Consider the following 461,373-nt stretch of genomic DNA (forward strand, 5'->3'; position numbering starts at 1 on the left):
AATCCTGATGGAAGTAAAAGACAATCAGGTTAGAATCACCCGTTTATTTATTCTCGGAACAATACTTACATTTGCCGGCTTTTTATTAGATTATGGATGCCCAATCAATAAAAAAATATGGTCACCAACCTTTCTTCTTGCCACTTGTGGTTTAGCCTCGAGTTTCTTGGCACTACTTATCTGGATTATCGACATAAAAGGGTATAAACGATGGAGTGTATTCTTCGAATCATTCGGTGTAAACCCTCTGTTTATTTATGTTCTGGCAGGAGTCCTCTCTATTTTAGTTGGTAATATAACATTTACATACAATAGTGAAACCATCAGTCTACATGGATTTATATATAATGAGGTTCTTCTTCCTTGTTTGGGCGATTACTTGAGTTCATTTGTTTTTGCACTCTTATTTGTAGCTGTAAACTGGTTTATCGGAAACATTTTATACAAAAGAAAAATCTATATAAAGATATGATATTACTGGCAGATGGCGGATCAACAAAAGTTGATTGGTGTTTGATAGATCAGGGACAAAAAATAAAACAAATTTATACCAGAGGAGCCAATCCCTTCTTTCGATCGCGCGAAGAAATAGGAGAAGAATTAAAATCCTTTTTGGTTCCAGAATTAAAAGGTTATTCTATTGACAAAGTGTATTTCTACGGAGCAGGTTGCGCTTTTACAGAGAAGAACGAAATCGTTCGCCTAGCAATAGCCGATAATATCAATGTTTCCGAAATCTATATCGGGAGCGACTTATTAGCAGCAGCTAAAGGATTATGCAACAACAAAGAAGGTATAGTTGCAATTATGGGTACGGGCTCAAATTCGTGCTTTTATAATGGGAAAGAGATTGTTAGTAATATATCTCCACTCGGATATATCTTAGGAGACGAAGGTAGTGGTGCCGTATTAGGAAAGCTTCTATTAGGGGCATGCCTCAAAAATCAACTGACAGAAGGATTAAAAGAAAAATTTCTCACCCAATTTGAACTAACTCCTGCCATTATATTAGACAGGGTATATAAACAGCCTATGGCTAATCGTTTTCTGGCAAACCTATCTGTATTCCTCATAGAGAACATTGAGGATCAAACAATATACAAGTTGGTATATAATGCTTTTAAGGACTTCTTCTTACGAAACATAATGCAATATGACTATATGAACAATGAGATTCATTTTACAGGTTCGATTGCTTTTCATTACCAAGAGTTATTAAAAGAAGTTGCCAAAGAACTAAATATTGAGATTACAACAATAATAAAGTCTCCTATGGAAGGACTTATCAGGTATCATTCTCATTTAGAATAAGGGCACAGAAAGCAAAATAAGACAGATAAATTTGAGTCTATTTGCGACCTTAAATGTGCCCATCTTATAAGATAGATATTAATATTTGACCTGTACTTGATACCCTAGATATCCATAAGATTAACTACAAAGCTGATTATGACCTTTAGAAAAATAACAGAGCAACCTTCGTTATATGACGATTTAGAAAAAAAGTCGGTCAAAGAACTTCTCATTGATATAAATAACGAAGATAAGAAAGTTGCACTAGCTGTAGAAAAAGCAATTCCCCAGATAGAAAAACTAGTCTCTCAAATTGTACCGCGCATGGAACAAGGCGGACGTATATTTTATATAGGAGCAGGCACAAGCGGTCGTTTGGGTGTATTGGATGCCTCGGAAATACCGCCTACTTTCGGTATGCCAAAAACTCTTGTCTTCGGTCTGATTGCAGGAGGAGATACAGCATTACGCAATCCGGTTGAAAAAGCAGAAGACAACACCGAAGCCGGATGGAAAGAGTTACTAGCTCACAACATCAACGAGAAAGATACGGTAATAGGCATTGCGGCATCGGGTACCACTCCCTATGTTGTGGGAGCTTTACGCGAATGTCACAAACATGGAATACTAACTGCATCCATAGCCAGCAATCCTGATTCACCCATTGCACAGGAAGCCGAAACAGCCATAGAAATGATTGTAGGCCCTGAGTTTGTTACGGGTAGTTCGCGGATGAAATCGGGAACGGGACAAAAAATGATACTCAATATGATTACCACCGCTACCATGATAAAACTAGGCAGAGTTAGAGGGAATCGCATGGTGAATATGCAATTATCGAATGCCAAATTAGTAGACCGAGGTACACGAATGATTATAGATGAGCTAGGACTAAATTACGATGAAGCCAACAGACTACTGTTATTACATGGTTCAGTAAAAAGTGCCATAGATGCTTATCGGGCAGAACATAAATAAGGTCTTAGATGTTTTAATGTCTTGTATTTGTTTTTTATTAATCAAACCTAAATTCTGCACAGAATGAATTTCTCCAAAATAATAAACAGGTCAGCAACCTTACTATTTATTTTGATCTCATGTTTATCTATTCATGATCTCAATGCACAAACCCTTCCTAAAAATGTAATAGCCAACATCAGTCAATACCTCACTTCTACTGCGCGCCAGGAAGTAGCAGGAAGACCAATAGCTATAGACTCTATAAGAATAGTAAAGAAAACAATTAATATATATGCAGGAGTAGAATTGTCGTATATACCTTTTAGAAAGAAGAATGTTACTACGATTTATGCACAAGTAAAAAAACGCCTGCCTAAAGAATATGCAAGTTACTCTTTAGCTATCTTCTCCGACAAATACAAAATAGAAGATTATGTACCTTCATCTCTAAATGATCGATTCGCCAACAAACTAGATAAACCTCTTATAACAAACACCTCCCGTCCATTCGAAGCAGACCGAGGTTTACTAGGACACCATCTAGCCATTTGGCAAAGTCACGGTTGGTACTATGAACAAAAGCTAGGCAAGTGGCAATGGCAACGTGCTCGAATATTCCAAACCGTAGAAGATTTGTACACACAAAGCTATGTACTACCCTATCTTGTACCTATGTTAGAAAATGCAGGCGCAAATGTACTTCTGCCTCGCGAGCGTGATACTCAATTGCATGAAATTATTATAGACAACGATCATAATAAAAGCCAATCAACATATAAAGAAAGAAAAGGCAAAGAGAAATGGGATGATGGAGAGGCTCCCGGATTTGCAAACTTTAAAGGAAATTATCAGGTAGGAGAAAACCCTTTTAAGATGGGTACATTCAGAGAAATACCAACTATATCGAAAGGCAAGGAAAGCTTTTGCGAATGGATACCCAATATTCCTGAGGCGGGAAAGTATGGTGTATATATTTCTTATCAGACAGTAGAGAATAGTACAGATGATGCGCTTTATACAGTACACCACCTTGGAGGAGAAACCGAATTCAAGATAAACCAGAAAATGGGAGGAGGTACATGGATATTCCTCGGATACTTTAGTTTCGAAGAGGGCATGAATGACAATTGTAAAGTTGTACTTTCGAATAAAAGCCAAAAATCGGGACGCATCCTTACTGCTGATGCTGTTAAAATAGGCGGAGGTATGGGTAATATTGCTCGCGTGCCACTTAATAACGAAACTAATACGATTACCTATAAACCAACTATCAGTAATTACCCCCGATATACAGAAGGTGCGCGCTATTGGTTGCAATGGGCAGGTGTACCCGATACAGTTTATAGTAGAACCGCAGGAGAGAATGACTATTCGGACGATTTTCAGAGTCGTGGTTTCTGGGTTAATTACATTGCTGGAGGTTCTAGTGTTTTGCCCGAAAAAGGAGGACTGAATATCCCTATCGATCTGGCAATGGCCTTTCACTCTGATGCAGGAACTACACCTAACGATTCTATTATAGGAACTTTAGGTATTTGCATGACACACTTCAACGACGAAAAATTTGAGAACGGAAAACCTCGTCTGGCCTCCCGGCATTTAGCAGATATGATTACAGATGAGGTAATAAAAGATATTCGCCAGAATTATGAACCTAAGTGGACACGCAGACCCATATGGAATCGTTCTTACAGTGAGGCTCGCGTACCCGAAGTTCCCACTATGCTACTTGAATTATTATCGCATCAAAACTTTGCCGATATGCGCTATGGTCTCGATCCCCGATTTCAATTCATAGTGAGCCGTTCTGTTTATAAAGGAATGTTGAAATTTGTAGCCCACCAGTACGATTATGATTATGTGGTGCAACCATTACCCGTAACTAGTTTTAGTTTAGAATTTGTAGGTGATACCGAAGTCCGTCTAAATTGGATTCCGACATTAGACAGTACAGAGCCAACAGCTAAGCCAACTAAATACATAATCTACATGCGAGTTGATAACGGAGACTTTGACAATGGCGAAATAGTGCCTTACAGCAATGCTCAAGTGTCAATTGAAAAGGATAAGATATATAGTTTTAAAGTAGCAGCCGTAAATGATGGAGGTGAAAGTTTTCCTTCAGAGATATTATCTGTTTCGCGAAAATCTAACGAAAAAGGAAATGTTCTCGTTGTGAACGGATTCGATCGTATATCAGCCCCTATAAGCTTTACCGCTCAAGATAGTATTGCAGGTTTTCTGGATGCCATAGATCATGGAGTACCTGACAAAAATCAATATAATTATACCGGAAGTCAGTATGAATTCCGAAGGGATATACCCTATATGGGAAATGATACTCCCGGTTTTGGAGGTAGTAACTCCGATTATGAAACAACGGTGGTAGCAGGAAACACTTTCGATTACCCATTTCTCCATGGCAAATCGATACTTAAAGCAGGGTATTCCTTTATATCTTCGAGTCGTGATGCTGTTATTAACGGACAAACAAAGCTTGCCAAATATCAACTTGTTGATTTGATTCTTGGTAAACAAAGACAAACCAATATAGGCAGAGGATACTTTGTTCCCGATTTTAAAACTTTCCCTAAAGAACTTCAAACAAGAATAACAGCCTATTGCCAACAAGGTGGTAATATATTTGTTAGTGGGGCATTTGTAGGTTCTGATCTTTGGAATAGCGAAAATGTACTAGATGAAGATTTGGCGTTTGCATCTAATATTCTAAAATACAGATGGCGAGTAGGTCTAGCCGCAACAACAGCAGGTAATGTAAAATATGTAACATCTCCATTCCCGATGTTTAAAGGTCAAATGGATTTCTACAACAAACCCAATACAGAGTCATATGGTGTAGAAGCACCCGATGCTTTAGAGCCGTTAGGAGAAAACAGTTATACAATTTACAGATATTCGGATAATAACCTCAGCGCAGGAGTAGCTTCACAAACAAACTACAAAACATGTGTACTTGGCTTTCCATTCGAGGTTATTGAGGAGGAAGATCAACGAAACGATCTAATGAAAGGTATTCTATCTTTTATGTTTCGGAAGGATTAAGTTCCTTAGCTGTTCTGCTACGGGAAACACTGATCATCTGTAGCAGAATAGACAACATAATAATACCTAAACCGATAAAGAAAACTGGAGTCAGCTCCTTTGCTTCACCAAAGATGATTATAGCGAGGATGATACTGTATATAGGTTCTAGATTATAACTAAGATTGACCGTAAAAGCTGAAATATGCTTTAGTGCCTGTATCTGTAAAAGATACAACCCAATGGTACACACAGTAGATAACAGTACTAGATATATCCAATCGGGTATACTCGGCATTAAAGTTTCAACGGGAATAAAATAGAGATAAAACGGAAGAATAAGACTCATACAAACAAAGCCGCCAATCATCTCATAAAACAACATCGTTGTTGAACTATGGCGCACCCCTACCCTTTTGTTCATAATGGTAAACAAAGCACACAAGCAGAGGATATAACTCCTAGAATAATCCCCATCCGATACTGACTATCGAATTGAAATATCAAGACAATACCGCCCAGAGTAATCAAGCTAAAAAGAAGCTCTTTATAAGAAACTCTATGTCGGTTAATCATAGGTTCAAGCACAGCAGTAAAGAAGCCCACTACCGAGAAGCAAACAACGCCTATGGATACATTCGAAGCTTTGATGCTCCCATAAAAGAATATCCAGTGTAAACCTAGTAATAAGCCCACTCCTCCAATTTTGAAGATTTCACGCTTTGGAATAGTTGGAAGTTTTTTTGTAGCCCAAAGGAGTGCATATAAAAGAAGTGGAGTTATAAGCATTCGATACCAAACCAGCAATCCCTCATTGAGAGAAATTAGTTTGCCAAAAATTCCCGTAAACCCAGCTATCAGGATGGATAGGTGCAGCTTAATAAATGCCTGTTTCATCTTTCTGTTCTAAAAATCGAGCAAAGATAATCTATATAAATAAGAAAGACCACCCAAAGGGCAGCCTTTCTATATAGGGAAATGACGAAGTTAATCGCTTATCATAATCTTTTAAATAAACCATCCTTACTGATCAAAACACTTGATAGAATAAAAAATATTCCAGTTATCACGAAAACAAGCCATATACTGACAAATGAATCAGCTTTAGCTAGATTACCAATCATATAAATAAAGGCAGACATAAGAATCACAATACCCGAGTAAAAGAGTAATTTACTTACCATCGAAACAATGCAGTTATTGCTCTCCTTATTATTCGTCTTCGTTAGGAAAAATCTTGTTTGTCTCATAGTCCTTAATTTAAAAAGTAAACCTTTGATTAGAGTATAACTTTTAGAAACCTAAATATAATAATAAAAAACAAAAAAGGGGCTACGGAATATAAATTCCGTTCCCCTCTTCTATATCTGCTTCTTTGTAAAGCTCCTTACAACCTTTTAGGTTTAATATTCGTCTTCGTTAAAGAAAAAGTCTTCCTTACTTGGATAATCTGGCCAAATATCTTCGATTGTATCAAAAATTTCGCCCTCGTCTTCCAATTCCTGAAGGTTTTCTATAACTTCCAACGGTGCACCCGAGCGTTGAGCATAGTCAATCAACTCGTCCTTAGTAGCAGGCCATGGTGCATCTTCCAATTTCGATGCTAATTCTAGTGTCCAGTACATAGTAATGTATTTATTATAATTCTCTTAATTCTTATTTTCGGCAAAAATAGCAGAATATTCCTTAGGAACAAGTAGTATCCCAGAAAATTTCCTTTCCATTCTTATTACATTCTCTTCGGGCAAGGATAAAGAAGTAATCAGACAAGCGATTCACAAACTTTAAAATATTGTCTTCCACTGGATAATCTTCCTTAACTCGGTAAATGCAACGCTCTCCACGACGTGCTATTGTACGACAAATATGAGCTCTGGCTGCAGCTTCGCTTCCTCCCGGCAATACAAATTGTCTAAGTGAAGGTAACTCGCTATCCATGCGATCCATTTCCTTTTCTAACAATGCAATATTCTCATCGGTTATAATACTGGCAGCTTTTGGAGAAATGGCCTCTGTCTCTGTTGCCAGATACGATCCCACAGTAAACAATTTATGCTGAATGAAAGAAAGTACTTTCAGAATATCTTCCTCTTTTATCTCACAAATAAGCAATCCTAAAAACGAATTTAATTCGTCGATAGTACCATATGCATCTAACCTTACATGTGACTTAGGAACCCTCATCCCACCAACTAAGCCGGTAGTTCCCTTATCTCCTGTTTTTGTATATACTAAACTTTTTTTCATCAATAAGTAATGTTAAATATCTATTACTATATTCTACAATAGCTAATCTTAGTTATCACTCTATTCAAAGGAATAAAAGGTCTGAGAACTTAACCTCAGAAACTGAGTTTGTAATTTCGTTTGTAATATTTTTTATCGAAGAATAATATTCCAAGATGGAATAAATCTAAAGACACTATTACATCATTTTGTTGAACTAACATTTTCCATAACGTTTGTAGCTTTCTATTTGTTCGGATTCCATCAATAATAATTACAGAATCTTTGTGTACCAAAGACAGCAAATAGATAACCAGTTCATTATGAGAGACATTGTAATTTTTAAGATTCACGAAGATACAATCTTTTTTTCCGTTTATTAAAGGAAATGGCTCTTCTGACTGTATTATATTACGATCCCACTCATTATAAAGCATTTGTGCCTGATTATATTTGGATGGAGTAAGTTCCACACTCAAACATTCGATATCGGAAGCCGTCGCGGTCATGTATAAAGTATGAACTCCAATACCTCCTCCCAATTCAAGAATTTGCTTTAGATTGAAATAATTAACAATCTTGAATAATAAACGATGTGTTTTATTCTCCTGAAAAGATAAGGCTGGAAAATCTTTCATGTGATTGCGAACATCCTCATAAGCATGGTAAGGTGTTTTTTCTTCAATCACTCTAGTGATAAAGCTGAAAACAAAAGGAGAGTGTATGCCATGCCCTTTGTGATGTCGTACTTTAAACAACAATCTTACACCAGCTTTTGACAAACGAAATATTTTAGGCATAGGGTTTAATAAATTTCCACAAAAATAGAATCTTATTGCAACAATCAAAACTCAAAACAGGACTAACCTGCAAAAAAATAAAAAATAGAGTAATATCTTTAGTCTGATATACTCTATTTTCTGTTTTATCTCTTATCAATTGAATTTATTTAGCTTTCAAGTCGTGCAAGATTGGAATCTTGACTGTCTTTACTTCTTTCTTCAATTCATCATTTTGCTGCTCGAAGATCACAATATTGTTTCCTCCTTTTTTCAACCAAACTCCGGGTATATATAAAGTTTGTTGTGGACCAACATTCCAATATCTTCCAATATTTTTACCGTTGATAAAGATGATACCTTTACCCCAAGCAGACATATCAATAAAAGTATCGCCAGTTTCAGCTAAATTAAAAGTACCTTCATAAATAACAGGTCTGCCTGCTAGCTTAGCATTCAATTTGCTATTAGTATCTTGAAGATTATCTAAAGCTTCCGACTTTCCAATCTTTGCCATTGTAGAAGCTTCGCTCATCGGAAGTTTATACATTTCCCAATCTCCCTCAATATCCATTCCATTGATCTGAACAGGGCTTATTATACCTTTATTGTTATGAACAATCTCTGCTCCATAATTGATACGTCCCATATTTTCGACCAATATTTCCAGAGAAGAGTTAAACGGAATATCAATTTCCATTGAATAGTTCTTATAATAGCGATTCAACTCACCTACTTTTTCGCCGTTCACATATACAATAGCATAATCACGTAACCCTGTAATTTCTAATGTTCCACTAATTGGTTGATTAAAATGTCTCGAATAAAGAACATATCCGTAACCTTGGTTCAATTGTTCAAAAGTCAATGGCTTTTGACTTTCAACTTTCTCCTGCTTCATTGCAAAATTTAAAGCATCAGCCACTTTAGTCAGTTTGATAGAAGGAATCTCAATCAATGGTATTTGCTTTGGAGCTTCCGGAATATCGTATTTTGCATATTTCTTAATTACATTCTTAAGAGAATCAAACTTAGGTGTTACCCAACCTGCTTCACTTATTGGTGCATCATAATCATAACTTGTTAAATCGGGTTGAATATCGTGATTCTTATCATAGTTAGCTCCACTTGTAAAACCAAAATTGGTACCACCGTGAGCCATATAATAATTGATAGACACATCATTCTTTAAGTACTCCTCAGTCTGTCTTGCAACTTTAGACGCATCCACTTTAGGATGAGGCTCAGCCCAATGAGCTAACCATCCGGGATAAAATTCCGCTACCATATACGGACCTTGTCCTCCGTTATACTTATCAACCACCTTCTTCAGGTTAGTAATATTACTCTCTCCGTTAGCCGTAGGTAAAGCTCCGGGAGTAGAACCTCCTTCGAACAACCAACTACCATCAGATGTAAAGAAGGGTACTTCTGATCCTGCTGTTTTCAACTGAGCCACAATCTTTGCATTATAAACACGATGCTCCTCTAATGAAATATCTTTACGTTGAGCCACATAAGAGCCAAACTCATTTTCAGCCTGAACCATAATGATCGGACCACCTTTGGTTATTTGAAGATGTCCAACCTCTTTAAACAATCTATTGATATAAATTTCTGTATATTTCAAGAATTGAGGATTGTCTCGTCTGATTTCCATTCCTTCCACATTTTGAAGCCACCAAGGATAACCTCCAAACTCCCACTCTGCACAAACATAAGGACCCGGACGTAGAATAACCATCAAACCTTCTTCTCCTGCTATTTTTATATATTCTGCCAAATTATTATCTCCCTCGAAATCCCATTGACCGGGTTGAGGTTCATGAGCATTCCAAAAGACGTAAGTGGCAACAGCATTTAACCCCATTGCTTTCAACATCTGAAGTCTATGTCTCCAATACTGATGCGGTATTCTTGCATAATGCATCTCTCCCGAATGAATCTGAATCGGTTTTCCATCATAGACAAAATTTCCATCTTTAATTTCAAAGGTGTGTTTTGCCTGCCCATTGATCACCAAAGGGCTCATTAGAAAAAGGGTTAATAAAAAGAAGATCGTTTTTTTATTCATGGTTATTATATTAAGAGATCAGTGTTCTACTATTTTTTTGAATGGTATAAATTTACAGTACTTTTAATGAAAAACGAAATTTTAATGTATCAAATAAGCCGACTCCAGCCTAAAGAGCGATTAAAACAAGGCTCAAAGTAGAGACCATTCCGAGATTATTTTTATCTTTGATTAATTAATATTTTACCAACGGTATATCATATGAAATATATCAGCCTGATAATATCACTTTGCCTATGCTTCGCTTTAAATGCTCAAACTACTAAAGATTTGGCGCAGGCAAAACTTGACTATAAAAATAACGACTTTGCTAAAGCTTTACCTGTATTTGAAAGAGAGCACAACAGCAAACCGACCGATCCGTCACTCAATCTTTGGTTAGGTGTATGTATCTTTGAAACAGGTGGAAACATCAAACAAGCCGAAGAATACCTACTGATTGCCGCTAAGCGCAATTTACCGGAATCGTATTTGTATCTGGGTGATATCTACATCAAACAATATAGAGTTAGCGAAGCTCAACAACAATATGAGCGATATGCAAAAGCCAGACCGAAAGAAAAGGAAACAACTCTAGGCACTCGTAACCAATATTTAGATAAACTACAGAGGGCAATATCCAGAACTGAAGACATCCAAATTATCGATAGTTTGATTGTAAATAAAGATGCTTTCCTTTCGGCTTATAAATTATCATCAGATGCAGGTTCACTAGCTGCTTTTAATGATATTTTTGATGCAGACAGAAGAATAGAATCTACAGTTTATATAAATGGAAAAGGCTCAAAAATCTATTTTGGGCAACCAACCAATAATAAGATGAGTCTTTTTTCGATGGATAAACTCCTAAATGGATATGGCAACGAAAAGAAAATATCAAATAACAACTTAGGTCTTACGGGTAACACTAATTATCCTTTCGTCTTAACTGATGGTTCTACAATTTACTTTGCTGGACAAGACGAAAACGGTTTAGGAGGATATGATATTTATGTAACCAGATACAATCTGAATAATGATACTTATCTAACACCCGAATTACTAAATATGCCTTTTAACTCAACAGCAAATGATTACCTTTATGTATTCGATGAAGAAAAAGGCATAGGATGGTTTGCAACAGATCGCTTTCAACCCGAAGGAAGAGTATGTGTCTATACTTTTATCCCTAACGAAGAAGTGACGCTAGTGGAAAGTGATGACGAGATATACAAAGAAAACAGAGCAAAAATAGCTTCTATCAAAAGTACCTGGAGACCAGGTAAGAACTACTCAAGTCTCATTGCCACAGCTAGAAAAGAAAATACAGTAGTTGAGAAGAAAGTCTCAGACTTTACATTTGTAATTGACGATAGATACACTTATAATGCATATACAGATTTCAAAAGTTCTACTGCACGAAACCTTTACTTTGAAGCTAATGAGAAAAGAAAAGCATTAGAAGCAACTGAAAAGGACTTAGAGGATAAAAGAACTGAATATATAAATGTATCAGGCAATCAACGTTCAACTTTAGCCAGCGTAATTCAGAATCTGGAAAATAGACAATCTCTGCTTTACAACGAAGTTCAAGATTTAGATATCAAGGCTCGCAATGAAGAGATCAAAGCCTTACGGTAAAATCCAATCAGGCAGTATAACATATTTATTATTTCGGGCAGCTTTAACCATCTTTGTTTTTTTTAGACCGTTCAGAAACAAAAATGTTTGAAACCCTAAAACGCATTTAAAACTAATATTAATATATGACAGTCGAAATTATCATCATCGTTTTTTTGATTATACTAGGTGTCGGTCTTTTAGCAGCAGAAATTTTTCTATTACCGGGAATAACAATAGCAGGCATTGCAGGAGGACTTATGCTTATTGGCAGCATTGCCTATGCATTCTATTATATAAATGAGACTGCGGGATATATAACCATTGCAGCAAACATTATAATCTCCATCGCTGCCTTTTTATTTATACTCAAATCAAATGCCCTGAATCATATCGCACTAAAAACGGACATTGATGCAACTGTAGATCAAACAGAAATTTTACAACTCACCATAGGACAGACTGGTATTACTTTATCCCGTCTCAACCCGATTGGGAAAGCCGAGTTCGACAATCAATATATCGTAGAAGTAAAATCTATTACTGGCGAATTTATTGATGAAGGAGAAAACGTGCAAATCGTAAAAATAGAAAAATCAAGTGTAATGGTACAATCTGTACCTCAATTAGAAAATCAAACAAGTATTAACTAATAATTTTATAATTATGCCATTTCTCGTAGTTACAATTGCATTAGCAGCATTCGTGCTTCTACTCATCTTTTTCTACTACGTTCCATTCTTTTTATGGATCAATGCCCTATCGGCAGGCGTACGTATATCACTCGTTCAGTTATTTCTGATGAGATTACGTAGAGTACCGCCACGCACCATCGTATATGCTATGATCGAAGCTCATAAAGCAGGTCTTAGAAATATTACTCGTGACGAACTGGAAGCCCACTTTCTAGCAGGTGGACACGTCGAGAAGGTAGTACATGCATTGGTATCTGCATCTAAAGCAAATATCGACTTAACATTTCAAATGGCAACAGCTATTGACCTTGCCGGACGTGATGTATTGCAAGCAGTACAAATGTCGGTAAACCCAAAAGTAATTGATACCCCTCCTGTAACTGCGGTTGCTAAGGATGGTATCCAGCTGATCGCTAAAGCCCGTGTAACGGTGCGTGCCAACATTAAACAGCTAGTTGGTGGTGCAGGTGAAGAAACAATCTTAGCTCGTGTAGGCGAAGGTATAGTATCATCTATCGGTTCATCCGAAAGTCACAAATCTGTACTAGAAAACCCTGATTCTATTTCAAAACTTGTTTTGAAGAAAGGTCTGGATGCAGGAACTGCATTCGAAATTCTATCTATTGATATCGCGGATATCGACATAGGTAAAAATATTGGTGCAGTACTTCAAATAGACCAAGCTCAAGCAGATAAAAACATTGCACAAGCAAGAGCCGAAGAACGTCGTTCAATGGCTGTTGCTCTAGAGCAAGAGATGAAAGCAAAAGCTCAGGAAGCTCGTGCAAAAGTAATAGAAGCAGAAGCTCAAATACCTATTGCAATGGCAGAAGCCCTTCGCAGTGGAAATTTAGGAGTAATGGACTATTACAAAATGCAAAACATCCAAGCTGACACCGACATGCGCGACTCTATCGCACGTCCAACAGGCAACTCTGGAGGTGGTAAAACAGATAAGAAGTAAAGGTTCACACCATTCATTACAATACAGAAAAGGGTCTGAGAATAATAATCTCAAACCCTTTTTATATTTACGCAAACCTCTTTACAATAACACTACATTCTATAGCTTTGATATTAGCTTTTAGCTATCAGATATGTTGTACCAAAAACTTAAAAGCCCCTGAGATAAATTATCTCAGGGGCTTTTAATATATTAGAATGTAAATCTTCTTATTTCTTAGTAAAACGTTTACGTTCGTTCTCATCCAAATATATCTTACGCAGACGAGTTGCAGAAGGCGTAACCTCTACATATTCATCTTCTTTAATATATTCCAAAGACTCTTCTAGACTAAAGATAATAGCAGGCACAAGCTTTGCTTTATCATCAGTTCCGGAAGCACGCACGTTGGTAAGTTTCTTTGATTTAGTCAAGTTAACAACTAAGTCTCCTTCTTTTGAATGCTCTCCTACGATCTGACCCATATAAATATCGGTTTGAGATTCGATAAAGAAACGTCCTCTATCTTGTAGTTTATCTAAAGCATAAGCAAAAGCATTACCTGATTCACTTGCAATAATAGAACCATTCTGACGCTTTTCGATATCCCCTTTCCAAGGTTGGAATTCTAAGAAACGGTGAGCAATAACAGCTTCTCCTGCAGAAAGAGTCAAAGCAGCATTACTGATACCAATAATTCCTCTCGAAGGTATTGTGAATTCTAAGAATACTCTTTCGTTTTTCGATTCCATCATTGTCAACTCACCACGACGACGAGTTACAAGGTCAATAATCTTACTTGAATATTCTTCTGGAAGATTTATTGTAAGTTGTTCAATCGGTTCGCATTTCACACCATCAATTTCTTTGATAATAACCTTAGGTTGTCCAACCTGAAGCTCATATCCTTCGCGACGCATTGTTTCGATCAATACTGATAAGTGTAATACTCCACGACCAAAAACAATCCAAGAATCTGTTGTTTCGGTAGGCTCTACACGTAAAGCAAGATTCTTGTCCAATTCTTTCATCAATCGCTCATATATATGACGAGATGTAACGAATTTACCGTCTTTTCCAAAGAATGGAGAGTCGTTAATCGTAAACAACATAGACATTGTTGGCTCATCAATATCAATAGGCTCAAGAGGTTCAGGATTAGTAATATCTGCAATAGAATCACCAATTTCAAAACCTTCTATACCAATCAATGCACAGATATCACCACATTGTACAGACGAAACTTTTGCTCTACCTAAACCTTCAAAGACATTCAATTCTTTGATTTTAGATTTTACAATCGTTCCATCACGCTTACATAAAGAAACATCCATGTTTTCTTTTATTTCGCCGCGATGTACACGTCCGATAGCAATACGACCTACATATTTTGAATAATCAAGTGATGTAATCAACATCTGAGGTGTTCCCTGTAGAATTTCGGGAGCAGGAATATGCTCAACAATAGCATCAAGCAACGCAGTAAAGTCTGTTGCTGGTGTTTTCCAGTCATTCGACATCCAACCGTTTTTAGCTGAACCGTAGATTGTAGGAAAATCAAGTTGCTCTTCTGTAGCATCTAAGCTAAACATCAGATCGAAAACCATTTCGTGCACTTCATCAGGACGACAATTGGGTTTATCTACTTTGTTTATTACAACAATGGGTTTCAAACCTATTTCGATTGCTTTTTGAAGTACAAATCGAGTTTGAGGCATTGGACCTTCAAAGGCATCAACCAACAATAAACAGCCATCGGCCATGTTTAATACTCGTTCTACTTCTCCTCCAAAGTCAGCGTGACCCGGAGTATCAATAATGTTGATTTTTGTTCCCTTATAATTTATCGAAACGTTTTTAGAAAGGATAGTTATTCCCCTTTCTCGCTCCAAGTCGTTATTGTCTAGAATTAATTCACCCGCAGTCTGATTGTCCCTGAAAAGCTGCCCGGCAAGTAATAATTTATCTACCGTTGTAGTCTTGCCATGGTCAACGTGTGCGATGATCGCGATATTTCTAATATTTTGCATACCTATTTTTTGAGGCTGCAAAGATACAACAAAATATCGACAATCTTCTCATTCTATGAGAATACTGTCGATATTTAATTCATAAGATTCCTTTTATTTTCAACAAAATAAATACAATAACTAATATAAACAAAATAATAGCAATTATTACTTTTGATTTTGAAATATTAAAATTTGGCTTAGAAATCATACTCTCTTTATAATTTAGTTTCACCAAAAATGCATTGCACAATGCACACATGCTCCTAATTCTAATAATCCTGCTGCAGCCAAAACTCCCGATCCAATTGCAATTCCCCCAAGAGCACAATAGCCGCAAGAAATCCAAGCACCACAATCATCACATCTTAAAGTTTGATCTGCTTGAAAATGCAATGTATAAATCTTATCACTATCTCCTACTGAACGTAAGCCTGATTTAAAGCTTGGGTAAAGACTTTTAGGTATCATTTTCAAAGAAGAATTTTCTTTATCTAGAAAGACAATCATATCATCGACTTGAAAAACACCATCTTTATTAAATAAAAAACCTAAACCATCTTCATCTTTTAAATATTTATCATCAGTACCATTTATAGAATAACCTACCAACTCACTGAATTTCGTCCCACTATAAGAGATATAATCATCACCAATACTTTTAGCTATACTTTCATATAAAGTATAATCATTTTTATTATTCAAAATATCTCTAAGTTGTGCTGCGTCTATTTTTATACGCCCGTCATACAGTTGTGCACTAAACTTTAAAACCTGTTGCTCTTTATCTTTTTCTTCAGAACAACTTAAAGTCATAATTAGAATTGTAACAATACAAAATAGATGTTTTAAATTTCTCATTTTATAAATTTTTTGTTAAGGTTTATAAGAAGAACAATCATTTAGCTAAAAGATTTAACAAAAGAATAGAAATTAGATATTCTTACAAATACCATAAATGAGGTATATTTAACAAAAAAAATAAAAACAAGAAAATTTACATTCGATTATATCAATGAGTTGAAAATATCTGATCTAAAACAGCCGCCAATCGCAAACCGCCTCGTTGCAATTGTAATTCTACAACATCTGTATATTTATAAGCGTAGTCGTAAGACAATCTATCCTCATTATTTACAGACGAATAAATCTCATTTGCCAGGCAATGAGATTCATACAACCAATCCTCTAATGTTCCAGCCTCCAAGGCTTTCTTCTTCTCTTTAGATATAGTATTCAGCAGATTAGCATACTCAGTATAACTATACTTCATATAATCAATCAATTTACCATCCCAAACAGAATGTAGGTTGCTTTTATCACTAAACCACAATACCGAAATACGATTACCTCCCAGATCCTCTTCACGACCTACGTGCATGGGCTGATGTGCATCTCCCATAAGATGTACCAAGAAATAGAGTGCAACTCTTTTTTGCTCAACAGACGAAACATTATCGGCTATAATCTGCTCCAACTTAGGAATCTCTTTGTAAATATTATCTTGCTGAATATTCTTAATATAAGCCACAAAATCTTCTTTTGACAAATTACCCGGAGCATTCACGTAGTGCCAAGTATGGGTATGATCATACTCTCCTGTTTTATCCGATTTGATAAAATCAGGCCAATTTGCCCAATATGCAACAGCCATATTATTTAGCAACTGGTTAATCTTTTTACGTGTACTCGATTTAATATTCTGATCGGCAATTTGAGCCACGACTCTATGCCCAGTCATTCCCCAAGCGAATAATTGAGATGGTAATAAAATAGAAACAGTAAGAATACTAAGGACTAAAAACTTCTTCATATCAGGAATTTAAGGTCACAGACCCATTTATATTATTTAGGAAAGTTAAATAATTATATTAATCCACTATAACTAAACCAAGTAACGAACAGTTTAAATTATTTCAAAATTACAACAAATCTACACATTTTTCTAGTTGAAGCCCCCTTGACCCTTTAATTAAAATAAAGCGATCTTCTATCGGATTCTTTTTTAGGAAGTTTGTAAAATCATCTAATGTAGCAAAACAAGGATAAGTTGTATTTGTCTTACTAAAATTGTCCCCTACAAAAAAAGCATTATCAATAGAATTTGAAGCTATAAAATCAACAATTTTTTGATGTTCTGCTGCACTATCATTACCAAGCTCCCTCATATCTCCCAAAATAAGAGTTTTGTTGGGAACATCCATTTTTGTAAAATTCTGTAATGCAGCCCCCATACTGGTAGGATTAGCATTATAGGCATCGATGATTAATGTGTTTTTTTCGGTCTTTTTTAATTGTGAACGATTATTATTTGGAACATATTCTTCAATAGCCTTGCATATTTTAGCTGTTTTCACTCCAAAATATTTACCAATAGCCACAGCCGCTAATGCATTCGAAAGATTATACTCCCCTATTAAGTTCGTTTTCACAATATGATCATTCTTCGAGAATTTCCACACAAAGCTTAAATAGGGATCATTTGCAACTGCCCTTCCACAAACAAAAAGAGAATCGTCGTTACCATAACTTATCGTAGCTATCCCCTCAGATATATTCTTTAAGTATGGATTATCATTATCTATAAATATTTTACTATTTTTTTGTTCTCTCAGGAAATCATAAAGCTCGCCTTTCGCTTTTATAATATTTTCAAATGAGCCGAACCCTTCGATATGTGCACGACCAACATTAGTGATAAGACCATAGTTAGGTCTGGCTATTTCTACCAATGTTTTTATTTCACCTACGTGATTAGCTCCCATTTCGATAACCGCTATTTCATGAGCTTTAGTCATCTTCAAGAGAGTAAGTGGTACCCCAATATGATTATTGAGATTACCGTGGGTTGATAACACATTAAACTCTTGAGAAAGCACTGCTGTTATCAACTCCTTAGATGTTGTTTTACCATTAGTCCCGGTCACCCCAATTACAGGAATAGATAATTTGCTACGGTGAAAACTTGCCAGCTTTTGTAACGTGGTCAAGCAATCATCTACTAAAAATATATTTTGAGACTCATCGGCAAACTTGGCTTCATCTACAATTGCATATTTGCAACCTAACTCTAAAGCCTTTTTAGCATATAAATTTCCATTGAAATTGGAACCTTTCAAAGCAAAGAAAATAGAATTCTCTGCACAATTGCGTGTATCGGTAGTTATTGACGGATATTGTTTAAATATTTCGTACAATTGAGATATTTCCATAAATTGCGTATATGATATAATAAATAAAACTTATGCTTGATAAGGAACACCTCAGTGATCAATTTTGTTGACCTGAAAAGCAATAATCTTCCTTAATTTTTTAAGGTCTGAAACCTTTTTTTAATTTTGACTAATATTAAGTGTAATCTGCTACTATAATTGCTGATAATGTAGCATTAAAAACTTAGTATTATTTTGTATCTTTCGCTTATATAAATACCCTGCAAAAATACCCCATTTATGGTATTTTATTTATGGTTTGAAGCACGTAATTTTGTATCAATTAATAATAAAACAAAAAAATATATTGGTCATGACTAAAATAGCAAAAAAACTTACCGACCTAATTGGTAACACACCTTTATTGGAACTATCAAATTACGAAAAAAATCACAATATCGATGCAAAGATCATTGCAAAGTTAGAATATTTTAATCCCGCATCAAGTGTAAAAGATCGTATTGCTTTTGCAATGATTACAGACGCCGAAGAAAAAGGAATATTAAAAGCTGACAGTGTTATTATTGAGCCAACCAGTGGAAACACAGGAATAGGTTTGGCTTTTGTAGCAGCTGCAAAAGGATACAAACTGACTCTTACAATGCCTGAAACGATGAGTATTGAACGCCGAAACTTACTGAAAGCTCTTGGCGCAAATATTGTTTTAACTCCCGGACCTGATGGAATGAAAGGAGCTATTGCAAAGGCTGTAGAGTTGAAAGAAAGTACTCCTAATGGAGTTATACTTCAACAATTCGAAAATCCGGCCAATCCTGCTATACATCGCAAAACTACCGCCGAAGAAATTTGGAGAGATACCGATGGACAAGTAGATATTTTTGTTGCCGGTGTGGGAACTGGTGGAACTGTAAGCGGAGTAGGCGAAGTTTTGAAGCAACGCAATCCTAAAATACAGATTGTTGCCGTAGAGCCAACCGATTCACCTGTATTATCAGGCGGTAAACCAGGTCCTCACAAAATACAAGGAATAGGTGCTGGCTTTATCCCTAAAACTTATGATGCATCGGTAGTTGATGAAATCATTCAAGTAAAGAACGATGATGCTATACTTACCAGCAGACTTCTAGCTCGCGAAGAAGGTTTATTAGTTGGTATCTCATCAGGTGCAGCAATATATGCTGCTGCTGAATTGGCAAAACGCCCAGAAAATAAAGGTAAGAACATAGTAGTAATACTTCCTGATACAGGAGAACGTTATTTATCGACTGTTCTTTATTCTTTTGAAGAATATCCCTTATAAGAAAAAGGTCTGTGACCTTATGATTGCAAATAATAAAGTGTACTATATTATACCCGAGAGCTATGTAAAAGTAGCTCTCTATTTTTCATAACCCATTTAACCATATCATTTATGAGCACCTATAAATTTGAAACACTCCAAGTACATGCCGGACAAGAGGTAGACCCAACAACTCATTCGCGTGCAGTACCCATTTATCAAACAAGTTCGTATGTATTTGAAGATGCACAAGATGGTGCAGATTTATTCGGATTGAGAAAATTCGGAAATATCTATACCCGTTTAATGAATCCAACAACTGATGTTTTCGAAAAACGTATAGCTGCTTTAGAAGGAGGTATAGCTGCTTTGGCAACTTCATCAGGTCAATCGGCTCAATTTATAGCTCTCAATAATATTGTTTCAGCCGGAGATAATTTCATTTCGACTTCACATCTCTATGGTGGTACATATAATCAATTCAAAAACCAATTCAAACGTTTAGGCGTAGAGGTTAAATTTACACCAAATGATACTCCTGAAGAGTTTGAGAAATTGATAGACAATAGTACCAAAGCTATTTATCTTGAAACAATTGGGAATCCTGATTTAAACATTCCTGATTTTGAAGCAATAGCTGCGGTTGCAGATAAACACAACATTCCTCTTATTGTAGATAATACTTTCGGTGCAGGTGGATATCTATTCCGTCCATTGGAACACGGAGCAACTATTGTTGTAGAAAGTGCTACTAAATGGATTGGTGGACATGGAACTTCATTAGGTGGTGTAATTATCGATAGTGGAAAATTCAATTGGGGAAATGGTAAATTTCCAGAATTCACAGAACCATCAGATAGTTATCACGGATTAGTATTCTGGGATACTTTTGGAGCTAATAGCCCATTTGGGAATATCGCCTTCATTATACGAGCTCGTGTAGAAGGACTGAGAGACTGGGGTAACACAATCAGCCCACTGAATTCATGGTTACTCATTCAAGGACTCGAAACTCTCTCATTACGTGTAGAGCGTCATGTAGAGAATGCTCTTGCAATTGCCGAATGGTTAGAACAACATCCACAAGTAGAATATGTAAACTATCCGGGATTGAAGAGTAGTAAATACCATGACCTTGCCAAAAAATACTTAAAGAAAGGTTTTGGAGGTGTATTATCCTTCAAAGTAAAAGGTGGTGCTGAACAAGCAGATAAATTGATCAACAGCCTTGAGCTGATTAGTCATCTAGCCAATGTGGGAGATGCTAAATCATTGATTATACATCCGGCAGCAACAACTCATGAACAACTTGACGAGAAAGATAAAATCGCAACAGGTGCAATTCCCGGGTTATTGCGAATCTCTGTCGGAATCGAAAATATTGCAGACATTAAAGCTGATTTAGATCAGGCATTCAAGAAACTATAATAAATAAAAAGAGACGTAAATTTACGTCTCTTTTTATTTTAACTAGATAAACCTTATTGAACTTCTTACTTTTGTGAACTACTTGCAACTGTCAATAAATCTGTTTTCGAGTCATATACATGCATTACATACTGAATATCGTTTCCCCAAGCTTTCGTCGATTTATTCCACTCAACATATGATATAGCTTTAAGGCTTCCCTTATCATATTCATACATATACTTTTGATATGCTACCCATACTTTTTTACGAGACTCCCATTTATAAGAAATTCTTTCCTTAAGACTTCCATCTGCATTGTATTGGAGAACACACTCGGTCAATGGAACCAAGTTCATATCGTTTTCACCTTTACAAACAGTAGTTGTTACTGTACGCTTCTCTTTATCTTCAATTACATTCTTGTATAATTTATCACCTGCAAAGGAGTTGCTTATCGATAAAAAGAATGCCACCACCAAAGTACCTATTATTGTTTTCATGATTATACTATTATTTGATTCTTATACTATTAATATTTTTTATTCTTACTATCTGTTACAGATAAGTATTTTACAGGAGAAGACTCATTGCTTTTATCATAAATATACATGGCATACTGAACATCTTTGTTCCAAGAATTAGAAGATTCATTCCACGACAGATATGAAATATTAATTAATTCGCCATTTATATTGTATTCGTATTTATATTTACTTACTACAAGCCATTGTTGTGTATTTGAATCCCATTTATAAGAGATTCTTTCTTTTAGATTTTTATCTGTATTATATTCAAAAACTGTTTGTTTAAATGGAACCAAGTCTCTATTATCCGTACTATTATAAACGGTTGTTGTAACAGTACCAGTTTCTTTACTACCTTCTACATTCTTATGTATTGTATTGCCTCCAAAAGAAGTACTGATTGACAAACAGGCTGCTAGTATTGTAATAATTGTTGTTTTCATAATCTTATTGTTATTTGCTTTATATTTAAGACGCATAATCTAAGCGATTGGTTACAGTCTGTTCTGATTTTTTTAATCGTATACTGATTTCTCAACCAGTATACGATAGATTGATTAATATGAGTAATGTGCTAAGTGTATTTCTGAGGTGACTGGTTTAGTATCTAAATAATTTACAGAAAGGTTTTCTTCATTTGTATCATTTATATACATCGCATATTGTATATCTTCCGCCCAAGTATCAGTAACCTTATTCCATTGAGTAAAAGAAAGAGATAGCAATTTGCCATAAGCATTATAATCGTAATTGTATTTTTGAACAGCTACCCAACTACGATTATTCGAATTCCATTCATATATTTTCTTTTCGATGGGGCTACCGTTGGAATCTGATACAATAACATATCTTTTAATTGGCGATAAGTATTTCTCGTTTTCTCCTTGGCAAACAGTAGTAGTGGTAGTACGATCTTGCTCATTAGTCTCAACACTCTTATAGATTGTATTACTTCCAAAAGAATTGCTTACTGATAATAATGCTACTACTGCTAGTGTGATAATTGTTGCTTTCATAATGTTATATATTTATTTGTTTTAATTTTTCACGTTTCTACTATATATAATGCCAAAGCCATGCCAAAACGACTAATCACTTAATAATCAACAAATAGAATATTCCACAACATATCTAGATGTGTAAATAAAATTTACACACAACAGTATTTATTTTTACATATTAGATATTTCCAGAGGATTATAGACATAAAAAAACGGATGCTGATTCTACAATCAGCATCCGTTTAGGAAATATTCTTTATTTTATTTTTTGTCTAGATCAATTATAATCATCTACACCCATAGCATCTGTAGAATTTCGAGCAGCCTTATTTGTTATATTAAATCGATAACCCAAACTAAACATAAAATATTGCCCAATCATATTAGTCTTCGTATCTGAAATATAATTTCCTGAAACAACACGCATAAGGTTATTACGATCATCCAAAATATCATAGCATTGAAACTTAGCTGTACCCTGTTTCTTCTTCAAGAAAAGCTTGGCAATAGACAAATTCCACAGCATCTCCGATTTTCGGAAATTCTCAGCATACCCTTGATTATAGGTAAAACTCATCTCATTCTGAATAACAAAATCATTGGGAAGCTTTAGTAGCGTAGATGATTTCAGACCATAATTAGCCGTATTCATCCCCTCTTGATTAGGAAGGTTGTTTCTTGTTATATTATACGATATATTAGCCTGTAAACGCTGTTCGAACTTATCAGACCGATAGTTTATAGAAAAGGTTTCACTCATTGTCAAATTATAAGTAACACTCTTGACACTATTCGAAAATCCTATATTTCGGACAAAATAACCAAAGGAGCTATTATCCACAGTAAATTTTTTATTTCTCAACGGAGTATTAAACATTATACCTCCATTTAAGCCCCAGTTTCCATTGACATTTCGATATGAGCTTTCAACATTTCCAAATTCGTCAATCGTATTATAATCAACTATTTTATTTACAATATAATTACCACCACCCGTAATCATAAAAAATGAGCCTTTCTCATAATTCGATTTCTGATAATAAAGGCTAACCGTATTATCAAAACTAGGTTTTAAGTCGAGATTTCCATACGTTCGATTAAGAGCATCAAGTATTATAGTATCTGCTGATATCTGCTTTAAGGTAGGCTGTTCGGTAGAACCATAATAATCAAAATCGAAAGTTACATTATTCTGAGGTGTATATGTAAACTTGAAAGTAGGAGAAAAGTTTACCACTGTTTGCCTCTGATTTTCGATGATAGAATCCTGCATCATCGTCTTAGAAGTAGAAGTAGAAGGATCGACATTAAAACCAATATTATACTCATATTTCTTCATTGCCGATTGAAAACCAACATTCATTCTCTGAGTAGTATATTGAGATGTAGTGTGCCTCGTAAAAGCAGTATCTACGATCGTATACTCGCCTTCACCATCACGTCTGAAAGTAAGCCTATCTCTATCCGAATAATCACGTCGATAAGAATAGGCGACCTTAATAGAATTATGTTTGGTTATCGGTTCAACATACGCAGCCATAAAACCCCAGCTATTTCCCGTATTATCAATAGACAGCTCTTGATCTATAATTGTTGTTTTATTAGAAGCATGGTAAAAAACAGGAGAATAATTAGTTCCTGCACTTGCTCCCCCACGAATACCTCCATTCAAGCTAAAGCTAATATTTCGTCCCGCACTATTCAACTTACGTCCGAATATCATAGATGCGTTTAAATTATGTGTATCTCCTTTTGTTTTATAGTCTGTCCATGCAGTAGTTGTATCTTGTATGCCTTGTACATAGGAGAAGTTATCATTGCGTCTTATATCATCACTTGTTCCCGTATTAATATTCATTCGGGCATAAATTGTCGTTACCGAATCGGGATTCCACTTCATATTTAACCCCAGAGAAAGGTCTCTTTTTATACTTCGAGTCTCAGATGATTGGGTACTAAGCCTATTACCTGTTTCGATGAAAGTCTTTGTATCACTATCCATTTTAAAGACATTGTCATTATTCTCATAGTGTAAATTTCCTCCAACATTAAGTTTATCGCTTTTCAAAGCATTAAAGTTGAATCCTATCTCGCTATTTTTGGTAATACCATCATACTGACTAGAAGCTCCACTATATTCAAAATCGTCTGTAATATTTTTAAGATTTCCGATTAAAGAATACTGATTATCATCCATCATATAGTGAGCATTCAATTTATTGGAATATCGACCATTACTTCCATAACCAGATCGCCCTTCTCCAAATATACTTTGCTTCAATGCCTCTTTTACCGTCAGGTTTAGAACTTGTTCTGCATTTCCATCATTAAAGCCAGTCACTCTCGACATCTCAGATTGCTCCTTAAACAGTTGCAATTTATTAATCATCGAAGCAGGAAGATTCTTCAATGCCAAATCGATATCATTACCAAAGAACTCTTTACCATCAATAAGAATCTTGGAGATAATCTTCCCATTAGCCATCAGTTTTCCGTCTGCGCTAATATCAATTCCTGGCATTTTCCGAACCAGATCTAACAGTAAAGCATCCTCTCCCACTCTATAGGCATCGGCATTATATTCTATGGTATCTCCCCTCACAACAATATCAGGTACAGGGGCAACTATTATCGCTTCGCCCAACATATAAGAAGCTTCGCCCAAATATATAGTTCCCAAATCAAGGGTTTCTTTTCCTTCTAAGCTAATTTTACGGGTATATCTATTTGTACCTACATAAGAGATATCAATAATATAGTCTCCTTTAGAGTGGTTAATTGTAAACTTCCCATTAGACGCACTCACCGCCCCTACAATATAAGTACTGTCACTTACATTGAGCATACGCACAGATGCATAACTAATAGCTTCGCGATGCAAGCTATCACAGACAATACCTGTAACAGACTGGGCGTAAGAAACAATAGTTATGCACAAACAAATAAAAAGACAATAAAAGCGTCTCAATGAATAGTGTTTACTTTATTTCGGTTTTTAAGATTACTTGATCATAAACCTGTTTATCACTCAATAAGTATCTCTGAAATTAATTTTGCCTAAAACTTGAAGAAGGCTATTCTACAATACTTATCTCATCAGCTATATAACGAAAAAAAAGAGCTTCTATTATGATAGCCCTTTTTTTCTATACTGTAAAACCGCAATCGGTTTATTTTACTTAATCCTTTTGAGTAAAGAGTACCATCTTTACTCGAAGTTTATTTCCTATATCAATTACATTGATTATATCTTGTAAGTTAAGTGCCCGATCTGCTTGCAGAAGGACATTAACATCATCATCTTCATGACGCTCTCCTATTACAGTTGATAATTCTCCCTCAAGAGCTTCAAAAGGAACTTGCTTATCATTTACATAATAAGTAAGATCAGAAGTTACAATCAAATTAATATTCTTTTTAGTCGCCACCTTTTCAGCAGTCGACGAGTTGGGTAGTAATACCCGTATGGCAGCAGGAGTAACCATCGTCGAAACGATGAGAAAGAATAACAGCAAGAAAAACATAATGTCATTCAATGATGCTGTATAAACTTCTGCGGCTCTATTTTTACGACGTTGAATCTTCATAATTTTTGGCTGTTAAGGTCAAAGACCTCTTTATTGCTTTCAGAATTACATTTAGTCCTTTAAAAGACTAATAGCATTCTGGTTCTTTTTATACAATCTGATAGCTCTTAATGCTTCATTTGAATCTCTATCCAGATTAGTTACAATCTTGTCTATATTTCCATTTAAAACATAGTATCCTGCATAAGCAACAATACCAACTAACAGACCTGCTCCCGAACAAATCATTTTTTGATACAAACCATCTGATATGGTCGCAATATCTAAATCGGCTGTTTGAGAAATATTATAGAAGATATTAATTACCCCGAAGATAGTCCCCAAGAATCCTAACATGGGAGCGATAGAAGCAATAATTCCTAAATAATTCATGTGATTTTCTAACTTCGATACTTGTTGGCGAGCTTCTACTTCCATCGTTTCTTCGATTTCGGCAATAGTATCTTCTTTTTCTTTTAATCCCGCAGCGATAACCTTCCCTAAGATATAAGGTTTCTCGAAACAAAATTTCAACGCTTGTTCAATCTTATTTTCAGAAATAAGCTCAACTATACGTGACTGCCAGATAGAATCTGATTTTCCAACTTTCCTTATAATCAAAGTTCGTTCAATGATATAATAAATAGCCAGAATTGAAAGAATAGCAATAGGTAACATGACCCAACCTCCCTTAAGTATCAAACTGAAGTAATTTTCAGCGGGTGCGGGTGCTACTTGTTCCAGATTTGTTGTTACTGATTGTAGTAAAATAAATAAATTCATATATCAAAAGCAGATTAAGGTCTAAGACCCATTTATTACTTTGGTAAGACAAGTATAACTTACTGTTATCACAGAATAACGCTATATTAGATACTATACTTACTGCTATTAAAGAACAATCTAAGGTCGTACCTCTTTATGACATCGCCAGAGGTATAAACGACTAATTCGATAAATACAAAGTTAAGACTAAGTATTTATCGAATTAGTTTTATTTTGAACAAATATTGTTAAAAACCAAAGCTTACTGTATTAATATAATCGTAGAAGCAATTAATTACTCCAATACAGAAGATACCAACAACCGAAGCCACTAATGAGATTTTTAAATAACTATCTGTATTTAACGTTTCAATAGGAGAGTTATTCTTATTGATAAACATCGCTTTTACAACAAGCAAATAATAATACAAAGATACAACTGTATTTACCAATGCAAGAAAAACTAATACAGTGTTCCAAGGATTGCCCGACTCCATAGCAGCCATAAACACAAACAGTTTACTAAAGAATCCTGCAGTGAAAGGTATACCTCCTAAAGAGAACATAGATATCATCATTACTAAAGCCAATTTAGGATTAGTAAGATAAAGACCGTTGTAGTCATCCATATTCACTTTGCCTGTTTTGTTTTCAATTGCTGAAATGACACCAAATGCAGCCAAGTTAGAGAAAACATATACAAACACATAGAATATAGTTGCAGCCATACCTGCCGATGATCCTGAGAATACGCTTAACATGATATATCCCGCCTGAGAGATAGAAGAGAATGCTAGTAAACGCTTCAAGTTCTTTTGTCTTAGCGCAAATAGGTTACCTATTGTTATCGTCAATAAAATAAGAATCCAGATTATAGGCTGCCATACTCCTGCTAATGCAGGGAATACTTTGTATAAGATAATCATAAGGGCAAATACTGCTGCACCTTTTGATATGGTCGACAAATAAAGAGTAACATTGGTTGGTGCCCCTTGATAAACATCGGGTGCCCATAAATGGAAAGGAACCAATGAAATTTTGAAGAACAAACCTGAAAGGAAAAATATCATAGCCATAATAATCAATGGCGATGAGTATATACTCTGAAACATATCATCAAAATACAATGTTCCACATGCCCCATAAAGGAAAGATATACCAAACACCATAATGGCAGATGAGAATATCGCATTAAAGATATATTTAGCTCCTGCTTCAGCTGAGTTATTCTTGTATTTATCAAAAGCAACTAAAGCTGCCACTGGCAACGAAGCCATCTCAAGACCTATATAGAATATCATAAAGCTTCCTGAAGAAATCATCAAATACATACCCAGTAAGGTTAGTATTGTAAGCATGAAGAATTCACCGCGTTTAAATATTGATTCGGGCTTTTTCAACCATTCGTTAGCTTGCAGAAATATAAGGAATACACCTATATTCAGTACACATTTCATTGTTATCTGAGCCGCTCCTGTAACATACATCCCTCCAAAAGTCGTAAGGACATCTTTGTTTATAAAGAAACAGTAAACAGTATGCACAAGAAATAGCAAACAGGCTATAGGAAAATAGTACTTTTTTGCGTTGTCCGAAGCAAACAAATCATAAAAGATCAATAACAGAAATACCGCGATCAGCGATAATTCAGGCTTCATCAACAAATAATTGCTCAAATTCATTTCTTCAATATCTTTATTTGTTTGAGTATAGGAAAATGGCAATTACACCATATTTTCCAATTTTATCAGGCGTTATTCTGAATTTTACAAAATCAACAATAGGTCTCAGACCTTATTTTACAATATATTTAGCAGCATTGGTGTACTTTACCGATATGATATAGATACCACTAGGATCAACCGTTTTATCAGTTGTCAATATCACCTCAATACCTGGTCTCGAATAAAACAGAGAAACATATTTGCCTCCGTTTCTTCTCTCGGTATTTGTCAGTTTATATTTACTCGCTGCTAATTCGCTTTTTAAAGCGTTATAAGATGCAACAGTTTTAAACTCCCAAGAAACCATTCTTACATCACTATCAAAAGAAGGTGTAATCAATGTTATTTTCGAATCTCCTGAATGAGTATAAGTGTAATTATTGGATAAACCACTCGCTCCATTTTCTTGAAGAGTATATCCTTTTGCTGTTACTATATTCGAGAAGTAGCCTTCTCCGTTTGGAGCCATATCAACTAATTCAGCTAAAGTAAAACTTTGAGCAGAAGCTAAAGCTGATACCGATATAAATGTAATTAGGAAAAATAATTTTACGATTCTTTTCATTGTTTCAAATGTTTAGTGTAAGCATGTATGAATTAAATTGGAGATCCATCCGGGGAATAATCCCACACCGGCAACACTTAGAACTAATCCTACAACTGCAACTTTTTCATACCAAACTGCATCTGTAAGTTCCAAATGATGGTCGTCTACGACAGGACCATATAATATTTTTCCAACAACTTTAAGTATATAAACGGCTGTTATCACAATTGAAGAACACGCCATTACTGTTAATACTCTATGGAACATATCTTGATGTTGGAATGAACCAACGAATATAGTCATTTCAGCAACGAATCCACTCAATCCGGGCAAGCCTAATGAAGCCAAACCTGCAATTACATAACAAACAGAAAGGAAAGGCATGATCTTCATCAAACCACCCAATTGTCTAATATCACGAGTATGTGTTCGTCCGTATATCATACCGATCAATGCAAAGAATAAAGCTGTCATCAATCCGTGAGAAAGCATCTGCATAATAGCACCCGTAGTTGCCGTATTATTCATCATAAGGATAGCAAACAATACCAATCCACAGTGACTAACAGAAGAATAAGCATTAATATATTTCAAGTCATTTTGTGCAATTGCTCCAAACGCTCCATAAACCACACTGATACCTGTTAAAATTAAGAAGATCCAAGAAAGCTCGTTTGCTGCTTCTGGTAATAAATGCATTGCTATACGGAAACATCCATATCCTCCCAGTTTCATCAAAACTCCAGCGTGAAGCATTGATACTGCGGTAGGTGCTGAAGCATGACCATCAGGAGACCAAGTATGGAATGGAAATAATGCTCCTAGCACTCCAAAGCCTAAGAATGTCAATGGGAATATCCATCGTTGAGCTTCTACCGGAATAGCGCTATTTTGAGCAATCTGTAATATATTGAATGTATATTCACCAGTGACCGATGAATTAAAATAAATTCCAAAGATACCTACTAGAAGAAAGGCAGACCCACCCATCAGCATTAAAGTAAGTTTCATCGCTGAATATTCTTTTTTTCCTGTCCCCCAAAGACCGATCAATAAGTACATCGGAATCAAGGCTATTTCGTAGAAGAAGAACATAGTGAACATATCTAACGAAATAAAGAAACCATACACTCCTACTGCAAGTAAGGTAAGCCACATAAAGAAATCTTTAGGTAGTGGATCCATATTCCATGAGGCAAATACTCCGGTAAACATGATGATAGCAGTAAGCAACAACATTAACACCGATATACCATCAACACCGACAGCATAATGAATATTGAGTGCTTTAAACCAAACTACATCATATTGGAATAACATGGCACTTGAAGGGTCAGCTTCTCTTGCTCCCAAGAACATAAATAAGAAAACTACCGAAAATATCAGCTCAATAGCCGTTCCTATCACAGCAACAGTTCTTACTTGTTTGATATTTTTGCAAAAAAGAAATGCAATTAACATCAAAACCGGAATCAGGACAAATAATGAAAGAATATTCATTGTTTTATAATTTAAGAGGTCACAGACCTATTTAATTTAATATTTTGGCAATAAAGACTTACTTATTTACAAATAAAGCATATCAAACAGAAAGCGAATACTACTACAATAAGTAAAGCTCCCGACAAATATACTCCTGCATATTGTTGTATTCTTCCCGATTGTAATCCTTTGATTTTATCGGAAGCACTATTGGTTACAAAAGCCAAAGCGTTCATAAATCCATCAACAATAGTATGATCAAACCAAGCAATAGGTTTAGATATGCAGTTAAATATGATTTTACGTGTAACGAACAACCACAATTCATCGAAATAGAATTTATGATAAGCCCATTTGTAAAAACTACCAACTCCATTCGAAACTTTATCAGGCATATCAGTTTTCTTGAAATACATCATCGTTGCGATTCCGATACCAAGAAGGGCAACAGCCACACTTGATCCGGCAACAACCATATCAATATGTGCTTCGAAAGGCATTCTGTCTGCTGATATAAAATCGGCAAAAGGAACAAATCCGGAGAATACAGAGAATACTGCCAATATAATTAATGGAATTGTCATTGTAGCACCTGCCTCATGGGGAGCATGGTGATAATGTTTCTTTGTGTCGTTCCAGAATATTCTGTAATATAAACGGAACATATAGAATGCTGTAAGACCTGCACCTAAGAATAAACATGCGAACAAGAATTTATCGTGGTGTAAAGCCGCAGCTAAAATTTCATCTTTACTAAAGAATCCTGAGAATGGAGGAATACCAGCAATAGCTAAACATGCAATAAGGAATGTTATATGTGTAATTGGCAGGAATTTTTTCAATCCACCCATATCATCCATTTCATTACTATGCACAGCATGAATAATTGCACCTGCTCCTAAGAACAACAATGCTTTGAAGAATGCGTGTGTAAATAAGTGGAACATAGATGCCATATACCCCAATCCATCGTGACCAGAATAACCTGATACACCCAATGCTGTGATCATATATGCAATCTGAGAAATAGTTGAAAAGGCTAAAACCCGTTTAATATCCGTTTGTGTACAAGCCACTATGGCTGCATACACAGAAGTTATACCTCCCACATATCCAATTATAGTAAGAACCTCGGGTGTACCAAAGAGATATATAGGAAATAAACGTGCTACAAGAAATACCCCAGCAACAACCATTGTTGCAGCATGGATTAGTGCCGAAGCAGGTGTTGGTCCTTCCATCGCATCGGGCAACCAAATGTGGAATGGCATCATTGCTGATTTACCTGCACCACCCATAAATATAAATAACATTGCCCAAGTTAAAGCTGATATTCCCAAGAACGAAGCGCCCATAACACTTGATAAGTATGGAGCATCCAAAGCCGTTAGAGTTTGGAAGTCAAATGTTCCCGAATAATAAGACAATACAAGTATACCTATAAGGAAAAATAAATCTGCAAAACGAGTTACGATAAATGCTTTCTTAGAAGCAGCCACTGCACTAGGTTTAGTATAATAGAAACTGATAAGTGAGTAAGAAGAAACCCCTACTAACTCCCAGAATATATACATTTGAAAGATGTTAGTAGCAACTACCAATCCTAACATCGAAAAAGAGAACAGAGAAAGAAAAGCATAATAACGTTGGAATCCTCTTTCTCCTTTCATATAGCCGAGACTATATATATGCACCATTAACGAAACTGTAGTAATAACTACAAGCATCATTACCGAAATAGGATCTAACATGATTCCTAAATCGATATGCAATTTGTCTGTAAACTTCAACCATTGGTAAGGCTCAACAGCCATTAATGTTTCGTAGGCTCCCGAAGCTCCTTTTCCTATTCTGAAAAAGTATTCATAAGCAGTAAAGTACGACAATGCTGTCATAACTGCCAGAGACAAGGTACCGAGAGTTCCAGCAATGATTGGTTTCATTTTACCTCCCAACAGTCCCAATATAAGGAACATAATTGCCGGTAGTACGATTATTAATAATGTATAAGACATATCTATATCGTTATTTATTCTTTATAAATTAGGTCAACGACCTTATTAATGTTTCATGTTTGTTATGTTCTCATCTATATAAACGCTCTTCACATTGCGATATATAGTTATGATAATCGCGATGGCAATAGCTGTTTCGGCTGCTGCTATGGCAATAGAGAACAGAGCAAAGAAAAGCCCTTCGAAATGACCGGGATATAAGAACCGGTTAAAAATCACAAAATTCAGGTCTGCTGCATTCAACATCAATTCCATTGACATCAATACCATCAACATGTTTTTTCGAGACAGAAAACCATATACCCCAATAAAGAACATAAGTGTACTTACGGTCAAATATGCTTCCATGGGAACGGAAAAGGTTTCTACTAGAAATTCATTCATAATTGTATATTATTAAGCTATATAACTCTTTTTCTTTTTCTGTAACAAATTAGTTACAAAGCGGTTTGAAACCGTTATCGTTTACGGGCAATCATAATACCACCTATTATACAAGCCAAAAGCAATAAACTGATAGCTTCAAAAGGAAGTAAGTATTGATACTTTTCTGTACCCATCATAGTTGTTCCTAGCTGAGTCATATCAATAGCCGAATCTGCATAAGTATAGATACGAGATACGTTATAATAGATAATATGACCACAGATACCCAAACCAACGACTGAAACGAGAGCCGCTAATATCATTCGACCGGGTTTCTCATATTTCACTTCTATTCCAGGATCGTTAGTCAACAATATCGAGAATATATACAAGACCATAATACCACCTGCATACACTGCGACTTGCACAGCTGCAAGAAACTGATAATCCATCAACAGATACAGACCTGCTGTTGCGATCAACACAAACAGCAAATAAGTTGCTGAACGGATAATCATTTGAGTAGTAACTGCCAATAGTGAAAAAACGACAATTACAATTGCTAATACACCAAATATAATAAACTCTGCCATAATCAACCTTTACGTATTTTGATTATTATTCTTTTGTTACATTATCAGAAGTTGCACTATCTGCACTTTCCTGATTTATGATATTCTCTTTCTTTTCTGGTTCTACCGGTGCAGCTGGAGCAGCGGCAGGTTTAGATTCAGCCGGAGGGGTTTGAACCGCAGCAGGCTTTTCTGCTACTGGCTTAGGCTCAGGCTTCTTCTTTTCACGAAGTTTCGATCCAAGATGATTAAGTTTCATATTCAGCTTACCTCTTGTAAACACTGAACTTTCAAATGTATTCTCAAATTTGATAGCATCCGAAGGGCAAGTCAACACACATAAGTTACAGAATGTACATGAACCCAGATTGTAGTAATATTCATCAAGAATTTTCTTCTTTTTACCTTCCTCTGTTTCTATTGTCTTAGACTTGATTACAATTGTTCCATTCGGACAATTCATCTGACAAATACCACAAGAAGTACAAGCATGCTCGTTATTCAGATCGTGAGGCATTACCAACTCTCCACGAAAGCGATCCGAAATAACTAAAGTAGCTCTATTCTCAGGATACTGTTGTGTGATCTTTTTAGTAAATAGCTCCTTCCAAGTTACTGACATACCCGTAAGCAGGGCACCAATACCTTGAAATAAACCTTTAAAATATTGTGATACAGAACTCATCTTTATTCAGCTATAAATTTAAATATACTAGGAAATATATCTTCTAATGTTAGACCTGCTAATACGATAATTACCATAAGCAGTAGGTTAAACATATTAATAGGCAACAAGTACTTCCACTCAAGATTCAATAATTGGTCGATACGTAAACGAGGGAACGTCCATCTAACCCATAAGCTTAGGAACACTAAACATCCCGCTTTACCAAAGAACCATATATAAGAAGGAATATAATTCATTACTTCATTGAATCCATCAAACCCTTTCAATTGAATAGGCATCCACCCTCCAAGAAAAACAGTTGTGGCAATCGCTGCAATAATAAACATATTCAGATATTCAGCTAAGTAGAAAAATCCGAATTGCAGACCCGAATACTCAGTATGATATCCGGCTGTAAGTTCAGATTCAGCTTCCGGTAAATCAAAAGGTCCACGGTTGGTTTCGGCATGTCCCGATATAAGATATATAATGAATGCTATTACTGAAGCAATATGACCATTAAATAAATTCCAGCAATATGTTTGACTTTCGATTATTGTAGAAAATTGCATCGATCCTGACAGTACAACCATCGTTATCAAAGCAAAACCGGCAGATAATTCATAACTGATAAACTGAGCACCGCTTCGCATAGCACCAATCATCGAGTATTTATTGTTACTTGACCATCCTGCAAGTAAAACTCCAATAATACCAAGTGATGAAACAGCAACGATGTAGAATACTCCAATATTAAAGTCAACAGCTTGTAAACCGCGTCCAAAAGGAATCGCTCCAAATGTCAACATCGAAGCAACAATCATAAAGAAGGGAGCTGCATAGAAAAGGAACTTGTCTACATTGTCAACATGAATAATTTCCTTCAAAAGGATCTTAACCATATCGGCAACACTCTGCACCACACCATACTTCCCAACACGATTAGGCCCTAAACGACATTGAAAGAATCCGGTGATTTTCCGTTCTACATAAATTAAGATTAAAGCTAATACTGCATAGGCTGTCAATAAAGCAACACCTACCAATACAAATTCGATGAACAATACCCAAAACTCGGATAAACCCCAAGTTTCTCGAAGTAAGCTATCGATTAAGGCAGTCAAACGTGAAAGTTCTAACATATATCTTTAAATATAATAACTAATCTATTAATATCTTTCTTTAATTAGCGATCAATATCGGGTATCACATAATCCATTGATCCACCAATACCAATTAGATCCGAAAGCTTTTCTCCTGCACAAAGAGTTGGCATTGCAGAAACCAGAGCCATTGATGGTGATCTGAATTTCAGACGATAAGGAGTTTTATCTCCGCGACTTTCGATAAAGACACCAAATTCTCCACGAGCAGCTTCTACTCGTTGCGAGTATTCTCCCTCCGGCAGTTTTATAATAGCTTTTACTTTTGCCAAGAAATCTCCGTCAGGTATATTGTCTACTAATTGTTCTAATATTTGTAAAGATTGTTCAATCTCATCCAAGCGATTCAAGTAACGAGAGAACGAATCTCCTTCGTGGCGAATCACTTCCTTAAAGGTTACTTTATTGTATAAAGCATATGGATGATGTATTCTTAAATCACAAGCAAATCCCGAGGCACGACCAGCAGGTCCTGTAACGGCATAAGAAATAGCATCTTCTTTTGACAGAATACCAATCCCTTTTAGTCTACCTACAATAATAGGGTTACCTGTAACCAGTTTATCATATTCTTTAAGACGTTCTCTCATCTCGATTATAAAAGCTTTAATATCTTTCTGAAAATCGGGATATATATCGAACATTACACCGCCAACAACGTTATAATTTATTATAAGACGACCTCCCGATGTTTTCTCAAAAATATCGAGGATACGTTCACGTTCGCGCATTCCATAAATAAAAGCAGTAGTTCCTCCCAGGTCCATACACAGAGTACCCCATGCTATCAGATGAGAATCAATACGATTCAACTCATCCATAATAGTACGAATATATTGTGCTCTTTCGGGAATTTCTATTTCTGCTGCTTTCTCCACACACATACACAAACCATGGCGGTTGATGTTAGAAGAAAGATAGTCTAATCGATCTGTAAAGTGTAGTATTTGAGGATAAGTAAGATTTTCGCTTAATTTCTCTATCCCTCTATGTATATAACCACTGTGAACATCTATTTTTTTCACAATTTCACCTTCCAAAGCTACTCTAAAGTGCATTACTCCGTGAGTAGAAGGGTGCTGTGGTCCAATATTTATAATATAATCGTCATCCTCAAATATCTTAATAACCTCTTCTTTTAAACCCTGAGGTGTTTCATAGATACGCGGAGCTGTATCAACCATATCCTTACTTTCAACCGAAACCGGATTGAGTGCCGGATCAGCATCATAATCTTTTCTTAAAGGATAACCTCTCCAATCCTGATTCAAGAAGAATTTACGCATATCAGGATGATTTATAAATCGTATTCCTAATAAAGCATATACTTCTCTCTCGTTAAAATCGGCAGTTTCCCAAAGATCGGTAACTGTATATAACAAAGGGTTAACCCTATCTGCTGTATTTGTTTTAAGAAGTATTTCTACTGAAACATCTTTAGATGATGACAACAAATAGTTTACTCCTAATAGCTCACCTCTATCGACCCCTGTTAATTGAACAAGAAAATCAAAAGGAAACTCAGCATTATAACGCAACGTTTTTGCCAAGTGGTGCAGTTTGTCCGACTCTACAGTCACAGTCAAGACTTGTTTGTCTTCAATGACTGCTTCAGGTACCGTATTTAAGATTAAATTCTTGATATTCTCCATTGATCACTCTTATAAGGTCTAAGACCTTTTTATTACTTTGGTAAAAACGTGGCTAAAGCCGGTTTATAGTTAATCGATTATCCTAAATTTCTAATTGAAAAGAAATTGGATTACCGAATTTATTTCTTCACTTTAAATAAAAAACGCTCCAGTTTTATCTTACGTTGCAATTGCATCAAGCCATAAAGCAACGACTCCGGACGAGGAGGACAACCGGGCACATATACATCTACCGGTATAATTTCATCAATTCCTTTCACTACATGATAAGAATCAATAAATGGTCCACCCGAGATAGCACAACTACCCATAGAAACAACATATTTAGGCTCTGCCATCTGATCATAAACACGCTTCAAAAGAGGAGCCATTTTATGAACAATGGTTCCTGCTACCACAATACAATCTGCTTGACGCGGACTATTACGGGTAACCTCCATACCAAAACGTGCTATATCGTATTTTGCTGCTGCTGTTGCCATAAATTCAATACCACAACAACTGGTTGCAAAAGCCAAAGGCCAGATTGAATTTGAGCGACCCCAATTAATAAGATCATCCAATTTACCGATAACTACTCCAACACCATTCGCTTGAAGTTCTTTAACATAATCTTCAAGATACTCGTTATCACGAAACTCTTCGTTAGGAATTCCCTTGATATATATATTCTTTACTTCCATTGTAATGCTCCTTTCCTCCAGGCATAAGCTAAGCCCAAACCTAAAATCAACAAGAAAAATAATATACTATACAATCCAGCCATACCTAAATCTCGAACTACAGTAGCCCAAGGAAATAAGAAAATAGCTTCCACATCAAACATTAAGTAGAGTATTGCATATAAATAGTAACCCACCCTGAATTGCATCCAAGATGTTCCCTTCGTTGGGATACCACATTCATATGCTTGTCCCTTTTGCGCATTAAAAGAACTGGGAGATAATAATATCGCCATCCCTAAACCGGCACAAACCAGAAGCAGACCAGTAACAAAAACAACTAAAAATAAAGCAGAGTTCATATACTTGATTATTCAAAAAGGCTACACATTATAAGATCGAAAAGACAAACGAAAGGCAAAACTATCAAGTCCACTTGTCATAATCGGTGCAAAAGTAAGCCTTTTTTTTAATGCACAAAAGAAATACCCACAAAAGTACATCTTTCATAGATTCAATCTATATCTATCCGAAATATATGTAAATCAAGATTAATCTTTAAGAATATTTAAACTAAAACAATCAACTAATAAACTAAAATTGTACTTTTGCGAATACTCACATATAAAACACGCGGGTTATTTCGTAGGTTATAGACATTATTAATAGAATACTAGACATGGGTACAATAGACTGGACAAATTTATCTTTTGGATATTTAAAAACCGACTTCAATGTTCGGAGCTATTTTAAAGACGGAAAATGGAGCACTCCAACCGAAAGTTCTTCCGAAACAATAGAACTTCATATGGCTGCAACTTGTCTGCATTATGGACAAGAGGCTTTTGAAGGACTAAAAGCATTCAGAGGAAAGGATGGTAAAATCAGAATTTTCAGAATGAGAGAAAACTCTCTTCGCATGCAGTCTTCATGCCGAGGCATCATGATGCAAGAACTTCCGAACGAAGTTTTTGAAGAATCTGTTATCAAAGCGGTTAAGCTAAATGAAAGATTTGTTCCTCCCTACGAAAGTGGAGCAGCTCTATACATACGCCCTTTACTTATAGGCATTAGCCCACAAGTAGGAGTTAAACCATCAGCAGAGTATTTATTTGTTGTATTCGTAACCCCCGTAGGCCCTTATTTTAAAGAAGGATTCAAACCAACTCCACTTGTAATATTCAGGAGTTTCGACAGAGCTGCCCCTCTAGGCACAGGCACCTACAAAATTGGCGGCAATTATGCTGCAAGTTTAGTTGCAGGACATAAAGCTCACGAAATGGGATATTCTGCTGTATTATATTTAGATCCAAAGGAAAAGAAATTTATAGATGAAGGTGGTCCAGCCAACTTCTTTGCAATAAAGAACAATACGTATATAACACCAGAGTCAACTTCAATACTTCCATCAATCACCAATAATAGCTTGATGCAATTAGCTGAAGATTTAGGAATGAAAGTTGAACGTCGCCCAATACCAGAGAACGAATTAGGATCTTTTGAAGAAGCAGGCATCTGTGGAACTGCGGCAGTAATTAGCCCAGTTGAAAGAATTGATGACTTGGAAGAAAACAAATCATACTCTTTTGTTAAAAACGAACAAGCCGGTCCAATATCCACTCTCCTTTATAATAAACTGAGAGCAATACAGTATGGAGATGAACCTGACACCCATAATTGGGTAACTATAGTTGAGTAAGTATTTAACTGTTTCACGAATCAATAGGTTAAATTAATGCAGCCCGAGAAATCACAAATGATACTACGAACTGAAGATTTAGTTAAAAAATACAAATCTCGCACCGTAGTAAATCATGTTTCAATAGAAGTTAAACAAGGAGAGATTGTAGGTTTATTAGGTCCTAACGGAGCTGGAAAAACTACAACATTTTATATGACAGTAGGATTAGTTATGCCAAATCAAGGACGCATATTCCTTGACGATCAGGAGATAACCAAATTCCCTGTGTATAAACGTGCCCAAAACGGGATTGGATATCTGGCGCAGGAAGCATCTATTTTTCGCAAGCTTACGGTAGAAGACAATATCAGATCGGTTTTGGAAATGACAGGGCAATCGAAAGAATATCAGAAAGAAAAATTAGAGAGTCTCATTTCTGAATTTGGGTTACATAAAGTTCGTAAGAACTTAGGAGACAGGCTCTCAGGGGGTGAAAGAAGACGAGCTGAGATAGCTCGCTGCTTAGCCATAAATCCTAAATTTATAATGCTTGACGAACCCTTTGCCGGAGTAGACCCCATAGCGGTACAAGACATCCAGGAAATAGTGGCTCAACTAAAATATAAAAACATAGGAATTCTTATTACCGATCACAATGTAGATGAAACACTTAGCATAACAGATAGAGCCTATCTATTATTCGAAGGTAAAGTTTTATTTCAAGGTACTCCTGAACAACTTGCAGCGAATGAAACAGTTAAAGAAAAGTATCTGGGTCGTGATTTTGAGTTAAAAAGACGTATAATCGAACCCCCAAGATAATTATATATAAAAAAAACTATATCTTTGCCGCTCATGGGTAGACTACTTGCAATAGATTATGGAACAAAGCGCACAGGTTTAGCTGTTACTGATCCTTTAAGAATTATTGCGACAGGGCTTACAACTGTACCAACTCATACACTATTAACATATTTAAAAGATTATTTCGCAAAAGAGCCTGTTGATTATGTAATTATTGGCATGCCTAAACAAATGAATAATGAATTTTCTGAAAACATGAGACATATAGAACCCTTTGTGAAAAAGTTCTGTGCTCAATTTCCCCACATCCCTATCGAATATTACGATGAACGTTTTACTTCGGTAATAGCTCAAAGATCTATGATAGAAAGTGGTATGAAGAAAAAAGACCGTCAGAATAAAGCTATAATTGACGAAATAAGTGCAACTATTATATTACAAGACTACATGGAAAGTCTTACATACAAAAATAAGAATTTATGATACTTCCAATATATCTCTATGGCCAACCTGTATTGAGAAAAATTGCTCATAACATAGAAAAAGATTACCCAAATCTGAATGAGCTTATTCAGAACATGTTCGAGACAATGTACAACGCAGATGGAGTGGGTTTAGCTGCACCACAAATAGGTCTAAACATCCGTTTATTTGTTATCGACTTAGAACCCCTAGCTGAAGATGATGAAAAATATCATGGATTCAAAAAAGCCTTCATTAATGCTGAAATCTTAGAAAGAACAGGAGAAATAACCTCTGTTCAAGAAGGCTGTCTCAGTATTCCGGGAATTAACGAAAGTGTCCAAAGAGAAGAAACCATCAGAATCAAATATTTTGATGAAAACTTCGTTGAACATGAAGAAGTGTATTCTGATTTTTTTGCACGCTGCATTCAACATGAATATGATCACATAGAGGGTAAACTTTTCATAGATAAAATCTCAGGGATCAGAAAACAATTGATAAAATCGAAGTTAAACAATCTGATAAAAGGGCGTGTAAATTGCTCTTATAGAACAAAAGCTATTCAAAACAAACCTTGAGACTTATGAAAATTAAACTGCTATTATTGCAAATAGTTATAATATCTCTGTTGAGCTCTTGCGTCACACCCAAAGACACCAACCTTCTTCAAGACATAAAGAAGAATTATCCTATTGATGTGAATCTAAACAATGATTATAAAATTATCATTGGCGATCAACTTGTGCTACGCATCTATACACTAGATGAGAGCATGAGAGAACTTTTCTCGGTATATATAGTTAATCAATCTTCAGGTATAACAGCAGCCTCTATCGAACAAACGGCACCGAATGTATTGAATGTTTATTCAGATGGAACTGTTAAGATACCCTATTTAGGCAAAATCTTAGTGGAAGGCTATACTACAAATGAAGCAAAAAAAATTATAGAAGAACGATTTTCAACATTTTCTCCCAATCTAGTAATTGAATTAAATCTTCAAAATCGCTTTTTCAGCGTATTAGGAGAAGCTGGGCAAAATCGAATAGCAATGAACCTACCTAAGCTCACAATATTTCAAGCATTGGCAATGTCTGGCCCTATTCAAACCTTTGGAGATCACAAAAAGGTGAAAATTATCAGACAAACTCCGAATGGAACAGAAGTTAAAACTTTTGACATACGTTCTAAAGATATTGTTGATTCTGAATACTACTATATACAGCCTAATGATGTTATATATGTACCAGAGATAACCAATACGTTTTTCTTTGGACGTATAACCTCTTTCACGGGAGTACTAGGTATAGTAGGATTACTTGGTACAATAACTGGAGTAATAGCTTTAATTTCAAGATTATCAAGATGAAGAAAGGATTAAAATATTTTTGTTATTGTCTAATTATTGGATTGACAACAGTATTACACAGCTCGTGTACATCTCCTAAAACAACCAATTTATTACAAGACAAAGGTCCATTATATGCAGCAAAACCTTTTGAAGACTATAAGCTTCAAATAAATGATGAAATATCATGCTCTATATTAACAAGTAATAAAGACTTTTCAGATGTTTTTAATGGTGTTGTATCCAATGAAATAGGAGGAGCTAGATCATCATCTTATCCTATAGTTGAAACAGGAGATATATCCATTCCTTTTTTTGGCGAAATACAAGTCTTAGGACTAACAATTCCTGAAGCGGAAGAAGTTATACAAAATAAGATGAGACAAGCTATACCCGATGCTCAGGTCAAAGTTTTCTTAAAAAACAATTATTATTATGTAGTTTCAAAACAACAAAATGGACGTCAAAATATATACAAAGACAACATGACCATATTTCAGGCACTGGCTATCAACGGAATGCCTGGACCTGACCTAGAATTAGAGAAAGTGAAAATCATAAGACTTGATGAAACGGGAAGATCTATTATAAAAGAATTTGATCTTAGAGCTGAATCAATTATCGAATCTGAGTTTTACTATATCAAACCTAATGACATGATTTATTACTCTACCAGCAAAAGGGCTTTCTTCCGCATAAATTCAGTTACAGGACTGATTGCAACCATTATAGCCCCAATAACTGCTGCGTTGGTAATATTATCTTTCCGAATAAATTAAGAAATACAATTTAAGGATTTTACGAAATCATGGAACAGAATATAAACAGACCAGCCGATTTTGGAACAGACCCATATTTTGATGAAGTTCAAGCAAAGACAAAATTCTCTTTTGACTTCGTCCTTTGGTTCTACCGAATACTTAAATATTGGTATTTATTTGCTCTATCACTAGCTCTTTTCTTAGGATATGCCTATCTCAAGAACAAAAGCTGGACTCCATTATACCAGTCCGGAGCAGTCCTAATGATGGAAAGCAGAGGTGGAGGCGTAGCCTCAGGAGCTGTTCAATTGGGTAGTTTAGTGCAAAATTCAGTCAACCAGCAGATGATACTTAATTCATATGACATGGTTGTTCGTTCAATTGCCAAATTACCACAAATGAGAGTTGACTATTTCAAAAAAGGTAAATTTAAAGCTGATAATTGGTATGGATTAACACCAATTACGATTGAGGCTAAATACGTTGCACCCAGTGCATACAGTATTGTTTTTGAAATAGAACCAATAAATGCAGATAAGTGCCGAATATTTTATGAAGGTTCTGAAACCACACCTCCATTCTCTATGGAAGTGCCCTATGATCAATTTGTTCAAGAACCCAGATTCTACATAAAAATAAGTAAATCTCCTCGATTTGCAGTAAACTTTGAGCCTTTCAGCTTTAGGTTTGTATCTAAGGAGGAACTTATAGGACGTTATTCTGGAAGAATATCATCAGGTATGGTTAGAGAAGGATCTACTGCATTAGCGATATCAATATACGGAAGTAGCCCTGCTCAGGATATTGATTTCTTGCGTGCATTGCTGCAAGAATTTGAAGATTATAACTTAACTCTAAAAAACGAAGCAGCAGATAGAACAATTGCCTTTATCGATAAGCAAATGGCAATTATAGGCGATTCACTCCAACAATCAGAAGCTACCTTCAAGGATTTTCAAGATGAAACCGGATTATATAGAATAACAAAATCTGATGGTCGCGCGGAGTTAGAATCAGTAATGCAATCCATAGGAGAAGTTAAAGCTCAAGAAGGCTTGATCCTTAGACTTACCGATGAAATCAGTAATTCTATCTTAAACAGGACAGAACTTGTTGAACCTACAGCTTTAGGTTTAACCGAGCCTAAATTAACTCAATCGATAGGAGACTACAATAGTTTAATAAATAAACTTGCGAGTATGGGTAATGCTCACCCCATGTATTCAAAAAGTGAGCAATCTTTAACAAACCTCAGAATAAAAATTCTGGAAGAGTTAAGGGCTCTACAAGACCGTATACAGAATAAAAAAGAAAGTCTAGATAGCAATACAAGAGAAATCGAAAGTAGAATGTCTACTTTGCCTGCTCAAGAAAGAGAATATGCACGTTACGAAAAGAAATATCAGGTAAATGATGCCTATTATACCTATTTGAGACAAAGAAGGTATGAAGCTACTATACAGAAGGCCTCTAACATTCCCGATAACTTCATTATGGAAGAACCCAGACTAAAGGGAGGACCAGTAAATGGAGACGAAAAATCAAAGAATTACACATTCTTCTTTCTTATCGGATTAGCTTTGCCTTTAGCGTTTGTTGTATGTAAGGAGGAGATTTTCAATCATGCTATATCTACAAAAGAAGATTGTGAACGATTATCTGGTTTACCGGTAATAGGAACTATTGAGAATATATCCAAAAAATTATCATCTTCTGGTTCAACAACATTGGTTAAGAACTTTCCAAAATCGAGCTTTGCTGAATCTTTTCGTAATATGCGAATAAGGATTGAGTATATGGCTCAAAAGGAAACAAACATATCAACTTTAATAACATCTGCCGAACCTGGTGATGGTAAAACATTTATTGCAGGAAATATCGCTTCGGTATATCAATTGACAGGAAAAAAAGTTGTTCTGATTGACTTTGACTTAAGACGCCCTTCTGTCGGAAAACTGTTAAATATCGAAAGCAAAAAAGGAGTATCAAACTACCTGATAGGACAAGTTACTTTGGACGAAATAACGTTGACTCATCCTGAGTACGAGTTTGATGTAATTACAGCAGGAACACTACCTCCCAACCCTAGTGAGTTAATTAAAACTAAAAAGACAAAAGACTTACTAGACCACTTGAAGACCAAATATGATTATGTAATAGTAGACTGTAGCCCAATCGGACTAGTCTCTGATGCATATATATTATCAAAATATGTAGATACTACCCTATTTGTCGTACGTAGAGCTAAAACAAACAAAGCTTTTTTCAAGAGTGTTGTTAGTCAAATGCGCAATGACGGCTTAGAGCATGCTGCATTAGTCTTTAATGATGTAAAAGGAAGAGAAGGATATTATGGAACTTCGAGATATTATGGAGACAAATCTTACTACTTGAAGCGGAACTCGTATTATCACGATGACTATTTCGAAAAATGAAAAATATATAAAAAGAGGGGCTTCAATTGCCTCTCTTTTAGTTTCTATAAGTAGAATTCATATATTTGCCGTTCATAACATTTTATAGAATCGTGAAGAAATATATATTAATACTTTTTACGCTCTTTCAGTCGGTAATACTCTCTGCTCAGATTAACACAGACAGAGTTACATTAATCGGACGTAATGCGTTGTATTTCGAAGATTACATTCTTGCTATACAATACTTCAATCAGGTTATAAAATCAAAACCATATCTGGCTGAACCTTATTACTACAGGGCAATAGCCAAGTATTATCTTGACGATTTTAAAGGAACGGATGAAGATTGCTCACAATGCATTGAGCGAAATCCTTTTTTCACGAATGCTTATCAATTACGTGCAGATGCACGTCAAAACCAAAAAGATTACGATGGAGCGCTAGAAGATTATAAAGTAAGCCTCAAAAATAATCCAGATGACAAGTTTATCCTGATAAATATGGGTATAGTCAATATCGAGAAGAAGGACTATGAGGAAGCTGAAAAAAGTTTAGATCGGTTAGTTCAAACAAACCCAAATTACACTCAAGGGATATTAACCAGAGGTAGTTTATATTTAGAGAGAGGCGATACTATAAAAGCTTTGGATAGTTATAGCAGAGCAATTGACAAAGACAAATACTTTGCACCTGCTTATTCAATGCGTGCCTCAACTTATTTTTCACAAAAGGAATACGACAAAGCCTTAAGTGACTTTGATGAAGCTATAAAGCTTGATCCTACTATGACTGGCAATTACATCAATCGAGGACTTACAAAATACTACAAAAACGATTTAAGAGGAGCTATGGCAGACTATGACCACGTAATAGACATAGAACCTAAGAATCATATTGCCCATTTCAACAGAGCCCTTCTACGCGCTCAAGTAGGAGACGATAATAAAGCAATATCCGATTTTGACTTTGTTATACAGAATGAGCCCGATAATTTTATTGCCTACATGAATAGAGGTATACTAAAAAACAATATTGGCGACATAAAAGGTGCGCTAGCAGACTTAAATATAGTATTGAAAGAGTATCCCGATTTTTATCAAGGGTTTTATCTGAGATCTGAAATTAAGCGTAAACAAAATGATTTACGAAGTGCTGAGCAGGATTATCTATACGCCCGACGAAAAGAAGAGCAAACTAAGAAAGACGCATTAGCTGGAAAAGACATGGATAAAACGAGAGAGAAATCAGATAAAACGATTGACAAATTCAACCTTCTTGTTGTAGCGGATAAAGAAGAGGAAGAAAAGAGCAAGTATAATAGTGAAACTCGTGGAAAAGTTCAAAACAAACAAGTCAATACAGAACTGGCTCCAACATTCATAGTATCTTATTATGAGAAGATGAATGATTTCCAAAAGTTCATCCATTACAATCAAGATCTTGAAAACCTCAATAAGCAGAATATTCTTAGTCGAAAATTGATTATTACGAATCAGGAAGTAGCATTGGATAGTACACAGATTGCAATCCATTTTACCTCTATCAATGAATATTCAAAACTGATTGATGAACAACCTCAAAATTCAATATTATATTTTGCTAGAGGTATTGATTACATGTTGGTGCAAGATTTCAGCAGTGCAATTGAAGACTTTAGAAAAGCGACAGTCATCAACCCTAAGTTTACACTTGCCTATTTTAATCTGGCAGTAGCATATTCTAAGCAATTAAAGTCTAAAGATATTCTTCCTGAATTGTACAATCAAGCTCCTCAAACAGAATTGAGTATCAACATGAAGCTTGGAGGAGCAGACAAGTCTGTATCTACCACTTCAGGAAGCAATTCAGATACAGACTCTAAGGCAATGAGATCAAGGCTTGAATATGAATCTATTCTTAAAAGCTATGACCGAATCATAGAACTATCTCCTGATTTCACCTTTGCTTACTATAATAGAGCAGAAATAAAATCGGTTCAAAAAGACTTTAGAGCTGCAATTCTTGATTATAATGAAATATTACGTCGAGATCCTGAATTTGCCGAGGCATATTACAATAGAGGCTTAAACAGATTACAGATAAAAGATACTGATAGAGGCTTAGACGACTTACGAAAAGCCGGTGAGCTCGGAATGGTAAGCGCATACAGTATCATTAAAAGGATGACTCAATAAGTATTGTAAAAATAAACAACCATAAAGAGCAAGCATATCTATTATATAGAAGTATGCTTGCTCTTTTATTATCAATAAGAGAATTAGATAAATAAAGAATCTTTTGATAGAACAGCCACTTTTTTCCTATATCCGATTGCTGATTCTATAAAATTCTTAATTTTGCAGATCAAAATCATAAAACATTATCTTCGCTTGTAGGGAGATAAATAAAAATAGTATACAAATGATTAAAATTACATTTCCTGATGGTTCTGTGAGGGAATTCCCCAAAGGAACAACTTCAATGCAAATTGCAGAGAGTATTAGCTCAAGATTGGCTCAAGATGTATTAGCATCTAGTGTCAATGGACAAACATGGGATCTAACCCGTCCAATAGAAGAAGATTCTACGGTAAGTCTGTTAAAATGGGATGATACAGAAGGAAAGCATGCATTTTGGCACTCATCAGCACACTTAATGGCCGAAGCTGTACAGGAATTGTATCCTCATGCTAAATTCGGAATTGGTCCTGCCATTGAAAATGGCTTCTATTATGATATAGATTTTGGTGATACCCCTGTAAAAGATGCAGAATTTGCTGCTATCGAAAAGAAAATGAAGGATCTTATCGCCCAAAAAGAAGAAATAGTTCGCAAAAGCATATCAAAAGACGATGCCCTAAAATTATTCGGAGATCGTAATGAAGGATATAAAGTGGAACTTATCAACGATTTGGCTGATGGAACCATAACAACATATACACAAGGATCTTTCACCGATTTGTGCCGTGGACCTCACTTACCCAATACTTCTTACATCAGAGCTGTAAAGATACTAAGTGCAGCAGGGGCTTATTGGCGTGGTGACGAAAAAAGAAAACAATTGACTCGTTTATATGGAATTACCTTCCCTAAACAAAAAATGCTAGACGAATATCTAGTATTATTAGAGGAGGCAAAAAAACGTGACCATAGAAAGATAGGAAAAGAACTAGAACTATTTGCATTCTCTGAAAATGTAGGAAAGGGACTACCTCTTTGGTTACCTCGCGGAACACAATTGCGCCTACGTTTAGAAGATTTCTTGAAGCAAATACAAAAGAAATTCGACTATCAACAGGTTATGACTCCGCATATTGGAAGCAAGCAATTATATGTAACATCTGGGCATTATGCAAAATATGGCAAAGATTCTTTCCAACCTATTCACACACCTGAAGAGGGAGAAGAGTTTCTTCTTAAACCAATGAACTGTCCTCACCACTGTGAGATCTATAAAATAGTGCCACGCTCATACAAAGACCTTCCTCTTCGCCTAGCTGAATTTGGCACAGTATATCGTTACGAGCAAAGTGGAGAGCTTCATGGCTTGACTCGTGTTAGAGGATTTACTCAAGACGATGCGCATATTTTCTGTACACCGGATCAGCTTAAAGCTGAATTTTTGAAAGTTGTAGATATTATCTTTATTATTTTCAAAGCTCTTGATTTTGAGAACTTCGAAGCACAAATCTCATTAAGAGATCCTAATAATAGAGAAAAGTACATTGGAACTGACGAAAACTGGGAAAAAGCTGAACGTGCAATCATAGAAGCTTGTGAAGAAAAAGGATTACCCGCAAAAGTTGAATTAGGAGAAGCTGCATTCTATGGACCAAAGCTTGACTTTATGGTGAAAGATGCTATTGGCAGACGTTGGCAACTTGGAACAATTCAAGTAGACTATAATCTACCTGAACGTTTTGGTCTAGAATATAATGGAGCAGACAATCAAAAGCATTGCCCTGTAATGATTCACCGTGCACCGTTTGGCTCTATGGAACGCTTCATTGCTGTACTAATAGAACATACTGCCGGAAAATTCCCTCTTTGGCTCACACCCGACCAAGTCGTAATTTTGCCAATCAGCGAAAAATTCAACGACTATGCACATAAGGTATCTGCATTCTTAAAAAACAAAGACATTCGCTCTCAAGTGGATGACAGAAACGAAAAAATAGGCAGAAAAATTAGAGATAACGAATTGAAACGAATCCCATATTTACTCGTTGTAGGAGAGAAAGAAGCAGAGAGTGAAGAAGTTTCCGTAAGAAAACAGGGTGAAGGTGATAAAGGTTCGATGAAATTTACTACCTTTGCCGATCAAATTACTGAAGAAGTTGAAAAAATGATGAATGCGTGGAATCATTGATTCACTGTCCATTATAAATAAACGGATAATCAACAGCATAAAAGAAAAAATAAAACAGAAAGGAAATAATCTTTTTTAATGAGGAACAACAGAATAAATAACAACAAAAAAGAAGAACTTCACAGAATTAATGAAAAAATTCGTGTGCCCCAAGTTCGTCTGGTTGGAGAAAACATTGAGCAAGGAGTTTACTCAACACATGAAGCTTTGAAAATAGCCGACGAAAAAGGCTTAGACTTAGTCGAAATCTCTCCTAGTGCAGATCCTCCTGTTTGTCGCATCACTGATTATCAGAAATTTCTATACCAACAAAAGAAAAAACTGAAAGAGCAAAAAGCTAAAACAGTTAAAGTTGTAGTAAAAGAGATTCGTTTTGGTCCTCAAACTGATGATCATGATTTCAACTTTAAATTAAAACATGCCAAATCTTTCTTGGAAGAAGGTTGTAAAGTAAAAGCATATGTGTTCTTCAAAGGTCGTTCGATCTTATTTAAAGAACAAGGTGAAGTTTTACTACTACGCTTTGCTACAGAATTAGAAGACTTCGCAAAAGTAGATCAACTACCTCAATTAGAAGGTAAAAAAATGATCATTATGCTATCTCCTAAAAAAGTACAACCAAAACCAAAACCAGTAGAAGATAAGCCACACAAAGTGAAAGAAGCGAAACCAAAGACTGAGGAAAAAGCGACAACTGAACCTGAGGGAGAAACTCAGACTCAAGATACGCCCGCAGCAGAGTAAGCTCAAAAATGAATAGAGGAAAACACCAGTAATGGTGCTATTTTAAATAATTAAATTAAGTTTAATAAGATGCCAAAAATGAAGACTAATTCCGGTGCCAAAAAAAGGTTCAGCCTTACCGGATCAGGAAAAATCAAAAGAAAACATGCTTTCAAAAGTCACATCCTGACTAAGAAAACTAAAAAACAAAAAAGAAATCTAACTCACTCAGCTACTGTCCACAAGTCTGACGAGAACAATGTTAAGCAAATGCTTAGATTGAAATAATTTCGAAGTTTTTTAAAGCAAATTTTCAATTAGGTTTATTAACCGAATGTACGCATCAAAAGAGTTCTTATTAATAAAGGAGAACCGCTAACATTCAAAACATCTTACAATTATGCCAAGATCAGTCAATCATGTTGCCTCGCGCAACCGCAGAAAAAAAGTATTAAAACTAACAAGAGGTTACTACGGTGCCCGCAAAAATGTTTGGACAGTTGCCAAGAACACTTGGGAAAAAGGTCTAACATATGCATTCCGCGACCGTCGTGCTAAAAAACGTAACTTCCGTGCACTTTGGATACAACGTATCAATGCAGCTGCACGTGCAGAAGGAATGTCTTACTCTCGTTTAATGGGTGCTCTTCACAAAGCAGGAATTGAGATTAACCGCAAAGTTCTAGCTGACCTTGCTCTTAATCATCCAGAAGCATTCACAGCTATCGTAAATAAAGTGAAATAAATATATTCTACGATATAGAAAAAGATCAAACAGTTATTGTTTGATCTTTTTTTTGTTTATATTCTTTTATCTTTGACGTAAATTTGAGTAAAAGAAATAATGCAGAGGGACTACTTCATAGATGTTATAAAAGGCATCACAATTATAAACATTGTAATCATTCACACCATCTACCATTCAGGTGGAGAATTTCCAGTCTTCCTAAAAAACTTTGTTTTACTGGCCGATGTTCCTATCTTCTTCCTTTGCAGTGGACTTACATCCTCCGGAAATATAAAGAAAACAATCATCAGATTATTTAAGCTACAACTAAGCTTCATGCTTTTTATCTCTATTGTATTTATAATTTCATCGATATACACACAAGATGTATCGTGGGGACTATTCTTTGATAACATATCGCATGACTACAAAACAATGCCACCATTTCACTCTGTGAATTATTCATTATGGTATATCAAAGCTTATTTTATAATTGCAGTTATTGGCTCCATTATTATTCATTTCGCCTCTACTAAACTAAGAATAGACATTATTCTATCCATCCTATTTTTAGGAATACTATATTCAAGCTTTCAAGGTTATATACTTGACAGTATCTATATATCAATCATTAATTTTTACTTATTCATATTCTTATTAGGCTTTAGGCTTAAAGATATCAATATAAGTAAACAAGTATTTTCAGGCACTATCCTCATTGTATTGTTCTGCCTATTGTTCTGCCTATTTTTCTGGTTCTTTATTGCAAATCAATCCAAACTTATCCAAATATATAAATTCCCTCCTCATATAATTTATTTGCTCATATCTGCTGTAGGTTTATCTACCATCATTTTTTTAAGAAGAAAAGTAAAAATAAGTCCAAAGAACATATTTATCTACCCCGGTAGAAACTCATTATTCTTTTATTTTGCTCAAGGCATAGGAGGAAGCCTCACTCTTGGAGTAGTCATAATAGGCATGCAACATTCACTAAAATGGTATCTAATATTTTTGTTAGCTCTAATTCTGAACTTAACTGTTACCTGCATTTTAGCTCCATTCTTAAAATACTGTGATTCATTAATGTGGAAAACAATTCATATCGTTATGAATAAAACGAGAAAAAGCGTTCAATAACGTAAAAAATTCCAACACTAAAGAACACTTCTCATAAAGAATAAATACTCCAAACTTACAAGATGAATAATATTCACACTTTGCTATAAGCCGAACTTGACATTTAGTGATCTTATCTATTTTTCATCTACACTTATAAAAAAAATCACAGATCAATCCTTTCCTGAAAATTCACACTTCATTTTCACCTCTGATTCTTTAATGCAAAGAGCCTTCAAAACATTTTCACTATAAATAATTAGTATACAAATCTAGAATAGATAAACTAAAGGAAATATAATTAACCTATGCAACAATGCAAAAACAGACAAAAAAGTCTCATTTTACTTTCTTTACTAGGTTATTTACTCTATTTTTGCACTACGAATCATTGATAAAAAAGATGCACTATTACTTTTATTTATAAGAGTCTAATCAATAACCATTAAATAACTAAAAAACTATTAAATCTTATGAGTTGGTTACTTAATTCTTCTATTGGCCGCAAATTCATCATGGCTTTGTCCGGCTGTGCGTTGATTTTGTTCCTACTATTCCACATGAGCATGAACTTAGTTTTGATCTTTTCGGTCGAAGCTTATGACATGATTTGTGACTTTCTTGGAACAAACTGGTATGCGATTGTAGCTTCTATGGGTTTAGCTGCATTGTTTATCGTACATATTTTGTATGCTGTGGTATTAACATTGCAGAACAGAAAAGCACGTGGTAGCGACGTGTACGCATCATCTAACCTTTCTCCTGTAGAATGGTCATCTAAAAACATGCTGGTATTAGGACTAGTAATTGTTGCTTTCCTTGTATTGCACCTTTACGATTTCTGGTACAAAATGCAGTTCTCTGAACTTTTCCATTTAGAAGGTGCTGAACCACACGGATCGGTAATCGCAATTGATTTATTCAGTAATCCTGTGCATGTGCTTCTTTATCTTATAGGTATCACAGCACTTTGGTTTCACCTTGCACACGGTTTCTGGAGTATGTTCCAGTCAGTAGGTATCAATAACAGAATATGGTTACCTCGTTTCAAAGTTATCGGATATGCAGTAGCAACTATCATTTGTGTAGGCTTTGCTATAGTACCGATTTTCTTCCTAGCGAAGCATTTCCTTTGTTCTTCTTGTATTTAATTAACCGCTAAAAGAAAAAAACAGATATGGCTACTATATTAGATCCAAAAAAAGATTCTAAAATTCCTGATGGGCCTTTGGCTGACAAATGGAAAAACTATAAAGACCATCAAAAGCTTGTAAATCCTGCGAACAAACGTCGTCTTGATGTTATTGTTGTAGGTACAGGTTTAGCAGGAGGTTCGGCTGCTGCATCTCTTGGAGAAATGGGATTCAATGTCCTTAACTTCTGTATTCAGGATTCTCCACGTCGTGCACACTCTATTGCTGCTCAAGGTGGTATTAATGGGGCTAAAAATTATCAAAATGACGGTGACTCTGTTTACCGTTTATTCTACGATACAATCAAAGGTGGTGACTATCGTGCACGTGAAGCAAACGTATATCGTATGGCTGAAGTGTCGAATAACATCATCGACCAATGTGTAGCTCAAGGTGTACCTTTTGCTCGCGAATACGGAGGTCTGTTAGATAACCGCTCATTCGGAGGATCTCAGGTATCACGTACTTTTTACGCAAAAGGACAAACAGGACAACAACTTTTACTTGGTGCATACTCTTCATTGAGCCGTCAAGTACAAAAAGGTTCTGTTAAACTATATACACGTTACGAAATGCTTGATCTTGTTATCATTGATGGCAAAGCTCGTGGTATTATCGCACGTAACTTAGTTACTGGTAAGATCGAACGTTTCTCGGCTCACGCAGTAGTTGTAGGAACAGGTGGATACGGAAACGCATTCTTCCTTTCTACAAATGCAATGGGTTCTAATGGTTCGGCTGCTATCCAATGTTACAAAAAAGGAGCTTATTTTGCTAATCCTTGTTTCGCACAGATTCACCCAACTTGTATTCCTGTTCACGGAGAATTCCAATCAAAATTAACTTTGATGTCAGAATCTCTTCGTAATGACGGACGCATCTGGGTACCTAAGAAAAAGGAAGATGCTGAAGCTATCAGAGCAGGTAAACTTAAACCTACTCAATTGAAAGAAGAGGATCGTGACTACTACTTGGAAAGACGTTATCCTGCGTTTGGTAACCTTGTACCTCGTGACGTTGCATCTCGTGCTGCTAAAGAAAGATGTGATGCAGGTTTCGGTGTAGGTGGTACTGGTTTAGCCGTATATCTTGACTTCTCTGACGCTATCAAGCGTTTAGGTAAAGATACTGTAGAAGCTAAATATGGTAACCTTTTCCAAATGTATGACAAGATTGTGGATGACAATCCATACGAAACACCTATGATGATTTATCCTGCTATTCACTATACTATGGGTGGTGTTTGGGTTGATTATGAATTGATGACTTCAATTCCTGGATGTTTCTTCATCGGAGAAGCTAACTTCTCGGATCACGGAGCTAACCGCCTTGGAGCATCGGCTCTTATGCAAGGTCTTGCTGATGGATATTTCGTATTACCATATACTATTCAGAACTATTTGTCGGACCAAATTACTGTACCTCGTTTCAGCACTGAACTTCCTGAATTCCAACAAGCAGAAGACGATGTAAATAAAAAGATCGCTAAGCTTATGAGTATCAAAGGAAATCGTTCTGTAGATTCTATACATAAAGAGCTTGGGCTTATTATGTGGGATTTTGTAGGAATGGGACGTACTAAAGAATCTTTGGAAAAAGCTATTGAGGATATCAAGAAAGTGAAAAAAGAATTCTGGAGCAATGTACGCATACCGGGTGAAGCTAGTACGTTAAATGTTGAACTTGAAAAAGCACTTCGTGTAGCTGACTTCCTTGAAATTGGCTATTTAATGGCAATTGACGGATTGAACAGAAACGAATCGTGTGGTGGACACTTCCGTGAAGAGTACCAAACACCAGAAGGTGAAGCTCTTCGTCGTGATGATGAATACGCTTACGTTTCTTGTTGGAAGTTTACAGGTGAAGATCAAGAACCTGAATTAATTAAAGAACCTCTTGACTACGAATTTGTAGTTAGACAACAACGTAACTATAAAGCATAACCCAATTAGTAAAAGAGTAACAAAAATGGATAAGACAATAAATATAACATTAAAGGTTTGGCGTCAAAGAGGTCCTAAAGAAAGAGGAGCTTTTGAATCATACAAATTGGACGGAATATCGGTAGACACTTCTTTTCTTGAAATGTTAGACATTCAAAACGAAATACTTATCAATCAAGGACAAGAGCCAATCGTATTTGACCACGATTGTCGCGAAGGTATCTGCGGTATGTGTAGCTTGTATATTAACGGACACCCTCACGGACCAGACGAAGATATCACCACATGTCAATTACACATGCGTAAATTTAAAGATGGCGAAACTATTACAATCGAGCCTTGGCGTTCAGCAGGATTTCCTGTTATCCGTGACTTGATGGTAGACCGTACAGCTTTCGATAAAATTATTCAAGCAGGTGGATACACTTCAATAAATGCAGGTGGAGCACAAGATGCTAATGCAATTCCAATTTCGAAAGAAGCTGCAGACGAGGCTATGGACTCAGCATCATGTATCGGTTGTGGAGCTTGTGTGGCTGCTTGTAAAAACGGATCGGCAATGCTATTCCTTTCGGCAAAAGTAAGTCAACTTGCTTTATTACCTCAAGGACGTGTAGAGGCTGCGAAACGTGCAAAATCGATGGTTGCAAAAATGGATGAATTAGGCTTCGGTAACTGTACCAATACTGGTGCTTGTGAAGTTGAATGTCCTAAAAACATTTCAATCAGTAATATCGCTCGTTTGAATCGCGAATTTATCACTGCTAAATTCAAGGATTAAGATCATAAGACTTAAATACCTTAAGATATAGTTCTACAAAAGCGGCTACTTTATAAGTAGCCGCTTTTATTTTAATTACATTCGCTATAAATACATCTCACCATAAAGAAAAACAAGCCCATACTTTGGAGAAAGCAATCAACATACAAGAATATATTAGTTCAATTATCTCGCTGGAAGACAATCAATGGGAACTAATATTAAATGCACTCGAAAGCAAAGTAATAGATAAGGACGACCACTTACTAAGAGAAGGAGAAGTGTCAGATTCTATTGCTTTCATAAGTAGTGGAACTCTTATTTATTATAAAGATCTTGAAAACGGAGATCAAATGACTACCGATTTTGGTTTTGAAGGAGATTGGGTAACCGATAACTACAGTCGATTAAACAATTGTCCCTCCCTCATAAATATAAAAGCAATAGAAAAATCTAAACTATATATCCTAAAGAATAATGAACTAATAGCACTTTACAATAAAATCCCCTCATTAGAAAGATTGGGACGTGTAGTTACCGAACGTTTCTTTCTAAAAATGGTAGAGCATAATATCGATTTACAAACACTCTCAGCAAAAGAGCGATACCTGAAGTTACTAAAAAATCATCCTGAGATATTTCAACGAATACCTCAATACCATATTGCCAATTATTTAGGCATAGCTCCTAAGTCATTGAGCAGAATTCGTAGTGAAATTTTCAACAAAGATTAATTTGGTAACAAATGTGGATCAATTGAGTACTATTCTATTCTGACCTTTACACCAAATAACAACTGTAAACGTCAAATAAAATGAAAACTAATTGGTTATTTCTACTCCTATTTTTCGCACTAACTACAACTCTCTTTTCTCAAGACCAACAATCAAGCACAAAGCCTCGAAGCTATGAAGTAAAACAAGCTTTTGAAGTAGAAAGCCTCGTTCCTATGTTTTTTACAGGAGGCTATCACTTCGCTGTTGGATATCGATACGAAAAATTCAGAGTGAGGGTAAGCGTTATAAATGGCGGAACCTACGACGCAGAAACCGCAGGTATAAACAACAACCCTACCGAATTTAAACGCTTTTATAAAACATCACCGGGAATTTTCTTAGGATATAACGTCTGGAAGAATCTTGAACTTTATGGATTTGCCGAATTTCACACATTCAGCATACAACAGAAAAGCACAAAAATAGAAAAGGATATTCATAGTATTGATCTTGGAGGAGGCGTAGGCTATCAATTCTTTATCGGACGCTATTTTTATATACAACCTGCCGTGCATATCTATTGTCGAAAAGATCATAGTTTAGACTTTGAGGGTACTAAATACAATATTTCTAATATTGATTTTTCTCCCGTGCTTCGTTTAGGTGTAAGACTTTGGAGTAAATAGAAATTCGTATTTTTAAAAGCTCTGAATAAAATATACGGGCAAAAGGCTTGTAAATAAAAAAACATTTATATCTTTGTGAAATACACAGTATCATTATTTATGTCAAATTGTATTTTACATGTCCTCATTCTTGATATTCTGCTCGTCGGACAGAGTAAATGAGGAAGGTATGTATAACGATAATCGTGTACTAAAATAGCTAAATGTAATCACTAGATATAAACCTTTCTCATCACTGAGAAAGGTTTTTTTTATCAAAAAACTATCAAGATGGCAATAGAATTAAGAAGTTCTACCAGCACACAAGGCAGAAGAATGGCAGGAGCCAGAGCTCTTTGGAGAGCAAACGGTATGAAAGAGGAACAGTTGGGCAAACCAATCATTGCGGTGGTGAACTCGTTTACTCAGTTTGTACCCGGGCACATGCATCTACATAATATAGGTCAACAAGTAAAAGCCGAGATCGAAGCATTGGGTTGCTTTGCAGCCGAATTCAATACAATAGCCATTGACGATGGTATTGCAATGGGACATGACGGTATGCTTTACTCGCTACCCTCTCGTGATTTGATTGCAGACAGTATCGAATACATGGTAAATGCTCACAAAGCTGATGCAATGGTATGTATAAGTAACTGCGACAAAATCACTCCCGGAATGCTTATGGCAGCCATGCGATTGAATATCCCGACAATATTTGTATCGGGTGGTCCAATGGAAGCCGGAGAGTTAGACAACAAACATCTCGACTTGATAGATGCCATGATAAAAGCCGCAGACAGCAATGTTTCGGATAAAGAGGTATCAGCTATCGAACGTGCTGCTTGTCCAACTTGCGGATCATGCTCAGGAATGTTTACTGCCAACTCGATGAACTGTTTAAACGAAGCAATAGGTTTGGCATTACCCGGAAACGGAACTATCCTTGCTACTCATGCAAACAGATTGAAACTGTTTCAGGATGCAGCTAAAATGATTGTTGCAAGCACTTACAAATATTATCGAGATGGTGATGATACCGTACTTCCTCGTACAATAGCTACAAAACAAGCCTTCCTTAATTCAATGACATTGGATATAGCCATGGGAGGTTCTACCAATACGATACTTCACTTACTGGCAATAGCTCACGAAGCTGAAGTAGACTTCACAATGACCGATATAGACCAACTTTCGAGAAAGACGCCATGTCTTTGTAAAGTAGCCCCCAATACCGATAAATACCACATACAGGATGTAAACCGAGCAGGTGGTATATTAGGTATTATGGGAGAATTGGCAAAAGCAGGTTTAATAGATACTTCTCTACCTCGTGTAGATGGTCTTACTCTTCAACAAGCAATCGGCAAATACGATATAACTTCTGCAAATCCATCGGCTGAAGCTCTTGAGCTTTACAAATCGGCTCCCGGAAATAAACCGAATTTAGTAATGGGATCGCAAACAAACATGTATAAAGATGTTGATAGCGACAGAGCAAACGGATGTATCCGTGACTATGAGCATGCATATACTAAAGATGGCGGTTTAGCTATTCTGAAAGGAAATATTGCTATTGACGGCTGTGTTGTTAAGACTGCAGGTGTTGACGAAAGCATTTTCAAATTTTCGGGTACAGCAAAAGTATTCCATTCTCAGGATGATGCTTGTGATGGTATTTTAAGAGATAAAGTAAAGGCTGGGGATGTAGTTGTCATCACATACGAAGGTCCGAAAGGAGGTCCCGGTATGCAGGAGATGCTCTACCCTACCTCGTATATAAAATCAAAACATTTAGGAAAAGAATGTGCCTTGATTACCGACGGTCGTTTTTCAGGAGGAACTTCAGGACTTTCGATAGGTCACGTATCACCCGAAGCTGCAGCAGGCGGAGCAATTGGTCTGATAAAAGACGGTGATATTATAGAAATAGATATCCCCAACCGATCTATCAATGTAAAAGTATCAGATGCCGAATTAGAAAAACGCCGTCAAGAAGAACTTGCCAAGGGTAATGAAGCATTCAAACCCAACCGTGTAAGAAATATATCTAAAGCCTTAAAAGCATACGCAAGTATGGTAAGTTCGGCTGATTTAGGTGCGGTTAGATTGATAGATTAAAACATCCGAAAGATGGAGATAAAAGCTAAATCTTGGTGTTGGCAAAAGAAAGGTGAACCAACTGATCTTATTCTCAAAGAAAAGGAAATAAGAGAAATTGGGGATAACGAAGTCCTTATTCAAAATAATGTAATAGGACTAAATCCTGTCGACTGGAAATTAATCGAACGGGGACATCCTGCATGGAAGTCCGATTCAGTTCCCGGTGTTGACGGAATGGGAGTTATTCTCAAAGTTGGACGAAATATGACTCATTTGCGTATAGGCAGCAGAGTATGTTATCATACCGATCTTTCGAAAGACGGCAGTTTCAGTACACACACAATTGTTTCAGGGCATGCACTTATGCATGTTCCCGACAAATTGAGTGATACGGCAGCAGCATCTTTTCCCTGTCCATCACTTACGGCTTGGCAAGCTCTCCAAAAGATACCCAATATAGCAGGTAAAAAAGTTTTAGTAAGCGGTGCAGGTGGATCAGTGGGATATTTCCTCACTCAATTATTACTCGAAGCCAATGCACGGGTCTATGTTACGGCTAGTAAAAAACACCAGACTGAATTCCTCAAAATGGGTGTTATACAAGCTATAGATTATAAAGACAATAACTGGAAAGAAACTATAAAGAATCATTTGAATGGAAATTCATTTGATGCCATAATCGATACTGTAAGTGGAGAGCATGCAACAGGAATGGCATCACTACTCGGATATTATGGACATCTGGTAGCTATTCAGGATCGAGTCGAGCAGTCTCCTTTGCCTGCATTTACAACCTGTATTTCGGTACACGAAGTAGCTTTGGGAGCTTTTCATAAATATGGATCGCCACAACAAATAGTAGAGTTGATGCAGCAAGGAGAATTACTCCTCAATAAAATAGCGAGCGGAACCCTCAGAATAAGGGATAACAAAATCGAAACATTCGATAACCTCGCCAAGCATTTAGCTGAAATGAAAGCTAATAATATTCAAACAAAGTACTTAATTAAAGTTTCATAAGCATTTACTAATCATGAGTGAAAAAATAACAGGAAGTGAAGCTCTTATACGGTCATTGATAAATGAAGGCGTAGACACTATCTTCGGATATCCCGGAGGAGCTATTATGCCCGTATTTGATGCTATATACGATTATAAAGACAAAGTAAACCATATATTAGTTCGTCACGAGCAAGGAGCAACACATGCAGCACAAGGTTATGCACGTACATCGGGAAAAGTTGGAGTAGCATTTGTTACCTCAGGACCAGGTGCTACAAATGCCATAACAGGTATAACTGATGCAATGATGGATAGCACACCTATGGTGGTTATTGCCGGACAGGTAGCTTCTACCCTACTGGGTAGCGATGCTTTTCAGGAAGCCGATGTTGTAGGTATTTCTCAACCTGTAACCAAATGGGCGCATCAGGTAAGATGTGCAGAAGACATTCCTGCGGCTGTAGCACGTGCTTTTTATATCGCAGCATCAGGTCGTCCGGGTCCCGTATTATTGGATATCACTAAAGACGCTCAATTCGGAAAAATAGAATATGAGTACAAAAAGGCTACTTTCATCAGAAGCTATATTCCTAAACCAGAAGTAAATCCTGAAGAGATAAAAGCCGCTGCCGAACTTATCAGCAAAGCGAAAAAACCATTGGCTTTAGTTGGACAAGGTGTGTTACTTGGAACTGCTGAAGAAGAGCTTAAAGCTTTTCTAGAAAAATCGGGTATTCCTACAGCTTTTACGGTATTAGGCTTATCAGCTATTCCAACAGATCATCCTCTTAATGTGGGAATGTTGGGTATGCACGGAAATATTGGTCCTAATCTAAAGACAAACGAATGTGATGTACTTATTGCTATTGGTATGCGTTTTGACGACCGTGTAACAGGTGATCTGAAAACATATGCTAAGCAAGCAAAAGTAATCCATTTTGATATAGATCCTGCTGAGATAGACAAGAATGTAAAAACAACAGTTCGTGTATTGGGTGATGTAAAAGACACTCTTGCTGAAGTGACCAAGTTGATGGACACTACAACTCACACCGAATGGTTAGCTGAATTCAAACCTTGCTCAGACAGAGAATACAATGTAGTTATCCAAGAAGAACTATTCCCTACTTCGGGTAGTTTGAAGATGGGTGAAGTAATCCATAAAGTATCAGAAGCTACTAACAACGATGCCGTATTAGTAACAGATGTAGGTCAGCATCAAATGATGGCTGTTCGTTACTTTAAGTACAAACAGTCGCGCAGCGTTGTAACATCAGGAGGTCTTGGTACTATGGGGTTTGGTTTACCCGCAGCCATTGGAGCCAAGATGGGAGCTCCTAACCGTACAGTATGTTTATTTGCAGGTGATGGAGGTATCCAAATGACTATACAGGAACTGGGTACAATTATGCAATATGACGTGGATGTAAAGATTATCATCTTGAACAACCATTTCCTTGGTATGGTACGCCAATGGCAAGAACTATTCTTTAGCGAAAGATATTCCGAAACCACAATGAAGAATCCTAACTTCTGTATGATCGCCAATGCCTACAATATTAAATCAAAAATTGTAGACAAACGTGAGGAATTAGATGATGCTATTGCCGAAATGATAAATCATAAAGGTTCTTACCTCTTAGATGTACAGGTAGAAGCAAAAGGAATGGTTTACCCAATGATTCCTTCAGGAACTTGTGTGACAAACATATTATTAGGAAACGAATAATAGAATGACTGTAGAATCACAATTCAATTCCATTGCCCAGCTTTATGACAGACAGAGACCTTCTCTGATCCCATGCTTTTCCGATTTTTATGGAGTAGCCATTGATAATCTCAATTTATCGATACCTTCACCACACATTTTGGATTTAGGAGCCGGCACCGGATTGTTTTCTGAATTTGTTCTACAAAAGTTTCCTGATGCAAAGATCACTCTCGTCGATATATCTGAGAAGATGCGGATATTGCTCGTAAAAGATTTTTGTCAAATAAAAATATAAGTATAATCCAATCAGATTTTACTACTTTTAAGGACGAAAAACAATACGATGCTGTAATCTCCTCATTGGCTATACATCATCTGGAAGATAATACTAAAGTCGAATTATATAATACTATTTTCACTCTTCTGAACTCAGGTGGAATATTTATCAATGCCGAACAAGTGGCTGGCGAAAGCGAATATTTCAGTCAATTATATGATAAGAAATGGCGTGAGAAAGTAGAAGCCAGCGATTTAAGTAAGGATGAAATAGCGGCATCTTACGAGAGAATAAAGCTAGATAAAAGAACTCCTCTCTCAACTCAGATAAAATGGTTAAGAGATTCAGGGTTTAAAGAAGTCGATTGCTTATATAAATATTATGACTTTGCAGTTCTTTATTGCAAAAAATAAAGATTCTAAATTACTTATAAACTGGTATGTGGAAGTAAATTTTAATTAGTTTGAAATTATGGAAGATAAAACATTATATACCGTTACAATATTCTCGGAAAACACAGTAGGTCTGCTAAGTCAAGTGACTAGTGTATTTACCCGCCGTCAACTAAATATTGAGACACTTTCGGTATCTCCATCGGCAATAAAAGGGATTCATAAATTTACAATTACAGTATATTCAGATAGAGAATCTATCGTGAAAGTTGTAAAACAAATAGATAAACGTGTAGACGTTCTGAAATCATATTTCAATACAGACGAAGAACTTATACACCAAGAAATTGCTTTGTATAAACTTTCTACACCCGATTTTATAAAAATAGGATCAGCAGAGGCTCTAATACGCAGATTTCATGCTCAGATTTTGGAGATCAACGAGAATTGTGTTGTTATTCAAAAGACAGGACATTATGCTGAAACCCAAGCTTTATTTGAAGAATTGAGCGAAATGATAGGTGTTCTTCAATTTATCCGTTCGGGACGAGTTGCTATCACAAAATCTAAAATTGAACGATTGAGTGATATGCTGCAAGAACGCGAAAAGAAGAATTCATAAGTCATCAATTTAAATAAGCTTATGTCATCAAAAGAAGGGATATATCCATACACAATTGATGCCTACCTATCAGATTTTAGAGGGAAGGCAACATTACCAATGCTCGGCGGATTTATGCTTCAAGCAGCAACACGCCATGCAGAAGAGCGTAATTTCGGTTATTCATTTATGACTAGCCAACAACGCGCATGGGTATTAATGCGTATGACTATTGAAATATCTGAATATCCAAGTAATGACACATCTATAAAATTACACACATGGGTATCTGATATTAATAAACTATTCTCTGAAAGAAGTTTTGCTTTCGAAGATCAAAATGGCAATTATATAGGCTACGCCCGATCGATGTGGGCGTCTATTGATCTTGAAACTCGACGTCCAACTAACATTCTCGATTTGGAAAGGATGGCTGATTTTAAGTTAGACAAAGTATGTCCTATACCCAATGCAACTAAAATACCTCTATTAAAAGATGCTGAATTGGCAACATCGTTTACAGTAAAGTACAGTGATATTGACATCAACAAACATCTAAATAGTATGAAGTACATCGAACATTTCGTAGATGTATTTCCCATAGAGATGTTTCAGGAAAAAGAAATTCAGACTTTTGAGATTAATTATATTGCAGAAGGACAATACGGAACAACTCTTGATATACTAAAGAAAGAAACCGATCAAGATAAATCGGTTTTAGAGATGAAGCACAATGATAAAACCATTTGCTTGGCAAGGGTTACATGGAAATGAGGTTATAAACCTCTATTTATCGGATTATTTAATAATACTATTTACATATATAACAAAAAAAGAAAATGGCAGAAATGAATTTTGGAGGAGTAGTAGAGCAAGTTGCTACTCGTGAAGAATTTCCTTTGGAAAAAGCAAGAGAAGTATTAAAAAACGAAACAATTGCTGTAATCGGCTATGGAGTACAAGGTCCGGGTCAAGCATTGAATCTTCGTGATAATGGTTTCAATGTAATCATCGGTCAACGTAAAGGTGGTAAAACTTGGGAAAAAGCTATCGCTGATGGTTGGGTACCAGGCGAAACTCTTTTCGATATCGAGGAGGCTGCTGAAAAAGGTACTATCATTCAGTATCTATTATCAGATGCAGCTCAAATTGAAGTATGGCCTCGTATTAAACCATATTTGACAGCTGGCAAAGCTCTATATTTCTCTCACGGATTTGGTATTACATACAAAGAACGTACAAATATCATTCCTCCAGCAGATATCGATGTAATTCTTGTTGCTCCTAAAGGTTCAGGTACAAGCCTTCGTCGCATGTTCTTAGAAGGACGTGGACTAAATTCAAGTTACGCTATCTTCCAAGATGCTACAGGACGTGCTAAAGAGCGTGTTATTGCTCTAGGTATTGGTGTAGGTTCGGGATATTTGTTCGAAACAGATTTCAAACGTGAGGTATATTCTGACCTTACAGGAGAACGTGGTACTTTAATGGGTGCTATTCAAGGCATTCTTTTAGCTCAGTACGAAGTTCTACGTGAGAATGGACATAGTCCTTCGGAAGCGTTCAACGAGACTGTAGAAGAGCTTACACAATCTTTGATGCCTCTTTTCGCAGAGAAGGGTATGGATTGGATGTATGCTAACTGTTCTACTACTGCTCAACGTGGTGCTTTAGACTGGATGGGACCGTTCCACGATGCAACTAAACCTGTATTTGCAAAATTATATGCTGAAGTAGCATGTGGAAATGAAGCTCAACGCTCTATCGACACAAACTCGAAACCAGATTACCGTGAAGGTCTTGAAAAAGAACTTGAAGCTCTTCGTGAAAGCGAAATGTGGCGCACTGGTGCTGTTGTTAGAAAACTAAGACCAGAAAATAACTAATCACCGATTAGTCTTATTATACTGAAAACCTGCATATACCATGCAGGTTTTCTTTTTTACTTAATTTTTGGTGACGCTTTTTTCCATCAAGACTTGCATATATAAACAAAAAGCAGTAATATTGCATCCGATTTCGAGACTACGTCTTAATCAGGTCCTATAGCTCAGTTGGTTAGAGCATCTGACTCATAATCAGGGGGTCCCTGGTTCAAGCCCAGGTGGGACCACTTAAAAATGAAGCACTTACATAGTCTTGTAAGTGCTTTTTTATTTTTTCTGAAACTATACTGAAACATTTGATTATTTTTGAGATCATGAATAATTATTCTATATTGAAAGACCTTGAGGATTTTCTTATTTATGAAAAAATAGAAAAAATCAAACTCGAATTCATACAAGAACACTATGAGAATATAGATGTGATAGTATGCGACCATGACTTTGGGCTATTAACTGTGAATCCAGACTCCTCAGAAAACGAATTTGCTACTATAAGTTTTGAAAAAGAATACTTATGTCCACAACTTTATAGAAAAACTCAAGAATTAAAAAATAATGTAGATAAGATATTAATTGAGTTAATCTCCAAAGAGCAACAGATAAATTTTATTAGGTACTTGAATAACACCATTGAATTTATTAGAAAAAGGCAAGAAAAGCTATTTTCAAAATTCCCGATCTGTAAAAAACCCTTTGCTACTATAGAGAAATATTTATCTGATAAATATCATATAGATTTAGTATCTAAGCAACAGATTAACATTCAACCATCTATTTTTAAGGTGAAACCTAATATTAAGAGGTATATCTTTAAAGAATTATATGACTTAGCGATAGAACTAGAGATAGTTGACGATGAGCTAATTTCAGAAATAGAATTCATTTCGACATTAACAGAATATAAAACAAATAATACTATTACATTCAACTGTGATAATAATGTTATGATATGCTTCCTAGAGTCAATATCTCCATTGTTTTATAACTTAAATTCGACATCAATAGCTGAATCTAAGAGATTCTACACAAAACAAGGAAAACAAATCACTTCATCCATTTATTACACTTCTAAAAACAGATTAAAAAATAGTTCCGACAAAGAAACCATAAAAGAGATTGTTTTAAATATTGATAAATTAATCAAATCTACATTTATTTAGCTCCTTTTCTTACATTTCATCTTACACTCTCCTTACACCTCACTTACACTTAAAAATTTAATTTTCAAAGATTTTACACTTTTGTAAACTGAAGCCAGGACAATACTAGTTCAGTGCTGAAAGCTTCACAAAGGAAAATCTTTATTAATTAAATTTTTAATCTCATGTTAGATAAAAATATATTAAGTTTCAAAGAAGCTGTTGCTTATTTAGATGTATCAGAGTCTATGCTCTACAAATTAACATCTAGTAGGGTAATTAGTTTTAGTAAGCCCAATGGTGGGCGAATTTATTTCAAAAAATCTGACTTGGATAGTTGGATGTTACAAAACGTTTTTCAAAGTATAGATGCTTTGGAATGTGAAGTATTAAACCATTCAAAGAAAGAGGTAAGAAAATGAACAGGAGAAAAATATCATCAGGAGTATATAAAAGGCTTCCTGCACCATTAGGTAAACTTTGTTCTGAATTTGAGGAAAGAGAAAAAGATGTTGTGCTTTTGTCTTGTTTAGGTGTATTAAGTAATTGCATACCTAATGTCTTTGGATATTATGATAGAGATAAACTGTATCCACATTTATATGTTGTTATCATTGCACCTGCGGCATCAGGAAAAGGGGTTATGAACTTTTCACGAATTCTAGTTGAGAAAATTCATGAAGATATATTAGAACAAAGTAGAGAAGCTCGAGAGGAATATGAGAAAAGAAAAAAGGAGAGTGACGAACATATACAAGAGAAATGTCCAGAGCTTGAAATTAAGATACTTCCTGCAAATACTTCTTCTGCCGAAATGTATTATTATTTGGGTTCTTCAAAGTATGGTCTGGTAATTATAGAATCGGAAGCTGATACCATGAGTAATATGCTTAAAAACGATTGGAGCAATTATAGTGATATACTTAGAAAAGTCTTTCATCATGAAGCTATTTCCATTAGTCGTAAAATGGAAAAAACTTTTATTGATATAAATGAGCCTAAGTTATCAATGGTGATAAGTGGAACACCTGAGCAACTTAAACCTTTAATTCAATCAAGAGAAAACGGTTTGTTTTCCAGATTATTAATATATAGTTTTGATGAAATAGCTAATTTTAAAAACGTTTTTTCAAAAGAAACAAAATTTACAAATAAATTATTTATAAGTGTGGGTGAAAAAGTTTCTGAATTGTACGATGAATTAGAGAATATACAATTTCCTATTGAATTCAAATTCACTGAATTTCAGGAGCGAAGATTTTTTGAACGCTTTAAATATATCAGGAATAATGTTGCTGAGAAACATTCTGAATCATTTTTATCTAGTGTACATAGGCACGGAGTAATTATGTTTAGGATTAGTATGATACTAACAGTTCTTCGGAATAAAGGTGAGTTCAAAAATAATACAACTCTAACCTGTTCAGACACCGATTTTTCAACTGCATTAAGTATTACACAAGCCGTATTAAGACATTCTCAATATACTTTTGATTCAATAGGAACAAGTTTCCTTTCTGTGCAAGAAGAAGCTGTTTTGGATGGTCTAACTCCTGTCTTTACTAGAGAGGCTGCTGTTGATGTAGGAAAAAAACATAATGTTCCTAAGAGAACAATTGATGATAAACTATCACAATGGCAAAAGAAGAAAATTATAAAAAAGTTAGCGAAAGGAAGATACAAAAAACTATAAATTGAAATAACAAGTCTGCAATACTTGCAGTTTATGTAACTAATTTTTGAGGGGCTATACAAAAGTTACCTATCACTTTTAATTCAGAATTTCTGAGTGATTGTTGATTACGACTTTGTATAGCCCTTTTATTTAATCTTTTAAAACAATGAATGCAAACATTAAAATAGTATTGACCAATAAAGTTTCAGCAGATGGAAAGTATAGCATGTATCTGCGGATAACGAAGGATAGGAAGAAGAAAGAAATTAATATAGGTATACGCTGTGAGAGGGAGCATTTTGAACAAGAACAATTGACAAAAGAGCATCCTAACTACAAAGTAGACAATAAACTTATTATTAAACTAAAGTCTCGTGCGTTGGATGTTATCAGGGATTTTCAGTTAAATGGAAACAATTTTACCTTAGATGAATTTGAAAATGCCTTTAGAGGGCAAAAAACAATAGTCGAAACAGATGCAATTAAGTTCTTTGATGAGATATTTGAAGAACAAGTAAGTGCAGGCAGGGTAGGTAATGCAAAAGTTTACAGAGAAACTAAAAATGCTTTAGTCCGATTTGCTGGTAATAAGATTCTATTCCGAGAAATCAATACTGCTTTCCTTGAAAAATTTGAAGTATACATGAGGAGTAGAGGTAATGAGGATGGTGGTATCGCTGTAAAGATGAGACAACTTAGGGCTTTATTCAATATAGCTATGAGAAGAAAGCTAGTAAAGCTAGAATTCTATCCTTTTGAGGATTACAAAATATCTAAGCTAAAACCGATTAAGAATAAAAGAGCTTTGGGTGTAGAAGACTTCAAAAAAATAAGGGATTTGGATTTAACAGATAATCCATATCTAATAGAAGCACAACATTACTTCATATTTTCATTTTATGCCAGAGGGATGAATTTTGTAGACATAATGAAACTAAAGTGGACTGACATACAGGATAACAGAATTTACTACACACGGTCAAAAACAAAAGGCAAGTTTAATATTGAAGTTACGCTCAAAATGCAGAAAATTTTAGATTATTACAAGGCTCAAAATAGATCAACAGAATATGTTTTCCCCATTCTTCTGAAAGATGATTTAACCCCCAAACAAATAGATTACAGAAAACATCAGGTGCTTGGTAGATGTAACTCTAAATTAAAACAAATTGCGAAGTTAGCCAAAGTTGATAAGCATCTGACGACATATGTTGCTAGACATTCATTTGCCACCATTTTAAAACAGATAGGAACAAGTACAGATATAATATCAGAATTAATGGGACATGCAGACGTACAAATAACAATGACATATCTAAAGGAGTTTGACAATGATGTCCTTGATAAAGCAAACCGTAGATTATTAGAATTGTGAAAAACATTTTACTGTTATCTATCTTTGAAATAGATATTGCAGGAAGATAATCCAAGTACATCGTCACAATAAGTACAGGATTGCTTTAACCCTCAAGAAAGTAAAGTTGGTTTTGATTGCAAGTTGAACCAAGTAGATAGAACTTCATATTCTTATGTAGAATTGTGAAGTTCTGTCTTTAGTATTTAAACATATAGTATCAGATGGCTGTTATATAACTGATTACATATTGACTGTCTATTGTACTATTATTTATCTATTGATTAGATAAAGATGCAAATCTTATAACTACTAATTATAAATAAAATATAGAAACACTCTCATTTGTTTTTATTTATATGTTTTATTTATTGTTATATCGAATTAATTATTTTATTTTACAATATAATTTAAAATTGTCATGGAAGAAAAAATAAAATCATTTGAATATCTTGTTGGTAAATTTATTCATTGGTATAGTGAAGTCGCACCATTTTATGGCTATAAACCAAATGATTATGAGTGGGCTTTCTCCAAACTAACAATTCTAAAATTATTATTTTTAGTCTCTGCAGTTGAGGAAGATGAAAAGGATTTGCTAAATACATTTAATAATTTTGTTGCATTACCTCATGGTCCTGTAGAAAGTGATATTTATAATGCGATGAACAACAACAAGGTTATTAATTATAATATCACAGAGAATGGATTGACTGTCAGCAACAGAAATGCCAGCACAGACTTAAGTGAAGAACAAACTAATCGGTTAGATTTATCAATAAATAAATTAAAAGAAATAAATAAAGCAATTGTAACATATAAACCATTTGATCTAGTAGATATAACTCACCGATGGAGCTGTTGGAAGAATGATTATAATGTTGCATTAAATTTTGGATTAAGAGCTATGTCTATGACATCTGAAAGTATCAGAAATAGTGATAAATATTTCGACTTATAGTTTCTATGTCTACAAATTCTTATATTGAACAAACTTTACAATTATATAATGATTCTTTCTTTAAAGACTCTAATTCTCTTGTTGTAATAGATTGGATTAATTCTTCTTGGGAGTCCATAGATGCCAATAATCAGAATGCAGTTCTCACTTTTTATACAGAGGCAAAAAATAAAATTGAATGTTATTCTAGAGATGCATTTATATTAATTAGTAAATCAATATTATGTGGAGAATATATTTTTCTTGATAATTTTGAAAATCTAATTTTAGAGTTCCAAGTAAAAGAGGTTTCAAAATCAGCAACTTTACTTAATAATGACATAAACTCTAATGAAGGAAGATTTGGATTTATTAAAAGTGATACATATAAGTTATTTTACAAAACTACTGTAGACCTTGAGAAAACATTAAAACGGTATAAAAATTTAAGAAATATTGCAGAGGAAAAAATCAATTTATCAAGAGATGTGAAAAATTCTTTGTTTAATTTCGTCGATGCTAAAGTCTCAGAAATAACAAATGAATATTTTAAAAAACTGAATGAATATGTAATTCTATTAGCAGAATTTGATTATCTCCTTTCTCTTGAAAATATTGACTTACAAAGAGAAGTTATTATAATGATGGAGTTTCTGGAAAGTGAAAAAAAAGTTCAGAATAAAGACCTTAGATTAATCTATTCAATCTTATATGATAAATGCTGTTTCTTTATATTAGTCGTGCTACAAGGGGAACATTTATATTCAATAAATTTTGAGATAAAAAAAATAGATATAAATAAGTTAGAAGCAGGAATATTACAAAATGTAGTAAAGCATAGTAATATTCTTTCATCTAAAGAAGAATCAGATTATTCATTAGAGTTTGTATCAAATTATATTTCAAGAACTAGCAATAGAACATTATTAGATTATGTTCACACAATGAAATATTATAAGAAAATATGTGAGGACATAGGTTCTGTTGATGAATTAATATTGGATTTTGATAATTTCTATAATAATTATGAGACACAGAATCAGAATTTCCTTTCAATATATAATTTATACTCTTTAAATACAGTTAAAAATTATTTGCATAATTCTCAATTTTCACTTCACTTAAAACAAAATAATTTTTCTTATTTGAGACTTAGAGATTGTATCAATAAGATAATTTCTCTCCAAAATCAAACAGCAATTAAAAACTATTATCCTTTTAAGAAATCTTGTGAATTCCTTATGAAAGATCTCGTGAAGGAGTTTGGTAGAGAGGAAATTATAGAAAATGTAATTTCTGACAAAATAGAATACTTTAAAAAACTAATTTCTTATTACAGAGAAAATCTTGGATGGTGTAGGACAAGAAATTTTTATAGATTCCAACTTTTTTTTGAGGAAAATAATCATAATTGTAGTGGTTCTGGCTTCAAAATTTTTATTCCTATAATATCAAAGCCAATTAATTTTAAACATGAAGAAGAAATTATAGACTCATATAGATTAGAGATCGTTAATTTTGAAAATTTGAAATCTACTCTTGAAAAGCAGAACAAACTACTAACTGAAATTAATGAAGAAAAGGCAAATGTTTTGTCCTTAAAATCAGACATTGTAAAAGCAAAAAATGAGATTCAAGAAACAAAAAGTATAATAGAAAAAGAATCTAAAGAAACCCAGAAAAGAAATATTGAATTATTATCTATTTTTGCGGGTGCTATAACTTTTCTTTTTGGAATAACAGTAGAAATATTCTCAAGCAGGACTGATCTTGCTTATATTGAAACAATTAAACATCTAGGTATATTAGGAGTAATAATTCTATTATTTGTGTCATCTATAATGTTTATATCTCCTTTTTATGTCAAAGAATCTCTTGATTGGAAGCTATATTGGAAAACTCCGAGAGTATTTATTTTTGGTTTTATTATTTTAGGTTTATTACTAATACTAGGATTTACACTATACCCTTATATAACTAAATAGTTCTCTATTTTTTTATTTTTATAAAATTTTCAGGGGGGCAATATTTGCTTTAAAGTATATGTAAACATGAATGCCCCCATATCAACATCTACCAATTTACAAACTAAACAAACTCCCCCCTCCATCATCTACAAAAAGTAAAATTTGGCAGGGGATTATTTATTTACTATTCTAACCATCCTTCAACCCTTACTAATTGTTGGTGAAAGATAATCTTTCATTGTGAGAAATCTCACTTAAAATCAACTTGCAAAAATTAGTATTATGGTAACAATTGTAGGATTCAAACAATGTGAATCAAAAGATGGTAAACAATTTGTAGCATTAGAAATTCAAGGAGAGCTGATGCTAGTTCAGTCAGAAACAACAGGTAAGTTTTACCTTACAGCCAACAAAACAAGCATCTCAACCTCATTCCCTTTACAGGTATGCCAAACCTTATTAGGTAAGCAACTACCGGGTAATGTAGATAAAGTAGAATGTGAGCCTTATGAGTATGTAAATAAAGAAACTAGTGAGGTTCTAACCTTATTCCATACTTATGTGTATTCACCAGAGGAAAAGGCTATAGAGAGCCACTCTATGCAGCCTAGCTATAGTCCACAGGCTCTCATTCAACAGAATCAAAGTCCTTTAGGGCAGTTTAGTTTGTCTGGTGTAATTGGTGCAGCATAATAACAAATAGTACCTCAGACCTTATTCTTTTAGGTTTGAGGTATTATATTTTCTGTTCCTGTCCAGAAAATAGGAATATACTATAATATAGGATTTCCTAAAAAGTGGGCAATTCCTAAAATAGATATTTTTAGGATTAGTTAATGTGTGAGTGTAAGCAACTCAATACATACCATATTACAATAGAATCATCATTAGATAAAAATCCAACATTATATATTACATAGACTTTTTCTCCAATTCTAGACACTTGAAAAAGATAAATAAGCCCATGCCTCATGCTCTAATTTGACATTCTCTTGAACAGATAGTTTTGTTATCAACAATAATTTATATTTTTGTTGGACTAACATTAATTGTTTGCTTATGAAGAAATAAGAATTTAGAACATAATTAATATAAAGCATTTTGCTTTATTACTGATGGTTTCAGAAAATCGCCAATTTTTAGAGACAGCCATTGAAGTAATAAGTGAATGTTCATGTTATAGGCATGGGCTTCCTTATTGTGGCTGTGGGTGTTTGGCGATACCTCTGAAACTAGTAAGGTGAGTACCATGCCTTACTTTGTTATCATGGTGCAGAATTAAATTAAGTGAGTAATGCATAAAATACACAGTTTAATACTCTTGTTCTTCCTTTTTTCAACAATAGCAAATTCCCAATCAATAGAAGATTTAGACAAAAAGAATGGATTTAATCAGTTTCAATTAGGAGATTCTTATACTAAATGGCAGTCAGATTTAAAACTGACTCAATTTGAGTATCACATCCCAAATGCAAAACTATATTTCTATACAGGGAAGTGTTGTCAGGATTTATTTGGGTTTAAGGTAGAAGGTATATTTATGACTTTCCAGAATGACAAACTTGTTGAAATAAATATCAACCTTGATAGAGAGAGACAAAGGCAAGATTCACAAATACTTGTTGATTGCCAGAGTAAATTAAAAAGAGTGATAAATAGTTTAGTTGCATTGTATGGAATACCTCAATCAGGACAAGAACCTAAAGACTTACAAAAAAAAGATCCAACCTATATATTGGCTTGGATAGGCAAAAAAGCAATACTGAAATTGGAACATTCTTATGTCCTTAGTGGAAATTTTGAATGCAAGACAGAGATTACTGTATCTGATTGGACATGGAAAGAAGAAACATATAAACCAGAATTTTAATTACAATATGAAAAAAATACTTTTTATCTTATTAACTTTCTCTTTGTTAATAAGTTGTAGTACAACAAGAAAAACAGCAACAAATAGACAGCAAGAGCTTAGTGAAAATATGGATTCATGGTTAGATTCATCCAAACATGATTTGTTATTAACTTGGGGAAGCCCAACCTCAGTTTCTTCTGATGGAAATGGAGGTGAAATTCTAACTTTTGAACAACTAAAAAGAGCATACTTTCCTGATTTTGGATATATGACTGTTGTGAACAGATATATGTTTTATATTAATTCTCAAAACATTGTCTACAATTGGAGAGTTGATCAACAGAAAAGACAAGGGCAATAATTGTAATTAGGCTGAACTATGAATAATATAAAATTAGGAATGATTGTTACAGATATAGCTCATGTTGGAAAATATGAAGTTATAGAGATTTACAAGAATGAAGTAAAATTGAAAAGAATATCTGCCAAACACATTGTAGCAGAAACAGAAGAAGGCATTACATTATTGCCCATGTCATTATTTCTTGGGAGTTTTATTGAAATCAATGACAATAGATCAAATGATGTAACAGACAATATTTCTGACATCAATACTAGAGCCACTAATATAAAAACTGCATACAGAACTAATTATATGAAAACATTCAACTCTTTTATGTGGATATTGGGAACCATATATCACTTATGGACAGCTATTATTGCCTTTGAGCATAGTATCATTGCAGGAATAGTGACTTTATTCTTACCTGCTCTAAGTGAGATATACTGGTTCTTTGCAACATTAGGGGATAATGCTGTTTATACAACACTTGCAATCATTTTTACCATTGGTGCAATTGTATACAAACTAATGGGAGCTAAACAGCAATGACAATATGAAATCAAAATTTTTACTAATCCTTATGTTTGTTCTGTTCCTCTTGCTATCATGTAGGGGGAACAGTAATAAGTATGTTTATTCTGATGGAGATTATAATGCTGAAATAAATTACTACAACCCTAAGACAGGTTCAAAATCAGCATATACATTAAAAGTAGAAATAGAAGATGATAAACTTGTAAAAATATACTGGTCTAATGGAGGTTGGTTAGATGATAGTCATTTTACACCGCCAGATATAAGTACAGGTAAAGCGTTCTTTATTTCTGATAAAGGATATAAATATAGAATTAGAGTGTTAGGTGAGTCGGGAGACTAATTTACATGAGTTGCAGGTTTTACATCCTTACAAATTGTAATAGTAGGTCATTAATTATTCTGAAACTATACTGAAACATTTTGTCAGAAGAATAAAAATAGATGAAAAAGAACGAAGTTGTATTTTTTTTAAATACTTATGAATCAGGAAAATGAAAAGCTATGCAAGTGATTGATAATTAATATTCTGGTCTCATAATCAGGGGGTCACTGGTTCAAGCCCAGTTGGGACCACCTCCAAACAAAGAAAGACTTACAGTAAAATGTAAGTCTTTTTTGCTTATATATACTAGCATTCCTTCTTCTTACAGCTGTCTATTTGGTTTTAAGAATATTTATTAAGAAAAAAAATACAATTTTCAGTAGAATAAACTCTAATTTAGCATATTCTTACGGATCATACCCATCCATAAAAGATGTAAATGAAAGTATTTAAAAGATATCCTTTTGGACTATAACAGATTATAGATGTTATATGTTGCCAAAGTAGTAAAAAGGTCTGAGACCTTAGTTTGAATTTTTAATCATGGAATTTAGAGAACACCTCAAATATAGTTTTTTTGATTTACTGATCAATAAGAATATTAGTTTTGTCCTATACCGCTTACCGGGCGAACATGATGTACGTTTAGTATTGCAGACTACGGATCAATCGGAAACTTTTTTAAGTCTTTCGGATTTGAATAATAAAAAAGGGTTTGTTATCGCTCCTTTTCAAATATCAAAGACAGCACCAATAGTATTAATTCAGCCAGATATTGTACTGACAGGAGAAGAGAGTATATTCAATTATTTATACAAATCGTCCTTTACAAATAATGTGAATAAACAGCCTGCAGTTTTCTTTGAAGAATCAAAAGCTACAAGGTTTGATCATTATCAAAAAGGATACGCCAAGTTTCATGATATCCTGATTGAAGAGTCTTTGAAGAAGTTGGTACTTTCACGTACATTCGAAATTGTGCGAGACGAGAATTTTTCAGCAGGATTGTCTTTCGAAAGAGCTTGTGAAAAATACCCTGATAATTTCATCTTTCTGTGTAATAGCGCCCAGTCGGGAGCTTGGCTTGGATGCTCTCCCGAAGTGCTTGTTTCGGGGCAGAATGGAAACTGGAAAACCGATGCATTAGCAGGTACAAAGAAAACATCTAAGAATGATGAGGTAATCTGGGATAATAAAAACCGTCTCGAGCAGCAAATTGTTATTGAATATATGCAGGAACAATTGCTAAAAGCCGGCATAGAATCGACTTATAGCGAGCCCAAGACCATTCGGTCGGGAAATTTAGCTCATCTCAAAAGCGAATTTACTTTTCAGATAGACGACTCTTCTAAAATAGGAAATTTGTTAAACTTGCTTCATCCAAGCCCTGCGGTTTGTGGCTTCCCTAAAAAAGAGGCATTTGATTTCATTATCGAAAACGAAGGGTATGACAGAAAATACTATTCAGGATTTTTAGGGTATCTGGATGTAGATAACAAAACAGATTTATTTGTAAATTTGAGATGTATGCAGATATTCAAACAAAACCTGAGATTATTTGCGGGAGGTGGAATACTCCCCTCATCGGAGCTGATATCGGAATGGAAAGAAACCGAGTATAAGCTGCAAACCATATTGTCAATAATAAACGAATAGCACAACATATGTTCTCAGTAAAGAAAAATGTATTACAAACAGTGGCTTTACTCAAAGCTTATGGAGTAAAACAAATTGTACTTTCGCCCGGATCACGCAATGCCCCTTTGATGCAGACTTTTTCGCAAGATGCGTTTTTTGAGTGTCATACGATTGTGGACGAACGAAATGCTGCCTTTTATGCTCTGGGAATAATTCAGGCTTTACAACAACCGGTTGCTATTTGTTGTACATCGGGATCTGCATTACTAAACTATGCTCCGGCAGTAAGTGAGGCGTATTATCAACAATTACCTTTGATAGTGGTTTCTGCCGACCGTTCTCCGGAATGGATCGGACAGATGGACGGACAGACTTTGCCTCAAGCAGGGGTATTCGGTTCGTTATCTAAAAAATCAGTCAATCTACCGGAGATTAATAGCGAAACAGACGAATGGTTTTGCAATCGTCTAATCAATGAAGCCTTGATAGCTTGCACAGCCGATGCTTCGGGTCCTGTGCATATAAATATACCATTGTACGAACCTCTTTTTGATTACTCGGAAGAGAGTCTCCCCGAAGTAAGGAAAATAGAGTATGTACGACCTCGAAAATCAGTTGATATAAATCCTTTTATCGAAAAGTGGAATAAACTGCCTAAACGCTTAATTATTGTAGGTCAACAGTTTCAAACTCCTGAGTTAACTAAATTACTTGAAAGTTTAGCAGAGAAGATCGATTGTTCAGTCTTTGTCGAAAACCTATCAAATTGTGTTTCTCCTTCGTTTATTGGTAATTTCGATGCCTTACTATATACGATATACGAAGAAGAGAAAGAGAATTTCTCACCTGATCTGGTTATTACACTCGGCGGGCATATTGTTTCAAAACGATTGAAGCACTTTATCAGACAGCATAAACCGAAAAATCACTGGCATCTAACCGAGTCGGGAGAAGTGGTAGACTTGTTTCAATCATTGACTGATTTAGTGGAAACAGAGGCTATTGATTTCTTTTCTAAATTATCAGCGCAAGTAACAAACGAGAAAGAAAAGCCTTTTTTCAGTTTATGGAAAAAGGCTTCTAAACTTATACCCGAACCAAGAGAGGATATGCCTTTTTCGGATATATCGGCTACGGGAGATTTTCTAAAAGTATTACCTAAAAATTCGGTTCTTCACCTTGCTAATAGTTCTACGGTACGAAATGTGCAGTTGTTTCAATTAGATAAATCAATCAAAGTATATTGCAACCGAGGTATAAATGGTATAGAAAGTACCCTACCCTCTGTAGTGGGATTTGCGTCCGTTCACAAAGAGCCTGTTTATTTAATCATAGGTGATCTTAGTTTCTTTTACGGACTGAATGCTTTGTGGAATATACAGCATATCCAAAATCTGCGGATACTTTTGATTAATAATGGAGGAGGAGGTATTTTTCACCTGCTTCCGGGGTTGAATAAAGCTCCTTCTTTAAAAGAATATGTGTCGGCAGAGCATACTACACAAGCAAAAGACTGGGCTTTAGCCGCAGGATTAAAATATTTATCAGCAGAAAATCAAGATACTATAAAAGAGAATCTTAAGACATTCACAACGCCAGATACCGATCAGTCAGTTTTACTTGAAATATCTACAAATATGGAAATTAGCAAGAAAACTTTTCAAGAATATTATCATAAATTGAAAACAAGGTCTTAAACCTTTCGGTACGTTGTAGGGGAGTGAACCTTTGGTTCATCCTCAATTAACGGGGAGAGCTGAACCCTGCCCTTACGAATAAAAGCATCATAAAACTAAAAACAAAAATATATGTCAACAGCAAGACAATGGGAAACCATCAAAGAATACGAAGATATTCTATTTGATTATTTTGAAGGAATAGGTCGAATTACTATCAACCGCCCACGCTATCGCAATGCATTTACCCCCACTACCACAATGGAGATAAGTGACGCCTTACGTATTTGTCACGAAAATCAGGAAATTTATGTTGTAGTCCTTACCGGAGCAGGAGATAAAGCATTTTGTGCAGGTGGAGACCAAAACGTAAAGGGCAAAGGCGGCTACATCGGCAAAGACGGTGTTCCTCGCTTACAGGTGCTTGAAGTACAGAAACAAATCCGTTCGATGCCTAAACCAGTTATCGCTATGGTAAACGGTTTTGCTATCGGTGGCGGACATGTTTTACAGGTTATTTGTGACATATCAATTGCTTCCGAGAATGCTATTTTCGGACAAACAGGACCTAAAGTAGGCAGCTTCGATGCTGGATTCGGGTCTTCTTACCTGGCTCGCATTGTAGGACAAAAGAAAGCTCGTGAAATATGGTTCCTTTGCCGCCAATACTCTGCCAAAGAGGCTTTGGAAATGGGACTTGTAAATACTGTTGTTCCTTTCGATCAATTAGAGGACGAAACTGTAAAATGGGCACACGAAATGATGCAACACAGCCCGATGGCTCTGCGTATGATAAAAATGGGATTGAACGCCGAGCTCGATGGTCAAGCAGGTATACAGGAGCTTGCAGGAAACGCAACACTTCTTTATTATCTGACTGACGAAGCTCAAGAGGGTAAACATGCTTTCTTAGAAAAACGTAAACCCGATTTCAAAAAGTTCCCTAAGTTTCCTTGAGGATACAAGTCGTTTATTGCTGCTATATGTAGGGGCGTATTACATAGCCCGAAAAACCATAATATGACAAATGGGCGTATACAATACGCCCCTACTAGTGAATGGAATTTAAAATAAAAATAATACCCTATACCTTACAGTTCAAAAGACCTGCGGGCACATCACGGGGAGTATATCACGACCATAAAATTTGGTATGTAGTGATATATTCACCCTCCGATCATCAACATTGGGGAATAGGTGAATGTGCTCCCTTGTTCGATCTAAGTTGTGATTACAATGAGGATTACGAACAAACGTTGAAACGGTTCTGTAAGGAATTGGAACAAAATAAGATATTGGATAAGGAGGCATTGCGTCATTATCCCTCTATTCTATTCGGATTAGAAACGGCTTTACGTCATTACGAAAGCAGAAGCTTTAAGCTTTGGGATAATTCATTCACAGAAGGTAAGGAAGGTATTCCTATCAATGGGTTAATCTGGATGGGTGATTTTCAGTATATGCACGAACAGATAGAAGCCAAGATGGAACAAGGTTTTCACTGTATCAAACTGAAAATAGGAGCTATTAATTTCGAGGATGAAATAAAGCTTCTAAAACATATACGCAAACATTTTTCAGCAGATCAGATTACTTTGAGGGTAGATGCAAACGGAGCTTTTGCACCTCAGGAGGCTTTGGATAAACTGAAACGCCTTTCGGAATTGGACTTACATTCCATTGAACAACCTATACGTGCAGGTCAATGGGACGAAATGGCTCGATTAACCAAAGAAACTCCTTTACCTATTGCCTTAGATGAAGAACTTATCGGTATTCATCAACCCGAAGAAAAAAGAAGGCTACTCGAAACTATCAGACCACAATATATTATTTTGAAACCAACTCTACATGGTGGTATCAGTGGCTCTGAAGAATGGATAAGGCTAGCCGAAGAATTAAAAATTGATTGGTGGATAACCTCTGCTTTGGAATCAAATATCGGATTGAATGCCATTGCTCAATGGTGTGCTACTTTTGATAATCCTCTACCGCAAGGCTTGGGAACAGGAGGTCTTTACACCAATAACATCGAAATGCCTCTAACCATCAAAGGTGATTGTTTATGGAGCAATCCGAACGGTCAGTTTCCGACACTAGACAATCTGATATAATTATGTACCAATTAGATAGGGAGAAACAAATAATAACCATTGAGGGAAAAGCATATTTCCCGAATATATTCTTGGGAGAAAATTTACCCGAATTTATCTCTCAATTTCACAACGATTTGTTTTTGTTCTTGAAAGATTGGTTTTCCGATTCTCCGACCCTAAAAGTTCAGACATCGGGTTCAACGGGTATTCCAAAAGAAATACTTGTCGAAAAAAGCAGGATGATGCAAAGCGCACAATTGACCTGCTCTTTTCTTGGTTTAAAAAAGGGTGACTCTGCTTTGCTTTGTATGCCTCTCAATTATATTGCAGGTAAAATGGTTGTGGTTCGTGCTTTGATTGCAGGATTAGATTTATACCCTCTTCTGCCATCGGGCAATCCTTTGAAGGATATTGATAAAGCATTTTGTTTTGCGGCAATGATTCCTTTACAGGTATTCAATAGTTTGCAATCGGATACTGAAAGAAAACGATTAAGCAATATTAAAAACCTGATTATCGGAGGTGGATCTATCGACCCTCACGTAGAAGACGCAATAAAGGACTTCCCCCATAAAGTATATTCCACCTATGGTATGACCGAAACTCTTTCGCATATCGCTTTGCGGCAATTGAATGGTAGTGAAGCTTCGGATCATTATTATCCTTTCGATTCGGTTACCTTATCTGTATCAGAAGGCAATGCGTTAATTATAGATGCTCCATTGGTTTCTAATGAACGCCTCTACACAAATGATATAGTGGAAATATATGAGGACAAGAGTTTTCGCATTATCGGACGGAAAGACAATATAATCAATAGTGGTGGGGTGAAAATACAAATAGAAGAGGTAGAAGCTTTACTTAAACCTTTATTGAATAACGGTTTTGCAGTTACCTCCCTACCCGATCCTAAATTTGGAGAGATTGTGGTATTAGTCACCGAAAAAGAAATTGATGAGAATCTAATTTCGAATTTATTGCCTGTCTATTCTATTCCTAAGAAAATAATCAAGGTCTCTAAAATACCTTTAACCGAGACGGGAAAAATAAACAGAGCCGCATTAAAGCAGCTCGTGTCGGATATTTTTCTTAGCAAATAATCAGAGTCATTACTTACTATTTTTAGCAGATATGATGAGAAACATCGGTCTGCGTAATTCGTTTTTCATTTCCTCATTCATTTCCAAAAACCTTGGATCAACCTCCGGCTCAATAAGTCCTGTTATTTGAAAACCGGCTTTAATCAAACCATTTACATAGGTAGTTACTGTTTTATGATATTTGGCAACTTCTTCTCCCAAGAAATTAGTTTTTCGCAATCCTTCCATAAAATAGTTGTCTACAGGCCAATGTAAACGGTTACCCGATTCATCGTAATACCAATCCTGAGTTCCGTACGATGTGAAAATCGGATGCTCAACCGAAAAAACAAAGTCTCCTCCATTCACAAGGCAAGCCTTTATTTTAGAACATATATCGTCGAAAGATTCTATATAATGAAATGCCAACGAGCTAATTACAATATCGAAGCTATCTGCAGAAAAATCTATATCCTCAACAGCCGAACATATATATTCTACTGTTGTATCGGGTGTATGTTTCCGTGCTTCGGCTAACATCTTTTCGGAGATATCAACACCAATGACCGATTTAGCTCCTTGCTCAATAGCATAACGACAATGCCATCCGAAACCGCAACCTAAATCGAGAACTCTTTTTCCTTTAAAATCAGGTAACATCGTACGTAAAACATGCCATTCGCCCGCCCCTTTAAGCCCTTCAACCGATCGCTGCATCTGGCTGTATTGCTTAAAGAAATTTGCATCATCATATTTATTTTGTTTCATAACTCAAAGATAATATAATGTGTTTTCTTATCCAATAAAAATAAAACAAGCGACTAATCACTAGCCGCTTGCACACTCAGTAGAATATTATTTTTCAGAATTTATATGCAACTTAGTCTTTATCCAGAAACAATATCTACTTTATCTTATCTATTAATAATCTGTATTTTGAGGATCAAAATTTGTCCATCCCTTCAACCAGTTATCTGCATCTGCATCACTTTTGAATGCACCTACATAATCAACTTTATCGAAGCCCGATTGCAATAAAGCATCAGTAAATGAAGCTGCACCCAATAAAGGACTACCTGTTGTAGGTCCCCAATTTGGACTAGCTGACAGACTATTAGGTTGTTTTAATTTCAAGTCCGAGATATTAGCCAACACTTTATTACCCGTTTGAGCTACAAAATAAGTGTGAGAGAACGATTGAGCATCGGTCATATCCACTCCATTTGTAGAATATTTATCTACCAAGCTATTGTTTACATCCGATCCCACAACTCCCATTTGAGCAAAGAATACATTATGAATCTTTAATGTACCATTTGTGGCCAAGCTTTGAGTATTTCCTTTTTGATTATCCAACAGAAGTCCTACGGGGAAGCCCATCGCCACAGAGTTAAAGCAACTCAACTGAGAATAACGTCTGATTTGCATAGCAGCTTGAAACAATCCTGTTTTTGAGTTATTATTAGGTCTGTAGTTTCCGGCATTAAGATACTCCAATGTATTCACGAAGTCTGCGGCCTGACCTATCGGACCAACCAAAGTTACATTACTAAATACTGTTGAAGTTTTAGGTGTACCAGCCGTACCTGAAGCATTGTTATCAGATTCAAAACCATTTGATAAAGATGTATCAGCAATCTTAGGGTGACGCACAGCCAAGAGATATTGCAACTTTCCGGAGAAACCATAGTCTGTATCAAAATCGTCATCCCATCCATGATACGCCACTAAATATTTAGCATTAACTGATCCTCCAAACCATTCGTAAGAATCGTCATTTGAATAAGAAACCTGTAAGTGATCTACTTTAGTACCACTACCTACAGCCCCAAAAGTAATACCATTTATTTCTTTGTTTTCTTCGAAAGGATATCCGGCAAACTCAACACGTACATAGCTTAATACTCCTGAATTATCAGCATCATTTTCGCCTCCATATTTTGTTCTTGGTCCACCTTCTATCTGAAGCAGGCCACCGTTATTGGTCTTTGCATTACCACAAATAATAAGTCCGCCCCAGTCTCCCGGTTTACGGCTTCCTTTTGCCTGAGCTGATGTAAATACAATAGGCTCACTTGCCGTGCCCTGTGCATAAATTTTAGCACCTGGTTCGATAATCAAACTTGCCGTCGTTGCCTTATCTCCTTTAATAATGGTTCCCGGCTTAAATGTTACTGAAGCACCCTTGACTACATATACCCAACCTTTTAGTGTATATGTTCCTTTTTCGAAAACCGTATCTTTTTTTATCTCATAGCCGGTTGTACTTCCATCTCCAATCACTCCAACAACAGGTACTGGATTAGGTTCGGTAGGTGAACTGTCATCACTACTACAATTCGTAAAGAGCATGATGCTACTTGCTATCAATGCTAAATTAGATAATTTGAAAAATTTCATTGTGTAAATATTTAAAAATTAAGTTACTAACGTTATTCATTTCGTGTTTTGAAAAATATAATTTAAAGTAGTTATTTTACTTACAGAGATATCAGAAGAACTGATCTCTTAAAAATTGAACTTAGCCGAAAGGCTTATATTCTGTCCCGGATTGAATCTTCTAGTCGTTTGTTCTCTCTCGTGTAATACTCCAGCATCATCTATAAACTTTGGAAACTGTTTATAAAGAACATCCTGAGAAAATATATCTTTAACAGCTGCTGCAATCTCCAATTGTTTCCCTATTCGTTTAGTTACAGTAAAATCAAGTACATTTCGAGGCATTTCATACATATCGGGTATATCGTCGTTAACTGTACTATTTTCGCTTTTACTCTTTAGCCCAATACCTACAATACGCTTTCCAATTATATTATACATAAGACCGGCAGTTAGTTGTAATGACTCGCTTTGATAAAAGAAACCTGCATTCACAAGGAAGGGTGATTGTCCTTGTAACGGACGTTCGTCCTCTGTGCTATTTTCATCGAATTTGACTTTACTCTTTATCAATGATCCATTAATAACAGCAGAGAAATCTTTCAGCCCAATAAAATCAAGTCGTTTTTTCAGATCAATTTCAACTCCTAGATTTTGTCCCGACAAAGCATTTTCGAACGTAAATATTCGGCTTCCTCCGCCCGTATTTATAAAAGTCCACTCAATCGGATTCTCGAAATGTTTATAGAAAAGCGCCACAGACACCAACTCCCCAGAGGATGGATATAACTCGTATCTCAAATCCATATTCTGAATATAAGCTGCTTTCAAATTGGGGTTACCTTGTATTCTGTTGAAGAGGTCGAAGTCATAAAATGATGCGGGAGAAACTTCTCTAAATTCAGGTCGATTGATTGACATCCCATAGGCAAATCGAAGAATATTTGATTTATCTAGATTATAACTCACATTTAATGATGGAAAAACATCTGTTGTTTTATATTCCGAATCTTTGGTTTCAAAACCCACCGGCGATATAAAGTTGGTCAACGTCATAATATCATGTTCGAAACGTGCACCTGCATAAATATTAAACTTCTTATAAGGTATATTGATCGCCAGATAAGCTGCCAGAAGTTTATTATTCCCATCATAACTATCGACATTATTAGTAGATTCGTTAATGTACAGTCTATTTGCTCCAAAATTTTCAGGAATAAGAATATCCTTCACAACATCTCCAAAGCGGAAACTATAAGGAAAATAATCTTCATTGTATAAAAAGTCAAAGTCTCGAGTATTATAGTCCTTCACTTTATACTCACCATAAAAACCTCCTTTTAAGGTTGAAGTAATAGATGAGTTAATTTTCAGATCGTGCGAATAATTTGCTGCTGCATTATATGTATATTCACTTAAGTCTATAAAATTTCGTTCAATGTCAGCCTGAGAGATGTACATCTGACCATTAAATGGGTCTTCCGCAGTAGAAGCATTTTCGGTACGATTAATCATTCTTCGATCCGGCTGATTCTTATTAGCATAAGAGAAGCCCAAAGTCCAATCTAATTTATCAGCAAAAGGCAGAGTATGTTTTCCGGTAAACTGCCCCGAATAAGTAGTTCTACTTGAATATAAATACTCTTCTCTCTCTTGTCTTTTCGAACGACCGCTTGTATAATCCGTTCCTTCACGAAATGTATAACGATCTTGACCTAACTGATTGAAGATATTCTGAAATTCATAGTGATTATCCTTATTCGAAATAAAAGACAAGTTAACCATTGCTCCCAATCGGGCATTTGTGTTATACTGATTATCACTATAATCGTTATCTAATTCTGTTTTATCTGATATATCATTATACACCTCATACTGAGCATTTCTCATATTCATCAGTGTACGACTGGTGTAACTGTAATTCACGGCACTCGTCAATCCCCATTGTTGTCCGCCCTCCGTATTAATACGTCTGCTCATGGCAAAGGAGAATCTCTGATCAGGCAAAGGACTCTTTGTCTTTATTGCCCAATTATTATTGAATCCATTCTTAGTTACAGCATCTATCATTTCGGTATTATCAGCATCAAGCCTGAATGGAACAATATTTCTTAAACTTCGGTGTCCGTTATCGAATCCAAGGAAATCCGTCGAACTTCCGGGATTGTATTTAAAATCTTCAAATTGCGTTTGAGCGTTAAATCCAGTTCCGTAACTAATCTCCATCGAATTTTCACTCGGAATTCCTTTAGTTGCTACCTTAACAAAACCTCCTGAGAAATCGGCTGGTAATTCGGGCTGTGGCGATTTAACTATCATAATATTTTCAATCTGAGAACTAGGAATCAAATCGAAAGAAAAAGACCGACTATCAGCTTCCGAACTCGGTGTAGCACTATTGTTGATCCATACATTATTGTATCGCTGAGATAATCCTCGGGCTACAATAAATTTGTTATCCATAATTGAGATTCCGGGAATTCTTCGTATAACTTCTGAAGCATCCCTATCCTGATTTCTAGATATTTGCTGTGATGACACTCCACTAACAATTCCATTCGCATTTTTCATAGAGTTAAGTAACGACACCTCCGAATTAATTCTTGCCATGGCTACCACAACAACTTCGTTCAAGGCATTAAGAGATTCCTGCATAGGAATATTAAGGTTTGTTACCTCTCCTCTCTTTACTTCTACATCTGTTACTTCCAAGGCACTATATGAGAGATACGACGCTACAACAGTATGCTTGCCGGCTCCTACATTTAGTTCATAATTACCATCTGCATCGCTCATCACTCCTTGTGTTGTATTTTTTATCGAAACGGCCACTCCGGGTAAGGTTTCACCAGTTTTGGCATCTGTCACAATTCCCCTAATGGAGGTTTGCGAAAACAATACATTTGCAACAAGTAGAGCGAACACTGTTAAGGTCAATTTTAATACGTAATTCTTTTCTTCTGAAATAAGATAATCTTGATTGTGCATATAAATTCTAATTTTCTCTACACAAATCACTCGCTTTATTGTTACAGAGCAGCATCAAAAGAGATAAGGTTAGGTAACAAAATCATTACTTTTTTATGACAGAATTTACAAGAAAACCCAAAACAGGATAACAATGTGTCGATCTAAATACTTTTAACTGATAAATCTTACATTTTAGAACATTTTCAGGTCATTCGATCCAACTTATTCCTCTTCTTGTATGAAATAGAATTATAGAAAGGCTTATCTTTATGCCTTGAAAAGTTTAAGACCTCAGACCTTTTTATTGATTTGGTAGATAAAACAAACCTAAAAGGTTACAGCCTGAGATAGACTAGCAAATACTTACTATTACTTGGTATTTGATCAATCGAATGACGTTGAAATAAACATTTTACTGTACTTATTATGCCTCAACAACTAGAAAACGCCATAAAAACATTATCTCAAAAGGGATACTTGGATATGGAAATTCCGAAAGGAATAGATTTGATAGCAGAAATAAATAAACTGCGTAAAGAAAAAAATGCAATTATACTAGCCCATTATTACCAAACAGGCGATATTCAAGATATAGCCGACTATTTGGGCGACAGTTTACAATTAGCAAGAGCTGCCGAGAAAACAGATGCTGATATGATTGTATTTTGTGGTGTTCATTTTATGGCTGAGACTGCAAAAATCGTAAACCCTACGAAAAAAGTAGTTCTACCCGATACTTTGGCCGGATGCTCTTTAGCCGACTCTTGCTCGGGTGAAGGTCTTAGAGAAATGAGAAAGCAATATCCCAATGCAATAGTAATAAGCTACATCAATTGCGATTCGACAGTAAAAGCAGAGAGTGACATTATAGTAACCTCATCTAATGCCGAGCATATTATAAATGCACTGCCCCTAGATCAGGAAATAATATTTGCACCCGATAAAAACCTTGGAGCTTACCTTAACCAAGTAACAGGTCGGAAAATGATTCTGTGGAATGGAGCCTGTTATGTACACGAAGCTTTTTCGTTAGAAAGAATTGCTCAGCAAATGCTTGACAATCCTAAAGCTAAATTGATAGCTCACCCCGAAGCAAAAGCACCTCTTCTGAAAGTAGCCAGCTATGTCGGCTCTACCTCCAACCTGCTCAATTATGTAGTAGAAGATAGCGGTACCGAATATATTGTTGCCACCGAAGAAGGTATTCTACACGAAATGCAGAAGAAAGCGCCTAATAAAAAGCTGATTCCTGCATTAGTAAATGACAAGAGTTGTAATTGTGGAGAATGTGCATTTATGAAACTCAATACCATGCAAAAACTATACTTGTGCATGAAGTATGAGTTACCCGAAATAACATTGGATGAAGATTTACGCATAAAAGCCCTTCAACCAATCAATAGAATGCTTGAAATGTCAAAAGCCATTAAGTAAGGAGGTCATAGACCTCTTTTATTGCTTTACAATTATAATAACCGAAGGTAGTTATAACATTTAAAAAGATGATTTACACAGATATCTTAGTTATCGGATCGGGTATATCAGGATTGTCTTATGCTCTGAAAGTAGCACAAGAAAGACCTGACGCCACAATTACAATAATAACTAAATCGGACGACGAAGAGTCCAACACCAAATATGCACAGGGCGGAGTTGCAGTAGTAACTAACTTCGAAACAGATAGCTTCGAAAAACACATCGAAGACACCCTAAGAGCAGGTGGTGGATTATGTAATCGGGAAGTTGTAGAAATTGTAATAAAGGAAGGGCCTCAACGAATCAAAGAAATTATTGATTGGGGCGTTAACTTCGACAAAAATAGCAGCAACACTTACGATTTAGGCAGAGAGGGTGGCCATACCGAAAACAGAGTTATACATCATAAAGATATAACCGGAGCCGAGATTGAAAGAGCATTATTAGATGCTATCAATAAACTAGAGAATACCCAACTACTGAATCATCATTATGTAATTGACCTCATTACCGAGCATCATATTCCTAATGAACCATTCGATAAATACAGCCTCAATTGTTATGGAGCCTATGTTCTTGACCTAAAAACACAGCAGGTCAAAAAAATGTCGGCAAAAATAACATTAATGGCGACAGGAGGATGTGGGCATGTATATAAAAACACCACCAATCCTACCATTGCAACAGGAGACGGCATAGGTCTAGCCCATCGGGCAAAGGCTAAGATAAGCAATATGCAGTTTATCCAATTTCATCCTACAGCATTTTACAGTAATCGCCCCGGACAATTGTCTTTAATTTCGGAAGCAGTAAGAGGTTTCGGAGCAAAATTGCGTACTGCCTCGGGAGAACCTTTTATGCATAAATACGACGAAAGAGAAGAACTTGCATCGCGTGACATTGTGGCAAGAGCCATAGACAGCGAAATGAAATTACGAGGAGACGACTTTGTATGTCTCGATTGCAGATCTCTTAACAGAGAAGAATTTTTGAAACACTTCCCCAATATATATCAACAATGTATGGATGAAGGGTATGATATGTTTAAGGACTTAATACCCGTAGTACCAGCCAGTCATTACTTGTGTGGAGGCATCGATGTAGATACATTCGGACAAAGCACAATTAAGAATATGTTTGCTGTTGGCGAGTGTTCCAACACAGGACTACATGGTGCTAACCGTTTAGCCTCAAATTCTTTATTGGAAGCATTGGTATTTGGACACCGTGCAGCCATAAAAACAGTGGAACGCTTAAATGAAGATAAATTCAATTACATCAACCTCAATAAAGTTCCCGAATGGGATGAAAAGGGATTGAAAGTAAACGAAGAAATGGTTCTTTTAAACTACCTACGTAAACAATTGCAAGTATTGATGAGCGACCTTGTAGGAATCGTACGCTCAAATAGTCGACTTGAATTGGCAAAGCAAAAAGAAGAAGAGATATACAGAGCAGTAAAAGAGATATACAATTTCTCTTTTCTGTCACCTCAACTATCAGAATTAAGAAACTTAGTAAGTGTAGCCTATCTGATCATCACACAAAGCATAGAGCAGAAAGAGAACAGAGGTGCATTTTACAACAAAAGCCTAGACAAAAAATGAACAGACCAATATACGTAACCAACGAAAGATTACAGCATTTTATTACCGAAGCTATCAAAGAAGACCTCGGTGATGGAGATCACTCTACACTAGCCAGTGTACCCAAACATTTGCAACAAAGAGCTAGACTTTTGGTGAAAGATGATTGTGTACTTGCAGGTGTTGAATTAGCTAAAGAAATCTTCCATCACTACGATAAGAATCTCAAAATAGAGGTATTCAAAAATGATGGAGACCAAGTTGTAAAAGGAGATGTTGCTCTAACCGTTGAGGGATCTGCGCGTTCTATCTTGAGTATGGAACGCTTCGTACTGAATTGCATGCAACGCATGAGTGGCATTGCCAGTAGTGCACGCGAGATGGCTTTACTTGTAGCAGATACCGATACTAAAATATTGGATACCAGAAAAACCACTCCAAATTTTCGCATGTGTGAAAAATGGGCAGTTTATATAGGTGGGGCAACCAATCACCGTTACGGATTGTATGATATGATTATGCTCAAAGATAATCACAACGACTATGCAGGAGGCATAACCAAGGCAGTTGCTTCAACGGTAAAATACTTACAAGAAAATAACAAATCGCTAAAAATAGAGGTCGAAACTCGAAACTTAGAGGAAGTAAAAGAAGCGCTTGCAAGCAATGCCGTAGACATTATCATGCTAGATAACATGAGCCTCGATCAGATGAGCGAAGCTGTAAAACTAATCGGCAATAAAGCTAAAACCGAAGCATCGGGAGGAATAACCAAAGAATCGGTACAAGCCATTGCTAAAACAGGTGTTAATTTTATATCATCCGGATCGATTATCTATTCTGCTCCCAATATTGATTTGAGTCTAAAAGCATTTTAATACTTAATACGTTCTTTGACTAAAAGAAAAGTGCCTGATATTTTCATACACTAAAGATGAATTTATTAGAAATTCTTTATATTTTTATCACGGAGTCTAAATATGTGTATCTTTGTACCCTTAGGTTTCGGATATTTTCACCGTACATTAAGTATAACTATAAGTGTTAGTTATAACTTTGCAGTAGGATATCAAACTCTAACTTTTATTTAAAGACCTCAAAACGTGATACTATTAGCAGAAAGCGGATCTACAAAAACAGAATGGTGCCTAGTAAATGATGATGGAATTATCGAACGTTATTTAACAGATGGTATAAATCCCTACTTTCAATCGAGAAGGGAGATTAGCCATATTGTGCGATTACAACTCCCTCCCGTATTTTTCAAACTAAAAGCGAACACTATTTATTTTTATGGTGCAGGCTGCTCTTCAACAGCAAAAAAAGATACTGTAAAAGCGTCCTTAGAAGCACAATTCAGAACACCAGCCATAGTAGAAAGTGACCTTATTGGCTCGGCGCGATCTCTTTTTGGCAATGAAAAGGGAATAGCATGTATCTTAGGAACAGGCTCTAATTCTTGCTTCTATGATGGAGATTCTATCATAAAGAATGTGAAACCTCTGGGATATATTTTAGGAGACGAAGGTAGTGGAGCTTCATTAGGGAAAGCTTTTTTAGCAGATTGCTTAAAAGGATTGGCTCCTGAAGAACTGTATGTTCCTTTTTTCGATAAATATGGAATTGACCCTGATCAGATATTAGACTATATCTATACCAAGCCTTCTCCTAACAAATTACTTTCTTTACTTTCAATTTTTCTTTACGAAAATCTTGATCATCCTTACGCTAAGGACTTAGTATATCAGAATCTGAAATCGTTTTTTGTGAGAAATATTCAACAATACGATTACAAAAACTATCCGGTACGTTTTGTTGGCTCTCTGGCTAATATGTATGCCTCTCTACTAAAACAAATTGCAAAAGAACTGAACGTCAAGATTGATCTTATTCTCGAGAATCCGATGAATGGACTTATAGCATATCATAAATCGAAAGGTAGATTATAAAAAAAGCAGATTCTTAATATTGAACCTGCTTCTTCTGATATATTGCTAGTCTGAAAATTATTCAGACGTCAAGTTTATCTTTCAAAAAATGCCCTGTGTGAGACTTAGCACACTTAGCTATCTGCTTAGGAGTACCTTCGCAAACCACTTTCCCGCCTTCTTTTCCGCCTTCGGGACCTATATCAATAATATGGTCGGCACATTTGATCACATCCATATTGTGCTCTATAATTATGACTGTATGCCCTCTGCCAATCAATGAATCAAAAGCTTTCAGTAAAGTTTTCACATCATGAAAATGGAGTCCGGTAGTAGGCTCATCAAAGATAAATAAAGTAGGCTCAGATTTTTCCTCTCCAAGATACGATGCCAGTTTTACCCGTTGGTTTTCCCCACCCGAAAGAGTAGATGAAGCCTGCCCCATCTTTATATATCCCAACCCTACTTCCTGAAGCGTTTTAAGTCTCTTCACGATCTTTTTCTCAGTGCTGCCTTTACCTTCTTCAAAGAATTCGATAGCCTGATCTACGGTCATCTCTAACACATCATGGATGCTTGCCCCACGATATTCAACCTCGAGTACTTCGGGTTTGAAACGCTTTCCTTTACATGCTTCACATTCGAGTGTAATATCAGCCATAAATTGCATTTCGATGGTGGTTTTACCATCTCCCTTACATTCTTCGCATCGACCTCCCTCTACGTTAAAAGAGAAGAAAGCAGGTGTAAAGCTCATTTGCTTTGCAAGTTGCTGATCAGCAAAAAGCTTTCTTATCTCATCGTACGCTTTTATGTATGTAACAGGATTGGAACGTGATGATCTTCCAATAGGATTCTGATCTACCATTTCGACGCTCTTAATCATCTTAAGATCGCCCACCAGTTCATTAAACTGAACGATACGATCGCTTGTTCCTTTATAATGTTTTTGAAGTGCATTGTAAAATACATCACAAACTAATGATGATTTTCCCGATCCGCTGACTCCTGTAACCACAGTCATCACATTCAAAGGAAACTTCACATCTATATTTTGAAGGTTATTTTGCCTTGCACCTTTTATCTCTATATAATTATTCCACTTACGAGGTTTCGTAGGTACGGCAATGGTTTCTTCCCCATTCAAATAACGTACGGTGTGGCTGTTACTATTCTTATCAAGATTAGCTAATGAACCTTGATAGACAAGCTCACCACCCAATCGTCCAGCTTGAGGACCTATATCAATAATATAATCAGCTGCACGAATTATTTCTTCATCATGCTCAACTACTACCACTGTATTACCTAAGCCTTGTAAATCGCGCAATACCTTTATCAGTAAATCTGTATCTCTGGAGTGTAAACCGATACTGGGCTCATCCAAGATATATAATGATCCTACTAAACTACTACCCAAAGAGGTTGCCAGATTAATACGCTGACTTTCTCCCCCCGATAAAGAATTTGATAGACGATTGAGAGTAAGATAACCCAAACCCACATTTAGTAAAAACTGTATTCGGCTGCGAATTTCGGTAAGTAATCGTTTCCCTACGGCAGCATCAGTTTCATCCAATTCAAGTTGACTGAAAAAATCTTTCAAATCAGCAACGGGCATCAATACTAAATCAGCAATCGACTTTCCTCCTATCTTTACATATATTGCCTGAGGTTTCAAACGTGAACCTTTACAAGTGGGACAGGTAGTTTTTCCACGATAGCGAGCCAACATAACACGATATTGTATCTTATATTGGTTCTCTTCGAGCATTTTAAAAAAGGCATCAATACCCATTACACCGGGTGCACCGTGCCAAAGCAGATCTTTTTCTTTTTCGGTCAATTTAAAGTAAGGACGATGGATTGGAAAATCACGGTTAGCAGTTGAATGTATAAATTCATTCTTCCACTCACTCATTTTCTCTCCTTTCCAACAAAAAACAGCATCGTCGTATATCGATAGTCCTTTATTAGGAATAACGAGATCTTCATCAATTCCCAAAACCTGACCAAATCCTTCACATTGTGGACATGCTCCGACTGGGCTATTGAAACTGAACATCATATCGGTTGGCTCTTCAAACTGAACTCCATCTGCTTCGAAGCGTTTAGAATAATCAAAACTTTCGATACCCGATTCTACATAATATCTTATTGTACACTCACCTTCTCCCTCAAAGAATGCAGTTTCTACCGATTCTGAGAATCTATTTAAGGTAGCTTTATCAGCCGATGTAGACAAACGATCTATAACCAATAAAACCTGAGAGGGATCAAGAGCTTCTTTCGATTCCAACAAATCATCTATACGAATAAATTCGCCTTTCGATTCAACACGCGAGAACCCTTCTTTTTGAAGTATATCTAATTGTTCCTCCATCTTACGATTCTCACGTAAGATAATTTTAGAAAGAACAACCAATCGTGTACCTTCAGGATAAGTCAGCATCTTATCAGTAATATCTTTTACCTGATGTTTTTTAACGACTTCATTCGAAATAGGTGATATGGTTTTACCTATACGTGCAAATAACAAACGCAGGTATTCGTATATTTCGGTAGATGTTCCAACAGTTGATCGGGGATTGCGTGAACTCACTTTTTGCTCGATAGCTATAGCAGGTGGAATACCTTTTATATAGTCGCATTCGGGCTTGTTCATCCGTCCCAAAAACTGACGGGCATAAGATGATAAACTTTCTACATAACGCCTTTGTCCTTCGGCATAAAGTGTATCGAAAGCTAAGGAGGATTTACCAGATCCCGAAAGTCCGGTGATAACAACGAACTTATTACGAGGAATTTCGACATCAATATTTTTTAGGTTATTGACTCTTGCTCCTTTTATGAGTATATTTTTTTCTTCAGACATGTGTTTATTTTTGGAGGCACAAAGGTACAAAAAATAGATAGCATTTATCCTGCAAACAATATCACTTTAGTATTTGTTTATATACAGTACGAAGTATTTAAGGTATCAAAAGCTTTTTATTGCTTGTACTAAAATGGCTAGTCACAAGTAGTTTTAATCTTAAAATATATCATTCATATTTTTATTCACTTAATAAGTTTATAGTATGGGATTTATCTGGTCAATTATAATTGGTATTCTTGCCGGTTTTTTAGCAGGGAAAATATTCAAAGGAAAAGGATTCGGTTTAATCGTCAACCTCATCGTGGGTGTTGTTGGTAGTGTATTAGGAGGATGGCTTTTTATTATTCTCGGACTTAGTGCGAATGGCATTATAGGGAATCTTATAATGTCTACAATAGGAGCTCTGCTACTCCTCTGGATAATATCCCTAATCAAAAAGAAATAAGCAATTACCTGAAAATAAAATAACCGTCACTCGTTTTTACTAGTGGCGGTTATTCTTTATATTATTCGTAAATATTTTCTTTTCAGATCAGAGGCATTCCTAGTTTTTGCGCTTCCTTACGCATATCTTCCGGCCATATACCAGCTTGTATCTCACCGATATGCCCTTTGCGAAGGAAAAACATACAAAGGCGTGATTGCCCGATACCTCCACCTATTGACAAAGGCAATGATCCTTCAATCAATCGTTTGTGAAAATATAAGTCTTTCTTAGACTCTTGTCCTTTGATTTTTAGTTGTTCCAATAAAACTTCTTTATTGACACGAATACCCATAGAGGATAATTCCATCGCACGTCCCAATACAGGATTCCAAACAATAAGATCACCATTTAGTCCTCTGTATCCACTTTCATCCAGAGTAGTCCAATCATCGTAATCAGGTGCACGTCCATCATGCTGCTCGCCGCTGCTCAACACACCGCCGATACCCATAATAAATACAGCTCCGTATTCTTTTGCTATTTCGTCTTCTCTTTCTTTAGCCGTCAGATTAGGATAGAGTTGCAGTAATTCTTCGGAATGAATAAATTTAATCTCATTCGAAAGAATCGGCTTAATCTGAGGAAACATTTCATAAACCAAAAATTCGGTACGAACCAAAGCCGCATAAATGCGTCTTACAATTCCTTTCAAAAATTCAATATTACGGTTATGTGGACATATTGCCATTTCCCAATCCCACTGATCTACATATAGAGAATGTAAATTACCTAATTCTTCGTCTGCACGAATAGCATTCATATCGGTATATATTCCATATCCGTCATTAATACCATAGTCGGCTAGCGTCAGTCGTTTCCACTTTGCCAAAGAATGTACAATTTCGGCATATTGGTCTCCCATATCTTTGATAGGAAAAGTCACTGCACGCTCTACTCCATTAAGATCGTCATTGATACCCATTCCCTTTAGTACAAATAAAGGAGCGGTAACTCTTCTTAGTCTAAGTTCGGAGGCTAGATTTTGTTGAAAAAAATCTTTTATTTGTTTTATACCTAACTCTGTTTGTTGCAGATCGAGCAAGGCATGGTATTGACTTGGTTTTATTAAGTAACTCATATAAAGACAGCTTAGTGTTTGCTTTTTTATTAAACAATTGGCAAAGTTAACCTATTTGTGTTATCCTGAAAACATTTAAGCCTTTATTTTATACAAATTGACAAATTAAACAACATTTCACAAACAAAAATTCTATTTTAAGTCAAAATAATCTCTTTATTTATTTTGATTAAACCATTTTTTATTTATGAAAGGACAGTCCTTCTCACTCCGCTTTTTAGCTAAGGGATAGAAACTTGCCGCTTCGGAACAACGGTTTTCAGAAAAGGAGGGATAATTCTTCATATACCCCAGATTTGTGTTTTGAGGGACTACATAATCACTTATGTTAATTAAGACTTGAGTGTTGTTTATTTCATAATCACGAAAGATAGTACTTATACCCATCCCCTCTTGCCGGATGGTTTGCGTCTTTATTATATTACCTTCTATCCTATATGTTCCCCAAGAGGGATATTGGCAAAGATTAGATTGACCTCCATTCTCGAAGCAATCTTTCAGACCAGAAACATCACTTGTTGTTGCAATGGTAAATAGTCCGTCGGGATAAAACATAAAAACAGAGAAGAATGTAGAATCGCATTCTCTCTGAGCAACATAATACCCATCTATACTAATTAATGTATCTAAACCTGTATATTCTGCGATATACGGGTAAGTAAAATCTTTTGGCTTAATGGTTACACAGCCAGACAAGATAAAGACTAATACAAGTATCGTAAAACAAAATTTTCTCATATCATACAATAAAAGGCAAACCTCAATACAGAGTATAAGGTTGATAAGTACCAACTTGAAGGAACTGATTGCGATAATCTCCCGATTTGAAATCGCCGGTATCGAAGAATTTACGATGCCATAAGTTTTGTCTGAGATATCCACCCGTTTGATTATTTACGCCATAACGAAGTATCAGGTCTTTATTTGTATAACCGATATACATAGGACTTGATATTTGTTTTCCACCCATATATGTACCTTTTCTATTATAGGGAGAGGCATCCGTTATTCCGTTTATTTCGGTCGTATATACATTTGTTCCTACAATGAAGTGCTTGTATTGAAGTTCTAAAGCGGCTGTTCGGTATCTGTCATAAATAGTAAAGCCGGTAAATGGTAATGCCAAAATATCATCTTCAAACTTAAGACTAAAGTCATCCAATCTTAATCCTAAAATTCCAGAGACTTGTTTTCCTCCCTGATAATATTTATTGACAAAATAGGATGCTCCGTATTTACCATCATCATATTCTACTCCTGCAAAAGTAGTACCTAATCCGAATCTCTCTTTAGCTTTATAAGCATCTAATCCGGTAGTGAGAGTCCAATCCCCTATATTTTTCGAAACAGTTAATGAACCTCCTAAACGAAAGCCATTGCGATCAACCGCCCCAGCAGTAAACATAGCAACTATGGAAACTATAACCTCGAAGCCATTATTTCTGTTTGAATCTAAAATATAAAGCGAGTTATAGTCATTCTTATGAAACATGCTTTGACACTGCACTCTTGGCACAATGCTAAACAAAAGAATAAATAAACTGATAAAGTAGTAGTGCATAGTTAGATCAGATCAAAAGACTTATTCTACTTCAATCACATTACCCAATGTTATATAACAAACAAACCCTTTTACATTATTATAACCCATCTTTTTAATCTGAGTCATGTAATTCTTAACTTGTTTGAGGTATTTTTTTTCTTCTTTTTCCCCAAATTTATAATCGATTACTACCACCTCACCCGATTTCATCATTACCCTATCGGGACGAATAAATGTACCGTTGGGTTGTAGTATTTCCACTTCATTCAATACTTTATATTCTACCGAATACCAAGGTGCAATCTGAGGATTAGCTAAATAATCATTCAAAAGTAAAGAAATCTTGTCTCTTTCCTCTTCTGTTATTTCGCCCGATAGCTGATAGGTTTCTACTACTTTATCCAGATCATCTAAGGACGTTACCTTACTTACTATTTCGTGCATAAGGGTTCCATACTCACGTTGTCCGTTTTCGGAAAAGAAGTACTTATTGTTTAATCTTAGTTTAAGCCTGTCATCAAAAGAAATACTTGCTAATACACCGATACTGACTTCGTTTTCCGAAAGTGTATCAGCACCTCTTTTCGAAAGTGCATCTCCTTTGCTTTCACCTAATTCGAAACAATCGGATTCTTGATTCATAGACTCTTCTAATGATACAAAAGTTTTCCCCTCCTGAGGTTTTGCTTCGGCATGAACACAAGCCCAAAGAAGTGACGATATAGAGTTAATTCCCTTTTGCTTGTCTTTAGGCTTAGGTGAAAATATAATTAAATCATTCTTAGCACGAGTAAGAGCCACATACAACACATTGAAATTGTCGATAAAAGCATGTAGTTTCTCATCAAAATACTCATAGGCAAAGATGGTGTTCTTAAGCTTCTGAGAGTATTTCACGGGAACTAGCTGCAAGCGGTTAAAGGGCTCGAATCGAGGTTGACACCAGAGTATAATAGGCATCTTATGATCTATATCCCAATGACCGAAAGGTAGAAGTACGACTTCGAAACCCAGACCTTTCGACTTATGGATAGTCATAATACGTATAGCATCCTGCCCATCAGGGGTAAATATAGTTTTGGTTTGTCCGCTTTCGTCCCACCATTGCAGAAAGGAATCGAGATCAGAAGAGTGTTTCACCGAAAAATCGAGAACCATATCCATAAATGCTTGAATATAGATATTCTCGTTGCTTTCCATAGCCTCTTTGAAAAGATCGAATATTTCTTCGGTCATTTCATAGAGAGGAAGTTCTTTTATACGATTCAGTTCAATAGAAACCTCTTCGGGAAAATCATCGGAGTTAGAAAGGTGTGTACAGATTGTTTCTTCTGCTGTTAGCTGATCTTTGAACTTGAAGTATTCATAGATAGCCAATGTCCTCAATGTAAAGTCAGAAGGGTTCCGCAAATATTTCAATAACGAAACAACAAGCTTTATACTTTTTGAATTCTTTATAAACAAAGCTTCATCCGAAATAATATCATATCTGTATTTCGAATCTTTCTGTAAATTTTTATATTCTAAAAGTCGGTTTGCCACTTCTGCTCCTTCTTTCTTGGTGCGTACGAGTATTGCAATGTCTTTTAGCGAATATCCTTTATCTTGAAGTTCTTCGATAGTATGAGGCAACTGATCCAATACATAAGCTTGCCAATTGCTATTTTCTTCGGTATCTATAAAATGAACTTTCACATGCCCCGAAAGGCTACCTTTCTTCTTTTCGGGAAGGTATTGATAAGAATCTTTATAAGCCCCCTCAATTCGAGTATATAATGGAGCTAAAGCTTCATCATAAGTTATATCATTCAGTCCTTCATTGTATAAGCTTTGCAATAATTTAGAACCTATTTCGAAAATAGCATTATTGAAGTTTATTACATTCTCGCCACTTCGCCAATTGGTATCAAGCGATTTATGAATAATACCATTGGTTTTAAAATCTATATCGAGTTGTTCATCCAAAAGCTTCCAATCCGAATTTCGCCAACGGTAGATACTTTGCTTTACATCGCCTACGATAAGATTCTTGTTTCCGGCAGAAAGACTATCTCTGACCAAGGGCAGAAAGTTTTTCCACTGCATATTAGATGTATCCTGAAACTCATCTATCATATAATGATCTACACGAGTGCCGACCTTTTCATACACAAACGGGGTATCAGTTCCCTCAATAATTTTGTTTAGCAATTCGGTAGTATCCGAAATTAGCATCACATTATTTTCGGCGGCATATTGTCTTACTTTTTTATCGACATCACCCAATATACCGAGTGTAAAAAAGTAACGGTTGATCTCGTAAGCAGTCTGATAGGTTGCCGAATTGTCGTAGTGTGCAATAATATCTGTCACACAATCGTTCAATCCATTACTAAATGCATCTTCTATTTTAGATTTTGCATCGGCAGGAGTAGTTTTGGTGTACCAACCCGATACATCATCGGGTAGTTTACGGAATGTATCGGTAGGTTCTTTTATTTCGCCTGTTGCCCACTTCAAGAAACTAAAGAAGGTCGAACGTGCTCCTCCTTTGAAATCTTCGGGACGAAGATCGAACCTAACCATTATATTGAGAGCCTTTTCGGCAATTTCTCTCGATCTTTTTTCGTATTGCTGAATATAGATTATCAGCGTTTTTTTATAATCGTCCAACAAAGCTTTATCGGCAATATCAGCTTGTATTTGATCACTGAAAGCTTTGTAAGTTTCTTTAAAAATCTCGGTGGATAACGATTGTATATCATTTCGGATATTCCAAGTCTCTCCACTCTCTATTTTCTCTTCCGAAAAACGTATCAACCAGTCAAGTAACTGCTCATTCTCGCTTTTTTCTAAGTCGTAAAGCATCGAGTCGATTGCTTCACCCAGAACTTTACCTGTATCCAGTTCGACATTGTAGCCTCCCCCTAAACCAATTTCGCGCGTAAAAGCACGCATGGTTTGTTGAAAAAAACGGTCGATAGTACTGATAGAAAAAGAAGAATAATCGTGAAGTATACTAATCAATATCTTTCGGGCTTGTGCCCTCACCCACTCTTCGGGTTTATTATATTTTTCTCTCAGACTCTTTACATAGTCTGATGGTTTATCAGAAGCCAACTTTGCAAGTTCCTCTATAATACGGCTTTTCATTTCCTCGGTAGCCTTATTGGTAAAAGTTACAGCAAGGATATGTTTGTATGAAAAAGGGGAAGAAAAAAGCAATAGAAGATACTCCTCTGTCAATCGGTGTGTTTTACCCGATCCGGCAGAAGCTTTATAAACAGTAAGGTTTGCACTATCAGATGATTCGTGCCTTAGCATATCCGTCTTTTTGTAAAAGCTCTAAAACTTTGGTTCTGAAATCGCCTTGAAGAAGGATTTCGCCGTCACGGGCAGAACCTCCCACTCCACAACGAGTTTTAAGTGATTTTGCTAAGTCCTGCAAATCATCGTCAGAGCCCACAAAATTAGTAATCAGAGTTACCGATTTACCTTTGCGGTTTCTCTTATCAAGCTCTATTCTCAGCAATTGTTTTTCTTTGGGTATAGCAACTACCTCTTCTTCGTCTTCCGAATCATATTTATAATCGGGGTTGGTCGAATAAACTACATTCAACCTGTCTTTCCAGTCATTATTAGTTTTCATAACAGCTAAATATATAAGTAATCAAGGTGTCAGACCTTTTATGATCCTTCGAAGTATAACAATATCTGTCAGTTACAACTTCGAAAGGTAACCTTAAATTATTGAATCAAATATACTTAAAAATTGTCAGACTGAAAGAAAAATTTGACTGTTCAAATTTTCGGCGTGCTTTTTGCTGTATGTTGAACAGAACAAGAATAAGAATTGTTTCATAGGCTAAGGTTACAAACCTTTTTACTATTTTGATCGGCTATATTACTCAACAATACTTTGACAAAAGTATGGCAATAAACATTTAACGTTACTTTAATTAAGTAGTTATGATTCATTTTAAACAAATAGAACTATCCGATAAGCCTCAGATAGATGCTTGTCTGGATGGCAATACTTTTCGTGCATGCGATTTTAGTTTTACAAATATGTTTGCATGGAATGCTAAATTCAAAACTCTGTACGACATTCAACACAAAACACTATTTCTTAAGTTTTTGGAAACCGATGGTAAGATCTATTATATGATGCCTATTGGCCCAATGCCCATAAATGAAGCAATTCAGATGTTGCAAGCTGATGCCAAAGCATCTAATATCCCTTTTCAGATGAAAGGGATAACTGTTGAAATGTTGGAGATGATCAACAAAAAAATGCCCAATCAATTCCAACATGTACATGAACGTAACAACGATGAGTACATTTATCTTTCTTCGAAATTAATTTCTCTCTCGGGCAAAAAACTACAAAGTAAACGTAATCACATCAACCGATTCAAATTAGATAACCCCGATTGGCAATACTTCCCCATTACAAGCAAAAAAGAGTTAAACGAATGTGCTGCTATGCTTGATGAGTGGGAAAATATTAAAGAGGACAAAAACAGATCGTTACAATATGATTATATTGCAACTCGATTGATGTTAGAGCATTTTGATTATCTTCAACTCACTGGTGGAGCTATCCGTGTAAATGGTAAAATTATAGCATTTACCATCGGAGAGAAATTAACAGAGGATACTTTTGTGGTGCATGTTGAAAAAGCTTTTGGAGAAATTCATGGGGCTTACACCATAATCAATCAACAATTTATAGAGCACGAAGCATCTAAGTTCAAATACATCAATAGAGAAGAAGATATGGGATTGGAGTCATTGCGAAAAGCGAAACTTTCGTATCAGCCCGATATTTTATTAGAAGAAGGATTATTGATTCCTATTAATTAGAAACCCTATTTATTATTCAACTCAGCCTTAAAAATATGATTCAATTTGCAAATAAAAACACAGCCTCTGAAGTTCGTTCGATGTGGAAAATCTGCTTCGAAGATACCGACGAATATATGGACTTGTATTTCTCCCGACAATACAGAGACGAGAATACACTCATATATTGGGTAGATAATAAGGCTGTGGCTTCTTTGCAAATGATTCCTTATTCCATAAGATTCTATGGTGAGATAATTCCTTTTTATTATCTAGCTGGGTTATGTACCTTATCCGAATATAGGAATAAGGGTTATATGGGGAAACTAATCCGTGAGTCTTTTTCGATTATGAGAGCGCGAAATATTCCACTTTCTATTCTAGTACCTGCTGAAGAATGGCTTTTTGGCTATTACGAGAGATATGGATTCGCCACAACATTCGACAAAGGGACAAAGGATATAGAGTTTAGCAAGTTCTTAAAGAAACACGAAAGTAACTGCTCTAATGCATACCAGGAATTTGACAAAACATATCAACAAAACGATTTCTGCGTTTTAAAATCCGAGTATGATTTTGAGACTATCATCAAAGAATACTTGCAAGATGAATGTCCTCCTAAACATAATCTAGCAGGCATGTCTTGTATTATAGACCCGTCAGTTATGCTGAGATTATATGCCCAAAAGAATCTCGATAAAAATTTTAAAATAAAGGTAGAGGATGATATTTATCAAATAAGCCAAGGGAAAGTAGAACAAAGCAATTCATCCGATTTTGATATTGCAGTAAATATAAATATGCTCGCACGGTTACTCTTCGGGTTCCATACAAATGAACTAGCAACAGAGTACTCTTCTCTTTTCGAAGAACACCAACCTATTCTAAATTTGATGCTAGAGTAAATAGGCTACAACATGCATAAATAAACAAAAAAGAGAATCAAAACCGACTAATCGGTTTTGATTCTCTTTTTCTTAATATCATATTTAAAATTCTATCAGTCCTGAGGGTTTCCCTCGACTAAGAGTTTTAAGTGTTACATCTTTTCCCACTTTTATTCCTTGCAGATTCAATGCACATTCTACTGTTTTATAAGCAAGATCGGGGTGATTATTGTCTTGACTAAGATGGCAAAGCCATATTTCATCCAACTTATCGTGGTAAATACTGGTAAGCAATTCTCCTGTAAGCCGATTACTTAAGTGTCCCATCCCCGAAGTGATGCGTTGCTTAAGGTATGCTGGATAACGTCCACAACTAAGCATCTCTTCATCATAATTAGCTTCTATAATAAGATGGTTAGCCGAGCGAGCATACTTCGATATAGTATCGGTTATACAACCAACATCGGTAACTAAAACAATTGTCTTATCTCCTACTTTTATTTGATAACCTACATTCTCAATTGTATCATGAGGAACTTCGAAAGCCGTTATCTGAAATTCTTTTATTTCAAAAGTCTTTTCTTTTTCAACAACTCGTCTGGCTCCCGTAAATTTTTCTTCAACAAAGCGGCTTCTTTCTATACCTGCATGCACTATCTCCGTTGCATAAACAGGAATATTAAGCTTTCCACCAAAGCCTCCGATTGATTTGATATGATCAGCATGATCGTGCGTAACTAACACTGCAACGATGGTTTCCATAGCCACACCGTACTCACGTAGATATTTTTTAATGGTACGCATACCAATACCGGCATCAATAAGGATACCGTATTGAGAAGTGCCCAAGTAGTAACAATTGCCACTACTGCCACTAGAAAGACTTATTAATTTATATTTTGGAACAGGTGCAAAAAGATCGTACTGCATATTTGTAAAGGTCTCTGACCTACTTTTTTACTTAGAAAGAAATTCCAGACAGAGCTTTTGCACTTGCATTGAATTCTGTAATAATTGATTTTACAACATCTTCTGCCAATGGCAGGTCTTTAATTAGAGAAGCTATTTGTCCTATTTCAAGTTCGCCTTCTGCAAGGTCTCCTTCAAATATTCCTTTTTTAGAACGCCCTCTTCCCAGAAGAGCTTTTATTTCTTCGGCTGAAGCACCTCTGTCTTCAGCTTCTTGTACTTGTTTGTAGAATTCGTTCTTTATCATTCGGGTTGGTCCTACTTTTTTTAGAGATAAGAGAGTATCTCCTTCGTTTAAACTAACACATAGATTTTTGAATTCGATAGCAGCAGAACTTTCTTGAGTTAGTGCAAAACGAGTTCCTATTTGTACCCCTTCCGCTCCCAGTGCCAAAACAGCTAACATACCGTTACCTGTTGCAATACCTCCGGCAGCAATTAAAGGTATATCTATGCTTTTACGAACCTGAGGAATCAAAGTCAGAGTTGTAGTTTCTTCTCTTCCGTTATGTCCTCCGGCTTCAAAACCTTCGGCAACAACTACATCTACGCCTGCTTCCTGACATTTAACTGCAAACTTGGAGCTAGATACTACGTGAGCAACCTTAATGCCATTATCTTGTAATTTCTTAGTCCATGTTTTTGGATTTCCGGCAGAAGTAAATACAACTTTTACGCCTTCCTCAATTATAATATTGATTATTTCTTCGATATTAGGATACAATAGAGGTACATTCACCCCAAATGTATTATTAGTTGCGGCTTTGCATTTTTGAATATGCTCTCTCAACACCTCAGGATACATAGATCCTGCACCGATAAGACCAAGTCCTCCCGCATTACTCACTGCAGAAGCCAATCGCCATCCGCTACACCAAACCATACCTCCCGATATAATCGGATATTTTATATTAAAAATTTCTGTTATTCTATTCTTCATTACTCTAATTTTAGGTCGTACCCATTATTATCCTACAAATATACTAAAACAAAAAGTCAATACCCATTAGTAGCTATTAATACGAAACTGATTTTTTCCTAAAAAATATTATCGCAATTTATAAAACGATTAAAGGCAAGTTGAAAAACTTGCCTTTAATCGTTTAGTCAAATAAGGTCGTAACCTCAATTGATATACTTACTTACAAATTGATTTGTTTTAGCAACATACTCATCTGTACAATCCCAATAAGCATTAGCATGCTCAACATTAGGCACAACCCACAATTCTTTATCTCCTTGCTTGGCTTCGTAAAGCACATTTACCATCCAAGTAGGTACATAGGTATCTTTGTCTCCATGAATAAAGAACATTGGTAGTTTACTTTTTTTCAACTGCTCTAAAGCCGATGCTTCTTTGAAATTCCAACCCACTTTCATCTGAGAATACGAAGAGGCTGCATTCAGTATAGGAAATGCAGGTAGCCCATAATCATCTTTGAGTTTATGCGTAAATTCATCCCAAACACTTGTATATCCACAATCTTCAACAAAGCATTTAATGTTTTCGGGTAAATCTTCGCCGGAAGTCATCATAGTTGTTGCTGCTCCCATAGATATACCATGAATTACCATACGTGTAGTATCTCCATATATACCTTTGGTTACATCTATCCATTTCATAATATCCAAACGATCTTTCCAACCCATCTGAATATATTCGCCATCACTCTTTCCATGTGCTCTTAAGTCAGGAAGCAGGATATTATATCCCATTTCTTTATTGTACAAATGACCAATCATCAACATTCGAATCGAGTTATCGGTATATCCATGAATGATAAGTGCTGTATTAGGAGATGCTATTGCAGACCTTATATATAGGGCATGAAGTTTACTGCCATCTGCGGCTACAATAAATGTATCTCGCAATGCCGAATTTTCACGTAAACTATCTACCCAAATTTTTAAGCTCGGATCGTGTTCATAAAGAAAAGCATAGGCATCCTCTTCATCTGTTGGTGTTACTTTTCGATCTAAAGAAACTCCAAACATATAGACTGCTCCGCCACCGATGATAGCTAATAACACTACCACAGTAACAACTAAACCTATTATTACTTTTTTCATTTGTTAGTCTCCATTGTATCTCTAATATTCTTTTGAACAGACACAGCAGCAAATAAACTTAAGGTATAAGACATTCCATAAAATCCTTTTTCACTCAAGGCCAATTCAGCATTCCAAAGACCAACTATCAATAATATGATAGAAACAATAGTACCAAACCAACTTATTGCAAAGAAAATATTAGTAACAGGAATACCTTCGAGTTTATCTCTCACACTTTTTTGAAGTGTTACTGCCGAAAATAGCCCAAACAATAGAATTGTAAAATAATACCCTTTTTCGTTTAGCTGCATATCAGCATTATATAATCCAATTAGGTAGGCAATCACCCCAACAAATAATACCAGCCATGTTGCACCAACAAAGGCAAACGAAGGGGCTTCGTTGTCTTTCTTCTTCTTTATAACCGCCTCAGGCTTCACTGATTCTTCTTCCATTTTCAATTTAGTGTTGTTAAATTTAACATTTCATAGGTCAAAAATAATTATATTTATCTAATAACAACTACTATATGTTCAGAAAAGAGCACTTCATCCCTGTCAGGCTATAAAACAATACAAAAAAGAATCAATGCTTGTCGCTTAACAAAGTCTCTTTTTTCTGCTTACCAAAAATTATAACTAAGCTAACCGAAACGAGTATTAAGAAAATACCGAACGCACTATTCATATTAAAATATTCTGAAAAGTATAATACTCCAATAAGCACAGCAACAAGAGGTTCCATAGAACCCAATATAGATGTGATGGTAGAACCCGCATATTTGATCGCCAGAATCAAAGTCAAGTCCGAAACCACAGTAGCCAAGAAAGCAAGCAATGCTAATCGCCCAAAAGCAGTAAAGTCTGGAATTGATTCAATACCCGATGGCGATACTCCTGCAAATATCAAAAACAGAATTGCACCCGAAAGCAATATATAGAATGTAAGAATCTCAGCATTCATTTTACTTACAGATGACTGATTGATACCAACAATATAGACCGAATAGGTTATCACCGTAAGGGATGCAATACCCACTCCTATCAATTTTATAGATCCTCCACCATTCCAACAAAGTAATGCGACCCCGATCAATGACAAAATTGCAGCTAAAAACAAAACTATAGATTTACGTTCCTTAAAAAATACAACCATCAAAAAGCTTACTGCAATAGGGTACAGAAAATGTATAGTAGTAGCCAATCCACTGGGAATATATTTATAGGAATAAATAAGACACATTGCTGTTGCAGCATAAAGTAAACCTAACCAGCTAAGTGTAAAAATATCTTTTTTAGAGATTCGGAAGTTTTCTTTTTTAAACAAACAAATTGCGCCCATTAATATAGTAGAAAATAGAAAGCGATAAAACAGAATCGAAGGTAACCCCATATTAGAATCGGTCATTAGAGGAATCGAAAACAAGGGAATCAAACCAAATGTGCCCGATGAAATAAGTGCAAAAAAAACACCTTTGAGACTTTTCATTACAATACTATTTTTACAATTTGTTACTTTTATTGTGTATAACTGCCTGATATATCCATACCAGCAGAGATAACTAATGCTTTACAGCCAAAATTCTGACAAAGGTACAATGTTTCATACAAGAAAAAAAGATAATACTTATTAAGATTATGCAGACTGTGAACTGCATAATCTTAATACTCTATCAATTGAGCTCTATTGTTTGTTTCACATGAATCTCCTCTATAAAAGTCTGATCGTGCGAAATTACTATAACCGAACCTCCAAAATCTTTAATGGAAGCTATCAACGTCTTTTGACTGTGTATATCCAAATTATTAGTTGGCTCATCCAATATAATCACATCAGGCACATTATTACTTATGGCTAAGCAACAAAGTATAAGTTTCATTTTTTCACCTCCACTTAGTTGCACACATTTTCTATTCCACACACCATTCGGAAATTGATAACGATGCAAAAGTATTTTTAATTCATGCTCAAGAAGATGCCGTTCGTTAAACTTTTCAACCTGATTAAAGACTGTCAACTCATTATCTATGATAGAGTATTCTTGGTCTATATACAAAGATTGAAAGTCAGCAATAAAAACACTTCCAGTTGTAGACTCTAACTTTGCCGTCATTATTTTCATGAGAGTTGTTTTCCCTGCGCCATTATTACCGGTAATTCTAATTCTATCATCACTACGGATTTGGAAGTTTAAAGGCTCAGACCATAGAGGCTTCCCTACATAGGAGAAATTCAGATTCTTTGCCTCAATAAGGATTTTCCCGGAATGCAGATTCGAGGTGTTAAACTCGACTTTTAAGACTTCCTCTTTTTGAATATGTTGTCTGATTTCTTTATTACTATCCGAAATTTCATTCAATTTCTCATTTTGAATATTTCTCAACTTAGCACCACTCTGCTCTGCCTTATCTTTGAGCATACCCATCGCTATACGCGGAATACCCGCTTTTTGTTTCTGCTTTTTACCTCTTACCTCATTCTTTTGCTTTTGCTCTGTAATATCCCTTGCTTTTTGTCGGGCTAACCTCAAAGTCTTTTCATTCTCTTCGAGCTGAGCTTGCAGGGCATTTAATTTTTCCTCTTTTTGAATTTCGTAAAAATCATAGTTACCACCATAAATATCAACTGCATTTTGTCTCAACTCTATGGTTCTTTCCAATAGATTCAGTAAAGTTCTATCGTGACTCACAACAAGAATGGTTGCCTTACTCTTTCTGATAAACTGATAAAGCAAGTTCCGACTCTCTAAATCAAGATGATTAGATGGTTCGTCTAAAAGAATAATTGCGGGTGAATGAATTGAGATTGCAGATAAAAAGACTTTTGTTTTTTCGCCTCCACTTAAGTTTCTCATTGGTTGAGATAACTCTAAGTCTTGCAGACCCCAGAAAAATAAAGCTGCACCAATTCTGCCCTCAACACTCCAGTCGTCATCCAAACATTCAAGATTATCCGTTGAAGTATCTCCATCAAGAATAGCATGCAACGCCTTTAGCTTATCGTCTACTCCAAGAACCTGAGAAATGGTAAGATCATTATATTGTCCAAAATGTTGAGAAATATAATAGGGTTTATCAGAATAAATAATTTCCCCTTCGGAAGGCTCGATCTGCTCACCTAAGATTCGCAGCAATGTCGATTTCCCTGAACCATTGTTACCTATCAAGGCTATTTTTTCTCCTGATGAAATATTGAAATTGATATTTTGAAATAAAATCTCCTTATCGGGGTGTATATATGAAAGGTTATTAACCATAATACTCATAAAGCACTAATGTATAATATTATAAACTAGGGTCTAAAAACCCATTTAGTAGATGTAGGTATAAAATAGATATGGATAAACAATCACGAATGTGTTGCTTAAATACATCAAACCTCTTTATTGCTTTAGTAGGCATAACAACTACAGTCTGTTATGAGCCAAAACAAATTATTAAAGACTTGTATAATTTATTAATTACATGAATTCTAAGTTTATGCCAGTGCATTTGCAGATATTGCAGCTGACAAAATTGATAATTGTATTAACCAAAATGTCCCGAAGTGTTCGGAGTTTCATGATGGTATATAACCATCCCTTTTACTTAGATATTTTCACTGGAGTACTTTTTCGTTTATAATTCGACAAAGATATACAATATTTTATTGAGTAAAAGAATCTTAAATGAAAAATCTAAGATTCTAGACAATCAATCTATTAGATAATTATCTAAAAAACAGAGATTCGCCTATTACTAGATATCACAAACACACAGCAATACTATAATTAAGTAAACGAGAAGACCTATCACCTTTGTTTAGAACTTGTATCTCTAATTTGCAAAAGGTCTTCATCCTCATTTTGGAATTCTTATCATCAAAACCGTTATCTTTGCAATACAATCTATAAGATAATATTAAAAAAAGTTGAAATTTAATGTAATACTTTAAAGTCACAACTTACAATAATAGCTATATTTAGATTGGATAATAAAAGAGGTCTGAGACCTTAATGGATAACCAGAAAACAATAATAGGTATGTATCTTATTCAGAATGCTACAATCATAAATGAAGGCAAATCGACTAAAGGATCTGTCCTGATAGAAGGAGAGATTATTAAAGCTGTTTATACAAACAACGAGACTCCTTCTGAAATTCTAAACAGAGCAACAATTATTAACGCCGAAGGTTTATGGTTAACACCGGGCGTAATAGATGATCAGGTTCACTTTAGAGATCCCGGACTAACACACAAAGGAGATTTAGCTTCCGAAAGTAAAGCGGCTATTGCGGGAGGAGTAACCTCTTTTATGGAGATGCCCAATACTAAACCACAAACAACCTCAATAGAAACCTTAGACGCTAAGTTTGAAGTAGCTTCACAAAAATCATATGCCAACTATTCTTTTTATCTAGGAGCTACTAATGATAATCTAGCTGAACTTCGCAAAATTGACAAGAAGAATACGTGCGGAGTGAAAATATTCATGGGATCATCTACCGGAAATATGCTTGTAGATAAACGCAAAGCATTGGAAGGAATCTTTGCCGAAATAGATATGATTATCACAACTCACTGCGAAGAAGAAGAAATTATACAAAAAAACATTGCTTACTATAAAAAATTATTAGGTGATGATATTCCTGTGAAATACCATCCTCTGATAAGAAGCGCAGAAGCTTGTTACCAATCATCAGCCAAGGCAGTAGAACTTGCTGACAAATATGGAGCAAGACTTCACATACTTCACCTTTCAACAGAAAGAGAAATTAGTCTCTTTGATATTAAACCTCTTGCTGAGAAAAAAATTACAGGCGAAGTTTGTGTACATCACCTTTGGTTTTCAGACGAAGATTATGAGAAATACGGAAATCGTATCAAATGGAATCCTGCTGTAAAGACAAAACAAGACAGAGATGCTCTTCTTCAAGGGTTACTTAAAGGTAAACTAGATGTGGTAGCAACAGATCACGCCCCTCACCTATTGGAAGAAAAAGTCGGAGGATGCTTACAAGCAGCTTCAGGAGGTCCATTAGTGCAACATTCTTTACAGATGATGCTTGAGTTATCTAAACAAGGTAAAATATCGAAAGAGGAAGTCGTTGACAAAATGTGCCATGCACCTGCCACTCTTTTCAGAGTAAATAAGCGAGGATATATTCGTGAAGGGTATTTTGCCGATCTTGTTTTAGTGAATCCAAACAAAGATTACACAATTACTCAAGATAATATTTTATACAAATGTAAATGGTCTCCACTTGAAAATGAAACCGTATCAACCTCTATTGAAAAGACATTCCTAAACGGACAAATAGCTTTTGAAAACGGACAAGTTAATGAAGTAAGAGGTCAGGCTCTAACTTTCAACAACTAAGACATCAATAATATCTATGACCTTAAACTTTCATGAAGTTTAAGGTCATAGATATTATTTAAGATTTAAGAATCAAGCCCATTACTCTGGAAGTTCTCGCACCACTAATTCCAGTAGAAGGACACTTTCCAATACCTCTCAACTCATCTACAATTGTTTGAATCAAGGGTTGCTGAATATGTTCGGGTGAAGGAATATCAAAACTCTCCGAAAGCACTTCTGTTATTAGTTCAATAGGCGAGAAAGCAAATGTGCTGAATCTGATCTCACCTTTAGTTCCTGTAATAATTATAGAATCAATATCAGTCCGATTAGAGGTTACAAAACACCATTGACCACTGCCTATAACTCCCGACTTGAATTGAAGTATAGCTGATATAGTATCTTTTGCATCATAGAGCTTACCTAAGTTTGCAGAGAAACCTTTAGCATCACTAATCTCACCTAACAAAAAGTCTAGTATATCTAAAGTGTGAGGAGCCAGATCATAAAAATAGCCCTCTCCTGCTATATTCTTATCAACTCTCCAAGTCTGATCAGAGAATGTTAAATCAGATAGTCTGGGTGACCGATATTGTTTTACATCAACAGTCAAAATCTCACCTATAGCTTTATTCTCTAGCAACTCCTGCACCTTCAGAAAGTAAGACAATGCTCTACGATAAAAGGCTACAAATAGCTTCTGATTAGTTGCAGTAGAGACCTTAATCATTTCCTCACATTCCAAAAGATTCATTGCCATAGGCTTTTCTACATACACAGGTTTACCAGCCTGCATGGCTTTAATAGCATAGCTAGCATGTGTATTGGGAGGTGTAGCAACATATACTGCATCAACATCAGGATCAGAAATAAGCTGATCGGCATCAGTATAATATTTCGAGACGTTATGCCTTTGGGCGTAATCTTTCACCTTATCTATATCTCTCCTCATTACAGCAGCTAAAGCTGAATGCTCTATCTTATAAAAAGAAGGACCACTCTTCTTCTCACAAACATTACCACAGCCTATAATACCCCAGTTTACTTTTTCCATATCATATTGATTATAAGTTTTCCTCTACAATAACTCTACCAATAAGCAAATATAAAAAAACGTCCCTTCGTTTTCACTAAGAGACGTTCTAATATTATATAGTTTACTATTTATTCAATAACAAATATAACAACACGGTTCCATTCGTTTATCTTAAATGGTTGGATTTGATCTCCTGACCAATTAATAGAAACTCTTAATGGGTTGATACCATATTTCTCGATCAATGCTTGAGATACAGTCTTAGCACGACGTTCTGATAATTTCATGTTATATTCAGGATAAGCTGTTTTCTTATCTGCATAACCAGTAACTACCACATTAACATCAGGGTGATCAGTTAAGTATCTTGCAGCTTTGTCAATCTTAGCCCATTCAGTTGGATCAATAACAGCTTTGTCAATTCTAAAGAATACTGGATCCGGTAAGAATTTAATATCAGAGCTTGTTGTTGGTTCGCTTTTAACAACTGGAGGCGGTGGAGGACAAGTAGGACACTCTTTAGCAGCCAACTTAGCATTACGTTCTCTCAGTGTATTTATTTCGTCGTTCAGACGATTAACCAATTCATAATCCATTGGTTCAGCAACTTCCCAGTCTGTTCTACCAAATTTGTAAGCAAGAGATAAAGTAGCTTGAGCAATACCATCCATATTAGATTTATCCCCTATCTGTCCATCAAATGAATCTGGCACTACAGAACCCGAAAACTCAGCATTCAAACCAAAATTATCACTTAATCTAAATTTAGTAATGATACCTCCATGAACTCCAGCGGACATGATATTATCACTACCCATATTAGATAAAGTATTGTAGAATCCAATCCCCCCAAAAGGTGTTATTTCAAAGAAACGCTTAGGATTATAATTACCTACTAAATTAAACAAATCGAACATAAAGTCAACATTCACCTGAAAGTAACGAATATGATCCATATAAAGTTTACCTTCATTTCTTCCTGGCTTCCAATAATAATTGTCTCCATCCATTCCGATATTTTCCTTATAGACATCAGGATTTGTTAAATCCCATCTATAATTCCAAGAGGGATCCCAAGTCAACATATGAGCACCAGCCGATGTTTGAGGGTAACCAGGAGTGTTAACAACACTTTGTCCCATATAATTTTTAGTCCCATGGTTCCACTTAACATAAGTACCATAGCTACCATCATTAAATCCGTGTAGAGAACCTCCAGTCAGATTTAATCTCAACCCCCAAATTGGAGAGAAATATTTCCCGATCGATATTTGAGGAGCAAACGTTACACGATCTTTAGTCGGACCTTTACTATCGTCTATACCCAATATTGTTTGAGCACCACCACCAATAGTAAAAACCCAGTTATCTTTAAAGCTATTTTTTTTCCAAGTAGTCTTATATGTATTATAAGTCTGATTAGGTTGTCCATATTCCACCTCTTCAGCTATAAGAGTACGACTTGACTCTTCTTGAGCAGAAAGTGAAAAAAGACTCGTAATAAAGAGGAATGAAATGATAAAATCCTTTTTGTTCATATCCAAAACATTGATTAATGTTAATTCGTAATAATGTGCAAATATAAGAGTTTTTTTTTAGAGAAAAACATTAAACCTCTTTTTTTCAGCATAAAACAGAATTATACACCTATATAATATAGATATATAAGCACTTTTTTATCAAAAGAATATATAATTTTTTATATTTGTATATAAATAAAAGTCTTAAAAAGAAGATGAATCAAAATGTTAAATAAAATACCCTTTCTTTTCGAAAAAACATTTTTTCGAACAAAAGACCTGTTATTTCAGGCAAAATCGAGCTTTAGTTCTTTAGAGAACTTCATCATAAAGAGACGATCGGTTTACAATCTCTTATTTATGCTCGTATTATGCCTCATCTTCCCATTTATTCTTTTCCTTAACATCAAAACTCCTCTGATTGGAGATGATTTTGTCTATTCCTTCATTTATCAAACTCAAAGTCGCCTGACCTCTATAAATGACATCTTCCAGTCTCAATACTTACACTACTATAAATGGGGAGGGAGAAGCGTTGTTCACTTTATCACGCAAATGCTACTCTTGACTGACAATTCTCTTGTTATAGATATAATAAACTCACTTGGGTTTATTGCTTTTATATTAACCATCCACTACCATATCATAGGAAAATTAAAAAACAGCATAAATATTCTGATTATTTCATTTTCCCTAACATGGTTCTTACAACCTGTATTTGCAGAAACCGTTCTATGGATTACAGGTAGCTCTAATTATTTATGGGGAACCCTCATTATATTATTATTCCTACTTCCTTATAGATTATATAAGAATAAACAATCAGCTTTATTAAAGGATATTACCTTTTCTCTAATAATGCTCACAGGAGGAGTTATCGCAGGGTGGACCAATGAGAATACCGCTGCAGCAATGATCATTATGATAACATGCTTTATCTTATACTACAAATACAGCAACAACAAAATTCCTATTTGGATGTATGCTGGCCTCATTGGAGCAATTATCGGATATATTATAATGATTGCTGCCCCCGGAAACTTTGCCAGAGCAGAAGGCACATCCATCAGTCCATTTCTCGTTACATACAGAGTATTAAACTATACTCAACGCTTTGTCAATTATTTAGGACTTTTAAATCTAGGTATTACTTTATTGATGCTTATTTACAGTAAAGTTAACTGCAATAACAGAAAGGCTACCTTGTCATATATATGCATATATTTCATTGGAGTATTTATTTCAATATACATCATGGTTGCATCGCCAGGATTTCCGGCACGTGCATGGTTTGGTACAATAACCTTTAACATCATAGCATTTGGCATCTTATATAATAAGATCGATAGGTTTACACCATTAGTAAAACAAGCCAAATACTGCTTCCTTATATTTTGCGTCATAAGCTTCATGGCTTCTTTTTACGATGCATATAAAGATGTAAAGGCTATAAATAACATCTGGGAAGAAAGAATGCTTATTATTGCAGAAAAGAAAAATGATAAAGCCACAAGTGTAGTCTTTAAAGAGTATCAGGCACGAACCAAATTCGGCTTAGGAGATACACCCTACGCCCTGCCATATATGTCTTTATATTATGGAATTGATTTTCAACTCGAAAAGTAAAAGCTCTACCCTATGCAAGCTATTCTAATTACAGCATACAAAAACTATGATCATCTGGAAGATTTAGTTAATTTTTTTGATGACAGTTTCAATATATACATTCATATAGACAAAAAGAGCTCTATTTCGAAAGAAAACCTCAATAAATTATCTTCAAAAAAAAGAGTACAATACGTATCTCAACAATACAAAATAAACTGGGGAGGCATTAATCATTTAAAAGCAATATTAGAACTGGCAAAAGAAGCAATAGATAATAAAGACAATAAATACTTTCATCTAATAACGGGACATGATTACCCGATCAAGCCTCTTGAGGGATTCTCTAAATTCTTCGACAACAATAAAGGCAACGATTTTATGGAGTATCATACTCTACCCTATTCCCCTTGGCCGGAAAATGGCATGGATAGGTTATCTCGCTATAACATGTACGACTTATTAGATGGAAGAACCGGATTAAATGAAAGACTAATTAAAGGTTTCTCGAAACTTCAAAAAGCAATAGGATTCAAAAGAAGTTTTAGTAAAGATTTCCCTCCTTTATTTGGAGGATCAACCTATTGGTCTCTTAAGAGAGAATCCGTCGAACATGTATTTCAGTATATGAACGACCATCCCAAATACTTAAAAAGATTCAATTACTCATTTTGTTCCGAAGAGATATTCTTTCAGACCATTCTCTTAAATTCACCCATGAAAGAAACAATTATAAATAACAATATGAGATTTATAATTTGGGAAGAACGCAATGGAAATTTTCCTGCAAATCTGGATTTTAGCGATTATGAAAACATAAAAAGTTCTGATGCATTGTTTGCTCGAAAATTTGAATATCCTGTTTCTGAGGCATTGTTAGATAAGATCAAATCAGATATAAGCAAAATCTAAAATATTAGAACCTAAAACAAAAAAGTCTATCTGAATCAGACAGACTTTTCTTTATATATAGAATTGATATATTTCTATTTATTGAGGAGGTTGATTACCTGCTCCCATAATTTCTTGTAGAACCATTTCACGACCTTCAACATTGATAGCCATTAGTTTTCCAGACTTCTCAACAAAAGCAATGCCTCTAGGAGAAAAACGACTTATATTTTCGTAAGCTGAAGGCGTAACAGTACCACGATCGGTTACAATACCATACTTACCACCTTCTTCTACAACTGCTAAGCCAAGTTCGGGTTGATAAAATAACACTTTTGAATATGTAGGAGCAATAAGATGACGGGTCTTTGTATAAAAACCTATTTTCCCATTCTCTGTTAATTTCATCCCGATGCACGAATCATCCTCTATTGCATCATAAACAGGGGCTAATATAACTTGTCCCTCTGGAGTCATCAAGCCAATCTTACTACCCAATCTTACATTATAAAGATCCTTATTTACAACTTTATCAAAGCCATCATACAATGCTTCAACAACAATTTTCCCAGCATCATCTATAAGTCCCGACTTGCCTCCTTTTTCTATTAAAAAGAAAGAGTCGTTAAAAGGAGCTACACCCTCGTATTGCGCAGGAATAACAACATCTCCATATTTATTGATAAGACCGAATTTCCCTTGCGATTTAACTTCACAAAGATGATCATTTACAAATTTGAAACTTGTGTAAGCAATAGGTAACACTAACTTATTAGTTCTATCTACCAATCCCCAAGTTTTACCATCTTTCACCAAGAACAAACCATTTCCAAAAGACTTTATGTCATCATATGCTTCCGGAATTATAGTTGTTCCACTTTTAGTAATCACTCCACACTTACCTTTTTTTCTGAATGCGAAGAATCCTTCTTCAACCGATTCTAATGCCTCATACTGAGCTTTCACTAAGGTTTTATCTCCTTGTTTTATTCCAAATTTATCCTTATTCTGATAAATCTCAACTTTTTGAGCGTAAGTAACACTACCGATTGACAAAAGAATGGTTAGTAAAAATGCAATTGTTTTCATCAAATATTTTAAAATCTTTTATTGTTAGTTCTTCTTTATCACACAAGTATAGCAAAATATTCATTGGCACGTTTCTCAATCGTAACTATCTGTAAAGTTTACACTTGCAAAAGCGACAGAAAAGGTATTCGCGCTCAAAACTCTCTGCAAATGTACGATTTAGTTATTGTAATACAAAGATAAAGCCGATATAATCAGTGATTTCACAAGATATAACATACAAGAACTATCTTTCAATATTATTTCCTAAATTTGTAATATCGAAATAGAATAAAATATTCAGCAATGGGAAAAGAGTTGGCAAACAATGTCGTGTTTTCAAAAAATGTAGTAGAATTTGTTACAGTTGCTGTACAATACTGCACTTTTTTAGAAAACCCAGAGAATCAAACAAGCAAAGAATACACTGACAAATTAACAAAGCTATTGCCTTTGTTATATTTAAAAGCTGCGTTACTGCCCGAAACAGAAATAGAAGAGGATATATATCCTGAAATAACAGTTACTGAAGATGATTACAATTATATAATATCTAAACTATATACTGCCTACAAAGAGAATGATACTTATCTGGAAGTATTTCTGGAAGACATGAAATATAGTGATACCCCTATCGCAGCAAGTATCTCTGAAGACATTGCAGATATATATCAAGACATTAAAAACTTTATATCCATATACGAGCAGGGTATCGAAGAGAATATGAGCGAAGGCTTATATATCTGTTATGAAAACTTTAAACTTTACTGGGGACAAAAACTAGTGAATGTCCTTCGGGCACTCCATTCTCTAAAATATTCGATAGGCGAAGAAAATCCGGACGAAGACGATTTGGACTCCGATAATATACAAGAAGAGTGGTAAGTACAATATCTAAAGAAGAAATATCGACCTTACCAATAGCCGTTTTTCCGGGACGAATGATTGTGGTACAAACCGAGAAAGAGGCTCAAAAAGCAACCTCTTTCCTAGAGCAGCACAAGGTGATTGGTTTTGATACCGAAACCCGTCCATCATTCAAAAAAGGACTTATCCGAACTATTGCATTGATGCAGTTATCGACCGAAGATACTTGCTTCTTATTCAGGCTTAACTTTATTGATATACCTGAATGCCTTAGTCGAATTCTAATTAGTCCAGACATAAAGAAAATCGGACTTTCTCTTAAAGACGATTTTTCGGCAATAAGAAAGCGTATGCAGTTAGAGCCTAAAAACTTTATTGAATTGCAATCTTTTGTAAAGAAGTTCGGAATAGAAGACAATGGACTACAAAGAATCTACGCCATATTATTTGGAGAAAAGATCTCTAAGAGTCAACGTCTTTCAAATTGGGAAGCAGATATACTGAGCGAAGCCCAACAAAAATACGCCTCTCTTGATGCATGGGCATGTCTACAGATATACAACAAATTAATACGCCTCAACCCCAGTTTAGCAGAAGACAAATAAGGTATTTACGAGGAACCATATTGCTTAAAAACTTATCATATCAATAATATATGAGCTATAAAAAAATTACACTTAAACCGAAGAAAGAAGAATCGCTTCGCCGTTTTCACCCCTGGATATTTTCAGGAGCAGTTGCACAAAAAGATTCGAACCTAACTGAGGGTGAAGTTGTAAACGTATATACATCGAACAACGATTTTATAGCCGTAGGACATTATCAGATCGACAGCATAGAAGTTCGTGTCCTTAGTTTTCAAGAAAGAAAAATAGATTCTGCATTCTGGAAAGAAAAATTAGAGATTGCCTATAATCTACGTAAAGCCATTGGAGTTGTTTCCGACTCTAACAACGCATACCGACTGATTCACGGAGAGGGAGACAACCTTCCTGGGTTAGTAATTGATATATATGGCAATACGGCTGTTATGCAATCGCATTCAGTTGGGATGCACGATTCGAGAAAAGATATAAGCAATGCGCTGATCGAGGTATTAGGCTCAACCTTACAAAATGTATATTACAAATCTGAAACAACTTTGCTTAATAAGCCTAATGTTGTTCCCGAAAATGATTACCTTTTTGGAGGAAAAAACGTAGATAATTTCGCTATTGAGAACGGGTTGAAATTTCAAGCCGATTGGGTCAAAGGACAAAAAACAGGCTTCTTTGTAGATCAGAGAGATAATAGATCTCTACTCGAAAAATACTCGAAAGGAAGATCTGTATTAAATATGTTTTGCTATACTGGAGGTTTCTCTTTTTACGCCATGCGTGGAGAAGCGAAATCGGTACACTCGGTAGACAGTTCAGCCAAAGCAATCATGTTTACTCAAAACAATGTAGAGTTAAACTTCCCGAACGATAGCCGACATGCAGCTTTTGCTGAGGATGCATTCAAATATTTAGCTAAGATAGAAAAAGGCGAACACGACCTCATTATCTTAGACCCTCCGGCTTTTGCGAAACATCGTGGAGCTATCAGAAACGCTCTACAAGGCTATAAAAAACTAAATGCAAATGCTTTTGACAAGATAGCACCGGGAGGCATATTATTTACCTTTTCATGTTCTCAGGTAGTATCTAAAGATGCTTTCAGACTTGCGGTATTCAGTGCAGCAGCTCAATCGGGCAGAAGTGTGAAAATATTACATCAATTAGCTCAGCCTGCTGATCACCCTATCAACATCTATCATCCGGAAGGAGAATATCTTAAAGGGTTGGTATTATATGTAGAATAAGACACCGACAACCGAGAGAGCATCTCGTATTTAAATAAAAAAAGAAGGTACTTTATTAGAGGCACCTTCTTTTTTTAGTATATGAGAACCATCGACCTTAACGGAAAAGGTTACACATTCTTTTTTGGCTTTAAAAATCGGTTTGTCAAATATCTGCGTACCGGTATATCATAGAATTTCAAACAAATATAAGCTAGAATAATACTTCCGAAAAGAACCCCTGCTGCACCAGACAATGATTCTTCAAATGTTAGGTTATCATTCTTTACCCAAGCAAAATACAGATAGATAAATGGGTAATGTACCATATATAAAGGATAAGAAATATCTCCTAAGAATTTACATATCCGAGTAGTATACTTATCGGTGCTTTTTCCAGAAGCCCCTAGATAGACAAGAAGCGGAAAAAAGACAACACAACATAAAGTATCATATATTCCATTCATCCACAGATGTTCAGCTCCACCTATACGAGGTACAGCTAAGAGAGCTATAATAAATAGACTACATATCCAGAAAGCACCCTTTATATTAGTAGGTTTGAAAATACGTGAAAGAAGTAATCCGGCAGAAAAAGAAAATAACAATCGCAAAGATCCTCCCGTAAATTCTGTGCCGGTTAGTGAAAACCCAACACATATATCACCTAATGGCCCCAATATAGCAAATGCCGCTAAGCCGCATCCAACAACAAACACCAACACCGCAAGAGCTTTAGTAGAGAGTTTTCGGATGAACAGTACATAGAGAATATTCCCTATATATTCAAAGAATAGAGACCAACTTGGACCATTTAAAGGAAACATTTCTCCTACTCCTCGAACTTCAGTACCCGGAGTAGCCGGAATTAATAGTGCATTCAACAATGTGGCAACAAGTAATGCCCCAACAGCAACCGTCGACACATCCCAGACAGAACAACCTTGAGTGTAAAACATGATTGCACCTATAATAGCTCCCATCACAACCATTGGGTGAAGACGTATAATTCGACGTTTAAAGAAATCCTTTGTAGTCATTTTCCCCCAGCGATCGTCATAAGCGTAACCAACAACGAAACCCGATAGGATAAAGAAAAAATCGACTGCTAAATAACCATGATTGATTCTTTGATCTAAATGACTGCTTGCAAAAGCTTCAAATATATGGAAACATACTACCATGATAGCCGCCACTCCGCGCAACCCATCGAGTATGTTATAATGTGGCTTAGTATCTGCAAATGCAGCATTAGAGACTTGTGTATTCAGCATAAGATTTATTTCTATTGTTAATATTCAGGCTTTTCGATAGAAATGGCAAAAATACATTTTTTTTCCTTTGCTCGAAAACGATAATAACTTTATGTGAATCTTAGTTTTATATGCTACAGACTAGACATACGATTTTTCTCAATCTCCTATAAGGAATACAACGATTATACTATAAAGCATATTATAGTATATTTAATTCTAAACAAACTACACATAAACAACCTAAGACTACACCCATTTGTAATCTTAGATCATTAAGCCTTTAGATAAAAACATATCGGAAATATAGAAGCTTTAAGAGAAGTTTAAACCTGACAATAAAACCAAGTATTAATAGACCAAGTATACTTTTTTCAGGCAATCATCATTTTCTCTTGTGATCTCCCCCAACTCTTATTCTAAAAGAAAAAGAGGGTTGACAAATAATTTGTCAACCCTCTTTTATATATAAAATCTTCTTTAGAAACTCAATGAAGTCCTAAAAACATATTAGCTAAAATTATAGCCAAAACAATTAATGTAATAACTACATACAAATAGTCTTTCTCAATCAGAAAAGAGAATGCCGAAAAGGCAACCCGAATTATAGGAGTAGCAATAAGTACAAGTACTCCGAATTGAACGATAGCTGCACCATCAAAATCGAGCATACGAGGAAATATAGTATTCAATTCTCGTAAATACTCATCTACACCAAACGCCATTCCCGTAGGAACAGGACTATAATCGACCATAACACCTTTATGCTGATAAAGATAAATGATTCCACCGAATATAGTAATTGCACATGATAACATTACTCCATAGCGCAACAGCTTACCGATGTATTGTTCAACATCGCGTTCGCCCCAAAACTCTCTTGAAAATATATGTTTCATCTCTTTTACAATTTACCGGTTAAACCATTATACATCATTGATATTGCCAAAAAGAAAATTACTATACTGAATAACAATCTAAGTTTTTTGACATTTACTTTCGGCAATAGTTTTGAACCGAAGAAAGCACCAAGCAGAACCCCTACCACAATAGGCATTGCCAATCCCGGATCGATATAGCCTCTCTGTAAGTAAACAACAGCACTAGCGGCAGCAGTTACCCCCACCATAAAGTTACTTGTAGTTGTAGACACCTTAAAAGGTATTTTCATGGCAGTATCCATAGCTAATACCTTTAATGCTCCTGAACCGATACCTAATAAACCCGATAAAACTCCGGCTAAGGTCATCAAAGAGTAACCAGCAGCAACATTCTGAACTTTATAATCTACAACACCTTCTTTAGTAGGATAAGAACCGTTTAACTTGAGTTTCTCGGCTAACTTATCACTAGGCGCAGAAGGGTCTATTTTTTCTTCTTTTTTACTTATAGTTCGTATTGCTGAAAAGATCAGCACACAACCAAAAATAAGAGCGATATATTTTTTATCTAACCAAATAGCAATAACAGCTCCCAAAACCGCACCCGTAGTAGTTGCTATTTCCAAGAACATACCTATTCTAACATTCGTTATACCCTCTTTAATGTAAGCGGCAGCGGCACCCGACGAACTTGCGATCGACGTGACTAAAGCTGCACCAATAGCATAACGCATATCAACTCCAAAACCTAAAGTAAGTAATGGGATTACTACGACCCCACCTCCAAGCCCCGTAAGAGAACCCAGAAAACCGGCAGCTATAGCTCCCAGAAATAAAACAAACGTGAATAATTCTAATGACATATCTTATCTAAATAGTGGAAAATCTACCTCATTTTTCAGCTTCTTTAAAACACTTTTAAAAGCAAATTGTTAAGCCCTTTTCCTTTTTTACTGAATACAAAGATATTAAGTCTGCCTAAATTATTGGTATTATTATATTTTAAATATCTTCACAACGGTGTTCTTATTTAGATTTTTTACATTTGTTACTCTATAAAATTAAAAGTGTATGGAATACAAGTTTTGTGGAAACAGCGGATTAAAGCTTCCTATCCTTTCCTTAGGTTTATGGCATAACTTTGGAGCAATTGACGATTATAATAATTCTCGTGAAATGTTGCTCTATGCTTTCGAACAGGGTATAACTCATTTCGACTTGGCAAATAACTACGGACCTCCTCCGGGAAGTGCAGAGGAAACTTTCGGAAAGGTTCTTAAGAATGATTTATTTGCACATCGCGATGAAATGATTGTTTCGTCTAAAGCAGGACATCTTATGTGGAATGGCCCATACGGAGACGGAGGATCACGTAAATATATTATGGCAAGCATCAACCAAAGCTTGAAACGAACAGGCTTGGAGTATTTTGATATCTTTTACAGTCATCGATACGATAGCGAAACTCCCGTTGAAGAAACGATGATGGCTTTAGTCGACATAGTACGACAAGGAAAAGCTTTGTATATAGGATTATCAAAGTATCCGTACGAAATAGCAAAGGAAGCATTCAGAATATTAAACGAAAATAATGTTCCTTGCCTTATCTATCAAGATCGTTACAATATGTTTGTCCGCAATGTAGAGGAGCAAATGCTACAACTAACACATGACGAGGGTAGCGGATTTATTGCATTCTCCCCCTTGGCACAAGGACTACTCACTAATAAGTACCTGAACGGTATTCCTCAAGATTCGCGAGCAGCAAAAGCAAGCGGTTTTCTTCAACAAGATCAGGTTACATCCGAATCTATTGAGAAATCGAAACTATTAAATGAGTTAGCCCTAAAACGCAATCAAACTCTTGCTGAGATGGCTCTAGTATGGGTCTTAAACAATCCTTATACAACTTCCGTTATATTGGGTACAAGTTCAGTGAAGCAACTTAAGGATAATATTGCCGCTCTAAACAATCCTCACTTTTCAGCAGAAGAATTACAATTAATTGACAACATTTTAAAATAATGATAAGAATACTTCAATATATATTTACACTATCTGCTATCATCTTATTCTCAGCTTGCGCTAAAGAAGAGAATAAAGTTAGCTCTGTTCCTTTCGGAAGAGTTGATTTTGACATAGAAACTCTAATAGAACATGAATTTAACAATTCTTTTTATTGGAAAAAATACATGAAAGTGGGATATGCGGGAGTTATAGTAATAAGCAGCAATCTGCAAGACGTATCAGTAATGAACATCTATGCCTATGATTTATGTTGCCCCTACGAAGCTCCGATAAAAAATGAGATACAAGTATTGAGCAACCGTTTACACGCTCAATGCCCAAAGTGTAAAACGGTTTACCATATTGCAGATGGAACAGGCAGGGTGATTCCCTTTAAAGACGGAGCAGGACAAATAATATCTACCCCTGGAACAGAACGCTTAAAAAGATATAACGTAATACGTGAAGGCACTCGATTTAGAATAAGAAATTAATGAATTTCATCTTTCATTTATTACTTTGAGGAATAGGACACTAAGCCTAACAACCAGTATAGATTGGAATAATAAATACTGAGCAATATTTAAAAAGTGACAAATTTGTTTGTCAAATCAAAAAAAGATTCTACATTTGCACTCGCATTTACCGAAGTAGTTTGTAACGACAAACGAAAGTAGATCTTCATTTTGCGAAAGTAGCTCAGTTGGTAGAGCACGACCTTGCCAAGGTCGGGGTCGCGGGTTCGAATCCCGTCTTTCGCTCATAGGCTGCTCGGATGGTGGAATGGTAGACACGCAAGACTTAAAATCTTGTGACCATATGGTTGTGCGGGTTCAAGTCCCGCTCCGAGTACAGGTTGGGATTTAACAGTTTTTTTACTGTTAAATCCCATTTCTTTTTTTGAGCAATCACCTATATTATAACTATTTATATTAAAGAAATTATTGATTTCAAGAGGTTCAATATAACTGTTTTCTTTATGAAAAACAATTCCCTTTGGAAATATCATACTTTGAAAACGTTGTTTATCACCTAAATCTATTTTACTCCACATTTTCAGTGGGTTATACACCATATTAATAGCATGTTTTAGGTAGGTATCAAGGTTCAACATGGAACTTTCGTGTTTGTCTATTTCATTCTCAATCTCTACTATTTTCTTCTCAGTATTTTCTATATTGTTCCACAAAATATCTTTCTTTTTAGGATGTGTTTCAAGTGCCCAATTACCTTCTAATATTTTTAGTTGTGTCCTCAATTTAGATACTTCTGTTTTCATTTGCTGTGTATCTAACTTATCTTGTTTGTTTAGGTTATTAAAGACCTTTGTCAGCTGTTTTTCAAATACATCTTTTGATATACCATTTACCGATAAATTAGATAAGTAGTCTTTAAACACTTCGTGTATTTTGATTACTTGGTTATTGAATTTACACCCTTTACGAGAACACACATAATAATATACTTCCCTATTGTATTTCTTTTTCATTTTGGTAGACATAGAAGCTGTTGCATTATAACCACAGCAAGGACATTTTAAAGCACCTAACAGTATCGCCCACTCTTTTTCTTTCTTCTGCTCATATCCACCCGTATACTTCAAACTAAGCACCTCATTTACCTTTAAAAACGTTTCTTCTGATATGATAGGGGGATGATTACCATTAACAACTTCCCCATTTAAGAAATTATGTACCATCTTTCCACAATAAAATGGATTTTTCAATACCTCTGATAGTTTTTGTTTAGTGATATGATACCCCAATTTAGCTAAACGTTGTATAATTTCTTGATTGGTTAGCTTTTCATTTGCTTTCCATTCAAAAGCTTTCTTTATAAACTCACCTTCTTTGTTAATGGTTATAGTTTGTTGCTTCTTCGTTGTCTTTTGGTCATAGCCTCTCGGAGCTTTACCAACCCATCGACCTTTAAGTAATGCTGCTCGGCTGAGGTCTTTTGTGGTTTGGGCTTTTTCTTCATTTTCAAAATTAGCTGTTGCCAATTCCATTCTTTGGCAAAATTTCCCTGCTGCTGTTTTGGGGTTATAATTACTCATTGCTGATAATACAATAATCCCCATAGATTCTAATTCTTCAATGATGGTAGTACTTCCCGTCCTACTAAATCTCTTAGTATTATACACTACTACATATTTGATATTTAGTTTCTTATTTCTTCTAATAAAGGTTAACATTTTGTTAAACTCTTTTCTCTCTTTATCAGTCTTTGCACTCTCAAAGACCCCACCAAAAGGTTCTCTCACGATATTTAGATGATACCTTTCTGCATATTTCGTGCATACATCAAGTTGCACATCAAGACTTTGGTTTTCTTCTTGTTCTTTTGTAGAAACCCTGTTATACATTACTGCATTCCCTGGGGTTATATCTTTGTTAACTTCATAACCTTTCGCAAAAACTTTAAATAATTCTTTATTCATAACCAGTATTTTTAACTTTTTTATTTTTACAGGTATTATATACCATTACTGACAACATAGAAACTATATCTATTATTTCTGTTGCTTCTTCTTCTGTTACGTTTTCATACCCTTCAATTTCTTTTAATTCTTGATATGTTAGTTTTAATTCTTCATGTTCTTCAAACATTGGTAAGTTAATTTACCATAGTGGCAAGCCACCTTATTTTTCGGCTTGTATTCGCTACAAGTAAGCGTCTGGAATCATCATAGACATAGCATCTCAAAGTACGCTCTTAAACAATCTACATTCTTGGATAAATCCCTTATATATCATTACATAATTTTTTCTTCTAATCATTATTTTCACATTACCAATACCTAATACAAATCAAAAAAACAGCAATACAAACCTATCCCCAATGTTTCCATTGAGGGCAGATTATTCATAATGCTGTTTTTTGATTATATTAACAAATATACTTTTTTTATTTTTCATTCCCAAATGGATTTTCAGATTTTGAAGAAAAATTTTTCTGGAATTTTTTTGAAGTGAGATACACACAAGATAATGTACTCGATTTTAGGGGGTATCGTTTTCTTATCTTTTAGTCAGATGGATACGTAGGTAGGGGGCGGGGTATGGGATACCTACCCCACTGTTAAATTATAGCTTTTACTTTTCGTAATGTGTTTACGCTAGTTCCCGTTATCTTTGTAATGTTTCTGAGCGAATAACCCTTTCTGAGTAGTTTTACATCTTCTGAATATTGGTCTTTCATTACTTCATCATCCTTTTTATAACCAACCTTGCGACCAACACGACCACCATTGGCTAGATGGTTTTTGTATCCTGATTCAACTCTTTCTCTAATAGTTTTACGCTCCATCCGTGCCACTTCTGCAAGTATGGTGATTAAGAATTGAGACATTGGGTTAATCTCCTTATCTAATGTTAGGGTTTCAATATTGTAATTTTGGATATATAATGAAATCCTGTTTTGGTTTAGTAATTCAATGGTTTGCAAAGTCTGTAAAGTATCCCTACCTAATCGACTAAGTTCTGTTACCAAAACTTTATCTATATCATTGGTATTAACAAACTCTATCAAATCCATTAATACAGTTCTTTCTGAGTTTTTCTTAGCACCGCTAACCATCTCTGCAAATACTTTTACGACCTCACAGTTGTTTTGACTTGCGTACACTGTCAAATCATTTATCTGACGTTGATAATCTTGCGTTCCATTTGCACTACTTACCCTTGCATATATTACTACTCGTTTCATTATGTTATCATTTATGATTACTGTTCAAAAGTAATTATAATTAATATATCTACCAACAAGAACAGTAGTTATTTTTATTATATTTACTATTTTGTGGTATATTTGTAGGATGAAAGAGAAGGAATCACAACAAAGGCAAGTTATCCATGTCCATGTTCTGGATACAGATGAGCATTACTATTTCGGGTCAATACAGGCTATCTATGACACTTTTACTAAGGATGATATTGGCATAGCTGCACAGACTCTATATAATAGGGGATTAAAGGAAAAGTATATGAATGACAGAATAGTGATTAGAAAGGGTATCCTACAACAAAAGAAACATTCGCCAAAGTAGTTAATCTATTGTGATGAGGTTGATTATAGTAGTATCTAATGATTTTGCTATATTTAACAATGTACCAATAGTAAGGTTTGTCTTTCCTGATTCAATTCTACTCATATTCGATTTTTCGTAGTTACATCGTGCTGCAAGTTCAGCTTGACTAATATTTTTTTCTTCTCGTATCTTCTTGATGTTCCTACCAATAGCAATAAGCAAATCTTCTTTATTCATAAATTTTTAATTATCATATTTGATAACTAAAGAAAATGCTATTATCTTCGCACATGGTTATCATAAATGATAACTAATATTTAATTAATTAAAACTTATTTTTCATGAAAAAACTTTTCATTCCATTGTTAATGGTATTTGTTGTATCTAGTAGCATTCAGGCACAGGATACTAAAAATTCTTTACAAGCTAATCTCCTGTATGGTTCTAAGATTGAAACAGCGGGCTTTGGGCTTACTTTTAACCTCACTGGTAAAAAACACGAATTTTCGCCATCTATCAATGCTTATCTTAAAAAAGATGGGGTAAGCCTAAAAGAAATCAACTTTGATTACCATAGATTGTATGGTATTGGCAGCAAGGTTAAAGTATTTCCTATCATTGGTTTTGGAATTAATTCATGGGAAGGCAGTGGTGCAGAAAACGAAACAAAGTTTGGATTGAATTTAGGTCTTGGTGGTCGGTATGACATCAATGATAAATTTCATGCTGGATTTCAATACAAATACAGTGCTATGAGCCACTCAGGGTCTCAAAGCGTACCAACGTTAACAATAGCTTATAAACTTTAATCACAAACTTAATTTATATATAATATTATGGAAAAGAATAACTTAAAACATTTTACATTTCTTCTAATATCATTCTTAATGCTTAGTTTCTCATCTTGCAGTAAAGATGATGACGATAACAGCAATCATTCTCAGTCTATTGAGTTAACTATAAATAATAGTTCCATAAATACATTTTCAGATTTAAGCGGCATCACTTATCGTGTTCCGAATTTGACAGGAACGAAATCATTAACTGCTACAATATTCATTGATGAGGATAATAGCACTCATTTATCTATCCAATTTCTCAATTTGGATTTAGATAATATCAAGGTTGGTGATGATTTGTCTAACCACAAATCGTATGAAGTGACTTTATATTATAAAAAAGAAATGTATCTTCTTAATAGTTTATTTGTCAATGCGGACAAATTTAAGCAATATAAAGGTCAGGTTGTCGTAACTGAATATGACAAATCGAAACAATCCATGAAGTTAGAGTTCAAAAATATTACTTTACCTCTAAACAAAAATATGTATCCTGATTATAACTTTCTAATGAAAGTTAATGGATATATAAAATGTGATATTGAAACTGAATAATCATTTTAATCTTTTAAGTTAAACTGACACAAATAAGAATGTATCAATAAGTCTTTTTATAGATTATATTGATACATTTTTATTTTCACACAAAAATTTGGATTCTCAAACATGGGATAATGTGTATTCACCTAAATTGCGATAAACAGCCATTTTCAGAGGGATAAAAAAGACCTTATACTAGAGGTGTTATCAACCACTAATCTCAGGTTAATTTTTGACGTATTGAGGTCAGAATATTACTTGAATTATGGGTTTTGTTATACATTTCTGTATGTAGCTGCTTATATTTTTTCATTTTTTCGGTTAGTCCACTACGAGATGAATATATATTGTAATCTTTCAATTCTTGTTCTATTTGTTTCAAATTACCATCACAAGATTGTAGGTTCTTCATCATCTCATAGGTTTCTGCATTCTTAATATTTGATGTATCCATAATTTCACCATTACCAAAAATTTTGTTGAATTGTATAAGTAATGGATTAGCTTTTGATGTAAAAACATTATTTATGTGAGTAGTTGGTATATTCAAATATTTCTTCATTTTATATTCTTTATCCAATACTATCTCAAAACGTGTTTTACCTTTAAAATAATCAATGATGTTTTTTGAATTATCAACCATTGATAGAAAATCTTTGTTTTTTTCTATCTCTTTTTCTTTATCATATATAACAAGACTTTCTTTCAGTTTTTTTGTTGTCACATCTTTAAAAAATCTTATTCCTTGATTTTCGTAGTGTTCCCATTTATAGAGTCTGTAATTTCCAACACATCGGTTTAAAGTACAATAATCGTTGTGGCTTAATTGATATTCTATATCTTTGGTGACATCTCCTGTTATATAGCAATCTCTATAAATTGCATCTGTATCGAGAGTACAGATTCCAAGCTTATTAATATTGTTTATACATTGTTTGAATGTGCTATGTGTTATTAATTTAGGATAATCATCTAATAGAACTTTTGAAGAAAATTCCAATGTTAATGATTGAGAAGGATAACTAACAGCAATATATAGATTATATGGTATTGATTTATCATTTTTAGAAATATAATCTATTCCTATTATGTTTCCATTTGTATAATCTCTATTTTCACGAAATTCAACAAATCTATTTATTAGATATTCTTTTTTAGTTCTAATTTTTATAGTATCAAATTTTATAAATTCATTATCATAACTATTCATTTTAATTAAACATTTTACTTTTTATTATTTTACAGATTATATAATTGAATAAACTATGTAGTCTGTAGCATACATTTTCCCCACCTTGATAGTAGTGATATATAAATCTTCTTTTTCTAAAGAATAATGTTTTAAATTAAAAAGTCAATAGTAAATGAATGTGTTTTTATTAAAATGAAAAAAACTTGTCTATTGACAAGTTTCAATTATATAATATAAATTTATTGTAGTTGCGTGCGATCCCGCACGCTTATGAAATAAAAAAAATTAGAATGGGAAATCTTCAACTTTATCTATATTACTAATTAATTCTTTGTTATTATTATTTACAATAAATAAGGCTCTTGCTAATAGTTCGTCATAAGTTACAATATCAATATTTCGTAAATTTCTACGATACAGTTCAAATGTTTTTTTCTTTATTATATTCTCTTTTGTATCTCCTTGAAATTGCTCTGTGTGACCTATTATAAGAATTGCTTTGGGGTCAATTGTTGCCTGAGTGATAGGTTGTCCTTTGTTATCATATCTTTTCTTCTCTGCATTTAATTCCCATTCAGCTTTTTGTGTGAGAATCTGAGATACTGCATAAGTTAGGTCTTTGGATAATTGCCATGATTCTGACCTATTTTTATCTTTTTCAAATAAAAATGTATCAGGTCTTTTTAGTTCAACAATTACTGTAAAATTATTATCTCCTAATAAAAAATCTGATTTGACTTCATTTTTACTATCAATATCAACTCCTGAAACAGATGCTTCTTTTTGGATTATATTAAGGAATTTATAGTCTAGTCCATAACCGAAAATCCATGAATTTTCATTGAAGAATTTTTGCCAATCAATTTCATTATAGGCATAAGGCTTGGTTAGATTCTTTTGAAATTCTTCCAAACCATCTTTTCGTCCAGATAGAATATCTAAATCTTCTTTTGTGAGAATATTATTTTTCAGAGTATCAATTAAAGCTTTTCTTTCATTGCTATTTAAATGTTCTAACTGTTTTATTATGTCTCCAAAACCTTTATCTACTAAAATCTTATTCGGGTCAGGATTAGTTAAATTTATGAGAATTTTTTCACTGCTAATCAAATCTTTTTCTTCAACAACAAATCTTTCTTTGTATGAAAAATCTAAGAATTTTAGGTCACTTAGGAATTTTAATAAAGCAGCAAACTCTTTTTGATTAAAGGTAAAACTTGTTTCTTTTATAGGTGTTATGGTGTTATCCTCATTCTCAACAAATTTTTGTAGAGTGAATTCCATAAGATTAGTATCTTGATGAGAATAAACAACTGCGTTAACTTGAATTTGTTTACCTAAAACGTTATAGTTCCTTAGAGTAATTTCGCCTTTCGCATTGACTGATTCAACAAATTCAAAACCTGTATCTTTTTCAAAGACTTTCTTTATATACCTTTGTTCAGTAGTTACAATCCTTCCTTTAAATTTGAAAGAACGAAATGCTTTACTTACATATATTCGTCTTGGTGTTCTTGCCTTGAAGTAATCATATTCGAGTTCGCTTTTTTTCTTTCCCATATTTTAAGGTATGTAACTAAGATATTTACAAATTTACAAAAAGTTAAATTCTTTTTATAATATACTCTATTCAAAAACAATTAAATTTGTTAGACAAATATTTTTAACTTCAAAATTATAAATATAATGAAAGAAGATACACCCCCACAAGTCATATTGGATAGTTATCGTATAATATATGACTTAAATGGAATTCCACAGCCACCATTAAATTTTAGGGCTAATGTGCCTGTCAATTCATCAAAAAAAGAAGTTGCTCTTTATTACATTGAAGATAACATACTAAAAAATATTGAAGGTAAAACACCCAATGTATATATTCATGAGGTGGAAAAATTAGATTAGAATCTTCATGGCTTCGGAATCCACTCCCTCAATTCATAAATCAAGTCTAAATCTTCAAGAAATTGGTTCGAGAATAGAACGCTTAAGGGTAGGATAATTCTTTTATACATCATCGAACCACGCCTGTAACGTTAATGTACTTCATAAAATCAATAATCTTTAAGAAACCCACTACAAGGTTTCAGTAGTCTGATATCTTATTGCACAAAAAAAACCGCTAATCATTTTGTTATCAACTATTCTCGCTTTTGAAATTCTCGCTAATCCCGCCTTTATTACTTTTACCCGCCTTTAAAGCTTATCTCAATTGGAGTTGCAATTTTTATCAATTGCTCTAGTTTTCGTCTATTTCTTCTAACATCAATCTTTTTTGAAAGCCAAACACAAAAGAAGATAAAGTTATCAAACTCAACAAATCCTGTTAGTTCAATTATTGGATTCTCTTTAAACTCAGCTATACGAATTTTAGCTTGTATTCCCCTACATGGCAAAGATTCAGATAAATTAATATTAGGACTTTGGTAATGCGATTCCATATACTTTTGTTGATACTCCAATAATTTATCTAGAGATTGTATATCATCATCTTTCTTCCAAAAATTTACATATGCAAATTCCTTTTCAGTAAATGCATCATCCAAAATGAATCCTCTTCTGTAAATTGTACATATTGCTCCTATTCTATCGTCTTTCTTCGCATCAATAACGCAACCAAAAGGAGCTTCTATAAAAACACTATTATTGTCAGTATATGGAAAAGCAACAAGTCCTTGAAACTTCTGTAACTCTTCAAAAGTACAAATATCTAACTCTAAATGTGTAGGAGCATTAGCTGCCCTCTCTAAAGCTGATTTAGTATATCCATTAGGAGCAATCATTATTCCCTTGTCAGCACCTAAATCATCAAGCATACCTATAAACTCTTCTACATTCTTTACATTGATAGGACTTGAATATCTTTTACAGTCAATAATAGTAGTATTCGAGGAGTCTCCAAATTGATACTTAACTTGAACATCAATTTGTCTACTTCTATTTGAATACCTGCCTCTTTGCTTTTCATTTTTGGTTACAGTTCCACCTTCAAAATGAGACTGACACAAATCAAAAACATCTTTTTCGTACTTCTCCCAATCTTTCATGTTATAGGTTCAATATTAAATTGCAATATAATAAATATATGGATATTAAGGGCTACTCTAAAAACTCAACTAATAAAGGTGGGAGATATTAATGTAGGTAGTTTCACTACTGAAACAAACAAATTTAATTATGCTCTAACCTCACATCAAAAAACACAAATAAACTTTACTCGCTACATCATTATGCCCTCAAAGTTAGTATACTTCATAAACTCAATAACCTTTATAAAGTCCTCTATAAGTGTTCGATAATCTGATACCTTATCGCAATCAAAGGGACTACTTCTGTAATACCTTTAATACTTTCATAACATTAGGTGAGTGTTGCAGAAAATCAACCACCTTTAAAAAGTCTAAGTATAGGTTCAATATTTCGAGGCTCTCTTGTACACAAGGGGACTTAACAGATTTTTCGCTGTTAAGTCCCTTTTTTCTTTTGTTATAGTTCAACAATTAAAAGAAAAAAAATGGATGAAAAAATAATTTCAAGACTAAAAGCACTTGGCATACCAGAGCTTGAAAATATTAACTCTTTAAATGAACTAAACGGCGATTACATCAATCTTGAAAGTCTATTGCCAAACGGAAAAACAGGTAAAATTTTAGAGGACAATAAAAAATATCTTGCAGCACAAATTGAAATACCTAACAACGAAGAATGTTACGGGATAGCTGCAGACGAAACTATGATAGCAGTTTTCCGTTACGGTTGCGGAGGCAAGGATAGCAAACTTGTTGCATGGATAAGATTATCGGATTAACGACCATTTTCATAATCTCTTTTCCACATTCTCATTCCACATATCTAAAGCGAAATCGCGAAACTCTTTCGGAGCATTTCTGAAGTTGTCATCAAATTTAAAATCTCCTCCGTATGATTCGTTTTTACTTATGCGAATCTTATTTTCTCCACGCATGGCATACTTTTTATCACCCTCATACATAATTATTTTCATTTCCTCCGGACTCACATCTCCATGACAACCCTTCATATACATTATCCAAACTTCTGCAATACCATTCTTATCCAGATCTGTCACCTTAAAAGTATTGTCTATAAACTCAGCAAAAATATCTACGGGACAATCCGAAATAAAATCATAAACCTTCCAAGTCAGATTATACTGCTTATTGTTACCATTCAATAAATAATGATAACCGAACAATTCAGCATCACCTCCATCAGATTCATGCTTAAACTTTGGACTGATGTAAATACCCGTTTCAGCTATCAAGGCAATATGTTCGCCTAACCTATCCCTCCATGATATTGCATCTTTAAATTTTCCCTCAAAAGAAATTTCGGAAGGCAAATTCTTTTCTTCTATATTTTTAATTGAAGAGACACTATCATGCACTATTTTAATTTCTCTATTTTCGGAGGTCTCTTTTATTACTTGAGTATCATTCTTTACTTTAGTTTGGCATGAAAGCAGTAAAAACAGCAGTATTACAAAGCAAGCAACTTTATTCATTTTTTCGATATAGGTATAGTTAAAGTAATCGTTAGTCGGTTCAAATATAAAGATATAATTTAAAAATTCCGAATAGACACCACTCTACGCAAAGAAAGACCAATCTAATAGATTAGCCTTCCCCCGCCTTCATACCACATGACAAATCGATAAATATTAGCTAGTTGGTTGTACAGATAAATTGCAGCACTGTCATGTCTCTAATTATTGATTTAGAAAATGAATTAAAATAGACTCATGTTAGTTCAGCATGAAGGAAATACATTTCAGAAACAACATTACACAAATGAAAATAAAATTATCGAAAAATAAAGTCCCGAAACAACTTGTAATAACAACGCCTACGCTTGTAATAACCAAGCAGTTTTCTCAACTTATTTTTATACATTTGCTATAATTAAAATATTTCATTCCCATATTCGATACAAATAAAAAAACATTGTAATGAAAACAGATAACGCAGCCACTAAAAAAAAGCATCAGGGACGCAATGTTAGGCGCTTACGTCAAGCTTTGGGCATCAAGCAGGAGGTAATAGCTTCTGCATTAAACATTACCCAACAAGCGGTTTCTCTTTACGAACAAAAGCAAGAAATTGATGATGATACTTTAGTGAAGATCGCACAAGCTTTGAACGTTTCTGTTGAATTAATCAAAGAGCTAGAAGAAGACCCTGCCAACGTTTATATCGAAAACAACACTTTCGAGAATGGCAGCCAAGTAGGAGCTATCGTTGGAGTAATGGGAGAGAATACAACTATCTACAATCCTATAGAAAAGATTATCGAATTATCCAATGAAAAGACCGCTCTTTATGAACGCCTATTACAAGTAGAGAAAGAAAAAACAGCCCTATTGGAAGAGTTACTAAAAGAGAAGAAGTAATTCAGAAAACTTATACCATCAAAGCTCGTGATTCAAATCATGAGCTTTTTTCTTTATATGCCCCACCCTGTTTATTGTTACACATCTTTAATCACTCTTAACAACAACTTAGCAATCTCGAAATACCTATTTAACCTTATTGGATTTCATTTGTAGAAATTTAATAAGAATTGAACATGACTAAAATTTATTACCTTATCCTGATTCTCTTTCTACCTGCATTCATGCACGCACAAACATCATCCCCAGAAGACACCCTCAGCTTTAAACCCACAGGAACCGTTATAGCAAAAGGTTTCCTCGACTACAGCATGGGACTGGGTAATGCCGAACACGTGCGAGGTTTTAATATCGGACGAGCATTCCTTGGGTACAATTATAAATTCACACCCACATGGCAAGCTCAATTAGTACTGGATGGAGCCTCTTATCAATCGCCCATCTCAGGCACCGATGCTAACACCGTAAATATGTATGTACGTAACGCTTTTGTCAATTGGAGAGACAACGGATTCAATATAAATTTTGGTTTACTAGGACTATTAGAGTACAATCTTCAAGAAACATATTGGGGACATCGATATGTAGAAAAATCTTATCAGGATCTAAACAATATGGGACCTAGTGTAGATCTAGGTATTACTGCCGAATATGCCTTTAACCCCATGTTCTCTGTTGACGTTTCATTCACCAATGGACAAGGTATACGAAAAATTCAGAAAAGCACAAGCGCACGCTACGCACTAGGCATTACAGCAAAACCCATCAAAGGGCTTGTTTTAAGAGCTTACGGCGATGTTTACAATGAGAGTGAAGATCTGCGCGACAAACTCCCCGAAGGTGTAACAGGAGTCAATTTTAAGAACAAATATATCACAGCTTTATTTGTAGGGTATCAGAATAAAAAAGTTTCTCTTGGTGCAGAATATAATCACCTTTACAATTTAGGATTCATAGAAAAGAAAGACTATCATGGCTTCTCGTTTTACTCTTCGGTAAAACTAAGCCCTAAATATGGGGTATATGGACGTTATGATTTAACTGAATCGAGCCAAGCTGATAACTACCCTAACAGCTGGAACAAACTCGATGGACAACTTATGATTTTAGGTTTCGAATTCCAACCTGCAAAACAATTAAAGATATCTCCTAATATCCGCAATACAAATCCAACAAGAGGTAAATCGGAACAATATTTCGCGATAAGTGTAGACTTCAGTATCTGATATAATATATTCTTAACAGATATGTCGTAAGACCTCTATCAGGATAGGGAAATAAATGACACTCTATATTCAAGAGAAAGCCAATGCGCTTCTTCTTTTTTTTGAAGGAATAAACAGAGACAGTATATAAGCAAAAAAAACATCCACAAATTTCTTTGTAGATGTTTCTGTTGTGGGCGATGAGGGATTCGAACCCCCGACCCTCTGGGTGTAAACCAGATGCTCTGAACCAACTGAGCTAATCGCCCTTTTAAAGGGTAGCACTTTCTCTCAAATGCGATGCAAAGATATGGCTTTTTTCTTTTGCTGCAAATAAAATCAGAAAAAAATTCAATTATTTTTCATCTTTTTTTCACTACATCAATTCAAGGCCAAATTCGTCCTTCAACCTTTTCACACTTTCGTTTTGCTCAACCATTAGATTGAACTTTTCTAAAGATGTGAATCCCAGCTTTTTCTCATTCTCCACAGTTACTCTCACCTTCATTTGAACCTGAGTATTTCTCAAATTCTTACGAAGAATCGGCATAATATTAACAGCATTATCCAACAACCTCTGTTCTTGCACAGGATTATTAACAACAACTTCAAAAGTATCCCTATTCAAAAGATCGGGTAAACAATTAAGCATTGTATTCTTTAGATGATGTTCTTCGGGAATAGATTCTGCATACGCTTTCCACTCACTAAGAAGCTGCAAAGGAGTAAAGGTTTCCGTAAGAATTTCGGTTTGCTGAGCCTCTACAACTTCTTCCTCTTCCTTTTTTTGAGACAGAGCAGAAAGAGACACACCAAAACCTGCAATAGAAGAATTTCTTATTGCTTTGGGTTGTTGTCTTACTGTTGGAGGTGTAGATGCCGAAGCGGCTTGAGAAGGCGCCCCTACTGTTCTTGCCGGAGCAGGTTGAGCATTAGGTGCTGCCTCTCCAACAGGAAAGATAGGTTCAATTATGACTTTTTTTTTTCGTCCACTGATTGTGGATTACTCGAAAGCTGACACAAGCGGATTAACGTCAGTTCGATTAGAAGTTTTTTATTTTTACTAACCCTATAATTCAGGTCACACTCATTAACAAGCTCTATGGCTCTATACAAAAGCTCGACAGGACATCTCTGAGATGTAGTTACATATCTTTCGCGGATAGATGCTCCAACCTCAAACAATTCGGCTGTACGAGGATCTTTACAAACCAACAAATCACGGAAGTGTGAAGCAACTCCTGAGATAATATTATGTCCGTCAAATCCTTTATTAAGAATATCATTCAAGATAAGTAGGCTATCCACTACATTATTAGTAAGAACTGCGTCTGTCAGTCTGAAATAATATTCATAATCAAGCACATTCAGGTTGTCAATTACGGCTTTGTATGTAACATTTCCTCCCGTAAAGCTTACTACCTGATCGAATATAGAAAGTGCATCTCGCATTCCCCCATCCGATTTTTGAGCTAAAACGTTTAATGCTTCCAATTCTGCATTAACACCTTCTTGTGAGGCTACATATTTAAGATGTTCTACCGTATCTGAAATACTTATACGGCTGAAATCATAAATCTGACAGCGCGAAAGAATAGTAGGCAGAATTTTATGCTTCTCGGTTGTTGCTAAAATAAAAATAGCATGATGAGGAGGCTCTTCCAATGTTTTAAGGAATGCATTGAATGCTGCCGATGACAACATGTGAACCTCATCTATAATATATACTTTATATTTCCCTATTTGTGGAGGAATACGTACCTGATCGATCAATGAACGAATATCATCAACCGAGTTATTAGATGCCGCATCCAATTCATGAATATTAAAAGATCGCTGATCGTTAAACGCTACACACGATTCGCACGTATTACATGCCTCACCATCAGCTAACGGTGAAAGACAGTTAATCGTTTTTGCAAAAATACGGGCACATGTAGTCTTCCCCACTCCACGAGGTCCGCAGAACAGGTAAGCATGAGCCAATTTATTGGTTGCAATTGCATTTTTGAGTGTAGTTGTCAACGCACGCTGCCCTACCACCGATTTAAATGTCGAAGGTCTGTATTTACGTGCCGAAACTATATAATTATCCATTTGAAGTATTTCATTTTACAGATACAAATCTAAGAAAAAAATCGGGCTTTTTAAAATTAAGCCGATCGATAAAATAGATAGAAGCCTCCCCTTCTTTGACTACACCAATTATAGATGTATCAGAAAAAAAATAAAAGAAGAGACAGTATCTTAATCAATAAGCTTAGTATTACTTTTGGCCTCAGCTCGCGAGCTGGCATTAAAATGCCACCATTCGCCGCGTATGGTAATAAATCCGGCCTCGGTCATCACCTTACGAAGTAATTTCCGATTATCGATTTGTTCTCTAGTCAACAAACCTTCCTTTAAAAGCTGTTCTTCCTGATTGATTCCTGCAGCCTTTCCAAAAAAATCGAAAGATGTACCCATATCTAAAGCCACCCCGTCAGAATCGCAAATCGTCAGATCTACTGCCATACCATAGTTGTGCATACCCGTTTTACTAGGGTCGGCAACATATTCTCGATATGGAGTATTCTGCACCACTTTATACATCTTCTTCTGAACAGACATCGGTCTGGCAGCATCATATACTAATAAAGACAAATTAGAATCGTATTCTCTCAGCAGTTGTTGAGCCTTCGCTAACTTTTTAGCCGCAATAGGATGCAGATATGCTTCAGCAAGATCATCGTAAAGTATTTCTTTAGTGAAATTATCAGTTGTTGCATATTTCAAATCAACACGAATAGTTGAGTCTAATGTATGAATATTCACCAATCCTTGTTCCTCCATATACAATGCCATCGTAGACTTTTGAGGAGGAGAAACCTCTTCAACAACCACAATATCCGATTGCAGAGTATCTTGTTCTATAGTTTGAGAGGGAGTAACTTCCGCTTTATTTTGACACGAAAGCATAAAAAGAGGAGACAAAACAATCATGCCCAACAAATTCTTTTTCATTATTATAATTATCTATCGATTACTATACTTGCAGAAATACGACAAAGATTTACGACCTTACATCGGATCGACATCGTAATGTAAAAGTACCGATTTATATTTAGAATTCTGCATCACCTGCTTTTGATAGAATTCAATTAATTCTCTAATTTTCTGTGGTGATGCCTGATTTTCGATCTTCAATACTATTTTGCGAATATAAAGAGATTGTACCCTTGATATCCCCGGTTTTACTGGACCTAACACTCTTTCTTGAAAAGATTGTCTCAGAACCTGAACAAACTCTACGGCTAAACCATCAACTACGTGTTCTTCTCTTCCTCTAATTACAATTTCTATCAATCGATAAAAAGGAGGGTATCTAAAAAGTTGACGTTCGTTTATTTGCATTTCGTAGAACGATGCATAATCGTTATTTCTGATATAAGAAATAATCGGATGTCCTGGATGAGCCGTTTGTAACAACACCACCCCACGCTTATGCCTTCTACCTGCACGTCCGCTCACCTGCATCATTAGTTGAAAAGCTCGTTCATGCGCTCTAAAATCGGGATAATTAAGCATACTGTCAGCATTGAGAATACCCACTACACTTACATTATCAAAATCCAACCCTTTCGATACCATCTGAGTACCCACTAAAATATTGGTTTTATTCGCTTCAAAATCAGCAATTATCCTTTCAAAAGATCTTTTGCTTCGGGTTGTATCCAAATCCATACGCACCACATTAGCCTCGGGAAGAGTTTCCTGCACTAATTCTTCAATTCTTTCCGTTCCATACCCTTGCATCTCCAACGTCGGAGTTTTACATTCAGGGCATTCGGTAGGTATCGAATAAACTGCTCCACAATAATGACAAACCATCACCCGTTGTCCTTTATGAAAAGTGAGACTTACATCGCAATGCAAACATTTTGGAGTCCAAGAACAGGTTTTACATTCTATCAAAGGAGCAAATCCTCTTCGGTTTTGAAACAAAATCACCTGCTCGTCTCGTTCTAAGGCGTTTCTCATTTCCTCAATCAACGGAGGAGATAAGATAGACTTCATTTGTTTTCTTTTTCTGAGGTCTTTTGTATTTACGGGTACTATTTCGGGCAACTCTATTTCAGAATGACGTTTACTAAGAATCACCAGACCATATCTTCCCGAAAGCGCATTGTAATAAGTTTCGATAGCAGGGGTTGCCGTTCCCAGCAATGTCTTTGCCTGATAAATCCCAGCCAACACAATAGCCGCATTACGTGCATTGTAACGTGGAGCCGGATCTTGCTGCTTATAAGAAGCCTCGTGCTCTTCGTCCACAATAACTAATCCTAGATTTCGTAAAGGCAGAAAAACAGCAGAGCGTGCACCTAATACCACTTGACATTCTTCTTTTTGAAGTAAAGACTGCCACGTTTCGGCACGTTCATTATCATTGAATCTGGAATGATATACCAGTAATTTATTTCCGAAAACCGATTTAAGCCGTTCAGTTATTTGAGTAGTTAATGCAATTTCGGGTAAAAGGTACAAAACTCGTTCACCACGCTCAATAGCATCTTTTATTAGCTGAATATATATTTCGGTTTTCCCCGAAGATGTCACACCATGAAGCAACACAACTGGTTTTTCTTTGAAGCTATCATATATTTGATTGTATGCCTTCTCCTGAAAAGGGTTAAGCATTTTAGAAGACAGAAGGTCGGGATCTCCATAATCGAAACGTCCTATCTCATTCTGAAATGAAATTAATACGCTCCTTTCGATTAATGCGTCCACAACAGAAGAGCTTATTCCCGTTTGTCCCAGAAATAGTTTTTTCTGAATAAAAAACTCAGGATGATCTCCTGCTTCTTTTTTCAGCTCAAGAAATAAGATTAAAGCTTGCTCTTGCTTTTTAGCCCGCTTTAGTTTATCTAAAATCTCATTAAGTTCGCTTTCTGAATAGTTTTTAGCCAATCGTATCGAAACCTCTGTTTTTGCAGTGTATTTGTTTTGAATGTTTTCATTAAGGTATGCTGCTCCTTTATCTGTGAGAGATTTCACATAGGGAATCACATTAGATAGCCCCGTAAGCTTTTCTATTTCCGCAATACGGAGAGGCTTAGAATCTGAAAGTACATAAAACACTTTCGACTCATTAGCAGTAAGAGGTTCTTTCGCCTCAAACGATGCATCCAAAAAAACTAGTGTTTCGCTCTCTAATTTTAGAGCCGAAGGTAATGCTGCTTTATAAATATCCCCCAAGGTACACATATAATAAGAGGATATCCACTCCCAAAACTGAAGTTGTTCTGGTAATACTATCGGATGATCGTCTAGAACAGATATTATTTCTTTAATCCCTTCTTTAGGCTCTTGCGAATGATATACATGATGAATAATTGCAGTATAGAATTTCTTCTTACCAAACTGCACAATAACCCTGCTACCAACAATAACCCGATCTGCAAGCAGATCGGGTATCTTATAAGTAAACACGCCTGGCAGTGGCAGTGGAACTATTACATCAATGTATAGCATTTATTCTCAAAAGAAATAAGTTAAGTTTACAGCCCAGTTAGATGGTCTTTTTCTCAAAGCATCTCCAAGATTGGGGGCATCACTCGAATAATTTTCGGTCAAAGCCTTTCTATAATACATACCCACTTCTAGGTGTTTAAGAAGCTCAACCCCAGCTCCTGCATCAAATCCCATTCCAAATGATTTTGATTTATATTGCTCGGCCAAACTTTCACCTGAAAGATCGCCACCGCTAAGTCTAAATTCGGCATATGGTCCGACCACGATAAAGATACCGAATAGACCAACTACACTAAATTTTTTCTTCAAACTTACAGGAACTCTTAAATAGTTATAATTAGAAAGATCGTAACCATCTTTAGTAACATCAAATTGTTGGTGTCCGTAAAGAACAGCAGCCTCAGCTCCCCAACCTATTATAGGAGCCATAACCTCCAATACTCCTCCGACCTGAAATCCTAAGCGATTATTAGCATTCAGTATATCTTTATTGATACGGTTATTACTCACATCGGTACCACCTCTCACACCAAATCTAATTTGTGATGATGCAAAACCTACATTTAATAATGCGATACACAGAATAACCAGTAATCTTAAGTTTAATTTTTTCATTTTGTAATATTTTAAGTTCTTTATGCAGTTGAAACAAAGAATGACCTAAAATTGTTTTAATAGACGAAGGAAATAAAAGATTATAGTAGCACGGCCGGGAATCGAACCCGGATCTAAAGTTTAGGAAACTTCTATTCTATCCATTGAACTACCGCGCCTAGTACTATGATAGCAACAAAAGTAGTTGATTTTTGTTAATACAGCAATACGCCACGGTTTATAAATTTTATTTATTATTGATTTGTAAGCCTATAAACCTCATACTTTTTTATTTTACTCACTAAACATAGGATAAGATATAATTGTTTTATAATTTTGCTCTTTATTTTTCGTTTCTTAAGAAATGATCGATTATTTATACTCACACATATGCCCGAAAACCAAAATAATAATATATCGTTGCTAAAAAGCATCGACTATCCAAAAGACCTTAAAAGTTTAAGTCTAGACCAATTGGAAACTCTTTGCAAAGACCTTAGAACTTTTATCATAGATCAACTATCCGAAAATCCGGGACATTTTGGATCAAGCTTAGGCACAGTAGAGCTTACAGTAGCTCTTCATTATGTTTACAACACTCCTTTCGATCGTATTGTTTGGGACGTTGGACACCAAGCATATAGCCATAAAATACTAACAGGAAGAAGAGATAAGTTCCATACAAACCGAAAATTCGGAGGATTGGCAGGTTTCCCTAGTCCCGATGAAAGCGAATATGATACCTTCTCAGCAGGTCACGCATCCAATTCTATATCTGCGGCATTAGGTATGGCCGTGGCATCAAGCCTCAAAAATGAGAACAAACATGTAGTTGCTGTTATCGGAGACGGTTCGCTCACAGGAGGATTAGCTTATGAAGGCTTAAACAATGCCAGCTCTCAACCCAACGACTTACTTATCATTCTTAATGATAACGATATGGCGATTGACGACAATGTGGGCGGCTTGAAAGATTATCTCGTAAAAATGACAACTTCGCATGCTTATAACAAAGTACGCAATGATGTTTACGAAAAATTCAAAAGAAAGAATCTAATTACAGAAAAAGGTAAAAACTTCATACTGAGATTCAACAACAGTTTGAAATCATTAATTACCAAACAACAAAACATCTTCGAAGGTCTAAATATCAGATACTTCGGACCAATAGATGGTCATGATCTGAAAGGTTTGATTCGTATCATCCAAAACATCAAAGACCTAAAAGGACCTAAACTTCTTCATATACATACCATAAAAGGAAAAGGCTATAAACCTGCCGAAGAATCGGCTACCGAATGGCATGCTCCCGGCAAGTTCAATAAAGATACAGGAGAAAGAATAATCAATCAGGCAAAAGACCAACCTCAGCTATATCAAAATGTATTTGGTCATACATTGGTAGAGCTAGCTGAAAAAGATAAGCGTATTGTAGGTGTTACACCTGCCATGCCTTCTGGATGCTCTATGACGTTTATGATGAAAGAATTTCCCGAAAGAAGTTTTGACGTAGGCATTGCCGAAGCTCATGCTGTTACCTATGCAGGAGGATTAGCAAAAGAAGAACTAATACCATTCTGTAATATATATTCTTCATTTATGCAACGTGCATACGATCAGGTAATACACGATATTGCATTGCAGAAGTTACATGTAATATTCTGTCTTGACAGAGCCGGTCTTGTTGGCGAAGATGGTCCTACACACCATGGAGCATTTGACCTTGCTTATATGCGTTGCATACCCAACCTGATTATCGCATCACCCTATAATGAGCATTACTTAAGACACCTGATGTACACAGCTACCTATGGTAATGATGGTCCTTTTGTAATACGTTATCCTAGAGGGCAAGGCGAATTAAAAGATTGGGAATGTGAAATGAAGATTTTGCCAATAGGTAAAGGTCGTAAATTGAAAGACGGATCGGATATGGCTATAATTTCGATCGGACCAATAGGAAATACTGTTACAAAAGCAATCAGAGACCTCGAGACTAAAGGTTATAGCATAGCTCATTACGATATCATATTCTTAAAACCCATAGATAAAGATCTCTTGAATGAGGTTGCAGCAAGATTCACAAAAGTGATGACTGTTGAAAATGGTGTTATAAACGGAGGGCTAGGATCGGCCGTATTAGAACATTTCTCAGACAATGACTTCCGCAACATAGATGTTACACGTGTAGGATTACCAGACGAATTCGTCACACATGGTTCTATTGCCGAACTGAACAAACTATGTGAACTGGATGTTGAAGGCATAAAGAAGCATATTGTCTATGCCTTGAAAAACGAGAAAATTGAGACTTCTATGACATGAGAGTAGTTATTGCCGGCGCAGGAGCTGTAGGAACCCATTTAGCTAAACTATTATCGGGCGAGAATCAAGATGTTATCATCATGGATCCCGATAAAGAGAAATTAAATTTCTCGAAAAGCCATTTCGAAATAATGACTATGGAAGGGTCTTCCACTTCATTGAAGGACTTAAGTGAAGTAGGGGTTGAAGATGCTGACTTATTTATTGGTGTAACTCCTGATGAATCGGTCAACGTAACCTCTTGCATGCTTGCCTCGAAAATGGGAGCAAAAAAAACTTTTGCCCGTATAGATAACTTCGAATACTTATTACCAAAAAATAAAGATTTCTTTGAAAGCCTCGGAGTCGATTCGATGGTATATCCCGAGATGCTGGCGGCTAAAGAAATTGTATCGGCAATAAAAAGACCTTGGGTAAGACTATGGGTCGAATTATTTGGAGGTGCAATTATACTTGTAGGAGTGAAAATTAGAAATAACTCTGAATTAGTAGGAAAATACCTGCACGAAATATCGGTTGCCCCGAAGAAATTTCACATTGTAGCTATAAAAAGAAACAACAGAACTATTATCCCGAAAGGATCTGATCAGATATTGTCTGGTGATATTCTATTCTTTACTACTACCCAAGAGTTTATAAAAGAAATTCCGGCTATAACGGGAAAGAAAGACTTTGAGGTAAAGAACATAATGATTATGGGCGGTAGCCGTATCGCTATTCGTACCTGTCAGTATTTACCCAGCGATATAAATATAAAACTACTGGAGTCGGATAAAGACAAATGCTACAAGCTACTCGAAAAAGTCCCAAAAAATGTGACCGTATTCCATGATGACGGTCGTAACTCCGATTTTCTACAAGAAGAAAGCATTAAAGACACAGATGCTTTTATAGCCGTAACCGGAAACTCTGAAGCCAATATATTGGCTTGTCTTGCCGCAAAAAGGTTTGGTGTAAGAAAAACCGTTGCTGAGGTTGAAAACATGGACTATATCTCTATGGCTGAGAATCTCGACATCGGCTCTATCATTAATAAAAAGTTGATTACAGTAAGTAATATATACCGTTTTTTATTGAATGCGGACGTTTCAAACGTCAAGTCTCTAACATTTGCAAATGCAGACGTAGCTGAGATTATTGCACGCCCCAATTCAATAATTACCAAAAAAGAAATAAAGCGCCTATCTTTGCCTAATAATGTGACTTTGGGAGGATTAATACGCAATGGCGAACCAATGTTGATAGACGGTGATACTCAGGTAGAACCATACGATAATGTTGTTGTATTCTGCTTAGACGATGCTTTACGTAATGCGGAAAAACTTTTTAATTAAGGTAGACGAACCTCAATTAATAACGTAAAACAAGATCACATATTTAGAGTTTACAGTCTTTGGTTAGTACGCTATCCAAAGCTATTATAGGAGGTCTAAAAACCTCAACTTTACTTTGGCTATAATCTTAAGATGGGAAATTTTAATTTCCGATTCATCTTTAAAACAATGGGATTCTTATTAATTATAGAATCTATTTTATTGATGCTGTCGGCTGTTGTATCATTCTATTACCATGAAATAAGTGGAGACGCTTTTCTTATAAGTGCTTCTATCACTATTGGTGTGGGAGTAATATTCCGCTTATTGGGAGCAGAAACCAGAGAGCAATTTATCGGAAAACGCGAAGGTTTCCTTGTTGTCAGCCTTTCATGGGTGGTTTTATCGGCTTTCGGAATGCTTCCTTTCCTATTCAGTGGTGTTATCCCCAAAGTAAGTGATGCGTACTTCGAAACTATGTCGGGTTTTACAACCACAGGTTCTACCATTATACCCGATGTTGATGTTGTTCCCTTAGGATTATTATTTTGGCGTTGCCTTACTCAATGGGTCGGCGGTCTTGGTATAGTTGTATTTGCATTAGCAGTACTACCCATTATCGGAGGGAATGCTTCTTTCTTATTCGATGCCGAAACCACAGGTATTGCTCGCGAACGTTTTCAACCCAGAGTTACCCAAGTCGCAAAAAGACTACTGTTCACATACATAGCTATCACATCCATCATAGCAGTATTATTGTGGCTAGGTCCCATGAATGCTTTTGATGCCATATGCCATGCACTGTCTACTGCCTCAACGGGAGGATTCTCCACAAAACAGGCTAGTATTGCATATTGGGATTCGGCATATATAGACTATGTTATTACTATATTTATGTTTGTAGGAGGAATTAACTTTTCTCTGATTTATTTCTTATTTAAGGGGAAGTACAAAAAGCTGTTTCAAAATGAAGAATTGAAATGGTACTTCTTTATATATATCACCTTCACCGCTATTATAACTCTTGGCTTAATATATTCGGGTAAAATAAGTGTAGCTGAAGACGCTTTTAGAACGTCTATTTTCCAAGTAACCTCAGCCATAACCACCACAGGATTCTCTACTGCCGACTTTACAAGTTGGGGACCTTTTTATATGTTCCTTATTTACTGTTTGATGATGATTTGTGCCTGTGCAGGCTCTACTTCCGGAGGAATCAAGGTCATTCGGGTTGTAGTACTTTTCAAGAATGCTATAAATGAGTTTAAACGCCAAGTGCATCCAAATGCAATTCTTCCCGTACGTATAAACAATCAGGTGCTTCCCGTAGATGTAGTAACCAAAATTCTTGCTTTTATATTTCTATATCTGCTCATTCTATTTGTGAGTTTTCTTGTATTATCATTTACGGGTATCGATTTCGAAGATTCAATTACAGCTTCTGTTTCTTGTATGGGTAATGTCGGACTTGGCAGTCTAAGCGATAGCGGACACTTTGGGCATCTCTCGAATACAGCCAAATGGTATCTTTCTTTCTTAATGCTAACAGGACGTCTCGAACTATTCACAATACTATCTTTATTTATGCCTGCATTCTGGCGAAAATAAATGAGATACGACTTCCTTATATCTACCTCATAAGAAGACAATAAGCAGTGTAAACATTCAACCCAAAGCCGATCTCAAAATTGAATCTTTCAATGATTTTGAGGCAGGAATCCTCACAATCACAACTCCATCAGATTCTGAAAAAGAGCATAAACTGCCAATAAATCTGGAATAATCGTTAACTTTGTATTAGAAAACTAAATAACATAGTATGGAAACAGTAGTGAGCGGGATTCGCTCAACCGGTAATCTGCACTTAGGCAATTACTACGGAGCCCTGAGAAATTTTATTAAAATGCAGGAAGAAAACAAATGCTTTTTCTTTATTGCAGACTATCATTCTCTTACGACTCACCCCGACCCTAAAATATTACATGGCAATGTAAAAAACGTATTAACCGAATATTTGGCTGCGGGTATCGATCCAGATATCTCGACAATCTATATTCAGAGTGATGTACCTGAGGTTTGCGAACTCTACCTATTGCTTAATATGCACGCCTACATGGGTGAGCTGGCAAAAACTACATCGTTTAAAGATAAAGCCCGTAAACAGCCCGAAAATGTGAATGCAGGTTTGCTAACCTACCCCACTCTGATGGCTGCGGATATATTGATGCACAATGCGGATAAAGTACCCGTAGGAAAAGATCAGGAACAACATTTGGAGATGACTCGCAAATTTGCCCGTCGCTTTAATAATTTTTACGGTGTAGAATATTTCAAGGAGCCTATTGCCTATAACTTCGGAGGCGAATTAATAAAAATTCCGGGATTAGACGGAAGTGGAAAAATGGGTAAATCGGAAGGTAATTGTATCTATCTTTTTGATGAACCTAAGGTAATAGAAAAGAAAGTAAAAAGAGCTTTAACCGATGAAGGACCTCAAAGCCCTAATTCTCCTAAGCCCGATTGTATCGAAAATCTATTCACTATTCTGCGAGTGGTATCAACAGAAGAAGTAGTAAAACACTTTGATGACAAATGGAATAGTTGCGAAATCCGCTACGGCGATCTTAAAAAGCAATTGGCTGAAGATATTATTGCAGTTACTTCACCTATCCGCGATCGTATTCTCGATATTCAGGATAACGAAGCTTACCTACACAAAGTAGTGAAAGAAGGTACGGAGAAAGCTCGCGAAAGTGCCAGAAAAACATTACGTGAGGTACGCGAGATTATGGGATTCAAAGGATTTTAAGGTTATAGACCTTATTTTTATTTCGTAATTATTAGAACGTATTTAATATACATATATAAGAAAAGGCTTATTTCGTAGGAAATAAGCCTTTTCTATATTCTCCAAAGACCTTTTATTCATCAAAAGGTTTAAAAATTTCTTCATTCCAATCCAACGATATGTTTTTACCTTCAAATAAACGTTGGTATAAGTTCTTCTTAAGTACACTACGCATTACTTTTTTAGTATTACCATTCTCTGGATCTAATTTACTATCTACTAATCGTATCGCATCACCTGTAGCATCAACTCCTTCTGTTTGAAAAATAGGAGTTACCAGTTTATCTGCGGTTGTCTGATCTTTATAAAGAATCAATATACGAAGTTTATCTTTACCTATTTGATTTTCATCAACATTTGCAGGCATAACATAATTCTCACACTGACTACCAAACGGACCATATTCGAAAACAGGCAATATTTTACCAACCGAAACAATTGAATCGGATGTATATGTGACCATAAAATTAGCTTTATCAGTATAATATCCTTCTACCGCATAATACGCTCCTTGTGGAGTAAAAGCATTAGCATAAACATCAAAGGGTACGCGCACCGGAGAACATGCGGCAATTTTAGATCCTATTCCGATTGCTAATACTAGGATAACAGTAAAAAATAATTTCGGTTTCATATTCATTGTGTTATTAAAAAAACATTAAGAAGTCTGTGACTTTATTTCTCTAAACTTCTGGAGAAAATATAATAGACAGGAAAGCAAGGTACACTCTCGTTATGAAAGCGATCTGAGGCAGTAACCGAATAATAAACGCCTTCTTCTACATCTGGTGTCTGAATTTGTAGTTTATTCGCTCTTAAACCGGAAGCTACAATAGTCTTTACATTTTTGATATTAAAATCTTCGGTTGAAGATTCATAAACGGTATAAACCTGACCTTCGGATAAATCAGACGACTCCCACTCTATAGTAGTAATTCCATTCGGAGATTGATATACTTGCATATTGATAGGCGAAAGAGGTGCTACATTATCTAACCATTTCATAGAAGGCAACTTGGCAGGGTAACTATAATAAGGTACTAAACCATCTTTCAAACCTTTTGTATTTTCCAGAACATTTCCCACTCTATAATAAGCAGCCCCAACAGCATTACTTGTTCGAATAAAATCGATTTGGTCTGTAATATCTTTCAATCGCCAGTTTCCTTCTGAGGGCATTAGGCGATAGGCGCCAAGACCAGGAACAACCCAACGTCCATTACTCGTTTTTACCCATTCTTCAACATACGTTCCAAATTCTGCTTCATTATAATACATCATTGGATACACAGCATCCATTTTTCCGTCCATCATCCATTTTCCTGCATCCTGATGCACACTCGAATAGGCTGTCCATGTTCCTCTCAGCGGATTAAGATCCTTGTATCTACCAATAGGACTACAACTTACCTGCACCCAAGGTTTCTTTTCTTTTGTCTGATCATATATATCAGATACTAATGCACTTATATTATCTCGCCTCCATTCCTGCAAAGACTCCCCTCCTCCATATTTCGAGAAAGTATCTTTATCGGGAAATTTACCTGCTGCTTCGGGATAACGGATATAATCGAAGTGAACTCCATCTACATCATAGTTGCTCACAATTTCATCCACCACCCTCAATATGTGTTTTCTTGCATCGGGGTTTCCAGGATCGAGATACCATTCATCTTTATACAATTTACAAAGTTGTGGATATCGGGCAACAACAGACGATTTCCCTTGTTCTTTAACTTGTTTTTTTGAACCCAACGGAAAAGTCACAATCCAGGCATGACACTCTAATCCCCTTTTATGACATTCCTGTATAGCATAAGCCAAAGGATCATAGGCTGTAATAGACCCAATAGTTTTGTCTTTCGTAAAAAAGGGACTCCAAGGTTCTATCTTCGATTGAAAAAACACATCGCCACGTACACGCACCTGAAACAGGATTGTATTAAAATTTGCTGCTTGTAATTGATCGAGTATTCTCCCCAATTGTTTTTGTTGATTCTCCGGAGATAAACCAGCCGAAGGCCAATCGAGATTCCAGTTAGTAGTAAGCCACGCTGCACGAACTTCCGTGTCTGGATTTTGAGCTGTTAATTGCAGCGGAGCAAGTCCGCATAGAAAAAATATAGAGAATAAAAATATTCGTAGTAGCTTCATATTTTGAAAAAGTATCAAAAATACACAATTTACCGTTTAGTTTATAATTAAGTATTGTAAAATATTCACTACAAGATTATTTCGTCTCAATAGAGTCCAATTATGATACTTATATTATCAAGGTTATACACCTTTTTATAGCTTTGGCAAGTATAATAAGCAGAGATAGTTATAATTACAAAATATAGCTATAAATATTTAATGTTACTTATATAACATACAAACAGCAAATGAATAACAATAAAACATCCTAAAAGTTTACTTATCTTTGTAGAAACCATGATAAAAATACCTATTGTTATTTTATGAAAACAGATATTGAAATTGCCAGAAGCATCAAACTTGAGTCTATATATAAGATAGCTCAACAGATAGACATAGCTGATGAAAATATTCATAGCTATGGAAAGTACATGGCCAAAGTGCCTGCATCACTTATCGACAATGAAAAGGTAAAGCAAAGTAATCTGATATTAGTAACCGCTATAACACCTACTAAGGCAGGTATTGGTAAAACAACAGTCTCAATAGGACTTACCTTAGGACTAAACAAAATAGGAAAGAAAGCAGTGGTTGCTTTACGTGAACCCTCTTTGGGACCTTGCTTTGGCATGAAAGGAGGAGCAGCAGGAGGCGGATACGCACAGGTACTTCCGATGGAAGACATCAACCTGCACTTCACAGGAGACTTTCACGCAATTACCTCAGCTCACAATATGATATCGGCTTTGCTTGATAACTACTTATATCAGAACCGATCTGCTGGAAAAGGATTGAAAGAAATTCTTTGGAAAAGAGTGTTAGACATTAACGACAGAAGTTTACGCTATATAGTTTCGGGCTTGCACGGCTCAGCAAATGGCATCCCAACCGAATCGGGCTTTGATATCACTCCTGCATCCGAAATAATGGCAATACTTTGCCTATCAAAAGATATTGCCGATTTAAGAAGACGTATTGAGAAAATTATTTTAGGATACAATTATGATAATACACCTTTCACGGTGAAAGACCTAGGCATTGCAGGATCTATAGTAGTACTATTAAAAGATGCCATCAATCCAAACTTGGTACAAACTACCGAACATAATGCAGCCATAGTACATGGAGGCCCATTCGCAAATATAGCTCACGGATGTAATTCTATCATTGCAACTACACTAGCAATGAGTCACGCTGACTATGTGGTAACGGAAGCTGGTTTCGGTGCAGATTTAGGCGCAGAAAAATTCTTCAACATCAAATGCCGTAAAGCCGGATTGACTCCTAAACTAACCCTTATTGTAGCAACAGCACAAGGTTTGAAAATGCACGGAGGTGTTGCCATAGAAGATATTAAGAAAGAAAACATTGAAGGATTAAGAAACGGATTGGCTAATATTGAAAAACATATCATGAATATGCAATCATTTGGTCAGACTGTAGTTGTAGCCTTCAACAAATATGCACAAGACACTCAAGCTGAACTGGATATTATTACAGAATTTTGCAAGGAAAAAAAAATAGGGTTCGCTATAAACAACGCTTTCACCGAAGGTGGCGAAGGAGCAATAGAATTAGCAAATTTGGTTGTAAATACAATTGAGGAGAACCCATCTAAATCACTTTCTTTTACATACGAGGACAGCGATTCGATACAACAAAAGGTTGAAAAAGTAGCAAAGAAAATATATGGTGCAGAATCCGTTGAATTCAGTGGAAAAGCACAAAAGATACTGCAATTGATCAAGGGGACTGATATGGAAAAGTATCCTATATGTATTGCAAAAACTCAATATTCGTTTTCGGAAGACCCAAAGGCTTATGGCGTAGCAAAAGGCTTTACTCTTACCATTAACGATATGGTAATAAATAACGGTGCAGAATTTATTGTAGCCATAGCAGGCTCTATAATGAGAATGCCCGGATTACCCAAAAACCCACAAGCAAATCATATTGATATTGTGGACGGATTTATTGACGGTCTAAGCTAAGGTGTGAGATCTTCTTAAGGTTCTGATAAAGTATCAAATCCATAATCAGTTATAATTTAGCATACACCATTTCTTATGAAAAAAGTATTTATCCTGTTTCTATTTCTTACAGTGGTACTCGTTACCAATGCAGGGATAGTATATACAAAACAAGATTCGCTTATCTACGAAAGGTACGTTAATCAATTAAAAGCTGATGCGAATTTGTCAATAAGTGAATTGATCGTAAAAACAGCATTATTCTTTCGAGAAACTCCGTATGTAGCATCTACACTTGATAATAATAAATCGGAACAACTGGTAATAAACCTACGTCAATTTGATTGTACTACATTTGTAGAAAGTTGTATTGCTCTTAGCAGAACTCTTAAAACAGGAGATTATACATTTTCTAATTTCGGCAATCAGTTGCAGATTATCCGATATAGAGAGGGCAAGATAGAGGATTACTCTTCCCGATTACATTATGTAACGGACTGGATATACGACAATACTAAAAAAGGAATTCTGAAAAACAAAAGTTCTGCTTTAGGAGGCACATTAAATAGTAAGACAATCAATTTTATGTCATCTCACACAGATGCCTACAAACCTCTCCATAATAATGTGGAATTACAACAAAAAATCACAGACACAGAACATCAAATAAATAGCAGAGGTGGATATTACTTTGTAAAGAAGGAAAATATAAACAAAATTAGCAATCAAGTTCTGAATGGTGATATAGTAGTTTTTGCAACAACTATTGATGGTTTAGATTACACACACATTGGTATTGCTTATCACAATGGAACAAAGCTTACCTTTATCCACGCATCCAGCAAGGCTATGAAAGTTATTGTAGAGCCCCAGTCATTGTCTGATTATTGCTTGAAGTCTGCAAAATGTACGGGAGTTAGCATTGTACGTGTAACAGACTTAGACAAATAAGACGCTAAAACTATTTAGAGTGTTTATATGTTTCATAAATAAAGAGAGTATAATATTAAATGTGAGATCTAAGCCTTTTTATTGCTTCTGAAAGCATAACAATTAGATAATAAAATCACTAGACATCACAGTTATAGGTATTTCAGATTACTTAAATATAAACAATGAATAAAGAATTATTTTTAAGGATGAGCAGTTGGTCTCAACTCTTTTTCCTTTGTCTTTTTAGCTTTTGCGGCTTGGTTATCGCTTCTGTTCTCACTCTCTTAATAGGAGTAGGAACGGACTCTCTGCAATCTTTGGATTTCATGAAAGCCATGCAAGTGGTTCAGGTAATCTTCATTTTCTTGATTCCTTCATTACTCTGTGCTTATTTATTTCACAAATCGGCTCCTCGATTTCTGAAAATAAATAAACCGATTGATGTAAAATTCTTATTACTCTCTATTCTGCTTATATTCGCAATTCAGCCGTTAATAGCCTTTACAGGCTACTACAATGGATTGATGACTCTTCCTGAGTCTCTGGGAGGCCTCGAAAGGATAATGAAAGCAATGGAAGAGCAAGCGCAAGCCTTAATAGAAAAAATGCTGACAACAAACTCTATCATCATACTATTAGTCAATTTATTTGTAATAGCTATTACTGCAGGTGTTACCGAAGAATTCTTCTTTAGAGGATCCATGCAACAAACTATAAAGAAAATCTGTAAAAACAGACATGTAACTATTTGGATTACAGCTTTTATATTCAGTTTCATTCATTTTCAGTTTTACGGGTTTGTTCCCCGTTTACTTCTAGGAGCTTTGCTTGGATATATTTTCCTTTGGTCGGGCAATCTATGGATTCCTGTAATTGTTCACGCAATTAATAATACCATCGGAGTTCTGACTTTTCATTTCTTCCACAATACACCTATATACGAAAAGCTAGAAACTTTCGGCGTAGGCAATACCCTATGGGCTACAGTTGTAAGTATTGTTTTATCTGGTACTATTTTAGCTATCTTGTCGCGTGAATATCAGAAAAATAATCCGCAAGACTTTACAATCTAACGTCACATGCTTTTTATTGTCTTGGCTAGTATATAATCAAAGATGCTTATATACGCAGGAATGTTTAACATTACAAACTCTTAATGGAGGTTATTAAAAGAAAAGATGGTTTTGGACATCTGATAAAATGGATTATCAGACTAGGGGATCTTATTGTTATAAATGTTAGCTTAATCCTCTTAGCAAAACTCCTTTCCTCTGATGAAACATTTACACTATTAATAAATGATATTCGTCTGGGTGAAATATTTCTACTTATTAATCTCATCTATTTTATAGTTGTAAGTGTTGTCCCAATAAACTTATCATCGAATATTATTTTCTTTGATAAAATTGTCCATCGGAGTCTCTTATTTATATCTCTTTACTTCATATTACTTACAGCAGGAATGCTACTATTAGGAGTTGGCAGAATCAGTTATGATGATTGGCTCATCTTCTATTTCGGACTCTCCATATGTTATATTTTATGGCATATTATAGTACGTATTATTCTGAAACTATATCGAAGTAAGGGATATAACTATAAACGAATTGTAATTATCGGAAGTGGCGATAATGCTTTAAACGTCTATAATGAACTACGATCGAGTGATTATGGATACAAAACATTAGGTGTATTTGACGATAACCCCGATCAGCACGACTCACCCCTTAAATATCTTGGCACATTATCGCAGGTCGATAAGTTCTGTATCGAAAACAAAGTAGATGAAATTTATTGCACCCTGCCTAATAATGAAGAATCTGCTATTTTACGCCTGGTGAATTTTTCAGAAAAAAACATGATACGCTTCTTTCTTATACCCGAATTTTACGGTTATATAAAAAGGAAATTAGTACTAAACTCACTTCAATCAATACCTCTCATCGGTATCAGACCCGAACCGTTGCAATTGGTATATAATAGAATTCTAAAGAGGACATTCGATATTATATTTTCACTCATTATACTAATCACGATCTACCCTATAGTCTATCTTATATTCGGAATTATAATAAAACTTACATCGCGCGGACCTATCGTTTTCAAACAACGAAGAACCGGTTTACAAGGTGAGGAGTTTACATGTTATAAATTCAGAACCATGTATCTGAATGATAAATCTGATTCACTTACTACACAACACACAGATCCTAGAATTACACCCATAGGAGCATTTATGCGTCGAACAAGTATAGATGAACTACCTCAATTTTTCAATGCGCTGATAGGCAACATGTCGGTTGTAGGACCTCGCCCACATATGACCAAACAAACCGTTCTATATAATGGTCTAATAGACAAATTTATGATTCGCCACATGGTAAAACCAGGAATCACAGGTTGGGCTCAGATATCAGGATACAGAGGAGAGACAAAAACCATCGAGCAAATGAAAGGACGATTCAAGCGAGATGTTTGGTATATAGAAAACTGGTCTTTCATCCTTGATATTAAAATAATCGTTGTTACAACACTACAATTATTAAAAGGAGATGATACCGTTTATTAAAGCTATGTACTTTTATTAAACAATATCACCTCCATATATTTTCACTTCTAACTTTTCATTTTTTTGAAAGAGCCAGAGTATAGTCTTAATATATCTTTCGCTGATTAAGAGCTGTCCTATAGCGATTTGCATTTCTCACATGCTCAGCATGAGTCACAGCAAAATTGTGTCTACCCGAAAAATCTTCTTTAGCACACATATAAAGGTAATCGTGCTTTTGCGCATTCAACACAGCATCTATACCTTTAATTGAAGCAACCCTAATTGGTCCTGGAGGCAACCCTAAATGCTTATAAGTATTGTATAGTGATTCCACTTGTAAGTGCTCAAAAAGGATTCGTTTTAATGAAAAATCACCTACTGCAAACTTCACTGTTGGATCTGCTTGTAAAAGTTGACCAATTCTCAATCTATTGAGGTATAGCCCTGCAACTACCGGATATTCATCCGAAAAGTAACATTCTTCCTCTACAATAGATGCCAAAATAGACACCTCAATAGGAGTCAACCCTTGAGCTTTTGCTTTTTCGAGACGCTCACTTGTCCAAAACTTCGAATATTCGTCCTTCATTCTTTTCAAAAAACTATCCAAAGTTACATCCCAATAGACTTCATAAGTATTAGGAACAAACATACACGTGATTGTTTCGGGCGTAAAACCCAATTTAGAGCACATCTCTGCATTATTAAACGCATCCATAAACTCTTCTTCGGTTAACATCAATTGAGACGCAAGGCGCTTAGCTAAATCAGCCTTAGTGCGAATATTATTAAATTTCAATTTAACAGGAGCCTGATGCCCTCCCTTTAAATCACCTATAACCTCTTGTATACTCATATCAGGAGTAATTGCATAACGTCCCGTCTTCATATTATCGGGATACTTCATGTAACTAGCAAGACGTTTAAAAGCATTTAAATCCGAAACATGGGCAGTGGTATCCATTTGAGTAAGTACCGCTTCAAAGCTTTTTTGCTTATCCACATAAATATAAACAGTCTCTTTTATTCTGAATTCAGCATCCAGAAAACCCTTGATGTATACAAAAACACCTCCTGCTGCAAGAATTAGTACAGCAAGGATTATAAGCAGAACATTTCGTTTAGTTTTAGCCATTTTTTCAATTAAGGTCGTAGACCTGTTTAATTATTTTGCAAACACCGTAAATATATTTGTTATATCTGAATAATAACTCATTAAGTACTTATACTTAATTATCTACAACCATTTTGTAGTTTTCTATCCTCAAATATCCGCCAAAATTAAACATATTATTTAGAAAAAATGAGAGAGTGAACTTGATAAATCAAAACAAACAGCTATATTTGCATCGCAATTCAGTTTTGCCTACGGAAAACCGTTGATTGGAAGTGTGGGTGAGTGGCTGAAACCACCAGTTTGCTAAACTGACGTACGGGTAACTGTACCGGGGGTTCGAATCCCCCCGCTTCCGCAAAAGCGAAGACTTAAGAAAGTCAAATTAAGCGAAACTCTGTAAAATTAATCTTTTACAGGGTTTTTTCTATTTAAGTCTCTCATTAAAAAGAAGCACAGCATTAAAATTGAGCATACGGAATACTTAACTATCAATACTACTTTTCATCTTAAGACCGACTATATTGCTTCGGATTCATCCCTATATGTTCTTTAAAGGCTCTCGAAAAATGACTTAAGTTTGTAAAACCTAATTCATAACCCACATCCGATACAGATAACTTTTCTTCTTTCAATAAACGGGCAGCCTCTTTCATCCTAAATCCTTGATAATAATTAAAAATACTATTACCGAAAATCTGCTTAAATAAACGTTTCAGTTTGGTTGGGCTCATATTAGCTCCTTCTGCCAATTCTCTAATAACTGGGGGAATTTCGAGGTGCTCAAGCATTTGTTCTTTTACTTTGTAGATAGTCTGCACATCATGACCATTTAAAGCATAAAGGTGTTTCTCATCTCGCTTTTCCAGCTCCATTAACAATCTACAAATTAACTCTTCTGATTTTATTCTAAGAAAAAATAATTTAAAAGTTTCGTCAACCGATTCATTTACAATCTCATCTACAATTTTTTGTAAAGAAGGATAAATCATTTGTTCGAATAATAGGGGCTGCATATTTTGTAACAAACTCTGCAAAACCAGTGATTTTTCAGATAAATCAAATATCCCCCTCAAATAGTCAGCACCCACTTCTATATTTATAGTAGCAGTATTTGTATGAATTGAAATAATATCATCGGTATTTACACGACTGGTTCCAATCAAGACAGAAGGTATTGCCTCTAATTGCTTACTAGCTTTCAACATTTCCGTTTTAGGAAAGATATTTTGAAACTTAAAAAATATCATTCTTTTAGAAACATCAATGTCTGGGTTCTCAACAACCAGATCCTCATTTAACTCATAATTACTTACAAGCATTCGGATATGCTCATTAAAAACAAATCCAGAACAATAACCGCGACCAAATTTTTCAGGAATTTCCAGTCTTCTGTTTATTACTTCCGTCCCTAATAAATAAGCAAGTCTCATTAGAATGCTTGATTCTGTTTGCTGATTTTCTTTTTTCACACTAGACCCCTTACGACTATTTTAACGACTAATATAGCTATTTTATCTTCATAACACCTATTAATTTCGCATTATCAATTAACATGATAGGTTTCTTTGGAATTTAACGATAAGAAAATAAAGTATCAAATAAATAATGATTGAAAATGAATACGAAGAAAAATAAGTTGTGGATTATTATAGGGATTGTATTATTGAATTCTATTGGAATGTCTATAGTCTTGCCCCTTTTGCCTTTTATAGTGGGTGAATACCTACTCTCTCAAAAAATCGTTGTTGGCATGAGTGTACTAATGTCCGTCTTTGCTGGCTCCACATTTTTTGCATCTCCCGTTCTTGGTGCACTAAGTGATAGGTATGGACGAAAAAACATTCTCATCATTAGCCTATTGGGCTCTACTATAGGCTATATCCTGTTTGGAATAGGAGGAGCACTCTGGGTGCTTTTCCTTGGGCGGATTATCGACGGACTTACCGCTGGGAATATCAGTACACTGTTTGCGTACATCTCTGATAGTACTAAGCCTAAGGAACGTGCTAAATGGTTTGGCTATATTGGTGCTGCTATGGGAATAGGAAAGTTGGGAGGCCCTGCATTGGGCGGATTATTGGGAAGCATCAACCTTGCATTACCAGTCTTTCTTACTGCGGGATTAATATTTCTATCCAGCTTGGCTGTCTACTTTTTACTACCCGAATCTTTAACCCCTGAGAAAAGGACTAAACACTTAAGCATTGACAGTTTCAATGTCTTCTCACATTTTAAAGATATATTCAGCCTCAAAGACATTAAATCATTACTCATACTAGGAATACTTTTTTATGCAGCCTTAGGTATTTTTCAGTTCAATTTCACCATTTTCCTCAAAGACATTTACAAATGGGGACCAGCTGTTATTGGTACCATGCTCACTCTTGTTGGTATTTGCGAAATTATTTCGCGTGCATTGTTACTGCCTTGGTTATTGAAACGTTTTAGCGAAAGAAGCATTGGTATAACCGGTTTAATTGTTTTCGGAATCGGACTAACATTGATTATAGTAAGTATATATTTACACTCAGTAGTTATTATCTCGCTAGCTGTAATATTTATAATCTCGGGCGAAGGCTTGTTTGATCCAACGTATAATGGAAAATTATCGCGATCTATTAATGAAAACGAACAAGGAAAATTACAGGGCGTAAACCAAAGCTTACAATCAGCAAATAACATGCTTGTGCCACTAATTGCAGCTGCAATTTATTTTTACAGTCCAAGTATACTTTATGCAACAGCGACATTTATTATACTCGGAGCAGTTATTATCTACACAAAACTTTTGCCTACACAAGACTTACACAAAGCATAAACAACAATAACCGATGAAGAATAATATGATTAATAAAATATCATTTTCATTATTTCTTAAAATATTTTTTCACCTCAGTCGTCAATATAAATAGAGAGCTCTCCGTAAAAAAATAGATTATAAAATATAAAACTGAAAAGATTATGACAACAAGAGGTTTTGGGATGGGATTCGGAAGAAACCCTTTCGACAAAGATGCAAGACAAAAATTCAAAGAAGAATGGTCTAAAATGACCGATAGCGAAAAACTAGACTTCATGAACAAACGCATGGAAGGCATGGACAATCACGAAGATCATTTTTCTGTTGAAGCAATAGATGCTCGTTGTGAGAAATGGATGCAAATGTCAAGCGAAGAAAAGCAAACATTCATCAATGAAAGAAAAAAAGCTATCGAAAGCAAAATGCAGGCAATGCACGGATATTTTGGTTTCGGGCAATAAAACAACAAAAAAATAATTACACAAAATCCGATTGTAAAACACCATTACAATCGGATTTAGATAATAACAATTTCGATATGGAAACAAATACAATTGGACCTCCCTCTAATCATATGGAGTTTGATAAAGCATATAGTTCTTTATCTCATTGGATGTGGACTGATACACGCATACCCTCAGAATTAAAAAGGCTTATAGAAACAAACAAGCCTCAAACTTCATTAGAGTTGGGTTGTGGACTCGGTCGCTTTTCTAAATTCATGGCTAATCAGAAGATACAAGCAACAGGAGTAGACTATTCAACTGTCGCTATTGAAAAAGCAAATAAACGGGTTGCGAATGAGAGAAACAAACCCACTTACTTAGTAGGAGATGTTACTAATCTGGAAATACTTTCCGAACCTTTTGATGTCTCTTTTGACATTGGATGTTTCCACTGCCTCAACAAGGAAGCTCAGCAAAACTATGTAAAAGAAGTATATCGGTTATTAAAACCAGGTGGTACACATTTGATCTGGGCATTAGATGAATCTCCTAGCAATATGAAACTAACACCCGAGTATATAAGTGATATATTTGGTAACAATTTTCAATTACAAAAGTCACAGCGTAGCCGAAGACGTGTCGTATTTGTAGCATCTCACTGGTATTGGCTCATACGGAAATAAAAATACTTTTCATCTCTTATATCTAACAAAAAAATCGCCATCTAAAACTTAGACAGCGATTTCTTTTATTTTAAATTCTGAAAGATTATTTATCTTCTTTCTTTGCTCTTGGCTTACGTTTTGGCTTTTCTTCTTGAGCAGCCTCTTCTTTAACCTCAGTTGTTGCAGGTGCCTCTTCTGTAACTTCTTCAGGAGCAGCAATCTCGTCTTCACTAACAAAAGCTATTCCTGCTGCCGACAGTAAGTTATACCAACTAATCAATTTCTTGATGTCAGTATCATAAACTCTTTCTCTGTCATAAGTAGGAAGAATCTCTGCGAAATATTTTTTTAATACATCTGGTTTTGAGTTTGTAGCTACCGAAGCTTGTGCTCCGTTTTCTTTTGCTTGAATTTTAGTCAAAACTTCACTCAAAGGAACTTCGCCCTCATCTGTATACATTGCAATATCACCCAAAGAAACAACCTTATCTCTTGCATAGATAGGAAGTCTTCTTTTATCTGTTAATGACTCAACAATGACCATATTCTTAGCATTTGACACGAGTCTAAATAACCCCGGTTTACCGGATACAGATAAAATAGTTTTCAACATAATCTTTATTTTTAGTTTTATCGTTTGACCTATTATACATTTAACGAATCACAAAAATAATGGGATTGTTGTAATATAAAAACACCATAGCCAAACAAAAAAGTTAAGTATCTATATATTAATTAATTATTAAAATATTTTTTTATACGAATGGCAATAGGGTGTCGATCCTTTATGCTCATAATATTGTTGATGATAATCTTCTGCCTTCCAGAAAGTAGATACAGGCTTCAACATCGTAGCCACCTTAAAGCCTTTGCTTTCAAGGATAGCAATATATTTTTCTGCTATTTTTTTCTCCTCTTCGGTACTATAAAATATACATGAAAGATACTGAGGTCCTATATCGGGTCCTTGCCCATTAGTTTGAGTAAAATCGTGAGTCTCGAAAAACAACTTCACCATTTCATCATAATTAGTCTGTTTTGTATCATACTCCACCTCTGTTAATTCAAGATGTCCCGTATTTTTTTGACAAACTTGTTCATAAGTAGGATTATCAACATGACCACCCATAAAGCCAACAGTCGTATGTTTTACACCTTTGGCTTTCATAAAATAATACTCAGTTCCCCAAAAACAGCCCGAAGCAAAATAAGCCTTGTGGATATTCTTATTTACATCCGGAATAAATTTCAATGAAATAGAGTTCACACAATGACGTGTTTCCTTGTCTGTAAAACCCTCTCCAAGAAAAACATGCCCCAGATGTGCTCCACAATTGGTACAGATAATCTCTGTACGAGAACCATCAGCATCAGGAACCCGTTTTACTGCTCCCTGAATTTCATCATCAAAAGAAGGCCAGCCACAATGTGAGTCAAATTTGTCTGCCGATTTATACAATGGGGCATCACATCTTTTACAAACATATGTTCCCGACTGTTTATTGTTTACATATTCTCCTGTATAAGGATATTCTGTTCCTTTATATACAATCACACGCTCCTCTTCAGGAGTAAGTTCGTTATATTTCATGTCTTTTGGTTTAAAATTTTCTGTTTTCTGCGCACATGAAACTTGCACTGTAAGGAAGCAAGCCATCGCAATTAAATATTTAATAATAGTATAACGCTTATAAGTTAGCATCTCTTTACCTACCTTTCTTTTTTATAAAAATAATTTACAAATGCATACCATTTTCTACTTTCTAAATAATTTAAATTCTTATCGTTACTATACGCTTCTCTCTCAAAAGAAATATTATAATAGGCTGTAAGACTATCTCGATACTGAACCAATCGAATAAGCCATTCCACGAAGTAAAGTAAGTAAAAAAACACCCACAACATCTCAATGATTTGTCTCGAATGGATTTTTTCATGATTCAATTCGGATTTCGATAAATCCCCATATTCTTTGCGACCAATTATAACACCAAACAAGTTAATTGCTGCAAAGCCTTTAGGAGGAAAATGCTTACTATAATAAATCTTCATCTACGACTATTTTCACACAAAAGTAATCACAATAAAGTATCTTTAAGGTCTCAGACCTATTTATTACTTTTACATATAATTTTCAACATCATACATTAGAACAAAAAAGATGCCATGGAGTTTATTTATATCGCAATAATTTTAGTTTTTTCTATTTTTATTATCTGGTGGATATATTCCTCTGGAAAACAACAATCTGAGGAATTGAAGAAAGAAAACCAACGTCTCAAATCGGAGATTGAAAATCTACAAACTAAGCAGCTCGAAGCAGTACACGAATCAGCAAACCTAAAAGCCAATCTTCAAAGCAAAGAAGAACAACTAAGACACCAACAAACCGAGCTCTTAAATGCCAGGGAACAACTGAACAAAGATTTTCAGATATTAGCAAATAAGATACTCGAAGAAAAATCGAGTCGTTTTACTGATATCAATAGACTGAATATGGAATCTATCTTAAAACCTTTAGGCGAAAAATTATCTGAATTCAAAACCAAAGTCGAAGAAACATACGACAAAGAATCTAAACAAAGATTTTCGCTTGAAGAACGCATCCGCGAACTTGTAGTACTCAATCACCAAATAAGCGAAGATGCCAACAATCTGACCAAAGCTCTAAAAGGAAATAACAAAATACAAGGAAACTGGGGAGAAATGATATTAGAGTCTATCCTCGAAAAATCGGGATTAAAGAAAGGCGAAGAATATTTCTCTCAGGATATGCTCACCGACGAGAACGGACAAAAAATACTGAATAGCGAGAACAAAGCCCTTCAACCTGATATTGTCATCCTATATCCGGGAGGACGTAAAATAGTAATTGACTCGAAGGTATCACTAAATGGTTACATTAGATACGTAGAAGCCGATACAGATGAAGCCAGAATAATATCAGAAAAGGAGCATATTATCTCTATTAAAAAGCATATTGACGAGCTTAGCAGTAAAGCCTATCAAGATTACATAGAGTCGTTAGATTTCGTCATGATGTTTATACCAAACGAACCAGCTTACATTCTTGCCATGCAATTAGATTCGGGCCTTTGGGATTATGCATACCGCAAACGTATCTTGTTAATTAGCCCTACTAACCTTATTGCATCCCTGAAAGTGGTAGCTGACTTATGGAAAAGAGAGGCTCAAAGCCGTAATGCGCAAGAGATAGCCAAACGAGGTGCTATTCTGTATGATAAGTTTGCAGGATTTGTTGAAACCTTACAAGAGGTTGGTAAAAACATAGACCGTACTCAAAAAAGTTACGATAAAGCCTTCATTCAGCTAAAAGATGGTAATGGAAACTTAATAAGACAAGCAGAAATGTTAAAGGAGCTAGGTATAAAGCCTCAAAAAGAGCTTCCAAACACCTAAAATCGTTAAATAATATTAATCGCGATAAAATAATGATATAGAAGTATGTTTTATAACATAAAACCCCTTATATTTGTACTGTGTTTTTCATGGTATTAGATTTAAGGTTAACAATGAAGATTGGTTGTCGTGATGACAACCTTTTTTTGCTTTATAACGTTTCCTTTTTTTAGACACAAAAAAAGGAGAAAATTACTTCCTCCCTTCTATATAAATTTATTTATTTAAGCTTACTTAGCCTTAGCCAACTCTGCAATCAATTCATCCCATTTAGCATCATCCATTTTTGGACCTACTATCTGTATTACATTTCCGGCAAGCAAAGTTCCTATCTTTCCACTTTCTGCTAATGTCCGATTTTTAATCAAACCATATAAAAATCCGGCTGCATATAAATCTCCTGCACCCGTAGTATCAATACAATTCACTTTAAGGGCAGGTACAAATACTTTTTCGTCACCTCTCTTTATCCATGAACCCTTTTCTCCTACTTTCACGATGGCAATTTCTACATCTTTGGCAATCATATCCAATGCGACCTCGGCTTCAACATCAAATAAGGCTCGTGCCTCTTCTTCATTAGCAAAAACGATATCAATATAGTCAGGGATAATCTCAAGTAGAAAATCTCGGCTAGCTTCTACGACATTATAACTTGCCATATCAAGCACCACCTTTAAACCTGCATTCTTAGCTAATGTTATAGCCTTACGAATCAAATCCAGATTTTGCACTAAATATCCTTCAATATAAAAGTAGTCGTAACCAACAAAATCCGATTCATTAAGATCTTCCGCTGTTAATCCTGCTGCTGCTCCTAAGAATGTTCCAAATGTACGTTGCCCGTCTTTCGAAACAAAAGTTGTTGCAATACCCGAAGCCTCATCATCTGTTATAATCAAATGCGATGTTACTTTACATTTATCAAGATCGTGTTTATAATAGGTTCCGTAAAAATCTTTACCTACTCGTCCGATAAAACCCGTAGCAATATCTAAACGTGCAAGACCATTAATTGTATTGGAAGCCGAACCTCCCGAAGCCACAAATTTCTCTCTGTCTGCTATAGCAAGATGCAAAGATTCCTTTTTTACTTCGTCAATTAACTGCATACTCCCTTTTGGAAGCTCTAATTCTTCAAGTAGAATATCGTTGTCTATCAAGGCCAAAACGTCCACTAGGGCGTTTCCCATTCCTAATACTTTCATTTTTATTAAATTTTCATGCAAAGATATTGCATAATTCGGAAATAAGCTCTACTTTTGCTACGCTTTTGGAGAAAAGCACTAAAAAAATATTCTTCCTTAGCTCAGTTGGTTAGAGCATCTGACTGTTAATCAGAGGGTCCTTGGTTCAAGTCCAAGAGGGAGAGCTTTTTTTGTTAGAATTATCCGAGAGTTTACACTCTTCCTTAGCTCAGTTGGTTAGAGCATCTGACTGTTAATCAGAGGGTCCTTGGTTCAAGTCCAAGAGGGAGAGCAGAAAAAAAGTCTGAAGAATATTCTTCAGACTTTTTTTGTTATTAAGATCTCAAACCTCATCAATCAGAGTAATTCGAACTCAGATTTCAAACGAATATCTTCCGCCGAAGAACCGATCATAAGATCAAATTCACCCGGTTCTGAATCAAATTCTAATTTTTGATTGTAAAAAGATAGCTTTTCATTATCAATAACAAAAGTAACTACTTTACTTTCGCCCGCGTTCAGTTTTATTTTCTCAAAACCTTTAAGTTCTTTTACTGGTCTTACAACCGAGCCTACTTTATCTCTCAAATACAACTGAACTACCTCTTCGCCTGCATACTTTCCTGTATTAGTTATGCGTGCAGTAACCTCAATAGTCTCACCTTTATTGATTTGTTTCTTCGAAAGTTTCAAATCTGAATATCCGAATGTAGTATAACTCAAACCATATCCAAATGGAAACTTAGGACTATTTGGCAAATCAATATAAGCAGAAACGTAATTCAAATCATTTTCGTTCTTAGCAGGTCTACCTGTATTGAAATAGCTGTGATAAATTGGAATCTGCCCAACTGATCTAGGGAAAGTCATAGGCAATTTTGCAGAAGGGTTTACATCACCAAATAATACATCAGCAATAGAGTTTCCTGCTTCCGAACCTAACCACCATGTGTAAAGAATAGCAGGTACATTATCTGCAGTCCAATTAAACACCAATGGACGACCTGCATTAATTAAAACTACAACCGGTTTTCCTGTTGCTTGAATGGCTTTTACTAATTCCTCCTGAACACCGGGTAAGCTTATATCACTCCGGCTTTTAGCCTCTCCACTCATATCACGTTTTTCGCCAATGCTTAATATCACCACATCTGCTTGGTTAGCTATTGAAATAGCCTCAGCAAATCCACTTTTATCCTCACCTTCTATTTCGCAACCTTTAGCATAAAGCAATTTAGATGTTTTACCAACTTTGTTTTGTAGTCCATCCCATTGCGATACAATAAACTTATCGTAGTCTACCTCATCTAGTTCTACCGACCAGAAACCAAGATTTTCTTTATACTCTTTCACCAAAGGTCCTATAAAAGCAATTGTTTTAGTTTCTTTAGATAGTGGCAAAACATTATTTTCGTTTTTCAGCAATACAATACTTTTAGCCCCTATCTCGCGTGCAGCTTTAGTATGCTCGGGATTATTCATAGCAGCCTCTTGTCTCTTAACATCGCTGTATTTATAAGGATCTTCAAATAATCCCATTTCGAATTTCTTATACAGAATACGTCTTACAGCATCATCAACCAAAGCAATATCTACTTTATTTTCTTTCACAAGGTCTGCTAAGTTATTTTTATAACATCTGCTTTCCATATCCATATCACTTCCTGCAACAATAGCAGCTAAAGCAGCATCTTTTCCATCTTTCACAAAACCATGCTGTACCATCTCGCCAATAGATCCCCAATCAGACACCACGAAGCCTTTAAAGCCCCATAGTCCTTTCAAGATATCACGTTGCAGAAATACACTTCCTGTTGCCGGAATACCATTCAGATCATTAAAAGAATTCATAAAAGTGGCAGCACCTGCATCTAAAGCAGCCTTGAAAGGAGGTAAATATACTTCCCAAAGCATACGTTCACTCATATCAACCGAGTTATAATCACGTCCGCCAACAGCAGCTCCATAAGCAGCAAAGTGTTTGGCACAAGCCATTACGCTTGTTATATCACCTAGTTTTTCTCCCTGAAAACCTTTTACTCTGGCTGTTGCAATCAAAGAACCCAAATAAGGATCTTCTCCTGCACCCTCCATCACACGCCCCCAACGAGGATCTCTACCTATATCGACCATCGGAGCAAATGTCCAATGAATACCACTTGCAGCAGCCTCTATGGCAGCAATGCGTGCTCCTAGTTCAATAGCATCCAAATCCCAACTGGCAGCCTCCGCCAATGGAATAGGAAAAGTAGTTTTATAACCATGTATTACATCTTGTCCGAAAAGCAAAGGAATTTTCAATCTCGATTGCATTGCCATTTCCTGACATTGACGAGTGTGAGCCACACCTTTTACATTCAGCATAGACCCTATCTGCCCTGTACGAATCTGGTTTTGTTTATCTCCATCTTTCGTTATCGGTCCGGTAGCCGACGACCAATCTCCGGTGTATTGATTCAATTGTCCTACTTTTTCTTCGAGAGTCATTTGCTTAAGCAAATCATCTACTCGCTTGTCTATCGCAGGATTTTGAGCTGTCAGGCTTAAAACAGCCGACGCCGTAATAAAAGCGGTTAGGAATGTTTTTTTCATTGATATTAATATTTTATAAAGTGTAAATTATCTTGCTGGTTATTCAATCTTCAAATATATTGATTATTTGTCATAATAACACTAACCTAAAATAAGTAAAATAAAGATTTAATATCGTATTTCAGAATTATAACTATCAGCTGCTATTACGCTTACCAAAAACTATAAAATGGCCTAAGACTGTAAATTAAAACCCATTTCTTAATTTAACACACCATATTATCTAAAAAATGTATATTTACATACTCATTCTATAAACCAACTATAAACCATGAAAAAACTCTTAGTCCTTTTATTCCTTCTTTGTGCCGTCTTTCTTCATGCACAAAATTCCAAAGTACAGGAATTACCCCTTATCCCCTACCCTTCCAATATTCAAACCGGAAGTGGAAGTTTTGCAATCAATGGAAATACAAAAATCGCTGTAGCAGACATATCAAAATTCAATAATGAAGCAACCTACTTGCAAGCACTATTAAAATCGGCTATTGGCAAAAACATATCTATTGCTAAAGGTGGAGCTAAAAATGTAATTGAAATAAAATACAATCCTCAATTAGAAAAAGCAGAGGCTTATACCCTTGAAGTGACACCCGATAAAATTACTATATCAGCAAGTAACGGGCACGGAGCATTCAATGCATTGCAAACGATAAGACAATTGTTACCTCCAACTATCGAAGCTGTAGGAAACAATACTCTAACATCCGTTTCAATACCAAGTCTGAAAATAGAAGACAGCCCCGCATTTAGTTGGAGAGGTATGCATCTTGATGTATCTCGCCACTTTTTCACTCTTGATTATCTAAAAAAACATATTGACAGACTTGCTCTCTATAAATTCAATAAATTACATCTACACTTAACTGACGACCAAGGATGGCGTCTTGAGATTAAGAAATACCCAAAGCTCACCAACGAAGGTGCATGGCGTACATTCAATAACCAAGACTCAGCCTGCATGAAAAAGGCTGAAGAGAATCCAAATTTCAAGATTGATCCTCGTTTTATCCATGAAAAAGATGGAAAAACTGTGTATGGCGGATTCTACACTCAAGAAGAAATGAAAGACCTAATTTCATATGCTCAATCGAAACATATTGAAATTATTCCCGAAATAGATGTTCCCGGACATATGATGGCTGCCATCAATGCATATCCTTATCTTATTGAAGGACGAAAATCAGAATGGGGAGAGCTTTTCTCAACTCCTGTTTGTCCATGTAAAGAAGAAGCATATACTTTTACGAAAGACGTACTACAAGAAGTAATTGACCTTTTCCCTTCGAAATACATTCATATTGGAGCCGACGAAGTAGACAAAAAATCGTGGAGCAATTCCGAACTATGTAAAGAGTTTATGAAAGCTAATGGACTCGAAGATGTGGATAAACTACAGAGTCACTTTGTACATGAAATGCAAGAATTTGTAGAAGCTCACGGCAAAAAAATTATTGCTTGGGATGAGATTCTCGAAGGAGGCACAAATCCAAATGTAACCATTATGTATTGGAGAGGCTGGGTAAAAGACGCTCCTAAAAAAGCTGTATTAGGAAATAGTGAAGTAATAATGACTCCTACAAATCCTCTTTACTTCGACTATGTAAACAACAATATCAGTGTAAACAATGTATATCACATGGAAGTAGTTCCAACAGATGTACCTGCAGACAAAGCACATTTAATACAAGGAGCACAGGCTAATCTTTGGACAGAAATGATTCCAACTGAACAACAAGCCGAGTTTCAGATGTATCCTCGTATGATTGCATTGGCAGAACGCACATGGACAAATAACACCAACAGATTTGACGAATTTTCTCAACGCCTTCTAAAACAATATCCAAGACTTGATGCTCTGGGTATAAATTACAGATTGCCCGATATTGATGGATTTGCCCAAGAAAATGTTTTTATAGGATCAACCGATTTTATGGTAAACAGTCCACTTCCCGATATGACTATACATTATACGCTTGATGGAGGCATCCCGACTGTTGATTCGCCCAAACTATTACAACCCATCACAATATCTCAACCAACGCTTCTAAAAATGGCTCTATTTAGTTCAGGAGGAGTCAGAGGTGAGATATACAGCCTAAACTTTAGACCTACATCTTTAAATAAAGCTGTAATGGTAGAAGATACGAATGCTGGACTTCGTTGCAATTTCTTCAATAAGTTTTACAAGAACACAAAAGAAATAGTAGGTACTCCCGATGAAACATTCGTAGTGCCAAACATTCAAGCCCCTAAAGAAACTAATTCGTTCGGATTGAAATTCAACGGATATATCAATGTTCCCGAAACAGGTATTTATAGTTTCTTCTTCAATTGCGACGACGGTGGAGTACTTTATATAGCCGGAGAAACTGTTGTAGATAACGACGGACAACATTCTGCCATAATGAAAAGCGGACAGGTAGCCTTAGAGAAAGGTTTGCAACCCTTCCAATTAGATTTCCTTGAAGGAGGTGGCGGTTATACACTAAAACTTCAATATAGCTTCAATGGTGGTCCCGTACAAGAAATTCCCGATAGTTGGTTTAAACATTAAAACCAATAGAAATACCATAATAAAAAAGAGCTCAAATAGCTGAGCTCTTTTTTTATTTCCTACAAAACATGAAGGCTAAACTAGCGCTTTTTTGCTTTCCAAGGTTTGAATACAGAAATTACAATCATAAACAATAACAAACCCGATTGAAAGAATCCACTGATTTCCATAAACCTATTATTTGCAATAAATTCAGCATTAAAAACAACCTCCTCTTTCAATTCGCTTATAAGACTCAGATTCTGAGTAAGCGCAGGATGATAAGCAAATGTACCGAACAGTATCTGAGCCACAGTGATTATCCACTTAACAATAATCCATCGATGTTTGAAAAAGCCCCAGTTAGTAAATATTCCATACACAATGCCAATAACTAAACTGGTCATAGCACCCGTAATTATTAGCCAATTATCAACCACAAGCAGTATACTGTATTTCATATGTAGCTCATCTACCGATTGTGCCTTTGACAAAAAAGTAATAAGTACCATAGCTATAGCTCCACTAGTCCATATCATGGCAAATATTAAGTGGAGTATTTTAAGAACTTTGATACCTTTTGATCCTAATTTTTTCATATTGTTAGTTTAATAGTTGATTAGTCAATATTTAAAAGAAAAAAATTATTTCAACTCTTCTACATTCGAATAGATACGCTGTAAAAGCTGCTTCAACAATTCATAATCGCTTTCATTTATATCCTGCAGTACCTTTTCGAGAGCCAGATCTCCACATTTAATAGCCGCAGGCATAAGAACCTTGCCTGCTTCTGTAATTTGAATAGCATTTTCTCTTTGCGACACATGAACTCGACAAACCAAACCCCTATCTTCCAGATTATCAATTGTCCGTTTTATGGCAGCCGCATCCTTACAAAGCAAAGTTGCCAGCTCCTGCTGACTCAATCCATCTTTATAATACAAACACCGAAGTACTATAAACTGCGAATGTGGCAATTCTATATTGTTTCTCTTAAGCTCTATTCTCAGCATTTTAGCTAGTGAGAACGAAGCTCTATTTAATAGAAAACCAAGTGAATATAAACTATCCATATCAATTCTGTTTTTACAAAAGTACAAAAAACAATTGACTAGTCAATAATCAAAAAAACACATCAAATAAAATGTAAAAGAAGAGCACACAATGTGGCTCTTCTTTTACAATAAGGACAAATATTAGAAATAGTTATGTGACCTTAAAATTTACTCATTGAAGGATGTTTTCCTTTATATTTTGGATCGTAATTATCTATCCACCAATAATACATCATAGTGGCAAGTGCCCAATAAACAACAACCTGAACCCACAGAACTACATACTCAAACCAAACATCGGAGAGGGTTGCACCCATCGTATTGACGCTTACAAAACCATGAATACCCGGAGTGGATGGCAGAAGATATGCAATAGCCTTTAATACGGGAGGTATAGATACCCAAGGCCATGAAATACCCGACATAAACAGAAACGGCACACTTGTAAATACAACTAATAACATTACAAACTCACGTTGAGAACAGAAGTAAGATAAAGTCATAGCAAAAAAGGTAGCCGCCAGAATATAAGGGAAAAGAAACACTGCAATAGTTAATGGATCTCCAATCTGAGGGAGATTAAACAGATAAGGAACGACTCGCAATACCCATGCAGATGTGATAATATACAGAGTACTATAACAGAAACCCTTACCAATGGTCAACTTCAATGGGTGAATATTTTTCCCTTCCGACATATGGGATGCAACAGTAAATCGCTTTTTATCATTATGAGTACCCACAATAGTACCTACACCTAACAGTAATGTTTGCTGAATAACCAGAATAAGAATTGCAGGAACCAAAAAGCTGGCAAAACCATTAGATACATTATAGAAGGACACCCACTCATAATCTACCGCTTCCATTGTTGAAGCATCCTGCGCACGTGTACCATGCCCCATATCATTCACCCTGATATCTGCTCCCATTTCCAAAGACACTTCCATACAAGTAAGCAACATTGCTTTATAAAAAAGCATACTACTCATATCGGAGTACACCAAAACGGCTGTTTGCTGTGCAGTATTCAGATCGATACTGAATGATGCAGGAATATATATAATTCCGTATGCTTCTTTACGGCGAACGGCTTCGCGAGCTTCTTCCATATCGGCAACATGGGCAACCACATTTACATCAGCGGCTCCATCTACTTTACGTGTAAACTCTCGTGACAAAGCCGAGTTAGACTCGTCTACCACAATAACTTTTACTTCATGGACTGCCTCATTATTGTATAAAAAAGCATACAATACCGGATATGCAAGTGGAACTATTAGAAACAATAGTACTACTGCCGGATCCCGAAAGACAACTTTCAGCTCATGCAACCACACGTAATATATATCAAGCAGTAATTTTTTCATTCTTCGTACACATTTTCGTACATAAAGTTTCTAACTCTACCCATAGAGATCAATCCCAGAAAGAAAAAGCCTAACAGAGCAGCATAGTGATAAGCCGAATATTGCCATGCAATACCATTAAGAGCCTGATCAACATAAATCAAAAAGAAATGCCGAAGAGGAAACAAGAAGCTTAATGCATAAAGTACAGGACTCATAGCTATTGACGGAAACGAAAAGCCAGTTATAGAAAAGGAAATCATCCCTAATAAACTTGCCGCACTCAACGATAATCTATAATTTCCAAAAACAGCAAGTAACATTAATCCAAACCCTTGAGCTGATAATATCAAGCACAAGTAAGCAAAGCAAATAGGAAAGAAACCTGAGTTTAACGGAAAATTATTATAATAGTACAATACTGACATAAAGAATAACGACAATACAAAAAAGAGAATCGTATATGGTAAAATCTTACCAAATATTGCCTTTACGGTAGAACCGCCCGCCAAATCGAGAAACTTACGCCCTGTTCCCATCTTCACCTCAGATCCAAAGCTAGATATAGTAAACATAGCCAGAATCAAGAATATGATACCGGGAGTAAGCACATTATTAAGATAAACCGAATAGTTTAACCAAGGATTTCCAATAGGATGAGCCTCAATAGATATGGGTTGTATAATAGGCATCAATTGCCCCTGTGTATAACCTTTTGCCTCCCCCATTCTAAGACCGACTGATGCCGAAGCCAATACACTAATAGTCTTCATATCCTGAAACAATAACGAACCAGATATAAGAAAAGCATTATTAGTATAGAAAACTATCTTTGGACGATTGCCCGAAATAGCATCCTTTGCAAAATTACGAGGAATAGTAAAGACTCCATATACTTGCCCACGCTCCATTTCGACACGTGCTTCTTTGAATGAAAGACTCTTAAATTTGATATCAGTCTTTGCAAACGCATCTAATTGACGAACCAAAGATCGTGAAGTCAACGAATTATCGAGATCAACTACGGCAATAGGAATCTTGGTCGGTAAACCGGCATGCATCATATACATCAGCAAACCAAATGTAAGTAACGGAGCCACAATCATCCCCCAGATACAAATCTTGGAAGATAATATACGTTTCCATTCTCTCACGAAGACTACCCACATACCTTTTTCTGAAGCCATTCTTTATTTAAGTAATGTTTATTATTTACTGCTGCAATACAGCTACCTCTACTTATTATAATTGCCGAGACAATAAAAATATACGGCTTTATTCTTTTATGACAAGCGACATTCCAGGCAAAATATCAGGCTGATTTTCTACAAAATGCCCTCTTACCTCAAATGTTTTACGATCATAGCCACCAGTAGTTTTGGTTGCTTTCCATGCAGCATAAGAACCAAGGTCTTTCATATAATATACTTTCAACTGCACATCCTTATTCAAAGCAGGCACAAAGGCAGTAACCGTTTGCCCTATCTTGAAGTTTTGCAAACGATCTTCTCTCACATTGAAAGTTCCCCATTTGTCCGAAAGATCCATTACATTCATAATAGGAGCACCCGTACCAACCAATTCACCCACATTAGGGAAACGATCAGATACACGTCCGTCAACAGGAGAAATAAGATATGTTTCTGTTATATAAGAATCTACCTCAGCCACAGCACCTTTTGCTCTGTTTAACATAGCCAATGCTGCTTCTTTATCTTCACGCTCAGCTCCGTTTTTCGCCATATCGTATTGAGATCTAGCTGCTTTTTCGGTAGCTACGGCAGCATTATAATTTGCCTCAGCCTCATCTCTCTTCTGAGCCGTTGTTACACCTTTATTGTACAGATTTTGTACACGTGTAAAAGACTTCTGAGCTATATCAACTCCTACTTTTGTTTTTTGCCACATTTCGTAAGCAGCATTAATCTGCTCAACTCGCGCTCCTTTTTGTGCTTTGTTACTTTGTGCAGCAGCACCCTGTTCGGCAGCGGTAGCTTGCGAAAGCTTAGCGTAAACATCCGGTGCACTAAGTATAGCCAAAGTATCGCCTCTGCGAACAGAGTCTCCTTCTTGCACGAAAAATTTCTCGATACGCCCGGGAACTTTGCTCGAAATACGCACTTCAGTTATTTCGGCTTCTCCCTGCAATGTATTATCTTCTTGATTTAGAAAAAAGAATCCATAAATTGCAACAGCAATGATAACTGCGGCAAAACCGAGAATCGGAATAAGTTTTGATCCTGATTTATTATCTTCTCTACTCATATCTGCATTTATTAAGGTCACAGACCTATTTTTATTGTTTTACATTAGTTAAACTTCTACCTAGTGCTTTATTCAAATATACATTGCATAGTTTCACATCAATCTGAGAATCGATCATCTCCGAGTGAGCCGATAACCATGCTGTATGAGCAGCCAAAACATCCGAAGCAGGAATAACCCCTTCTTCGAAACCCAACGTAGCATATCTCAAGTTTTCATTCGCTTTTTCCATATTTTGCTCCGAAGAAATATACCTTTTGTGAGCTTCATTCAGTTTAAAAGCCGATTGATTGATTTGTAGTTCTATTTTTTCTTTTGCATCTTCCAGTTGATATTCCTGAATACGAGTCTGAGCCTTTGCAGCACTCAGTTTAGCAGAACTGGTCATAAAATTAAGAGGAACACTCAATTTCAGCCCTACGTTCCACATTCCTCCAAATGTATTTTGAAAACCATCAAAACCATTGGGGTTTGTCCATGTATAAGCAGCCATTAATCCTAGTTCGGGTAAAAACTCGGCTCTCTCTATTTTTTCTTTTCCTTTATATATCTTAGTAGCTAGTTCGAGGCTCTTTATTTCGGGCCTGTTTAGCAGAGCTTCTTCAATCGAAGGAGTAATAGGTGCTTCTGTTGAGATCAGCATTTCACGTTTTTCATCCGCTAAAGCTACTTTGTCTTCAATCTCTAACCCACATAATTGGTTGAAAAGCATTCGAGCTAAACTTAAACCATTATCAACCTTAGTTAAGGTCATGTCCGCTTCATTCTCTTTTACCATTACCGACAAAACATCTGCTTTGGTTGCAACTCCTTCGGCTTCCATTGAGCCAACATCAGAATGCATCTTTTGCAGCAATTTGAGGTACGATTCAGCAAGATCTCTTTTATAAGCCAACGAAACAATTTGCCAGTAAGAAGCATCCAACTCTGCAATAACATCTTGCAATTCGGTATCCTTCTTTGACTTTGCCAACTCCTGAGCATTCTTCATTATGTCATTATAAGCCACAATACGCCCACCCATAAACAATGGCTGAGTCATTGATATAGAACCTACCCAGATATTTTTTATATCGAGTTCTCCAATAGATCGTATCTTGTCTGATAATTCCTGTGGAATAGGTATCTGAGTTCCGGGAGGAATAGGTATTCCTATACCCGATAAATCGGGAATGGTAATAGATCCCGGAATAGCCGAAGAACCTATAAGATTCAGATTCTTTTCGTTGCGAATATACATTCCGGACGCAGAAAATTTAGGGAAATACTTTAAGTAAGCTTCCTTTTTTTCATAGTAGGCGACCTTTTCTTCCTCAGAGGCCATCTTCAAATGCTTATTGTTCTGGATAGCCAGATTTCGGGCATCTTCGAGACTTAGTGTTCTTTGTGCAGATATAGTACCGCTTAAGGCGCCAACGCAAAACAAAATCCAGAGAAAATTTCTTTTACTCATGTGTTGTGTCCATTTTTAATAAGTAAAGTATTAATCGCTATATTTTTCAATCAGCCAATTTTAGTGTTATAATATAACTAATCAAGAAATGAGTTTACAACTTTAGTTAGTTGTCTAAACAATAAAATCACGTAAAAGTACACTCTTTAGACTATATAAACAACACCTAAATATCCCTTTTAGTTCGGAATATTTAAATTCAGTTAAAAAAACGTTTTCACAACTTTCCTATAAAACACAAAAATGGGTAATCTTTCGACTACCCATCAAATATAATGTGTTTATCACAAATAATTTATATATAGTAAAGATTATTCTCTGAAATAAATTCTCCTAACCCTCGATGATACAGAAGTTAATACCTCGTAAGGAATAGTATTAATCTTTTTAGCCTGGTCTATAACAGATAATTCATCACCAAAGAGAATTACCTCATCACCTTCTTTAATATCAAGCCCAGTAATTTCGATCATAGACAAGTCCATGCATATATTGCCGATAATAGGAACCAGATGCCCGTTGACCAGCACATGCCCATTTCTATTTCCAAATTGACGGCTCAAACCATCTGCATATCCTATACGGATAGTCGCAATAGAAGCATCGTGATCAAGGTCTCCCCTTCTACCATACCCCACAGTTTCACCTTTTTTGAGATGTTTTATTTGCAAGATCGTAGTCTTAAGCGTACAAACATTACGTAATCCATCTAATCCACTGGCACTGATACCATACAAGCTAATACCTAAGCGCACCATATCCATTTGCTCTTCGGGGAAACGTTCGATCCCTGCTGAGTTAAGAATATGTCGCCAAATAGTATAATCCAATCCATCTTGCAATGCAGAAGCAAGCTTTTTAAATAACGAAATTTGTTGTGTTGTAAAATCATCAAATGCCCAACTTTCGCTTGCTGCTAAGTGTGAAAATGTCGATTTCACTTTAAGAGCTTGTTGCGATTTCAGACGCTCTAACAATAAAGGTATATCTTCTTCGGTAAAACCAAGACGATGCATACCTGTATCCATCTTTATATGAATAGGAAAATCGGAGATTCCCCTGCGTTGTGCTTCTTTTATAAAGGCATCGAGAATCCTGAAATTATAAACTTCGGGTTCGAGATACGATTCAAATAATTGATTAAAACCCGATACCTCAGGGTTAAGTACAATTATAGGAGTCTTTATTCCTGCTTTTCTCAAGACAACCCCTTCTTCGGCAATTGCTACTGCAAAGTAATCGCATTTATGATATTGAAGTATCTTAGCTACTTCTTCGGAACCCGACCCGTAAGCATCTGCTTTAACCATACAGATAATCTTGGTATCAGGATTCATTCTCGAGCGGTGGAATTTAAAATTATGAAGTATAGCATCCAGATTTATATCCAACACCGTCTCATGATTCTTTTGCTCTATGAGTTCGCTGATACGTTCAAATTCAAAATGACGTGATCCTTTTAATAAGATCGTTTCTTCATGAAATTCGTTCCATATTCCGGAAGAAATAAAATCTTCTGTAGAATCGAAGAAAATATGAGGAATATTCGCAAACAACTTTTGCTGATCCGAGATATGATGACCGATACCAATAATCCGACCAATACTAGCAGAATCTGCCAGATCTGAAACTGATTTATATAAAGCCTCATCCGAAAATCCTGATTGCAATATATCAGAGAGAATAAGAGTTCGTTTCGGAGAATCCTCAGCAGATTGTTGCCCTAAGAAAGACAGTGCAATCTTCAACGAGTTGATATCCGAATTATATGTATCATTTACAATGATATTATTATTCTTGCCTCTACGTACATCCAAACGCATAGCTACCGGCTCAAGCTGTTTTACTTTTTCCTGTATAGTTTCGATAGATGTAGTCAAGTATAAGGCAGCCGCTATACTGCTGGTAACATTTTCGACAGAAGCATCATCCGTAAAGGGTAATTCTACCGTAAATGGTAAGCCGAGAAAAGAGTAAGTAATAAAAGATTTAGCTTCGAGCTTTTCAACCTTTAGTATAAGTAAGGGACTGTTAGATCGATTGTTATAAGACCACGTAAAACTTTTCTGAGACAGACAAGTAGCCTCCATACATTCATCAAGAAGTTTATTACCCTCTTCACAAATTATAACATCGCAATTGACAAATAACTCTAATTTTTCGAGACATTTTTGTTTCAAATTCTTGAAGTTCTCTTGATGAGCATCTCCAATATTTGTAAAAACACCAATAGTCGGCTGTATTATTTTTTGCAGACGAGTCATTTCATTAGGCATAGAAATACCAGCTTCGAAAAGTCCAAGTTCTGTATTTTCATTCAATTGCCATACCGATAAAGGAACTCCCAACTGAGAGTTATAACTACGTGGCGATCGGGTGATATTCTTCTCTGAACCTAACATCTGATATATCCATTCCTTTACAATGGTTTTACCGTTACTTCCTGTTATAGCTATAACAGGGATATTAAAGTGTTCGCGATGAAAAGTTGCTACCTTTTGTAAGGCAAGCAAAGAGTCCTTGACATGTAAAAGATTTATGTCTTTAAGATTCTTCCATTCGGGTTGAATAGTTTGTACAACAAAATGTCGTACACCCAGATTGTATAATTCATCAACATACTTATGCCCGTCGTTGTTTGCCGTCTTCAAGGCAAAGAATAGTGTCTCTCCGGGATTAAAAACTTCGCGACTGTCGCTCAACAAATGACTTATGGGCGATTCGGGATTGTTTACCTCTTTTATTTTTAATGTTTTGGCAATTTCAGAGATAGTATATATCATTTCTATATTTAGTTTTTTAGAACTCTCAGTTTACTTCAATAAGCAACTAATCAAAGTCTTTTATGTTGAATAATAAAGCGGCAAATATTTACTCGGTTTATGTTCTCTAGGAGAGTTTTTTCTCGAGTAACAAAAGCTCCTTTTCACAATCAAAGTAAGGATATTTATTTCGTAAAGATTTGACCTTTAACAAAGTTTGTTTTAAAAATTGTTTATGCTCCTCCGTCTCTTCATTAAAAGGTCGATGACCAATTGCCCTACTTATATTCTGCCATTCGACACATAATTTTCGGGTCTCTTCATCTAAATAAGTAGCAGTAAAAATATCCCATATATATTGTATAGCTACATCATTGGGATGAATCATATCTTCGGCATAAAACCTATAATCTCTCAACTCATCCAAAACGATTTCATAAGACGGAAAATAATATAGATTGGAAAACTTATTCATCAACTCATCAATAGCCAGAAGTAAAACAGCTTTACTCAATTGATTATTGTGTGCCCCATCTTTCCAATGACGAATAGGACTTACAGTGAATAAAATTTTCAAATCGGGATTAATCCTTAAAGACTCTTCTATAAGTCTAGTCCATGAAAAAACAATTTCCGATACAGAAAGTTTATACCTATCAAAAATATTTGATGGTTGCTTATGGCAGTTGGCAACAACGTTCTCCGTTTCTTTGAGATTAAAAGCATAGGCTGTACCAAAAGTAACGAGAAGAATTTCTGTTTCCTTTAAATCAGCAGAGGCTTTTTCCCTAGCCTCATTTATAGTTTTAAGAAAGCTATCTTTATCAGGACTGGAAAATACACTGTGGTGAAAATAAGTTCGGTAAATTCCCTGGTGATGAAAAATATCATCTTCTGTAAAAACTCTATTTTGCTGTAACATCTCTATTGCCTGCGCGATAGAAGCGGGATTGTAAAGTACGCCGAAAGGATTTACATTGACCGAAAATTTATTTTCGAGAAGTTGTTTCCCTATATTTTCGGCAAAGCAAGACCCAAACAAAAGTATTTTTGTCTGATGATTAATTCTTAGTTCTGATTTTGGGACTTCAACCTTTTTCCTGAATTCCATTCAAATAAAATTCTAAAATAAGTAACATTCAATATAACTAAGTTTGGTTATTCTACCTATCAAAGAAGTAGAAAGGCTTATCTCGTCAATATTCTTTTTCGTTAGCCAAGTTCCAGGCATTCAAATAAGAGGCTTTAGTTATCTCAACTAATTTTTTCCAATTTATTTTCGAAGCCTCATCGCTTGGTTTGTGATAATCGGGATGCCCATCGGTATGATACCAAATAATCGGGACACCTGCCTTTGCAAAAGAACCATTATCGCTTCCTCCCACAGGCTTATCCCAAGGCGTGTAATTAGGAGTCAATTGCAAATTATATTTTTTGATATCATCTTTCAGCCATTTACCAAAAGCAGGATTAGCTTCAGTATAGAAATAGACTACATAAGTAGGATTAGACTCATCGGTATTACGACCTATCATATCGAAGTTTAGATAGCCTTTTACTTGATTGATAAATTTACAGTTTTGTGTAAAATATTTGGAGCCTAATAAGCCATCTTCTTCTCCATCCCAGAATGCAAAAATCACATTACGCTGTGGTTGAACTCCACTCTCTACAAAAGCTTTCGCAATCTGCATTACAGCCGATACACCAGACGCATTATCGTCAGCCCCGTTATATATTTGATCGCCCACCAAATTTGTATCCATCCCCAGATGATCGAAGTGAGCTCCTACTATCACATATTCATTTTTATTGACTCCCGGAATCATTCCCAGAACATTTCGCAGATTTAAAACACGATGAACTCCTTGTTTATATTTAGCGATTGAATCGGGATTTACCTGATATCTTTTCTTTTGTTTAAAATCTTCACTATATGCCTCAAATGGTTGGAAATAAGTATCACTTAAAGGCTGAATACCTAAAGCTGTAAGATATGAAGCCAAATATTCGGAAGCAACTTGTCCTCCTAAAGCTCCTGCTCCACGCCCTTGAAGAGCATCACTTGCCAAAAAGCCAACTGTAGCTTTTGCCTCTCTTTCCGAAATGGAGTTTAGTCCTTTTTCGATAGGCTTTTGAGCAAAAATATTTAATAACGAAACACTTAATAATAAAACAGATAAATAAATTTTCATGATAATAGGTTTTCGGGATAAAGTAACTTTATCCTTACATACAACGAATCAGGTCTATGACTTAGATTTTACTTCAATAGATTTAAACTTATCACGGTTAGATGTAACCTGTTTTACATACTGAACCACTTCCGACCCTCTAAGGTAACCGTTTTTGCAGACAGAATCATTATAATATTCGGGTTTACTTTTTAGCTCTATATATTTTTCAACATGCCCATCCCATATATACGGATTGTCATTGTACTTCCGAGCCAATGCCTGAGCGTCTGTAACATGCCCGTTACCACCATTATACGCTGCCAACACAAACTTGAGTCGCTGTTCTTTATCCTCTATTTTAGCAAACATCCCATCTAATTTATTTATCAGCTCAGCCCCCACTTTTATACTTAGTTCAGGATTTTTAAGATCATCTCCAGAGACTCCAAAGGCTTTAGCCGTACGAGGCATCAACCCCATTAATCCCACTGCACCTGCCCATGATGCAACCTCAGGCTTAAAACGCGATTCTTGATATGCTACTGATGCCAACAGATGCCAATCGTATCCAGATATAGCTGCATATTTCTTGAAAATCTCATCATAAAGCGAAACATGCCCTTTTGGGACATTGGCTAAGACATTTAAATCAAAATCGGGTTGTTTACTTAACTCGAAGTATTTTTTCAGAATAGATTTATACTCTCTGGTCTTACTATTCTCAGCAAACCATTCGTTTAAAGCCTTTCCCAGTTCGGGTGTATCTTTGCGAACAGCCCATGAAGAACGTTGCTCGAAACTTAGAGGGAGAGAAACATCAATATTACGATAGTATGTTTTATTCAGTTTAGCAATATATTCGTCCGCCACTGTGTAGTCGATCTGTTTTTGAGCAACCATTTGGATAAGGTCTTCCACCGTTACCGTATCTTTCTCAACATCTTTAATAACAATACCATTCCCCAACTCAGCATCTAGATTGAGTAATCGTTTATGATACTTCGTGTTATGTTTTATGTAAACTTCTTTTCCGATCAATTGAGTAACATCTGTTACCATCGAATCTTTCTTATTTGTTCTTTGGACTAATACTTGATGCGAAACTTGCTCCAATCCACAATAGAGAATAGAATCTTTCAGTTCGTTTTGCACAGAAATAGGACTGGTTATTAAATCTCCCTCACCATTTTGAAGCATTTCGATAAGTCGTGTTGCGTTTTCGGCAACCTTTACATTTAGTTTTAGACCATAATAATCGCAAAATTCTTTTGCCAGATCATAGTCATAACCCATCGGCTCATCTTTGTAGATAAAATATGAAGTAGAACTACTTAAGGTAATAATATTTAGCTCGCCCGACTCCTTTATTTGCTCAAAATCTCGAGTCTGAGGCTTCTGTCCTCCACAGCTGCAAAAGACGGCAATCATACCTATTAAGAATACAAAATAGCTAATCTTCGACATCATATTCAACTTATTAAAGGTTTTAGAGCTATTATAAATATCGTCGCAAATATAATATTTTTTAGTTAACAGATTATCAAACTCTAAAAAACGGATAAGAGACTGTTATTTAAATCAGTAAATAAACTTGAAGCTTTGTTAGTCTTAGGTTGATCAGATCAAAACCCATCTTAGAACATACTAAGAATCAAAACAGGTATAAATAAGAAAGGTGACAGAAATGTCACCTTTCTTTAGTCTTATTTTGATCCAGTTATTTACTTCGCAATAAACAAGCTCTGAGATTTACCTTTTCTGAAAATCATAGCATCATTACGTTTACCTTTACGAAGAGCTTTTTGCTCCTCCTCTGGTAGCATAACTACACTTCTACACTCATCGCAACAACATCCTTTCATTGCCTCGGCACACTCGGGACATTGGATAAACAAAAGGTGACAACCTTCGTTCGCACAATTGGTATGTGTATCGCAAGCTTTACCACACTGATGACAATGTGCAATAACATCTTCGGTAATCCGCTCACCTAAGCGATTGTCGAAAACAAAATTCTTTCCGATAAACTTACTGTCTAGTCCTTCGGCTTTTACTTGTCTTGTATATTCAATAATACCACCTTCCAATTGATAGACATTCTTAAAGCCCTGATGCTTGAAGTAAGCACTGGCCTTTTCGCAACGAATACCTCCAGTACAATACATCAACAGGTTTTTGTTTTCTTTATGCTCTTCCAGCAGTTTGTCTATAATAGGAAGAGATTCTCTAAATGTTGTAACATCAGGAGTTACAGCTCCTTCAAAATGTCCTACTTCGCTTTCATAATGATTGCGCATATCCAATACCACAGTATTAGGATCGGCCATCATATCATGAAATTCTTTAGCCCTAAGATGTACACCAATATCGGTAACATCAAAGGTTTCGTCATTAAGCCCATCTGCCACAATCTTCTCGCGAACTTTAATCGTAAGCTTTAGAAAAGATTTGTTGTCATGCTCAACTGCCACATTCAAGCGAATATCTTTCATAAACGGATAAGTATCCAGATAATCTTTAAAAGCTGAAATATTGGCAGCAGGTAACGATAGCTGAGCATTGATGCCTTCGTTAGCTACATAAATACGTCCAAGCACATCTAGTTTTGACCACTCAAGAAAAAGTGCATCTCTAAAAGCTTGAGGATCGGCTATATGAGCATAAGCATAAAAAGAAAGTGTGAGACGTTGAACTCCTGCTTCATCTATCAGTTTGGCTCTTTCGTCAGCGCTCATCAAATTGTACAGTTGCATATTATACAATACATTAAATGTAAATAATCGTTAGAATCATTCTAAATAAAGAGACAAAAGTAAGTGCAAAAAACAAGAACCGATGACTATGAGTCATCGGTTCTATCTATATCTAAACCTAAACAGGTTGTAACCTTAGAATTGTTGCATGTCGCACAGTTTACGATAGTATCCGTTAAGGTCATACAACTCATTGTGATGTCCTCTCTCTACAATACGCCCTTCGTGCATTACGCATATCTCATCGGCAGTTTTTATTGTAGATAATCGGTGAGCAATTACGATGGTGGTACGATTACGCATCAAGTTCTCAAGAGCCTCCTGAACCAGTCGTTCCGATTCGGTATCAAGAGCAGAGGTCGCCTCATCCAGAATAAGTATCTGAGGATTTTTAAGAATCGCACGGGCAATACTTACACGCTGGCGTTGTCCTCCCGAAAGCTTTCCTCCACGATCACCAATATTAGTATCGTAACCGTTTTCAGTTCCAACAATAAAATCATGTGCATTAGCTATTTTAGCAGCCTCTACAACATCTTCCATGGTAGCATTATCAACTCCAAAGGTGATATTATTAAAGAATGTATCATTAAACAGAATTGCCTCCTGATTCACATTCCCCATCAAAGAACGCAAGTCAATTATTTTTGCATCTCTAACATTAACTCCATCTATTAAGATTTTGCCTTTATCAACATCGTAAAAACGAGGAAGCAGATCGACCATTGTAGATTTACCTGAACCCGACTGTCCTACAAGAGCAATAGTTCTTCCCTTAGGAATTACGAGGTTTATATCTTGCAACACCCAATTGTTTTGGTATTTAAACCAAACGCCTTTATATTCTATTTTATCATTGAAAGGTATTTGTACAGGATTCTCTGGATCAGTTATATTACTTTCTGCTGCTAGTATTTTATCTATACGAACCATAGACGCCAAACCTTTCTGAATAGCATAGGCCGATTTCGAAAATTCTTTAGCCGGATTTATGATACTGTAGAACATCACCAAATAGAACATGAAGCTCGATGCAGTTATAGAAGCATCGTGTCCAAGAATAAGATTACCACCATACCAAAGCACAATAGCAATAGTCAACGTCCCGAGAAACTCACTCATTGGATGAGCTAATTGCTGACGACGATTTATCTTATTAGACATTCTGCGCAAATCATCACCCCCTCTGTGGAACCTGTCAGTTACTTTTTTTTCTGCATTAAAAGCTTTTATAATACGCAATCCACCTAAAGTTTCTTCGATTTGAGCCATTAGCTCTCCCCATTTCTCCTGGGCTTCTGTAGACTGACGCTTTAAAGTCTTCCCTACCCTACCCATTATAAAACCTGATACAGGAAGTAGTATCAACACAAAAATTGTTAGTTGCCAACTGATAACCAACATCGTTGTGAAATATACTAAAATCAAAATAGGATTTTTGAAAAGCATATCTAAAGAACTCATAATTGAGTTTTCTACTTCCCCAACATCACCTGTCATCCGACCAATAATATCGCCTTTTCGTTCTTCCGAAAAGAAAGACAATGGAAGCGAAAGTATTTTATCATTTATCTGATTACGAATATCTCGCACTACACCTGTACGTATTGGAATAAGGAAAAAAGAACTTAGATAAGTAACTCCAACCTTTACTAAAGTCATACCAACTAAAGCCAATGCCAGAATAAACAAAGTAGAGGAAGCTCCGTATTGCTCAATGTAGTTAGCACTCAGATAATAAAAGTTATTCTGTGCAACTCCCATTATAGATTCAACTTTCTGAAAAAGAGTTGTTGCGTCTGGGCTAATCCAAGGCATGAATTCATATGTATCCTCATTTATTTTAAAAAGGATATTAAGAATCGGCACTATCAAAGCAAAGGATAGTACATTCATTAACGCCGACAGGATATTGAAGACAAAGCTGAGAATAAGCTCCCTTTTATAAGGGGGGATAAATCGGCGAAGAATACGTAAAAAATCTTTCATATAGGAGTCTAAGTGAATAAAAGGATCTAATCCTACATTGATAAAGATAAACCATCTTTATTTTATAAGACCTTAGATCTGTGACCTTAAAACAAGCCCGCAAGTTAGTCATAATTATTTTCATCCAAAACACAATGTTTGGCGATCTTATGAATCATCCATATATTTGCTTATAAAAAAACAAAAGAATGATTAGATATATCCTCCTTTCTCTTTGCATATTATATAACCTAACGACATTCGCCTCGGATGGATACATGTTCAGAATACAACTCAAAGACAAAGGACAAACAACCTACTCTATAGACAAACCCGAAGAGTTTCTTTCGAAGCGTGCAATAGAGCGTCGCCAAAGACAGCACATCAGCATTAATGAAACGGATATACCGATTTCATCGACATATATTAACATCATCGAGAATTTAGGATGTAATGTAGTTGCAAGAAGTAAATGGCTAAGTACAGTTAGTATTTATTGTATAGATAGCTCATTTGTCGATAAAGTAAAAGAGTTAGATTTTGTAAGCAACGCAACTTTCGTATGGAAAGGAGATACAACTAATACCACAACAAAAGACATTGCAAGAAGCAAACGCACCGTTATTAAATCTGAAAGTGAATACGGATATGGAGAAGATCAGATACGAACAGTAAACGGTCAGTTTCTACACAAGGAAGGATATAGAGGTAAAGGCCTTGAAATCGCTGTTATTGATGCAGGATTCAGAAATCTGAATGAGCTCCTACTTCTTGATAATATTTCTATAAAAGGATTTAAAGATTTTGTATTTAATGGCGACGATATCTTTAAAAGTAGTGATCATGGGTTGAAAGTATTATCAGTTATGGCAGCAAACCGCCCTAACATATTTATAGGAACTGCACCCGAAGCTAAATATTGGTTGTTACGATCAGAAGACAGCCGATCAGAATTTCCAATCGAAGAGGATTATTGGGCAGCCGCAGCCGAGTATGCCGATAGTATAGGGGTAGATATAATAAACGCTTCGCTTGGCTATCACACATTTCATGCCCCTGCACAAAGTTATACCCACGAACAACTCGATGGAAAGACTGCTTATATCACTCAAGCTGCCGAAATAGCCGCATCCAAGGGAATATTTGTAGAAATAAGTGCAGGAAATGAGGGTTCAAACTCGTGGAAGAAAATAGCATTTCCAGCAGATGCAGATAACGTACTTACTGTGGGAGCCATAGCCCGAGACTCTACCATTGCATATTTCAGTTCAGTAGGTCCTACTGCCGATGGAAGGATAAAGCCCGATGTTGTAGCTGTAGGATTAAGCACAGCAGTAGTAGCCAGTTCGGGAGAAGTAGAACCTGCACAAGGTACATCATTTTCAGGACCCATAATGGCAGGATTAGCTGCCTGTTTATGGCAATCAGCACCTAATCTAACTAGTTTAGAGTTGCTTGATATTATCAAAAAATCCGGAGACAGATATAAGAACCCCGATAATTACTACGGATATGGTATCCCTAATATGAAAACCGCATTTCTTTTGGCAGGAAACACGCCCACAGGAATAGAAGAAGAAGCTATGAATAACGAGCCATTATTCGACATAAAATCCGATAGTATCGGACATTTTAGAGTTTTCAGAAATAGGGAAACCAGCAATAACACATATACAATTAAAGTTATCAATCTTGACGGGAAAATAATTCTCACAGATACTTTGAGCGAACAGGAACAAGATTTCCGATTACATGATTCTTCTAAACAAGTAAGAATTATCACGATAACAGGAACTGGTGTAAAGGAATCGTATAAAATTATTTTTTAAGCTCACACATAAAAATGGAACAAGCAATAATCTCATTATACGAACTAAACAATCTGGTAAGGGGTGTAATAGCAAATACATTCTCTCAATCTTTTTGGATACGTGCCGAGATGAGCGATGTGCGAGTCAATCAAAATGGTCACTGTTATCTCGAATTCATCGAGAAAGACAGCCAGAACCGAAATATTATAGCCAAAGCACGTGGAAGTATCTGGTCTAATGTTTTCAGGCTTCTAAAAGCCTATTTCGAATCAGAAACAGGGCAAGCTTTTGGTACAGGATTAAAAGTGCTTGTTCAGGTTAGTGTAGAGTTTCACGAACTATATGGCTATAGCCTCAATGTTCACAACATAGACCCGACTTACACCCTAGGTGATCAGGCTCGTACGAGAGCTTTAATTATAAAGCAACTCGAAGAGGAAGGGGTTCTAACTCTCAACAAAGAATTGGAGCTACCCGATATTGCAAATCGGATTGCCGTTATATCATCTCCAACTGCCGCAGGATACGAGGATTTTTGCAATCAACTGGAGAATAATGCCGATCAATTCGCATTTTACACTCATTTATTCCCTGCAATTATGCAAGGAGAACGTACAGAGGCATCTATCATATCGGCACTTGAACGAATTTACGATCACATAGATAAGTTTGATGCTGTGGTTATTATTCGAGGAGGAGGGGCAACATCCGAATTAAGTAGCTTCGATTCGTATCTGCTCGCTGCAAACTGTGCACAATTTCCTCTACCCATCATAACAGGGATTGGTCACGAACGAGATGATACCGTACTGGATGTAGTAGCCCATACTAGAGCAAAAACTCCTACTGCTGTTGCTGAATTCCTGATAAAGAGAATACAATCGGCAGCCACAATTATGTATGATCTACAAGAATCGATCATAACATCAACAAACAGAAAAATAACGGAAGAAACGGTATTTTTGAACACACTAGCCACCCATTTCTCATATATAACGAAAGACAGGACAAAAGATCAACTCAACAAACTGAATAGTTTTGCAGATAGATTGAAGAACGCAGCGAAAAGGGTAATCCAAGAAGAAACACATAAGCTGGCAAACAGAGAGCAGCTCCTTAAACTTATCTCTCCCGAAAACATACTTAAGAAAGGATATACTCTTACTACAAAGGGAAACAAAATTGTAAAAAGTGCAGCAGAACTTCAATCAGGAGATCAAATCACAACCTTATTTTATGACGGAGAAACAGCATCTGAAGTAAAGTAGATATTTTAGGATAGAGGTTTACGGCGAACTATGCGAATAAAATCATCCATAACCTTAGAACCTAAAACTTTCAGCAAAGCCAAGTATATAACAGTGCCAATTAGTGCTTGAAAAATTACAAGAAGCAGCATACTATTTATCAAAAATGATAGAAAATAAAGAGGCAAATATGAAATCATAGCTATCAAAACATAAGGATAGATATCTCTAAACACCTCCACTATCTTATAATCAATTGTCTTTCCTGCAATATAATAACCAATAAAAAATGACACCACAAGCGTAAAGCTTGCACCCATAACCACAGCATTCACACCATAATTTATGGTTATTAATATAATAAGTATCGAAAGAACGTTACGTATAAACTCAATAGTCAGTAATAACCCCGACTTACCTAAAGATTGCAGTAAAGAAGACAATAAATAAAACAAGGGAACTACCGAGCCACCAATTACCAATATTCTGAGAAGAGGAATTACACCTCTAAATTTTTCTTGCAGAACCACCAAAACAATGGGTTCTGCTGCTACAATAGTCAGTATAGCAATAGGGAAACAGATAAAACTAACGATTCGAACAATCTTCCGAAAGGCACGTTTCTTCCGCTTTAAATCGTCTCCAAAGTTATTTAGAAGAGGAAATGCCACCCCTTGCAAAGTTGAAGCAATAACAGATTGAGGAATCTCGTTCAGTTTACGAGCCTGAGAATATAAACCTGCATCAGAGAAAGAAAACCTCTTACCTATAACCAAAGCATAGATATTGGCTATAATTTGATTGAATAAAGAATTCAATAATAATTTGCCACTATATGAAAACATGGATCGAATTCTTTCAAAGCTGAAAGATACTTTAGGATACCATCTCACAAAAAGCCACAATAAGAGCGAACGTAAGAAAGCCTGTACAACTTGTTGCACAGCCAAACTCCACACTCCGTACCCCTTATACGCCATTCCAATTGCAATAATACCCGACACGACTACTGAAATAAGTGAAACCTGCGTATTTACACGAAAATTCATTTCTCTAACCAGATGCACATTCTGAACGACACCTAATGCATTAAAGAAAAAAGCTAAGAATAAAAAGCGAGATAAGTTTTGAAGCTCTGGTCTATTGTAAAAATTAGCAATTACAGGGGCAAACAGAAAAAAGAGAATATAGATGACTATACTTATCGAAACATTAAAATAGAAGATCGAAGCATAATCAGTTTCATCAACATCCGACTTTCTGATCAATGCTGAAGAGAACCCACTCTCTTGCAACAAATTAGCAACTGTAACAAAAATAGTCAATACAGCAATTAAGCCGAATTCATCGGGACTAAGCAAACGTGCAAGGATGAAGATGAACACAAACTGAAAAATTTGTTGTCCGCCCTTGTCCATAAAGTTCCAAAATAGAGCTGAAACCGTCTGCTCCTTCAATGTTTTTGCCATAACCGCAATCTACTACAAAAATGAATAGAAAACAAAGGTAAAAAAACGAACTAAACCCTAAGCTTAATTAAACTTTTCTTTTAGAAGAAGAAATTTTATTGAGTAAATAGCTAAACTAAAAAGAGCTGATAATTATCCAAAAACAGTTCTTGTTTTTGAAAGAAAATCCCTCGCCAAATAAGTCCATAATCAGAAATAGTAGATGTAAATATTAAATATTTATTTTCTAATTATTTCACTAATTATTTTTTCAAAAATTTCAGGCAACTATTTCACATCTAATATTAATATCATTAGTAATATATATCATACGAATTACATAGATTAATTAACATTTAAATAGTATTATATATTGTTGTATAAAACTTATAATAAAAGCATATAATATTCCTATGCTCTATAAGACAAGATTATTAAAAATATTTTAACTTTATATAAAATGAATATTCTTATAAAAGAAGAATCCCATTTAGTGTGAAAAATCAACAGAAACACTCTAGAATAGTTTTTTTATTAAAAATAAATTGACATTTAATATTCAAAAAAGAAAATATTTATACAATAATAAACCTAACTTAGAATTTGAAACATATAGACATCATAAATATACAAATGAAATACATTGATGTTAACTATACACAAAAACAACTCTAAATAATATTAGAAATAATCTCAGACAAACCAAAATCATTGGTAAAACTCTATATAAAATAGTGTCTAAAAATTGAAGTTATTTTTATGCTAAATTCTTTCTATCTTTGAATATAAATGAAGAAAAGAACTACTAAATGATCACACTCATTCTTTCCGGTGGATTAGGTAATCAGATGTTTGAATATGCTGCGGGAAGAGCTTTATCTCTTCGCCACAGAGCAGACTTACATATTGATTTATACATACTTAACAAGAAAACAAAAGCAACTATTAGAAACTATGAGCTTACTGTTTTCAACATCAAAGCGCCTATAAAAAAGTCCGTCCTCAACAAAATAGTGGTAAAAGGATTCGGATTTTTAAAATCAAGCAGTCTTGGACGCACCTTCCTTAATAATATTGGAATATTTCGGGATGAAAAGGCACAATATTATGATTCTCGTTTTGATGATCTATCGGAGAATACGACACTTTTCGGTTATTTTCAGAATGAAAACTATTTTAAAGGTATCTCTAAGCAATTAAGAATAGATTTCACATTCAAAGCTCCCTTAAAAGGGCAAAACGATGAAATTCGGAGCATAATAGAGCAGAATACGTCCGTATCCATCCATATAAGACGTGGAGATTACTCAAATTCAAATTCGAACCTGCCTATCTTAGATATATCGTATTACAAGAAAGCCATCGAACACATAGCTTCTCAAATAAGCAACCCTTACTTCTTCATTTTTTCGGATGGTATTGATTGGGTTAAAGAAAATTTAGATCTATCAGAATTCAATCATCAGTTTATTGACTGGAACAAAAATGAGAATAGCTATATAGACGTGCAATTGATGAGCATATGTAAACACAACATTATTGCAAATAGTTCTTTCAGTTGGTGGGGAGCATGGCTGAACAACAATCCAAATAAATTGGTAATAGCGCCCAACAAATGGTACAAAGGAGACAACGGAAAATATCCTGATGGATTTTTACCTAAAGAATGGATTACTCTATAAAGTACGGTAAACCTTTTTAGTATATTTGTAAATATCAGGACAAACAAAAAGAGTCAAGATTAAAAGGAATAATAAATCTGCACAGTAACAATAGATGATAAAGTTGTCAGTCATAATGCCCGTTTTTAACGCAGAAAAATATCTGCGGGAAGCTATTGACAGCATAATCAATCAGAACTATACTGACTGGGAATTAATCATAATTAACGACGGCTCAGTGGACTGTAGCGAAAACATTATTGAATCTTATACAGATACTCGACTTAGATACTACAAAAATGATCAAAATATAGGCTTAATAGCAACCTTGAACAAGGGGATAGATCTTTGTAACGGAGAATACATCGCCCGAATGGATGCGGATGATATCGCAGAAAAGGATCGATTTAGAATTCAAATCGCATTTTTAGAGAAGAATAGAGATTATGTACTTTGTGGTTCGGATGCCAAAATAATCGATAAGAATAATGCAGAGACAGGAAAAATTCTAAATCTTCAAACAAATGATTATTTACAAATAAATTTACTATTCTCGGTTCCTTTTATACACCCTAGCATAACAATTAGGAGTGAGGTATTAAAAAATAACTATTTTGATCCCGATTTTAAACATGCCGAGGATTATGAACTTTGGTGTAGAATTGCCAATAAACGTAAAGTTGCTAACATTGGCTATTTCTTATTACGATATCGCTGGCATAGTAGCAACGTATCAGTAATTAATGCGGAAAAGCAAGAAGAAATTAAAGATCGAATAATTTGCAGAGAACTAAACAACATCAATTTACAACCATCGGAAAAAGAATTATATCTGCATAAAGTAACATTCTTACAATTCGATTCAAAATCTGCAATAAAGAAAGAAGCCTTTGATAATTATAGTGAACTTGATTCTTGGTTTCAAAAAATAATAACAGCAAATCGAAGTTTTCAAAGATACAACGAAGCGGCACTTATTTCATTTTTATGGAGTAGGTGGATTGTACTTTGCGTATCACAGAAAAATTACAAGAAAATTTTCAATCCCAAATTCTCTTCTTATAAATTACCTATTCTATCCAGAACTTTTAAGCTTCTCTTATTTTTAAGAAAGAAAACTAAGTTGTAGACTTTTATATAAGCTTCTATCATTTACAAAAAAAGTGTGCAATATTATTCATATTACACACCTTATATATTTCCTCAGAAAAAAAACACGCTTAATTGAATTCCTTCAAAAGAGCTAACATTTCATCATCAACTTGTCCGAAAATAGAAACACCAGCAGCTCCATTATCTAAAGCATATCTGATACCATCACGCAAATCGTCTTTATCTTTAAAATCGGGAACAAATAATCCAGCATAAAGAGGAAAACGACCATTAAGACCTTTTAACCCTTCTTGAACAGCAGTACCAATCCATGCCGTTTTTTCTTTATAGAAACCATGATAAATCATCGGATAAATCGCTGTTAAATCCCAATTTGTCCAATCTTGTCTCACCAATCTTTTCGCAACATCAGGTGTTGGAAATACCGCCGCGGTAATTGCCTTATCGTGACTTTTAGCAACCTTGGTCAATTCATTCACTACATTTGTAACAGCATCGTATCTGAATTTTTTCCACGACAAACTTTCCTGTGGATATTCGATAGAATCGATACTTTCACCATATTTTTCTTGGAATTTCTTTTTGCATACATCACAATAGCAATAATCGTATTGAGGAAGTTCCTGTGTTTGCACAATACCATACACTTGCCACAAATTTACTGCTAGTATTACATCACTATAACGGATATAGTCCAAATGAATTCCATCCACATAATCTTTAGAAAGTGCCTTCTCAACGTCATTTTTTAAGTATTCTACAACTTCTGGACGAGAAGGGCAAAGCCATCTGTAATAATCAACATAAGGTGGTTGATCGAAGCAAGATTCACCTTTACGATTAATCGCATACCAATCCGGATGATTATCTTTCAAATATTGCTCACCTCTGTTCATAATCCACATCCATCGATGAGTTTCGAGTCCCTGAGCTTTTGCTATTTTAAAATGGCGCTCATTATCTGCTTCAAAAAAGATCCCTTTTATGCCGGCATCATAGTATTTTTTATATCTGACAGCAAGTTCCTTGTCCGTATCCTTGTCATCTGGATTTAACCAAACCCAAAATTTATGAGTCTTTTGCGTTTCAGACTGTTCCTCCTTCACATCTTTCCCAAATATCTGAGAGGGAAAAGCAAAAAGTAATGCCATAAGGCAAACTAAAAAGAATTTATAATCTCTGTTCTTCATCATTGGTATTTTTCTATATTTATTAAACTTGGCTATTAATTTACAAGCCCTTCATTATTAATTCTTATTTCTTTTGAATCTGTACCCGATATCGTCGCATTAAACTGAGAAGACGTCGATTCCATCGATAGCTTATTTTGCTTTCCTTCAATAGAAACAACCTCAGGAATACCCAGTTCTTTTAGATTCTTAGCAAATACACCCTTGGTATTTCTATATTCACGCTGTTTATAATAAACAAGCCATAAATATTGCCTTTGCAACTCGGAGTAAGGCAAAACAAATTCAGGTAATTTTGCTCCTGCTTTATTTGTCGAAAACTGAAGATATCCCCATCTTTCGGGAGCATGCATATCAATAATACCCTGTGGAGACCATACCCAATTATTTTCAGGAAGGGTTTTATTGTTCGCATCACATTTTTTTACATACTTATTACCCGAAACTTCGGTTTCCCACTGAACGCGAGAAAAGTTTAATCGCCAAATATCCCCATCCTTCGGAATATTCGTAGTATTTGCAACAGTAATATCAGCAAAAGGAATTGCTAGTTCAACCGTCCAACCTTTATCTTTATCACTCGGATCATTTAGAGAACCATATATATGAACACCATGTTTCAATCGATTGCTATCCCATGAGATGAGCGCACCCGACCCACTGCGATATGGTTTCGGTAAAAACAGATCAAACACCGTATTCAACGCATTAATCTCGTATTCGAAATACTGATGTGAAGTATTTACTGGGTTAATAAAAACCTCGAAGTCATTATCAAAAAACACAACCTGATCTCTCTCGGTTAGATATGCCCAAACATTTTCGTCTACCATATCTGCTGCAATATAGAGATAAGTGCTATCCCAAAGCATTTTTACTTTTGTATCGTAATATGGTTTTGGCTTAAGATCTCTTTCAATATCTTGGAAAGAACCTGTCCATTGAGCATTATTCCAAACTTGATCATTGATATTACCATCAATAATTGGAGCTGTGCTGGTGTATCCAACTACGTAACTTTCAGGTAGTGTAAAAAGATGCTCCAAACCCTTAAATGCGGCTGTTTGCGCAAAAAGAGATGGAATACACCCAACCACCCCAATTAACAGGGTTGTAAAATAGTGTTTCTTCATGTATAAATAAATTTAATCGGGCATATTGCCCATAATTAAGGTCTCAGACCTAGTTATTGGTTTGGTTAGCATAATAAAGGATAAGCTTACTGTATATGAAAAACATTCAATACATGATCAGCATTACCCTCTATGATATATTTTTGATAATTTCTTAATTAACTTTTGACCAAGAATTGAATAAGCTACTTTATATAGTTTATCCTTCTTGAAGGTATTAATATTAAATCCAAGTCTTCTTATTTCTTTGGTTGCGCATTCATTATAATAGTCACTATGAAAGCGAGTAATGTATTGCATATAGAAATTCACACAAGCAGCTCTAGCTTTTTTACTATTCTCTAGTCCAGATACGACCTGAGTCATAACTTTAGTTGCCAATAGTTGCGATTCTATCGCTTTTTGAGAAACTTGCTTACTTAAACTTTGGGGAGTATTCCGATAAAAAACTGCTCCTTGAGAACAGAAGTAAACTCCTGATGACTGTCCGACTACTCGAAAGAAATATTCACCATCGTCATTCAAAGTAAGTTGCTCATTCCACCCTCCTACTCTAGCAAGTAAACTTCTATGTACAAGCCAGATACTGGACTGCACTATATATTTTTCAAGACAAATATCAATCAACAGATCAATAGGCTTATTATAGTAACTGGTAGACATTTGCCGATGGGGAATACAAATTGTTTCCATCACATCACCATCAAACAAAAGTATACCCGATGCAATAATTGCGTCTTTATCGTTTATTTTCGTATGAAGTTGTACTTGTGCTTCAATTTTATTGAAAGACAAAAAATCATCAGCATCAAGATACTGGATCAACTCGCCTGTCGATTTTTCAAAAGCAAGGTTTCGTGCTGCACTAGCACCTTTATTTATTTGCTTATAAACATGAACCTTTTCTGATTCGTATTGCTTGGCTAAGGTATAGCTATTATCGGTGGAACCGTCATCTACAATAATAACTTCTAAATCAGACCATGTCTGTTTCAATACATTCTCAATAGTTGCCGAAATATATTTCTCAGCATTATACATGGGAATTAAAACAGATACTTTCATCGGATTGTGTATTTTAAAGTATTTATTGCATAGTTACCAAACTATAAAAAGATCTGGAAACTTCACTTACTCAGGTTGCGTGACTTATCACCAAGATAGCCTCCATGATGCCGTTTCGCATAATCAGCTGCATTAAACCCAATTTTATCCATTGTATCAACTACCAAGATATCACCTATTACAGTCATCATTGTAGTAGAAGTAGTAGGAGTAAGACCCAATTTGCAAACCTCAGCAGGATTGCCTGTCAACAAACAAACATCTGCTTCTTTTGCCAATACACTTTCGGGATCGCTGGTTATTACGATAAATTGAATATTCGGATTCAAATGTCTTGCTAAACCGATGAGTTCGATGATTTCTCGAGTTTTACCGGAATTGGAAATCATTAAAATAATATCATCTTCCTGAAGTACTCCCAAATCTCCATGTTGAGCTTCACTAGGATGAAGGAAAATAGCGGGAGTTCCCGTAGAGCAAAAAGTAGTGGCTATATTCTGCGCTATCTGCCCAGCCTTACCCATACCACTAGTTACTAATTTCCCTTTTTTCCGATGAACATGCTCTATTATTAGATCTGTTGCTTTATTATAAGCTTCTGTTACCGGAATATTAAGAATGGCATCCGCTTCTTTTTGTAAAATTGATTTTATATCATCTATACCCATAGTCTCGATTCTGTACTCCGATGTATTATTTAGTTATACTTTAATACTGCCTCGAACCATAACAGGCAATTGCTGCTATACTTACAGAGGCAGTATCAATATATCTGGTATCTTAGTTTGTTTTGAATTTATATTTAATTGCAGACAACTCTTCGTTTGCTTGTACAATCTTTGTTTTCAGATTTTCTTTATAACCTACCAACTTTTGTTGGAGATCAGCATTATCTGTTGACATAATTTGTAGAGCCAAAATTGCAGCATTCAACGAACCATTTATACCTACAGTAGCAACAGGTATTCCGGGAGGCATTTGCACAATAGCCAAAAGGGCATCTAGTCCATCTAACGACGAATTGATAGGCACTCCAATAACAGGAAGTGTAGTCATCGACGCTATTACACCAGGTAAATGAGCAGCCATACCAGCAGCAGCAATTATTACCTTGATTCCTTTTTCTCTTGCATTCTTTGCAAATAATTCAACTTCCTGAGGTGTACGATGTGCTGACAAAGCATTTATCTCGAATGGGATTTCCATTTCATCGAAAAATTTAGCAGCTTTTTCCATTACCGGAAGATCCGAAGTACTTCCCATAATAATTGCAACAAGTGGTTTCATATACTAAGCTATATTATATATTAAAATTAAATAAACTATATTCTGAATAAAGTAATCTTCAACTATTTCTAACGCCCTTTCTAAACATGTAAAAGGCATCTACTCTTATTTAAAAGAGGTGAGCGTAAGTAATAATCCTACAAAAACGGAAGCATATGCCAAAACAAATCCAATAATAAAACCAGTATATACCTGAGCAGCAGAATTAGCTCGAAGATACAATCTGCAAACTCCTAATATTCCTGCCAATAAAAACAAGATGGCAAACAACACCATTGGATTGGATCCGTTCACATTAAAACAAACAGAAAGTACACCTCCCAGCAATCCACCCATACCTAACATATGAGCACTTACCTTCCAGAAGAAATTAAGAATCATTCCCACAAAGGCAACAAAGACAGAGGAGGCAACCAAGCCAAGCACCCAATAAGATACATGAGAGTTATAAAAGAACAAGGTCAAACTGATATTTGAAATAATAAATATCATATAAGGCAAGGTTCTGTCAGGGGCATAATCTAAACTGTAGTCTCTTATATATCTCATTTTCTTTAGGACGAAAATAAAAAGAGATGGAATAAAGAGAGTAAAAAGTAAAGTTGGTATCAAAAACCGAAGAACCTGTCCGGCATACAGATGATAAAAACTTGTATACACAGCCAATAAAGCTAAGCTATAAAATGGCATCAGCAATGGTGAAAAAATTGCTGAAAATAATTTCGCTATATTTTGTCCTATTCTCCACATAATCTACGTAATTTCAACTATTAATGTTGTATTTATTAACAATCAACTATGGTTATTTGCACTTACCAAAACAATAAAAGGTCATAGACCTTATATATTTTTCCGAAGTCTTGCCACCGGAATATTCATTTGTTCGCGATATTTTGCAACCGTTCGTCTTGCTATCACATATCCCTTTTCCTTCAAAATATCTGTTAGCTTATCGTCAGTCAAAGGTTTCTTTGTATCTTCATTCTCTATACATTCCCTTAAAATAGCCTTTACCTCTCTTGATGAAATTTCCTCCCCAGCATCATTCTGCATCGATTCAGAGAAAAAGTATTTCAACGGATAAACTCCAAAATTGGTTTGTACATATTTACTATTACTCACCCTCGATATCGTCGAAATATCATATCCTGCCAGTTCTGCTACATCTTTCAAAATCATAGGTCTCAAACTCGATTCGTCTCCGGTAAGAAAAAAATCGTATTGTAGATCTACAATTGCTTGCATAGTACGTTGCAGCGTTTCTTGTCTTTGTTTGATTGCATCAATAAACCAACGGGCAGAATCTAACTTTTGTTTTACGAATAGAGCTGCATTCTTTGCCTCGTTAGTCATACCTTTTTTATTTTCGGTATATCCTCTTAGCATTTCCGAATAATCTCTATTCACTTTAAGCTCGGGAATATTACGATTATTGAGACTTAGAAATAATTCTCCATTATAAGCTTCAACGATAAAATCGGGAATAATCGTATTCATTGTCAAAGAAAGAGCATCACCCCAATTATTTCCAGGTTTGGGATTTAAGGTCACTATAAGATGAATAATTTGCTTTAAAACCTCTTCATCTATATTTAATGCCTTTTCAATTTTATCAAAATGTCTTTTCGAAAAGTCATCAAAATACTTTTCGATAACAAGCATTGCCTTTTCAACCAAATCCGATTCATTCATTCGCTTTAGTTGCAATAATAAACATTCTTGCAAATCGGTAGCACCAATGCCGGCAGGTTCAAAATCTTGAATGACTCCCAGTATCTTCTTTATTTGATCAGATGGTATATCTAAATTTTGCTGAAATAGTAAATCATCAGAAATAGCAGTCAAAGGTCTGTCAAGATATCCATTTTCATCGATATTGCCTATTATATATTCTGCAACCTTTGCCGACTGCTCATCCAATTCGGTCAAATGCAATTGTTCTATTAGCGATTCATGCAACGATTCTGCGGATGAAAAGGGAATATCTTCCCTTGCTGTTGTTTCCGAACTATAATTATTTAAACGGTAATCTGGAATATCGTCTTCGGTCAAATAATCGCCTAAAGCAATATCTTCCTGAGTTATACTATCCGATTCATCATAATTAATATCATCAGCTATATCCTGAGGGTCGTCCGAGTCCTCGCGCCCTTCATCTAAAGCCGGATTATCAACCAACTCTTGCTTGATCCTCTCCTCCAACTCCACATTAGGCAATTCGGTTAGCTTTATCACCTGCATTTGCAAAGGAGATAAACGCTGTTGTTGCTTTTGTTGTAATTGCTGTTTGAGAGCCATATTATTTTTATCGGATAAATATTATACACAAAAATAATAAATACTTTTGTATCCTCTCATAATTAACCAAACAACTCCGTTTTATTTATCAGTAGAGGAATATTGAACTTCTTCTTTTTGTGTAAAACATACAATAAGGAAAATTGTTTTTAATAAGAACAAGAACTATCAAAAAACTACAATTGTCTAAATAAAACCTCCTTTTAAAATATAATATTATTATAAAAAGAGGAGATTAATTCTAGCATCTACGAAAATATCAATACTATTATATAAGAGAATACTATTCTATATATTTTAACTTTTAAAAACAACAATCAATCGAATACATACATCTCATATAATGATATTTAAATAATACAGAAATATAGATTACAATAATTATAAACACAAATTAAATTTTAGAAGAATAAAAAGATGATGCTTAAGAAAGTAAAAATCAACTTTTTATTTAAAGGATTTAAGGGTATGAACTCCAAGAAAAGGTAACTATTTAGCAAAGAAGAATAAAACGAAAACATTAGCGAACAAGAGTAGAAAAGGGAGAAAATAAACATAAAAAAATCACTATTTAATAATAAACAGTGATTCTATTTTAGAGAAAAACAGACATAAAATACCAATTTTACTCAATTATTGTAAAATGCCCCTTTCCACCAGATATTTGCGGGTTTCTACCCAATCCACATAAGGTCTGCCCTCTGTTGGTGTAATTAATGGGCATCCCAAATTAGCATCGTCAATATATAAGTGTCCATAAGCTTTAGGTGAAGATGTCCAAAAACGTTGAGTCGGATTTTTCTGAACACCATATAAGGCTATACCATTATCGTCAAACCATTTAATTGCATCGGCTAAGAAATTTTCTTCTACAACGACTGTTTCATCTCCTACTTTTTTCTTTTTCTTACGATCACTACGCATTGTAAAAAGAATTAGCTTATGTCCTGCCTCAACCAACTCTTTAAGCACGGGAATAGCTCCTATATCCTCACCTATACGAGGAAACTCGTGTGTAACACATGTTCCATCAAAATCAATACATATATCCATCTTATTTAATATCTTAAGGTCTCTAATCTATTTTATATTTTGAAAGTAATACGAATATCAGCTCTCATACTTATAAAACAGGTCATTAATATTTTTACTTACCTAGTATAACTTCTCCCAAATCGAGATCAAAAGGCGTTGTTATTTTTATATTTGCCCTCTCACCCTCTACTAAATGAATGGGATGACCATATATCTCAACCACTGATGCATCATCAGTAAAAGACTCGGAAAAATCGGTCTCATATGCCTTTATAAGCAAAGCAGACTCAAAAACCTGAGGTGTTTGAACCATACGATATCTTGAACGATCTACAATCTTACTATCGTTTTCACCGACAATTTCACGCAAACTATCCGTCACGTCTATAACAGGAATCACAGCCTTATACTCTTTTGCAGCATCAAAGCACGTCTTCAAAAGAGAAACAGATGTAAATGGACGCACAGCATCATGCACAGCTACCCAACCTTCGCCAACAAGCTCTAAACCATTCTTGACCGAGTGAAAACGAGTTTCGCCTCCATCTACGACTTCATGATACACCGAAAAGCCATATCCTTTACATAATTTCGACCAATGCTCGCGATATGACGCAGATAATGCCACAATAATACGTATCGATTTATCGAAATTGTAAAAGGCTTCGATGGTTCGCATCAAGACAGGTTTTCCACCCACGTTTAAAAACTGTTTGGGCAGTTCGCTTCCCATGCGCAAACCTTTTCCACCCGCTACTATGATTACATTGTTCATATATGGTCTTTTAGGTAAAAATATTTTAATTCATTTAAATAACCGACTAAAGCAACAAATAGTTCAGCAACTTTGCTTTAGTCTAGATTATCTAGTATTTTTTTTATCTCAGTATCTGTTTTATAAAGCTTTTCTTTACAAAGTTTTAGCAGTACCGACGCCTTTTTTATTTCTTCTGTCAACACATCTACTTCCATATCGCCCGACTCGAGTTTATCGAGAATTTCCTGAAGTTCTTGTATTGCTTCGGTGTATGATTTATCTTTTTTTGCCATTCTGTGAACATTTTGTTTGAAATAGGGGTTTAAACTTAGATAAATTTTAATTTACATACAACAAAGATAATCCGATCTGGAAATTTAAATTTAAATTTGAAGATAATAAATAGCTTTTAAGTTTACAGGCTATATCTTATATATAACATTCAGTTCTAAAAAAAATTGTATATGACACTTACTAAAGCAACGAATAGGTCTTCGACCTTAATTTTACCAAAGAGTTTCTTATTCTTAGGGATATTTTCGGGATTATTCTTTCTCACGAGTTGCACTAGTTTAGATACATTGGTCGTAAATGTAGAAAAACCCGCTCACATAACGCTACCAAATAGTATTGAGAATATTGTTATTGTTGACAATACTGTTCCTCAACCCGAAGATGTCGGTCACTTTGAGTATCGTTTTGGACAAGAAGCGGGCACCCCCGTTAAAATTGAGGTAAATGACGACGTGAATTATATATTAGCTGAAGCTCTTTTTGAAGATATCTCAGATAAAGAATACTTCAAGGATGTTATTTTTTACGAACATCCGCTAAGAGAGGACGCCAACTATGAAGATATTCTTCAATTAGATTCGACTCTGATAAAAGAAATCTGTATAGCAAACAATGCCGATGCTATAATTTCATTAGATCGTTTTCTGGTAAGTACAGCTTCTCACGAAGAAGACTTTGAGTTTGGAACTACAATGAGATTTCTAGATTTAAAGATGGATATTCGCTTTCAGGTATATTCTAAAGAAGGGCAGGCAATATCTCCACCACTATACATAAATGACAGCATCTATTGGAGCGCCACTTACAATCAAAATACACCTCTTTCGGATACCATTCCAAGCAGAGAAGATGCAATGAAAGAGGCTGCCAGATATACAGCCGAAAAAATAGCAGATGCTTTAGCACCTTATTGGAGCAATGAGTTGAGATGGTATTTTGGCGATATAAAGGCTGCAAACAAAAAAATGGCGACTAACGATTGGTCAGGAGCTTTAGCATTATGGCAATCAGCTTACGATAGCGAAACAAAAAACATCAAGAAAAAAGCCAGACTTGCTAGCAATATAGCTTTGGCTTATGAGCTAAAAGACGAACTAAAGAATGCACTAAGATGGATAACCACTTCTTGTCAATTATTCGAAGAGACCCAAAGCACGGGTGTTGACGAGGAAAATCTATTGAGAGCTACAAGCTACAAAGAAGACCTTTTAGAGCGCTACAACGACTTTAAATTACTTGATATGAGAAGATAAAGCTTCTAGAGAATAAAAACAGAAGATCAAACTTTATTGACACCTATACCGGGGAGATTATTTAATATAATCTTCCCGTTTTTTATTGTTGTACCTCTAAAACAGTCATTCGTGATGAGTAATGCCCCGTCTAAATCGGCAAAATTCACAGCAGGCGACAATTGAGAGGCTGCGGATATTGCACACGAAGTTTCGGTCATACAGCCCAACATTACATCAAAACCCATAGAAGGAGCTATATTTATCATTTTATAAGCTTCGTTCATACCGGTACACTTCATCAACTTGATGTTGATCCCCGAAAAAGCTCCTTTAATTTTTTCCATGTCGGCAAGCCTTTGTACCGATTCATCGGCAAAAATAGGCAATGGACTGTGAGCCGTGAGCCATGCACTGCCTTCCAAATCGGTTTTAAGCATGGGCTGTTCAATAAGTACAACTCCTTGTTCTTTCAGCCAATGTACCATCTCCAGAGCTTCCGATCTGTCTTTCCATCCTTGATTGGCATCAATAGCTAAAGGCAAATCCGTTACCGACCGGATTACCTCAATCATGCGCTTATCATCATTCCCACCCAATTTCACTTTCAATATTTTAAAATCAGAGGATACTTCTGTAGTTTTCTTTTTTACAATATCGTCCGTATCAATTCCGATTGTATATGTTGTATTGGGCGTATTTTCAGGATTTAAATTCCAGATTTCATGCCATGCCTTACCAGCCATCTTTCCCACTAAGTCATGCAATGCTATATCAATAGAAGCTTTTGCTGCTGTATTGCCAATTGCTATATGATCTACATACGTCAAAATCTCATCTATGGCTGTCAAGTCAGAAAACTGACCTAGATCTACTTGTTTCAAAAAACTGATAACACTGTCCTGCGTTTCACCCAAATATTGAGGTAACGAAGCTTCACCATAGCCAACATATCCATTGTAATGAATCTCTACCAAAACAACCGGAGTTGTAGTGCGTGAATAGGTCGAAATAGTAAACGGATATTTCAATATTAAGTTATAGGGTGAGTACGATAATTGTATTCTATTCATAGTTTTTTGCTTTTTGTAGGATTCTACTCCATCTACATATTAATACAGCTAAATAGAGCTTTCTTCTTATCTCGGCATAGCGAAATTATTACGTTAACCAAAGGTGACAAATATTACACAAAAGGAGACAAATATTACATACATTTTGGAGCTTATTCTCTTTGTCCTGTTTTTTCATTATAATCTTATATTAAATAAACAAATAAGTATGCAATACACCCCTAAATCGGGACTTTTTTGATTTTCATATTTATTCGATCCAATCTCCTTTCACATCTATAAAAAAAGTTTTGCCGTTTAACTTAACCTTTGCTTTACCATCTTTATTAAAATAGCGGGCGTCATCATATATAAGCGGAATAACAACTTCTCCTGTCTGGTCTATAAAACCGCATTTACCCTCTATACCTACTGCTGCCAATCCCGTTTTTGTAAACGACCATGCTGGATTATATATACACGGAATAACTTCTCTCCCTGTTTTATCTATATAACCCCACCAACCATTTAAGCGAACTAAGGCTAATTCTACAGAAAAAGCATGAGCACAATCATATATAAATGGCACAACCTCTTCGCCTGTTACTGCATCTAAGAATCCCCATTTACCATTGTTTTCTGACACTACTAATTTTTGCGTTTTCGACACTAAAGTAGTAGTAGATTTTTCTTTTGTTTGTCGTTTAGCCATTTTTATTTTCAGGAAAAAAGAATTTTACAAAGAAAGCCAACTGCCATTCAACAGCCTTATTCCAATATTGCGAATTATGTTCGCCCGAAGTAATGATATACGTATGATTGATTTTTTTCGCCAAGAGAAGTTTATGAAGATTTTCATTCACTTCCAAGAAGAAATCATCCTCTCCACAGTCCAAGATCAAAGGTATGTTCTTCAATTTATCTACATTCGTTATTACAGTATGTGCATCCCATACCGATTTATTGTTCACATAGCTTCCTAATACTTTAGACATCTCCCAATTATTTGGAAATGGTCTGATATCTACTCCTCCACTCATAGACCCACAAACTCCAAATACATCAGGATGTTGTAATGTTAGCCATAAAGCTCCATGCCCGCCCATGCTAAAACCTGATATTGCCCTACCCTTCGGTAAATTGATCGTTTTATAATGCTTATCAATATAAGTAACTAGCTCTTGACTAACATAAGTATCATATTGAGACTTGGGATTAACGGGACTGTCCCAATACCAACTATTCTTTCCATCAGGGCATACAATTATGAATTGGTATTTATTTGCCAATTGAGGTAATGTGGGTTTCACGACTTTTAACCACGAAAGATGGTTTCCTCCATAACCATGCAGGAGATAAATCACGGGATATTCTGTCTTGGATTCTTTATTATAACCATCGGGCAGAATGACAATATTTTTTACCCGCACATTCATCTTTGAGCTGTATATGTCTATGGTATCAATTTGTTGAGCAAATAACGAAAGACTTCCGTTTAATATAACCAACAGTAAGAAATAGAAAAAACGATGAGATAATTTCACTTTCATATAACTTCTTCAGATTTTGAGGTTTTCGTAAAGGCTTTGCTTGCCCAACGTGGAACTAAAAAAGCACCGATAAAAAGGTAATTGTAATAGCTGAGTAATCGCCACAATACTATAATTACAGGAATAAGCCCCGATATGGGAATAAGTGCACTTAAATAATGCTTGAATATGATTTCACTCAATCCACTGGCTCCGGGAGTAAAGCTAAGTATCATCAACACCCACATCACAAACTGACGGGCAAATATCAACATATGATCCGACACTGAGAAAAATGCCATAAAAAGAGCATTTACAACTAAAAAGCGAGAAGCCCATGACAGGATAGTAGCCAAAATAAGAGGCCACCAATAAGAAAATTTCTTCCCTCGAATCTCACGGGCACTTATAATCAAATCATCTCCTGCTTTTACAGCTCCTGCATGCCAACGACGAAGGATAGGCAATCTGAATATTTTGATTAAAAGCCATCGTATAGCCTGAGGCTTAAAAAACAAACCGATTATAAGACAAATACAAATAATCATCTTAATAATATATGCAGCAATAAACAAAGAAATAACCCCCATTTGCAAGGTTGATATTTCGGGGAAAAGTTCGTCTACGGGAACAAAGAGCAATAGCAGAGGAAAGGTTACAACAAAGAACATTTCATCCAATAGCATCGTCACAAACACCATAGCTGTACTTCTGCCAACACTAATATTCTCTTTCGAAAGAAAAAGCACTGCCATACTTGATCCTCCAACCGATGATGGGGTAACTGCTGTTCCAAATTCTGCTAATAACGTTATTTTCAACGACTGCTTCCAAGACAGCACCTTCTCGGTTAAATATCTATATCGGATAGTAAATCCCAGATCACGACCAACCATTAGAAGCAATGCTATAAAAAACCAGAAAACGGTATCCCATGTTATTTTTACATTTCTTAGTTCTGCTAATTGTTGAGCATTTTCCTGTCCTAAAAGATCCTTTGAAAACATGTAAACAATAACACCGACTCCAAGAAGAGTTGGTATCAAGATTTTCCATTTACTTATTTTGGTTGACTGACCAGTCATATTTACATTCAATTATTAATTAATAAAATTAGTTAATACAATAGCTTTACAATACACTTCCTAATGTTAAATACCCATATTCCTATTTACCCGATCAAAAGGCACAAAAGTTAACAAACCCAAACCGATCACAGATATATAGAGTGCTATTTTTACTTAAAATTCTGAAATTAAACAGATTATTTATAATTAAAAAATACGTATATTGCTAAAAATTTAAAAGGACAAACCATTTATATAGAAAACTAGTGCTATATTTGTAATATAACTCTGTAAAACAACAACGCATGGAATTTCATAAAAACAAACCAATCTACCTACAAATTGTCGATGTAATCTCGCAAAGAATTGTATCCAAAGAATGGAAAGAAGAAACTAAAATCCCAACAGTAAAAGAACTCGCCAAAGAATTAGAGGTAAACCATAATACCCTGATGCGTTCGCTCGAGCTACTGCAATCGGAAGATATTTTAATGTCTAAAAGAGGTGTTGGGCTCTTTCTAACAAAAGACTCTTATAAAAATGCCCTCGAGCTAATGAGAAGATCTTTTTATGAGAATCAGGTTCCTGAATTCTTTTCAACAATGAACTCTCTAAAGATAACACTTGGAGAATTAATAGATCTATATAAAAGCAATAAAAGAGCAAACGAATCGAGCCTTATATAAAACATATTCAGCACTACACATATTAAGAATTAAAGAAACAGACTCTAAAAGTTTGTTTCTTTTTTTGTATTAGCTGATTAATCCCCAATTGTAGCGATTTCCTCCCAGTTTGCGTAATTGTCTCTTTAGTATCTGATTCTCTATACTTTCTAAAGCAGGATCTCTATCCATTACTTCTTTTGCGACATCGCGTGCATATTGCATTACTTGCGAATCTCTCACAATATCGGCAATCCTCAAATTAAAAGCAATACCACTTTGTTGTGTTCCTTCTAAATCTCCGGGACCTCTGAGTTTTAAATCGGCCTCAGCGATCTCAAAGCCATCGTTACTCTCAACCATTATATTAATTCGCTTACGAGAGTCCGCAGACAGCTCATAAGGCGTTATAAGAATACAATACGACTGATCGGCACCTCTACCTACCCTACCCCTTAGCTGATGCAATTGAGACAAGCCAAAGCGCTGAGCACTCTCTATAACCATTACCGATGCATTGGGAACATTTACTCCAACCTCGATAACCGTAGTAGCCACCATTATTTGAGCTTCGTTCTTAACAAAGCGAGCCATTTCAGCATCTTTTTCTGCCGGTTTCATCTTTCCATGTACTTTACACACCGTATATTCGGGAAAAATCTCACAGATATGCTCATATCCTTCTTCGAGGTTTTTTAAGTCTATTTTCTCGCTTTCTTCGATCAAAGGATATACAAAATAAATCTGCCGACCTTCGCTTAACTGTTTTCGGATCGAATTATACAAAGCACCCCTCTTCTTATCGTATTGATGTATTGTTTGTATTGGTTTACGCCCCGGAGGCAGTTCATCTATTACCGACACTTCAAGATCTCCATACACTGTCATTGCAAGCGTACGAGGTATAGGTGTTGCCGTCATAACCAGCATATGCGGAGGATTCACATTCTTAGTCCAGAGTTTTGCTCTCTGTGCCACACCAAAACGGTGCTGTTCATCGATAACAACCAAACCCAAGTTCCCAAATTGAACTGTATCTTCAATTAGGGCATGTGTCCCAATCAGGATATGAATATCACCCGTTAAAAGGCGTGAATGAATCTCTTCTCGCTTTTTCTTTTTAGTAGAACCTGTCAATAATTCGACATTTATACCCAATCCAAATAGAAACTCCTGAATGGTTGCAAAATGCTGATTAGCCAGAATCTCAGTAGGAGCCATCATTGAAGCCTGAAAGCCATTGTCCATAGCAATCAGCATAATCATAAGTGCTACCAAAGTTTTCCCACTACCAACATCCCCTTGCAACAGTCGGTTCATTTGCTCACCAGTCGCCATATCTTGGCGAATCTCTCGTATGATTCGTTTCTGTGCATTGGTCAACTCAAAAGGTAGATTTTTTTCGTAGAAAGAATTAAAATAGTTACCCACTTGAGTAAATACAAAACCCTTCAATTTAGCTCTCCGATCGGAAGTATAACGAAAAATATTAAGCTGTAAATAAAACAGCTCTTCAAACTTCAACCGATACTGGGCATCTCTTAGAATAGTAGGGTTTAACGGAAAGTGAATATTTCGAATTGCCTCTTTCAATGGCAATAAGTTTGCTTTTTCGATTATTGTTTGGGGAAGAGTTTCAACAACATGAGGCAATGCAGAGGCTAACGCTCCGGTCATTATCTTCTGTATTGCTTTTGAATTCAGATAATGCGTTTTCATCTTCTCGGTTGTATTGTAATACCCCATTAGATTGGTTTGCTCCGCTTTCTCTTCGATGTACGGATCAATATCCGGATGTGCTATATTAAACTTACTACCAAAAGCTGTAGGTTTACCAAAAACCAGATAAGGAAGATTTACTTTGTACTTATCCGTAATAAAACGTGCCCCTTGAAACCATACCAGATCAATAAAGCCTGTTCCATCGGTAAAGTGGGCAATAAGCCTTTTATTACGCCCTTCGCCTACACTTTCAAAAGCTGTTATACGTCCTTTTAATTGGATATAAGGCATATTGCCATCTACTTCGTGAATGTAGTAGATGCGACTTCTATCAATGTATTTATAGGGATAATAATGCAAGAGATCTTCAACCGAAAAGATATCGACCTCTTTATTTAATATTTCAGCCTTTTTGGGACCTACTCCCGGCAGATATTTTATGTCTGTATTGGATATGTCAGCCATGATAAGAATAAGGTCTCAGACCTTTTTATTGCTTTGGCAAGTTACAACAACCAAAGCCTGTTAAAACTCAAGAATTAAGATCACAGACCTCTTTTAATGTTTGCTGAGAAAATCATATTTCGATCATTTATTCAGATGCTTTCTCTGCAATTGATAAACAACATGCCCTTCAATATCCTGTCTATCTATTATGTCGAAGTATTTAACCAATTCGGTCGAATCCGCAACAACTTTCATAAACGAATCGTCATTGTCAACATTTTTCATAACTAACACTTTTGTGTAAGTACTGTCAACATCAGCAAAATCAAAGATAGGAATTACTTTAAAATTTTCTAAATATTTCTTGTAGTGTTTCTTTGTTACACTAATTCTGATGTAGTGCTTCGAATCAGGGAAAAACAAAGGTATGGCTGCAATTGAGAAACTACGTGTATCCGAATATAAAAAAGCGGTTTTATCATCTACTCTTTCCGCGGCAAAATCGATTATTTTAGACTGTACTCGCTGCTTATACTCATTTGTTCTATATTGTAATGAATAATGATTAAATGAAAAATAAGCTACTATGGAAAACATCACTAAAAGAATGATTTTATTTGGGATTTTCTTCCAATCAATCAATGCGATATAAATAGCAAGCCCCAAATAAAACAACCCTAAAATAGGAGTCATATAACGAGTTACAAATACAGGCTTAGATAAAAGAGAATAAATAATCGCTGTAGATAGCGTAAATATAAAAGCCAAGAACAACAGATTTGCATATTTTGCTCTAAAAATCAATATTTTATCACCATATACTTCTTTTCTGGAAGATATAACAATATAGATAAAAAGAACAAAAAACGCAGCCAATAAGCAGAATGAGAATGCAAAATATGCTAAAGGAATTTGAGTTGCAACCAAATCTAATTCCTGAGCAAATGGATAATATAAGTAGATTATAAGATCTTTCAATCTAGGGGCATTAATCCAGTATTCATCCTGCACTTGCGACACTTGCCCCGGTAAGTTTATCAGCCAAGGCAAATAACCAATAACAAACAAAACAGAATAACCAATAAATGGAATAATTTTCTCTCTCTTAGCTATTACAACTACAACAAGAAAAAGAAAATAAATATAGAAAACACCCAATAACGCATAGTAATGAGTATAAGCTGCAGTTAAAGAAAAGAGGGTAAACTTAATCAGATCAGATCTACGAAAAGTAGAATAACTTTGATAGGCATACAAAGCACTTAAAAGAACAAATAGCATAGCCAATGAGTACATTCTTATTTCGGAGGCTGCATATTGACTAACAGGCATCAATATTACTATAAGTAAGAAGCTCAAGGCTGTTTTATCACCAAACATTTTTCGGATACGAGTACAACCTAACAGCATAATACCTATTACAGGCAGAGCCGAAAAGATACGCAAGGCAACTACCGAGTCGCCAAAAACGTAAGTATATAATTTAAGAAGGATATAGTAAAGAGGCGGATGAACATCATTTGCAGTAACATGCCACAAATATCCAAAGGATTGACGTACTAGGTTTATTGTATAGGCTTCGTCGTACCAAAAAGCTTTATAAAAGTCTAAAGACAGGAAAAGAAAAGAGCCTATAAAGAATAGGACATATAAGAGAATCGAATATTTCTTATTTTCATTATTCGCCATATTCATTGGTAACAAGTGTGGAGATGTTTTAATCAATTACAACTAATTCAAAACAAGTATCCTTGCTCAGTATCTTTATGTCTTCCCAGATGTTTATAAGCTAATTCAGTAGCTTCTCGCCCTCGTGGAGTACGTTTCATAAAACCTTCTTTGATAAGAAAAGGTTCATACACTTCTTCTATTGTTCCACCGTCTTCTCCGAGAGCTGTTGCAATAGTAGAAATACCAACAGGCCCGCCTTTGAACTTGTCTATAATAATCAGTAATATTTTATTATCAACCTCATCAAGACCATATTTGTCAATATTGAGAGCCTCAAGCGAGTAGTTTGCTATTTCTTTATCAATACTTCCCGACCCTTTTACTTGAGCAAAGTCTCTCACTCTTCTCAAAAGAGCATTCGAAATACGGGGCGTTCCCCTACTGCGTAATGCTATTTCTTTAGCAGCATCATCATCGCAAGGTACATCCAATATATTTGCTGAACGTTTGATGATTCCCGTTAAGGTGTCATTATCATAATACTCTAAGTGCATGTTTATACCAAATCGGGCACGCAAAGGACTTGTCAATAATCCACTACGTGTAGTAGCACCGATAAGAGTAAAGGGATTCAATTCAATTTGAACAGAACGTGCACTAGGACCTTTATCGATCATAATATCAATCCGATAATCCTCCATTGCACTATAAAGATATTCTTCCACAATTGGAGAAAGACGATGTATTTCATCGATAAAAAGGACATCATTAGGTTCTAACGAAGTCAATAAACCAGCCAAATCGCCCGGTTTATCAAGCACAGGACCCGATGTTATTTTAAAACCAACACCCAGTTCATTTGCTATAATGTTGGATAAGGTTGTTTTACCCAACCCCGGAGGGCCATGTAATAAAGTATGATCTAAAGATTCTCCACGCATACGAGCTGCTGCAACGAATACCTTTAAATTATCCACTACCTTGTCCTGACCACTAAAGCTATTAAAACTGAGAGGCCTCAAAGCATTTTCAAATTCACGCTCTGTTCCGTTTAAATTCTCGTCATGTATGTCGAATGCATCCATATATTATTATAACAATCTTAACTACAATAAATACTTGTCGTCATACACCAAAACATCAAAGATTGAGGATACACAACGACCTAAAATATAGAAAGCTTAATACCTTAACTCAACCGATTAACCGACTGAACTCCTTCTATTTTCAAAATCTGAGAACATAGCTTTTGTACATCTATTACACTATGTACATAAAGGCTTACCTTCCCTTCAAAGATACCATCATTCGATTCAATATTCAAACTTTTAATGTTTACCGAATCTGTAATTATAACTTTAGTTATATCATTAAGCATTCCAACACGGTCTATCCCACGAATAATGATGGTAGATAAAAACGAGTATTGAGCATAACGCCCCCACTCAAGTGTAAGAATTTTATCACCAAAACTCGCTTTAAGTTTCAAGCCAACGGGGCAATTAACACCATGAACTTGAATCTCATTACTATCTGTTATAAAACCAAACACCTTATCTCCTGGTATAGGGTTACAACATGAGGCTATTCTGAAATTCTTTTTGAAAGAATCCTCTTCGAGAATGTATGTTTTTTTCTTATCAATTGTATCCAGATCATCAGTATCCAAAGACTCGGTGTCTCCACTCTCTTTTTTACCAACTCTGAATGCCTGCTTCATATAGCGCATGAAGATATTGGATGAACCGTCTTTATCTTTTTGATTAAACAGTTTGTCCAAATTAGCAGGAAGAACAATTGTTTTGTTACCCAAAGCAAAGAAAAAATCTTCTTTCTTGGTTATTTTATAAAAATCGAGCAACTTATCTATAGTTGAAGTTGTAAGCTCTGCTTCACCAACTACTTCTTTTAGAATTGCCTCACCTTTTTTAGCTACTTCTTTCTTCTGCTTTTTCAGAGTCGATTCAAGCTTAGTTCTGGCTTTGGCGCTTGTAATAAAGCCTAACCACTCAGGCTGTGGACTTTGAGATTTAGATGTCAAGATTTCAACCTGATCCCCACTATTCAGCTTATGACTAAGAGGAACAAGTTTATGATTTACTTTTGCACCAATACAATGGTCTCCAATATTGGTATGAAGCTCATAAGCAAAATCGAGAGCAGTAGAGCCTTGAGCCATTGTTCTCAAATCGCCTTTAGGCGTAAAAACAAATATTTCCTGAGAGAATAAGTTGAGTTTAATGGTATCCAGAAAATCTATTGCATTCGGATTTGGATGCTCCAATATCTCAGTAATAGTTTTCAACCACTTATCTAGTTCATTATCTTCCTCTATTTTACCTTCTTTATATTTCCAATGGGCGGCAAAGCCTTTTTCGGCAATATCATCCATTCTACGGCTTCGGATCTGAATTTCGACCCATTCGCCATCAGGACCCATCACCGTAAGGTGTAAAGCTTGATAACCATTCGATTTGGGACGACTAACCCAATCTCTGATACGATCGGGACGAAGTTTATAAATATCCGTAATCACCGAATAAATATCCCAACATCGTTTCTTTTCATCAACACCGGGTTCGGAGTCGAATATAATTCTAACAGCGAATATATCATAGATTTCTTCAAAAGGAACTCCCTTTGATTTCATCTTATTCCAAATAGAATATACTGATTTATCGCGTGCTTTTATTTCATATTTGAAACCCAATTCGTCTAATTTATGAACTACGGGTTCCGCAAAATGCTCGAAGATATTTTTTCTAATGCTTAACGAAGATTCAAGCTTCGAAACAATCTCGTTGTATTCTTCGGTGTTTTCGTATTTAAAACTGAGTTCTTCCAGCTCCGTTTTTATAGCAAAAAGCCCCAATCGGTGTGCGAGAGGAGCATATATGTACATTGTTTCACCAGCAATTTTATGGCGTTTTGCCGGAGCCATCGAACCCAATGTTCGCATATTATGAAGACGGTCGGCAATTTTTACAAGTATTACTCTAATGTCATCGGCCATCGTAAGCAAAAGCTTTCTAAAGTTCTCAGCCTGCGATGATACGTTATCACCAAACATACCACTCGATATCTTGGTCAACCCATCAACAATCTCTGCAATTTTATCGCCAAATATCTTTTTAAGATCTTCTACGGTATAATCAGTGTCTTCAACGACATCATGCAACAAAGCAGCACAAATAGATGTAGATCCCAATCCTATCTCACTACAAACTATACGTGCAACCGCTATCGGATGCATTATATATGGCTCGCCCGATCTACGTCGTGCTCCTTTATGTGCTTCTTTTGCAAGATGAAAAGCTTTCCTTATTATTTCAACTTTTCGTCTATGATTCGTTTTGAGGTAGTCATCTATAAGAGCTTCAAACTCTCTTTCCACCATCAAATCATCATCCATCGTTTTATCTTCTTTATCCATAAAATTAAGATCAGAGATCTATTTATTACTTTGCATGTTATAATATCAAACGCACTACAATGAATAAATGTTGCATCAAGCAGCAATTTATTACTTATAAAACAAATTAGAATAATAAATGGATACCATAATTCTAAATTATTTATCTGGGAATTTTAAGTTTTTGCCCGATACTTAACTTATCTGAATTTAAGTTATTAGCCTTTTGTATGTCTTTTACTGTTATTTTTCTTCCATATTTTCCAGCAATACTACCTAAAGTATCTCCCTTCTTTACTGTGTATGTCAAAGGCTGTTGTTTTGCCGGCTCTTTCGCAACTTTGGGTGCAACCTTCTTTTCTACTTTAGGTTCTTCTTTCTTCACCGTTACCGATTTTGTAGAAGAGGAAATCATCGATGAAGTCGAAGCTAAAGGCTTATTAGCTGCATTATCTTGCACAGATGTTTTCACATCCGCAACAACTTGTTCTATAGACTCTTCAGATATAGTAGGTAATTCTTCTGCAACAAGCTCTTCTTTTTGAGCGGGTAAATGTATTACCAATCGTTGACCAACTTTGGGTACCGATGATTTTAGTTTATTCCAAGAAGAAATATCTTTTCTATCTACATTATATTTAGAAGCGATCTGAGTTAGTGTTTCACCAATACGTACTTTATGATAAATAGTCTGAGTTCCTTGTATATCCCGACCTCTGTTATTATTACCCAATTCAGATTCATTTGGATCGGGAACATCTACAACAGCCAAATTAGCTTCGGTTTCTTTTGCTGGAATAGGATCAGGGTCTGCTCCTGTTGCACGTTCTTGCATTTTTGCAAAATAATCAGATAACGAATTTGAAGAAGTATTATCATTATCTAAAGAAGATTGATTATCAGATGTTGTCTGACTTGTATTTTGTGCTAGTAAATCTTGTGTTGATTGTTGTGTTGTTTCCTGAGGTGTTGCTTGATTCACTGGTTTACCTGCTGATACTGCCAATATCTGACCAGCACTCAATCTATTTGTTTTAAGGCCATTCCATCGTTTTATCTGAGCAGTTGTAACTCCATGTTTACGAGCTATAGCAGCTAAATTATCCCCTCTACGCACTTTATATTTTGTTCCATTAGTTGCAGCCACTGCAGTATACCCATTTGGATTAACCACTTTGCGATGCGAAAGAAATTCGGTTGCCTTATATGCAAAAATAGAATCTCTTTGAATTTCAAAGTCAGGAGCGTTTATAGATGGTAAATTCAGTACATATGCTTTGTATTCACCTGGAACAATATCTTTTTTATATTGAGGATTCAAAGTTCTCAATTCATCAAGCGATACATTTAGATATTCGGCAACTTGTTGCAAATGCAGTTGCTTGTCAACCAGAATAGTATCAGTAGAATGAGTATATTTATATTCAAAAGGACAGATATTGTGAGCCGAATAATAGTTCATAACATACGCTGCAGCAATAAAAGCAGGTACATAACCTCGGGTTTCTTTCGGAAGATAGGGATAAATTGACCAATAATCCGTTTGTCCGCCACTACGCTTGATTGCTTTGTTTACATTTCCGGGACCACAATTATATGCTGCAATAACTAAATTCCAGTCACCATATATACCATATAAGTCTTTCAGAAATCTAGCAGCCGCATCAGTGGATCTAAGTGGATCGCGACGTTCATCAACTAAAGTATTTACCTCAAGATCGTACATTTTTCCCGTACCAATCATAAACTGCCAAAGCCCAGTCGCCCCCATTCGAGAAGCAATCGTAGGATTAAGTGCAGATTCAATAATAGGTAAGTATTTTAATTCAAGAGGTAAGTTATATTTATCTAAAGCTTGCTCAAAGATTGGAAAGTAATAATCGGATTTTCCTAAAAAATATTCTACACTTCTTCTCATCCGTCCCGTATACATATCGATATATGATCTTACAACCGGATTATACACCAACTCCATTTCAGTAGGCAAAGCATAAAGTCTATTGATATAAACAGAATCGGGATATGCTACATCTGTATCAAAGTTTGATGTACAATTTAGAGAAGGACTTAGATCTTTCTTCCAATCAACTAATAATTGATCGAAGTTACGTTCTATCTCTTCGGGGATAGTTAATTCCTTATCTGTAATAGTTTCTTTTATTGATAGTCCATTTTTATGAACCTGACCAAAAAGGGGAACAATACCCCCCAAAATAAAACCAGCAATAAAAAGTTTTTTTAGCATAAATCATTTCTTTTTCGGACATCAACAACAACGATGACCTAAAATTTAAAACTACATTGAACCCCAAAACTTCTTTGGGAAAAAGGATCATTTTGCACTTGAGGTTCTACCCTCAAAGACAAATCGGGAGAAATATCAAAATCAAATAGATGTGCATCAACATACGCATCTATCATACACAATCCATATAAAGCAACCGCTCCAATAATACTTAAATCACGGTATCTTCTATAACTATCTCTTTGGCGTTTAAAACGATTTTGCCATGATACGATTTCAGAATCACTCAGCGTTGCAGGATCTAATCCTCTTCGAACAAAAGGTCCCCAAATAGCTATATTTTCTGCACTTCTCGGATCTTCTCGCATTATCGCCTTATATGCACCTGTATAATCACTGTATTGACGACCATTCCAGGTAATTGCATATGTAAGACCTAAAAAACCTCCGTAAACGAGAGGTAATTTCCAATATTTTCTATTATAAATTTGACCTAATCCGGGGAAAATAGCCGAATACAAAACAGCTTTATTCGGATCGGGCTTAAAAGGAGCAGTACTTTTTATAATTCGGTCTGCCGCCTTATCATTTAACATTTTATCATTCACCCAAGCAACAGTATCACTCTTGGTTATATTCTGAGAATTCATAGTGACACTCTGTACTTGTATACTATCATTGGTTTGCCCTAGCATAGGAAATGCCAAGGAATAAACAGCTACAATACTTACAAAAAATCTCTTTACCATATAAATTCTAAGGTCTCAGACCTATTTATTGCTTTGGTAAGTATAATAACTAGATAGTTATAACTTTTAAGTACGACATCAACTACGACCTTTTACTTATACGGATAAATGTATAATTTATTTTTTTATTTGGTCAAATTTAGTAATAATTCTCTCTAATTCTTCATCAGAACTGAAAGCAATTGTTATTTTTCCTTTACCCTTATCATTACATGAAAGCTGAACTTTAGCTTCAAAGAATTTCGATAAGTGCTTTTTAAGAATATCAAATTCTTCGGGTGTAGCTTGATTTATATTGCCTTTTTTAGCCAAATTAACCACTTCTTTCTCTTGAATAATTTCTTCAAGAGTATCTCCCTTATTGATAGCTCTTACATATTCCTCGACTTTTCGAACCGAAAGATCTTCAGTCATGATCAACTCATAAACTTCGAGTTGTACCGCCGGATCTTCAATGGTCACTAAAGTACGAGCATGCGCCATATCTATTCTCTTGTCTCTGATAGCCATCTGAATACCGGCAGGAAGCTTCAACAATCGTAAATAATTTGCAATAGTAGTTCTTTTCTTTCCGATTCTTTCGCTCAGTTGCTCTTGAGTAAGATTATATGTTTCAATCAAATTCTGGTAAGCCAGAGCAATCTCAATAGAATTGAGATCTTCTCTTTGTATATTTTCGATCAACGCCATTTCCATGACGTTTTCATCATCCGCTGTCTTAATATAAGCAGGTATTGATTTTTGCTGAGCAATCATAGACGCTCTATACCTACGCTCACCTGCAATAATCTGATAATTTTCATCATCTATTTTACGCAAGGTAATCGGCTGGATGACTCCTAGTTGCTTGATAGATACAGCCAGTTCATGCAAGGCTTCCTCATCAAAAACACGTCGGGGTTGATCAGGATTGGGTTGAATCTTAGATAATGGAACCTCATTTATGGACGAAGATCCTTCAGTCCTTAAATCGTCCATCATAATAAGAGCATCTAGCCCTCTTCCTAAAGCAGGTCTTTTTGCCATAAATAATTACTTATTTTGTTTGCGGTTAAATAGCAAAGTTAAGAATTTTTTTCGATAAGCTCTTTTGCAAGCTGCATATGGTTTACCGTTCCACGAGATGCGGCATCATAAGCCAGAACAGGCTGGGCAAAACTTTGAGATTCGCTAAGCTTTACATTTCGTTGAATTACAGTTGTAAATACCAATTCTTGGAAATGCTTTTTTACCTCTTCGTAAATTTGGTTTGCCAAACGAAGACGCGCATCATACATAGTTAGCAAGAATCCTTCGATCTCCAATGAAGGATTTAGTTTCGATTTTATGATCTTAATGGTGTTCAGCAATTTACTGATTCCCTCTAAAGCAAAATACTCACACTGAACGGGTATAATAACCGAATCGGCAGCTGTAAGAGAATTTACTGTAATCAGTCCCAAAGATGGAGAACAGTCAATTAAGATATAATCATAATCTGCTTTCTTGGCTTGAAGAACAGCAGCCAAACGTTTTTCACGATTTTCGATATTCAGCATTTCGAGCTCTGCTCCTACTAAATTAATATGTGATGGGATTATATCCAAACGCTCGTAAGCCGTTGGCACAATAGCCTGATCGGCAGTAGCCTCTCCTATCAGACATTCGTAAATAGTATTTTTTATATGTTTAATATCGAGTCCTAAGCCTGAAGAAGCATTTGCCTGTGGATCGGCATCCACAACCAATACTTTCTTTTCCAATGCAGCTAAGGAAGCAGCAAGGTTTATTGTGGTAGTAGTTTTTCCAACTCCTCCTTTTTGATTTGCCAGAGCAATTATTTTACCCATGTTCGTTAGTTATAATTTCTTTTATTTAAGCTACAAAGAAACAAATAAATAATAGCAGTACTTAGATTGTGACATTAAACAGTAAAAGAATTGTTGATAACTTGCCTTTTCTGTTAATAACATCTACAACCATCTATAATATTGAATATTAGATATAAAAAATCGATTTAAAAGAATAATGCTAAAACGTTTAACAAGCACATCTCTGCTTATTTTTAAATTGATTTCAGTATATTATAAAACCTACAAAGTTTAAATTTTGTAATTCCAAGGGTATTTTTACGAATTTAAGAACGTATTTTTATTAGAATTAAATACCTTTATCTGATTAGTAATTAAGATCGCAAAAAATGAATATTAGCAAAACTCATATTGAAACCCCTCTGGGAGAAATGATTGCATGTGCGACTGATAAGGGTATCTGCCTTTTGGAGTTTAATAATAGAAAAAATATTGAAGGTCAGTTTCAAAAAACAGAAAAGGAACTGAATAACATCATTGTTGAAGAAGACAACATCCATTTTGACCTTCTAAAGAAAGAATTATCAGCATATTTTAAAAGAGAATTGAACCAATTTACAGTACCTCTTGATCTTATTGGAACAGAGTTTCAGAAAAAAGTATGGCAAGCTCTTTTGACAATTCCCTATGGGAAAACAGTCAGTTACCTTCAACAATCCGAAGCAATGGGAAACCCTTTAAGTATACGAGCGGTTGCTAATGCAAATGGTATGAATAAAATAGCTATAATAGTACCATGTCATCGGGTTATCGGATCCAATGGAAAACTAACAGGCTACGCCGGAGGATTAGAGAAAAAAAGATGGCTATTAAATATGGAAAAAGGCATCACCGAAAATACTCTTTTCTAGCAATACCCTTTACATTTATCTTAATTCCTATCGCGCTTTACAAAGACAGCGTCCTCAACCACAAACTAAGAAGGGAAAGCATTTCATTGTGATATTCAAAATCATTTCTCATACCCCAGCCGTGACCTCCTGAAGGGAAAATATACATAGTTGCCGGTATTTTATTTTCTTTTAAAGCAGTATAATAGGCTACCGAATTCTTCGGTGGAACCGCTTTATCATCATCACTCAACAATAATATTGCAGGTGGTGTAAATTCATTTACTTGTCTTTCGTTCGAATAATACATTGTCTCCGATGCTGTTGGGGTATCTCCTAACAAATTATTACGCGAACCTTCGTGAGTAAAATCTCCCATGGTAATTACCGGATAAAACAAGATCGAAAAGTCTGGACGCAACTCTTTTGAAGAAAAATGAGTAGAGGCTGTTGATGCCAAATGACCTCCTGCTGAAAAGCCGGCAATACCAATCTTATCATTCGATATTTTCCACTGTGGAGCTTTTGATCGAACATAAGTAATGGCTTGATTGAAATCTTCCAAAGGCACTTGCTTCACTTTATTAGGCATGCGATATTTTAAAACAATACCAGCAATACCTTGCGACTGCAACCATTTGGCAAAATCGTACCCTTCATGATCAATTGCTAATCTGGTATATCCTCCACCGGGACAAATAATAACTGCAATCCCTCTATTTACGGTAGAATCGGGTAAATAGACAGTTAATTCGGGAACCGAAACATTCGAAATTCGTCCGTCTTCATTTAACTCTGTCTCAGATAATCCATTACTGGTTGGAGGAGTTGTTTCCCAAAGTTTAACGACTGTTTGTGCATTCATACCAATAGATGATAAAAGGAAAAATAGTATTAAAAATAGGTTTTTCATAATTATAATATATTTAAGGTCACCAACCTACATGTTTCTAAAATCATGGTAAAATCGGAATAATACAAAATAGGAGAATACTTTCAAAACGTATATACTCAATTATGGCTTGTCAACACTGTCGTATTCAACCACATTTTCAACAAAGATAATGATTCATCATAATATTTAAATAACTTAATCATACCCCACCCGTGTTCTCCTTCTGGAAACACGTATAGAGCAGCAGGAACATCATTCTCTTTCAACGCATCATAATACATTACACTATGAGTAGATGGTACTGAACTATCGTTATCGCTTACAAAAATAATAGTAGGAGGTGTATTCTTAGTAACCAACCTATCAGCCGAGAAGGAATAAATCTCATTAGCAGAAGGTGTTTTTCCCAACAAATTGGTACGCGTACCTCCTTTTGTTACTTTTTCGAACGTAATCACTGGATAAAACAGAATTGCAAAATCAGGACGTACATTTATGTCACGATTCGAATTTAAGTTAGAAAAGACGGCTGCTAAATGCCCACCTGCCGAAAAGCCGGCAATCCCAACTCTATTAGCATCTATATGCCATTTATCAGAATAGGAACGAATAATGCTCATCGCTTCTAGAGCATCATCAAAAGGCACTTCTTTGTGCTCGTTAGGCAACCTGTATTTCAGAACTATACCGGCAACACCTTTTGTTGCCAGCCATTTAGCAAAAGCGTGACCCTCGTATACCGCACTAACACCTGTATATCCGCCACCAGGGCAAATTAAGACAGCTGGTGTTTTCAGGCTGTCTTTTTTTTCAGGTAAATATATAAATAACTCCGCTTCATCGGTTAATCCATTATCGGAAGGTGCGCCATTAGGCCACACTTTAAGCGAATCTTGGCTATGTACAGAGACAGAAACGAATACAACTAAAATAAAGACTATAAACTTTTTCATTACTTACTATCACTTCACATTAAAACGTAGCTCAAGAGCTTTATTTTCACACTCAGTCATATGCTCTCTTTCTCCTGGACCTTTATCATTGATTCCACAAAGATGAAGTATCCCATGAATAATGATTCGGTGTAATTCTTCGAGATAATCAGTATTGAATTGCTCCGAATTACTTTTCACAGTATCTAAACTTATAAAAAGATCACCAGATATAACATCTTCATCGGTATAATCGAAGGAGATTATATCAGTATAATAGTCATGCTGAAGATATTCCTTATTTATTTCAAGGATTTTTTCATCCGAACAAAAGATATACGAAATATCTCCTACTTTTTTTCCATAAGATGCAGCTACATCTTTAATCCATTTAGTAACCTCTCTCTTTTTTATTAAAGGAGCTTTTACATCTTCATTTTGATATATGATTGCCATATTCTATATTTATAACGATATCTAATTCTTTTACTTTACTTACCAACACAATAAAAGGTCTGAGACCTTAGCTTAGGAGAAAAATATATATGCTATCCAAATAGCAGTAACAACACCTACTAAATCTGCAAGAAGTGCATAAGGTACTGTATACCGGCTATTCTTTATACCAACACTACCATAGTACACAGCCACTACAAAAAAAGTAGTATCGGTAGATGCCTGAAAAATAGAAGCTAATCGTCCGGCAAACGAATCTACACCAAAGACTGTTATCGTTTCTGCCATCATTCCTCTAGCTCCACTTCCACTCAATGGCTTCATAAGAGCAGTAGGCATAGCGTCTACCCATCTGCTGTCAAATCCTGTAAAAACAACAAAAGACTTCAATCCATCGAATATAAAATCCATCGTCCCTGAGGCGCGAAACATACCTACAGCTACCAATATAGCAATCAAATAGGGAATGATACGCACAGCGGTCGAGAATCCATCTTTAGCACCCTCTATGAATGCATCATATACATTAATTTTCTTACGAACTCCACTTAAGATAAAAAACAGGATGACACTAAATAGTATTATACTAGCAATCACGCTGGCTATTTGTTGTGCTTTTTCGGGCCCCATACTACTAAATGCCCAAATTACACCACCAATCAATATGGCAGCACTGCCAAATGTTCCTAGAATAACTTTATCCAGAATATTTATCTTTTGCTTAATACAAACAGCTAATACTCCAATCATTGTTGAAACAAAAGTCGCAATCATAATCGGAACAAATACATCCGCTGGATTAGCTGCCCCCATTTGTGCCCGAATAGTCATTACAGATACAGGAATCAAAGTTAAACCCGATGCATTCATCACCAGAAACATCATCATGGGGTTAGAAGCTTTACTTTTATCAGGGTTAATCTCCTGCAACTCTTTCATCGCTTGTAATCCAGCCGGAGTAGCCGCATTATCAAGCCCAAGAATATTAGCAGAAAGATTAAGTAAAATTGAACCTCCCGCAGGATGATTCTTCGGTATATCCGGGAAAAGTCGGCTAAATAAAGGATTGATTGCTCTTGAAAAAAGTTGAATTACTCCACCTTGTTCTCCTATTTTCATAAGCCCCATCCACAAGGTAAGAACTCCGGTTAAACCAATAGAAATTTCGAAACCCGATCGGGCTGAAGCAAATGTAGAATTAACTGTCGCATTAAAAGTTTCAAAATCGCCCAAAAAGATAAGGCGGCTCAATGCTACTATAAAGGCAACAACAAAGAAGGCAATCCAAATATAATTAAGAACCATAATTTAGCTAACTATTTTACTCAAGCGAAGATTCTCTAAGGAGTTTATCATTAGGAAGAACAAGATTTTTATGAAACTCTACCAACTCTCCATTCTCAAAACGAAGCATATAAATAGCATCTACAGTAGGGTACCCTAAAACCTCGACATCTATTCCATTGCTAGCCCTATATACCTCCATTCTATGGTAAGATTTACCCATTTTATGGATTACATCGTTCTTAGTCATACCCAATTCAACTTTTTTTATATTAGAATTGGCATTCATAGCATCTTTGTATGAAGAACAGCCTACCAAGTAAACCGAAACAAATAGCAACAACAAGATTTTTTTCATTGTAATTCCAATAAATGAAGTCTAAAACCTCACAATATTACACTTTTTGAATGACACTTACAATTATAGAATCATGATTCCTATTGATTTCAAACATTTTTCGCGATCTAAATAGTATCTTTGCAGCAGAAATACAGCAGATCGGTTTGTCGCTGACCATCCGTCAAAAGATGGAAAGAGGAAAGTCCGGGCAACACAGAGCATCATACTTCCTAACGGGAAGCTGTTCGTGAGAGCAGAGTAAGGTAACAGAAAATAACCGCTCCGATTTATCGGAGTAAGGGTGAAAAGGTGAGGTAAGAGCTCACCGGTCTCGATAGCAATACCGAGAGCCGTACTACTTATGAGTTGCAAGACCATGTATACCGACGCATGTAGGGCTGCTCGCCCGATGTCGGGGGGTAGGTCGCTAGAGCCCGTTGGTGACAGCGGGAGTAGACAAATGACAAGCACTTCGTTTTATACGAAGTACAGAACCCGGCTTACAGATCGGCTGTATTTTTATTTTTTATCGACTTTCCAAAATCAGAGTTAAAGACTACACAAATATCTTCTATTTTCACTCTATCTCCTTATTAAATATGCTCTATTCTTTGCTATCACTAGGTAAGTTTAGTTGAACAAAACAACATACATAAACGTCTTTACATAAAGAAGTACTATTTTTGCTTCAAAATAATTCACATTATGATTGATAAGATAAAAAGCTTTATTGAACGACTTCTTCATTTTCTTTCTATAGGAATATGGAGAATAGATACCAATGGATTAGGGCGATTACGCGCTATATGCTATAATATTATTAAATCGTTCGTTCTCACATATCGAAATCTCAACTGGTCTTTAATAAATACTCGGGCATCGGCACTCACATACAGTACACTGTTATCCATAGTACCACTACTTGCAGTATTATTTGCTATCGCAAGAGGGTTTGGATTCCAAAACATCTTACAAAGCGAACTATTCAGCTACTTCCAAGGACAAGAACAAGCTCTTTCTACCGCAATGCGATTTATCGACAAGTCTCTGGAATATGCTCAGGGAGGAATCTTTCTGGGAGTCGGTCTGGTTCTATTATTATACACTGCTTTAAATCTGATTTCTAATATTGAGGATAACTTCAATTCAACATGGGGAGTAAAAAATGGAAGATCTTATTATCGTCAATTTACCGATTACACCGGCTTATTACTCGTTGCTCCTGTACTATTGGTTTGCAATGCCGGTTTCTCGATTGTCTTAAATTCATCACTCGAAACTCATATTATTGGTGTATTTATAAATCCCTTTATTAAAATATTACCATTTATTCTTACCATTTTACTATTTACATTTATCTACATCTATATTCCGAATACAAAAGTAAAAATAGGAAGTGCCATTTTTGCAGGGATTGTTGCAGGGATATGCTTCCAGATTTTTCAACAAGTATATATCAGTGGGCAAATATGGATATCCAAATACAATACTATCTATGGTAGTTTTGCAGCGCTTCCCTTACTATTGCTATGGCTGCAAATATCATGGTTAATTTTACTTGTAGGTGTTGAGTTATCCTTTGCTCATCAAAACATTGCTAAATTTAATTTCGAAAAAGAAACAAAAGATATTACTCGAAGATACAAAGATTTTATTATTTTACTAATTTCGACACTCATTGTAAAGCGTTTCGAAGAAGGAGAAAAACCTTATACCGCAAACGAAATATCAGAGAAATATAAAATACCTACTCGACTTACAAGTGATATTATTTATTTACTACTTGATCTCAATGTAATTGTTGAAACACCTTCGGGAAAAGATATGGTTCCGGCGTATATCCCAGCACTGGATATAAATAAAATATCGGTCAGTTACCTATTCCATAAAGTTGATAGCTTTGGTTCAGAAGATTTCAACATTGACATTACTGAAGAATTCATCGATGAATGGAATGTTATTAATGACATTCGAAACACCATACATGAAAAAGAAAAGAATACTCTGATAAAAGATCTATAAGGTTACACATCTTGTTTACTACTCTACAAGTATAATAGTCATTGATTAAGGTTATAATTACGAACTTCAAGAATAATTTAAATGAAATTAGGCAACATACGAATCCATTGTTTAATTCATGTTCCTTTCGAAGGAATCGGACATATCGAATCATGGGCTAAAAAACACAAACATCACTTAAGCTATACATATCTTTACGAAGAAACTAGCTTCCCTGATAAGCATGATTTTGATATGCTCATTATAATGGGAGGACCGATGAACATCTACGAAGAAGAAATTTATCCTTGGTTAGTACCTGAAAAGAAGTTTATAAAAGAAGTAATAGAATCAGATAAAATAGTAATCGGATTTTGCCTAGGTTCTCAACTCATAGCTGATATATTAGGAGCAAAAGTCACATCAAATAAAGATAAAGAAATAGGCTGGTTTTCTATCGTACTAACAGATGAAGCAAAGAATACTCCTATTTTCCAAAACCAAAATCTCAATTTCTCAGTATTCCATTGGCATGGAGACACTTTCAACCTACCTAAGGACAGTCTCAAACTAGCTTCAAGCGAAGGATGTAATAACCAAGCCTTTCTATATAATGACAAAGTATTAGGTTTACAATTCCATTTAGAAGTCACACCCGAATCATTAGATGAGATGATCAAAAATGGAGAGACAGAACTGCAAGATGGAAAGTATATACAATCAGCACAAGAAATAAAAAATAATGCTTACTTTATTTCACAATGCAACGATGTACTCGAAAATATCCTCGACCAATTATCTAAAAAATAAAAAAGCAGAGAGTCGCGAGGAGCGACTCTCTCTTTTTCAGATAAGGGTATAACCCATTACTTGAAGTATTTCGTTTTTACGGCTCTCAGGACAGCCATAAGATCATTATCTCCAAGTTCTGCTTGCATCGCTTCTTCATATATATTCTTCATAGCCTCAGAGGTTGCAGTATTCAAGCCTTCAGCCTGCACAAGTCGAATATCTTTATCCATATGCTTAAGAGGAAAAGCAGCAGGATAATTATCCTGTATAATCGAAGGAGTCTTCATTTTCGACATAGGACTACCACATGCACTCTCATTGACAATAAACATCATTGTTTCTTTATCAATTCCATTCTTCTCTGCAAATAGAACAGTTTCAGCCAATCCTTCGATAACTACTGACATATAGTAATTAATCGCTAATTTAGCCTTTGCCCCCTGTCCTACTTCTCCCAGATATATAGAGAACTTACCTAATTTTTCAAAGTAAGTCGTTGCGAACTCATAATCAGGTTCCCTGCCAGCAGCTAATATAATGAGAGTTCCATCTATAGCCGGCTTCACGCTACCAGAAACAGGAGCCTCTAGATAATAACCTCCCTTAGCTTCTATTTCAACGGATAAACGCTTAGTTAGTTCCGAAGAGATAGTACTCATATTAATAAAAAGCTTCTCCGAAACAGAACCTTTCAATAAATCAGAATACACAGACGACACAGCCAAATCATCAGATAACATCGTGAAAATAACATTCGAATTTTCTCGAACTTCATCTAACGAACTGTACGGCTTAGCTCCAACCTCAGTAAGAGGTTTCAATTTATCAATTGAGCGATTATATACAGCAACTTCAAATCCTGCTTTTAGCAAATTCGTTGCCATTGGGGTTCCCATGTGTCCCAATCCTATCCAAGTAATTTTTGGTGTGGTCATGGTAAATTTATTTTAGGATTATAAAGCTAAATAATTAAACTGAAAATAGATTTACTTTAGAGAATGAATCTTATCTAATACTGTTTTATTTATCAACTTTCTATCTCTATCAAAAAACCAACCCCATTTATTAAAATAATGAATTGCTGATTTTATATGCATTCTTAATAGAGCATTATTCTTATAAGACTCTTTTTTATGAGCATGTATTATCGTTACTTCTGGATAAAAAATCGTTTTATATTTTTTATGTATCCGACGATAAAAATCAAAATCTTCACAATACATGAAAAAATTTTCATCGAAAAGTCCCGTATTTTCTAAGATTTGAATTCTAAGAAACATAAAACAGCCAGAGAGACAAGGCACATTCAGAATTTGATTATATCCAGATTCTCTTAATTCATATCGATGATTCCTTTTTTCAACAATTCCTTTAAAAGGAATAAATCGTCGTCCAAACAAATCCCATGGGGATGGTAACAATTTACAAAGATATTGAGTCTCTCCATCTGGATATTTTACTTGAGGCATAATCGCACCCACGCTCTGATTTTGATCCATATATACTTTCAAGATCTCAATAACTCTATCTTCGAAATAGATATCAGGGTTTAAAACAATATGATATTTGAATCCCTCTTCTAAAGATTTTCGAATAGCAATATTGTGTGCAGTTCCATAACCCAAATTAGCATTATTAAAAATATAGATTATTTTACAAGATAAACTTTCTACAAATTCTTTTAATGCTGTCGTCGGAGAATTGTCAACGATGTAAATTTTTTCAATTATACTAGACGAGGTACATTTCACAACCTTGGCCAACTCTTCTTCTTTTTCAATATCTTTTTTAGTGCTATAAATTACAATAGAAGATGTTATCATATTTTTCAATTACAATTTATTATGTTAGTTAACAATCTTTATAAGTTGTTTTGCTGAAAGGCTCCAATCAAATAAAAAACTCTTTTTTACTGCTTCTTTGGTTAACCTATCTCTAAGATTATCATCAGTAACTAAGCGAATAAGCTGTTGCTTCAACATCTCTTCGTCCTTTGGAGTAAACATTAAGCAATTTTCCTCAGGAAGTGCATACTCATTGACACCTCCTGCATCGCTAATTATACACGCACAACCACACGCCATAGCTTCAAGAGCAGGTAAACCAAATCCTTCTCTCCAGGAAGTGGAAATAAAAATATCAGATTGGCAGTACATTTGTGCGATGTCTATATCCGAAGAAGGCTGCACTATTCTCATTCCTAATGTATCAAAGTTAGATAAGTCATCATGGCTGATTAATACCACATTAGCAATCTTTTGGGTTATTTCAAAAGGAAGAACATTCCATACATTAAGAAATGTCTGAAGTCCTTTTGAAGGATGCTTACGTGCAACTAAACAAATTTGCAGCTGTTTTTGGTGTTCTCTTTCTTTGACTAAAGGTTTAAAAACACCATGATTAATCGCAGGATGAACAACATTATATACAACATCAGTTCGTTTTGAATCAACGCAATACTGGTTATAAACAAAATGAGAATTAAAAACAAAATTTGTTTTATAATTATATGAATATAAACAAAGCTTCTTATAAAATTGAAGTAAAATACCCATTCCCAAAACTGCACCATCATCAAATATTCGATAATCATCGGCCTGAACAAATCGATAAAGCCTTTTCATTCTTAAAAGACATGAAAAAAGAGAAAATATAGGATCTGAAACTACTACAATGTCATTTTTATGTTTCTTATTTAAATATCTAATTACATTTAGTAAATTCTTCAATTTACTAAATTTAGATATAGCTAACTTACCTACAGAAATTAAGTTTATATTTCTATTTATCTCAAAGGTGTTTTTGTCCAATGAGTTATTCGGATAAATAACCTCTACATCCAAATTTTCGGATAACTTATTAGCTATTTCAAAGAAAACTCTATTACCTCCTCCTGTTTTCATCGAAGGAACCACAAATACAATTTTCATATTTTCAATTATTTTCCAAAATAAATATTTTTTTAAATTCTAATAACGTAGCTTCAAAAGAATACGTTTTCTTAAATAGATTTCTAGATTCTACATTATAACCAGATAAATCAAATTTAGCAAAAGCCTCTATAAAATCTTTTGAAGTTTTACACTCTACCATTGAATCTACGAGTTGATAACCTTGAAGAGCTTCTTCAGATGCAATTATAACTTTACCATACATAAGAGCCTCTGCTATCTTTACCTTCATTCCTCCCCCAGCAAAAACAGGAGCAACAACTAAATCGGCATCAATGTAAAACTGTTCCACAGAAGGAACAGTCCCATAAACTAAGATATTATCTTGATGAGGGATTATTAGCTTATCCATATCTTTCCCCACAATTTTTAAATCTATATCCACAAATGGAAAAACCTCATTTATAAACCATAAAATACCTTGAGTATTAGCATAAAAATTACTACCAACAAAAAGAACACTAAGCTTAGAAGGTAGTTTATTTGAGACAAGAGAGGACTCATCTGAAACTCTATCAAATAATGAAATAGGAATAATATCCACAGTTTTATTAACTTTATACAATTCTTCAATAAGAGATTTGTCTCTAGTATTTAAAGCAATAACCTTATGAGCATACTTTACTGAAAATTTCTCATTAAGATAACAGGGTAATAATCTTAGAACAGATTTTATATCGCCTGAATTTACAAGGGATTTAATAAATGCATACTCACAATTATGAAAGAATGAAACAATGCGACTTTCAGTTCTTTTCCTGATTTTTTTAACAAGCAATCCATTCAAGGAGGAATCTACAAATACAAATTTGTATTTATTTTGAGCTATTCGTGTAATAATTTTATTTTCAATCCCTAAATTAGAACCATTCATCCGAAATGTAAGTATTAACCTAAAAAAACTACTTAACATCATTAAAATAGAACTAAAAATAGGACGATGATTATGTGAAAAAGGTTCCAGCAATTCCACATCAACATTATCTGCCCCAAAAATTGTTCTAACAGACTCTAGATTTCTATTTGAACATTGCCATCCTCCATGAAAAGATGATGATAAGTTTGTAGAAACAAATAAAATTTTCGTCATAAAATATACATTTTAAAATCTAAAAATAAGCAACTAAACTTTATAATTAATAAAGTTTAACACGTTAGAAAAAAACAAAGCCAACCAATCATTACCCATAAAAGTGGCATGATAGTTCACATTAACCATTGTCCTCGTAAACTCAATCATATTCGACCCAAATAAGCAAGCCATAATCAAGTATATCCAAATTTTCTTAAATGGAAAATTTATATATTGAATCGAAAATATTAGTGCTAAAATTTGAAAGGGATAAAAATTTCTTGTTAATCGAGCAAAATTATGTGTATTACTCATATTAAAGAGTAGTATACAAACTGTTAATAAGAAAAAGACACAGATGGGATTTTTCGTATCTTTTCTCTTAAAGAATGCATAATAAATAGGAAAAATTTGTAAAATATAAAATAAAAAAATAAGATAATAGCGCTTCGAGCCTCCAAACCCCTCATAATCTGAAGAATAAGCTTGAAGTCTATCGCTAAAACCAAGAGTCTCCATTATTGGTAGATTTGAGAAACTTGCCAATATTTGAACTATATCAATCTGAGATAAAATAATGCATATAACCAATATCAGATAAATGTTTTTACGCACAATACGAAAATCATAAAAATACAGAGGAGCAATCATAATAGCAGATGCAGGGTGAACCAAAACACTCAAGACAAGCCATATATAAGATCGCTTCTTAGACGTAATCTTATAAGTTAATCCAAATAAAAACAATGCTGAAGATAGTACTTGCTTAACAAATTCTGTTGTTACTAATATTGATATAATAAAAATGACAGAGAATAATACTAAGCAATGGTATTTTTTTTCAACATATAAAATACTGAATCTTTTTATTGAAAGAAGAATAAAAAAATAGCTAATTGAAGTAAACACGAAGCTCATCACCTGCCCATCTGGAGAAATATAGTTTGCAATAAACCAATTAATTATAAGAAAAAAATATGATCCTACATTTAATTCTTCTATTTGCCTATCAGTCATAAGTCCAAACACCTGCCTATAACGAACCATATCATTATCTTCTGCTCCACCACTACCTGTAACGTAAGAAATCAAACCAAAAGAACAAGCTATAAGTATAATTAATAGAAACTGATTAGTCTTTGTCAGTGTAATTTGATTATAGCCTAATAAAAAAAGAAAAATAGGAATAGATAATATAGGGAAAAAGAACCAAAGAATAAAAGAACCAAATGACACTATAATATTATTGTGTATAATCTTCTTATTATCATCCCCTAACATAATGTCATCCTTCACATACATATTCATAGCTACCAATCGATTACACAAAAGGAATCATCCACTCGCATTTATAATCTAAATTTTTATTTCTAGTCCCTATAACTCTTGCAGGAACTCCACCAACAATAGCGTAAGCTGGAACATTTTTTGTTACAACTGAACCAGCTGCAACAACTGCTCCTTCTTCAATAATAACTCCTTGTAAAATGACAGCATTAATACCAATCCAAGCATAATCCTTTATAACAATAGGAAGATAGATACCTGAAAAATTAGTAGAATTTACATCATGGCTACCCGTTACAATAGATACTTTGTGTGAAATAGATACCGAATCACCAATATGGCATCCTCCTCTACCATCAATAAAACAACCTCTATTTATATTTGTATAATTACCAATTGTTATCTTATTTGGGCTGAAAATATACTGAGCCATATTCAGCATTGCCCCATAACCAATCTTCATCCCAAATAATTTATAATAAAATTTACGAAACCACCAAATTGGCACATATGCTACAATAACATTCATCACATAATATGCAAAGAAGGAATAAATACTCATTAATAAATACTTAATTGGCTTATTTTTTCGAAAATAACAGACACATAGACGAAGCAATAACTTAATAAAGTTAATGAGTTTAAATCTACGTTGATTTGTTATCAAATAATTATACCAAATCATTTTGATCGGATTATTGGAGATACCATCCTGCAAATATGTCATAACTATAACATCTACCTTCTTAAAAGTAAAATTATTTTTATACAGAGTATAGATACAATTATAATCAAGAGCAAAACCAAATTTTTTTTCTGATAAATCAAAAAGATTTTTTTTATGCACCTCCGCTCTTACAAAAGAGGCCCCGTGTCTATATGTTGGAGATGTCGCTAATAGATGAATATTCTCAGAAGCTTCTAAAAATAGAAGATTATTATTTTTATCTCTAGAAATAGAATTGCCAAAAATGACACTAACCCCATCATATAAATGATTTTTAAAGATTAAGTCTAAAACATTCATATCATTAAAAGTATCTCCAGCATTCATGAAATTTATCCATTCGCCATTCGCTTTCAATATACCTTTATTCATCGCATCATAAATACCACTATCTGGTTCACTTATCCAATACGATATTTGATCTTGATATTTTTTGATTATATCAACAGTGCCATCAGTACTACCACCATCTATGACTAAATACTCAATATTTGGATATGATTGGTTTATAACAGACAAAATAGTTTCTTCCAAATATTCTTTGGCATTATAAGTTACTGTTATAATAGTAATTAATGCATGTCTTTCATTTTTCATAAACTGTAAAAAATTTGTTTGGCTCACAAAATAGATGAGCATTTATTTTAATCCAATCAATATCTTTCTCCCACCATTTAAAATCCTGAAGAAAGGATATTCTATCATCAGAGAATCTATATTTTAAAATTTTAGCTGGTATACCTCCAACAATAGAATAAGCTGGAACGTCTTTTGTTACAACTGCACCAGCTGCAATAATCGCCCCATTTCCGATTGATACTCCATTTAACACAATAACATTTGCTCCTAACCAAACATCATTACCAATAATCGTTTTTGTTGATTCATTAAATTTAGACTCATTACAAAAACTGATTTGACATTGCCTATACGTTGAAAAAAAGGCAGGGAATGTAGATATATGGTCTATAGGATGTTCCCCCTGACCTATTAAACAATTAGGACCAATAGAACAAAAGCTTCCTATTACTGCATTTGCGATTCGTGTATTAAAAGATACATAAACAAATCTTTGTATATGGCAGTTATCAATAACCACATTTTCATAAAAACTATTATAGTCTGATATACTTGAGTTAAATACTGTAGCATTTTTTCCTATTTCAATATGCTTCCCTTTGTTTCTAGATAAAAGCATATAAATTTTAAACTTCCACACCAGCCAATCTACAATCGGTATATTTCTAATAAAATTTATCATATCCTATCATAACTATCGATCATTGAACATTTAGTATAATTCAAAATTTCAAGATTTAAGTACCGAGCATACGAAGCCAATAAATCGTGACTCTTAAACATATACGTTATGGCTTGAAGGTACTCACTTATCTTCCATGGTATATCATTATCATTCCTTAAAATTGGTTTTAAATCAACATCACTACCATCATAAAAATGCACATCTCTATTACATAAAATATTATCCTTATTTATACACAATGAATCAAAATAAGTATGATCAACTCCATATAAATGGATTTTAGAATAAGTTTTATTTATAGCTAAATAAATTGCTAAGTTCGCAACGGTCTGTACCCTAGGCATTGCCAAGCCTTTTTCGTAAAAAAAATGGCGTAAAGACTCATAACCTGAATATTCAGTAAAATTCATTTTAATTATAGCCAGATGTCTATTTTTCAAACCACTATATTTTAAAAAGTCTGTAAGCTTGCTAGATGGAATATATATATTTATATCCCAGTCAATACGGTTTTCCATTATATGGAATAATTTTTGGACAACATCTTTTTTGTGATTCTCTTGAAAAAACATCGGATCAGCAAAGCAATAATGTTTTGGTTTGATTTTAAAAAAAATCTCCTCGAACGCAAAAAAATTCAAAACAATAAAATCAATATCCTTAAACTCTTCACCTTCTTCAAATTTATGTAGCTCTTTTCTTAATGAAGGCCCATTTGCCAAAACGGCAACAGTCTTTCCTTGGCAATCTTTTTTTAGAGGATTTCTCAAATTCCCATTTACTAAAACCCTCATCAGAAATAAAGACCAATTTCCTGTATCTTTTATAAATTTAAATATTTGTCTGATCATTTTTTCTTTTTGATTTCATTAAAAAAATTCTAACTAAATTTCTTAAATCTGGATATAAACTTTTATTTATTAGTAGAAGTGTAAGAAATAGTATACTAAAGGCAATAAACCTTAATAAAATATTATCTATATAATAAGTAACCGAGATAACACACACATTAACTATTAACATAGCAAAATAGGAAAATGCATTATTAATTTGAACATACTTCCATGAATAAATAATACGAGAGCCAGCCATCACCAAGTATGATAACACAACTGCTAATGATACGCCCCATAGACTATATTGAGGTATTAATACTAAATTAAATAATATACTAGCTAAAGCTCCCCAAATACTAGAATAAAAATAATATTTACTTTCTCTTGTTGCTGAAAAGTTAGTCCCAACAAATCCAGAAAGAGAGGAAAAAAGAACAGCAATACATAAAATTGGAACAAACTTCCATGCATCATAAAACTTCTCATCTGCCATAATAGAGATAATAAACTTACTACAAACAGCCATTAGACAAGATAAAAGAGTCAACAAAGAAAATAAAATTCTAAGAATTTTATTATAAAATTCCTTATACCCCTCTTTTTTAAATTCCTCTATTACTGATATCTGCCATGAATATATAAAAACACCAAACAACATTATTATAATAGAAGGAAACTTATTAGCTACAGCAAAAATACCAACAGCATCTAATCCTAATTTATCTTCCATTATAGGGCGATTTAAAGCTCCCACCAACCACCACATAATACCATTTGGTATTAAAGGGACGGAATACTTTAACATTTCCCTACAAAAAGGAATCGATTTTATACCAATGCTAAGAAACTGATATCCGCGAATAGCTAAAAATGTATATAAACCCGAAATTATAAAAGATAAAATTTGAGCATACAAATATCCAAATAATCCAAATTTTGGAATTAAAATAAATGATAATAATGCTGTAAAAGCGGTCAAAACAACACCAGATATGGCATATACTCTTACCTTATTGATACTACGCGAAAATTGCTGTAGATAAGATTGGAAAAAAGTTGATATAATCATTCCCCATATAAACCAAGTATAATCTGTGAAGATATTTGATATTTGATATTTTAAAAGTATTTGTTTAATAATCAAAAATAAAAAGCCAACAACAATAAGACTTATTATTGCAAAAAATAATCCCGAAGTGAAATATTGTTTTTGTTTTTCAACTTCTTGATCTTTCGGAAAAACAAAAATAGCTTCAGCCAAACAGCAAGTCACAATACTCAATAAAAATGTTACATATACTGATATTAAGTCTGTGGCTCCATAGTCCGCCACAGATAACCATGCTGTATAGAATGGCAACATTAGTAAAGATATAATTTTACTACCTATATTACCCACAAATACTAATACAGTATTCTTTCCTAGACGGCTATATTTCCCCACAGTAAATCTCAATAAATGTAAAACGTATTATTACTCAAAAAAGATTCTTATAGATCATTTCTGCAATTAAGAAATCATCCTGCCAATCAATATCAAAAGATTTTATTTTATCCATTGTATAAATAATAGGCTTTTTCCCAATTCTATTTTTATCATGCTCATAGACTTCGCGTTTAGCAATAAACATGACATGGTTTATTTCAAAAAGGGCATCTAGATCTTGTGTGCGAGGCCAAGGCAAATCAGTCGAATTATTTATTAACTTCCCTTCTTGATCCAAAAGAAAATTCTTCAATTCCACCACACTTATTAACGAATCAACATCTTCTTGTAATTTAGATAAATATAAGTCTATTGCTTTATCATATTCATCTGCCCCAGCAATTGGAGTTGTTACATGCCCCCACAAAATATGATCCGCTTCTGTAATAGTAGGTACATACTCTATCAAGTCTTGTAAATTAGTCACATCAAGACAAAGATGGTTAGGTCTTTCGATTATTTTAAAACGAGTATCCCTATTTGTATATTTTTGGGCAATACTTATACACTCTTCATCATTAGTTGATAAAATGATTTCATCAATATTACGAGTTTTTAATAATTGACGAAGTTTTACCTCTAACAATCCTCCTTCTATACCAGCAAACATTCGGGTATTTTTATTTTCCACCCGCTGGCTCCCTTTTCTAGTAGGTAAAAAAAATGTAATATTTTCAGCTTTCATATTCTACAAATTTTGATAAAGAGATTCAACTTTCAAGTTATAAACAGTTGGAGTTAAAGAGACTACACTCCCTTTATAATAATTGCAAAATGCTAATAATATATATTCGTTTTCAGTAGTCAAATCCTTTTCCTTAGAAGTCATAAGTCCATCCGGATAGCCATCGTAACCAACTATAAATACATTCTTCGCATTTATATCTAAAGCTATCTGTAAAGCCAAAGAAGTACAAGAATCTTCGTATTCATGAATAAATTCCACAGCCCCCAATTCAAAAGTTTTTTCATGTACAAAAAATGGAACTTCCGTACCCATCTTTCTCGGAAACGGAGGTAGTATACATGTACCAACAAAGGAATTAAATCCTTTAAATGCCTCTTCGATACGTTGCCCTTCATTACCTACTAAGCAAAACATTTGCGGAGCATTAATATTCTTAAAATGAGACGCATTTTTTGAACTTGCATGAATAATAGTTATATCGTTCTTACTCTTGATGAATTCTTGAATACCATCAATATGTTTTTCGACATTTTCACCACCACCAACAATTAATACATTATTAGAACAATAATCTTTAAAAAGAGGGAATTTCTCATTATCTTCTACATTGGCTTTTTTATTATCTAGAACTCTAACTATGCTATTGAAAGAACACAACCTATTACTTACCATATCCATAACATCCTTTTGTGGAAAAGAATTTGCTCCAGATATCATATATGGCAAATTAGTTCCCCATTGGTACTTATCAAATAGTGGATGAAATGTGGAAACTAAATTACCTAAGGCATTGAAATCCAAACCAAAACCACAATGTTTACTTAAATATGTGAGAAATAATTCCATTTTTAGATTACCTGCTCCACGCCCCATTCCTAAAACAGTAGCATCGATAAAATCAATGTGATTATCAATCGCAACTAATGTGTTAATCAATCCTAACTCTAGATTATTATGACCATGAAAGCCTATAGGAACATCAGTTCTTGACCTAACTAAATTAATAATCTTTTCTACTTCATGAGGAATTATTCCTCCAAAAGAATCAACCATACAAAACACATCAACAATACCACTTAGACTACCTAGTTCTTGGATAAAATTATTATTATCAAGCCATTTAGACATATACATGACATTAAATCCGACCTCAAATCCTTGTCTTTTTAAGGCTTCAGCCAAAATTAGAGCTCTCGTTATGTTTTTAGGATCTATGGCCATTCGAACCATATCCACTATCCCCTGTAGTGGCTCCGTTAAGATATTTAGATTAGCTGGACGAACATCTTTTTCATTCAGCATTATAGATAATTTTTTAAAACTTTTAGCTCGAATATCTAAGACCTCATAAATAGGGCAATAAGCATATTTTCCTAAATAAGCAGAGGAAGGCATATTTCGATAACCTATTTCTAAGTAATCAATTGGTAAGATATTAGTTGTTTCAATATATTTATCAACAATCTTTTTATCAAAATCCCAATTTGTATAATAACCTCCATCGCGAAGTGTACAATCTAAAATTTTCATTAATTTATCTTTTTTATAATACTTAATTACTTTAATTCAATAGCCAGAAATAGGACTTAAGACTTGGGTTTCTTTACTAAATAGTAAATATTGGCATCCGTCATACTTCCTGAATAATAGAAGGCAATTACAATTCCTGATTTTGATTTACAACCACCAATGTAACCACTATCTCCATTATATGAACCATTCTGTCTAGGTAATTTAACAATTCTCAATTCTTCTCCCATATTATCATTTTTAGCATCTTTCTCAGAAGCTACAGAAAGCAAAATACTTGAGTAACCATCCTCTTCCGGATATCTACTATGATGCAAAAATTCGATCTTTTTAGATTTTTCATAGAAGATTAGTTGTCCATTAGCTTCATTCATATTAAGTATGGACTTGGATGGTACAGGTAATTCCCATGTTAGCCCCCCATCGAAGCTTCGAGTAAAGTATGCTGGAATTTTTGTTGAATATCCTGCATCTCCAACCGTACTCCGTAAATAACATATTATTGTTCCATCAGATAATTCACACCACGCTGGCTCAGTATGTTTAAAACATTCTGACACTGAAGCAAAATGCCAAGTAACAGCATTATCATCTGAATAAAGGATTCGAGTTCTCCGGGTTTCAGGATGGCAAGCCAAGGTTAGTATCCTCCCACTTTTGAGGAGTAAAAAACCTGTTACATCACCATTAAAAGCTTTTACTCTTTCATTACCTACAAGCATATCCGTTCTTGACCAACTTTTCCCTTTATCACTAGAACGATAAATATCACTACCTATTATTGATCCATTAGAATTATTGAATAAAGCAACTAAAGAAATATAATCCCCATTTGCAGCAATACCACTAGCTTGGGTCTTACAACTAACTCCCTCGGCTTCTCGATCTGCAACAACCAAAAGGTCACTAAATCCACCCTCAATATCTTTAAATCTCATAGCAACCCGGTTATGAGTCAACATATGTCCATTTTTTATATTGTAAAAAACAACAGCTTTATCCAGCGATTTATCATATGCAACATTAGCATGAGTCCAGCTAGAATGTGTTCCATATAATGGCTGATTTTTATCATTACTCTCAAAAGCCACTCCCATATTAACATAAGGTGAATTTTGATAATCAATTGGTTCTGGTACCTGAGAATTTAAATCATCTGGTGTACACGAGATGAGAAATATTAACAACAAAAAATTCAAAAATAATTTCATAGTTAAAAGATGGTTAAATTTATTTCCTTTTATATGCATTTTTACAATATTTCCGAAAGTCATCATCGTTTTATAGAAAACAGTAGTATCTCCTTTAATAAAACCACAATTAGACTTATTTTCAATATCAACTAATCTTAATTTATCCAGATTAAAACATTACAGTCGGAGTATTTTTTCACAAATAAGCGAACATTATAAGAATTTATAAATCCAACGTCTCCGGTTATTAAAATATTACATTGTGAATTCATCATATAAACTTTACCTATTAAAAAATAGGATTAAACAGTCTTCATTATCTAAGACTAAATAGAATAAAAAACCAATCATTTATTTAAGTATTTATTATATAAAAAATCTTTCCCTATAATAAAGCCACAAACTCCGACAAGAGTAATAAAAATAAAACTCAGAACAATTAGTTTTTTATTCGGTTTTTCTGGAATTAAGGGAACAGTCGCAGGTTGAATAATAGTATATACAGGTGTTGTGTCTTGAACTTTCACTTTTGCCAATTGTAATTGCTGAGCCATTTGATTATACACACCATATGCTAAGGAAACCTCATTTTGTAATTTTTCTTGATTTACTCTATAACTTGCTAAAACGATATTCTGATTTTCATCCAAATATTTTGCATATTTTTGTTGAAGATCTGAGTAATCTTTTTTGGCTTCAAGATATAATCTTTCTGTAAAAGAAAGATCTTGCCTTGCTTTTTGTGTGCGATAGCTTATTATGTAGGATTGTAAATAAGACGTTAATGTATCAGCTACTAATGCAGAAATTTCTGCATTTTGCATCGTTGACCTTAATGTAATAATTCCTGTTTTCTTATCAACAACAACACCAATTCGCCCTTTTATATTATTAAAAACACTTGTTTGCTCCTTATTTAAAGAAAAGCCCATCACAGGTTGCTGCTCCTCCAGACTACCATCACTTCTAGACACTAAATCAATTAATCCAAAAGGAAGCCGCATTATTTTAGCCCACCAGCTACTCTTCTGGTTATCTTTTATATAATAATACAAAGTAGTATCAATACTATTTTCTACATCTCTAACCTTAATATCAAAAAGACCAATAATGAAGGGGGTAGATTCTGCTATATTAGGATATAGTTCTGGAGACATTTGACCTTCATTAACAGCTCCGCCACCTAAGTTCAAACCTGCCATAGCAGCCAATGCTCCCACACTCCCTGCACTTGATGATGAATTAGCCTCTGGAGCTAAAATCACTGTTGAAGTATACTCTTTAGGAATACTAAAAGCAATTACAACTCCAAACAATAATCCAATAAGAAATCCTTTCAAAATAAACTTACGCTTCTCCCAAAGTTTTTTCCCTAAATCTATCAAATCAATCTCTTTTTCTTGATTTGATACTTTTTCTATATTAGTCTCCATGCTTATTTCATTGTATTAATTAGTACTCCAATAAGACTAGCCATAGAAACAACACTTGTACTCAAACTAAGAATTTCTGGCAATGATAATTTTCGTGCTTGCTCCTTACTAGGAATTATTATTTCACTACCTGGTTGAATAGCGTTCCTATCTCCTCCTTTAACTTTGCTTACTGTACCATTCATATAAATGACGAATGACCTGTTCTTTTTAGCGTTATCAGAGTATCCTCCAGCTTGATTTATATAATGAGCTAATTTCTCTCCTTGTTTAAAAACAACAGTGTTAGGATACATTACTGCACCATTTATCTTAACTGTATTGTCATATTCAGGGATAATTAATCTATCACCAGCTCTTAAAACCAAATCATAATCCGACCCAGGATTCAATAATGCTTTATCAAGCTCTATTCCGACACTATATGCATCTGCTAAATCTAATGTTCTTACAGAAATAGAATCTTTACCTCCCTGATTTGCGACTTTTAGAGCAGCTTGCGATCTAAATATTTCCTCCTCCGAACGCATTCGAAGAAGTCTAGCTCCTTTTGCATAAGCATCAGCTGTAAGATTACCCGCTCTTTTTACTATGTCTGAAATTCTTTCTGTTTTCCGATTCAGAGCATATGCACCGGGAAATAATAATTCTCCATTTACAAAGACATTCTGTTGCTCATGATATCCAGGGCTCCGTCGTACATACACTTCATCGTAAGGTTTTAATACAAACCCTGGATCTCCATTTACAATATATCCATCTTTTAAGCTAAATGTATAATTTTCAGCTAATGTTCTGTTTATAGTTTGACTATGGGGATCAATAATTCTTCGAGCAATATCAACGCGAACGATAGATGCTGACTCCAAGAGTCCGCCAGCCTGGATTATTAAATCCTCTAAAGTTGTATTATCCGAGTATTTATAAGTACCTGGACGTGCTACTTCTCCATGTACCATAAAATCACCAAATTCTTTTAAATCATTGATGGATGGAATATAGAGAATATCATTTTTTCTCAATACAATATCATTTCCATTTCCATACAATAATTCACGAATATCAACAGGCAATGTTTCTAAAGTATAATCATCCCTTTCTCGAGTCAAAATAGCTCTATTAAGAAAAGCATCTCCTCGAAGGCCATCTGCTGCTGCTATAAGTTGTTTTACTGTAGTTATATTTTTGCCTATCTCATAATATCCTGTTCTGTAGATAGCTCCTTTTATTTCCACTCTATTTTCATAAAGATCGAGTCCAGAACCAATTGTGACAGCATCTTTGTCGCCTAAGATAAAATCTTGATATTCATCCTCAGTTAATGTGAATATTTTATTCTCTCCTCCAGTTTCACGGACAACCCTAATACTTTTAGTATAAGCATCACCTGTAAAGCCTCCTGCATAAGCAAGTAAGTCCTTTAGTGTTTCTTTTGAAGACATTTCATAGAACATTGGACGTTTAACTTTTCCCGAAATATTTACAAGAGATATGTAAGTTGGAACAATAATAACATCCCCATCAGTCATTCGGATATCATCATTCATCTTACCTTCTAATATATATTTGTAAACATCTAAAACTCGAAGAAGCTTTCCGTTTCTATAAAGTTTGATTGCACGTAGAGATCCGATTTTATTTACACCACCTGCTCTGTATAAAGCATGAAATACAGATGATAAAGAAGAAAGTGCATACGTTCCGGGAGCAACCACTTCTCCCATTACATTTATCTGTATAGTTCTTATTTGACCTAATGTTAGCTTTATTTGTGTAGATCCTCCGCCATTATCTAAACCAGAGTAAATATCTCCAAATTTTCGTTGTACATAATCATTTGCTTCCTTAACACTCATTCCATTCAGAAATATTGGACCCAAACGATCAACTGTAATACTTCCTTCTGCTGAAATAACTTGTCTAACCGAAGTCTGAGAAGCACCCCATATATCTATAACAACCTCATCACCCGGACCTAATCGATAGTCAATAGGAGTAGGAATATTGACATTTGGGCTAAACGTCAAGTTCTTTGCATTGAATATATTTTTACCGAAAATAACGATTGTATCTGAATCTTCAACTACAACAGGACTAATATTACTATTTACCTGATCTAAATCGCCGGCATTCAATTCATCATCTACACTCTCTTTTCTATCTCTTCTCAGCTCAGTACTACTCTTAGTACTAGTAGTTCCAGAGGTTTGCTTTTGTTCTTGTTGTTGTTTTATTCTCTCCAATTGAGCTTTTGTGACGCCTTGTTTCATCAAGTTTGTCGCAATAATTTGTTGTGAAGTACCCTTGTCGACCTCTTGCTTCACATAATTAATTATTTGATCATCTGACATTTGAGCAAACATCATATTGCTAGAGAGTAAAAAAAGGAATAAACAAAAAATAATCTTCTTCATGCGGTTCATGTACACTTTTAAATAGCTTATATGATTGTAATTAATTCTATTTTGATCCAATGCTTATATATTCAAACCCAATCTCACGTAAATCATTTCCATTATAAATATTACGTCCATCAATGACTAAGGGCTTTTTTACTAGCTTTTTTATGGCTGACCAGGAAGGTAATCTAAATTCATTCCATTCCGTAACCAAAAGAATTGCATCAGTATCTAACGTTGCATCGTAAATATCTTTTGCATATTCTATTTTATTTCCAATATGTTTTTTTGCTTCATCTATAGCTATTGGGTCATATGCTTTTATCTTAACGCCAACCTCCAATAGTTTTTCTATTAAAACTAAAGATGGGGCCTCACGCAAATCATCTGTTTTAGGTTTAAAAGAGAGCCCCCAAAGAGCCACCGTTTTTCCTTTCAAATCACCATTATAATAATCGTTCAGTTTTTTAAATAGAACAGTTTTCTGATACTCATTAACAGCATCTACAGCCTTCAAAACTTGCATCGTATAGCCGCTGTCTTCTGCTGTTTTCACTAAAGCTTTTACATCTTTAGGGAAACAACTACCGCCATAACCACAACCTGAATACAAAAACTTCTTACCTATACGATTATCCGAACCAATGCCGGCTCTCACCATATTGACATCTGCTCCAACTATTTCGCACAAATTAGCTATATCATTCATAAAGCTAATCCGTGTAGCCAACATTGCATTAGCGGCGTATTTAATCATCTCTGCAGATGAGATATCTGTATAAATCATTCTATAATTATTTATAGTAAATGGTTTATACAAACGATCCATTACTTCTTTGGCTCGATCTGAATCTACACCAACGACAACACGATCAGGGTGCATAAAATCAGTGATAGCTGTTCCCTCCTTCAAGAATTCGGGATTAGAAGCAACATCAAATATAAGATCAGTAAGACCTCTTTTATCCAATTCTTCTTGAATTGTTTCTTTTACAAGTTTAGCTGTACCAACAGGAACAGTGCTTTTTGTAACCACAAGTACATATTTTGTCAAATAACGACCTATAGTTCGAGCAACTTCCAATACATATTTTAAATCTGCACTGCCATCCTCATCCGAGGGTGTGCCGACTGCACTAAAAACAATATCAACATCATTAAGTATAGCACTCAGATCTGTCGAAAATTGCAAACGTCCTGCTTGATAATTGCGAATAACCATATCCTCCAAGCCCGGTTCGTAAATTGGAATAATTCCTTTTTTCAGGTTTTCTATTTTATTGGAATCCGTATCGACACAACGAACGTGCATACCCATTTCCGAAAAACAAGTACCCGTTACTAAACCAACATATCCGGTTCCAACAATTGCAATCTCCATAAATCAATATAAGCCCTATTTCGAAATAGTAGCAAACAAAAGTATAATAATAATACTTAAGAAAGAAAACAAAATTTTAATAAACCATATCAGGTATGATATTTAACGGAATATATAAACTCTGATCCTTATCTAATAAAGTATTATTTTATCTTTGTAAATTATTCATAATTTAGATCAATAACCTTCAACAATATACAAGGTCATGGTTAATAAACGGAGTTACTCGTTTTTTATTATTTTTTGTTTGTCTTTTATTGCAGTAGTGGCACAAAAGACAGACCAGTGGGCTTCTCAGATATCTTACTCTGCTGATATAAAAGAGCTAGAAAAAAATGGAAATACTATCTATGCAGTAACTGATGGAAAGCTTTTTAGCTACAATCATTCGGATGGAAGCTTGAATGAATACATCAAAAAAGAAGGGGGAAATACTGATATTAAACACATAGTATACAGTAGCAAACATAAATGCCTACTTATCACTCGTGCTGATGCTAACATAGAACTTTGGTTTGAAGATAAATCTCACATCAACATTTCTGATTTGAAGAACTCAACTCAGAATCTGGAGAAAACGATCAACAAAGTATTTATTTATGAAGATTTTGCATATTTAGCAACTGATTTTGGTTTTCTAATAATTAATCTGACAGACAAAGAGGTCAAGGAATCAGGAATATTCAACATCCCTTTTTATTCTATACTCGTTTATGACAACAAGCTATATGCAGCTACACAAAAAGGGATTTTATACATAGACATTACCGACAATGCTCAGGATATTGCTTCTTGGAAAAATCTTGAGGTAAGTACACACAATACTGATCCTAATAATACATTTGAAGATAACGAGATTCGAGATATCCTCGTATTCAAAAACCAACTCCATTTTCTTGTTCCTCAAAAAGCAATTTACAGAATGGATAGCCCCACATCTCTAAAAACGGTATTAGCCAGAAAAGATTTACAGTCCATACAGCATTCTCAAAACGATCATATGATTGTAATGGCTGACAATGCATTTTGGGATTACGAGGATTTAGATAAAAATACAAAAATAGATATCGATAAACTTACTAGTGTAATTCCAAATGGCAATACTACTAGCGAATATTGGCTAGGATCATCCGGAAACAACCTATCACTAATTAAGGCTAATGGGAATAGCCCTGAATATGTGAAACGATGGATTGCCCCTCGGGGACCTGTATCTAACTATCCATTTTCACTCACCTTCCAAAACAAGCAATTAATAGTTTCCGGTGGAGGCTACTTTCTAAACGGAGTAGATAAGTCTGTAAGGATGAATAAGCCTGCAAGTATATCCATCTACAAAGATTCTAGATGGACAAATATTTACCCAAGTGATATAAGCAACGCAAGTGGTATTAATGCACAAGATTTAGTATATGCAGTGAGCGACCCCACCAATCAGAATCGCATATTCGCTAGTAGCTGGGGCGAAGGCTTGTATGAATTCGAAGGAGCTAAATTTCAGAACATATACAACGAATCGAATAGTACCATAGAACCCATTATTTTAGAAGACTACAAAACAACACGTGTTAGTGGAATGGTTTTCGACAAAAACAGTAATTTATGGTTACTAAATTCGAGAGTCAAAAACATAATTAAAGTACGTTTAAAGAGTGGAGAATGGACACAGGTTCATTATTCTGATATTGCAAACGCAGCTACTAATCCTAGAAACATTGTAATTGATAGATATTCTAACAAATGGGTCACCTCTTTTGGAGGAGACAACTATCTCTTTATATTTAATGATAACGGAACTATTAACAACACCTCCGATGATAAATATATATACTTAAGTACCGATAGAGATAAAAACTACTTCATGGATCAAGATAGAAAGAGACTCAATATATCTGACATAAATACAATTGCTGAAGATATTAACGGACATTTCTGGCTGGGAACAGACATTGGTCCATTTCAAGTATATACTTCAAGTAATATCTTTACCAAAGAAATTATTTTTAATAAGATAAAAGTAGAGAGCGGAAGTGGATCAAATTCGGTAACTGGCTTACTAGAGAATGTAGCCATCAGCGCAATTGCCATAGATGGAGCTAACCGAAAATGGATAGCAACCCAAACATCGGGTGTTTATCTTATAAGTTCCGATAATAAAGAAACCCTTGAACATTTTACTTTAGAAGATAGCCCCCTACCCTCCAATAACGTAATGTCTTTAGCTATCGACCCCAATAATGGAACTGTATATTTTGGAACAGAAAGAGGTATTATGGCATATAAAGGTTTAGCCACAACGGGAGCAGACAGCTTCTCTGATGTATACGCTTATCCTAATCCTATACGCCCGGGCTATGAAGGATCGGTTACTATAACAGGACTACAATCTAATTCGAGAATAAAAATTACCGACTTGAAAGGAAATCTCATAAATGAAGGTAGATCTCTTGGAGGACAATATTCATGGAATTTACAAAATGCAAGAGGCAGACGTGTAGATACTGGGGTATATTTAGTATTTGGTTCTTCGGAGGATGGATCGGAAGGAGTGGTAACAAAAATAATGGTCGTTAATTAATTCATTTAGTCTATTTTACTCCAGTACAATTAGAATTTAAATCAAATTAATACGAATACTCGAAAACATAGAGATTCTTTTATCCGTTATAGTGAGATAAAAGAATCTTTTTTTAATTAAATAGTTCAATTTGTTACTTTTGTAAATAGTAACAGAGAATAACACATATTTTCATTTGAGTTTTCTAAAATACTCTTGGATTATAGAACTCTGGTAAATTTTATATAAGATGTGCTTATAAAAATAAATAAACAGGTGTGGAACCGCAATTTGAGTACGAATGAAAAAAACAATATATTGTCTACTGATCCTTTTTTCTATATGGTCATGTAATTCTACAAAACACGTTCCCGAAGGGAGCTATCTGCTAAAGGGATATAATATCGATGCAGATTCAAAAGCAATTGATGGCGCTTACTTCGAAAGCTTTATCCGTCAGCAACCCAATAATAAGATAAGATTAGCTATTTATAATATAGCCGGTCAGGATACAAGTAAATGGCTCAATCGCATTATAAAAAAAATGGGACAAGCACCCGTTTTATACAACCCTCAACAAACTAAAACTTCGGCAAATCAAGTAGCTAAAGAGTTGAGTAATCTGGGATACTTGAGAGCAGAGGTTGACACTCTTCTCAAAGTACAAAAGAAAAAAGTCACAGTTACTTATGATATACATAACAACGGAGTATACAAAATACGCAGCTACGATTACACCCTTGCTAATCCTACTATTGCAAAAAGTCTTGCTCCCGCAAAAAAATATACAAGCATACAACCAGGAATTACATTTAACCAGATTGACCTCGAAGACTCTAGAGTAAACCTAACATCCTATCTAAGAAATATAGGATATTATAAATTCTCAAAAGAATTACTTTATTACAAGGCTGATACCACTCTAAATGCACATCAGGTAGACCTTTTTTTGTCGCTTTATCCACCTAGAGACAGCACCTCATTTAAAAAGTTTAAAATAAGAAACGTTAGTATATTAAGCGGATTCGATCCGATGGCAAGAGGAAATGAAAAGCTATTCTCAGAAGTTGACACAGTCAATTATAAAGGAATAAATGTGATTTATGGAAAAAATAGATTCTTAAGAAAATCGACTCTTTACAGGAATAATGCTATACGTCCCGGAAAATATTATTCCGATATGGCATTTACACGTACTACCGGAGCTTTTAATGGCATTGGAGTCGTTAAACAAACCAACATACAGTTTACCGAAGTTAGCCACCCAAACGACAGTGTACAGTATATAGACGCACTTATAACTATTGCACCCGGAAATACTCACTTCTTTCAAACAGAAATACAGGGAACAAACTCGGCAGGAGATTTAGGTATTGCACCAAGTATTACCTATCAACATCAAAATTTATTTAATGGAGCCGAGATTTTAAGATTGAAACTAAGAGGAGCTTATGAGTTTATTTCGAATTCGAGCAACCCCGAAATGGCAAACCAAAACTTTTTTGAGATTGGAGCCGATGCTTCTCTTGCCTTTCCTCAATTTTTATTCCCTTGGTTAAAACCGAAGTGGAGAGAACAACCCTCTGCCAGTACACAGGTCTCTTTAGGTATTAATAACCAACATCGCCAAGAGTACACCCGACAGTTCTTTAATGCAACACTTACTTATAGATGGACATCCAATCAAAATAAATTTGCTCATAGCGTAAACCTTTGGGATATAAATTATATACGCATGCCTTGGATATCTAACGATTTTAAAGAACGGTTAGCTAACAGTAATCCCATTTTAAAAGAAAGTTACAAAGATCAATTGATTTCGCGTACAACATATAACATCACATATACTAATGCTAATAGTAGAGTAGGCAGAAGAGTTCCCAAAAATATATTCAGTATAAGAGCGGGGATAGATGTCAGTGGTCTTTTACCTCGTTTGGTAACAACATTTTATGATGCACCAAGAGACAGTTTAGGAGCTAAAAAAATATTGGGAATCCGTTTTGCCGAGTACATCAAAGGAGACTTAAGCTTTGCGCAAACACATACACTAAATACCAAAAATAGAATCGCATACCATATAGGAATAGGTGTTGCCTCTCCCTTTGGTAATTCAGCAGTACTACCTTTCGAAACAAGATATTTTGCAGGGGGAGCAAATAGTGTCAGAGGATGGGCTACCCGTGACCTTGGTCCAGGATCTTATGTTGCAGACAGCTCCGGAGTAAACGATTTCGTAAATCAAGTTGGGGATATCAAACTCGATATGAATATTGAGTACCGAAGCAAAGTATCAGAATATATTGAACTAGCAGGATTTATTGATGCTGGTAATATCTGGACAATGAAGAACTATAAAGAATCTCAGCCTAACGGACAATTCAGATTCAACAAATTCTATAAAGAGATAGCGTTATCTTATGGTGCCGGTGTTCGTTTCGACTTAGGATTCTTACTTCTCCGTTTTGACTATGGTATCAGAGCCTACGACCCCGGACGAGCAGTAAACGATCGCTGGGTTATTTTCAAGCCCGCTCTCAACAGAACAGCATGGCACTTTGCAATTGGATATCCATTCTAAAGATTTTTCTTAGCTAATATGATATACAAAAAATATCTACTTGGTGGATATAAAAATTTATTCTTCATTTAAGACACTCTGCTTTAAATATATAAGCATAAGATTACAAAGAGGCCTATTAAAAAAAATAGAGCCTCTTTTATCAACAAATCCAAAGAATTAATCGTTATTTAAGACCTTATCCATAAGCAGAAACCACTACAAATACCGTATTATAAAACACAAAAAAACGAAACCGAGTAAATTATCCTGATCAAAACATACATACCACACATGTCATGAAATTTCTTAGTAGCAGAAATTTATTTATATTTGGAGAACAAACTAAAGATTACAAGACCAATTACACAAATTAAATCCCTATAGTTACCAAACTATAAACTTAACACAATATGAAAAAAATAAAACTCCTTTTATTAGGACTTTTAGTGTCGACTTACTTTTCCTCATGTAGTAAAGATGAAAATTTTGATGTTATAAACTTCCAAATCAGCAGTGACACAAATTTTGTAGATAACAGAGAAGCTATTGCCATTGCAACAATGTTCGAATTTCCAATTGACAATACAAAATCTTCAACAAGAAGTACGAGTACCTATCTGGAAGTAGATAACATAACACCCATCGGAAACGAAAAAAAACCATCCTTCTATATTGTTAATTATAAAAACAATAGTGGCTTTTCGATTATTGCAGGAGATAAAAGAGCAGATCCGGTTTTAGCATTCTCTACAGAAGGAAATTTTAATCTTGATTTAAAAAATATGCCAACAGGCTTAATTGAATGGCTTGACAATACTGATGCATATATTAGTGAAATCCGGATAACAAACCAAAGAATAAATCAGATTGAAGATCAACAAATACCCCAAGAAATAGATCCTTGCAATGATGAAGTCATTCGAGTAGGCCCTCTTCTCAAAACAGAATGGGGGCAATACAACGGATACAATAATAGAGTTCCCAAAACTGGATGTGATAAAACTTGGTATAATCCTGAAGGAAAAGCTCCAGCTGGTTGTGTAGCTGTTGCCACTGCACAAGTAATGGGATATCATAAATATCCAAAAAGCTTCAATTGGAGTGTAATGCCTGATACATATGGGAGCGATGAAACAGCCATATTAATGAGAGACTTAGGAATATATTTAAAGATAGACTATAAGTGTGATGGCTCAAGTGCCTATGTTAGCGATATTCCTAAAACATTAAAATCATTAGGATATAACTCTGCTAAACATAAAAGCTATGGTACTAGTGACTATCATCTAGTTATTAATCAGATAGATGCTAAATCACCTGTTATATTAGGTGGTGCTACAGATTCAGTATGGGGAACCATAGGAATATACCCAAATGGACATGCATGGGTATGTGATGGATACTCTAGACATAAATCATGCAACCCAAATGGAGGATTCTCTTCAGCATTATTTTTCCATATGAATTGGGGATGGGATAATGGACTATACAATGGATGGTTTGATCATGGTAATTGGGCTCCAGAAAGAAATAATAATGGCTATAACAATAGGACCGAAATCGTGTACGATATTAAACCATAATACAAACAACAAAATTTTAAATATACATATATGAAAAAGCTAATAGTAACAATAATATTAATAATGCCCCTATTATTTGCATGTAGTAATGACAATGAATTTAGTGTGATAGCAGTTCAAAAATTTTATATTACGGATATAAAAGGAAATGATTTATTAAATCCGAATACCGAAAATGCGATCAACATAGATAGAATAAAAATATATTATCTCATTGATGGTAATAAAATTGAATGCTCAAAGTATAATGCAGGAAACGGATACTCTCTTGATTATCCCAAAGGATATAGAATTTACTCTCCTGAAGAATTGAATGAAAAGCAATATACAATGGTACTTTTTCTAAACAATGAGGTAACAAAAGATAATTTCTCTTACACATATATAGAATTTAATGAAGACCGCACTGATACAATTAAGAGTATAGTCAAAAGAGAAACAAACATTCTTAGCTGTATAATGACATCATACAATGATTCTATATGGAATCCTACAGGTGATAATCCAACATTTACAATAATAAAATAGAATATGAAATACCGATTAATCTCTTTATTTTTGATTTTAATTTCAATTATACCTGTATATTCTCAATGGGGTATAAAAGGAGGATTGAATGGCGATTGGATTAAACCTCACTTTTATAGTAATCCACGCTTAGGTTTTCACTTAGGAGTGACTTACGATTTCCTTCTATCAGATAAGTTATACCTACAACCCGGATTATTATTTACAACTTTAGGTAAAAACAGAGAAACTGCTTTTAACCCTTCTGCTGAACAAGGAAAAGGATTTATAGAAATCTACGCTCTTGAAGCACCTCTGCAACTGTCATTCCGCCCTCCAATTGGAAAACAAGCCAATTTTGTGTTAGATATTGGCCTTTATGTACGACAGGGTTTATTTGGAAGAGATCATATGACATATAACTCTGAAAATACAATAAAAAAATCACCATTCAATCAATTTAATCGCTCTGATGTAGGATTCAATATTGGAGCTGGGTTCTTATTTAATCGCATATATACAGGACTAATATATCAACAAGGGTTAACTGATGCAGAAAAAGATGGATCATCTCAACATACATCATTTCGACTAAGTCTAGGATATAAACTTTAACAATACTTAAGATAAGTCTCTGAAGAAAATATCAGGGACTTTTTTATTTAAGGTAATGCTTAACTTCTAAAAAATATAGAGTTGCTAAATTTTAATAAAACAATTAGTTCAAACCAATTAAAAATAAGTATATTTGCATGCAATAAAAATTTAAGGTATAGTCTTATGTCATTTATTGCAGATAAAATAGTTATGGATGGGCTCACTTTCGACGATGTACTGTTGATACCTGCCTACTCCGATGTTCTTCCCCGAAATGTCGACCTCTCGACAAAGTTTTCAAAAAACATAACATTGAATATCCCTTTTGTCTCAGCGGCAATGGATACTGTTACAGAAGCTAAGCTAGCTATTGCTATTGCCCGTGAAGGCGGTATAGGTGTTATTCACAAGAATATGACTATACAGGAGCAAGCTCAGCAGGTGAAATACGTAAAGAGAGCTGAGAATGGTATGATCTCTAATCCCGTGAGTATAGAAAAAGACAAAACCGTAGGCGCTGCCTTAGCACTGATGGCTGAGTACAAAATTGGAGGTATTCCCGTTGTTGATACTGCAAACAAACTGGTAGGTATTGTAACCAATCGCGACCTTCGTTTCCAAAGAGATATGAGTAAGCTGATTGCAGATGTGATGACTAGTGAAAACCTAATCACTACAAAACAATCGACTGACCTTGAAGCTGCTGCTGACATTTTACAACACCACAAGATTGAAAAACTTCCTGTGGTGGATGCTAATAATACATTAATAGGACTTATTACATATAAAGATATCACCAAAGCGAAAGACAAACCTTTTGCTTGTAAAGACGAATTTGGTCGTCTTAGAGTTGCCGCAGGTGTTGGTGTTACTCACGATACTTTAGAGCGTGTAACAGCCTTAGTGGAAGCCGGAGTAGATGCTATTGTTATTGATACTGCACACGGGCACTCAAAAGGTGTAACCGAAGTATTGAGACTCGTAAAAAAGACATACCCCGATGTAGATGTAGTAGTAGGAAATATAGCTACGGGCGAAGCTGCTAAATATTTAGTAGAAGCCGGAGCCGATGGTGTAAAAGTAGGTATAGGTCCCGGATCAATCTGTACAACACGTGTAGTAGCCGGAGTAGGTGTACCTCAACTATCAGCTATATATGATGTAGCAAAAGCTCTTGAAGGAACAGGTGTTCCTTTGATTGCAGATGGTGGACTTCGTTATTCGGGAGATATCGTAAAAGCTCTTGCAGCAGGAGGATACTCTGTTATGATGGGATCGTTACTAGCAGGAGTTGAAGAGTCACCGGGTGAAACCATTATTTTCAACGGACGTAAATTCAAATCATATCGTGGAATGGGTTCATTGGAAGCCATGGAAAAAGGCTCAAAAGACCGATATTTCCAAGATATGGAAGCAGATATAAAGAAACTTGTTCCCGAAGGTATCGCTGCACGCGTACCATTCAAGGGTACTTTGTTTGAAGTTGTTTACCAAATGCTAGGAGGATTACGTGCAGGTATGGGATATTGTGGAGCAAAGGACATAAAAACACTACACAATGCCAAATTTACTCGTATCACGAATGCAGGTGTTGCCGAAAGTCACCCTCATGATGTAGCTATTACAAGCGAGGCTCCTAACTATAGCCGAGGCGAATAATATAAATAAAATAGAAAACATTAGAAAAGGGTTTCAAATACGAATTTGAAACCCTTTTTATATTAATTATCAGTCAAACTATTTTGCAACAAGACTATTAGTACCTCTATTACTCTGCATTGTCTCGTTGAGCTTTCAACTCTTTAGTTATATTCACTAACTTCTTTTCGGAAAGAGGATAAAAGGATATAAATATAACGGAAAGAATCGTACCTGCGGCAGGAAGGAAACTAAGCATCAAGCGGATTCCATATTGAGCCTCTTCGGTTTGTACCACATTTGCTTTAAAACCAAAATAAGCCAGTAGCCATCCTGTTAAAGCACCACCAATAGACCATCCGAATTTTTGAGACATCGAAGAAGATGAGAATATAAGCCCTGTGGCTCTTCGTCCGCTTTTCCATTCTGAATAATCGGCGATATCCGCGTACATCGACCACAGCAACGGTGTTACAGCACCAGCACAAATACTGATAAGAACCTGTAAAACAAGAATTAGAGCAACATCAGTGCTTTTCAAGAAGTAGAAAATAACGCTGAATACCGCAGCACATGACATAGCCAAAAGATAAGTAAATTTCTTGCCTATTTTGCCTGAAAGAGGTGTTACAAGAATAATCCCAACTATATTGGCAGCTTGCCCCAAAACCAGATAGATAGTTGTAAGAGACAAAGATGAATCACTAAAACCTAGAGAAAATCCGGGAACGTCGGCTACATAATACTTGAAATAGTAAACAGCAGCACCATCTCTTATCGAATTGAATATCAAGGTAGCTATACCCGCTCCTAGCAAAATCCACCAAGGCTTATTTTTCAAGAGATCCATTACATCGTCTTTCAACGAATTAGTTGACTCATTAATAGGTTTTACCCGTTCTTTTGTCCACAAAAAGCACCCTAGAAAGAAGATAACGGCTATCACTCCAAAAACGACACCAGCCATCTGCCATCCAAACCTTAAATTAGGAAGCGCATCCCCAGACCCTTTACTAAAGAACTCCACCAAAGGTTCTACCAAAAGCAATACCAAAATACTGCCTATAAAAGCAAAAATCATGCGGTAGGATGAAAGTTCAGTTCTAGTCTTAGGATCAGGAGACATCACTCCCAGCAAAGAAGCGTACGGAACGTTAATTAAAGAATAAATCATCATCATCAAAGAGTAAGTAACATAGGCATAAACAATCTTGCCCGAAGTCCCAAAATCAGGAGTTGTAAAAGTAAAGACCCCAATCACGGCAAAGGGTATTGCCACCCACAGTAAGTAGGGTCTGAATTTTCCCCATCGGCTTTCGGTACGATCTGCCATTACACCAATTACCGGATCTAGAAGAGAATCCCAAATACGGGTTATAAGAAACATAGTACCGCCCACAGCTGCTTCCATACCAAAGACATCGGTATAAAAGAACAGTAAATACATGGTGAACAACTTCCAAAACATTGATGAAGCTGCATCGCCAAGCCCGTAACCTATCTTCTCTTTTAATTTTACTATCTCTGTACTTGTACTCATTAGATATATTTTAAGTAATTTCAACTATTTATTGCTACATATATAATCGTGACAACTAATTATTGCTGTAACTCTTACCTTAGGCAATAAATAGGTCTGAAATCTTTATAAACTATGACTTTATTTGTCGATTCTTATCTATTATTTGATTCAAGGTTTCAACAGATTTAGAAGACCTATAACCATCGGGAGCTGTATTCAAACAATAATCCAACAACCTGTTAATAGATGAAGTTGCTACATGCATAGTAGTATCCGATGATGCATAATAGATATAAACGGTTCCATCGTCATCCACTATCCATCCGTTACTAAACAACACATTGGAGACATCCCCTACCCGCTCTTCTCCAACGGGAGCCATAAAATAACCACCGGGTTCGGCTATTAGTTTCGTCGGATCTTCAAGATCAGTCAAATACAGGTAAAGAACATAACGTAAGCCCGCAGCACAATTTCTCACCCCATGAGCCAAATGTAACCATCCCTTAGGTGTTTTAATCGGGTGAGGCCCTTCTCCGTTCTTGGCTTCCTTGATGGTATGATAATAGCGATAATTGATAATTTTTTCTTCCTCTACTTTAGCATGAGTCATATCATCTACCAATGCCCAACCTATACCCCCACCCTTTCCGGCATCAATAAAGCTATCTTGCGGACGTGTATAAAGAGCGTATTTTCCGTTGACAAATTCAGGATGCAATACCACATTACGTTGCTGACTATTAGAAATAAGGTCGGGTAAACGCTCCCATTCTTTAAGGTCTCTGGTTCTTACAATTCCCGCTGTTGCCATAGCAGAGGATAAATCACCTTTTGCTGCTGATGGGTCTCTTCTTTCAACACAGAAGATACCATATATCCAGCCATCTTCATGTGCAGTTAAACGTATATCATAGACATTTGTTCCCAAATTTTCCGTTTCGGGCAATAAAATAGGATAATCCCAGAATCGAAAGTTATCGACACCATTAGGACTTTCTGCTATTGCAAAAAATGATTTTCTATCATATCCTTCAACACGGGCTATTATCAGATATTTTCCCTGCCATTTAATAGCACCTGCATTAAAGACCGCATTAATCCCAAAACGCTCCATAAAGTAAGGGTTTGTTTCGCGATTCATATCATAACGCCAAAAAACCGGAGTGTGTTCTGCTGTTAATATAGGGTATTTGTAGCGTTCGAAAATTCCATTGCCCGGTAATATTTTTTCATTCTTACGTTCAATTAATTCTCTATATCGCTCATTTATAACATCTAGTCTGTTATTAAAAAAATCTGCCATAATATTCCTTGTTAAGTTTGCCAGTTATAGTTGTTTTAAAATATAATATTCTATTTATTCATTGTCGGGATACAAAGCTATACGCATCACTCGATGGAAAACATAAAAGTTAGGCACTTGCATTTCTACATCAAACACTATCTGTTTTGTTTTATAGTCAACCTCAACAATGCGTCCTCCCCCTTGTGCATTTACCTCTTTACCTACGAAGCCTATTGCTCCCGATCCGAATAATATATGATCGGTCTGAGGCAAATATTGAGCAGAAGAAACAATGGATGAATAGCCATTCTTTCCGAGTTCTTTACCAAATTCCCAGGTTTGCTGTATTGTCATTCCCGATTCATTGATCTTATATTCAACAGCTCTACTATACGGTTTATCTTTTTCGACACCATAATGTCTGTAATATCCATTATCAAAAAGTAATAACTTACCATCCGAAAGAAGTACAGGACAGTGAGGTCCCCATGACCAATCGAACGAATCAGAGGCACGGTATCCATTTTTCACATCCTCATCTTGTATTGTATTGCCTGCACCATCCAATGGTTGTAACAAGTAAGAAGCTAGCATTTCATTCCTTCTATTTTTAGTCCAACCTCTATGGGGTGATAGTATCCATTTCACACGATTATTACGATCCAACTTGGCTACTCCTTGAAAACGATGAGAAACTATAACTGCATCATCGCTTTCTGAATATGCAATACCGTTTTGATGAGCCCAATCTTTCGGACTAAAATGGTCGGTATATTCTTTTCTGTTTTCATCTAAAGACTGCTTGAAATCCCATACAGTAACAATAGCCCCTGTTTCGCGGTTTACTTCAATCATTTCATCGAAAACATAACCACCAACACTATTTTTGTTGATTGCTGCAAGAATAAAGTTACCATTGGGAATCTCTATAATATCGCGATGGAAATCATACCCTTTTGCTCCGATGTCCCATGTTTTGATAACTTCACCTACCATATTCAGTTCATATATCAAACCAGAAGCTAATCCAGCAGTTAAAAAATTACCATCTTTTAGACGTTTAAGCCCCGAGCAGGCAGCAAAATATTGTAACAAAGGATGACCTTTCAACGACAGAAACCACCTAACTTCACCAGCTGCATCTATCATAAAAGGACGCGATGTATCATACTCATGATCTCCAATATAACTGACTAATGTGAGCCCTGCTTCCATTTTAGAAGCATCAGATTTACTAACCCTTATTTCGGGCATAGCAATAAATATAGGTTCTGTTTTTATTGTTACAGAATCTGTAGCTCGTTCATTTCCTTTTTTATCAGTCAGCGATATATAAACTGTATTGTTATAGTCGGCATATAACCCATGTAAGTAGACTTGATGATTATATCCGTATTTTGTAAAAAGATGTGTTATATCTTCAACGTTTTTATTCTTACTCTTTATTCTCATCTTAATCTTTCCCTCAACCGGTGCCGAGTAAGTTAACTGAGCCGAAAGCTGTGCATAACCCGTAGGATTAAGTTTCACCAGACTTTTATCAATCTTTATAGCATTTCCGAGAGTCGGAATTTCCAGAACCGAATTATCAGAAAAAGTTAGTTTGGTATTCCACTTCTCCTTATCCATCTCCAATGACCGTATTTCAACTGAAGGAATATCTAAGGTATCAGTCTCAAAAACAAAATGAGTTTTATCCCCTTGCTTTGAAGCTTCTATAAGCAAGCTGCCTTCCAAAATAAGCGATTTCAAAACTTCACCAGAAGGCGAAGTTGGTAAACCACCTGAATGATCATCTTTATCACAAGAATAAACAAACACTGTAACCAATATGAATATTAATATCTTACTAAATAGTTGTTTAGTAATTTTCATTCTTGTATTTTTCATACTATCCAATTTAAAATTCAATCATTCCCTTTAATAGAGAAGGGAGGGATGAAGGAATCATCCTCTCCCCTTCTATTCCCAAATATGCGTGTTTTTCATATTATCTCCACAACGGGTGTTGTTGGATTTCTGTATTAGTATTTAATTCTGATTGAGGTAGTGGGTATACCGTATATTTTTCTTTGAATTTATCGGCTCCTTGCTTTTTGTTTTTCACGAAAATATCTTTGATTTCGAGAGCTGTATGCCAGCGTTGCAAGTCGAAGAAACGATGTCCTTCAAACCAAAACTCAAGTAAATTTTGATGTTGGATTTCTGCCATTAGCTCACTTGCTCCACCCCATGTTTTATTGGGTAAGCCTGCTCGATTTCTTATGCGGTTAAGATCTGTTGCAGCTTCTGCTAAATTTCCACTATTGATTGCAGCTTCTGCATGCAGTAATAGAATTTCGGCAAAACGCATAACTCGGTAATTATTATCTATTGGCTCAGGATTATACATGCTATCGCCATTTTCCTTATCAAGCCAGAAAGCTGTAAATTTTTTAGGCAAAAAGCGTCCTTCTTTTCCATTAATTTCAGAATAGATGGGCTGTTTTCCTCCCGATCTTTTACCTTCAGTCGATTTCCATAGCTGATCGAAGCTATAACGATTTCCATACCATTTTTCATCTGCCTTTACATCTCCGTAATCCGAATATTTAAAGAAGAAGTTGGTATATATTCGCTTATCGAAAAGTGATTCTGATCCATTAGGACGTTTTTCTACCAGAAATTCATCGATGATCGATGCAGTAGGCATCATCTTAAACCAACCTCCTGTAAGCGGAGTACCTATAAAATTGGGTAATACCATTCCCTGAGTATCGTTTGCACCTTCTGCGTTCCAACTTCCACTACCATATTTGGCGTAGTTAAGTTCAAAGATCGATTCTTTATTAAACTTAAAGTTGGGGGTAAAGTTATCCTCATAATTAGCCATCAGGTCATACTTATAGGGGCTTTTCATTATGATTTCAAGCTCTTGTTTTCCTTCTTTATACTGTTTCTGATAGATATACGATTTGCCCAGATAAGCAATTGCAGCACCTTTTGTTACACGCCCTGCTTCTTCTGCGGGACGATCGATAGGTAGTCTGTTTTTAGCTTCGGTCATATCAGCCATCACTTGCTTCCACAACTCTTCAGACGAAGCGCTAGGCGCCATAGCATCTGCAGTAAATACAACTGGTTTTAGGCGTAAGGGAGCTTCACCATAATTGGTTACCAATAAGAAGTAATTAAATCCACGAAGAAAATGTGCCTCTCCAATCATTTGGTCTTTTTGGGCATCGTCCATAGGAACTCTGTCAATATTTTCCAAAAAGACATTTGCTCTGTTTATGGATGAATAAAAACTTCCAAAATCATAACGGTCTGTATTCGGATCATTTTGAAATACAGCGATATCCCATGTTTGCAGGTCATCATAAATTGTCCACACATCGTCAGCTCTTACATTTTGGTTCTGAAAACCAGTAAAAGCTCCAAAGTAACCATACATCTGTCCCCTGATAGGAGAATAGATTGTAGCCATAGCCGAATTGGCGTCTGCCTCATCCCGCCAGAAGTTATCATTGGTTACTTCATTGGGATTTGATGTATCCAGAAAACTTGCTTCATCGCAGGCAATAACCGAACATCCCAATAATGCAGATAAGGCTATTTTTGTCAATATATTTGCTTTCATTCTATGTTATTTTATCAGTTAAGGTCTCAGACCTATTTAAAATTTAGGTGAGTATAACATCTATAAAATGCTATAACTCTGAAATATATCATTATGTATTTCTATTTATTAAATAGATAGGGAAATATTGTTTTAGAGATAGAACTGTATACCGAAAGATATAACTCGAGGTATAGGATAACGTCCATGGTCTGTTCCTCTGGTTAAAGCAGAGCTTGTTCCCGTATTACTATGATTATTTTCTCCTAAATCAGGTGTATAACCTTTATAGCCTGTAATAGTAAATAGGTTTTCGCAAGCGGAGAAGATTCTTAAATGCTCAATATTTAATTTACTCAACATGGCTTTAGGCAGAGTATAACCAAATTCGAAAGTCTTCAAACGAATGAAAGAACCATCTTCGAGCCAGCGATCACTTGCCACGCGTGAGTTTTTATTCGGGTCTGTAATCTCGAAACGAGGCATGCTTGTATGTGTATTGGTAGGAGTCCACGCATCTAATACTCTGCTTCCATAATTTGTAATATCAATCATTGACTCCATTCTATAACGGGTAAAGTTGAAGATTTTATTACCCGACATTCCGTCAAAGAAGAAACTTATATCAAAATTATTCCACTCGGCATTGGCTCTAAATCCAAAGCTAAAATCGGGGAAAGGACTTCCTGCATAACGAGCATCGCCATCTGTAATAGAACCATCGCCATTTGCATCTACAAAACGAATATCTCCGGGCTCGGCATTGGGTTGAATAAGGTTACCATTCTTATCTTTATAAGCCTGAATTTCTTCTTTGCTTTGGAAAATTCCGTCTGTTTCCACCAGATAGAAAGAACCTATAGGATCACCTACTTTTGCCCATGTAACTGTACCCAATCCTTGAGGACTATATCCGGGAAATTCTTGTTGATTTCCGATTGTTATTTTTTTCACCTTATTCTGTATAGTCGATATATTACCGGTTAAGCTATAATATACTTTACCTACAGAGTTGCGATGAGTAAGAGATAGTTCTAACCCTTTATTCTCTATTTGACCGGCATTCAAAATAGGGCTACCAGCAAGACCTGTTGATGAAGGCATATTTATACCCAACAATACACCATCAGTTGTTTGTATAAATGCATCTGCTGTTAAGGATAATTTGCCATTGAAAAGACTAGCATCGAGTCCGATATTTGAAGTAGCCGTTTCTTCCCATGTCAAATCCTGTGGAGATACCCAATTGATTCCGGGCATTCCACCCATCCACCAAGAAGATCCTTGTACATAGTTTATACCTCTTCTAACCGTACTTTGAGTCAAGTAATTTCCGATTTCCTGATTACCCAATTTACCATAACTGGCTCTTAATTTAAGCTCATCGAAAACCTTTTTCAAAGGTTCGGCAAATTTTTCATTCTGGATATTCCATCCAGCAGAAGCTGAAGGGAATGTTCCGTAACGATGACCGTCTGCAAAACGTGAAGATCCATCACGACGAACAGAGAACGAAAACATATAACGAGAATCATAACTATACATAAGTCGCCCGAATGCAGACACTATCGAGTTTTCGTTAGCAGAACCACTTGCAGATTGACTATCGGCACTACCTCCGTTTATTGTACTTACACCAATAGGTAATTCTTCACGACCGGCTGAAATAACACGGTACCTATATCGTTGAGCCGAATATCCTAATAATCCGGAAACAGTGTGTTTGCCAAATGTATTGTCATAGTTTAAAGTATTCTCTAAAAGCCATGAATGTGATTCCGATGAACCCTCTTTCAAGTCAGGAAGTTCGTTCATACCCGCATTACCGAAATTATATATATCTCGGAATGCTTTAGTTGTTCCATTATCTTGGTTTATACCCAAATTCAGTTTATAACGCAAGCCTTTATAAAGATCCGCCTCAGCATAAGCATTTATCAGGATTTGAGTTAGTCGTGAAAAATTATTATCCCAACTACTATTGGCATGAATATCTCCTACAGGATTCGCCACATTTGTCATCCAGCTTTCAGTAGACGCCCATCCTCCCAATCTTGTTTCATCATGCACCGGAACAATTGGAGACATACGTAATGTTTGTGTTACGACTGCCGGATTATCGACACCTTTATCTTTGGCTATTTTTAAAATCAAAGATTCTCCAAGTCTCAGCTTATTGTTCAAGAAAGAGTACTGATTTTTGGTTCTCATGTTGAAGGCTTCATACTTACTATTAATCATAATACCTTCTTGACTTATATAGCCTAAAGATGTACTGTAAACAGATGTTTTAGAACCTCCACTTATTCCAAGATTCGCTTTATAAATAGTTCCGGTTCTATACACTTCATCTTGCCAATCGGTACCATTGCCCGAAAGGTTTGCTGCATATTTTGAATCAGAAGGAGCATTCACCACAGAAAGCCATTCAGGTCCATTCAAAACATCCATTTTCTTGGGTAATTGCTGAATACCAGCATATACATTTAGTCTTATTTTACTAGGTGTATCTTTTCGTCCAGCAATAGTTGTGATGATTACTACCCCACTGGCAGCCCTCGATCCATATATCGCAGCAGCCGAGGCATCCTTCAATACTTCTATAGAAGCTATATCAGCAGGATCAAGCATATTAATGTCTCCATACACACCATCAATCACATAAAGAGGTGTATTATTGGTCAGAGACGATACTCCTCTGACATTAATATTCATCCCTGCTCCGGGACGACCACTTGTATTCGAAACCGATACTCCCGGTATACGACCTTGCAAAGCACTTGCCGTATTCTGCGCAATATCAGCTTGCATATCTTTAGCCGAAATAGAGGAAACAGCTCCTGTCAAATCACTTTTCTTGACAGTACCGTATCCAATAACTACTACTTGATCGAGACTCACATTGTCGTCTTCGAGTTTTACGTTAAGAGGAGAGTCAGACGTTACAGTAACCGACAGGGGTTTCATACCTAAAAAAGAAAATACTAAGACATCACCTTTTTGAGCGGCAATAGAATAATTACCATCCAAATCAGTAGAAGTAGCCAGATTTTTGCCTTTTAGCTGTACCGTTACGCCAGGCATAGGATCGCTTGTTGATGCTTCCTTCACATTTCCAGTTATCATTGTCCCTTGAGCAAATAATAAAGAAAAGGAAGTCACAAAAAATACTAATGAAATAATGATCTTGTTTTTCATACAAATAAATGGTATTAGGTTTTCACCAAGATTGTGGTCTTTAAATAATTAAAAAATCACACTTCGCAGTATAAATTATTTTAAAATAAGACTTTGGTTGACGGAGGTAAAAGTAGAGGAGTCAAGAAGAGGAAACAAGTAGTATTTTACTCAATAATGATACTTTTTGTACCATTAAAAAATACAACATTTGTGAAAATTTGTATATTCACCTCATTAAAAACAAGATACAATATAAAGGAAAGTATGAAAAGTATCATTATTAAGGCTTACAAGAAATGTGTTTCATAACATAATTCGATTCTTCCAGTAGCTGGCTCTGAAGTCTCTGGGAGTACACCCTTTCTTTCGATGAAATATTCTATTAAAATTCGACAAATTATTGAAACCACTGGCAAAACAGATTTCGGAAACACTATGAGTTGTATCTACCAACTTTTGGCAGGCAATACCTAAACGAATATCATTGAGTGCATCTACAAAATTTTTGCCTGTGCATTTCTTCATAAACCGGCTAAATGCAACTTCACTCATTCCAATATGCGATGCTACATCAGCAAGCATTATTTGTTGGTCATAATTCTTATGCATATAAACATATGCCTTTTCGATTCTCCTACTATCAAAATGTTGAGAATTTACCGAGAAAGACTCATTCGAAAGAACCCTCATATCTAATGACAGAGATAAATCGTAAAGTATAGAAAACAATTGTAAGACTGAGTGTGCTCCCTGAGGCTTCTCTGCCAACATTTTGAGACGTGGCATAATCTGGCAGATAATATCACGAGAAAAGGTTACTCCATGAATGGCTTTTTGAAACATCTCCTTCACCGACTTAAACTGATTTCGCATCAATAGCTGATCACTCAACAAATCGGGGTGAAACTGTATGGTAATCTCTGTTATTTTTCGGGAAGTACATTCATGATTCAGCCATGCGTGCTCAAGGTCAGGTCCTGTTATGAGAGTTAATTCCAGATCATCAATTAACTCAACACTATCACCCACAACGCGTTGAGCATTCTTTCCATTTTCAATAAAATTCAACTCATATTCTGTATGTGCATGTATAGGAAATGAAAATTCGGATTTAATACGTGAAAAAACAACGAAGCAATCTCCCTCTGAAAGTGGTGTAACTTCTCTGAACATCGATTTTCTCATAATACACAATTTAAAGGCTGATATCTATACATATTTAAGGCTAAATTTATGAATTTAGCAAAAATAGTAACATTAAAAGTCTAAGTTTACATAGAATAAGTTATAAATAGTTTCTAAATAATAATTTTAACCATAGTTTCTTTCTCTTTTTTCAATTAGTTTTGTATTCAAACCAATTTATATTTATGATCGTATAATATAAATTAATAACTAGCATATATCTCTAATAAACAGACTACATAAATTATGGATTTTAAAAACCGATTAGCAGCCTTCTGTTCATCGACAAAGAGAATGACCAGCATTATGATCGCTTTAATGGCTATCTCTTTGTTCCTATTTATTGCCGCTTATAACGATTCGTTCGTTTTTGATGAAGCATACTCAATGGCTATGATACAACATTCATTTTTTGAAATATGGAAAATAACAGCCGCCGATGTTCATCCCCCACTCTATTACTTTATGTTGAAGAGCTTTGCCTTTCTATTTGGTAACTCTTTACTCACTCTCAGGATATTTTCAGTGTTGGGAATATTAGGAGTCTTCTTATTAGCAATGTTCCCTATTCGACGATATTTTGGAGCAAGCGTTTCTCTCGTCTTTATCGTGATAGTTACATTACTACCTGTCACACAATATTTAGCCGATGAAATACGCATGTATTCATGGACCATGTTTTTCACTTTGGCAAATGCTCTGGCAGCCTACAAAGTATTTAAAAACTCGAGCCTTTTAAATAATCTCCTTTTATTATTTACAGCTCTCTGCGCTTCCTATACTCACTACTATTCGTTGATGGGATCTGCCACCATATTTGGAATACTCCTATTCTTTTTAATTATCAATAAGAAAAAACTAAGTTACACCATAGTTGCTATTGTTGCATTTATGATTGGATATGCTATTTGGATTCCTGAGTTAATCAGTCAAGTAACAGCCGTTAATCATAACTATTGGATTACAAAACTTACATTGAAAGATCTTTTGTTATTCTCTTATTATCTATTTTCTCCCAAAGAGCCTACACACCCTTACACCATATTTACACTTCCTGTAATGGCAGTAGCATTATCGTTCATGCTGCTATTATTAGCAGCTTTGGCGGGAGCAATAGTAAAGGAATATAAAAAACTAAATCGGACTAAAGTTATAACCGCTTTGGCATTTATAGCTGCATTCTTCATTCCCGTTATTTCAGCTATTATTATATCTTATATAATGAAACCCATTATGATTCCCAGATATATGACTACCCTACTAGGTTGTTTAGCCTTAGGAATATCAATATTAGTGGCCGAATTGTATGGATCAGGAGCTAAGAGAGCCAGAATACTTATAACCACAAGTATCTGGATGTTATTAATTCTTTCTGTTGCACGTTTTTTTTCAGAAAAAGAGCACATGGAGAAAACGAATAACGAATATGCAGAAATCCAGAAATATTTTGAAGGCAAAAACACCGATAAAACAGTCTTTATCTCAACATTCAGCGCTTGTGGATGGTTGGGCATGCTCTCTATAATGTATCCGAACGACAACAATTTATATTTTGTCTACAGCGAGAAGAAAACACCGGTTAGCTACCAACCATTTAAATTAATAGAAGTAAACACCTTACCTCACGATTTTGACTTTCATTATACTCAATCATTCGATGAGAATGTAATACAGACGAGAGCCAATAATCATTTCATGGACGGAGTGAGACCCAATTACATTATTACGGATTCGTTAATACAACTAACGCACCCCCAGAAATTTGAAGGGAAAGAAATTTTCTTAATGAAAACAATACATAGAGAAAGAGAAAAACAACAGAATACACATTAAACATTTATTTGTATTTTTGTGAAACGAAGTCAACAACTCTTTTATCTTGCTGACTCACTCAATAAAATAGGTCTGCGACCTTAAAAATGTCTGTATATGGAACAAAAATTAGTGATTTACAACACACTTAAACGAGAAAAAGAAGTTTTTGAACCACTTCATGCCCCACACGTAGGGATGTATGTATGTGGTCCGACAGTATATGGTGATGCCCATTTAGGACATACCCGCCCTGCAATAACTTTCGATCTATTGTTCCGCTATCTTACTCATATAGGTTATAAAGTAAGATATGTACGCAATATTACAGATGTAGGTCATTTAGAAAATGATGCTGATGAAGGAGAAGATAAAGTTGCAAAAAAAGCACGATTAGAAGAACTTGAGCCTATGGAAGTGGTGCAATATTATACCAACAAGTACCATAAGGCAATGGATGACTTGAATGTTTTATCTCCATCTATCGAGCCTCATGCCTCTGGTCACATAATAGAGCAGATCGAAACAATTAAAGAAATATTGAAAAACGGATATGCTTATGAAAGTAACGGATCTGTTTACTTTGACGTTGTGAAATACAATAAAGATCACAATTACGGCATATTATCCCACAGAAATATAGAAGAGATGCTCAACACCACCCGCGATTTGGATGGACAAGACGAGAAACACAGCAAAGTTGATTTCGCCCTCTGGAAAAAAGCATCACCCGAACATATCATGCGTTGGCCTTCGCCTTGGAGCAATGGATTCCCTGGGTGGCATATAGAATGTTCATCTATGAGTATGAAGTATTTAGGAACAGAATTCGATATTCACGGAGGTGGACTCGATCTTATGTTTCCTCATCACGAATGCGAAATAGCACAGAATACAGCTGCCGAAAAGAAGCAGGTAGTAAAATACTGGATGCATAACAATATGATAACCATTGGAGGTCAGAAAATGGGTAAATCGTTAGGCAACTTTATTACACTTGACGAATTTTTCGCAGGATCGCACAAACTGCTTTCTCAACCGTTCTCGCCAATGACTATTCGTTTCTTTATTTTACAGGCTCATTATCGCAGTACTGTAGATTTTAGTAACGAAGCCTTATTAGCATCTGAAAAGGGACTAAACAGATTATTGGATGCATATGCGAGAATCGAGAAAATACCTGTATCGGAAACTTCATCGACTGATATAACAGCAATACGTCAAAAATGTTACGATGCCCTGAATGACGATCTGAATTCAGCAATAGTAATATCTTATCTGTTTGATGTAGCAACTACTATAAACTCGGCTATTGGAGGAACTGTAAGTCTTAGCCAAGCCGATATTAATGAAATAAAAAACTTGTTTGATGTGTTTTTATTTCAGATTTTGGGAATTAAGAACGAATCAACTTCAAACCAAAACGGACAAGAAGCTTTTGGTAAGGCTGTAGATTTGCTTCTTCAGATACGTGATGAAGCCAAAACAAATAAAGATTGGGCAACCTCTGATAAAATTCGGAATGAGCTTAATCAAATCGGATTCGATATAAAAGATGGCAAAGACGGTGCTGAATGGAAATTGAAACTATAGTTCATAGTGATTCAAAGAGCGTGATATAAATACCTCTATACAATCTAAAATAAAAGCCCTTAGCTAATAAGCTAAGGGCTTTTATTTTATCCTTTTACAATATCTCCGTCTTGATCAAAAACTAAACTTCTGTAATTGGATCTGTATCTATTTTCACCATGAACTATTTTCAGATAATAATAGCCATTTCCCTTTCTCTTCGAAATTACAATTTCATAATCAGAATAATGTTTCTTCAAATATTGAGTAATTGAAGAAGGAAGATCTTCTAGTGTTACATTTCCTTTATAATCCCCTTTCTTATATCTTCTCCCTTGATCTTGCTCTAAAGTATTATCCGAAATAAAAGTACGACTTGCATATGTCGTAGCCAAGCCGGTCATTAATAAACCGATTAAAAACATTTTTTTCATGTCCAAGAAAATTAAATAATTAGTTAGTGCACTATGCCTAATGGCAAGACAAATATACTCTTTATATTCTAAAGAAAGTCTTTCAGTACTTTTCAAGAGGTTTATTTACCAAAATGCAAATACCAAAACCAAGAGAAAAATTACCAAGAGCTTAATATTTTACCATCAATTATATTTAGAATTAATAGCAGGCAATCGACTTATCTGTATATTTGTTTGTAAAAAATAACAGACCAATAAATGTATGACTGCAAAAGATATACAGAAGGAGCTTGAAAATGTATTTTCCCCCGAAAAAAGGGACTTCTTTCCTTATTTCTTTAAAACAGGAAAAGGGCAATACGGAGAGGGTGATAAGTTTATCGGAGTAGTAGTACCCGATATTCGAAAGATTGCAAAAGCAAATAAAACGCTCTCTTTTGACGAAGTCACCAAATTATTGAATAACGAATACCATGAGTGCAGAATGTGTGCTTTATTTATATTGATTGAGCAATACAAAAAAGCAAAAGAAGAAGATCGAAAATTATTAGTTGATTTTTACTTAGACCACTCACACCGTATCAATAATTGGGATTTGGTTGATTTGAGTGCCAAAGATATTCTCGGAGAATACTTACTAGATAAGAAAGACCGTAGTATTTTATATAGACTAGTTAAAAGCGATTTGCTATGGAATCAGCGTATCGCAGTAATAGCTACTTTTGCTTTTATAAAAAAGAATGATTTTAACGACATTCTACGCCTATCAGAAGAGCTTTTAGCTCATAAGCATGACCTCATGCACAAAGCAACTGGCTGGATGCTGCGAGAAGCGGGAAAAAGAGATAAAGATGTACTTATAGCTTTTCTGGATAAACATTATCGAGAAATGCCCCGAACTATGCTTAGGTATTCAATAGAAAAACTAATGCCGGAAGAAAAAACATATTATATGAAAAAAGATTAAGAAGAATCTGCACCTTCTCTGAACTCAGATTACAAGGTAGAATAATTATTATAGCGAGAGATTCGTGATAAATTATTCATCCGCACTAAACAATAAGCTATTAAATATAGTTTAAATATCATCTCAATAAACTTTGTTTATGACATTTACAAAAAATATAAGCAGGCTGGCAACCTTAGCATTTATTCTTATCGGGTTTCTCAGCCTATTATATAACAACTTTATCAACCAAACATTTTGGTATGATGAAGCATATACAATAGCAATGATGCAACATTCGTTTTCCGATATTTGGAAAATTACAGCTATGGATGTTCATCCCCCCCTCTATTATTTTATGTTGAAGCTATTCACCGAACTATTCGGTGATTCGTTGTTTACAATGCGTATATTTTCCAACCTGGGTATAATAGCTTGTTACCTTCTCGGAATATTTCCCATAAAACGTTTATTCGGAGACAAGGTATCATTCACATTCATTCTCCTCATGGTGTTGATGCCTATTAATCAATATTTGGGTGTAGAAATAAGAATGTATTCATGGGCTATGTTTTTTGTATTGGCAAGTTCGATATATGGTTACGAAACCTTTCAGAAAAAAATGCTTATCTCTTATTCAAAAATGACATTCTTTGCAATTTGTGCAGCCTATACCCATTACTATGCATTAATCGCTATTTTCTCTATATTCCTCATATTAATTATATACTTGTTAAGAAGAAAGAAAACCATTGTTAGACCTCTTCTTTTTGCCATTATTTTATTACTGGCTTATATCCCCTGGATACCTATATTTGCTTCGCAAGTATACAATGTCCACCAAAGTTTTTGGGTTGAGATACCAACATCCAAAGACATCCTTTTATTTTGCTATTACTTCTTTTCTCCGAAAGAACCATCGCATCCTTACACCATCTTCTCGATATGGAGCATGTCGGCTACACTACTAATAACATTAGGGCTTATACTAAGTGTAATTGTTCTTACCGTACGATTACATATGGAAGACAAACCCAATAAAAAGCTAAGAGCCGCCTCATATTTCATTCTCATCTTCATCTCCACAATAATCATTACCTTTGCAATCACATTTATCATAAAACCAATTAGCGTTCCGCGTTATGCCAGCTGCATGCTAGGTTCGCTAGTCTTGGGAATATCTATTTATGGAGTCGAATTATATAAGACTAAGGCAAAACCAATTATCATCGCAATACTCGTGATGCTCGTAATATTGAGCATTGCCCGCCTTTTTTCGGAAAGAGCGTACTATATATCACAAAACAAAGAGTTTGCTGAAATGAAATCATATATTCAAACGAAAGATATGCCACTTAAAGTAATAGCTCCTTTAGAATCATATCCAAGCTTGGCTAAATTATCGATCCTTTTCCCCAGAAAAGAATATTTATTGTTTTCACCAAATGATAATACAAATTATCTGCCTTTTGAAATTAAGAAAAAAGAGCAACTCCCTAGTATAGGTCAGTTCATCCTAGTCCAATCAGTTAATGATACGACACAACTCTCTGATGGCTATACGGTAAAAAGTAAATTAGAATCAACAGAAATTATTATTAGCCTGATAGAGGCTACACCAAAACAGTAGATGAAGGAATATCAATCGCATACATTAAAAAACGGTTTACGTATTATACACAAACCTTTAGCAGGAAAAGTTTCATATTGCGGATTTATAGTAAATGCAGGAACACGAGACGAGCAGTCAACCGAATATGGTATGGCTCATTTCGTAGAGCATATGCTATTTAAAGGCACAGAAAAACGCCGTTCGCATCACATTATAAATCGCATGGAGAGTGTAGGCGGAGAAATCAATGCTTATACGAATAAGGAAGAAACAGTGATTTATTCGATATTTCTCGAAGAACATTTTACGCGTGCATTCGAACTGCTTACCGATTTGACTTTTCATTCTGTCTTTCCAGAGAGAGAAATAGAAAAGGAAATAGATGTAATACTCGATGAAATAAATTCATATGAAGATAGCCCTTCGGAATTGATATTCGATGAATTCGAAAATATCATCTTCCGTAATTCTCAGCTAGGTCACAATATACTCGGAGAACCCGAATTGCTGACTAAATTCGATACAATTAAGGCCAGGTCTTTTGTACAACAACACTATCTTCCAGAGAATATGGTATTCTTTTCTTTGGGAAATACCGACATAAAGAAAATCATAAAACTGGCGGAAAAATATTTGGCAGATATAAACATATCAAATCACCAACATATAAGAATAGCTCCCGATTCAATAGACAGAATAGAGCAGATTACAGTAAAAGAAACTTCACAAACGCATGCATTGATCGGAGGTAAATGCTACAACCTACATCATCCTAAACGAAAAGCATTACACCTACTAAATAACATTCTTGGAGGACCAGGCATGAATAGCAGGTTAAATATATCTCTACGCGAAAAAAGGGGCTATGTGTACAATGTAGATTCTAATGTTACCAGTTATTCAGACACTGGAATTTTTTCCATTTACTTTGGCTGCGATAAACGCAATGCCGAAAAATGTATGAAACTAATACATGCCGAACTCAAAAATCTACGAGATAACAAATTGACTACATCTCAACTGGCTGCTGCCAAAAAACAAATGATCGGACAAATTGCAATTTCGGGTGATAGTCACGAAAATTTAGCATTGAGTCTAGGTAAAAGCTTCATGCATTACAACCACTTCAATAATATGGAAGAGACCATAAAAAAGATAGAACAGATATCAGCTTCAGATCTTTTAGAAGTTGCAAACGAAGTTTTTGATAGGGATAGGCTTAGTTCTTTAATTTATCAGTAATCAATTGGAGGGATAAGTTACAGAAAAATAAATTAACAGTTGCATTTTAGTTAAAATACCATAATGATACCCAATAAGCTATCAAACAACCATTTTAAATAAATAAAAACTCTTATTTAACTATAAAACCATTAAACCTCTTACACTATTTTAATTATTTAACATAAATAATTCTTGTTTTGGCTCTAAATCTCAAAATTAAGGATAAATTTGTGCCGTTTTTGGTTAATAGAAAAATAATAATTAAAAATTTAGTGTTTATGAAAAAATTATTCTTAACAATTGCAGTAGCTCTAGGTATGTTCACTGCAGTAAGCGCTCAAAGCAACATGTGGGTTGGAGGAACAGCAGGAATTTGGTCTAGCAAAGTAAAAGGTGGTGACAGCCAACTTAGCTTCAAAGTTATGCCAGAATTCGGATATATATTAAATAACAACGTAGGTATTGGTATCGCTCTTGGTGGATCTCATACTCATGGTGCAACTCTTGATTTTGATGGAAACGCTCTTACATCAGAGGGATCATTGAATTCATATATCGTTAATCCTTTCCTTCGTTATACTTTTCTAAAAAGTGATTTAGGAGGTTTATTCTTTGATGGAGGTGTAGCTTATGAATGGTCAAAAGGAACTGCTGGAGGACTTAAAGGATCTGGTATAGAAGTAGGTTTAAGACCAGGGATTGCTCTTAATGTATCAAGCAAAGTTGCTTTACTTGGCAAATTTGGATTCTTAGGATACCAAAATAAGAAACAAGATTATCCTGCAGAGGTTAATGGAGAAACAGTAAAACATGAAACTAACAGCTTCGGTTTTGATTTTGACATGAGAAACATTGAATTAGGAGTTAACTTCAAATTCTAATTTGATCATATAATCAAATACAAAAAAACCTCTTGAAATTTCAAGAGGTTTTTTTTATACTTTTATTCAATACTATCAAACTTTCATTACCCATATTGAAAAGTAGATCCACAATACTCAGATTTTCGGTGAATCCAAATCGCTGATCGAAAATCTGATAATAAGGAACGGACTGAAAATCAGAATCAACCCGTCTCCAATTTGTCTTTGGCGAAATTTTTGATCTGAAATCTTCGCTTCCCAACTCTAATGTAAATTCATCTGTATATTTTAAATTAGAAGTATCTATATCAATTAATCTACATATAAGATCTCTCAACTCCTCGTTGAAATCAAAAAGGTATTTATAGCTCTTTTCATAGAAGGGACGAAAGTCATCTTGATAATATTCGAAGAATGGAGTCGAATTATAAGCCGAAATAAGCGCATTCCAGTGCAAATGACGCCAATTTCCATGTTCAGCAATACAAAGATCCCTTATCAAGCATTTTTTGCCTCCAGAGCTCTCTATTGGAATGGAAAGAGTCATAGGACCATTTGCTGAAAGAATAGTACACCTATTTCTGTAAGTCTGCTTAATATAATTCTCATGTTGCTCGATAATAACATCGTCATTAAGCAGCTTCGAATAATATTCGATTGGAGCAAGATAGGCAGTAGATAAATATATACTCATTTGTAATTGAGGTTTCAATGCTTTTTTGTTGCTTTGGAAGATAAAAAGCCAGAGGTTTTTCTAGCGATAAAAATTATGTGCAATTAGAATCAAAATAATAATCATAGTTCTACTTTACACATGAGAATAAACGATTCCATCTTGAACCGTCTTCATCACTCGAACTATACCAGATAACAGAAGCCTTTCCTATAATGTTTCTTTCCGAGATAAAACCTAACGATCGAGAATCAATAGCATCATCAGCATTATCCGACAAAAACCAATAATAATTATAGAGAAAAGTATAGGATTTCAGATCTTCGATCTTCACCGTCTCTCCCACTTCATCATTAATTATCTGATTGTATAAAGGTCTATTAAATTCAGTAAGGGTAATAGTCATACCTGAAGCAGGAATAATTAAATCATAAGACAACACCTCCTGAACATTCAATTGTAATTGAAGGCTATCCGGTAATTTCTGATTAATAAGAAATACTTCATATCTGCTAAGAGTAGAATATACCGAAAGTGAGTCCATAGAAATATCACGTGGAGATATCTTCAATGAATTTACAACGGCTAGAATTGTATCTCTTGAACTTCTTTCGAATCGGAATGATTGTAATAGATCGGGAGAAGAAACCGATTTTATACCATTCAAGTAAAAATCGGAACCCTTCACTATGATGGTATCGCCTGCCACGGCTACACATCTACTCAGATACAAACTTCGTTTATCTAAAGGTTTATCAGATTCCAACGGATTATTAAATAAGACAACATCATTTCGATCAACCATTTTACTGAATAAACGATGATATCCTAATTGGACTAAATCGGAGTATGATTTAAATCCCAGAAATGTATCAAAAGTAAAAGGTATAGATAGCAGAGTCATTGGCATTCTTATACCATAAGAAACCTTATTAACCAAAACCCTGTCGCCTCTAAGTAAAGCAGTCTCCATCTGAGAAGAAGAGACTGTATAAGACTGAATAAAGAAAGCCCTAATAATAAAAACAATCAATAAAGCGATAAGGAATACCTTGCCCCACCACTTCAATATCTGTGCTTTCTTCTGGAACATACGCTAATTTAATTATAAATAAAATAATATCAGACTCTTAGAATATGGGCGAATATATATTCGCCCATTAATTTTTCCTTTTCAATAAATCTAATTATTAGACCTTATTGTCAAAGCTATAAAATAAGCTTAATATCTTATTTCTTTTTGGCACTTGTAAAGATTCTATTCCAACGGATTTTTCCATTGAACCAGCTTTTATCTTTGTCTAAAGATAACCAAACAAACAAAGGTTGCCCTACAATATGATCTTCCGGAACAAAACCCCATGAACGGGAATCCGCAGAATTATGACGATTATCGCCCATCATAAAATAATAATCAAACTTGAAGGTGTAAGAATCTGCTTGCTGACCATTGATGTAAACTTTTCCATCCTTATAATCAAATTGATTATTTTCATAGTTTTTAATTACACGCTCATAAGCAGCCACCTTATAATCTACATCTTTATCGAAAGTAATCGTTTCGCCTTTTTTAGGAATCCATAGAGGTCCGAATGAATCACGAGTCCATCTTGTAGGATAATTAATCGGATAATAAAACGGATAATCTATAATCTTTCCATCAGCAGTTTCTCTTCTTTCAATACGCTCTTTCTCCTTGAAAATATTAATAACAAAAGGTTTCGATCTCAAAGTTTCCACCATTTGTTTAGTAAGAGGTAATGTATAAACCAAACCAAAAGTTTTACCTTTTGCCACAAAACCCAGTTGAGTTAATTGTAAGCTATCCGAAGTATATTTCATTTCCTCTGGAAGGCTTTTATTTAAAAGAGGATTAGCTCTTCTCAATTCATTTAATGGATCAAAATAGTTTGCAGACAATTGACCTCTTTCGTTCATAACAGCATAGTCATCTTTACTGATTCCTAATTCATCGAATACCTGCTCAGAAATTGCAGTACCATCCGTTTGAACAAAATATCTCAATTGCATATCTTCAGGATCTGCTACCTTTACTCCATTGATATAAACTTCATCATCCTTTATTTCTAAAGTTTCGCCCGGAAGTCCCATACATCGTTTCACATAATTTTCTCTCCTGTCTACAGGACGATAAACTATTTCTCCATATCTGGCTTTGTCAGACCAAAGTCCTTCGCGTCCCCTGGCATCTAATTTGCACAAACTATAATAATCGGCTTGTTGCATATTCAACGCCACAGTATCACCTGCAGGAAAATTGAAAACAACAATATTGCCTCTTTCTATCGTTCCAAAACCGGCAAAGCGTTGGTATTTTAATTGAGGCTTATCTAAATAAGACTTACAATCTAAAATAGGTAAAGTATGTTGAGCTAAAGGAAAAGACAAGGGTGTCATTGGTGAACGAGTTCCGTAGCTCATTTTGCTCACAAACAGAAAATCACCAACCAAAAGAGACTTCTCTAAAGAAGACGATGGAATCTGATAATTCTGAAAGAAGAATGTATTAATAATATACACCGCAATTAAAGCAAAACCAATAGCATCTGCCCATTCCATAAACTTACGAAATGGTCCGTTTCCACTCGTTTTCCAAAAAGCCCACGGAATATACTTTAAAATGTAACTATCGAAGAAAAGGGGAATTAATAACAAAACAAGGTAATAACCAGTCCAGATGGTAAAGGCAATACAAAATAGCGTTATTAATAAAAATTTGACCCATTGCTTCCGCGTAGCACCCGAAAGCCTCTCATTGAAACTTTTCTTTGCTGAAGAGTTATTCTGGTTACTTGTTGTTCCCATATTAAGCAATATAAAATATTTATTACGTGATCAAGATCACTAGTTAATATATTCTGCCAAAGTAATAAAAGGTCTCCGACCTTAAAAATTAAGCATATCCTCCATTCCTAAAAATCCTTTTTTACCACATGTAAATTCTGCGGCTAAAACAGCGCCCAAAGCAAATCCTTTACGGTTTTTGGCATCGTGCTTTATGCTGATTACATCGGCTTCCGACTCATAAAATATTTCGTGAATACCAGGAACTTCACCTTCTCTAATACAATGTATTGCCAGATCAGTTGGTTTCATTTCCGTTTCTAGGTGCCAATCGCTCTTTCTATCGACATTTTCGATAATACCTTCGGCTAGAGTAATAGCAGTTCCACTTGGTGCATCCAATTTGTGGATATGATGAGTTTCCTCCATTCTCACTGTATAGTCAGGAAACTGATTCATAATCTTCGCAAGGTACTTATTTACAGCAAAAAAGATATTAACACCCAAACTATAATTTGAAGCATAAAAGAATGTTTGACTATTTTTCTCACAAGCCTCTTTTACTTCAGGTAAGTACTCAAGCCATCCAGTAGTACCAGCAACAACAGGAACCTGGGCAGCAAAACACTTTCTGTAATTATTCATAGCACTTGCAGGAGTTGTAAACTCAATTGCAACATCTGCACTCTTAAATGCTGGCGAATCAAATTCCGCAAGATTATTCTCATCTACAATTGAAACTATAAAGTGTCCACGATCTTGGGCAATTCGTTCAATTTCTTTACCCATTTTTCCGTAACCAATAAGTGCTATTTTCATATCTAACTAAATCTATATTAAACTATTATAAACTATTCAGAATCTATATTGTATCATTTCTATAAGCCCCAATAACCATATCTACTTTAGATGGTAAACATCGTTGTTGGTTTGATTATATTCTTACAATACTACAAATGTAAGAAAAACTAATTACTATAATCTATTGGATATTCTGATAAACAGACTATTTATTTAAGTATTTAATAAAAATTTCATTTACGTCTTTTTCTAATTAGTCTGATTAAGTAAAAAAAGATCACAGAATCCTCAAATAAAAATAACAATCTAATAATCAAACAGTAAGATCGAATACAATCCTTTTTATCGAATATCTAAATTCTTTTTCAAGACAAATGGCATCTTTTCATCGTAAAAAATAAGAATTCGAAAAAAGAGAATATATATCGATAACTAGATGCTTCTTTTTTCTTCCAAAACAAGACATTTTTTTCTTAAAAAGATGCTTTCTTTTTGAGAGATACTTTATAAAAAAATAAAAGAAAATACGTAAACTTTCAATATACAGATTAGATGAGTTTTGGAGAAAATTTAATTTACAATAATAAATATAGTTAACCAATAATAATTATAGTAATTATATAAGATATATAAAATTGAAAATTATAGAAAATACAAAAACACTCACAGATATCACTATTATACCGCAATACTATAAGATTATACATTATTTAAGTTTAATAATACATTAATTTTAAAATCTATTATATTAAATAAGAACTATATAAATATACATAGTAATACATACTACTATTATAATAATAAATAATTAAATAATTTTAAATAAATAATTAGAATCGAATAAATCTAAAAATTGGAAATAATAAAATTAAAAATTGAAATATTATTGATTAAAACGATAAACTATATAGAAAATATAAATTTATAGTTTTACAAAAAAAAGAAAGAAATAGAAAATAGTTAATTGGAAAATATAGAATGAAAATTGAAAATATAGAAACCAAAAAAGGAGCAAGAAAAGGAAAGAAATCCCCTCACTTACTCCTACAATATATTCATTTTTCGAATTTACTTTTAGGACAGAAAAAAGTTAGATCGAAAGAGAAAAAATAATTACAAATTAGCAGACTTTACAATTTCTTTTATTCTGTCTGAATCCGAAACAAGAAAAGAATATTCTGAATAACCTGAATTATTATAATTATCGGGGAAATTAGGATTGCTATATTTCATTCCCCCTTTTCTCAATGTTTGGAATGTACCATGCACTTCTTTTACACCCGTAGTATGAACTAATTCTCTAACATTCGATTCTTTTACACCAGCACCAGCCATTATAGCAATCCTATCTCCGGCTAAATCAACAAGCTCTTTCAAGACATTTCGCCCATCAAAAGCAGTTTGTTTACCTCCTGAAGTAAGAATTCTATCGCATCCAAGACCAATAACATCCTCTAAAGCTGATTGAATATTACAAACTCGATCAAAAGCTCGGTGGAAAGTTGTAGACAGTCCGTATTTCTTAGCCAGTTCTACCAAAATACCATTCCTATTTATATCGACATTCCCATTTTCATCAAGGATACCGATAACAACACCATTACAATGAAGCTCTCCACAGGTTATAATATCACTTTTCATCGACTCAAAATCGAGATCATCATATAAAAAATCACCACCACGAGGGCGAATAATCACATTCAGATCAATCTCAATATGATTACGCGTAAGTTCAATTTGCGATTGAGCAGGAGTCGTTCCTCCATCACAAAGATTTCCGCAAAGTTCTACTCTTACCGCCCCACCCTTTTGAGCTTCAATTGCCGACTGAACAGAGTTAGCACACACTTCAACAGTTACCATATTTCAAAAACAATTAGAGTTACATTTATATTTTAAGTAAAAATAAGACAAAAAAGAAGAAATCGGAAAGCTTACACCGAAAGAAACAAGTTATGAACTGATATAAAAATAGTAACTTTGCGCTGTAATTAAGTAACAGTAAGTAATTAATACAACATTCCCAATTAAAACAGGCAGTTGTACTTATCAAAACAATAAATAGATCTGAGACTTTTAAATAAATAACAATGAATTTCAAATATGACGTTATAGTCGTAGGTGCAGGACATGCCGGCTGTGAAGCCGCAACAGCAGCAGCCAATATGGGCTCAAAGACACTGTTGATCACGATGGATATGAATAAAATTGCTCAAATGAGCTGTAATCCGGCAGTGGGTGGTATAGCAAAAGGGCAAATTGTAAGAGAGATCGATGCTCTTGGCGGACAAATGGGAATAGTTACAGACATGACAGCTATCCAATTTAGAATGCTGAATAAATCAAAAGGTCCTGCAATGTGGAGTCCACGTGCACAAAGCGACCGCACTCAGTTCATCATAAAATGGAGAGAAATCATCGAGAATACCGATAATCTTTTCATGTGGCAAGATGCAGTAACATCCCTTATTATCGAGAATAAAGAAGTAAAAGGAGTAAAAACAGCTCTTGGTGTCTCCTTTTCTGCTGAAGCAGTAATCCTGACAAACGGTACTTTTTTGAACGGATTAATGCACATTGGGGCAACTCAACTCACAGGAGGTAGAACTTCTGAACCTGCATCATACGGAATCACCGAACAATTGAGAGAAGCAGGTTTCACTACCGACAGGATGAAAACGGGAACTCCTGCCAGAATAGACGGTAGAAGCGTAGACTTTTCACTGATGGAAGAACAAGAAGGAGAAAACGATTTTCATAAATTTTCTTATCTTGATTTTGAACCAAGACCTCTAAAACAACTTAGTTGTTGGATATCAAACACCAACATGGAGGTGCACGATAAACTAAGAGAAGGTCTCGAATTCTCACCCCTTTACAACGGACAAATCAAGAGTATAGGACCTAGATATTGCCCCAGTATCGAAACTAAAATAGTAACATTTGCAGAGAAAACATCTCATCAATTGTTCTTGGAGCCCGAAGGAGAAAACACTCAAGAATATTATTTGAATGGATTTTCTTCGTCTCTCCCACTCCACAATCAAATAGAAGCACTTCAAAAAATTCCTGCTTTTAGAAACATACATATATTCAGACCAGGATATGCTATTGAGTACGATTTCTTCGATCCTACTCAATTGAAACATACGTTGGAAACGAAACTGCTTAAAAACTTATTCTTCGCAGGTCAAATAAATGGAACTACGGGATACGAAGAAGCTGGTGGACAAGGATTGATTGCAGGTATAAACGCTCACCTAAAATGCCACAGTGATAAAGAATTTATATTAAGACGTGACCAAGCATACATTGGTGTTTTAATCGACGACTTGGTAACAAAAGGTGTTGATGAACCATATAGAATGTTTACATCTCGCGCAGAATATCGCATTCTCCTAAGACAAGATGATGCAGATGCACGCCTAACTAAAATAGGATATGAACTAGGACTAGCCAAACAAGAACGTGTAGACTTATTAAATCAGAAACAATCAGAAATAAATAGATTGATCGAATTCACCTCGAATTACTCTCTAAAACCAGATTATATAAACCCTGCTTTGGAGAAGTTAGGCACAAGCCCTCTTAAACAAGGAACCAAATTAAAAGACCTTTTGATGCGTCCGCAAATAAATATAGAGAACATCAAAGAAGCTATTCCTGCGTTTAAATCTGAAATAGATAAACTAGCCAACAGAAAAGATGAAATTCTGGAAGCAACAGAAATAATAATCAAATACGATGGTTACATTAAACGTGAACAGTTAATCGCTGAAAAAATAACGAGACTTGAAAATATTCTCATAAAAGACAAAATAGATTATGAGAGTATTCTTTCATTATCGACTGAGGCTCGCCAAAAGCTCACCAAGATAAATCCTGAGACAATCGGACAAGCAAGTCGAATCCCTGGAGTTTCACCCAACGACATTTCGATTCTCCTTGTACTTTTAGGACGATAAAAAAAATGAAGTTCCACGTGAAACAAAAATCGGTTTCACGTGGAACAATTTCAAAAATACGCATCAGAACACTTTAAAACAGTTATTTATAAAATCATGCCACACAAAAAAATTGAAAATTTAAAAGCATCTGTAAGAAACATTCCTGATTTTCCGATACCAGGAATCCAATTTAAAGATGTTACAACATTATTTCAATCTCCTCAAAATTTAAAAGACTTAACGGAAGTTCTAACGGACTTATACAAAGAAAAAGGAATAACCAAAGTTGTAGGAATAGAATCCAGAGGTTTTATAATGGGTCCTATCCTAGCCTTAAATTTGGATGCCGGATTTATACCAATTAGAAAACCCGGTAAACTTCCTGCAGATACTATCGAAGAAAGTTACGAAAAGGAATACGGTATAGATACTATTCAAATTCATAAAGATTCGCTAGAACCAGATGATATCGTTCTTATACACGACGATTTACTTGCAACGGGAGGAACAATGCTTGCTGCTTATAAATTAATCAAAAGAATGGGCGTAAAAAAAATATATGTAAACTTTATTATCGAACTAGAGCAACTTGAAGGAAGGAAACTATTTCCTAAAGACGTAGAAGTAGAGGCTATCATTAAATATGATATTTAAAAGATAAGAAAACTAACAGAAACTAAAACCTACATATATTATGAACGAGAGCTTAAGAAACATAATACAGAATATACCCGACAAACCGGGATGTTATCAATATTTTGATGATAAGGGAAGTATTATATATGTAGGAAAAGCCAAAAATTTAAAAAAGAGAGTATCCTCCTATTTTACTAAGACTCACCACGACAGTCCAAAGACACGAATATTGGTCAGTAAAATAAAGGATATTAAATACATTGTTGTAGACACAGAGGAGGATACTTTTTTATTAGAGAACAATCTTATAAAAGAATATCAACCTCGCTACAATGTGATGCTTAAGGACGATAAAACTTATGCATCAATCGTCATAAGAAATGAATTCTTTCCTCGAATATTACAAACCCGTAATATTGTAAAAGACGGATCGCAATATTTTGGTCCATATGCAAGCGGTAGCAGTATAAAAGCATTACTGGAAACAATACATAAACTCTACCCTATCCGTACATGCAGCTTAGCTCTTACACCAGAAAATATCCGAAGTGGCAAATTTAAGGTTTGTCTAGAGTATCATATCAAACGATGTCTAGGTCCATGCGAAGGGTTGCAATCTCTGGAAGATTATAACAATAACGTAGAAAGTGTACGCGAAATATTAAAAGGAAATATAAATATTGCCAGCAAAGCTATATATGAAGAGATGCAAAAACTGGCTGAAGATTTTAAATTTGAAGAAGCTCAGAAATTAAAAGAGAAATATATTTTGATTGAGAACTTCAAACAAAGATCAACTGTTGTATCGAGCATTATGTATAATATTGATATTTTCGGCTACGACGAAGATAGATCCGCAGCATATATAAACTTCCTTAGTGTACATAACGGATCAGTAATTAGAGCATATACTTTCGAATACAAGAAGAAATTAGATGAGCAAAAAGAAGAGCTATTAGGGCTTGCTATTCTTGAAATGAAAAATCGTTTTCAAAAATTGGCAAGAGAAATAGTAGTGCCTTTTTATCCCGATCTGATTCTTCAAGATACAGAATTCACGATACCACAACGAGGCGATAAATTGAAACTTCTGAAACTTTCTATTCAGAACGTAAAACAGTATAAAGTAGACAAACTAAAAAAGGCAGAAAGCCTAAATCCAGAGCAACGATCGATCAGAATTGTGAAAGGAATTCAAAACGATCTTCATCTAAAAGAATTACCTATACATATCGAATGTTTTGATAACTCGAACATCCAAGGAACAAATCCTGTTTCGGCATGCGTAGTATTTAAGATGGCCAAACCATCTAAAAAAGATTATCGTCACTTTATAGTTAAAACAGTAGAAGGCCCTGATGACTTTTCGACCATGACAGAAGTGGTATATAGACGTTATAGCAGACTAAAGGAAGAGAAGGCTCCCCTACCCCAACTTATTATTATTGATGGAGGTAAAGGACAATTGAGTGCAGCTTGCGAATCGCTAAAGGAACTTGACTTATACGGAAAAATAGCTATCGTAGGTATCGCCAAAAGATTAGAGGAAATCTATTATCCGGAGGACTCTATCCCCCTGTATCTTGACAAAAACTCGGAAACATTAAAGGTAATCCAACACTTACGCGACGAAGCTCACCGCTTTGGAATTACTTTTCACAGAAACAGGAGAAGCAAAGGTCAAATAGTATCAGAGCTTGATAGTATTAAAGGTATTGGTGAAGAGACAAAAAAGATGCTATTGAAGCACTTCAAGAGTATAAAGCGTATAAAGTCAGCCACTAACCAAGAAATAGAAGTAGTAGTAGGTAAGCATAAAGCAAAACTTATTACAGAATATTTCAATACAGAAAAAAAGGATACAGATGCCTAAATAAAATATATTCTCTAAGATAAAACATACAGAATATAAACATCCCCTCTTAAACAACACAGTATCAATCAGTTTAGCTAAAATAATTATTTCAGTCCATCAGAGCAGCACTTTAAAGTAGCAAATTGACACAAAAAGGAGTGAAAAAACCATTAAATAGGAAATCTAAAAACAAATAGAAGTTATTAGAACATAATTAACTATTCATTTGTTATAATTAGAAGAAAACATAAAATTATATCATTATGGAAAATCATTTACTTTCAACATTCAAAAGAGCAGTTAAAAACTGGTGGATATCTCTATTAGTAGGTATCATAGCAGTTGTAGTTGGCTTCATCTGTATGTTTACACCCTTTGCTACATTTGCAGCTATCACTCTACTATTTGTTTTTTCATTCTTCGTTGGAGGAATTTCTGAAATCGTATTCGCAATCTCCAACAAGAATATAATAAACAATTGGGGATGGACCTTAGCAATGGGGATTATCGATTTATTGTTTGCAATATTCTTACTAGCTAATCTAGATATTGCACCTCTAATGTTATGTTACTTTATCGCCTTCTGGATACTTATCCAATCTATTTGGGGAATTGGTATGGCATTAGACCTTCAATCCGTAAGAAACAGCGGTTGGGGATGGGTACTAGCACTATCTATACTTAGTGTATTTGCATCTATCATCCTATTATTTCAACCCGCAATTGCAGGATTATTTGCAGCATACATTATATCCTTTGGATTCATATTTTACGGGGTTCTTAGAATATTCCTAGCATTTAAACTTAAAACGCTGGTAAAATATCTACCCGAAGACAAGCACGAACATTAACTGATTTGAGGTATCTTAAATTAAAGAAATCAACTAACTGCACATTGACTAATGTGCAGTTTTTTATTGCCCACTTACACAAATTTATTGCTACTTTTGTATTCAAAATAATGTCTTAGAAAAGCAATTTTATTGAATTAAAACCAGAGATACTTTCAATAATTTGTCACTCCTTTATCTATAAGAATATTAATTAGTTAGAGATGAAGTAACTGAAAAAAAGAGAAAAAAGACATCTTGTAAAATATTACTTTTTACCTTTATATTCGTTACTTACTGAATTACAAGATATTGAATAAGGAACAAAAATCTGCAAAGTAAATTTACTTATAACCTGAAAATATATTTTTCGGGAAAATTATTTCGATTCACTATTTGCATAAATAATAATATAGTAGCTAAAGTACCCATGCGTGTATTAATACAAAGAGTAAAACGGGCATCCGTAACAATAGAAGGAAAGATAAAGTCCGAAATAAGTAAAGGGCTTCTTGTTCTTTTAGGAATAGAAGATTCCGACACTAAAGAAGACATCCAATGGCTATGTAACAAGGTTGTCAATCTTCGTATTTTTGATGATGAAAATGGTGTAATGAATCTCTCTCTTAAAGAGACAAATTCTGAGATACTGGTTGTATCGCAATTCACGCTTCTTGCATCTACAAAGAAAGGAAATAGACCCTCCTATATCAGAGCATCAAAACCCGATATTGCAGTACCTCTGTATGAAGAGTTTTGCAAAGAACTAGAAACATTAATAAAGAAGGAAGTTCAAACAGGCTCTTTTGGAGCCCATATGGACGTCGAACTAATCAACGATGGGCCAGTAACCATTTGGATCGATTCGAAAGAAAAAGAATAGCTTAAAATACGAAATATGACTATACAGGAAGCACAGAACAAGGTTGATGAATGGATAAAAACATATGGTGTCAGATATTTTAGCGAACTGACCAATATGACTATCCTCACAGAAGAGGTAGGAGAATTAGCTAGAATAATGGCCAGAACTTATGGAGACCAATCATTTAAGAAAACAGATTTAGAAAAAAATCTGGCAGATGAAATGGCAGATATTATGTGGGTGCTTATGTGTTTGGCAAATCAAACAGGAGTAGATCTTACCGAGGCATTCAATAAGAACATGGAGAAGAAAACAAACAGGGATAAAAACCGACATATAAATAACGATAAATTGACTCAATCATGACTAGTACAAACAAGTACATTGACATCCTGAAACAGTACAAAACTGCTTTAAAAGATGAAGATATTGCAGAAAAAGTAAAAGAAATAATAGCTGACAAATTTGCAGAAAACAACAATGTTGAAGTATATAAAACGCTATATTCTTGTATCGATTTAACGACTCTCAACACTACTGATACCAAAGAAGAAGTCTGGAAATTTACTGAAAAAGTAAATGACTTTGAAGGAACATATCCTGACGTAAATAATGTTGCGGCTATATGCGTATATCCAAACTTTGCCGAAGTCGTAAAAGAGGCTCTAACAGCTCAAGGAGTAAAAATAGCCTGTGTATCAGGAGGCTTTCCATCATCACAAACATTCACAGAAGTAAAAATAGCAGAAACAGCACTAGCCGTAGCTAATGGTGCAGATGAGATAGATATCGTTCTAAACTTAGGCTTATTCTTAGATGAAAACTATGAAGAGCTATGCGAAGAAATTGACGAAATTAAACACTCTTGTCGCGATGCACATTTAAAAGTTATACTAGAAAGCGGAGCTTTGAAAACAGCTTCAAACATCATGAAAGCATCTGTATTATCACTATACTCAGGCGCAGATTTCTTGAAAACATCAACCGGAAAAGTATATGAAGGTGCGAGCCTGAAGGCTACTTATGTAATGTGTACTGCGATTAAAGAATACGCAAAGAAAACAGGCCGTAAAGTAGGTTTTAAAGCTTCTGGAGGCATTGTTACCACCGAAGATGCCGTGAAGTACTACACAGTAGTAAAAGAGGTATTAGGAGACGAATGGTGCAATAACGAATATTTCAGAGTTGGAGCCAGCCGATTAGCTAATAATTTATTAGATACCATAAAAGACTAATTAGGATTAAACCCCTACTCCATTATTATATAAAAAAGAAAGGTTATAATCGATTGATTATAACCTTTCTTTTTTATTCTTCAGTCTTCTTATTGTATCTGTCTTTAAATAGAGAACCTATAAGCAGTAGAATGACAAGAATACCTACAAGTTTACCTCCCCATGCATCCCAAAAAGGTATCTTTACCAAGCCTGCAAGGTTCTTTATATTATTTGTTTTTACAATATCAGCAATGTCTTGCTTAGATAAAACGACAAAATTTTCTTCGTCTATATATCCTACAATTTGACCTTCACCCTGTTGAAATATAGGTAAAAAAACAACTTCGAAATAAGTGTATTTATACCCAAAATCGAAATACTTACCATCATTAGACTTGTAATCTTCAGTATCTGGTAAATCACATATTTTCACAAGTTTATCATGCGGACCAAAAGTAACTTGTGCCGCATTCACTTCATATGTTGAAACAAGGTTTAATAAAGTAACAAAACTTAAAAGCAATAGTATTTTTTTCATAGAAGAAACAAAAAAATAGTAAGTACTTCGTCTATTATTGCCAGTTACAAAAATTTAATAAACGCGTTCTACCACATATTCTACAGCATTCACCAAAGCCTCTTTTACTTCTCCTTCTTTCAAAGTGTCAATAATTTCAATTGCCTTCTGCCTGAATATTTCGATCTTATCGTATGCATATTCTATTCCACCATTTTCTTTAGCAAAAGAAATAAGAGTAGATACATCCTGATCCGAAAACTCACTTACTTCAATAATTTTCATCATTGCCTGCGATTCTTCAGAATCAGTATTCTTCAAAGCATACAATAAAGGAAGAGTAACCTTTCCTTCTCGTATGTCATTGCCTGTTGGCTTACCTACATTATTCGAGAAATAATCAAAAATATCATCCCTCAATTGGAAACAAATACCTAAATATTCACCCAATTTCTCAAAACGATCTACATTCTCCGAACTAGCTCCAACAGATTGAGCACCTATTTTCATGCAAACCGAAAGCAATGAAGCAGTCTTCTTCTTAATAACTTCAAAATATTCTGCTTCATCCAAAATGATTTCCTTAGCCAGCGACAATTGGTTCAATTCACCTTCTGCCAAACTACGACCTAAGCCCGATATAGCCGAAATGATTTCCATATCACCAGTCAATACACTCTTAATCAAAGCAGTTGACAAGAAATAATCACCCGCCAAAACTGCCATTTTATTATCATAAATGGCATTTGTCGAGAGTCTTCCTCTTCTCATTTTCGATTCATCCACAACATCGTCATGTATCAACGATGCAGTGTGCAACAATTCTACTGTTACTGCAGAATGATATGTAGTCTCAGTTATTTCTCCACAAGCTTTAGCTGCCAACAATAGTAAAATCGGACGAATATGCTTTCCGTCTGATTTCATTATGTAATCTATAATCTCCTGAATTCTAGGATTATTACAAAATATTGACTCTCTAAAATAAGAAGTAAAACGTTCGAGTTCTGAAGCTATCGGCTTAGCTATCAAAAGCTTTTTATCCATACTAAAATTAGTTGAATTGCAAATTTATAAATAATTCAGCTTTTAGAGGCATTTATTTGTAACTTTACTGAGAAATAGAACTATTTAACTAATATTTTGGTATGAAACTCTTTCTGTTAGACGCCTACGCACTTATATATCGGTCATATTATGCTTTTATAAAAAACCCGAGAGTCAACTCCAAAGGTCTAAACACATCAGCCATTTTTGGTTTTGTGAATACACTGGAAGAAGTTCTTAGAAAAGAAAACCCTACTCATATTGCAGTAGCTTTTGATCCTGCAGGACCCACTTTTCGTCACGAAGCTTACGAACATTATAAAGCACAAAGGCTCGAAACCCCCGAAGATATAAAATTAGCAGTCCCTATTATTAAGCAAATAATTGAGGCATATAATATAAAAATAGTCGAAGTACCTATGTACGAGGCAGATGATGTGATTGGAACAATTGCTAAAAAAGCCGAAAAAGAAGATATCGATGTCTATATGATGACACCCGATAAAGATTATGGCCAGTTGACCAGTGATCGGATTTTCATGTACAAACCAAAATTTGCAGGAAATGGTTTTGATGTACTAGATGACAAAGCCGTCATGGAAAAATACAACCTTGCCTCTCCCCTACTCATGATCGATTTGCTCGGTCTGATGGGAGACTCTTCCGACAACATTCCGGGTTGCCCGGGAGTCGGAGCAAAAACTGCGGAAAAATTAATTGCCGAATTTGGAACAATTGAAAATATTCTCGAAAATACAGCGAACATAAAAGGAGCGCTAAAAGACAAACTCGAAAATAACAAAGAGCAAATAATTTTCTCCAAATTTTTAGCAACTATAAAAATTGATGTTCCTATCGAATTTGTAAAAGAAGAATTTGAAAGAAGAAATATTGATGATGAAAAAATAGAGCATCTTTTCGAAGAGCTCGAATTCCGAACACTCATAAATCGAGTCTTAAAAAGAGAAACCAAAATTGTTCCTAAAAAAGAGGAAGCTCAAGGCGTTCTCTTTGAAGAATTCATAGAGAATGTCCCAGAAGAAAAAAAATATTCGACTCTCATGGAGTTAAAAGACATGGTTTACTCATATCATCTAGTTGATAATGAGGAAAAAATGATCAAATTAAGAGACAAAATTTCGGGTAGTACTTTTTGTTCATTTGATACAGAAACAACCTCCGTTGACCCTATTGATGCCGAATTAGTAGGAATGTCGTTCTCCATTGAAGAAGGTGAAGCATATTACGTACCTATCTCGGCAAATTTTGACAAGGCAAAGAATCAAGTAGAAATTTTCAGAGAAATTCTCGAAAATGAAAATATTCTCAAAATCGGTCAAAATATAAAATATGATATTATTGTTCTCAAAAAATATGGAATAGAAGTAAAAGGCAAATTATTCGATACGATGATTGCCCATTACTTAATAAATCCGGAATTGAGACATAATATGGATTATATGGCAGAAACATATCTCAACTATAAAACAATTCATATAGATGAGCTAATCGGATCTCGCGGGAAAAATCAATTGAATATGAGAGACCTTTTTCCAAAAGATGTTTGCAATTATGCTTGCGAAGATGCCGACATAACATTAAAGCTAAAAAACATACTAGAAAAAGAAATTGAAAAAAATGGTATAAGCCATTTACTCTATGATATAGAATTTCCACTTGTCTATGTCCTAGCCGATATGGAATATGCAGGAGTAAGACTAGATACTAAAGCATTGAAAGATTCTTCTGAGAATCTGACAAAAGAAATGCTAAATATTGAGGCCGAAATATTCGAATTGGCAGGAGTAGAATTTAATGTAAATTCTACTAAGCAGGTAGGCGAAATTCTTTTTGATAGATTGAAAGTTATTGAAAAACCTAAGAAGACAAAAACCGGCCAATATACAACCAGTGAAGAAGTACTCGAAAGTTTAAAAGACACCCACCCTATCATTGGCAAAATATTAGAATATCGCAGTCTCAAAAAATTATTGAGTACCTATATTGATGCTCTTCCTTTATTGATTAACAAACGAGATGATAAGATACATACATCATATAATCAAACAGTTACAGCAACAGGAAGATTAAGCTCCAGTAATCCAAATCTACAAAATATACCCATCAGAGAAGGGCATGGAAAAGACATTCGAAAAGCTTTTATTGCCGATCCCGGATGCACTTTCTATTCGGCTGACTATTCGCAAATTGAACTTAGAATCATGGCACATCTTAGCCAAGATCCAAGTATGATTGATGCATTCAATAGTGGTGAAGATATTCACGCTTCTACTGCTGCCAAAATTTATAAAATTTCAATTAAAGAGGTAACAAGCGATATGCGCCGTAAAGCAAAAACGGCTAACTTCGGTATTATATATGGTATCTCGGTTTTTGGACTTGCTGAAAGACTTTCTATCCCTAGATCTGAATCTAAAGAGCTGATTGACGGATACTTCGAAACATATCCGAAGGTTAAAGAGTACATGGATAATATCATTAAAGATGCCAAAGAACAAGGTTACGTAGAAACAATCTTGGGTCGTAAACGATTTCTTCCCGATATTAATTCGAGAAATGCCACAGTACGAGGATATGCTGAACGAAACGCAATAAATGCACCGATACAAGGAAGTGCTGCAGATATCATAAAAATAGCAATGAATAATATCTTCGAACGTTTCAGAAATCAGAAAATCCGTTCAAAGATGATTTTGCAAGTACATGATGAACTGAACTTTAACACTTTTAACGACGAATTGTCGCACGTGGAACAAATCGTAATTGAAGAGATGGAAAAGGCATATAAGCTCATCGTTCCATTGAAAGCTGATTCGGGTACAGGAAACAACTGGTTAGAGGCCCATTGATAATATTAAACATTTAATTATCAATAATATAAACAAATATGCTTGATGGATTTGTCGAATACGGATATATAGGACTTTTTCTAGCTTCCTTTTTGGCAGCTACTATCCTACCCTTTGGTTCCGAATTTGTATTTGCTGCATTAATAGCAGCAGGTTTAGATCTTTGGACATGTATACTCATAGCATCCGTTGGTAATTGGATGGGAGGTATGACCAATTATTATTTGGGAAAACTGGGCAAGCTTGAGTGGATAGAAAAGTATTTAAAAATAAAGAAAGAAAAGATTGAAAAAATACATGTTTGGCTCACAGGAAAAGGAGCAAGCATGGCATTTTTTAGCTTTTTACCGGTAGTAGGAGACGTTATAGCCGTAGCACTCGGATATATGAGAGCTAATGTATATATAGTGAATATCAGTATGTTTACTGGTAAATTTGCTCGCTATGTGCTTCTTGCATACGGAATTGTTTATGGAATTGAATGGTTAAGATAATCATACAATTTATTAGTACACAAAATAAATCAGACCAATCATGTCAACACTATTATTTGATGAAATAGTCTTCGGACCTATACATAGTAGAAGATTAGGTACATCGCTAGGTATGAATCTCTTACCTTATGATGGAAAAGTCTGCTCATTCAATTGCATTTATTGTGAATGTGGATACAATGAAGATGGAAGAACCAAAACAGAATTACCTAATCGTAAGAATGTAAAAGCTGCTTTGGAGCACAAATTATTGAAATTGAAAGAAGAAAATGTAAAGATAGATGTTATTACTTTTGCCGGGAATGGAGAGCCTACTCTACATCCCCATTTTGCAGAAATAATTGATGACACCATCGAATTACGGAATAAATATGTTCCGGAAGCTAAGATTAGTGTACTTTCTAATGCGATCCACATAGGAAAGGATAGTGTTTTTAATGCACTTAAAAAGGTTGAAAATAATATTTTGAAACTCGATTCGGCTAATATAGAAACAGTTCGCTTAATAGATCAGCCCAATTCTCCTACTTACAATATAGAGAGGCAAATAGAATTTTTCAAAAAATTTGAAGGGAATTTTATTCTGCAAACCATGTTCGTAAGAGGCAGTCATAAGGGTCAAATAGTAGACAACACTACTGAGGAAGAAATAAACGGATGGCTTGATATTATAAAAATAACGCATCCGAAGGAAGTAATGATATACACAATAGACAGAGAAACTCCTGAAAAAAATCTAGAAAAGGTTCCTCTTGAAGAGCTTAAACAAATTGGAAAAAAAGTAGAACAACTAGGTATAAAAATTAATATCGCCGGATAACCATTTTTAACTTCTAAAGTAGTACTTTTGTATGCTAACTAAAACTAAATAAATAATATGAGTAATTTTCCTCAGTTTTTCGAAACAAATGAATACTTTATAGATCAGAAAGTTAACTACTTCAAATTCGAAGCAGAATATAAAGTATTTGGTCAAGATGGAAACCAAATAGGAGTTATTAAACAAAGAATATCAACTGGTCACAAAGTTCTAAGACTAATTGTTGGTAAAGCAATGATGCCTTTTTTATTGGAGATTGTAGACATGGAAGGAAACACTCTTGCTGTAATAAAAAGAGGATGGACATTTTTTATGTCTGAAATAGCTGTACTTAATGGACATCACGAAACTCTTGGCTTTATCAAACAAAAATGGGCATTTTTCAAACCAACATTCCATATTATGGCGGCCAACAGAGCTAAGATCGCTGAAATAAAAGGAGATTGGAAAGGTTGGAATTTTGCTATATCTGAAGCTAATGGTGAACCTATAGGAACGATTAGTAAAAAATGGGCAGGTGCTATGAAGGAAATCTTCACTACTGCCGATAAATATAACGTTTCTATTAAAGAAGAATACAAAGAAAACACAGATAAAATAGTTGTAGTATCTACTGCAATCACTATCGATATGGTGTTGAAAGAATCAAAATAAAATAAGTCTTAAATAAGACTCATAGACAGGGGCTACAATCGTTGATTGTAGCTCTTTTCTATTAAATATTGTTTAGAAAAAAGCAACTAGCAAGCAATATGACAATAAATGAGTAATTTTATAGAACCAACAAAATAATAAAAAATATGATAACAATAATTTTAGCTCACCCTTGGCATGGTAGCTTTACTAAAGTAATTTTAGACACTATTACTAATAAATTAGACACAGATAATTGTCCTTATCAAGTAATAGACCTGCATAAAGACAATTTCAATCCGGTACTAACAGAATCTGAATTAGCTTTATATTCAAAAGGCGGGTATTCGGATCCTTTAGTGGGAAAATACCAAACTATGCTCAAAAATAGCGAAGAAGTTGTATTTATGTATCCAATATGGTGGATGAATATGCCGGCTATTTTAAAAGGATTTTTCGATAAAGTACTTCTTTATGGTTTTGCTTTTAACTACGAAAATGGATGGAATCCACTTCTCAAAATAGAAAAATCTACTGTAATAACCACTTCTGAGCAATCTACAAGTAGTTTTGTACAATCAGGAGATCCAGTAAATGACATCAATAAAAATTGCTTACAATCAGTAGGTATAAATAATACTACTTGGTTTAATTGTGATCATATTACATCAGGAAGTGACGAACACAGACAAGCATTTTTAGAAAAAATAAAAAATCACTTTTAATTTACAAAACTATTATTTTATACCAGTATGAAGTATCTATTAATCGCAGCATTAGCATTTGCCTCCTTTATCAATGTAAATGCTCAGAACTTACCAAATATCGAATTGAATGCTCCTGAAAAAACGGGGGGACTTACTGTAATGGAAGCATTTGCCAAAAGACAATCGTCTTCTGAATTTGGAGATAAAGAGCTAAGTAAACAAGACCTATCCAATTTACTTTGGGCTGCTAATGGTATCAATCGTGAAAACGGTAAAAGGACTGCTCCATCGTCTCAAAACAGCCAAGATATTGATATTTATGTTGCCCTGCCTCAAGGAGTATATAAATTCGATCCAAAATCAAATAATTTAGTTCCTGTAGCTGAAGGTGATTACAGAGGATTAGCAGGTGGAAAAAAGGATAATCCCCTACCCCCTACAATTCTTTATCTTGTAGCAGATGCTTCAAAATATACACCATCTGCTTATAATACAATGGAACATATTACCAATATGGGCAAAGTAGATGCAGGAATTGTATCTCAGAACATAGCTATCTTTTGTTCGGGAATGGGCTTAGCTACAAAACCTCGTGCACAGATGAATCACGCAGAATTAAAAAAGGTTCTTAACTTAAGCGATAGTCAGACCTTGATACTTAATCATCCTGTGGGATATTTAGAATAATCCTTTTTACTCAAAACAAAGAAAGCCTGATAATTACTTATCAGGCTTTTATATTTAAAAAAGTTACGAAACTTCGTTTACTTCTTTTTCTCTAAGTTAGCAATACGATTTTCAAGACCTGGATGGCTCGAAAATAACTGATTTGCTTTACTTGTTTTAGTTGCACCTGCTTCTTTCTCCATTTTCAACAAAACACCTAAAGACTGAGCCATTGCATGAGGATCTTTATTAGCTTGTTTCAATAAATTATATGCATAGTCATCAGCCGAAGATTCTTGTTTTTGAGAGAATTGAGCATTAGTTAATGCTTCACCCAAAGAACCCAATTGAGAGTCCGTTAGAGCAGCTGCAGCGTTTCCGGTAGAACCTACTGCATCTTTAAGAGCAGACGTTAATAGAGCCGTTTTAAAAGCGTCTTTAGAGTCATTGTTTACAACGTGACCAATCTCGTGTCCCATAACAGCAAGAATTTCTTCATCTGACATGATATCCATTAATCCTGCAAAAACACGAATACTTCCGTTAGCACATGCAAAAGCATTTACATCAACTACATAAAGTGCTTTAATATCAAGCTTTTTACCATTTACATTATCTATGGGAAACATTGCGGAAATTCTTTCTAAACGCTCAGCAGTTTCTCTTTTACCTTGATCGGTATCAGTAACACTACATACAGGATTATGAGCATCTATCCAATCAATCAATATATTCTTGAGCATATTGAGAAATTTCCGCATCGCTAAGGGTCATAGCTTTAACACCTTTTGTAGCTGCATCTACAGCTTTACCCACCTTAATTTTACCGAATTGTGCATTAGCCGCAAAACTGCAAGTTGCTAATAGAGCCACTGCTAATAAAAACTTTTTCATAAATTTTATTTAATTAGTGATAATGTATAGTGTATAAATATTTAATTATGAGAGTTCTAAAGAAATAACCGGATAGTTTTTTCCTTCAGAATCACAATCTGCATAGCCTGTTTTTATGAAACCTCTTTGTTCGTAGAATCTCAGAGCTTGTGTGTTTTGTTCATTCACATCTACCTTCCTTAAGTTTAAAGAATCTATGGCGAAATTAAGTAATTTTTTTCCAATTCCCATTCCTCTAGATTCATTTTCTATGAAAAGCATTTCTATATTATCTTCTGAAACACCCAGAAAACCTTTTATTGTAAGAGATTCGTCTTTAAATACATACAAAGAAACATGCTCAAAATAAAATGGCAATTGGGATTTATAAAACAAGAAATCTTCCTCAGAAAGAAAATCATGAGTAGCCAAAACGGCACTTTCCCATATTTTGACTAAAACAGGATAATCTTTATTTGAAGCTTCAGTAATCATTACTCTTTAATTCCGTATTTGTCTTTATAAATAGTAGTCTCTTTGAAGTTTTTTTCAAAAAGATCTTTAGGGTAAGTAGGAGCCAAAATTTTAATAGAAACATCTTTCAGTTTATCGTAATATTTTTCAATATCCTCCGAACTTAAATGTGAAAACGTGAGTTGATGAATCTTTATAATATCTTTCTCAGTAAATTCATCCGGATTTTTATCTAAAATATTGATATCTTCTTGCGTCAAAACATAAACATCAGCTACCTTTTGATGAGATAAAGATGATGAGCCATAAATACCAATAACAAAACCTATAACAAGTACAGGAATAGAAAGTCCAAAGTATTTCAGACCTTTTATTAAGTTTGTTTTAAGTTTATCTTGGTTACCGGAAAACATGGCTTTGGTAGCTAAAACACCACCTGTAATCATCAGAATAATACCTATTCCGATGATTATATATCCTATTATTTCTAAAAATTGAAACATTAAATTAATTATTATACATTAAAACGGAAGTGCATAATATCACCATCCTGAGCAACATACTCTTTACCCTCTACACTCATTTTACCAGCCTCTTTTACAGCAGCCTCAGAGCCTAAAGCAATAAAGTCTTCGTATTTGATAACTTCAGCACGGATAAATCCTTTTTCGAAATCGGTATGTATAACACCCGCACATTGTGGCGCTTTGAAGCCTTTTATAAACGTCCATGCACGAACTTCCTGCACACCGCAAGTGAAGTATGTTTGAAGACCTAAAAGTTGATAAGCGGCTTTTATAAGACGGGCAACTCCTGATTCTTCAAGTCCTATTTCGGAAAGAAACATTTCACGCTCTTCGTAAGATTCAAATTCTGCAATCTCCGATTCTATTTTAGCAGCTACAACAAGTATTTGTGCATCCTCTTCTTTAACCGATTCGCGTACTTGTTCTACATACTTATTACCAGTAACGGCACTAGCTTCATCCACATTACAAACGTACATTACAGGTTTGTAAGTCAATAAGTATAATTCTTTTGCAGCCTTTTCGTCTTCCTTATTATCAAACTGAACAGTACGAGCCGATTTACCTTGTTCTAAAGCTTCTTTGAACTGAAGAAGAATGTCGTACATACGTTTAGCATCCTTATCTCCACCTGTTTTGGCTTGCTTTTCTACCTTTTGAATACGTGCTGTTACAGTTTCCAAATCTTTCAACTGTAATTCCGTATCAATTATTTCTTTATCACGAACAGGATTTACACTCCCATCTACGTGAGTAATATTATCATCATCAAAACAACGCAGTACATGAAGTATAGCATCTGTTTCGCGTATATTAGCTAAAAATTTATTGCCTAATCCTTCGCCTTTACTGGCTCCTTTTACCAATCCTGCAATATCTACTATCTCTACAGTTGTAGGCAAAATACGATTAGGTTTAACCAATTCTGCCAATTTGTTTAAACGTTCGTCCGGAACGGTAATCACACCCACATTAGGTTCGATTGTACAAAAAGGAAAATTTGCAGATTGTGCTTTCGCATTCGATAAACAATTGAAAAGTGTAGATTTTCCTACATTAGGAAGTCCTACTATACCACACTGTAGAGCCATTATTTTATTCTAATTTTTTAATATTCAAGGGCACAAAGATAGTCAAAAAAGAATGAAATTTATATTTTTAATGAGACCTATCTAAACACCTAAAAATAAGCATATATTTGTAGCTGATAACATTAAAGCTGCAGTGTATTTACTACATTACTTAATCTGTATGAAAAAGACAAAAAAACAATTCTCAATTTTAATAATTTTATTACTTTCTATTAATTCTTTATTCTCCCAAAACAAAACTGAAAATGAAAATATAGTAATGTGGAGTTCAGCCCAAAAGCTAACTCTTGACGATTTTGGTATCAAAAAAGAAAGTACAGATCAAATGCTTTCATTTGCTCAATTTTCAATAGATTATAGTGTAAACGGATTTAGTTTTTTAGCTAAGAATTTTAATAAAAAGGTTCGCAATTATATGATTAAATCAGCTTCATGGATTAATCCTAATAAGAATGTTTCAACCTCGCTACTATATCAGCAAACCATATTTGATATTGCTGAAATCTTCACTCGTCAATTTAGAAAAGCTTTGAAAGAAAACAAGAAAAAAGCCATATCAGGCACTCGTTTTGTTGAAGAGCTAAATCAAAAATCAATGGCAGAATTTACAAATCGCCGGATAGAATATGATGAAGCCACTGATTATGCAAGGGATACCCAAAAACAAAATGAATGGGAACTACAAATACTAAAAGAATTAGAGGAATTAAAAGAATATGCATACGATAAATAACGACCCTCACTGTTTCTCAAAATATAGAAGCCTGTCTAAAGGAACATCAAACGAAATTGTTTGTCCTCCTTTGTAATTTTTACTCAGATCGTCTCTCCATTTACCCTTTGGAAGTTTCACAGTTCTCTTATTATCAGACGAAATAACAGGTGCTACCAAATATTTATCTCCTAACATAAATTGATCTTTACACTCAGCAAAACCCTCGTTTGGAAACGAATATTCCATATGACGAATAATAGGCTCTCCTGTTTTAGAAGATTCTTTTGCATGATTAAGGATATAACTCCCCATCTTTTCATGTAAATGAGCCATATTACGAACTATATTCAGATTCTCTTTATTTAATATTCGCCAAGGAGCAACCGAAAATTGCATCATAGGCATCAATGCATGTACCTGAGCCGATCTTACAATTAATGACTGATCGAATTTAGTCTGATCTAAGCCTATAAAAGAGCCGAATTGACCTCCACCAATCATATCAGGACAAGTATAAGCATAACCCAACAACCCTGCGGAAATCATTTCAGGTATAAGTATCTTTACTGCACCCCACGAATAATCTTTATCGCCAAGACGTTGCACAAGAGCCTCTCCTCCCATCTTCCAACCTGCACGATATTCATTAAAAGGAAACTCTAGCCCTACCCCAGCCCATACTAAAGTATGATCTACCGATTTAGCATCTTTTTTATAGCTATCAATTAAATCAGTATTGTAAAACGAATTATCTCCTGCATCAAATTTAAAGCCATCTACTCCATATTCGTGCTGTACCTGCTTTAATTGAGCTACAAAATAGTTAGCAGCCTCAGGATTAGTAAGATCATAACAAGCACTTTGCCCGTTCCACCAATCAATCATAGCAGGAGTATTTGTTCCTTTCTTTTTTATAAGATAACCCTTTGACATTAAATCTCTGTATTCGGGACTATCGCCACTTACAAACGGACATACCCATAGCATTACTTTAAATCCCATTGAATGAAGCTTTTCAATCATCCCTTTTGGATCTGAAAATTTATCAGCTTTAAATTCAAAATTTCCATAATGTTTTTGCCAATTATCATCAATCATTAATACTCCTTTAGGGAAGCCATTGTCAATAATACTTTGAGCATAGTTCAAAATATCTTTTTGATTTTGATTATATGTCAACTCAATCCATGTATTGTATTGGGGCATTGTAAAAAACAGATAATCGGGTAATATACCACTCGGGGGAAAATGTTTCTGAGAAGCATGCAAATAAGCTTCTTTCAGAGTTTTACCTGCTTCAACTACCTCTATTTTTTCATACAGAGATCTTATCTTTATAGAATTATCTTTTATTTCGAATTTGAAGGGAGAATTGCTCCAAATATATCTTCCTTTATTAGATATAAAAAGAGGTACTACCTGATTATTATAGTTTTGTAAAGACAAATCAAATTCTTTTACAGGTTTTATATAAGGCATTTGTGAGCCGAATGCTACTACTCCACCCCACCAATACTCATCTTTTTCGAATTTAATATCAGTTTCATATACTGTTTGCGAATACATTGAAACAGCAGAAACTAAAAAGAGAAGAAATAAAGTTATTTTTCTCATAACAACCTATTTATTATAGTTTTATATCAGTCAAAATATTTACTCCATATCGTTTATCTTTCGATACCCACCAATTTACATCCCCATTAGCAGTACGAATAGCATACCGAGGGTTATACTTCAATCTTTCCGATCCATCAGCTATCCATAATCCAAGTTTATAATTACCCTCCTTAGAGTCTACAGGCAATTTAATAGTTGATTTAACTTGATGTACTAAAGGTGCATGGTTTATATCATCCGGATTATAAGGCTGCCATGTATAAATATCAGCATCTGTTTTAAATTCGGTAACTTCCCCCGCTTCATCTATCAATACAAAATAAACATCATGCTCATTAAATAAAGTAGAAAATCCCCTATTTATAAGACTTAAAGAAATTTCTTTCTCTCCTTTATTTTTACCATTTGTAAGCGATAATTCCTGTAATTCAAGACGATATCCTAAGTGATCTCTTATATAATCAAATACATTTCGTTCAACAGCAGAACCATCTTTTTTCTGAAAATAATTAGCTGATACAGACATTTTATTTTCTATTAAAAAGCTTTCGGAAAGTGGTGTTTCTTTCCATACTAACATCGAATATTTAGGTAATTTTTTCAGATCTTTTGTATTCTCGTGTTTCTCTTTATAGTTATGAATAACACTCAAAGAAGTATAATGCTGTAAAAATAAACGCCGTGCAGTTTCGTGTCCATCAATAATCCATCCTGCCGTTGGTGCATCAGGATCATTACCTACACTCCAAAATCCCCAAGGCAGCTCTCCGTCTACTGCCAGGTAAGGAGATTCTTTAACTATCTGATCGAAATTATTGGTTCCTTCATGCATATCTCCATCCCATTTGTCAGCTTTAATGACAATAAAATCATCATGGAATGAAAGTCTATTATATAATTCGGGAGTATTTTTAAGTAGATTTTTATAATCGGGTACTCTTACCTGTACATTCCTTTCTGTGGGAACTACAGCTAATAGTTTTTCTAAAATAGAGCGTTTTGTATCATCTGAATTCTCTAAACCATGAACCGAACTATGCCATTCGCCCCATGCTCCTATTACTCCAGCTTGAACCACTAAAATAAGGTCTTTATTCTTTTCAAGAAAAGGTTTTAACTGATCAAGATGTGCTAGTGCTTGTTTTTCAGTAGGTCCTACAGGAGCTCTTCCATTAAAATCTCTTTCGTAAGCAAAACGAAGTACAGCTTTCATTCCCAAATTTTGCAATTCATCGAAATAAGATTGCATAGTTTCGAAGTCTTTTTCCGACAAATCTTTACCAACCAAATCGGTCAAATAAAAATAGCTTTGTACCAAAGAAACACTGTCGGAGGCATATTTAGCTACTTCTTCTCTCAATTCTTCAATGGCATGAGAAGCATTTCCATCTCCTACATTCAAAGCAACTTCGAGCCGAAAGCCTCTTTCACTATTATATAATCCTTCTGTACCTTGAGGATCATCAACACAAATACCTCTAAAATGAATAGTTTCCTGTCCCGAATTACACGACAAAAGAAAACCTAAGCATAAGCTTAAATAAAGTAGTTTTTTCATAGTATATAATTATAACAAAAAGGTCTTGGATGTACTAAAAATTAAATACGGGTATCTTTCCTATCTTCACTGTGCAACCACAGCACATATTTTTCTTTGAATTTTTTAATCGATTGTTTATTTATAATATCCAAATAAGATTCTATAAAATTAGGATTGTTTTCGCAAAACGAAAAAGTAAAGTTCTGCATTCCAATCAATTGAAAATAAGGCATAATCTCTATTCTATCACAAAGAATAATAGCAACTTCTCCCCTACTCAATTTACGTTTTAGACATTTAGAATAGACGTCTGTTTTAGAATCGTCCATAAAAAAGTCTGGTAATATTTGTAAAGCTTCTTCCTGATAATCGGATATTTTAGAAGCAGCTTCATTTTTTATAATATCCTTAGAGTCAGATATTTTACAAACCTCTATTAATAAGTCTTCTATTTCACTTTTCGATTGAGAAAAAGCGAAATCCGAAAACGATATAAGAATAATGATTAAAGCTATAATTTTTTTATAAAAACTTGTAAGTAACATAATTAAAAAGAATTTACCAGTAAGTTTATATAACTCCCAAAATCTTAATATAAATACTTTTCTCTGAATTTTTGAATATCTACACCCAGAACCCCAGTTAAGTAATTTTCGACCGTACCATGGTCTTTCTTTATCTGATCGATACCTGCCTGTATAAATTCTCTCTTTACTTCAAATAAAGGCTTTAAATTAGGATTCCCAGCTATATATTGAGCATACTTGTCACCCAAATAAATATTAGAAGATAAGTAATCTTCAATAATTGTATTTTCATCTACACCAAGTGCAAATAAAACAAGAGCTGCTCCCATTCCTGTTCTATCTTTACCTGCCGAACAATGAAACATCAAAGGAACATCTTTTTCTTGTTGTAACAATGTGAAAAAATCTTTATATCTGTTTACGCAAGAAGAATCGGTCACCAAGATGACATTCATATCCATCATAGCACTATCCATCTGGCTTTGTTTTAAATCTGCCAGACTCTTAGCAGCCAATAAATTACCGGGTGTTATAGAATAAGCATAATCTTTGTTTACAGACTGAGGTAACCTATCTGGTGAACGTTTAATTTCTTCAGGAGATCTGAAATCTACTACTGAAACAAGAGGTATCGATGATAGATATTTAATATCATTATCTGTCAGATTATGTAAATCATCTGATCTAAATATCTTACCCCATTTAATAAATTTTCCATCCAAAGTTTTAATTCCACCCAAATCACGAAAATTATAACCACCTGTCATAGGTAGATGACGTTCGGCCAAAATAGCTTTTCCATCCGAAGTTACCAATTGAAAATAACTGCGAACACTGTCTGGTACATTCAAAGGAAAAGTACCACTACCCTCGCCTTCAGCTATGGGTTTCGAAAAATCAATATCATCTACCGATGTTCCCGAATACAAAAACCATTTGCCATTAGCTTCAATATGCAATTCGGCAGCCTTGGTATCTTTATTTCTTATTATAGATGCTTCGCTAGATACATCTTTTCCCGAATATTGAGCTTTATCTATTTTCATAGTTGAATCTTTACATGAGATCATAAAGACCGATCCCATTACTAATAAACTTAGAATTATTTTTTTCATACCAATATACTTATAAATAAACAGTCAACCAAAAAAGGGTTATCAACAATTGTATTATGTATTATTTATTCTTCTTTAAACTAAAAACTAATATGGTAGTAATAATAGCCTGTTGAAACTGTTTATTATTATTTCGTCTTTTACTTGTTTTTTGAGTTACTGTTATATTAATATAGACTTATATACAATTATGAACATTTTTTAGCATACTTATATATGATGGTTCACTGCTTGTTACAGACTTTATTAAATGAGTGTTGATAACTGTGAGTGTTCAAAAGTTTTATTTCTTTTCATTGTTAATAGCTGTTGATAACTACATGATATTTTAAACAAAGATTTATGCTTAATAATTTTGTATTTCATCAATATCTTATATACAATTTGGAGTATCAACTTTGCAACTTTATTTTTTAGAAACTTATCAACAGTTATCAACACTTTATTGACATCTTTTATATTTTATTAATTGTCTATGTATTAGTAATTTAATATTTAAGTAATTGTATTACAATGTATTAAATTAAATATAAAATAGACTGATCTAATACTCAACCTTTTAAATTTTTGAATCTGGCATATATACTCAAAGGAAGTCTTTTTCCCGATTTTTCAGGTATTAATAACTCTCCGTATTGATATGATTTAATAGCAGGAAAGTAGTTTTTAATTAAATTCTCAGCTATTACAGACGAAAATCCCATTGAATAGAGGTTGAGTATAAGAAACGAATTTTCGCTTTCTAGAAGCTCTTGGCAGATAGACATTAGTTCAGCTATATTTTCTTCCAGAATCCATCTTTCACCATCAGGTCCACGTCCGTAAGCAGGAGGATCGAGAATAATACCATTGTATTTTTTGCCTCGTTTTACTTCTCGTCTGCAAAATTTAAGAGCATCTTCAACAATCCATCTAATATTATCGAGATTCGAAGCCTCCATATTTTCACGAGACCAAGTGATAACCTGTTTTACGGAATCTACATGAGTAACATCAGCTCCTGCACTTTTAGCGGCAATAGAAGCGCCACCCGTATAGGCAAAGAGATTTAATACTTTTGGTTCGTTTATATCGAAGCTCTTTACAGTATCGTATATAAAGTTCCAATTTTCGGCTTGTTCAGGAAATATACCTACATGTTTGAAAGAAGTAAGCCCCAAACGAAATTTAAGGTGCATTTCTTTGTAGTCATAATTAATAAACCACTGATCGGGCATACCTTTCTTCTGAATCCATTCTCCTCTTTCGTTCCCATCTTGTGACGATTTTCCTTTTTCGCGTCTGAAAATAGCATCTGCCATCGTTTCCCATTCTTGTTCCGATAGTGTTTTTTGCCATACAGCTTGTGGTTCGGGTCGTGCCAGTATGTGTTTTCCAAACCGTTCGAGTTTTTCATAATTGCCCGAATCTATTAATTCATAATCTGTCCAATGTTGTGGTTCTAAAAGAAGCATAAAGAAGAATTTTTTGAGGTCTTTGACCCATTGTTTCTTTAGTAAATATTTATAATAAAATATTTTACTGTACTTAATATCAAGGCAAAGATACAATATTGTAATATTTATTTACTTTTGAAAACGATCTTAAATTTTAAATATATAAGATATAGCTGTTCTTTTTTTAGCTTATTATTACGGATACAACGGCGATAAATATTTACTAAACTTCTACAAATTATGAATGAGGACCTTGTAACGACTTATGACTTTAATTCGAATGAACTAGTTGAATTATTAGATGAACTACCTTTTTGGGCTGCCCCATTTGGTATTAAACTACTCGAAAACATAAAAATAAAAAAGCACAGTACTATTCTTGATATTGGGTTTGGAGCAGGATTTCCTCTTACCGAATTAGCCATGAGATTTGGTAATACAAGTAAAGTATACGGGATAGATCCTTGGGAAGCTGCAATTAAAAGGACTGAAAAGAAAATAGCTTTTTATGGAATAAAAAATGTAGAAATTATTCGTGGTGTAGCCGAAAATATACCTCTTAACGATCATTCAGTTGATTTGATAACAAGTAATAATGGCTTAAATAATGTATCCGATTTAGATAAATCATTGAGTGAATGTTCGCGCATTATGAAGAGTGGGGGACAATTTATTCAAACCATGAATATAAATAGAACCATGATTGAGTTTTATGATATAATGGAAATTGTATTGAATAAATTGAATATGAAGCCACAAATAAAGACTATGCGAGAGCAGATTTATACAATGCGAAAACCAGTGGACGAAATAACTCAACTAATTGAAAAACATGGCTTCTCGATAAATAGAATTATAGAAGATAAGTTTAGCTATACTTTTGCCGATGGAACAACTATGTTACAATACTACTTTATAAGATTAGCTTTTTTAGATAGTTGGAAAAGTATTATTCCCAAAGACAAACAAGCTGAAGTTTTCGGAGCCATAGAAGAGCTAATAAATAGAGAGGCAGAGCGTAAAGGCTATTTTGAGTTAACTGTGCCTTTTGTGGTAATTGATTCCATGAAAATATAAGAATCTGCTCAATTGATTTTATAGTTTATATTAATCCTTAACTTTTAAGAGATAGAGTAGGGGGAAATAATTGTTTTTATAATTATTTCTCCCTATTTCGTTAAATGAATTTTCGTTCTTGTTGATTTATATTTTAAGTTTTATCTTTCGCTTACTTTATTCTTTAAAGTATTTTATAATAGAACTTTATAACACACAGACATTTTACAAATCTAATTTATTATGAAACTTCAATACTTAATTTTATCCGTCATTTTATTTAGTTGCATTACTATTTCCTTTACTTCTTGTTCCGAAGATGAGATGGATCAAGGTGCTACTGCGGGGATGAAAGATCCTGATAGTGCTGTTCGGTCAACTAAAAGCCAGTCATGGACAGAATTAAATGATACTATTACTCCCCCCGACTTTACTAAAGACTAATAAGAGATTCTCTTTATAACCAAACTCTCTACTAATGAAAATTTTAACAAGCTTTCTTATACTAGTTTTTTTGTGTCTATTTTTTTCTTGTAAACAAGACACTGCTTCCGTCAATTTATTAAGACAAGCCCAAAATATAGCCGAAAGTAGTCCTTACGATGCTTTAATTCTTCTTGATTCCATTCATAATCCTGAAAATATGGATAAGGATAATTATATGCAGTATATTGTAACCTCTGTACAAGCAAAACAAAGAGCGAAGCAGGATATTACAAAAGATACTTTGATTTTTGACGCAAAACGATATTTTGAGAAGAAAAATAATTCAAAACAATCAGCATTAGCTCATTATTATGCAGGTAGAATATATCGTACCCAAAATATACCTGATAAAGCTTTAAAATGCTTTTTACAAGCGACAACATATGCCAATCAATCGGGTAATAATGCATTAGCAGGTAAAAGTTTACAAATTATGGGTAATTTATATTTTGAACAAGGAATTGTAGATACAGCTATTGTTTTTTATAAGAAAGCACTAGATTATTATAATAAAGAAGAAGAAACAGATATATATAAATTACAAGTTATTACTTCAATAGGAATCTCTTATGATGAAATTAAAAATATAGATAGCTCTTATATTTATTTTAAAAAAGGACTTGAAGAAGCAAATAGACTTGGAAATAATGAATTTAAGGCGGATTTATCCAATAACTTAGGATATACCTATTTTTTGAAGAAGGATTACGATAAAGCTTTATATTACTTGAATAGGTCACTGTTACAAACTTCAGATGTAAAGACTTCTACCAAAGCATACCTTACTTTATCTTTCTTGTATAATTCTAAAAATCAATTAGATTCAGCTAAATATTATATTAATCTTTCAGAGAAACAATTGGCTGAAATAACAGATAACCAAACACTTAAATATTTTTATACTAATTTCTTTAATTATTTCAAAAAAGCAGGCGACTATAAGCAAGCATTACATTATAAAGAACAGGAAGATTCAATTAAAGTACTGATTGCAAAAAATCAGCGCCCTTTATCCTTGTTAGATGCAGATAAAAACTTCTTTTTGGCACAGAAAGACAAAGAATTCGATCAAATACGTGTAAAAAATTATTTATTTTTAGGAATAGGAGCTATTTTAATTGTTGCAATATTTATACTAGTAGGAGTATTACTTTTTAGAAGTAATAAAAAAGACAAAGAGGAAATCAAATTGCAAGAAGCTAAATTCCGAAATATTAAAGATCAGCTTATTGCTATGGAATCAAGATACAAAGAAATAGAAGCCGAGATAGCTGCTATGCTGGAAGATGATGAAGACGACAATAAATAACGACCAATAATTAATAAAAGATAGGGCATAGTTAATCATTTAATTATGCCTTATTTATTTTAATAACTTGGTGATGATTTTATTTAGGAGTATGATTAAAAACACAGGTATCCGAATTTTTGTAATTCGAAATCAACTTTCTGAAATTGTTATTTATGCAAAAGGGTAGGAGGTAGTATCTCCTTTGGAGTATTTGAAGAAAGAGAAGGATATCTATTCTGATAATTTAAAACCTTAGCAACCTCTCTTAAGATTATCGAATAGAGAACTTATCAGAGGATGTGTATTTTATATAAATCCAGGTTTTTTAAGCATACTGTAAAACCGAAGATAAGCCGTTCGTAAATCCTTTGTATTTATATTAATATAATTACTGAAAGCCGAAAAAACACCCAATCCAAGTGGAATTGTCATAAAAGATTGTGCTACATAATCAAGATCAATATCCGATCTTATTTCGCCTGTTCTCATAGCTAATTGAATACAATTTCGCCATCCATTGAATTCTTTTTCCGATAATACATTTATCTTTTCAGTAAAGTCTTTACAATGTTCCGAAGCCTGAAAAATAAATTTGAAGAAATAAAAATCGACCAACTTAAATGAAGTTACTTCTTTGAGTAGGTTTATATGGCTCTGGCGGCTTTTGATGGATGCATATATCATATTTTGTAGAGACGATTTATCATCTTCCTGAATCATCGAATAGGTAGAAAATGCAGGTATAAGATACTCGTTTACAATCTCTTCAAAAATTTCTTCTTTACTCTTGAAATGATGATAAATTGCTCCTCGTGATACACCCGAGGCATTTTGTATTCGTTGCATTGATACGGAGCTGTAACTTTCGGTGAGAAAGAGGTTAAATGCATTCTCCAGTATTTTCTTTTTAGAGGGATTCATTTATCAATTATGGGTTATATAGTGTGTCTACACTACAAAAATAAGAATTATTCAATAGAATACACCATATGTTAATTAAATCTGATTCATTAAAAATAGAATCAGAGCATTGATCGGATCTATAGTTTGAATGATAAAATAGAGAAAAGCATACCTTAAGTTGTGTAAGGCATGCTTTTAGGATATCTAATCTTCAATTATAGACTATCTCCAAAGTCTTGCCTGAATTTTGCCATTAGTTGTTGGGGCCAATCGTTGATAGGCTCGAGCCCTCCCATAAAGAAGCGGAGTACAGGTGGCTCATAAACAAATTTAAGTCCGCCTATTAAGTGACGGTTATCAAACAACCATGTGAGGCGATCTTCAACATATTTGATTTGCGACAGTGTAAATACTCGGCGCGGAACAGCCAAGCGCAATAGTTCCATATCTGCATACGTTTCATTACCATATTCGTCACGCTGATTGGACACCGATCCTCGTTCCATACCACGTACACCCGAAATGAGAAAGAATGCAGCGGCTAATGCTCCTGCCGGATATTGAGATTGAGGAATGTGCGCACATATTTGCATTGCATCTACGTGACAACCCAATACTCCCGGAGGGGTAACTACAGGAATACCTTTGCTTTCTAAAGCGTTCACTAGATAAGCTATAAACTGTGGGCTTTGACAAATCATACTTTCGTCAAGCGTTTCGTATAATCCTACTGCAATAGCTTCTACTTCTCGTACCGACATACCTCCATAGGTAAGGAAGCCTTCGAAAAGAGGTACCAGGGGCTCTAATTCTTTATAAATAGCTTGGTTGTTGGTACAAATACCTCCACCTCGAGAAGAACTTAATTTACGAGCCGAAAAATAGACCAAATCGGCAAGATCGGTCATGCAAAGTAAAATATCAGCCATCGAAGCTTCTTTAAATTCCTCCTCACGTTGTTTTACCAACCAAGCATTTTCTCCAATCAAACTGGCATCCAATACTAAAGGTATTCCATATTTGTCGGCAATAGCACGTACACCACGCAGGTTTTCTATTGAAAACGGTTGTCCTCCAATTAAGTTTGTAGAAGCCTCCATGCGAATATATGGAATTCTGGCAGCAGTATGTTTCAAGATACACTCTTCGAGTTTCTCAAGATTCATATTTCCTTTAAATGGATGCTTACTATTAATAACATAAGCTTCGTCGTACAAAAGCTCTTCAATACGTCCACCGTATTGAGTTATATGTGCCATAGCTGTTGTAAAGTGGTAATTCATAGGTACTACACTACCTTTCTTTACATAAGCATTGGATATTATATTTTCGGCAGCACGTCCCTGATGTACAGGTAGCAGGTATTTTTTTCCTAAGACATCCAATACTGCTTTTTGAAAACGGACAAAGCTTTGCGATCCTGCATACGCATCGTCAGCCATCATCATGGCTCCCAATTGACGGTCGCTCATAGCATTGGTACCACTGTCGGTAAGCATATCCAAGAATACATCTTTAGTATCAAGTCTGAATGTATTGAACCCACCTTCATAAAGGGCTTCAAGACGACGTTCGATAGGTACTAAATGCAGTTTTTGTACAATGCGTACTTTGTGCAGTTCAAGAGGAATATTTTCCCCACTATAAAATTTAATTTTCTCGTTTTCGTTTAGCATAGTATTATCTTATTTGATTCTTAGAATTTAGGTTTCGTAAACTTAAAAATAATTTGTGAATTGACAAAAAAGATACTTCCTCTAACAAAAAGAAAACTAATTGTTTATGAATAGTATGCCAATTAAATTTTATGAATAGAAAGTAGAGTAGAAAAATATATAAAACGAAAGATTATTATACCCTAATAATAGGGTAGCGTGTACGGTCTTTTTTTGTGTAGCAGATGTTGTTTTATGGTAAAGAAACCAATAAGAAAGTAGAAAATAGTGTCGGGATGAGACGACTCGAACGTCCGGCCTCCACGTCCCGAACGTGGCGCGCTACCAACTGTGCTACATCCCGAAATATTGTAATACAAAAGTAAGGTCTCAGACCTTTTACTATTTTGGTGAGTATAACAATTATAGATTACTAAAGTTTCAATCTATTTTATGTTTATGGAAGATCATATTATTCTTTATCCTCAGGACAAAGCTTGTCTATAAAGAGAATCCCTTGTAGGTGATCAAATTCATGTTGAAAAATAATTGCTGTAAAATTACCTGTGCGCGAATATCCTTCTAGTCGTTCTTTTACCAGATTTCCGTTTTCGTCTGTGTATTCTACTTCAACCCACGGGTATCGGATCGAGTTTCCACTGATACCTGGAATAGATAAACAACCATCGCGCTCAAAACAGATAGTTTCTTCAGGATGCTTTACTATTTTGGGGTTTATAGCTACTGTAACAGGATAATTAGGTTGATCGATACGGGTAAAAAGAAATACATTTCTTGCTATACCTACTTGCGGTGCAGCAATGCCTACTCCAGATTCAGAAGCCATAGTTGCTTTTAGGCGATCAATTAATAATTTAAGATCACCTACATTATCTGTATTTTCAATATCAGAACATTTTTGTCGCAGAAAAGTAGAATCTCGCTGATCTGTAATTTTTAAAACTCGAAATGGAGTTTCCGATGTTCCATCGTTTATCAAATCTTTTTCGTATTATAATCGCGAAAATGAAAAATCGACATTTTCAATTTGAAAAGTCGAAAAAAAGTAAGGATCAAATCGAAATAAACCGATTTGATCCTTACAAATATAAGATAATTAAAGCACAGCACACAAACAATCTTCAACTACGCCCCTTATTGCTTTCATAATTTAATACTATTTTTATACTGCGTCCCTCAATAACCTAATAATCACTTGATCTAACCGCTTATTAGAGTTTCCCGTTTTATCCGTAAAAGGATGTACAGCATCAGGGGCGAATCGCTGAAAGATTGATATGTTGTTATTGGCATCGGGGTTCTGATTTACGTAATTAGTGCCATTTGCTGTATTGTAATCAGATAAAAAAGTGCTGCTGTTGGGAATATATTTATTCCATGCAAAGGCTACCTGTGAGGCTACATTTAGAAATGGAAAACCGTATTTTTCAGCAACTAACTTTTGCATCTTACAAATAGCTGCGCCAGCTTGATAGAAACCGCTCTTTAACAGTTCGCCTGTTTGATCTTCGTGATAGCCTACAACGATTATTTTCATATAAGGCTTACGTTTTAGAATCTCATTCATTAAATAGTTAAAAGCTCCTACGTATGTGGTGCGGTCTAATGAGTTCCAATCAATCGTTCCTTCATTTTGCAGTTGTGCATAGATTTGTTTTCGATCGTTATAGCCGTGATCGAAGAAAATAGCGTCTATTTGATCGAGATAAGGCAGTATTACACGTTCGTAGGAGGCATTTCTAAATGTTTCCATTTGTGCAGGTGTTACTTTTCCTGCATAACGGGCTTCTTTTTCGGCTATTGTTTCGGACAAGTCCAAGCCGTCACGCCCTGTGCCTAATACGCCCGTTCCTGCAATACATATACCCGAAGCTCCGATACCTTTATTAATAGCATTATACCCCAACGCCTTGCAGGCATTCACAAAATAAGTACAGCCTATTGTGATAGATGTACCAACGGCTAACATAGTTTTAGTAGCTCCTACACCCTCTAATCTTTTAAGTGAAGTTGTTAGCGACTCACTACCATTTCCAGCACTTGTAGCATAAACCATATTGGCTGTAAGCGTTGATATTCTCACATAATAGTCAGAGGGTACACATATACACCTGTCTCCGATGATTACGGTTGAATCGATCTCTTTTTTATTGGAGTCAAACAGTACCACGTTGGCAAACACGCTCATGTTGGCGGATGGAAAATCTGTTGATACAAACAAATAGCCGTTGGGTGTGGGCGATGTGAGGTAATCGGATGTTTTCCACGCTGTCTGTGTAGCATCTATTGAGCCATCCGCTCGCTGAATACCAACCGAAAAGCCTGTATCTAACGATGCAGCGTTCGAGGTTACACGTATAGAAGCTGATATTGCGATTAGGTCGGTTAATTTCTTTTTAGAAATATCAAACTCTAATCTCTTAACAGAATTTGTTAGCGACTCACTACCATTTGCCGAACTGGTAGTATATACTGTATTGGCTGTAAACGTTGATATTCTGACATAATAGTCAGAGGGTACACATATACATCTATCTCCTATAATGACGGCTGAATCAATCTCTTTTTTATTGGAGTCAAACAATATTGCGTTTGCAAATACTACGTTAGCGGATGGGAATATCGTTGAGATGAATAAATAGCCGTTGGGTGTGGGTGATGTGAGGTAATCACTCGTTTTCCATGCGGTTTGGGCGGTGTCTATTGTGCCGCCTGCTCTTAAAATTCCTACTGTAAATCCTGTTTCTAACGGTGTAGCATTGGACGTTACACGTATAGAAGCCGATATTGCGATAAGGTCGGTAAGTTTTTTCTTTGCTAAAGCATCAGATACAGCCTTATTAGCTGGAATAGTTGTTATGCTTTCTGTTATTTGTTGGGTTATATTTGATTGTACCAGCACATCGCTCGGATAAGCTGTTAGATAGGTATTATTCCACATAACACCATCATATTGGTATATATAGCTTAAGCCCGATGCAGGGTCTTTTTCGGCTGTTACGATATACGCCCATCCTTTTTGTGCGACGACTGGTAATAAAGCTTCACTAACTACTTCGCCTTTATTTATCATGCCCCCAACGATATTGTCGAGGTCTGATTTGTCGGCTTTTTCGCGAAAAGATTGTGCAAGTCCTAAAACACGGTTTTGCGCAATAGGTACACTTTTATGATCGAATGAATCGATCAAGTTTGCAAAATCTTGCCCGTTGGGTTCCTTATTATCGGAAAATGTTTGTTTTAAAGTTAGTATATCTTGTGTTGACATTTGATTGCTGTTTAAATAGTGTTTAAATGTGTTTTTAACGCACTTTTATAATGTGCGCTTGCACAATGTAGGGCTGGCGATTTTCGTGCGGTTCATCATCCCCAACTGCTTTAATTGTTGCCTCTGCCCATTGCGGCGTAGTCATACCTCCGACACGATACTCAGCATCGGGGGTTTTGTCATCTAACCCACTAGGCGTATTTGTGGCATCAATATCACCAGCACGCGCCGATAATTTATTAAAAGATGTACTACTATGATCTGTATGGTTATGCTTAGGCAACTCACTAGCTGTTAACTTGTGCTTTTCTTCACCCCCTATATTTCCCTGACTGTTATAATCACCATCACCACTATAACCGACCGAAACACGACGTCGGCGATCAGGTATTTTAAAAGAGTTAACGCCATCACCGCCATATATTGTGCCGATATTTTCATATAACTCGGGGTACTCTGTAACCGACAACTCACGACCATCACAAAGCATATAATCACGGGGTATTCTAGCGATAAAACCCGCCCATTCTTTGATTGTACCCGCAGGGTCGCCCGTTATATTCTTGATTTGTGTAAATAGTTCCTGATTAGTTGGTATCTTTTCGAAATCATCCCAATTGTACTCACCAGTTGCCGAAAACTCGACATAACGAGTAATATAAGACTCGGGGTATTCGACACCAAAAGCCGACAAAGGGGTCTTAATCTCGCGAATGGCGATCTTATCCTTTTTTGCAGCCCCGACAAGTTCCAGCGTTTCGCCATTGATAACGACCAGCCCGTCGGCAATCATCGCAACATTATTTACGACGCTTTCGTCGCACCCTGATAAAATATATGTTTGACCGCCAAGCAATGCGAGATTTGCAGTTTGAAATATTGCGTTCTGTAATTTTGCAAGCCCCTCACTGTATAGCGGAAAATTATCTTTATTTAGAAAGTTTACCTTATTCATAAACTATGCGGTATTTTTTAGATGCCAGCTTATTGCTGTTAATGATTGATCTTAGTTTTTTGAGTTCGTCGTCCGAAAAATTATAACCATACGGAAAAACGACATCAAAGTCGGTTATAGTTGTACCGAGCATGTTATTTCTAACCAGTATATAAGGATCACCCGTGCCCTCTTTTGATAGCAATATAGGTTTGCCCGTTATCTCTTTATGGAGTATAAAATCATCGAAATTTATCGGTGTATCACGTATAAAAATGCGGCGATCGTAATAGTCGTATAAATCGTTGAGTCTGCCCTCTAAGTAACAAACCTGACATAAAACGTCTGTGTCGAGTGAGTTTGTATAGTTAATAAAACGGCTATGTAATACGGCGAGAGGGCGCACGAGTGAGGACATCAAAGCCACAATAGCATTTTTACGCCATCGCATCGGCAAAAGCAACAAAGCCAGCCGCGAGAAACTTATGTTATAATAGTTCTTATTCATTCGGTATCATGTTTAACACGAGGTTATTATCTGTTATCTTGTAATAACCAGCATACGGAACGGATCGGGCAACGATGGGTGTAAATTCGGTATAATTACCGTGTCGCGATGCCGCTTGCTTCAAATCGGCAATCTCAACACCTTGTACAACTTGCAAAGCATCAATAAGCGCCTGATTGGTGTATAGCCCGTTAAAAGACAAATTACTGATATAGCCCCTTATTGCATCTTGTATCGGGGTGTCGTTTGTCCCGTCGAGCCGCTTGCCCTCACTGTCTAAAATCAACGGATCATAATAAATATCGAAATTGAGTTTAAGATCATCGCCTTGCGTATTGACAATCGTTATTCGCACGCCCGCGTCTTTTATTCTCATTATGTAAGCATAAAAAGCAGCATATTGCACGTCGGTTAACGGTTGCTTTTCACCATTGACTGATCGGGCGACCTTGACAAACAAAATGCTTTGATCGTCAGCCTCGACACCAGCCGCAAACTTGACGATCTGCGATACTTCGATTTGCTCGGGCGTCAAACCGTCGTTGTCGTATTGATCTGTATCGCCCGCCAGTTCATAACCAAATTGAAACTCTTTTGCGCGTGTTGCGTACCATCGGGGTGTATGAGTCTTGTTGTTCCGTAATAAAGCCAGCAAATCGATCATAAATTGCTCGAACACTTGAAACGGCAAGATCATACATGTTGCAACGACATAAAAGATTATATTTTCGGGTGACACCGTCGAAAATTGATCCTCAAAGCTTTTACCGTCCTGTAAGTTATATTTTTGCCTGATAGTCTCGTCTGCAATATACGAGCCCGTCATTATGGCTTTTATTTCGGCAATTGTCATACTACTTTAGTTTAATGATTAACCAAATTACCAAGCCGATGAAACAACCTATACCAATTGAGATAAACAGTTTTTGCCACCAGTAAAGACCCGTTTCGGTCTTTACCTTTTCGATGGTTTCCGTTTTAGTCTTATCCTTGCTTTTATCGACCGACTGAGAACTCGACGTACTGGTTTTTACTTGATTTACACTATCATTAACTTGTGTATCGGTTTCTTTCGTCAGTTTAATATCGTTTTCTTCTTTTATCGGCGGCTTGCCCGTTTCGGGGTTTATCGGCTTATCGGTGTCATACTTTTTTTGTCTGATAGAGATATTAAGTTTTTCGCTAATCGCTGTTTGTACGGCTCGGCTTATGGCTTCGTATATTGCAGAATCGCCCGACATGGTTATATCTTTTTCGATATTCGTTTGCACTTTTTGGCGGGTATCGGTTGTTACGCTTTTAGGCGATTTACAACCAGTAAAAGCAAAGCATAAAATGAGTATGTAAAAGAAATGTTTCATTGATCTGCATATTTTATGTTATTGATACGATTTAACCAACCTCGCTCAAAACGTTTATTCGCGGGGCGAGCCTTTACAATCTCATGTATATATTGTATGCGGTCGGCTTTTATCAGTTCAAATAATTGCTTTTGATCCTGATAGTCATTAATTGCCGCGAGTGTCTTTTTTCCTACAATACCATCAGCAACAACGCCGATCAACTTTTGAGGGCGTACAATGCCATGTTTACCCGATGCCCAAACCCAATCGACGAGAATATTTGCGATTGACTGGTTTTTAATTAGGTCGGCTTTCCAGCGATCCCAATAATGCGGTTTAAGTACTCGGTTTACAACATCGTCCTTTGTCAACAACTTAAGATCGTCGACGTCGATGTCACCGTCGCCGTCTTTGTCATATCCTACTTGACGCCATGTGCCAATTGTTACACCCATATTCGTAGCGCCGCCCAAATCGTCTGGGTCGTTTACAAACCCGCCCTCATGCCTCAAAATAAAGGGTGCTAATAATTCAACTTTCGCCATTTTCTTTTTCTTCGTTATCTTGTTTAAGTACTTTATATTTATACGAATAATCAATGCCGAATATCGCACCGACAAACGTCAGTATTTCACCAAAAGCAATCAGCACCGAGTTGTCGATCACACCGACGGGCGGCACACAAAAACCAGCTATAAGCAAGCCACAACCAACAATTATCAAAAGCGCTGATACTATCAATTGAAATTTTAATTTTTCTTTCATTTTAACTCACAATAAAATTGACGTTAATCGTCATGTTACCAATACCGCGCCCCACCACTTGCGACGATCCTATGTCTGACGTTGCGGGTTGCACGTTGTTTCTTTCTAAAAAGTTTATCACACGCTTATTTGTAATTGCGGGCGGCGTCAGTCGTGAACCTATTGTAAGACTCTCAGTCGGTGATAAATTATTTTTTACGGCTAGTTCAAACAATACCGATATGTCGCCCGACTCACGCACGGCAATATCGCCGAGCCATTGCCCTTGCTTACTTTCAATATTTTGCATTGATTGGTATATCTATTTTGTTGTCACTTGTAATTTTTATATTCAAATAGCTGACGCGTTGCCCGTCGGCTTCCAGTTGCTCACGTATCTTGTGTTTATACAATAGTGTTTCGTCTGAGTTGAGCATCGACTCAATACCCACGCCGACCGTTGGGGCTTCTTTTATTTCGGCGGGGTTTATGAAAATGATGTTTCTCTGATTTTGTTCTGTTACATCACCGATCGTAAGACCGCCCGTTATCATACCCACACTGTCACGGGTAACACGAATATCAAAGTCGCCCGTTTCTTTATCCAGTAAAAAGCCTCTATCTTTCATTGTTTTACCTTTTTGTTTTCAATATCGGCAAGCTTTGTCGGTGTGATCGGTTGCCCCGACCATTGAGTTATTGCCCCTTTGAGAGCCGCCCCGCCGTCTTGCGATATTGGCATCCATGCCAAGAAAACCGCTTTAAGTGCATTTATACTATTTTCGAGTGCGTTCAATTTATTGGTAAGGTCTTTTACTTTAACCATGCCGCCAAGTGAACCGCCGTTGAGTATTACGCCGCTTTTATCCACAACCACGCTTATATCGCCGCATGTAATCTCGATCTTTTCGACGGTCTCAACACGAGCCACCCACAAATTGCTCAGGTTGCCACCGTCTGCCATTACCAGCACATAACTGTCTTTTTGGGGTATCAGTAATACACGATTGTTGTCGACGGTTGTTGTCGGTAATAAGCGGACATCTGAGAGTTCTAAGCCGTCATAGTCAATTTTGCAAGTCACACCGATAACGTCAATAACCTTTGCCGTAAAGACGGCATTGCCCGAACTTGTACCCGTAAATAGTTGCCCGACCAGTTCGGCTATATTTGCTCTTTTATCCATTAGTTTGAAACCTTTTTACCTATTTCTACTTTGCGGACACCGCCCGACTCGCTGAAAGTTGTTGTAACCGCCGTCACGTAATATGTACCCGTTTTGTATTCATAATCTTTGTCGATAATCTTTGCCGAATAGGTCGGGGCGGCAAAGGGTATAAGCCACCCCGTGATACTACCCTCGTAACCGTCGTATGATAGATATTGGAGTTCTGACTCACCCCTCTTTTTGAGGTCGGCATCCGACATCGGGCTTGTTATTGTTACCGTTCGTTTTTCGCCGCCAGTTGTGCCGACTGTCACCTTTTTCTTTTTGCCATCCATGCCGATACCATTCACTTGCACCTCAAACTTACGATCGTCTTTATTACGGTATTTTAAATCGGAGCTCTCGATATTTACCGAAAAATCGTAAACCACATCGCCGCCTTTTTCAACGTATGGCGGGTGTATGTGTAAAGTATCGCCAATCATGTACATATTTGCCTTTGTATCGTCCTTTAGCTTCTTAAGCACATCGAAAGCGTTTGCATTGTTTATCACAAACTTTTGATAAGTAATATCATAAGTGCAATCGAGGTTTTTAAGCCCGATCGCCGACATACAATATTGCGCGATCGCTTTTACCGACGTGTTTAAAAACTGTTTATTTTTAACCGATTTACGTGTCAAATACATGGAGTCTTCACAATTGAAAGTCAAAGAGTCGTCGTCTGTATCAATTCGTTGCACATAGCCCACATATTCGGTGACAAGATTATCGTCATAACCGAGTTGTATTGTGATCGTGTCGCCGACTTTAACGTATTTCTCGTGATCCAATGACTGATTATAGACAACGGCGGGCACAACAACCGTCGCCGTGCTGGTAAGCAGATCGACCGACTTGTGTATCTCGACCGACTCGAGCATGGCGAGGCTGTATTTGCCGCCTATCCGTATGTCATAAATCATGCTAAACATTTACTTGACTTCTATAAAAAGATTATAACTATCGTCGCTCACCGCTTCAAAAGACCAGTTTTGCACGTTTTCGCCTTTGGAAAACGGCAAGTCGTAAGTCAGCACGACGATTTGATTAATGTTGAGTAATTGCAATAAGTCATTCTGTACACCAATAGCACGTTTTTGCGTAATTGCCTCTCTGAGTTTTTGCACTTCGATGTCGGTGTAAGTGTACATATCATCGTTTACGAATGTGCTTTGTACATTTATTTTAATATCGCCCTCACACCAACGCTCTTTAATAGTACCGCGACCCGTAGACTTTGCCACATTGCGCATTTTAACGATGTTCTCACCACTGATTGAGACAAGGGGCTCATAAGGTAAAAGCCACCAACTGTTATCAGGCATTTGCAATGAAAACGGCATCACTTGCGAAACGGTTTGCCCGCTTTCGACAAGGTCGCTCGCATCGCGTATCGTAATAGGTCTGTTATTGTAAATTAGATTAAACATTTGCCTGAGCCATTGTGAGCGCACGCGACAACTCGTCGAGGACAATGTCGCGTACCTTTTCCGCGCCCTCTTTGACATTGCCCGCCGTAACGTTCATTGTTTGAACTAAATTGCCGAGATTGATTGTTATATGGGTTGTCTTTGATCCGCCCGTTGCGATTGAGTTTGCAGTCTTACCACTTGCACCCCCTTTGCCCCCTTTGCCGCCACTACCTGAGCTAGTACCGCCCAGCGTTGACGAATCCATACCCGCGACACTCGGGGTCGATATGCCGATCTTGTTTTTCAAACCGTTAACAACATCACCGAGAGAGGTATCGTTAAAAGAAAGGCTTTGCCCCGCCTTTTTAAACTCACCAGCCGCAAGTTTACCCGTTTCGATTAAACCTTTTGCCCCGTCTGTTATTTCTTTTTTACGACGCTCGGTATCGGCTTGAATTTGAGCGATCATGCTTTGATTCTCACCACTATCACCGATGCCGACGGCTTCCTTGAATTGATACCAGCCCTCTTTAATTTTGTTTAGTCCGATCATTAACCCGTTTATCATCGTATTGAAATACAATTTAACTGAATCGACATATAACTTAAATATCAATTTTGCACCATTCATCGTATGTTCCCACATCGTGCCCCAACCGTCAACTTTTATAATAAGAAAAGCGATAACGGCAATCAAAGCGATAATACCCGCAACTATCCATGTAATAGGGTTTGCCCACATAGCGAGACTATTTGCGATCCACGCGAGTGTCTCCGCACTTTTCAGTGCTGTAATTACCTTTGTTATTGCTGCATACGCCATTGTTGCGGTTTTGACAACTGTAAATGTTGCTGCAAGCCAAAGCATAACCCCGCCGAATACTTTTGCCGTTGTACTTAGATTGGTGATCTTTTCGCCTACTCTGTCAAAAAATGTAGTTGAGTCAGCCAACAACATATTAAAGCCTCTCATTACTGGCAATAAAAGCGGTTGTATGATATTATACAGATCAAGTAACAGATTATTGATATTTGCCATACCCATAGAAAATTGACCTCCCAGCGTGTGACTCATTTTCTCTGACATACCGTAAAACATGCCGCCCTCTTTGGTTGCGTTCTGAAATGCCTGAGTCACCATATCGGTGCTGATCTTACCCTTACCCATGTCGTCTTTTAACTGCAAAATACTTTTGCCAGTATCTTTAGACATCTGCAAAAGCGGATTAAAACCAGCATTTACCATTTGCAAAAGGTCTTGACCCATTAATTGCCCAGTCGCCGACATCTGAGAGAACGCAAGCGTTAAAGATTCAAACCGCCCTTTGTTACCCATTGCGATCTCGCCGATCGCACGCATATTCGGCATTATATTTTCTTGTGCCATACCAAAGCCCGCCATCGTTTGCACGGCACTGCTTAACGATTCTTTGCCGTATGTTGACTTTGCAGCATAAGCCGATATACTGTCGACCATTTTTTTTGCGTTGCCCTCACCACCAAAAAGAACCTCAAAAGAGGCGTTTCTCATTTCGTTGTCGATACCCAGTTTTAACGCACGTCCACCAACCGCACCCGCAATGACAAGCGGGTTTGTCAGTAAATTAGCGAATGGAATGCCCGATAATGCGTTTCTTATCGAACTAGAAAAACCGTTTAGCTGTGTATTATTGAGGCTTTGCACCTGATTACGAAGATCGCGCACCCGTCGGGTTGTTTCGATAACAGAACCGCCAGCGCGTCGGAGCGCTGACGACAATCTGTCTCGCAATTCAATCGTATATGTATAAAAATTATTCATTTACCAGCTTCTTGTTTTCTGATCCATTCGAGAGTTTTGGCGTGCATTGCCCATTCGTCATTCGTCAGCCCGTCGGGGTCTATATGTAAGTGATAGCGTATTTGTGCATCTATAATGCGATACGATTCAGTTTGCGGGTCGTGTATTGTGGCTGACGTTAAAGCTTTTCCAGCGTAACGGTTTCGGCTTGTATGAGTTGTTCGATTTGATTTGCCAAGCCCATAAACGATTTATCGTTTGTTTTAAGGCTTTCATCACCACCCAACCAACAATTGTCGAGTATAGCCTCAACACCGCCGATAATGTTGTTTTGTGCGATCCGTGTCATTGCAAGCGATAATGTTTTGCGGTCGGGATCGTGTACATATCCTACCTTGCCGCTTGCTGAGGTAATGCGGTGTATACATTTATCTTTTGTTGCATACTCTTTTTTCCATTGTTCGATTTGCTCAGGTGTCGGGTTCGGTATATTTACTTTTGCCATTTTATTATTGTCTTTTGATTGTTTAAATACTGTTTAAATGCGTTTTAAAGGGTTACGAGCCCCAATGCAAGGAAAGGGAGTTCAATCTCCATAAACTTGTCACCTTGTGCCATCTTTCGCTCGGCATCGGTAAACTCTGCCCCTTTGACAACCTCGGTACAAATCACATTCGAGTCGTCGGGAACATAAGCCACAATGATGTCGACTTTAAGGTCGAGTATTGATTTGCCAGTTGACCGCTCGATTGCGATTAATTCGCTTTGTGTGAATGTAAGAGAGCCCGTGTAAGTTTTATTACCTCGTTGTATTGATCGCGGGTTGCGACCTTTAGCGTGCAAAAAATCTTTTTCCTGAGAGGGTTTATAACTTACATTGCGAAAGCCCTCGATCTCAATGCCGCCGACGTTGAGGCGTATATCTCCCCACTCGTACTCACGACCGTTTATAAGAAATAGATCGCTTAATGCCATATGTTTTAAAATGATTTGTAAGAGTCTGAAACCCTTAATTTGCTGTTATTGTAAAGCCTAAAAGAACGTCGATATATTTGCCATAGCCGAAAGGACGAACGCGTAAAGTCCCTTTGATTTGAGAGGTTGCCAGCACATTAACAGTGCGGTCGACAACGCATTTTACACCCTTGTCGTTTTCGTCGGTTGGATCGACCGAAAGCTCGCCTTTCATGTTCAAAGAAATGGCGTTGATAACCTTTTGCTCAAAAGCGGCGGCATACGTTTCGATCATAGTGCCGTTTTCGTTAACTGGTATTTCGTCGACCAGTTCCTCGACAAGTGTCGGGTAAGCAATGCGAAAAGCTTTGTCTATTGTACGGCGGCGGGTTATTTGGTTATAATCGTCGGTCTCTTTAGAGGCGAGTAAGTCGTCGGCTACGTAATAGCCCGAAAAACCCGTAAATGTTCTGAAAGTCAAATATCTTTTGCCGTGTATAGTGTTGATGTCGGCAAGTTCGATCGGTTTATCACCCGCATACATTTCGAGCACATTTAATGCCCCCGATTTTACACGGGCGATATTGCGTTGCACTGGTGAACTCGCGATGCGTCCAGCGATAAGACCGACACTCTGATTTTTTGAACTTATCGACGTATCGCCGATAACGACACCGACACGGTTGTAAGCAAAGGTTTTCAGATCGGGCAAAGCCTCAGGATCACCCGCATAAGACAAACCGTCTAAGATGCTGAAAACAGGTGCGTTTTTAACCTCGGTTGCCCAATTGCCCAAAGCTTGTGCGTTAAGCATAGCCGCCGCAAGATCGGTGTCGAGACCGTTCGTTATTGTCGGGGTTTCGCTCGCAACTTTAGTTACTGCAAAGCCTCTTATTTCGCCTTTTGTCAGTTCGATAATATTGCGGCAATACGGATTATCTTTATTGAGCACGTCAGACATTGCCAGCGTTTGCGGATAACCGACGATATATGTTTTTGTGCCGTCCTGAGCCTCAGTGTAAAAGTCTTTAACGATCTTATACACAAGCGGGTTATTTTCGGGCGTTATGCCCAGCGCTTCGAGTCCGTCGATATTTTGCAACGGGTAATGTTTAGCTAACGTGAATTTGTCGGCAACCGCACTAGCACCCACCACCACAAGGCAAAGCAAACCGTCGGCACTTGATACCGCTTGCCCGAGTGCCCCGTTTCCGTATTCTATTTTTACGCGTGGTAATTCTGCCATTGTATTATTGTTTTTTAATGGTGATAATTGTTTTGTTTGCCAGTGAGCGAGTGTGTTTTATTGCATCGTTCTCGTTACCAAACGGCACAAAGTCACTCGTGAAATGCAGTGCCGTAAATCGGCTTTCTTTAGCGAAAATGGTAGCCGCAATACGATTTCGTTTGTCGGTGTCGGCTTTCGGCTCGTTGGCTGGTTCGTCAATATTTGCCTGAGCCATTGAAAGCGCACGAGACAACTCGTCGGCGACTATTTCGCGTACTTTTTCGGGGCTGATCTCGGGTTTTACCTCAATATCAATAGTACCGTTTAGCGTACCACCATTGTCACCCCCTTGCTCGCCAGTTCCTTTGTTTTCTGTCTCATTATCCACGCTGGTACTTTCGCCGCCGCTTGTTTGGGCACTGTCGCCACTCCCTTGTGTACCGTCACCACTTGTGCCCGATCCAGTGTCACCGCTTGCGGTCTGTATCGGCGGCGTTTGCTCGCCTTGATTATCGGTTTGTGTCTTTGTATTTTCGGCTGTCTGAGTTCCCGCAACTTCTGTATTATCTTTTGGATCAGGTGCACCATTGCTTTTATTTTTAGTCTTGTTATCTGCCATGATTGTGATATATTGAATTGATATGTTAAAAGAGATACAGAGACCCGCAAGTCAAGAATCGCATTTAGTAGGTTTTATTCTGTTTGCGGTCTCTGTATGTGTTTTATAAAGTTTATGCGGCGTCGCTGTATATTGCCGAAACACCGTAAGCCCTGAAAGGCATTGCTACAAATCGCATTTGATAACCGAGAATCCAACCGCGATACAATGCCCAATTGTACTCGGGTTCGCCTTTTACGTCACCCATTGCACGCATAACCTCAGACTTAACGAATGCGATAGACGACTCGCTACCTGACGCCGCCCCGTAAGGTTGTTTTGTTCCGTCGGCGGGGTTGTATTTAGGGTTTCGGGTGAAAGTGTATATCTTGAAACCGTATACCTCTTTTTCTTGCATGATCTCTTTAAAAAGCTTTTTATCTTCTTTCTTAAGGTCTGCTTTGTGTTTAGGGCATAGCAAAATAACACGACCGTCTTGTGGCAATTCGGCATCGTCGAAAGCGGTTTGTAAGTCGAGTATGTCGTCGAATGTCAATGCCTTTGTTCCGTCCAATTTTGGCGCACCAGTGGTTTTGAGCACGGGTGTTGTTGCCGTGTGCGAATTGGGTGCGATGTTATACGCTGCACTTGTAGACGCCTTTGTACGTAATACATTGATATGCTGGCGCGATACCGATTCGGCTTTATTGTAATTGGTTTCGAGTTCGTCTACATTGGTTACGTGTATCGGCTCGGTGTCGTATGTGTGCAAGGGTATAACGATACCTTTATCGGTTCGCTGTTTTGCAACTAGAGGCCATACGGCATTGTCCTCGAAAACTTCGGGATCAGCCCCAACCTCAGCGAGATTAATCGTGTTGTTGTCGACCATGTGATCCATGTCGGTAAGTTCTTGCAACCATTCGGCATTCGGATAGAAAAGAGCAAGAATAACGCTAGTAAAAATTGATTTAAAAACTGTTGCCATTGTATGAAAAATTAGAGAGTTTGTTTAAGTCGTTCAAATTCGCAAGGGCTGTTTGCTCGCATGGCGCTTAAACCTTGCGGGTCTTCTTTTGCCCATTGTAGATAATTCCAGTTCGCACGGTCGCCCGATAAGTGTGTGCGCTGAGTCATGTCTCTAAGAGATTGAGTCGGTTTTGACTCGATACCGTCGATAAATTCTTTTACCGCATCAAAGTCGGTTTGTGCCAGTTTAGACAAATTTGTTTTTGTCTTTTCGTCGATCTTGCCCGCATCCTGAGCCGCCGATAAATACGCCGCGATTTTCGCATCTTTTTCCTTTTTGATCTCGGCTTTTAGGTTTGTGATTTCGTCGTCTTTTTCTCTGACTGCGATCTCGATGTCGCGATCGTCGTAATTCGGCTTAAGCCCTAAGCTTGCAACCGTTGACGCAGATAATAGAATTACCGTCTTTTTTTCGTCTGCCATTTGATTAATTGATTGATTGTTATTGAAATTGAGTTTTACTTGCTCGAACGATAATACCTCGCGTTTTTCGTTGTAAAGCCTCACCGCACCAGCATCCGACGGTATGGGCGTTATACTTGCTTCGATTAGTTCCCATTCGGTCACCACATATTCATCACCGATTTGCTCGAGTTTTAAAATGCGTATACCGATTGATGCACCTCTGAGAAAGCCCTCATCGACTTTACGTGCTTTTTCGGCTGCAAATGAGTCGTTAAGATCAAATACGGGTGTCGCTTTGAGTTTGCCATTTTCGATTCGTCGGTTTTCCCATCGTCCGATTAAATGCTCAGTGTTATGATCGTAAAGCAATACGGGGTTTGCATCAAAGCGGGTATAAATGCCGCCACTCAACAAAACTTTAAACCCGCGATCGTTTATCTGACTTTCATCTGAAATAGTGAAGTCTTTTTCTTTTTCGTCCATGTGAAAATTGAATTATAGCACAAAGTAACGGCGCAATTTCGGGGCGTCGAAAAAGGTCGGCTATCATGGCATAACTTTTTTATTATCAGCATTTAAAGGACGAATTTTGCATTAAATAATCACAGTTCTTTAACCACAAAAAAGTTATGCCATGTTGGTGTAACTTTCTTTTTAACACATGATTAATTAATGGCAAAAACACCAAAGGAAAACGACAAGCAAGCTAAAGCCCGATCGCTTTACATGACGGGTCAGTTTACCCAAACGCAACTTGCGGATATTGTCGGGGTTGTACCTCGCACAATCATGCGATGGGCTGAGGCTGAGAGTTGGGACGTAATACTCGAAAGCACAAAAAGTTCAAAGGAGAAACGGATCGCAAAATACAAAGGGTATTTAAAAAGTATTGAGGAAAAGATCGAAAGCCGAGAGTCTACAAACGACGCATACCCGACAACCGCCGAGATCGACCAAATGACAAAGCTTGAAAGCATTATCAAGAAGTTACAAGATAATGCGAGTATCGGCGAGATTGTCATGTACTCTAAGAACGTGTGCACATTCGTGCAAGGCTATGATGTAGAAAAGGCAAAGGAGTTAGTCGGCGTTTTTGACGCTTACATTAAATCGTTGATCTAATGGCGACAATTGCAGATAAACAAGCGATTGCGTCATGGGACGACTTTCGCGAGGGTATACTCAAAGCAACCAATATCGACCGCACCGAAAGCCATGCAGACAAGCAAAAGCGTATAAAACGGCTCGAGGCTGATTTTGAGTCGTGGTGTAAATATTACTTTCCCAATTTTTGCACCGCCGAACCCGCCCCGTTTCACAAAAGGGCAAGCCAGCGAATTATAAAATCGCCTGAGTGGTTCGAGTCAAGGGCATGGGCGCGAGAGCTCGCCAAGTCTACCCGCACCATGATGGAAGTTTTACATCTCACATTGACGGGCAAAAAGAAAAATGTAATGCTTATCTCAAATTCTGAGGATAATGCAAAACGTTTGCTCGAGCCATACCGCGCAAACCTTGATACAAACCAGCGTATTATTGCCGACTATGGCAAACAAAAGTCATGGAAATGGCGAGACACCGAGTTTAAGACCCGTTGCGGTGTAGCTTTTCGTGCCGTTGGTGCGGATCAGAGCCCGCGTGGTACGCGAAACGATGCCGCCCGCCCCGATGTGATCCTTATTGATGATATAGACACCGATCAGGATTGCCGCAACCCCGAGATTATACGCAAGCGTGTTGAGTGGATCAACGGCGCGTTGATACCCACCCGTGCGGTTAATGTGCCTTTGCTGGTGATCGTATGCGGTAATATTATCGCCGAGTATTGTTGCGTAACTGAGTTAATGAAGAAAGCCGACAAGGTCGACATCGTAAACATACGCACAAACGGCGTGAGTTCGTGGGCATCTAAAAACAGCGAGGAAAACATCGACCGCGTATTGAGTATGATCTCGTRTGCGTCGGCACAAACCGAGTATTTCAACAACCCGCAAACCGAGGGGCGTGTCTTTAAAAAGCTGACTTTCGGCAAAGTGCCGCCATTGTCGCAAATGGATCAACTAATCGTATACAGTGACCCCGCACCCTCTAACAGCGATGTAAAAAACAACTCTTACAAAGTGGTTGCCTTACTTGGTCGCAAAGCGGGTATAACTTACGTTATCAAAGTCTTTTGCGAGCAATGCACAAATGCAAAGTTTGTACAATGGTTTTACGACATATACAGCCTGACAAAAGGGTATTATGTGCAATATTGGATTGAAAACAACACCTTACAAAACCCTTTTTACGAGCAAGTTTTTTTACCTCTTTTCAAAGAAATAGGTCGCAAAGTAGGGTACATGATACCCATACGCCCCGACACCCGCAAGAAAGCCGATAAGTTTACCCGTATCGAGGGCACACTCGAACCCGCAAACCGTCTCGGTTTCCTAGTCTTCAACGAAGCCGAAAAAGACAACCCGCAAATGCAAACCGTAAGCGAGCAATTTTTGGTCGTATCGCCTACTTATCGCGGGGCTATTGATGCGCCCGACTGTATCGAGGGCGGTTACAAGATACTTGACGAGAATATCGCCAAACGTGCGGGCACATACCGAGTGCAACGACGGGTAAATCGCGGCTATTAATCAGCATTTAAACACCTTTTAGACAATCAAAATTATGTTTTTGGAGATCGACGAAATGAAATCGGTACTCTATGAGTATCAAATGGACGAAATCGCCGAGGGTGACGAGCAGATTATCGCTGACGGCATTCTTGCGGGTGTATCTGAAGTGAAAAGCTATTTCACCGCCAGCAATCAAAGGCAATGGCAAGACGGGCGACCGATATACGATGTAAAATCAATTTTCGGTGTCACTGGATCGGATCGCGACCCGTGGGTACTCAGAATGTGCAAAACCGTTGCAGCGTATAACATATGCGAACTCTCAAACCTCGATGTCATTTATCAACACGTAAAGGATCGTTACGACAATGTGATTAAAACACTCGAGAAAATTGCGGGGTTGGGCGAATATAAAGATTCACCCACGTTAACACCCGACTTGCCCACGATCCAACCCGACCCCGACGGATCGAATGTAAAAAAAGTTTTCCGATACGGCTCAGCCCCCAAATTTAATCACGAGTAATTATGTCAAGAAACAGACGATATAAAAAAACTGTTACGTTGGCGGCTGAGAAACCAGCCGAAACAGTTGCGGGCACAAACCGCAAACCGACATACGCACCTAAGACGGTACGCAAACCCATTTTGCAGACACGTAAAGATATTAGCGACTGGAACAATGCGCAATACCTTGCAACGCTGGCACTAGACCCGAAACAATATCTATTACAGGATATATATACCAGTATTTCGGGTGATGCCTTGCTCACTTCACAGATCAACAACCGCAAAGAACAAACTATTTCGGCGGGCTTTGAAATGTTGACACCTGACGGTAAGGTTGACGAGAGATTGACGGCTGTTTTAAACGATTTGCCCGTCATGCAAGACATTATATCTCATATCCTTGATAGTGAGTATTACGGTAATTCTTTGATCGAATTATCAAGCGAGAGAGGCGTTAAGCGGGTCGACCTGATTAATCGCCGAAATGTTGTGCCCGACTTTGGTCGTTATTATCCTGACACGGCTTTTAATGATTTTGTTGAGTACCGAAATACAAACGAGTTCGGCAAATGGTTATTAGAGTTCAATTCCGATCATATCGGCTCACTTAATAAAGCAGTACCACACGTTTTGTTTAAGAAGTTCGCACAAACTTGCTGGTCTATGCTTTGCGAGATTTACGGCATACCGCCCCGCGTATTGAAAACCAACACACAAGACCCCGCCATGTTGAGCAATGCCGAAAATATGATGCGCGATATAGGTGCGGCGGCATGGTTTATTATCGACACGACGGAAGAGTTTGAATTTGCGAACGCGGTAAATACAAACGGCGACGTATACCGCAATCTTATCAACCTTTGCGACAACTACATAAGCATGTTGTTTTCGGGCGCGATCATAGGTCAGGACACCAAGAACGGTAACGAAAGCAAAGAGAAAATAAGTATCGGCATTTTAGACCGTTTGGTTGATTCCGATAAACGTATGGTAGAAACCTACATGAATAGCGTTGTTATACCCGCATTATATCGCATACACTGGATACCAGCCACGAGCTCGCGGTTTAAATTTAAAGTTGCAGAGGACACCGACAAGCTTTTTGAAATGACTACCAAAGTAATGGCTTATATGGATGTCGACCCCGAGTTTGTAACTGAGAGGTTCGGTATAAAAGTAATCGGTAATAAAAACAACGGCGGTGCAAATTTTCAGTAGGTGCGCAAGCGGCAACACCTGAAAAACTGACGTTGCACGACTATTATAACTGTAAATGTACTGATTGCGGCGGGTTCGCCGATCGCATTGTTTTGTCGGCGAATGAATATGGGCGGCTCGACAAGCTGTTTGATAAAATGGCGCGGTGGATATTCCGAAAAAAGAAAAAAGAGATAACCCCCGACGACCTCAGCAACAAAGAAATACAACCATTTGTAAACGAGGTTAACACCATCTTGCAAAATGCGGTACAAAGCGGCATAGCTTACGAGATACCCGCCGCAATGATGCAACACTTTCGCGACAATGTATATGTGTTCTCGGGTTGTAAGACATACGCCGAATTGCGCGAACTCACCAATATACTGACAGATGAGACGGGCAAAATAAAACCTTTTTCGAAGTTCTTTAAAGAGACGCGGGCGATACACGAAACATACAATCGGGCGTATCTCGAAAGTGAGTACCAGTTTGCCGCACAATCGGCAACGATGGCGGGCAAGTGGGCGGACTTCGAACAATACGGCGACCGTTATTATTTGCAGTACCGCACAGCAAACGACGACCGTGTGCGATATGTACACCAGTTGTTGCACAATACGACTTTGCCGCTTGACGATCCGTTTTGGTCTAAATTCTTTCCGCCGAATGGCTGGCGATGTCGATGCAATGTGCTACAAGTGCGAAAAAGCAGATACGAGGTATCAGACAGTACAACGGCAAACGATCTCGGTAATAAGGCAACATATACCATCGGGGCGGGCGGTAAGAACACAAGCGCAATGTTTCGTTTTAATCCGGGCAAAGATAAAGTTATTTTTCCTGAGACTCACCCGTATTTTAACGATAAAGAAGTAGTAAACGCATTAACAAACAGCGAGTAATATGTCACGGATCATAGATGTAATAATTGAACATATACGCGTCGATCTTACCGCCGAGTTTGATCGTAATTTTGAGCGAAAAGCCTTTTTTAATAAGAAGTGGCAAGAAGTGAAAAAGCCAAACCCGCGCGGCTCTTTGATGGTTCGCACTTCATTATTGCGCAACTCCATATCGTCGGCAAGACAAGGCACGAAGATCGTTTTTAAATCGTCCGTGCCTTATGCGGAAATACACAACGAGGGCGGCACGATAAAACGGACATCGAAAAAGGGTAAAGATTTTACGGTAACTATGCCTCAACGCCAGTTTATCGGAACATCACCCGAAACCGATAAGATAATAACCGAGATTGTCGACGAGCATTTGCCCCGATCAATAAACGATTTTTTCAGACGATTATTTAATTAGAGTAACAATGGATAATATAATAGAGAGTTTTCAAGTACAATTAATGTCACATGTACCGTCATTAAAAGAAGTTGACGAGGATTGGGGGCAAATGGAATTTTACGAGGGTATGCCGCCCGTTAAGATGCCTTGTGCACTAATTGATATACAAGACGGGCAATTTACGGATGCGGGCGATTTAAGGCAACAAGGTACATTAACGGTTGTTGTCAAGCTTTACATATTACGCCTGAGCAATACCAGCAACAAAGCACCGCAAAACCAAAAAGACAACGCAAAAAAGGGTTGGGTCGCTTACGAAGATATTGTAAAAGCATTGCACGGGCAAGATTTTATAAAGAATGGCTTTGCCGCACCGATCCGAACACGTATGCAAAGGATCAAACGACGCGACGGTATTTATGAGCGTGACATCACGTTTTCAATCGGGTTTACCGATACTTCGTGCGTACCTCAAAAGCCGAAAGTAAAACCGACAATCTCACTTGCTGCAAGTGTAGAATAGATATAAAAAAAGCCTCGCATTTATTTGCGGGGCTTTGTTATTTAATCAGTGTTTAAAAGCTGTTTAATTAGGGTCTGAAAATGTTTGATAAAATTATATTTTCGTTGAACATCGGGTAATATAACTCGGTATACTTACCTTGATAATATTTACTTTCAATTACAATAGTAAGTTTACGATCTTTAAACTTTTGATCTATTACTACATTACCATCTTTGTCAATTGTGGCTGTTTGTGCTGGCTCTATGATAGTTATGGAAGTAGTACCTTTTGCATAATTACCGTTACCCTGATAGGTATAACCATTTGCATTTTTAAAATCAAAATCATAATGCAAGTATACCTTTGCACCAGCGTCAGGATGAGTTACACCCACAGCGTCGGCGGTTTCATACAATACGCGAGCCTTTACAGTTAATCCAGTACCGCCCCCATTATTGTCGTTATCATCGTCGCTACTGCAAGAATAAAGCCCCAATACTGAAAGGCATAAAAATAGTGTTAAAATCTTTCTCATATTATTTTATTTAATTGTTCGACCGAAAAAATTGCATATTCTTTCAAGATAAAGAGCCTCGATAATAGCCGATTTTAACCGTTCATAAGGTAACCGTTTTAATCTGTTATATCTATATATCAAGATTTCACTATGTCTTTGCCTCTCAATATCTTTTCTTAATTGCTCATTCATATTATTTTAATAAAATTCAAATTTAGTATATTTATTTTAAACTAAACAAAAAAAGCCTCAACGATCGTGAGACCGTCAAGGCTTTATAATTATAAATCGTTAGGTGAAAAGGGGCGGCAATCAAACCAGTGCGGAAAATAATATCTAGACCACAAATCAAAATCTTTACGCATTGCGGCGATTCGTTCCTCGCGATCTTTTGCCGCTTCGATACTTGCAGACACAAAATCAGCACATGCACGAGTAAAACACGACATCGGGATGCGTGCGGCATCGAAAGCCTTTGCCCAGTCTTTTAAATCGTCTCTCTTTATTTTCGGCTGAGGCATGCCCCAGTATGCCACCATCAAACGCGGGTCGGTTTTATGTGCATTTGTAACGGCTTTATTCAATGCTGCGATAACTTGATGTGCGATCGCATTCTCGTCTACCTTATCACCGATAACCACAATTGTGTCGATAAGTTTGTCAATTGCGATCGTAATGTTTTGTGTTGAATGATATATCATTTTTTTACGTTTTTGTTTTTTGTACTTAATTTCTCTAACACCTTTAATCTCATGCCCAGCAATGCAAATTCTCACATCTGCCCAATTATACTTTGAATTATCCATTAGCTAACAAAATTAAGGGACATTTGCCCGTGATTAACTTTTTCAATTTCTTGTTGCACGTTCGTGCCCATTATTCGCCAAAATGTTCGCTCACCCATAGGGTAAAGATTGTTGATATGCTGGCGATAGGCTTGTGCTTTGCTTTTACTTTGGTTGCCCACTTCGTAACGTTCGGCAACTAACGATTGTATAATCGCATAACGTTTCAACGCATTTACGCGTCGGCTTTCTTGTCGCTTTATTACTGTTTTTTGCATAACTCCCGAATTTTAATTAACTTTGTAGCAACCACGCTTACAAAGCCTTAAGTATTCGAGAGAGTATGAGAGGCTTTTTAGTTTTTTGTATGATATACCATTTTCCCTAATGATATAATATACACCTCGTCAGTGGGTGCGCCCATCTTAATATCACCGATACCTTTTCTAATGCCTAAACATTCAAACAATGCACGGGGTCTCTTTTTGCCATATCCGTTTATAAGTTCAACATGAAAATATTTTCTGAATGTTCCATCTTTATTTAATAGCCTAGCATTGTAATGGGCTTTTATTTCGCGATATTCTTCTTTTTTGACACCTGATACACATTTTCGATACCACTCGCCTTTTATCGGCAACTTTAATAAGTCTTTTTTCATAACCCGACCTTATAATCTCTGAATGACGAGTATATTTGCCAAAACCCCGCAAACTCATTGCTTGCACTATATTTCTTTAGCATCAATATAAAGCCCATAGCCCGCATTAATTTTGACAGATAATACAACACTAGACCGACTAGCATAAATGGCAACCAAACAAGCCCTATTATTAAACTGAGTATATTTATAACTATTAATGATCTTTTTGTTTTCATCTTTGCTTTTGTTTATAGTCATTTTCAACTTTACATACATAATCGTAAATCTCGCCCCACGATGGCAAACCGCCTACTTGCTTATCGTCAATATATAGATGTGCATATATCTTGCGCGAATTGCTTTCGAACCTTGCGAGGTTTTCGGGGTCATGTTCATTGATCCGATCGAATGGTATACCCTGAGATAAAAGCCAGTTTACAGCATCGGTTAATTTATCACCGCATCGGCAAGTCCATATTGTAAGGTAATGCCCGTCTTTTTTTAATTGCTTCATACACTCTTTTGCACCGTCGGCAATTTCGCCGATATTAGGAAAATCGCCAGTGTGCAATGTTCCGTCAAAATCTACTGCTATAACCATAAATTATTTGTTTACTTTTTTACCTATTTTTTCAAAATGTCGTTGCCAGCGCTCAGACTCGCGGCGGTTGTCGCCTACATTCCATGTGCCTGACTTATTAATGCTTTCTTGCGTTGCGGTGTTGGTGCGGGCGTTGTCGTAAGTATCAAACCAGCCCATCACTTTAGGCATGTCGATCGACTCGTATAACTCGCCATATTTACCCAACTTTGCCCATTTAAACACAAGATGTATGTCGGCGATAGTAAAGTGATAAAACAAGCCCACAACCTCGAACGCGATTTCTTCGATTTGTTCGTCTGTCAAATGTCGCTTTGCGTTTATCTTTTCTCGTAAGTCGACCAAATACGCCATTATTAAATCTTCGATTACCTCAGCACCATGATCGCGGCGTATAACTGCCAAACTAGGGTATTTGTCGCGGTCTGAGGCAAGCGCCAAAGCATCGCCGACACTTCTTACATGTTGTAACTCGCGTTTAAGACTGTCGGGCTCTAAAACGCTCGGCAAGTTTACTTTTGAGGTCGCCACCTGTTTGTTGTTGTCTGCCATTTTGTTTAATACTTGCAACGATTTCGTTAAATTTATTATTGATTACCGAAATAGAGAAAGCGTTTTTCTTGTACCAGTCAGGCAAATTAATGACAAGTGCCTCAAATGTCATTCGTTTGTCTTGATCCGACCAATCACTTGACATATTACCGATCTTTTCGAGTATTTGTGTCAACGCTTTGGCATCCTTACCGACGAAAGAATAATCAAGCCCCGTTTGATCTTTGTAGGCTTTGAAAAACACCGATCTACATTCCGTAAATAAGTTTTCTTGCTGATCTTTCGTCGCTGGCTCATAAGCCACGCCCAAAGAGGCGGCGAGCGCCTCACGCAATTGCTCTTTGTTCGCCTTTTTACTCTTTAGGGTTTTGAGTTGCTGGTCTCGTGTCATTTCTTTTGTCTATTATGATACCTAATTTCAGACTCTATCGCATCGGCATCATCATTAAGTTTGCTTATGAGTGCCCGAAGTATTTTTAAATAATCATCATCGGCATAATCTTCTAGTTCCATAATTAGGGTGTTGTGAACATCGTCGACAATTTCACTAATTGTTAATCCGTTGTTTTTTATTTCTTCGTCCATAATTAAATACTGTTTAAATGGTGATTAATTACTCGTTTGTCTCTTTTTTAAGCTCAATATAAAACGCCTCGTCTTGTACTACTTCAACGCCGACCTTTTTCAGTAATGGAGCGACCGCCTCGTCGTTGCGATCGGCGAGTAGCTTATCTTTCGCGGGCTCGTCAACGGTACGAACATAAGCGGGTAAGAACTCTTTTAACAGGTTAGTTACAGCCGCCCATGTAAACCCCTTTTTATTCTTTAGCTTTGGTGTACCGATACGAAAACCAATAACCCCATGCGTTAGTTCTAAACTCTTTTTCTTAGAAAACTGGTTTTCTTTATTTTCCATCGCATAAGCCTGTACTAGGTCGAATGCTTCGCTTTTTTGAGCGTCCAGCTTCGCCAGTTCGTCGGCTTTGGCATCGCGTAGTTTAGTAAATGCCAGATCAAGATCGGCGGTTATCTTTACGATCTGAGCGTCAGCCTTTGCGTATACTGTTAACGCTTCATTCATTTGAGCGTCTGAAATGTTTGTTAAAACTGTTTTTTTCTCTCTTTTTGCCATAATTTTAATTATAAATTGATTTTATACAAATTGTACTCGGGTATACTTACAGCCTCTAGAAGAATGCTTTCGCCTGTATGTTGATACCATCTTATCTTTAGGGCGTTGTAATGCCTTACGGCGGCGTCCCATTGCGTTATTGTTTTAGTAGCAAACAAAGCTTTCTCGGCTTGCTCTATCTTATTTTCAAGTTCTTTGATTGTCATATCGTTGTACTTATTAATTCTTTTACCTGATCGTCGTATTTGTTTAGATTCTTTTCGCCAAACTTGCGGTAAAGCGATTGGAGGGTCGGCAATGGTATGTCGTTGAACCGATCCACTTGTGCGGCTTTGCATGCAACACTTTTTACATAATCATAAGTCTTGCCTTTTATGCCCTGATCTTCGAGTCGTTCAAATATTGCCGCCATTAATCTTTTGCGGTGTATGTCTAGCGAGTCGTCAGATCGTTTGTCTTTTGGTGTCGACAATGCCGTGCGCATCTTTGCATATAGTCGGGGGTGTTTGTTGTACAGTTCCGATAAGCTCTCAGTCTTACCCCCCGAATAATCTTTAACAAGTGCCTTGCGATTTTCTGCCAGTTCCTGAGCGTCGGCGCTGATCGGTTGCAAGTATGCAAATAACCAGCCGTGCGGGTTTGTTTTAGTTGTTGCCATCGGGTTGTATTTTTTTATTTAATGGTATTTTAAAGCCATCTTGTCGCATTTTGGTTTTTACTAGATTTACATATTGGTCGTACATTGATTTATCACGACGACCCATTAACTGCTTTACTTCCTCAATACAATATTCATCTGTGTCGTTTACCTCAGGATCATACCCTGCGGCGGAATGTCCAGTTTGCAACTCAATTGCATACCATGTCCCATCGGCGAAACAAATACAAAACTGTAAATCGTTATACTCATAGAAATAGCCTGTTATTTTTTGTAACTCAATTTTGCTATTCTTTGGATCGGGCACATAAGCCCGTTTGATTGCTATTTTTAAATTTTCGTCTTTTTTCATCCGTGATATTCTTTTGCTTTTTTCTCGCTCACTACTATCTCGCCACTGCCACCGTATCGGCTCTTTGTCACACTAGCGATAAAACCCTTAACACAGATACAGACAAAGGCATCGTAATAAATATCTTGCGCGAGTGCGCCCTTTGGTTTCTGTCCGTCGGCATGTGATATGAATATGAAAAGCTTATTACTAAATTCGTCGATTAGTTCCTTGTATTCTTTTTTGGTAAGTCCCGTATATTGCACCGAGTCAATAAATATAATGTCAGGCGATCGCCTTTTGCGTAACCTTTCTTTGAGATCGGCAATCGGCTCTTTATCCAATAATAGAAAGCGACCCGAAACGTTTGCCATGCCCGTGCGTATGTATGCTTTTTTGATTGAGTCCGACAAACCCTCTTCGATAGAGTTGTAAGCGGTGCGATACCACAATTTCTCGTTGATTGAGCATAGATAGCGCCCGAGTTGCATTGCAAACGATGTTTTGCCCTCGCCCGACTCGCCGTATATGATCCATGAGCCTTTTAATTCGGGTTCGCCGATCGCCTCGCCCCACTTGCCCTCAAACGGTATCGTATTGGGTTCGTAGTTTAAGACATCGGCGACCGACAAGGCGCGTTTAGGTTTCTTTGGGTTTGACATTCGTTGCTATTATCGTTTAAATACTGTTTAAGATCGTTTATTTGCCGCTTTCTCGGTCTTTCTTGATATTGGCACGCGTCAACTTCTTTACGCGCCTTAAATCGCTGTCGCTGTCGTTTATGATCTTTTCGATACTTTTTGGAACATTGACACCGTTTAATGAGCATATTGCGGCGATGTCCTCGTATGTGTTACCGTCAAGGGCGATACACTTGCGACCAATGCGGCTAAAGATTTCGTTATATCCTTTTTTGTTGAGAGCAACGCCGCGAGTGATACGCTTTTCGAGATATGCAGTCGCCAGCAATATAATGGCGCAATGATCTTCGAGTTTATTATACAGCGTAATAAAGAAGTAAAGCACCTGATCGCTTAGTTTGTCCGCCTCGTCAAGTATGATTATCGGGTTTTCCTGACTCTTAAGAGTTTGTATAACCTTTTGCATCATTTCGTTAACTGTAAAGCCCGACGAGTCAACACCCATAACCGAAAGCAATTCGAGCATAAAGGTTTTACGATTCCAAAACTCGGAACATTCAAGACGATACGCACATTTGTTGTCGGCGACATAACGTTTTGATGTTTCGCTTTTACCACAACCAGCCGTACCGATAATAGCCGAAACACCGTTATCGCTCTGAGCGTCTTTTAATAGCTTGTTTAGTTCGTTATAAACCGACGTCGGTACGATTTGCCAATCTTTATTTGTTAAGCCGATTTGCTTTGCCACAATGCGCCACATAGACTCGGTTATAAGATCATGTTTGCCCGTCAACATATTTGATACGGTCGATTTTGAAACGTCTTTAAGGCTGTTTGCCGCTTTATTTTGGCTTGGGTAACGATCACAATACACTTTTAAAGCATCAACGATTGTTTGTTTTTCTTGTGGTGTCATATCTGTATGGTTTTTTAACTGATTATTAATATTTTTCGTAAATTGATTTTGTTTCGGTCTCAACGGGTATGTATACAGCCGATTCGATTGCGTTTGCTTTTGCACGTCCGATATTTCGGTTATTCTTATGTTGCCCCGTGCTGTCTGTTAAGAGAATCTTTGCCAGCGTGCCATCAAGTTGCGGGTTACGTTCGAATAGCTCGCGAACATTATCGGCTGATTGTGCACGGCTTTCGGTTATATATTCGATTGCCTGAGCATTAAAATTGCTTACTCGTTTCAACTCGTATGCGTCGCCGTCCTGACGGTCACGCAATGCCATCGGCTGAGTGTATTTGTCCTCGAGTACAAAACGCAATGACTCGTCGTCGTTCATTGCCAGTATTCGGCTGGTATCGTCAGGATCATAAACGATATTCCATTGAGTCGAGGCGTAACGTCTGAAATTCAGATCAAAGCACTCATAAGCACGTTTGATGCCTTTGATTGTGGTATTGATACCCGAACCTTGCAACATATTCTTATATCCAGTCAGTTCGCCGAATGTGCGTAAATAGCTTTCGTATGATAATTCGATTTTGTCGGCTTCGTTTACTTTCGCCCATTGTGAGAGGTAAGCATCGCGTTTGCTTTGTCGTTCAAGTTCCATCATACTTGCAACTTGTTTAACAACACCGTCATAATCAGGAAAACGGGTTTTGTATTTGTTTAAAAACTCGGTGTTTGGCTGGTTGTTTTTATCAGCCGTAACACCAAAGCCCGACCAGTTCGGTTGTAGTTGGCAATATTCAGTATTTAGATACTTGAAATAAGGCTCAATAATTTTTGCCTTAGCGTTCTTTGCACGGGCTGGCGTAACTTTTACCGCCATTGCTTCATAAATAGGTGTAAGGGCTTTAAATGCGTATCTATCCGATTGTAGTTGGTGCGAACGATACATCTTGCCGAAAAGTTCGGCGCTATGTTTAGCAGCATTTCGCAAAGCCGCTTTTATAAGTTCGGGGGTCTCGTGTGTGCCGATTGCATACCCGATCGGGTATTTTTTGCAAGGGTCAAGAACGACAACAACCGTAACACGGTGATGGTAAAATGTGCGACCGTTTTCGGTGCGTTGATATAAGAGTTCAACGTCCCAACCGTCCATTGTCACATAATAAAGGGGCATTGTAGGCGCTGAGCGTCTTACTTGCATCAACTTGTTATTGTATAATGCAACTGAGCCGTGGCGACCCGCATACGTTTCGAGTTCGTATTTATCGCGGTATGTCGCAACCGCATCGCCCGATATTTTACGCCAGCCCATCGGCTCGGCTACCTGATTGTATAGTCTTGCAATTCGCATATTATCAAGATTGCGCGGATCGCCTAGTAATTCAATTAAAATACTTTCTTTAAACTCGTCGTTTATCTTTGCAGCATTGGCACGATCTTTCATAAAGTTCTTATGTATTAGAGTGATATATCCGCCGTCTTTGGCTCTGTATTTATCAAATTTCTTTTTGAGGCTTTCGAAGTTCGACGGCAAGTCGTGAGGGTATCGGGTGCGATCTAGGTTTTGCACCGCCTCGCTGATAGTTGCCCATGAGTACGAACTCTTTGCACATCGCTTGCCTCGCTTGCTTATTATCAGTTTGTGGATTGCTTCGAGAACGATCGCATTATTATAATAGGCAAGGCGGGTTTGTTTAGGAATAAACCGACCGTCGTTAAGTTTGAATGACTCGAAAAAATCGGACGCCGCCGCATTTTGCTCGATTAAGTCCTCTAACTCACTGTATTTTATTTGTTCGTATGGATCGCCTTTTATTTTCTCTTTGATCGCTTTCTTAATACGCTCAGGCATGCTGTCATAAGCAATAAGGGCGGGCGTATTACGACTTGCACGGCGCACAATATGAAATTGATTGCGTCTTACAAGTGCATCATAATTGTATTTTGTAACGATGTCGCTTTCAATCAGCCACCCCGCCTCAAAACTTAGTATGTTGTTGTAATATTCCATTGTTAAATTGATTATCGTTTTTCTATTGTGAGTGTGGGCGGATTCGAACCGCCGACAAATAGCTTTGCACTATTGCTCTACCAACTGAGCTACACACCCGCCGCAAATGCGGCTTAAATTGCTTATAAGAAGCGACGATCGAAAGGAGGGCGACAACTAGGACAAGAACAACCTCTCATACGTGGCGTGGGCTCGTATCTTCCTAATCTATGACTCAATTCGCCGATATAATTATCGGCATCATTAATCCGAGAACGTAAACGATCAATCTCACCGTTTTTGCCATTTATAGACATCTGCATAGTGTCAACCTTTGCAGTCAGTTCGACGATCTTGTTGTCTTTTTCGTTCTCTTTTTGCTCGTCTTGTTGTGCCTCAATCCCTTCACGGATTGCCTCGAGGTTTTCCACCTCGTTAGCTTTTTTGAGTGCGTCCGACAAATGCTCTTTGATGTCGTTGATCGGTTCGTCTGAATCGTTTGCATCTATTGCCACCACCTCGTCGTCGATTTCGTCGCGTTTTGTTTCGATATTTTCATTTAAGGCGTTAATTATTATTTCGGCATCGTTAGTCGAAAATTCAAGATCATAACCAAAAATGCTGCGAGTATCAATATCTAACATCATTACACCCCAACCTCTGCCAATACTAGAAGCTTTTACTTCTTTCGGTGCTATCTCTTTGTTTATCTTGTTGATAATTCTTTCGATAGGTTTTGCCGTTGCAAGCATTTCGACATCGTCACTTGCATTTAATGAATCAATTACTTGTTTCCACTGTTTTTCTGATAACTTAATTTTCATACATTTAAAATTTTGATAATTAATAAATTGAATTGCTATTATTTAGGCTTGCGCCATTGATTTTATTTGCTTGCTTACTTCCTTTTCGGTGAGTCCGTTAGGTCGACCATTATAATGCCGCTTTTGCAGATCGTAAGGGATAAATACATACTTGTCTTGTGACATTCCGTAAAACAAAACATGTATATCACCTTGTGGCGTTGAGCACACATATATACTTTCCGCTTTTAAGTCTTTTGCTTTCATTGTATTATCGCTCTAAAATGGTTAATATATCTTTTGCATCTTTTCGAACATTTTCGGCACAAGTACTCTTATAGTCACCGCCTTGTAATATCTTTCGTACATATTGCACACTGCATTTATGCTTACGTGCAATTGCAGACTTTGGCAAGTCTTTTATTTGTTCGTTTGTCATTACATTTGTTTCCATTTTCGATACTATTTTGATTATTTAATTACCTTTGTTGTTAAACACGATACAAATATATAGATAGTTTTCTCAATTGTCAAAATAAATTGAGATAATTATATCAATAATAATATATCTATGGTTGAAAGATTAGAGCAGTTCGTTGAATATCTAAGGATTAGCATAAGAGCATTTGAACTAAAAATTGGTGCAAGTAATGGGCTTATAAGAAAAGCAATAACAAACAAAAGCGACATTCAGAGTAAGTGGATCACAAATATTGTAGATAATTATCCTCAGCTAAATATTACATGGCTTTTAACTGGCAAGGGTAATATGCTTAATGAATCAGATAAAGAACAACATACAAATGAGAGTAATAATTTAAAATACATTACACCTGAATTTGATAGCGAGGTCTTATCTGATAAATATAAACCAAGACCTTATATTGACTCTGTATATGCTACTTTAGGCGTGCCGAACGGGTTTGCAATAGCTGTAAAGGCTGACGAATGCGAACGCCTATCAATACCATTTGTTAATAATTATGATTTTTCTTTACGGGGTCGCGGTGATAGTATGATAAATCACCAAAACCCTCAACGAAGTATTAATGATCGCGATCTTATCGCTTGCAAACTGTGGAAAAGCCGCTCACACATACGTTGGGGCGAGGTTTACGCCTTGTCAACGTCTGAGGGTGTTATTATAAAACAGATTATGCCGTCAGATTTAGAGGGTTATGTTAGATGCGTATCTTTTAACGAGATAGACGGTTTTAGACCTTATGATCTACCAGTCGCCGAGATATACGACTGGGCGATAGTTGTTGCGGTTTTAAGTATTACTAATTGGTGATAATTAGCTAAAAAGGAAAATAAATTCACCAAAAGTACGATATATCTATGTAAACATCTGATTAAAAGCCAAATGTATTGAATTGGTTATATTCCGTTAGTGGCTTTATGGGGTTAGTTAGATTCAATTTTAGGGCTTTTATGTCATTTATTTGATATTATGTATATCCATAAGGTTATATATTAACCGCATTATGTATGCGCATTTGTATGTCCATTCGTATGCCCAAAGTGCAAATAAAGCTTTTTTTATGGTTTTGTGAGCAATTGTTTAATTGCTGTTTAAATACCATTTATAAGCCTATTAAATGTATAATTTAGGGCTTTCAATTCCTTTATTTATGCGGTTTTAGAGCATTTAAACACTATAAACAAAAAAAGAGGCTGTTAAGCCCCTCAATTTCTATCATAACATGACAAGAATATGACATCAATACGACATGTTTCGATTTTTTATTTAATCTTTACAATTACAACAAATCACCCGAAACCCTTTGCGCATAAGCATTTCAATACATTTAATAAAATGGGCGCTTTCGATTTTTCATTTTAACCCCCATAGTATTGTGTAAATTGCGCCATACTTCTTGATGAAAATAACGTAAAACCTATTAGTAATATAGTTGCGAATAACTTCATATAGGTGAGAGATTAGAATTTGATGTTGTGCCTTAGTAAAGTAATAACTAAATATGTTTGTTATACTTACACAAGCAATAGGAAATCTAAAATTTTAGATAATAGTAGTTCCTTTTCCTTTTCCAATTTCAGAAGCTTGTGTGATTACAACTTCACTTACGCCTTTTTCTATTGATCTGAAAGCATTCTCCAACTTAGGAAGCATTCCTCCTTGTATAATTCCATCCTTTACATATTTTTGATAGCTAGCCTTGTCTAATTGTGGTATTACACTATTATCGTCGTGCTCATCCATCAATACACCTTTCTTTTCGAAGCAATATACCAGGCTTACATCATAGTATGCCGACATTGCTTGAGCTGTTTCGGCTGCCATAGTATCGGCATTAGTATTTAGCATATTACCTTGCCCATCGTGTGAAAGAGGTGCTATAATAGGTACAATATTCTGGTCAATCAGAAGTTTCAAAACATCTGCCTTTACTTTCTTTACATCACCCACAAAGCCATAATCAATGTCTTTAACGGGGCGTTTTTCGGAACGGATTATATCCATATCAGCTCCTGTCAATCCCAAAGCATTTACTCCAAGAGATTGTAGGCCTGCTACAATATTTTTATTAACCAATCCGCCATATACCATGGTAACCACTTGTAGAGTTTCACTATCGGTGATGCGCCTTCCATCTACCATTTTACTTTCTATGCCAAGACGTTCGGCTAATTTGGTCGCAGATCTGCCACCTCCGTGTACTAGTATTTTTGAGCCTTGTATTGTAGAAAAATCGAGAAGTAGTTGCTTAAGTGTATCTTCTTCTTCAACTATTTTACCACCAACTTTTATAATTGTAAGTTTATTTAATGACATATTTCGATGTATAAATTTATCTAAATAATCTATTCGTAAAGTTATGCCTAACTGTGTTGCTTTTATGCTAAATCCGAGAAAGGTATGATACTCTTATCTTCTGATATTCACCATATTGGTTTTAGGTAGTAATCCGTCCATAGCCTCAAAATAATCAAAAGTTCTTTTTATCCCTGTTTTGGTTTGTTCGCTTATGGTGAAAGAAGAGCCATCGTTTAATATCACCTGACAGTTTTTCCCACTGCTAAGAGCTTGTAAGAATTTTAAATCTTTATTTTTCACATCATTGTCGTACCAACTTAATGATGCTCCTTCTACAAATCGGTTATCAGAACCTTTCGAGCGGTTTGCTTTATATGTGTATGATTCTCCGTCCACCGTGAATTTGTATATACTGGCATCCCCATATTGAATACGTACTCTTAGGTTTCTGGCAATATCGTCGGGTGCTTGAAAATAAACATATATACCTGCCTGATCGGCAGAAAGTGCATTTTTAATCTGAATCCATTCACCTTCTCTATCAAAGTAATTAGCTAATGATTCTTGTGATGGCTTGTCTGTTTCTATTGTATCTTTTTTGTCCTCTACTGTTGAAAGTGAGTCTTTTCCCGACTCTGTTGTTGATATATCGTTAGTTTGAGCATTGTTACATGCAAATCCTACTAATAATATGGCAAATGAAATGATAACCTTTTTCATAATGATATTTTAGGTCTTAGACCTCCTTTTATTGTGATCGTAAATTCTTATTACACTTACAAATATAATAAGTCAGTTTGTAACTTTAAAAATATAATTACAATTTAGGTTATAAAGGGTACAACAGACAATATGATTTTCGCCTCTAAATGCAAAAAAGAGATCTCTTCACAGGGATCTCTTTTTCAGGAAAATCAAAAAGTAATTATCAAAATACCTGTCTTATTTCATACAGATAAATTTGCAATTTGTTTCTTTCTTAATATTTATAAGTTATCGGGTACTCTTTAGTTTCACCACCGAAGTCTAATACTTTGATGATAAATTTTAGAGAGTCTTTGCTTTCTGTTCTAAAAGGTTTCAAGTCGAAAGCAACGTAGTTGTTTACTCCGTATTTTTCGGGATCACCATTTTTATTATGTCTGAATTCTAAAGTAATCGTTCCGTCTTTAGATACAGATGTCTCATCTAATTTATTTTTGACAAGATTAATAAAATGAGCTTTCTCTCCTCCCGTATTATATCCATAACGGATGTTTAAAAAGTTATCTCCAGTCCATAAAGACAAAACCTTTATGGGGTCATTACCTATTTCTTCTTTATTTTCGGGAGTTAAATCAACTACATTTTTAGTAAGTATATTCTGTATTTGATTTATTCTCGCATAGTGGTCGTATTCTCCTATTTTATCAGATAATAAAGTGAAGTCTACAATAACTCTCTGATTATTTTTAGGCACAAAATACGAAGTTGAGCTAACGGGCCATAGAGTCTCGCCATTGTCTAATGTTAGATAATAAGTTCCGGCAACACTATCTATTGGAGTAACCGTAGCTATTTCTACCATGTATTTATCTAAACTATAACCATCGTCATTTGTACATGAGTTGAAGGCTAAAGTTGTAAATAAACCAACTAAAAAAACTAAACTATATTTTACTGTTTTCATTATCTAAAATCCTCCTTATTTTTCTTTTCTATTTTTTAGATGCATTTAATTATAGATTGTTGCATTCAATATATGTGAAAAACCTATAAAAATGTCAATTTAGCTTACTTTTTGCATAAGCATTATCATATGTTTGGCTTGAATACCATTTTCGAAAATGGGTTCGTTGTAATTCTCTGTAAAAAAATCTCTTTTTATCTCATATATTTCAAAACCATTTTTTTGATAGAGTGATAGCTGACTTATACTACTATTGGCTGTTCCTATTATCAATTGTAAATAGCCTTTTGAAACAGTCTCTTCTTTAGCATGGTGTAATAGAAGGGTTCCAATTCCTCTTTTGTGAAAGTCTTCTGAAACAGCTATGTTTTTTATTTCCATAGTTTGTTCGTTAATAGGGAAAAGAACATAAACACCTATTAATACGTTATTGATGTATGCTCCATATATCAACGATTTATTAAGATATTCATTGATATTGTTTTGTGATGGATCGGCAAGTAAAAGCAACGCAAACAAATCTTCGGAATAAAGTGTGATAGCTTTTATAATTGGTTCATTCATGAATTTATTCAGAATATTTATTTAATTTGAATTCAGAATTTATAACAAATTGCGACAAAGATATGTTTGATAATGATAAAAACGCGCTAATAGCTCTATCGGAAGGCAAAGAAATTATATTGAACTCTAAAATGGCTAACCGCCATGGGTTGATTACGGGTGCAACGGGTACAGGTAAAACCGTAACACTCCAAAATATGGCAGAAACATTCAGTAGAATGGGTGTTCCTGTTTTTGCTGCCGATATTAAAGGAGATTTATCGGGAGTTTCAAAACCGGGAGGAAATAAAGAAAGTGTAGTAAAGAGAGTCGAATCTTATCATTTAAAAGAGAAAGGTTTCGATTTTCAGGAATTTCCAGTTCAGTTTTGGGACGTATTCGGTGAACAGGGAGTGCCTGTTCGTGCAACTGTGTCTGATATGGGAGCACTTCTTTTTAGCCGTTTACTATCACTTAATGATACTCAGAGTGCTGTTTTAAGTCTTATTTTTAAAGTAGCTAAAGATGAATCTTTGGAGTTAATCGACTTAAAAGATTTACAGAAGATAATTGAATATGTTGGTAATAATAGCGCAGCCTTTACAACCAACTATGGTAATATATCAACAGCAAGCATAGGAGCCATACAAAGAGGCCTACTTCAACTGGAACAAGATGGCGCAGATAAATTTTTTGGAGAACCTAATCTCAATTTAGATGATTTGATCCAAACCAACGGAAATGAAGGTGTCATTAATATACTTGCTGCCGATAAATTGATGAATGCACCTAAAGTGTATTCAACTTTTTTACTTTGGATGATGACTAAATTATTTGAAGTTCTTCCCGAAATAGGAGATCCGGAGAAACCTAAATTGGTATTCTTTTTTGATGAAGCGCATCTGCTATTTAGTGATTCTCCTAAAGCATTAGTGGATAAAGTAGAGCAAGTAGTAAGACTTATCCGTTCTAAAGGGGTAGGGGTGTACTTCGTTACCCAGAGTCCGGCAGATATACCCGATTCTATATTAGCTCAATTGGGTAATCGTATTCAACATGCCTTAAGGGCATACACACCAAAAGATCAGAAGGCTGTGAAGGTAGCAGCGCAGAGTTTTAGAGCTAATCCTAAATTTGATACAGAAAAAGTTATTTCGGAATTGGAAACCGGCGAAGCTCTCGTTTCTTTCCTTGATGAGAAAGGAGCACCACAACCTGTTGACAGAGCATTTATACTTCCTCCTGAAGGTCAGATAGGGACTATTACTGCAGAGGAAAGAAAAGCGTTTGTAGAGGGGTCGCTATTATATCGTCACTATGGTGAGACAATTGATCGAGAATCTGCTTACGAAATACTTTTAGCTCGTCTTAATAGTGTTCAGCAGGAAAAAGATGCAAAAGAGCAGGCTAAAATAGATGAACAGGCTCGTAAAGAGCAAGAGAAGGCACAACGAGCTCAGGAAAAAGCCGATCAGCAGGCTTCTAAGCAGCGCTCTAAACTTTGGGGGGCATTGGCTACAACTTTGCTTGCTCCTGTTGTACGAGAGGTTGCCAAATCGTTATTTGGAGGAAAAAAAAGCAGGAAATAATCGTAATAATAATTATATAAAGAAAAGCTACCTGAATATCGTTGGGTAGCTTTTCTTGTCATTAATTGATATATAAATAAAAAGTAGTAGTCGAAAATTATATGAGATCTAATTCTCTAAGTAGATCTGAGAATATTTTTATCATTTTTTTGTCAGAGTATCCCGGTTGAGGAACCAAAAGAATCCTATAAACATCGTAGTCCGAAGAATACCGTGTAAAATCAGAATCAACCTTTACTATACCCGTTGACTCTATACTATCAATCACATCATAATCAGGCTTAAAAAATAATTCACAAGGGATAGGGTAGCCTTTTGCTGCACATCGGTGATCGAATGAGATAAAGGTCTTAGATGAGTCTACAATAGTAGATGCCTCATTGTATATGATTTGAATTTGAGATCTCATAAAATAGTAGTTTTGTGTTTTAAGGATATTCCTTTAGTAATTTTTATCCTATATAGAGTGTTGAATATCATGTAAATAGTGAGCCATCTTATTGTACTTAAGTATAGCTATAGTATGTCTCTCAAATTTTAAAATGGATAGGTTAATCTCATTTCTCTGAATCTTTTATTTCCCAGATTTTATGGAGGTCATTTATATTGTACTTGTTGAATATAAATTCGATCCCCTCTTTAATATGAGCAGGAATATTTATGTAACAAGCTCTTTTTCGGTAGTAGTCTTGTTTTGAACATCCTAAAAAATCAATAATCTCACCTTGAATCTTACTATAATCAGATTTTGATAGCAGTTCGAGTCCTGGAGTAAAAGAGTAGTATTTCTTTTCTATTGCCATAATATTCACGAATTTGGTTACTTTTGTAACATGTAAAGTTAATGATAATGCAAATTTAGGAAAATTACCACCAATAATCAAATAAAGTGAAAATTTTACGAAAAATAATTTTATGACATTTGGAGAAAGACTAAATTCTTTGATAATTGCTTTGGAAGCGAAAAATATAACATCTTTTGAGGATCGGGTAGGAGTCTCAAGAAAGATCTTTTCGAAAGTAATTAAAGAAGGAACTGATACAGGTTGTAAAAATGTACTTAAAATATGGGAAAATTTTCCGAATGTAAATTTGCATTGGCTACTTACAGGTAGTGGTGATATGTTTATTGATGTATCGGATGCAACTAAGCCTTATCCTGAGAATGTGGCTACTCATTCGGTTGTTGCAGAAAGTGATTCTTCTGATTATTTTAGAGAAGAATATATCAAAGAATTGAAAAATCACATTAGTTCTCTTCAATCTGAAAATAAAGATAAGCAGAGTATTATTGAAATGTTTAGAAATGGAGAGATTATCATGGCTCCCAGAGATAAATAATAAATTCGATTATCTTTCTATACTTCTATTTGTGTTGAATATCAATTGCTTGTAGTTATTGTTGAACAGAAAAATTACAAAAAGGTATCGTACTACACCTTACTTATAGAGTAATATGGCTCTTAATTTTTCTTTCTTAGCCTCTGTCAATCTAAGTTCTTGCTCCATATATTTATCTACAGAACCACTCTTATTCTCCATACACGATATTGCATATCTTAAGTAAGATATATCGGCTTTGCACACCACAGTAGCAGCTTCTTGCATTTGTTCGGGTAAGTATCTGGCTTCACCCATCACCATTTGTTCGCTGATATATAGATTCGACAATAGGTAATCATCTTCGTTCGCATCGTTAGGTATACCCAAAGCTCTTAGCAAAAAATAGCTGGCAAGCCCTGTACGGTCTTTTCCTAAGAACCCATGATAAAGTATAGGGTAATTGTTTTTATCGCTAAGAACCTCAAAGAAACGTGCATATTCTTCCGAATACTTTTCTATCATAGTTCTATACATATCTTGAGTAAAGAGAATGGCATCTCCTCTGTAAAAGGTTCCATCCAGAATCTTATCTCTTATATAAGCTCTGTTACCCGAAGCTATGGGAAAATGAATCATATTGGGAGCAGTATATAAATCGGGCGAATTTTCATACTCCCCAATATCTCTAAAATCTATAATCGTTTTTATACCCAGAGATTCAATAATCTTGTAGTCCTTGTTTGTAATTTCAGCTAAATCTCCTGATCGGAATATTTTACCCCATCTAACTTGCTGCTTCTCGTTAGTAAAATATCCACCCAAATCACGCAGATTCTGCATATTATCCATTCTAAAGACGTGATTAGAGATAATACCCGAAAATGTTTTATTTACTTTTAGACGGAAGAATTTTCTTGTTAATGAGTCTTGTACAGGTATATGTGCTACATAATCGCTAACCATAGTTTCCATCACAGGAGGCTCCGAAAATACAGAATCGTTGTCCGACATGTATATCTTGATCTTATCTTCCGGTGAAGTTGGCGATACCTCCCACTTTAAAACATAGTTACCTGCCCTATCCCTATCGCAATAGTAATAGATATCAGGATGTTTGGTACATCCTGTGGTAATTAGCAGGGAGCTAAATATAAAAAATGAGGTTATATCTTTAATCATGCTTCTGTTTACTAACTCTAGGGTCTCAGACCCGTTTTATTCTCTATCCAAGGGTAAAAGCGACTATCAGCTAGTTTCTGAAAGGCGGCATTTCATACTTTCCGTTATCTACTAGGATGCCAATTTATTAAAAAATAGAGAAGGATGAAAGCTTAATGACCTTCATCCTTCTTATTTTATGATTATTTAAAACAACGCTGTGCTTTTCTATAAATCTTATGGATTTTTAGTGGCTGCTTCAGCATTTATTGTTTTCAATATATTCTCAGGAATGCCAATTTGATAGCCTTCGGAAGAATATAAAATACCTCCTATGTCGGATAAATAAATTGTTAAAGGGAAATTGTTCGAAAACTCTATTTGTAAGGCATTTGTTGTAGCATTTAACAATCCACGATTGTTATCAACGCCCCAAACCGATTGGTTGGGTAAATTCTTGAATACCGATGCATCAAAAGCTTTACTAACCTTATCATCGGGTACAATGAAGAGTATTCCTCCGCCCCATTCGTTCAATTCAGCTTGTTGATTAGGAATGTCTTGAAGAACGTGCTTGGTTGGTTCTTTATCGGGGTCTGCAAAACAGATGATAATACCTTTACCATTAGCTATGTCTTTCAGAGATGTTTCGGTTCCGTTTGCAAGCGTTATGCGGCTGTTCATGTCTACAATACCTTGTACCTGAATGCGACCTTCTGTTTTTGGCAAAACTATGTCTAATGCTTTTGTTTCACCTTCATTCAATGAGAAGTATTTAGTTTCTACTGTAACCGATCCGTCATTGGCACGGCTACCTACTATTAAGCGATAATATCCTGCGTCGATAGTAACTTGTCCCGGAAGAGTTTTAAGAGCTGCATCACCTTCAAAATCGAGTGTTACAAAATCTCCGTCTACAAATTTGGCTATTGTATAATGGGTAGAATAAGCAGGTTTAACGATGTTAGACGCTGCATTATTAAATATTATTGTCCCTTTTGGATATTGTGTTTCAGAGTCGTCATTTAAGTTTACATTGATCCATTCTCCGTTAGTATAATATTGAGGACGTGATGTTGCTGATTCTATACGGGCAGCAATACCTTCTGCACGGCAGATAGCCACAAATAATGCATTGCGTGAGTCTTTGTCAGCACGACCTAGTTCAACAGCCCCTTTAGGAGAAATAGGGCATTTGTAATAGTTCTGAATATCATCAAGAGTAACATTGCTGTTAATGTAATTGATAATTTGGTCGATAGTAGCTCTTTCTTCTTTAGAATATTGAGCATCCATTTTTAATTTTAAGAAAACTCTCCAAGGTCTTATTAGTTCTCTTGATATGCGTGGTGAAAATACCGAACCTGCTACCATATCCTGAGGTATAGTTGGCTCAAAGCCTCCTTTTTCTCCAAAGCTCAAGTGGTTTATAAGGTATTTGTAAGGGGTATCGCGTAAATCTTTTGCTGTAAGCGAAGCCAGATAGGGGAACAAATAAGTACTGTTCTTTTCTTGTTGCATGAAATCTTTCACATCGCGCCAGTTACCTTGCGACATTTCCAGATATTTCCATGTATCATCTGCATTTAAACCATTGTCAGCAGCAAATTTACGAGCATCTACTTCGTTTATGAAAGTTTTCATGTAAGCGTTTCTCACTGAATCCTCATAAGCAAGGCGGATAGCATTGGCTGCTATTTTTTCAGAAGAAAGTTCTTTTATTTTTTGAGGAACAGGAGGATTCATCACGAATGTTTCTTCATAAGTTTTGCCTGCTGTTTTATCTAGTACAATTGTTAATTCGGGGCTGTTAGCTTCCGATTTTACATAACCGTAATTAGTTCCGTCGGTTGCCCATACAAATACATCTCCCTTTCCGGTGATAACCGATGCTTTACCATCGGCTGTTGTTTTAGATGAGGTTATCGGGTAAAATTCTGCATAGTTATATACATTAAACTTAACAGTTGCATTTTCTACCGCTTTGCCATTCTTGTTAACTACTTTTACTGTAGCTGTGCGGGTATCTGTATAATTAGATAAAAGGTTGATGATAGAATAAAGGTCTGTTTGAAGATTTTTTTCTTCTTTCCCATTATATACTCCAAATACATTGGTATGTACCATCATGGCTCTTTTGGCAGGTCCGCTAAACCATCCTACATTCAATTCGGGTTCGGGTTCGCAAGCACCCAGATAGTTCCACTTACCATCTATCCATACTTCTACCCAAGCGTGATTATCATCGGTATGTGCCCAACGTGGGGTATAACATTGGCGGGCAGGAATACCTACCGAACGCATTGCCATGGTAGTGAAAGTAGATTCTTCACCACAACGTCCCCATGCTGTGCGTACCAGAGCGAGTGGGGCAGAGGTGCGTCCGTCTGTTGCACGATAGTTTACTTTCTCGTGACACCAGTGGTTTACTTCCAAGGCAGCTTGCTCCATAGTCATGCCTTTAACTCTATCTTTTAGCTCATCGAAGAATACTTCACGAGCGTTATCTAAATCTTCGTTGTTTACTCGGTATACCAATACAAAGTGGCGAAATACGTCTTCGGGTATAGTTTTACCCCAATCGAAATAATCGCGAGCTTTAAATGCTGTGCGTACCTGATTTAAGTAAAACTCGCCATCGTAATCAGCCAGATCCGATAATGGCATATATGCATATAAAAACTCGAGAGCTTCTTTTTCCTGAGAAGTGAGTTTTTGATTGAATACATCAAATAAAGCCTGATTGCGGCTTGCAGCTAATTTCTTTCTTGCTAAAAACTGTTTGTGTACTTGCTGAGAATACGCAGGGTCGGATGTTTTATCATTTGTTGTTTGACTAAATGATGAACAGACCAATGCAAAGCTTAAAGCAAGTGCACTAAAAATTCTTTTCTTCATGAGTATCTATATTGAGATGAATAAGTTAACTTTTCGGATTCTATAGAGAGTCTATTTAAGAATCACTTTCATTTATTGGCAAAGGGTGTATAATTATACACCCCTTACTAAAGCTATAAAAAAGGTCTGAGACCTTATTTTTCTATACCAAGAAGTTCTACTTCAAATATCAGATTCGAGTATGCAGGTATAGGTCCTCCATCTCTGTCTCCGTAAGCAAGGTCGTAAGGAATATAAAGCATCCATTTAGAACCTACAGGCATCATTTGTAGAGCTTGGGTCCATCCCGGAATTACTTGTGTAACACCAAATGTGATAGGTTCGCCACGATCTACACTGCTGTCGAATACTGTTCCGTCAGTTAAAGTTCCGTGATAGTGTACTTTAACTTTGTCTTCGGCAGTAGGAATAGCTCCTGTACCTTGTGTGATTACTTTATATTGAAGTCCATCAGGCAGAGTTACAACACCATCTTTGGTTGAGTTTTCAGCCATAAATTTCTCTCCTGCTGCAATTTTTTCTGCGTTTACTTGTTTCTTTTCTTCTTGCTCTTTTTGTTGTAGAGCATTTATTCTGTTTTGAACCATTTCGTTGCTATTAGCAATAAGTATAGGTTCTTTTTTAATAGCATTTGTTAAACCTAGCAGAATTGCTTGTTTATTTAGTTCTACCGATTCGTCATTACCCAATACTTGTTTCGAAAATTCGGCAGTCATTCTATTTAGTTGATCACCAACTTCCAGACCTTTGCCATATGCGAAGTTTTGTTCTGCTGCTTGAAGACGTTCTCCGATACCTTTAAGAAGCATTTCTATGTTTTGAGTATTGCTAACAAGAGCAGAATCTAATTTAGAACTCAATTCGTTATTTAACCTTACTTTTTCTTCAGGAGTAGCAGCATTAGCTATCAAGGCATTGTACTTTGAGCTTATTGCTGTAGTATCAGTTATTACGTTCAATTGTACCAGATATTGTTCAAGACCTTGCTCGGCAAGGCTTACTCCATAAGCATATAAAATAGAGTCGTTTGCTGTTTGTAAAGAAACCGGGTTTATTTGTTTAACCGCTTCTTTTTTGTTTTTTTTCGCATACACTACAGAAGTGCTTATAGATGCTAGTAGTAAAGCTGATAGAAAGATCTTTTTCATTTTGAATGATTGAGTAAAGTATAACTATTTATTGTTAAATTATTTAATTATAATGTGCTTCGCCGAATGTAGAGACGAACCATTTTTAATTTAGAAAATAAAAATAGATATTTTTTATCAACTATTCTATTTATTAGTTCAAAATAAGGTATTCTTAAGATTGTAAAGCTCTTTTGTTATGTAGATAAATCTTATAGGCACATAATATTATTGCATGCCTATAAATATAATGATGAATGTTTTTATTCTCTTATTGGGGCGACGAGCTTTTAGTCTCCAAATCCAATAACCTTTTCTTGCGCCACAAGCCTCCTCCATATCCTGTTAGAGAGCCATCTGTACCTATTACTCTATGACAGGGGATAATGATAGAAATCTTATTCATACCATTTGCATTAGCAACAGCTCTTACAGCTGCGGGTTTGCCAATGGCTTGTGCTTGTTGCTGGTAAGATACTGTACTTGCATAAGGTATTTTCATAAGCATTTGCCAAACCTCTTTCTGAAAGTCGGTTCCTACTGGATCAAGAGGAATGGTAAACTCTTTTAGGTTTCCTTCAAAATATTTGGCTAACTCTTCTTTCAGTAATTCAAAATGTTGGTTGTGTCCTTGTACGATAGTTGCATTTAAAGATTTTGCCAAATGTTTTAGTTCTGTTTCTAGCATTTTCCGGTCGGTAAATTCTAGGAGACAGATGCCCTTATCGGTGGCACAAGCAACCATTGTTCCCAATGGAGTCTCAATTCGCATTATATCAACAATACTTTGACTCTTACTTTTTGAAGGAGATACTCCAAATACTTTTTTGAAAGACTCATTAAATCCGCTTAGCGACTCGTACCCTGAATCGAAAGCTGTATCTGTAACACTTGTTCCGGTTTGGAATTTTTTAAATGCTGTATTTAGTTTATGCAACCTTTGATAAGCATGGAAAGTAATCTGATGATTTTTCTGAAACCATCGACGAATGGTACTTGGTTCTATTCCCATCTGTCTCAAATCATAATCCTTTAGTTTGATGGATGGATTTTTATCAAGCATTTCCATAATCTCATTTATGTATTCGGGGGTGTCTCCTAAGTTTTCCATCGGGTGGCATACTTTGCAAGGTCTGTATCCTTTTAAGATGGCGTCTTTGGTTGTAGCAAAGAATTCTACATTTTCTTGTTTAGGTTTACGGGCGGTGCAAGTAGGTCGGCAAAATATTCCGGTTGTCTTTACTCCGACAATAAATATTCCTTCGAAAGATTTATCTTTCTCGATTAGAGCTTTATAGTATATATTATCATTGTTCATTGTTGCTATTTTTTCTTGTTCAAAAATATAATTAGAAAATGAAGCAGGCAACCGAAAAATTGACAACTATTTTTCAGTCGCAGATCTTTTTATTGATCTGGTAGTTATAGCATGGGTGATTATATGTCATTATAAAGAATATCATTTTTCATCCTATAACTTATTTTAGGAGTCTGTATACGATTATATATCAAAGTTATGCGTAAATCAAAATAAATTACTACCTTTGCAGCGTTTTAGACGAATAAAGATTCTTTCAATTTACTACAAAGAGAATCGTAAAACAAAATTATCTATCACAAAGATAACAGGGCTAAGGGTCTATATTCCGTTAAGAACGTAATTGAAGGAAAATTTAAACTTGTGAGAGTGGATGGCTTTCCTGATAGGAATATGAATTAAAACATGGGGATCAATTATTTCTCTCTTTTCTTAGTCGTATGTAAAATGGTGGCAGAGGACAGAATAATTGCTTCCACAGCAAATTTTCTAAAAATATTTAATGAAGACATTTGAAGAATTAGGTGTTGCTCCGGAAATCCGTAGAGCGATCGAAGAAATGGGTTATGAAAGTCCAATGCCCGTACAAGAGGAAGTGATTCCTTATTTATTGGACGAGGTTAGAGATGTTATAGCATTGGCGCAAACAGGAACAGGTAAAACAGCCGCTTTTGGGCTTCCTCTCCTACAAAAAGTAGATGTAAAGAAAAATGTACCACAAGCATTGATATTAGCTCCTACTCGTGAACTTTGTTTGCAGATAGCGGGTGATCTTGCTGATTATTCTAAATATATTGACAACTTGAGAGTACTTCCTGTATATGGAGGTTCAAGTATTGACAGCCAAATTAAGACATTGAGACGTGGCGTACAAGTTATTGTTGCGACTCCGGGTCGTCTTATCGACTTGATTAACAGAAGAACTGTTGATCTTGAAAACATCAAATATGTAGTATTGGATGAGGCTGACGAAATGTTGAATATGGGATTCACCGAAAGTATCGACGAGATTCTTTCTAAAGTTCCGGACACTCGTTCTATGTTGCTTTTCTCGGCTACTATGCCTAATGAAATTGCAAAAATTACGAAAAAATACATGCGCGAACCTAAAGATATTACGATTGGTCGTAAGAACGAAGGTTCGGTCAATGTAAAGCATATGTATTACATGGTACATGCGAAAGATAAATATCTTGCATTGAAACGTATTGCCGATTATAATCCAAGTATATATGGTATCGTTTTCTGTCGTACTCGTCGCGAGACTCAAGAAATTGCAGACAAATTGATCCAAGACGGTTATAGTGCAGATTCATTACACGGAGATCTTTCTCAATCACAACGTGATTATGTAATGCAAAAATTCCGTATGCATAACATCCAATTATTGATTGCAACAGACGTTGCAGCTCGTGGTTTGGATGTGGATAGCTTGACTCACGTAATCAATTATGGTTTACCTGACGATATCGAATCTTATAACCACCGTAGTGGTCGTACAGGTCGTGCCGGAAAAACAGGTATATCGATTGCGATTGCACACGTAAAAGAAAAAGGAAAAATTCGTGAGATCGAAAAAATAATGAACAAGAAGTTTGAAGCAGCTACAGTTCCTTCGGGAGATGAGATCTGCGAAAAACAATTGTTAAGCTTTGCTGATAAGATCGAAAAAGTAAAAGTAAACGAGGACGAAATTGCTCGCCTTTTACCTTCAATATATCGTCGTTTAGAATGGCTTGAAAAAGAAGATATTATCAAACGTGTTGTTTCAATGGAATTTAATCGTTTGATCGATTATTACCGTGAAGCAGACGAAATAGAAGCTCCATCTGACAGATATAACAGTCGTGATGATAGAGGTATGTCTCGCAATAGCAGAAGAGGAGAAGATCGTTTCGAATCAAGAGGCAATGGCGGATCTCGTTCAGCTGAAAAAGGATATGCTCGTTTATTCATCAATTTAGGACGCATGGATAATGCTAATCCTGCAACATTGATGGGCTTGATTAACGATTTTGTTCCTGGAAAAGTTAGAATCGGTCGTATCGATTTACTTCCAAACTTCTCATTCTTTGAAGTACCAGAAGGTGATGCTCAACGAGTAATCAGCGGATTGAAAGGCCAAGAGCAAAACGGACGCCGTATTTCGGTAGAAGAGGCTCAAGGTGGTGCTCCAGCAGAACGTCGTGAAGGTAGCAGAAGACCTTCTTTCGGTGGCAGTGGCGGAGACAGAGCTCCGAAGAGACGCGAAGGTGGTAACCCTTCTTATGGAAGTGGTGGTGATGCAGGTAAAAGAGAACATCGTAAAGGTGGTCGCAAACCTAAATTTTCGTAACTAGAAAATAGAAATCATATATAAAAACAGGTTGTCATGTAAATGGCAACCTGTTTTGTTTTGATGCAAATTATATATCATTCTTAGTGAACATAGGGGATAAATTGTTGTATCCTATGTTTTTATTTTAGTCTTAAACGCAGAGATCTTAATAACTTTTAGAGAGAAGAGATAAAATCTCTTTAGTCGAAACTTAAATAAGCAGATAATCGTTCGATATCTCTAGAACTGAAATTTTCGTTGTCAGATAAAGCTGAGATATCTTTAATCTTATTGACTTTTCTTAAGTCGATAATCGTTTGTATCTGTTTTTCTTCAAAGTAGGGGTGACTGATAAGCTGCTCTTCCGGAATTTTGTTTATCCGGATCAGTTTATGTTTCTTTTGCATTACTAAGTAAGGTAATACCTTGCTGAATTTGTTAATTGTAAAGCCTTTTATCTCGTATAATTGCTCAAGAGAAGTAAATCCTCCCAAGGAGTTGCGATATTCGATTATACGCTCTGCAAATGTATTTCCTATTGTGGGGATTCGCATAAGGGTGGTTGCAGATGCTGAGTTAATATCTATAGTTTGACCTAGCTCTAGTTTCTGTTTATTAGTTTTTGGAGACTTTGTGGGAGTGTGCATTCTATTTTCATCTGATCTTTCCTCTTCAATAGCTGGAATCCGCTCCATATCATTTTCGAATTGTACAAAATCCTTTTGCATTTCTTCGTTCTGATCTTGGTAGACGGCATCAGTAAAAGTAAGTTTATTCATGTATATAAAAATACCTCCACTAATAACTATCAAATTTAAAAGGAGTATAATGGCAATTCTGTCGCCTTTCGAAAAATAAAAGAAATCCTTCTTCCATTTCCACATACAAGTTTGTGTTAGGTAGTAAATTGGTTGCTATCCTTAATAGATAACAAAAGGTCTGAGACTTTATTTTCTCAGAAATAAAACCAATTGTTCTACGGCTTTAGCTCTATGGCTTATTGTGTTTTTATCTTCAAGGGTTAATTCTGCAAAAGTTTTATCGTATCCGTTGGCTTGAAAAACAGGGTCATATCCAAAACCGGATGTTCCTTTTGGTGATGTTGTAATGACTCCTTCTATTGTACCCTCGAAAAGATAACGCTTTCCATCTAAAATGAGAGCAATTACGGTTCTGAATCGTGCCTTCCGATTGTCCTTACCTTCTAATTCTTTTAGTAGTTTCGCTACATTATCTTCTGAGCTTTTGTGTTCCCCGGCATACCTTGCAGAATATACCCCCGGAGCATTATCCAAAGCTTCTACTTCTAAGCCTGTATCATCAGCAAAACAGTTTTTGTGATAAGTATTCCACAAATAGTCAGCCTTTATCATGGCATTTTCTTCCAATGTATCGCCTGTTTCTGGAACATCGGTATCGTCGCCAAGATCTTTTAGACTTAATATATCGTAGTACTTGCCTAGTTTGGCTCTTACCTCTTCGAGTTTATGCTCGTTATTTGTCGAAAATATAAGTGTCTTTATTCTTTTCATTAGTTTCTCTTTCTGTTTCTCATACTACGTGAAGGAGCCGATTGAGATTTGGCCTCTTTTTGAACAGTTGCTCGGGTAGTACTTGTTGTGCTGTTGGCTGTTGGAGCATTCTTTATGCTTGGTCCTTTACCTTTGTTATTAGCTTGAATGGCTGCATTATTTGCTGCAATAGAATCATTATACACCCAAAGATTTGCATTGAACTCTTTTAACTGAGCTTCGATTTTCTTTTGTGCTTCTTTTCTTTTTGCTTCATCCGGATATTGCTGAGCCAAAGTTAGATCACGCACATTAGTAGTTTTCTCGATAGTCCCATCAAATAGGTGTTTGATGAAGTAATCGTTGATAGTCATGGTTGTTGCATTATTCAGACTCGATAGCATGATAGGCATACGTGATGTATAGGGTCTTATGTTTTCATAAGGAATCCAGAACATCGGATAACGACTTCTATCAACACCAAAATCATCTTGTCTGACAATTACAGGGCATATAGCCAGTGTTTTTATATCTACAATAGAATTATTTTTGTCGAAATACCAAGCTTCTTTTACATAATAACCCAATACTTCGTTGCTAGGCACATCTACATTTTCCACAAGATACTTTCCGTTTTCTTGTTGATGCATTATTTCGAAACGTTCTAATACATCTTTAAAAGTTTCCCTATTTTCTTCATCGAAAACTTCAGTACCATATGGTTGATATTTATAGACAGAGATGTCTCCATCTTGAAGGTGTCTGAATATCAAAGTAAATAGATTGGTACGCTCTCCAATAGGTGTTACAGGATAATAAAGAGTTGCATTTTTTTCTTTTTCTAAGTCGATAAATCGATAAATCTCACGTATCCAAGGAGCATTATCTATCTCCTGAGTTTGCGATTCGTTCATTATTTGGGCTCTGACAGTCAATGGAGGTTTCCCTGAATTGTTCTGCTGATTTTGTCGCTTGGCAATACGCTCACGCAACGACGACTCCTGCTCTTGTGCAGAAAGTGTCTGAGTGATTAGCAAACCACATAGCCCTATAGTAATTGTTAGAAATAATCTTTTCATATATTTTTGTTCTAATCGAATTCCTGTCTTTAAGGTCTGCGACCTTCTTGTATAAATAAAATTTCGCTAATTCTGGTTATTATATCCAGCCGAAACAATAAAAGGTTTGCAACTTTAGTTAATCCTTACCTCAATAGCTGTGAGGTCTCTTTCTACACCGTCTTTTCCTCTTACTTTTACCTCAGTTATAAAAAAGGTTTTTCCTCTCGCCAATTGTCTGATCTGAGTTTTTTGTCTTTCAGAGAAATTACTTCCATCAGATACTTCGCGGACAGCATTTCCCATGGCGTCAATAAGTACAGTAGTAAATTTCAATACAGCAAATTGTCTATCCAATAATCCGTCATCAATAGATGCTTTTACTCCGGTAGCATTTACGATAACCGATTTAGAGATTCTACCTCCTTTATATCTTTTCATGTTTCCATCAGCATCGGCATATTCTATGTACGGAGTAGGGTCGGGTAGGAGACGTACTCTGAATTCCTGATCGCTTACAAAAGTAGCTCCGTTAAATACTGATATTTTCATATTGGTTCCCGCTTTTGCAGGTTTAGCAATCCAGTTCTGTCCCGATTTAGTAATCGCTCCGTTAGTTGCAGTAACACGTAGCTGATCGTTCGACATACCCGGAACGGATATCGTGAGCTTATTATCTTCTCCCTGATACAATACATTCGCCTCGGCTACTTGTATAGTAGTCATACGTGGTACAACGTGGTATTCGCTTTTAAACGGACGGGTAATAACCTCTCCATCGGGTGTACTGAGCGTAACCATCCCTGAGAATACTTTATTGATACCAACGCCTCCTGCTCCAATTTTAAATTCACCATTCGCATTAATCGAGGGTAAACTGAATGTTGGACGTTTCGTAGTATCTATTGCGGTAAGTACTACACGACCTTCGTATGTTCCTCCCTCCATTATAAACTCTGATTTGGGAACAACTTCTGCTTGTAAACTATTTACACGAAAATCTTTTGCTCCTATCTGATTATAAAGGTCAGCTAATACTTCGCCTTGTGTGGCACGTATATCGCTTTGTATTTTAGTTAGCATAGTAACTGTAACTGAAGTAGGCATTTGTTCGAATAATGCTTCTTCCCAGTTTTTATTGTCCAGATTACCCCTTTTCGGATTATCTGTGTTAAGTCTGCTTTTTATAATATCTTTTCTGGATGTTCCAGTGATTAGATTGATAGCTTGTTCACGATATAGATCTATTGATGATTTTAGCTTTTTAGCCTCATTATCTATACCTACCAGCATGATATCGGTTGAGGCATCAATATTTTCTCGGTTGATTATATTATTCAAATCCCCTTTTTCTCCGTCAGCTTTTTTTACAATACGGGTCTTTAAGTCTTGAATATGGTTATATAATAGATCTGATTGTTGTGAAAATTGAGCAGCAGGAAGATACCATTGTTCTGCTTTTACGGGATTCTGGTTGTTTATATCTGTGAGGCTATTAAAAACGAGTTGGTTTTGAGCCTCCGAACTTTTTATAGTTTGGTTCAATCCTTCGTCTACCATGTCGAAGCCATCAAGTACCTCTTCGGGTAAGTTGATAGCAAGCATAGCGATAAAAACCAGATACATCAGGTTTATCATTTTTTGTCTTGGAGACCTTGGATTAGTTGAAGCCATATAATATTGTTATAGAACGAATATTCTTTGTTGTGTGAAATATAAATAAGGTCTTAGACCTTTTTATTGCTTTGTTTTGCTCTGATTACCTGAGATAATCAAAGCCATAAAATGTTGAAATAATGTTGTTGACATTATCAAGGTTGAGGATCGTTACCTATTGTATTAGGATTAAAGCCTCCGCCCATATTCATGTTACTAGTCATAGCTTGCAGCAAACGTGCATATACCTTGTTCAGTTCGGTAAGTTGCTGAGCCATTTTTTCTGTTTCGTTTTTAAATATAGAGCTATCTACAAGCGATCCTCCGTATAATTTTTTGATACGGTCTAAGCCTGCATTAATCTCTTCGATTGTATGAATCTGACCACTTACTCCCTTCAACTGTATTTCGTATATAGTATTTAATCCCGAAATATTACGATTGAGAGTTTCCATTTGAGTAACATATCCTTGAGTATTTGTTCCGATGCCATCCGAATTATCTATAATGGTTTGGAATGAACCTAACAGAGACTCAGATATTTTACCCAACGACTCGGTTACTTGTGCAAACTTAGCCATGTTATCAGACATGTGAGACATTTGATCAACATACTTTGCAGAAGCTTCCACAACATTGGCTCCATCAAGAACCACAGCCCCACCAGTAACTATTGTACCGCCGGATACTGATCCTCCGCCCGTGCTTGAACCTGCTGGTGCATATTGATTTCCTCCGGATGCGTTTGAAGAAGTTCCCGAAGAAACAGTACCGCCACCACCTATTATAGTTGTGCCGCCACCTGAGTTTCCTCCTCCATAGTTATTATTTCCACCACTATTTCCACCGCCACTATTACCACTTTGAGGCATATTGTTGTTACCGGTGTTATTGTTGTTATTATTATTAACAGAATTACCCGAGTTTACAGCATTACTTCTGCCACTATTGTTAGTAGAGCCTCCGTTGCCTCCTTGTTGTGAAGGTGTAGATGTTTGTTGTATAGCTGGTCCACTTTGTTGTTGTATTTGTGCTCTTTCGGCTTTTGGGATAAAACCCTCTTCATCCACCAAAGCAGGATACACTTCTTCCCATTTGTATTCCTTAGCAGGTTTTTCGAATGCCGACAATAAGAATACAATAGCCTCGGTTATCATACCGAACATAAGCATCTGATTACCGAAAGGAAGGTGAAGAATCTTGAACATCGCACCCAGAATAACGATAGCAGCACCTACACTATAAACGACATTGAAGAAGCGTTTACCGTTGTTACTGTCTAAATATTTTTCAAGAAAGTTTTTATATCGTCTGTACTTTTTACCCATGGTTGTACTGTTTTTAAGCAAAAGAAAGTATTTAGTTATGTATTTAAATTATAACAGTTTATTTCTGTTATAGTTGATCAAGTAATAAACAGGTATGAAACCTTATTATCTTTTTGATCTGGCAAATCCTATTTGAGTTCTCACACAGCGGAATCCGATGTAGGAACGAGGCTGATTCTGAAATTCAGAATCTCTCATATCACCACGAATAAACCTACCTACATCTTTCCATGAACCTCCTTTTATAACCTTTTTCTTAGCGGCATAAGGGTCTTCTATGGCTGCGTTGTATCTATATTGAGGATTAAGATCATTCATTACTTTACTTCCGGCTTCGTTGTAAGTTGTAGATGTCCATTCAGAGACATTTCCAGCCATATCGTACAAACCAAATGCATTGGGTGAATAGCTACCCACACGAGAGGTTATAAGATTACCGTCTTTAGTATAATTACCTTCTCCCGGTTTGAAGTTGGCCATAAAGCATCCTTTTTCGGATTGAGTACTTTCGGAATCCCAAGGATACTTGTTTTCTGATTTTCCACTTCTGGCAGCAAATTCCCATTCGCCTTCGGTTGGTAGTCTATAAGGTTCTATACTACGTCCTCTGGTTCCCATTCCCATTTTAAAGAACATGGTTCTCCATTCGCAAAATGCTGTAGCTTGCTCCCAAGTTACACCTACTACCGGATAGTCATTATAACCCGAATGAGAGAAATACATACGCATATAAGGCTCGTTATACGCATTGTTAAAATCGTTCACCCAAACAGTTGTATCGGGGTAAATGTTAACGATTTTGGTATTTAGGAAATCGAATAACGAACTAAGGGGACGGTTGATTGTCATATTAACAGGTTTTCCGTTTTCATCAAGAAAAGCAGTATCCTTAGAAATCATAATCATTTCGTTAGGATCGACCTGTATATCAGTATTCAAAACACGTTGAGCAGGGTTTAATCTATTGCGGCGTTTTGCAGCTTCTGTATGATCAAACCATTCGTATCTGAAATTAAATTGTTCGGGATCAAGACCTCTTTCTCCTGTGATAGGATTTACTTCGGTCAAACTCAATATCGCACGTTCTTCGTCTTCATTAGGACGTTTAGGGATTGGTCTTTTCCAATTGAGGTATGGCTTTACAGGGTCTCCATAACGATCTTCTGTAATTTTGTAAGTTTCATCACCTCCGAATGCAGGGTCAGCCAAACGTTCGCGAAGAATGGAGTCACGTACCCAATATACAAACTGACGGTATTCGGAGTTCGTTATCTCTGTGTCGTCCATCCAGAAAGCATCAACCGATACTCCTTTGGCGTTGGCAGTTATACCCCATAAAGAGTCACTGTCGGCAGGTCCCATAGCAATAGAACCACGTGAAACCAGAACCATTCCATAAGGACTGGATTCTGCCCATGATGAACTTCCGATGCCTACCAGTTCACCTCCTACGCTTCCCGCACCTCCCGGTTTCCCGCAAGAGGTCGTAAGCATCAGGACGGCGATAGATGCAAAAAGTAAATTCTTCATATAATTTATTGAGAGTCCGGATCTCTTTGTCATAAAAGTCTTGTTTCTGTATTAGTTATAATCACTAAAGTATTCTCACACTTTTGTGACTGTTTTGTCCACTTTTTGTAAGTTTGATAGGCATGGCATAACGGACAAAAAACTCATGACTTCCTCCACTGGCTTTCGCTATATCGGAATTTGAAAGGTCATAAGCATATCCTGCATCTATACCAAAGATATTTATTCCCAGCAAAAATACAAAACCATCGTCTTTTCTCCAAGTTACGCCTCCGTTAAACATCTTATTGTACACAACTCTTGCTGTTACATCGTATTTTACAACCACATTATCGGTTTTTACCAATACCGAAGGTTGCAGTTCATACATCGGATTGCGTAATCTTATATTATATCCTGCTGTAAAATAGTATATTCTAGCGATGGATGTCGAGCCACCTTCATCAATTTCAAAACTAGGTTCGGTGATATGTGTTGACGACACTCCTATATAATACTTGGGTGCCACCCACGCCAGTCCGATGTTGCCATCAAAAACCTTTGTCTGCTCTGTAGCCGAAGGTATATCTCCCATCTCGCCTTTTTGACCCTCAGGAATACGTATTCCTGAGGCATCAAAGCCAATACTTGTAAATCCTACTTGTACACCTACATTAAGGACATTTTTCTTCCAACGTTTTTTATATACGTACTGTCCGCCTACCGATGCATTCTTAAATAGACCGACCGATTCTGTCATTGCCAATATTCCTACACCATGCTTCCGTCCTAAAAAATTGATTGGCATATCTGCCGACATTATAAATGTTTTGGGAGCGTGTTCTACTCCTACCCATTGCTGACGGTGCATAAGGGTTGCTTGTATCGAATCTTTTTCGGCGGCAAAGGCAGGATTAAAAAAAGTTTTAACTTTCCAATATTGACTTACTTGTCCGTCCCATTGAGCTTTTAGATCCAAAGAGAAGCAAAAACTAATAAGTAACGCCAGTAAGATATAACCAAATTTCATCAATACCTTTTATAAATCAAATATTTAGCTCGGCAAAAGTACATTTATTATTTAGTATGCCCCAAAAATATGAATAAATCTTAATTCTTTTTCACAATATGGGTGTTAAATAACCACATATAATAAAACACAAATTAAAAATAATTTACTTAAGCCTCGGTTTCTTCGGGTTCTACCCAGTCTCCATGAGATTTGATCAGTTCTACTAATCTTTCTACAGCTTGCTCCGAAGGAATATTTTTCTCTATAAGATCTTGTCTTTTATAGAGTGATATTTTTCCTTTTTCAGCACCTACATATCCATAATCGGCATCAGCCATTTCACCGGGACCATTAACAATACAGCCCATTACTCCAATCTTTAGGTGTTTGAGGTGAGAGGTCGACTCCTTTACTCGTGCAACAGTAGATTGCAGATCAAATAATGTACGTCCACAACTAGGGCATGAGATATATTCGGTTTTGGTTGTACGAACACGTGCTGCTTGCAATACTCCGAAAGTATAGGCGTCGATGTTTTTCTGAGGAATAGATCCTACATTTTCTATCATAGCACCATTTCCAAATCCATCAAGAAGTATAGCTCCAAAGTCAATACCTGCTTTTATCTGTATATCTTCTTCTTGATTTTCGTTGTATTTGCGATTGAGTACTATGGGTGTTTTACAATCGTTATTCATCAAAGTATGGATGAATGCACGTTGTTCTCCCACTCCATTTTTATGGTCTGTGGTTATAATAACAACAATACTTTGATCTGCCTTCAAGATAGATATAACCTCGTCCGATAAATCGGGGTAACCTAGTTGAAGAAATTTAATTGCTGCCTTATTATCTTTTATTTTATTGAAATTATCTCTATTGAATAGAGGATAAGTATTCTTTTCTTCTTTCCAACCATCAACATCTATAATTACAGAAATAGATCTTGGAGCTTCGGCTGGCAACTCTTTACCTACATATATATAATCGGGTAAGAAATGAACATTAAACTCGAAATTGCCATTCGATCTATTCGAAATCATAATAGGTAGTTTATCTCCTCCTATATTTTCAACACTATAAGTTTTACGTTTTAAAGTAGAGAATGGTGAGAAATCAGGATTAACAGTTGCTTTTATTTCGGGATGATTGGCACGTTCTAAAACATAATTCACCATCTTTTTTGCAACGGGAACTTCAAATTCGGGGTCTTCACTTAATGATACACGTACCGTATCACCTATGCCGTCCGAAAGTAATGCGCCAATACCAACAGCCGATTTTATACGTCCGTCTTCACCGTCTCCAGCCTCAGTTACTCCTAAGTGTAGAGGGAAAGCCAAACCTTCTTCGTTCATTTTCTGTACTAATAGGCGCACCGCTTTAGTCATCACAATGGTATTGGATGCTTTCATCGATATAGCTATATCAGTAAAATTCTGTTCGAGGCAGATACGAAGAAATTCCATGCACGACTCTACCATACCTTCGGGAGTATCTCCGTAGCGTGTTAGAATACGATCTGATAATGAACCGTGATTCACACCAATGCGAACAGCTGTGTTGTGTTCCTTGCAAATGTTGAGGAATGAGGTTAATTTAGTTCGTATCTTTTCTATTTCGATAGCATACTCTTCGTCGGTAAATTCTTTACCTTCAAAAACTTTTGCTCCATCTACAAAATTACCGGGATTGATACGTACTTTTTCTACGTGTTTTGCTGCAGCTTCCGCTGCACGGGGGTTAAAGTGAATATCTGCAATAAGGGGAGTATTGTATCCTCTTTTGCGGATTTCGTCTTTTATGTTTTTTAGATTTTCGGCTTCGCGGACTCCTTGAGCCGTTAGGCGTACATAATCTGCTCCTGCTTCAATGATGCGAATGGTTTGTTCTACACTATTTTCAGTATCATTGGTGTTGGTGCTTGTCATCGATTGTATTCTGATCGGATTATCGCCACCCAGAGGGGTATTCCCTATTTTTGCTATAGACGATACACGTCTTTTATAATTGAAAAAATCCATTTGAAGTTTTAATTAGTTGAATTAAACTTTAACAAAGGTAGATATTTTTTGTTCTCTCTATTTTATATCTGATGCTAAATAAATGATTCTCTTTTTCTAAAACACTATTGCATACTCTATTGTTGTATATTACAGTGATAAATATATCAAAAATAGTAATAAAGAAACCGTATATATGAATAAACCTTATTTATTGATGCTATTAGGTTGATTCTTATTTGTCTAGATTTTCAGTTTAAAGAGTGTAGCGAGGTTCTTTAATGCTCCGAATTTCTAGGTATCCGAATTTAATTATATTTGTATGCTAAGTATTGGCTAATCTTTATTCAGATTATGCGATTTACTGAGTAGAATAACAAAACTTTGTCCTTTATATTTTACAAAATATGCATAAAAGATATTCAATCTCGTACCGCTTAGTCTTTTTGCTGGCATTGATCGTATGCGGAACCTCTGTATTTGCTCAAAAAAAGAATACCAATAAGAAAAAAGCTGTTGAAGTAGTTACCATAGATACTATTCAGATAGCCAAATTGTTTCCGAGAAAAGCTCCGGTAGTGCCTTTCCGCGATACTATATTCTATATATATGGTAGCATGGGATCTTTTACTTCAGAACAAAGAGCCAATGCAATAAGTGAAAGAATAAGAGCCTTATATGACGATCCTCGTTTTGATGACGATTCTATAAAGTTGATAGATATTGATGATAATATCAAGCTTGTATATAAAAATGAGTTGATTGTTAGTGTAGATACTTTGCAGGCTGCATTGGGAGAGAAAACAAAAATAGCACTGGCACAATCCTTTAGAGAGAAGATTATAGCATCTATTCATAAACATCAGGAGGAAAATAGTTTAAGGCGGATTGCTATTCAAGCAGGATGGGTAGCATTAATATTGCTGGTAATGTTTTTCCTGCTAAGAGGTATTTTCTTTGTATATCGTAGGGCTAAAATATTTATAAGGCTGCAAAGAGGAAAACGGATAAAGGGAATCTTTGGGCTTATAGATGCTGATAGGGAGGTACATCTCTTTATCTTTTTGCTTAAACTTCTACGGTTCGTTTTGATAATTATGTCTCTTTATTTGGGTATTTGGGCATTGTTCAAAGTATTTCCTAATACAACAGATCTTTCGGATCGATTATTGGACTATGTTCTTTCTCCTTTAAAATCTATAGCTCGTAGTGTGATCGATTATTTACCGGAGTTCTTTACAATTCTGGTGATTATGGTTATATTTATGTATATCCGTAAATCTTTCCGCTTTGTTGCCCAACAAATTAGTACTGGTAAGATAACTATCAAGGGCTTTTATCCCGATTGGGCTACTCCTACATATAATATCCTGAATGTGATATTGTATATCTTTATGTTTATACTCATATTCCCTTATTTACCAAAGTCTGATTCTACAGTTTTTCAAGGAGTATCGGTATTTGCGGGTATTATGCTTTCGCTTGGGTCAACCTCTATAATAGGAAATCTTGTTGCCGGATTGGTTATAACGTATATGCGTCCTTTCAAAATAGGAGATCGTATTAAGATGGACGATTGCTTGGGGGATGTTGTCGAAAAAACTGCACTTGTAACACGGGTAAGAACTCTCAAGAATGAGATTATAACAATACCCAATTCGAATGTGATGAACACTAAGACCCTTAACTATTCGGCTTCTGCACGTGAATATGGTTTGATTTTATATATACATGTAACAGTTGGCTACGAAGTTCCATGGGAGCAAGTGCAAGAACTGCTTTTAACGGCTGCCTCGAATACTGATAATCTGATGAAAAAGCAGAAACCTTTTATATTACAAACTTCATTGGATGAATTCAATATAGAGTATCAGTTGAATGTATATACAAAAGAGGCTGGAAAGATGAGTGCAATATATTCTGATTTACGAAAACATGTGCAAGATGCATTTAGAGAAGCAGGTATAAATCTTGTTTCGCCTCATTATATTATAAATCAGAATTTTGATGGGGATAAAAATCAGACGGAAAATGTAGTTGAACCTACCCCTTCTAAGCCTTCAGATAAGTAATGGAAACTATTCTGTTAGACTTATCACTGTAATAAGTCGTAAAGCACAGACTTAATAAATAAGTTTGTGACCTTACTTTATACTATCCATTTGCTCTTTAAAAAAGAGGCTATACTTTTCAGCGGACGTTCCATCCAGATGAAGACCGTCTGTTGTAGTATATCCGTTACAATCGGGCATCTCAATATACTGATACTGATCTCGAGAAAATGTTTTGTAAAATTGATTGCGTATAGCTGTCGGTTTATTCAATCCGCATAATTCATGTTGAATAGGCATTTCAAAAAATACCACAGTTGCGTTGTTTCTTTCAAGAATGTCAACATAATGTTTGAGAAGTTGAATATCTTTCTCCAAGTCTGAGGCATTGGGGATTTGTGATTCTTCTTCTAACAATCGTGGTAAAATTTTAGCAAGCATATCTACTTCTTCTGTTCCATTCTGTTCTCTAGTAACTATTTTTCCTGCAATGGTGTGTAGTATGGTTTGGGAAATATATAATCCATAAGCCGTAACCTTTTCTCCATAGGGTATTGCTATGAATCCCATAGGCTGTTTGCCATCGCGAATAGGCATAAAATACTTACGGAGAAAAGTCATTACTGGATTATTCAACGAAGTGGTAAAGTCAACAGAGGCTTTCCTATCGACCTTATTCATTTCAATAAAAACCTTTTCGGGGTACACTCCTTTTTTAGTTATGGTTTGCAATCCGTCAAAAATACCAAGCCCTCCCATAGATAGATTGTAGACATCGGGTAGATAGCCAATAATAAGTCTGTCTGCTAATGACGATCCTACAATAATATTTTCAACCGAATCGGTATTTGAGTATAGATATTCTTGAGCTTTTATCTGATTATCCTGCCATTGGTGTTCCGATACAAATCGATGAGGATCTGCTACATATGTTACTATAACTGTATAAGCTATAAATATAAGGATGAATGATAGTAAGGTTTTTTTCACCATAATCCCGATATTTTAAGAAGATAAAAGTACTTGATAATATATTCTAGAGTCATAACAGTCTATCGTTTTGTACCTGATAAGTATAAAATAGGTATGAGACCTTAAAATTGAAAATAAATAAATGAACCACTCGTTCCTGAATTTGTAATTACAAAAAATAAAAGAATTGCATAAAGTATATATTCTTTCTTTTTTAAGATGAACCAAAATTTACTATCTCTATATAAATACAACATATGATAAATGATAACGGGAATTGAATATAAAATAATATACATATTCAGTTTTACATTACTTTGTATAAAGACATTGTTTGCCATCGACTCAAAGTATTTGATAACATGGCTAAAGTCGGGTAATTTAAATAGTAGCCAAGCCAATGTAACCATTGTAAATACAAAGAATCCTTTAATTACAAGTAGAAATCGGGGGAGCTTTATTTTGATATTGTCGTTTGTAAGTCTTTCTATTGCTAACATTCCTCCATGGAATGCACCCCAAGTAGCGTAGCTCCAACCTGCACCGTGCCAAAGTCCGCCAAGTACCATGGTAAGTAATAGATTGAAATAAGTTCGCCATTTTCCTTTGCGATTCCCACCCAAAGGGAAATATAAATATTCCATCAAGAAAGTAGAAAGAGAAATATGCCATCGTTTCCAAAACTCCTTGAAAGATGTAGATATATAGGGGAAGTTAAAGTTCGTTTGAAAATCGTATCCGAATAGTTTAGCCAAGCCTATTGCAATTAATGAATAGCCTGCAAAATCGGCAAAGATCTGGATAGAATATCCAAATAACATTGTAGATAGATCAATTGTAGAATATTTTTCAAAGAAAGGATAACTGATCCAAAAAGTAAAATTCTTAAGATTATCTGCAACAACCATCTTTAAGAAGTATCCAACGATGAGGTTTTTAACCGCACTTTCCCAATTTATCTCATTGAAGCGTTTATCCATTATTTGAGGATAAAAATCATGAGCCTTCAAAATAGGACCTGCTATAAGGTGTGGAAAGAATGAAATGAAAAATAAAGTTCGCTGAGCGTGTTGTAGTAGCGATGAAGGGATGAATGTTTTAGACTTTTCATTCGCATCTTTATCTCTCCATACATCTATCAATAAGCTTATTCCCTCGAAAGTAAAGAATGAAATACCTATAGGAAGCGGAATCATAAGTAGGAAATGTCCTACTGAGCTATCGGGGGTGAAAAGCGTGGCTGATATTAATGGGCTATACTTGAAGAAAGCCAATCCGAGAACATTAAGAATAACACCTGTTGTAGCAACTACTTTTCTTTTCTGTGGATTACCATATACTACATAATAGCTGGTAGCAATATTCAGTCCCGCAGAAAAAAGTAAAAGGAGCGTAAACCAGGGTTGATCGTATGCATAAAAGATCAAACTGGAAATCACCAATATAGATACCTGATGTTTAGATACCTTGGGTAAATAATACAGGATAAAAGTTATAAGGAATAGAATGAGAAAAGGTACACTTGTAAATAACATTTATAGCGATTGATAAATGATTGGGGTGTAAGTCAACTAAAATATAATAGGCTGTAGTGTGAGTATGCTATTAAAGAAAAAAAGTTACTACTCAATTGCTGAGGAGTAACTTTTATGCTTTTGGAAAAGATTTTATTTTCTGATTCCAAGCTCTTTGATGATAGCACGATATCTGTTGATATCTACTTCAATTAGGTAATCTAATAAACGACGACGTTTACCTACTAACATTTTAAGAGCACGTTCAGTGTTATAATCTTTGTGATTTGACTTTAAGTGACCAGTCAAATGCGAAATACGGTACGAAAACAATGCAATCTGCGCTTCAGGTGAGCCAGTATCAGTGTTAGACTTTCCGTATTTAGCGAAGATTTCTTCTTTCTTTTGCGAATCTAAATACATAATTCGTTTTTTATTTTGATTAAAAATTCGGTGCAAAGATAGTAGTTATTTTCTGTCAAACAAATGTTTATGATATTTTTTGCCCCAATAAAGACTGTTTAGAAGAGAGTTTTTATATTTAGTTGGACTATGGGAATGAGATATATTCATCAGTTTACTCAACTTTCAAAGCAAAACATTTAATGTTTATTAAATAGAGAATAATTTTGTTGTTTAAAATTGTAAAGTCCATGTTACAATTCACTATATTTGTGTTAACAAAAAAACTAAATAAAAAGATTGATGTTATAACATTCAAAATTAAGTTGTATTCAATCTTTTAAAGACTAATATATAGTAGACTATGGATCTTATTAATGAAATCATTGCCAGAGCAAAAGCAAACAAACAACGCATTGTTTTGCCCGAAGGAACAGAAGAAAGAACAATAAAAGCAGCAGATCAATTGCTTGCTGATGGTGTTGCCGAAATTATTCTGATAGGAAATCCTACCGAAATAAAAAATCTGGCTGTAAAATTTAATTTAACTCATATTGATAAGGCTCAGATAGTTGATCCTAAAGATAATGCAAAGAAGCAAGAGTATGCCGATTTACTTTTCGAATTACGTAAGGCTAAAGGTATGACTCCAGAGCAAGCAGTGACATTGGCAGAAGATCCATTGTATTTGGCTTGTTTGATGATTAAGAATGGCGATGCTGATGGCGAAATTGCAGGAGCTCAAAATACAACCGGAAATGTATTACGTCCGGCATTACAAATTATAAAAACTGCACCAGGAATAAGTGTTGTTTCGGGAGCATTTATGATGTTTGTAAAAGACAACGAATATGTACCTAGTGGAGTATTGGTATTTGCAGACTGTGCTGTAACACCAAACCCAACAGCACCTCAATTAGCGGAAATTGCAATAGCATCAGCACATACAGCAAGAGCTCTTGTTGGTGAAGAGCCACGAGTAGCTATGTTGAGTTTCTCAACAAAAGGAAGTGCAAAAGATCCTATGGTAGACAAAGTAGTTGAAGCTACGGCTTTGGCGAAAAAAATAGACCCAACTGTAGAAATTGACGGAGAGTTACAAGCTGATGCGGCATTAGTTCCATCGGTAGGAAACAGTAAAGCTCCCGGAAGCTTGGTTGCAGGTAAAGCCAATGTGCTTGTATTCCCTACATTAGAAGTTGGCAATATCAGTTATAAGTTGGTACAGCGATTGGCTGGATCCGAAGCGGTAGGTCCTGTTTTACAAGGTATGGCTGCTCCTGTTAACGATTTATCAAGAGGATGCTCGGTAGACGATATCTATAAGATGGTAGCTGTAACTGCTAATCAGGCAATAGCTGCGAAAAAGAAATAAAAAGTACATACCCTTAATTATTGAAGTTTAAATAACACTAAATATGGCTGAAATAGTAGAACCGATAGAAGGTTACGGATTAAGTAAAAAGGATCAGGAGAGAGCATTATTCTCGAAGATAGGTGTTGTCGGTTGCGGTCGTGATGGACGCAGTATCGTTAATCTGACGGCGCAATCGGGTATGGAGGTAGTATTTATCGAAATATCAGAAGACAAAATACAAGATGCTTTAAGAGAAATAGAGCATAGCTTAGATACAAAAATAGAAAACTGGGGACTGACTCAAACGGAGAAACGTGGTACAATGGGACGTATCACTGGTTCTTTGGATTATTCAGACCTTAGAGATTGCGATTTTGTAATAGAGTGTATTCGTTACGAAGCAAATGGCGAACGTAGTACAACACTGCGTAAAGAAGTATTCAAGAAACTGGAAGAAGTTCTTTCGCCCGATGCTATTATTGCAACCAATGCAACCACAGTTATTATCAGTGAGCTTTCGGCTGACTTGAAATATAAAGAGCGTTGCGTGAGTTTGCATTTTCCTATTCCTCACAGCGATGCAAGATTGCTCGAAATTGTAAAAGGAACGTTTACTTCTCCGGAAGTAGTAGAAAAAGTAATTCGTTTCTCAAACCTAATCAAACACCTGCCAATAGAAGTTCGCGAGAGTAGTGGCTTGGTTAGTATGCGTTTGATGACGGTTATGTTGAATGAGGCGTGTCATATATTAATGGAGAATTTGACTTCGATGGAAGATATCGACAAAGAATTCACTGTTATTTATGGACAACGTTACGGTATATTTGAATTAGCAGATCTTTTGGGTATTGAAAAAATTGTTATGTTGATGGAAGACATGTTCAATGAATATGGAGATCGTAAGTACAAAGCATCGCCAATTTTGTGGAGATTGTATCATTCTAAACAATATGGTGTGCAAACAGGAAGAGGTTTCTATATTTATGATGAAGCGGATAAACGAGTGTCACCTAACAATTTAATTTAAGCAAAAGATCATGAAAATATTAGTACTGAACTGTGGAAGTTCGTCCATAAAATACAAGCTTTTCGATATGGAAAGCAAAGAAGTAGTTGCTCAGGGAGCTATTGAGAAAATAGGATTAAAAGGTTCTTTCTTGAAGTTTCCTTTCAAAAATGACAAAGTTATACTCGAAGGTGAGATTTTGGAACACAAATCGGGTATAGAATATATATTAGGAGTATTGACCAGTGAAAAATATGGCTGTATTAAATCTTTAAGTGAGATTGAGGCAGTAGGTCATCGTGTAGTACATGGTGGTGAAAAGTTCAACAAAAGTGTGCTTATCACTGATGATGTAATGGCGAAAGTGGTAGAGTGTATAGATATTGCACCTCTTCATAATCCACCAAATTTAGCTGGTATTAATGCTGTTAAAGACTTGATGGGTGATATACCTCAAGTAGCGGTATTCGACACAGCATTCCATCAAACAATGCCTTCAAAAGCATATATGTATGGTTTACCTTATTCGTTGTACGAAAAATATGCGATTCGTCGCTATGGTTTCCATGGTACTAGCCATAGATATGTAACCCGTCGTGCATGCGAATTTTTAGGAGTTCCCTACGAAAGCCAAAAAATAGTATCAGCACATATTGGTAATGGAGGTTCTTTAGCTGCTGTTACAGAAGGAAAATCTGTTGACACAAGTATGGGAATGACTCCCGTTGAAGGTCTATTGATGGGAACTCGTTCGGGTGATGTTGATGCAGGCGTTTTGTCTTTCATCATGGAAAAGGAAAATGTAGGACCTCAAACCATGTCTACTATCGTTAATAAATTTAGCGGTTTGTTGGGTATTTCAGGATTGTCATCTGATATGAGAGATATACGTGCCGGGGTAGATAAAGGCGATAAGAGAGCCGAGCTTGCATTCGATATGTTCACTTATCGTATAAAGAAGTATGTAGGAGCTTATGCTGCTGCTTTAGGTGGTATGGATATACTTATATTCACTGGAGGTATTGGCGAAAACCACTCTATAACAAGAGAGATAGTATGTAAAGATCTCGAATTTATGGGAGTTAAATTAGATTTTGATAAAAACAACGAGATTCATGGGGATGAAGCTGTTATTAGCGCTCCTGATTCGAAAGTTAAGATTGTAGTAATTCCTACAGATGAGGAATTTATGATTGCTTCCGATACAATGGAAATCGTAAGTGCTTAATATGATACTTTCTTATATATAGAGATGCTATGAACTGAATAAGTTAAGTAAAACTTAAAACAAGCCACAATTAAATATTTAATTGTGGCTTGTTTGCATAAGATGCTGCAAAATATGTAATTTTGCATCTCAAATCTAAGTAAACAAAGGTAATTACTGAGATGTTTAAATACATAACAGTTTATCATTGTTATGCTTGTCAAAATTTTAAATAGGTCTGAGACCTTAGGATAATGAAAAAAGAGAAAGAAAAATCATACACTTTGCCCGCAGAGTGGCATCCCCAAAGTGCAATTCAGTTAACATGGCCTCACTATGGAACAGATTGGGATTATATGCTCGAAGAAATAACTACATGCTATATAAACTTAGCACGGATAATTCTTCAATACGAAAAACTAATTATTGTTTGTCGTGATGATGCGGCTGTAAAATTGAGATTGAATGTTGACGAAAGTCTTCTTCAAAATCTTATTTTGGTAGAACTACCAACAAATGATACTTGGGCGCGCGATCATGCAGGGATTTCGGTTTTTGACCAAAACAATAAAAAATACGTATTAGATTTTACATTTAATGGTTGGGGACTTAAGTTTCCATCTAATTATGATAATCAGATAAACAGAGGTTTGTTTGTTACTAAAACTTTTCAATCTGATGTAAAATACGTCAATAAAAAAGACTTTGTATTAGAAGGAGGAGCTTTGGAATCGGATGGAAAAGGCACATTGTTGACAACTTCCGAATGTTTATTATCTCCTAATAGAAACTCAGCCTTCACCAAAGCTGAAATCGAAAATTATTTGATTGATATTTTTGGTCTAGAGAGAGTGTTGTGGCTGGATCATGGATATTTAGCAGGAGATGATACAGATAGCCATATCGATACATTAGCCCGTTTGTGCGATGAGCATACCATTGCTTATGTAAAATGTGAGGATCAGGCTGATGAACATTATGATGCTCTTTTAAAAATGGAGAAGCAGATTAAGAAGTTTCGTGATCTTGAAGGGAATCCTTACAAGTTAATTACATTACCTATGGCTAATAAAGTTATTGTAGATGGACAACGTCTCCCTGCAACATATGCCAATTTCTTAATAATGAATGAGATTGTACTTCTTCCATTCTACAATACAGACAAAGATGTAGTGGCTCTAGAGCAATTGCAAAAGGCTTTCCCAAATCGAAAAGTAATAGGAGTAGATTGTTCTGCTATTATCAAACAGCATGGGTCATTGCATTGCATTACTATGCAGTATCCTGAAGGTTTTGTGTAATCTTAAATAATACGAAAAATGAAAATAGGAATAGTACAACAATCGAATACTTCGGATATAGAAGTTAATATAGATAAACTAAAAAATAATATTAGAGATCTTGCTGTAAAAGGTGCTGAACTGATAGTATTACAAGAATTACATAACTCACTTTATTTTTGTCAAACAGAGAATACAGATGTTTTTGATCTGGCAGAAACTATACCAGGTGCATCGACTGATCAGTTTGGATTGTTGGCTAAAGAATTAGGTGTTGTATTAGTTCTTTCTTTATTCGAGAAAAGAGCTCCCGGGTTATATCACAATACAGCGGTAGTTATAGAAAAAGATGGTTCGATTGCAGGTAAATATCGTAAGATGCATATACCGGACGATCCTGCTTATTATGAGAAATTTTATTTTACTCCTGGAGATTTGGGGTTTCAACCTATTGAAACGTCTTTAGGTAAATTGGGTGTTCTTGTTTGTTGGGATCAATGGTATCCTGAAGCTGCACGTTTAATGGCATTAGCAGGGGCAGATCTCCTTATTTATCCGACAGCTATTGGTTGGGAGTCAACGGATTCAGACGACGAAAAAAACAGACAAAGAGATGCATGGACTATCTCTCAACGCGGACATGCTGTTGCAAACGGTTTGCACGTAGTTTCTGTGAACAGAGTAGGACACGAGCCCGATCCGTCAAATCAAACAAATGGTATTCAATTTTGGGGAAGCAGTTTTGTTGCAGGTCCTCAAGGTGAGATACTTTGGAGAGGATCAGATGATAAAGAAGAGAATCAGCTAATAGAGATAGATATAAAAAAATCGGAAGATGTACGACGCATTTGGCCTTTTTTTAGAGACCGTCGTATAGATGCGTTTTCAGAGATCACAAAAAGATTTATTGACTAAATCAACAACAGATTACAATATTTGCAAGATCTGCACGTTTTTCTTTTGCAGAGCTTAATATCATGTCATGGAAGAAATAAAACTATATAATATCGTAATCATAGTAATTGCGTGTGTAATTGCGATTATCATCGAAATGATGTTATTACCCAGAGTAATTTATATTGCTAAGAAGAAACGTTTATTCGATTTACCTGATAAGAGGAAAAAACATAGTTGTCCAATACCTCGTTTAGGAGGAATTACATTTACTCCCGTAATTCTTTTAGTGGCTTTATTTTCTCTTTTCTTACGATTTAGATTTCAAATTTGGGACGAAGAGCTGTTCTTTTATAGAATACCCGAAATATTACTTCTTGTCTGTGGCTTGCTAGTTATATACTTATTAGGTGCTAAAGACGATTTAGTAGGTGTTGGCTTTAAAAAGAAATTTGTAATACAATTTGTAGCCTCCCTTTGTATCGTTGGTAGCGGTGTCTATATTGATAATCTATATGGCTTGTTAGGTATATATGAAATTCCAGATATTATAGGAGTTTTATTAAGTATCGGGCTAATCATGTTCACCACGAATGCTATAAATTTAATTGATGGAGCCGATGGTTTAGCTTCAGGTGTGAGCCTTGTTGCTTTAGTTATGTATGGCATATTGTTTGGACTCTATGGTATGTGGACATACGCAGGCATAGCCTTTATAATGATAGGGTTGTTAATGCCTTTCTTCTATTATAATTTCTTCCATCCCACTCGTAAAATATTTATGGGAGATACTGGCTCACTAACATTGGGTTATATGCTTGCTTTTATGATGTTGAGGTTAGTTAAGTATCCTCCAAGTGTGGATGTTGTACCTTCAGGCTTATTGTTGTTGGTTTTGGTTGCTTTGTTTATTCCATTGTTCGATGCTTTAAAGGTGATGTTTGTTCGTATATCTATGGGTAGAGCTCCTTTTTCTCCTGATAGGAATCATATACATCATAAATTGATTGATCTGGGGATTTCTAAAAAGAGAACTGTATTTGTGATTGTTTTAACTAGTACCTTTCTTATAGTGAGTAATTGGGTTTTACTCAGTTATCTGAACTGTAATATTGTTCTTGTACTCGATTTGGGCTTAGGTCTATTGATAAATATGTTTATTTATAGACGTACCAGACAGATGCAGCAAGTAAAGGGAGGCGTGGTTGAGATTGAAGCAGAACAAGTGCTTGAAAAAGAGTAAAATTACACAGCAAACCCGACAGTAAATATACTTATTTTAGCTTCTGGGCATGATGTTATTAGTTTTGCACAAACCTCTAATGTAGATCCGGTTGTGATGACATCATCAATGAGTAGAATGTGTTTATCCTTAAATTGATCTTCGTCTTTTATTCCAAATATACCTTCTGTATTTTTCCATCTTTCGAATTTTGAATTCTTGGTCTGAGACGGATTGTCTATAATACGAATCAAATTATCCGTGTTTACGGGAATATTTGTTTGTTTTGATATTCCATTTGCAAGCATTAGAGCCTGATTATACCCTCTGGTTTTTAATCTGTTTTTGTGTAAAGGTATAGGAACTATAAAGTCTACATCTTCAAAACAACTACTTTTTAGGATCTCTCTCCCACATATTTCACCTACATACACAGCCAAGTGAGGATTGTTTTTGTATTTGATTTCGTGAATAATTTTTTGGATATCTCCTCCTTTTACAAAATAAGCGAATGAAGCTATACGGACAAAAGGGAAACGTCCTGCAAAAAACACTTCTAATTTGTTATTGACACTTGTAAGATGGTTGGTCTTGGGTAGTTGGTGTAGACAATTCAAACATATAAATTTTTCACTACTAACAAGCCTTTCTTCACAACAAACGCATAGACGAGGAAAAAAGAGTTCAAAGAAATGATTCAAAATAGTCTTCACCATCGGTATCCAATATTTTTGATAAACATTTCTTTATTTGATCGAAAGAATAGCCTCTGCCCATTGCGAAACGGACTAGTTTAGTCCATTTTTCATAATCGTTAGAAGCCTTTACACTTTTGGTTTTGGTGATGAGTATTTTCATAAGAGGAGTCTCAAAATCTGAACCTTCTATCTCTTCGAAGCAGGTATTGATTGTAGATTCTGAAATACGTTTTTTCTTCAACTCAAATACAATTTTCACCTTGCCCCATTTATTAAATTGTATCTTATCTTTTATGAAACTTCTGCAATAACGTTCTTCGTTCAGAAAGTTTTCTTTTTTTAATCGAGCTACAATTCTTTCACAACTCTCTTCTTCTAATTCCCATCCTTGAAGTTTTTTACGGACATCAGATTCTGCTCTTTCAGCTTTCGAGCAGTAAGCAGCAATCTTGGGTAAAGCTTGGGTTTCGGAGTATCTCATTCTACTTTATGATATTCCGCTTTTACAATGCGGTTGTTACCTGAAATATCCTTAATCAGTTGGGTATTAGAGAAGCCCTTGTCTTCAAGCATTTTTACTGTTTCTTGTCCTTTCATTCTATTTATTTCAAAATAGAGTTTACCGCCATTTGTTAGTAGTTGTGTAGCCACATCAGCTATCCGATTATAAAATACCAAGGGGTTGTTGTCTGCTACAAAAAGAGCTGTATGAGGCTCGTATTTCAATACATTAGTATGCATTTCAGATTTTTCTGAATCCAATACATAGGGAGGATTACTTACAATTATATCAAAAGTTCGTTGATTGGGATATTCGCCAAGTATATCAACTTGAGTAAATAGGACGTTAGCAGAATTGTTTTTGCTATTTAAATTAGCGACTTCTAGCGCTCCTTTTGAAATGTCCCATCCTTCGACAATACTCTTAAGGAGATATTTCTTTAGAGAGATTGCAATACAGCCACTTCCTGTTCCTATATCCAGAATTCGGGGTTGATCTGTTTTATTTTCTTTCAGAATAAGTTCAACAAGTTCTTCCGTTTCGGGACGGGGAATAAGTACATTTTCATTCACGACAAAAGGTAATCCGTAGAATTCAGTTTCTCCCAATATGTACTGTATCGGTTCAAAATTTTGTAGACGTTCTACAATCTTGTCTATTTTTAGAAGCTCCTCTTCTGTTATTTTCTTACTTTTGTCTGATAAAAGAGCTGGAATTGATGATTTAGTTACATTTTCGATCAATAGTCGGATAAGTCCTGAAATTTCAGTATCAGGATAAAAATCGGATAGTGATTTTCGGATATTTAGGATTATATCTTGCATAACGGCAAAATTAGATAATTTAGAGCAAAAGGCAAGTGTACTTGATGGCTTTCTTATATTAAGGAAATAAAAAATGTAAAGAGAGTTATTTAAATTGGAGCAGAATATAATGGTTTACTTGCTAATGTATTATATAGGTTTACAGTTCTAAATAGTATTGGATTTCTAGAAACAATAAAGAGATGTTTACAGACGACAAATATATGAAACGATGCTTGCAGTTGGCTTCCTGCGGAAAAGGGTATGTTGCTCCTAATCCGATGGTTGGCGCTGTGGTTGTACATAATAACAAAATAATAGGAGAAGGCTATCATCGTCAATATGGAAAGGCGCATGCTGAGGTCAATGCTATTAATGCAGTCGAAGACAAAAGCTTATTAAAAGAATCGACCATTTATGTGTCTTTAGAGCCTTGTTCGCATTATGGTAAAACTCCTCCATGCTCACAGTTGATTATAGACTCGGGTATTCCACGTGTTGTAATAGCAACTCTCGATCCATATCACAAAGTATCGGGTAGAGGAGTGAAGATGCTGGAAGAAGCAGGCATTGAAGTTATAATAGGAGTGTTAGAAAAAGAGGCTCAATATTTAAACAGGGCATTTTTTGTTTCACAAACTCAAAACAGACCATATATATACTTAAAATGGGCACAGACTAAAGATGGTTTTATTGATAAAAAGAGAAAAGATGGAGAAGTGGCAGAGCCAACCCCAATTTCTAATAACTTAACAAAGACTCTTGTGCATAAATTGCGATCGGAGGTTTCGGCTATTATGATTGCAACAAATACAGCGGTAAACGACAACCCTTCGCTTACAACACGTTTGTGGTTTGGAAAAAATCCTGAAAGAATAGTTCTGGACAGAACCGGACGAATTCCTCGAAATTATCATCTTTTTGATAACAAAGTAAATACAATCGTTTTTACGGAAGGATCAGAGATTCTGCATGATAAAACAAACTTTGTACATGTTTTGTTCGATCGAGATCTCATCCCATCAGTCTTGAAAGAGTTAAATAAAAGAAAAATAGACTCTCTACTTGTTGAAGGGGGAGCCTCTCTATTACAAAGCTTTATTGATCGCGGAGCTTGGGACGAAGCCTATGTAGAAGTTGCTGACAAACGCTTTGTGGAGGGAACAAAAGCTCCCAATATACAAGGTGAAATAGTTGATGATCGAAAAATCATAGACTCCCATGCTATACATTTGATGAACACTCAGAATTATAAAATATTATAAATATTATGTTTCTTCGAGTTTTAGTGGAAAATCTTTCTATTTTTGCACACTGATACTGTATAAAACCGTATAAACAAAATGAATATAAAGTATATAACTTATCTATTTTCGGGTTTACTCCTTTTTTTATTATTTCCCTCTTGTAGTGATAACGACACCACCACAGACTATACTTCTTCTGGATCGAAAGACGCTCAAATTTATTCTTTTTCGATAACAGCAATTGCTCCTATAAGTAAAGATTCTGTTCAAAGAGCACAAGATTCTATTCGTTTTATACGAGTTGGGAAAACTAAATTTGCTATTGACCAAGTAGCTGGAGTTATTTATAATCCGGATTCATTGCTTTATGGTACAGTACTCGATTCGGTAAAAGTTGCTATAACATTTAACCCAAGTTATCAGCCAAGTAAGGTCTTAGTGACTACTCCGGACTCAATTAATGGTTATGTTTGGAACTTGACAGACTCTATAAGTTTTGCTAAACTGCCTGTTACATTTACTGTTACATCGCCAAGTGGAAATCTAAAAACTTATGATATTGATATTCGCACTCATAAGATAGATCCTGATACTATGTTGTGGCAGAAAATGACCTCATACCCAAGTGTGTTTGGAGAATCAAAAACGTTATTAAAAGATAATAGTTTTTACACCTATGCAATCAGCGGCAATTCGGCTCTATTGTATTCGAGTGATAAATCTTCGACTTTAAGTTGGGCAAAACAAACTTTATCAGGATTCCCAGCTAATGTGAAACCTGAAAGTATTTTTCTGTTGAATGGAGTTTTTTATGCTTTAGATCAAACAGGAAATTCTTATAAGTCGGCTAATGGTAAAGATTGGACAAAGCTAACGAGCGGAAAAGTGTTAACTTCAATTTTGGGAGTTTTACCGGCAGATGACAGAGCGAATGACCAATTATTGGTTACCTATTATAGAGGGGATGGGTATTATTTTGGAAAGACTAAGGATTTAATCACCATATCAGAGGTGGCAAATATTAGTGTATCTCCTTATGATAATAAAGTTCCATCTAATTTTCCTTTACAAAAAGCCGCTTCTTATACCAGTTTTACAACCAATAAGAATAAGAGAATGCTAATCTTAACCGGTGGTGCAAGCATTACTGGTACAGAGTTGGCTTATACTTGGCTTATTAAAGACTCGAATGATGGATTGGAGATGTCTCCATTTATAAAGAATACTCTTTTTAAAGGAGCGGGTCTTTCTAATTTTGTTTATGGAGATAATTTATACGCATTGAGCAATAACCAGTTTTATATATCTGCTTTATGGGGCGAATCGTGGGTGATAGCTCCCAATAAACAGAAATTTGATTCGGCTATTACAGCACGAACAGGACAAACGGCTATTGTTGATAGCAATAACTTTATCTGGATATTCGGAGGAGTATCAGCGAACAAAGGAGTATCAGATGTCTGGAGAGGACGTCTAAATAGCCTTATACGTTAAATGTAAGCTGCCTTAAAGAAAATAGAGTTATTCACATATTTATGTAGAACAAGATTATTTGATGAGAAGACGTAAGCATGAAGATAGAAGCAAGATATATATTCTCCTGTTAGTTTTCATGGGACTGATTTCTTCTGCGAATAGCTTTTCTCAAGAGTATCAATACGAAATAGGAGGTATGACCGGAATATCTTCGTATATGGGAGATGCCAATAAGACTAACCCATTTCAGAATCCTAATTTTGCACTTGGAGCAGTATTGAGATATAATAAAAACTTCAGATGGGCTTACAAGGGGAATATTCTGATTGGCGGCGTTTCTGGTGATACCCGTAAATCGGGCAATGTTTTTCCGAATCAGCAAAATACTTCGTTTAAAAGAACGTTTTATGAAGTAGGAGGGCAGATCGAATACAACTTCTTCCATTATAGTGATAAATATCAGTATCTTGGAACGAGGCGGTTTTCTCCTTATATTTTTACAGGATTGGGACTTACGGTTGGTTCGGGAGACGAAACCTTTTTGGGGATGAATTTGCCATTGGGCATGGGCCTTAAATATAAATGGAAAGATCGCTTAAATCTAGGATTTGAATTTTCGTTCCGAAAACTATTTGGTGACTCGTTTGATGTAACTTCTAAAGATGGAGGTTTATCTTTAGATGACCCGTATAATATAAAGAGTAGCTTTTTCAAGAATAAAGACTGGTATATTTTGACTATGTTCTCAGTCACTTGGGATTTTGGTGTACGTAGCAAATCGTGCGTAGATAGTTTATATTAAGTATTTAGCGGTACTATTACTTAATACAGCTAAGGGGGCGAATTACTAATAAAAGCATTAAAAAGGTTTAAGACCTTAATTCATATATAAAGAGAAAAATAGATGTCGCTTTTAGAGAAAATAAATAAAAATCGATTACCACAACACGTAGCCATCATTATGGATGGTAACGGACGTTGGGCGAAGCAACGCAACCTTGATAGAACATTTGGGCACAAAGAAGGAGCTGTATCAGTTCGAAAAGTGATAGAAACAGCAGCAAAACTAGGTATCTCATATATTACATTATATACATTTTCGACCGAGAACTGGAATAGACCTGCCGAAGAGGTGGAAGCTCTTATGTCTCTTTTGATTGAATCGGTATCAAGAGAAACACCTGATCTTCTTAAAAATAATATAAGGCTACAAGCTATCGGAGATTTAGATCGATTACCGGCTCAAACTCGTGCGGCTCTTGATGGCAGTATTAAAGAAACATCTGTAAGTACTGGTCTTACGCTAGTATTAGCTTTGAGCTATTCTGCGCGATGGGAAATAACAGAAGCTACAAAAAAGATAGCTGCGGCTATAAATTCAGGGGAATTAACTGATGTTGATGAATCTACAATTAGTGATTTTTTGACAACAAAAGGTATTCCCGATCCCGATTTGTTGATTCGTACGGGAGGAGAACTCCGAATAAGCAACTTCCTACTATGGCAGGCGGCTTATTCTGAATTCCATTTTACAGAGACTCTATGGCCCGACTTTCGCGAAGAGGCATTATATGAGGCAGTAGTAGATTATCAATGCCGTGAAAGACGTTTTGGTAAAACAAGTGAACAAATCAACAGTTAATAGAATTAAACAAAAAAAGAATATGCTCAAAAGAGGTTTATTTGCTTTATTATTATCATCTTTTATTTTTAAAATTGACGCACAAGTCCAACAAACGGATAGTGTGGCAATAAAAGCTGTGAATGAAGCAATAGCGAATTCAACTAGTTCTGTTGATAATGGTCCACTTCCTGTAATAACTTATAGTCTTACTCCCAAAAAGTATCAGATAGCAGATATAACAGTGTCGGGTGTTAAGAATTCGATGTATGAAGATTTTGTACTTATAGGGTTTTCCGGATTATCAGTTGGTGATAACATTGAGATACCCGGTTCTGAAATAACAAATGCTGTAAGACGTTTTTGGAAACAAGGACTTTTTTCGGAAATTAAAATTACTGCCACTAAAATAGTTGGTGATAAAATATGGTTAAATCTTGAATTAAAAGATCGTCCTCGTATTTCTGATATCTCCTATGAAGGAATAAAGAAAGGCGAAAGAGAAGATATTGAAAGCAAACTGGGCATGGTAAAGGGTAATCAGATTACTCCTAACATGGTAGATGGTGCGAAGAAGATAATCAAAAGATACTTTGATGATAAAGGATTTAATAATGCTGTTATTACTATAACACAAGTTGAAGATTTATCGAAAGAGAATCAGATTATTCTGAAAATTACGGTAGATAAGAAAGAGAAAATTAAAGTATATGATGTTACCATAGATGGTAATACTGAGGTTTCTGATGAAACGCTCGAAAAGGCGATGAAGAAAACAAGGCATAAACATACTATGTCTGCTAAGGTTCGAAACTTCCTTCGTTCAACAAATTATGTACCCGAAAATTATGAAGCAGATAAACAAAATCTGATTGCTAAATATAACGAATTAGGATATCGTGATGCTCGTATTCTATGGGATACAGTATATAAGTATAACGATAAAAAAGTCCAAATAGATATTAAGCTTGACGAAGGGCAACAATATTTCTTACGTAATATAAATTGGGTTGGTAATACAGAATTCTCAACAGATCAATTGAATGCGGTATTGAATATGAAACCCGGAGACACGTATAATCAAAAGAAATTATCGGCTCGTTTAACAGGAGATGATGATGCTGTGGGTAATTATTACTATTACAACAATGGTTATATATTCTATCAGGCAGATCCAGTAGAGATAAATATTGATAAAGACTCGGTTGACCTTGAAATACGTATTTTTGAAGGACCTAAGGCTACAATACGAAAAGTAATGATTTCGGGTAATGATCGTCTATATGAAGATATTGTTAGACGTGAGCTTAGAACTAAACCGGGAGCATTATTTAGCCGTGAAGACTTGATGCGTTCGTTACGTGAGGTTGCTCAAATGGGACACTTTGACCCTGAAAAGATACAACCGGATGTTCAGCCAGATAGAGAGTCGGGAACTGTGGATATAGCTTATCCGTTGGTTTCTAAAGCCAATGACCAAGTTGAGTTTTCAGCAGGATGGGGACAAACAGGTATATTAGGTCGTCTGAGCTTGAAGTTTACAAACTTCTCTTTGAAGAATTTATTAAATCCAGGATCGTATAAAGGAATTATACCTCAAGGAGAGGGACAAACCTTACAATTGAGTGGACAAACGAATGGTAAGTACTACCAATCTTATTCGGTATCATTTACCGACCCTTGGTTTGGAGGTAAGCGTCCTAACTTCCTTTCAGTTGGAGCATACTATTCTATCCAAACAGGTGTAAACAGTAGTTTCTTCAACAATAGTTATTTGAATAATTATTATAATAACCAATATAACTCAGGATTTTCGGAGTCGTATCTGAATAACTCTCTTGACCCTGATAAGTCTATTAAAACCTTTGGTATATCTGTTGGTTACGGAAAACGTTTAAATTGGCCGGATGACTACTTCCAATTAGAAGGAGGTTTATCATACCAATTATACAGCATGAAAAACTGGGATTATTTCTTGGTTCGTAATGGACAAAGTCACAATATTAGTGCATCTGTAACACTGTCTCGTAACTCTATCGATAACCCTATATATACTCGTAGAGGTACTCAGTTTTCGTTAAGTGTACAAGCAACTCCTCCTTATTCTGCATGGAATGGAGTCGATTATGCTGCTATGGGTAATGATGTTGAAGGGGTTGATGCAGGAGAGAAATACAGATGGGTAGAGTATCATAAATGGAAATTTAAATCTAAGACATTTACATCTTTGATGCCTTCTATACAAAAGACTCCAGTATTGATGACTCGTGCTGAATATGGTTTGGTTGGATATTACAACAAACACAAGAAATCTCCTTTCGAAACATTCTATATGGGGGGTGATGGTATGTCTGGAGCTTCTTCAGGATATGCGACTGAAATCGTTGGACTTCGTGGATACGAAAATGGATCTATCGGATATTATGCAAGTGCATATACTCGTTTAGCTCTAGAGCTTCGTTACCCATTGATTCTTGAGCCATCATCAACAATCTATATCTTGTCATTTGTGGAAGCAGGTAATGCTTGGAGTGATATTAAAGATTTCAATCCATTTGATCTTAAACGTTCAGCAGGATTTGGAGCACGTATCATGTTACCTATGATCGGACTTATCGGTATCGATTGGGCTTATGGATTTGATAAAGTCAACAATAGCCGTCAGTATGGAGGAAGCCAATTCCACTTTATTATCGGTCAAGAGTTTTAATAAATGTTGATTTTAACACTATTTACGTGTTGTGCAGTAAACTAATTAGAGAAATAGTTGTCTTATATATGTATGAAATAAATTTTGAGACATTATGAAGAAATTTATTTTATTATTCGGATTATTTATTGCGTTTGCAGCAAGTGGCTATTCGCAAAAGTTTGCACTTATTGATATGGAGTATATATTGAAAAATATAAGTAGCTACGAAACGGCCAATCAACAATTGGAAGCTATATCAAAAAAATGGCAAACAGAAGTGGAGACCTCTCAGCAAGAAGTGCAGAATATGTATAAGACTTATCAGTCAGAAATAGTATTCTTATCAGCAGATCAAAAAACGAAGAGAGAGAACGAAATTGTTGAAAAAGAGAAAGCCGTACAAGAACTTAAACGAAAATACTTTGGTCCCGAGGGCGAAGTTTTCAAAAGACGTGAGGCTCTGATTAAACCTATACAGGATGATATTTATAATGCAGTAAAAGAAATCTCAGATACTAAGGGATATCAATTGGTATTGGACAGAGCATCAGCCACTAGTATTATTTTTGCCTCTCCACGTATAGATATCAGTAATGAAGTTTTATCTAAACTCGGATATTCAAAATAAATTATATACATTTGCGATCAAAGAATTAAAAAAACAATAAAAACAAAGAAACCGAAGCATTATGTTTAAAAAATTAGTAATCCTTTTTCTTATTGTTGCTCCAGTAGGAGTGTACGCACAAGATAAACTAGCCTATATTAATACTCAGGAAGTATTTACTCAAATGCCTGAGATTAAAGATGTAGAGACAAAATTGTCTGCTAAACAAGAAGAAATTCAAAAGAATTTGGCTGCTATACAAGCTGAGTATGATAAAAAACTGGAAGAATTTAAAGCTTCTACTGCAGAAGTAACAGAAGCAGTTCTTACAGATCGTCAAAAACAAATTCAACAAATCCAAGAAAGATATGAAACTTATCACGAAAACAGTGAAAAAGAGTTTCAAGATCTACGTCAACAACAATTGGCTCCTGTTCAACAAAAGTTGCAACAAGCAATCAAATCTGTAGGAGACAAAAACGGATTTACATATATTATCGAAGTAGGAGCAGTTCCTTACGTTTCTACTAGTGCAGTAGATGCAGGTAAATTAGTAAAAGCAGAATTAGGTATCAAATAATTAGATACTGATTGTCTCAAAATATAGGAAGGATGGCTTATCAATTATGCCATCCTTTCGTGTCTTTAATTTAAGAGATTATTTTTTATAAATTATAAATATACAATGACTAGTAAGAATGTATTTTTTGCTGTTTTAATGACTTTGCTCATCTTCGCCTCATGTAGCGATTCTAAAGATCCGATAGATGCTATTCCGGCTGGTGCAAATTATGTGGTTTGTGTAGATGCTAAAGCATTGGTAACAAAATCGGAATACGATATTTTTGCCAACCCAATGGTTCAACAGGTTATTGGAATGTATAAGGTTACATTGAAAGATGAATCTGCTGTAAAATTATTGGATAGCTTTCTGAGCGATGCCAATTCTTTAGGAATAAACCTTAAGAACGATTTGTATTTCTATACAGACTATAAAGTTTATGGAGTTGTAGTAGGCGTGAACAATGCTGATAAAATAAAAGAAGCACTGGTGAAATTTTCTTTGGTGCAAGAAGAGGATATTAAGAAAGATGGAGGCGTATATACTGTTGCCCCTGAATCTCAAACCTGCTTGGCTTGGAACGGAAATAAGCTATTGTTGTTAGTTGACATTGCTTCGGCATACGGTAACGGCAATGAAGCTGGCGAACCACTTAATTTAGCTGAACTAGCTAAAGAGCAATTGAAGCAAGGAGCTGATAAGAGTATTAATTCGAATGCAGCTTTTACTGAGTTTTTGAAAAGCAAAAAAGATATTTCTACTTTCTTTTCGATGAAAGGTCTTGATAAATCTCTACCTGATTTAGCAGGTTTAGCTAAAGCAACAGAAGTGACTATTCCATTTAAGAAATTTTTGGCTGATATAGATGGTGTGTCTACAGGCATATATACTTCTTTCGAAAAGGGAGAAGTGAAATTTGAGAATAAGTATTTCTATGATAATGCTGAGGCTGAAAAGAAGTTTAAAGACCTACTATCTCAGTTGAGTGGTAATATAAAAGGAGATCAATTAAAATACATTTCTAGCGACCCATTATTCTTAGCATCGGCAAATGTAAAAGGAGAAGGTGCTTATTCGTACTTGGAGAAATTAGGGTTTATCGAACTATTAACGAAAGAACTACCTGAGAGTGTAGAGCCAGACGAAATCCAAAAGATATTAAAAGATTTGAATGGTGATATAACTCTTGCTATTACATCTAAAACTGCAACTAAAAAGCAAGACGATATTTTTAGCGATATGGGAGCTCCAACTCCTGAGTTTGTTTTCTTTGCAGATATTTCTAATCCTACGGAGGTGATCGATTTTATTAAGCTGCAATTGGCTGGTGGTGAACTTAAGTATACTGAACTATCTCCATCAAACTTTAAGATAAGTAGTAATAATGTAGATGTTTATTGGGGTGCAAATGGTAATACATTCTTCTTCACCAATAATGAGGTTGTGTATAATAACATGAAGGCTTCGAATCTTGCTAATAACTATTCGGAGATCATCAAAGATAAATCTATCGTGATGTTTGGCGATTTGCAGGTTCTGCAATCTTACACGGCAAATAACATTGCGTTCCAATCTTTTGGACCATTCTTAAGTGAGTTTGGTAAATATGAATTTGCAAGTGCAAGTGATCTAACTGGAGTCGGTAAACTAGAGTTGGCTACAAAAGACCAAAATAGTTTGGCTGTTATTTGCAAACAACTAGATCAGTTAATCTCCAGCTTTGGAGGACTATTTGTTAGATGAGATGAATAAAATAACTTTCCGGAATACACTTCCCCTTATTTTTGCTGGCGAAAGAGACTTACAATCGGATATCTGGTTGCAGGATTTTAGTTTGGAAAAAGGCAACAATTATTTGATAGAAGCCAATTCGGGTACAGGAAAAAGCTCGCTCTGTAGTTATATCTATGGCTATAGAGACGATTATTCGGGAGATATTATATTCAACAATGTAAATATCCGCAGATTCAAAGCAAGGCATTGGGATAAAGTGAGGAATACCGAAATAAGTCTCTTATTTCAGGAGCTTTGCCTCTTTCCCGAATTAACAGCTTTTGAAAATGTGTTATTGAAAAATAATCTGACTCGCTACAAAGAGAACAGACAAATTCATGAGATGTTCGATTTATTGGGAATTGGTAATAAAAAAAATTCTTTAGTCGAAAAAATGTCGTGGGGGCAGCAACAGCGTGTAGCTCTTATTCGTTGTTTGTGTCAGCCATTTGACTTTTTAGTGCTTGATGAGCCCATTAGCCACCTTGATGATAAAAATGCTTCTATTGCCGCTGTATTGCTTCAGAGAGAGGCTTCTCAGCAAGGTGCAGGTATTATTGCCACATCTATTGGTAAACAACTGCCATTGGAGTACACAAAAACATTTGCTCTATGAAACTGATCTGGAAATTATTGCGTGAAAATATAAGTAAATCACAACTGATTGGTTTCTCTATTACGAGTTTGATCGGGATGAGTATTGTTTTACTGGCATTCCAGTTTTACTTCGATATTAATCCGATTTTCTCAGGTAAGGACAAACTGTTAAAGGAAGATTATTTAACCATAACTAAAAAGGTCGGGCTATTAAGTGGGCTTTCATCTAAATCGAATGGCTTTAGCCAAAGCGAAATAGATGAGTTGAAGAGTCAGCCTTTTATAAAACATGTAGGAGCTTTTACTCCTTCTCAATTTAATGTGTTTGGAGGCTTCAATAGTCAAAAATTGGGTATTGCATTCAATACAGAGATGTTTTTTGAGTCGGTACCCGATGAGTTTATAGATGTAGTATCTAATAGTTGGAGATTCTCTCCAGTGGACAATACTGTACCTATCATTCTTCCTAAAAATTATCTGGATTTGTATAACTTTGGTTTTGCAGGAGCTAGCTCAATGCCGCAGATTTCGGAACAATTGATTGGGTTGATTAATCTGAATATAACTATAACTGCAAAGAATGGCGAACGTCAGCAAATGAAAGGCCGTATTGTAGGCTTTTCTAACCGACTAAATTCGATACTTGTGCCTGAGCCTTTTATGGAATGGGCAAATCAGCAATTTGGAGGAGGATCAACGCAACCTTCACGGTTGATTGTTGAGGTGTCTAATATAGCCGATCCTAATCTTTCAGGATACTTTAAAGACCGAGGGTTCGAGATTAGTGGAGATAATACTACTGCCAGCAGGATTTCTTTTTTTCTAAAGATTATAATAGGGATAGTTATTTCTGTTGGGGTTGTAATCTGTATCTTGTCTTTCTTTATCTTGATATTGAGTATCTATTTGCTGTTAGAGAAGAACATGAACAAATTGCGTACTCTGCGGTTGATTGGTTATCCAAAATCTGCAGTGGTAAAGCCTTATGAATGGCTCATTGTTAGTCTCAATCTGATTATTCTGCTTATATCTTTATTGATAACTTTTGTCGCAAGAACAAAATATCAGGAGTTTCTAGGTAAAATGTTTCCTATAAACGAGGCTACTTTTTCTATATATACAATTCTAATAGGAGTAGGCATATTTCTGTTCCTATCGGTATTAAATATTGCCATTATAAGAAAGAAAGTAAAGTAGCAATTGTGTATGTATTGCTTCGAAAATAAAAAAGGGCTTTGGTTAAATTTCAACCAAAGCCCTTTTTCTGTATATATTAGCGTATATGGGTAGACGCTTTTTTATGCAATTTAATTAGAGGGCGTTATAGCCACCTTTTTCTCTTGAAGTATACAAGTATACCTCCCGAAGAGGCTAACATGAATACAATAGCTACAATATAGCCATATTCCCATTGCAATTCGGGCATGATAGCAAAGTTCATCCCATAGATGCTTGCAATAAGGGTAGGGGGCATAAAGATGACTGATATAATTGTAAATATCTTAATGATCTTATTTTGTTCGATATTAACAAACCCGAGGAATGTATCTTGTAAATAGTCAAGTCTGTCGAAACTAAATTTGATATGTTCGAGTAGCGAATTTATATCTTTTACAATGATGGTAAGTTTGCCATGTAGCTCTCTGTTGATTAATTCGCTTTTCAACATACTTGATACGGCTCGTTGCTTTTCAATAATATTTTCGCGAAGCATCATCGTCTTTTCCTGAAGGTCTTTGATTTCCATCAAAAGCTCTTCATCGGCTTCCTCCATGGTAAGGGTATTACTTAAGGTGGTAATCTTTTGAGTCATTTCCTCAATCATGTCGGCATCTACTTCAACACGTGTTTCCAACAGGGCAACAAATACATGGTAGCCTGTAGGATAATTGCGCGGATTGGCTGATATTTTTTTTACAGTCTCCTGAAATGAAGTTAGATCCTCGTCACGTACAGTAATAAGAATATTATTCTTAAGAATAAATGAAACCAGTTCTTTGTCAAAATTGGGGCGTAAGAAGTTGAAATTGACTACCAGCGAATCGTACGTTTCGATGTATCGGGATGACATCTCGATCTCGATCATCTCTTCTTCTTCCTGAATATATATTTTCAGATAGTCTTCTAATTCGTTTTCTATTTCTTCATCAACATTGTTTAAGTCTATCCATAAAAAATTCTTTATAGGATTAGTCTTTAAAAACTCGATGCTGCGACTTATACGAATTACGTTGTCTTTGTGATAGAACAATCTTACTTCAGACATAATAAGTATTTAGTTATGAGTTACTGGTTACAAGTAAGGTCACAGACCTTATTCTTTTCGCTGGATGCCTGCGTCTTCTGCACCTTGTGGCATGTGTTCTCGTGTGAGATTCGTCAAATATACAAACTCCTCTACTGACAATTGTTCGGGACGTTTGTCAAAAATAGGATCAGCATATATATTGTTATCTTTACCCAACAGCGGTTTCATCGAATTACGCAATGTTTTGCGACGTTGGTTGAAAGATGTTTTAATAACGGTTTTGAATAATTTTTCATCACAGCCTAAACTTTCGCGGTTATTACGCACCAGTCGTATTACGGCGGATTTGACACGGGGAGGCGGATCGAATACGACTTCACTAACCGTGAATAGGTATTCAATATCATACCATGCTTGAAGAAGTACACTTAGTATTCCATATGTCTTTTTTCCAGGTTTAGATGCAATACGTTCGGCAACTTCTTTTTGAAGCATACCCGAACAGCAGGGGATGTGTTCTTTATAATCGAGTACCTTGAAGAATATCTGAGACGAAATATTATAAGGGTAGTTACCTATAATACAAAATTGATCAGGATAAATATCAGTAGGATTCAATTGAAGAAAATCTCCTTCAATAATATGATCTTTAAGTGCAGGAAAATGTTCGTTTAGATAAGGAACCGACTCTCTGTCGATCTCAATAACTGTAAGATCTCGGTTTTTTTCGAGTAAGTATTGGGTGAGAACACCCATCCCCGGACCAACTTCTATAATGGGAGTATCCGGAAAATTATCTAACGTATCGGCTATTTGCTTTGCTATTTGCAAATCCTTCAAAAAGTGTTGTCCTAGAAATTTTTTTGCTCTTACATCTCCCATCTATATCCTTAAAGTTTCCGACCTATTTATTGCTTTAGTTGTTGTAGCAACCAGAGCATGTTAATATTAAAAAATACAGCAACAAATATTTTACTTTACATATTATTAATATATCCTTATATTTGCAACGAACAAAGTTAATGAATTTATCATTGGAATACTCATCAATGCCATTCATTTCCACCGAATAAGTAAACATAATGGATATTAATCAAACCGAAGAACCTCAGAAAGAAGGGTCAGTAATAAGTAAATTTCTGAAAGTACTTATCCCGTTAGCCTTGGGGGTAGTTGTGTTATGGCTTTTGTACCGTGATACCGATTTTGGTAAAATGTGGATCACAATCAAAGATGCCAACTTTGCTATACTGCTGTTCTCTCTGATTTTTGGAGCACTGGGTAATGTTATCCGTGGTCTCAGATGGAAGCTTTTGATAGAGCCACTTGGATACAATCCTCCTGCGTCGAGTTTAATATATGCCGTATTGGGTAGTTATGCTGTAAATATTGCAATCCCTCGTGGAGGAGAAGTGTGGAGATGTGCCGTAGTTGCTAAGGATGAGAAGATTCCTTTTGCTAAACTTTTTGGTACTATGATTCTTGATAGGGTTAGCGATACGGTTACTGTAGCCTGCATTATTTTATTGGCTTGTTGCTTTAATGTTGAGTTCTTTCTTTCTTATATAAAAGAGAATGCTGCTTTATCTAACTCTCTTACTAATATTTTTTCATCAGGCTGGATGATCGGTGGAGTAATTGCTGCCATTGTTTTGATTGTTGTAATTTATAAATTATTTAAAAATACAACTCCTATAATAAAGCTTACCAATCTTTTTAAAGGACTGGGTCGCGATATGCAGACCGTATTCAAAATGAAGAGAAAGGGACGCTTTTTGCTATATACAATTGGTATCTGGTTCTCCTATTTTCTATATTTCTATATAACATTCTATGCTTTTGACTTCACTAAAGATTTAGGGCTTACTGCTGGTCTTATAGCTTTTGCTTTGAGTAGCTTAAGTATGGCTATCCCAACCAATGGAGGAATGGGTGTTTGGCATGCTGCAGTAGTACTATCTTTGGGCTTGTATGGTGTAACTAAAGATTCGGGAGAAGCATTTGCATTTGCCGTATTTGCTATACAATCGTTGTGGATTGTGCTGTGTGGATTATTCAGCATGGGAGCATTGACCATTAAAAATAGAAATAAATAATCTGCTGAAATATCTTTGTAAATAGTCTCGTTAATTATTCCTTGTAATGTCTATTTTATGAGTACCTTTAATTCTTAAAAATAGACATATAATGAAAAGAGTATTATTTATAATCCTAAGCTTAGGATTTGTTTTATCTTCATACACACAACCTATTGAAGGTAAAAGTATCGGTTCAAATACAACTAAAGAAGAGCAAGGTAACGACAATCGAATATTGGTAGATGATGATTTTATTCAGGCTTGGGAACAGAGCAGTCTCGATAAACAGTTTGCTGATAAAGATTTATATAAACTCGAAGCTTTTACCCGATTGAAAGGCGGAGAAGATCAATTCTCATATTATATTCTCAAAGAGCTAAGCTGGGGAGATTTATTCAAGTCGTATCTGATATACGAAGAGTACGAATCGGAAAATGCTATCTGGCTAGCTAATTATACAAAAGATCATACCCTTATTGATGCGGTTGAAGTGTACTATGACAATGCAGAAGGGGCTTGGTCAACTACTTCTATCATTAATCTTAAGGAGCATTCGCTAGAACTTACCAAGTATGATGCTTATGCAGATCCTGATAAAACTCTACAGAGAGTTAAAATTACATCCAACGGAAAAATTGAAAAATAAAATACAATTATTATGGCAAAAGAAATATTAAACCTGAAACCAGAAAGTGTTTGGAAACATTTTTATGAGTTGACTCAGATACCTCGTCCAACAGGACATACAAAGGCTGTAGAGAAATATGTAGTTGATTTTGCAAAATCGCTCAATATAGATGTTAAGCAAGATAAAGTAGGTAATGTACTTGTTACAAAACCAGCTTCGAAAGGTATGGAGAATGCTCCTACTGTAATTTTGCAAGCACACTTAGATATGGTTCCTCAAAAGAATTCGGATGTGAAACACGATTTTCTGAAAGATCCGATTGATGCATATATTGCAGGAGATAAGGTGAAAGCCCGTTCTACCACTTTAGGTGCGGACAATGGTATAGGAGCTGCTGCTATTTTAGCTATCCTAGAGGACAGCAGCCTTAAGCATGGTAAAATAGAAGGACTGTTTACGATTGACGAAGAAGAAGGCATGGTAGGTGCTTTTGGTCTTGAATCGGGATTCTTAACAGGTAGTATTCTATTGAATCTGGATACAGAAGAAGAAGGAGAGCTTTGTGTAGGTTGTGCAGGAGGTATTGACGAAAACGTATCTTGGCAATTTAAAGAAGTAGAAGTTCCTGCAGGTGATGTTGCTTTGAAAATAAACCTTACTGGACTTAGAGGTGGACACTCGGGTGGAGAAATACATCTAGGTCGTGGTAATGCTAATAAGTTGATGTTCCGTTTCCTTAAACAAGCAGTAGCTGAAGTAGAAGCTCGTTTATCGTTCATTGATGGAGGTTCGCTTCGCAATGCAATACCTAGAGAAGCATTTGCAATAGTAACAGTTCCTGCTGAAAATGTAGATGATTTGTTAGACTTAGTAGATGAATATCAAGAAATCTACAGTGAAGAGTATAGAAGTATTGAGAACAACTTATCTCTTAAAGCTGAGAAAACCGATTTGCCAAAATCGTTGATTCCTGAAGAAATTCAAGATGATTTGATTAATGCTGTTGAAGCATGTCCTAATGGAGTTATCAGTATGTTGCAGGATTTTCCGGGTATTGTAGAATCATCTACAAACATTGCTTCTGTAAAATCGACTGAAGGATTGGTAGAGATAAAATTCCTTACACGTAGTTCTTCTGAAACAAAAAAATATGCCCTTGATTCAAGTATTAATAGTTTATTCTCTTTGGCAGATGCCAAAGTTGAGGCTGTAAATGCTTATCCGGGTTGGCAACCAAATGCTAATTCTGCCGCTTTAGAGGTAATGAAGGATATATATATCAGAAAATTTGGTAAAGATCCTATTGTACAAGTTGTACACGCAGGTTTGGAATGTGGTATCATTCTAGATAGTACTCCAGGCTTAGATATAGTATCTTTTGGCCCAACTATTATGAATCCCCATTCACCAGATGAGTTTGTAGAAATAGATACTGTAGAAAGATTCTATGATTATCTGATAACTATTCTTGAAGAATTGAAATAAAGTTCCATTAAAAGAACTGAAAGCTTAATATCCGTGAAGAAATATTTTTTTACGGATATTTTTTTGTCCAAATTCGATCTTTACTTTTAAGATTAATAACTTTGTTTGAGATACAATAAGATCGCTCGATCTTTATAAACCTTAAAATGTTTATTATGAAAAAAATTATTTATTTATTCTGTATTTCTTTTCTTTTATTGAGTTGTGGAGGAAAAACGAATAAGGCAGATGTAGTGGCGAACACTGAAACATTCAAAGTTCTTCAATTCAATATTTGGCAGGAAGGTACAGTTGTACCCGATGGTTACCAAGCCATTGTTCAACAAATACTCGATTCTAAAGCCGATTTTGTGACATTAAGTGAAGTTCGGAATTACAAAGACACTAGATTTTGTGACAGAATTGTTCAATCCCTAAAAGATAGCGGACAAGTATTTTATTCTTTTTATAGTTACGATTCGGGTATTCTTTCTCGTTATCCCATTATAGATTCAACTACTGTATATCCTTGTGTTGATGATCATGGTAGTGCTTACAGAGCATTGATAGATATGAATGGACAGGAAGTTGCCCTTTATACTACCCACTTAGATTATCTCAATGATACTTATTATGATGTAAAAGGCTATAATGGTTCTACATGGAAAAAGCGTACACCAATGCTTGATGTAGATTCTATATTAGCAGATAACGTTTTGTCGAAAAGAGATGATGGAATGAAAGCAATCTTAGAAAAGGCTAAAGAAGATAGAGCTAAAAACAGGATTGTGATTATAGGTGGAGACTTTAATGAGCCATCTCATCAAGACTGGATAGAAAGTACTAAAGATATGTTCGACAGGCATGGAGTAGTAGTGCCCTGGACAGTTAGTACAATGCTTGCAGATGAAGGGTATATAGATACATATCGTAAAGCTTATCCTGATCCTGCGACTCATCCCGGTATAACTTTCCCTGCCGATAATCCTTTGATGGATATAAACAAGCTAACGTGGACTCCCGATGCTGATGAACGCGAGCGAGTTGATTTTATCTACTATGCTCCATTGGAGGGACTCGATTTAACTGATGCGGTTGTATGGGGACCTGATGGTTCTATTGCTTATAGTAAGAGGGTAAAAGATAATACCCAAGATCCTATCGAAATAGGTAAAGGTATTTGGCCTACCGATCATAAAGCTGTATTAGCAACATTTACGTTGAATAAAGCAAAGTGATTTTTAAGTTTAGAACTTTATAAGAATATAAAAAAAGGCAGAAGTATTTATTACTCCTGCCTTTTTTATCTATAATGGTTTATAAAATAGATTATGCTTTTCGGGTTACAGACATAAATATTGTTTTGCTATAAGCGTTACTGGCATTGGTTTGCATCGCCCACCATTTCATTTCGTACCAACGCCATACACCAGCAGTAACTTGTACCTGCACATTGGATGTGATTACTTCGGCATTAGTAGTTGTCCAATAAACAATGTCATTATAATCAACCTGTATAAAACCTCCGGATGCAATCGTTTGATTTAATACAGTTCTATTTTCGTTTACCTCAGTGGCAAATGTTTGTAAGCTAATGAGCTGAGGTTGGTCGGAAACGTTGTATATACGAGGTCTGTAAAAAGTTGGATCGTAATATGCCACTTCCATTTTTAAACCGTCAATAATGGGCAGTTGTGTAGGGAACTGAGTTGATAGAAGGGTATTGAGTGTAAGACCATTCGTAATAAATACTCCAGAAAATGTGATAAGCCCTCCAATTTCGAGTGTTAAACCACCGGTCAAGGCTACAGTACAAGAATTTCCGAGAACATCTATGTTGAAATAGGCAGCAGCAGGCGAGTCCAGAAGTGGTGTGCCTGAAAGTGTGTACCTCAATACGCCATTACCTTGTTCTAATACCCCAGCTTGCAAAGTGGCTGTAAGGCCGGTATTTCCGGTTGAGGCGATAGGTGTTCCTACAGGATAGGAGGCTCCATTGCCACCAATATAGGGTACTTCCATAATTCCCTCGTAAGGAACTCCTGCCTTGAAAGCAGAAGGGGTCATGCTGGCTCCTGTACATTGTATACCTGAGATCCCCGGTGCTTTTATATCTTCAGATTTTAGTCTTACCCACATTGTACCATCCCATGTTAAATAGCCTTCTGTTTTAAAATTGCCTAAACCAGTATTGTAAATAGTTAAGCCGATGGATGGATTGGATATTGTTGTTATATCTGTGTTTGAATTGAGTGCTATGCGAGGAAAAAGAACACCTTTGTTCTCACTTTTAACTTCAAGCATTGCCGAAGAAGAAATGTCGCGTGTGCCAATTCCTACCTGTGCATATACTAATGTAATGCATACTTGAAGTAATATTAATGTTAAGACTTTCTTGTTCATCTGTAATGTTTTATAATTAAAGTCTGGGATTAAGCTTTTCTTATGATTGACATGAAAATTACCTTTTGTGCACTAATTTCCATTGCCCACCATTTCATTTCATACCAACGCCATACGCCCGGTACAATTTGTACCTGTACATTTACAGTAATTACTTCGGCAGCAGTTGTTGTCCAATAAACTAAATCATCATAATCTATGACAATAGCATCACCGGCTGCAATAGTCTGGTTTAAATTAGTTCTATATTGATTTACCTGCGTTGCAAAGGTCTGTAGACTTATAAGTTGACTGGTTGAGTTGGTATTAACAATTCTTGGTCGGTAATAGGTTTGTGTGTAATAAATCAAATCCATTCTTAAACCATCAATAACGGGTAGCCCGGTTCTTATAGATGATAAAAATGTTCCGTTAGCAACACCTGTGGCTGGTATGTAACCTACATATGTAACATATTCTCCTACTCCCAGAGTAACACCGCTAACAGTTGCCTGACAACTCTGTCCCAGAAAATTGATGTTAAATACAGCGGGTACAGGCGAGTCATATAGGGGTGTGCCCGATAGTTTAAATGTTAGTTCTCCGGCTCCATATGCTAGAGTTCCTGCTTGTAATGTTGCGGTAAGCCCCGTGTTATGTCCAATGGAGGGTAGTGGGCTACCGGCAGAGTAACTACCACCATTTCCTCCGGAATATGGGATAACCATAGTTCCTTCGTAAGGTACTCCTGCTTCAAAAAGAGAAGGGCTTATTCGGGCATCAGTACATCGAAGGGCCGAAATAGAGGGCGGATTTGTTGCAGTAAGATTAATTTTCTTCCAACTTGTTCCATCCCAACAAACAAGACCTTCATAATCTAAGCCTCCTGTTCCTGTATTATATACTAAAAGTCCTTCTTCGGGGTTAAGTACTGTCGCTATATCAGTATCAGACAATAGAGCAACCTTAGGAAATAACACTCCTTGGTTTGAGCTATTTATGTCGAGTATTGTTGAAGGGTCTGGACTTTCAGTTCCAATTCCTATTTGGGCATATATCAGGTTTGTCGATATATATAGGCTATAAAAGACAAATAGTAAGATTATTTTTTCATAATTTAAATCTGATTATATCTGTTAGGATTTCCTCATTAGTGACATGAAGATTACTTTAACAGTATCTATTTCCATTGCCCACCATGTCATTTCATACCATCGCCATTCGGAAGGTCCTACCTGTACCTGCAGATCGGTAGTAACAGTTGAGGATACGGTGGCAGTCCAAGCAATAGCAAAATTGGGGGCAGTAGTTCTTGAGGTTATATTGACATAATCCCAATTTGTGCTTGTAACTTCAGATTGTCTATAAATAGTTCTATTTAAATTTGTAACATTTAGTAGACTTACAACTGAAAAGGTTTGAAAACTTACAATTTTCTGTTCAGAACTTACGTTGTAAACTCTTGGATAATAATAAGTCGCTCCATTTGATATTAGATCCATCCTTAATCCATCAACAGTTGGGAGTTGGGAGGGATAATATTGAGATAAAAGAGTTCCAGATACGTTTTGGTCTTTAGTTAAGCTAGCAATAAACGAGGTTTGCTCTCCTACTTCCATCTGTTCTCCTACTAATGAAACAGAACAATTGAAGTTCAGCTCATCAATATTAAAGATAATAGGAGTCGGAGATGAGGCTGAGGGAGTACCTGTAACTCTGAATATTAAATTTCCATTTCCTGTATTCAGTTCTCCTCTTTGTAGTGTTGCGGTAAGCCCTGTATTACCTGTTGAAGATACAGGTGTACCGCTGTTATATCCGCCTCCATTGCCTCCTGTATATGGAATGGTCATTATACCTTCATAAGGAATCCCTGCTATATATGTAGAAGGTGTAAGCTCTGCTCTATTGCATAGCAGGCCGGTTATAGATGGGTTTACTACTGTTGTGAGAGTCATCTTCTGCCATTCTGATCCTGTCCAGTATACATAACCGGGTGTGTCTAAACCTCCTTGTCCTGTATTATAGACTAAAAGTCCGACTGCCGGATTCGAGATGGTAGTTATATCTGTCTTAGATTGTAAGTTTATCTTAGGAAATAAAACACCCTTATCGGAGCTTTGGATATGGAGAATAGCAGACGGATCGGAATTTGAAGTACCGATTCCAATACCTATTTGAGCGTATGCAAGAGTTATAGCATAAAAGCTGAAGATAAGAAAGACCAGTCTTTTCTTTATCATAATTTAGAATTTTTCATAGAATACATTTAATTAGTATCTTATGTAAATAAGTACCGCATATTGTATCCTAAATATAGATCGAAATGTATTTATTGTTGCTGTATTCTACATTTACCAGGATATTCAATTATCCTGTAAATGGGTTGTTGCCAAGAAGAAAAATATAAGAGAATCAAATAATATTAAGATGCAAATACCGATTTAGCTGAAACTGGGAGCTATTGTTGTTCCATATCTTCATGTAAATATCCAACGGTAAACAAATAATATATTACTTGTAACTATCTTTTCCTTTCTGTTTTCAAAAAAAAATGTTGTTGATGGGCAAATATAACCTTTTTAGATGGAAAATGTGAAAAAAGGAACTTTTTTCACATTTAAATATGTCAAATTTCTGAGTAAAACTGTTTCCTGACTATTCTATTACCCTTTGTGTTTTGTTTATGCTACATTTTTAGTTAAAAATTAAAATGTAGTATTGAGGGTAATTGTTTGATATATAAAGGTATATGTGCGAATTTCTTTTATTTTAAAAAATCATCAAAGTAACGTGTAATATGCTCATGAAGATGTACGCGATCGTGTCCTGTCATATTGTGTCCATGTCCTGGATATATAAATAAATCAGGATGTGTACCACTTTTTATAGCTGACTTCATAAATTGAAGATTATGTTGCAATACAACGGTAGGATCTTCATCTCCGTGAATAAGTAAAAGTCTGCCTTTTAGGTCTCCTGCACGATCAACCATGCTGGTTTTAGAATAGCCCTCGGGGTTTTCTTTTGGTGAATCCATGTAGCGTTCGCCGTACATTATTTCATAATATTTCCAATCGGTAACAGGACCTCCTGCTACGCCCACTTTAAATGTTTCAGGATGACGAAGCATCAAGTTCAAAGTCATAAATCCTCCATAGCTCCATCCGTGGACACCTATTCTGTTAGAGTCAACATAAGGTAACGATTTAAGAAAATCTACACCGGTCATTTGATCTTCAGTTTCTATTATACCCAATTGACGGTGTGTGATGTTTTCAAAATCAATTCCTCTGTTAGATGTTCCTCTATTGTCTATTGTGAATACTACATAACCCTTCTCAGCCATATAAATGTCCCATCCGCGAGCTTGTCCCATCCATGAGTTGTCTACAAGTTGTGAATGAGGACCTCCATATACATATACTACTGTAGGATATTTTTGAGCAGGATTATAATTCAGAGGCTTAATTAAGCGATAATAAAGATTAGTTTTTCCATCATTTGCCTTTATAGATCCTATCTCTATTTCAGGCATATTTATTTTACCGTATGGGTCTTTGGCTTCGAAAAAAGTATAGCTTTTATTCGTTTTAGTTTCTGTAATAGAAGCTTTTCCTGGATTATGTTGTGATGTGTAACGATCTATGATATACTTTCCGGATGTACTTAATTGTGCTGAATGAGCTCCTTCTTCTTTCGATAATTGAGTTCTTTTTCCGCTTTTCAGATTGAGTTGATATATATGTTTTTCTATTGGAGATGCTTCTGTTGATATATAATAGAGATTGTTTCCCACTTCATCAAAACCAAGAACTTCTATAATATCCCAATTGCCACTGGTCAGTTGTTTTTTTAGCTTTCCATTTAGATCATATTGATACAAGTGATTGTGTCCGTCTTTTTTACTCTGCCAGATAAAAGATTGAGGGTCATTCTTTAGGAATAATACAGGATTTTCGGGTTCCACATATTTCGAATGTGTTTCAGTAAATAGTGTCGCATCCAGCTTTCCAGATGCTACTTTATAGCGGTTGAGTTTGCAAGTATCTTGTCCTCTATTTAGTTCGACAAGATAGATGTATTTTTCATCGGGACTCCATGCAATATTCGTCAGATATTTTTCTTTAGGAGTTCCTGTCTTTAAAAATATAGTTTGTTGTGTTTCAGGATTAAAAATACCAACTGTCACATGATGGTTTTTCATTCCTGCCATTGGATATTTAATGTCTTTTAATTCGGCTACTCGTGCCGAAATATCTACCAAAGGATAGTCTGTAACCATGGTTTCGTCCATTCTGTAAAAGGCTAGCTGCTTGCCGGAAGGAGACCAGAAAGTACCTTTCTTTATTCCAAATTCATTTCGATGTACAGATTGCCCGTTTACAATACCTTTGTCTGTGTCAGAAGTAACGGTGACTTCTTGTCCTGATTCTCGTATTACGTACAGGTTATTATCTTTGGTGTAAGCAAAAGTTTTGCTTGCTTCTGAAAAATCCTGATTTGCCGCGTCTTTTGGTAAAGTATAACTGGCTATAATCTTATTCGACTCAAAATTATATAGATAAGTATCAGCTCCATTATTAAGCATCACTATCTTTTGATCTGCATATGGAAAGCTAACCGAAAGTAATGACTTTATAGGCTTTTTATCATTAGCTTCTAGACCCGAATTAATCGCTTTTTTGTCAATAACCAAATTGCCTGATTGTTTTTCAGATTTAGCAACAGACATAATAGAGTCTCCTTTTATATATGTAGCGTTATCTCCCCACCATTGTAGCTTTTGAGGAAATGAGATTCTATATTTAGCGTATGAATTACCTCCGGGAATAAGATCCTCTAAACCGAGCTGAACTGATGTGTCTTGTGCCATTGAAATAAACGATGATAAAGTACAAATAGATAGGAAACAGATTTTCAGGATCTTCATAACTAGACGATTTAAATAAAAAACAAAGATACTTATTCCGATTAGAATGTGTGTTATGAAAAAAAGAACTTTTTTTATGAACAAAAGAGTTTTTCGGTTGTTAAAAATAACAAAAATATGCAATAATGGATTAAACGTTATTGCTATCTTTGTGTCAAATTTACTACAAATAGTATTTTTTAATATAAATAGGTATAATATTTGTACATATAAAAGTGTACTAAAAAATCAAGAAATTGAAAACTTTGAAAATCTCTACCATAATGATAAGAGGGCTAGTTATATTTAGTCTGCTTATTTTAAGTGTAACAAGCTGTACCAACTCAGATGTAAATTTTACGGTCGAAGGTAAACTGGAAAATTTGTCAGTACCTAAGATCTATGCTGTAAAAGAAATAACAAAAGATTCTGTATCTATTGATACTATAACAGTGGAAAAAGGAGGGAAATTTTCGTACAAAGGGAAGGTAGAGTCGCAAGCTTTAGTTTCTTTGTTTGTAGGGGAAGGGCTAAAGCCTCTTCGCTTTTTTCTTGAACCCAATTACAAAGTTAGTATTACAGGTAATGCTTTAGAGGGAGATTTAGTGGAAATAAGAGGAGGTAGAGTCAATAATGACTTGGCAGACTTTAAAAAGAAGAATGCAAATATCTTACAGTCTAGATATAGAATATTGGCTAAAAATGAGAATCTGGATGTATCAGAATTGAAAAATGTTAATTATCAATTGGCTCGCTGTGTTCGTGAATGCGTTGAAAGCGATCCTGCCAAAATAGCTGCAGTAATATTGATGAATGATTTTTCTATTAATAATATTTCGGTTGATTTATTAGGTAATGATATTGATTTGTTGAAAGGTGAGGCAGCCAATTTTTATCTGACAACTTCTTTAAAAGACTACTATGATCGAGTTAAAATCTCAATGGTAGGTTCGGTAGCTCCGGACATTACTTTGCAAAGTACACGAGGAAAATCGGTAAGCTTGAAAGACTTCAGAGGGAAGCCTGTTTTGTTAATTTTCGATCTAAAAGAAGCTCCTTCCAATGAAGCTTATTTTAATTTGTTGAAAGAAACTCAAAAGACATTAAAAGATAAGGTTCAATTTGTTGCTATTGTCATTGATGAAGATGATAAATCTCCGGATCCTAAGATTGTAGAAATTGCTAATTCATTGGATTGGACTGTGCTACTAGATGGACGAAAATGGAATTCGCAAGCAGTGAAGAAATATAATGTAACAGAAGCTCCTTATATGATCCTTATTTCTAAGGATGGAGTAATTGAAGATAGAGATGTAACTTTTGAAGCATTATTGGAACTATACAAAGAGTAGATAAAGAAAAAATAGATATATAGAAAAGAGAGGTTTTGTTAAATCTCTCTTTTTTTCTTTTATATTTGCCATTGTAGACACAAATTGGATTGAAAGTATCGTCTTTCTTTTTTTACTTATAACACAAAAGAATGCTAGTAAAAGTTTTTGGCGCAGCTGTACAAGGAATCAATGCAACACAAATAACAATAGAAGTTAACTGTTCGAAAGGAATCAAATTTATGTTAGTAGGGCTTCCCGATGCCTCGGTTAAAGAGAGCCACGAGCGTATAATTTCGGCTCTGCAAGTAAACGGTTATAAATTTCCACGTCAACAAGTTGTAATTAATATGTCTCCGGCAGACATAAAAAAAGAAGGATCGGCATACGATCTTCCGTTGGCTATTGGTGTTATGGCTGCTTCAGATAGTCTGAAAACCGATAAGCTGGATCGTTATATGCTGATGGGAGAATTATCTTTAGATGGTTCTATTCTACCGATCAAAGGAGCTTTATCCATAGCTATTAGAGCTAGAGAGCTTGGCTTTAAAGGCTTGATTGTGCCCAAAAAGAATGCCAAAGAAGCAGGAGTGGTCAATAATCTTGAAGTATATGGTGTTGAGAGCATAACGGAGGTTGTTGATTTTTTTAATAATGATTTAGAGCTCGAACGTATTATAATAGATACAAGGGCTGAGTTTTTGAATAATCAACAGAATTTTGAGTTCAATTTCTCAGATGTGAAAGGGCAGGAAAATGTAAAACGGGCAATAGAAGTTGCTGCTGCTGGTGGTCATAATATTATTATGATAGGTCCTCCCGGAGCAGGGAAATCGATGATGGCAAAACGTCTTCCATCCATTCTTCCTCCTTTTACTCTGCATGAAGCTCTAGAAACAACCAAAATACATAGTGTGGCAGGTAAGATAGGAACTGATACTTCCCTGATGTGTATTCGTCCATTTCGTGCCCCTCATCACACGATCTCTGATGTAGCAATGGTTGGCGGAGGAATTTATCCACAACCGGGAGAAATTAGTCTGGCTCACAATGGAGTCCTATTCTTAGATGAGTTACCAGAGTTTAATAGAAGTGTACTAGAGGTTTTGAGGCAACCTTTAGAAGATAGATCTATATCTATTTCCCGATCGAAATTTGCGGTCGAATATCCGTCTAGTTTTATGCTGGTATCCTCTATGAATCCTTGTCCTTGTGGATATTTTAATCATCCCGAGAAGCAATGTGTATGCCCACAAGGTGTTGTGCAGCGATATTTGAATAAAATATCAGGACCATTACTAGATCGAATAGATATTCAGATTGAGATTGTTCCTGTTCCCTTCGAAAAAATATCTAATTCGGGAACGGCTGAGGATAGTTATTCAATAAGAGAAAAGGTGATTAAGGCCAGAGCCATTCAAGACGAACGATTTAAAGGTGAAGACACTGTACATTATAATGCTCAGATGACATCTAAATTGATGCGTAAATATGCCACGCCCGATGAAGATGGTTTACAATTGTTGAAAATAGCAATGGATCGCTTTAATCTTTCGGCAAGGGCTTATGACCGGATTCTTAAAGTTTCAAGGACTATTGCTGATCTAGATAGTTCAGAGAAGGTTTTATCCAAGCATCTGGCGGAAGCTATTAATTACCGAAATCTAGATAGAGAAAATTGGGCTACCAAATAATCTTTAATTTGGTAGTACATCTATTTTTCTATTTCATTGGTATAACTCTGTTAAATATGAAAAAAATATATATATTTGTATTTAATATTGGTTGGAGGTATTTTTATTTAGCATATATTGTTTCTACACTATATGTGATAATTAAAAGTGCCTTTTTTCGTTTCTAATTTATTTGTTAAAATTATTGATATGAAATTTACAAGCTTGTGTAATTCGATCTTCGATCAGACTATTAAAGATTATCATGTAACTGATAATGTTGATACAGCTATATCTAATCCTTATGAGCTTAAAACGATAGAATACTATCTATATTTAAAAAATTGGATAGATACGGTTCAATGGCATTTTGAAGATATAATCAGAGATCCTAACATTGATCCTGTGGCTGCGTTGGAACTTAAACGTCGTATCGATAAATCGAACCAAGATCGTACTGATTTGGTTGAATTGATTGACAGTTACTTTTTGGATAAGTACAAAGATATCCAACCCAAAGCAGATGCTAAGATAAATACTGAAAGTCCTGCATGGGCGGTAGATCGTTTATCAATATTGGCGTTGAAATTGTATCATATGCAACAGGAAGTAGATCGTAAAGACGTAGATGCTGCACACCATGAGCAGTGTTCTAAAAAATTAGCTATTCTTCTTGAGCAACGCAAAGATCTTTCAACTGCTATAAATGAATTGCTTGAAGATATTGAAGCAGGATCGAAATATATGAAGGTATACAAACAGATGAAAATGTATAATGATCCTGATTTGAATCCTGTCCTCTACGAAAAGAAAAGTAAATAAGGTTTACTGTTTTGTATTACAATAAAAATAAATATTTTAATTTACAATGGCGAGAGTTTTAATTACTCGAATATCTTCATTTGGCGATGTTGCAATGTTAGTTCCTGTTGTGTTTTCCGTGGCGGCACGATATCCTCAGGATCGTTTTATTGTGCTGACCCGTAAAGCTTTTGCCCCGTTATTCGAAAATCTGGGATTCAACATAAATGCAGTAACAATTGATGTAAATAACCATCATAAAGGTTTTTGGGGAATATTCAGATTGCTACGTAGTGTCACTCGATACAAATATACTCATGTGGCAGATGTCCATGATGTGTTGAGAACAAAGATTATTCGCTTTTACATGTCTATTTTAGGAAAGCAGGTAGCTCATATAGACAAAGGACGTGCAGAAAAAAAGCAAATGATCGATAGCAAGGTCGTAAACCCTCCTCTAATACCTACCACAGAGCGTTATATGGAGGTGCTTGAAGACCTTGGATTTCCTGCAGAAATGGTGTTTACCAACTATTTTGAACTAAAAGAGCGCTCTTTGTATCCCCTAAGAGCTATTGTTACCGAAAAGAAAGGACATTGGATTGGTATTGCTCCTTTTTCGAAGCATGCCGAAAAAGTATATCCTCTTGATAAAATGGAGAATGTTGTTGCAAAACTTTCTCAGCAACTTGATACTACTCTATTTTTATTTGGATCAGGGCCTGAGGAACGTGCTCTTATGGAAAAATGGGCAGCTACATATTCTAATATAATTGCTGTATCAGGGAAATTAAATCTAGAAAATGAGCTTCTTTTAATGTCTTATTTGGATTTGATGATTTCTATGGATTCTGCTAATATGCATTTAGCATCTTTGGTAGAGGTTCCAGTTATCTCAATATGGGGAGCAACACACCCTCATTTAGGCTTTTATGGTTTTGGTCAAGATCCGAACAATGCTATACTGTCAGACATAGAATGTAATCCATGTTCAGTATTTGGTCAAGTACCTTGTTATAGAGGTGATATTGCTTGCCTGAATTCGATATCCGAAGAAAGAATACTTAAAAAGGTAGACGAAGTTCTTTACAGTAGAAGACGTATAGATAACACAGACGAAGTTGAACAATGAAAATAGCTATTCTATCACCATTCTATCCTTATAGGGGAGGGATTGCTTCCTTTAGTAATCGACTCTATCAAGAGTTTCAAGGAACAGAAGGTGTAGAAGTATCAGCTTTTTCTTTCTCTTTATTATATCCATCCTTTCTTTTTCCGGGGAAAACCCAATATGTAGAAGGCGAAAATTCCTCATTGTCTCTTCAGTCAGAACGAATCCTTAATAGTGTTAATCCACTTTCGTGGTTATCTACAGCTAAAGCTATAAACAAATATAATCCTGATGTTGTAATTGTTGCCTATTGGATGCCATTTGTTGCGCCTGCTTTAGGTACAATATGCCGTTTGTTGGATAATAAGATAAAGATTATTTCTCTTATTCATAATGCAATACCTCACGAAAAGGGTTTTTTTGATAAAATATTTGCAAAATACTTCTTTGAGAAATGCGACAGTTTTATTGTGCTGAGTGAGCCCGTTAAGGATGACTTAGAAAAGCTTATTCCTCAGGCTAAAGTGCTTGTAACTCCACATCCTATTTATGATCACTATAAAGAGAGAATAAGTAAATCGGAGGCGTGCAAACTCTTAGGTGTTAATGTAGATAAAAAGAACCTCCTTTTCTTTGGGCTTATTCGAGACTATAAAGGTTTGGATTTGTTGATAGAATCGATGTCTTATTTAGATGATAGTTATCAGTTAATCATAGCAGGAGAGTGCTATGGTGATTTTCAGAAATATCAGCAATTAATAGATCAATCTCCTTTAAAGGATAATATCAAGGTCTTTGAACAGTATATCCCTGATGATATGGTAACCACATTGTTTTCGGCTGCCGATGTATTAGTGTTGCCTTATCGCGATGCTACGCAGAGTGGGGTAGTGGCTGTCTCTTATCAGATGGAGTTGCCAATGATAGCTACTAATGTGGGGGCATTGGGTGAAACTATTTCAATGTCTGCTACCGGTATTGTAGTTGAGGTTTCTCCGGAGGCTATTTCAGAGGGTATTAAGTCCTATTTTGAAAATGATACCCAAGTCTATTTAGATAATGTGCAGACTGAGAAAAAGCGTTTGTCATGGCTGAATTTTGCGCAATCACTTCAGCTGTTTTTACGAGAGTAAATAAGGTGAGGGCATAAAAAAAATCACAGCTATATCTTATAACTGTGATTATCTATAATTATTTTACTTATCGAAGTACTGAAAAATATCAGATTTATTTCCCCGATACGATTTTCTTAATATCACTTAGTTTGTTGAGAGCTTCCATAGGTGTAAGATTATTTACATCTAATGAGTGAATCTCATCACGAACCTGACTAAGTACAGGATCGTCCAATTGGAAGAAGCTTAATTGATAGCCTTCTCTTTTCTCATTGATCTCGGCAATAGGTTTAGCAATACCTTGTTTGCGGTTATCAGTTTCCAACTGCTTAAGAATAGTGTCTGCACGTTTCACAATGCTTTGAGGCATACCTGCCATCTTAGCCACATGTATACCGAAACTATGCTCACTACCTCCTTTTACCAACTTACGTAGGAATATTATCTTATTGTCGGCTTCTTTTACCGAAACATTAAAATTCTTAATTCGCTTAAACGATTTAGCCATCTCATTCAACTCGTGGTAGTGAGTTGCAAATAAAGTTTTGGCTCTCGCCTTAGGATGTTCGTGTATGTATTCAACAATAGCCCAAGCGATGGAGATACCATCGTAAGTACTTGTTCCACGTCCTAATTCATCAAATAAGACCAAACTACGATCTGATAGGTTATTTAGAATATCAGATGCTTCGTTCATTTCCACCATAAAGGTCGATTCTCCCAATGATATGTTATCGGAAGCTCCTACACGAGTAAAAATCTTATCAACAATGCCTATTTGAGCCGATTCGGCAGGCACATAACTCCCAGCCTGCGCCATTAATGTAATTAAGGCTGTCTGACGTAGTAAAGCCGACTTACCCGCCATATTAGGTCCGGTGATGATGATAATTTGTTGAGAATTACTATCCAGAAATACATCATTTGCAATGTATGACTCACCAAGAGGTAGTTGCTTTTCTATTACGGGGTGTCTTCCGTTCTTTATATTGAGAACATCAGAGTCTTCGATATTAGGGCGGATGTATTTATTTTCCTGTGCCGTTTTAGCAAACGAAAGTAAGCAGTCGGTACGAGCAATAAGGTTTGCATTTACCTGAATAGTTGGTATGTATTCAATTAGGCTAGCTACAAGATTGTTGTAGATGGTGGTCTCAAGAGTGAAAATCTTTTCCTCTGCACCAAGTATTTGCTCTTCGTATTCTTTTAATTCCTGAGTAATATATCGTTCTGCATTTACAAGTGTTTGTTTACGAATCCACTCAGCAGGTACTTTATCCTTGTGTGAATTACGAACTTCTATGTAATAGCCAAAGACATTATTGAAGCTGATTTTTAGCGATGTAATACCCGTAGTTTCTATTTCACGTTGCTGTATCTGCAAAAGATAGTCTTTGCCCGAATAGGCAATGGCTCGAAGTTTATCTAATTCTTCATTTACCCCTTTGTTAATTACATTTCCTTTGTTTAGAAGTGCGGGAGGGTCGTTTTGTATTTCTTTCTCTATCTTATCACTAATGATAGGACAAGGATTAAGCCGTTCACCTATTTCTTTTAAACTAGGTTCATCGGAAGCAAGAAACAAATCTCTAATAGGTTGAATAGCTTTTAAAGCGACCTTAAGTTGAACTACTTCACGAGGAGTGACGCGTCCTACGGCTACTTTGGATATAATACGTTCTAAATCGCCGATAAGGGCAAGCTTTTCTTCGAGTATTTGTTTTAAACTAGGATCACGGAAAAAATATTCGATAACCGCTAAACGGTCATTTATTGGTTTTACTTCTTTCAGAGGGAAAACCAGCCAACGGCGAAGCATACGCGCCCCCATTGGTGATATGGTTTTATCGACAATGTCAAGTAACGATTTTCCACCTTCATTCATCGTAGAAATAAGCTCTAAGCTACGTACTGTAAACTTATCTAAACGAACGTATCTGTCTTCTTCTATTCTTGATAGAGAAGAGATATGGCTTATCTGTGTGTGATGAGTTGAATCCAGATAATGAAGCACTGTTCCGGCAGAGATTATCCCGTCCGACAGATGTTCAACACCAAATCCTTTGAGGTTTTTGGTTTCGAAGTGTTTTAATAGACGGTCTTTTGCTGCATCTTGTGTGAAAATCCAGTCATCTAATTCGAATGTAAAGAAGCGAGCTCCAAAATATTCATCAAATAGTTTCTTTTTGCTGCGCTCTATCAATACTTCTTTAGGCGAAAAATTAGCAAGTAGTTTGTCTACATACTCTTTGCTGCCTTCTGCAATCATAAATTCACCTGTAGATATATCAAGAAATGATATTCCGAAGTTTTTCTTTGCAAAATGAATAGCACAAAGGAAATTGTTCTCCTTGTGGTTGAGTATATTATCATTGATTGATACACCGGGAGTAACCAATTCGGTTACACCTCTTTTTACCAGTTTGGTCGTTTGTTTGGGGTCTTCAAGTTGATCGCATATAGCAACACGTCTTCCTGCACGAACAAGTTTTGGTAAATAAGTATCTAAGGCATGATGAGGAAAACCTGCCAACTCTACAAACTGAGCAGCTCCATTGGCTCTTCGAGTGAGAGTGATACCTACAATTTCGGCAGTATCGATAGCATCTTGTGAGAATGTTTCGTAAAAATCACCCACCCGAAATAAAAGTATTGCATCAGGATGTTTACTCTTGATCTCAAAGTATTGTTTCATTAAGGGCGTTTCGGCTATTTTTTTCGACACAATTGTATAGTTTTTGTTATTTAGAACTATTCTATTTACTTGAATAAACAAAGTTAGAAAAAATCTGTAGATTATAGAAGTGTTCCTCTAAAGTATTAAAAAGGCAATTTCAGTCCGAAATAAAGCTCATCTTCTTAAGCTTGAACCTTCCCGCAGGCGTTGATTCTAATTCTCCATCAGATGTTTGAATGTTAATAGTGTACTTAATTGATGCTCCTTTGGGTTGGATTATTTCTTGTTGTGCCAAACTGTTATTAGCTCCAACAATATATGTATCTAGTGTGTTTCCTTGTTTGTCGCGACTTATAAATTGAGACCGTAAATTTCCATTGTAAGAGATTACATTAAAGAAGAACCTTATAGCATCCTCTGAGAAATTTATTGGCAGAGCCCAATTTTCTATTTGTAATTGGTATTCATTATCTTCTGTAGGATACGATGAGTTATTATCCTTTTGCATTTTATTGAGATAATCAATCTGAAAGAATGGAGACGAAAATGCACATTTATCTATTCTTTTGAGTGTGATGTGTCCTGCCGAATCAATCTCAAAACGAATAGTCGATCTATTTTCAATAGGAGTTACGTATCCTGATGAGCTGCAACAGTCACTTCTGAAAGTTGTAATAGTTAGAGTTGTATCAGGCTCAAAAACGTATGATTGCTGGAAAATTCCTCCATCACTTATTGGCGAATTCTCTAATATCAGTTCATTGTCTATCCCATTTATCAGTGTTTCGTCTTTGAAAACTAGAAGAGCCAAAAAATCTAGATTTCTTTCATCAAAATCATTATATATTAGAGTTTTTCGGATAACGAATAAATCATTTCCCTTATGATTGTCTATTTTTCCGATTGCATATATTTTTTCATCGGCGGAATCAGAGGTGTACAGTTTTTCTGTAAAGCTCTTTCTTGCTAAAAGGGAATCAGATGATCTTTTAGGTAAAAGATCGCCAAAATAAGACTTAAAGGTTGTATAATCGAAGTCGTTTTTCGTAGTTGTTTGAGTATTAAGTGAACCGTACACTATCGCAATATTAAAAAGTATAAAAAGTGAATATCGGTACATTTCGTTTTTATTATCTGTGTTTACTTAGTGTGATAAATATTTTTCTAAATATAATCAGATATATTTTATCTTGAAGATTTTGTGTTTATAAAGTTTTCAAAAGGACTTCCGGGGAGAAAAAGATTAGATTTATTTAAGTTTTATTTTTATTTATTTCTTAATGTAATGTTAGCTATCTAATTGATGTAAATGTCTTTATCTGTGAAATAACAAATGTGTCATTTGAACACAAATTGAGAAAATAAATGCATTATTCACAAATGAAGATGAGAATTACATGATAATATTTCATAACATTGTGCTTGGTAAACTCAAAGAGATATTTATGGAACTTTTATTCAAAGAAATAAGACAAATTATCACGCCGGAATTTATAGCCGACTCGTCTCGTCAATTTATGATAGATGAAGCTGTCCTGACGAGTTTGTCTGATTCTATTGTTGCTGGTATATTTGGAGCTCTTCTATCAAGAGGAGATAATTCTGTATCGGAAGATATGCTGGTTAGTTTTGCATCTCGTTTCGATGATAATGAAGAAATAAAAATATTTTCAATAGAAGACCAAACTAATTCGAAGACAGTAAATGCTATAATAGCTTGGGAGGATGGAGCTTTCGGAGGAAAACGAATGGAGTTTGTTTCTCTATTGGCTCAAACGCTAGGTGTTGATAAGGCTTGTGTAGAACAGATGCTGTTCAATATTGCGTATGTTTCCGCTATATATTTAGGAAGAAAGATAATCACTAAAGAATATACAGTAACGGGTCTGTTAGGGCAGATGCATGCGGAGCGAAACTTCTATTTAGGGTATGTTCCTTCTGGCTTAACCTCGTTGTTAGGCTTACCCTCTTTATTGACGCTAGGACAGAATCTCACGTCTGACGCAAAGGTTGTGAGTGATACTGTGTATCACGAGATTATGCATGGCAATACTCCGGTAAAAGAAAAAAAGAATAGTTGGTGGAAGTGGTTCTCTTTTAAGGCCGCTCTATAAATACACTATTTAATATTATACGAAATAAAACCCCAGTGAATTGATGTCCACTGGGGTTTTCTCTATATCTAAGTATTATGCTGACGTTTTATATCAGGCAGGCACTTTCTCCTCTTTACAAATATTTTGCATAACTAATCCTGCCAAAGTAAATCCGAATATGGCAGTAGCATGTGCTAAAGTTCCATTTATTTGAGCTTTGGTACTGCACCATTCGTGGTTAGCTAAATCGGGATTTCCCGGAGCCATCTTTGATTTTGGGCATAAACATTTCTCTGTTCCGCAAGATTCGTTTGCTCCTCTGTTCTCCAAAACCTCTTCGCTATATACGCAAAGGAATTTACGAGATGGCTTTTCGCTTTTCTTGAATTTACGGCGTAGAGCTGCTGCCAAAGGACATCCTTTTACTTGCCAAAACTCAGCTACCTTTATTTTAGTAGGATCCATTTTCAGGGCAGCACCCATTGATGATAATAATATCGCTTTGGTTTTTGTAGCAGTACGGATTAAGTCCATTTTATTGGTGAGACTATCTATTGCATCAATGATATAATCATACTCCTCAAGATGGAACGATTCTGAAGTTTCAGGGCTGTATATTTGTTGAAGAGCATTAATCTCGGCTTTTGGATTTATCTCTAGTAAACGCTCTTTTAAAACATCCACTTTTACCTGACCTACTGTTTTGGTAGTAGCAAGGAGTTGTCTGTTTATATTGGTAATACAAACACGATCAGAATCAACAATAGTTATATTTCTAATGCCTGAGCGTACCAAGCTTTCGGCACACCAACTGCCAACGCCTCCTACACCGAATATGATAATTCGTTGCGAAGCTATTTTATCCATAAGCGTATCACCCAATAAGAGTTCAGTTCGCTTGAATATTCCTTTTTCTATACCCATTTTTAGAGTTTACGTATATATAATTGATAACAAATAGGTCTGGAGACCTTAATTGTAGTAAAGATGGAAAGTGATTTTTCTTTTGATAGTTTAATCTTTCTGACCGTAAGCTAAATCTCCTGCATCTCCCAATCCTGGAACGATGTATGCCTGCTCGTTAAGCAACGGATCGATATCGGCTGCCCAAATAGTTGTAGTTGCATCCGGAAATTTTTCTTTGCAATAATCAATTGCCTCTTGGCTGGCAATAACTGTTGCTATATGTACATGTTTAGGCGAACCTTTAGTAAGAAGTGCATGATATGATAGTTCCATGCTTCCACCTGTTGCAAGCATCGGATCGGTAAGTATAAGCACCTTACCATCCAAACGAGGAGAAGCAATATATTCTATGCTAACATGAAAGCTTTCGTGATTTTCGCGATATTTACGATATGCCGAAACGAAAGAGTTTTCTGCATTATCGAAATAATTAAGGAATCCGTGATGAAAACCTAGTCCGGCACGTAAAATTGTACCCAATACAATTTTATCTTGATATAAATTAGCCGGAGCACTACCCAGAGGGGTTTGTACCTCTAGAGTCTCATAAGACAGGTTTTTACTTATTTCGTAAGCAATGATTTCTCCGATACGCTCTAGGTTGCGGCGAAAACGCATACTGTCTTGTTGGATGTTTACATCTCGAATTTCGCTGACAAAACGATTTAGAATCGAGTTTTGTTCAGACAAGTTTATTACTTTCATTTTTCTTATTTTGGCGACAAAGATATATCGAAAAAATGAAAATATGTTTCAGTGAAACTTTTTTTAAGCGTATATACCTAATTTATTGTTGAGGTAAGTTGCATATTCAAAAATAGTTGGAAGTGATTAGAGTATATTTTCGGTAATATCATAAGCTTGTTTTACCCTGTCGGCTATACCAATACCATTCCGTAGATTACCTGCTATGACTAAACCGGGATACTGCGCCTCTATTTTTTCAACGGTTTCGAATCTTTTGCCACTCGATTTTTCATACTGAGGGATAGCATGAGGATGACGGAATATCTTTATGAATTGAATAGCAGAAGTAGGAATTTTAAATAAACTATCTAAATCCTCTTTTACGATTTGTTCTATATTTGAATCATCTAAATCGAATATTTCGGGGTTTCTGATGCCTCCCATATAGATTGCCAATGTGGCGTATCCTTCAGGAGCACGATTCTCAAAACAAAAAGAGGGGAATAAGACTCCCAATATTCTTTGTTTTTCTTTTTCAGGGATCAATCCTCCAAATGAAATGTATTTATTGTCGATGGCTTCTTTATCTACACCTACTGCCACTTGTATAACTCTGGCATAAGTAAGAGTTGAAATGTTTTGCATATCGGCTTTGTCTACAAAAGGTAATATCTCGGGTAGGGCATGAGCTCCGACTGTTGATATGGCTTTGTTTGTAGTTAAAGATATTGGATTTCCGTCTTTGACGAAACTAACTTCGTATTGATTTCCATTTGGTTTTATTTGTATTTTTTCAGCAGAGCAAATGATGTTTTCCTCTCCAATTTTCTCAACTAGCTTTTCAACTAGTGAGCTAAAACCACCTTGTCCGGAGAATACTTTTCGAGAGGCTTTTTTATCCCTATCGGTCTTTACTTCTTTACTCTTTTTATAGGATCCACCAATGAAACTTCCATATTTTTGCTCCAAATTATAGAGTTTAGGTAAAGCATATTTTGTAACCAACTTAGTAGGGTCTCCTGCATATATTCCTGATATGAAGGGGTTAACTGCATAATCTACAAAAGACCGACCAATTCGTCTGGAAGCAAGTGATGCAACCGATTCTTCAGGATCAGTGCCTTTCTTTCGGAAGGGCTCAAAAGCTATTTTTATTTTGTCTGAGAATGAAAATAAAGGGGTTTTCAGAAAGCTAATAGCACCAGAAGGTAACGGATGCCAAGTATTATTTTTTAAGATCAAACGTTTCTCGGCATCACTATTGGCTGTCTCGGGTTGTATACCCAATAGCTCAAAAAGTTCAGCAATTTCAGGGTTGCCTATTACTCCTGTGTTAGGTCCTTCTTCAAATACAAATCCGTTTTCGTTATGCGAACGGATAGCTCCTCCCACACGCTTTTCTTTTTCGAGGATAAGAATATTGAGTCCTTTTCGTTTCAGATAAAAAGCAGTACTAAGTCCGGTAAGTCCCGCACCAATTATAATTGCATCGTATTTCATTCGATAGTTTCTTTGATCTTTATGTAAAGTTAAATCTTTACTAGACATTTGTCATTGTAAAGATTCTAGGCTATAATACTAGCTAAAGCAATAAAAAGGTCTTAGACCTTCAAAACAATATGATTGTTAAAAGCGTTAGTAAAAGTAGTCAAATAAAGAGAATGGAACAATCACCAGATATAGTGATTTAAGTTCATCTGTCTTTTTGATACATTTTATACCTCAAAGATCAATTTTCCTTATACTTATTAGCCTCTATTTAAAGGAAAATAAGAAAGAAAATTTAACTTTGTGTGATTGTGTTATCTTTAAGGCTTTAGCTCTGCTTGTCGGACAATTGAAAGCCATAAAGAGAATATTGGATTTGACAATAAATTTAAAGATCTAAAGAGATGAAAAAAATCTTATTCCTACAATATCCCAAATGTAGTACCTGCCAGAAAGCCTCAAAATGGCTCAAAGAAAATAATATAGATGTAGAAAGCAGACATATAGTAGAAAATAATCCTACTGTAGAAGAATTGACCAGTTGGATAGAACGGAGTAAACGACCTGTTACTAAGTTTTTCAACACTTCGGGAAATATTTATAAAGAACAAAATCTGAAAGAAAAAGTCAAAACAGAATCTAAAGAAGAACTAATCAAAATATTAGCAACTAATGGGATGGTTGTAAAACGCCCTCTTGTTATTGGTGATGATTTTGTGCTTATCGGGTTTAAGGAAGATGAGTGGGCTGCTCAATTGAAATAAAATTGTTTTACGGTATTATTCGGCTGTAAGTATTTACAGCGTTATTAGTCACAACTATCAATTGTACTTATACTAGCCAAAGTAATTGAATGGGTCTGAGACCTTAACAAACTTAGGGGATAGTATTCGACAAAGGAAAAAATAGGTTTAAGACCTTAAAATATGGATCAGGAACACAAAGAGACAGAAACGAATAAACCTCTTCGGAAAAAGAATTATATAAAGAAAGCGTTTAAGGTTTTGACTTATATAATACTAAGTTTTATTGCGTTAATTATAATCTTATACGGTGTCTTATCTATACCTGCCGTTCAGCGTAAATTGGTTGACTTTGCTCTGGGAGAGCTACGAACAATTTTAAAAACGGAGGTTCGAATAGATGGGGTTAGTTTAAGACTTTTCAATCATGTAAACCTTAAAGGTGTATATGTAGAAGATCAGGCAAAGGATACCCTTATTTATGCCGGAAACTTGGATGTGCATATAAGCCCTTGGTCTTTATTAAGGAACAAATTATTAATTAACGAAATCGAGTTGGAAGATGTTACGGCTAACTTGTCTCAGCAAACTTCTCAGTCTGATTTCAACTTTCAATTTATAATAGATGCATTTTCAAGTACTGATACTACGGCTGTTGATACAACAAAGAGCAGTTTAATAATAGATATTGTGGATGTTACCCTTAAGAATGCGAAACTTAAGTATGATATTCTTTCAGATACAATTACACCTGGTGTATTCAATTCGTCACATATAAGCATCTCGGATCTGAATGCTAATTTGAAACTACCCTCCATAGATCCAGAGAATCTTAATATCACATTGGTATCGTTGGCTCTAAAAGAGCAAACCGGTTTGGAGATTAAAGAATTAAAGGCACATCTTACTTCCGATAAAACAACTTATTATTTGGCAGATGCTTCATTGAGTCTTCCTAATTCGGTGCTTAAAATTCCTTCCGCACATTATAATTTGTCGACTAATGATGTCGCTCTTGTAACAGAGCAATCCAAGCTATCTCCTTTGGATTTAGTCCCTTTTATGACTAGTCTTAAATATCTTCAACATGATATTCTATTGGAGACTTCTATAAAAGGAAAACTACCATTGGTAAATATTGAGAATCTGCTTTTGAATTATGGGGACGAAACGAATATAAAAGCAAACGGTTCTATATCAAATTACGAACGATACGATTTGGCTGATTTAAGTCTCGATATAACCAGCTTTTTGATTACTCCTGATGCGATAGTTGATTTTGCTAAACTCGGCGATTCTACTTTTGTAGCACCTGACATGCTGAAAACTCTTGGAAATATAAGGCTTAACGGAAATCTCCAAGGAAAACTAAGCAATCTCAATATAAAAGCAGAAGCGTGGGCTAAACAAGGGGCTATACAGATGCTAGCCACTGGATCAGTAGATACCACTTTCCAGAATTACAATGTCAGAGCAAGACTACAAACGCAGAATTTCAATTTGGGCTCATTGTTAGCAGATCCCGAATTTGGACGCTTATCTATGAATCTTAATCTGAATGCATCACAAAGTACCAGACAACCTTTGAGTGCCGATGTAAAAGGACAGGTTAATGGTCTTCAATATCATAAGCAAAATTATAACGACATTCCATTTACAGCCTATTATAATTCGGCGAAAATGGGAGCTTGGATTAAGGCAGATCTTCCTGCTGGTAAGTTTGAGGCTAAAGCTGATATGACACAGGCCAAGATTCCTACAATTGATGTTGACATGAGCGTTGAAAAACTTCAAGTCGATCGATTTATAGATAGCCTACAATGGAAAAACCCTTTGCTGTCGTTTCATCTGAAAGGCAATATTATAGGACTGGATCCTGCTAAGATTCAAGGAGATGTAGTTGTTGAGGATTTTGTGTTCTCGCGTGATAGCTTATCTTTTATACCGGGTAGAATAGAGCTTAAAGCCGGAATGACAGATGAGTCGAAGAAATATATAAAACTGAGCACATCTTTATTGAATGCAAGCATTGAAGGTGAGTACAATTTTATGACATTGTCGGATGAAATTGCAATCATAATGAATCAATACTTGCCGGGAATATTTCCTCAGCCAAAATATAAGAGGCAAAGAAGTATGCAGAACGATTTCAACTTTAGTTTGGCTTTAGATAATACTGAAAACCTGACAGAGACTTTCGATCTCCCTGCGAATATAATAAAGCCAATGATTATAAGTGGATTGATTAATACTAAAGAAAACAAATTTAAAGCTACGGCAGATATGCCTCTCGTTGAATTTGGGGCATTGAGTATTCTGAATACGCGGATAGATATTGCAAATACCGACACCTTGATGAATTTACACGGTAATACGGTTCTGTATAATGGTTCGGAAAAAGTCAAGTTTGTATTAAATACTGATATAGAATCGGATTCGATAAATGCATTTTTAACAGCTAAAACTGATAGTGGAAGTATTAATATAGATGGAAGTATAAAAGCTTTGGCAAACCTAAGGACATCCGAAAGTGGAGAAATAATCTCTTACGTGCGTTTGTCTCCTACTGATCTGAATGTTGGTAAGCTTAAAATGACTCTTATGCCAGCCGAAATAACGAATGAAGGAACAAGAACCACAATTTCTAATTTTGGTTTTACTGTTGGGAACAACAGGATGTTGAGCCGATTCTTTGGTGTGGATGGCGTTGTCTCAGATCAAGAAACAGATACGCTGAACGTGTCGTTCTTTAATGCACATCTGGGTGATATATTTCAGGCATTTGATATAGGTAATGTAAGTGCAATAGCCGATGGCAATATAAAAATAATGAATGCGCTAAGTACTCCAGAGCTTTATACAAATAACCTCACTTTGTCAAATATTATCATATTTAATGATACCCTTGGCGATTTGTCTGTAAAGAGTCATTGGAGTGAAGAGGTGGGTGCAATTGGTCTTCAAGCTAAATTAGAGAAAGTTGGTTCACAAAGCGAGTTCTCGGGTTGGGTATATCCCACTCAAGACTCGTTAGATCTGAAACTAAACTTAGATCGATTGGATATTGCTTGGATACAACCTTTTGTTCCTGATATGTTGAATCGAGCTTCGGGTAGCATTAGTACGGGATTGAATGTTACGGGGCGTCTTACTGCTCCTCTTGTACATGGCTGGTTAGGGGTGAATGATGCCTATCTGGGGATTGATTATACTAATGTAACATATCATATTTCGGATACTATAGAGATAGAACCAAACAAGATAGGTTTTGATAATCTGATTGTTGAAGATAGCTACAAAAACAAAGCAACTGTAAATGCTTTGATGACGCATAAGAATTTTGAGGATATGCGATATACCTTAGACATGAAACTCAATAACCTGTTAGTCTTAAATACTGCCAATAGAACAGATAGTTTGTTCTATGGAAAAGTATTTGCGAGTGGAACGGTTAATGTCAAAGGATCGGATGATCTGATAGATATGAAAATGAAGATCACAAATGGACGAAACTCAAGTCTGAATGTACAGATTCCTCAAACATCGCAAGCATCAGTTTTCGAAAGTATAGTTTATATTAATGTGCCGGAGCAATCCGCTGTACAGCAAATTGTAGCCGAGATTCCAAAACCGTTACCTCTCCGTTTGTCTGTTAATTTGACGGTAACTCCCGATTTTCAAATGGGTGTTATAATCAATCCAGTAACGGGAGATGCTATGCAAGTGAAAGGATCGGGACTGATTAATTTTTCATATGATATGCAGTCCGAAGCCATGAATGCTTTTGGAGATTATATGGTATCTGATGGTTTTGTACGGCTTAGATTACAGAATATAAAGACACTAGAGTTCAAAATCAGAGAGGGAAGTAAACTTGTGTTTAACGGTGACCCTTTGAAAACAAACTTCGATATAACTGCTTATAGAAGAGTAAGAGCCGATCTTACAACATTAGATCCAAGCTTTGATACCGATCAGAGTAATTCGCCAAGGGTAGATGTTGATGCCGAGTTGATGATTAAAGGAAATATGGATAAGATGGATCTCTCATACGATATAACTTTACCTAATGCTAGTGATGAGCAAAAGCAGCGAGTAAGGAGTTTAATTGCTACTAATGAGCAGAAAGTTATTCAATTTGCATTTCTAGTAGCTACAGGTTCATTCCATAGTCAGAATGGGTCTTCTGTTAGCGGAAGTATGGCTGATGGTTTAGTTACCAGTATAGCATCAAGTGCTCTTTCGAGTGGTTTAAATGCCTTACTAGGAAATGCTTTAGGAGATAAATGGGCTATCGGGGCTAACATATCTTCAAATGATGGGTCATTCTCGGATGTAGATATGACGGTAAGTTTATCGCGTAAGTTTATGGAAGATAAGCTCGAATTTAATAGTAACCTTGGTTATAGAACAGACCAGTCGACAGCGGACAATTCATTTATAGGTGACTTTGATATTGCATATGCTCTTACCCGAAACATAAAGGTAAAAGTGTTTAATCAGACTAATGAGAGACTTTACAGACAAGCTGCTACCACACAAGGTATAGGTCTTGTTTATACCAAAGAGGCAAAGAGAATAAAAGAGCTTTTCCAAGCATTTAAGAAACGAAGAAAACGCCCCGCAAAGGAAACAACAGAAAGCACTAAATAATTACTAGTTGTGATAGAGGTTTGTAATATATCAAAAAGCTATGGCAGTCATGAAGTTCTTCGTGATGTAAGCTTTACTTTAAACAAAGGAGAAATAACTGCTTTCTTAGGACCCAATGGTGCTGGGAAAAGCACAACCATGAATATTATTACAGGAGTAATCTCTGCAACTAAAGGGCAGGTCTCTATCAATGGTGAAGATATACAAGAGAATCCCCGAAAAATAAAGCAAGGCATTGGTTATCTTCCCGAATACAATCCTCTGTATGAAGATATGTATGTAAAAGAATACCTTGAGTACGCAGCGCATATTTATTTGCCAAAGACTGAGGTAAAGCAACGAGTAGATGAGATGATACAAGTTGTGAGCATTGAATCGGAATATAGAAAAAAGATACATTCCTTATCCAACGGTAACAAACAGCGGGTAGGGCTGGCTCAGGCTCTTATTCATAATCCTGATATTCTTATCTTAGATGAACCTTCTAATGGATTAGATCCTAATCAACAAGCCAATATGATGGAGCTCATCGTTGAGTTAGGCAAATCAAAAGTTGTTTTATATTCATCCCACCGATTTGATGACGTGTCGAACATTGCTTCCCGTTACTTGGTCTTGAATAAAGGGAGTTTAGTTTTTGATGGTAAAGCTAGTGATGTAGTTTCGGTCAAAGACTTGTTCAATACATATTGTAAATAATTATTGAAGAGTTTGAATAATAACGAATCTTGGTTATTATATTATCCACAGTAATAAAAAGGTATAAGACCTTAATTTGAAAAATGAAAATAGTAGCAGACAAAAATATACCTTTCTTAAAAGGAGTGGCAGAAGCATATGGTGAAGTAACTTATTTGGCAGGAGCAGACTTCTCTAAAGAAGCTATTAAAGACGTAGATGCTCTGATTGTACGTACGGTTACACATTTTGGCAAGGAGTTGTTAGAAGGTTCTAAAGTGAAGCTTATTTGTACAGCTACCATAGGTTATGATCATATTGATACAGACTATTGTGATGCACATGGTATCAAGTGGACAAATGCTCCGGGATGTAACTCAGGCTCTGTTGAACAATATATTGCTTCCACTTTGATCGTTATAGCTCAGCAAAACGGTTTCTTATTGAAAGGTAAAACAATAGGAATAGTAGGAGTTGGCAATGTTGGGAAGAAAGTTGCTTTAGTATGCGAGGCTCTGGGGATGCGTGTATTAAAAAATGATCCTCCTCGTGAGGAATCAGAGGGAAGAAATGAATTTGTAAGTCTTGCTACTATCAAAAGAGAGGCAGATATAATTACATTTCATACACCTCTCATCCGTGAAGGAAAATATGCAACCCATCATTTAGCAAATGATAATTTCTTTGATAGTTTAGCAAAGAATCCTATTATAGTAAATGCTGCTCGTGGCGGTATTATTGATACATCTGCTATAAAAAAGGCTTTAATCGAAAAACAAATCTCAGGAACTATTATTGATTGTTGGGAAAAAGAACCCAACATCGATCTTGAGTATATGAAGCTCGTAGATATTGCAACACCTCATATAGCAGGTTATTCTGCTGATGGAAAAGGCAATGCAACCCGAATGTCTTTAGAAGCTATTGCCGAATTTTGGTCTTTATCAAAAGAGCCTATCGAAAAGATTGTAATACCTCAGGTTGAAAACCCGATTATAGATTGGAGTACTCTAAGTGGTAATAAGCTAGAGCAAGCTATTCTGATGACCTACAATCCGATGGAAGATCATAAGCGGTTGGTAAGTAATCCTCCTGATTTTAGTTCACTACGAGGTAACTATCCTCTCCGTCGAGAATACTTAAGTTATACAGTTGAAAAGGTAGATAATGCAGAAGATAAAGCCATATTGCAGAAATTAGGCTTTATAGTAAAATAGAAGTGCAGAAAAATTAAGTTGAGGGTATTTACTTAACCAAGCTTTTTTAGAATCTCCAATCCTTCTTGCCACTCTCCGTAACCCGATGCAGCATTGATATGTCCTGCATCTCCTATATTTATAAGTGTGCTACCCCAGCTTTTAGCAAAGAGCTCTACTCTTTTCATAGATACCCAAGGGTCATTGGTGCTTGCAACAACAACGGTATCAAAATTGATCTTCTCCAAACATATAGGAGTAAATCCACTTGAAGTAAATATATATGATGGAGATGGAAATTCGATATCACTTGGTGCAACAAGCAAAGCTCCTTTTATTTCCTTGCCAGACTGTTTCGCCCAATGTGCAATAGTTATACAGCCTAAGCTATGCCCGATAAGGATTACTGTTGATAGGTCGTATTTACTTACAACGTCATCAATATTTTTTATCCACTCGTGACAATTCGGAGCATCCCAACCTTGTTGCTCTATTCGTGTAAAATTATCTCCCGACTTTTCAAAGAAAGTTTGCCAATGGTCTGGTCCTGAATTTCCAAGTCCAGGTACGATGAAATAGTTATTCATAAAAGTAAGTGCTTAATGAAACGATTGAAATCTATAACTAATTCTAAATTTTACACTTCTAGAGTTTTTAGATAAGGTCTTAGACTTTATCTAATCAAGTTGATAAATTCTTCACGTGTTTTTGCTGTATTAAAAACACCTGTAAAGTCTGAAGTGGTAGTTGTTGAATTTTGTTTTTGAACACCACGCATTTGCATACACATGTGTTGTGCTTCTATAACCACCATTACCCCCATTGGATTAAGAGTCTTCTGAATACAATCTTTAATCTGAGTAGTTAATCTCTCTTGTACTTGTAAACGTCTTGCAAAGACTTCTACTACACGAGGTATTTTACTCAAACCTGTAATGTATCCGTTAGGAATATAGGCAACATGTGCTTTACCCCAGAAAGGTAGCATATGATGCTCACACAATGAATAAAAATCGATATCCTTTACAATAACCATTTGGCTATAATCTTCCTTAAAGAGCGCCTTTTTAAGAATTTCTTCCGGATTTTCGTTATAACCTTTAGTTAGGAATGTCATAGCTTTAGCTACTCTTTCTGGAGTATCAAGTAGACCTTCTCTGCTAGCATCTTCACCTAATAAGTCGATAACCGATTTGTAGTGAGTAGCCAACAGCGATATGTTGTTTTCTTCGTTATTTATTGAAGACATTTCTTTTATAATTAAGTATAATCTAAATTATCCTGCCGTTTTTATTCCACAGGAATTTTAATTACATCATCTACGATGCGCATTTCTCTCCCAAATCCCGGAAATTTAGCTTTCATCTCACTTAAAGCTTGACTAGCTTGCTCTTGTGTTTTGAAATTTCCAGCTCTTACACGCCATACGGGAGAATTGTAAGATACACTTACTTCCATGTTAGGAAATGACGATTGTATAGCTCCTTTTCTGTAGTTAGCTTCGTTTTTAGCAACCTTTTGGTCGTTGCCTGAATATACTTGAATTCGGTATCCCTTAGCTCTTATAAAGTTTTTAGGAGCATCAGTACTAGCACCATCCGAAGATGTGGATAGTTGGTTGGTAACAGTATTTGCACTTGATGCTACACTGCTTATCATATTTGCTCCAATAAGATTTTTGAGACCTTCGTCCTGATATATAACAATTTTTCCTTGTCCTGCCTTTGGAGTATTCAGATCATCAATGATAGATCTGCTCTGTGCGTTTGTGTAAGCACAGATAGAAAAAAGGCAAAGGAATATGTAAAATGATTTTCTCATAATGTGTTGTAATATAAATAATTGCCGAACCATGTATTGTTTAACAATCCATAAGATAGTTTGGTTCAGAGATTTTAGCTAAGTCGATAAACGTGTTTATTGTTATATTTTGTAATTATAACAATCTCAGGTTTTATTCTTTCCAAAGCAATAAAAAGGTCTGAGACCTTAAAGTCCGCTAATGACAAATTACTTATAACTGAAAAACACGGAGGAGATTAAAACATCTCCCCGTGTGATATTTATCTAAGAATTAAAGCCAAAATCAAAAAGCTTCGATAATTGGCATAAATTTGTCTACTTCAAGAGAAGCACCACCGATAAGACCTCCGTCTACATCAGGATTTGAGAAAAGTTCTTTTGCGTTTGATGCATTACAGCTTCCTCCATAAAGGATAGATGTATTATCAGCAACCTCTTTACCATATTTATCAGTAAGAGTTTTACGGATAAATGCGTGGATTTCTTGAGCTTGAGCCGAAGTTGCAGTTTTACCTGTTCCGATAGCCCATACTGGTTCGTAAGCTAATACAAGTTTAGAGAAATCAGCAGCAGAAAGATCGAAAAGAGCATTCTCGATTTGAGCTTTTACTACAGCTTCTTGTTTGTTAGCTTCTCTTTCTTCCAATACTTCTCCGATACAGAAAATAGGAGTAAGTCCGTTAGCAAGAGCTAAAAGTACTTTTTCTTTTAGGATAGCATCAGTTTCGCCATAATAAGCACGACGTTCAGAGTGACCTAATATTACATATTTTGCACCGGTAGAAGCTACCATAGCAGCAGAGATTTCGCCAGTATATGCACCCGAAGCTTTGTCTGCACAATTTTGCGCAGCCACTCCGATTTTTTGATCGCCAATAGCAGCAGAAGCGCTTGCTAAATGGATAAATGGAGTACCAAGTATTACATCACAATTGATTGTTTTACCCGCTAATGCTGTTTTAAGAGCATCAACAATAGCCAAACCTTCTTGAAGAGTTTTGTTCATTTTCCAGTTTCCTGCAACAATGTTCTTTCTCATAATGAAATGATATTATTTAGTTTAAAAAAATTACTATTCTAAGGTTTCAAACCTTGTTTCGTTACTTTGGCAAGTGTGTAAACCAAAGCATTTTATTTTGTGATAAGCAGTATTTACTGTTATCTAATTATTCTTTTGTTTCTGTGACGCTCTTTCTGTGATATATAAGTGCATCCAATAGTTTAATCACAACTAATGGTGTAAACAATATCAAAGCAAACATATATAGATGTCTGTCACTTTCTTTTTTAGTATCGGGCATATTGCCAAAAGGAAGTTGTTCTATCGGTTTGCTTAGTTGAGTCTCGGTTGGAACTTTCCTATCTGACCATTTATTTATGATCACACCGTTCTTTATCAGAATTAAACCCGGATTGGAACGTACAATTGTTTTCAAGCTTCGTTCATCTGACAAGCAGAAATCAAAGTTAGTAATATTTTCTTTTTCCAGTTGCAGAATAACATCACGAGGTGATGAGGTCAAGCAATAAAACTTGTACTGATGATCGCGGGCGTAATTATTAACATCCTCAAATGAGCTTAGATAATCTTGATTCATATCAGTCAAAGAATAGGCTATCATTAGGAATGTATAGCTGCTATCGCTCAAAACTTCAGTGGTTATATCTTCCTCGGCTTCTATCGCAGTCTTATCTTGAGTAAGGTATAGGCGGTTAATAGAAAAATCTCGAATCAGAGGTTCTTCTCCAGCTTTTATCAGTTTGCTTTGTCGATCTACAAATACCCATGTAGAATCTTCCCAGGGATAATTATCTTCTGTAAATTCTTGCTTAACACCATCTTTTTCGTAAATGAAGATATTCTCAAATACAGGAGCCTTGTCTTCTTCTACGGTCATGAGTTGAGGTATGTTAGCACCTACTTTGTAAGGTCTAAAATCTATAATAGGTTCATGTTTGATACTATAAATACAGAACGCGATACTACAGACAACAATGTAAAGGCCTACAAACCAGTAAAATTTTCCAGTAAATAGGTTTGTTATTTTTTGATGCCAAATAAGTACAACTATCGAACAAGCTAATAGAACGATATTTTTAAAGAAAGTTTGCCAATTGGTTATTATAAGTGCGTCGCCAAAACATCCGCAATCTTGTACGGGGTTGGCTATTGCCAGATACAATGTAAGTGGAGTCATAAAAAGCATCACAAGGAACAAAAGACGAGACGTCCATTTTCTGTAAAGCCCGAAGAGTATAAATATACCAAGGCAAAACTCGCCTGCACATAAAATAATTGACATTGGTAATGCTAAATCATGCAAACTTACCAAGCCAAATGATGTAAGGTAGTCTTGTATTTTATAAGTTGTTCCGAGTGGATCTATGGCTTTTACAAAACCCGAAAAAATAAATGTAATCCCGAGCAAGATGCGCGAAATTTCGACAACTATTTTTAATATAATGTTTTTTGTTTTTCCCATTAACTCATTCAATAAAGTTATTCACTGTCTGTCGGAAATTCGAGTTTTATCAAACCAAAAATAGAATAATTAATCATATCCATGTAATTGGCATCAATACCTTCCGATACTAATGTTTGCCCTTCGTTATTCTCTATTTGTTTGGTTCTGTATAGTTTTACCAATATTAAATCAGTAAACGAGCTTATACGCATGCTACGCCAAGCTTCGCCATAATCGTGATTTTTAGCAAACATAAGATTGGTAGTTTCATCTATATACTTATCATATAGAGTCATTGCTTCCTTTGTGTTCAAATCTACGTTATCAGTATGCTGAAGGTGTAACTGTATGAGACCTATAACACCATAATTAACGATACCTATGAATTCAGAATTTATGCCTTCATCTATTTTGCTTACACCTTTTTCTTCCAAGCTGCGTATTCTTTTAGCTTTTATAAGAATCTGATCCGTTACAGACTCAGGACGTAATATACGCCACGATGCTCCATAGTCAGTCAGTTTTTTCTCAAATAGGCTTCTGCAAATAGATATAATATGTTTGAACTGTTGTTCTGTATTCGGCATCTCTGTCATTATCTGAAATTCTTTTTTCAGGTATCAAACCTTTTTTATTGCTTTTGTAAATATAAAATCAACAGTTAGTTACAACTATTAATGTAGAGTTAGATATTTACCTTGAATTACTCTATACAAAGGTATGAAAAAAAACAAAAGCATAAGGTAAACCCCTATGCTTTTCTATATATTATAACCTGGTGACTTTTAAGATACTCTCAGACTTTTGCCAAGTCTTAAAGTTTCTTTGGTTGACATGTTATTTAGCTTGCATAATTTTTGAACAGTTACACCATGCATTTTAGCAATATGTCCCAAAGTATCACCTTTCTTGATTCGGTAATACGATACAGTACCTGTTGCATATTTGTTGGTGGTTTTTTCTGATGATCTGCTTGAAGTATTGGCTACAGATCTGGCTGCTCGTCCTGGAGTACCTAATGTACTTGTTTGTACAGTGTAGATGTCGCGGTGACAAACTTTATTCTCGAAATCGATAATATCAATAGGATTGATTGATCTGCCAAGGAAGCGTGTTTCGAAGTGTAGATGCGAACCAGTAGATCTTCCGGTGTTTCCTCCAAGAGCAATAGGATCTCCTGATTTTACAACATCGTTGTCGGAAACTAAAAATTTAGATAAGTGACCATAAACAGTTTCGAGTCCGTTAGGATGGCGTATTACCACATAATAACCGTAACCTCTTCTTTCGTATTCGCAAACTCTGATTTTTCCGTCGAATGCTGCATATATCGTATCTCCTACTTGTACCTTCAGGTCAATTCCGTGGTGAGTACGTCTACCGCGGCGTCCATAGTTGGATGTGGTATGACCCATAGTTGGCATTGTGAAATTGGATAAGTCGACCTTAAATGTTTCTGGCACGCTTTCTACCGAGCCATAAACATTTACATAACGGTTATTCCATACTCCACCATATAGCTCATCTTGTGGGATTTCATCCATATCCATGATACGCTCTTCTTGAGCTTCCTTGATAAGGGATAAGTCTCTTTTGATTTTTATACCATCAGCATACAGGTCGTTTGCTGGTTTGCTGTGTCTTTGCTTGTAGCTTAGCTCGACACGATTTTCGCTTTTGTCATCTTGAGGCGTTTGGGCAAAAGCACACAAGGGTAGAAATAAGAGCGTAGCTAACGAGTACGCTTTAATCGTTTTTAAATTCACGTTCAATAACTTTTTGATTTGTAACTGAATTATATCTCATCATTCGCATACAAATTAGGCAAGACCCAGAGTTTGTAATCGAATAGTTCGTTCTCATTGAAAAACCGCGAAAGTTCAATTTGAGCTGACTCTGCGGAATCGGATGCATGTACAATATTTTCCTGAGAACTGATTGAGAAGTCTCCTCTGATGGTTCCTGCTGTTGCTTCGCGTCCATTGGTTGCTCCGGTTATATTCCTTACAACTTTTATAGCGTCCACACCTTCCCAGCATTGAACAACTACGGGACATACCATCATCGAATTCTTAACCCGTTGGAAAAACGGTTTATCTTTTAAGTTAGCATAATGCTCGCTTAGTATGGCATCGTCCAACTGTATCATTTTCATCCCTGCTAATCGTAAACCTTTGCGCTCGAATCGAGAAATAACGTCTCCTATGAATCCTCGTTGAATTGCTGAAGGCTTTAGTATTATAAGGGTTTTTTCCATAATTAAAAATGATAAATTTGAACAATTAACACATCTTTATACCGATGCGCATTTTTCAAAGATAACATAATTATTTTGTTAATAGCAAGTACAAAGTGGTTTGTTTTCATGTATTTAACAGACTGTTAAAAATAGAAATCAATTTAATCTATTGATAAATAGATAGATACTCGTTGAGTGTTTTTGACAATTAAACAAAAGGTTTAGAACCTTAACTATTTTTAGAAATACATTGTGTCAAATGGTTTACATGTTTCTAATTAAACAGAACTTTTATGTGTTGTAAAACACTGTTTTTAAATGTCTTATTGAAGTTTGTTCCGACGTTTTATAAATATCACTTTCACTTTAGATTAAATTGGTGAGGGTATATTTGGAGACTTTTCCTATTTTTGTAAAACATCTATTTAGCTATTGATAATGAGAAACCTGATCATCGCAGATACACAAGATATAACACGCCTAGGTATTAAATCTATGGTGAGAGAGATTAAAGATATTTCTCAAGTCTTTGAAGTGGGCGATAAATCGGATCTGATACACATATTGTCGGAGAATGTAGATGCATTGATTATTCTGGATTATACTCTTTTTGACTTCGAATCTATAAATGATTTACAGATACTGAGTGAACGTTATCCAAAGTCTGATTGGATTCTCTTTTCTGATGAACTGAGCGATTCGTTTCTCAAGCAAATACAAGCAAACGATTTGTCATTTAGTATTGTTCTTAAATCGTGCCCTTTAACCGAAATAGATGCGACTATTGGTTCGGCTCTTGTTGGCGAAAGTTTCTATTGTAAAAGGGTTGATAATCATATGAGAACTTTGAGTCGTTCTTTAGAATCTGCCTCAGATCATAATCTGACACAAACCGAAAAAGAAATTCTGAAAGAAATTGCATTAGGACATACTACAAAGGAGATTGCTGCCGAGCGTCATTTGAGTTTTCATACTGTGATAACTCACCGTAAAAATATATTCAGAAAGCTGGAAGTCAATAATGTGCACGAAGCCACCAAGTATGCTATGAAGGCGGGGATTGTAGATGTATCAGAATATTATATCTAATAATTACTCTGTCTCTTGAGTGTTGCTTACTGCTCTGTAATTTCTCATCACCCCTGAATATTTGGCTCTCTTTACAGCTGACCCTTTAAATATTCGTTGATAATCTTCTACCGACATATTAGCAATACTTTCATGATCCATTGATAAGAATTCTTCCTTTGGTATAAATTCTTCAGTTGTATGAGGGCGTGCATATCTATTCCAAGGGCATATTTGTTGACAAATATCGCATCCGTACATTCTATTGTTCAGAAGTGGCACTATTGTTGGGTCTATCTCCCCTTTATTTTCAATTGTTTGGTAGGAGATGCATTTTTTTGCATTCAGCAAATGGGGTTGCTCTATGGCTCCTGTGGGGCAGGCTTGTAAGCATCGGGTGCATTTTCCGCAAGATAAACTAAGTGGTTTGTCATAGGATAGTTCTGCATCTATAATGACTTCTCCCAGAAAGAAATAAGAGCCCCGCTTTGGGATGATTAGCAGGGTGTTTTTACCAATAAAGCCTAATCCGGCTTTAGCAGCCCAATAACGTTCCAAAACGGGTGCAGTATCGCAGAATACACGTCCTTCGATATTTGGGATGAGCGTCTGTATATAGGCGAAAAGTTGTTGGAGTTTTGCTTTCATTACATCATGATAATCCTTACCATATGCATAATAGGCAAATTGAGGAACTGCTTCCGATTGCTTTTCGTGTGGATAGTAGTTCAATGCAAGGCTAATGATAGATTTTGCATTGTCAACAAGCAGGGTAGGGTCGCTTCTCTTATCTATGTTGCGAGCCATATATTCCATATCAGCATGGTAACCTCTGTTAATCCACTCTTGATAATGATTACTTTCTATAACTTCAATTTCTTCAGCTTCGCATATACCACAAGCATCGAATCCGATGGATAGGGCATAGTATTTGATCTGCTGAGAAATTGAATTTTTATCTAACATCTGAGGTTTTAGAATCTTATTGTTTGGTGATGCGTTCTATCCCTTGGCGAGCATACAAAGAAGGATCTATGGTTATTTCTTTTTTTGTTATTTTATTTCTGAATATAACAAAATCATATTCCTTAAAGCTTTTCTTCTTGAATTGAGAGTGCATGTCTTTTCCGAATAAGTGAAGTTTCCCTTTTACGGGTTTAGCTTCCCAAACTTCCGAAAGTTTATATTTATCAATCAAATAATTGCCTACACTTGCTGCAAAAGCAGCATATCCTGCTGCATTAGCTCTTCGTAGTAAAACTGTTTTGTTAGGGTCGTTTTCTTTGGCATCTTCGGAATAAGACAAGGCAGCATCCGTTATTTCTTGAGACAAGTCGATGATAGATTCAATATCGCCTGCCTGATTGCTATTTATATTATCCTCAATAAAGATCGCCAGATTTTTATCTTTAACCTTGTAATTTTTTCTGCTACCATCTTCTTTGTAAGTAACAGTTGTGCGATATATAGTTCCTCTGAAAACAAATAATGCCCCTACAATCAAAAGAAGGATAATAAATATTTTAGCGAAACGATTAGTTGATTTTTTCTTTTTCATAAATCATGTAGTTTTTAGGTCTTAGACCTTATTTACCAAGTAAGCCTTTAGTAACATTCCACCTGAATAGTAATAACTGTGTGCCTTTTTGAGGTGAGAATGTAATAATATATCCTATGTATAAAACCAAAGAAGCTACCCATTTGATACATTCATCAAAAAGTCTTCGTCTATATTCTTTTTTGGAGATGGATAAGGTACGTATACGCTCGCTTCTACCAATGGAGTAGGTGAGCTTATCGAAAAACTGATCGGTCAGTTTTTCTTTTGGAATGTGGTGATAGATAGGAATGTCCGGAAAATAATAACATTCAATATTATTTTTCTTCAAGCGGTTGAACATATCCTTGTCTTCGGCACCTATTAGTGAGTTGCCCTTGCGTCCGAGTTCAGTATTGTAATAACCATACTTTTCATAAAGTTCTTTTTTCGCAATTGTATGCCCTGTTCCCGGATAATTTTTCGCATCCAATTTTTTTGGAAGCTTTCCTTGATCGAAATACCCTCCTATCAATCGTTGGGTGAAATGCGACATCCATTTAGGTTGTGCTTCTTCGTAGATAGGAACAACAGGAGAGCCTGCAAGAACAGCATCCGGATAATTGTTCAGATGATTGTTTAGTCGCTTTAAATGTTCGGGGATGATAGTTTCATCGTCATCTACAAAAATGAGAAATTCTCCCCGAGCCTCCTTTATTCCTCTATTGAGAGCAAAAGAAAGCCCTTGATTCATTTCTTTGAAGTATCGGAATTGACGATCCAAATATTTTTGTTTAAACTCTTCACATATCGTTGCCGTAGAATCTGTGCTATTATTGTCTACAACAATGATTTCGTAATCGAGAGGGTTATATGTTTGTTCACAAACGGCTTTGAGTGTTTGAGCAATATATTTATCCCGATTATATGTGCAGGTTATGAATGAGAATCTCATATTTTAGTATACTTATCTTTTTTTCTGTAAAAGAGAGAGCCTATACTTCCAATAAGCAAAAGTATCAAAATACCACTACTAGCAGAAGCGATGGCACGTGCAGTATTATATGAATGAGGTTCAAATTTGAACTCTATCTCGTGCTCACCTGCCGGAACACGTATGGCGCGCAATGTCCAATCGGCACAGAAGTGTGTAGCAGGTTTACCATCTATATAGGCTTCCCATCCGTTTGGATAATACATTTCTGATAAGATTGCCAATTGCTCGCTTTTTGCTGATGATTTGTACTTAAGAGTATTCGGCTTGTATTCGGTTAGCTCAATTGTTGCTGTTGAATCGGGAACAATAGTGAAGCCTGATAGTTGATTCTCAAATCGTTTGTCTACTATAGCGGTAGAACCTACATCGAGCGTGTTTAATGCTTCAATCTCTTTATCGGCATTATCAGCAAAAATGTAGTTGTCTACAAACCAAGCATTACCCATTGCGTATGGGTTTTGTAAAGGAGCTTGTTCGGGGTGGAATATAATATATTTGGCATTAAGCATATTTAATGCTGTATTCTTTTGAAGAGAACCAATTATACTATCTATATTCTGAGAATCGAATGATTTGATTATTGAATTAATTTCACCTTGCAAACGGTAATCTATCAATTCCTGATAACGCTTCAATTTAGCGGCATGGTATCCTCCTATTGACTTATGATAGTAAGATGTCTTAGTTTCGTTAAACGGATTGTTCAAGTTCAGTACACGATACGATGGGTGTTTATCTTGAAGTATTGCTTTGTCGGCTTCCGTTTGGGGGAATGGACGATTTGCATCGTACGATAATTTGCTTTGGAACTTATCGTTGTTTAAATAGCGTTTGTCTACACCCCATAAATCGATAACTACCAAAAGTATTAATACAGCCGAACAATACACTGTAATCTTGTTTTTATCTCCTTTTAGCTTCAGGGTAGCATATAATATTCCGGCAGCTAAAATTATGTAGATCAATGAACGTAGGGCATCCGAAGATAATAAGTCTTTACGATCAGCAACAAGTGCAGAATAATACCAATCGGGAACTTGAGACATCCACTGACTATCGCCGGCGGTGGTAAAGTCGAATCCGAATATACCCGGTACTAACCAGAGTAGCAAGCTTGTTCCACCGGTAATTCCGGCAGATATATAAATAGATCTTTTAAGACTGTCTTCTTTGATTTCGCCATTGAAAAACTCTTTTATACCCCACATTGCTACTATCAGCATAGTAAGTGCAGGTATAATTAAAGCTGTGGATACAGCCCTGAATTTATTATACATAGGGAAGTGGTAAAAGAACCAATCATTGAACATCTCAAAATTATTTCCCCACGAAAGGAATATGAAGAAAATAGTTGCCACAAGGAAAATCCATTTCATGGGATGTCTAACAATGAGCATTCCTAATACAAATAAGAAACAAATGATAGCACCAAAGTAAACAGGACCAGAGGTAAAGGGTTGATCGCCCCAGTAAGTCTGAGCTTGTATTCCTGCAGAATCAACTTGCGCTTGCGGAGCATTTGCTCTGATTGCTTTATATAGGTTAGAGGATGGAGATAACATTCCACCCGAAGCACCTCCATGTATATCAGGAATCAAAAGTGATAAAGTTTCCATTTTTCCGTAACTCCATGCAAATGCATAATCTTTATCGAGACCCGATGACTGTTTTTCCGATTGAGTTGGTTGAGTTAATTCCGATTGTCCACGAGTACTTTCTTTCGACATCTCGTAATTAGCGTATATATTGCCCAGATTACAGAATATTGCAATAACAACACCAATAGCCAAAGCTCCGGTTGCTCTTAGTAATCCAGAGAAATTCTTTTTTAGAGCTTCGTTTATAAGTAGTCCTACATATATAAATGTGCACAATATTCCGGTATAATAGGTAACCTGCAAGTGGTTGTTCTTGATTTGTAGTGCCAGACCAAGAGCCATAAGAAGTCCCGCCAGCAGATACTTTCGCCTAAAGGCTGCCGCCAAGCCTGCTACAATAAGCGGTATATAGGCTATTGCCCAAGCTTTAGTTACGTGCCCGGCATCGATAATTATAATATTGTAAGAGGATAAAGAATAGGCAATGGCTCCCAATACTGCAGGAAAGAAACCTACACCCATGACACAAAATAGAATATAAGCCATTAGCATTCCAGCAAATACAGGTCCAGCAGTGCTGTTTCCCAAAGCCTTTAGAGGTGCTTCTAAATAATCCAGAAAGTTAGGCGCTCCTCCCCATATTCCGATTTGGTAAGCAGGCATTCCCGAAAACATGGAACCTGTCCATGCTGACGATTGACCTTCTTTTTCGTAATATTGAGCCAATTCGCGCGACATTCCTTTGTATTGTTGAACATCGCTTTGTTGAAGGACTTTGCCATCCAAAACAGGGCTGAAGTATATAAATGTAACAGCTAAAAAGCAAACAATAGCTATAACGTGTTGGAGTAATTTCTTAGGTATTGATTTTTCCTCTTGTATCATATTGTGTATGTATTTAAACGTGTCAGACTTTATTGGTGAATGAAAGTATATTTATTGATATATGCTTTATTTGTAATGAGCTATACTTATTTCTTTTTAAGTATGTAGATAATGGAACTACATCTGCGGGTACTGAATAGACTTTGAATGAAGAATAGAGATCCTTTAATTAATCCTACTAAACTCGCCGCGGATGTTCCTTTACTTTTTTCGCTTAGCATTGCTATATAAAAAGGATCAAAATACATTGGTTTCATCTTTTCGACCTTAAAATTATGCTTTTCCGCAAATTGTCTAAAATCATTGGGCGAAAAGTGCCACAAGTGGCGAGGTACATCATATGCTGCCCAATGCTGTTTGTATGAAATGGCATCAGCCGATTTTTTGTTGGGTAGTGCAATGAACAGAACACCATCATCCTTTAATATCCGATGCAGGTTTGCCATTGTATCATTTAGTTTTTCTATGTGTTCGAGTACGTGCCACATAGTCACCACATCTTTTATCTTGTCGGGCATTTGAAACAAGTAGTCAGAATCTTGGATATTAAGCCCGAATTTTGTGTGGGCATAATTCCTTGTTGTTTCCGATTTTTCTATGCCAGTTACAACCCATTTTTTAAGGCGCATAGCATTCAAAAAGTAACCTGTTCCCGAACCTATATCAAGCAGTGTTTCGGCTTGATCGGATGAGTATTTCGAAGCCATCTTAGTCTTTGACTTCAAAGATATTTTTCTGGCTTGATGATATAGTGAATTTATGAATCCTTGATGAGTGTCGGAATGAGAGATGTATTCGGGAGCATCATAGTACTTACCAATTTTCTCTTCGCAAGGGAAGTTTTGGGTAAAGGCGAAATTACATTTAGTACATTGATGTATTGAGAACTGTTCATTTGTTACTAAATGATCTTTACAAATAAGAGTCTCCGGACAATTGTTGTTGGCGCAGACGGGGCATGAATCTATGTGTATTGTATTCATCATAAGTAAGGCAGGTCTATGACCTCATTAGTTGCTTTAGTAAGAGTAAGCACAACTTTCAGCTATATAATGAATATTATATTCAATACTTATAGTTGCTTAATATGCACTCTGTTTAAGTTTTGACTTCTTCAATAAAAGTAGTCTTCTACATAGCTCGCAAAGGTACTAAAAATGTTATATGTTGCTTATTTCTCAATATAAGCATTTTAGTAAAAAAATATAATTAAAGTGCATGCCTTTTCATTTCGGAGCTTGAATGAGCGAAAAACAGAGGAATCAGTGGCTACACTTAGGCTTAAGTGTTATTTGGGGCTTTATTATTTGAGCTCCTTTCTAAAGAAATTGTGTGATGAAAAATAGAGTGCTTTCTTCTGAGAAAAAATAAAGGATTTAAGAAACAACACACAAAAAGACTAAAAGTTTACCTTTTTCTTCATAAGAATGAGTAATAAGGATAGATTTTCGTTTTTTTAGCTTTTCCTTTTTTATTAAATGCTTAGTTTTGCACTTTGAATTATCAGGTCGAATCCGTTTTGATGAAGAAGACTCATTTCTGTATATATACTTTTCTGTTTGTATTGTTTTCGTCTCCTTTTTGGGGAGCTCAATTGCATAAACAAGCTGAAAGCAACTCAAATATTTCGTTTTTGCAGGATTCGGTAACATCTGATCGTGCTCTAACGACGGATTCTCTACGCCCACAAGTCTCAGACTCAATAGCTCAAGATACAACCAAAAGCAAAAAAACTTCATTAGATGCACCGGTAGACTATTCGGCTAACGACTCTATTGTCTTTACTTCCGATAGTAGAGGTTTCCTATATGGTGATAGTAAGGTTAACTATCAGACAATGGGTATTCAAGCCGAGAATATAGCCATGAATATGGATAGTAGTATTGTGCATGCGACATATGGATTAGATTCAATTGGAGAAGAATTTGGCCGCCCTGTTTTTACAGATAATGGAACCGAGTATGAAATGAAATCGGTAAGCTATAATTTCAAGACAAAGAAAGGGTATATGACGACTATTATTACCCAACAAGGAGAAGGGTATATAGTAGCCGATAAAGCAAAGAAAAATGCTGATGATACATTCTTTATGTGTGATGGAAAATATACTACTTGCGACAATCATGACCATCCTCACTTCTATATGATGCTAACCAAGGCAAAAGTTCGCCCGAAGAAAGATGTAATCACCGGACCGGCTTATTTAGTTATTGAAGGGCTTCCTTTGCCATTAGCACTTCCTTTTGGCTTTTTCCCTTTCAGCGAGAAATATTCTTCGGGTATTATTATGCCATCTTATGGGGATGATATGGATCGTGGTTTTAACTTGCGTGATGGTGGATATTATTTTGCTATCAACGATAATATTGATTTGGCTCTAACTGGAGAAATATATACAAAGGGATCCTGGGGACTTTCTGCCAGATCTTCTTATAAAAAACGTTATAAATACAGTGGTTCGTTCAATGTTAACTACTTGTATACAAAGAGAGGAGATCGTGATATTCCTAATACATTCAGTGAGTCGAAGGATATGTCGATAGACTGGCAGCATAGCCAAGATCCGAAAGCAAATATGTTTAGAACTCTGGCAGCAAGTGTAAACTATCGTTCCTCTAGCTATAACCAGAATAGTTTAAACGTTGCTTTTACTCCCTCGGGAACTGAAAATACAAGAAGTTCAACTGTGACTCTTACCCAACGTTTCCCAAATTCGCCATTTACACTGACAGCCAATGCTACAGCTAATCAGGTGTTGAGCGACTCCTCAATTATGCTTACGTTACCTAACGTTACAGTTACAATGAGTCGTATTTTTCCCTTTAAAAGAAAAGAAGCCGTTGGTTCAGCTAAATGGTACGAAAAAATCTCTTTGAATTATACGGGTGATTTGCGAAATAGCATCAAGACCAAAGAAAATATGCTGTTTAGATCTAATCTGGTGAAAGATTGGCGCAATGCTATGCAGCATCGTGTACAAACCGCAGGAACTTTTAGTGTATTAAATTATCTGAATATAACACCAAGCTTTAGTTATAATGAAAGATGGTATACCCGTTCTATTAGTCAAAAATGGGATCCCGTACAAAATGCACACGTAGCTGCCGATACTACATTTTCATTTTTCCGTTCCTATGACTTTAATTATAATGTAAGTTTCCAGACAAGACTTTATGGTTTTTATGAACCTCTGCTTAAAATTGGAAAATTGCAAAAAATACGTCATGTATTTACTCCTTCGATTAGCTTTGGAGGTAATCCTGATTTTACCGATCCTCGTTTTGGTTCTTATAAGAAGTATTCATATTATGATGCTAATGGAGAATTACAAACGCATTTATATTCACCTTTTTCGCAAGAAATATTTACACCGTCAAGTGCCAGACAGCAAGGCAACATAAACTTTAGTTTTGAGAATAATATTGAAATGAAAGTTGGAACTGATAATGACTCGACTAAGATTATTAGTTTGATTGATAATCTGGGGGTAAACTTTAGCTATAATATGATGGCTGACGAGTTTAAGTGGAGTGATATTGGAACTAATATGCGGTTAAAGTTAAGTAAGAGTTTAACAGTCAATCTTAATGCTGTTTGGGATCCATACATGTATAATGAAAAGGGGCAAAAAATAGATCGTTTACTTATTGGAAATGGAGGTATAGCTCGACTAGTGAGCACAGGATATACAATATCACCTTCTATAAATCAGGATACATTTAAAAAATGGTTTGGTAAAGGAGGAGACTCTACTTCAAAAGATGACAAGAACAGAGATAATCCAGAAGCTGATCTGTCAGATGAAGATGGGGATGTTCCCGAAGATGATGGTCCTCGTAAAAGTCTTTTTGATAAAAAGGAGGCCGCGGGAGAGTTTGATCAGGATGGATTCTTGAAAAATGATATAAAATGGAATCTCTCTATTAATTATAATATGAGTTATAATTCGCAATTCGATCAGGAAAGAGAGAGATTCAAAGGTGTTATTACTCACAATTTGGGTTTTAATGGCTCTATCCAACCCACCAAGAATTGGAATCTATCTTTTAATGCGAGTTATGATGTTCCCAACAGTAGAATTTCATGGTTAACTTGTAACTTATCAAGAAACCTGCACTGTTGGAATATCACAGCAAGCTTTAATCCAATAGGTCCATATGCTACATATTACATATCTTTACGAGTTAATTCGTCCATGTTACAGGATCTTAAGTACGAACAACGTGGTCGGGCAACAAGTTATGATCCTGTTTGGAACTAATCGAGCATAGGAGCGATCTTTTTCGGATCTAATCCGTTATATTTATAGATGAAAATACTGTTATTAGGAGATTATAGTGGGTTACACCTTACGTTGTCTGAGGGACTAAAAATTCTTGGGCACGATGTAACAGTGGCATCCGATGGTGATGGCTTCAAAAACTATCCTAGAGATATTGATCTTAAACGTGAAAGCTCTAATCTGAAAGATACTTTATCCAACTTATTAACTATATCTTCGAATCTGCGTAACTTCAAAGGATATGACGTCGTTCAGATAACTAATCCCTGCTTTACTACCCAAAACATAAGAGTTAACATTGAGTTATATAGATATCTGAGACGACACAATAAGAAGATTTTTCTGGGTGCTTTTGGTGATGATTATTTTTGGATAAAAGCTTGCTTGGATCAAAAATATAAATATTCGGAGTTCTATATTGGTAACACAAAAAACACAAGAACGAAAAGCGACTTTTTAATAGAAAACTGGATAGGAACTAAGCGCGAGGATGCTAATATTGAAATAGCTGAGTCATGTAATGGTATAGTCGCATGTTTATATGAATACTACGAAGCATATAAAGATTCGTATGGTGATAAGCTTAAGTATATTCCTTTACCTATCAATACAGGGAAGGTGCTCTTAACAGAACTGCCCTCTACGGATAAAATCAATTTCTTTATTGGTATAAATAAGGCTCGGAACGAATTTAAAGGTACTGATATTCTTTATGAAGTTTTGCAACAGATTGCAGAATCATATCCTAATGACTCTAAAGTAACAAAAGTAGAATCTGTAATGTATTCGGAATACCTAAGCCGAATTAAAGATGCTCATGTTGTCTTAGATCAATTATATTCCTACTCTCCGGCAATGAACGGTTTACTTACCATGGCCTTGGGAAAGGTACTTGTAGGAGGCGGTGAGTCTGATATGTACGATTTACTTCAAGAGCAAGAACTGCGACCTATTGTGAATGTATATCCCGATCAGGAGGATATTTATAGAAAATTAGAAGATCTGCTACTACATAAGGATACCATCAAGCAACGAGCCAAAGATGGACGATTATTTGTTGAAAAGCATCACGACTATCTTAAGGTGGCTCAGCAATACCTTGATTTTTGGAATAGTAAATAAATACACAATTTATATGTCTGTATTTTTTTAGAGATTCGTTATCCTCATTATCAATTATCTTCTTCCATTTCTTTCACTTCATCTAAAGCCGACTCTATCTTTCTGATATTCTTCTTATAGAATAATCTGTAAAAGACTAGCATTATAAAGCATGCAATCACAAGTACAAGCAGATTATATATACAGAAAGAAAGCTTTCCTTGGTCAGATATAATACCTACATATCCATAAAAGAAAGAACCTAAAATAATACATAAGAAAGCTACTCCTACAATAAATTCTCTTTTTATATAAAGCTTGTATGTTGAGATTGTCTTTAATGAAAGCAATATATTGTCTTGTTTGAGATTAATGTTCTTCAAGAGTTTGACTTTATATAGTTGCCAAAAGAAGCTAATGATACAGGTACTCATGAAGAACCACTTAGTGAACTCGGGATAAGGAGCTCTAGGGAAATAAAGCGCATGAATATAAGGTGCAGCCATAAAAGGGAGTACTATTATCAATCCGATCATTTCGAACCACAGAAGTTGACTGAGAGCAGTTTTTCCTTTTTTGTGTATTATATTCTGTATGTTGTCTTTAGTGATGGCGGGAATGAATCCGTTATCATTCCATGCCTTCTTCATATTATCTAAGTCCATAGTTGATAACTTTACTCATTAGACATTCTCTTTAATTTTTCTTTTATTCTACTTATTTTAGTGGAGATATTTGTAACAGTAAGTCCGGTGATCTCGGCAATTTCTTTATACGATTTCTCATCTAGATATAAAAGAACTAATGCCCTTTCTATTTTACCTAATTGATTAATGAGTTTGTAAAGCTCTACTATTTCGTCATTATTATCAGGCGTGTTAGGAATATCAACCACTAATTCTACATATTGGGGCTTTCGTTTACTCCGGCGAAAAAATGTGATACAGGTATTTAATGCTATTCTATATATCCATGTAGATGGTTTGCTCTCTCCTCTAAAAGAAGGATATGCCTTCCAGAGACTAAGGATGATTTCTTGGTATAGGTCATTAATACTTTGATCGATATCTGCATAGAAAGATGCGACTTTATATATGATACGCTCATTTAGTTGTATCATATCCATAAAATCCTTTTCTATATCTTTATTCTGCATTTTATCGAACTTATCTTATAGGTCGCTAAAATATGTATTTAATCACATCTACTGTTTAAAAATGCAGATAAATAGCTTTTTTAGGTTATAATTCGGTATTAAATAAATATTTTGTTTTACTTTTGTACCACCAAATAAAAGACTCCGTAGCTCAGTTGGTAGAGCAATTGACTCTTAATCAATGGGTCGAGGGTTCGAGCCCCTCCGGGGTCACTTGTTGATCAGCCATTTACATATTATGTAGGTGGCTTTTTTTATTTTTTCTGACTCTTCCCATTTATTAAAACTCTATAAGGGGAGAACCTTTCCCTCTGACTAGGAAAGAGATAGTAATATCTACTCAAATCTATCATTCTTCTTAAAGGTTTAATCTCGCAGTTTTGAGTTTAGTCTGCAAATGAAAATTACACAATAAATAACATATTATAGTTTTTTTTGACAATGACTCAATTTTACTCCCTATTTGACTCATTTATCCCCGTTTTCTTCTTTTAGATATATCACCTTTGTTGAGCCTTATTTTATAAGTAAACATTTATCTAATTCCATTATGAAAAAAAACAATCATGTAACTTTAAAATGCAAGGATAGAGTGAGAATATTACATCGCTTTGTCTTGATTCTTGCACTTATGTTTATTGTGCCCGTAGCAATATTTGCACAGGAAAAAAGCATAACAGGACTAGTGACCGATTCTAAAACAGGAGAAGCCTTAGTTGGAGTTTCCGTTACTGTGGAAGGAGCACCAGCAGGTACTATTACCGATATAGAAGGTCGGTTTTCGTTGAAAGTTCCTGCCAATTCTACTTTAAAACTCATTTATATGGGTTATATAACACAATCAGTGCAAGTAGGAAACCAAATTAACTTGACTATTAAGCTAGCAGAAGATAGTAAGCTATTGGATGAGGTGGTTGTAGTTGGTTTTGGTACTCAGAAAAAAGTAAATCTCACTGGAGCAGTAGGTGTAGCTACTGCAAAAGATATTCAGGATCGTCCCGTAATGCTGGCAACCCAAGCATTGCAAGGTCTTGTTCCTGGATTAAATATCACTCAGAATAATGGTAGCTTAGAATCACGGGCAAAAATTAATATTCGTGGTACGGGTACTATTGCCGATGGGTCAACAAATTCTCCTTTAATCTTAATTGATGGAATGGAGGGAGATATTAATGCCCTTAACCCTCAGGATATTGAGAATATTTCAGTATTGAAAGATGCATCATCATCTTCTATTTATGGATCGCGAGCTCCTTTTGGTGTAATATTGATTACAACTAAAAAAGGAACTGCCGGAAAAACAGTCGTGAATTATAATAATAGTTTCAGATGGAATAAGCCTCTTTTACTTCCTCAAATGATGGACTCTTATACATTTGCGAACTATTTTAATGATGCAGCTTTAAATGGAGGCGGAACTGCTCATTTTGGTGATGCGTGGTTGGCAAATATATTAGCTTTTCAAAAAGGAGAGATAACTGCATCTACTGTACAAAACCGAAATAACAACCGTTGGGAAGAAGGATTCGACCCTAATGGAATCAATAATACAGGAGGTAATGACAATAGGGATTATTATAAAGAAATCTTCCGTTCTCAATCTATGGGTCAAGAGCATAATATGAGTCTTAGTGGAGGAAACGAGAAGGTAACTTATTATACATCTTTCAATATCTTGGCACAAGACGGATTGATGCAATTTAATCAGGATACCTACGATAGATATGCCGCAACAGCAAAAGTTGGATATGATGCCGCAAGCTGGGCAAGAGTTAATTATAGTAACCGCTTTATTCGCGACAAATATAAACGTCCATCTGCTATGACTGATGATCTCTTTGGCGATTTAGGACGACAAGCTTGGCCAACTCTCCCTTTATACGACCCAAATGGTTTTTTGATGCAAAGAACAGCTTTGGCTCTTAGAGATCAAGGAAATGATAAAGTAGAAACCGATAACTTATATCAACAAATTCAGTTTGTTTTTGAACCCGTTAAGCATTGGAGAACATTTGCTGAGGTTAATTATTCAATAAAGAATGCGAACAGACATTGGGATAAGCAAGTAACATATATGTATGATGTTGATAGCAATCCTTTTGTATGGTCTAAAAGCTCAAATGTACATGAGGATCATCTAAAAGAAAATCAAATGGCAATCAACTTATATACTGAATACACTTATACGTTGAATAAAAATCACAACTTCAAAGGTATGTTGGGGATTCAGTCAGAGAAGATGAAACAAACCAAATTTGGCTTACAAAGAGATGGTATCTTAGTTCCTGGCGTTAACGAAATCGATGGAACAAGCGGAACCGACTACGATGGTAATCCCGTAGTGCCATCAGTGAACGGATCGAGACAACGATGGAGTACTTTCGGATACTTTACCCGTATCAACTACGATTATCAGGGTCGGTATCTGGCTGAGTTTAACTTAAGAAATGACGGATCTTCGCGTTACAGAAGCGGCAACCGTTGGGTATGGTCTCCTTCATTTTCTTTAGGATGGAATATTGCACAAGAAGATTTCTGGAAACCTCTTCAAAATGTGGTAGGTACATTAAAAGTCAGAGGTTCGTACGGGCAATTGGCTAATCAGAATACCGATAATTGGTATCCAACATATGCAGCCATGACAGTGAAAGCCTCGGAAGGAGTATGGATGCAAAATGGTATTAAGCCAAATGTATCTTGGGCACCATCTACTTTGATCAATGAAAATCTAACATGGGAAAAAATCAGAACTACTAATATAGGTCTTGATGTTGGGCTATTCAATAATAGGTTGACTGGGTCTTTTGATTATTTCGTTCGTGAAACAAGAGATATGTTAGGACCTGCGCCCGAAAGACCTGCTATACTAGGAGTTGGTGTTCCTAAAGCTAATAATACCGACCTACAAGATAAAGGATTCGAACTTCAGATCGCATGGCAAGACCGATTAAATAATGGATTGGGTTATGGTGTGAGATTTAATTTAGCTGACTATCAAACAACAATCAAAAGATACCCCAACCTTACGGGAAATCTAGGCACATACAATGCCGGACGAAATATGGGTGAATTATGGGGTTATGAGACAATAGGAATAGCCAAAACTCAAGCGGAAATGGATGCACATTTAGCCACTTTACCTAATGGTGGGCAAGATGCTCTAGGTAATCAATGGGGAGCAGGAGACGTTATGTATAGAGATATTGATGGGGATGGTAAAATCAACAATGGTAGCAATACTTTGAATGACCATGGAGATTTGAAAGTGATAGGTAATACAACCCCTCGATACCAATTTGGTTTTGAATTTACTGCCGACTGGAAAGGTTTCGATATGAGAGCATTTTTCCAAGGTATTATGAAACGCGATTTCTGGAATGGAAATTATTTTTTCTGGGGAGCTTATGGAGGTGGAGATAAACAAACAGATACCGGAGGTAGTGGTATGTGGTGGTCAACAGGGTTTACTCAACATCAAGACTACTTCAGGGATGCAAGTACCAATTCGGTTGTAAATGGAGTGAATGATGTAAATCTTGATTCTTATTACCCAAGACCTTTATTTAATTCGAGTAAAAATACCAAGAGACAGACTCGTTACTTACAAGATGCATCCTATATAAGGCTAAAAAACTTACAAATTGGCTATACACTGCCAGCAGCTCTTTCTCGTAAACTGTGCGTATCTAAACTAAGAGTATTTGTTTCAGGGGAAAATCTGTGGACTAAGACAGATATGGCAGAAATGTTTGACCCCGAAACAGTAGATGGCGGATGGGGCAATAGTGGAAATGTGTACCCTTTGTCTAAAGTGTTTGCATTTGGTCTGAATATTAATTTTTAATTTGATTACTTATGAAACTATATAATTATATAACAAAGTTTTGTGCTTGCATGATGGTGTCTTCTCTATTCTTTGCTTGTACCGATGATCTTAATCAAAGCCCATTATCAACGATTCCGCCTGAAATATACTTTGAGTCCGAATCACAATTGGAGTCATATGTAAATAACTTATATGCTCCTAGAAACAAATGGAATAATGGAAATGATCAAGAATTTGATGTACATGGAAACTGGAGTTTTGGAACATTTGGGTTAGATAATGGTACTGATAATATGAATAACAAAACTTCGGCTAATCATTTTATTCCAGGCGAATGGCGGGTAGACCAAAATGATGGCGAGTGGGCATTCTCATTTATCTACAAATGTAATTATTTCTTGAAATTTGCACAGGAGAAACTTGAAGCAGGCAGAATAACCGGAACCAGAGTAAATATTGATCAATCGTTTGGGGAAGTCTATTTTTTCAGAGCTTTTGAATATTTCAAGAAGCTACAAAGGGTAGGAGATTTTCCTATTGTAACCGAGCCTCTTGCAAATGAAATGGAACCTCTTATTGAGGCAAGTAAAAGACAACCACGCACGGAGGTTGCTAAATTTATTTTGGCTGATTTAGATAAAGCTATTTCCTTACTAAAGGATGATGCTGATGGAGGCAGAAAAAATAGAATATCTAAATATGCTGCTTATATGCTTAAATCGAGAGTTGCGTTATATGAAGGTACATGGATGAAATATTTTAAAGGAACAGCTTTTGTTCCCGGAGGAGCCGGTTGGCCTGGTGCATCAAAAGATTACAATAGTGGTTATGCAATTGCTAATTATGATGCTGTAATGAATGATTTTTTTCAACAATGTATCGATGCATCTAAAATTGTGGCAGATAAATATCCATTGGTAACAAATAATGGAGTATTACAACAAAGTATAACAGATGCCGAAAATCCATATCATAATATGTTTGGAAGTACCGATTTGAGAGGTTACTCGGAAGTTATTCTCTGGAAACAATACGACCGAGGATTGGGTATAACGCATAATGTACCCATCGCAGCACAAACGGGAGGCTATGTAAACGGATTGACAAGAGGTTTTGTTGAAAACTTTCTTTTGGATAATGGAAAGCCTATATATGCTGATCCTGCAAGATATGGCGGAGATGATTACATAGCAGATGTAAGAAAAAATAGAGACGGACGTTTATGGCTGTTCTTGAAAGAGCCTAAACAAAAGAACCTATTGTTTAATACAGAAGGAGCCGGACGAGCTAATCCTATTGAAGATTATCCAAATATAACTTCGTCTAATGCCGAAGTGGGATATGGAACGGGTTATGCCATACGTAAAGGAGGTACTTTTGATGGTACACAATTTACAGACAATGGAGGATGTTATACAGGGTCTATTATTTTTAGATCAGCAGAAGCATGTCTAAATTACACGGAGGCTTATTACGAAAAGAATAACTCTCTGGATGGAGTCGCTACTCAGTATTGGAAGAACTTAAGAGATCGTGCCAAGGTAAATAATGATTTTAATATTACAATTGCTGCTACTGATATGAATAAAGAAGCCTTAAACGATTGGGGTGCATATTCAGGTGGGCAATTAATTTCTCCAACTCTTTATAATATAAGAAGAGAACGTCGCAGCGAGTTGATGGCTGAGGGGTTAAGAATGGCAGATTTACGGAGATGGAGATCTCTGGATCAGCTTATATCAAGACCTTACCATCTTGAAGGAATGAAATTATGGGGACCAATGAAGGCGTGGTATGTAGACGATAAAGGAGTTTCTATCCTTAAATACGGAGTGGTTGATGCTAATGTTAGCGGCCCCGACCAAAGTATTTATATGAGACCTCAGGAAATAAATCCAAACTCATTGGTGTTGAAGCAAGGCGGTTGTAAATGGGCTATGGCACATTATCTGTACCCAATAGCAATACAACACTTCTTGATAACCTCAAGTGGTAGTGCCGAAAATTCTCCAATATATCAGAATCCATATTGGCCTATGGTGGCAAATGAAGGAGCTATTCAGTGAATTGAATTAATAATTTAATAAAACAGAGACCTCAAGTAATGAGGTCTCTGTTTTGTGCTATTCTATGATTATATTAAACAGTATTTTTATTTGGTCTTGGCTTTCTCTGCTTCCAATATGGCTTTTAATTCAGCAACTATCTTTGGGTTTTCGTTAGCCAGATTCTTTTTCTCTCCAATATCTTTTTTCAAGTTATAGAGTTGAGGTTCTTTATTGTTTCCAAGTTCGGTGTTTGTCAACTTATCATAAGTAGCACCATTGCTCGGGTCGATATATTTCCATGTACCGTCTGATATCGAAAGCGAACCTGCTTGTTCAACAATGTATTTACGACCTTTTTTATCTTTTCCTAATAAGGTGTTCAATTGGTTTTGACTGTCGGGGGCTGCATCGGATGGAATTTTTCCTCCTATTAAACTAGAGAGTGATGCTAGAAGGTCAATTTGAGAAACCGAAGCATCAGAGACTCCTTCTTCTGTCTTCCCTGCCCAGCTAACGACGAATGGTACTCTTGTGCCTGCTTCAAAAATACTATATTTACCTCCGCGGAAAGGTCCCCATGGGCGATGATCGCCAAGTAGTTCTACTGCCCGATCGGCATAACCATCGTCTACTACGGGTCCGTTATCGCTTGTAAGTATAATTAAAGTATTTTCTGTTAGATCTAGTTTCTCCAAAGTCTCCATGATTTGACCTACACTCCAATCAAATTCAAGAATAGCATCTCCTCGAGGCCCCATTCCGCTTTTTCCAGTGAATCGAGGATGAGGAACACGAGGCACGTGTATGTCGTTGGTGGCAAAATATAAAAAGAATGGTTGGTCTTTATTGCTTTCTATAAACTCAATAGCATGAGAGGTAATACTATCTGCAATTGTTTCATCTACCCAAAGGGCGCTTTTTCCACCTTTCATATAACCTATACGTGATATTCCATTCACAATAGCTTGATCATGACCATGGCTTGAACTTGGCCTTTGCACATACAGCATATCAGGATTGTCTTTCCCTAAAGGTTCGCCTGCAAATGGTTTTTCGTAACTTACTTCTATCGGGTCATTGGGATCAAGATTCACTATCCGTTGATTTTCTACAAATACACAAGGTACACGATCGCCCGTGGCTGCCATAATATAAGAGTAATCAAAACCTATATCTTTCAGTCCGGGAGTTATATAACCGTTCCAATCCTGTTGACCGGCTTTGTCTCCCAATCCTAAATGCCATTTACCGATGGCTCCTGTAGTATATCCTGCATTTTTAAATATATCGGCGATGGTTGTTTGTTCAGGTTTAATAATCATACCGGCATCTCCCGTAGCTATTCCCGTATCGCTTCTCCTCCACGCATATTCTCCTGTAAGGAGTGAGTAGCGCGATGGGGTGCTTGTTGCAGCAACTGCGTGAGCATCGGTAAAACGTACTCCCTGAGCGGCTAATTTTTCAACATTGGGAGTGTGGATAGTCGGTTCACCATTACAACTGAGGTCTCCATAGCCTATGTCATCAGCCAGAATAATAATTACATTGGGCTTTTTTGTATTCTTCTTATCTTTCTTTTGAGCACTTACTGAAAGAGGCATCAATAAAAAGGCACTTATTCCAAAGATGGAAAAAAAAGGTTTTTTCATGAGAATTATTTTATTAGGTCTTTTCTAGTTCTGATCCTATTATTCGATCTTCATCTGTAGTTATTTATTTTTATAAACAACTCAATCTTTAGCTAAGGTAGTAAGAATAGGTTTGTATTTAAAAACATTATAGCAAATTTAAATATCTACGTATTTACTTGGTATCTTTTTTCAAAGTTAAAAGTATCTGTACTCAGAACTATACAGATCAGTCTTAAACAAAAGAAACTCCCGATAAAAATCGGGAGTTTCTTTTCAAATAAAGTTTTGCTTATGCTTTTTTTTTGAATATTCAATAGAATGGGTTGCTACGGTTACCTTTGTTTTTGTTGTATGAGTAATCTTTGAAAAAAAGGTAATAAAAAAGATATATCAAAAGAGCTGTGCCGCATACTATAGCTATGGTGACTCCCGATTTCCATACTATTTGCCAAGATATGGGTTGGATTCCCCACAGAGCCAATACCGTAAGGGTTGCACCTGTTAAAACAATAATTGTAGTAAGTATACCTATTAGCAATCTCATAATTAGTAATTTTAATTGGATTCTACATCAAACTTTCTTCTGCCTAAAATTAATGTGTAGTGTGTACCGTAAAAATAAGAAATAAAGATGAATATAGCCCTTGAAGCTTCAAAAAAGAAATGATTCTCTCTTGTTTCCTTCTTTTAGTCTGAAAACTGATAGATATTTAGGATTCTTTGAGTCAGAAATATGGAGCTAAAAGAGATATAATGACTGATAGTTATTAAATAGCTCATTTAATGGGTGTAGTCAGTTATTGTAACTCTGGTTTTTATGCAAAAAAAGTATTTACTTTGTCCATCCGAAAAAGAATAATGAAAGATTAGATATATTATGGCACAAGAAGACGTTTTTAAGAAGATTGTTTCGCATTGTAAAGAGTATGGGTTTGTATTTCAGTCCAGTGAAATTTATGATGGGTTGGGAGCAGTATATGACTATGGTCAAAATGGAGTTGAATTAAAAAATAACCTCAAAAAATATTGGTGGGATAGTATGGTACTACTCAACGAGAATGTTGTGGGTATCGATTCTGCTATATTTATGCACCCTACTATCTGGAAAGCTTCGGGACACGTAGATGCTTTTAATGATCCGTTGATTGACAATAAGGACAGTAAAAAACGTTATCGTGCTGATGTATTGGTTGAAGATTATCTGGCTAAGATTGACGATAAAATAAATAAAGAGGTAGAAAAAGCTGCCAAGAAATTTGGTGAAAGCTTTGATGCTTCTATGTTTCGTCAAACAAATCCACGTGTACTAGAAAACCAAGCAAAGCGTGACGAAGTACATGCTCGTTTTGCTAAGGCTTTGAACGATTCTGATTTGGAAGAATTGCGCAACATTATTGTTGATTGCGAAATAGTTTGTCCGATAAGTGGAACTCGTAACTGGACAGAGGTTCGTCAGTTCAATCTGATGTTTGCAACCGAAATGGGTTCTACGGCTGATGGTGCTATGAAAGTATATCTTCGCCCCGAAACAGCTCAGGGTATTTTTGTAAACTTCCTGAATGTACAAAAAACAGGACGTATGAAAATACCATTCGGAATAGCTCAGATCGGAAAAGCATTCCGTAACGAGATTGTTGCTCGTCAGTTTATTTTCCGTATGCGTGAATTCGAACAAATGGAAATGCAATTTTTCGTTCGTCCGGGTGAAGAGCTTGAGTGGTTCAAAATATGGAAAGAAACTCGTATGAAATGGCATAAATCGCTTGGTTATGGCGATGCTAAATATCGTTTCCACGATCATGATAAATTGGCTCATTATGCTAATGCAGCAACAGATATAGAATTCGAAATGCCGTTTGGATTTAAAGAAGTAGAGGGTATTCACTCTCGTACCGATTTTGACTTAAGTAGCCATGAAAAATTCTCAGGAAAGAAAATTCAGTACTTCGATTCGGAGTTGAATAAATCATACACTCCTTACGTTGTTGAAACATCTATCGGAGTAGATCGTATGTTTCTTTCTACTATGGCTGCTTCGTATTGTGAAGAAGTATTAGAAAATGGTGAAACTCGTGTAGTCTTGAGATTGCCTGCACCATTGGCTCCTATTAAATTAGGAGTATGTCCTTTAGTAAAAAAAGATGGTTTACCCGAGAAAGCAAGAGAGATAATCGATGCATTGAAATTCGATTTCAAATGTCAATATGATGAAAAAGACAGTATCGGAAAACGTTATCGTCGTCACGATGCTATTGGTACACCTTATTGTGTAACTGTAGATCATCAAACATTAGAAGACAATACTGTTACTATCCGCTATCGTGATACAATGCAGCAAGAGCGTGTTGCTATCAGCGAGCTGTCAGCAATAGTAGCTGATAAAGTGAGTATGAAAAGCCTTCTTAAGAATTTAGGATAAGAAACTGTTAATAATATATAGAAGCAGCCCTTGTTTATCAAGGGCTGCTTTTTTTTGAGTATAAGTTGAGAAAGATTGTTAATAAGGATCGTTTCGAGTCATTTTAGCTTCTTTTTGATTGATATTATTTCTTCTTTCATCGAT

General features: G+C 35.8%; 407 protein-coding genes, 11 tRNA genes, 1 other RNA gene and 6 pseudogenes (1 of these 425 cut by a window edge). 180 read left to right on the plus strand and 245 right to left on the minus strand.

Going from position 1 to position 461,373, the window contains the following annotated elements:
• The 4 genes from IR022_RS10085 to IR022_RS10100 all read left to right on the plus strand — a co-directional run.
• Positions 1-472, plus strand: the final stretch of a protein-coding gene (locus tag IR022_RS10085; RefSeq protein WP_194203613.1) for an acyltransferase family protein. The gene continues 698 nt to the left of window position 1, outside the view; 472 of the gene's 1,170 nt are visible here — the last part of the coding sequence; its start codon lies beyond the left edge, outside the window; its stop codon occupies positions 470-472.
• Positions 469-1,311: a BadF/BadG/BcrA/BcrD ATPase family protein gene (locus IR022_RS10090; RefSeq protein ID WP_194203614.1), complete on the plus strand. Its 843-nt coding sequence runs from the start codon at positions 469-471 to the stop codon at positions 1,309-1,311. The genes IR022_RS10085 and IR022_RS10090 overlap by 4 nt, the downstream gene beginning before the upstream one ends.
• 138 nt (positions 1,312-1,449) lie before the next feature.
• Positions 1,450-2,271: an N-acetylmuramic acid 6-phosphate etherase gene (gene murQ / locus IR022_RS10095; RefSeq protein ID WP_194203615.1), complete on the plus strand. Its 822-nt coding sequence runs from the start codon at positions 1,450-1,452 to the stop codon at positions 2,269-2,271.
• A gap of 63 nt (positions 2,272-2,334) precedes the next feature.
• On the plus strand, positions 2,335-5,316 hold the full coding sequence (locus IR022_RS10100; RefSeq protein ID WP_242053202.1) for a xanthan lyase: 2,982 nt from the start codon (positions 2,335-2,337) through the stop codon (positions 5,314-5,316).
• Here the strand turns inward: IR022_RS10100 and IR022_RS10105 are convergent.
• From IR022_RS10105 to IR022_RS10125, 5 genes and pseudogenes are all read right to left on the minus strand, one after another.
• A pseudogene (locus IR022_RS10105) lies at positions 5,297-6,192 on the minus strand (DMT family transporter). The gene IR022_RS10100 and the pseudogene IR022_RS10105 overlap by 20 nt on opposite strands.
• A gap of 506 nt (positions 6,193-6,698) precedes the next feature.
• A complete protein-coding gene (locus IR022_RS10110; RefSeq protein ID WP_026626020.1) occupies positions 6,699-6,920 on the minus strand; it encodes a DUF2795 domain-containing protein in 222 nt (73 codons plus the stop codon).
• Positions 6,921-6,981: 61 nt separating this feature from the next.
• Positions 6,982-7,542: a cob(I)yrinic acid a,c-diamide adenosyltransferase gene (locus IR022_RS10115; protein ID WP_050708431.1), complete on the minus strand. Its 561-nt coding sequence runs from the start codon at positions 7,540-7,542 to the stop codon at positions 6,982-6,984.
• A 95-nt stretch (positions 7,543-7,637) separates the two neighbouring features.
• Positions 7,638-8,321: a hypothetical protein gene (locus IR022_RS10120; protein WP_050708432.1), complete on the minus strand. Its 684-nt coding sequence runs from the start codon at positions 8,319-8,321 to the stop codon at positions 7,638-7,640.
• Between the two features lie 145 nt (positions 8,322-8,466).
• Positions 8,467-10,374 carry a glycoside hydrolase family 35 protein gene (locus tag IR022_RS10125; RefSeq protein ID WP_194203616.1) on the minus strand — a complete coding sequence of 636 codons (1,908 nt, stop codon included), beginning with the start codon at positions 10,372-10,374 and terminating at the stop codon, positions 8,467-8,469.
• Between the two features lie 201 nt (positions 10,375-10,575).
• Between IR022_RS10125 and IR022_RS10130 the strand changes: the two genes are divergently transcribed.
• From IR022_RS10130 to floA, 3 genes are all read left to right on the plus strand, one after another.
• Positions 10,576-11,994, plus strand: coding sequence for a tetratricopeptide repeat protein (locus IR022_RS10130; protein WP_194203617.1), 1,419 nt, complete (start codon positions 10,576-10,578; stop codon positions 11,992-11,994).
• Positions 11,995-12,119: 125 nt separating this feature from the next.
• Entirely contained in the window at positions 12,120-12,626 is a 507-nt protein-coding gene (locus tag IR022_RS10135; RefSeq protein ID WP_194203618.1) for an NfeD family protein, read from the plus strand.
• Positions 12,627-12,639: 13 nt separating this feature from the next.
• A complete protein-coding gene (gene floA / locus IR022_RS10140; protein WP_082204041.1) occupies positions 12,640-13,632 on the plus strand; it encodes a flotillin-like protein FloA in 993 nt (330 codons plus the stop codon).
• Positions 13,633-13,841: 209 nt separating this feature from the next.
• On the opposite strand, the gene typA is transcribed toward floA, so the two are convergent.
• The 4 genes from typA to IR022_RS10160 all read right to left on the minus strand — a co-directional run bounded on the left by typA (position 13,842) and on the right by IR022_RS10160 (position 18,832).
• On the minus strand, positions 13,842-15,641 hold the full coding sequence (gene typA, locus IR022_RS10145) for a translational GTPase TypA (protein WP_050708437.1): 1,800 nt from the start codon (positions 15,639-15,641) through the stop codon (positions 13,842-13,844).
• Between the two features lie 210 nt (positions 15,642-15,851).
• Complete coding sequence (locus tag IR022_RS10150) at positions 15,852-16,481, minus strand: hypothetical protein (RefSeq protein WP_194203619.1); 630 nt, start codon at positions 16,479-16,481, stop codon at positions 15,852-15,854.
• Positions 16,482-16,632: 151 nt separating this feature from the next.
• Entirely contained in the window at positions 16,633-17,433 is an 801-nt protein-coding gene (locus tag IR022_RS10155; protein WP_194203620.1) for a S1/P1 nuclease, read from the minus strand.
• 109 nt (positions 17,434-17,542) lie between these two features.
• A complete protein-coding gene (locus tag IR022_RS10160; protein WP_194203621.1) occupies positions 17,543-18,832 on the minus strand; it encodes a UDP-N-acetylmuramoyl-tripeptide--D-alanyl-D-alanine ligase in 1,290 nt (429 codons plus the stop codon).
• A 313-nt stretch (positions 18,833-19,145) separates the two neighbouring features.
• Between IR022_RS10160 and cysK the strand changes: the two genes are divergently transcribed.
• Together cysK and IR022_RS10170 are read left to right on the plus strand one after the other, a co-directional pair.
• The gene (gene cysK, locus IR022_RS10165; protein WP_050708440.1) at positions 19,146-20,093 is read left to right on the plus strand and encodes a cysteine synthase A; all 948 of its coding nucleotides are present in this window, start codon (positions 19,146-19,148) and stop codon (positions 20,091-20,093) included.
• A gap of 111 nt (positions 20,094-20,204) precedes the next feature.
• Positions 20,205-21,500, plus strand: coding sequence for an O-acetylhomoserine aminocarboxypropyltransferase/cysteine synthase family protein (locus IR022_RS10170; RefSeq protein WP_050708441.1), 1,296 nt, complete (start codon positions 20,205-20,207; stop codon positions 21,498-21,500).
• Positions 21,501-21,565: 65 nt separating this feature from the next.
• Here the strand turns inward: IR022_RS10170 and IR022_RS10175 are convergent, their stop codons facing one another.
• The 17 genes and pseudogenes from IR022_RS10175 to IR022_RS10255 all read right to left on the minus strand — a co-directional run bounded on the left by IR022_RS10175 (position 21,566) and on the right by IR022_RS10255 (position 38,550).
• Positions 21,566-21,982, minus strand: coding sequence for a DUF3836 domain-containing protein (locus IR022_RS10175; RefSeq protein WP_194203622.1), 417 nt, complete (start codon positions 21,980-21,982; stop codon positions 21,566-21,568).
• A gap of 29 nt (positions 21,983-22,011) precedes the next feature.
• Positions 22,012-22,449, minus strand: a complete 438-nt coding sequence (locus IR022_RS10180; protein ID WP_194203623.1) for a DUF3836 domain-containing protein — start codon at positions 22,447-22,449, stop codon at positions 22,012-22,014.
• A gap of 114 nt (positions 22,450-22,563) precedes the next feature.
• Entirely contained in the window at positions 22,564-23,022 is a 459-nt protein-coding gene (locus IR022_RS10185) for a DUF3836 domain-containing protein (RefSeq protein ID WP_194203624.1), read from the minus strand.
• A 262-nt stretch (positions 23,023-23,284) separates the two neighbouring features.
• Entirely contained in the window at positions 23,285-25,945 is a 2,661-nt protein-coding gene (locus tag IR022_RS10190; protein WP_194203625.1) for an outer membrane beta-barrel protein, read from the minus strand.
• Positions 25,946-26,186: 241 nt separating this feature from the next.
• Positions 26,187-26,594 (minus strand): ExbD/TolR family protein, encoded by a 408-nt coding sequence (locus IR022_RS10195; RefSeq protein ID WP_050708446.1) that lies wholly within the window; start codon positions 26,592-26,594, stop codon positions 26,187-26,189.
• A gap of 51 nt (positions 26,595-26,645) precedes the next feature.
• Complete coding sequence (locus tag IR022_RS10200) at positions 26,646-27,356, minus strand: MotA/TolQ/ExbB proton channel family protein (protein ID WP_050708447.1); 711 nt, start codon at positions 27,354-27,356, stop codon at positions 26,646-26,648.
• A gap of 230 nt (positions 27,357-27,586) precedes the next feature.
• Positions 27,587-29,020 carry an NADH-quinone oxidoreductase subunit N gene (locus IR022_RS10205; RefSeq protein WP_050708448.1) on the minus strand — a complete coding sequence of 478 codons (1,434 nt, stop codon included), beginning with the start codon at positions 29,018-29,020 and terminating at the stop codon, positions 27,587-27,589.
• A gap of 112 nt (positions 29,021-29,132) precedes the next feature.
• The gene (locus tag IR022_RS10210; RefSeq protein ID WP_050708449.1) at positions 29,133-29,627 is read right to left on the minus strand and encodes a hypothetical protein; all 495 of its coding nucleotides are present in this window, start codon (positions 29,625-29,627) and stop codon (positions 29,133-29,135) included.
• Between the two features lie 12 nt (positions 29,628-29,639).
• Positions 29,640-31,109, minus strand: coding sequence for a NuoM family protein (locus IR022_RS10215; protein WP_194203626.1), 1,470 nt, complete (start codon positions 31,107-31,109; stop codon positions 29,640-29,642).
• A gap of 62 nt (positions 31,110-31,171) precedes the next feature.
• On the minus strand, positions 31,172-33,106 hold the full coding sequence (gene nuoL / locus IR022_RS10220) for an NADH-quinone oxidoreductase subunit L (RefSeq protein ID WP_050708451.1): 1,935 nt from the start codon (positions 33,104-33,106) through the stop codon (positions 31,172-31,174).
• A 45-nt stretch (positions 33,107-33,151) separates the two neighbouring features.
• On the minus strand, positions 33,152-33,490 hold the full coding sequence (gene nuoK, locus IR022_RS10225; RefSeq protein WP_050708452.1) for an NADH-quinone oxidoreductase subunit NuoK: 339 nt from the start codon (positions 33,488-33,490) through the stop codon (positions 33,152-33,154).
• 74 nt (positions 33,491-33,564) lie between these two features.
• The gene (locus tag IR022_RS10230) at positions 33,565-34,065 is read right to left on the minus strand and encodes an NADH-quinone oxidoreductase subunit J (RefSeq protein WP_050708453.1); all 501 of its coding nucleotides are present in this window, start codon (positions 34,063-34,065) and stop codon (positions 33,565-33,567) included.
• A 193-nt stretch (positions 34,066-34,258) separates the two neighbouring features.
• Positions 34,259-34,729 (minus strand): annotated as a pseudogene (locus IR022_RS10235) (4Fe-4S binding protein); the annotation flags it as partial.
• Positions 34,730-34,731: 2 nt separating this feature from the next.
• Positions 34,732-35,853 (minus strand): NADH-quinone oxidoreductase subunit NuoH, encoded by a 1,122-nt coding sequence (gene nuoH, locus IR022_RS10240; RefSeq protein ID WP_050708455.1) that lies wholly within the window; start codon positions 35,851-35,853, stop codon positions 34,732-34,734.
• A 44-nt stretch (positions 35,854-35,897) separates the two neighbouring features.
• A complete protein-coding gene (locus tag IR022_RS10245) occupies positions 35,898-37,526 on the minus strand; it encodes an NADH-quinone oxidoreductase subunit D (protein WP_194203628.1) in 1,629 nt (542 codons plus the stop codon).
• Positions 37,527-37,645: 119 nt separating this feature from the next.
• Complete coding sequence (locus IR022_RS10250) at positions 37,646-38,209, minus strand: NADH-quinone oxidoreductase subunit B (RefSeq protein ID WP_050708457.1); 564 nt, start codon at positions 38,207-38,209, stop codon at positions 37,646-37,648.
• Positions 38,200-38,550: an NADH-quinone oxidoreductase subunit A gene (locus tag IR022_RS10255; protein ID WP_050708458.1), complete on the minus strand. Its 351-nt coding sequence runs from the start codon at positions 38,548-38,550 to the stop codon at positions 38,200-38,202. The genes IR022_RS10250 and IR022_RS10255 overlap by 10 nt, the downstream gene beginning before the upstream one ends.
• Positions 38,551-38,867: 317 nt before the next feature.
• Here IR022_RS10255 and IR022_RS10260 point away from each other — a divergent pair, with 317 nt between their 5' ends.
• The 34 genes from IR022_RS10260 (at position 38,868) to IR022_RS10425 (ending at position 73,597) form a co-directional block, all read left to right on the plus strand.
• Positions 38,868-39,887, plus strand: a complete 1,020-nt coding sequence (locus IR022_RS10260) for a branched-chain amino acid aminotransferase (protein WP_194203629.1) — start codon at positions 38,868-38,870, stop codon at positions 39,885-39,887.
• A gap of 57 nt (positions 39,888-39,944) precedes the next feature.
• Positions 39,945-40,691 (plus strand): LPS export ABC transporter ATP-binding protein, encoded by a 747-nt coding sequence (gene lptB, locus IR022_RS10265; protein ID WP_242047169.1) that lies wholly within the window; start codon positions 39,945-39,947, stop codon positions 40,689-40,691.
• Between the two features lie 33 nt (positions 40,692-40,724).
• Entirely contained in the window at positions 40,725-41,156 is a 432-nt protein-coding gene (gene ruvX / locus IR022_RS10270; RefSeq protein WP_050708461.1) for a Holliday junction resolvase RuvX, read from the plus strand.
• On the plus strand, positions 41,153-41,716 hold the full coding sequence (gene def, locus IR022_RS10275; RefSeq protein ID WP_194203630.1) for a peptide deformylase: 564 nt from the start codon (positions 41,153-41,155) through the stop codon (positions 41,714-41,716). Before ruvX ends, def (IR022_RS10275) begins: the two co-directional genes overlap by 4 nt.
• A 5-nt stretch (positions 41,717-41,721) precedes the next feature.
• Complete coding sequence (locus tag IR022_RS10280) at positions 41,722-42,507, plus strand: polysaccharide biosynthesis/export family protein (protein WP_194203631.1); 786 nt, start codon at positions 41,722-41,724, stop codon at positions 42,505-42,507.
• Entirely contained in the window at positions 42,504-43,265 is a 762-nt protein-coding gene (locus tag IR022_RS10285) for a polysaccharide biosynthesis/export family protein (RefSeq protein ID WP_194203632.1), read from the plus strand. The genes IR022_RS10280 and IR022_RS10285 overlap by 4 nt, the downstream gene beginning before the upstream one ends.
• 29 nt (positions 43,266-43,294) lie before the next feature.
• Positions 43,295-45,682, plus strand: coding sequence for an exopolysaccharide transport family protein (locus IR022_RS10290; protein WP_050708465.1), 2,388 nt, complete (start codon positions 43,295-43,297; stop codon positions 45,680-45,682).
• Positions 45,683-45,774: 92 nt separating this feature from the next.
• Complete coding sequence (locus tag IR022_RS10295; protein WP_194203633.1) at positions 45,775-47,838, plus strand: tetratricopeptide repeat protein; 2,064 nt, start codon at positions 45,775-45,777, stop codon at positions 47,836-47,838.
• 226 nt (positions 47,839-48,064) lie between these two features.
• A complete protein-coding gene (gene thrS, locus IR022_RS10300) occupies positions 48,065-50,011 on the plus strand; it encodes a threonine--tRNA ligase (RefSeq protein ID WP_194203634.1) in 1,947 nt (648 codons plus the stop codon).
• Between the two features lie 78 nt (positions 50,012-50,089).
• Complete coding sequence (gene infC / locus IR022_RS10305; protein WP_199330302.1) at positions 50,090-50,755, plus strand: translation initiation factor IF-3; 666 nt, start codon at positions 50,090-50,092, stop codon at positions 50,753-50,755.
• A 69-nt stretch (positions 50,756-50,824) separates the two neighbouring features.
• Positions 50,825-51,022 carry a 50S ribosomal protein L35 gene (rpmI, locus tag IR022_RS10310; protein WP_050708469.1) on the plus strand — a complete coding sequence of 66 codons (198 nt, stop codon included), beginning with the start codon at positions 50,825-50,827 and terminating at the stop codon, positions 51,020-51,022.
• A 112-nt stretch (positions 51,023-51,134) separates the two neighbouring features.
• Positions 51,135-51,479: a 50S ribosomal protein L20 gene (gene rplT / locus IR022_RS10315; protein ID WP_050708470.1), complete on the plus strand. Its 345-nt coding sequence runs from the start codon at positions 51,135-51,137 to the stop codon at positions 51,477-51,479.
• A 99-nt stretch (positions 51,480-51,578) separates the two neighbouring features.
• Entirely contained in the window at positions 51,579-52,601 is a 1,023-nt protein-coding gene (locus IR022_RS10320) for an acyltransferase family protein (RefSeq protein ID WP_194203635.1), read from the plus strand.
• Between the two features lie 452 nt (positions 52,602-53,053).
• The gene (locus IR022_RS10325; RefSeq protein WP_050708472.1) at positions 53,054-53,731 is read left to right on the plus strand and encodes a fumarate reductase; all 678 of its coding nucleotides are present in this window, start codon (positions 53,054-53,056) and stop codon (positions 53,729-53,731) included.
• Between the two features lie 26 nt (positions 53,732-53,757).
• The gene (locus tag IR022_RS10330; RefSeq protein ID WP_050708473.1) at positions 53,758-55,716 is read left to right on the plus strand and encodes a fumarate reductase/succinate dehydrogenase flavoprotein subunit; all 1,959 of its coding nucleotides are present in this window, start codon (positions 53,758-53,760) and stop codon (positions 55,714-55,716) included.
• 25 nt (positions 55,717-55,741) lie between these two features.
• Positions 55,742-56,497, plus strand: a complete 756-nt coding sequence (locus IR022_RS10335; RefSeq protein WP_050708474.1) for a succinate dehydrogenase/fumarate reductase iron-sulfur subunit — start codon at positions 55,742-55,744, stop codon at positions 56,495-56,497.
• A 125-nt stretch (positions 56,498-56,622) separates the two neighbouring features.
• Positions 56,623-57,210, plus strand: coding sequence for a Crp/Fnr family transcriptional regulator (locus tag IR022_RS10340; RefSeq protein ID WP_199330303.1), 588 nt, complete (start codon positions 56,623-56,625; stop codon positions 57,208-57,210).
• Positions 57,211-57,290: 80 nt separating this feature from the next.
• A complete protein-coding gene (locus IR022_RS10345) occupies positions 57,291-57,878 on the plus strand; it encodes a hypothetical protein (RefSeq protein ID WP_194203636.1) in 588 nt (195 codons plus the stop codon).
• 270 nt (positions 57,879-58,148) lie between these two features.
• Positions 58,149-59,978, plus strand: coding sequence for a dihydroxy-acid dehydratase (gene ilvD, locus IR022_RS10350; RefSeq protein WP_194203637.1), 1,830 nt, complete (start codon positions 58,149-58,151; stop codon positions 59,976-59,978).
• A gap of 12 nt (positions 59,979-59,990) precedes the next feature.
• Positions 59,991-60,980 carry a zinc-binding dehydrogenase gene (locus IR022_RS10355; RefSeq protein WP_194203638.1) on the plus strand — a complete coding sequence of 330 codons (990 nt, stop codon included), beginning with the start codon at positions 59,991-59,993 and terminating at the stop codon, positions 60,978-60,980.
• Positions 60,981-60,990: 10 nt separating this feature from the next.
• Positions 60,991-62,691 carry a biosynthetic-type acetolactate synthase large subunit gene (gene ilvB, locus IR022_RS10360; RefSeq protein ID WP_194203929.1) on the plus strand — a complete coding sequence of 567 codons (1,701 nt, stop codon included), beginning with the start codon at positions 60,991-60,993 and terminating at the stop codon, positions 62,689-62,691.
• Between the two features lie 4 nt (positions 62,692-62,695).
• Entirely contained in the window at positions 62,696-62,968 is a 273-nt protein-coding gene (locus IR022_RS20175) for a class I SAM-dependent methyltransferase (RefSeq protein WP_194203639.1), read from the plus strand.
• Positions 62,950-63,363, plus strand: a complete 414-nt coding sequence (locus tag IR022_RS20180; RefSeq protein WP_194203640.1) for a class I SAM-dependent methyltransferase — start codon at positions 62,950-62,952, stop codon at positions 63,361-63,363. The genes IR022_RS20175 and IR022_RS20180 overlap by 19 nt, the downstream gene beginning before the upstream one ends.
• Before the next feature lie 58 nt (positions 63,364-63,421).
• A complete protein-coding gene (ilvN, locus tag IR022_RS10375; protein ID WP_050708481.1) occupies positions 63,422-63,964 on the plus strand; it encodes an acetolactate synthase small subunit in 543 nt (180 codons plus the stop codon).
• 21 nt (positions 63,965-63,985) lie between these two features.
• Positions 63,986-64,717 carry an acyl-[acyl-carrier-protein] thioesterase gene (locus IR022_RS10380; RefSeq protein WP_194203641.1) on the plus strand — a complete coding sequence of 244 codons (732 nt, stop codon included), beginning with the start codon at positions 63,986-63,988 and terminating at the stop codon, positions 64,715-64,717.
• Between the two features lie 65 nt (positions 64,718-64,782).
• Positions 64,783-65,829: a ketol-acid reductoisomerase gene (gene ilvC, locus IR022_RS10385; protein WP_194203642.1), complete on the plus strand. Its 1,047-nt coding sequence runs from the start codon at positions 64,783-64,785 to the stop codon at positions 65,827-65,829.
• A gap of 153 nt (positions 65,830-65,982) precedes the next feature.
• A tRNA-Ile gene (locus tag IR022_RS10390) sits at positions 65,983-66,056 on the plus strand.
• Between the two features lie 87 nt (positions 66,057-66,143).
• Positions 66,144-66,989, plus strand: coding sequence for a hypothetical protein (locus tag IR022_RS10395; RefSeq protein ID WP_194203643.1), 846 nt, complete (start codon positions 66,144-66,146; stop codon positions 66,987-66,989).
• Positions 66,990-67,153: 164 nt separating this feature from the next.
• Positions 67,154-67,390: a helix-turn-helix domain-containing protein gene (locus IR022_RS10400; protein WP_194203644.1), complete on the plus strand. Its 237-nt coding sequence runs from the start codon at positions 67,154-67,156 to the stop codon at positions 67,388-67,390.
• Entirely contained in the window at positions 67,387-68,661 is a 1,275-nt protein-coding gene (locus IR022_RS10405) for a DUF3987 domain-containing protein (protein ID WP_194203645.1), read from the plus strand. Before IR022_RS10400 ends, IR022_RS10405 begins: the two co-directional genes overlap by 4 nt.
• 148 nt (positions 68,662-68,809) lie before the next feature.
• Positions 68,810-70,018, plus strand: a complete 1,209-nt coding sequence (locus IR022_RS10410; RefSeq protein WP_194203646.1) for a site-specific integrase — start codon at positions 68,810-68,812, stop codon at positions 70,016-70,018.
• A 400-nt stretch (positions 70,019-70,418) separates the two neighbouring features.
• Positions 70,419-70,958, plus strand: a complete 540-nt coding sequence (locus IR022_RS10415) for a type II toxin-antitoxin system antitoxin SocA domain-containing protein (RefSeq protein WP_194203647.1) — start codon at positions 70,419-70,421, stop codon at positions 70,956-70,958.
• Positions 70,959-70,963: 5 nt separating this feature from the next.
• A complete protein-coding gene (locus tag IR022_RS10420) occupies positions 70,964-72,922 on the plus strand; it encodes a hypothetical protein (protein ID WP_194203648.1) in 1,959 nt (652 codons plus the stop codon).
• A 264-nt stretch (positions 72,923-73,186) separates the two neighbouring features.
• Positions 73,187-73,597 (plus strand): hypothetical protein, encoded by a 411-nt coding sequence (locus IR022_RS10425; protein ID WP_194203649.1) that lies wholly within the window; start codon positions 73,187-73,189, stop codon positions 73,595-73,597.
• A gap of 393 nt (positions 73,598-73,990) precedes the next feature.
• On the opposite strand, the gene IR022_RS10430 is transcribed toward IR022_RS10425, so the two are convergent.
• Positions 73,991-74,155, minus strand: a complete 165-nt coding sequence (locus IR022_RS10430) for a hypothetical protein (protein WP_157258306.1) — start codon at positions 74,153-74,155, stop codon at positions 73,991-73,993.
• 43 nt (positions 74,156-74,198) lie between these two features.
• Between IR022_RS10430 and IR022_RS10435 the strand changes: the two genes are divergently transcribed.
• From IR022_RS10435 to IR022_RS10475, 9 genes are all read left to right on the plus strand, one after another.
• Entirely contained in the window at positions 74,199-74,774 is a 576-nt protein-coding gene (locus tag IR022_RS10435) for a hypothetical protein (protein WP_194203650.1), read from the plus strand.
• Between the two features lie 7 nt (positions 74,775-74,781).
• Positions 74,782-75,117: a hypothetical protein gene (locus IR022_RS10440; RefSeq protein ID WP_194203651.1), complete on the plus strand. Its 336-nt coding sequence runs from the start codon at positions 74,782-74,784 to the stop codon at positions 75,115-75,117.
• Between the two features lie 18 nt (positions 75,118-75,135).
• Positions 75,136-75,648, plus strand: a complete 513-nt coding sequence (locus tag IR022_RS10445) for a hypothetical protein (protein WP_194203652.1) — start codon at positions 75,136-75,138, stop codon at positions 75,646-75,648.
• Between the two features lie 4 nt (positions 75,649-75,652).
• Positions 75,653-75,976: a hypothetical protein gene (locus tag IR022_RS10450; RefSeq protein ID WP_194203653.1), complete on the plus strand. Its 324-nt coding sequence runs from the start codon at positions 75,653-75,655 to the stop codon at positions 75,974-75,976.
• Positions 75,977-76,501: 525 nt separating this feature from the next.
• Positions 76,502-77,614: an isochorismate synthase gene (locus IR022_RS10455; RefSeq protein WP_194203654.1), complete on the plus strand. Its 1,113-nt coding sequence runs from the start codon at positions 76,502-76,504 to the stop codon at positions 77,612-77,614.
• Between the two features lie 8 nt (positions 77,615-77,622).
• Positions 77,623-79,293 carry a 2-succinyl-5-enolpyruvyl-6-hydroxy-3-cyclohexene-1-carboxylic-acid synthase gene (gene menD, locus IR022_RS10460; protein ID WP_194203655.1) on the plus strand — a complete coding sequence of 557 codons (1,671 nt, stop codon included), beginning with the start codon at positions 77,623-77,625 and terminating at the stop codon, positions 79,291-79,293.
• A gap of 111 nt (positions 79,294-79,404) precedes the next feature.
• The gene (gene menB, locus IR022_RS10465; protein ID WP_050708487.1) at positions 79,405-80,229 is read left to right on the plus strand and encodes a 1,4-dihydroxy-2-naphthoyl-CoA synthase; all 825 of its coding nucleotides are present in this window, start codon (positions 79,405-79,407) and stop codon (positions 80,227-80,229) included.
• Between the two features lie 101 nt (positions 80,230-80,330).
• The gene (locus tag IR022_RS10470) at positions 80,331-81,386 is read left to right on the plus strand and encodes an o-succinylbenzoate synthase (protein ID WP_194203656.1); all 1,056 of its coding nucleotides are present in this window, start codon (positions 80,331-80,333) and stop codon (positions 81,384-81,386) included.
• A gap of 2 nt (positions 81,387-81,388) precedes the next feature.
• Entirely contained in the window at positions 81,389-82,468 is a 1,080-nt protein-coding gene (locus IR022_RS10475; RefSeq protein WP_194203930.1) for an AMP-binding protein, read from the plus strand.
• A 9-nt stretch (positions 82,469-82,477) separates the two neighbouring features.
• On the opposite strand, the gene IR022_RS10480 is transcribed toward IR022_RS10475, so the two are convergent.
• The 3 genes from IR022_RS10480 to IR022_RS10490 form a co-directional block, all read right to left on the minus strand.
• Positions 82,478-83,215, minus strand: a complete 738-nt coding sequence (locus tag IR022_RS10480) for a class I SAM-dependent methyltransferase (protein WP_194203657.1) — start codon at positions 83,213-83,215, stop codon at positions 82,478-82,480.
• Between the two features lie 153 nt (positions 83,216-83,368).
• Entirely contained in the window at positions 83,369-84,847 is a 1,479-nt protein-coding gene (locus tag IR022_RS10485) for a hypothetical protein (RefSeq protein ID WP_194203658.1), read from the minus strand.
• A 108-nt stretch (positions 84,848-84,955) separates the two neighbouring features.
• Positions 84,956-87,814, minus strand: a complete 2,859-nt coding sequence (locus IR022_RS10490; RefSeq protein ID WP_194203659.1) for a TonB-dependent receptor — start codon at positions 87,812-87,814, stop codon at positions 84,956-84,958.
• Between the two features lie 408 nt (positions 87,815-88,222).
• Between IR022_RS10490 and nadA the strand changes: the two genes are divergently transcribed.
• The 4 genes from nadA to IR022_RS10510 all read left to right on the plus strand — a co-directional run bounded on the left by nadA (position 88,223) and on the right by IR022_RS10510 (position 92,807).
• Positions 88,223-89,230 carry a quinolinate synthase NadA gene (nadA, locus tag IR022_RS10495; RefSeq protein ID WP_050708493.1) on the plus strand — a complete coding sequence of 336 codons (1,008 nt, stop codon included), beginning with the start codon at positions 88,223-88,225 and terminating at the stop codon, positions 89,228-89,230.
• Between the two features lie 68 nt (positions 89,231-89,298).
• A complete protein-coding gene (nadB, locus tag IR022_RS10500; protein ID WP_194203660.1) occupies positions 89,299-90,879 on the plus strand; it encodes an L-aspartate oxidase in 1,581 nt (526 codons plus the stop codon).
• The gene (gene nadC / locus IR022_RS10505; RefSeq protein ID WP_194203661.1) at positions 90,876-91,736 is read left to right on the plus strand and encodes a carboxylating nicotinate-nucleotide diphosphorylase; all 861 of its coding nucleotides are present in this window, start codon (positions 90,876-90,878) and stop codon (positions 91,734-91,736) included. The genes nadB and nadC overlap by 4 nt, the downstream gene beginning before the upstream one ends.
• A 225-nt stretch (positions 91,737-91,961) precedes the next feature.
• A complete protein-coding gene (locus IR022_RS10510; RefSeq protein ID WP_194203662.1) occupies positions 91,962-92,807 on the plus strand; it encodes a hypothetical protein in 846 nt (281 codons plus the stop codon).
• 61 nt (positions 92,808-92,868) lie between these two features.
• Here the strand turns inward: IR022_RS10510 and uvrA are convergent, their stop codons facing one another.
• Positions 92,869-95,661: an excinuclease ABC subunit UvrA gene (gene uvrA, locus IR022_RS10515; RefSeq protein ID WP_194203663.1), complete on the minus strand. Its 2,793-nt coding sequence runs from the start codon at positions 95,659-95,661 to the stop codon at positions 92,869-92,871.
• 205 nt (positions 95,662-95,866) lie between these two features.
• Here uvrA and IR022_RS10520 point away from each other — a divergent pair, with 205 nt between their 5' ends.
• The gene (locus IR022_RS10520) at positions 95,867-96,109 is read left to right on the plus strand and encodes a GlsB/YeaQ/YmgE family stress response membrane protein (protein WP_050708499.1); all 243 of its coding nucleotides are present in this window, start codon (positions 95,867-95,869) and stop codon (positions 96,107-96,109) included.
• 82 nt (positions 96,110-96,191) lie between these two features.
• Here the strand turns inward: IR022_RS10520 and asnA are convergent, their stop codons facing one another.
• From asnA to IR022_RS10545, 5 genes are all read right to left on the minus strand, one after another.
• The gene (asnA, locus tag IR022_RS10525; protein WP_194203664.1) at positions 96,192-97,229 is read right to left on the minus strand and encodes an aspartate--ammonia ligase; all 1,038 of its coding nucleotides are present in this window, start codon (positions 97,227-97,229) and stop codon (positions 96,192-96,194) included.
• Between the two features lie 156 nt (positions 97,230-97,385).
• The gene (locus tag IR022_RS10530) at positions 97,386-97,967 is read right to left on the minus strand and encodes a hypothetical protein (RefSeq protein ID WP_194203665.1); all 582 of its coding nucleotides are present in this window, start codon (positions 97,965-97,967) and stop codon (positions 97,386-97,388) included.
• Positions 97,968-97,989: 22 nt separating this feature from the next.
• On the minus strand, positions 97,990-98,721 hold the full coding sequence (locus IR022_RS10535) for a polymorphic toxin type 23 domain-containing protein (RefSeq protein WP_194203666.1): 732 nt from the start codon (positions 98,719-98,721) through the stop codon (positions 97,990-97,992).
• Between the two features lie 90 nt (positions 98,722-98,811).
• Complete coding sequence (locus tag IR022_RS10540) at positions 98,812-102,075, minus strand: UvrD-helicase domain-containing protein (RefSeq protein WP_194203667.1); 3,264 nt, start codon at positions 102,073-102,075, stop codon at positions 98,812-98,814.
• Positions 102,053-102,400, minus strand: coding sequence for a translation initiation factor (locus tag IR022_RS10545; protein ID WP_110311657.1), 348 nt, complete (start codon positions 102,398-102,400; stop codon positions 102,053-102,055). Before IR022_RS10545 ends, IR022_RS10540 begins: the two co-directional genes overlap by 23 nt.
• A gap of 320 nt (positions 102,401-102,720) precedes the next feature.
• Here IR022_RS10545 and IR022_RS10550 point away from each other — a divergent pair, with 320 nt between their 5' ends.
• Both IR022_RS10550 and IR022_RS10555 read left to right on the plus strand, forming a co-directional pair.
• Positions 102,721-103,617: a DUF2156 domain-containing protein gene (locus tag IR022_RS10550; RefSeq protein WP_194203668.1), complete on the plus strand. Its 897-nt coding sequence runs from the start codon at positions 102,721-102,723 to the stop codon at positions 103,615-103,617.
• Positions 103,618-103,652: 35 nt separating this feature from the next.
• A complete protein-coding gene (locus IR022_RS10555; protein WP_194203669.1) occupies positions 103,653-104,501 on the plus strand; it encodes a GNAT family N-acetyltransferase in 849 nt (282 codons plus the stop codon).
• Between the two features lie 84 nt (positions 104,502-104,585).
• Here the strand turns inward: IR022_RS10555 and IR022_RS10560 are convergent, their stop codons facing one another.
• From IR022_RS10560 to IR022_RS10585, 6 genes are all read right to left on the minus strand, one after another.
• Positions 104,586-105,413 carry an MBL fold metallo-hydrolase gene (locus IR022_RS10560; RefSeq protein ID WP_050708507.1) on the minus strand — a complete coding sequence of 276 codons (828 nt, stop codon included), beginning with the start codon at positions 105,411-105,413 and terminating at the stop codon, positions 104,586-104,588.
• A gap of 31 nt (positions 105,414-105,444) precedes the next feature.
• Positions 105,445-106,392 carry an NAD(P)H-dependent flavin oxidoreductase gene (locus tag IR022_RS10565; RefSeq protein ID WP_194203670.1) on the minus strand — a complete coding sequence of 316 codons (948 nt, stop codon included), beginning with the start codon at positions 106,390-106,392 and terminating at the stop codon, positions 105,445-105,447.
• Positions 106,393-106,577: 185 nt separating this feature from the next.
• The gene (locus IR022_RS10570) at positions 106,578-107,522 is read right to left on the minus strand and encodes an alpha/beta hydrolase (RefSeq protein WP_050708509.1); all 945 of its coding nucleotides are present in this window, start codon (positions 107,520-107,522) and stop codon (positions 106,578-106,580) included.
• Positions 107,519-107,959 carry an inner membrane protein YiaA gene (yiaA, locus tag IR022_RS10575; RefSeq protein ID WP_050708510.1) on the minus strand — a complete coding sequence of 147 codons (441 nt, stop codon included), beginning with the start codon at positions 107,957-107,959 and terminating at the stop codon, positions 107,519-107,521. The genes IR022_RS10570 and yiaA overlap by 4 nt, the downstream gene beginning before the upstream one ends.
• Positions 107,960-108,089: 130 nt before the next feature.
• Complete coding sequence (locus tag IR022_RS10580) at positions 108,090-108,992, minus strand: EamA family transporter (protein ID WP_194203671.1); 903 nt, start codon at positions 108,990-108,992, stop codon at positions 108,090-108,092.
• Between the two features lie 184 nt (positions 108,993-109,176).
• Entirely contained in the window at positions 109,177-110,769 is a 1,593-nt protein-coding gene (locus IR022_RS10585) for an ABC-F family ATP-binding cassette domain-containing protein (RefSeq protein WP_194203672.1), read from the minus strand.
• Between the two features lie 756 nt (positions 110,770-111,525).
• On the opposite strand from IR022_RS10585, the gene IR022_RS10590 reads away from it, so the two are divergent.
• Positions 111,526-112,863 (plus strand): dihydroorotase, encoded by a 1,338-nt coding sequence (locus IR022_RS10590; protein ID WP_194203931.1) that lies wholly within the window; start codon positions 111,526-111,528, stop codon positions 112,861-112,863.
• Between the two features lie 58 nt (positions 112,864-112,921).
• Here the strand turns inward: IR022_RS10590 and IR022_RS10595 are convergent, their stop codons facing one another.
• Together IR022_RS10595 and IR022_RS10600 are read right to left on the minus strand one after the other, a co-directional pair.
• Entirely contained in the window at positions 112,922-113,899 is a 978-nt protein-coding gene (locus IR022_RS10595) for a Gfo/Idh/MocA family protein (protein WP_194203673.1), read from the minus strand.
• A 110-nt stretch (positions 113,900-114,009) separates the two neighbouring features.
• Positions 114,010-115,419 carry an OmpA family protein gene (locus IR022_RS10600; RefSeq protein WP_194203674.1) on the minus strand — a complete coding sequence of 470 codons (1,410 nt, stop codon included), beginning with the start codon at positions 115,417-115,419 and terminating at the stop codon, positions 114,010-114,012.
• 207 nt (positions 115,420-115,626) lie between these two features.
• On the opposite strand from IR022_RS10600, the gene IR022_RS10605 reads away from it, so the two are divergent.
• Both IR022_RS10605 and IR022_RS10610 read left to right on the plus strand, forming a co-directional pair.
• A complete protein-coding gene (locus tag IR022_RS10605; protein ID WP_194203675.1) occupies positions 115,627-117,027 on the plus strand; it encodes a DUF6056 family protein in 1,401 nt (466 codons plus the stop codon).
• A gap of 12 nt (positions 117,028-117,039) precedes the next feature.
• On the plus strand, positions 117,040-117,918 hold the full coding sequence (locus IR022_RS10610; protein ID WP_194203676.1) for a beta-1,6-N-acetylglucosaminyltransferase: 879 nt from the start codon (positions 117,040-117,042) through the stop codon (positions 117,916-117,918).
• 78 nt (positions 117,919-117,996) lie between these two features.
• Here the strand turns inward: IR022_RS10610 and IR022_RS10615 are convergent, their stop codons facing one another.
• The gene (locus IR022_RS10615) at positions 117,997-118,986 is read right to left on the minus strand and encodes a WG repeat-containing protein (protein ID WP_194203677.1); all 990 of its coding nucleotides are present in this window, start codon (positions 118,984-118,986) and stop codon (positions 117,997-117,999) included.
• Between the two features lie 285 nt (positions 118,987-119,271).
• Between IR022_RS10615 and IR022_RS10620 the strand changes: the two genes are divergently transcribed.
• Genes IR022_RS10620 through IR022_RS10630 form a run of 3 tightly spaced genes read left to right on the plus strand, consistent with a single transcriptional unit; the run spans position 119,272 to position 121,675 of the window.
• Positions 119,272-119,850: a DUF5063 domain-containing protein gene (locus IR022_RS10620; RefSeq protein WP_194203678.1), complete on the plus strand. Its 579-nt coding sequence runs from the start codon at positions 119,272-119,274 to the stop codon at positions 119,848-119,850.
• The gene (locus IR022_RS10625) at positions 119,844-120,437 is read left to right on the plus strand and encodes a 3'-5' exonuclease (protein WP_050708211.1); all 594 of its coding nucleotides are present in this window, start codon (positions 119,844-119,846) and stop codon (positions 120,435-120,437) included. Before IR022_RS10620 ends, IR022_RS10625 begins: the two co-directional genes overlap by 7 nt.
• 50 nt (positions 120,438-120,487) lie before the next feature.
• The gene (locus IR022_RS10630; protein ID WP_194203679.1) at positions 120,488-121,675 is read left to right on the plus strand and encodes a class I SAM-dependent rRNA methyltransferase; all 1,188 of its coding nucleotides are present in this window, start codon (positions 120,488-120,490) and stop codon (positions 121,673-121,675) included.
• Positions 121,676-121,785: 110 nt separating this feature from the next.
• On the opposite strand, the gene IR022_RS10635 is transcribed toward IR022_RS10630, so the two are convergent.
• From IR022_RS10635 to IR022_RS10645, 3 genes are all read right to left on the minus strand, one after another.
• Positions 121,786-122,928: an acyltransferase family protein gene (locus tag IR022_RS10635; RefSeq protein ID WP_194203680.1), complete on the minus strand. Its 1,143-nt coding sequence runs from the start codon at positions 122,926-122,928 to the stop codon at positions 121,786-121,788.
• A 467-nt stretch (positions 122,929-123,395) separates the two neighbouring features.
• Entirely contained in the window at positions 123,396-123,806 is a 411-nt protein-coding gene (locus tag IR022_RS10640) for a DUF1634 domain-containing protein (RefSeq protein WP_050709239.1), read from the minus strand.
• Between the two features lie 5 nt (positions 123,807-123,811).
• Positions 123,812-124,651, minus strand: a complete 840-nt coding sequence (locus IR022_RS10645; RefSeq protein WP_050709238.1) for a sulfite exporter TauE/SafE family protein — start codon at positions 124,649-124,651, stop codon at positions 123,812-123,814.
• A gap of 208 nt (positions 124,652-124,859) precedes the next feature.
• On the opposite strand from IR022_RS10645, the gene IR022_RS10650 reads away from it, so the two are divergent.
• From IR022_RS10650 to IR022_RS10665, 4 genes are all read left to right on the plus strand, one after another.
• Positions 124,860-125,813 carry an aldo/keto reductase gene (locus IR022_RS10650; protein WP_194203681.1) on the plus strand — a complete coding sequence of 318 codons (954 nt, stop codon included), beginning with the start codon at positions 124,860-124,862 and terminating at the stop codon, positions 125,811-125,813.
• Positions 125,813-126,289, plus strand: coding sequence for a hypothetical protein (locus tag IR022_RS10655; RefSeq protein ID WP_194203682.1), 477 nt, complete (start codon positions 125,813-125,815; stop codon positions 126,287-126,289). The genes IR022_RS10650 and IR022_RS10655 overlap by 1 nt, the downstream gene beginning before the upstream one ends.
• A gap of 194 nt (positions 126,290-126,483) precedes the next feature.
• Positions 126,484-126,556: transfer RNA gene (locus IR022_RS10660), tRNA-Gly, on the plus strand.
• A gap of 8 nt (positions 126,557-126,564) precedes the next feature.
• A tRNA-Leu gene (locus IR022_RS10665) sits at positions 126,565-126,647 on the plus strand.
• Between the two features lie 763 nt (positions 126,648-127,410).
• Here IR022_RS10665 and IR022_RS20365 read toward each other — a convergent pair.
• From IR022_RS20365 to IR022_RS10680, 3 genes and pseudogenes are all read right to left on the minus strand, one after another.
• A pseudogene (locus IR022_RS20365) lies at positions 127,411-128,235 on the minus strand (recombinase family protein); the annotation flags it as partial.
• A complete protein-coding gene (locus tag IR022_RS10675) occupies positions 128,228-128,404 on the minus strand; it encodes a hypothetical protein (protein WP_194203683.1) in 177 nt (58 codons plus the stop codon). The pseudogene IR022_RS20365 and the gene IR022_RS10675, both read right to left, overlap by 8 nt.
• Positions 128,405-128,876: 472 nt before the next feature.
• Complete coding sequence (locus tag IR022_RS10680) at positions 128,877-129,503, minus strand: recombinase family protein (protein WP_194203684.1); 627 nt, start codon at positions 129,501-129,503, stop codon at positions 128,877-128,879.
• Positions 129,504-129,612: 109 nt separating this feature from the next.
• Between IR022_RS10680 and IR022_RS10685 the strand changes: the two genes are divergently transcribed.
• Entirely contained in the window at positions 129,613-129,843 is a 231-nt protein-coding gene (locus tag IR022_RS10685; protein ID WP_194203685.1) for a hypothetical protein, read from the plus strand.
• Here IR022_RS10685 and IR022_RS10690 read toward each other — a convergent pair whose 3' ends face one another.
• Positions 129,844-130,062 (minus strand): helix-turn-helix domain-containing protein, encoded by a 219-nt coding sequence (locus tag IR022_RS10690; protein WP_166199423.1) that lies wholly within the window; start codon positions 130,060-130,062, stop codon positions 129,844-129,846. It lies immediately after the preceding gene.
• 104 nt (positions 130,063-130,166) lie between these two features.
• Between IR022_RS10690 and IR022_RS10695 the strand changes: the two genes are divergently transcribed.
• Together IR022_RS10695 and IR022_RS10700 are read left to right on the plus strand one after the other, a co-directional pair.
• The gene (locus tag IR022_RS10695; RefSeq protein WP_194203686.1) at positions 130,167-130,634 is read left to right on the plus strand and encodes an outer membrane beta-barrel protein; all 468 of its coding nucleotides are present in this window, start codon (positions 130,167-130,169) and stop codon (positions 130,632-130,634) included.
• A gap of 27 nt (positions 130,635-130,661) precedes the next feature.
• On the plus strand, positions 130,662-131,219 hold the full coding sequence (locus IR022_RS10700) for a hypothetical protein (RefSeq protein ID WP_194203687.1): 558 nt from the start codon (positions 130,662-130,664) through the stop codon (positions 131,217-131,219).
• A gap of 205 nt (positions 131,220-131,424) precedes the next feature.
• Here IR022_RS10700 and IR022_RS10705 read toward each other — a convergent pair whose 3' ends face one another.
• Both IR022_RS10705 and IR022_RS10710 read right to left on the minus strand, forming a co-directional pair.
• Complete coding sequence (locus IR022_RS10705) at positions 131,425-132,414, minus strand: hypothetical protein (protein WP_194203688.1); 990 nt, start codon at positions 132,412-132,414, stop codon at positions 131,425-131,427.
• A 267-nt stretch (positions 132,415-132,681) separates the two neighbouring features.
• Positions 132,682-133,956, minus strand: coding sequence for a Shedu immune nuclease family protein (locus IR022_RS10710; protein ID WP_194203689.1), 1,275 nt, complete (start codon positions 133,954-133,956; stop codon positions 132,682-132,684).
• Positions 133,957-134,082: 126 nt separating this feature from the next.
• Here IR022_RS10710 and IR022_RS10715 point away from each other — a divergent pair, with 126 nt between their 5' ends.
• Positions 134,083-134,301, plus strand: a complete 219-nt coding sequence (locus IR022_RS10715) for a hypothetical protein (RefSeq protein WP_194203690.1) — start codon at positions 134,083-134,085, stop codon at positions 134,299-134,301.
• 281 nt (positions 134,302-134,582) lie between these two features.
• Here IR022_RS10715 and IR022_RS10720 read toward each other — a convergent pair whose 3' ends face one another.
• The gene (locus IR022_RS10720) at positions 134,583-135,443 is read right to left on the minus strand and encodes a restriction endonuclease (RefSeq protein ID WP_194203691.1); all 861 of its coding nucleotides are present in this window, start codon (positions 135,441-135,443) and stop codon (positions 134,583-134,585) included.
• A gap of 467 nt (positions 135,444-135,910) precedes the next feature.
• Between IR022_RS10720 and IR022_RS10725 the strand changes: the two genes are divergently transcribed.
• The gene (locus IR022_RS10725; protein ID WP_050709207.1) at positions 135,911-136,204 is read left to right on the plus strand and encodes a hypothetical protein; all 294 of its coding nucleotides are present in this window, start codon (positions 135,911-135,913) and stop codon (positions 136,202-136,204) included.
• A 9-nt stretch (positions 136,205-136,213) separates the two neighbouring features.
• On the opposite strand, the gene IR022_RS10730 is transcribed toward IR022_RS10725, so the two are convergent.
• Positions 136,214-136,918 (minus strand): M949_RS01915 family surface polysaccharide biosynthesis protein, encoded by a 705-nt coding sequence (locus IR022_RS10730; RefSeq protein WP_194203692.1) that lies wholly within the window; start codon positions 136,916-136,918, stop codon positions 136,214-136,216.
• A gap of 444 nt (positions 136,919-137,362) precedes the next feature.
• Here IR022_RS10730 and IR022_RS10735 point away from each other — a divergent pair, with 444 nt between their 5' ends.
• Both IR022_RS10735 and IR022_RS10740 read left to right on the plus strand, forming a co-directional pair.
• The gene (locus IR022_RS10735; RefSeq protein WP_194203693.1) at positions 137,363-137,803 is read left to right on the plus strand and encodes a helix-turn-helix domain-containing protein; all 441 of its coding nucleotides are present in this window, start codon (positions 137,363-137,365) and stop codon (positions 137,801-137,803) included.
• A gap of 176 nt (positions 137,804-137,979) precedes the next feature.
• Entirely contained in the window at positions 137,980-139,029 is a 1,050-nt protein-coding gene (locus tag IR022_RS10740) for a hypothetical protein (protein ID WP_050709204.1), read from the plus strand.
• A 173-nt stretch (positions 139,030-139,202) separates the two neighbouring features.
• Here IR022_RS10740 and IR022_RS10745 read toward each other — a convergent pair.
• From IR022_RS10745 to IR022_RS10770, 7 genes and pseudogenes are all read right to left on the minus strand, one after another.
• Positions 139,203-139,277, minus strand: a tRNA-Val gene (locus IR022_RS10745).
• A gap of 107 nt (positions 139,278-139,384) precedes the next feature.
• A complete protein-coding gene (locus tag IR022_RS20370; protein WP_410492818.1) occupies positions 139,385-139,819 on the minus strand; it encodes a hypothetical protein in 435 nt (144 codons plus the stop codon).
• Between the two features lie 147 nt (positions 139,820-139,966).
• Positions 139,967-141,105 (minus strand): annotated as a pseudogene (locus tag IR022_RS10750) (DNA polymerase III subunit gamma/tau); the annotation flags it as partial.
• 150 nt (positions 141,106-141,255) lie between these two features.
• Positions 141,256-142,011 (minus strand): M15 family metallopeptidase, encoded by a 756-nt coding sequence (locus tag IR022_RS10755; RefSeq protein WP_242053206.1) that lies wholly within the window; start codon positions 142,009-142,011, stop codon positions 141,256-141,258.
• A 57-nt stretch (positions 142,012-142,068) separates the two neighbouring features.
• Positions 142,069-144,522 (minus strand): primosomal protein N', encoded by a 2,454-nt coding sequence (gene priA / locus IR022_RS10760; RefSeq protein ID WP_194203694.1) that lies wholly within the window; start codon positions 144,520-144,522, stop codon positions 142,069-142,071.
• A gap of 6 nt (positions 144,523-144,528) precedes the next feature.
• A complete protein-coding gene (locus IR022_RS10765) occupies positions 144,529-145,137 on the minus strand; it encodes a porin family protein (RefSeq protein ID WP_050709202.1) in 609 nt (202 codons plus the stop codon).
• Positions 145,138-145,223: 86 nt separating this feature from the next.
• Positions 145,224-145,295, minus strand: a tRNA-Arg gene (locus IR022_RS10770).
• A gap of 211 nt (positions 145,296-145,506) precedes the next feature.
• Here IR022_RS10770 and dxs point away from each other — a divergent pair.
• The 4 genes from dxs to trpS all read left to right on the plus strand — a co-directional run bounded on the left by dxs (position 145,507) and on the right by trpS (position 151,563).
• Positions 145,507-147,441 carry a 1-deoxy-D-xylulose-5-phosphate synthase gene (dxs, locus tag IR022_RS10775; protein WP_050709201.1) on the plus strand — a complete coding sequence of 645 codons (1,935 nt, stop codon included), beginning with the start codon at positions 145,507-145,509 and terminating at the stop codon, positions 147,439-147,441.
• Complete coding sequence (trkA, locus tag IR022_RS10780) at positions 147,438-148,775, plus strand: Trk system potassium transporter TrkA (RefSeq protein WP_194203695.1); 1,338 nt, start codon at positions 147,438-147,440, stop codon at positions 148,773-148,775. The genes dxs and trkA overlap by 4 nt, the downstream gene beginning before the upstream one ends.
• A 168-nt stretch (positions 148,776-148,943) precedes the next feature.
• Positions 148,944-150,362 (plus strand): TrkH family potassium uptake protein, encoded by a 1,419-nt coding sequence (locus IR022_RS10785; RefSeq protein WP_242047172.1) that lies wholly within the window; start codon positions 148,944-148,946, stop codon positions 150,360-150,362.
• 211 nt (positions 150,363-150,573) lie between these two features.
• On the plus strand, positions 150,574-151,563 hold the full coding sequence (gene trpS / locus IR022_RS10790; protein WP_050709198.1) for a tryptophan--tRNA ligase: 990 nt from the start codon (positions 150,574-150,576) through the stop codon (positions 151,561-151,563).
• Between the two features lie 112 nt (positions 151,564-151,675).
• Here the strand turns inward: trpS and IR022_RS10795 are convergent, their stop codons facing one another.
• Positions 151,676-152,236 (minus strand): hypothetical protein, encoded by a 561-nt coding sequence (locus tag IR022_RS10795; RefSeq protein WP_194203696.1) that lies wholly within the window; start codon positions 152,234-152,236, stop codon positions 151,676-151,678.
• Positions 152,237-152,277: 41 nt separating this feature from the next.
• Complete coding sequence (locus IR022_RS10800; protein ID WP_194203697.1) at positions 152,278-153,756, minus strand: glycoside hydrolase family 10 protein; 1,479 nt, start codon at positions 153,754-153,756, stop codon at positions 152,278-152,280.
• A 305-nt stretch (positions 153,757-154,061) separates the two neighbouring features.
• Between IR022_RS10800 and IR022_RS10805 the strand changes: the two genes are divergently transcribed.
• The 4 genes from IR022_RS10805 to IR022_RS10820 all read left to right on the plus strand — a co-directional run bounded on the left by IR022_RS10805 (position 154,062) and on the right by IR022_RS10820 (position 159,210).
• Complete coding sequence (locus tag IR022_RS10805) at positions 154,062-155,729, plus strand: formate--tetrahydrofolate ligase (RefSeq protein ID WP_050710111.1); 1,668 nt, start codon at positions 154,062-154,064, stop codon at positions 155,727-155,729.
• A gap of 75 nt (positions 155,730-155,804) precedes the next feature.
• On the plus strand, positions 155,805-156,659 hold the full coding sequence (locus IR022_RS10810; protein ID WP_194203698.1) for an N-acetylmuramoyl-L-alanine amidase-like domain-containing protein: 855 nt from the start codon (positions 155,805-155,807) through the stop codon (positions 156,657-156,659).
• Positions 156,660-156,823: 164 nt separating this feature from the next.
• Positions 156,824-157,714 (plus strand): CPBP family intramembrane glutamic endopeptidase, encoded by an 891-nt coding sequence (locus IR022_RS10815; RefSeq protein WP_194203699.1) that lies wholly within the window; start codon positions 156,824-156,826, stop codon positions 157,712-157,714.
• An 83-nt stretch (positions 157,715-157,797) separates the two neighbouring features.
• Entirely contained in the window at positions 157,798-159,210 is a 1,413-nt protein-coding gene (locus IR022_RS10820) for an undecaprenyl-phosphate glucose phosphotransferase (protein WP_194203700.1), read from the plus strand.
• A gap of 85 nt (positions 159,211-159,295) precedes the next feature.
• Here the strand turns inward: IR022_RS10820 and mltG are convergent, their stop codons facing one another.
• Positions 159,296-160,327, minus strand: coding sequence for an endolytic transglycosylase MltG (mltG, locus tag IR022_RS10825; RefSeq protein WP_194203701.1), 1,032 nt, complete (start codon positions 160,325-160,327; stop codon positions 159,296-159,298).
• 250 nt (positions 160,328-160,577) lie between these two features.
• On the opposite strand from mltG, the gene IR022_RS10830 reads away from it, so the two are divergent.
• Positions 160,578-160,664: transfer RNA gene (locus tag IR022_RS10830), tRNA-Ser, on the plus strand.
• A gap of 151 nt (positions 160,665-160,815) precedes the next feature.
• On the opposite strand, the gene IR022_RS10835 is transcribed toward IR022_RS10830, so the two are convergent.
• A complete protein-coding gene (locus IR022_RS10835) occupies positions 160,816-161,778 on the minus strand; it encodes an AraC family transcriptional regulator (RefSeq protein ID WP_317174063.1) in 963 nt (320 codons plus the stop codon).
• Between the two features lie 146 nt (positions 161,779-161,924).
• Here IR022_RS10835 and IR022_RS10840 point away from each other — a divergent pair, with 146 nt between their 5' ends.
• From IR022_RS10840 to IR022_RS10850, 3 genes are all read left to right on the plus strand, one after another.
• Positions 161,925-163,127, plus strand: a complete 1,203-nt coding sequence (locus IR022_RS10840) for an MFS transporter (protein ID WP_194203702.1) — start codon at positions 161,925-161,927, stop codon at positions 163,125-163,127.
• 143 nt (positions 163,128-163,270) lie between these two features.
• On the plus strand, positions 163,271-163,570 hold the full coding sequence (locus IR022_RS10845) for a hypothetical protein (RefSeq protein WP_194203703.1): 300 nt from the start codon (positions 163,271-163,273) through the stop codon (positions 163,568-163,570).
• A gap of 77 nt (positions 163,571-163,647) precedes the next feature.
• The gene (locus tag IR022_RS10850) at positions 163,648-164,238 is read left to right on the plus strand and encodes a class I SAM-dependent methyltransferase (protein WP_194203704.1); all 591 of its coding nucleotides are present in this window, start codon (positions 163,648-163,650) and stop codon (positions 164,236-164,238) included.
• An 85-nt stretch (positions 164,239-164,323) separates the two neighbouring features.
• Here the strand turns inward: IR022_RS10850 and IR022_RS10855 are convergent, their stop codons facing one another.
• The 3 genes from IR022_RS10855 to IR022_RS10865 form a co-directional block, all read right to left on the minus strand.
• Positions 164,324-164,833, minus strand: a complete 510-nt coding sequence (locus tag IR022_RS10855) for a DUF5606 domain-containing protein (RefSeq protein ID WP_194203705.1) — start codon at positions 164,831-164,833, stop codon at positions 164,324-164,326.
• A 129-nt stretch (positions 164,834-164,962) separates the two neighbouring features.
• On the minus strand, positions 164,963-165,811 hold the full coding sequence (locus tag IR022_RS10860) for a bifunctional methionine sulfoxide reductase B/A protein (protein ID WP_242053207.1): 849 nt from the start codon (positions 165,809-165,811) through the stop codon (positions 164,963-164,965).
• Positions 165,812-165,930: 119 nt separating this feature from the next.
• Positions 165,931-166,272, minus strand: coding sequence for a hypothetical protein (locus IR022_RS10865; protein ID WP_050710122.1), 342 nt, complete (start codon positions 166,270-166,272; stop codon positions 165,931-165,933).
• A gap of 114 nt (positions 166,273-166,386) precedes the next feature.
• Between IR022_RS10865 and IR022_RS10870 the strand changes: the two genes are divergently transcribed.
• Entirely contained in the window at positions 166,387-167,640 is a 1,254-nt protein-coding gene (locus tag IR022_RS10870) for a DNA recombination protein RmuC (RefSeq protein WP_194203707.1), read from the plus strand.
• Positions 167,641-167,870: 230 nt separating this feature from the next.
• Here IR022_RS10870 and IR022_RS10875 read toward each other — a convergent pair whose 3' ends face one another.
• Positions 167,871-168,848: an adenosine kinase gene (locus tag IR022_RS10875; protein WP_050710124.1), complete on the minus strand. Its 978-nt coding sequence runs from the start codon at positions 168,846-168,848 to the stop codon at positions 167,871-167,873.
• 90 nt (positions 168,849-168,938) lie between these two features.
• Here IR022_RS10875 and IR022_RS10880 point away from each other — a divergent pair.
• Positions 168,939-169,012: transfer RNA gene (locus IR022_RS10880), tRNA-Asn, on the plus strand.
• Between the two features lie 33 nt (positions 169,013-169,045).
• A tRNA-Asn gene (locus IR022_RS10885) sits at positions 169,046-169,119 on the plus strand.
• Positions 169,120-169,184: 65 nt separating this feature from the next.
• On the opposite strand, the gene bglX is transcribed toward IR022_RS10885, so the two are convergent.
• Positions 169,185-171,419 (minus strand): beta-glucosidase BglX, encoded by a 2,235-nt coding sequence (gene bglX, locus IR022_RS10890; RefSeq protein ID WP_194203708.1) that lies wholly within the window; start codon positions 171,417-171,419, stop codon positions 169,185-169,187.
• A 271-nt stretch (positions 171,420-171,690) separates the two neighbouring features.
• Here bglX and IR022_RS10895 point away from each other — a divergent pair, with 271 nt between their 5' ends.
• Positions 171,691-173,976 (plus strand): family 20 glycosylhydrolase, encoded by a 2,286-nt coding sequence (locus tag IR022_RS10895; protein WP_194203709.1) that lies wholly within the window; start codon positions 171,691-171,693, stop codon positions 173,974-173,976.
• Positions 173,977-174,056: 80 nt separating this feature from the next.
• On the opposite strand, the gene IR022_RS10900 is transcribed toward IR022_RS10895, so the two are convergent.
• The 12 genes from IR022_RS10900 to IR022_RS10955 form a co-directional block, all read right to left on the minus strand.
• A complete protein-coding gene (locus tag IR022_RS10900; RefSeq protein ID WP_050710127.1) occupies positions 174,057-174,554 on the minus strand; it encodes a hypothetical protein in 498 nt (165 codons plus the stop codon).
• A gap of 45 nt (positions 174,555-174,599) precedes the next feature.
• A complete protein-coding gene (locus IR022_RS10905; RefSeq protein WP_050710128.1) occupies positions 174,600-175,028 on the minus strand; it encodes a MarR family winged helix-turn-helix transcriptional regulator in 429 nt (142 codons plus the stop codon).
• 143 nt (positions 175,029-175,171) lie between these two features.
• On the minus strand, positions 175,172-176,380 hold the full coding sequence (locus tag IR022_RS10910; protein ID WP_194203710.1) for an ABC transporter permease: 1,209 nt from the start codon (positions 176,378-176,380) through the stop codon (positions 175,172-175,174).
• Positions 176,377-177,546, minus strand: a complete 1,170-nt coding sequence (locus IR022_RS10915) for an ABC transporter permease (RefSeq protein ID WP_194203711.1) — start codon at positions 177,544-177,546, stop codon at positions 176,377-176,379. The genes IR022_RS10910 and IR022_RS10915 overlap by 4 nt, the downstream gene beginning before the upstream one ends.
• Before the next feature lie 88 nt (positions 177,547-177,634).
• Entirely contained in the window at positions 177,635-178,624 is a 990-nt protein-coding gene (locus IR022_RS10920; protein WP_194203712.1) for an HlyD family secretion protein, read from the minus strand.
• Between the two features lie 31 nt (positions 178,625-178,655).
• A complete protein-coding gene (locus IR022_RS10925; RefSeq protein ID WP_050710132.1) occupies positions 178,656-180,077 on the minus strand; it encodes a TolC family protein in 1,422 nt (473 codons plus the stop codon).
• Between the two features lie 311 nt (positions 180,078-180,388).
• The gene (locus tag IR022_RS10930; RefSeq protein ID WP_194203713.1) at positions 180,389-182,860 is read right to left on the minus strand and encodes a bifunctional UDP-N-acetylmuramoyl-tripeptide:D-alanyl-D-alanine ligase/alanine racemase; all 2,472 of its coding nucleotides are present in this window, start codon (positions 182,858-182,860) and stop codon (positions 180,389-180,391) included.
• Positions 182,861-182,966: 106 nt separating this feature from the next.
• Complete coding sequence (locus IR022_RS10935; protein ID WP_194203714.1) at positions 182,967-183,950, minus strand: GSCFA domain-containing protein; 984 nt, start codon at positions 183,948-183,950, stop codon at positions 182,967-182,969.
• Positions 183,951-184,035: 85 nt separating this feature from the next.
• Positions 184,036-185,034: a M28 family metallopeptidase gene (locus tag IR022_RS10940; protein ID WP_194203715.1), complete on the minus strand. Its 999-nt coding sequence runs from the start codon at positions 185,032-185,034 to the stop codon at positions 184,036-184,038.
• Positions 185,035-185,088: 54 nt separating this feature from the next.
• Positions 185,089-186,480, minus strand: coding sequence for a transglycosylase SLT domain-containing protein (locus tag IR022_RS10945; RefSeq protein WP_194203934.1), 1,392 nt, complete (start codon positions 186,478-186,480; stop codon positions 185,089-185,091).
• A 257-nt stretch (positions 186,481-186,737) separates the two neighbouring features.
• Entirely contained in the window at positions 186,738-187,769 is a 1,032-nt protein-coding gene (locus IR022_RS10950) for a rhodanese-related sulfurtransferase (protein ID WP_194203716.1), read from the minus strand.
• A gap of 135 nt (positions 187,770-187,904) precedes the next feature.
• The gene (locus IR022_RS10955; RefSeq protein WP_194203717.1) at positions 187,905-189,758 is read right to left on the minus strand and encodes an ABC transporter ATP-binding protein; all 1,854 of its coding nucleotides are present in this window, start codon (positions 189,756-189,758) and stop codon (positions 187,905-187,907) included.
• Between the two features lie 188 nt (positions 189,759-189,946).
• On the opposite strand from IR022_RS10955, the gene IR022_RS10960 reads away from it, so the two are divergent.
• Entirely contained in the window at positions 189,947-191,566 is a 1,620-nt protein-coding gene (locus tag IR022_RS10960; RefSeq protein ID WP_194203718.1) for a S8 family peptidase, read from the plus strand.
• Between the two features lie 14 nt (positions 191,567-191,580).
• A complete protein-coding gene (gene xseA / locus IR022_RS10965) occupies positions 191,581-192,816 on the plus strand; it encodes an exodeoxyribonuclease VII large subunit (RefSeq protein ID WP_194203719.1) in 1,236 nt (411 codons plus the stop codon).
• Positions 192,817-192,821: 5 nt separating this feature from the next.
• Here xseA and IR022_RS10970 read toward each other — a convergent pair whose 3' ends face one another.
• Positions 192,822-194,264: a lipopolysaccharide biosynthesis protein gene (locus IR022_RS10970; RefSeq protein ID WP_050710140.1), complete on the minus strand. Its 1,443-nt coding sequence runs from the start codon at positions 194,262-194,264 to the stop codon at positions 192,822-192,824.
• Between the two features lie 788 nt (positions 194,265-195,052).
• Here IR022_RS10970 and IR022_RS10975 point away from each other — a divergent pair.
• Together IR022_RS10975 and IR022_RS10980 are read left to right on the plus strand one after the other, a co-directional pair.
• Positions 195,053-195,925, plus strand: coding sequence for an alpha-1,2-fucosyltransferase (locus IR022_RS10975; RefSeq protein ID WP_194203720.1), 873 nt, complete (start codon positions 195,053-195,055; stop codon positions 195,923-195,925).
• Positions 195,926-196,040: 115 nt separating this feature from the next.
• Entirely contained in the window at positions 196,041-197,033 is a 993-nt protein-coding gene (locus tag IR022_RS10980) for a glycosyltransferase family 2 protein (protein ID WP_242053211.1), read from the plus strand.
• Positions 197,034-197,124: 91 nt separating this feature from the next.
• Here the strand turns inward: IR022_RS10980 and IR022_RS10985 are convergent, their stop codons facing one another.
• The 10 genes from IR022_RS10985 to xseB all read right to left on the minus strand — a co-directional run bounded on the left by IR022_RS10985 (position 197,125) and on the right by xseB (position 206,075).
• On the minus strand, positions 197,125-198,210 hold the full coding sequence (locus IR022_RS10985; RefSeq protein ID WP_242047174.1) for a family 10 glycosylhydrolase: 1,086 nt from the start codon (positions 198,208-198,210) through the stop codon (positions 197,125-197,127).
• Between the two features lie 32 nt (positions 198,211-198,242).
• The gene (locus tag IR022_RS10990) at positions 198,243-199,340 is read right to left on the minus strand and encodes a carbohydrate-binding family 9-like protein (RefSeq protein ID WP_194203722.1); all 1,098 of its coding nucleotides are present in this window, start codon (positions 199,338-199,340) and stop codon (positions 198,243-198,245) included.
• A 123-nt stretch (positions 199,341-199,463) separates the two neighbouring features.
• On the minus strand, positions 199,464-200,405 hold the full coding sequence (locus tag IR022_RS10995) for a glycosyltransferase family 2 protein (protein ID WP_194203723.1): 942 nt from the start codon (positions 200,403-200,405) through the stop codon (positions 199,464-199,466).
• 62 nt (positions 200,406-200,467) lie between these two features.
• Positions 200,468-201,073: an SIS domain-containing protein gene (locus IR022_RS11000; protein WP_194203724.1), complete on the minus strand. Its 606-nt coding sequence runs from the start codon at positions 201,071-201,073 to the stop codon at positions 200,468-200,470.
• A 112-nt stretch (positions 201,074-201,185) separates the two neighbouring features.
• Entirely contained in the window at positions 201,186-201,692 is a 507-nt protein-coding gene (gene purE, locus IR022_RS11005; protein ID WP_050710646.1) for a 5-(carboxyamino)imidazole ribonucleotide mutase, read from the minus strand.
• A gap of 105 nt (positions 201,693-201,797) precedes the next feature.
• Positions 201,798-202,241 carry a hypothetical protein gene (locus tag IR022_RS11010; protein WP_157258298.1) on the minus strand — a complete coding sequence of 148 codons (444 nt, stop codon included), beginning with the start codon at positions 202,239-202,241 and terminating at the stop codon, positions 201,798-201,800.
• A 291-nt stretch (positions 202,242-202,532) separates the two neighbouring features.
• Positions 202,533-203,990: an RNA polymerase factor sigma-54 gene (rpoN, locus tag IR022_RS11015; protein WP_194203725.1), complete on the minus strand. Its 1,458-nt coding sequence runs from the start codon at positions 203,988-203,990 to the stop codon at positions 202,533-202,535.
• A 633-nt stretch (positions 203,991-204,623) separates the two neighbouring features.
• Complete coding sequence (locus IR022_RS11020) at positions 204,624-205,043, minus strand: hypothetical protein (protein ID WP_050709843.1); 420 nt, start codon at positions 205,041-205,043, stop codon at positions 204,624-204,626.
• Between the two features lie 94 nt (positions 205,044-205,137).
• Positions 205,138-205,800 carry a 2-C-methyl-D-erythritol 4-phosphate cytidylyltransferase gene (locus tag IR022_RS11025; RefSeq protein ID WP_194203726.1) on the minus strand — a complete coding sequence of 221 codons (663 nt, stop codon included), beginning with the start codon at positions 205,798-205,800 and terminating at the stop codon, positions 205,138-205,140.
• A 77-nt stretch (positions 205,801-205,877) separates the two neighbouring features.
• Entirely contained in the window at positions 205,878-206,075 is a 198-nt protein-coding gene (xseB, locus tag IR022_RS11030; protein WP_050709841.1) for an exodeoxyribonuclease VII small subunit, read from the minus strand.
• 171 nt (positions 206,076-206,246) lie between these two features.
• On the opposite strand from xseB, the gene IR022_RS11035 reads away from it, so the two are divergent.
• On the plus strand, positions 206,247-207,329 hold the full coding sequence (locus IR022_RS11035) for a DUF6340 family protein (RefSeq protein WP_194203727.1): 1,083 nt from the start codon (positions 206,247-206,249) through the stop codon (positions 207,327-207,329).
• 26 nt (positions 207,330-207,355) lie between these two features.
• Here the strand turns inward: IR022_RS11035 and IR022_RS11040 are convergent.
• From IR022_RS11040 to IR022_RS11055, 4 genes and pseudogenes are all read right to left on the minus strand, one after another.
• A pseudogene (locus IR022_RS11040) lies at positions 207,356-208,375 on the minus strand (dipeptide epimerase); the annotation flags it as partial.
• 256 nt (positions 208,376-208,631) lie between these two features.
• Positions 208,632-209,072, minus strand: a complete 441-nt coding sequence (locus IR022_RS11045; protein ID WP_194203729.1) for a WG repeat-containing protein — start codon at positions 209,070-209,072, stop codon at positions 208,632-208,634.
• Positions 209,065-209,910 carry an alpha/beta hydrolase gene (locus tag IR022_RS11050; protein ID WP_194203730.1) on the minus strand — a complete coding sequence of 282 codons (846 nt, stop codon included), beginning with the start codon at positions 209,908-209,910 and terminating at the stop codon, positions 209,065-209,067. Before IR022_RS11050 ends, IR022_RS11045 begins: the two co-directional genes overlap by 8 nt.
• A complete protein-coding gene (locus IR022_RS11055; RefSeq protein ID WP_194203731.1) occupies positions 209,907-210,974 on the minus strand; it encodes a lysylphosphatidylglycerol synthase transmembrane domain-containing protein in 1,068 nt (355 codons plus the stop codon). Before IR022_RS11055 ends, IR022_RS11050 begins: the two co-directional genes overlap by 4 nt.
• A gap of 287 nt (positions 210,975-211,261) precedes the next feature.
• Here IR022_RS11055 and IR022_RS11060 point away from each other — a divergent pair, with 287 nt between their 5' ends.
• A complete protein-coding gene (locus IR022_RS11060; RefSeq protein ID WP_050709835.1) occupies positions 211,262-211,642 on the plus strand; it encodes a GntR family transcriptional regulator in 381 nt (126 codons plus the stop codon).
• 69 nt (positions 211,643-211,711) lie between these two features.
• On the opposite strand, the gene recG is transcribed toward IR022_RS11060, so the two are convergent.
• The 8 genes from recG to IR022_RS11110 all read right to left on the minus strand — a co-directional run bounded on the left by recG (position 211,712) and on the right by IR022_RS11110 (position 223,696).
• Complete coding sequence (recG, locus tag IR022_RS11065) at positions 211,712-213,808, minus strand: ATP-dependent DNA helicase RecG (RefSeq protein WP_050709834.1); 2,097 nt, start codon at positions 213,806-213,808, stop codon at positions 211,712-211,714.
• Between the two features lie 123 nt (positions 213,809-213,931).
• The gene (locus IR022_RS11070; protein WP_194203732.1) at positions 213,932-215,479 is read right to left on the minus strand and encodes a glycosyltransferase family 39 protein; all 1,548 of its coding nucleotides are present in this window, start codon (positions 215,477-215,479) and stop codon (positions 213,932-213,934) included.
• A gap of 47 nt (positions 215,480-215,526) precedes the next feature.
• Positions 215,527-216,546 carry a Holliday junction branch migration DNA helicase RuvB gene (ruvB, locus tag IR022_RS11075; protein ID WP_050709832.1) on the minus strand — a complete coding sequence of 340 codons (1,020 nt, stop codon included), beginning with the start codon at positions 216,544-216,546 and terminating at the stop codon, positions 215,527-215,529.
• Positions 216,547-216,650: 104 nt separating this feature from the next.
• Complete coding sequence (locus IR022_RS11080) at positions 216,651-218,894, minus strand: RelA/SpoT family protein (protein WP_050709831.1); 2,244 nt, start codon at positions 218,892-218,894, stop codon at positions 216,651-216,653.
• 142 nt (positions 218,895-219,036) lie between these two features.
• Positions 219,037-221,118, minus strand: coding sequence for a LysM peptidoglycan-binding domain-containing protein (locus IR022_RS20005; protein ID WP_242053212.1), 2,082 nt, complete (start codon positions 221,116-221,118; stop codon positions 219,037-219,039).
• 38 nt (positions 221,119-221,156) lie between these two features.
• Positions 221,157-221,867 (minus strand): DUF5683 domain-containing protein, encoded by a 711-nt coding sequence (locus IR022_RS11100; protein ID WP_050709830.1) that lies wholly within the window; start codon positions 221,865-221,867, stop codon positions 221,157-221,159.
• A gap of 117 nt (positions 221,868-221,984) precedes the next feature.
• A complete protein-coding gene (locus IR022_RS11105) occupies positions 221,985-222,893 on the minus strand; it encodes a ParB/RepB/Spo0J family partition protein (RefSeq protein WP_050709829.1) in 909 nt (302 codons plus the stop codon).
• A gap of 38 nt (positions 222,894-222,931) precedes the next feature.
• Positions 222,932-223,696 (minus strand): ParA family protein, encoded by a 765-nt coding sequence (locus IR022_RS11110; RefSeq protein WP_050709828.1) that lies wholly within the window; start codon positions 223,694-223,696, stop codon positions 222,932-222,934.
• 350 nt (positions 223,697-224,046) lie between these two features.
• Between IR022_RS11110 and IR022_RS20185 the strand changes: the two genes are divergently transcribed.
• On the plus strand, positions 224,047-224,568 hold the full coding sequence (locus IR022_RS20185; RefSeq protein WP_050709827.1) for a methylated-DNA--[protein]-cysteine S-methyltransferase: 522 nt from the start codon (positions 224,047-224,049) through the stop codon (positions 224,566-224,568).
• Positions 224,569-224,605: 37 nt separating this feature from the next.
• Here the strand turns inward: IR022_RS20185 and IR022_RS11120 are convergent, their stop codons facing one another.
• From IR022_RS11120 to IR022_RS11140, 5 genes are all read right to left on the minus strand, one after another.
• Positions 224,606-225,460, minus strand: coding sequence for an alpha/beta hydrolase (locus IR022_RS11120; RefSeq protein ID WP_194203733.1), 855 nt, complete (start codon positions 225,458-225,460; stop codon positions 224,606-224,608).
• Positions 225,461-225,558: 98 nt separating this feature from the next.
• Complete coding sequence (locus IR022_RS11125) at positions 225,559-226,395, minus strand: alpha/beta hydrolase (protein ID WP_194203734.1); 837 nt, start codon at positions 226,393-226,395, stop codon at positions 225,559-225,561.
• A gap of 9 nt (positions 226,396-226,404) precedes the next feature.
• Positions 226,405-226,830, minus strand: coding sequence for an rRNA maturation RNase YbeY (gene ybeY / locus IR022_RS11130; RefSeq protein ID WP_194203735.1), 426 nt, complete (start codon positions 226,828-226,830; stop codon positions 226,405-226,407).
• A gap of 72 nt (positions 226,831-226,902) precedes the next feature.
• Positions 226,903-228,135 (minus strand): nucleoside recognition domain-containing protein, encoded by a 1,233-nt coding sequence (locus tag IR022_RS11135; protein WP_050709823.1) that lies wholly within the window; start codon positions 228,133-228,135, stop codon positions 226,903-226,905.
• A 16-nt stretch (positions 228,136-228,151) separates the two neighbouring features.
• On the minus strand, positions 228,152-228,472 hold the full coding sequence (locus tag IR022_RS11140; protein ID WP_050709822.1) for a hypothetical protein: 321 nt from the start codon (positions 228,470-228,472) through the stop codon (positions 228,152-228,154).
• A gap of 133 nt (positions 228,473-228,605) precedes the next feature.
• On the opposite strand from IR022_RS11140, the gene rnpB reads away from it, so the two are divergent.
• The 3 genes from rnpB to IR022_RS11155 all read left to right on the plus strand — a co-directional run bounded on the left by rnpB (position 228,606) and on the right by IR022_RS11155 (position 231,265).
• Positions 228,606-228,973, plus strand: an RNA gene (gene rnpB / locus IR022_RS11145) — RNase P RNA component class A.
• 186 nt (positions 228,974-229,159) lie between these two features.
• Positions 229,160-230,476 carry a YihY/virulence factor BrkB family protein gene (locus IR022_RS11150; protein WP_050709821.1) on the plus strand — a complete coding sequence of 439 codons (1,317 nt, stop codon included), beginning with the start codon at positions 229,160-229,162 and terminating at the stop codon, positions 230,474-230,476.
• 81 nt (positions 230,477-230,557) lie between these two features.
• Positions 230,558-231,265, plus strand: coding sequence for a type 1 glutamine amidotransferase (locus tag IR022_RS11155; protein ID WP_194203736.1), 708 nt, complete (start codon positions 230,558-230,560; stop codon positions 231,263-231,265).
• A gap of 56 nt (positions 231,266-231,321) precedes the next feature.
• Here the strand turns inward: IR022_RS11155 and IR022_RS11160 are convergent, their stop codons facing one another.
• From IR022_RS11160 to IR022_RS11235, 15 genes are all read right to left on the minus strand, one after another.
• Positions 231,322-232,182 (minus strand): NAD(P)-dependent oxidoreductase, encoded by an 861-nt coding sequence (locus IR022_RS11160; RefSeq protein ID WP_194203737.1) that lies wholly within the window; start codon positions 232,180-232,182, stop codon positions 231,322-231,324.
• Positions 232,183-232,233: 51 nt separating this feature from the next.
• On the minus strand, positions 232,234-233,070 hold the full coding sequence (locus tag IR022_RS11165; protein ID WP_194203738.1) for a glycosyltransferase: 837 nt from the start codon (positions 233,068-233,070) through the stop codon (positions 232,234-232,236).
• A 24-nt stretch (positions 233,071-233,094) separates the two neighbouring features.
• On the minus strand, positions 233,095-234,177 hold the full coding sequence (locus IR022_RS11170; RefSeq protein ID WP_194203739.1) for a glycosyltransferase family 4 protein: 1,083 nt from the start codon (positions 234,175-234,177) through the stop codon (positions 233,095-233,097).
• A gap of 4 nt (positions 234,178-234,181) precedes the next feature.
• The gene (locus tag IR022_RS11175) at positions 234,182-235,288 is read right to left on the minus strand and encodes a glycosyltransferase (RefSeq protein WP_194203740.1); all 1,107 of its coding nucleotides are present in this window, start codon (positions 235,286-235,288) and stop codon (positions 234,182-234,184) included.
• 33 nt (positions 235,289-235,321) lie between these two features.
• Positions 235,322-236,551, minus strand: a complete 1,230-nt coding sequence (locus IR022_RS11180; RefSeq protein WP_194203741.1) for an EpsG family protein — start codon at positions 236,549-236,551, stop codon at positions 235,322-235,324.
• Between the two features lie 40 nt (positions 236,552-236,591).
• Positions 236,592-237,881, minus strand: a complete 1,290-nt coding sequence (locus IR022_RS20020) for a glycosyltransferase (protein WP_242053216.1) — start codon at positions 237,879-237,881, stop codon at positions 236,592-236,594.
• Positions 237,871-238,545, minus strand: a complete 675-nt coding sequence (locus tag IR022_RS20245; RefSeq protein WP_194203742.1) for a CatB-related O-acetyltransferase — start codon at positions 238,543-238,545, stop codon at positions 237,871-237,873. Before IR022_RS20245 ends, IR022_RS20020 begins: the two co-directional genes overlap by 11 nt.
• Complete coding sequence (locus tag IR022_RS11200) at positions 238,542-239,399, minus strand: hypothetical protein (protein WP_194203743.1); 858 nt, start codon at positions 239,397-239,399, stop codon at positions 238,542-238,544. The genes IR022_RS20245 and IR022_RS11200 overlap by 4 nt, the downstream gene beginning before the upstream one ends.
• Positions 239,380-240,828, minus strand: coding sequence for a lipopolysaccharide biosynthesis protein (locus tag IR022_RS11205; RefSeq protein WP_194203744.1), 1,449 nt, complete (start codon positions 240,826-240,828; stop codon positions 239,380-239,382). The genes IR022_RS11200 and IR022_RS11205 overlap by 20 nt, the downstream gene beginning before the upstream one ends.
• Positions 240,829-240,862: 34 nt before the next feature.
• Entirely contained in the window at positions 240,863-241,555 is a 693-nt protein-coding gene (locus IR022_RS11210) for a cytidylyltransferase domain-containing protein (RefSeq protein ID WP_194203745.1), read from the minus strand.
• 3 nt (positions 241,556-241,558) lie between these two features.
• Positions 241,559-243,088 (minus strand): aldolase catalytic domain-containing protein, encoded by a 1,530-nt coding sequence (locus IR022_RS11215; RefSeq protein ID WP_194203746.1) that lies wholly within the window; start codon positions 243,086-243,088, stop codon positions 241,559-241,561.
• 56 nt (positions 243,089-243,144) lie between these two features.
• Positions 243,145-244,185 (minus strand): sialidase family protein, encoded by a 1,041-nt coding sequence (locus IR022_RS11220; RefSeq protein WP_242053219.1) that lies wholly within the window; start codon positions 244,183-244,185, stop codon positions 243,145-243,147.
• Positions 244,186-244,628: 443 nt separating this feature from the next.
• A complete protein-coding gene (locus IR022_RS11225; RefSeq protein ID WP_194203747.1) occupies positions 244,629-245,714 on the minus strand; it encodes a Wzz/FepE/Etk N-terminal domain-containing protein in 1,086 nt (361 codons plus the stop codon).
• A gap of 2 nt (positions 245,715-245,716) precedes the next feature.
• The gene (locus IR022_RS11230; RefSeq protein ID WP_050708284.1) at positions 245,717-248,128 is read right to left on the minus strand and encodes an SLBB domain-containing protein; all 2,412 of its coding nucleotides are present in this window, start codon (positions 248,126-248,128) and stop codon (positions 245,717-245,719) included.
• 46 nt (positions 248,129-248,174) lie between these two features.
• Complete coding sequence (locus tag IR022_RS11235) at positions 248,175-249,494, minus strand: UDP-glucose dehydrogenase family protein (RefSeq protein WP_194203748.1); 1,320 nt, start codon at positions 249,492-249,494, stop codon at positions 248,175-248,177.
• Positions 249,495-249,759: 265 nt separating this feature from the next.
• On the opposite strand from IR022_RS11235, the gene IR022_RS11240 reads away from it, so the two are divergent.
• From IR022_RS11240 to guaB, 6 genes are all read left to right on the plus strand, one after another.
• Positions 249,760-252,072, plus strand: coding sequence for a hypothetical protein (locus IR022_RS11240; RefSeq protein ID WP_194203749.1), 2,313 nt, complete (start codon positions 249,760-249,762; stop codon positions 252,070-252,072).
• Between the two features lie 280 nt (positions 252,073-252,352).
• Positions 252,353-254,632: a BamA/TamA family outer membrane protein gene (locus IR022_RS11245; RefSeq protein WP_194203750.1), complete on the plus strand. Its 2,280-nt coding sequence runs from the start codon at positions 252,353-252,355 to the stop codon at positions 254,630-254,632.
• A gap of 392 nt (positions 254,633-255,024) precedes the next feature.
• Complete coding sequence (locus IR022_RS11250) at positions 255,025-256,197, plus strand: C10 family peptidase (protein WP_194203751.1); 1,173 nt, start codon at positions 255,025-255,027, stop codon at positions 256,195-256,197.
• A gap of 30 nt (positions 256,198-256,227) precedes the next feature.
• Complete coding sequence (locus IR022_RS11255) at positions 256,228-256,725, plus strand: hypothetical protein (RefSeq protein WP_194203752.1); 498 nt, start codon at positions 256,228-256,230, stop codon at positions 256,723-256,725.
• Between the two features lie 3 nt (positions 256,726-256,728).
• Positions 256,729-257,319 (plus strand): outer membrane beta-barrel protein, encoded by a 591-nt coding sequence (locus IR022_RS11260; protein ID WP_194203753.1) that lies wholly within the window; start codon positions 256,729-256,731, stop codon positions 257,317-257,319.
• Positions 257,320-257,484: 165 nt separating this feature from the next.
• Positions 257,485-258,960 carry an IMP dehydrogenase gene (guaB, locus tag IR022_RS11265; RefSeq protein ID WP_050708264.1) on the plus strand — a complete coding sequence of 492 codons (1,476 nt, stop codon included), beginning with the start codon at positions 257,485-257,487 and terminating at the stop codon, positions 258,958-258,960.
• A 109-nt stretch (positions 258,961-259,069) separates the two neighbouring features.
• Here the strand turns inward: guaB and IR022_RS11270 are convergent, their stop codons facing one another.
• The 6 genes from IR022_RS11270 to IR022_RS11295 form a co-directional block, all read right to left on the minus strand.
• A complete protein-coding gene (locus IR022_RS11270) occupies positions 259,070-260,479 on the minus strand; it encodes an MFS transporter (RefSeq protein WP_199330305.1) in 1,410 nt (469 codons plus the stop codon).
• Between the two features lie 112 nt (positions 260,480-260,591).
• Positions 260,592-261,767 carry a glycosidase gene (locus tag IR022_RS11275; protein ID WP_194203754.1) on the minus strand — a complete coding sequence of 392 codons (1,176 nt, stop codon included), beginning with the start codon at positions 261,765-261,767 and terminating at the stop codon, positions 260,592-260,594.
• A 54-nt stretch (positions 261,768-261,821) separates the two neighbouring features.
• Positions 261,822-263,639, minus strand: coding sequence for an aryl-sulfate sulfotransferase (locus IR022_RS11280; RefSeq protein WP_194203755.1), 1,818 nt, complete (start codon positions 263,637-263,639; stop codon positions 261,822-261,824).
• Between the two features lie 100 nt (positions 263,640-263,739).
• Positions 263,740-265,368: a RagB/SusD family nutrient uptake outer membrane protein gene (locus IR022_RS11285; RefSeq protein ID WP_194203756.1), complete on the minus strand. Its 1,629-nt coding sequence runs from the start codon at positions 265,366-265,368 to the stop codon at positions 263,740-263,742.
• A 132-nt stretch (positions 265,369-265,500) separates the two neighbouring features.
• Positions 265,501-268,545 (minus strand): SusC/RagA family TonB-linked outer membrane protein, encoded by a 3,045-nt coding sequence (locus IR022_RS11290; RefSeq protein ID WP_194203757.1) that lies wholly within the window; start codon positions 268,543-268,545, stop codon positions 265,501-265,503.
• A 285-nt stretch (positions 268,546-268,830) separates the two neighbouring features.
• Positions 268,831-269,712, minus strand: coding sequence for an AraC family transcriptional regulator (locus tag IR022_RS11295; protein ID WP_050708259.1), 882 nt, complete (start codon positions 269,710-269,712; stop codon positions 268,831-268,833).
• A 246-nt stretch (positions 269,713-269,958) separates the two neighbouring features.
• Between IR022_RS11295 and IR022_RS11300 the strand changes: the two genes are divergently transcribed.
• Positions 269,959-271,545, plus strand: coding sequence for a glycosyltransferase family 39 protein (locus IR022_RS11300; RefSeq protein WP_082204027.1), 1,587 nt, complete (start codon positions 269,959-269,961; stop codon positions 271,543-271,545).
• A 96-nt stretch (positions 271,546-271,641) separates the two neighbouring features.
• On the plus strand, positions 271,642-273,117 hold the full coding sequence (gene cysS, locus IR022_RS11305) for a cysteine--tRNA ligase (RefSeq protein ID WP_050708257.1): 1,476 nt from the start codon (positions 271,642-271,644) through the stop codon (positions 273,115-273,117).
• An 86-nt stretch (positions 273,118-273,203) separates the two neighbouring features.
• Here cysS and IR022_RS11310 read toward each other — a convergent pair whose 3' ends face one another.
• Positions 273,204-273,530, minus strand: a complete 327-nt coding sequence (locus tag IR022_RS11310; RefSeq protein WP_157258054.1) for a hypothetical protein — start codon at positions 273,528-273,530, stop codon at positions 273,204-273,206.
• A gap of 244 nt (positions 273,531-273,774) precedes the next feature.
• Here IR022_RS11310 and IR022_RS11315 point away from each other — a divergent pair, with 244 nt between their 5' ends.
• The 4 genes from IR022_RS11315 to IR022_RS11330 all read left to right on the plus strand — a co-directional run bounded on the left by IR022_RS11315 (position 273,775) and on the right by IR022_RS11330 (position 278,175).
• Positions 273,775-274,479, plus strand: a complete 705-nt coding sequence (locus IR022_RS11315) for a DNA alkylation repair protein (protein WP_050708255.1) — start codon at positions 273,775-273,777, stop codon at positions 274,477-274,479.
• Between the two features lie 139 nt (positions 274,480-274,618).
• The gene (locus tag IR022_RS11320) at positions 274,619-276,088 is read left to right on the plus strand and encodes a glycosyltransferase family 39 protein (protein WP_050708254.1); all 1,470 of its coding nucleotides are present in this window, start codon (positions 274,619-274,621) and stop codon (positions 276,086-276,088) included.
• Positions 276,089-277,312 (plus strand): M16 family metallopeptidase, encoded by a 1,224-nt coding sequence (locus IR022_RS11325; RefSeq protein ID WP_050708253.1) that lies wholly within the window; start codon positions 276,089-276,091, stop codon positions 277,310-277,312.
• 260 nt (positions 277,313-277,572) lie between these two features.
• Complete coding sequence (locus IR022_RS11330; RefSeq protein WP_050708252.1) at positions 277,573-278,175, plus strand: outer membrane beta-barrel protein; 603 nt, start codon at positions 277,573-277,575, stop codon at positions 278,173-278,175.
• Between the two features lie 40 nt (positions 278,176-278,215).
• On the opposite strand, the gene IR022_RS11335 is transcribed toward IR022_RS11330, so the two are convergent.
• The 5 genes from IR022_RS11335 to IR022_RS11355 all read right to left on the minus strand — a co-directional run bounded on the left by IR022_RS11335 (position 278,216) and on the right by IR022_RS11355 (position 284,299).
• Positions 278,216-278,851 (minus strand): WbqC family protein, encoded by a 636-nt coding sequence (locus IR022_RS11335; protein ID WP_194203758.1) that lies wholly within the window; start codon positions 278,849-278,851, stop codon positions 278,216-278,218.
• A gap of 109 nt (positions 278,852-278,960) precedes the next feature.
• Positions 278,961-279,923 (minus strand): signal peptidase I, encoded by a 963-nt coding sequence (gene lepB, locus IR022_RS11340; RefSeq protein ID WP_194203759.1) that lies wholly within the window; start codon positions 279,921-279,923, stop codon positions 278,961-278,963.
• Positions 279,924-280,060: 137 nt separating this feature from the next.
• A complete protein-coding gene (lepB, locus tag IR022_RS11345) occupies positions 280,061-281,656 on the minus strand; it encodes a signal peptidase I (RefSeq protein ID WP_194203760.1) in 1,596 nt (531 codons plus the stop codon).
• 81 nt (positions 281,657-281,737) lie between these two features.
• Complete coding sequence (dapB, locus tag IR022_RS11350) at positions 281,738-282,454, minus strand: 4-hydroxy-tetrahydrodipicolinate reductase (RefSeq protein WP_194203761.1); 717 nt, start codon at positions 282,452-282,454, stop codon at positions 281,738-281,740.
• A gap of 1,095 nt (positions 282,455-283,549) precedes the next feature.
• Entirely contained in the window at positions 283,550-284,299 is a 750-nt protein-coding gene (locus IR022_RS11355) for a copper homeostasis protein CutC (RefSeq protein WP_194203762.1), read from the minus strand.
• Positions 284,300-284,526: 227 nt separating this feature from the next.
• Between IR022_RS11355 and mnmG the strand changes: the two genes are divergently transcribed.
• From mnmG to deoC, 7 genes are all read left to right on the plus strand, one after another.
• Complete coding sequence (gene mnmG, locus IR022_RS11360; protein WP_194203763.1) at positions 284,527-286,401, plus strand: tRNA uridine-5-carboxymethylaminomethyl(34) synthesis enzyme MnmG; 1,875 nt, start codon at positions 284,527-284,529, stop codon at positions 286,399-286,401.
• 96 nt (positions 286,402-286,497) lie between these two features.
• Positions 286,498-287,037: an adenine phosphoribosyltransferase gene (locus tag IR022_RS11365; protein WP_194203764.1), complete on the plus strand. Its 540-nt coding sequence runs from the start codon at positions 286,498-286,500 to the stop codon at positions 287,035-287,037.
• A gap of 40 nt (positions 287,038-287,077) precedes the next feature.
• Positions 287,078-288,892: an excinuclease ABC subunit UvrC gene (gene uvrC / locus IR022_RS11370; protein ID WP_194203765.1), complete on the plus strand. Its 1,815-nt coding sequence runs from the start codon at positions 287,078-287,080 to the stop codon at positions 288,890-288,892.
• Between the two features lie 245 nt (positions 288,893-289,137).
• Entirely contained in the window at positions 289,138-289,725 is a 588-nt protein-coding gene (locus tag IR022_RS11375; RefSeq protein WP_194203766.1) for an HdeD family acid-resistance protein, read from the plus strand.
• A 409-nt stretch (positions 289,726-290,134) separates the two neighbouring features.
• Entirely contained in the window at positions 290,135-290,587 is a 453-nt protein-coding gene (gene dtd / locus IR022_RS11380; RefSeq protein ID WP_194203767.1) for a D-aminoacyl-tRNA deacylase, read from the plus strand.
• A gap of 15 nt (positions 290,588-290,602) precedes the next feature.
• Positions 290,603-290,935: a nucleotide pyrophosphohydrolase gene (locus IR022_RS11385; protein WP_194203768.1), complete on the plus strand. Its 333-nt coding sequence runs from the start codon at positions 290,603-290,605 to the stop codon at positions 290,933-290,935.
• Positions 290,920-291,804 (plus strand): deoxyribose-phosphate aldolase, encoded by an 885-nt coding sequence (gene deoC / locus IR022_RS11390; RefSeq protein ID WP_410492817.1) that lies wholly within the window; start codon positions 290,920-290,922, stop codon positions 291,802-291,804. The genes IR022_RS11385 and deoC overlap by 16 nt, the downstream gene beginning before the upstream one ends.
• A gap of 73 nt (positions 291,805-291,877) precedes the next feature.
• Here the strand turns inward: deoC and IR022_RS11395 are convergent, their stop codons facing one another.
• Together IR022_RS11395 and IR022_RS11400 are read right to left on the minus strand one after the other, a co-directional pair.
• A complete protein-coding gene (locus tag IR022_RS11395; RefSeq protein WP_050711382.1) occupies positions 291,878-292,324 on the minus strand; it encodes a hypothetical protein in 447 nt (148 codons plus the stop codon).
• 54 nt (positions 292,325-292,378) lie between these two features.
• Positions 292,379-293,350: a polyprenyl synthetase family protein gene (locus tag IR022_RS11400; protein WP_194203770.1), complete on the minus strand. Its 972-nt coding sequence runs from the start codon at positions 293,348-293,350 to the stop codon at positions 292,379-292,381.
• Between the two features lie 101 nt (positions 293,351-293,451).
• Here IR022_RS11400 and polA point away from each other — a divergent pair, with 101 nt between their 5' ends.
• The 6 genes from polA (at position 293,452) to IR022_RS11430 (ending at position 299,561) form a co-directional block, all read left to right on the plus strand.
• Positions 293,452-296,220 (plus strand): DNA polymerase I, encoded by a 2,769-nt coding sequence (polA, locus tag IR022_RS11405; protein ID WP_194203771.1) that lies wholly within the window; start codon positions 293,452-293,454, stop codon positions 296,218-296,220.
• 38 nt (positions 296,221-296,258) lie between these two features.
• Complete coding sequence (locus IR022_RS11410; protein WP_194203772.1) at positions 296,259-296,714, plus strand: YqaA family protein; 456 nt, start codon at positions 296,259-296,261, stop codon at positions 296,712-296,714.
• 40 nt (positions 296,715-296,754) lie between these two features.
• Positions 296,755-297,534 (plus strand): radical SAM protein, encoded by a 780-nt coding sequence (locus tag IR022_RS11415; RefSeq protein ID WP_194203773.1) that lies wholly within the window; start codon positions 296,755-296,757, stop codon positions 297,532-297,534.
• A gap of 57 nt (positions 297,535-297,591) precedes the next feature.
• A complete protein-coding gene (locus IR022_RS11420; RefSeq protein ID WP_050711387.1) occupies positions 297,592-298,188 on the plus strand; it encodes an LURP-one-related/scramblase family protein in 597 nt (198 codons plus the stop codon).
• 146 nt (positions 298,189-298,334) lie between these two features.
• Positions 298,335-298,892: an NAD(P)H-dependent oxidoreductase gene (locus IR022_RS11425; RefSeq protein ID WP_194203774.1), complete on the plus strand. Its 558-nt coding sequence runs from the start codon at positions 298,335-298,337 to the stop codon at positions 298,890-298,892.
• A 27-nt stretch (positions 298,893-298,919) separates the two neighbouring features.
• Entirely contained in the window at positions 298,920-299,561 is a 642-nt protein-coding gene (locus tag IR022_RS11430) for a SagB/ThcOx family dehydrogenase (protein ID WP_194203775.1), read from the plus strand.
• 77 nt (positions 299,562-299,638) lie between these two features.
• Here IR022_RS11430 and IR022_RS11435 read toward each other — a convergent pair.
• From IR022_RS11435 to ychF, 4 genes and pseudogenes are all read right to left on the minus strand, one after another.
• Positions 299,639-300,434, minus strand: a pseudogene (locus IR022_RS11435) (M48 family metalloprotease).
• Positions 300,435-300,479: 45 nt separating this feature from the next.
• On the minus strand, positions 300,480-300,908 hold the full coding sequence (locus IR022_RS11440; protein ID WP_194203776.1) for a GNAT family N-acetyltransferase: 429 nt from the start codon (positions 300,906-300,908) through the stop codon (positions 300,480-300,482).
• Positions 300,908-301,390 (minus strand): hypothetical protein, encoded by a 483-nt coding sequence (locus tag IR022_RS11445; protein WP_194203777.1) that lies wholly within the window; start codon positions 301,388-301,390, stop codon positions 300,908-300,910. Before IR022_RS11445 ends, IR022_RS11440 begins: the two co-directional genes overlap by 1 nt.
• 11 nt (positions 301,391-301,401) lie before the next feature.
• Positions 301,402-302,505, minus strand: a complete 1,104-nt coding sequence (gene ychF / locus IR022_RS11450; protein ID WP_050711393.1) for a redox-regulated ATPase YchF — start codon at positions 302,503-302,505, stop codon at positions 301,402-301,404.
• Positions 302,506-302,665: 160 nt separating this feature from the next.
• Here ychF and IR022_RS11455 point away from each other — a divergent pair, with 160 nt between their 5' ends.
• Positions 302,666-303,238, plus strand: coding sequence for a hypothetical protein (locus IR022_RS11455; protein ID WP_194203778.1), 573 nt, complete (start codon positions 302,666-302,668; stop codon positions 303,236-303,238).
• 6 nt (positions 303,239-303,244) lie between these two features.
• Here IR022_RS11455 and IR022_RS11460 read toward each other — a convergent pair whose 3' ends face one another.
• The 5 genes from IR022_RS11460 to IR022_RS11480 form a co-directional block, all read right to left on the minus strand.
• Positions 303,245-304,834, minus strand: coding sequence for a glycoside hydrolase family 31 protein (locus IR022_RS11460; protein WP_194203779.1), 1,590 nt, complete (start codon positions 304,832-304,834; stop codon positions 303,245-303,247).
• Between the two features lie 13 nt (positions 304,835-304,847).
• Complete coding sequence (locus tag IR022_RS11465) at positions 304,848-306,395, minus strand: DUF4832 domain-containing protein (RefSeq protein WP_194203780.1); 1,548 nt, start codon at positions 306,393-306,395, stop codon at positions 304,848-304,850.
• A 41-nt stretch (positions 306,396-306,436) separates the two neighbouring features.
• On the minus strand, positions 306,437-306,922 hold the full coding sequence (locus tag IR022_RS11470; protein WP_194203781.1) for a hypothetical protein: 486 nt from the start codon (positions 306,920-306,922) through the stop codon (positions 306,437-306,439).
• 44 nt (positions 306,923-306,966) lie between these two features.
• Positions 306,967-308,019: a tyrosine-protein phosphatase gene (locus IR022_RS11475; protein WP_194203782.1), complete on the minus strand. Its 1,053-nt coding sequence runs from the start codon at positions 308,017-308,019 to the stop codon at positions 306,967-306,969.
• Positions 308,020-308,570: 551 nt separating this feature from the next.
• Positions 308,571-309,473 carry a class I SAM-dependent methyltransferase gene (locus IR022_RS11480; protein ID WP_194203783.1) on the minus strand — a complete coding sequence of 301 codons (903 nt, stop codon included), beginning with the start codon at positions 309,471-309,473 and terminating at the stop codon, positions 308,571-308,573.
• A gap of 222 nt (positions 309,474-309,695) precedes the next feature.
• On the opposite strand from IR022_RS11480, the gene IR022_RS11485 reads away from it, so the two are divergent.
• The 3 genes from IR022_RS11485 to IR022_RS11495 all read left to right on the plus strand — a co-directional run bounded on the left by IR022_RS11485 (position 309,696) and on the right by IR022_RS11495 (position 312,306).
• Positions 309,696-310,532: a class I SAM-dependent methyltransferase gene (locus tag IR022_RS11485; RefSeq protein WP_194203784.1), complete on the plus strand. Its 837-nt coding sequence runs from the start codon at positions 309,696-309,698 to the stop codon at positions 310,530-310,532.
• A gap of 222 nt (positions 310,533-310,754) precedes the next feature.
• Positions 310,755-310,955: a hypothetical protein gene (locus IR022_RS11490; protein WP_194203785.1), complete on the plus strand. Its 201-nt coding sequence runs from the start codon at positions 310,755-310,757 to the stop codon at positions 310,953-310,955.
• A gap of 34 nt (positions 310,956-310,989) precedes the next feature.
• A complete protein-coding gene (locus tag IR022_RS11495) occupies positions 310,990-312,306 on the plus strand; it encodes a tetratricopeptide repeat protein (protein ID WP_194203786.1) in 1,317 nt (438 codons plus the stop codon).
• A gap of 288 nt (positions 312,307-312,594) precedes the next feature.
• On the opposite strand, the gene IR022_RS11500 is transcribed toward IR022_RS11495, so the two are convergent.
• The 23 genes from IR022_RS11500 to IR022_RS11610 form a co-directional block, all read right to left on the minus strand.
• Complete coding sequence (locus IR022_RS11500; protein WP_050709146.1) at positions 312,595-313,209, minus strand: TetR/AcrR family transcriptional regulator; 615 nt, start codon at positions 313,207-313,209, stop codon at positions 312,595-312,597.
• 197 nt (positions 313,210-313,406) lie between these two features.
• Complete coding sequence (locus IR022_RS11505; RefSeq protein ID WP_194203787.1) at positions 313,407-314,867, minus strand: tryptophanase; 1,461 nt, start codon at positions 314,865-314,867, stop codon at positions 313,407-313,409.
• A 270-nt stretch (positions 314,868-315,137) separates the two neighbouring features.
• Positions 315,138-315,210: transfer RNA gene (locus IR022_RS11510), tRNA-Pro, on the minus strand.
• A gap of 108 nt (positions 315,211-315,318) precedes the next feature.
• The gene (def, locus tag IR022_RS11515; RefSeq protein WP_194203788.1) at positions 315,319-315,846 is read right to left on the minus strand and encodes a peptide deformylase; all 528 of its coding nucleotides are present in this window, start codon (positions 315,844-315,846) and stop codon (positions 315,319-315,321) included.
• Positions 315,847-316,029: 183 nt separating this feature from the next.
• On the minus strand, positions 316,030-318,135 hold the full coding sequence (locus IR022_RS11520) for a hypothetical protein (protein WP_194203789.1): 2,106 nt from the start codon (positions 318,133-318,135) through the stop codon (positions 316,030-316,032).
• Between the two features lie 34 nt (positions 318,136-318,169).
• Positions 318,170-318,928, minus strand: a complete 759-nt coding sequence (locus IR022_RS11525; RefSeq protein WP_194203790.1) for a phage tail protein — start codon at positions 318,926-318,928, stop codon at positions 318,170-318,172.
• A gap of 154 nt (positions 318,929-319,082) precedes the next feature.
• Positions 319,083-319,577 (minus strand): hypothetical protein, encoded by a 495-nt coding sequence (locus tag IR022_RS11530; RefSeq protein ID WP_194203791.1) that lies wholly within the window; start codon positions 319,575-319,577, stop codon positions 319,083-319,085.
• On the minus strand, positions 319,570-320,430 hold the full coding sequence (locus IR022_RS11535) for a nucleotidyltransferase (protein ID WP_194203792.1): 861 nt from the start codon (positions 320,428-320,430) through the stop codon (positions 319,570-319,572). The genes IR022_RS11530 and IR022_RS11535 overlap by 8 nt, the downstream gene beginning before the upstream one ends.
• Before the next feature lies 1 nt (position 320,431).
• Positions 320,432-320,938, minus strand: a complete 507-nt coding sequence (locus IR022_RS11540; RefSeq protein WP_194203793.1) for a hypothetical protein — start codon at positions 320,936-320,938, stop codon at positions 320,432-320,434.
• Positions 320,935-321,465: a glycoside hydrolase family 108 protein gene (locus tag IR022_RS11545; RefSeq protein WP_194203794.1), complete on the minus strand. Its 531-nt coding sequence runs from the start codon at positions 321,463-321,465 to the stop codon at positions 320,935-320,937. Before IR022_RS11545 ends, IR022_RS11540 begins: the two co-directional genes overlap by 4 nt.
• Entirely contained in the window at positions 321,452-321,685 is a 234-nt protein-coding gene (locus tag IR022_RS11550) for a hypothetical protein (protein ID WP_194203795.1), read from the minus strand. Before IR022_RS11550 ends, IR022_RS11545 begins: the two co-directional genes overlap by 14 nt.
• Position 321,686: 1 nt before the next feature.
• Positions 321,687-321,974, minus strand: a complete 288-nt coding sequence (locus tag IR022_RS11555) for a hypothetical protein (RefSeq protein WP_194203796.1) — start codon at positions 321,972-321,974, stop codon at positions 321,687-321,689.
• Positions 321,961-322,293, minus strand: coding sequence for a hypothetical protein (locus tag IR022_RS11560; RefSeq protein WP_194203797.1), 333 nt, complete (start codon positions 322,291-322,293; stop codon positions 321,961-321,963). The genes IR022_RS11555 and IR022_RS11560 overlap by 14 nt, the downstream gene beginning before the upstream one ends.
• Complete coding sequence (locus tag IR022_RS11565; RefSeq protein ID WP_194203798.1) at positions 322,290-322,850, minus strand: hypothetical protein; 561 nt, start codon at positions 322,848-322,850, stop codon at positions 322,290-322,292. The genes IR022_RS11560 and IR022_RS11565 overlap by 4 nt, the downstream gene beginning before the upstream one ends.
• On the minus strand, positions 322,850-323,692 hold the full coding sequence (locus tag IR022_RS11570; RefSeq protein WP_194203799.1) for a hypothetical protein: 843 nt from the start codon (positions 323,690-323,692) through the stop codon (positions 322,850-322,852). Before IR022_RS11570 ends, IR022_RS11565 begins: the two co-directional genes overlap by 1 nt.
• A 114-nt stretch (positions 323,693-323,806) precedes the next feature.
• Positions 323,807-324,304, minus strand: a complete 498-nt coding sequence (locus IR022_RS11575) for a DUF6046 domain-containing protein (protein WP_194203800.1) — start codon at positions 324,302-324,304, stop codon at positions 323,807-323,809.
• Positions 324,297-326,087 carry a tape measure protein gene (locus tag IR022_RS11580; RefSeq protein WP_194203801.1) on the minus strand — a complete coding sequence of 597 codons (1,791 nt, stop codon included), beginning with the start codon at positions 326,085-326,087 and terminating at the stop codon, positions 324,297-324,299. Before IR022_RS11580 ends, IR022_RS11575 begins: the two co-directional genes overlap by 8 nt.
• A 157-nt stretch (positions 326,088-326,244) precedes the next feature.
• Positions 326,245-326,571, minus strand: coding sequence for a hypothetical protein (locus tag IR022_RS11585; RefSeq protein ID WP_194203802.1), 327 nt, complete (start codon positions 326,569-326,571; stop codon positions 326,245-326,247).
• 44 nt (positions 326,572-326,615) lie between these two features.
• Positions 326,616-327,041 carry a hypothetical protein gene (locus tag IR022_RS11590; RefSeq protein WP_194203803.1) on the minus strand — a complete coding sequence of 142 codons (426 nt, stop codon included), beginning with the start codon at positions 327,039-327,041 and terminating at the stop codon, positions 326,616-326,618.
• A 34-nt stretch (positions 327,042-327,075) separates the two neighbouring features.
• Complete coding sequence (locus IR022_RS11595) at positions 327,076-328,266, minus strand: DUF2586 family protein (protein ID WP_194203804.1); 1,191 nt, start codon at positions 328,264-328,266, stop codon at positions 327,076-327,078.
• A gap of 4 nt (positions 328,267-328,270) precedes the next feature.
• Positions 328,271-328,867 (minus strand): hypothetical protein, encoded by a 597-nt coding sequence (locus IR022_RS11600; RefSeq protein WP_194203805.1) that lies wholly within the window; start codon positions 328,865-328,867, stop codon positions 328,271-328,273.
• A 112-nt stretch (positions 328,868-328,979) separates the two neighbouring features.
• Positions 328,980-329,834, minus strand: a complete 855-nt coding sequence (locus IR022_RS11605) for a hypothetical protein (protein WP_194203806.1) — start codon at positions 329,832-329,834, stop codon at positions 328,980-328,982.
• A gap of 11 nt (positions 329,835-329,845) precedes the next feature.
• Positions 329,846-330,763: an HK97 family phage prohead protease gene (locus IR022_RS11610; protein ID WP_194203807.1), complete on the minus strand. Its 918-nt coding sequence runs from the start codon at positions 330,761-330,763 to the stop codon at positions 329,846-329,848.
• A gap of 189 nt (positions 330,764-330,952) precedes the next feature.
• Here IR022_RS11610 and IR022_RS11615 point away from each other — a divergent pair, with 189 nt between their 5' ends.
• From IR022_RS11615 to IR022_RS11645, 7 genes are read left to right on the plus strand one after another with little or no spacing between them, the layout of a single operon-like run.
• Positions 330,953-331,402 (plus strand): hypothetical protein, encoded by a 450-nt coding sequence (locus tag IR022_RS11615; protein WP_194203808.1) that lies wholly within the window; start codon positions 330,953-330,955, stop codon positions 331,400-331,402.
• The gene (locus IR022_RS11620; RefSeq protein ID WP_194203809.1) at positions 331,402-332,910 is read left to right on the plus strand and encodes a hypothetical protein; all 1,509 of its coding nucleotides are present in this window, start codon (positions 331,402-331,404) and stop codon (positions 332,908-332,910) included. The genes IR022_RS11615 and IR022_RS11620 overlap by 1 nt, the downstream gene beginning before the upstream one ends.
• A gap of 40 nt (positions 332,911-332,950) precedes the next feature.
• The gene (locus IR022_RS11625; RefSeq protein WP_194203810.1) at positions 332,951-333,418 is read left to right on the plus strand and encodes a hypothetical protein; all 468 of its coding nucleotides are present in this window, start codon (positions 332,951-332,953) and stop codon (positions 333,416-333,418) included.
• 38 nt (positions 333,419-333,456) lie between these two features.
• The gene (locus tag IR022_RS11630) at positions 333,457-334,620 is read left to right on the plus strand and encodes a DUF935 family protein (protein ID WP_194203811.1); all 1,164 of its coding nucleotides are present in this window, start codon (positions 333,457-333,459) and stop codon (positions 334,618-334,620) included.
• Between the two features lie 32 nt (positions 334,621-334,652).
• Positions 334,653-335,504: a phage minor head protein gene (locus IR022_RS11635; RefSeq protein WP_194203812.1), complete on the plus strand. Its 852-nt coding sequence runs from the start codon at positions 334,653-334,655 to the stop codon at positions 335,502-335,504.
• A gap of 1 nt (position 335,505) precedes the next feature.
• On the plus strand, positions 335,506-335,913 hold the full coding sequence (locus IR022_RS11640) for a phage virion morphogenesis protein (RefSeq protein ID WP_194203813.1): 408 nt from the start codon (positions 335,506-335,508) through the stop codon (positions 335,911-335,913).
• Between the two features lie 43 nt (positions 335,914-335,956).
• Positions 335,957-336,418, plus strand: coding sequence for a hypothetical protein (locus tag IR022_RS11645; RefSeq protein ID WP_194203814.1), 462 nt, complete (start codon positions 335,957-335,959; stop codon positions 336,416-336,418).
• Between the two features lie 67 nt (positions 336,419-336,485).
• Here IR022_RS11645 and IR022_RS11650 read toward each other — a convergent pair whose 3' ends face one another.
• The 20 genes from IR022_RS11650 to IR022_RS11745 all read right to left on the minus strand — a co-directional run bounded on the left by IR022_RS11650 (position 336,486) and on the right by IR022_RS11745 (position 346,417).
• Entirely contained in the window at positions 336,486-336,935 is a 450-nt protein-coding gene (locus IR022_RS11650) for a hypothetical protein (protein WP_194203815.1), read from the minus strand.
• 263 nt (positions 336,936-337,198) lie between these two features.
• The gene (locus IR022_RS11655) at positions 337,199-337,723 is read right to left on the minus strand and encodes a hypothetical protein (RefSeq protein WP_194203816.1); all 525 of its coding nucleotides are present in this window, start codon (positions 337,721-337,723) and stop codon (positions 337,199-337,201) included.
• Positions 337,723-337,980, minus strand: a complete 258-nt coding sequence (locus IR022_RS11660; RefSeq protein WP_194203817.1) for a hypothetical protein — start codon at positions 337,978-337,980, stop codon at positions 337,723-337,725. The genes IR022_RS11655 and IR022_RS11660 overlap by 1 nt, the downstream gene beginning before the upstream one ends.
• Positions 337,981-338,057: 77 nt before the next feature.
• A complete protein-coding gene (locus IR022_RS11665; protein WP_194203818.1) occupies positions 338,058-338,363 on the minus strand; it encodes an ASCH domain-containing protein in 306 nt (101 codons plus the stop codon).
• Entirely contained in the window at positions 338,360-338,581 is a 222-nt protein-coding gene (locus IR022_RS11670) for a hypothetical protein (RefSeq protein ID WP_194203819.1), read from the minus strand. Before IR022_RS11670 ends, IR022_RS11665 begins: the two co-directional genes overlap by 4 nt.
• Positions 338,578-338,946 (minus strand): hypothetical protein, encoded by a 369-nt coding sequence (locus IR022_RS11675; protein WP_194203820.1) that lies wholly within the window; start codon positions 338,944-338,946, stop codon positions 338,578-338,580. Before IR022_RS11675 ends, IR022_RS11670 begins: the two co-directional genes overlap by 4 nt.
• A 3-nt stretch (positions 338,947-338,949) precedes the next feature.
• On the minus strand, positions 338,950-339,498 hold the full coding sequence (locus IR022_RS11680) for a hypothetical protein (RefSeq protein WP_194203821.1): 549 nt from the start codon (positions 339,496-339,498) through the stop codon (positions 338,950-338,952).
• Entirely contained in the window at positions 339,425-339,889 is a 465-nt protein-coding gene (locus IR022_RS11685) for a hypothetical protein (RefSeq protein ID WP_194203822.1), read from the minus strand. Before IR022_RS11685 ends, IR022_RS11680 begins: the two co-directional genes overlap by 74 nt.
• Positions 339,886-340,083, minus strand: coding sequence for a hypothetical protein (locus tag IR022_RS11690; RefSeq protein WP_194203823.1), 198 nt, complete (start codon positions 340,081-340,083; stop codon positions 339,886-339,888). Before IR022_RS11690 ends, IR022_RS11685 begins: the two co-directional genes overlap by 4 nt.
• 28 nt (positions 340,084-340,111) lie before the next feature.
• Complete coding sequence (locus IR022_RS11695) at positions 340,112-340,630, minus strand: host-nuclease inhibitor Gam family protein (protein ID WP_194203824.1); 519 nt, start codon at positions 340,628-340,630, stop codon at positions 340,112-340,114.
• Positions 340,631-340,638: 8 nt separating this feature from the next.
• Positions 340,639-340,836, minus strand: a complete 198-nt coding sequence (locus IR022_RS11700; RefSeq protein WP_194203825.1) for a hypothetical protein — start codon at positions 340,834-340,836, stop codon at positions 340,639-340,641.
• The gene (locus IR022_RS11705; protein ID WP_194203826.1) at positions 340,833-341,243 is read right to left on the minus strand and encodes a hypothetical protein; all 411 of its coding nucleotides are present in this window, start codon (positions 341,241-341,243) and stop codon (positions 340,833-340,835) included. Before IR022_RS11705 ends, IR022_RS11700 begins: the two co-directional genes overlap by 4 nt.
• A 31-nt stretch (positions 341,244-341,274) precedes the next feature.
• Positions 341,275-341,640, minus strand: coding sequence for a hypothetical protein (locus IR022_RS11710; protein ID WP_194203827.1), 366 nt, complete (start codon positions 341,638-341,640; stop codon positions 341,275-341,277).
• Entirely contained in the window at positions 341,637-342,110 is a 474-nt protein-coding gene (locus IR022_RS11715; RefSeq protein WP_242053224.1) for a hypothetical protein, read from the minus strand. The genes IR022_RS11710 and IR022_RS11715 overlap by 4 nt, the downstream gene beginning before the upstream one ends.
• 208 nt (positions 342,111-342,318) lie before the next feature.
• The gene (locus tag IR022_RS11720) at positions 342,319-343,179 is read right to left on the minus strand and encodes an AAA family ATPase (protein ID WP_194203829.1); all 861 of its coding nucleotides are present in this window, start codon (positions 343,177-343,179) and stop codon (positions 342,319-342,321) included.
• 25 nt (positions 343,180-343,204) lie between these two features.
• Positions 343,205-345,181, minus strand: coding sequence for a hypothetical protein (locus IR022_RS11725; protein ID WP_194203830.1), 1,977 nt, complete (start codon positions 345,179-345,181; stop codon positions 343,205-343,207).
• Between the two features lie 28 nt (positions 345,182-345,209).
• A tRNA-Leu gene (locus IR022_RS11730) sits at positions 345,210-345,280 on the minus strand.
• A 23-nt stretch (positions 345,281-345,303) separates the two neighbouring features.
• Positions 345,304-345,984, minus strand: a complete 681-nt coding sequence (locus IR022_RS11735; RefSeq protein WP_194203831.1) for a hypothetical protein — start codon at positions 345,982-345,984, stop codon at positions 345,304-345,306.
• Between the two features lie 42 nt (positions 345,985-346,026).
• Positions 346,027-346,230, minus strand: coding sequence for a hypothetical protein (locus IR022_RS11740; protein ID WP_194203832.1), 204 nt, complete (start codon positions 346,228-346,230; stop codon positions 346,027-346,029).
• 4 nt (positions 346,231-346,234) lie between these two features.
• Positions 346,235-346,417 (minus strand): hypothetical protein, encoded by a 183-nt coding sequence (locus IR022_RS11745; RefSeq protein ID WP_194203833.1) that lies wholly within the window; start codon positions 346,415-346,417, stop codon positions 346,235-346,237.
• Between the two features lie 117 nt (positions 346,418-346,534).
• Between IR022_RS11745 and IR022_RS11750 the strand changes: the two genes are divergently transcribed.
• A complete protein-coding gene (locus IR022_RS11750; protein ID WP_194203834.1) occupies positions 346,535-347,257 on the plus strand; it encodes a helix-turn-helix transcriptional regulator in 723 nt (240 codons plus the stop codon).
• A gap of 732 nt (positions 347,258-347,989) precedes the next feature.
• On the opposite strand, the gene argB is transcribed toward IR022_RS11750, so the two are convergent.
• The 4 genes from argB to IR022_RS11770 all read right to left on the minus strand — a co-directional run bounded on the left by argB (position 347,990) and on the right by IR022_RS11770 (position 350,978).
• Positions 347,990-348,763, minus strand: a complete 774-nt coding sequence (argB, locus tag IR022_RS11755) for an acetylglutamate kinase (RefSeq protein WP_194203835.1) — start codon at positions 348,761-348,763, stop codon at positions 347,990-347,992.
• A 93-nt stretch (positions 348,764-348,856) separates the two neighbouring features.
• Positions 348,857-349,465: a hypothetical protein gene (locus IR022_RS11760; RefSeq protein WP_194203836.1), complete on the minus strand. Its 609-nt coding sequence runs from the start codon at positions 349,463-349,465 to the stop codon at positions 348,857-348,859.
• Positions 349,466-349,724: 259 nt separating this feature from the next.
• On the minus strand, positions 349,725-350,414 hold the full coding sequence (locus IR022_RS11765) for a NigD-like protein (protein ID WP_194203837.1): 690 nt from the start codon (positions 350,412-350,414) through the stop codon (positions 349,725-349,727).
• A 99-nt stretch (positions 350,415-350,513) separates the two neighbouring features.
• Positions 350,514-350,978 (minus strand): GNAT family N-acetyltransferase, encoded by a 465-nt coding sequence (locus IR022_RS11770; protein WP_194203838.1) that lies wholly within the window; start codon positions 350,976-350,978, stop codon positions 350,514-350,516.
• A 62-nt stretch (positions 350,979-351,040) separates the two neighbouring features.
• Here IR022_RS11770 and IR022_RS11775 point away from each other — a divergent pair, with 62 nt between their 5' ends.
• Complete coding sequence (locus IR022_RS11775; protein ID WP_194203938.1) at positions 351,041-352,546, plus strand: helicase HerA-like domain-containing protein; 1,506 nt, start codon at positions 351,041-351,043, stop codon at positions 352,544-352,546.
• A gap of 97 nt (positions 352,547-352,643) precedes the next feature.
• On the opposite strand, the gene IR022_RS11780 is transcribed toward IR022_RS11775, so the two are convergent.
• Complete coding sequence (locus IR022_RS11780) at positions 352,644-352,955, minus strand: hypothetical protein (protein ID WP_194203839.1); 312 nt, start codon at positions 352,953-352,955, stop codon at positions 352,644-352,646.
• A 148-nt stretch (positions 352,956-353,103) separates the two neighbouring features.
• Positions 353,104-353,349, minus strand: a complete 246-nt coding sequence (locus IR022_RS11785; protein ID WP_050709194.1) for a hypothetical protein — start codon at positions 353,347-353,349, stop codon at positions 353,104-353,106.
• A 112-nt stretch (positions 353,350-353,461) separates the two neighbouring features.
• Between IR022_RS11785 and IR022_RS11790 the strand changes: the two genes are divergently transcribed.
• On the plus strand, positions 353,462-353,887 hold the full coding sequence (locus IR022_RS11790) for a hypothetical protein (protein ID WP_050709155.1): 426 nt from the start codon (positions 353,462-353,464) through the stop codon (positions 353,885-353,887).
• 99 nt (positions 353,888-353,986) lie between these two features.
• Here the strand turns inward: IR022_RS11790 and IR022_RS11795 are convergent, their stop codons facing one another.
• From IR022_RS11795 to IR022_RS11810, 4 genes are all read right to left on the minus strand, one after another.
• Positions 353,987-355,048, minus strand: coding sequence for a tyrosine-protein phosphatase (locus IR022_RS11795; RefSeq protein WP_050709156.1), 1,062 nt, complete (start codon positions 355,046-355,048; stop codon positions 353,987-353,989).
• A 216-nt stretch (positions 355,049-355,264) separates the two neighbouring features.
• Positions 355,265-357,925, minus strand: a complete 2,661-nt coding sequence (locus tag IR022_RS11800; RefSeq protein ID WP_194203840.1) for a transglutaminase-like domain-containing protein — start codon at positions 357,923-357,925, stop codon at positions 355,265-355,267.
• A gap of 134 nt (positions 357,926-358,059) precedes the next feature.
• Complete coding sequence (locus tag IR022_RS11805; RefSeq protein ID WP_050709158.1) at positions 358,060-359,073, minus strand: FKBP-type peptidyl-prolyl cis-trans isomerase; 1,014 nt, start codon at positions 359,071-359,073, stop codon at positions 358,060-358,062.
• A gap of 250 nt (positions 359,074-359,323) precedes the next feature.
• A complete protein-coding gene (locus IR022_RS11810; RefSeq protein ID WP_050709195.1) occupies positions 359,324-360,370 on the minus strand; it encodes a bifunctional transcriptional activator/DNA repair enzyme AdaA in 1,047 nt (348 codons plus the stop codon).
• A 502-nt stretch (positions 360,371-360,872) separates the two neighbouring features.
• On the opposite strand from IR022_RS11810, the gene IR022_RS11815 reads away from it, so the two are divergent.
• Positions 360,873-362,705 (plus strand): DEAD/DEAH box helicase, encoded by a 1,833-nt coding sequence (locus IR022_RS11815; RefSeq protein ID WP_050709159.1) that lies wholly within the window; start codon positions 360,873-360,875, stop codon positions 362,703-362,705.
• A gap of 182 nt (positions 362,706-362,887) precedes the next feature.
• On the opposite strand, the gene IR022_RS11820 is transcribed toward IR022_RS11815, so the two are convergent.
• The 8 genes from IR022_RS11820 to IR022_RS11860 form a co-directional block, all read right to left on the minus strand.
• Positions 362,888-363,571, minus strand: coding sequence for a helix-hairpin-helix domain-containing protein (locus tag IR022_RS11820; protein ID WP_050709160.1), 684 nt, complete (start codon positions 363,569-363,571; stop codon positions 362,888-362,890).
• 63 nt (positions 363,572-363,634) lie between these two features.
• Positions 363,635-364,219, minus strand: coding sequence for a non-canonical purine NTP diphosphatase (locus IR022_RS11825; protein ID WP_194203841.1), 585 nt, complete (start codon positions 364,217-364,219; stop codon positions 363,635-363,637).
• Positions 364,219-365,277 carry a gliding motility protein GldN gene (gene gldN / locus IR022_RS11830; protein ID WP_194203842.1) on the minus strand — a complete coding sequence of 353 codons (1,059 nt, stop codon included), beginning with the start codon at positions 365,275-365,277 and terminating at the stop codon, positions 364,219-364,221. Before gldN ends, IR022_RS11825 begins: the two co-directional genes overlap by 1 nt.
• Before the next feature lie 114 nt (positions 365,278-365,391).
• Positions 365,392-366,930: a gliding motility protein GldM gene (gene gldM, locus IR022_RS11835; RefSeq protein WP_194203843.1), complete on the minus strand. Its 1,539-nt coding sequence runs from the start codon at positions 366,928-366,930 to the stop codon at positions 365,392-365,394.
• A gap of 137 nt (positions 366,931-367,067) precedes the next feature.
• A complete protein-coding gene (gene gldL / locus IR022_RS20040; RefSeq protein ID WP_242053227.1) occupies positions 367,068-368,240 on the minus strand; it encodes a gliding motility protein GldL in 1,173 nt (390 codons plus the stop codon).
• Between the two features lie 105 nt (positions 368,241-368,345).
• Positions 368,346-369,770 carry an SUMF1/EgtB/PvdO family nonheme iron enzyme gene (locus IR022_RS11850; RefSeq protein WP_050709196.1) on the minus strand — a complete coding sequence of 475 codons (1,425 nt, stop codon included), beginning with the start codon at positions 369,768-369,770 and terminating at the stop codon, positions 368,346-368,348.
• Positions 369,771-369,834: 64 nt separating this feature from the next.
• Positions 369,835-370,779, minus strand: coding sequence for a type IX secretion system membrane protein PorP/SprF (locus IR022_RS11855; protein WP_194203844.1), 945 nt, complete (start codon positions 370,777-370,779; stop codon positions 369,835-369,837).
• Positions 370,780-370,928: 149 nt separating this feature from the next.
• Positions 370,929-372,785, minus strand: a complete 1,857-nt coding sequence (locus IR022_RS11860; protein WP_194203845.1) for a 4-hydroxy-3-methylbut-2-en-1-yl diphosphate synthase — start codon at positions 372,783-372,785, stop codon at positions 370,929-370,931.
• A gap of 386 nt (positions 372,786-373,171) precedes the next feature.
• Between IR022_RS11860 and IR022_RS11865 the strand changes: the two genes are divergently transcribed.
• Positions 373,172-374,836 carry a mechanosensitive ion channel family protein gene (locus IR022_RS11865; RefSeq protein WP_194203846.1) on the plus strand — a complete coding sequence of 555 codons (1,665 nt, stop codon included), beginning with the start codon at positions 373,172-373,174 and terminating at the stop codon, positions 374,834-374,836.
• Positions 374,837-374,908: 72 nt separating this feature from the next.
• Here the strand turns inward: IR022_RS11865 and IR022_RS11870 are convergent, their stop codons facing one another.
• The 3 genes from IR022_RS11870 to rpsO all read right to left on the minus strand — a co-directional run bounded on the left by IR022_RS11870 (position 374,909) and on the right by rpsO (position 377,724).
• Positions 374,909-375,808 carry a hypothetical protein gene (locus IR022_RS11870; protein ID WP_194203847.1) on the minus strand — a complete coding sequence of 300 codons (900 nt, stop codon included), beginning with the start codon at positions 375,806-375,808 and terminating at the stop codon, positions 374,909-374,911.
• 101 nt (positions 375,809-375,909) lie between these two features.
• Complete coding sequence (locus IR022_RS11875) at positions 375,910-377,322, minus strand: MBOAT family O-acyltransferase (protein WP_194203848.1); 1,413 nt, start codon at positions 377,320-377,322, stop codon at positions 375,910-375,912.
• A gap of 132 nt (positions 377,323-377,454) precedes the next feature.
• Positions 377,455-377,724 carry a 30S ribosomal protein S15 gene (rpsO, locus tag IR022_RS11880; RefSeq protein WP_050709170.1) on the minus strand — a complete coding sequence of 90 codons (270 nt, stop codon included), beginning with the start codon at positions 377,722-377,724 and terminating at the stop codon, positions 377,455-377,457.
• Positions 377,725-378,067: 343 nt separating this feature from the next.
• Here rpsO and pta point away from each other — a divergent pair, with 343 nt between their 5' ends.
• The 6 genes from pta (at position 378,068) to IR022_RS11910 (ending at position 384,690) form a co-directional block, all read left to right on the plus strand.
• Complete coding sequence (gene pta, locus IR022_RS11885) at positions 378,068-379,078, plus strand: phosphate acetyltransferase (RefSeq protein WP_194203849.1); 1,011 nt, start codon at positions 378,068-378,070, stop codon at positions 379,076-379,078.
• A gap of 43 nt (positions 379,079-379,121) precedes the next feature.
• A complete protein-coding gene (locus IR022_RS11890; RefSeq protein WP_050709172.1) occupies positions 379,122-380,087 on the plus strand; it encodes a 3-hydroxyacyl-CoA dehydrogenase family protein in 966 nt (321 codons plus the stop codon).
• Between the two features lie 10 nt (positions 380,088-380,097).
• The gene (locus IR022_RS11895; RefSeq protein WP_050709173.1) at positions 380,098-381,294 is read left to right on the plus strand and encodes an acetate kinase; all 1,197 of its coding nucleotides are present in this window, start codon (positions 380,098-380,100) and stop codon (positions 381,292-381,294) included.
• Positions 381,295-381,527: 233 nt separating this feature from the next.
• Positions 381,528-382,574, plus strand: coding sequence for an agmatine deiminase family protein (locus tag IR022_RS11900; RefSeq protein WP_194203850.1), 1,047 nt, complete (start codon positions 381,528-381,530; stop codon positions 382,572-382,574).
• A gap of 9 nt (positions 382,575-382,583) precedes the next feature.
• Positions 382,584-383,468, plus strand: a complete 885-nt coding sequence (locus tag IR022_RS11905; RefSeq protein WP_317174068.1) for a carbon-nitrogen hydrolase — start codon at positions 382,584-382,586, stop codon at positions 383,466-383,468.
• Positions 383,469-383,535: 67 nt separating this feature from the next.
• Positions 383,536-384,690: an MraY family glycosyltransferase gene (locus IR022_RS11910; RefSeq protein WP_194203852.1), complete on the plus strand. Its 1,155-nt coding sequence runs from the start codon at positions 383,536-383,538 to the stop codon at positions 384,688-384,690.
• A gap of 2 nt (positions 384,691-384,692) precedes the next feature.
• On the opposite strand, the gene IR022_RS11915 is transcribed toward IR022_RS11910, so the two are convergent.
• The 3 genes from IR022_RS11915 to prmC are packed head-to-tail and all read right to left on the minus strand — an operon-like array spanning position 384,693 to position 386,693.
• Complete coding sequence (locus IR022_RS11915; protein WP_199330306.1) at positions 384,693-385,385, minus strand: ComF family protein; 693 nt, start codon at positions 385,383-385,385, stop codon at positions 384,693-384,695.
• Positions 385,354-385,848, minus strand: a complete 495-nt coding sequence (locus IR022_RS11920; protein WP_050709177.1) for a regulatory protein RecX — start codon at positions 385,846-385,848, stop codon at positions 385,354-385,356. Before IR022_RS11920 ends, IR022_RS11915 begins: the two co-directional genes overlap by 32 nt.
• A complete protein-coding gene (prmC, locus tag IR022_RS11925; protein WP_194203853.1) occupies positions 385,845-386,693 on the minus strand; it encodes a peptide chain release factor N(5)-glutamine methyltransferase in 849 nt (282 codons plus the stop codon). Before prmC ends, IR022_RS11920 begins: the two co-directional genes overlap by 4 nt.
• Before the next feature lie 182 nt (positions 386,694-386,875).
• On the opposite strand from prmC, the gene ribD reads away from it, so the two are divergent.
• The 10 genes from ribD (at position 386,876) to IR022_RS11975 (ending at position 398,444) form a co-directional block, all read left to right on the plus strand.
• Complete coding sequence (gene ribD / locus IR022_RS11930) at positions 386,876-387,937, plus strand: bifunctional diaminohydroxyphosphoribosylaminopyrimidine deaminase/5-amino-6-(5-phosphoribosylamino)uracil reductase RibD (RefSeq protein WP_194203854.1); 1,062 nt, start codon at positions 386,876-386,878, stop codon at positions 387,935-387,937.
• Positions 387,938-388,015: 78 nt separating this feature from the next.
• Entirely contained in the window at positions 388,016-389,413 is a 1,398-nt protein-coding gene (locus IR022_RS11935; RefSeq protein WP_194203855.1) for a DUF6242 domain-containing protein, read from the plus strand.
• A 61-nt stretch (positions 389,414-389,474) separates the two neighbouring features.
• The gene (locus tag IR022_RS11940) at positions 389,475-390,197 is read left to right on the plus strand and encodes a DUF6089 family protein (protein WP_050709181.1); all 723 of its coding nucleotides are present in this window, start codon (positions 389,475-389,477) and stop codon (positions 390,195-390,197) included.
• Between the two features lie 102 nt (positions 390,198-390,299).
• Positions 390,300-391,037: an isoprenyl transferase gene (locus IR022_RS11945; RefSeq protein WP_194203856.1), complete on the plus strand. Its 738-nt coding sequence runs from the start codon at positions 390,300-390,302 to the stop codon at positions 391,035-391,037.
• Positions 391,038-391,059: 22 nt separating this feature from the next.
• Positions 391,060-393,726, plus strand: coding sequence for an outer membrane protein assembly factor (locus tag IR022_RS11950; protein ID WP_050709183.1), 2,667 nt, complete (start codon positions 391,060-391,062; stop codon positions 393,724-393,726).
• Between the two features lie 94 nt (positions 393,727-393,820).
• Positions 393,821-394,336 (plus strand): OmpH family outer membrane protein, encoded by a 516-nt coding sequence (locus IR022_RS11955; RefSeq protein ID WP_050709184.1) that lies wholly within the window; start codon positions 393,821-393,823, stop codon positions 394,334-394,336.
• A gap of 61 nt (positions 394,337-394,397) precedes the next feature.
• On the plus strand, positions 394,398-394,895 hold the full coding sequence (locus IR022_RS11960; protein ID WP_050709185.1) for an OmpH family outer membrane protein: 498 nt from the start codon (positions 394,398-394,400) through the stop codon (positions 394,893-394,895).
• Positions 394,896-395,000: 105 nt separating this feature from the next.
• Entirely contained in the window at positions 395,001-396,620 is a 1,620-nt protein-coding gene (locus tag IR022_RS11965; RefSeq protein ID WP_194203857.1) for a DUF4836 family protein, read from the plus strand.
• A gap of 1 nt (position 396,621) precedes the next feature.
• Positions 396,622-397,266: an ATP-binding cassette domain-containing protein gene (locus IR022_RS11970; RefSeq protein ID WP_194203858.1), complete on the plus strand. Its 645-nt coding sequence runs from the start codon at positions 396,622-396,624 to the stop codon at positions 397,264-397,266.
• Positions 397,263-398,444, plus strand: a complete 1,182-nt coding sequence (locus tag IR022_RS11975) for an ABC transporter permease (protein ID WP_194203859.1) — start codon at positions 397,263-397,265, stop codon at positions 398,442-398,444. Before IR022_RS11970 ends, IR022_RS11975 begins: the two co-directional genes overlap by 4 nt.
• A 124-nt stretch (positions 398,445-398,568) precedes the next feature.
• On the opposite strand, the gene corA is transcribed toward IR022_RS11975, so the two are convergent.
• Both corA and rsmA read right to left on the minus strand, forming a co-directional pair.
• A complete protein-coding gene (gene corA, locus IR022_RS11980) occupies positions 398,569-399,513 on the minus strand; it encodes a magnesium/cobalt transporter CorA (RefSeq protein WP_050709189.1) in 945 nt (314 codons plus the stop codon).
• A 48-nt stretch (positions 399,514-399,561) separates the two neighbouring features.
• On the minus strand, positions 399,562-400,377 hold the full coding sequence (gene rsmA, locus IR022_RS11985) for a 16S rRNA (adenine(1518)-N(6)/adenine(1519)-N(6))-dimethyltransferase RsmA (RefSeq protein ID WP_194203860.1): 816 nt from the start codon (positions 400,375-400,377) through the stop codon (positions 399,562-399,564).
• Positions 400,378-400,577: 200 nt separating this feature from the next.
• Here rsmA and IR022_RS11990 point away from each other — a divergent pair, with 200 nt between their 5' ends.
• The 4 genes from IR022_RS11990 (at position 400,578) to IR022_RS12005 (ending at position 404,903) form a co-directional block, all read left to right on the plus strand.
• The gene (locus IR022_RS11990) at positions 400,578-401,591 is read left to right on the plus strand and encodes a lysylphosphatidylglycerol synthase transmembrane domain-containing protein (protein ID WP_199330307.1); all 1,014 of its coding nucleotides are present in this window, start codon (positions 400,578-400,580) and stop codon (positions 401,589-401,591) included.
• A gap of 91 nt (positions 401,592-401,682) precedes the next feature.
• The gene (locus IR022_RS11995) at positions 401,683-402,219 is read left to right on the plus strand and encodes a hypothetical protein (protein WP_194203861.1); all 537 of its coding nucleotides are present in this window, start codon (positions 401,683-401,685) and stop codon (positions 402,217-402,219) included.
• A gap of 12 nt (positions 402,220-402,231) precedes the next feature.
• The gene (locus tag IR022_RS12000; protein ID WP_194203862.1) at positions 402,232-403,686 is read left to right on the plus strand and encodes an aminoacyl-histidine dipeptidase; all 1,455 of its coding nucleotides are present in this window, start codon (positions 402,232-402,234) and stop codon (positions 403,684-403,686) included.
• Positions 403,687-403,841: 155 nt separating this feature from the next.
• The gene (locus IR022_RS12005; protein ID WP_194203863.1) at positions 403,842-404,903 is read left to right on the plus strand and encodes an endonuclease/exonuclease/phosphatase family protein; all 1,062 of its coding nucleotides are present in this window, start codon (positions 403,842-403,844) and stop codon (positions 404,901-404,903) included.
• 91 nt (positions 404,904-404,994) lie between these two features.
• Here the strand turns inward: IR022_RS12005 and IR022_RS12010 are convergent, their stop codons facing one another.
• The 4 genes from IR022_RS12010 to IR022_RS12025 form a co-directional block, all read right to left on the minus strand.
• Complete coding sequence (locus tag IR022_RS12010) at positions 404,995-406,068, minus strand: hypothetical protein (protein WP_050708562.1); 1,074 nt, start codon at positions 406,066-406,068, stop codon at positions 404,995-404,997.
• A gap of 29 nt (positions 406,069-406,097) precedes the next feature.
• Entirely contained in the window at positions 406,098-407,027 is a 930-nt protein-coding gene (locus IR022_RS12015; protein WP_194203864.1) for a hypothetical protein, read from the minus strand.
• A 156-nt stretch (positions 407,028-407,183) separates the two neighbouring features.
• Positions 407,184-408,290: a hypothetical protein gene (locus IR022_RS12020; RefSeq protein WP_194203865.1), complete on the minus strand. Its 1,107-nt coding sequence runs from the start codon at positions 408,288-408,290 to the stop codon at positions 407,184-407,186.
• Between the two features lie 524 nt (positions 408,291-408,814).
• A complete protein-coding gene (locus tag IR022_RS12025) occupies positions 408,815-410,980 on the minus strand; it encodes a S9 family peptidase (protein ID WP_194203866.1) in 2,166 nt (721 codons plus the stop codon).
• Positions 410,981-411,243: 263 nt separating this feature from the next.
• Between IR022_RS12025 and IR022_RS12030 the strand changes: the two genes are divergently transcribed.
• The 5 genes from IR022_RS12030 to IR022_RS12050 all read left to right on the plus strand — a co-directional run bounded on the left by IR022_RS12030 (position 411,244) and on the right by IR022_RS12050 (position 417,008).
• Positions 411,244-412,311 carry a DUF4369 domain-containing protein gene (locus IR022_RS12030; RefSeq protein ID WP_194203867.1) on the plus strand — a complete coding sequence of 356 codons (1,068 nt, stop codon included), beginning with the start codon at positions 411,244-411,246 and terminating at the stop codon, positions 412,309-412,311.
• Positions 412,312-412,442: 131 nt separating this feature from the next.
• On the plus strand, positions 412,443-413,984 hold the full coding sequence (locus IR022_RS12035) for a YifB family Mg chelatase-like AAA ATPase (protein WP_194203868.1): 1,542 nt from the start codon (positions 412,443-412,445) through the stop codon (positions 413,982-413,984).
• Positions 413,985-414,173: 189 nt separating this feature from the next.
• On the plus strand, positions 414,174-414,785 hold the full coding sequence (locus IR022_RS12040) for a DUF4254 domain-containing protein (RefSeq protein ID WP_050710409.1): 612 nt from the start codon (positions 414,174-414,176) through the stop codon (positions 414,783-414,785).
• Between the two features lie 46 nt (positions 414,786-414,831).
• The gene (locus tag IR022_RS12045; protein WP_194203869.1) at positions 414,832-415,896 is read left to right on the plus strand and encodes a glycosyltransferase family 9 protein; all 1,065 of its coding nucleotides are present in this window, start codon (positions 414,832-414,834) and stop codon (positions 415,894-415,896) included.
• The gene (locus IR022_RS12050) at positions 415,893-417,008 is read left to right on the plus strand and encodes a glycosyltransferase (protein ID WP_194203870.1); all 1,116 of its coding nucleotides are present in this window, start codon (positions 415,893-415,895) and stop codon (positions 417,006-417,008) included. The genes IR022_RS12045 and IR022_RS12050 overlap by 4 nt, the downstream gene beginning before the upstream one ends.
• Before the next feature lie 94 nt (positions 417,009-417,102).
• Here IR022_RS12050 and mutS read toward each other — a convergent pair whose 3' ends face one another.
• Positions 417,103-419,685 carry a DNA mismatch repair protein MutS gene (gene mutS, locus IR022_RS12055; RefSeq protein ID WP_087880172.1) on the minus strand — a complete coding sequence of 861 codons (2,583 nt, stop codon included), beginning with the start codon at positions 419,683-419,685 and terminating at the stop codon, positions 417,103-417,105.
• A gap of 139 nt (positions 419,686-419,824) precedes the next feature.
• The gene (locus IR022_RS12060) at positions 419,825-420,745 is read right to left on the minus strand and encodes a hypothetical protein (RefSeq protein WP_194203871.1); all 921 of its coding nucleotides are present in this window, start codon (positions 420,743-420,745) and stop codon (positions 419,825-419,827) included.
• Positions 420,746-421,112: 367 nt separating this feature from the next.
• Between IR022_RS12060 and IR022_RS12065 the strand changes: the two genes are divergently transcribed.
• The gene (locus IR022_RS12065; protein WP_194203872.1) at positions 421,113-421,781 is read left to right on the plus strand and encodes a hypothetical protein; all 669 of its coding nucleotides are present in this window, start codon (positions 421,113-421,115) and stop codon (positions 421,779-421,781) included.
• A 93-nt stretch (positions 421,782-421,874) separates the two neighbouring features.
• Here IR022_RS12065 and IR022_RS12070 read toward each other — a convergent pair whose 3' ends face one another.
• The 3 genes from IR022_RS12070 to hemG all read right to left on the minus strand — a co-directional run bounded on the left by IR022_RS12070 (position 421,875) and on the right by hemG (position 424,916).
• On the minus strand, positions 421,875-422,687 hold the full coding sequence (locus IR022_RS12070) for a ThiF family adenylyltransferase (RefSeq protein ID WP_194203873.1): 813 nt from the start codon (positions 422,685-422,687) through the stop codon (positions 421,875-421,877).
• A 90-nt stretch (positions 422,688-422,777) separates the two neighbouring features.
• Positions 422,778-423,434 (minus strand): uracil phosphoribosyltransferase, encoded by a 657-nt coding sequence (upp, locus tag IR022_RS12075; protein WP_050708122.1) that lies wholly within the window; start codon positions 423,432-423,434, stop codon positions 422,778-422,780.
• Positions 423,435-423,560: 126 nt separating this feature from the next.
• A complete protein-coding gene (gene hemG, locus IR022_RS12080) occupies positions 423,561-424,916 on the minus strand; it encodes a protoporphyrinogen oxidase (protein ID WP_194203874.1) in 1,356 nt (451 codons plus the stop codon).
• A 392-nt stretch (positions 424,917-425,308) separates the two neighbouring features.
• Here hemG and IR022_RS12085 point away from each other — a divergent pair, with 392 nt between their 5' ends.
• The 4 genes from IR022_RS12085 (at position 425,309) to pdxB (ending at position 432,195) form a co-directional block, all read left to right on the plus strand.
• Positions 425,309-425,668 carry an arsenate reductase family protein gene (locus tag IR022_RS12085; RefSeq protein WP_194203875.1) on the plus strand — a complete coding sequence of 120 codons (360 nt, stop codon included), beginning with the start codon at positions 425,309-425,311 and terminating at the stop codon, positions 425,666-425,668.
• A gap of 162 nt (positions 425,669-425,830) precedes the next feature.
• Positions 425,831-430,300 (plus strand): translocation/assembly module TamB domain-containing protein, encoded by a 4,470-nt coding sequence (locus IR022_RS12090; RefSeq protein ID WP_194203876.1) that lies wholly within the window; start codon positions 425,831-425,833, stop codon positions 430,298-430,300.
• 9 nt (positions 430,301-430,309) lie between these two features.
• Complete coding sequence (locus IR022_RS12095) at positions 430,310-430,999, plus strand: ABC transporter ATP-binding protein (RefSeq protein ID WP_194203877.1); 690 nt, start codon at positions 430,310-430,312, stop codon at positions 430,997-430,999.
• 83 nt (positions 431,000-431,082) lie between these two features.
• Positions 431,083-432,195 (plus strand): 4-phosphoerythronate dehydrogenase PdxB, encoded by a 1,113-nt coding sequence (gene pdxB, locus IR022_RS12100; protein WP_194203878.1) that lies wholly within the window; start codon positions 431,083-431,085, stop codon positions 432,193-432,195.
• Between the two features lie 32 nt (positions 432,196-432,227).
• Here the strand turns inward: pdxB and IR022_RS12105 are convergent, their stop codons facing one another.
• The 8 genes from IR022_RS12105 to ndk all read right to left on the minus strand — a co-directional run bounded on the left by IR022_RS12105 (position 432,228) and on the right by ndk (position 438,699).
• On the minus strand, positions 432,228-432,761 hold the full coding sequence (locus IR022_RS12105; RefSeq protein WP_194203879.1) for an RBBP9/YdeN family alpha/beta hydrolase: 534 nt from the start codon (positions 432,759-432,761) through the stop codon (positions 432,228-432,230).
• An 86-nt stretch (positions 432,762-432,847) separates the two neighbouring features.
• On the minus strand, positions 432,848-433,423 hold the full coding sequence (gene folE / locus IR022_RS12110; RefSeq protein ID WP_194203880.1) for a GTP cyclohydrolase I FolE: 576 nt from the start codon (positions 433,421-433,423) through the stop codon (positions 432,848-432,850).
• Positions 433,424-433,464: 41 nt separating this feature from the next.
• The gene (locus IR022_RS12115; protein ID WP_050708114.1) at positions 433,465-433,995 is read right to left on the minus strand and encodes an SPOR domain-containing protein; all 531 of its coding nucleotides are present in this window, start codon (positions 433,993-433,995) and stop codon (positions 433,465-433,467) included.
• Positions 433,996-434,260: 265 nt separating this feature from the next.
• Positions 434,261-435,016, minus strand: a complete 756-nt coding sequence (gene tpiA, locus IR022_RS12120; protein WP_050708113.1) for a triose-phosphate isomerase — start codon at positions 435,014-435,016, stop codon at positions 434,261-434,263.
• Positions 435,017-435,143: 127 nt separating this feature from the next.
• A complete protein-coding gene (locus IR022_RS12125) occupies positions 435,144-436,460 on the minus strand; it encodes a BT_3928 family protein (RefSeq protein ID WP_194203881.1) in 1,317 nt (438 codons plus the stop codon).
• A gap of 17 nt (positions 436,461-436,477) precedes the next feature.
• Positions 436,478-437,029, minus strand: a complete 552-nt coding sequence (locus tag IR022_RS12130) for a DUF1599 domain-containing protein (RefSeq protein ID WP_050708127.1) — start codon at positions 437,027-437,029, stop codon at positions 436,478-436,480.
• Positions 437,030-437,227: 198 nt separating this feature from the next.
• Complete coding sequence (locus IR022_RS12135; RefSeq protein WP_255349813.1) at positions 437,228-438,208, minus strand: M23 family metallopeptidase; 981 nt, start codon at positions 438,206-438,208, stop codon at positions 437,228-437,230.
• Between the two features lie 29 nt (positions 438,209-438,237).
• The gene (gene ndk / locus IR022_RS12140; protein WP_050708110.1) at positions 438,238-438,699 is read right to left on the minus strand and encodes a nucleoside-diphosphate kinase; all 462 of its coding nucleotides are present in this window, start codon (positions 438,697-438,699) and stop codon (positions 438,238-438,240) included.
• Positions 438,700-439,119: 420 nt separating this feature from the next.
• Between ndk and IR022_RS12145 the strand changes: the two genes are divergently transcribed.
• Complete coding sequence (locus tag IR022_RS12145) at positions 439,120-439,770, plus strand: response regulator transcription factor (protein ID WP_194203882.1); 651 nt, start codon at positions 439,120-439,122, stop codon at positions 439,768-439,770.
• Between the two features lie 3 nt (positions 439,771-439,773).
• Here the strand turns inward: IR022_RS12145 and queG are convergent, their stop codons facing one another.
• From queG to IR022_RS12170, 5 genes are all read right to left on the minus strand, one after another.
• Complete coding sequence (gene queG / locus IR022_RS12150) at positions 439,774-440,715, minus strand: tRNA epoxyqueuosine(34) reductase QueG (RefSeq protein WP_194203883.1); 942 nt, start codon at positions 440,713-440,715, stop codon at positions 439,774-439,776.
• Positions 440,716-440,731: 16 nt separating this feature from the next.
• Positions 440,732-441,307, minus strand: coding sequence for a hypothetical protein (locus tag IR022_RS12155; protein WP_194203884.1), 576 nt, complete (start codon positions 441,305-441,307; stop codon positions 440,732-440,734).
• 28 nt (positions 441,308-441,335) lie between these two features.
• Entirely contained in the window at positions 441,336-442,241 is a 906-nt protein-coding gene (locus IR022_RS12160; protein ID WP_194203885.1) for a glycosyltransferase family 2 protein, read from the minus strand.
• Entirely contained in the window at positions 442,238-444,766 is a 2,529-nt protein-coding gene (locus IR022_RS12165; RefSeq protein ID WP_194203886.1) for a hypothetical protein, read from the minus strand. The genes IR022_RS12160 and IR022_RS12165 overlap by 4 nt, the downstream gene beginning before the upstream one ends.
• An 86-nt stretch (positions 444,767-444,852) precedes the next feature.
• Complete coding sequence (locus IR022_RS12170; RefSeq protein WP_242047177.1) at positions 444,853-445,752, minus strand: class I SAM-dependent methyltransferase; 900 nt, start codon at positions 445,750-445,752, stop codon at positions 444,853-444,855.
• A gap of 536 nt (positions 445,753-446,288) precedes the next feature.
• On the opposite strand from IR022_RS12170, the gene IR022_RS12175 reads away from it, so the two are divergent.
• Both IR022_RS12175 and IR022_RS12180 read left to right on the plus strand, forming a co-directional pair.
• Complete coding sequence (locus IR022_RS12175) at positions 446,289-449,027, plus strand: putative LPS assembly protein LptD (protein ID WP_194203887.1); 2,739 nt, start codon at positions 446,289-446,291, stop codon at positions 449,025-449,027.
• A gap of 48 nt (positions 449,028-449,075) precedes the next feature.
• The gene (locus IR022_RS12180) at positions 449,076-450,170 is read left to right on the plus strand and encodes a glycosyltransferase (protein ID WP_194203888.1); all 1,095 of its coding nucleotides are present in this window, start codon (positions 449,076-449,078) and stop codon (positions 450,168-450,170) included.
• A gap of 50 nt (positions 450,171-450,220) precedes the next feature.
• Here the strand turns inward: IR022_RS12180 and IR022_RS12185 are convergent, their stop codons facing one another.
• Positions 450,221-450,814 (minus strand): hypothetical protein, encoded by a 594-nt coding sequence (locus IR022_RS12185; RefSeq protein WP_194203889.1) that lies wholly within the window; start codon positions 450,812-450,814, stop codon positions 450,221-450,223.
• Between the two features lie 11 nt (positions 450,815-450,825).
• Positions 450,826-451,305, minus strand: a complete 480-nt coding sequence (locus IR022_RS12190; protein ID WP_194203890.1) for an RNA polymerase sigma factor — start codon at positions 451,303-451,305, stop codon at positions 450,826-450,828.
• Between the two features lie 140 nt (positions 451,306-451,445).
• Here IR022_RS12190 and IR022_RS12195 point away from each other — a divergent pair.
• The 3 genes from IR022_RS12195 (at position 451,446) to IR022_RS12205 (ending at position 457,197) form a co-directional block, all read left to right on the plus strand.
• Positions 451,446-451,518: transfer RNA gene (locus IR022_RS12195), tRNA-Lys, on the plus strand.
• Positions 451,519-451,855: 337 nt separating this feature from the next.
• The gene (locus IR022_RS12200; protein WP_194203891.1) at positions 451,856-455,149 is read left to right on the plus strand and encodes a SusC/RagA family TonB-linked outer membrane protein; all 3,294 of its coding nucleotides are present in this window, start codon (positions 451,856-451,858) and stop codon (positions 455,147-455,149) included.
• A gap of 11 nt (positions 455,150-455,160) precedes the next feature.
• The gene (locus tag IR022_RS12205) at positions 455,161-457,197 is read left to right on the plus strand and encodes a RagB/SusD family nutrient uptake outer membrane protein (protein WP_194203892.1); all 2,037 of its coding nucleotides are present in this window, start codon (positions 455,161-455,163) and stop codon (positions 457,195-457,197) included.
• 86 nt (positions 457,198-457,283) lie between these two features.
• On the opposite strand, the gene IR022_RS12210 is transcribed toward IR022_RS12205, so the two are convergent.
• Both IR022_RS12210 and IR022_RS12215 read right to left on the minus strand, forming a co-directional pair.
• Positions 457,284-458,828: a sulfatase family protein gene (locus tag IR022_RS12210; RefSeq protein WP_194203893.1), complete on the minus strand. Its 1,545-nt coding sequence runs from the start codon at positions 458,826-458,828 to the stop codon at positions 457,284-457,286.
• 292 nt (positions 458,829-459,120) lie between these two features.
• Positions 459,121-459,354: a hypothetical protein gene (locus IR022_RS12215; RefSeq protein ID WP_194203894.1), complete on the minus strand. Its 234-nt coding sequence runs from the start codon at positions 459,352-459,354 to the stop codon at positions 459,121-459,123.
• A gap of 333 nt (positions 459,355-459,687) precedes the next feature.
• Here IR022_RS12215 and IR022_RS12220 point away from each other — a divergent pair, with 333 nt between their 5' ends.
• On the plus strand, positions 459,688-461,229 hold the full coding sequence (locus IR022_RS12220; protein ID WP_194203895.1) for a glycine--tRNA ligase: 1,542 nt from the start codon (positions 459,688-459,690) through the stop codon (positions 461,227-461,229).
• Positions 461,230-461,373 lie beyond the last annotated feature (144 nt).

Source organism: Dysgonomonas sp. GY617 (assembly GCF_015233815.1).
Lineage (GTDB): Bacteria > Bacteroidota > Bacteroidia > Bacteroidales > Dysgonomonadaceae > Dysgonomonas_A.

Coding starts and splice junctions, on each gene's coding strand:
- IR022_RS10090 (WP_194203614.1), top strand. CDS start 469: ATGATATTACTGGCAGATGGCGGATCAACAAAAGTTGATTGGTGTTTG.
- murQ (WP_194203615.1), top strand. CDS start 1,450: ATGACCTTTAGAAAAATAACAGAGCAACCTTCGTTATATGACGATTTA.
- IR022_RS10100 (WP_242053202.1), top strand. CDS start 2,335: ATGAATTTCTCCAAAATAATAAACAGGTCAGCAACCTTACTATTTATT.
- IR022_RS10110 (WP_026626020.1), bottom strand. CDS start 6,920: ATGTACTGGACACTAGAATTAGCATCGAAATTGGAAGATGCACCATGG.
- IR022_RS10115 (WP_050708431.1), bottom strand. CDS start 7,542: ATGAAAAAAAGTTTAGTATATACAAAAACAGGAGATAAGGGAACTACC.
- IR022_RS10120 (WP_050708432.1), bottom strand. CDS start 8,321: ATGCCTAAAATATTTCGTTTGTCAAAAGCTGGTGTAAGATTGTTGTTT.
- IR022_RS10125 (WP_194203616.1), bottom strand. CDS start 10,374: ATGAATAAAAAAACGATCTTCTTTTTATTAACCCTTTTTCTAATGAGC.
- IR022_RS10130 (WP_194203617.1), top strand. CDS start 10,576: ATGAAATATATCAGCCTGATAATATCACTTTGCCTATGCTTCGCTTTA.
- IR022_RS10135 (WP_194203618.1), top strand. CDS start 12,120: ATGACAGTCGAAATTATCATCATCGTTTTTTTGATTATACTAGGTGTC.
- floA (WP_082204041.1), top strand. CDS start 12,640: ATGCCATTTCTCGTAGTTACAATTGCATTAGCAGCATTCGTGCTTCTA.
- typA (WP_050708437.1), bottom strand. CDS start 15,641: ATGCAAAATATTAGAAATATCGCGATCATCGCACACGTTGACCATGGC.
- IR022_RS10150 (WP_194203619.1), bottom strand. CDS start 16,481: ATGAGAAATTTAAAACATCTATTTTGTATTGTTACAATTCTAATTATG.
- IR022_RS10155 (WP_194203620.1), bottom strand. CDS start 17,433: ATGAAGAAGTTTTTAGTCCTTAGTATTCTTACTGTTTCTATTTTATTA.
- IR022_RS10160 (WP_194203621.1), bottom strand. CDS start 18,832: ATGGAAATATCTCAATTGTACGAAATATTTAAACAATATCCGTCAATA.
- cysK (WP_050708440.1), top strand. CDS start 19,146: ATGACTAAAATAGCAAAAAAACTTACCGACCTAATTGGTAACACACCT.
- IR022_RS10170 (WP_050708441.1), top strand. CDS start 20,205: ATGAGCACCTATAAATTTGAAACACTCCAAGTACATGCCGGACAAGAG.
- IR022_RS10175 (WP_194203622.1), bottom strand. CDS start 21,982: ATGAAAACAATAATAGGTACTTTGGTGGTGGCATTCTTTTTATCGATA.
- IR022_RS10180 (WP_194203623.1), bottom strand. CDS start 22,449: ATGAAAACAACAATTATTACAATACTAGCAGCCTGTTTGTCAATCAGT.
- IR022_RS10185 (WP_194203624.1), bottom strand. CDS start 23,022: ATGAAAGCAACAATTATCACACTAGCAGTAGTAGCATTATTATCAGTA.
- IR022_RS10195 (WP_050708446.1), bottom strand. CDS start 26,594: ATGAAGATTCAACGTCGTAAAAATAGAGCCGCAGAAGTTTATACAGCA.
- IR022_RS10200 (WP_050708447.1), bottom strand. CDS start 27,356: ATGAATTTATTTATTTTACTACAATCAGTAACAACAAATCTGGAACAA.
- IR022_RS10205 (WP_050708448.1), bottom strand. CDS start 29,020: ATGAATTTGAGCAATTATTTGTTGATGAAGCCTGAATTATCGCTGATC.
- IR022_RS10210 (WP_050708449.1), bottom strand. CDS start 29,627: ATGAAAAGAATCGTAAAATTATTTTTCCTAATTACATTTATATCGGTA.
- IR022_RS10215 (WP_194203626.1), bottom strand. CDS start 31,109: ATGAATATTCTTTCATTATTTGTCCTGATTCCGGTTTTGATGTTAATT.
- nuoL (WP_050708451.1), bottom strand. CDS start 33,106: ATGTCTTATACATTATTAATAATCGTACTACCGGCAATTATGTTCCTT.
- nuoK (WP_050708452.1), bottom strand. CDS start 33,490: ATGAATGAATTTCTAGTAGAAACCTTTTCCGTTCCCATGGAAGCATAT.
- IR022_RS10230 (WP_050708453.1), bottom strand. CDS start 34,065: ATGGCAGAGTTTATTATATTTGGTGTATTAGCAATTGTAATTGTCGTT.
- nuoH (WP_050708455.1), bottom strand. CDS start 35,853: ATGTTAGAACTTTCACGTTTGACTGCCTTAATCGATAGCTTACTTCGA.
- IR022_RS10245 (WP_194203628.1), bottom strand. CDS start 37,526: ATGGAGAATATCAAGAATTTAATCTTAAATACGGTACCTGAAGCAGTC.
- IR022_RS10250 (WP_050708457.1), bottom strand. CDS start 38,209: ATGGAAGTAAAGAATATATATATCAAGGGAATTCCTAACGAAGAGTTT.
- IR022_RS10255 (WP_050708458.1), bottom strand. CDS start 38,550: ATGAACTCTGCTTTATTTTTAGTTGTTTTTGTTACTGGTCTGCTTCTG.
- IR022_RS10260 (WP_194203629.1), top strand. CDS start 38,868: ATGGGTACAATAGACTGGACAAATTTATCTTTTGGATATTTAAAAACC.
- lptB (WP_242047169.1), top strand. CDS start 39,945: ATGATACTACGAACTGAAGATTTAGTTAAAAAATACAAATCTCGCACC.
- ruvX (WP_050708461.1), top strand. CDS start 40,725: ATGGGTAGACTACTTGCAATAGATTATGGAACAAAGCGCACAGGTTTA.
- def (WP_194203630.1), top strand. CDS start 41,153: ATGATACTTCCAATATATCTCTATGGCCAACCTGTATTGAGAAAAATT.
- IR022_RS10280 (WP_194203631.1), top strand. CDS start 41,722: ATGAAAATTAAACTGCTATTATTGCAAATAGTTATAATATCTCTGTTG.
- IR022_RS10285 (WP_194203632.1), top strand. CDS start 42,504: ATGAAGAAAGGATTAAAATATTTTTGTTATTGTCTAATTATTGGATTG.
- IR022_RS10290 (WP_050708465.1), top strand. CDS start 43,295: ATGGAACAGAATATAAACAGACCAGCCGATTTTGGAACAGACCCATAT.
- thrS (WP_194203634.1), top strand. CDS start 48,065: ATGATTAAAATTACATTTCCTGATGGTTCTGTGAGGGAATTCCCCAAA.
- infC (WP_199330302.1), top strand. CDS start 50,090: ATGAGGAACAACAGAATAAATAACAACAAAAAAGAAGAACTTCACAGA.
- rpmI (WP_050708469.1), top strand. CDS start 50,825: ATGCCAAAAATGAAGACTAATTCCGGTGCCAAAAAAAGGTTCAGCCTT.
- rplT (WP_050708470.1), top strand. CDS start 51,135: ATGCCAAGATCAGTCAATCATGTTGCCTCGCGCAACCGCAGAAAAAAA.
- IR022_RS10320 (WP_194203635.1), top strand. CDS start 51,579: ATGCAGAGGGACTACTTCATAGATGTTATAAAAGGCATCACAATTATA.
- IR022_RS10325 (WP_050708472.1), top strand. CDS start 53,054: ATGAGTTGGTTACTTAATTCTTCTATTGGCCGCAAATTCATCATGGCT.
- IR022_RS10330 (WP_050708473.1), top strand. CDS start 53,758: ATGGCTACTATATTAGATCCAAAAAAAGATTCTAAAATTCCTGATGGG.
- IR022_RS10335 (WP_050708474.1), top strand. CDS start 55,742: ATGGATAAGACAATAAATATAACATTAAAGGTTTGGCGTCAAAGAGGT.
- IR022_RS10345 (WP_194203636.1), top strand. CDS start 57,291: ATGAAAACTAATTGGTTATTTCTACTCCTATTTTTCGCACTAACTACA.
- ilvD (WP_194203637.1), top strand. CDS start 58,149: ATGGCAATAGAATTAAGAAGTTCTACCAGCACACAAGGCAGAAGAATG.
- IR022_RS10355 (WP_194203638.1), top strand. CDS start 59,991: ATGGAGATAAAAGCTAAATCTTGGTGTTGGCAAAAGAAAGGTGAACCA.
- IR022_RS20175 (WP_194203639.1), top strand. CDS start 62,696: ATGACTGTAGAATCACAATTCAATTCCATTGCCCAGCTTTATGACAGA.
- ilvN (WP_050708481.1), top strand. CDS start 63,422: ATGGAAGATAAAACATTATATACCGTTACAATATTCTCGGAAAACACA.
- IR022_RS10380 (WP_194203641.1), top strand. CDS start 63,986: ATGTCATCAAAAGAAGGGATATATCCATACACAATTGATGCCTACCTA.
- ilvC (WP_194203642.1), top strand. CDS start 64,783: ATGGCAGAAATGAATTTTGGAGGAGTAGTAGAGCAAGTTGCTACTCGT.
- IR022_RS10395 (WP_194203643.1), top strand. CDS start 66,144: ATGAATAATTATTCTATATTGAAAGACCTTGAGGATTTTCTTATTTAT.
- IR022_RS10400 (WP_194203644.1), top strand. CDS start 67,154: ATGTTAGATAAAAATATATTAAGTTTCAAAGAAGCTGTTGCTTATTTA.
- IR022_RS10405 (WP_194203645.1), top strand. CDS start 67,387: ATGAACAGGAGAAAAATATCATCAGGAGTATATAAAAGGCTTCCTGCA.
- IR022_RS10410 (WP_194203646.1), top strand. CDS start 68,810: ATGAATGCAAACATTAAAATAGTATTGACCAATAAAGTTTCAGCAGAT.
- IR022_RS10415 (WP_194203647.1), top strand. CDS start 70,419: ATGGAAGAAAAAATAAAATCATTTGAATATCTTGTTGGTAAATTTATT.
- IR022_RS10420 (WP_194203648.1), top strand. CDS start 70,964: ATGTCTACAAATTCTTATATTGAACAAACTTTACAATTATATAATGAT.
- IR022_RS10425 (WP_194203649.1), top strand. CDS start 73,187: ATGGTAACAATTGTAGGATTCAAACAATGTGAATCAAAAGATGGTAAA.
- IR022_RS10430 (WP_157258306.1), bottom strand. CDS start 74,155: ATGGTACTCACCTTACTAGTTTCAGAGGTATCGCCAAACACCCACAGC.
- IR022_RS10435 (WP_194203650.1), top strand. CDS start 74,199: ATGCATAAAATACACAGTTTAATACTCTTGTTCTTCCTTTTTTCAACA.
- IR022_RS10440 (WP_194203651.1), top strand. CDS start 74,782: ATGAAAAAAATACTTTTTATCTTATTAACTTTCTCTTTGTTAATAAGT.
- IR022_RS10445 (WP_194203652.1), top strand. CDS start 75,136: ATGAATAATATAAAATTAGGAATGATTGTTACAGATATAGCTCATGTT.
- IR022_RS10450 (WP_194203653.1), top strand. CDS start 75,653: ATGAAATCAAAATTTTTACTAATCCTTATGTTTGTTCTGTTCCTCTTG.
- IR022_RS10455 (WP_194203654.1), top strand. CDS start 76,502: ATGGAATTTAGAGAACACCTCAAATATAGTTTTTTTGATTTACTGATC.
- menD (WP_194203655.1), top strand. CDS start 77,623: ATGTTCTCAGTAAAGAAAAATGTATTACAAACAGTGGCTTTACTCAAA.
- menB (WP_050708487.1), top strand. CDS start 79,405: ATGTCAACAGCAAGACAATGGGAAACCATCAAAGAATACGAAGATATT.
- IR022_RS10470 (WP_194203656.1), top strand. CDS start 80,331: ATGGAATTTAAAATAAAAATAATACCCTATACCTTACAGTTCAAAAGA.
- IR022_RS10475 (WP_194203930.1), top strand. CDS start 81,389: ATGTACCAATTAGATAGGGAGAAACAAATAATAACCATTGAGGGAAAA.
- IR022_RS10480 (WP_194203657.1), bottom strand. CDS start 83,215: ATGAAACAAAATAAATATGATGATGCAAATTTCTTTAAGCAATACAGC.
- IR022_RS10485 (WP_194203658.1), bottom strand. CDS start 84,847: ATGAAATTTTTCAAATTATCTAATTTAGCATTGATAGCAAGTAGCATC.
- IR022_RS10490 (WP_194203659.1), bottom strand. CDS start 87,814: ATGCACAATCAAGATTATCTTATTTCAGAAGAAAAGAATTACGTATTA.
- nadA (WP_050708493.1), top strand. CDS start 88,223: ATGCCTCAACAACTAGAAAACGCCATAAAAACATTATCTCAAAAGGGA.
- nadB (WP_194203660.1), top strand. CDS start 89,299: ATGATTTACACAGATATCTTAGTTATCGGATCGGGTATATCAGGATTG.
- nadC (WP_194203661.1), top strand. CDS start 90,876: ATGAACAGACCAATATACGTAACCAACGAAAGATTACAGCATTTTATT.
- uvrA (WP_194203663.1), bottom strand. CDS start 95,661: ATGTCTGAAGAAAAAAATATACTCATAAAAGGAGCAAGAGTCAATAAC.
- IR022_RS10520 (WP_050708499.1), top strand. CDS start 95,867: ATGGGATTTATCTGGTCAATTATAATTGGTATTCTTGCCGGTTTTTTA.
- asnA (WP_194203664.1), bottom strand. CDS start 97,229: ATGAGTTACTTAATAAAACCAAGTCAATACCATGCCTTGCTCGATCTG.
- IR022_RS10530 (WP_194203665.1), bottom strand. CDS start 97,967: ATGAGAAAATTTTGTTTTACGATACTTGTATTAGTCTTTATCTTGTCT.
- IR022_RS10535 (WP_194203666.1), bottom strand. CDS start 98,721: ATGTTTCATAAGAATGACTATAACTCGCTTTATATTTTAGATTCAAAC.
- IR022_RS10540 (WP_194203667.1), bottom strand. CDS start 102,075: ATGCTAAGGCACGAATCATCTGATAGTGCAAACCTTACTGTTTATAAA.
- IR022_RS10545 (WP_110311657.1), bottom strand. CDS start 102,400: ATGAAAACTAATAATGACTGGAAAGACAGGTTGAATGTAGTTTATTCG.
- IR022_RS10550 (WP_194203668.1), top strand. CDS start 102,721: ATGATTCATTTTAAACAAATAGAACTATCCGATAAGCCTCAGATAGAT.
- IR022_RS10555 (WP_194203669.1), top strand. CDS start 103,653: ATGATTCAATTTGCAAATAAAAACACAGCCTCTGAAGTTCGTTCGATG.
- IR022_RS10560 (WP_050708507.1), bottom strand. CDS start 105,413: ATGCAGTACGATCTTTTTGCACCTGTTCCAAAATATAAATTAATAAGT.
- IR022_RS10565 (WP_194203670.1), bottom strand. CDS start 106,392: ATGAAGAATAGAATAACAGAAATTTTTAATATAAAATATCCGATTATA.
- IR022_RS10570 (WP_050708509.1), bottom strand. CDS start 107,522: ATGAAAAAAGTAATAATAGGTTTAGTTGTTACTGTGGTAGTGTTATTA.
- yiaA (WP_050708510.1), bottom strand. CDS start 107,959: ATGGAAGAAGAATCAGTGAAGCCTGAGGCGGTTATAAAGAAGAAGAAA.
- IR022_RS10580 (WP_194203671.1), bottom strand. CDS start 108,992: ATGAAAAGTCTCAAAGGTGTTTTTTTTGCACTTATTTCATCGGGCACA.
- IR022_RS10585 (WP_194203672.1), bottom strand. CDS start 110,769: ATGAGTATTATGGTTAATAACCTTTCATATATACACCCCGATAAGGAG.
- IR022_RS10590 (WP_194203931.1), top strand. CDS start 111,526: ATGTATCTTATTCAGAATGCTACAATCATAAATGAAGGCAAATCGACT.
- IR022_RS10595 (WP_194203673.1), bottom strand. CDS start 113,899: ATGGAAAAAGTAAACTGGGGTATTATAGGCTGTGGTAATGTTTGTGAG.
- IR022_RS10600 (WP_194203674.1), bottom strand. CDS start 115,419: ATGAACAAAAAGGATTTTATCATTTCATTCCTCTTTATTACGAGTCTT.
- IR022_RS10605 (WP_194203675.1), top strand. CDS start 115,627: ATGTTAAATAAAATACCCTTTCTTTTCGAAAAAACATTTTTTCGAACA.
- IR022_RS10610 (WP_194203676.1), top strand. CDS start 117,040: ATGCAAGCTATTCTAATTACAGCATACAAAAACTATGATCATCTGGAA.
- IR022_RS10615 (WP_194203677.1), bottom strand. CDS start 118,986: ATGAAAACAATTGCATTTTTACTAACCATTCTTTTGTCAATCGGTAGT.
- IR022_RS10620 (WP_194203678.1), top strand. CDS start 119,272: ATGGGAAAAGAGTTGGCAAACAATGTCGTGTTTTCAAAAAATGTAGTA.
- IR022_RS10630 (WP_194203679.1), top strand. CDS start 120,488: ATGAGCTATAAAAAAATTACACTTAAACCGAAGAAAGAAGAATCGCTT.
- IR022_RS10635 (WP_194203680.1), bottom strand. CDS start 122,928: ATGCTGAATACACAAGTCTCTAATGCTGCATTTGCAGATACTAAGCCA.
- IR022_RS10640 (WP_050709239.1), bottom strand. CDS start 123,806: ATGAAACATATATTTTCAAGAGAGTTTTGGGGCGAACGCGATGTTGAA.
- IR022_RS10645 (WP_050709238.1), bottom strand. CDS start 124,651: ATGTCATTAGAATTATTCACGTTTGTTTTATTTCTGGGAGCTATAGCT.
- IR022_RS10650 (WP_194203681.1), top strand. CDS start 124,860: ATGGAATACAAGTTTTGTGGAAACAGCGGATTAAAGCTTCCTATCCTT.
- IR022_RS10655 (WP_194203682.1), top strand. CDS start 125,813: ATGATAAGAATACTTCAATATATATTTACACTATCTGCTATCATCTTA.
- IR022_RS10675 (WP_194203683.1), bottom strand. CDS start 128,404: ATGTTTGAAGAACATGAAGAATTAAAACTAACATATCAAGAATTAAAA.
- IR022_RS10680 (WP_194203684.1), bottom strand. CDS start 129,503: ATGAAACGAGTAGTAATATATGCAAGGGTAAGTAGTGCAAATGGAACG.
- IR022_RS10685 (WP_194203685.1), top strand. CDS start 129,613: ATGAAAGAGAAGGAATCACAACAAAGGCAAGTTATCCATGTCCATGTT.
- IR022_RS10690 (WP_166199423.1), bottom strand. CDS start 130,062: ATGAATAAAGAAGATTTGCTTATTGCTATTGGTAGGAACATCAAGAAG.
- IR022_RS10695 (WP_194203686.1), top strand. CDS start 130,167: ATGAAAAAACTTTTCATTCCATTGTTAATGGTATTTGTTGTATCTAGT.
- IR022_RS10700 (WP_194203687.1), top strand. CDS start 130,662: ATGGAAAAGAATAACTTAAAACATTTTACATTTCTTCTAATATCATTC.
- IR022_RS10705 (WP_194203688.1), bottom strand. CDS start 132,414: ATGAATAGTTATGATAATGAATTTATAAAATTTGATACTATAAAAATT.
- IR022_RS10710 (WP_194203689.1), bottom strand. CDS start 133,956: ATGGGAAAGAAAAAAAGCGAACTCGAATATGATTACTTCAAGGCAAGA.
- IR022_RS10715 (WP_194203690.1), top strand. CDS start 134,083: ATGAAAGAAGATACACCCCCACAAGTCATATTGGATAGTTATCGTATA.
- IR022_RS10720 (WP_194203691.1), bottom strand. CDS start 135,443: ATGAAAGATTGGGAGAAGTACGAAAAAGATGTTTTTGATTTGTGTCAG.
- IR022_RS10725 (WP_050709207.1), top strand. CDS start 135,911: ATGGATGAAAAAATAATTTCAAGACTAAAAGCACTTGGCATACCAGAG.
- IR022_RS10730 (WP_194203692.1), bottom strand. CDS start 136,918: ATGAATAAAGTTGCTTGCTTTGTAATACTGCTGTTTTTACTGCTTTCA.
- IR022_RS10735 (WP_194203693.1), top strand. CDS start 137,363: ATGAAAACAGATAACGCAGCCACTAAAAAAAAGCATCAGGGACGCAAT.
- IR022_RS10740 (WP_050709204.1), top strand. CDS start 137,980: ATGACTAAAATTTATTACCTTATCCTGATTCTCTTTCTACCTGCATTC.
- IR022_RS10755 (WP_242053206.1), bottom strand. CDS start 142,011: ATGAAAAAGAATTTGTTGGGCATGATTGTTTTGTCTCCTCTTTTTATG.
- priA (WP_194203694.1), bottom strand. CDS start 144,522: ATGCTATACATTGATGTAATAGTTCCACTGCCACTGCCAGGCGTGTTT.
- IR022_RS10765 (WP_050709202.1), bottom strand. CDS start 145,137: ATGAAAAAATTAAACTTAAGATTACTGGTTATTCTGTGTATCGCATTA.
- dxs (WP_050709201.1), top strand. CDS start 145,507: ATGCCCGAAAACCAAAATAATAATATATCGTTGCTAAAAAGCATCGAC.
- trkA (WP_194203695.1), top strand. CDS start 147,438: ATGAGAGTAGTTATTGCCGGCGCAGGAGCTGTAGGAACCCATTTAGCT.
- IR022_RS10785 (WP_242047172.1), top strand. CDS start 148,944: ATGGGATTCTTATTAATTATAGAATCTATTTTATTGATGCTGTCGGCT.
- trpS (WP_050709198.1), top strand. CDS start 150,574: ATGGAAACAGTAGTGAGCGGGATTCGCTCAACCGGTAATCTGCACTTA.
- IR022_RS10795 (WP_194203696.1), bottom strand. CDS start 152,236: ATGAAACCGAAATTATTTTTTACTGTTATCCTAGTATTAGCAATCGGA.
- IR022_RS10800 (WP_194203697.1), bottom strand. CDS start 153,756: ATGAAGCTACTACGAATATTTTTATTCTCTATATTTTTTCTATGCGGA.
- IR022_RS10805 (WP_050710111.1), top strand. CDS start 154,062: ATGAAAACAGATATTGAAATTGCCAGAAGCATCAAACTTGAGTCTATA.
- IR022_RS10810 (WP_194203698.1), top strand. CDS start 155,805: ATGAAAAAAGTATTTATCCTGTTTCTATTTCTTACAGTGGTACTCGTT.
- IR022_RS10815 (WP_194203699.1), top strand. CDS start 156,824: ATGAATAAAGAATTATTTTTAAGGATGAGCAGTTGGTCTCAACTCTTT.
- IR022_RS10820 (WP_194203700.1), top strand. CDS start 157,798: ATGGAGGTTATTAAAAGAAAAGATGGTTTTGGACATCTGATAAAATGG.
- mltG (WP_194203701.1), bottom strand. CDS start 160,327: ATGGCTAAAACTAAACGAAATGTTCTGCTTATAATCCTTGCTGTACTA.
- IR022_RS10840 (WP_194203702.1), top strand. CDS start 161,925: ATGAATACGAAGAAAAATAAGTTGTGGATTATTATAGGGATTGTATTA.
- IR022_RS10845 (WP_194203703.1), top strand. CDS start 163,271: ATGACAACAAGAGGTTTTGGGATGGGATTCGGAAGAAACCCTTTCGAC.
- IR022_RS10850 (WP_194203704.1), top strand. CDS start 163,648: ATGGAAACAAATACAATTGGACCTCCCTCTAATCATATGGAGTTTGAT.
- IR022_RS10855 (WP_194203705.1), bottom strand. CDS start 164,833: ATGTTGAAAACTATTTTATCTGTATCCGGTAAACCGGGGTTATTTAGA.
- IR022_RS10860 (WP_242053207.1), bottom strand. CDS start 165,811: ATGAAATATAACGAACTTACTCCTGAAGAGGAGCGTGTGATTGTATAT.
- IR022_RS10865 (WP_050710122.1), bottom strand. CDS start 166,272: ATGAAGATTTATTATAGTAAGCATTTTCCTCCTAAAGGCTTTGCAGCA.
- IR022_RS10870 (WP_194203707.1), top strand. CDS start 166,387: ATGGAGTTTATTTATATCGCAATAATTTTAGTTTTTTCTATTTTTATT.
- IR022_RS10875 (WP_050710124.1), bottom strand. CDS start 168,848: ATGAAAGTATTAGGAATGGGAAACGCCCTAGTGGACGTTTTGGCCTTG.
- bglX (WP_194203708.1), bottom strand. CDS start 171,419: ATGAAAAAAACATTCCTAACCGCTTTTATTACGGCGTCGGCTGTTTTA.
- IR022_RS10895 (WP_194203709.1), top strand. CDS start 171,691: ATGAAAAAACTCTTAGTCCTTTTATTCCTTCTTTGTGCCGTCTTTCTT.
- IR022_RS10900 (WP_050710127.1), bottom strand. CDS start 174,554: ATGAAAAAATTAGGATCAAAAGGTATCAAAGTTCTTAAAATACTCCAC.
- IR022_RS10905 (WP_050710128.1), bottom strand. CDS start 175,028: ATGGATAGTTTATATTCACTTGGTTTTCTATTAAATAGAGCTTCGTTC.
- IR022_RS10910 (WP_194203710.1), bottom strand. CDS start 176,380: ATGAAAAAATTACTGCTTGATATATATTACGTGTGGTTGCATGAGCTG.
- IR022_RS10915 (WP_194203711.1), bottom strand. CDS start 177,546: ATGGCTTCAGAAAAAGGTATGTGGGTAGTCTTCGTGAGAGAATGGAAA.
- IR022_RS10920 (WP_194203712.1), bottom strand. CDS start 178,624: ATGAGTAGAGAAGATAATAAATCAGGATCAAAACTTATTCCGATTCTC.
- IR022_RS10925 (WP_050710132.1), bottom strand. CDS start 180,077: ATGAGTAAAAGAAATTTTCTCTGGATTTTGTTTTGCGTTGGCGCCTTA.
- IR022_RS10930 (WP_194203713.1), bottom strand. CDS start 182,860: ATGATATATACTATCTCTGAAATTGCCAAAACATTAAAAATAAAAGAG.
- IR022_RS10935 (WP_194203714.1), bottom strand. CDS start 183,950: ATGGAATTCAGGAAAAAGGTTGAAGTCCCAAAATCAGAACTAAGAATT.
- IR022_RS10940 (WP_194203715.1), bottom strand. CDS start 185,034: ATGAAAATTTATTTATCTGTTTTATTATTAAGTGTTTCGTTATTAAAT.
- IR022_RS10945 (WP_194203934.1), bottom strand. CDS start 186,480: ATGTCGAAGATTAGCTATTTTGTATTCTTAATAGGTATGATTGCCGTC.
- IR022_RS10950 (WP_194203716.1), bottom strand. CDS start 187,769: ATGCAACTGTACAATTTGATGAGCGCTGACGAAAGAGCCAAACTGATA.
- IR022_RS10955 (WP_194203717.1), bottom strand. CDS start 189,758: ATGAAAGATTTTTTACGTATTCTTCGCCGATTTATCCCCCCTTATAAA.
- IR022_RS10960 (WP_194203718.1), top strand. CDS start 189,947: ATGATTAGATATATCCTCCTTTCTCTTTGCATATTATATAACCTAACG.
- xseA (WP_194203719.1), top strand. CDS start 191,581: ATGGAACAAGCAATAATCTCATTATACGAACTAAACAATCTGGTAAGG.
- IR022_RS10970 (WP_050710140.1), bottom strand. CDS start 194,264: ATGGCAAAAACATTGAAGGAGCAGACGGTTTCAGCTCTATTTTGGAAC.
- IR022_RS10975 (WP_194203720.1), top strand. CDS start 195,053: ATGATCACACTCATTCTTTCCGGTGGATTAGGTAATCAGATGTTTGAA.
- IR022_RS10980 (WP_242053211.1), top strand. CDS start 196,041: ATGCCCGTTTTTAACGCAGAAAAATATCTGCGGGAAGCTATTGACAGC.
- IR022_RS10985 (WP_242047174.1), bottom strand. CDS start 198,210: ATGATGAAGAACAGAGATTATAAATTCTTTTTAGTTTGCCTTATGGCA.
- IR022_RS10990 (WP_194203722.1), bottom strand. CDS start 199,340: ATGAAGAAACACTATTTTACAACCCTGTTAATTGGGGTGGTTGGGTGT.
- IR022_RS10995 (WP_194203723.1), bottom strand. CDS start 200,405: ATGAAAGTATCTGTTTTAATTCCCATGTATAATGCTGAGAAATATATT.
- IR022_RS11000 (WP_194203724.1), bottom strand. CDS start 201,073: ATGGGTATAGATGATATAAAATCAATTTTACAAAAAGAAGCGGATGCC.
- purE (WP_050710646.1), bottom strand. CDS start 201,692: ATGAAACCACTTGTTGCAATTATTATGGGAAGTACTTCGGATCTTCCG.
- IR022_RS11010 (WP_157258298.1), bottom strand. CDS start 202,241: ATGAGATATATAAGAGACTACAGTTTAGATTATGCCCCTGACAGAACC.
- rpoN (WP_194203725.1), bottom strand. CDS start 203,990: ATGGCTCTCAAACAGCAATTACAACAAAAGCAACAACAGCGTTTATCT.
- IR022_RS11020 (WP_050709843.1), bottom strand. CDS start 205,043: ATGGATATATGTATTGATTTTGATGGAACATGTGTTACACACGAGTTT.
- IR022_RS11025 (WP_194203726.1), bottom strand. CDS start 205,800: ATGAACAATGTAATCATAGTAGCGGGTGGAAAAGGTTTGCGCATGGGA.
- xseB (WP_050709841.1), bottom strand. CDS start 206,075: ATGGCAAAAAAAGATAAATCATACACCGAAGCAATACAAGAACTTCAG.
- IR022_RS11035 (WP_194203727.1), top strand. CDS start 206,247: ATGACACTTACTAAAGCAACGAATAGGTCTTCGACCTTAATTTTACCA.
- IR022_RS11045 (WP_194203729.1), bottom strand. CDS start 209,072: ATGGCTAAACGACAAACAAAAGAAAAATCTACTACTACTTTAGTGTCG.
- IR022_RS11050 (WP_194203730.1), bottom strand. CDS start 209,910: ATGAAAGTGAAATTATCTCATCGTTTTTTCTATTTCTTACTGTTGGTT.
- IR022_RS11055 (WP_194203731.1), bottom strand. CDS start 210,974: ATGACTGGTCAGTCAACCAAAATAAGTAAATGGAAAATCTTGATACCA.
- IR022_RS11060 (WP_050709835.1), top strand. CDS start 211,262: ATGGAATTTCATAAAAACAAACCAATCTACCTACAAATTGTCGATGTA.
- recG (WP_050709834.1), bottom strand. CDS start 213,808: ATGGCTGACATATCCAATACAGACATAAAATATCTGCCGGGAGTAGGT.
- IR022_RS11070 (WP_194203732.1), bottom strand. CDS start 215,479: ATGGCGAATAATGAAAATAAGAAATATTCGATTCTCTTATATGTCCTA.
- ruvB (WP_050709832.1), bottom strand. CDS start 216,546: ATGGATGCATTCGACATACATGACGAGAATTTAAACGGAACAGAGCGT.
- IR022_RS11080 (WP_050709831.1), bottom strand. CDS start 218,894: ATGGATAAAGAAGATAAAACGATGGATGATGATTTGATGGTGGAAAGA.
- IR022_RS20005 (WP_242053212.1), bottom strand. CDS start 221,118: ATGCTAAAAAAACTTTTTATTGCTGGTTTTATTTTGGGGGGTATTGTT.
- IR022_RS11100 (WP_050709830.1), bottom strand. CDS start 221,867: ATGGTAAAGAGATTTTTTGTAAGTATTGTAGCTGTTTATTCCTTGGCA.
- IR022_RS11105 (WP_050709829.1), bottom strand. CDS start 222,893: ATGGCAAAAAGACCTGCTTTAGGAAGAGGGCTAGATGCTCTTATTATG.
- IR022_RS11110 (WP_050709828.1), bottom strand. CDS start 223,696: ATGGGTAAAATAATTGCTCTGGCAAATCAAAAAGGAGGAGTTGGAAAA.
- IR022_RS20185 (WP_050709827.1), top strand. CDS start 224,047: ATGAATATTAGCAAAACTCATATTGAAACCCCTCTGGGAGAAATGATT.
- IR022_RS11120 (WP_194203733.1), bottom strand. CDS start 225,460: ATGAAAAACCTATTTTTAATACTATTTTTCCTTTTATCATCTATTGGT.
- IR022_RS11125 (WP_194203734.1), bottom strand. CDS start 226,395: ATGAAAAAGTTTATAGTCTTTATTTTAGTTGTATTCGTTTCTGTCTCT.
- ybeY (WP_194203735.1), bottom strand. CDS start 226,830: ATGGCAATCATATATCAAAATGAAGATGTAAAAGCTCCTTTAATAAAA.
- IR022_RS11135 (WP_050709823.1), bottom strand. CDS start 228,135: ATGGTTCTTAATTATATTTGGATTGCCTTCTTTGTTGTTGCCTTTATA.
- IR022_RS11140 (WP_050709822.1), bottom strand. CDS start 228,472: ATGAAAAAAATCTTGTTGTTGCTATTTGTTTCGGTTTACTTGGTAGGC.
- IR022_RS11150 (WP_050709821.1), top strand. CDS start 229,160: ATGATTGATAAGATAAAAAGCTTTATTGAACGACTTCTTCATTTTCTT.
- IR022_RS11155 (WP_194203736.1), top strand. CDS start 230,558: ATGAAATTAGGCAACATACGAATCCATTGTTTAATTCATGTTCCTTTC.
- IR022_RS11160 (WP_194203737.1), bottom strand. CDS start 232,182: ATGACCACACCAAAAATTACTTGGATAGGATTGGGACACATGGGAACC.
- IR022_RS11165 (WP_194203738.1), bottom strand. CDS start 233,070: ATGATAACATCTTCTATTGTAATTTATAGCACTAAAAAAGATATTGAA.
- IR022_RS11170 (WP_194203739.1), bottom strand. CDS start 234,177: ATGAAAATTGTATTTGTGGTTCCTTCGATGAAAACAGGAGGAGGTAAT.
- IR022_RS11175 (WP_194203740.1), bottom strand. CDS start 235,288: ATGACGAAAATTTTATTTGTTTCTACAAACTTATCATCATCTTTTCAT.
- IR022_RS11180 (WP_194203741.1), bottom strand. CDS start 236,551: ATGTTAGGGGATGATAATAAGAAGATTATACACAATAATATTATAGTG.
- IR022_RS20020 (WP_242053216.1), bottom strand. CDS start 237,881: ATGAAAAATGAAAGACATGCATTAATTACTATTATAACAGTAACTTAT.
- IR022_RS20245 (WP_194203742.1), bottom strand. CDS start 238,545: ATGATAAATTTTATTAGAAATATACCGATTGTAGATTGGCTGGTGTGG.
- IR022_RS11200 (WP_194203743.1), bottom strand. CDS start 239,399: ATGATCAGACAAATATTTAAATTTATAAAAGATACAGGAAATTGGTCT.
- IR022_RS11210 (WP_194203745.1), bottom strand. CDS start 241,555: ATGAAAGCTGAAAATATTACATTTTTTTTACCTACTAGAAAAGGGAGC.
- IR022_RS11215 (WP_194203746.1), bottom strand. CDS start 243,088: ATGAAAATTTTAGATTGTACACTTCGCGATGGAGGTTATTATACAAAT.
- IR022_RS11220 (WP_242053219.1), bottom strand. CDS start 244,185: ATGGGAGTGGCTTTTGAGAGTAATGATAAAAATCAGCCATTATATGGA.
- IR022_RS11225 (WP_194203747.1), bottom strand. CDS start 245,714: ATGGAGACTAATATAGAAAAAGTATCAAATCAAGAAAAAGAGATTGAT.
- IR022_RS11230 (WP_050708284.1), bottom strand. CDS start 248,128: ATGAAGAAGATTATTTTTTGTTTATTCCTTTTTTTACTCTCTAGCAAT.
- IR022_RS11235 (WP_194203748.1), bottom strand. CDS start 249,494: ATGGAGATTGCAATTGTTGGAACCGGATATGTTGGTTTAGTAACGGGT.
- IR022_RS11245 (WP_194203750.1), top strand. CDS start 252,353: ATGAAAAAAACAATATATTGTCTACTGATCCTTTTTTCTATATGGTCA.
- IR022_RS11250 (WP_194203751.1), top strand. CDS start 255,025: ATGAAAAAAATAAAACTCCTTTTATTAGGACTTTTAGTGTCGACTTAC.
- IR022_RS11255 (WP_194203752.1), top strand. CDS start 256,228: ATGAAAAAGCTAATAGTAACAATAATATTAATAATGCCCCTATTATTT.
- IR022_RS11260 (WP_194203753.1), top strand. CDS start 256,729: ATGAAATACCGATTAATCTCTTTATTTTTGATTTTAATTTCAATTATA.
- guaB (WP_050708264.1), top strand. CDS start 257,485: ATGTCATTTATTGCAGATAAAATAGTTATGGATGGGCTCACTTTCGAC.
- IR022_RS11270 (WP_199330305.1), bottom strand. CDS start 260,479: ATGAGTACAAGTACAGAGATAGTAAAATTAAAAGAGAAGATAGGTTAC.
- IR022_RS11275 (WP_194203754.1), bottom strand. CDS start 261,767: ATGGCAGATTTTTTTAATAACAGACTAGATGTTATAAATGAGCGATAT.
- IR022_RS11280 (WP_194203755.1), bottom strand. CDS start 263,639: ATGAAAAATACAAGAATGAAAATTACTAAACAACTATTTAGTAAGATA.
- IR022_RS11285 (WP_194203756.1), bottom strand. CDS start 265,368: ATGAAAGCAAATATATTGACAAAAATAGCCTTATCTGCATTATTGGGA.
- IR022_RS11290 (WP_194203757.1), bottom strand. CDS start 268,545: ATGAAAAACAAGATCATTATTTCATTAGTATTTTTTGTGACTTCCTTT.
- IR022_RS11295 (WP_050708259.1), bottom strand. CDS start 269,712: ATGAGAAAATCGATGTTCAGAGAAGTTACACCACTTTCAGAGGGAGAT.
- IR022_RS11300 (WP_082204027.1), top strand. CDS start 269,959: ATGGATTTTAAAAACCGATTAGCAGCCTTCTGTTCATCGACAAAGAGA.
- cysS (WP_050708257.1), top strand. CDS start 271,642: ATGGAACAAAAATTAGTGATTTACAACACACTTAAACGAGAAAAAGAA.
- IR022_RS11310 (WP_157258054.1), bottom strand. CDS start 273,530: ATGAAAAAAATGTTTTTAATCGGTTTATTAATGACCGGCTTGGCTACG.
- IR022_RS11315 (WP_050708255.1), top strand. CDS start 273,775: ATGACTGCAAAAGATATACAGAAGGAGCTTGAAAATGTATTTTCCCCC.
- IR022_RS11320 (WP_050708254.1), top strand. CDS start 274,619: ATGACATTTACAAAAAATATAAGCAGGCTGGCAACCTTAGCATTTATT.
- IR022_RS11325 (WP_050708253.1), top strand. CDS start 276,089: ATGAAGGAATATCAATCGCATACATTAAAAAACGGTTTACGTATTATA.
- IR022_RS11330 (WP_050708252.1), top strand. CDS start 277,573: ATGAAAAAATTATTCTTAACAATTGCAGTAGCTCTAGGTATGTTCACT.
- IR022_RS11335 (WP_194203758.1), bottom strand. CDS start 278,851: ATGAGTATATATTTATCTACTGCCTATCTTGCTCCAATCGAATATTAT.
- lepB (WP_194203759.1), bottom strand. CDS start 279,923: ATGTTCCAGAAGAAAGCACAGATATTGAAGTGGTGGGGCAAGGTATTC.
- lepB (WP_194203760.1), bottom strand. CDS start 281,656: ATGGGAACAACAAGTAACCAGAATAACTCTTCAGCAAAGAAAAGTTTC.
- dapB (WP_194203761.1), bottom strand. CDS start 282,454: ATGAAAATAGCACTTATTGGTTACGGAAAAATGGGTAAAGAAATTGAA.
- IR022_RS11355 (WP_194203762.1), bottom strand. CDS start 284,299: ATGGTAACTGTTGAAGTGTGTGCTAACTCTGTTCAGTCGGCAATTGAA.
- mnmG (WP_194203763.1), top strand. CDS start 284,527: ATGAATTTCAAATATGACGTTATAGTCGTAGGTGCAGGACATGCCGGC.
- IR022_RS11365 (WP_194203764.1), top strand. CDS start 286,498: ATGCCACACAAAAAAATTGAAAATTTAAAAGCATCTGTAAGAAACATT.
- uvrC (WP_194203765.1), top strand. CDS start 287,078: ATGAACGAGAGCTTAAGAAACATAATACAGAATATACCCGACAAACCG.
- IR022_RS11375 (WP_194203766.1), top strand. CDS start 289,138: ATGGAAAATCATTTACTTTCAACATTCAAAAGAGCAGTTAAAAACTGG.
- dtd (WP_194203767.1), top strand. CDS start 290,135: ATGCGTGTATTAATACAAAGAGTAAAACGGGCATCCGTAACAATAGAA.
- IR022_RS11385 (WP_194203768.1), top strand. CDS start 290,603: ATGACTATACAGGAAGCACAGAACAAGGTTGATGAATGGATAAAAACA.
- IR022_RS11395 (WP_050711382.1), bottom strand. CDS start 292,324: ATGAAAAAAATACTATTGCTTTTAAGTTTTGTTACTTTATTAAACCTT.
- IR022_RS11400 (WP_194203770.1), bottom strand. CDS start 293,350: ATGGATAAAAAGCTTTTGATAGCTAAGCCGATAGCTTCAGAACTCGAA.
- polA (WP_194203771.1), top strand. CDS start 293,452: ATGAAACTCTTTCTGTTAGACGCCTACGCACTTATATATCGGTCATAT.
- IR022_RS11410 (WP_194203772.1), top strand. CDS start 296,259: ATGCTTGATGGATTTGTCGAATACGGATATATAGGACTTTTTCTAGCT.
- IR022_RS11415 (WP_194203773.1), top strand. CDS start 296,755: ATGTCAACACTATTATTTGATGAAATAGTCTTCGGACCTATACATAGT.
- IR022_RS11420 (WP_050711387.1), top strand. CDS start 297,592: ATGAGTAATTTTCCTCAGTTTTTCGAAACAAATGAATACTTTATAGAT.
- IR022_RS11425 (WP_194203774.1), top strand. CDS start 298,335: ATGATAACAATAATTTTAGCTCACCCTTGGCATGGTAGCTTTACTAAA.
- IR022_RS11430 (WP_194203775.1), top strand. CDS start 298,920: ATGAAGTATCTATTAATCGCAGCATTAGCATTTGCCTCCTTTATCAAT.
- IR022_RS11440 (WP_194203776.1), bottom strand. CDS start 300,908: ATGATTACTGAAGCTTCAAATAAAGATTATCCTGTTTTAGTCAAAATA.
- IR022_RS11445 (WP_194203777.1), bottom strand. CDS start 301,390: ATGTTTCAATTTTTAGAAATAATAGGATATATAATCATCGGAATAGGT.
- ychF (WP_050711393.1), bottom strand. CDS start 302,505: ATGGCTCTACAGTGTGGTATAGTAGGACTTCCTAATGTAGGAAAATCT.
- IR022_RS11455 (WP_194203778.1), top strand. CDS start 302,666: ATGAAAAAGACAAAAAAACAATTCTCAATTTTAATAATTTTATTACTT.
- IR022_RS11460 (WP_194203779.1), bottom strand. CDS start 304,834: ATGAGAAAAATAACTTTATTTCTTCTCTTTTTAGTTTCTGCTGTTTCA.
- IR022_RS11465 (WP_194203780.1), bottom strand. CDS start 306,395: ATGAAAAAACTACTTTATTTAAGCTTATGCTTAGGTTTTCTTTTGTCG.
- IR022_RS11470 (WP_194203781.1), bottom strand. CDS start 306,922: ATGTTACTTACAAGTTTTTATAAAAAAATTATAGCTTTAATCATTATT.
- IR022_RS11475 (WP_194203782.1), bottom strand. CDS start 308,019: ATGAAAAAAATAATTCTAAGTTTATTAGTAATGGGATCGGTCTTTATG.
- IR022_RS11480 (WP_194203783.1), bottom strand. CDS start 309,473: ATGCTTCTTTTAGAACCACAACATTGGACAGATTATGAATTAATAGAT.
- IR022_RS11485 (WP_194203784.1), top strand. CDS start 309,696: ATGAATGAGGACCTTGTAACGACTTATGACTTTAATTCGAATGAACTA.
- IR022_RS11490 (WP_194203785.1), top strand. CDS start 310,755: ATGAAACTTCAATACTTAATTTTATCCGTCATTTTATTTAGTTGCATT.
- IR022_RS11495 (WP_194203786.1), top strand. CDS start 310,990: ATGAAAATTTTAACAAGCTTTCTTATACTAGTTTTTTTGTGTCTATTT.
- IR022_RS11500 (WP_050709146.1), bottom strand. CDS start 313,209: ATGAATCCCTCTAAAAAGAAAATACTGGAGAATGCATTTAACCTCTTT.
- IR022_RS11505 (WP_194203787.1), bottom strand. CDS start 314,867: ATGCTAAACGAAAACGAGAAAATTAAATTTTATAGTGGGGAAAATATT.
- IR022_RS11520 (WP_194203789.1), bottom strand. CDS start 318,135: ATGTCAACACAAGATATACTAACTTTAAAACAAACATTTTCCGATAAT.
- IR022_RS11525 (WP_194203790.1), bottom strand. CDS start 318,928: ATGATTGCCGACGGGCTGGTCGTTATCAATGGCGAAACGCTGGAACTT.
- IR022_RS11530 (WP_194203791.1), bottom strand. CDS start 319,577: ATGAATAAGAACTATTATAACATAAGTTTCTCGCGGCTGGCTTTGTTG.
- IR022_RS11535 (WP_194203792.1), bottom strand. CDS start 320,430: ATGACAATTGCCGAAATAAAAGCCATAATGACGGGCTCGTATATTGCA.
- IR022_RS11540 (WP_194203793.1), bottom strand. CDS start 320,938: ATGAAACATTTCTTTTACATACTCATTTTATGCTTTGCTTTTACTGGT.
- IR022_RS11545 (WP_194203794.1), bottom strand. CDS start 321,465: ATGGCGAAAGTTGAATTATTAGCACCCTTTATTTTGAGGCATGAGGGC.
- IR022_RS11550 (WP_194203795.1), bottom strand. CDS start 321,685: ATGAAAGAAAAATTAAAATTTCAATTGATAGTATCAGCGCTTTTGATA.
- IR022_RS11555 (WP_194203796.1), bottom strand. CDS start 321,974: ATGCAAAATATTGAAAGTAAGCAAGGGCAATGGCTCGGCGATATTGCC.
- IR022_RS11560 (WP_194203797.1), bottom strand. CDS start 322,293: ATGAAAGATAGAGGCTTTTTACTGGATAAAGAAACGGGCGACTTTGAT.
- IR022_RS11565 (WP_194203798.1), bottom strand. CDS start 322,850: ATGGATAAAAGAGCAAATATAGCCGAACTGGTCGGGCAACTATTTACG.
- IR022_RS11575 (WP_194203800.1), bottom strand. CDS start 324,304: ATGTTTAATCTAATTTACAATAACAGACCTATTACGATACGCGATGCG.
- IR022_RS11580 (WP_194203801.1), bottom strand. CDS start 326,087: ATGAATAATTTTTATACATATACGATTGAATTGCGAGACAGATTGTCG.
- IR022_RS11585 (WP_194203802.1), bottom strand. CDS start 326,571: ATGGCAAAAGTAAATATACCGAACCCGACACCTGAGCAAATCGAACAA.
- IR022_RS11590 (WP_194203803.1), bottom strand. CDS start 327,041: ATGGCATTAAGCGATCTATTTCTTATAAACGGTCGTGAGTACGAGTGG.
- IR022_RS11595 (WP_194203804.1), bottom strand. CDS start 328,266: ATGGCAGAATTACCACGCGTAAAAATAGAATACGGAAACGGGGCACTC.
- IR022_RS11600 (WP_194203805.1), bottom strand. CDS start 328,867: ATGGCAGATAACAAGACTAAAAATAAAAGCAATGGTGCACCTGATCCA.
- IR022_RS11605 (WP_194203806.1), bottom strand. CDS start 329,834: ATGGCAACAGTTTTTAAATCAATTTTTACTAGCGTTATTCTTGCTCTT.
- IR022_RS11610 (WP_194203807.1), bottom strand. CDS start 330,763: ATGGACGAAAAAGAAAAAGACTTCACTATTTCAGATGAAAGTCAGATA.
- IR022_RS11615 (WP_194203808.1), top strand. CDS start 330,953: ATGGCAAAAACACCAAAGGAAAACGACAAGCAAGCTAAAGCCCGATCG.
- IR022_RS11640 (WP_194203813.1), top strand. CDS start 335,506: ATGTCACGGATCATAGATGTAATAATTGAACATATACGCGTCGATCTT.
- IR022_RS11645 (WP_194203814.1), top strand. CDS start 335,957: ATGTCACATGTACCGTCATTAAAAGAAGTTGACGAGGATTGGGGGCAA.
- IR022_RS11650 (WP_194203815.1), bottom strand. CDS start 336,935: ATGAGAAAGATTTTAACACTATTTTTATGCCTTTCAGTATTGGGGCTT.
- IR022_RS11655 (WP_194203816.1), bottom strand. CDS start 337,723: ATGGATAATTCAAAGTATAATTGGGCAGATGTGAGAATTTGCATTGCT.
- IR022_RS11660 (WP_194203817.1), bottom strand. CDS start 337,980: ATGCAAAAAACAGTAATAAAGCGACAAGAAAGCCGACGCGTAAATGCG.
- IR022_RS11665 (WP_194203818.1), bottom strand. CDS start 338,363: ATGAAAAAAGACTTATTAAAGTTGCCGATAAAAGGCGAGTGGTATCGA.
- IR022_RS11670 (WP_194203819.1), bottom strand. CDS start 338,581: ATGAAAACAAAAAGATCATTAATAGTTATAAATATACTCAGTTTAATA.
- IR022_RS11675 (WP_194203820.1), bottom strand. CDS start 338,946: ATGGTTATAGCAGTAGATTTTGACGGAACATTGCACACTGGCGATTTT.
- IR022_RS11680 (WP_194203821.1), bottom strand. CDS start 339,498: ATGGCAGACAACAACAAACAGGTGGCGACCTCAAAAGTAAACTTGCCG.
- IR022_RS11685 (WP_194203822.1), bottom strand. CDS start 339,889: ATGACACGAGACCAGCAACTCAAAACCCTAAAGAGTAAAAAGGCGAAC.
- IR022_RS11690 (WP_194203823.1), bottom strand. CDS start 340,083: ATGGACGAAGAAATAAAAAACAACGGATTAACAATTAGTGAAATTGTC.
- IR022_RS11695 (WP_194203824.1), bottom strand. CDS start 340,630: ATGGCAAAAAGAGAGAAAAAAACAGTTTTAACAAACATTTCAGACGCT.
- IR022_RS11700 (WP_194203825.1), bottom strand. CDS start 340,836: ATGACAATCAAAGAACTTGAAAATAAGATAGAGCAAGCCGAGAAAGCT.
- IR022_RS11710 (WP_194203827.1), bottom strand. CDS start 341,640: ATGAAAAAAGACGAAAATTTAAAAATAGCAATCAAACGGGCTTATGTG.
- IR022_RS11715 (WP_242053224.1), bottom strand. CDS start 342,110: ATGCAACTCGGGCGCTATCTATGCTCAATCAACGAGAAATTGTGGTAT.
- IR022_RS11720 (WP_194203829.1), bottom strand. CDS start 343,179: ATGACACCACAAGAAAAACAAACAATCGTTGATGCTTTAAAAGTGTAT.
- IR022_RS11725 (WP_194203830.1), bottom strand. CDS start 345,181: ATGGAATATTACAACAACATACTAAGTTTTGAGGCGGGGTGGCTGATT.
- IR022_RS11735 (WP_194203831.1), bottom strand. CDS start 345,984: ATGAAAATTAAGTTATCAGAAAAACAGTGGAAACAAGTAATTGATTCA.
- IR022_RS11740 (WP_194203832.1), bottom strand. CDS start 346,230: ATGAAAGCAAAAGACTTAAAAGCGGAAAGTATATATGTGTGCTCAACG.
- IR022_RS11745 (WP_194203833.1), bottom strand. CDS start 346,417: ATGGAAACAAATGTAATGACAAACGAACAAATAAAAGACTTGCCAAAG.
- IR022_RS11750 (WP_194203834.1), top strand. CDS start 346,535: ATGGTTGAAAGATTAGAGCAGTTCGTTGAATATCTAAGGATTAGCATA.
- argB (WP_194203835.1), bottom strand. CDS start 348,763: ATGTCATTAAATAAACTTACAATTATAAAAGTTGGTGGTAAAATAGTT.
- IR022_RS11760 (WP_194203836.1), bottom strand. CDS start 349,465: ATGAAAAAGGTTATCATTTCATTTGCCATATTATTAGTAGGATTTGCA.
- IR022_RS11765 (WP_194203837.1), bottom strand. CDS start 350,414: ATGAAAACAGTAAAATATAGTTTAGTTTTTTTAGTTGGTTTATTTACA.
- IR022_RS11770 (WP_194203838.1), bottom strand. CDS start 350,978: ATGAATGAACCAATTATAAAAGCTATCACACTTTATTCCGAAGATTTG.
- IR022_RS11775 (WP_194203938.1), top strand. CDS start 351,041: ATGTTTGATAATGATAAAAACGCGCTAATAGCTCTATCGGAAGGCAAA.
- IR022_RS11780 (WP_194203839.1), bottom strand. CDS start 352,955: ATGAGATCTCAAATTCAAATCATATACAATGAGGCATCTACTATTGTA.
- IR022_RS11785 (WP_050709194.1), bottom strand. CDS start 353,349: ATGGCAATAGAAAAGAAATACTACTCTTTTACTCCAGGACTCGAACTG.
- IR022_RS11790 (WP_050709155.1), top strand. CDS start 353,462: ATGACATTTGGAGAAAGACTAAATTCTTTGATAATTGCTTTGGAAGCG.
- IR022_RS11795 (WP_050709156.1), bottom strand. CDS start 355,048: ATGATTAAAGATATAACCTCATTTTTTATATTTAGCTCCCTGCTAATT.
- IR022_RS11800 (WP_194203840.1), bottom strand. CDS start 357,925: ATGAAGAAAAGAATTTTTAGTGCACTTGCTTTAAGCTTTGCATTGGTC.
- IR022_RS11805 (WP_050709158.1), bottom strand. CDS start 359,073: ATGAAAAAGATCTTTCTATCAGCTTTACTACTAGCATCTATAAGCACT.
- IR022_RS11810 (WP_050709195.1), bottom strand. CDS start 360,370: ATGAACAATGATAATATATACTATAAAGCTCTAATCGAGAAAGATAAA.
- IR022_RS11815 (WP_050709159.1), top strand. CDS start 360,873: ATGAAGACATTTGAAGAATTAGGTGTTGCTCCGGAAATCCGTAGAGCG.
- IR022_RS11820 (WP_050709160.1), bottom strand. CDS start 363,571: ATGTGGAAATGGAAGAAGGATTTCTTTTATTTTTCGAAAGGCGACAGA.
- IR022_RS11825 (WP_194203841.1), bottom strand. CDS start 364,219: ATGAAAAGAATAAAGACACTTATATTTTCGACAAATAACGAGCATAAA.
- gldN (WP_194203842.1), bottom strand. CDS start 365,277: ATGAAAAGATTATTTCTAACAATTACTATAGGGCTATGTGGTTTGCTA.
- gldM (WP_194203843.1), bottom strand. CDS start 366,930: ATGGCTTCAACTAATCCAAGGTCTCCAAGACAAAAAATGATAAACCTG.
- gldL (WP_242053227.1), bottom strand. CDS start 368,240: ATGGGTAAAAAGTACAGACGATATAAAAACTTTCTTGAAAAATATTTA.
- IR022_RS11850 (WP_050709196.1), bottom strand. CDS start 369,770: ATGAAGAATTTACTTTTTGCATCTATCGCCGTCCTGATGCTTACGACC.
- IR022_RS11855 (WP_194203844.1), bottom strand. CDS start 370,779: ATGAAATTTGGTTATATCTTACTGGCGTTACTTATTAGTTTTTGCTTC.
- IR022_RS11860 (WP_194203845.1), bottom strand. CDS start 372,785: ATGGATTTTTTCAATTATAAAAGACGTGTATCGTCTATAGCAAAAATA.
- IR022_RS11865 (WP_194203846.1), top strand. CDS start 373,172: ATGCATAAAAGATATTCAATCTCGTACCGCTTAGTCTTTTTGCTGGCA.
- IR022_RS11870 (WP_194203847.1), bottom strand. CDS start 375,808: ATGGTGAAAAAAACCTTACTATCATTCATCCTTATATTTATAGCTTAT.
- IR022_RS11875 (WP_194203848.1), bottom strand. CDS start 377,322: ATGTTATTTACAAGTGTACCTTTTCTCATTCTATTCCTTATAACTTTT.
- rpsO (WP_050709170.1), bottom strand. CDS start 377,724: ATGTATTTAGATTCGCAAAAGAAAGAAGAAATCTTCGCTAAATACGGA.
- pta (WP_194203849.1), top strand. CDS start 378,068: ATGGATCTTATTAATGAAATCATTGCCAGAGCAAAAGCAAACAAACAA.
- IR022_RS11890 (WP_050709172.1), top strand. CDS start 379,122: ATGGCTGAAATAGTAGAACCGATAGAAGGTTACGGATTAAGTAAAAAG.
- IR022_RS11895 (WP_050709173.1), top strand. CDS start 380,098: ATGAAAATATTAGTACTGAACTGTGGAAGTTCGTCCATAAAATACAAG.
- IR022_RS11900 (WP_194203850.1), top strand. CDS start 381,528: ATGAAAAAAGAGAAAGAAAAATCATACACTTTGCCCGCAGAGTGGCAT.
- IR022_RS11910 (WP_194203852.1), top strand. CDS start 383,536: ATGGAAGAAATAAAACTATATAATATCGTAATCATAGTAATTGCGTGT.
- IR022_RS11915 (WP_199330306.1), bottom strand. CDS start 385,385: ATGGTGAAGACTATTTTGAATCATTTCTTTGAACTCTTTTTTCCTCGT.
- IR022_RS11920 (WP_050709177.1), bottom strand. CDS start 385,848: ATGAGATACTCCGAAACCCAAGCTTTACCCAAGATTGCTGCTTACTGC.
- prmC (WP_194203853.1), bottom strand. CDS start 386,693: ATGCAAGATATAATCCTAAATATCCGAAAATCACTATCCGATTTTTAT.
- ribD (WP_194203854.1), top strand. CDS start 386,876: ATGTTTACAGACGACAAATATATGAAACGATGCTTGCAGTTGGCTTCC.
- IR022_RS11935 (WP_194203855.1), top strand. CDS start 388,016: ATGAATATAAAGTATATAACTTATCTATTTTCGGGTTTACTCCTTTTT.
- IR022_RS11940 (WP_050709181.1), top strand. CDS start 389,475: ATGAGAAGACGTAAGCATGAAGATAGAAGCAAGATATATATTCTCCTG.
- IR022_RS11945 (WP_194203856.1), top strand. CDS start 390,300: ATGTCGCTTTTAGAGAAAATAAATAAAAATCGATTACCACAACACGTA.
- IR022_RS11950 (WP_050709183.1), top strand. CDS start 391,060: ATGCTCAAAAGAGGTTTATTTGCTTTATTATTATCATCTTTTATTTTT.
- IR022_RS11955 (WP_050709184.1), top strand. CDS start 393,821: ATGAAGAAATTTATTTTATTATTCGGATTATTTATTGCGTTTGCAGCA.
- IR022_RS11960 (WP_050709185.1), top strand. CDS start 394,398: ATGTTTAAAAAATTAGTAATCCTTTTTCTTATTGTTGCTCCAGTAGGA.
- IR022_RS11965 (WP_194203857.1), top strand. CDS start 395,001: ATGACTAGTAAGAATGTATTTTTTGCTGTTTTAATGACTTTGCTCATC.
- IR022_RS11970 (WP_194203858.1), top strand. CDS start 396,622: ATGAATAAAATAACTTTCCGGAATACACTTCCCCTTATTTTTGCTGGC.
- IR022_RS11975 (WP_194203859.1), top strand. CDS start 397,263: ATGAAACTGATCTGGAAATTATTGCGTGAAAATATAAGTAAATCACAA.
- corA (WP_050709189.1), bottom strand. CDS start 399,513: ATGTCTGAAGTAAGATTGTTCTATCACAAAGACAACGTAATTCGTATA.
- rsmA (WP_194203860.1), bottom strand. CDS start 400,377: ATGGGAGATGTAAGAGCAAAAAAATTTCTAGGACAACACTTTTTGAAG.
- IR022_RS11990 (WP_199330307.1), top strand. CDS start 400,578: ATGGATATTAATCAAACCGAAGAACCTCAGAAAGAAGGGTCAGTAATA.
- IR022_RS11995 (WP_194203861.1), top strand. CDS start 401,683: ATGAAAAGAGTATTATTTATAATCCTAAGCTTAGGATTTGTTTTATCT.
- IR022_RS12000 (WP_194203862.1), top strand. CDS start 402,232: ATGGCAAAAGAAATATTAAACCTGAAACCAGAAAGTGTTTGGAAACAT.
- IR022_RS12005 (WP_194203863.1), top strand. CDS start 403,842: ATGAAAAAAATTATTTATTTATTCTGTATTTCTTTTCTTTTATTGAGT.
- IR022_RS12010 (WP_050708562.1), bottom strand. CDS start 406,068: ATGAACAAGAAAGTCTTAACATTAATATTACTTCAAGTATGCATTACA.
- IR022_RS12020 (WP_194203865.1), bottom strand. CDS start 408,290: ATGATAAAGAAAAGACTGGTCTTTCTTATCTTCAGCTTTTATGCTATA.
- IR022_RS12025 (WP_194203866.1), bottom strand. CDS start 410,980: ATGAAGATCCTGAAAATCTGTTTCCTATCTATTTGTACTTTATCATCG.
- IR022_RS12030 (WP_194203867.1), top strand. CDS start 411,244: ATGATAAGAGGGCTAGTTATATTTAGTCTGCTTATTTTAAGTGTAACA.
- IR022_RS12035 (WP_194203868.1), top strand. CDS start 412,443: ATGCTAGTAAAAGTTTTTGGCGCAGCTGTACAAGGAATCAATGCAACA.
- IR022_RS12040 (WP_050710409.1), top strand. CDS start 414,174: ATGAAATTTACAAGCTTGTGTAATTCGATCTTCGATCAGACTATTAAA.
- IR022_RS12045 (WP_194203869.1), top strand. CDS start 414,832: ATGGCGAGAGTTTTAATTACTCGAATATCTTCATTTGGCGATGTTGCA.
- IR022_RS12050 (WP_194203870.1), top strand. CDS start 415,893: ATGAAAATAGCTATTCTATCACCATTCTATCCTTATAGGGGAGGGATT.
- mutS (WP_087880172.1), bottom strand. CDS start 419,685: ATGAAACAATACTTTGAGATCAAGAGTAAACATCCTGATGCAATACTT.
- IR022_RS12065 (WP_194203872.1), top strand. CDS start 421,113: ATGGAACTTTTATTCAAAGAAATAAGACAAATTATCACGCCGGAATTT.
- IR022_RS12070 (WP_194203873.1), bottom strand. CDS start 422,687: ATGGGTATAGAAAAAGGAATATTCAAGCGAACTGAACTCTTATTGGGT.
- upp (WP_050708122.1), bottom strand. CDS start 423,434: ATGAAAGTAATAAACTTGTCTGAACAAAACTCGATTCTAAATCGTTTT.
- hemG (WP_194203874.1), bottom strand. CDS start 424,916: ATGAAATACGATGCAATTATAATTGGTGCGGGACTTACCGGACTTAGT.
- IR022_RS12085 (WP_194203875.1), top strand. CDS start 425,309: ATGAAAAAAATCTTATTCCTACAATATCCCAAATGTAGTACCTGCCAG.
- IR022_RS12090 (WP_194203876.1), top strand. CDS start 425,831: ATGGATCAGGAACACAAAGAGACAGAAACGAATAAACCTCTTCGGAAA.
- pdxB (WP_194203878.1), top strand. CDS start 431,083: ATGAAAATAGTAGCAGACAAAAATATACCTTTCTTAAAAGGAGTGGCA.
- IR022_RS12105 (WP_194203879.1), bottom strand. CDS start 432,761: ATGAATAACTATTTCATCGTACCTGGACTTGGAAATTCAGGACCAGAC.
- folE (WP_194203880.1), bottom strand. CDS start 433,423: ATGTCTTCAATAAATAACGAAGAAAACAACATATCGCTGTTGGCTACT.
- IR022_RS12115 (WP_050708114.1), bottom strand. CDS start 433,995: ATGAGAAAATCATTTTACATATTCCTTTGCCTTTTTTCTATCTGTGCT.
- tpiA (WP_050708113.1), bottom strand. CDS start 435,016: ATGAGAAAGAACATTGTTGCAGGAAACTGGAAAATGAACAAAACTCTT.
- IR022_RS12125 (WP_194203881.1), bottom strand. CDS start 436,460: ATGGGAAAAACAAAAAACATTATATTAAAAATAGTTGTCGAAATTTCG.
- IR022_RS12130 (WP_050708127.1), bottom strand. CDS start 437,029: ATGCCGAATACAGAACAACAGTTCAAACATATTATATCTATTTGCAGA.
- ndk (WP_050708110.1), bottom strand. CDS start 438,699: ATGGAAAAAACCCTTATAATACTAAAGCCTTCAGCAATTCAACGAGGA.
- IR022_RS12145 (WP_194203882.1), top strand. CDS start 439,120: ATGAGAAACCTGATCATCGCAGATACACAAGATATAACACGCCTAGGT.
- queG (WP_194203883.1), bottom strand. CDS start 440,715: ATGTTAGATAAAAATTCAATTTCTCAGCAGATCAAATACTATGCCCTA.
- IR022_RS12155 (WP_194203884.1), bottom strand. CDS start 441,307: ATGAAAAAGAAAAAATCAACTAATCGTTTCGCTAAAATATTTATTATC.
- IR022_RS12160 (WP_194203885.1), bottom strand. CDS start 442,241: ATGAGATTCTCATTCATAACCTGCACATATAATCGGGATAAATATATT.
- IR022_RS12165 (WP_194203886.1), bottom strand. CDS start 444,766: ATGATACAAGAGGAAAAATCAATACCTAAGAAATTACTCCAACACGTT.
- IR022_RS12170 (WP_242047177.1), bottom strand. CDS start 445,752: ATGATGAATACAATACACATAGATTCATGCCCCGTCTGCGCCAACAAC.
- IR022_RS12175 (WP_194203887.1), top strand. CDS start 446,289: ATGAAGAAGACTCATTTCTGTATATATACTTTTCTGTTTGTATTGTTT.
- IR022_RS12180 (WP_194203888.1), top strand. CDS start 449,076: ATGAAAATACTGTTATTAGGAGATTATAGTGGGTTACACCTTACGTTG.
- IR022_RS12185 (WP_194203889.1), bottom strand. CDS start 450,814: ATGGACTTAGATAATATGAAGAAGGCATGGAATGATAACGGATTCATT.
- IR022_RS12190 (WP_194203890.1), bottom strand. CDS start 451,305: ATGCAGAATAAAGATATAGAAAAGGATTTTATGGATATGATACAACTA.
- IR022_RS12200 (WP_194203891.1), top strand. CDS start 451,856: ATGAAAAAAAACAATCATGTAACTTTAAAATGCAAGGATAGAGTGAGA.
- IR022_RS12205 (WP_194203892.1), top strand. CDS start 455,161: ATGAAACTATATAATTATATAACAAAGTTTTGTGCTTGCATGATGGTG.
- IR022_RS12210 (WP_194203893.1), bottom strand. CDS start 458,828: ATGAAAAAACCTTTTTTTTCCATCTTTGGAATAAGTGCCTTTTTATTG.
- IR022_RS12215 (WP_194203894.1), bottom strand. CDS start 459,354: ATGAGATTGCTAATAGGTATACTTACTACAATTATTGTTTTAACAGGT.
- IR022_RS12220 (WP_194203895.1), top strand. CDS start 459,688: ATGGCACAAGAAGACGTTTTTAAGAAGATTGTTTCGCATTGTAAAGAG.